The organism is Chromobacterium sp. Beijing (genome assembly GCF_021496765.1).
Classification (GTDB): Bacteria; Pseudomonadota; Gammaproteobacteria; order Burkholderiales; family Chromobacteriaceae; genus Chromobacterium.
This window is the reverse complement of sequence record NZ_CP053750.1, coordinates 4,853,371-5,306,345: the sequence shown is the minus strand read 5'-3', so window position 1 is coordinate 5,306,345 and position 452,975 is coordinate 4,853,371. Positions and strand designations below refer to the sequence as shown.

434 protein-coding genes, 9 tRNA genes, 13 pseudogenes, 1 CRISPR repeat array and 1 riboswitch (2 of these 458 only partly in view) are annotated in these 452,975 nt (G+C 61.5%); of the genes and pseudogenes, 197 read left to right on the top strand and 259 right to left on the bottom strand.

Translation table 11 applies throughout. The annotated features are described in order from the left end of the window. From HQN78_RS24885 to udk, 9 genes are all read left to right on the top strand, one after another. Window positions 1-831, top strand: partial view of an IscS subfamily cysteine desulfurase gene (locus HQN78_RS24885; RefSeq protein ID WP_235087056.1) — the 3' portion only. It extends 387 nt beyond the left edge of the window; only the last 831 of its 1,218 coding nucleotides appear in the window; its start codon lies off the left edge, out of view; it ends in the stop codon at window positions 829-831. Window positions 832-892: 61 nt separating this feature from the next. Next, window positions 893-1,276, top strand: a complete 384-nt coding sequence (gene iscU, locus HQN78_RS24880; protein WP_048411946.1) for a Fe-S cluster assembly scaffold IscU — start codon at window positions 893-895, stop codon at window positions 1,274-1,276. Window positions 1,277-1,292: 16 nt separating this feature from the next. Beyond that, window positions 1,293-1,616, top strand: coding sequence for an iron-sulfur cluster assembly protein IscA (gene iscA / locus HQN78_RS24875; RefSeq protein WP_107800347.1), 324 nt, complete (start codon window positions 1,293-1,295; stop codon window positions 1,614-1,616). Between the two features lie 75 nt (window positions 1,617-1,691). Next, window positions 1,692-2,225 (top strand): Fe-S protein assembly co-chaperone HscB, encoded by a 534-nt coding sequence (gene hscB, locus HQN78_RS24870; protein WP_235087053.1) that lies wholly within the window; start codon window positions 1,692-1,694, stop codon window positions 2,223-2,225. Between the two features lie 108 nt (window positions 2,226-2,333). Further along, window positions 2,334-4,196, top strand: a complete 1,863-nt coding sequence (hscA, locus tag HQN78_RS24865) for a Fe-S protein assembly chaperone HscA (protein ID WP_227104694.1) — start codon at window positions 2,334-2,336, stop codon at window positions 4,194-4,196. 9 nt (window positions 4,197-4,205) lie between these two features. Next, window positions 4,206-4,547 carry an ISC system 2Fe-2S type ferredoxin gene (gene fdx, locus HQN78_RS24860; RefSeq protein WP_107800350.1) on the top strand — a complete coding sequence of 114 codons (342 nt, stop codon included), beginning with the start codon at window positions 4,206-4,208 and terminating at the stop codon, window positions 4,545-4,547. A 132-nt stretch (window positions 4,548-4,679) separates the two neighbouring features. After that, on the top strand, window positions 4,680-4,874 hold the full coding sequence (gene iscX, locus HQN78_RS24855) for a Fe-S cluster assembly protein IscX (RefSeq protein WP_107800351.1): 195 nt from the start codon (window positions 4,680-4,682) through the stop codon (window positions 4,872-4,874). A gap of 172 nt (window positions 4,875-5,046) precedes the next feature. Beyond that, a complete protein-coding gene (locus HQN78_RS24850; protein ID WP_107800352.1) occupies window positions 5,047-5,682 on the top strand; it encodes a glutathione S-transferase family protein in 636 nt (211 codons plus the stop codon). A 92-nt stretch (window positions 5,683-5,774) separates the two neighbouring features. Then, window positions 5,775-6,395, top strand: a complete 621-nt coding sequence (gene udk, locus HQN78_RS24845; RefSeq protein ID WP_048413454.1) for a uridine kinase — start codon at window positions 5,775-5,777, stop codon at window positions 6,393-6,395. A gap of 1 nt (window position 6,396) precedes the next feature. Here the strand turns inward: udk and HQN78_RS24840 are convergent, their stop codons facing one another. The 3 genes from HQN78_RS24840 to HQN78_RS24830 all read right to left on the bottom strand — a co-directional run bounded on the left by HQN78_RS24840 (window position 6,397) and on the right by HQN78_RS24830 (window position 8,015). Beyond that, complete coding sequence (locus HQN78_RS24840) at window positions 6,397-6,723, bottom strand: hypothetical protein (RefSeq protein ID WP_235087051.1); 327 nt, start codon at window positions 6,721-6,723, stop codon at window positions 6,397-6,399. Window positions 6,724-6,739: 16 nt separating this feature from the next. Continuing rightward, window positions 6,740-7,138: a VOC family protein gene (locus HQN78_RS24835; RefSeq protein ID WP_107800353.1), complete on the bottom strand. Its 399-nt coding sequence runs from the start codon at window positions 7,136-7,138 to the stop codon at window positions 6,740-6,742. A gap of 85 nt (window positions 7,139-7,223) precedes the next feature. Next, the gene (locus tag HQN78_RS24830; protein ID WP_235087049.1) at window positions 7,224-8,015 is read right to left on the bottom strand and encodes an inositol monophosphatase family protein; all 792 of its coding nucleotides are present in this window, start codon (window positions 8,013-8,015) and stop codon (window positions 7,224-7,226) included. A gap of 204 nt (window positions 8,016-8,219) precedes the next feature. Between HQN78_RS24830 and HQN78_RS24825 the strand changes: the two genes are divergently transcribed. Together HQN78_RS24825 and HQN78_RS24820 are read left to right on the top strand one after the other, a co-directional pair. Further along, the gene (locus HQN78_RS24825) at window positions 8,220-8,999 is read left to right on the top strand and encodes an RNA methyltransferase (protein ID WP_107800354.1); all 780 of its coding nucleotides are present in this window, start codon (window positions 8,220-8,222) and stop codon (window positions 8,997-8,999) included. Then, window positions 8,989-9,912: a DUF1853 family protein gene (locus HQN78_RS24820; protein WP_235087047.1), complete on the top strand. Its 924-nt coding sequence runs from the start codon at window positions 8,989-8,991 to the stop codon at window positions 9,910-9,912. The genes HQN78_RS24825 and HQN78_RS24820 overlap by 11 nt, the downstream gene beginning before the upstream one ends. A 59-nt stretch (window positions 9,913-9,971) precedes the next feature. Here HQN78_RS24820 and fnr read toward each other — a convergent pair whose 3' ends face one another. Beyond that, window positions 9,972-10,718: a fumarate/nitrate reduction transcriptional regulator Fnr gene (fnr, locus tag HQN78_RS24815; RefSeq protein WP_043590811.1), complete on the bottom strand. Its 747-nt coding sequence runs from the start codon at window positions 10,716-10,718 to the stop codon at window positions 9,972-9,974. A gap of 109 nt (window positions 10,719-10,827) precedes the next feature. Between fnr and hemN the strand changes: the two genes are divergently transcribed. Continuing rightward, window positions 10,828-12,234: an oxygen-independent coproporphyrinogen III oxidase gene (gene hemN / locus HQN78_RS24810; protein WP_107800356.1), complete on the top strand. Its 1,407-nt coding sequence runs from the start codon at window positions 10,828-10,830 to the stop codon at window positions 12,232-12,234. A 67-nt stretch (window positions 12,235-12,301) separates the two neighbouring features. Here hemN and HQN78_RS24805 read toward each other — a convergent pair whose 3' ends face one another. Further along, window positions 12,302-13,717, bottom strand: coding sequence for a sodium:alanine symporter family protein (locus tag HQN78_RS24805; protein WP_107800357.1), 1,416 nt, complete (start codon window positions 13,715-13,717; stop codon window positions 12,302-12,304). A gap of 563 nt (window positions 13,718-14,280) precedes the next feature. Here HQN78_RS24805 and HQN78_RS24800 point away from each other — a divergent pair. Both HQN78_RS24800 and HQN78_RS24795 read left to right on the top strand, forming a co-directional pair. Further along, entirely contained in the window at window positions 14,281-16,293 is a 2,013-nt protein-coding gene (locus HQN78_RS24800; RefSeq protein ID WP_227104704.1) for a methyl-accepting chemotaxis protein, read from the top strand. 6 nt (window positions 16,294-16,299) lie between these two features. Then, entirely contained in the window at window positions 16,300-17,004 is a 705-nt protein-coding gene (locus HQN78_RS24795; protein WP_235087045.1) for an ABC transporter substrate-binding protein, read from the top strand. Here the strand turns inward: HQN78_RS24795 and ugpQ are convergent. From ugpQ to HQN78_RS24775, 4 genes are all read right to left on the bottom strand, one after another. Then, window positions 16,991-17,749, bottom strand: coding sequence for a glycerophosphodiester phosphodiesterase (ugpQ, locus tag HQN78_RS24790; RefSeq protein ID WP_235087042.1), 759 nt, complete (start codon window positions 17,747-17,749; stop codon window positions 16,991-16,993). The genes HQN78_RS24795 and ugpQ overlap by 14 nt on opposite strands. Before the next feature lie 137 nt (window positions 17,750-17,886). Beyond that, complete coding sequence (locus HQN78_RS24785) at window positions 17,887-18,900, bottom strand: cytochrome d ubiquinol oxidase subunit II (RefSeq protein WP_019100876.1); 1,014 nt, start codon at window positions 18,898-18,900, stop codon at window positions 17,887-17,889. Next, entirely contained in the window at window positions 18,897-20,237 is a 1,341-nt protein-coding gene (locus HQN78_RS24780) for a cytochrome ubiquinol oxidase subunit I (protein WP_235087039.1), read from the bottom strand. Before HQN78_RS24780 ends, HQN78_RS24785 begins: the two co-directional genes overlap by 4 nt. 2 nt (window positions 20,238-20,239) lie before the next feature. Further along, complete coding sequence (locus tag HQN78_RS24775; protein ID WP_107800362.1) at window positions 20,240-20,806, bottom strand: GbsR/MarR family transcriptional regulator; 567 nt, start codon at window positions 20,804-20,806, stop codon at window positions 20,240-20,242. Window positions 20,807-21,122: 316 nt separating this feature from the next. On the opposite strand from HQN78_RS24775, the gene mutS reads away from it, so the two are divergent. Continuing rightward, a complete protein-coding gene (gene mutS / locus HQN78_RS24770) occupies window positions 21,123-23,669 on the top strand; it encodes a DNA mismatch repair protein MutS (RefSeq protein ID WP_227104713.1) in 2,547 nt (848 codons plus the stop codon). 66 nt (window positions 23,670-23,735) lie between these two features. Continuing rightward, window positions 23,736-24,161 (top strand): hypothetical protein, encoded by a 426-nt coding sequence (locus HQN78_RS24765; protein ID WP_107800364.1) that lies wholly within the window; start codon window positions 23,736-23,738, stop codon window positions 24,159-24,161. Window positions 24,162-24,376: 215 nt separating this feature from the next. Here the strand turns inward: HQN78_RS24765 and HQN78_RS24760 are convergent. Further along, window positions 24,377-24,913, bottom strand: a pseudogene (locus tag HQN78_RS24760) (pseudouridine synthase); the annotation flags it as partial. Between the two features lie 340 nt (window positions 24,914-25,253). Between HQN78_RS24760 and HQN78_RS24755 the strand changes: the two are divergent. Both HQN78_RS24755 and HQN78_RS24750 read left to right on the top strand, forming a co-directional pair. Then, entirely contained in the window at window positions 25,254-27,491 is a 2,238-nt protein-coding gene (locus tag HQN78_RS24755; protein WP_235087033.1) for an NADP-dependent isocitrate dehydrogenase, read from the top strand. 314 nt (window positions 27,492-27,805) lie between these two features. Continuing rightward, window positions 27,806-28,438, top strand: coding sequence for a LysE family translocator (locus HQN78_RS24750; RefSeq protein WP_235087031.1), 633 nt, complete (start codon window positions 27,806-27,808; stop codon window positions 28,436-28,438). 304 nt (window positions 28,439-28,742) lie between these two features. Here HQN78_RS24750 and gmtX read toward each other — a convergent pair whose 3' ends face one another. From gmtX to HQN78_RS24725, 5 genes are all read right to left on the bottom strand, one after another. Continuing rightward, on the bottom strand, window positions 28,743-29,405 hold the full coding sequence (gene gmtX / locus HQN78_RS24745; RefSeq protein WP_227106578.1) for a gamma-mobile-trio protein GmtX: 663 nt from the start codon (window positions 29,403-29,405) through the stop codon (window positions 28,743-28,745). Continuing rightward, window positions 29,402-31,945: an integrase family protein gene (locus HQN78_RS24740; protein WP_235087028.1), complete on the bottom strand. Its 2,544-nt coding sequence runs from the start codon at window positions 31,943-31,945 to the stop codon at window positions 29,402-29,404. Before HQN78_RS24740 ends, gmtX begins: the two co-directional genes overlap by 4 nt. Window positions 31,946-32,024: 79 nt before the next feature. Further along, a complete protein-coding gene (gmtY, locus tag HQN78_RS24735; RefSeq protein WP_235084823.1) occupies window positions 32,025-33,419 on the bottom strand; it encodes a gamma-mobile-trio recombinase GmtY in 1,395 nt (464 codons plus the stop codon). Between the two features lie 687 nt (window positions 33,420-34,106). Beyond that, the gene (locus HQN78_RS24730) at window positions 34,107-34,604 is read right to left on the bottom strand and encodes a dihydrofolate reductase (protein ID WP_235087026.1); all 498 of its coding nucleotides are present in this window, start codon (window positions 34,602-34,604) and stop codon (window positions 34,107-34,109) included. Beyond that, window positions 34,601-35,395, bottom strand: a complete 795-nt coding sequence (locus HQN78_RS24725) for a thymidylate synthase (protein ID WP_107800369.1) — start codon at window positions 35,393-35,395, stop codon at window positions 34,601-34,603. The genes HQN78_RS24730 and HQN78_RS24725 overlap by 4 nt, the downstream gene beginning before the upstream one ends. A 128-nt stretch (window positions 35,396-35,523) precedes the next feature. On the opposite strand from HQN78_RS24725, the gene flhB reads away from it, so the two are divergent. The 7 genes from flhB (at window position 35,524) to HQN78_RS24690 (ending at window position 44,307) form a co-directional block, all read left to right on the top strand. Then, window positions 35,524-36,681 carry a flagellar biosynthesis protein FlhB gene (flhB, locus tag HQN78_RS24720; RefSeq protein ID WP_107800370.1) on the top strand — a complete coding sequence of 386 codons (1,158 nt, stop codon included), beginning with the start codon at window positions 35,524-35,526 and terminating at the stop codon, window positions 36,679-36,681. Between the two features lie 48 nt (window positions 36,682-36,729). Beyond that, window positions 36,730-38,811 carry a flagellar biosynthesis protein FlhA gene (flhA, locus tag HQN78_RS24715; RefSeq protein WP_107801935.1) on the top strand — a complete coding sequence of 694 codons (2,082 nt, stop codon included), beginning with the start codon at window positions 36,730-36,732 and terminating at the stop codon, window positions 38,809-38,811. A gap of 6 nt (window positions 38,812-38,817) precedes the next feature. Further along, on the top strand, window positions 38,818-40,302 hold the full coding sequence (gene flhF / locus HQN78_RS24710; RefSeq protein ID WP_235087024.1) for a flagellar biosynthesis protein FlhF: 1,485 nt from the start codon (window positions 38,818-38,820) through the stop codon (window positions 40,300-40,302). A gap of 5 nt (window positions 40,303-40,307) precedes the next feature. Beyond that, window positions 40,308-41,177, top strand: coding sequence for a flagellar synthesis regulator FleN (locus tag HQN78_RS24705; protein WP_107800372.1), 870 nt, complete (start codon window positions 40,308-40,310; stop codon window positions 41,175-41,177). Then, window positions 41,174-41,920 (top strand): RNA polymerase sigma factor FliA, encoded by a 747-nt coding sequence (locus tag HQN78_RS24700; RefSeq protein ID WP_081545393.1) that lies wholly within the window; start codon window positions 41,174-41,176, stop codon window positions 41,918-41,920. The genes HQN78_RS24705 and HQN78_RS24700 overlap by 4 nt, the downstream gene beginning before the upstream one ends. 46 nt (window positions 41,921-41,966) lie before the next feature. Beyond that, entirely contained in the window at window positions 41,967-42,716 is a 750-nt protein-coding gene (locus HQN78_RS24695; RefSeq protein WP_081545394.1) for a flagellar motor protein, read from the top strand. A 373-nt stretch (window positions 42,717-43,089) separates the two neighbouring features. Then, window positions 43,090-44,307, top strand: coding sequence for a cytotoxic necrotizing factor Rho-activating domain-containing protein (locus HQN78_RS24690; protein ID WP_235087022.1), 1,218 nt, complete (start codon window positions 43,090-43,092; stop codon window positions 44,305-44,307). 29 nt (window positions 44,308-44,336) lie between these two features. Here the strand turns inward: HQN78_RS24690 and HQN78_RS24685 are convergent, their stop codons facing one another. Next, window positions 44,337-45,221 carry a LysR family transcriptional regulator gene (locus tag HQN78_RS24685; protein WP_107800376.1) on the bottom strand — a complete coding sequence of 295 codons (885 nt, stop codon included), beginning with the start codon at window positions 45,219-45,221 and terminating at the stop codon, window positions 44,337-44,339. Between the two features lie 103 nt (window positions 45,222-45,324). Between HQN78_RS24685 and HQN78_RS24680 the strand changes: the two genes are divergently transcribed. From HQN78_RS24680 to ptsG, 3 genes are all read left to right on the top strand, one after another. Next, window positions 45,325-45,711, top strand: coding sequence for a DoxX family protein (locus tag HQN78_RS24680; protein ID WP_019103721.1), 387 nt, complete (start codon window positions 45,325-45,327; stop codon window positions 45,709-45,711). 468 nt (window positions 45,712-46,179) lie between these two features. Then, entirely contained in the window at window positions 46,180-48,699 is a 2,520-nt protein-coding gene (ptsP, locus tag HQN78_RS24675) for a phosphoenolpyruvate--protein phosphotransferase (RefSeq protein WP_235087020.1), read from the top strand. An 88-nt stretch (window positions 48,700-48,787) separates the two neighbouring features. Then, on the top strand, window positions 48,788-50,551 hold the full coding sequence (ptsG, locus tag HQN78_RS24670) for a PTS glucose transporter subunit IIBC (protein ID WP_235087017.1): 1,764 nt from the start codon (window positions 48,788-48,790) through the stop codon (window positions 50,549-50,551). A gap of 77 nt (window positions 50,552-50,628) precedes the next feature. On the opposite strand, the gene HQN78_RS24665 is transcribed toward ptsG, so the two are convergent. From HQN78_RS24665 to hppD, 12 genes are all read right to left on the bottom strand, one after another. After that, complete coding sequence (locus HQN78_RS24665; RefSeq protein WP_227104730.1) at window positions 50,629-51,426, bottom strand: Cof-type HAD-IIB family hydrolase; 798 nt, start codon at window positions 51,424-51,426, stop codon at window positions 50,629-50,631. A gap of 92 nt (window positions 51,427-51,518) precedes the next feature. Next, window positions 51,519-51,875 (bottom strand): carboxymuconolactone decarboxylase family protein, encoded by a 357-nt coding sequence (locus tag HQN78_RS24660; protein ID WP_235087015.1) that lies wholly within the window; start codon window positions 51,873-51,875, stop codon window positions 51,519-51,521. Between the two features lie 163 nt (window positions 51,876-52,038). Further along, a complete protein-coding gene (locus HQN78_RS24655) occupies window positions 52,039-52,308 on the bottom strand; it encodes a cyclic nucleotide-binding protein (protein WP_107800380.1) in 270 nt (89 codons plus the stop codon). A gap of 27 nt (window positions 52,309-52,335) precedes the next feature. After that, window positions 52,336-54,348 (bottom strand): CocE/NonD family hydrolase, encoded by a 2,013-nt coding sequence (locus HQN78_RS24650; RefSeq protein ID WP_235087013.1) that lies wholly within the window; start codon window positions 54,346-54,348, stop codon window positions 52,336-52,338. Continuing rightward, window positions 54,345-55,910, bottom strand: coding sequence for a BCCT family transporter (locus HQN78_RS24645; protein WP_107800382.1), 1,566 nt, complete (start codon window positions 55,908-55,910; stop codon window positions 54,345-54,347). Before HQN78_RS24645 ends, HQN78_RS24650 begins: the two co-directional genes overlap by 4 nt. 222 nt (window positions 55,911-56,132) lie before the next feature. Next, window positions 56,133-57,026, bottom strand: a complete 894-nt coding sequence (locus HQN78_RS24640; protein WP_235087009.1) for a LysR substrate-binding domain-containing protein — start codon at window positions 57,024-57,026, stop codon at window positions 56,133-56,135. Window positions 57,027-57,125: 99 nt separating this feature from the next. Continuing rightward, a tRNA-Phe gene (locus HQN78_RS24635) sits at window positions 57,126-57,201 on the bottom strand. Window positions 57,202-57,227: 26 nt separating this feature from the next. After that, window positions 57,228-57,303: transfer RNA gene (locus HQN78_RS24630), tRNA-Phe, on the bottom strand. Window positions 57,304-57,455: 152 nt separating this feature from the next. Further along, entirely contained in the window at window positions 57,456-58,100 is a 645-nt protein-coding gene (gene maiA / locus HQN78_RS24625) for a maleylacetoacetate isomerase (RefSeq protein ID WP_235087008.1), read from the bottom strand. Beyond that, complete coding sequence (locus HQN78_RS24620) at window positions 58,093-59,076, bottom strand: fumarylacetoacetate hydrolase family protein (RefSeq protein ID WP_227104739.1); 984 nt, start codon at window positions 59,074-59,076, stop codon at window positions 58,093-58,095. Before HQN78_RS24620 ends, maiA begins: the two co-directional genes overlap by 8 nt. 185 nt (window positions 59,077-59,261) lie before the next feature. Beyond that, window positions 59,262-60,392 (bottom strand): homogentisate 1,2-dioxygenase, encoded by a 1,131-nt coding sequence (locus HQN78_RS24615; protein WP_107800386.1) that lies wholly within the window; start codon window positions 60,390-60,392, stop codon window positions 59,262-59,264. Window positions 60,393-60,450: 58 nt separating this feature from the next. Further along, window positions 60,451-61,524, bottom strand: a complete 1,074-nt coding sequence (hppD, locus tag HQN78_RS24610) for a 4-hydroxyphenylpyruvate dioxygenase (protein ID WP_107800387.1) — start codon at window positions 61,522-61,524, stop codon at window positions 60,451-60,453. 483 nt (window positions 61,525-62,007) lie between these two features. Here hppD and HQN78_RS24605 point away from each other — a divergent pair, with 483 nt between their 5' ends. After that, window positions 62,008-62,493, top strand: a complete 486-nt coding sequence (locus HQN78_RS24605) for an Lrp/AsnC family transcriptional regulator (RefSeq protein ID WP_107800388.1) — start codon at window positions 62,008-62,010, stop codon at window positions 62,491-62,493. 84 nt (window positions 62,494-62,577) lie between these two features. On the opposite strand, the gene metF is transcribed toward HQN78_RS24605, so the two are convergent. Together metF and ahcY are read right to left on the bottom strand one after the other, a co-directional pair. After that, window positions 62,578-63,414, bottom strand: a complete 837-nt coding sequence (metF, locus tag HQN78_RS24600; protein WP_107800389.1) for a methylenetetrahydrofolate reductase [NAD(P)H] — start codon at window positions 63,412-63,414, stop codon at window positions 62,578-62,580. A gap of 129 nt (window positions 63,415-63,543) precedes the next feature. Then, a complete protein-coding gene (gene ahcY / locus HQN78_RS24595) occupies window positions 63,544-64,953 on the bottom strand; it encodes an adenosylhomocysteinase (RefSeq protein WP_199225919.1) in 1,410 nt (469 codons plus the stop codon). A 62-nt stretch (window positions 64,954-65,015) separates the two neighbouring features. Beyond that, a riboswitch (S-adenosyl-L-homocysteine riboswitch) is annotated at window positions 65,016-65,089 on the bottom strand. Between the two features lie 79 nt (window positions 65,090-65,168). Here ahcY and HQN78_RS24590 point away from each other — a divergent pair. Next, complete coding sequence (locus HQN78_RS24590; RefSeq protein ID WP_235087005.1) at window positions 65,169-66,806, top strand: histidine kinase N-terminal 7TM domain-containing protein; 1,638 nt, start codon at window positions 65,169-65,171, stop codon at window positions 66,804-66,806. 61 nt (window positions 66,807-66,867) lie between these two features. Here the strand turns inward: HQN78_RS24590 and metK are convergent, their stop codons facing one another. Beyond that, window positions 66,868-68,037 carry a methionine adenosyltransferase gene (gene metK / locus HQN78_RS24585; protein WP_107800392.1) on the bottom strand — a complete coding sequence of 390 codons (1,170 nt, stop codon included), beginning with the start codon at window positions 68,035-68,037 and terminating at the stop codon, window positions 66,868-66,870. A gap of 76 nt (window positions 68,038-68,113) precedes the next feature. On the opposite strand from metK, the gene HQN78_RS24580 reads away from it, so the two are divergent. Both HQN78_RS24580 and HQN78_RS24575 read left to right on the top strand, forming a co-directional pair. After that, a complete protein-coding gene (locus HQN78_RS24580) occupies window positions 68,114-68,995 on the top strand; it encodes a lysophospholipid acyltransferase family protein (protein ID WP_107800393.1) in 882 nt (293 codons plus the stop codon). Window positions 68,996-69,165: 170 nt separating this feature from the next. Next, a complete protein-coding gene (locus HQN78_RS24575) occupies window positions 69,166-70,032 on the top strand; it encodes a lipid A biosynthesis lauroyl acyltransferase (RefSeq protein ID WP_107800394.1) in 867 nt (288 codons plus the stop codon). Window positions 70,033-70,212: 180 nt separating this feature from the next. Here HQN78_RS24575 and HQN78_RS24570 read toward each other — a convergent pair whose 3' ends face one another. The 19 genes from HQN78_RS24570 to tpiA form a co-directional block, all read right to left on the bottom strand. Further along, window positions 70,213-70,512, bottom strand: a complete 300-nt coding sequence (locus HQN78_RS24570) for a putative quinol monooxygenase (RefSeq protein WP_227104747.1) — start codon at window positions 70,510-70,512, stop codon at window positions 70,213-70,215. A 119-nt stretch (window positions 70,513-70,631) separates the two neighbouring features. Then, window positions 70,632-70,925: a DUF2818 family protein gene (locus HQN78_RS24565; protein WP_107800396.1), complete on the bottom strand. Its 294-nt coding sequence runs from the start codon at window positions 70,923-70,925 to the stop codon at window positions 70,632-70,634. 12 nt (window positions 70,926-70,937) lie between these two features. After that, window positions 70,938-72,392: an NADH-quinone oxidoreductase subunit NuoN gene (gene nuoN, locus HQN78_RS24560; protein ID WP_235087002.1), complete on the bottom strand. Its 1,455-nt coding sequence runs from the start codon at window positions 72,390-72,392 to the stop codon at window positions 70,938-70,940. A gap of 20 nt (window positions 72,393-72,412) precedes the next feature. Beyond that, the gene (locus HQN78_RS24555) at window positions 72,413-73,909 is read right to left on the bottom strand and encodes an NADH-quinone oxidoreductase subunit M (RefSeq protein WP_107800397.1); all 1,497 of its coding nucleotides are present in this window, start codon (window positions 73,907-73,909) and stop codon (window positions 72,413-72,415) included. A 40-nt stretch (window positions 73,910-73,949) separates the two neighbouring features. Next, window positions 73,950-75,983: an NADH-quinone oxidoreductase subunit L gene (gene nuoL, locus HQN78_RS24550; protein ID WP_107800398.1), complete on the bottom strand. Its 2,034-nt coding sequence runs from the start codon at window positions 75,981-75,983 to the stop codon at window positions 73,950-73,952. 32 nt (window positions 75,984-76,015) lie between these two features. Beyond that, window positions 76,016-76,321, bottom strand: a complete 306-nt coding sequence (nuoK, locus tag HQN78_RS24545) for an NADH-quinone oxidoreductase subunit NuoK (RefSeq protein WP_019102195.1) — start codon at window positions 76,319-76,321, stop codon at window positions 76,016-76,018. Window positions 76,322-76,347: 26 nt separating this feature from the next. After that, entirely contained in the window at window positions 76,348-77,007 is a 660-nt protein-coding gene (locus tag HQN78_RS24540; RefSeq protein WP_107800399.1) for an NADH-quinone oxidoreductase subunit J, read from the bottom strand. Window positions 77,008-77,015: 8 nt separating this feature from the next. Continuing rightward, window positions 77,016-77,504, bottom strand: coding sequence for an NADH-quinone oxidoreductase subunit NuoI (gene nuoI, locus HQN78_RS24535; protein WP_019102197.1), 489 nt, complete (start codon window positions 77,502-77,504; stop codon window positions 77,016-77,018). A gap of 19 nt (window positions 77,505-77,523) precedes the next feature. Then, complete coding sequence (gene nuoH, locus HQN78_RS24530; protein ID WP_048413406.1) at window positions 77,524-78,570, bottom strand: NADH-quinone oxidoreductase subunit NuoH; 1,047 nt, start codon at window positions 78,568-78,570, stop codon at window positions 77,524-77,526. Between the two features lie 3 nt (window positions 78,571-78,573). Continuing rightward, on the bottom strand, window positions 78,574-80,904 hold the full coding sequence (gene nuoG, locus HQN78_RS24525; protein ID WP_235087000.1) for an NADH-quinone oxidoreductase subunit NuoG: 2,331 nt from the start codon (window positions 80,902-80,904) through the stop codon (window positions 78,574-78,576). A 3-nt stretch (window positions 80,905-80,907) separates the two neighbouring features. Continuing rightward, window positions 80,908-82,203: an NADH-quinone oxidoreductase subunit NuoF gene (gene nuoF / locus HQN78_RS24520; protein WP_205467332.1), complete on the bottom strand. Its 1,296-nt coding sequence runs from the start codon at window positions 82,201-82,203 to the stop codon at window positions 80,908-80,910. Beyond that, the gene (gene nuoE / locus HQN78_RS24515; RefSeq protein ID WP_235086977.1) at window positions 82,203-82,703 is read right to left on the bottom strand and encodes an NADH-quinone oxidoreductase subunit NuoE; all 501 of its coding nucleotides are present in this window, start codon (window positions 82,701-82,703) and stop codon (window positions 82,203-82,205) included. The genes nuoF and nuoE overlap by 1 nt, the downstream gene beginning before the upstream one ends. Further along, complete coding sequence (locus tag HQN78_RS24510) at window positions 82,703-83,956, bottom strand: NADH-quinone oxidoreductase subunit D (RefSeq protein WP_227104751.1); 1,254 nt, start codon at window positions 83,954-83,956, stop codon at window positions 82,703-82,705. The genes nuoE and HQN78_RS24510 overlap by 1 nt, the downstream gene beginning before the upstream one ends. Then, window positions 83,949-84,545, bottom strand: coding sequence for an NADH-quinone oxidoreductase subunit C (locus tag HQN78_RS24505; protein WP_227104752.1), 597 nt, complete (start codon window positions 84,543-84,545; stop codon window positions 83,949-83,951). Before HQN78_RS24505 ends, HQN78_RS24510 begins: the two co-directional genes overlap by 8 nt. Window positions 84,546-84,556: 11 nt before the next feature. Next, the gene (locus HQN78_RS24500) at window positions 84,557-85,033 is read right to left on the bottom strand and encodes an NADH-quinone oxidoreductase subunit B family protein (protein ID WP_019103471.1); all 477 of its coding nucleotides are present in this window, start codon (window positions 85,031-85,033) and stop codon (window positions 84,557-84,559) included. After that, window positions 85,024-85,380: an NADH-quinone oxidoreductase subunit A gene (locus tag HQN78_RS24495; RefSeq protein ID WP_019103472.1), complete on the bottom strand. Its 357-nt coding sequence runs from the start codon at window positions 85,378-85,380 to the stop codon at window positions 85,024-85,026. The genes HQN78_RS24500 and HQN78_RS24495 overlap by 10 nt, the downstream gene beginning before the upstream one ends. Before the next feature lie 90 nt (window positions 85,381-85,470). Then, a tRNA-Leu gene (locus HQN78_RS24490) sits at window positions 85,471-85,555 on the bottom strand. A gap of 17 nt (window positions 85,556-85,572) precedes the next feature. Then, on the bottom strand, window positions 85,573-85,923 hold the full coding sequence (secG, locus tag HQN78_RS24485; RefSeq protein ID WP_227104753.1) for a preprotein translocase subunit SecG: 351 nt from the start codon (window positions 85,921-85,923) through the stop codon (window positions 85,573-85,575). Window position 85,924: 1 nt separating this feature from the next. Continuing rightward, window positions 85,925-86,671, bottom strand: coding sequence for a triose-phosphate isomerase (tpiA, locus tag HQN78_RS24480; RefSeq protein ID WP_107800406.1), 747 nt, complete (start codon window positions 86,669-86,671; stop codon window positions 85,925-85,927). A 188-nt stretch (window positions 86,672-86,859) separates the two neighbouring features. On the opposite strand from tpiA, the gene pstS reads away from it, so the two are divergent. From pstS to HQN78_RS24450, 6 genes are all read left to right on the top strand, one after another. Further along, entirely contained in the window at window positions 86,860-87,903 is a 1,044-nt protein-coding gene (gene pstS / locus HQN78_RS24475; RefSeq protein WP_107800407.1) for a phosphate ABC transporter substrate-binding protein PstS, read from the top strand. Between the two features lie 70 nt (window positions 87,904-87,973). Next, window positions 87,974-88,936, top strand: a complete 963-nt coding sequence (pstC, locus tag HQN78_RS24470; protein WP_107800408.1) for a phosphate ABC transporter permease subunit PstC — start codon at window positions 87,974-87,976, stop codon at window positions 88,934-88,936. A gap of 35 nt (window positions 88,937-88,971) precedes the next feature. Continuing rightward, window positions 88,972-89,865 (top strand): phosphate ABC transporter permease PstA, encoded by an 894-nt coding sequence (gene pstA, locus HQN78_RS24465; protein ID WP_227108605.1) that lies wholly within the window; start codon window positions 88,972-88,974, stop codon window positions 89,863-89,865. A gap of 12 nt (window positions 89,866-89,877) precedes the next feature. Next, window positions 89,878-90,642: a phosphate ABC transporter ATP-binding protein PstB gene (pstB, locus tag HQN78_RS24460; protein WP_043590752.1), complete on the top strand. Its 765-nt coding sequence runs from the start codon at window positions 89,878-89,880 to the stop codon at window positions 90,640-90,642. 27 nt (window positions 90,643-90,669) lie between these two features. Further along, window positions 90,670-90,831: a hypothetical protein gene (locus tag HQN78_RS24455; RefSeq protein WP_158274327.1), complete on the top strand. Its 162-nt coding sequence runs from the start codon at window positions 90,670-90,672 to the stop codon at window positions 90,829-90,831. A 66-nt stretch (window positions 90,832-90,897) separates the two neighbouring features. Then, window positions 90,898-92,352, top strand: a complete 1,455-nt coding sequence (locus tag HQN78_RS24450) for an inorganic phosphate transporter (RefSeq protein ID WP_107800410.1) — start codon at window positions 90,898-90,900, stop codon at window positions 92,350-92,352. Window positions 92,353-92,625: 273 nt separating this feature from the next. Here HQN78_RS24450 and recG read toward each other — a convergent pair whose 3' ends face one another. The 9 genes from recG to dusA all read right to left on the bottom strand — a co-directional run bounded on the left by recG (window position 92,626) and on the right by dusA (window position 101,906). Beyond that, window positions 92,626-94,674 (bottom strand): ATP-dependent DNA helicase RecG, encoded by a 2,049-nt coding sequence (gene recG, locus HQN78_RS24445; protein ID WP_107800411.1) that lies wholly within the window; start codon window positions 94,672-94,674, stop codon window positions 92,626-92,628. An 87-nt stretch (window positions 94,675-94,761) separates the two neighbouring features. Then, window positions 94,762-95,190: a DUF2147 domain-containing protein gene (locus tag HQN78_RS24440; RefSeq protein WP_227104759.1), complete on the bottom strand. Its 429-nt coding sequence runs from the start codon at window positions 95,188-95,190 to the stop codon at window positions 94,762-94,764. A 187-nt stretch (window positions 95,191-95,377) separates the two neighbouring features. After that, on the bottom strand, window positions 95,378-96,214 hold the full coding sequence (locus HQN78_RS24435; protein ID WP_235086975.1) for a PhzF family phenazine biosynthesis protein: 837 nt from the start codon (window positions 96,212-96,214) through the stop codon (window positions 95,378-95,380). Further along, window positions 96,211-96,669 carry a DUF4124 domain-containing protein gene (locus HQN78_RS24430; protein WP_235086972.1) on the bottom strand — a complete coding sequence of 153 codons (459 nt, stop codon included), beginning with the start codon at window positions 96,667-96,669 and terminating at the stop codon, window positions 96,211-96,213. The genes HQN78_RS24435 and HQN78_RS24430 overlap by 4 nt, the downstream gene beginning before the upstream one ends. 238 nt (window positions 96,670-96,907) lie before the next feature. Next, window positions 96,908-97,288, bottom strand: coding sequence for a RidA family protein (locus HQN78_RS24425; protein WP_043642167.1), 381 nt, complete (start codon window positions 97,286-97,288; stop codon window positions 96,908-96,910). Continuing rightward, window positions 97,288-98,475: a radical SAM family heme chaperone HemW gene (hemW, locus tag HQN78_RS24420; RefSeq protein ID WP_256477427.1), complete on the bottom strand. Its 1,188-nt coding sequence runs from the start codon at window positions 98,473-98,475 to the stop codon at window positions 97,288-97,290. The genes HQN78_RS24425 and hemW overlap by 1 nt, the downstream gene beginning before the upstream one ends. 79 nt (window positions 98,476-98,554) lie before the next feature. Further along, window positions 98,555-99,148, bottom strand: a complete 594-nt coding sequence (gene rdgB, locus HQN78_RS24415; RefSeq protein WP_107800416.1) for an RdgB/HAM1 family non-canonical purine NTP pyrophosphatase — start codon at window positions 99,146-99,148, stop codon at window positions 98,555-98,557. A gap of 346 nt (window positions 99,149-99,494) precedes the next feature. After that, the gene (locus HQN78_RS24410; RefSeq protein WP_107800417.1) at window positions 99,495-100,565 is read right to left on the bottom strand and encodes a PotD/PotF family extracellular solute-binding protein; all 1,071 of its coding nucleotides are present in this window, start codon (window positions 100,563-100,565) and stop codon (window positions 99,495-99,497) included. A 318-nt stretch (window positions 100,566-100,883) separates the two neighbouring features. Then, window positions 100,884-101,906 (bottom strand): tRNA dihydrouridine(20/20a) synthase DusA, encoded by a 1,023-nt coding sequence (gene dusA, locus HQN78_RS24405; RefSeq protein ID WP_255701200.1) that lies wholly within the window; start codon window positions 101,904-101,906, stop codon window positions 100,884-100,886. Window positions 101,907-102,368: 462 nt separating this feature from the next. On the opposite strand from dusA, the gene HQN78_RS24400 reads away from it, so the two are divergent. The 10 genes from HQN78_RS24400 to HQN78_RS24355 all read left to right on the top strand — a co-directional run bounded on the left by HQN78_RS24400 (window position 102,369) and on the right by HQN78_RS24355 (window position 115,364). After that, window positions 102,369-104,396, top strand: a complete 2,028-nt coding sequence (locus HQN78_RS24400) for a glycoside hydrolase family 3 protein (RefSeq protein WP_235086969.1) — start codon at window positions 102,369-102,371, stop codon at window positions 104,394-104,396. Between the two features lie 247 nt (window positions 104,397-104,643). After that, on the top strand, window positions 104,644-105,405 hold the full coding sequence (locus HQN78_RS24395; protein ID WP_199225921.1) for a helix-turn-helix domain-containing protein: 762 nt from the start codon (window positions 104,644-104,646) through the stop codon (window positions 105,403-105,405). A gap of 208 nt (window positions 105,406-105,613) precedes the next feature. Continuing rightward, the gene (locus tag HQN78_RS24390) at window positions 105,614-106,543 is read left to right on the top strand and encodes a DMT family transporter (RefSeq protein ID WP_235086967.1); all 930 of its coding nucleotides are present in this window, start codon (window positions 105,614-105,616) and stop codon (window positions 106,541-106,543) included. 44 nt (window positions 106,544-106,587) lie between these two features. Beyond that, entirely contained in the window at window positions 106,588-107,424 is an 837-nt protein-coding gene (locus HQN78_RS24385; RefSeq protein ID WP_235086965.1) for a 3-keto-5-aminohexanoate cleavage protein, read from the top strand. Next, window positions 107,421-108,089 (top strand): alpha/beta hydrolase, encoded by a 669-nt coding sequence (locus HQN78_RS24380; protein ID WP_235086962.1) that lies wholly within the window; start codon window positions 107,421-107,423, stop codon window positions 108,087-108,089. Before HQN78_RS24385 ends, HQN78_RS24380 begins: the two co-directional genes overlap by 4 nt. Window positions 108,090-108,101: 12 nt before the next feature. Continuing rightward, window positions 108,102-109,304, top strand: a complete 1,203-nt coding sequence (gene pcaF / locus HQN78_RS24375) for a 3-oxoadipyl-CoA thiolase (protein ID WP_235086959.1) — start codon at window positions 108,102-108,104, stop codon at window positions 109,302-109,304. A 52-nt stretch (window positions 109,305-109,356) separates the two neighbouring features. Continuing rightward, window positions 109,357-110,568, top strand: a complete 1,212-nt coding sequence (locus tag HQN78_RS24370) for an aminotransferase class I/II-fold pyridoxal phosphate-dependent enzyme (protein ID WP_235086956.1) — start codon at window positions 109,357-109,359, stop codon at window positions 110,566-110,568. Further along, a complete protein-coding gene (locus HQN78_RS24365) occupies window positions 110,561-111,772 on the top strand; it encodes an MFS transporter (RefSeq protein WP_235086954.1) in 1,212 nt (403 codons plus the stop codon). Before HQN78_RS24370 ends, HQN78_RS24365 begins: the two co-directional genes overlap by 8 nt. 17 nt (window positions 111,773-111,789) lie before the next feature. After that, window positions 111,790-113,394 carry a carboxyl transferase domain-containing protein gene (locus HQN78_RS24360; RefSeq protein ID WP_235086952.1) on the top strand — a complete coding sequence of 535 codons (1,605 nt, stop codon included), beginning with the start codon at window positions 111,790-111,792 and terminating at the stop codon, window positions 113,392-113,394. 5 nt (window positions 113,395-113,399) lie between these two features. Beyond that, the gene (locus tag HQN78_RS24355; RefSeq protein ID WP_235086950.1) at window positions 113,400-115,364 is read left to right on the top strand and encodes a biotin carboxylase N-terminal domain-containing protein; all 1,965 of its coding nucleotides are present in this window, start codon (window positions 113,400-113,402) and stop codon (window positions 115,362-115,364) included. 71 nt (window positions 115,365-115,435) lie between these two features. On the opposite strand, the gene cyoE is transcribed toward HQN78_RS24355, so the two are convergent. From cyoE to HQN78_RS24280, 15 genes are all read right to left on the bottom strand, one after another. Beyond that, a complete protein-coding gene (gene cyoE, locus HQN78_RS24350; protein WP_227104783.1) occupies window positions 115,436-116,341 on the bottom strand; it encodes a heme o synthase in 906 nt (301 codons plus the stop codon). A gap of 22 nt (window positions 116,342-116,363) precedes the next feature. Then, window positions 116,364-116,684, bottom strand: coding sequence for a cytochrome o ubiquinol oxidase subunit IV (cyoD, locus tag HQN78_RS24345; RefSeq protein ID WP_107800426.1), 321 nt, complete (start codon window positions 116,682-116,684; stop codon window positions 116,364-116,366). Continuing rightward, window positions 116,681-117,295: a cytochrome o ubiquinol oxidase subunit III gene (gene cyoC / locus HQN78_RS24340; protein WP_166452675.1), complete on the bottom strand. Its 615-nt coding sequence runs from the start codon at window positions 117,293-117,295 to the stop codon at window positions 116,681-116,683. The genes cyoD and cyoC overlap by 4 nt, the downstream gene beginning before the upstream one ends. Window positions 117,296-117,310: 15 nt before the next feature. Then, entirely contained in the window at window positions 117,311-119,353 is a 2,043-nt protein-coding gene (cyoB, locus tag HQN78_RS24335; protein WP_107800428.1) for a cytochrome o ubiquinol oxidase subunit I, read from the bottom strand. Between the two features lie 7 nt (window positions 119,354-119,360). After that, the gene (gene cyoA, locus HQN78_RS24330) at window positions 119,361-120,293 is read right to left on the bottom strand and encodes a ubiquinol oxidase subunit II (RefSeq protein WP_107801943.1); all 933 of its coding nucleotides are present in this window, start codon (window positions 120,291-120,293) and stop codon (window positions 119,361-119,363) included. Between the two features lie 727 nt (window positions 120,294-121,020). After that, window positions 121,021-121,194: a hypothetical protein gene (locus tag HQN78_RS24325; protein WP_235086948.1), complete on the bottom strand. Its 174-nt coding sequence runs from the start codon at window positions 121,192-121,194 to the stop codon at window positions 121,021-121,023. Continuing rightward, window positions 121,182-122,936, bottom strand: coding sequence for a transcription antiterminator (locus HQN78_RS24320; RefSeq protein WP_235086944.1), 1,755 nt, complete (start codon window positions 122,934-122,936; stop codon window positions 121,182-121,184). The genes HQN78_RS24325 and HQN78_RS24320 overlap by 13 nt, the downstream gene beginning before the upstream one ends. A 46-nt stretch (window positions 122,937-122,982) precedes the next feature. Next, window positions 122,983-123,717, bottom strand: a complete 735-nt coding sequence (locus HQN78_RS24315) for a KDGP aldolase family protein (protein ID WP_081545444.1) — start codon at window positions 123,715-123,717, stop codon at window positions 122,983-122,985. After that, entirely contained in the window at window positions 123,714-124,832 is a 1,119-nt protein-coding gene (locus tag HQN78_RS24310; RefSeq protein ID WP_235086942.1) for a DgaE family pyridoxal phosphate-dependent ammonia lyase, read from the bottom strand. Before HQN78_RS24310 ends, HQN78_RS24315 begins: the two co-directional genes overlap by 4 nt. Continuing rightward, window positions 124,816-125,949 (bottom strand): amidohydrolase/deacetylase family metallohydrolase, encoded by a 1,134-nt coding sequence (locus tag HQN78_RS24305; RefSeq protein ID WP_235086939.1) that lies wholly within the window; start codon window positions 125,947-125,949, stop codon window positions 124,816-124,818. Before HQN78_RS24305 ends, HQN78_RS24310 begins: the two co-directional genes overlap by 17 nt. A 10-nt stretch (window positions 125,950-125,959) precedes the next feature. After that, window positions 125,960-126,613 (bottom strand): DUF4310 family protein, encoded by a 654-nt coding sequence (locus tag HQN78_RS24300; protein WP_019101591.1) that lies wholly within the window; start codon window positions 126,611-126,613, stop codon window positions 125,960-125,962. Window positions 126,614-126,630: 17 nt separating this feature from the next. Beyond that, on the bottom strand, window positions 126,631-127,407 hold the full coding sequence (locus HQN78_RS24295; RefSeq protein WP_166452683.1) for a DUF4311 domain-containing protein: 777 nt from the start codon (window positions 127,405-127,407) through the stop codon (window positions 126,631-126,633). A 34-nt stretch (window positions 127,408-127,441) separates the two neighbouring features. Further along, window positions 127,442-127,744 (bottom strand): DUF4312 family protein, encoded by a 303-nt coding sequence (locus tag HQN78_RS24290; RefSeq protein WP_043591096.1) that lies wholly within the window; start codon window positions 127,742-127,744, stop codon window positions 127,442-127,444. A gap of 3 nt (window positions 127,745-127,747) precedes the next feature. Continuing rightward, entirely contained in the window at window positions 127,748-128,110 is a 363-nt protein-coding gene (locus HQN78_RS24285) for an SFCGS family glycine-rich protein (protein WP_107800435.1), read from the bottom strand. Window positions 128,111-128,149: 39 nt separating this feature from the next. Next, window positions 128,150-128,482, bottom strand: coding sequence for a hypothetical protein (locus HQN78_RS24280; protein ID WP_235086937.1), 333 nt, complete (start codon window positions 128,480-128,482; stop codon window positions 128,150-128,152). Between HQN78_RS24280 and HQN78_RS24275 the strand changes: the two genes are divergently transcribed. From HQN78_RS24275 to HQN78_RS24255, 5 genes are all read left to right on the top strand, one after another. Next, on the top strand, window positions 128,481-128,672 hold the full coding sequence (locus HQN78_RS24275; RefSeq protein WP_146176699.1) for a hypothetical protein: 192 nt from the start codon (window positions 128,481-128,483) through the stop codon (window positions 128,670-128,672). The two genes, HQN78_RS24280 and HQN78_RS24275, sit on opposite strands and share 2 nt — an antisense overlap. A 17-nt stretch (window positions 128,673-128,689) precedes the next feature. Further along, entirely contained in the window at window positions 128,690-129,409 is a 720-nt protein-coding gene (rstA, locus tag HQN78_RS24270; RefSeq protein ID WP_235086934.1) for a two-component system response regulator RstA, read from the top strand. A 6-nt stretch (window positions 129,410-129,415) separates the two neighbouring features. Beyond that, entirely contained in the window at window positions 129,416-130,687 is a 1,272-nt protein-coding gene (rstB, locus tag HQN78_RS24265) for a two-component system sensor histidine kinase RstB (protein WP_107800437.1), read from the top strand. A 147-nt stretch (window positions 130,688-130,834) separates the two neighbouring features. Further along, the gene (locus tag HQN78_RS24260; RefSeq protein ID WP_235086929.1) at window positions 130,835-131,737 is read left to right on the top strand and encodes a hypothetical protein; all 903 of its coding nucleotides are present in this window, start codon (window positions 130,835-130,837) and stop codon (window positions 131,735-131,737) included. An 89-nt stretch (window positions 131,738-131,826) separates the two neighbouring features. Next, on the top strand, window positions 131,827-132,633 hold the full coding sequence (locus HQN78_RS24255; RefSeq protein ID WP_107800439.1) for a serine protease: 807 nt from the start codon (window positions 131,827-131,829) through the stop codon (window positions 132,631-132,633). Between the two features lie 46 nt (window positions 132,634-132,679). Here HQN78_RS24255 and rph read toward each other — a convergent pair whose 3' ends face one another. The 3 genes from rph to HQN78_RS24240 all read right to left on the bottom strand — a co-directional run bounded on the left by rph (window position 132,680) and on the right by HQN78_RS24240 (window position 135,303). Continuing rightward, window positions 132,680-133,396: a ribonuclease PH gene (gene rph / locus HQN78_RS24250; RefSeq protein WP_107801945.1), complete on the bottom strand. Its 717-nt coding sequence runs from the start codon at window positions 133,394-133,396 to the stop codon at window positions 132,680-132,682. Window positions 133,397-133,457: 61 nt separating this feature from the next. After that, window positions 133,458-134,339, bottom strand: a complete 882-nt coding sequence (locus HQN78_RS24245) for a PP2C family serine/threonine-protein phosphatase (protein ID WP_235086925.1) — start codon at window positions 134,337-134,339, stop codon at window positions 133,458-133,460. Between the two features lie 13 nt (window positions 134,340-134,352). Then, the gene (locus HQN78_RS24240; RefSeq protein ID WP_081545449.1) at window positions 134,353-135,303 is read right to left on the bottom strand and encodes a serine/threonine-protein kinase; all 951 of its coding nucleotides are present in this window, start codon (window positions 135,301-135,303) and stop codon (window positions 134,353-134,355) included. Window positions 135,304-135,410: 107 nt separating this feature from the next. On the opposite strand from HQN78_RS24240, the gene HQN78_RS24235 reads away from it, so the two are divergent. Both HQN78_RS24235 and HQN78_RS24230 read left to right on the top strand, forming a co-directional pair. Continuing rightward, window positions 135,411-136,277 carry a YicC/YloC family endoribonuclease gene (locus HQN78_RS24235; RefSeq protein ID WP_107800441.1) on the top strand — a complete coding sequence of 289 codons (867 nt, stop codon included), beginning with the start codon at window positions 135,411-135,413 and terminating at the stop codon, window positions 136,275-136,277. Window positions 136,278-136,341: 64 nt separating this feature from the next. Further along, window positions 136,342-136,611, top strand: coding sequence for an HU family DNA-binding protein (locus HQN78_RS24230; protein WP_048414328.1), 270 nt, complete (start codon window positions 136,342-136,344; stop codon window positions 136,609-136,611). A gap of 64 nt (window positions 136,612-136,675) precedes the next feature. Here HQN78_RS24230 and HQN78_RS24225 read toward each other — a convergent pair whose 3' ends face one another. The 11 genes from HQN78_RS24225 to HQN78_RS24175 all read right to left on the bottom strand — a co-directional run bounded on the left by HQN78_RS24225 (window position 136,676) and on the right by HQN78_RS24175 (window position 151,022). Continuing rightward, window positions 136,676-137,542, bottom strand: coding sequence for an NAD(P)-dependent oxidoreductase (locus tag HQN78_RS24225; protein ID WP_107800442.1), 867 nt, complete (start codon window positions 137,540-137,542; stop codon window positions 136,676-136,678). Window positions 137,543-137,623: 81 nt separating this feature from the next. Further along, the gene (locus tag HQN78_RS24220) at window positions 137,624-137,965 is read right to left on the bottom strand and encodes an EscU/YscU/HrcU family type III secretion system export apparatus switch protein (protein ID WP_019103813.1); all 342 of its coding nucleotides are present in this window, start codon (window positions 137,963-137,965) and stop codon (window positions 137,624-137,626) included. Beyond that, complete coding sequence (locus tag HQN78_RS24215; protein WP_107800443.1) at window positions 137,946-138,971, bottom strand: flagellar hook-length control protein FliK; 1,026 nt, start codon at window positions 138,969-138,971, stop codon at window positions 137,946-137,948. Before HQN78_RS24215 ends, HQN78_RS24220 begins: the two co-directional genes overlap by 20 nt. Then, a complete protein-coding gene (locus HQN78_RS24210) occupies window positions 138,968-139,321 on the bottom strand; it encodes a DUF2802 domain-containing protein (protein WP_235086923.1) in 354 nt (117 codons plus the stop codon). The genes HQN78_RS24215 and HQN78_RS24210 overlap by 4 nt, the downstream gene beginning before the upstream one ends. Window positions 139,322-139,446: 125 nt before the next feature. Beyond that, window positions 139,447-139,776, bottom strand: a complete 330-nt coding sequence (locus HQN78_RS24205; protein ID WP_235086921.1) for a hypothetical protein — start codon at window positions 139,774-139,776, stop codon at window positions 139,447-139,449. Further along, entirely contained in the window at window positions 139,773-140,198 is a 426-nt protein-coding gene (gene fliS / locus HQN78_RS24200) for a flagellar export chaperone FliS (protein WP_107800445.1), read from the bottom strand. The genes HQN78_RS24205 and fliS overlap by 4 nt, the downstream gene beginning before the upstream one ends. A gap of 82 nt (window positions 140,199-140,280) precedes the next feature. Beyond that, on the bottom strand, window positions 140,281-141,654 hold the full coding sequence (gene fliD, locus HQN78_RS24195) for a flagellar filament capping protein FliD (protein WP_081545456.1): 1,374 nt from the start codon (window positions 141,652-141,654) through the stop codon (window positions 140,281-140,283). A 44-nt stretch (window positions 141,655-141,698) separates the two neighbouring features. Then, window positions 141,699-142,127: a flagellar protein FlaG gene (locus tag HQN78_RS24190; RefSeq protein WP_043642102.1), complete on the bottom strand. Its 429-nt coding sequence runs from the start codon at window positions 142,125-142,127 to the stop codon at window positions 141,699-141,701. A gap of 77 nt (window positions 142,128-142,204) precedes the next feature. Next, window positions 142,205-143,053 carry a flagellin gene (locus HQN78_RS24185; RefSeq protein ID WP_048414322.1) on the bottom strand — a complete coding sequence of 283 codons (849 nt, stop codon included), beginning with the start codon at window positions 143,051-143,053 and terminating at the stop codon, window positions 142,205-142,207. A 185-nt stretch (window positions 143,054-143,238) separates the two neighbouring features. Then, complete coding sequence (locus tag HQN78_RS24180; RefSeq protein ID WP_081545457.1) at window positions 143,239-144,087, bottom strand: flagellin; 849 nt, start codon at window positions 144,085-144,087, stop codon at window positions 143,239-143,241. 191 nt (window positions 144,088-144,278) lie between these two features. Then, on the bottom strand, window positions 144,279-151,022 hold the full coding sequence (locus tag HQN78_RS24175; protein WP_235086919.1) for a glycosyltransferase: 6,744 nt from the start codon (window positions 151,020-151,022) through the stop codon (window positions 144,279-144,281). A gap of 829 nt (window positions 151,023-151,851) precedes the next feature. Between HQN78_RS24175 and HQN78_RS24170 the strand changes: the two genes are divergently transcribed. Both HQN78_RS24170 and rfbF (HQN78_RS24165) read left to right on the top strand, forming a co-directional pair. After that, a complete protein-coding gene (locus HQN78_RS24170; RefSeq protein WP_081545459.1) occupies window positions 151,852-152,817 on the top strand; it encodes a glycosyltransferase family A protein in 966 nt (321 codons plus the stop codon). Between the two features lie 22 nt (window positions 152,818-152,839). Beyond that, complete coding sequence (gene rfbF, locus HQN78_RS24165) at window positions 152,840-153,625, top strand: glucose-1-phosphate cytidylyltransferase (protein ID WP_235086916.1); 786 nt, start codon at window positions 152,840-152,842, stop codon at window positions 153,623-153,625. Between the two features lie 4 nt (window positions 153,626-153,629). On the opposite strand, the gene HQN78_RS24160 is transcribed toward rfbF (HQN78_RS24165), so the two are convergent. From HQN78_RS24160 to HQN78_RS24080, 17 genes are all read right to left on the bottom strand, one after another. Next, window positions 153,630-154,409 (bottom strand): cephalosporin hydroxylase family protein, encoded by a 780-nt coding sequence (locus tag HQN78_RS24160; protein ID WP_235086914.1) that lies wholly within the window; start codon window positions 154,407-154,409, stop codon window positions 153,630-153,632. A 67-nt stretch (window positions 154,410-154,476) separates the two neighbouring features. Beyond that, complete coding sequence (locus HQN78_RS24155; RefSeq protein ID WP_235086912.1) at window positions 154,477-155,118, bottom strand: GNAT family N-acetyltransferase; 642 nt, start codon at window positions 155,116-155,118, stop codon at window positions 154,477-154,479. 24 nt (window positions 155,119-155,142) lie between these two features. After that, complete coding sequence (locus tag HQN78_RS24150) at window positions 155,143-156,195, bottom strand: N-acetylneuraminate synthase family protein (RefSeq protein ID WP_235086909.1); 1,053 nt, start codon at window positions 156,193-156,195, stop codon at window positions 155,143-155,145. A gap of 14 nt (window positions 156,196-156,209) precedes the next feature. Then, on the bottom strand, window positions 156,210-158,000 hold the full coding sequence (locus HQN78_RS24145; RefSeq protein ID WP_235086907.1) for a thiamine pyrophosphate-binding protein: 1,791 nt from the start codon (window positions 157,998-158,000) through the stop codon (window positions 156,210-156,212). Then, window positions 157,997-158,485 carry a 3-hydroxyacyl-ACP dehydratase FabZ gene (gene fabZ / locus HQN78_RS24140; protein WP_235086905.1) on the bottom strand — a complete coding sequence of 163 codons (489 nt, stop codon included), beginning with the start codon at window positions 158,483-158,485 and terminating at the stop codon, window positions 157,997-157,999. Before fabZ ends, HQN78_RS24145 begins: the two co-directional genes overlap by 4 nt. Continuing rightward, entirely contained in the window at window positions 158,482-158,730 is a 249-nt protein-coding gene (locus tag HQN78_RS24135; protein WP_235086902.1) for a phosphopantetheine-binding protein, read from the bottom strand. The genes fabZ and HQN78_RS24135 overlap by 4 nt, the downstream gene beginning before the upstream one ends. A 33-nt stretch (window positions 158,731-158,763) precedes the next feature. After that, the gene (locus HQN78_RS24130; protein WP_235086900.1) at window positions 158,764-159,210 is read right to left on the bottom strand and encodes a hypothetical protein; all 447 of its coding nucleotides are present in this window, start codon (window positions 159,208-159,210) and stop codon (window positions 158,764-158,766) included. A 38-nt stretch (window positions 159,211-159,248) separates the two neighbouring features. After that, on the bottom strand, window positions 159,249-159,962 hold the full coding sequence (locus HQN78_RS24125) for an acyl-CoA reductase (protein ID WP_235086898.1): 714 nt from the start codon (window positions 159,960-159,962) through the stop codon (window positions 159,249-159,251). After that, window positions 159,955-161,049, bottom strand: coding sequence for a hypothetical protein (locus HQN78_RS24120; protein WP_235086896.1), 1,095 nt, complete (start codon window positions 161,047-161,049; stop codon window positions 159,955-159,957). The genes HQN78_RS24125 and HQN78_RS24120 overlap by 8 nt, the downstream gene beginning before the upstream one ends. Next, window positions 161,046-162,494, bottom strand: coding sequence for an AMP-binding protein (locus tag HQN78_RS24115; RefSeq protein WP_235086894.1), 1,449 nt, complete (start codon window positions 162,492-162,494; stop codon window positions 161,046-161,048). Before HQN78_RS24115 ends, HQN78_RS24120 begins: the two co-directional genes overlap by 4 nt. Before the next feature lie 19 nt (window positions 162,495-162,513). Further along, window positions 162,514-163,545, bottom strand: coding sequence for a DegT/DnrJ/EryC1/StrS family aminotransferase (locus HQN78_RS24110; RefSeq protein ID WP_370646622.1), 1,032 nt, complete (start codon window positions 163,543-163,545; stop codon window positions 162,514-162,516). Between the two features lie 76 nt (window positions 163,546-163,621). Continuing rightward, the gene (locus HQN78_RS24105; RefSeq protein ID WP_235086891.1) at window positions 163,622-164,242 is read right to left on the bottom strand and encodes a methyltransferase C-terminal domain-containing protein; all 621 of its coding nucleotides are present in this window, start codon (window positions 164,240-164,242) and stop codon (window positions 163,622-163,624) included. Continuing rightward, on the bottom strand, window positions 164,242-164,844 hold the full coding sequence (locus HQN78_RS24100) for a methyltransferase (RefSeq protein ID WP_235086884.1): 603 nt from the start codon (window positions 164,842-164,844) through the stop codon (window positions 164,242-164,244). Before HQN78_RS24100 ends, HQN78_RS24105 begins: the two co-directional genes overlap by 1 nt. Further along, entirely contained in the window at window positions 164,841-165,404 is a 564-nt protein-coding gene (locus HQN78_RS24095) for a dTDP-4-dehydrorhamnose 3,5-epimerase family protein (RefSeq protein ID WP_235086881.1), read from the bottom strand. The genes HQN78_RS24100 and HQN78_RS24095 overlap by 4 nt, the downstream gene beginning before the upstream one ends. Beyond that, window positions 165,392-166,468, bottom strand: a complete 1,077-nt coding sequence (rfbG, locus tag HQN78_RS24090) for a CDP-glucose 4,6-dehydratase (protein ID WP_235086879.1) — start codon at window positions 166,466-166,468, stop codon at window positions 165,392-165,394. Before rfbG ends, HQN78_RS24095 begins: the two co-directional genes overlap by 13 nt. Further along, window positions 166,465-167,235, bottom strand: coding sequence for a glucose-1-phosphate cytidylyltransferase (gene rfbF, locus HQN78_RS24085; RefSeq protein ID WP_235086877.1), 771 nt, complete (start codon window positions 167,233-167,235; stop codon window positions 166,465-166,467). Before rfbF (HQN78_RS24085) ends, rfbG begins: the two co-directional genes overlap by 4 nt. Before the next feature lie 123 nt (window positions 167,236-167,358). Beyond that, on the bottom strand, window positions 167,359-168,090 hold the full coding sequence (locus HQN78_RS24080; protein WP_235086875.1) for an S-methyl-5'-thioinosine phosphorylase: 732 nt from the start codon (window positions 168,088-168,090) through the stop codon (window positions 167,359-167,361). A gap of 283 nt (window positions 168,091-168,373) precedes the next feature. Between HQN78_RS24080 and HQN78_RS24075 the strand changes: the two genes are divergently transcribed. The 7 genes from HQN78_RS24075 (at window position 168,374) to HQN78_RS24045 (ending at window position 176,754) form a co-directional block, all read left to right on the top strand. Next, window positions 168,374-169,009: a TetR/AcrR family transcriptional regulator gene (locus HQN78_RS24075; protein WP_235086873.1), complete on the top strand. Its 636-nt coding sequence runs from the start codon at window positions 168,374-168,376 to the stop codon at window positions 169,007-169,009. Then, window positions 169,006-169,989 (top strand): secretion protein HlyD, encoded by a 984-nt coding sequence (gene hlyD, locus HQN78_RS24070; protein WP_235086871.1) that lies wholly within the window; start codon window positions 169,006-169,008, stop codon window positions 169,987-169,989. Before HQN78_RS24075 ends, hlyD begins: the two co-directional genes overlap by 4 nt. A gap of 1 nt (window position 169,990) precedes the next feature. Further along, on the top strand, window positions 169,991-171,730 hold the full coding sequence (locus HQN78_RS24065; RefSeq protein WP_235086869.1) for an ATP-binding cassette domain-containing protein: 1,740 nt from the start codon (window positions 169,991-169,993) through the stop codon (window positions 171,728-171,730). After that, a complete protein-coding gene (locus tag HQN78_RS24060) occupies window positions 171,727-172,860 on the top strand; it encodes an ABC transporter permease (RefSeq protein ID WP_235086867.1) in 1,134 nt (377 codons plus the stop codon). Before HQN78_RS24065 ends, HQN78_RS24060 begins: the two co-directional genes overlap by 4 nt. Before the next feature lie 11 nt (window positions 172,861-172,871). Further along, window positions 172,872-173,972 (top strand): ABC transporter permease, encoded by a 1,101-nt coding sequence (locus tag HQN78_RS24055; RefSeq protein WP_107800462.1) that lies wholly within the window; start codon window positions 172,872-172,874, stop codon window positions 173,970-173,972. Next, window positions 173,969-175,387: an efflux transporter outer membrane subunit gene (locus HQN78_RS24050; RefSeq protein WP_235086864.1), complete on the top strand. Its 1,419-nt coding sequence runs from the start codon at window positions 173,969-173,971 to the stop codon at window positions 175,385-175,387. The genes HQN78_RS24055 and HQN78_RS24050 overlap by 4 nt, the downstream gene beginning before the upstream one ends. A gap of 86 nt (window positions 175,388-175,473) precedes the next feature. Continuing rightward, window positions 175,474-176,754 (top strand): ferric reductase-like transmembrane domain-containing protein, encoded by a 1,281-nt coding sequence (locus tag HQN78_RS24045; RefSeq protein WP_235086862.1) that lies wholly within the window; start codon window positions 175,474-175,476, stop codon window positions 176,752-176,754. A gap of 351 nt (window positions 176,755-177,105) precedes the next feature. Here HQN78_RS24045 and HQN78_RS24040 read toward each other — a convergent pair whose 3' ends face one another. Then, a complete protein-coding gene (locus tag HQN78_RS24040; protein WP_235086860.1) occupies window positions 177,106-177,540 on the bottom strand; it encodes a DUF411 domain-containing protein in 435 nt (144 codons plus the stop codon). A gap of 73 nt (window positions 177,541-177,613) precedes the next feature. Beyond that, a complete protein-coding gene (locus tag HQN78_RS24035) occupies window positions 177,614-177,928 on the bottom strand; it encodes a hypothetical protein (protein ID WP_235086858.1) in 315 nt (104 codons plus the stop codon). A 326-nt stretch (window positions 177,929-178,254) separates the two neighbouring features. Between HQN78_RS24035 and HQN78_RS24030 the strand changes: the two genes are divergently transcribed. The 6 genes from HQN78_RS24030 (at window position 178,255) to HQN78_RS24005 (ending at window position 183,846) form a co-directional block, all read left to right on the top strand. After that, window positions 178,255-178,788 (top strand): TonB-dependent receptor plug domain-containing protein, encoded by a 534-nt coding sequence (locus HQN78_RS24030; protein WP_235086856.1) that lies wholly within the window; start codon window positions 178,255-178,257, stop codon window positions 178,786-178,788. Continuing rightward, entirely contained in the window at window positions 178,785-180,347 is a 1,563-nt protein-coding gene (locus HQN78_RS24025) for a TonB-dependent receptor domain-containing protein (protein ID WP_235086854.1), read from the top strand. Before HQN78_RS24030 ends, HQN78_RS24025 begins: the two co-directional genes overlap by 4 nt. A 108-nt stretch (window positions 180,348-180,455) precedes the next feature. Beyond that, the gene (locus tag HQN78_RS24020; RefSeq protein WP_227104831.1) at window positions 180,456-180,746 is read left to right on the top strand and encodes a DUF2218 domain-containing protein; all 291 of its coding nucleotides are present in this window, start codon (window positions 180,456-180,458) and stop codon (window positions 180,744-180,746) included. Window positions 180,747-180,905: 159 nt separating this feature from the next. Beyond that, the gene (locus HQN78_RS24015; RefSeq protein ID WP_048408875.1) at window positions 180,906-182,015 is read left to right on the top strand and encodes an ABC transporter substrate-binding protein; all 1,110 of its coding nucleotides are present in this window, start codon (window positions 180,906-180,908) and stop codon (window positions 182,013-182,015) included. Further along, window positions 182,012-183,076, top strand: coding sequence for an iron ABC transporter permease (locus HQN78_RS24010; RefSeq protein WP_107800468.1), 1,065 nt, complete (start codon window positions 182,012-182,014; stop codon window positions 183,074-183,076). Before HQN78_RS24015 ends, HQN78_RS24010 begins: the two co-directional genes overlap by 4 nt. Beyond that, window positions 183,073-183,846 (top strand): ABC transporter ATP-binding protein, encoded by a 774-nt coding sequence (locus HQN78_RS24005; protein WP_235086851.1) that lies wholly within the window; start codon window positions 183,073-183,075, stop codon window positions 183,844-183,846. The genes HQN78_RS24010 and HQN78_RS24005 overlap by 4 nt, the downstream gene beginning before the upstream one ends. 254 nt (window positions 183,847-184,100) lie before the next feature. Here the strand turns inward: HQN78_RS24005 and cas3f are convergent, their stop codons facing one another. Continuing rightward, the gene (gene cas3f, locus HQN78_RS24000; protein WP_235086849.1) at window positions 184,101-187,460 is read right to left on the bottom strand and encodes a type I-F CRISPR-associated helicase Cas3f; all 3,360 of its coding nucleotides are present in this window, start codon (window positions 187,458-187,460) and stop codon (window positions 184,101-184,103) included. Further along, entirely contained in the window at window positions 187,457-188,431 is a 975-nt protein-coding gene (gene cas1f, locus HQN78_RS23995; RefSeq protein WP_235086847.1) for a type I-F CRISPR-associated endonuclease Cas1f, read from the bottom strand. The genes cas3f and cas1f overlap by 4 nt, the downstream gene beginning before the upstream one ends. A gap of 206 nt (window positions 188,432-188,637) precedes the next feature. Next, a CRISPR array of direct repeats spans window positions 188,638-190,173; the repeat unit is 28 nt; unit sequence GTTCACTGCCGGATAGGCAGCTTAGAAA. A gap of 167 nt (window positions 190,174-190,340) precedes the next feature. Between cas1f and HQN78_RS23990 the strand changes: the two genes are divergently transcribed. Next, window positions 190,341-190,820, top strand: a complete 480-nt coding sequence (locus HQN78_RS23990; protein ID WP_235086844.1) for a DUF1203 domain-containing protein — start codon at window positions 190,341-190,343, stop codon at window positions 190,818-190,820. A 701-nt stretch (window positions 190,821-191,521) separates the two neighbouring features. Then, complete coding sequence (locus HQN78_RS23985) at window positions 191,522-194,302, top strand: PKD domain-containing protein (protein WP_235086841.1); 2,781 nt, start codon at window positions 191,522-191,524, stop codon at window positions 194,300-194,302. A gap of 272 nt (window positions 194,303-194,574) precedes the next feature. On the opposite strand, the gene HQN78_RS23980 is transcribed toward HQN78_RS23985, so the two are convergent. Next, the gene (locus tag HQN78_RS23980) at window positions 194,575-198,471 is read right to left on the bottom strand and encodes a non-ribosomal peptide synthetase (RefSeq protein WP_235086839.1); all 3,897 of its coding nucleotides are present in this window, start codon (window positions 198,469-198,471) and stop codon (window positions 194,575-194,577) included. A gap of 651 nt (window positions 198,472-199,122) precedes the next feature. On the opposite strand from HQN78_RS23980, the gene csy1 reads away from it, so the two are divergent. The 8 genes from csy1 (at window position 199,123) to HQN78_RS23940 (ending at window position 209,091) form a co-directional block, all read left to right on the top strand. Next, the gene (csy1, locus tag HQN78_RS23975) at window positions 199,123-200,478 is read left to right on the top strand and encodes a type I-F CRISPR-associated protein Csy1 (RefSeq protein WP_235086836.1); all 1,356 of its coding nucleotides are present in this window, start codon (window positions 199,123-199,125) and stop codon (window positions 200,476-200,478) included. Continuing rightward, window positions 200,475-201,473, top strand: a complete 999-nt coding sequence (gene csy2 / locus HQN78_RS23970; RefSeq protein WP_235086833.1) for a type I-F CRISPR-associated protein Csy2 — start codon at window positions 200,475-200,477, stop codon at window positions 201,471-201,473. The genes csy1 and csy2 overlap by 4 nt, the downstream gene beginning before the upstream one ends. Before the next feature lie 12 nt (window positions 201,474-201,485). After that, window positions 201,486-202,523 (top strand): type I-F CRISPR-associated protein Csy3, encoded by a 1,038-nt coding sequence (gene csy3, locus HQN78_RS23965; RefSeq protein ID WP_235086831.1) that lies wholly within the window; start codon window positions 201,486-201,488, stop codon window positions 202,521-202,523. 3 nt (window positions 202,524-202,526) lie between these two features. Beyond that, window positions 202,527-203,084 carry a type I-F CRISPR-associated endoribonuclease Cas6/Csy4 gene (gene cas6f / locus HQN78_RS23960; RefSeq protein ID WP_203390919.1) on the top strand — a complete coding sequence of 186 codons (558 nt, stop codon included), beginning with the start codon at window positions 202,527-202,529 and terminating at the stop codon, window positions 203,082-203,084. Window positions 203,085-204,615: 1,531 nt separating this feature from the next. Beyond that, a complete protein-coding gene (locus HQN78_RS23955; RefSeq protein WP_019103002.1) occupies window positions 204,616-204,861 on the top strand; it encodes a type II toxin-antitoxin system Phd/YefM family antitoxin in 246 nt (81 codons plus the stop codon). Then, entirely contained in the window at window positions 204,851-205,138 is a 288-nt protein-coding gene (locus HQN78_RS23950; protein ID WP_235086829.1) for a type II toxin-antitoxin system RelE/ParE family toxin, read from the top strand. Before HQN78_RS23955 ends, HQN78_RS23950 begins: the two co-directional genes overlap by 11 nt. Window positions 205,139-205,373: 235 nt before the next feature. Then, window positions 205,374-208,052 carry a TonB-dependent siderophore receptor gene (locus tag HQN78_RS23945; RefSeq protein WP_235086827.1) on the top strand — a complete coding sequence of 893 codons (2,679 nt, stop codon included), beginning with the start codon at window positions 205,374-205,376 and terminating at the stop codon, window positions 208,050-208,052. Window positions 208,053-208,131: 79 nt separating this feature from the next. Further along, window positions 208,132-209,091 carry a bifunctional helix-turn-helix transcriptional regulator/GNAT family N-acetyltransferase gene (locus tag HQN78_RS23940; protein ID WP_235086826.1) on the top strand — a complete coding sequence of 320 codons (960 nt, stop codon included), beginning with the start codon at window positions 208,132-208,134 and terminating at the stop codon, window positions 209,089-209,091. A gap of 139 nt (window positions 209,092-209,230) precedes the next feature. Here HQN78_RS23940 and HQN78_RS23935 read toward each other — a convergent pair. From HQN78_RS23935 to HQN78_RS23925, 3 genes are all read right to left on the bottom strand, one after another. Next, window positions 209,231-209,305, bottom strand: a tRNA-Glu gene (locus HQN78_RS23935). A 6-nt stretch (window positions 209,306-209,311) separates the two neighbouring features. Next, window positions 209,312-209,388 (bottom strand) — tRNA-Arg (locus tag HQN78_RS23930). A gap of 42 nt (window positions 209,389-209,430) precedes the next feature. Then, on the bottom strand, window positions 209,431-209,826 hold the full coding sequence (locus HQN78_RS23925) for a hypothetical protein (RefSeq protein WP_235086823.1): 396 nt from the start codon (window positions 209,824-209,826) through the stop codon (window positions 209,431-209,433). 716 nt (window positions 209,827-210,542) lie between these two features. Here HQN78_RS23925 and HQN78_RS23920 point away from each other — a divergent pair. Together HQN78_RS23920 and HQN78_RS23915 are read left to right on the top strand one after the other, a co-directional pair. After that, on the top strand, window positions 210,543-210,776 hold the full coding sequence (locus tag HQN78_RS23920; protein ID WP_235086820.1) for a helix-turn-helix transcriptional regulator: 234 nt from the start codon (window positions 210,543-210,545) through the stop codon (window positions 210,774-210,776). Between the two features lie 135 nt (window positions 210,777-210,911). Continuing rightward, complete coding sequence (locus HQN78_RS23915; protein ID WP_146176703.1) at window positions 210,912-211,367, top strand: hypothetical protein; 456 nt, start codon at window positions 210,912-210,914, stop codon at window positions 211,365-211,367. A gap of 430 nt (window positions 211,368-211,797) precedes the next feature. Here the strand turns inward: HQN78_RS23915 and HQN78_RS23910 are convergent. From HQN78_RS23910 to fdhD, 3 genes are all read right to left on the bottom strand, one after another. Then, window positions 211,798-211,891, bottom strand: a tRNA-Ser gene (locus HQN78_RS23910). 61 nt (window positions 211,892-211,952) lie between these two features. Then, the gene (locus tag HQN78_RS23905) at window positions 211,953-213,179 is read right to left on the bottom strand and encodes an aspartate kinase (RefSeq protein ID WP_227104858.1); all 1,227 of its coding nucleotides are present in this window, start codon (window positions 213,177-213,179) and stop codon (window positions 211,953-211,955) included. Between the two features lie 217 nt (window positions 213,180-213,396). After that, window positions 213,397-214,206: a formate dehydrogenase accessory sulfurtransferase FdhD gene (gene fdhD / locus HQN78_RS23900; RefSeq protein ID WP_235086818.1), complete on the bottom strand. Its 810-nt coding sequence runs from the start codon at window positions 214,204-214,206 to the stop codon at window positions 213,397-213,399. A 137-nt stretch (window positions 214,207-214,343) separates the two neighbouring features. Between fdhD and fdnG the strand changes: the two genes are divergently transcribed. The 15 genes from fdnG to HQN78_RS23830 all read left to right on the top strand — a co-directional run bounded on the left by fdnG (window position 214,344) and on the right by HQN78_RS23830 (window position 230,724). Next, window positions 214,344-217,400 (top strand): formate dehydrogenase-N subunit alpha, encoded by a 3,057-nt coding sequence (gene fdnG / locus HQN78_RS23895; protein WP_235086815.1) that lies wholly within the window; start codon window positions 214,344-214,346, stop codon window positions 217,398-217,400. A gap of 9 nt (window positions 217,401-217,409) precedes the next feature. Beyond that, window positions 217,410-217,808, top strand: a complete 399-nt coding sequence (locus tag HQN78_RS25725; protein WP_304502832.1) for a 4Fe-4S dicluster domain-containing protein — start codon at window positions 217,410-217,412, stop codon at window positions 217,806-217,808. Then, window positions 217,781-218,284, top strand: a complete 504-nt coding sequence (locus tag HQN78_RS25720) for a formate dehydrogenase N subunit beta transmembrane domain-containing protein (RefSeq protein ID WP_304502858.1) — start codon at window positions 217,781-217,783, stop codon at window positions 218,282-218,284. The genes HQN78_RS25725 and HQN78_RS25720 overlap by 28 nt, the downstream gene beginning before the upstream one ends. Then, on the top strand, window positions 218,281-218,910 hold the full coding sequence (locus tag HQN78_RS23885; protein WP_235086813.1) for a formate dehydrogenase subunit gamma: 630 nt from the start codon (window positions 218,281-218,283) through the stop codon (window positions 218,908-218,910). The genes HQN78_RS25720 and HQN78_RS23885 overlap by 4 nt, the downstream gene beginning before the upstream one ends. After that, entirely contained in the window at window positions 218,907-219,833 is a 927-nt protein-coding gene (gene fdhE / locus HQN78_RS23880) for a formate dehydrogenase accessory protein FdhE (protein ID WP_235086811.1), read from the top strand. The genes HQN78_RS23885 and fdhE overlap by 4 nt, the downstream gene beginning before the upstream one ends. A gap of 147 nt (window positions 219,834-219,980) precedes the next feature. Beyond that, entirely contained in the window at window positions 219,981-220,988 is a 1,008-nt protein-coding gene (locus HQN78_RS23875; RefSeq protein ID WP_146176705.1) for a hypothetical protein, read from the top strand. 17 nt (window positions 220,989-221,005) lie between these two features. Next, window positions 221,006-221,374, top strand: coding sequence for a response regulator (locus tag HQN78_RS23870; RefSeq protein ID WP_235086808.1), 369 nt, complete (start codon window positions 221,006-221,008; stop codon window positions 221,372-221,374). Between the two features lie 13 nt (window positions 221,375-221,387). Continuing rightward, the gene (locus tag HQN78_RS23865) at window positions 221,388-221,738 is read left to right on the top strand and encodes a lipid asymmetry maintenance protein MlaB (protein ID WP_107800491.1); all 351 of its coding nucleotides are present in this window, start codon (window positions 221,388-221,390) and stop codon (window positions 221,736-221,738) included. Beyond that, entirely contained in the window at window positions 221,728-224,016 is a 2,289-nt protein-coding gene (locus HQN78_RS23860) for a chemotaxis protein CheA (RefSeq protein ID WP_235086806.1), read from the top strand. The genes HQN78_RS23865 and HQN78_RS23860 overlap by 11 nt, the downstream gene beginning before the upstream one ends. After that, a complete protein-coding gene (locus HQN78_RS23855) occupies window positions 224,013-225,650 on the top strand; it encodes a methyl-accepting chemotaxis protein (RefSeq protein WP_107800493.1) in 1,638 nt (545 codons plus the stop codon). Before HQN78_RS23860 ends, HQN78_RS23855 begins: the two co-directional genes overlap by 4 nt. A 12-nt stretch (window positions 225,651-225,662) precedes the next feature. Continuing rightward, a complete protein-coding gene (locus HQN78_RS23850) occupies window positions 225,663-226,223 on the top strand; it encodes a chemotaxis protein CheW (RefSeq protein WP_235086804.1) in 561 nt (186 codons plus the stop codon). A 6-nt stretch (window positions 226,224-226,229) separates the two neighbouring features. Next, entirely contained in the window at window positions 226,230-227,810 is a 1,581-nt protein-coding gene (locus HQN78_RS23845) for a methyl-accepting chemotaxis protein (protein WP_235086803.1), read from the top strand. Window positions 227,811-227,886: 76 nt separating this feature from the next. Then, the gene (locus HQN78_RS23840; protein ID WP_107800496.1) at window positions 227,887-228,411 is read left to right on the top strand and encodes a chemotaxis protein CheD; all 525 of its coding nucleotides are present in this window, start codon (window positions 227,887-227,889) and stop codon (window positions 228,409-228,411) included. Then, on the top strand, window positions 228,408-229,508 hold the full coding sequence (locus HQN78_RS23835; protein ID WP_107800497.1) for a chemotaxis response regulator protein-glutamate methylesterase: 1,101 nt from the start codon (window positions 228,408-228,410) through the stop codon (window positions 229,506-229,508). Before HQN78_RS23840 ends, HQN78_RS23835 begins: the two co-directional genes overlap by 4 nt. A 13-nt stretch (window positions 229,509-229,521) precedes the next feature. Then, on the top strand, window positions 229,522-230,724 hold the full coding sequence (locus HQN78_RS23830) for an EAL domain-containing protein (protein ID WP_235086801.1): 1,203 nt from the start codon (window positions 229,522-229,524) through the stop codon (window positions 230,722-230,724). Window positions 230,725-230,733: 9 nt separating this feature from the next. Here the strand turns inward: HQN78_RS23830 and HQN78_RS23825 are convergent, their stop codons facing one another. Continuing rightward, complete coding sequence (locus tag HQN78_RS23825) at window positions 230,734-231,723, bottom strand: serine/threonine protein kinase (protein ID WP_107800498.1); 990 nt, start codon at window positions 231,721-231,723, stop codon at window positions 230,734-230,736. A gap of 79 nt (window positions 231,724-231,802) precedes the next feature. On the opposite strand from HQN78_RS23825, the gene selA reads away from it, so the two are divergent. After that, the gene (selA, locus tag HQN78_RS23820; protein WP_235086799.1) at window positions 231,803-233,209 is read left to right on the top strand and encodes an L-seryl-tRNA(Sec) selenium transferase; all 1,407 of its coding nucleotides are present in this window, start codon (window positions 231,803-231,805) and stop codon (window positions 233,207-233,209) included. On the opposite strand, the gene HQN78_RS23815 is transcribed toward selA, so the two are convergent. Continuing rightward, window positions 233,192-233,524 (bottom strand): GlpM family protein, encoded by a 333-nt coding sequence (locus tag HQN78_RS23815; protein WP_107800500.1) that lies wholly within the window; start codon window positions 233,522-233,524, stop codon window positions 233,192-233,194. The genes selA and HQN78_RS23815 overlap by 18 nt on opposite strands. A gap of 166 nt (window positions 233,525-233,690) precedes the next feature. Between HQN78_RS23815 and HQN78_RS23810 the strand changes: the two genes are divergently transcribed. Continuing rightward, on the top strand, window positions 233,691-234,620 hold the full coding sequence (locus HQN78_RS23810) for a cation diffusion facilitator family transporter (protein ID WP_107800501.1): 930 nt from the start codon (window positions 233,691-233,693) through the stop codon (window positions 234,618-234,620). Between the two features lie 69 nt (window positions 234,621-234,689). Further along, complete coding sequence (gene selB, locus HQN78_RS23805) at window positions 234,690-236,573, top strand: selenocysteine-specific translation elongation factor (RefSeq protein WP_235086796.1); 1,884 nt, start codon at window positions 234,690-234,692, stop codon at window positions 236,571-236,573. Here the strand turns inward: selB and HQN78_RS23800 are convergent. Both HQN78_RS23800 and HQN78_RS23795 read right to left on the bottom strand, forming a co-directional pair. Continuing rightward, window positions 236,570-238,324 (bottom strand): HAMP domain-containing sensor histidine kinase, encoded by a 1,755-nt coding sequence (locus HQN78_RS23800; protein ID WP_158274333.1) that lies wholly within the window; start codon window positions 238,322-238,324, stop codon window positions 236,570-236,572. The genes selB and HQN78_RS23800 overlap by 4 nt on opposite strands. A 32-nt stretch (window positions 238,325-238,356) precedes the next feature. Continuing rightward, on the bottom strand, window positions 238,357-238,857 hold the full coding sequence (locus tag HQN78_RS23795) for an oxidoreductase (protein ID WP_107800504.1): 501 nt from the start codon (window positions 238,855-238,857) through the stop codon (window positions 238,357-238,359). Window positions 238,858-239,580: 723 nt separating this feature from the next. On the opposite strand from HQN78_RS23795, the gene HQN78_RS23790 reads away from it, so the two are divergent. Beyond that, window positions 239,581-239,675 (top strand) — tRNA-Sec (locus HQN78_RS23790). 552 nt (window positions 239,676-240,227) lie between these two features. Here HQN78_RS23790 and HQN78_RS23785 read toward each other — a convergent pair. Both HQN78_RS23785 and HQN78_RS23780 read right to left on the bottom strand, forming a co-directional pair. After that, window positions 240,228-241,253 carry a phage portal protein gene (locus HQN78_RS23785; protein WP_235086794.1) on the bottom strand — a complete coding sequence of 342 codons (1,026 nt, stop codon included), beginning with the start codon at window positions 241,251-241,253 and terminating at the stop codon, window positions 240,228-240,230. Further along, a pseudogene (locus tag HQN78_RS23780) lies at window positions 241,253-243,018 on the bottom strand (terminase ATPase subunit family protein). Before HQN78_RS23780 ends, HQN78_RS23785 begins: the two are co-directional and overlap by 1 nt. A gap of 148 nt (window positions 243,019-243,166) precedes the next feature. On the opposite strand from HQN78_RS23780, the gene HQN78_RS23775 reads away from it, so the two are divergent. From HQN78_RS23775 to HQN78_RS23680, 20 genes are all read left to right on the top strand, one after another. Then, complete coding sequence (locus tag HQN78_RS23775; protein WP_235086791.1) at window positions 243,167-243,979, top strand: GPO family capsid scaffolding protein; 813 nt, start codon at window positions 243,167-243,169, stop codon at window positions 243,977-243,979. 46 nt (window positions 243,980-244,025) lie between these two features. Beyond that, window positions 244,026-245,057 carry a phage major capsid protein, P2 family gene (locus HQN78_RS23770; protein ID WP_235086789.1) on the top strand — a complete coding sequence of 344 codons (1,032 nt, stop codon included), beginning with the start codon at window positions 244,026-244,028 and terminating at the stop codon, window positions 245,055-245,057. Further along, the gene (gpM, locus tag HQN78_RS23765) at window positions 245,054-245,719 is read left to right on the top strand and encodes a phage terminase small subunit (RefSeq protein WP_235086787.1); all 666 of its coding nucleotides are present in this window, start codon (window positions 245,054-245,056) and stop codon (window positions 245,717-245,719) included. The genes HQN78_RS23770 and gpM overlap by 4 nt, the downstream gene beginning before the upstream one ends. A gap of 101 nt (window positions 245,720-245,820) precedes the next feature. Further along, complete coding sequence (locus tag HQN78_RS23760) at window positions 245,821-246,294, top strand: head completion/stabilization protein (RefSeq protein ID WP_235086785.1); 474 nt, start codon at window positions 245,821-245,823, stop codon at window positions 246,292-246,294. Continuing rightward, complete coding sequence (locus tag HQN78_RS23755) at window positions 246,294-246,509, top strand: tail protein X (protein WP_235086782.1); 216 nt, start codon at window positions 246,294-246,296, stop codon at window positions 246,507-246,509. The genes HQN78_RS23760 and HQN78_RS23755 overlap by 1 nt, the downstream gene beginning before the upstream one ends. Before the next feature lie 2 nt (window positions 246,510-246,511). After that, entirely contained in the window at window positions 246,512-246,892 is a 381-nt protein-coding gene (locus HQN78_RS23750; RefSeq protein ID WP_235086778.1) for a putative holin, read from the top strand. Then, window positions 246,889-247,197, top strand: a complete 309-nt coding sequence (locus HQN78_RS23745; RefSeq protein WP_235086776.1) for a phage holin family protein — start codon at window positions 246,889-246,891, stop codon at window positions 247,195-247,197. Before HQN78_RS23750 ends, HQN78_RS23745 begins: the two co-directional genes overlap by 4 nt. Window positions 247,198-247,211: 14 nt before the next feature. Next, window positions 247,212-247,616 (top strand): M15 family metallopeptidase, encoded by a 405-nt coding sequence (locus HQN78_RS23740; RefSeq protein WP_235086773.1) that lies wholly within the window; start codon window positions 247,212-247,214, stop codon window positions 247,614-247,616. A 135-nt stretch (window positions 247,617-247,751) separates the two neighbouring features. Next, window positions 247,752-248,168, top strand: coding sequence for an Rz1-like lysis system protein LysC (gene lysC / locus HQN78_RS23735; RefSeq protein ID WP_370646577.1), 417 nt, complete (start codon window positions 247,752-247,754; stop codon window positions 248,166-248,168). After that, window positions 248,161-248,364 carry a TraR/DksA family transcriptional regulator gene (locus HQN78_RS23730; RefSeq protein ID WP_043591235.1) on the top strand — a complete coding sequence of 68 codons (204 nt, stop codon included), beginning with the start codon at window positions 248,161-248,163 and terminating at the stop codon, window positions 248,362-248,364. The genes lysC and HQN78_RS23730 overlap by 8 nt, the downstream gene beginning before the upstream one ends. Beyond that, a complete protein-coding gene (locus HQN78_RS23725) occupies window positions 248,361-248,777 on the top strand; it encodes a phage tail protein (protein WP_235086768.1) in 417 nt (138 codons plus the stop codon). Before HQN78_RS23730 ends, HQN78_RS23725 begins: the two co-directional genes overlap by 4 nt. Beyond that, a complete protein-coding gene (locus HQN78_RS23720) occupies window positions 248,777-249,229 on the top strand; it encodes a phage virion morphogenesis protein (protein WP_235086765.1) in 453 nt (150 codons plus the stop codon). Before HQN78_RS23725 ends, HQN78_RS23720 begins: the two co-directional genes overlap by 1 nt. A gap of 68 nt (window positions 249,230-249,297) precedes the next feature. After that, complete coding sequence (locus HQN78_RS23715; RefSeq protein ID WP_235086763.1) at window positions 249,298-250,443, top strand: DUF2235 domain-containing protein; 1,146 nt, start codon at window positions 249,298-249,300, stop codon at window positions 250,441-250,443. Window positions 250,444-250,560: 117 nt separating this feature from the next. Continuing rightward, window positions 250,561-251,643, top strand: coding sequence for a hypothetical protein (locus HQN78_RS23710; RefSeq protein ID WP_235086761.1), 1,083 nt, complete (start codon window positions 250,561-250,563; stop codon window positions 251,641-251,643). Window positions 251,644-251,722: 79 nt separating this feature from the next. Then, the gene (locus tag HQN78_RS23705) at window positions 251,723-252,388 is read left to right on the top strand and encodes a phage baseplate assembly protein V (RefSeq protein ID WP_235086758.1); all 666 of its coding nucleotides are present in this window, start codon (window positions 251,723-251,725) and stop codon (window positions 252,386-252,388) included. Continuing rightward, a complete protein-coding gene (locus HQN78_RS23700; protein ID WP_235086756.1) occupies window positions 252,385-252,744 on the top strand; it encodes a GPW/gp25 family protein in 360 nt (119 codons plus the stop codon). The genes HQN78_RS23705 and HQN78_RS23700 overlap by 4 nt, the downstream gene beginning before the upstream one ends. After that, a complete protein-coding gene (locus HQN78_RS23695; RefSeq protein WP_235086754.1) occupies window positions 252,741-253,655 on the top strand; it encodes a baseplate J/gp47 family protein in 915 nt (304 codons plus the stop codon). Before HQN78_RS23700 ends, HQN78_RS23695 begins: the two co-directional genes overlap by 4 nt. Next, window positions 253,648-254,211 (top strand): phage tail protein I, encoded by a 564-nt coding sequence (locus HQN78_RS23690; RefSeq protein WP_235086752.1) that lies wholly within the window; start codon window positions 253,648-253,650, stop codon window positions 254,209-254,211. The genes HQN78_RS23695 and HQN78_RS23690 overlap by 8 nt, the downstream gene beginning before the upstream one ends. 15 nt (window positions 254,212-254,226) lie before the next feature. Continuing rightward, entirely contained in the window at window positions 254,227-255,375 is a 1,149-nt protein-coding gene (locus tag HQN78_RS23685) for a phage tail protein (RefSeq protein ID WP_235086749.1), read from the top strand. A 9-nt stretch (window positions 255,376-255,384) separates the two neighbouring features. Further along, window positions 255,385-255,942: a tail fiber assembly protein gene (locus HQN78_RS23680; RefSeq protein WP_235086746.1), complete on the top strand. Its 558-nt coding sequence runs from the start codon at window positions 255,385-255,387 to the stop codon at window positions 255,940-255,942. Window positions 255,943-256,003: 61 nt separating this feature from the next. Here the strand turns inward: HQN78_RS23680 and HQN78_RS23675 are convergent, their stop codons facing one another. After that, window positions 256,004-256,195 carry a hypothetical protein gene (locus HQN78_RS23675; RefSeq protein ID WP_235086744.1) on the bottom strand — a complete coding sequence of 64 codons (192 nt, stop codon included), beginning with the start codon at window positions 256,193-256,195 and terminating at the stop codon, window positions 256,004-256,006. A 75-nt stretch (window positions 256,196-256,270) separates the two neighbouring features. Then, window positions 256,271-256,705, bottom strand: a complete 435-nt coding sequence (locus HQN78_RS23670; protein WP_235086742.1) for a LuxR C-terminal-related transcriptional regulator — start codon at window positions 256,703-256,705, stop codon at window positions 256,271-256,273. Between the two features lie 130 nt (window positions 256,706-256,835). Between HQN78_RS23670 and HQN78_RS23665 the strand changes: the two genes are divergently transcribed. From HQN78_RS23665 to HQN78_RS23625, 9 genes are read left to right on the top strand one after another with little or no spacing between them, the layout of a single operon-like run. After that, window positions 256,836-258,008 carry a phage tail sheath protein gene (locus HQN78_RS23665; RefSeq protein WP_235086739.1) on the top strand — a complete coding sequence of 391 codons (1,173 nt, stop codon included), beginning with the start codon at window positions 256,836-256,838 and terminating at the stop codon, window positions 258,006-258,008. Window positions 258,009-258,020: 12 nt separating this feature from the next. Then, window positions 258,021-258,539, top strand: coding sequence for a phage major tail tube protein (locus HQN78_RS23660; protein ID WP_235086737.1), 519 nt, complete (start codon window positions 258,021-258,023; stop codon window positions 258,537-258,539). 45 nt (window positions 258,540-258,584) lie between these two features. After that, window positions 258,585-258,893 carry a phage tail assembly protein gene (locus HQN78_RS23655; RefSeq protein ID WP_235086735.1) on the top strand — a complete coding sequence of 103 codons (309 nt, stop codon included), beginning with the start codon at window positions 258,585-258,587 and terminating at the stop codon, window positions 258,891-258,893. Between the two features lie 8 nt (window positions 258,894-258,901). Continuing rightward, window positions 258,902-259,021, top strand: a complete 120-nt coding sequence (locus HQN78_RS23650; RefSeq protein WP_217806332.1) for a GpE family phage tail protein — start codon at window positions 258,902-258,904, stop codon at window positions 259,019-259,021. Further along, window positions 259,018-259,803, top strand: a complete 786-nt coding sequence (locus HQN78_RS23645; protein ID WP_235086733.1) for a hypothetical protein — start codon at window positions 259,018-259,020, stop codon at window positions 259,801-259,803. The genes HQN78_RS23650 and HQN78_RS23645 overlap by 4 nt, the downstream gene beginning before the upstream one ends. Further along, on the top strand, window positions 259,737-261,473 hold the full coding sequence (locus tag HQN78_RS23640) for a phage tail tape measure protein (protein ID WP_370646621.1): 1,737 nt from the start codon (window positions 259,737-259,739) through the stop codon (window positions 261,471-261,473). The genes HQN78_RS23645 and HQN78_RS23640 overlap by 67 nt, the downstream gene beginning before the upstream one ends. Continuing rightward, window positions 261,470-261,610 carry a hypothetical protein gene (locus tag HQN78_RS23635; protein WP_235086731.1) on the top strand — a complete coding sequence of 47 codons (141 nt, stop codon included), beginning with the start codon at window positions 261,470-261,472 and terminating at the stop codon, window positions 261,608-261,610. Before HQN78_RS23640 ends, HQN78_RS23635 begins: the two co-directional genes overlap by 4 nt. Beyond that, window positions 261,610-262,053, top strand: coding sequence for a phage tail protein (locus tag HQN78_RS23630; protein ID WP_235086728.1), 444 nt, complete (start codon window positions 261,610-261,612; stop codon window positions 262,051-262,053). The genes HQN78_RS23635 and HQN78_RS23630 overlap by 1 nt, the downstream gene beginning before the upstream one ends. Next, window positions 262,050-263,225: a phage late control D family protein gene (locus HQN78_RS23625; protein WP_235086725.1), complete on the top strand. Its 1,176-nt coding sequence runs from the start codon at window positions 262,050-262,052 to the stop codon at window positions 263,223-263,225. Before HQN78_RS23630 ends, HQN78_RS23625 begins: the two co-directional genes overlap by 4 nt. A 30-nt stretch (window positions 263,226-263,255) precedes the next feature. Here HQN78_RS23625 and HQN78_RS23620 read toward each other — a convergent pair whose 3' ends face one another. Next, on the bottom strand, window positions 263,256-263,663 hold the full coding sequence (locus HQN78_RS23620; protein ID WP_235086722.1) for a hypothetical protein: 408 nt from the start codon (window positions 263,661-263,663) through the stop codon (window positions 263,256-263,258). Between the two features lie 251 nt (window positions 263,664-263,914). On the opposite strand from HQN78_RS23620, the gene HQN78_RS23615 reads away from it, so the two are divergent. The 4 genes from HQN78_RS23615 (at window position 263,915) to HQN78_RS23600 (ending at window position 268,038) form a co-directional block, all read left to right on the top strand. Continuing rightward, on the top strand, window positions 263,915-264,334 hold the full coding sequence (locus tag HQN78_RS23615; protein WP_235086719.1) for a LexA family transcriptional regulator: 420 nt from the start codon (window positions 263,915-263,917) through the stop codon (window positions 264,332-264,334). Continuing rightward, a complete protein-coding gene (locus HQN78_RS23610) occupies window positions 264,331-265,605 on the top strand; it encodes a Y-family DNA polymerase (protein ID WP_235086717.1) in 1,275 nt (424 codons plus the stop codon). The genes HQN78_RS23615 and HQN78_RS23610 overlap by 4 nt, the downstream gene beginning before the upstream one ends. 713 nt (window positions 265,606-266,318) lie before the next feature. Next, a complete protein-coding gene (locus tag HQN78_RS23605; protein WP_235086714.1) occupies window positions 266,319-267,764 on the top strand; it encodes a hypothetical protein in 1,446 nt (481 codons plus the stop codon). 49 nt (window positions 267,765-267,813) lie between these two features. After that, window positions 267,814-268,038, top strand: a complete 225-nt coding sequence (locus tag HQN78_RS23600) for a hypothetical protein (protein ID WP_235086712.1) — start codon at window positions 267,814-267,816, stop codon at window positions 268,036-268,038. A gap of 189 nt (window positions 268,039-268,227) precedes the next feature. On the opposite strand, the gene HQN78_RS23595 is transcribed toward HQN78_RS23600, so the two are convergent. Further along, window positions 268,228-268,668: a hypothetical protein gene (locus HQN78_RS23595; RefSeq protein ID WP_235086710.1), complete on the bottom strand. Its 441-nt coding sequence runs from the start codon at window positions 268,666-268,668 to the stop codon at window positions 268,228-268,230. 145 nt (window positions 268,669-268,813) lie between these two features. Here HQN78_RS23595 and HQN78_RS23590 point away from each other — a divergent pair, with 145 nt between their 5' ends. Continuing rightward, window positions 268,814-269,560 (top strand): hypothetical protein, encoded by a 747-nt coding sequence (locus HQN78_RS23590; protein ID WP_235086708.1) that lies wholly within the window; start codon window positions 268,814-268,816, stop codon window positions 269,558-269,560. 98 nt (window positions 269,561-269,658) lie between these two features. On the opposite strand, the gene HQN78_RS23585 is transcribed toward HQN78_RS23590, so the two are convergent. From HQN78_RS23585 to HQN78_RS23575, 3 genes are all read right to left on the bottom strand, one after another. Beyond that, window positions 269,659-270,714, bottom strand: a complete 1,056-nt coding sequence (locus HQN78_RS23585; protein WP_235086706.1) for a hypothetical protein — start codon at window positions 270,712-270,714, stop codon at window positions 269,659-269,661. Window positions 270,715-270,803: 89 nt separating this feature from the next. Continuing rightward, the gene (locus tag HQN78_RS23580) at window positions 270,804-271,067 is read right to left on the bottom strand and encodes a helix-turn-helix domain-containing protein (RefSeq protein WP_235086703.1); all 264 of its coding nucleotides are present in this window, start codon (window positions 271,065-271,067) and stop codon (window positions 270,804-270,806) included. A 131-nt stretch (window positions 271,068-271,198) separates the two neighbouring features. Next, the gene (locus HQN78_RS23575; RefSeq protein WP_157222122.1) at window positions 271,199-271,513 is read right to left on the bottom strand and encodes a helix-turn-helix domain-containing protein; all 315 of its coding nucleotides are present in this window, start codon (window positions 271,511-271,513) and stop codon (window positions 271,199-271,201) included. An 81-nt stretch (window positions 271,514-271,594) separates the two neighbouring features. Between HQN78_RS23575 and HQN78_RS23570 the strand changes: the two genes are divergently transcribed. Both HQN78_RS23570 and HQN78_RS23565 read left to right on the top strand, forming a co-directional pair. Then, on the top strand, window positions 271,595-271,810 hold the full coding sequence (locus tag HQN78_RS23570; RefSeq protein ID WP_019102734.1) for a hypothetical protein: 216 nt from the start codon (window positions 271,595-271,597) through the stop codon (window positions 271,808-271,810). A gap of 63 nt (window positions 271,811-271,873) precedes the next feature. Beyond that, on the top strand, window positions 271,874-272,050 hold the full coding sequence (locus HQN78_RS23565) for a hypothetical protein (protein ID WP_235086701.1): 177 nt from the start codon (window positions 271,874-271,876) through the stop codon (window positions 272,048-272,050). Here HQN78_RS23565 and HQN78_RS23560 read toward each other — a convergent pair. Further along, entirely contained in the window at window positions 272,047-272,316 is a 270-nt protein-coding gene (locus tag HQN78_RS23560; RefSeq protein WP_235086699.1) for a hypothetical protein, read from the bottom strand. The two genes, HQN78_RS23565 and HQN78_RS23560, sit on opposite strands and share 4 nt — an antisense overlap. 63 nt (window positions 272,317-272,379) lie before the next feature. Here HQN78_RS23560 and HQN78_RS23555 point away from each other — a divergent pair, with 63 nt between their 5' ends. From HQN78_RS23555 to HQN78_RS23510, 10 genes are all read left to right on the top strand, one after another. Beyond that, window positions 272,380-272,826: a YmfL family putative regulatory protein gene (locus HQN78_RS23555; protein WP_235086696.1), complete on the top strand. Its 447-nt coding sequence runs from the start codon at window positions 272,380-272,382 to the stop codon at window positions 272,824-272,826. A gap of 1 nt (window position 272,827) precedes the next feature. Beyond that, window positions 272,828-273,052 carry an ogr/Delta-like zinc finger family protein gene (locus HQN78_RS23550; protein ID WP_235086694.1) on the top strand — a complete coding sequence of 75 codons (225 nt, stop codon included), beginning with the start codon at window positions 272,828-272,830 and terminating at the stop codon, window positions 273,050-273,052. Between the two features lie 88 nt (window positions 273,053-273,140). Further along, the gene (locus HQN78_RS23545; protein WP_019102739.1) at window positions 273,141-273,287 is read left to right on the top strand and encodes a hypothetical protein; all 147 of its coding nucleotides are present in this window, start codon (window positions 273,141-273,143) and stop codon (window positions 273,285-273,287) included. 10 nt (window positions 273,288-273,297) lie between these two features. Further along, window positions 273,298-273,675, top strand: coding sequence for a hypothetical protein (locus HQN78_RS23540; RefSeq protein ID WP_235086691.1), 378 nt, complete (start codon window positions 273,298-273,300; stop codon window positions 273,673-273,675). Beyond that, complete coding sequence (locus HQN78_RS23535; RefSeq protein ID WP_235086689.1) at window positions 273,672-275,945, top strand: replication endonuclease; 2,274 nt, start codon at window positions 273,672-273,674, stop codon at window positions 275,943-275,945. Before HQN78_RS23540 ends, HQN78_RS23535 begins: the two co-directional genes overlap by 4 nt. Before the next feature lie 13 nt (window positions 275,946-275,958). Continuing rightward, window positions 275,959-276,213 (top strand): hypothetical protein, encoded by a 255-nt coding sequence (locus HQN78_RS23530; protein WP_235086687.1) that lies wholly within the window; start codon window positions 275,959-275,961, stop codon window positions 276,211-276,213. Next, window positions 276,210-276,497: a hypothetical protein gene (locus HQN78_RS23525; protein WP_235086685.1), complete on the top strand. Its 288-nt coding sequence runs from the start codon at window positions 276,210-276,212 to the stop codon at window positions 276,495-276,497. Before HQN78_RS23530 ends, HQN78_RS23525 begins: the two co-directional genes overlap by 4 nt. Beyond that, complete coding sequence (locus HQN78_RS23520) at window positions 276,494-276,853, top strand: hypothetical protein (RefSeq protein ID WP_235086683.1); 360 nt, start codon at window positions 276,494-276,496, stop codon at window positions 276,851-276,853. Before HQN78_RS23525 ends, HQN78_RS23520 begins: the two co-directional genes overlap by 4 nt. Window positions 276,854-276,970: 117 nt before the next feature. Then, the gene (locus tag HQN78_RS23515) at window positions 276,971-277,204 is read left to right on the top strand and encodes a hypothetical protein (protein WP_043591267.1); all 234 of its coding nucleotides are present in this window, start codon (window positions 276,971-276,973) and stop codon (window positions 277,202-277,204) included. Continuing rightward, window positions 277,159-278,355, top strand: coding sequence for a site-specific integrase (locus HQN78_RS23510; RefSeq protein WP_235086681.1), 1,197 nt, complete (start codon window positions 277,159-277,161; stop codon window positions 278,353-278,355). Before HQN78_RS23515 ends, HQN78_RS23510 begins: the two co-directional genes overlap by 46 nt. 49 nt (window positions 278,356-278,404) lie before the next feature. On the opposite strand, the gene HQN78_RS23505 is transcribed toward HQN78_RS23510, so the two are convergent. The 6 genes from HQN78_RS23505 to flgA all read right to left on the bottom strand — a co-directional run bounded on the left by HQN78_RS23505 (window position 278,405) and on the right by flgA (window position 282,999). Continuing rightward, window positions 278,405-278,764 (bottom strand): hypothetical protein, encoded by a 360-nt coding sequence (locus tag HQN78_RS23505; protein ID WP_235086678.1) that lies wholly within the window; start codon window positions 278,762-278,764, stop codon window positions 278,405-278,407. A gap of 121 nt (window positions 278,765-278,885) precedes the next feature. Continuing rightward, window positions 278,886-280,223 (bottom strand): DEAD/DEAH box helicase, encoded by a 1,338-nt coding sequence (locus HQN78_RS23500; RefSeq protein ID WP_227104872.1) that lies wholly within the window; start codon window positions 280,221-280,223, stop codon window positions 278,886-278,888. A gap of 115 nt (window positions 280,224-280,338) precedes the next feature. Next, a complete protein-coding gene (locus HQN78_RS23495; protein WP_107800507.1) occupies window positions 280,339-281,259 on the bottom strand; it encodes a CobD/CbiB family protein in 921 nt (306 codons plus the stop codon). 161 nt (window positions 281,260-281,420) lie between these two features. Then, a complete protein-coding gene (locus HQN78_RS23490) occupies window positions 281,421-281,885 on the bottom strand; it encodes a flagella synthesis protein FlgN (protein ID WP_235086675.1) in 465 nt (154 codons plus the stop codon). A 23-nt stretch (window positions 281,886-281,908) separates the two neighbouring features. Continuing rightward, complete coding sequence (gene flgM / locus HQN78_RS23485; RefSeq protein ID WP_019100618.1) at window positions 281,909-282,205, bottom strand: flagellar biosynthesis anti-sigma factor FlgM; 297 nt, start codon at window positions 282,203-282,205, stop codon at window positions 281,909-281,911. 119 nt (window positions 282,206-282,324) lie between these two features. Then, entirely contained in the window at window positions 282,325-282,999 is a 675-nt protein-coding gene (gene flgA, locus HQN78_RS23480) for a flagellar basal body P-ring formation chaperone FlgA (protein WP_235086673.1), read from the bottom strand. Window positions 283,000-283,151: 152 nt separating this feature from the next. Here flgA and HQN78_RS23475 point away from each other — a divergent pair, with 152 nt between their 5' ends. Beyond that, window positions 283,152-285,269, top strand: a complete 2,118-nt coding sequence (locus HQN78_RS23475; RefSeq protein WP_235086670.1) for an autotransporter outer membrane beta-barrel domain-containing protein — start codon at window positions 283,152-283,154, stop codon at window positions 285,267-285,269. Window positions 285,270-285,393: 124 nt separating this feature from the next. Here the strand turns inward: HQN78_RS23475 and thrC are convergent, their stop codons facing one another. From thrC to HQN78_RS23455, 4 genes are all read right to left on the bottom strand, one after another. Continuing rightward, window positions 285,394-286,803, bottom strand: a complete 1,410-nt coding sequence (gene thrC / locus HQN78_RS23470) for a threonine synthase (protein ID WP_235086667.1) — start codon at window positions 286,801-286,803, stop codon at window positions 285,394-285,396. Continuing rightward, on the bottom strand, window positions 286,803-287,135 hold the full coding sequence (locus tag HQN78_RS23465; RefSeq protein WP_107800512.1) for a hypothetical protein: 333 nt from the start codon (window positions 287,133-287,135) through the stop codon (window positions 286,803-286,805). The genes thrC and HQN78_RS23465 overlap by 1 nt, the downstream gene beginning before the upstream one ends. After that, a complete protein-coding gene (locus HQN78_RS23460; protein WP_107800513.1) occupies window positions 287,128-288,438 on the bottom strand; it encodes a homoserine dehydrogenase in 1,311 nt (436 codons plus the stop codon). The genes HQN78_RS23465 and HQN78_RS23460 overlap by 8 nt, the downstream gene beginning before the upstream one ends. Window positions 288,439-288,675: 237 nt before the next feature. Continuing rightward, on the bottom strand, window positions 288,676-289,908 hold the full coding sequence (locus HQN78_RS23455; RefSeq protein ID WP_227108608.1) for a pyridoxal phosphate-dependent aminotransferase: 1,233 nt from the start codon (window positions 289,906-289,908) through the stop codon (window positions 288,676-288,678). A 247-nt stretch (window positions 289,909-290,155) separates the two neighbouring features. On the opposite strand from HQN78_RS23455, the gene HQN78_RS23450 reads away from it, so the two are divergent. Continuing rightward, complete coding sequence (locus HQN78_RS23450; RefSeq protein WP_227104880.1) at window positions 290,156-290,524, top strand: Mth938-like domain-containing protein; 369 nt, start codon at window positions 290,156-290,158, stop codon at window positions 290,522-290,524. A gap of 1 nt (window position 290,525) precedes the next feature. Here HQN78_RS23450 and HQN78_RS23445 read toward each other — a convergent pair whose 3' ends face one another. The 3 genes from HQN78_RS23445 to HQN78_RS23435 form a co-directional block, all read right to left on the bottom strand. After that, window positions 290,526-291,848 carry an MFS transporter gene (locus HQN78_RS23445; protein ID WP_235086664.1) on the bottom strand — a complete coding sequence of 441 codons (1,323 nt, stop codon included), beginning with the start codon at window positions 291,846-291,848 and terminating at the stop codon, window positions 290,526-290,528. A 114-nt stretch (window positions 291,849-291,962) separates the two neighbouring features. After that, the gene (locus tag HQN78_RS23440) at window positions 291,963-293,279 is read right to left on the bottom strand and encodes an NAD(P)/FAD-dependent oxidoreductase (RefSeq protein WP_235086661.1); all 1,317 of its coding nucleotides are present in this window, start codon (window positions 293,277-293,279) and stop codon (window positions 291,963-291,965) included. Between the two features lie 290 nt (window positions 293,280-293,569). Beyond that, a complete protein-coding gene (locus HQN78_RS23435; protein ID WP_107800517.1) occupies window positions 293,570-294,244 on the bottom strand; it encodes a pseudouridine synthase in 675 nt (224 codons plus the stop codon). A gap of 196 nt (window positions 294,245-294,440) precedes the next feature. On the opposite strand from HQN78_RS23435, the gene HQN78_RS23430 reads away from it, so the two are divergent. Then, on the top strand, window positions 294,441-295,148 hold the full coding sequence (locus HQN78_RS23430) for an alanyl-tRNA editing protein (RefSeq protein WP_235086659.1): 708 nt from the start codon (window positions 294,441-294,443) through the stop codon (window positions 295,146-295,148). A 52-nt stretch (window positions 295,149-295,200) separates the two neighbouring features. Here the strand turns inward: HQN78_RS23430 and HQN78_RS23425 are convergent. Further along, window positions 295,201-296,078 (bottom strand): annotated as a pseudogene (locus HQN78_RS23425) (LysR family transcriptional regulator). A gap of 194 nt (window positions 296,079-296,272) precedes the next feature. Between HQN78_RS23425 and lysA the strand changes: the two are divergent. Then, window positions 296,273-297,511, top strand: a complete 1,239-nt coding sequence (gene lysA, locus HQN78_RS23420) for a diaminopimelate decarboxylase (protein ID WP_235086657.1) — start codon at window positions 296,273-296,275, stop codon at window positions 297,509-297,511. A 7-nt stretch (window positions 297,512-297,518) separates the two neighbouring features. Here the strand turns inward: lysA and HQN78_RS23415 are convergent, their stop codons facing one another. Together HQN78_RS23415 and HQN78_RS23410 are read right to left on the bottom strand one after the other, a co-directional pair. Further along, window positions 297,519-297,815, bottom strand: coding sequence for a hypothetical protein (locus HQN78_RS23415; RefSeq protein WP_146176707.1), 297 nt, complete (start codon window positions 297,813-297,815; stop codon window positions 297,519-297,521). A 242-nt stretch (window positions 297,816-298,057) separates the two neighbouring features. Further along, window positions 298,058-298,351, bottom strand: a complete 294-nt coding sequence (locus HQN78_RS23410) for a BON domain-containing protein (RefSeq protein WP_158274334.1) — start codon at window positions 298,349-298,351, stop codon at window positions 298,058-298,060. Between the two features lie 250 nt (window positions 298,352-298,601). Between HQN78_RS23410 and HQN78_RS23405 the strand changes: the two genes are divergently transcribed. From HQN78_RS23405 to tyrS, 5 genes are all read left to right on the top strand, one after another. Next, window positions 298,602-299,831, top strand: a complete 1,230-nt coding sequence (locus HQN78_RS23405) for a murein transglycosylase A (protein WP_227104886.1) — start codon at window positions 298,602-298,604, stop codon at window positions 299,829-299,831. A 488-nt stretch (window positions 299,832-300,319) separates the two neighbouring features. After that, window positions 300,320-301,786, top strand: coding sequence for an amino acid permease (locus tag HQN78_RS23400; RefSeq protein ID WP_158274335.1), 1,467 nt, complete (start codon window positions 300,320-300,322; stop codon window positions 301,784-301,786). Window positions 301,787-301,826: 40 nt separating this feature from the next. Next, window positions 301,827-303,755: a pyridoxal-dependent decarboxylase gene (locus tag HQN78_RS23395; RefSeq protein WP_227104888.1), complete on the top strand. Its 1,929-nt coding sequence runs from the start codon at window positions 301,827-301,829 to the stop codon at window positions 303,753-303,755. Between the two features lie 124 nt (window positions 303,756-303,879). After that, window positions 303,880-305,109: an amino acid permease gene (locus tag HQN78_RS23390; protein WP_235086655.1), complete on the top strand. Its 1,230-nt coding sequence runs from the start codon at window positions 303,880-303,882 to the stop codon at window positions 305,107-305,109. A gap of 71 nt (window positions 305,110-305,180) precedes the next feature. After that, window positions 305,181-306,455, top strand: a complete 1,275-nt coding sequence (tyrS, locus tag HQN78_RS23385) for a tyrosine--tRNA ligase (protein WP_227104890.1) — start codon at window positions 305,181-305,183, stop codon at window positions 306,453-306,455. Window positions 306,456-306,543: 88 nt separating this feature from the next. Here the strand turns inward: tyrS and HQN78_RS23380 are convergent, their stop codons facing one another. The 11 genes and pseudogenes from HQN78_RS23380 to gmk form a co-directional block, all read right to left on the bottom strand. After that, complete coding sequence (locus HQN78_RS23380; protein ID WP_107800528.1) at window positions 306,544-307,245, bottom strand: FCD domain-containing protein; 702 nt, start codon at window positions 307,243-307,245, stop codon at window positions 306,544-306,546. Between the two features lie 268 nt (window positions 307,246-307,513). After that, a tRNA-Ile gene (locus HQN78_RS23375) sits at window positions 307,514-307,591 on the bottom strand. 111 nt (window positions 307,592-307,702) lie between these two features. After that, window positions 307,703-309,634: an RNA polymerase sigma factor RpoD gene (gene rpoD / locus HQN78_RS23370; protein ID WP_107800529.1), complete on the bottom strand. Its 1,932-nt coding sequence runs from the start codon at window positions 309,632-309,634 to the stop codon at window positions 307,703-307,705. Window positions 309,635-309,799: 165 nt separating this feature from the next. After that, window positions 309,800-311,583, bottom strand: a pseudogene (gene dnaG / locus HQN78_RS23365) (DNA primase). A 45-nt stretch (window positions 311,584-311,628) separates the two neighbouring features. Further along, window positions 311,629-312,075 carry a GatB/YqeY domain-containing protein gene (locus HQN78_RS23360; protein ID WP_107800531.1) on the bottom strand — a complete coding sequence of 149 codons (447 nt, stop codon included), beginning with the start codon at window positions 312,073-312,075 and terminating at the stop codon, window positions 311,629-311,631. Between the two features lie 189 nt (window positions 312,076-312,264). Continuing rightward, window positions 312,265-312,477 carry a 30S ribosomal protein S21 gene (rpsU, locus tag HQN78_RS23355; protein ID WP_039756346.1) on the bottom strand — a complete coding sequence of 71 codons (213 nt, stop codon included), beginning with the start codon at window positions 312,475-312,477 and terminating at the stop codon, window positions 312,265-312,267. Window positions 312,478-312,606: 129 nt separating this feature from the next. Next, window positions 312,607-313,401 (bottom strand): thiazole synthase, encoded by a 795-nt coding sequence (locus HQN78_RS23350; protein WP_199225925.1) that lies wholly within the window; start codon window positions 313,399-313,401, stop codon window positions 312,607-312,609. 26 nt (window positions 313,402-313,427) lie between these two features. After that, the gene (gene thiS / locus HQN78_RS23345; protein ID WP_255701199.1) at window positions 313,428-313,631 is read right to left on the bottom strand and encodes a sulfur carrier protein ThiS; all 204 of its coding nucleotides are present in this window, start codon (window positions 313,629-313,631) and stop codon (window positions 313,428-313,430) included. Between the two features lies 1 nt (window position 313,632). After that, window positions 313,633-315,789, bottom strand: coding sequence for a bifunctional (p)ppGpp synthetase/guanosine-3',5'-bis(diphosphate) 3'-pyrophosphohydrolase (locus HQN78_RS23340; protein ID WP_107800534.1), 2,157 nt, complete (start codon window positions 315,787-315,789; stop codon window positions 313,633-313,635). Between the two features lie 20 nt (window positions 315,790-315,809). After that, window positions 315,810-316,016, bottom strand: a complete 207-nt coding sequence (rpoZ, locus tag HQN78_RS23335) for a DNA-directed RNA polymerase subunit omega (protein WP_019103869.1) — start codon at window positions 316,014-316,016, stop codon at window positions 315,810-315,812. A gap of 118 nt (window positions 316,017-316,134) precedes the next feature. Continuing rightward, window positions 316,135-316,761 carry a guanylate kinase gene (gene gmk, locus HQN78_RS23330; protein WP_235086653.1) on the bottom strand — a complete coding sequence of 209 codons (627 nt, stop codon included), beginning with the start codon at window positions 316,759-316,761 and terminating at the stop codon, window positions 316,135-316,137. 163 nt (window positions 316,762-316,924) lie between these two features. On the opposite strand from gmk, the gene HQN78_RS23325 reads away from it, so the two are divergent. Then, window positions 316,925-318,223, top strand: a complete 1,299-nt coding sequence (locus HQN78_RS23325) for an NCS2 family permease (RefSeq protein ID WP_107800536.1) — start codon at window positions 316,925-316,927, stop codon at window positions 318,221-318,223. A gap of 103 nt (window positions 318,224-318,326) precedes the next feature. Beyond that, window positions 318,327-318,875: an adenine phosphoribosyltransferase gene (locus HQN78_RS23320; RefSeq protein ID WP_019103866.1), complete on the top strand. Its 549-nt coding sequence runs from the start codon at window positions 318,327-318,329 to the stop codon at window positions 318,873-318,875. A gap of 59 nt (window positions 318,876-318,934) precedes the next feature. Here HQN78_RS23320 and HQN78_RS23315 read toward each other — a convergent pair whose 3' ends face one another. The 4 genes from HQN78_RS23315 to HQN78_RS23300 are packed head-to-tail and all read right to left on the bottom strand — an operon-like array spanning window position 318,935 to window position 321,514. Beyond that, on the bottom strand, window positions 318,935-319,702 hold the full coding sequence (locus tag HQN78_RS23315) for a hypothetical protein (RefSeq protein ID WP_227104896.1): 768 nt from the start codon (window positions 319,700-319,702) through the stop codon (window positions 318,935-318,937). A 56-nt stretch (window positions 319,703-319,758) separates the two neighbouring features. After that, window positions 319,759-320,049, bottom strand: a complete 291-nt coding sequence (locus tag HQN78_RS23310; protein WP_146176709.1) for a hypothetical protein — start codon at window positions 320,047-320,049, stop codon at window positions 319,759-319,761. A gap of 35 nt (window positions 320,050-320,084) precedes the next feature. Continuing rightward, window positions 320,085-321,173, bottom strand: a complete 1,089-nt coding sequence (locus HQN78_RS23305) for a DUF1700 domain-containing protein (RefSeq protein ID WP_235086650.1) — start codon at window positions 321,171-321,173, stop codon at window positions 320,085-320,087. Then, the gene (locus HQN78_RS23300) at window positions 321,170-321,514 is read right to left on the bottom strand and encodes a PadR family transcriptional regulator (protein WP_107800540.1); all 345 of its coding nucleotides are present in this window, start codon (window positions 321,512-321,514) and stop codon (window positions 321,170-321,172) included. Before HQN78_RS23300 ends, HQN78_RS23305 begins: the two co-directional genes overlap by 4 nt. A 318-nt stretch (window positions 321,515-321,832) precedes the next feature. Here HQN78_RS23300 and HQN78_RS23295 point away from each other — a divergent pair, with 318 nt between their 5' ends. After that, window positions 321,833-322,870, top strand: coding sequence for a patatin-like phospholipase family protein (locus HQN78_RS23295; RefSeq protein WP_235086648.1), 1,038 nt, complete (start codon window positions 321,833-321,835; stop codon window positions 322,868-322,870). A gap of 64 nt (window positions 322,871-322,934) precedes the next feature. Here HQN78_RS23295 and arcC read toward each other — a convergent pair whose 3' ends face one another. From arcC to HQN78_RS23265, 6 genes are all read right to left on the bottom strand, one after another. Continuing rightward, a complete protein-coding gene (arcC, locus tag HQN78_RS23290; RefSeq protein ID WP_107800542.1) occupies window positions 322,935-323,879 on the bottom strand; it encodes a carbamate kinase in 945 nt (314 codons plus the stop codon). 131 nt (window positions 323,880-324,010) lie between these two features. Further along, window positions 324,011-325,021 (bottom strand): ornithine carbamoyltransferase, encoded by a 1,011-nt coding sequence (locus tag HQN78_RS23285; RefSeq protein ID WP_048409588.1) that lies wholly within the window; start codon window positions 325,019-325,021, stop codon window positions 324,011-324,013. A gap of 133 nt (window positions 325,022-325,154) precedes the next feature. Further along, window positions 325,155-326,387, bottom strand: coding sequence for an arginine deiminase (locus HQN78_RS23280; protein WP_043637845.1), 1,233 nt, complete (start codon window positions 326,385-326,387; stop codon window positions 325,155-325,157). 85 nt (window positions 326,388-326,472) lie between these two features. After that, complete coding sequence (gene arcD, locus HQN78_RS23275) at window positions 326,473-327,912, bottom strand: arginine-ornithine antiporter (protein WP_107800543.1); 1,440 nt, start codon at window positions 327,910-327,912, stop codon at window positions 326,473-326,475. A gap of 495 nt (window positions 327,913-328,407) precedes the next feature. Continuing rightward, complete coding sequence (locus tag HQN78_RS23270; protein ID WP_019103856.1) at window positions 328,408-328,536, bottom strand: DUF3149 domain-containing protein; 129 nt, start codon at window positions 328,534-328,536, stop codon at window positions 328,408-328,410. A 263-nt stretch (window positions 328,537-328,799) separates the two neighbouring features. Then, window positions 328,800-329,828: a CDP-6-deoxy-delta-3,4-glucoseen reductase gene (locus tag HQN78_RS23265; RefSeq protein WP_235086645.1), complete on the bottom strand. Its 1,029-nt coding sequence runs from the start codon at window positions 329,826-329,828 to the stop codon at window positions 328,800-328,802. 38 nt (window positions 329,829-329,866) lie between these two features. Between HQN78_RS23265 and HQN78_RS23260 the strand changes: the two genes are divergently transcribed. From HQN78_RS23260 to trmB, 3 genes are read left to right on the top strand one after another with little or no spacing between them, the layout of a single operon-like run. After that, window positions 329,867-330,166, top strand: a complete 300-nt coding sequence (locus tag HQN78_RS23260) for an NAD-binding protein (RefSeq protein WP_235086643.1) — start codon at window positions 329,867-329,869, stop codon at window positions 330,164-330,166. Further along, on the top strand, window positions 330,112-330,786 hold the full coding sequence (locus tag HQN78_RS23255) for an NAD-dependent epimerase/dehydratase family protein (RefSeq protein ID WP_235086640.1): 675 nt from the start codon (window positions 330,112-330,114) through the stop codon (window positions 330,784-330,786). The genes HQN78_RS23260 and HQN78_RS23255 overlap by 55 nt, the downstream gene beginning before the upstream one ends. A gap of 37 nt (window positions 330,787-330,823) precedes the next feature. Beyond that, the gene (gene trmB, locus HQN78_RS23250; RefSeq protein WP_107800545.1) at window positions 330,824-331,504 is read left to right on the top strand and encodes a tRNA (guanosine(46)-N7)-methyltransferase TrmB; all 681 of its coding nucleotides are present in this window, start codon (window positions 330,824-330,826) and stop codon (window positions 331,502-331,504) included. A 32-nt stretch (window positions 331,505-331,536) separates the two neighbouring features. Here the strand turns inward: trmB and HQN78_RS23245 are convergent, their stop codons facing one another. Further along, on the bottom strand, window positions 331,537-332,022 hold the full coding sequence (locus HQN78_RS23245; RefSeq protein ID WP_235086638.1) for a glutathione peroxidase: 486 nt from the start codon (window positions 332,020-332,022) through the stop codon (window positions 331,537-331,539). A gap of 56 nt (window positions 332,023-332,078) precedes the next feature. Between HQN78_RS23245 and HQN78_RS23240 the strand changes: the two genes are divergently transcribed. Next, window positions 332,079-332,732, top strand: coding sequence for a DUF1841 family protein (locus HQN78_RS23240; RefSeq protein ID WP_235086636.1), 654 nt, complete (start codon window positions 332,079-332,081; stop codon window positions 332,730-332,732). Window positions 332,733-332,853: 121 nt separating this feature from the next. On the opposite strand, the gene HQN78_RS23235 is transcribed toward HQN78_RS23240, so the two are convergent. Together HQN78_RS23235 and HQN78_RS23230 are read right to left on the bottom strand one after the other, a co-directional pair. After that, window positions 332,854-333,804 (bottom strand): D-2-hydroxyacid dehydrogenase, encoded by a 951-nt coding sequence (locus HQN78_RS23235; protein WP_227104906.1) that lies wholly within the window; start codon window positions 333,802-333,804, stop codon window positions 332,854-332,856. Between the two features lie 11 nt (window positions 333,805-333,815). Beyond that, window positions 333,816-334,598 (bottom strand): DUF2189 domain-containing protein, encoded by a 783-nt coding sequence (locus HQN78_RS23230; RefSeq protein WP_107800548.1) that lies wholly within the window; start codon window positions 334,596-334,598, stop codon window positions 333,816-333,818. A gap of 187 nt (window positions 334,599-334,785) precedes the next feature. Between HQN78_RS23230 and HQN78_RS23225 the strand changes: the two genes are divergently transcribed. After that, the gene (locus tag HQN78_RS23225; RefSeq protein WP_199225927.1) at window positions 334,786-335,112 is read left to right on the top strand and encodes an FKBP-type peptidyl-prolyl cis-trans isomerase; all 327 of its coding nucleotides are present in this window, start codon (window positions 334,786-334,788) and stop codon (window positions 335,110-335,112) included. 67 nt (window positions 335,113-335,179) lie between these two features. Here HQN78_RS23225 and HQN78_RS23220 read toward each other — a convergent pair whose 3' ends face one another. Next, the gene (locus HQN78_RS23220) at window positions 335,180-335,800 is read right to left on the bottom strand and encodes a DedA family protein (RefSeq protein ID WP_107800550.1); all 621 of its coding nucleotides are present in this window, start codon (window positions 335,798-335,800) and stop codon (window positions 335,180-335,182) included. 113 nt (window positions 335,801-335,913) lie between these two features. Between HQN78_RS23220 and alr the strand changes: the two genes are divergently transcribed. Further along, window positions 335,914-336,987 carry an alanine racemase gene (gene alr / locus HQN78_RS23215; RefSeq protein ID WP_235086633.1) on the top strand — a complete coding sequence of 358 codons (1,074 nt, stop codon included), beginning with the start codon at window positions 335,914-335,916 and terminating at the stop codon, window positions 336,985-336,987. Here the strand turns inward: alr and HQN78_RS23210 are convergent. From HQN78_RS23210 to rlmE, 6 genes are all read right to left on the bottom strand, one after another. After that, window positions 336,933-337,490 (bottom strand): rhomboid family intramembrane serine protease, encoded by a 558-nt coding sequence (locus HQN78_RS23210; RefSeq protein WP_227104910.1) that lies wholly within the window; start codon window positions 337,488-337,490, stop codon window positions 336,933-336,935. The two genes, alr and HQN78_RS23210, sit on opposite strands and share 55 nt — an antisense overlap. Before the next feature lie 5 nt (window positions 337,491-337,495). Continuing rightward, window positions 337,496-339,439 (bottom strand): ExeM/NucH family extracellular endonuclease, encoded by a 1,944-nt coding sequence (locus HQN78_RS23205; protein ID WP_235086630.1) that lies wholly within the window; start codon window positions 339,437-339,439, stop codon window positions 337,496-337,498. Window positions 339,440-339,655: 216 nt separating this feature from the next. Then, entirely contained in the window at window positions 339,656-340,990 is a 1,335-nt protein-coding gene (gene glmM, locus HQN78_RS23200) for a phosphoglucosamine mutase (RefSeq protein ID WP_107800554.1), read from the bottom strand. A 78-nt stretch (window positions 340,991-341,068) separates the two neighbouring features. Then, entirely contained in the window at window positions 341,069-341,911 is an 843-nt protein-coding gene (gene folP, locus HQN78_RS23195) for a dihydropteroate synthase (protein ID WP_235086628.1), read from the bottom strand. Between the two features lie 89 nt (window positions 341,912-342,000). Beyond that, the gene (gene ftsH / locus HQN78_RS23190; protein WP_107800556.1) at window positions 342,001-343,911 is read right to left on the bottom strand and encodes an ATP-dependent zinc metalloprotease FtsH; all 1,911 of its coding nucleotides are present in this window, start codon (window positions 343,909-343,911) and stop codon (window positions 342,001-342,003) included. 83 nt (window positions 343,912-343,994) lie between these two features. Further along, window positions 343,995-344,612: a 23S rRNA (uridine(2552)-2'-O)-methyltransferase RlmE gene (rlmE, locus tag HQN78_RS23185; protein ID WP_227104917.1), complete on the bottom strand. Its 618-nt coding sequence runs from the start codon at window positions 344,610-344,612 to the stop codon at window positions 343,995-343,997. Between the two features lie 134 nt (window positions 344,613-344,746). Here rlmE and yhbY point away from each other — a divergent pair, with 134 nt between their 5' ends. Further along, window positions 344,747-345,067: a ribosome assembly RNA-binding protein YhbY gene (gene yhbY / locus HQN78_RS23180; protein WP_107800558.1), complete on the top strand. Its 321-nt coding sequence runs from the start codon at window positions 344,747-344,749 to the stop codon at window positions 345,065-345,067. A 96-nt stretch (window positions 345,068-345,163) separates the two neighbouring features. Here the strand turns inward: yhbY and HQN78_RS23175 are convergent, their stop codons facing one another. Both HQN78_RS23175 and greA read right to left on the bottom strand, forming a co-directional pair. Then, window positions 345,164-345,592 (bottom strand): DUF4149 domain-containing protein, encoded by a 429-nt coding sequence (locus tag HQN78_RS23175; protein ID WP_235086625.1) that lies wholly within the window; start codon window positions 345,590-345,592, stop codon window positions 345,164-345,166. Window positions 345,593-345,654: 62 nt separating this feature from the next. Beyond that, a pseudogene (gene greA / locus HQN78_RS23170) lies at window positions 345,655-346,079 on the bottom strand (transcription elongation factor GreA). On the opposite strand from greA, the gene HQN78_RS23165 reads away from it, so the two are divergent. Continuing rightward, window positions 346,014-346,202: a hypothetical protein gene (locus tag HQN78_RS23165; protein ID WP_235089931.1), complete on the top strand. Its 189-nt coding sequence runs from the start codon at window positions 346,014-346,016 to the stop codon at window positions 346,200-346,202. The pseudogene greA and the gene HQN78_RS23165 sit on opposite strands and share 66 nt — an antisense overlap. Before the next feature lie 65 nt (window positions 346,203-346,267). Here the strand turns inward: HQN78_RS23165 and carB are convergent, their stop codons facing one another. The 19 genes from carB to HQN78_RS23070 form a co-directional block, all read right to left on the bottom strand. Then, on the bottom strand, window positions 346,268-349,477 hold the full coding sequence (carB, locus tag HQN78_RS23160; RefSeq protein ID WP_235086622.1) for a carbamoyl-phosphate synthase large subunit: 3,210 nt from the start codon (window positions 349,475-349,477) through the stop codon (window positions 346,268-346,270). 91 nt (window positions 349,478-349,568) lie between these two features. Further along, complete coding sequence (leuE, locus tag HQN78_RS23155; RefSeq protein ID WP_235086619.1) at window positions 349,569-350,219, bottom strand: leucine efflux protein LeuE; 651 nt, start codon at window positions 350,217-350,219, stop codon at window positions 349,569-349,571. A gap of 16 nt (window positions 350,220-350,235) precedes the next feature. Further along, window positions 350,236-351,363 carry a glutamine-hydrolyzing carbamoyl-phosphate synthase small subunit gene (carA, locus tag HQN78_RS23150; RefSeq protein WP_107800561.1) on the bottom strand — a complete coding sequence of 376 codons (1,128 nt, stop codon included), beginning with the start codon at window positions 351,361-351,363 and terminating at the stop codon, window positions 350,236-350,238. A 269-nt stretch (window positions 351,364-351,632) separates the two neighbouring features. Beyond that, a complete protein-coding gene (locus tag HQN78_RS23145) occupies window positions 351,633-352,382 on the bottom strand; it encodes a type II secretion system protein N (RefSeq protein WP_235086616.1) in 750 nt (249 codons plus the stop codon). After that, window positions 352,379-352,888 carry a type II secretion system protein GspM gene (gene gspM / locus HQN78_RS23140; protein ID WP_107800563.1) on the bottom strand — a complete coding sequence of 170 codons (510 nt, stop codon included), beginning with the start codon at window positions 352,886-352,888 and terminating at the stop codon, window positions 352,379-352,381. Before gspM ends, HQN78_RS23145 begins: the two co-directional genes overlap by 4 nt. A 1-nt stretch (window position 352,889) precedes the next feature. Continuing rightward, window positions 352,890-354,080, bottom strand: a complete 1,191-nt coding sequence (gspL, locus tag HQN78_RS23135) for a type II secretion system protein GspL (protein WP_235086613.1) — start codon at window positions 354,078-354,080, stop codon at window positions 352,890-352,892. Further along, a complete protein-coding gene (gene gspK, locus HQN78_RS23130; RefSeq protein ID WP_235086611.1) occupies window positions 354,067-355,014 on the bottom strand; it encodes a type II secretion system minor pseudopilin GspK in 948 nt (315 codons plus the stop codon). Before gspK ends, gspL begins: the two co-directional genes overlap by 14 nt. 29 nt (window positions 355,015-355,043) lie before the next feature. Continuing rightward, on the bottom strand, window positions 355,044-355,616 hold the full coding sequence (locus HQN78_RS23125; protein WP_235086608.1) for a type II secretion system protein GspJ: 573 nt from the start codon (window positions 355,614-355,616) through the stop codon (window positions 355,044-355,046). After that, window positions 355,616-355,996: a type II secretion system minor pseudopilin GspI gene (gspI, locus tag HQN78_RS23120; protein ID WP_235086606.1), complete on the bottom strand. Its 381-nt coding sequence runs from the start codon at window positions 355,994-355,996 to the stop codon at window positions 355,616-355,618. The genes HQN78_RS23125 and gspI overlap by 1 nt, the downstream gene beginning before the upstream one ends. Beyond that, window positions 355,993-356,469 (bottom strand): prepilin-type N-terminal cleavage/methylation domain-containing protein, encoded by a 477-nt coding sequence (locus HQN78_RS23115; RefSeq protein ID WP_107800568.1) that lies wholly within the window; start codon window positions 356,467-356,469, stop codon window positions 355,993-355,995. Before HQN78_RS23115 ends, gspI begins: the two co-directional genes overlap by 4 nt. 14 nt (window positions 356,470-356,483) lie before the next feature. Then, entirely contained in the window at window positions 356,484-356,927 is a 444-nt protein-coding gene (gspG, locus tag HQN78_RS23110) for a type II secretion system major pseudopilin GspG (RefSeq protein WP_019100905.1), read from the bottom strand. Between the two features lie 30 nt (window positions 356,928-356,957). Next, window positions 356,958-357,218, bottom strand: a complete 261-nt coding sequence (locus tag HQN78_RS23105; protein ID WP_107800569.1) for a hypothetical protein — start codon at window positions 357,216-357,218, stop codon at window positions 356,958-356,960. A gap of 22 nt (window positions 357,219-357,240) precedes the next feature. Continuing rightward, window positions 357,241-358,452, bottom strand: coding sequence for a type II secretion system inner membrane protein GspF (gene gspF, locus HQN78_RS23100; RefSeq protein WP_227104926.1), 1,212 nt, complete (start codon window positions 358,450-358,452; stop codon window positions 357,241-357,243). Next, entirely contained in the window at window positions 358,452-359,912 is a 1,461-nt protein-coding gene (gene gspE, locus HQN78_RS23095; RefSeq protein WP_107800571.1) for a type II secretion system ATPase GspE, read from the bottom strand. The genes gspF and gspE overlap by 1 nt, the downstream gene beginning before the upstream one ends. After that, window positions 359,909-362,062, bottom strand: coding sequence for a type II secretion system secretin GspD (gene gspD / locus HQN78_RS23090; protein WP_235086604.1), 2,154 nt, complete (start codon window positions 362,060-362,062; stop codon window positions 359,909-359,911). Before gspD ends, gspE begins: the two co-directional genes overlap by 4 nt. A gap of 11 nt (window positions 362,063-362,073) precedes the next feature. After that, window positions 362,074-362,700 carry a hypothetical protein gene (locus HQN78_RS23085; protein WP_235086602.1) on the bottom strand — a complete coding sequence of 209 codons (627 nt, stop codon included), beginning with the start codon at window positions 362,698-362,700 and terminating at the stop codon, window positions 362,074-362,076. 483 nt (window positions 362,701-363,183) lie between these two features. Beyond that, the gene (locus tag HQN78_RS23080; protein ID WP_235086598.1) at window positions 363,184-364,965 is read right to left on the bottom strand and encodes an acyl-CoA dehydrogenase C-terminal domain-containing protein; all 1,782 of its coding nucleotides are present in this window, start codon (window positions 364,963-364,965) and stop codon (window positions 363,184-363,186) included. Between the two features lie 216 nt (window positions 364,966-365,181). Then, on the bottom strand, window positions 365,182-366,114 hold the full coding sequence (locus HQN78_RS23075) for an electron transfer flavoprotein subunit alpha/FixB family protein (RefSeq protein ID WP_227104933.1): 933 nt from the start codon (window positions 366,112-366,114) through the stop codon (window positions 365,182-365,184). 3 nt (window positions 366,115-366,117) lie between these two features. Beyond that, entirely contained in the window at window positions 366,118-366,867 is a 750-nt protein-coding gene (locus tag HQN78_RS23070) for an electron transfer flavoprotein subunit beta/FixA family protein (protein ID WP_227104935.1), read from the bottom strand. Between the two features lie 316 nt (window positions 366,868-367,183). Here HQN78_RS23070 and HQN78_RS23065 point away from each other — a divergent pair, with 316 nt between their 5' ends. After that, window positions 367,184-367,600, top strand: a complete 417-nt coding sequence (locus HQN78_RS23065; RefSeq protein ID WP_107800577.1) for a MaoC family dehydratase — start codon at window positions 367,184-367,186, stop codon at window positions 367,598-367,600. A 3-nt stretch (window positions 367,601-367,603) separates the two neighbouring features. Here HQN78_RS23065 and queG read toward each other — a convergent pair whose 3' ends face one another. Beyond that, window positions 367,604-368,686 carry a tRNA epoxyqueuosine(34) reductase QueG gene (gene queG / locus HQN78_RS23060; protein WP_370646576.1) on the bottom strand — a complete coding sequence of 361 codons (1,083 nt, stop codon included), beginning with the start codon at window positions 368,684-368,686 and terminating at the stop codon, window positions 367,604-367,606. Here queG and tsaE point away from each other — a divergent pair. After that, window positions 368,685-369,170 carry a tRNA (adenosine(37)-N6)-threonylcarbamoyltransferase complex ATPase subunit type 1 TsaE gene (tsaE, locus tag HQN78_RS23055; protein ID WP_370445205.1) on the top strand — a complete coding sequence of 162 codons (486 nt, stop codon included), beginning with the start codon at window positions 368,685-368,687 and terminating at the stop codon, window positions 369,168-369,170. The genes queG and tsaE overlap by 2 nt on opposite strands. Beyond that, window positions 369,131-370,369: an N-acetylmuramoyl-L-alanine amidase gene (locus HQN78_RS23050; protein WP_107800579.1), complete on the top strand. Its 1,239-nt coding sequence runs from the start codon at window positions 369,131-369,133 to the stop codon at window positions 370,367-370,369. The genes tsaE and HQN78_RS23050 overlap by 40 nt, the downstream gene beginning before the upstream one ends. A 66-nt stretch (window positions 370,370-370,435) precedes the next feature. Here the strand turns inward: HQN78_RS23050 and yacG are convergent, their stop codons facing one another. The 7 genes and pseudogenes from yacG to HQN78_RS23015 form a co-directional block, all read right to left on the bottom strand. Then, entirely contained in the window at window positions 370,436-370,624 is a 189-nt protein-coding gene (gene yacG, locus HQN78_RS23045; RefSeq protein ID WP_048409544.1) for a DNA gyrase inhibitor YacG, read from the bottom strand. A 39-nt stretch (window positions 370,625-370,663) separates the two neighbouring features. After that, window positions 370,664-371,422, bottom strand: coding sequence for a cell division protein ZapD (gene zapD, locus HQN78_RS23040; RefSeq protein WP_019100891.1), 759 nt, complete (start codon window positions 371,420-371,422; stop codon window positions 370,664-370,666). 38 nt (window positions 371,423-371,460) lie between these two features. Beyond that, a pseudogene (gene coaE, locus HQN78_RS23035) lies at window positions 371,461-372,048 on the bottom strand (dephospho-CoA kinase); the annotation flags it as partial. Window positions 372,049-372,061: 13 nt separating this feature from the next. After that, window positions 372,062-372,930 (bottom strand): annotated as a pseudogene (locus HQN78_RS23030) (A24 family peptidase). Next, window positions 372,927-374,150, bottom strand: coding sequence for a type II secretion system F family protein (locus HQN78_RS23025; RefSeq protein ID WP_107800582.1), 1,224 nt, complete (start codon window positions 374,148-374,150; stop codon window positions 372,927-372,929). The pseudogene HQN78_RS23030 and the gene HQN78_RS23025 overlap by 4 nt, the downstream one beginning before the upstream one ends. Window positions 374,151-374,221: 71 nt before the next feature. Continuing rightward, complete coding sequence (pilB, locus tag HQN78_RS23020; protein ID WP_107800583.1) at window positions 374,222-375,928, bottom strand: type IV-A pilus assembly ATPase PilB; 1,707 nt, start codon at window positions 375,926-375,928, stop codon at window positions 374,222-374,224. Between the two features lie 219 nt (window positions 375,929-376,147). Next, complete coding sequence (locus HQN78_RS23015) at window positions 376,148-377,278, bottom strand: porin (RefSeq protein WP_158274338.1); 1,131 nt, start codon at window positions 377,276-377,278, stop codon at window positions 376,148-376,150. Window positions 377,279-377,627: 349 nt separating this feature from the next. Between HQN78_RS23015 and HQN78_RS23010 the strand changes: the two genes are divergently transcribed. Then, window positions 377,628-379,028, top strand: a complete 1,401-nt coding sequence (locus tag HQN78_RS23010; protein ID WP_235086595.1) for a deoxyribodipyrimidine photo-lyase — start codon at window positions 377,628-377,630, stop codon at window positions 379,026-379,028. 53 nt (window positions 379,029-379,081) lie between these two features. Here the strand turns inward: HQN78_RS23010 and HQN78_RS23005 are convergent, their stop codons facing one another. Together HQN78_RS23005 and HQN78_RS23000 are read right to left on the bottom strand one after the other, a co-directional pair. Beyond that, complete coding sequence (locus HQN78_RS23005; protein WP_235086593.1) at window positions 379,082-379,459, bottom strand: helix-hairpin-helix domain-containing protein; 378 nt, start codon at window positions 379,457-379,459, stop codon at window positions 379,082-379,084. Between the two features lie 33 nt (window positions 379,460-379,492). Next, window positions 379,493-380,314: an inner membrane protein YpjD gene (locus HQN78_RS23000; RefSeq protein WP_107800587.1), complete on the bottom strand. Its 822-nt coding sequence runs from the start codon at window positions 380,312-380,314 to the stop codon at window positions 379,493-379,495. 108 nt (window positions 380,315-380,422) lie between these two features. Here HQN78_RS23000 and ffh point away from each other — a divergent pair, with 108 nt between their 5' ends. From ffh to purB, 3 genes and pseudogenes are all read left to right on the top strand, one after another. Further along, window positions 380,423-381,778: a signal recognition particle protein gene (ffh, locus tag HQN78_RS22995; protein WP_227104941.1), complete on the top strand. Its 1,356-nt coding sequence runs from the start codon at window positions 380,423-380,425 to the stop codon at window positions 381,776-381,778. A gap of 49 nt (window positions 381,779-381,827) precedes the next feature. Then, on the top strand, window positions 381,828-382,724 hold the full coding sequence (locus HQN78_RS22990; protein WP_235086590.1) for a RimK family alpha-L-glutamate ligase: 897 nt from the start codon (window positions 381,828-381,830) through the stop codon (window positions 382,722-382,724). A 65-nt stretch (window positions 382,725-382,789) separates the two neighbouring features. Continuing rightward, window positions 382,790-384,159: pseudogene (purB, locus tag HQN78_RS22985) on the top strand (adenylosuccinate lyase). A 129-nt stretch (window positions 384,160-384,288) separates the two neighbouring features. Here purB and HQN78_RS22980 read toward each other — a convergent pair. The 5 genes and pseudogenes from HQN78_RS22980 to HQN78_RS22960 all read right to left on the bottom strand — a co-directional run. Then, window positions 384,289-384,365 (bottom strand) — tRNA-Met (locus tag HQN78_RS22980). 64 nt (window positions 384,366-384,429) lie between these two features. Next, a complete protein-coding gene (locus tag HQN78_RS22975; protein WP_107800591.1) occupies window positions 384,430-385,251 on the bottom strand; it encodes an undecaprenyl-diphosphate phosphatase in 822 nt (273 codons plus the stop codon). Window positions 385,252-385,334: 83 nt separating this feature from the next. After that, window positions 385,335-385,946, bottom strand: a complete 612-nt coding sequence (locus HQN78_RS22970; RefSeq protein ID WP_107800592.1) for a thiol:disulfide interchange protein DsbA/DsbL — start codon at window positions 385,944-385,946, stop codon at window positions 385,335-385,337. A 27-nt stretch (window positions 385,947-385,973) separates the two neighbouring features. Further along, complete coding sequence (locus HQN78_RS22965) at window positions 385,974-386,624, bottom strand: SPOR domain-containing protein (RefSeq protein ID WP_235086587.1); 651 nt, start codon at window positions 386,622-386,624, stop codon at window positions 385,974-385,976. Between the two features lie 149 nt (window positions 386,625-386,773). Continuing rightward, window positions 386,774-387,487: pseudogene (locus tag HQN78_RS22960) on the bottom strand (ATP-binding protein); the annotation flags it as partial. Window positions 387,488-387,607: 120 nt separating this feature from the next. On the opposite strand from HQN78_RS22960, the gene HQN78_RS22955 reads away from it, so the two are divergent. From HQN78_RS22955 to HQN78_RS22940, 4 genes are read left to right on the top strand one after another with little or no spacing between them, the layout of a single operon-like run. Beyond that, window positions 387,608-388,159, top strand: a complete 552-nt coding sequence (locus HQN78_RS22955; RefSeq protein WP_235086585.1) for a TnsA endonuclease N-terminal domain-containing protein — start codon at window positions 387,608-387,610, stop codon at window positions 388,157-388,159. Between the two features lies 1 nt (window position 388,160). Next, the gene (locus HQN78_RS22950; protein WP_235086583.1) at window positions 388,161-390,032 is read left to right on the top strand and encodes a helix-turn-helix domain-containing protein; all 1,872 of its coding nucleotides are present in this window, start codon (window positions 388,161-388,163) and stop codon (window positions 390,030-390,032) included. An 11-nt stretch (window positions 390,033-390,043) separates the two neighbouring features. After that, window positions 390,044-390,934, top strand: coding sequence for a TniB family NTP-binding protein (locus HQN78_RS22945; protein ID WP_166451004.1), 891 nt, complete (start codon window positions 390,044-390,046; stop codon window positions 390,932-390,934). A 3-nt stretch (window positions 390,935-390,937) separates the two neighbouring features. Beyond that, a complete protein-coding gene (locus HQN78_RS22940) occupies window positions 390,938-392,095 on the top strand; it encodes a TniQ family protein (protein ID WP_235086580.1) in 1,158 nt (385 codons plus the stop codon). 12 nt (window positions 392,096-392,107) lie between these two features. Here the strand turns inward: HQN78_RS22940 and HQN78_RS22935 are convergent, their stop codons facing one another. Continuing rightward, window positions 392,108-392,410 (bottom strand): helix-turn-helix transcriptional regulator, encoded by a 303-nt coding sequence (locus tag HQN78_RS22935; RefSeq protein WP_235086578.1) that lies wholly within the window; start codon window positions 392,408-392,410, stop codon window positions 392,108-392,110. Window positions 392,411-392,494: 84 nt separating this feature from the next. Between HQN78_RS22935 and HQN78_RS22930 the strand changes: the two genes are divergently transcribed. Both HQN78_RS22930 and HQN78_RS22925 read left to right on the top strand, forming a co-directional pair. Beyond that, window positions 392,495-393,349 (top strand): sce7726 family protein, encoded by an 855-nt coding sequence (locus HQN78_RS22930; protein ID WP_235086575.1) that lies wholly within the window; start codon window positions 392,495-392,497, stop codon window positions 393,347-393,349. Between the two features lie 78 nt (window positions 393,350-393,427). Beyond that, complete coding sequence (locus HQN78_RS22925) at window positions 393,428-394,426, top strand: sce7725 family protein (protein ID WP_235089898.1); 999 nt, start codon at window positions 393,428-393,430, stop codon at window positions 394,424-394,426. A 114-nt stretch (window positions 394,427-394,540) separates the two neighbouring features. Here HQN78_RS22925 and HQN78_RS22920 read toward each other — a convergent pair whose 3' ends face one another. Further along, complete coding sequence (locus HQN78_RS22920) at window positions 394,541-394,846, bottom strand: DUF3892 domain-containing protein (RefSeq protein WP_235086573.1); 306 nt, start codon at window positions 394,844-394,846, stop codon at window positions 394,541-394,543. Between the two features lie 50 nt (window positions 394,847-394,896). Between HQN78_RS22920 and HQN78_RS22915 the strand changes: the two genes are divergently transcribed. Next, entirely contained in the window at window positions 394,897-395,085 is a 189-nt protein-coding gene (locus HQN78_RS22915) for a hypothetical protein (protein ID WP_235086571.1), read from the top strand. A 14-nt stretch (window positions 395,086-395,099) separates the two neighbouring features. On the opposite strand, the gene HQN78_RS22910 is transcribed toward HQN78_RS22915, so the two are convergent. Beyond that, a complete protein-coding gene (locus tag HQN78_RS22910) occupies window positions 395,100-396,230 on the bottom strand; it encodes an ImmA/IrrE family metallo-endopeptidase (protein WP_235086568.1) in 1,131 nt (376 codons plus the stop codon). Next, a complete protein-coding gene (locus HQN78_RS22905) occupies window positions 396,193-396,813 on the bottom strand; it encodes a hypothetical protein (RefSeq protein ID WP_235086566.1) in 621 nt (206 codons plus the stop codon). The genes HQN78_RS22910 and HQN78_RS22905 overlap by 38 nt, the downstream gene beginning before the upstream one ends. Before the next feature lie 236 nt (window positions 396,814-397,049). Here HQN78_RS22905 and HQN78_RS25940 point away from each other — a divergent pair, with 236 nt between their 5' ends. From HQN78_RS25940 to arsB, 5 genes are all read left to right on the top strand, one after another. Beyond that, the gene (locus HQN78_RS25940) at window positions 397,050-397,310 is read left to right on the top strand and encodes a helix-turn-helix domain-containing protein (protein WP_370646575.1); all 261 of its coding nucleotides are present in this window, start codon (window positions 397,050-397,052) and stop codon (window positions 397,308-397,310) included. Window positions 397,311-397,983: 673 nt separating this feature from the next. Then, window positions 397,984-398,313 (top strand): ArsR/SmtB family transcription factor, encoded by a 330-nt coding sequence (locus HQN78_RS22900; protein WP_370646574.1) that lies wholly within the window; start codon window positions 397,984-397,986, stop codon window positions 398,311-398,313. A gap of 24 nt (window positions 398,314-398,337) precedes the next feature. Next, on the top strand, window positions 398,338-398,817 hold the full coding sequence (locus tag HQN78_RS22895) for an ArsI/CadI family heavy metal resistance metalloenzyme (RefSeq protein ID WP_235086561.1): 480 nt from the start codon (window positions 398,338-398,340) through the stop codon (window positions 398,815-398,817). 40 nt (window positions 398,818-398,857) lie between these two features. After that, on the top strand, window positions 398,858-399,337 hold the full coding sequence (locus HQN78_RS22890; RefSeq protein ID WP_370646620.1) for an arsenate reductase ArsC: 480 nt from the start codon (window positions 398,858-398,860) through the stop codon (window positions 399,335-399,337). A gap of 52 nt (window positions 399,338-399,389) precedes the next feature. Beyond that, window positions 399,390-400,454 (top strand): ACR3 family arsenite efflux transporter, encoded by a 1,065-nt coding sequence (arsB, locus tag HQN78_RS22885; RefSeq protein WP_235086556.1) that lies wholly within the window; start codon window positions 399,390-399,392, stop codon window positions 400,452-400,454. A gap of 449 nt (window positions 400,455-400,903) precedes the next feature. Here arsB and HQN78_RS22880 read toward each other — a convergent pair whose 3' ends face one another. Continuing rightward, entirely contained in the window at window positions 400,904-401,044 is a 141-nt protein-coding gene (locus HQN78_RS22880; protein WP_370646619.1) for an integrase core domain-containing protein, read from the bottom strand. On the opposite strand from HQN78_RS22880, the pseudogene HQN78_RS22875 reads away from it, so the two are divergent. Next, a pseudogene (locus tag HQN78_RS22875) lies at window positions 401,039-401,631 on the top strand (IS5 family transposase); the annotation flags it as partial. The gene HQN78_RS22880 and the pseudogene HQN78_RS22875 overlap by 6 nt on opposite strands. Window positions 401,632-401,702: 71 nt before the next feature. Here the strand turns inward: HQN78_RS22875 and HQN78_RS22870 are convergent. The 3 genes from HQN78_RS22870 to motA form a co-directional block, all read right to left on the bottom strand. Beyond that, a complete protein-coding gene (locus tag HQN78_RS22870; RefSeq protein WP_235086553.1) occupies window positions 401,703-402,857 on the bottom strand; it encodes a hypothetical protein in 1,155 nt (384 codons plus the stop codon). Between the two features lie 263 nt (window positions 402,858-403,120). Next, window positions 403,121-403,861 (bottom strand): hypothetical protein, encoded by a 741-nt coding sequence (locus tag HQN78_RS22865; RefSeq protein ID WP_235086551.1) that lies wholly within the window; start codon window positions 403,859-403,861, stop codon window positions 403,121-403,123. Window positions 403,862-403,930: 69 nt separating this feature from the next. Further along, window positions 403,931-404,791, bottom strand: coding sequence for a flagellar motor stator protein MotA (gene motA / locus HQN78_RS22860; RefSeq protein WP_235086549.1), 861 nt, complete (start codon window positions 404,789-404,791; stop codon window positions 403,931-403,933). 1,171 nt (window positions 404,792-405,962) lie between these two features. Here motA and HQN78_RS22855 point away from each other — a divergent pair. Together HQN78_RS22855 and HQN78_RS22850 are read left to right on the top strand one after the other, a co-directional pair. Beyond that, window positions 405,963-406,232 (top strand): metal-sensing transcriptional repressor, encoded by a 270-nt coding sequence (locus tag HQN78_RS22855; RefSeq protein WP_235086547.1) that lies wholly within the window; start codon window positions 405,963-405,965, stop codon window positions 406,230-406,232. 313 nt (window positions 406,233-406,545) lie between these two features. Continuing rightward, complete coding sequence (locus tag HQN78_RS22850; RefSeq protein WP_235086545.1) at window positions 406,546-407,856, top strand: MFS transporter; 1,311 nt, start codon at window positions 406,546-406,548, stop codon at window positions 407,854-407,856. Window positions 407,857-408,164: 308 nt separating this feature from the next. Here HQN78_RS22850 and HQN78_RS22845 read toward each other — a convergent pair whose 3' ends face one another. The 11 genes from HQN78_RS22845 to HQN78_RS22795 all read right to left on the bottom strand — a co-directional run bounded on the left by HQN78_RS22845 (window position 408,165) and on the right by HQN78_RS22795 (window position 420,903). Further along, entirely contained in the window at window positions 408,165-409,022 is an 858-nt protein-coding gene (locus HQN78_RS22845) for an IS3 family transposase (RefSeq protein WP_235089895.1), read from the bottom strand. A gap of 11 nt (window positions 409,023-409,033) precedes the next feature. Beyond that, a complete protein-coding gene (locus HQN78_RS22840) occupies window positions 409,034-409,312 on the bottom strand; it encodes a transposase (RefSeq protein WP_235086542.1) in 279 nt (92 codons plus the stop codon). 246 nt (window positions 409,313-409,558) lie between these two features. Next, window positions 409,559-411,319: an amidohydrolase gene (locus HQN78_RS22835; protein ID WP_235086540.1), complete on the bottom strand. Its 1,761-nt coding sequence runs from the start codon at window positions 411,317-411,319 to the stop codon at window positions 409,559-409,561. Window positions 411,320-411,427: 108 nt separating this feature from the next. Further along, window positions 411,428-412,312: a GyrI-like domain-containing protein gene (locus tag HQN78_RS22830; protein WP_235086537.1), complete on the bottom strand. Its 885-nt coding sequence runs from the start codon at window positions 412,310-412,312 to the stop codon at window positions 411,428-411,430. A gap of 85 nt (window positions 412,313-412,397) precedes the next feature. After that, a complete protein-coding gene (locus tag HQN78_RS22825; protein ID WP_235086535.1) occupies window positions 412,398-414,668 on the bottom strand; it encodes a hybrid sensor histidine kinase/response regulator in 2,271 nt (756 codons plus the stop codon). Beyond that, window positions 414,638-416,206 carry a PAS domain S-box protein gene (locus HQN78_RS22820; RefSeq protein WP_235086533.1) on the bottom strand — a complete coding sequence of 523 codons (1,569 nt, stop codon included), beginning with the start codon at window positions 416,204-416,206 and terminating at the stop codon, window positions 414,638-414,640. The genes HQN78_RS22825 and HQN78_RS22820 overlap by 31 nt, the downstream gene beginning before the upstream one ends. After that, window positions 416,172-417,083: an MASE1 domain-containing protein gene (locus HQN78_RS22815; protein ID WP_235086530.1), complete on the bottom strand. Its 912-nt coding sequence runs from the start codon at window positions 417,081-417,083 to the stop codon at window positions 416,172-416,174. The genes HQN78_RS22820 and HQN78_RS22815 overlap by 35 nt, the downstream gene beginning before the upstream one ends. Before the next feature lie 36 nt (window positions 417,084-417,119). Next, complete coding sequence (locus HQN78_RS22810) at window positions 417,120-418,043, bottom strand: diguanylate cyclase domain-containing protein (RefSeq protein ID WP_235086523.1); 924 nt, start codon at window positions 418,041-418,043, stop codon at window positions 417,120-417,122. A gap of 34 nt (window positions 418,044-418,077) precedes the next feature. Continuing rightward, window positions 418,078-418,920 (bottom strand): PP2C family protein-serine/threonine phosphatase, encoded by an 843-nt coding sequence (locus HQN78_RS22805; protein WP_235086475.1) that lies wholly within the window; start codon window positions 418,918-418,920, stop codon window positions 418,078-418,080. Further along, a complete protein-coding gene (locus HQN78_RS22800; protein ID WP_235086473.1) occupies window positions 418,917-419,240 on the bottom strand; it encodes a PleD family two-component system response regulator in 324 nt (107 codons plus the stop codon). The genes HQN78_RS22805 and HQN78_RS22800 overlap by 4 nt, the downstream gene beginning before the upstream one ends. 259 nt (window positions 419,241-419,499) lie before the next feature. Beyond that, a complete protein-coding gene (locus tag HQN78_RS22795) occupies window positions 419,500-420,903 on the bottom strand; it encodes an amidohydrolase family protein (RefSeq protein ID WP_235086471.1) in 1,404 nt (467 codons plus the stop codon). Between the two features lie 238 nt (window positions 420,904-421,141). Here HQN78_RS22795 and HQN78_RS25935 point away from each other — a divergent pair, with 238 nt between their 5' ends. Continuing rightward, complete coding sequence (locus HQN78_RS25935) at window positions 421,142-421,357, top strand: transposase (RefSeq protein ID WP_370646573.1); 216 nt, start codon at window positions 421,142-421,144, stop codon at window positions 421,355-421,357. A 39-nt stretch (window positions 421,358-421,396) separates the two neighbouring features. Here HQN78_RS25935 and HQN78_RS22790 read toward each other — a convergent pair. Beyond that, window positions 421,397-422,526, bottom strand: a protein-coding gene (locus HQN78_RS22790) for an IS3 family transposase (protein WP_235086468.1) whose coding sequence is annotated in 2 segments (ribosomal slippage) — window positions 421,397-422,250 and window positions 422,250-422,526 — 1,131 coding nt in all. Because the reading frame shifts where the segments join, the coding sequence is not laid out codon by codon here. 127 nt (window positions 422,527-422,653) lie between these two features. On the opposite strand from HQN78_RS22790, the gene HQN78_RS22785 reads away from it, so the two are divergent. Then, window positions 422,654-423,559: a hypothetical protein gene (locus HQN78_RS22785; RefSeq protein ID WP_235086466.1), complete on the top strand. Its 906-nt coding sequence runs from the start codon at window positions 422,654-422,656 to the stop codon at window positions 423,557-423,559. Between the two features lie 17 nt (window positions 423,560-423,576). Then, window positions 423,577-424,005 (top strand): hypothetical protein, encoded by a 429-nt coding sequence (locus tag HQN78_RS22780; protein WP_235086463.1) that lies wholly within the window; start codon window positions 423,577-423,579, stop codon window positions 424,003-424,005. A gap of 87 nt (window positions 424,006-424,092) precedes the next feature. On the opposite strand, the pseudogene HQN78_RS22775 reads toward HQN78_RS22780, so the two are convergent. Beyond that, window positions 424,093-424,365 (bottom strand): annotated as a pseudogene (locus HQN78_RS22775) (transposase); the annotation flags it as partial. 111 nt (window positions 424,366-424,476) lie between these two features. Between HQN78_RS22775 and HQN78_RS22770 the strand changes: the two are divergent. Both HQN78_RS22770 and HQN78_RS22765 read left to right on the top strand, forming a co-directional pair. After that, window positions 424,477-424,788 (top strand): hypothetical protein, encoded by a 312-nt coding sequence (locus tag HQN78_RS22770; RefSeq protein ID WP_235086461.1) that lies wholly within the window; start codon window positions 424,477-424,479, stop codon window positions 424,786-424,788. A gap of 155 nt (window positions 424,789-424,943) precedes the next feature. Further along, entirely contained in the window at window positions 424,944-425,180 is a 237-nt protein-coding gene (locus HQN78_RS22765; RefSeq protein ID WP_235086458.1) for a hypothetical protein, read from the top strand. Between the two features lie 214 nt (window positions 425,181-425,394). On the opposite strand, the gene HQN78_RS22760 is transcribed toward HQN78_RS22765, so the two are convergent. Then, a complete protein-coding gene (locus HQN78_RS22760; protein ID WP_235086455.1) occupies window positions 425,395-426,534 on the bottom strand; it encodes a hypothetical protein in 1,140 nt (379 codons plus the stop codon). 161 nt (window positions 426,535-426,695) lie between these two features. Between HQN78_RS22760 and HQN78_RS22755 the strand changes: the two genes are divergently transcribed. Next, window positions 426,696-427,085, top strand: a complete 390-nt coding sequence (locus tag HQN78_RS22755) for a hypothetical protein (protein ID WP_235086453.1) — start codon at window positions 426,696-426,698, stop codon at window positions 427,083-427,085. A gap of 266 nt (window positions 427,086-427,351) precedes the next feature. Here the strand turns inward: HQN78_RS22755 and HQN78_RS22750 are convergent. Continuing rightward, window positions 427,352-428,200 (bottom strand): annotated as a pseudogene (locus tag HQN78_RS22750) (YifB family Mg chelatase-like AAA ATPase); the annotation flags it as partial. A 4-nt stretch (window positions 428,201-428,204) separates the two neighbouring features. Continuing rightward, complete coding sequence (locus tag HQN78_RS22745) at window positions 428,205-428,492, bottom strand: accessory factor UbiK family protein (protein ID WP_107800595.1); 288 nt, start codon at window positions 428,490-428,492, stop codon at window positions 428,205-428,207. A gap of 325 nt (window positions 428,493-428,817) precedes the next feature. Between HQN78_RS22745 and glnK the strand changes: the two genes are divergently transcribed. Beyond that, a complete protein-coding gene (gene glnK / locus HQN78_RS22740; protein WP_043591378.1) occupies window positions 428,818-429,156 on the top strand; it encodes a P-II family nitrogen regulator in 339 nt (112 codons plus the stop codon). A gap of 29 nt (window positions 429,157-429,185) precedes the next feature. Next, window positions 429,186-430,499 carry an ammonium transporter gene (locus HQN78_RS22735; RefSeq protein ID WP_304502830.1) on the top strand — a complete coding sequence of 438 codons (1,314 nt, stop codon included), beginning with the start codon at window positions 429,186-429,188 and terminating at the stop codon, window positions 430,497-430,499. A gap of 121 nt (window positions 430,500-430,620) precedes the next feature. Here HQN78_RS22735 and HQN78_RS22730 read toward each other — a convergent pair whose 3' ends face one another. The 22 genes and pseudogenes from HQN78_RS22730 to gmd form a co-directional block, all read right to left on the bottom strand. After that, window positions 430,621-431,064 (bottom strand): ClpXP protease specificity-enhancing factor, encoded by a 444-nt coding sequence (locus HQN78_RS22730; RefSeq protein ID WP_227104953.1) that lies wholly within the window; start codon window positions 431,062-431,064, stop codon window positions 430,621-430,623. A gap of 9 nt (window positions 431,065-431,073) precedes the next feature. After that, window positions 431,074-431,676: a glutathione S-transferase N-terminal domain-containing protein gene (locus HQN78_RS22725; RefSeq protein ID WP_039756141.1), complete on the bottom strand. Its 603-nt coding sequence runs from the start codon at window positions 431,674-431,676 to the stop codon at window positions 431,074-431,076. Between the two features lie 150 nt (window positions 431,677-431,826). Further along, a complete protein-coding gene (locus HQN78_RS22720; protein ID WP_107800598.1) occupies window positions 431,827-432,591 on the bottom strand; it encodes a cytochrome c1 in 765 nt (254 codons plus the stop codon). Between the two features lie 16 nt (window positions 432,592-432,607). Then, window positions 432,608-433,945 (bottom strand): cytochrome bc complex cytochrome b subunit, encoded by a 1,338-nt coding sequence (locus HQN78_RS22715; RefSeq protein ID WP_107800599.1) that lies wholly within the window; start codon window positions 433,943-433,945, stop codon window positions 432,608-432,610. 13 nt (window positions 433,946-433,958) lie between these two features. Next, entirely contained in the window at window positions 433,959-434,543 is a 585-nt protein-coding gene (petA, locus tag HQN78_RS22710; RefSeq protein ID WP_107800600.1) for a ubiquinol-cytochrome c reductase iron-sulfur subunit, read from the bottom strand. Between the two features lie 114 nt (window positions 434,544-434,657). After that, window positions 434,658-435,404: a Nif3-like dinuclear metal center hexameric protein gene (locus HQN78_RS22705; protein ID WP_235086451.1), complete on the bottom strand. Its 747-nt coding sequence runs from the start codon at window positions 435,402-435,404 to the stop codon at window positions 434,658-434,660. A 121-nt stretch (window positions 435,405-435,525) separates the two neighbouring features. After that, window positions 435,526-437,166, bottom strand: coding sequence for a chaperonin GroEL (gene groL / locus HQN78_RS22700; protein ID WP_048414165.1), 1,641 nt, complete (start codon window positions 437,164-437,166; stop codon window positions 435,526-435,528). A gap of 50 nt (window positions 437,167-437,216) precedes the next feature. Beyond that, entirely contained in the window at window positions 437,217-437,504 is a 288-nt protein-coding gene (locus HQN78_RS22695) for a co-chaperone GroES (protein WP_235086449.1), read from the bottom strand. Window positions 437,505-438,175: 671 nt separating this feature from the next. After that, entirely contained in the window at window positions 438,176-439,279 is a 1,104-nt protein-coding gene (locus HQN78_RS22690) for a glycosyltransferase (RefSeq protein WP_235086447.1), read from the bottom strand. 251 nt (window positions 439,280-439,530) lie between these two features. After that, the gene (locus tag HQN78_RS22685) at window positions 439,531-440,049 is read right to left on the bottom strand and encodes a glycosyltransferase (RefSeq protein ID WP_370646572.1); all 519 of its coding nucleotides are present in this window, start codon (window positions 440,047-440,049) and stop codon (window positions 439,531-439,533) included. A 681-nt stretch (window positions 440,050-440,730) separates the two neighbouring features. Further along, window positions 440,731-441,861 carry a non-hydrolyzing UDP-N-acetylglucosamine 2-epimerase gene (gene wecB, locus HQN78_RS22675; RefSeq protein WP_235086441.1) on the bottom strand — a complete coding sequence of 377 codons (1,131 nt, stop codon included), beginning with the start codon at window positions 441,859-441,861 and terminating at the stop codon, window positions 440,731-440,733. Window positions 441,862-441,863: 2 nt separating this feature from the next. Beyond that, on the bottom strand, window positions 441,864-442,907 hold the full coding sequence (locus HQN78_RS22670; protein WP_235086439.1) for a polysaccharide biosynthesis protein: 1,044 nt from the start codon (window positions 442,905-442,907) through the stop codon (window positions 441,864-441,866). A gap of 31 nt (window positions 442,908-442,938) precedes the next feature. Further along, window positions 442,939-443,787, bottom strand: a complete 849-nt coding sequence (locus HQN78_RS22665; RefSeq protein WP_235086437.1) for an SDR family oxidoreductase — start codon at window positions 443,785-443,787, stop codon at window positions 442,939-442,941. A gap of 70 nt (window positions 443,788-443,857) precedes the next feature. Next, window positions 443,858-444,979 (bottom strand): glycosyltransferase family 1 protein, encoded by a 1,122-nt coding sequence (locus HQN78_RS22660; RefSeq protein WP_235086435.1) that lies wholly within the window; start codon window positions 444,977-444,979, stop codon window positions 443,858-443,860. Next, complete coding sequence (locus HQN78_RS22655) at window positions 444,976-446,067, bottom strand: glycosyltransferase (protein ID WP_255701197.1); 1,092 nt, start codon at window positions 446,065-446,067, stop codon at window positions 444,976-444,978. Before HQN78_RS22655 ends, HQN78_RS22660 begins: the two co-directional genes overlap by 4 nt. Beyond that, on the bottom strand, window positions 446,067-447,488 hold the full coding sequence (locus HQN78_RS22650) for a hypothetical protein (RefSeq protein WP_235086434.1): 1,422 nt from the start codon (window positions 447,486-447,488) through the stop codon (window positions 446,067-446,069). The genes HQN78_RS22655 and HQN78_RS22650 overlap by 1 nt, the downstream gene beginning before the upstream one ends. Window positions 447,489-447,524: 36 nt before the next feature. Next, window positions 447,525-448,660, bottom strand: a pseudogene (locus tag HQN78_RS22645) (asparagine synthetase B). A gap of 44 nt (window positions 448,661-448,704) precedes the next feature. Then, window positions 448,705-449,391 (bottom strand): asparagine synthetase B, encoded by a 687-nt coding sequence (locus HQN78_RS25930; RefSeq protein ID WP_370646571.1) that lies wholly within the window; start codon window positions 449,389-449,391, stop codon window positions 448,705-448,707. An 87-nt stretch (window positions 449,392-449,478) separates the two neighbouring features. Then, window positions 449,479-450,525: a glycosyltransferase gene (locus tag HQN78_RS22640; RefSeq protein ID WP_235086430.1), complete on the bottom strand. Its 1,047-nt coding sequence runs from the start codon at window positions 450,523-450,525 to the stop codon at window positions 449,479-449,481. Further along, window positions 450,522-450,863 carry a hypothetical protein gene (locus HQN78_RS22635; protein WP_235086428.1) on the bottom strand — a complete coding sequence of 114 codons (342 nt, stop codon included), beginning with the start codon at window positions 450,861-450,863 and terminating at the stop codon, window positions 450,522-450,524. The genes HQN78_RS22640 and HQN78_RS22635 overlap by 4 nt, the downstream gene beginning before the upstream one ends. Beyond that, entirely contained in the window at window positions 450,863-451,885 is a 1,023-nt protein-coding gene (locus HQN78_RS22630) for an oligosaccharide flippase family protein (RefSeq protein ID WP_235086426.1), read from the bottom strand. The genes HQN78_RS22635 and HQN78_RS22630 overlap by 1 nt, the downstream gene beginning before the upstream one ends. Next, window positions 451,882-452,975, bottom strand: the 3' portion of a protein-coding gene (gmd, locus tag HQN78_RS22625; protein WP_235086424.1) for a GDP-mannose 4,6-dehydratase. It continues 46 nt past the right edge of the window; 1,094 of the gene's 1,140 nt are visible here — the last part of the coding sequence; the start codon falls outside the window, past its right edge; its stop codon occupies window positions 451,882-451,884. Before gmd ends, HQN78_RS22630 begins: the two co-directional genes overlap by 4 nt.

The window sequence follows — 452,975 nt, the reverse complement described above, 5'->3', positions numbered from 1 at the left end:
AACGGCCTGCTGGACATTGAAGAATTCAAGGCCGCCATCCGCCCGGACACCATCGTCGCCTCGGTGATGTTCGTCAACAATGAAATCGGCGTGGTGCAGGACATCGAACAGCTGGGCGAAATCTGCCGCACCAAGGGCGTGATCTTCCACGTCGACGCCACCCAGGCGCCGGGCAAGGTGATCATCGACATGGAAAAGCAGAAAGTGGACCTGCTCAGCCTGTCCGCCCACAAAGTGTACGGCCCCAAGGGCATCGGCGCGCTGTACGTGCGCCGCAAGCCGCGCGTGCGCCTGGAAGCGCAGATGCACGGCGGCGGCCATGAGCGCGGCTTCCGCTCCGGCACCCTGGCCACCCACCAGATCGTGGGCATGGGCGAAGCCTTCCGCATCGCCCGCGAAGAGATGGACAGCGAGCGCGAACGCATCCGCATGCTGCGCGACCGCCTGTGGAACGGCATCAAGAACATGGAAGAGGTCTACATCAACGGCGACATCGACCAACGCGTGCCGCACAACCTCAATGTCAGCTTCAACTTCGTCGAAGGCGAAAGCCTGATCATGGCGATCAAGGAGCTGGCCGTATCCAGCGGTTCGGCTTGTACCTCGGCTTCGCTGGAGCCGTCCTACGTGCTGCGCGCGCTGGGCCGCAACGACGAAATGGCCCACAGCTCGATCCGTTTCACGCTGGGCCGCTTCACCACCGAGGAGGAAATCGACTTCGCGGTGAATCTGCTAAACCAAAAGATCGGCAAGCTGCGCGAACTGTCCCCCTTGTGGGAAATGTTCAAAGACGGCGTGGATCTGAATTCGGTTCAATGGGCCGCCCACTAAGGGCGACAGCAATATCCAGCGCCGAACCGGCCAGGCCGGAGCGGCGCTGAAGGAGACAATCATGGCATACAGCGACAAGGTAATGGATCACTACGAAAACCCGCGCAACGTGGGCTCTTTCGAAAAAGGCGACGACAGCGTGGGCACCGGCATGGTGGGCGCGCCGGCCTGTGGCGACGTGATGAAGCTGCAAATCAAGGTGGGCGAGGACGGCGTGATTCAGGACGCCAAGTTCAAGACTTACGGCTGCGGCTCCGCCATCGCCTCCTCCTCGCTGGTGACCGAATGGGTCAAGGGCAAATCGCTGGACGAAGCGTTGGATATCAAGAACACCGCCATCGCCGAAGAACTGGCCTTGCCGCCGGTGAAGATTCACTGCTCCATCCTGGCCGAAGACGCGATCAAGGCCGCGGTCAACGACTACAAGCAAAAGCACGGCAAATAATCAGCGGGGACACATCATGGCTATCACCCTTTCCGAACGCGCCGCCGCTCACGTCAGCGCCTTCATCGCCAAACGCGGCAAGGGCTTGGGCATCCGTCTGGGCGTCAAGACCTCCGGCTGCTCCGGCATGGCCTACAAGCTGGAGTTCGTCGACGCGGCCAGCGACGAAGACGTGACCTTTGAAAGCCATGGCGTCACCGTGTTCACCGATGCCAAGAGCCTGGCCTATCTCGACGGCACCGAGCTGGATTACGCCAAGGAAGGCTTGAACGAGGGGTTTCAGTTCAACAACCCCAACGTCAAAAACGAGTGCGGCTGCGGCGAAAGCTTCAACGTCTGACCCCGGCAGGCGGGCGCGCTTCGGCGCCGCCCGCCCGTCGTCCAACTGTACGCTAGGTTTTCCGGCCCCGTCCCTATGAGCACCGATTTCAGCCAAGACTTCTTCTCCCTGTTCAATCTGCCGCGCCGTTTCGCCATCGACGGCCAAGCGCTGGAGCACGCCTGGCGCACCGCCGCGGCCCAGGTCCATCCCGACCGCTACGCCAGCAGCTCCGACGCCGAAAAACGCAGCGCGCTGATGCAGGCCACCCGGGTCAACGAAGCCTACCAAACGCTGAAGTCGCCGCTGAACCGCGCCCGCTACCTGCTGACGCTCGCCGGCGTGGACACCCAGGAAGACACCAACACTCAGATGCCGGCCGCCTTCCTGATGGCGCAGATGGAATGGCGCGAAAACATCGAAGACGCCCGCGCCGGCGGCGAGCTCGAACGCCTGGAAGCCTTGTCGCGCCAGTTGCGGGACGAGAGCCGCTCGCATCAGGCTGAGCTGGAGTTGGCGCTGGACCAGCGCGCCGACTTGGACGCCGCCGCGCTTCTAGTGAGAAAATTGCGGTTTTTGGAAAAACTGGACCAGGAAATCGGCGATGCCATCGAGGCGCTGCTTGACTGAGCCCTCGGCCGCCGGCCCTTCCCCGTCGTGGGGATCCCGCTCCGGCCCGTCCTCTCCATCCGCCTCCGCCGCAGCAGGCGGCTTACCTCGAACTGATTTGAACTGAATATGGCCTTACTGCAAATCGCCGAACCCGGCCTCTCCGCCGCCCCTCACCAACACCGCTTGGCGATCGGCATCGATCTGGGCACCACCAATTCCCTGGTGGCCTCGGTGCGCAGCGGATCCGCCGCCGTACTCAAGGACGAGCACGGCCGCAGCCTGCTGCCCTCGGTGGTGCGCTACGCCGAAGAAGGCGGCGTCAGCGTGGGCTACGACGCCCAGAAAGAGCAGAACAAGGACCCCCACAACACCATCGTCTCGGTGAAGCGCTTCATGGGCCGCGGCCTGGCCGATCTGCCGGACGTTCGCAACCTGCCCTATCGCTTCGTCGACGCGCCCGGCATGCTGCAACTGGTGACCCGCGGCGGCATCAAAAGCCCGGTGGAAATCTCCGCCGACATTCTGCGCACCCTGAAACAGCGTGCCGAAGCCAGCCTGGGCGGCGATCTGACCGGCGCGGTCATCACCGTGCCGGCCTATTTCGACGACGCCCAGCGTCAGGCCACCAAGGACGCCGCGCGCCTGGCCGGCCTGAACGTGCTGCGCCTGCTGAACGAACCCACCGCCGCCGCCATCGCCTACGGGCTGGACAACGGCAGCGAAGGCATATACGTCGTCTACGATCTGGGCGGCGGCACCTTCGACGTCTCCATTCTCAAACTCAGCCGCGGCGTGTTCGAAGTGCTGGCCACCAGCGGCGACTCCGCGCTGGGCGGCGACGACTTCGACCATCGCGTCTACTGCTGGATGCTGGAACAAGCCGGCCTGTCCGGGCTAGGCGCCCAGGATACCCGCTTGCTGCTGACCCGCGCCCGCGAGGCCAAGGAAGCGCTGACCGAGCACGCGGAGACTCAGATCACCGCACTGCTGTCCGACGGCCAGGCCCTGAACCTGACGCTGGACCAGGACACCTTCCGCGGCATCACCAAGAACCTGGTGGACAAGACTCTGCTGCCGGTGCGCAAGGCGCTGCGCGACGCCGGCGTCGCCGCGGACGAGGTCCATGGCGTGGTGATGGTGGGCGGCGCCACCCGCATGCCCCAGGTGCAAAAAGCCGTCGGCGATTTCTTCCGCCAGGAGCCGCTGACCAATCTGGACCCGGACAAGGTCGTCGCCTTGGGCGCGGCGATCCAGGCCAATGTGCTGGCCGGCAACAAGGGCGACGACGAGTGGCTGCTGCTGGACGTGATCCCGCTGTCGCTGGGCATTGAGACCATGGGCGGCCTGACCGAGAAGATCATTCCGCGCAACAGCACCATCCCTGTGGCCCGCGCCCAGGACTTCACCACTTTCAAGGACGGCCAGACCGCGATGTCCATCCACGTGCTGCAAGGCGAGCGCGAACTGGTGGCCGATTGCCGTTCGCTGGCCAAGTTCACCTTGAGCGGCATCCCGCCGATGGTGGCCGGCGCGGCGCGCATCCGCATCACCTTCCAGGTGGACGCCGACGGCCTGCTGGAAGTGTCCGCCCGCGAACAGACCAGCGGCGTGGAAGCGCGCATCGAGGTCAAGCCCTCCTACGGCCTGAGCGATGAGGAAATCAGCCGCATGCTGACCGAGTCCATGACCCATGTGCATGAAGACATCGAGGCGCGCAAACTGCGCGAAGCCGTCGTCGACGCCACCAGCCTCAGCGAGGCCTGTCGCGTTGCGCTCGCCAGCGACGGCGATCTGCTGGACGCCGACGAACGCGCCGCGGTGGAAGAGGCGCTGGCCGCCGTGGACGCCGCCATCGCCGCCGCTCAAATCGCGCGCGAGGTCAACGAGGCCTCCGGCCGCCTCAACCGCGCCACCGAAGAATTCGCCTCGCGCCGCATGGATCGCAATATCCGACGCGCGCTCAAAGGCCACAACATTTCCGATTTGTAAGGATCCGCCATGCCGCGAATCATCGTATTGCCCCACGCCGACCTCTGCCCGGAAGGCCTGGTCATCGACAACGCCGAACCCGGCCAGAACATCTGCCAGGTCCTGCTGGATCACGATATCGAGATCGAGCACGCCTGCGAGATGTCCTGTGCCTGCACAACCTGCCATTGCATCGTCCGCGAAGGCGGCGACTCCCTGAACGAAGCCGACGAGCTGGAAGAAGACCTGCTGGACAAGGCCTGGGGACTGGAAGCCCAGTCCCGGCTGTCCTGCCAGGCCATTGTCGCCGATGAGGATTTGGTGATAGACATTCCCCGGTACACCATCAACCACGCCCGCGAACACCACTAGGAACACGCCCTAAAATCCCTGTAGCCGCGTTGCGCCGCCTTGCCGTACCTCATGTACTGTCCGCGGCGGCGCGCCTTGCTACAGCCGCTGCGCTGGATTTTATGAGCGGTTCCCCGCTCAGGAGACAAGAAGATGAAATGGACCGACGTGCTGGACATCGCCATCGAACTGGCGGAAACCCATCCGGAAGTCGACCCCAAGACCGTGCGCTTCGTTGATCTGCACAACTGGGTCGTCGAGCTGCCGGATTTTGACGACGACCACAGCCGCGGCGGCGAACGCGTGCTGGAGGCGATCCAGCAAGCCTGGATCGACGAGGTGGAATAAGCCTCCCCGCCCCCCGTTTTAGCAAGGCCGCGTCGCAGGATGCGGCCTTTTTGCCGTCTTGGGCCCAAAACCCGCCGTCTCCGCATAGGAAAAGACGGGCCGATGGCGGTATCATCGGACAAAGGCTGCGACAGCCCGCCGGCAGCCTCCTCTTTCGAAACGGAGCTCCCTGATGTTCACCCTCATCATCGGCAATAAAAACTACTCCTCCTGGTCCCTGCGCCCCTGGCTGGTGCTGAAAATGCTGGACGAGCCGTTTGAAGAGCAGCAGATCGATCTCTACCTGTCCGACACCAAGGCCCGCATCCTGGCCGCCAACCCGGCCGGCAAGGTGCCGGTGCTGATAGACCGCAAGCTGCGGATCTGGGATTCGCTGGCCATCTGCGAATACCTGGCCGAATGCTTTCCCGCCGCCAAGCTGTGGCCGGACGACGCGGGACTGCGCGCGGTCGCCCGCTCCATCGTCGCCGAGATCCACTCCGGCTTCTCCGCGCTGCGCGAACACCTGGCGATGAATCTGACGCTGCGCCACATCAATTATCAGAGCACGCCGGCGGTGGAGTTCGACATCGCCCGCATCATCTCGCTGTGGGAAGAGCATCTGCCGCGCCACCAGGCCAACGGCGAATTCATCTTCGGCGGCTTCAGCATCGCCGACGCCTTCTTCGCTCCCATCGCCACCCGCTTCCACACTTATAACGTCAAATTGCCGGAGCAATCGCAGGCTTACGTCGATCGTCTGCTGGCTTTGCCGGCGATGCGGGAGTGGTATGAGGCCGCCCAGGCGGAAGGTCAGCGCGCTTCATAGCGGATAATGTCGCAATTAGAGTGGAAGGACGCGCCATAACTCATTAGAATGGCGCGTTTTTTTATCATTTTTACGCGTAGAAGGATAGTTTCATGACCACCCCGTTCATCATCGGCGTTGCAGGCGGCAGCGGCAGCGGTAAAACCACGGTGACCAATCAAGTGCTGGAAACCATTGGCTCCGAGATGGCGGCAGTGATCATTCAAGACTATTACTACCGCGATCAGAGCCATCTGACCTTCGAACAACGGCTGGCCACCAACTACGACCACCCGCAAGCCTTCGACTGGCCGCTGCTGATCGAGCACATCGACGATCTGCGCAACGGCCGCGCCATCGAAATGCCGGTCTACGACTTCGCCAACCACACCCGCGCCGAGGAAACCATCACCGTGCAGCCGGCGCCGGTCATCGTCATCGAAGGCCTGTTCCCGCTGTACGACGCCGCGCTGCGCGACATGATGTCCTTGAAGATCTTCGTCGACACCGATTCCGACGTGCGCTTCATCCGTCGTCTCAAGCGCGACATCACCGAGCGCGGCCGCACCACCGACAGCGTGATCGAACAATACCTGACCACGGTGCGCCCGATGCACAATCAGTTCATCGAGCCCACCAAGCGCTTCGCCGACGTGATCCTGCCGCACGGCGCCAATGATCCGGCGGTGGACATCATCACCACCAAGGTGGCGAGCCTGATGGTGCACAACTGATTTACCCGGCGGCGTCCGCGCCGCCGTCTTCCGCCCGCTCAGCGGGCCCCAAGCACAGGAGCACTCCATGCACACGATCAAACCGCGCAATCCGCACGCTTGCGCGCCCATCATGAAAAAAGGCGGCGCCCACGGACAAAGCCGCTCCGGACAGCGCCAGGCCGGACGCCAGGCCATGCTGGCCGAACTGGATCTGGATTGGGATCTGGATTGGAACGAAGCGGACGCCTATCCGCCGCAGCCGCAAGCCGCTGCCGACGACGAGCCGGCGGTTTTTGGCGACGTGAATAACAAAGAGCCGCGCAATGCGCGGCTCTTTGTTATTCACGGGGCCCAGCCGGCGTTTAAACGTCGGACTTCAACTGCAGCAAATCCCAGCGATTGCCGTACAAGTCCTCGAACACCACCACGGTGCCGTATTCCTCCTCGCGCGGCTGCTCGCTGAAGCTCACGCCCGCCGCCGCCATGCGGCGGTAATCGCGCCAGAAATCGTCGGTATGCAGGAAGAAACCCACGCGGCCGCCGGTCTGGCCGCCCACCGCCGCCTGCTGCCGCGCATTGCTCGCCTTGGCCAGCAGCAGCGCGCACTCGCTCGCTCCCGGCGGCGCCACGCGCACCCAGCGCTTGTCCTCGCCCTGGCGCTCATCCTCCAGCAAGACAAAGCCCAGCTTGTCCACATACCAGGCGATGGCTTCATCGTAATCCGTCACCACCAGGGCGACCGAACCCAAAAACTGTTTCATATCACGCTCCAAACAAAAACGGCGCCCCCGAGGACGCCGTGACGCGTTAGCCGCTCAAACCCCAAGGGGCCCAAGCCGGCAGCGCTTACTTGCCGATATGCGGCGCCAGCGTATACAGCAGCTGCGCCAGCACTTTCGGGTTGGCGGCGACGATGTCGCCGGATTCCAGCCAGCCTTGTTCGCCGGACAAGTCGGTGACGATGCCGCCCGCTTCCTGCACGATCAGGCTGCCCGCTGCGATGTCCCAAGGCTTGAGGTTCAGCTCCCAGAAACCTTCCACGCGGCCGCAAGCGACATTGCACAGGTCCAGCGAGGCCGCGCCTTCGCGGCGCACGCCGGCGGTCTTGGCCAGCACATCCTTGAGCATGCCCAGGTATTGGTCGATATAGCTTTGATCGGACACCGGGAAGCCGGTGGCGATCACGCATTCATTCATCATGAAGCGTTTGGACACGCGGATGCGGCGATCGTTGAGGAAGGCGCCGACGCCGCGCGAGGCGGTGAACAGATCGTTGCGGTTGGGGTCGAAGACCACGGCTTGCTGCACCTGGCCCTTGTGCGCCAGCGCGATGGAGATCGCGTACTGCGGGTGGCCGTGCAGGAAGTTGGTAGTGCCGTCGATCGGATCGATGATCCACTCGTATTCCGACGAACCGATGCCTTTCGCGCCGGACTCTTCTGCTAGAATCGCGTGCTTGGGATAAGCTTCCAGAATGGAAGCGATGATGGACTCTTCCGCGGCGCGGTCCACTTCGGTCACGAAGTCATTGTGTTTCTTGCGCTCTACGCGCACCGCGTCGAGATTCAGCGACGCGCGCTGGATGACACTGCCGGCGCGGCGAGCGGCTTTCACCGCGACATTGAGCATCGGATGCATTGACGGCCTCTACACTTTCAACCATGACAGACGTCCGCCACATGACGCGACGTCTGCTAGTAACAATCTGGGTTAAGGAACAAGAAAAACCCGGCGCAATCGGGCAAGGCCGCACGCCTGCCCAATCCGGCAAACGCTGGCCTTGCGCGCAAAACGGCGCGCGGGCTTTTTCGATAAGCCGGCTATTTTAATGTGAAACTGCTGATGAATAAACCCCAAGTACCTGATTTTCTGAAAAACATTCGCATCGTGTTGGCCCGCCCCAACCATCCGGGCAATATCGGCTCCGCCGCCCGGGCGATGAAAACCATGGGCCTGAGCCGGCTGTATCTGGTTGAACCCAAAGTGTTTCCCAGCGACGAGGCCAATACGCTGGCCTCCGGCGCGGTGGATCTTCTGGAGCAGGCCACCGTGGTGTCCAGCCTGGCCGAGGCCTTGCAAGACGTCACCATCGCCTGCGCGCTGACCAGCCGCCGTCGCGAGCTGACCACCCCGCTGTCCACCCCGCGCCAGACCACGCCGGAACTGGTGGCGCGCGCCCGCGCCGGCGAACAGGTGGCCCTGGTGTTCGGCAACGAGACCTTCGGCCTGTCCATTGAAGAAGTCGAACAATGCAACCGCCTGGTGACCATCCCCGGCAACCCGGACTACTTCTCGCTGAATCTGGCGATGGCGGTGCAGGTGATGACTTACGAACTGTTCAGCCACACCGGCGTGGACGTCGACTATCTGCGCGCAGACAGCGACGCGGCGGCGCTGGGCGAGGTGGAGGGCTTCTGCGGCCACCTGGAACAGACCATGGACAAGATAGGCTATTTCCGCCGCCGCAACAGCGAACGGATGATGCGCCGGATGCGCACCCTGTTCAACCGCGCCGGCCTGCTGCGCGAGGAAATCGACATCCTGCGCGGCTTCCTCAAACAGGTGCAGCGCGCCGCCGACGGCGAAGTCCGCCGCGACGCGCCCGGACAGGATGGCGAATAAGCCGCCGTTCACCCTGCCCTACGCGCACCCGGCGGTGCGCGATCTGGCTTTTCTGCTCTCCGCGCCCTCTCCCTGGCGCAGCGGCGCGGACATCCCGCCGCAGCGGCTGCTGGGGGCCGACGGCCCCGCCTTGCTGCAAACGCTGGACGCCGATCCTGCCGAACTTCAGCACTGGCTGGCGCGCCAGCCCACCCGCCGTCTGGGCCATTACGCGGAACGGCTGCTGTCCTTCTGGTTCCGGCTGGCGCCGCACATCGAACTGGTGGCCAGCAATCTGCCGGTGCGCGCACCGGACGGCCGCACCGTCGGCGAGTTCGACTTCCTGCTGCGCCTAGACGGCCAACCGCTGCATCTGGAAGCCGCCAGCAAGTTCTATCTGCAACTGGGCCGCAGCGCGGACACCTTGACCGGCCCCAGCCTGCGCGACGCCTGGGCGCTGAAAGCCCATAAACTGCAAACCCAGCTGCGCCTGTCCCGCCACCCGGCGGCGCAAGCGACGCTGCCGGCGGGCTTTGAGGGCTGCGCGGTCGGCGCCCGGCTCAGCGGCTGGCTGTTCCACGCCCGCGACACCGCGCCGGAAGCCCCGCCCGGCGCCCAGCCGCTGTACGGGCAATACTGGCCGCTGCGCGGCGACTGGCCGGTGCTGAACGCGGATTCGCGCTGGGCCTGGCTGCCCAGGCTCAGTTGGCTGGCGCCGGCGCGCCGCTCGCGGGAACACACCGCCGACGCGGCGGAACTACGCGCGCGCCTGGAACAGGCCGAGGCGCCGCAGCTGCTGGCCGAACTGCAGCCCGGCCCCGACGGCGACTGGCATGAAGTGGCCCGCGGCTTCGCCGTGCCGCCGGGCTGGCCTCAGGAGGCGCCGCTGTCGCGGCTGCTGCTGCAAATCGCGGACTGCGCGCCGGCCCCATGAAAAAAGGCAAGCCCGAGGGCTTGCCTTGCGTTTTCCATCTGTCCGCCCGCGCGGCGGAATCAATGTCCGTTGGCGTGAGCGCAGCCGGAAATCAGCGCCTTCAATTCGTCCACCATCACCAGTTGGATGTGCTTGTGATCGACGGTGATCCAGCCTTGCTGCTGGAACTTGGACAGCGTGCGGCTGACGGTTTCCAGCTTCAGGCCGAGGAAGCTGCCGATTTCCTCGCGGCTCATGCGCAGGATGAAGTCATTGGCGGCGAAGCCGCGGGTGGACAGACGCTGCGACAGATTGAGCAGGAAGGCGGCCAGGCGCTCTTCCGCCTTCATGTTGCCCAATAACAACATTACATTCTGATCGCGAACGATCTCGCGGCTCATCAGGCGGTAGAAATGGTGCTGCAGGGTGGGAATTTCGCGGCCCAGGCTCTCCATGCGGCTGAACGGCAGCTCGCACACCTCGCTGTCCTCCAGCGCGATGGCGTCGCAGCCGTGCACATTGGCGGAAATGCCATCCAGGCCCATCAGTTCGCCGGACATATGGAAGCCGGTGACCTGCTCGCGGCCGTCCTGGCTGGCGACGCTGGTCTTGAAGAAGCCGGTGCGCACCGCGAACAGCGAACGGAAGCCTTCGCCGCTGCGGAACAAGTACTCGCCGCGCTTCAAACGGCGGCTTTGGCGGATCACCGCGTCGAGCTGGGTCAGCTCCTCGCGGTTAAGCCCCACAGGTAGACAAAGTTCCTTCAGGCTGCAGTTGGAGCAGGAGACCTTCAGGTTATGCAAAGAGATATGGTTCTGATCGGACATGGCATGTTTAGTACAAGCTTGCGATGAAGCTTGACCCTTATCAAAGCGAAATTCGCAGGATTTCCGCAAATTTACCAGTCCACCAGAGGTTTTGCCATCCAAATACGACATGAAGACCACCCACCCATTTTCTCCTGCCCATTTTGAATTCGACCGCGCGCTGATTGAGCGCCTCGACGGGACAGGTCCTAGATATACGTCATACCCGACAGCGGATCGCTTTACGCCGGGTTTTGCCGAAAGAGACTACATCCACTGGCTACGGCAGCGCAGCATCGGCGCCAACCGGAAACCTTTATCATTGTACGCTCATATACCTTTTTGCAACACTATCTGCTACTACTGCGGTTGCAACAAGATCATCACCAAGGACAGCGGCAAAGCGGACTTGTACCTGGACTACCTGGAGAAGGAGGTCCGCATGATCGCCTCCTGTCTGGGCCGCCGCGAGCAAGTGATACAGCTGCATTTCGGCGGCGGCACCCCCACTTTCTTGTCCGACGCACAACTGGAACGATTGATGACCTTGCTCAAGACTCATTTCGAGTTCTTGAAGGAGGGGGAGTATTCCATAGAAATAGACCCGCGCAAAGTCAGCGCGGCGACAATCTTCAAACTGGCCGAACTCGGCTTCAACCGCATCAGCGTCGGGATTCAGGACTTTGAACCGGCGGTGCAGCAGGCGGTGAACCGGGTGCAGTCCGAAGAGGAAACGCTGGAGGTGATCCAGGCCGCGCGCGACGCCGGCTTCAAGTCCGTCAGCGTCGACCTGATCTACGGCCTGCCGCTGCAGACTCGGGAATCGGTGCGCCGCACGCTGGACAAGGTGATCGCCATCGGGCCGGACCGGCTGGCGCTGTACAACTACGCCCACCTGCCCACCGTGTTCATGCCGCAGCGGCGCATCAACGAGGCCGATCTGCCCTCGCCGGAAACCAAGCTGGACATCCTGCAGGACTCGGTGCAGCGCCTGGCCGACGCCGGCTATGTCTTCATCGGCATGGATCACTTCGCCAAGCCGGACGACGAACTGGCCTCCGCCCTGCGCCAGGGCCGGCTGCAACGCAATTTCCAGGGCTACTCCACCCATGCGGACTGCGACATGATCGGTCTTGGCGTGTCCTCCATCGGCAAGGTCGGCCCCTGTTACAGCCAGAGCGCCAAGGACCTGGACAGTTATTACGCGGCGCTGGACAGCGGCCATCTGCCGGTGTTGCGCGGGCTGACGCTGGACAATGACGACATCCTGCGCCGCAGCATCATCCAGGGCCTGATGTGTCGCTTCTCGCTGTCGGTGGAGGCGCTGGAAGAGATCCACGGCATCAACTTCGCCGAGTACTTCGCCGAAGAACTGCCGCAGATCCGCGAATACCAGCAACTGGGCCTGCTGTCCTTCGACGGCGACTTCATCATGGTGGAGCCCAAGGGCCGCTTCCTGATCCGCAATATCGCGATGATCTTCGACCGCCATCTGCGGGAGCGCCGCACCCAGGCGCGCTACTCCAAGACCATTTGAACGAGGCTAGCAACAAAACAGCCCGCGTCTGGACGCGGGCTGTTTATCGTTGGAGCCGGACGCAGGCTTACCAGATGTCTTTTTCCACCTTGGCGGCCAGTTCCGGGTAATCCGCCACCTTGAACACCGGGGTGGACTCGCCCCGCTTCAGCTGACGCTCGTAATCCTTCAGCACGATGAAGAAATAACGCGACAGCAGCACGATGGCCACCAGATTGATCAGCGCCATCAGGCCCATGGCGAAGTCGGCCATATCCCACACCAGCGGCAGGCTGGCCACCGCGCCGAACATCACCATCGCCAGCACGATCAGACGGAAGGCCAGCAAGATCCCCTTATTGCTGCGGATGAATTCGACATTGCCCTCGGCGTAAGCGTAATTGCCGATGATGGTGGAAAAGGCGAACAGGAACATCGCCACCGCCAGGAAGGATGCGCCTATCGGGCCGAACTGCGATTCGATCGCCTTCTGCGTCAGCGCCACGCCGCTCAAACCCTGGTCATACACGCCGGACAGCAGAATGATGGCGGCGGTGGCGGTACAGATCACCATGGTGTCGATGAAGACGCCGAACATCTGGATCGCGCCCTGACTCGCCGGGTGACGCGAAGTCGCCGTCGCCGCCGCGTTGGGGGCGGAGCCCATGCCCGCCTCATTGGAGAACAGGCCGCGCTTGATGCCCAGCATCATCGCCTGGCTCACCGCATAGCCGGCGAAGCCGCCCGCCGCCTGCTCCAGACCGAAGGCGCTCTTGACGATCAACACGATCAAACCCGGCAGCTCGGCCGCGTGCGCCGCCAAGACATAGAAGGTCATCAGCAGATAAATGGCCGCCATCACCGGCACCAGCCACTCGGCCACCCGCGCCACCGAGCGCACGCCGCCAAAAATGATGGGGGCGGTCATCACCACCAGGGCGATGCCCACCATATAGCGGTTCCAGCCCCAGGCGCCCTCGGTGGCCGCCACGATGGAGTTGGCCTGCACCGCGTTGAACACCAGGCCGAAGGCCAGGATCAGACACAGGGCGAAGATCACGCCCAGCCAGCGTTGCCCCAGGCCTTTCTGGATGTAGTAGGCCGGGCCGCCGCGGAAGGTGTCGTCATGGTGATTGGTCTTGAACAGCTGCGCCAAAGTCGATTCGGCGAAAGCGCTGGCCATGCCCAGCATGGCGGTCAGCCACATCCAGAACACCGCGCCGGGGCCGCCGGCGGCAATGGCGATGGCCACGCCGGCGATATTGCCGGTGCCCACCCGGCTGGCGAGGCCGGTGGCGAAAGCCTGGAACGGCGAAATATCGTCCTTGCTGCGATGGCCGCCGCGGCCGCCCATCATTTCGCGCCAGCCGCGCGCGAACAGCCTCAGCTGCAACAGGCCGGAACGCAACGAGAAATACAAGCCGACGGCCAACAACAGGCCGATCAGCATCTTGCCCCAAATCACATCATTGGCGGCATTGATAAACGAATGAAGCAAGTCCATGGATCCTCTTAAAGCTCTGAGCGTGGCAATCTGGAAATGGGCGACGCGCGCCGGAAGGATTTCAGACTGGAAGATTGACCCCGTCCCGATCTTGGCGCCGGGCTCGAGGGTTGCGGTCTTGACGAGACAGCTCCCCGCGGCCCTCAGGCCGCCTGCTTCGGGACACCGCTTCGTCAGACTGTTTTGATGCGAAACCCGGCGAATTTAGCAAAATAGAGTGATTGCTGGCAATGCCGGACGCCATCGGCCAAAGCCGCGCCAGCCGGCTTTCCGTCGCGCCCGGACACGCCTTTGTCATTGATCCCGTCCAGAGAGCGGCCTATTTATCCAAGCACAAAACAATCAAAAGTCATTTTTGATGACTTAAGCATTATGGCCGGTTGCCTTCATACGCCAGACAAGGCAAAGCTCATGCTCCCGCCCGCAATGAACTGATACGCGGCGCTTCAGCCCAGCCATCGCATTTCATGCGGCAATCGCAGTCCGTGAAAATTGCCTATTCTGGAACTGGCGCGGTAGACGTTCACATTGCGGGCGTCGCCGCCACAGTCAGGAGCGAAATCATGACAACGCCCGTGGTAAGGCTGATGCAGCGCTTGAGCTACCCCAGCCGCTTTGCGCTGATCGGCGCGGTCTTTGCCGTCGCCTTACTCTATATGGTGTACGGTCTGTATCGAACCAATCAGGACAATATCGACTTTTCGCAAAAAGAAAGAGTCGGCGTGTCCTACATCCAGCCGCTGCATCACCTGCTGGGCGCGCTGGAACAAGCTCAGGATCTGGCCGTGCGTGCGGCGCAGGGCGAGGCCGCCGCCAAGGCGGCGCTGCCGGCGGCGCAGGCGCAGTTGGAGCAAGGCTGGAACCGGCTGCAAAGCGCCCATGAACAATACGGCGCCATCCTGCAAACCGACGAGGCCTGGAAAACCGCCAGCGCCGCGCGAGGCACGCTGTCGCGGATAGGCGCGGCGCCGCCGCCGCAAGTGATCGCCAGCTTTGACAGCACAGCGGACAAACTCAACGCCCTGCTCGGCGCAGCCAGCGACAATTCCAATCTGACGCTGGACCCGGACATCGACAGCTATTACCTGATGGACGCCGCCACCGCCAAGCTGCCCTCGCTGAGCAACTATATCGGCGAAGCGCTGGCCTGGGCTGCCAAACCGGAAGCCGGCCAGGCGCTGACGCCGGCGGAACGCGACCGCCTGGTGGAGCTGCGCCCGCTGATCAACGGCGCGCTGGACGGCTTGAATGGCGATCTGGCCAAGGCGCTGGCCTACAATCCGGCGCTGAAGACCGCGCTGAACGCCGAATCCCAGGCCTTGGCCGCGTTTCATCAAGGCCAGGGCGCGGCCATAGACAAGGCCATCGCCGGCCAAACCGGCGCGGCCTTGGCGGTGAGCGGCATGGCGGCGAAAAACGCCGAGATCGGCGCCCGCTTCGGCGACGTGACGCTGAACAATCTGGACACGCTGCTGCAAGCCCGCATCGAACGGATGCAGGCCCAGCGCAATTTCTACATCGGCATCGGCCTGGCCGCCATGCTGCTGGCCAGCTTCCTGTTCCACCAGCTCTATCTGTCCATCACCCTGCAACTGGGCGGCGAGCCTTTCTACGTTCAAAGCGTGGTCGAGCAATTGGCCGCCGGCCAGCTGGGCACCCGCATCCAGTTGCGCGAACAGGACCGTAGCAGCTTGCTGGCCTCCATCGGCCAGATGCGCGACCAATTGCGCGACACCGTGACCCAGTTGCTGGACACCTCGCGCGAAGTCAATTCGGCCGCCGACCAGATGGCGCAAAGCGCCCAGAACGTGTCCCACAGCAGCACCAAGCAAACTCAGGCGGCGGCCAGCATGGCGGCGGCGATCGAACAGTTGAGCACCAGCCTGATGGTCAGCGCCGAGCAATCGGAACAAGCCAATCAACTCTCGCGCGCCGCGGTCAGCCAATCCAGCGAGGGCAACGCCATCATCCACGACGCCAGCGCCAGCATGGACAGCATCGTGCGCGACGTGTCCTCGGCCTCGGAAACCATAGGCGCGCTGGGCCAGCAATCGGAGTCCATCGCCAGCATCGTCGATGTGATCCGCGATGTCGCCGACCAAACCAATCTGCTGGCGCTGAACGCCGCCATTGAAGCCGCGCGCGCCGGCGAACAAGGCCGCGGCTTCGCCGTGGTGGCCGACGAGGTGCGCAAGCTGGCGGAACGCACCGCGCAATCCACCACCGAGATCAGCACCATCGTCTCCGACATCCAGCGCACCTCGCAGCAGGCCATCGCCAATATGCAAACCGGCATGAGCGCCATCATGCAAGGCCAGGAAAACACCCGCAACGCCGGCGCCAGCATCGCCTCCATCCGCCAATGCGTGGACCAGGTGCTGGACAGCATCCATCAAATCACTCAGGGGCTGAAGGAACAGAGCAGCGCCAGCCAGTCCCTGGCGCAAAACGTGGAGAGCGTGGCGCGGATGTCGGAAACCAACGCCAGCGCCGTCGAAGCCAGCGCGCAGACCGCCGGCGAACTGCAGTCGGTGTCGCAGCGGCTGGGGCAGCTCGCCGGCCGCTTCAGCGTCTAGGCCGCGATGCGGCGCCTGCTGTGGCTGGGGATCGCGGCGCTGGCCCCGGCGCCGGCCGCGGCGGCCGGGCTGACCATACTGGTCAGCCCTCAGCCCCCCATCATCGAAGTGTCAGCCGATCAGCAACGCGTCTCCGGCGCCGCCATCGACCTGATGCGCGCGCTGTCGCAACGCGCCGGCCTGCCGTTCAAGTTCGCGCCCTACCCCACCGCCCGCGCGGTGCTGCTGGTCCGGCACACCCCGGACACCTGCCTGACCGCCGCCCGCTTTCCCGAACGCGAGGCGCTGTTCCGCTGGAGCGAGCCCATCATCCGCCTGCGACTGGTGCTGCTGGCGCGTCAAGACGAGACCCGCCGCTTCGGCAAGGCGGAGCAGGCCCGGCAATTCCACATCGGCGCCGTCCGCGGCACCGCCGTGGCCAGCCGGCTAAGACAACAGGGCTGGGCGCTGGACGAAAGCGCGGACTTGGAAACCAGCCTGCGCAAACTGCAATTGGGCCGCATCGACTTGCTGGCCACGCTGGATGTGGGCATACAGGGCATGGCCGACAAAATGAAAATGGCGACGCCGCGCGTCGCCCTGGTGGTGAATGAGACGGACATCTATTTCGCCTGCCATCCTCAATTGAGCGACGACGCCATGCAACGGCTGAACCACGCCATCCTGACGATGAGGGCGGACGGGAGCTTCAAGGCTTTCAATCTGAAATAGGCCGCAGCAAATCCAAGCGATCCGTGCAGACGCTGTCCACGCCCCAGGCCAGCAAGCGCTCGGCGTCGGCCGGCCGGTTCACCGTGTAGCACAGCAATTGAAAGCCGGCTCGCTTGATCTCGGCGCTCAGCTCAGCGCTCAAGCTCTGGTGATCACAGTGCAGCGCAATACAAGCCAGTTCGCGCAAACGCGCCTCCCAGTCCGCCGGCGCCTGCTCCACCAGCCAGGCGCGCGGCAAATGCGGCGCGGCGTCGCGCGCGGCGCGCAGCGCCTCGTCGGAAAAAGACGACAGCAAGGGCGGCTGCGCGGCGCCGGCCCATAGCCGCACGGCTTCCGCCGCCACCGCCGCGCCGGTGTCCGCCTCCCGTCCCGGGCAGGGTTTGATCTCGATGTTCAAGGCGATGCCGTGCGCAAGGCAATAAGCGGCGACATTGTCCAGCGTCGGCATCGGCTCGCCGGCAAAAGCCGCGCCCTTCCAGCCGCCGGCGTCCAGCCGCGCCAATTGCGCCATGCTCATCGCCGCCGCCGCGCCGCGGCCGTTGCTGGTGCGCTCCACCGTGTCGTCGTGCAGCAGAAAGCAGACATTGTCCGCGGACAGCTTCACATCGCATTCCGCGCCGCGGTAGCCGTAGCGCAAGCCTTCGCGAAATCCCGCCAGGGTGTTCTCCGGCGCCAGGACGCCGCCGCCGCGATGGGCGATGAAGCGGGGATAAGGCCATTGCCGGCCGGACGTGGATTGGGACATGGGCGCTTCCTTGCGGACCTCGGACAAAAGGCGTCATTGTCGCCGACGCGGATTGCAGGCGGATGACGCGCTTCCAGTATGGCAAAAGCCGCCTCTGCTCGGCAAAGGCGGCTTCGTCAAGGACGGAAATCGCAAGCTTATTGGTAAGTCAGCGCATTGGCCTTGCCGTGGAACACCCGATAGACGAAGGCCGTGTACAGCAGAATCACCGGCAGCACCACCGCCGCGCCCCAGAAGATCACCCACAGCGCCGCGGTGTCGCTGGCCGCCTGCCAGATGTTCAGCCGGCCGATCACCACCTCCGGGAACACGCTATAGGTCAGGCCCCAGAACGACAACAGCACGATGCCGACGGTGCAGGCGAACGGCGCCCAGCACCAATTGTCGTTGCCTGCCGCCTGGCGCACCGCCAGCCGCGGCAGGATCACCCACAAGGTGGCGAACAACACGATGCAACCCAAGGGCAGCGGCAGCAACAGCAGGAACTCCGGCAAGGCGAACCACTTGGCGGCGATATGGCTGCTGGCCAGCGGCGTGGCAGCCGACACCAGTAGCACCGACAGGCCGGCGCCGGCCAGGCTGCGCCGCGCCCAGGCCACCGCCTTGGCCTGCAAAGCGCCGCTGGTTTTCATGATCAGCCAGCCTGCGCCCAACAGCGTATAGGCCGCCGCCAGGCCGATGCCGGCCAGCAAGGCGAAACCCCAGGCCAGCCAGCCTTCGGCGAAACCGGTCAGATAGCGGCCCAGCATCACGCCCTGGGTCAACGCCGCCAACAGGGAACCGCAGGCGAAGGCGACGTTCCACCACGGCTTGTGCGGTTCGCGCGCCTTGACGCGGAAATCGAAAGCCACGCCGCGCACGATCAAGCCGGCCAGCATCAGCGCCACCGGCAGATAGAGTTCGCCCAGGATGATGCCGTGCGCCAGCGGGAAGCCCACCAGCAACAAGCCCACGCCCAGCACCAGCCAGGTTTCGTTGGCGTCCCAGAACGGACCGATAGACGCGATCATCATGTCCTTCTCGTCGTCCTCGGCGAAGGGCAGCAGCAGGCCCACGCCCAGATCGTAACCGTCCAGCACCACGTAAATCAGCATGGCCAGGGCCATCAGGCCGGCGAACACCACCGGCAACCAATACACAGCGCCACTCATGCCAGTTTCTCCTCGAGATGCGCGGCTTCGCCGCCGGACTGGCCGGCAGCCTTGCCGGCCATGTAGAACAAGACCGACACATAGGCGGTCAGCAACACCAGGTATAGACCCAGATACATCGCCAGGGTGGACGCCACCATGCCTCCCGTCGCCGGGCCCGCCGCCTGCGCGGTGGTCAGCACCCCTTCCACCAGCCACGGCTGACGGCCGATCTCGGTCACGTACCAGCCGGCCAGGGTCGCCACCCAGCCGGCGAAAGTCATGCCCACCAGCGCCCGCAGCATCAGCGGCGCCAGCTGGCCGCGACGGCGCAGTTGCCAACAGGCCAGCCAGGACACCAGCAGCATCAGCGCGCCGACGCCCGCCATCACCCGGAAGCTCCAGAACACCTTGCCCACCGGCGGATGCTGGGCGAACTCGTTGAGGCCGCGGATCTCGCCGTTGGGATCGTGGGTGATGATCAGGCTGGCCAGTTTGGGAATGCCCACCGCCATATCGTTCTGCCGCGTTTCCGCATTGGGCAGCGCGAACAGCAACAGCGGCGCGCCCTTCTCGGTATGCCAGATGCCTTCAATCGCCGCCAGCTTGGCCGGCTGATGCTTGAAGGTGTTCAGGCCGTGCATGTCGCCCACGAAGATCTGCAGCGGAATCAGCAGCGCCGCGGTGATCACGCCGGTTTTCAAGGCCATCTTGGCGCCGTCGCTGCGGTCGCCCTTCAGCCGGCGATAAGCGGACAGGCCGGCCACCAGGAAGGCCGTGGTCAGGCCGGAAGCGATCAGCATATGGGTCAGCCGGTAAGGCAGCGAAGGATTGAAGATCACCTCCAGCCAGCTGGTCACCACCGCCTTGCCGTCCACCATCTTGAAGCCGGCCGGGGTCTGCATCCAGGAATTCAAGGCCAGGATCCAGAACGCCGACACCGTGTTGCCGAAGGCGACCAGGAAGGTGGCCCAGGTATGCACCCGCTCCGACACCCTGGAACGGCCGAACAGCATCACGCCGAGGAAGGTGGCCTCCAGGAAGAAGGCGGTCAGGATTTCGTAAGCCAGCAAGGGACCGGCGATATTGCCCACCGTCTGCATATAGCCTGGCCAGTTGGTGCCGAACTGGAAGCTCATGGTCACGCCGCTGACCACGCCCAGCGCGAAGGACAGCGCGAAAATCTTCACCCAGAAGCCGTAGGCGTCCATCCAGCCCTGCTGGCCGGTCTTGAGATAGCGCAGTTTGAAGAACAGCAGCACCCAGCCCATCGCGATATTGATGGTGGGAAACAAGATGTGGAAGGAAATATTGGCGCCGAACTGAATGCGCGCCAATACCAACGGGTCAAAGTCCATAGCTACTCCCTGTCGCCGTCGCGACTGGTCAGTTTCGAAAGCGAGTGGGTGAACTGCAGGATCTTCTGCACCTGCGAGCCCAGTTTCATCAAGCGTTGCAAGGTCTCCACGTCCATGTGCTGGATGTCGGAAAACCAGGTGGTCACCAGTTCGATCAACTGGTGCATCTCCTTCATCCGCTGCTGCGCGTGGCGTTCCGCGTCGCTGGCCGGCTTCTCCATGATGGCGCCGCGCAACATGGTCAGCGTGGGCTCCACCTCGCGCTTTTTGCGCTCCTCGGCCAGGGTCTTGAAGATGGCCCAGACATCGTCGGGCGTGGAGAAATATTCGCGGCGGTCGCCGGGAAAGTGCTGCAGCCGGACCAGGCGCCAGGACTCCAGCTCCTTGAGTCCCATGCTGACGTTGGAGCGCGAGAAGCTCAGGCTTTCGGCGATTTCATCCGCGTTCAGCGGCTTCTCAGATACATATAGCAGCGCGTAGATCTGCCCGACGGTGCGATTGATGCCCCAGCGGCTGCCCATTTCACCGAAATGCAGCACGAAAGACTGGACGAGTGGCGATAGATTCATGACGTTCTCAATTTTCAGGAATTTCTGAAACTTTGATATAAATCATAAATTCGCAATGAAACCAAGTCAATCACAACCATCGTTGAGCGGCTCGCTTGACAAGACGCCGCCTCATGCAAACCGCATTGCGACGCCCATGCCCGGCGCGGCTGACGCCGCTGTCGGGCTGCGCTAAAATAGCGCCGACTCTCCAAAGCCCCGCCCCGCGCGGGGCTGAAATCTTTAATCAGGGATGCCCGGCGCCCGCGCGGCCTTGATCCGCGGGCCGCGGTCGCGGCATCCTGTTGTCCATTGAAAACATAAGAGCCCATAGCCGATGAGCACGCCCCAACACACCCCGATGATGCAGCAATACCTGGCCATCAAACGCGAACACGCCGACAAGCTGGTGTTCTATCGCATGGGGGACTTCTACGAACTGTTCTATGAGGACGCGGAGAAGGCGGCTCGCTTGCTCGACATCACCCTGACCACACGCGGCGCCAGCGGCGGCAATCCGATCAAGATGGCCGGCGTGCCCTATCACGCCGCGGAAGGGTATCTGGCGCGCCTGGTCAAGATGGGCGAATCCGTCGCCATCGCCGAACAGATCGGCGATCCGGCCCTGTCCAAGGGTCCGGTGGAACGCAAGGTGGTGCGCATCGTCACCCCCGGCACGCTGACCGACGCCGCGCTGCTGGACGACAAGCGCGACAACCTGGTGCTGGCGGTGAACATGGTCAAGGGCGTGCTGGGCCTGGCCTGGCTATCCCTCGCCAGCGGCGAATTCAAAGTGCTGCAGACCCGGGTGGACGATCTGCACAGCGAGCTGGAACGCTTGAAGCCGGCCGAACTGGTGATCCCGGACGACACCGGCCTCAATGTGTTCGAAACCGTGGCCGCGCCCAAGAAAAAACTGCCGCCGTGGCAGTTCGACATCGAATCGGCGCAGATGACGCTGACCCGGCACTTCGGCACCCGCGACCTGGCCGGCTTCGGCGCCGACACCCTGCCGGTGGCAGTGGGCGCCGCCGGCGCGCTGCTGGAATACGTCAAGACCACCCAGAGCGTGAACCCAGCCCACATCGCCAATCTGGCGGTGGAAGACGCCGGCGAACTGATCCGCATGGACGGCGCCACCCGCCGCAACCTGGAACTGACCGAAACCATACGCGGCGAACCGTCGCCGACCCTGGCCTCCTTGCTGGACGGCTGCGCCACCAGCATGGGCAGCCGCCTGCTGCGCCATTGGCTGCATCACCCCGTGCGCAGCCACGGCAAGCTGGCGCGCCGGCTGGAAGCGGTACGCGCCCTGCTGCCGGCCTACGACGACGCCCACGCCCAGCTGCGCGAAGTGGCGGACATCGAACGCATCACCGCCCGCATCGCGCTGCGCAGCGCCCGCCCGCGCGATCTGGCCGCGCTGCGCGATTCGCTGAAGGCACTGACCGGCGTCAAGCGGCTGGCCGCCGGCCTGGACGCCGAGCTGCTGGGCGAGCTGGCGCGTCTGCTGCCGGATGACTCCCCGGTGGAAACCATGCTCAGCCAGGCCATCCTGCCCGAGCCCTCCACCTTTCTGCGCGACGGCGGCGTGATCAACCACGGCCTCAACGCCACGCTGGACGAATTGCGCGCGATCCAGACCGACTGCGGCGCCTTCTTGCTGGCACTGGAAGCGCGCGAGAAGGAACGCACCGGCATTCCCACGCTGAAAGTGGAATTCAACCGCGTGCACGGCTTCTACATCGAAGTCACCAAGGCCCAGGGCGACAAGGTGCCGGACGATTACCGCCGCCGCCAGACGCTGAAGAACGCCGAACGCTACATCACGCCGGAACTGAAGGAATTCGAAGACAAGGCGCTGTCGGCGCAGGACCGCGCGCTGGCGCTGGAAAAGCAGTTGTACGAAGACCTGCTGGACCAGCTGGCGCCGCATATCCCAGACCTGAAGCTGATCGCCCAGGCGGTGGCCGGGCTGGACGTGCTGTCCGCCTTCGCCGAGCGCGCCAGCGTCAACAACTACGTGGAGCCGGAATTCGTCGCCGAACCGCGGCTGGAAATCATCGAAGGCCGCCACCCGGTGGTGGAGGCGGAGGTGGAGCGCTTCATCGCCAACGACACCCGGCTGTCCGACACCCGCAAACTGCTGCTGATCACCGGCCCGAACATGGGCGGTAAATCCACCTATATGCGCCAGAACGCGCTGATCACCCTGATGGCTCACGTCGGCAGCTTCGTGCCGGCCCAACGCGCGGTGATCGGGCCGATAGACCGCATCTTCACCCGCATCGGCGCCTCAGACGACCTGGCCGGCGGCCGCTCCACCTTCATGGTGGAAATGACGGAAACCGCCAACATCCTCAACAACGCCACCGAACACTCGCTGGTGCTGATGGATGAAGTGGGCCGCGGCACCTCCACTTTCGACGGCCTGGCGCTGGCCTGGGCCATCGCCAAGGCGCTGATAGAGAAAAGCCGCGCCTATACCCTGTTCGCCACCCATTATTTCGAGCTGACCAGCCTGGAAAGCGAATATCCCAGCGTCGCCAACGTCCATCTGTCCGCGGTGGAGCACAAGGACCGCATCGTGTTCCTCCACCATGTGGAGGAAGGTCCGGCCAGCCAGAGCTACGGCCTGGCGGTGGCCCAGTTGGCCGGCGTGCCCGGCAAAGTGATCCGGGAAGCGCGCCGCTATCTGACCGAACTGGAGAACCACTCCGCCAGCCGCGTGCAGCCAGACCTATTTATCAGTTTACCCACGACGGCAAACGTGGAACCGGAACCGAATCCCGCGGTCGAACGCCTTCTGGAGGTCGATCTAGACGATCTCTCGCCACGGGAAGCGCAAGCTCTGCTCTATGAATTAAAGAAACTGGCCAAATGACCAGGCCAGACCCGGGGACGTTTCCTATATTACTAGAAGGTAACATCCGAGACAGGAGCAACAACAATGTCGCTTGAAAACACTGCCACCGCCCCGGGCCTGGTCCAGCTGTTCAGTCAGGTCACGGACGATGGAAGCATTGCCCTTTCCTCCATCCGTGAGCGGGCCAACCTCGAATTGTCCAGCTTCGCCGAACTGGCGAACCAACAATTGCAACAACTGGACATCAGCATGCCGCCTGCGATCAGCCTGATCAGCACGCCGGCCTGCCAGCTGGACTTGGAAAACAACCACCCGCATGCCGAGGAAATCCGGGCCTGGTTGCTGGGCAATGACAACATCACCCGAAAATTCAAGGAAGTGGAAGTGCTGTACGAGATCGTGCGCGCCGCGGAAAGCATAGGCGAGACCTTCCCGGAAAGCTCGACCTTCCACATCGGCTTAACCAGCGCCGGGCCTATCGCCTACTTCGAGGACAGCCACCGCGCCTAAGCGCAGGCCCAAAGAACAGGGCCGCGTGCGACACCCAGGACGGGGAAGCGAAAGCTTCCCCGTTTTTCTTTGCGCCGTCGGCGCCAGGCAAGCCTCGCTTCGGGTGCGGCTCAAGGCTTGCGCGGGCCTCCGCGCCGAAAACCGCCGCCGCGCGGCTGCGCGCCGGGCTTGGCGATGCGCTGAGCTTGCGAGACCCGCGGCAAATCCGCAAGATCCACCTCCAGCTCGCGCATGTCCCCCGGCTGCAGGCCGTCCAGCGCCCACGGCCCGATCGCCGCCCGCACCAGGCGCAGCGTCGGCAGCCCCACCTTGGCGGTCATGCGCCGCACCTGACGGTTCTTGCCCTCGCTGATGACGATCTCCAGCCAGCCGTCCGGCACCGTCTTGCGAAAACGCACCGGCGGCGTGCGCTCCCACAGCGCGGGCGCCTCGATGCGCCGCGCCTGCGCCGGCTGGGTGGTGAAATCGCCCAGGTCGACGCCGCGGCGCAGCTGCTCCAGCTGCTCCTCGCGAATCAGCCCCTCCACCTGCACCCAATAGGTCTTGGGCAGTTTCCAGCGCGGATTGGCGATGCGGTGCTGCAATTCCCCGTCGCCGGTCAAGAGCAACAGGCCTTCGCTGTCGGTGTCCAGCCGCCCCGCCGGATACACGCCCGGCAAGGGCACGCAGGATTTGAGCGTCGGATGCTTGGGATGCTCGGAAAACTGACAGATGACGCCGTAGGGCTTGTTGAGCAGAATGAGTCGGGACATGGCGTGAAGAGCGGCAAGAAAGAATGAGGCGAATGATACAAGAGCCGCGCGCCGCGCGCCGCAAGTTTGCCGGCGAAGCCGGCGCATGCACGCGCCGGATGCGGCCTATAATTCGCATTCGAACCGCCGCCGCGCAGTTATCAAGCATAAAAGTTCAAATGCGCTGCGAGCCAAGCGCGCGCACAGAGGTATAATTCGCTTTTGAAAATTGCCAGAGAGTCTCCGGACCGCGTTCAGGCCGCGTCGCCTGGGCCCGGCATCCGCCTTTCCAAGGTCTTTCAATGCGCCGGCAGCGCCCTGCGCAATCGTTCTGTCGTCACAAGATAAAGGAGATAGAGTAATGCCATCGGAACAGCCCAAAATCATCTACACCCTGACCGACGAAGCGCCGGCGCTGGCGACCAGCGCCTTCCTGCCGGTCGTGCAAGCCTTCGCCGGCTCCGCCGGCATTGAAATCGCCACCGCGGACATTTCGCTGGCGGCGCGCGTCCTGGCCGAATTCCCCGACTATCTGGCCGACGAACAGAAAGTGCCGAACACCCTGGCCGAGCTGGGCAAGCTGACCCAGCAGCCCGACACCAACATCATCAAGCTGCCCAATATCAGCGCCTCGGTGGCTCAGCTGATCGCCTGCGTCAAGGAACTGCAAGCCAAGGGCTACCCGCTGCCGGACTATCCGGAAAATCCGGCCTCGGACGCCGACAAGGCGATCAAGGACCGCTACGCCAAATGTCTGGGCTCGGCGGTGAACCCGGTGCTGCGCGAGGGCAACTCCGACCGCCGCGCGCCGCTGGCGGTGAAGAACTACGCCAAGAAGCATCCGCACTCGATGGGCGAATGGAAGCAGTGGTCGCAGACCCACGTCTCCCACATGCACCATGGCGACTTCTACCACGGCGAAAAGTCGATCACGCTGGACAAGGCGCGCGACGTGAAGATGGAGCTGACCACCAAGAACGGCCAGACCATCGTGCTCAAGCCCAAGGTCGCGCTGCAGGCCGGCGAGATCATCGACTCCATGTTCATGAGCAAGAAGGCGCTGTGCGACTTCTACGAGCGTGAAATGGAAGACTGCCGCGAATCCGGCATCCTGTTCTCCCTGCACGTCAAAGCCACCATGATGAAGGTGTCCCACCCCATCGTGTTCGGCCACTGCGTCAAGATCTACTACAAGGAAGCCTTCGAGAAGCACGGCAAGCTGTTCGAGGAACTGGGCGTCAACGTCAACAACGGCATGGCCACCCTGTACGAGAAGATCGAAACCCTGCCGGCCTCCAAGCGCGAAGAAATCATTCGCGATCTGCACGCCTGCCAGGAGCACCGCCCGCGTCTGGCCATGGTGGATTCGGCCAAGGGCATCACCAACTTCCACTCGCCCAACGACGTGATCGTGGACGCCTCCATGCCGGCGATGATCCGCGCCGGCGGCAAGATGTGGGGCGCCGACGGCAAGCCTTACGACGCCAAGGCCGTGATGCCGGAATCCACCTTCGCCCGCATTTACCAGGAGATGATCAACTTCTGCAAATGGCACGGCAACTTCGATCCCAAGACCATGGGCACCGTGCCCAACGTCGGTCTGATGGCGCAGAAGGCCGAGGAATACGGCTCCCACGACAAGACCTATGAAATCCAGGAAGACGGCGTCGCCAACATCGTCGACCTCGCCACCGGCGAGGTGCTGCTGTCGCAGAACGTCGAGCAAGGCGATATCTGGCGCATGTGCCAGGTGAAGGACGCGCCGATCCGCGACTGGGTCAAGCTGGCCGTCACCCGCGCCCGCAACTCCGGCATGCCGGCGGTGTTCTGGCTGGACCCGTACCGCCCGCATGAGAACGAGCTGATCAAGAAGGTGCACGCCTACCTGAAGGATTACGACACCAGCGGCCTGGAAATCCACATCATGTCCCAGGTGCGCGCGATGCGTTACACCCTGGAACGCGTGGCCCGCGGCCTGGACACCATCTCGGTGACCGGCAACATTCTGCGCGACTACCTGACCGATCTGTTCCCCATCATGGAACTGGGCACCTCGGCCAAGATGCTGTCCATCGTGCCGCTGATGGCCGGCGGCGGCATGTACGAGACCGGCGCCGGCGGCTCCGCGCCCAAGCACGTGCAACAGCTGCTGGAAGAAAACCATCTGCGTTGGGACAGCCTGGGCGAGTTCCTGGCGCTGGCGGTGTCGCTGGAGGAACTGGGCATCAAGACCGGCAACGACAAGGCCAAGATCCTGGCCAAGACGCTGGACCTCGCCACCGGCAAGCTGCTGGACGAGGACAAGTCCCCGTCGCGCCGCACCGGCGAATTGGACAACCGCGGCAGCCAGTTCTACCTGTCCATGTACTGGGCTCAGGCGCTGGCCGCCCAGTCCGACGACAAGGAGCTGCAAGCCCGCTTCGCGCCGCTGGCCAAGAGCCTGGCCGACAGCGAGCAGAAGATCCTGGCCGAACTGAAGGCGGTGCAAGGCAAAGCGGCCGACATCGGCGGCTACTACCACCCCGATGCCGCCAAGTGCGGCGCGGTGATGCGCCCTAGCGCCAGCTTCAACGCCGCACTGGCCACCGTGCTCGGCTAAGCGCTGCGCAGCCATGGCGGAAAACCTCCGCCGGACAAAACGCCAAGACTCTCGTCTTGGCGTTTTTTTGCGTCAATCCTCCACCTGCTGTCCTGCGTCCACGCCTTGCAAGCCCATTCGCCGAAACGGGCATGGCTCGAAGACCGAAGCGAGACCGCCGAAGCATGCCCCGCATCCAACAAACGGCTACAGTAATCCGTGCTCATTCTCACGCCAGGCCTGCTGCACGCCTCAACTTTCGGCCCCCGAGAAGCGGAAAACAGGTTTTGATCCTATTTCGCTCCTTCACGAGCCGAGTCATTAAGGAGTCATGAATGGACTCAGCAACACTTGCTCTCTACGTGGTCTCGGTGTCCGCCGTCACCGCCACGCCCGGCCCCACCATGTTGCTCGCACTGAACAATGGCGCCTATGGCGGCAAACGGGTCGCGGCCTGCGGTATCGCCGGCGCGGCCTTGTCGGACCTGATCTTGATCGGCGCGGTCGCCTGTGGGCTCGGCGCGCTTCTGCTGGCCTCCGAACAGTTGTTCACGCTGGTGAAGTGGATCGGCGCAGCCTATCTGCTTTATTTGGCCGCGGCGCTATGGAGAGCGCCCGTCCGCCCTATTCAGGCGGACGCGAGCGCCGTAAGGCCTCCAACCGGCCGGGCCGCCTTTGTCCGCTCGCTACTGGTCGCTCTTTCCAATCCCAAAGGGCTGCTGTTCTTCTCCGCCTTCCTACCTCAATTCATCCGTCCCCAAGACGACATCGTGGCTCAATACCTTAGCCTCGCGTTGCTGACCGCAGTCATCGACATCGCCTTGATGAGCGTCTACGCCCTGGGCGGCTATCACTCGATGCGCCTCTTATCCGGCCGGACCATGCGCTGGCTGAACCGGGCTTGCGCCGGCATGTTGGCGGGACTGGGCGTCGCGCTGAGCCTGTATCGTCGCAACGAGCTCGATTGACCGCCCCTGACCCCTGGAACGGAAAACGCGGCAAGACGGCAAGCCTCATCCGGAACCCGCAACCGCCTTCATCAAAAAACCCGCCATTGGAACTTATACCCTAACGGTACATAGTTCGTGAGTAGGTAGCTATGAAAGCTTTTTAGTAAAGCCTTCTCTGCATCAAAGTCTTGCGATGTAGAAATACATCATAATGCATAGTAACTTCCAAGCGCCGGCGGTAACGTCGGCGCTTTTCGTATTATGCGACTTGTATCTCTGGGGGGGGGCAGATTCCATACTCGTCGTGAGGGCGCAGCCGGTGTCATTCGCCCAGCACCTTGCGGATTCCCCGGGCAAAGCCCACCTCAAAAACCGTCCGCCCACGTTCGTTGACGATTTCGCCGTGGCTGCCTTCGCGCAGGCCGCGCTCTTCCAGATAGTCGGTCGATACTGCCTTCTGTAAGGCTTCACGCTCTGATGGAGTCAGCTGTGCTGCCAGCTCTAGCACGGCCACTGGAGACACGCTGGGGACAGTCGAGAAAGTTGCTCCCAGTGGACGACGGTCGACGGTCACTTGCGTGTTGCCCCTTAGGACATTGAGTTGCGCCTTGAGCTTATCCCGTTCGACGATAATAGCCTGCATGATGGAGCGAATGGCTGGGTCCTCAATTCGCATCAGGTATTCGTGGCTCGCCAGCGTCTTTGGAGGCTTAGACGCGGGCGGCCCGGCGTAGGCCACCCAGGCTTCGATAAGCGCCCGGTAGTCGGCGGACTGGGCATTGTAGAGCGCTCGACCTTTCAGGATGCCTTCTGCTTCAGCCAAGCGACCGATGGTAGGCAGCGAGAAGTCACGGGAGCCGGTGGCATGCTGCTTGCGACACAGTTCGTGCATCTTCGTCAAGTTCGCCCGTTTATTGGAGCGCCCGCCCTTGGCGAGTAGCGACTCAAGTACTGCGTCCGGGTGGATGTCTGTCACACCATTCATGCATCATCTCCCGTGAGGGCCTGGTGCCCGATGGGAAACGCTTGGGCGCGATTTGTCGTGGCCAGCAGTGAGGAAAGGTCCATGTCGAAGTGCTGGCTAAGGCTTACGCCGGCATCCATTAGGCGGATCACATCCCGTTGGCCAAGTGCTGGATTCGCTGGGTTCATCTGCTGGGCGAGGCGGCGCATGAAGGCGTTGCCTACGAGCAGTTGTTCCTGTTCGTTCAACAGCATGAACATGGGAGGCCGGTTCTCACGGTAAAGGACCGCATCGAGCAGTTGGCTGCGGCGGAACACCGCCTTGCCCGGTTCCAGGTCGGGGTAGACCTCGACGTTTTCGCATACACTGGCGAGCTGGAGCAATTCCGACTCCGTTTCCTCGAAGGCGACATGCACGTCGCACACCGTGCCGGTGGCCACCAACGGGGTACCTTTTCCCTGCGGTGCGTCGAGCGCCGCCTTGCAGCGTTCGATGAGACGCCAGCAGGCTACGAGGTCCTCCGCGAAGTCGCTGAAGTGCTTCATGGCGCCCTCCCACACCCGTTCGGCCTTCTGGTAAGCATCCATCCGGGCGAACGGCCTGCCCGCATCCTCTGCATCAGCTTTCTGTTTCTTCAAGCCCTGAAGCTCATTTTCGCGAGTGAGACAGGCATTGCGCGCTTCGTCGAAGTGGTAGGCAAGTGTGTTGAAGTGGGCGGCCAACGCCGGCAGGTAGTGCGGCTCGGTCACAAACCAGCGACAACGCACGCAGTTCCGACTTCCGCCCGGAACGGGCCCGTACTTCGGATTCATTGACGAAGAACCCTTGGCAATCATCGACCCACCGTTATAGCAGCCGCCCACCGCACCGTTCTCTTCGACCTCACTGGTATTGCCGCCGACTAGGCACAGGCCGTGGTGCATCGGCATCCAGCCCGCCGGATTGCGTGCGGCCGGATGCTGCGGAATAGCGGCGGCGAGGCTGGGTACGCTGTTGCAGATGGTCTTTTGCAAGAGTTCGTTATGCTCGGTGTCGAGCAGGAAGTGCTGGATGCTCGCCTCCTTGTTCATCTCCAGCCGCTCCGCCGCGCGGAGCAGCACGTCGCGGATGTGCGTTGCGCCAGGTTTGATGTAATACAAGGTCATTAACAGGCGACTGTGGCCAACGAGTTTCTGGAGGACAGGGAAAGGCACTTGCCCTTCCAGGGCCAGCGCGGTGATGAGGGAGACGCGCAGGCTGTGCAGCGGGAAGAGCGTTGTTAGCCTTCTGTTCTGATCTTCCTCTGGTGGGAGGAATCGAATCGGCATGCCGTTGCGATGAGTTTCACCTCGGTCGGCGAGTCGCTTCTCTAGTGCTTCCAACAGAGGAAACCACGTTGCGAATAAAGTATGTATCCTCAGGGGAAGCTGACGCTCGCTCTCGGCTGCCTCGGGCAAGCGGAAGAGGAAGCAAGTGTCAGGATAGCCTGCGAGTTGCATCTCGCTCTTTCCATTGAGGTGACGGCCGTCCAGATCCCTCCAAGAGGAACGCTGCGAGATGGGGTTATATTTCTCCTGCCAGTTACGCAGCTTTTCCAGCCAGTAGAAGACATCCTGCTGCACCGGCCCACCAAAGGACCACGGTAATACGTAACCCTTCTCGGGACCGGACTTGGCGATATCAGCGGTCTTGTTGGTATTGATGTAGAGTACGGTCGATATGGACTCGCCATCGGTGAGTAAGCTGCGGCGGCGGAACACCCCCTGTTGCAGCGGTCTCCGTTCATTGCCATGCGCGAGCCGGCTCGAATTCAACGTCCAACTCCCTGCCGCGTAGCGCCAGGTATCCGCTTCGCCCGAGTCCAGCATACGGACCTGGAAGGTGCGCAATGGTAAGATGAGTTTCACAAGCAGGGCTACCCAGCGGACCGGACTCCACATTTCCAGGCGGGTAGTGCCATTTTTCATTGTACGCTCACGCCACACGCAGTCCGGGTCACTCCGGTCAATCTCGGTTTCGGATACCTCAAACCAATCAGGACCGCTTCGCCCACGCTGGCCAATTTCAGCGCCCAGTCCACTCTGCGCCCACTGCCAGTCACGAAAGTGAGGTCCTGCCGCGAGCATCTGTCGCAGTTCGTCTATGTAGCCGTAGGGTAGTGGCGAATGGACACTCTCGTCGCGCTTCGGTAGGCCACTCTTGGACATCCTTGGCACCGGGTTATGGAATACCGGCGAGACCACAGGGGGGCTGAAGTCATCTGCTTCGCTGAACTCGCTCAGTAGCACAAAGTGCAGAAAGGTATGGATGTAATTATTGTATTCGATGCCGCTGCCAGAGTCTGGGCAGGCTGTTCGGTAAAAATCGGGCAGGACCGTATCACGTGCGAGGAACACTGCAGGGGCGAGCGGCAGCTTCTGCTGGATAAGGTAGCGTACAAAGAAGACTGCCAAGGCTTCCAGCCGCCCGTGAACACGCTTGGTCTCCCCCTTTAACCACTCTACCGCCAGGATTCGCCAAGAATCGAGCTGTGGATAGTCCCGCGCAACCCAGCCGAGGGTCACATCCGTACTACGCTTCACTCTTTTGGCTTTTGGGGCCGGAATGGTAGATGCTTTCGACTCAGTTGTGTTCGTCTTTTTTGTCATGAAAGTCAATGAGTTACTTAAGTTCAATGCCTGGCAATAGGCTAAATGCAGACTGTATTCTGGTGTGATTGCCTTGCAGTCGCTGCATGGCTGCTTCGAGCGCAGCCAGGGCTTCGTGGGTGCTGGCCTGGGTGTAGACCTCCTGGCTTTCCAGCGAGGCGTGATGCATGAAACGACGGATGAGAGCCTTGTCGACGCCGGCGATTCGCAGGCGGCGGCCGTAGGCGTGGCGGTGGCCGTGTGGCGTCGTGCCCAGAGCCTTGCCCACCGTAAGTCCGATGCGCTCGCACGCAGCGGCATGAGCCTTGTTGTACTGGGAGAGCGAGTACATGGCACCGATGGGCTCGCGGTGCAGGTTGATGAAGGCGAAGGGGTGGTCGCGCTCAATACGTGCGACCTGTTCCAGGTAGCGGTACCAGAGAAGTTGAAACCATTCGCCGTATTCCGGCAAGAACCAGTACGCCTGCTTGTAGTAGGCCCCATCGTGTGTGCCCCCCTTCCAGCCGGCGTGCCGGCAGTTCATTAGGTCGGTGCGGTGTGCGAGGCCGAACTGATGGGCGAGGTATTCCGCTCGGTTACCTTTACGTGGTCGTCCCCGCTCGTCGCGCCAATCGGCGGGTGCGGCACCGTAGCTCGGGTGATGGATGAGGACCTTGGCCTGGGATGGATTGGTGGAGTCCGGGAACACATCCGAGATGTACAGGTGGAAAGGCTCCGATTCGCGGAAGCCCGCGCCGTGCAGCAGCAGAGTGATAAGCATGCTGCGATAGTCGTAGCGCCCGGCTGCGCAGAATCCTTGGACCAGCAGCTTCTCGAAGTGCTCCTCTGGGAAGGCTGGCGGCTCGCCCTTTTCGACTTTGGGTAGGCGCCGGCTCCGGACGTGGTGTCCGCTCCCGGCGGGAGAGGCGTTCGCTGCCCACGTGTGACCCAGGAAGGCCTTGCTGCGTCGGTATTGGTAAGCAGCCTGGTCGGTCTGTCGGTCGAAGGCCCCACCTACATAGCGTGGATTCACCTTGGCCGCCTCAGGGCGCATCTCGCCAAGCCAGTCGAAGAAGTCGGTCAGGTGGGTGATGATGTGCGAAGCATCCTGCGGTGAACGTGGTGACCAGCACAGGTTGCTAGGGTCGAGGCCAGTCTCCCGATCGAAGGTCCCGGTGTAGAGCCGCTGGGCAAAGTTCTGAAATAGTCGGTAAGTGTCACTTTCAGCCGGATTCGTCTGCAGGTACTCGAGGAACATCCGCACCGACCGGATTACCTTCGTCATCCACGCCAGGCTGCGGTCGTGGCTGCGATAGAGGAAGTAGTCGAGCAGTGGCTCTAGCACGCCAACTGGCGTCAGAAGAACCGGAAGCTCCGTATAGATACCCGTAGCGTCGGTGTAGACGCGGGCTTTGACTTTTACGAACACAAAGTGGGCTCTATCTGTACATTGCGCTGGTCAAAACACCCATCCGCGGCCTTCTCCAACGACCTGATGCGTCTCGCTGACCACGATGAGCGTCTTGCCACGATGCACCAAGCAGAAGCTCGGCATGAGGTCAGCGTCGACACCGGCTGTGGACGTTGTGTCGCTAAGAGTACCAATCCAGACATAGCGGTGGGTTTCGTGGCACGCCAAGTAGTAGCCGGAGGCATCGCATTGCTCCAATCGAGAAGTTATGAGGCGCTAGCGGGCAGACGTTATACAGCACACACGCAAGCGTAGCAACGAAGCCAAAGGTCAAAGCGCTCTCGTCAGATGCCTGTCAGAAAGATTAAGGGCAGTAGTGGAAGGCAATCAGGCTAGTCAGCCAACTGACCGTACTGGGCGGGCAACGAGTTGGGAGTGGGTCTGACCCTGACTTATAGATCAGAGCGGTCGTGCATAGAACCGGGTTCTTTTTACATACTATGTCAAATCAGGGTATAGCTTTGTATGTAGCGGTACGAAAAAATACCCCTCAGAGAGGGGTGTCGGTGAGAAATTTGCCTAAAAAGACCCTAACTATGTATCCCTACCTGGGGGGGATAACTCAAGGCGGGTTTTTGGCTCGAAACCGGTTCGCAGTCGCCTGCGCAAGGACAAGGCGAGGCGAAACCGCTTCAGGACGCGATCTCAGCGCCGCAGATAATCGACGAAGGCGTAAGCCAGCCCGGCGGCGCTGACATGCGCCTCGCGGCTGTCCTCGCGCCAGAGTTCGGCGGACACCTCGGGGAAATGGGCGTCGCCCAGGTAATCGCCGTCGATCTCGGTCAGACGCAGGCAATCCGCGCCGGCGATCGCCTGGCGGTACAATTCGGCGCCGCCGATCAGGCACACCTCCTCCACCGCGCCGGCCAGGACCAAAGCCTCTTCCAGCGAATGCGCGGCCTCCGCGCCGTCGGCGCGCCAATCCTTCTGGCGCGTCACCACGATGTTGCGGCGGCCCGGCAGCGGCCGGCCTATCGAGTCCCAGGTCTTGCGGCCCATGATCACCGGCTTGCCCAGCGTCACCTCCTTGAAGTGCTTGAGATCCTCCGGCAAATGCCAGGGCAGGCGGTTGTCTATGCCTATCACCCGCTTGGCCGCCATCGCCGCCACCAGGGTCAAGCGCGGCTTCCCGGCCGCCGTCATACCGCCACCGCCGCTTTGATGTGCGGATGCGGATCGTAGCCTTCCAGTTCGAAATCCTCGAACTTGAAGCCGAAGATGTCCTTGACCTGCGGATTGATCTTCATCGTCGGCAAAGCGCGCGGTTCGCGCGAGAGCTGCAACTCGGTCTGCTCCAGATGGTTGCTGTACAGATGCGCGTCGCCCAGCGTGTGGACGAAATCGCCCGGCTGCAGTCCGCACACCTGCGCCACCATCATGGTCAGCAAGGCGTAGCTGGCGATATTGAAGGGCACGCCCAGGAAGATGTCGGCGGAGCGCTGATAAAGCTGGCAGGACAGCTTGCCGTCGGCCACGTAGAACTGGAACAGGCTGTGGCAGGGCGGCAGCGCCATCTCGTCCACCAGCGCCGGGTTCCAGGCCGACACGATCAGGCGGCGCGAATCCGGGTTGTTCTTGATCATCGCCACCACATTGGCGATCTGATCGATGTGGCGGCCGTCCGGCGCCGGCCAGCTGCGCCACTGGTAGCCGTAGACCGGCCCCAGATCGCCGTTTTCATCGGCCCACTCGTCCCAGATCGACACGCCGTTTTCCTTCAGATAGCGGATATTGGTCTCGCCGGACAGGAACCACAGCAATTCATGGATGATGGAACGCAGATGGCACTTCTTGGTGGTGATCAGCGGAAAACCCTGTTGCAGGTCGAAACGCATCTGGTGGCCGAATACCGAACGGGTGCCGGTGCCGGTGCGGTCGGACTTGTCGTGGCCATGTTCCAGCACATGGCGCATCAGGTCGAGATACTGTCGCATTGTGTTCATTCCATCTTTGATACCAGCCATTGTACCCGACTTGAAGCCGGCTCGGAAAAGCTGGCCCGGCCTCGCCGCTTCGGCTACCATTCTCTTTAAAATCAAGACAGAAGCATGAAACACCGGACATGGCTGAAGATTCCGATCTAGAACGCACCGAACCCGCGACCGCGAAACGGCTGGGCCTCGCCCGAGAAGACGGCAATATCCCGCGCTCGCGCGAGCTGACCACCTTCGCCATCACCATGGCCGGCGTGGCGCTGCTGATGGCCCAGGGCGGCCACATCGCCACCAATCTAGCGCAGACCATGCGCATGCTGCTCACCTTCGACCAGACCACGGTGCACAATGTGGAGCCGGCGCTGACCCGCTTCAAGGAAACCATTTTCAACGCGCTGTGGAGCCTGGCGCCGCTCCTGGCCGGCCTGGCGCTGGTGGCGCTGTTCGTGCCCATGCTGGTGGGCGGCTGGAACCTCACTTTCAAGGCGGTCGAGCCCAAGTTCAGCAAACTCAACCCCTTGCCCGGCATCAAACGGATATTCTCGGTCAACGCCGCCACCGAAGCGCTGAAGGCCATTCTCAAGAGTGTGCTGATCGGCGGCATCGCCACCTGGTTCATCTGGCGCGAGCGCGCGGAAATCATCGGCCTGATCTCCATGCCGCTACCCACCGGCATCGCCAAGATGACCGATATGATCATCACCACCTTCTTCGTGGTGACTTCGGCGATGATTCTGCTGGTGGCGATCGACGTGCCCTTCCAGCTGTGGAGCTATCACAAGAAGCTGCGCATGACCAAGGAAGAGGTCAAGCAGGAATACAAGGAGGCCGAGGGCTCGCCCGAGGTCAAGGGCCGCATCCGTCAGATGCAGCGCGAAGCCGCGCGCAAGCGCATGATGCAGGAGATTCCCAGCGCCAACGTCATCGTCACCAACCCTACCCACTACGCGGTGGCGATCAAGTACGACGACGGCATGCGCGCGCCGCAAGTGGTGGCCAAGGGGTCTTTGAAGCTGGCGGAAAAAATCATCGACACCGGCAAGGACCACCACGTCATCGTGATGCGCTCGCCCAGCTTCGCCCGCGCGCTGTACTTCCACGCCGAAATGGGAGAGGACATTCCGGCCAAGCTCTATTCCGCCGCCGCCCAGGTGCTGGCCTATGTGTTCCAGCTCAAGAGCTATCAGGACAACGGCGGCCTGGCGCCGGTGTTCCCGGACCAGCTGGACGTGCCCGCCGAGCTTGACCCGCAAAGCAAACGCCAGCAAGATGCGACGCCACCATAATGATAAGGTCGACGAACCGATTCGACCGGCTTGAGCCATAAATCCAGCATGGACTCCATACTAGACATACTGAAGCGCTTCAAAGTCACCCAGCTGGCCGGCCCCGTGCTCATCATCCTGATTCTGGCGATGATGGTGCTGCCGCTGCCGCCGGTGCTGCTGGACATCTTCTTCACCTTCAACATCGCCGTTTCGGTGATCGTGCTGCTGGTGGGGATCAATGTGCGCAAGCCGCTGGACTTTTCCGCCTTCCCCACCGTGCTGCTGGTCACCACCTTGCTGCGGCTGTCGCTGAACGTCGCCTCCAGCCGGGTCATCCTGCTGGAGGGCCACTCCGGGCCGGACGCCGCCGGCAAGGTGATCGAATCCTTCGCCCACTTCCTGATCGGCGACAACGTCGCCATCGGCATCGTGGTCTTCGTCATCATCACCATCATCAACTTCGTGGTGATCACCAAGGGCGCCGGCCGCATCGCCGAAGTGAGCGCCCGCTTCACCCTGGACGCGATGCCCGGCAAGCAGATGGCCATCGACGCCGACCTCAACGCCGGCCTGATCGGCGAGGACGAAGCCCGGCTGCGCCGCGTCACCATCGCCGAGGAAGCCAACTTCTTCGGCGCGATGGACGGCGCCTCCAAGTTCGTGCGCGGCGACGCCATGGCCGGCATCCTGATCATCATCATCAACATCGTCGGCGGCTTGATCGTGGGCATGGTCCAGCACGATCTGGACGCCGGCGTCGCCGCCAAGACCTATACCCTGCTGACAATCGGCGACGGCCTGGTGGCGCAGATTCCGGCGCTGATCATCTCCACCGCCGCCGGCATCGTGGTGTCCCGCGTGGGCACCGACAAGGACATGTCCGAGCAATTCCTCGGCCAGATGTTCACCAAGCCGCAAGTGCTCTACATCACCGCCGCGGTGATCGGCATGGTCGGCCTGATCCCCAATATGCCGCACTTCTCCTTCCTGCTGATCGCCGGCAGCCTGGGCCTGCTGGGCCGCATGATGGAGAAGCGCCAGAAGGCCGAGGCGCAGCAGGCGGAGCAGCAGCAGCAGGCCGCGCCGCCGCCGGAACACACCACGACCGAAGTCAGCTGGAACGATGTCCAGCACGTGGACCAGCTGGGCATGGAAGTGGGCTACCGGCTGATTCCGCTGGTGGACCGCAGCCAGGACGGCGAACTGCTGCGCCGCATCCGCGGCATCCGCAAAAAGATCGCCCAGGAGCTGGGCTTTCTGGTGCCGCCGGTCCATATCCGCGACAACTTGGAAATCAAGCCCAACGCCTACCGCATCCTGCTCAAGGGCGTGGAGCTGGGCCTAGGCGAAGCCTTCATCGGCCAATATCTGGCCATCAATCCGGGCCGGGTCAACGGCGAACTGGCCGGCACCCCCACCACCGATCCGGCCTTCGGCCTGCCGGCGATCTGGATAGACGCCGGCAAGCGCGAAGAGGCGCAGAGCCTGGGCTATACCGTGGTGGACGCCAGCACCGTGGTGGCCACCCATATTTCCAATCTGCTGCAGACCCACGCGGCGGAATTGCTGGGGCGCGAGGAAGTGCAGGCGCTGATCGATCATCAGGCCAAGGAATCGCCCAAGCTGATCGAAGACCTGGTGCCCAAGGTGGTGCCGATAGGCACGCTGCAAAAAGTGCTGCAACAGCTGCTGACCGAAGGCATCCACATCCGCGATTTCCGCACCATACTGGAAACGCTGGCCGATCACGTGGCCACCACTCAGGACATCGACGAGCTGACCAATATCGTGCGCACCGCGCTGTCCCGCGTCATCGTCCAGCAATTATTCCCCGGCGAGCAAGAATTACCCTTGATGACCCTGGAGCCGACATTGGAAAATGTGCTGATGCAGGCGGTGCAATCCAAGACCGGCGGCGGCCTGGAACCGGGCCTGGCGGAAAATCTGCTGGCCAGCGCCGCCCAGGAAACCGAACAAGTGGAAATTCAAGGGTACAATCCGGTACTCTTGACCGCGCCGGGACTGCGGCCTTTGCTGGCGCGCTTCCTGCGCCGCGCGCTGCCGCAGCTGCGTGTTATTTCTCATAATGAGATACCGGACAATAAATCAATTCGTATAATTGCTGTAATTGGGGGAAGCAAGGGCTAATCGAACATGGTGGTGAAAAAGTTTTTCGGCAAAACCACGCGTGACGCGCTCAGACAAGTTCGAGAAGAACTGGGCGCGGACGCCCTGATTCTGTCCAACCGCCCCACCATGGGCGGCGGGGTGGAAATCATGGCGGTGGCCGACGCCGACGTCGCCAACCTCGCCACCAATCTGGCCACCTCCTCCAGCAAGCATCCGCCGCGCAACGCGCCGCCGGTGGTCAACCGCGCGCCGTCGCCGCTGCCCACCCCGGCCGGCGCCGCGGTCAACCGCGCCATCGCCCGCACTTACGCCATGCCGGTGGAGCCGCTGGACAGCCCGCCGCCGCCGCGCATCGAAGCGCAAGCGCCGCGTCAACGCATCGAGCCGGCCTTCGCGCCGGAGCCCCAGGCCGCGCCGCGGCCGGCCCAGCCGTCCTATCCGCCGCAGTACGCGCAAGCCGCGCCCCAGCCCGCCGCCCCGCGCGTGCAGCCGCCTGCGCAAACCGCCCCGCCGCCCCGCCCCGCCGCCCCTCCGGTCGCCAACAACGGCGAGGAGCCGGAAGTGATGGCGCAGGAGCTGAAGCAGATCGGCGACGAGATCAAGCTGCTGCGCAGCCTGCTGCAAAGCCAGCTGGCCAGCTTCGCCTGGTCCGATATGGAGGGCAAGGCGCCCAATCGCCTGGAACTGTTCAAACACCTGCTGGCCATGGGCTTTTCCGCCCACCTGATCCGCCAGCTGATCGAAAAGATGCCGGCCCAGTACGAGGCCGATGTCGCGGTCAAATGGGCGCGCTCGGCGCTGATGCACAATCTGAAATGCGCGGACGCCGACAAGGAAATCATGGACCGCGGCGGCATCTACGCGCTGGTGGGCCCCACCGGCGTCGGCAAGACCACCACCGTGGCCAAGCTGGCGGCGCGCGCCACCATGCGCTTCGGCGCCCAGCACGTGGCGCTGATCACCACCGACAGCTACCGGATCGGCGCCCAGGACCAGTTGCGCATCTACGGCAAGATTCTCGGCATCCCGGTGTTCTCCATCCAGAACGAGGGCGATCTGCAGCTGACGCTGGCCGATCTGTCCAACCGCCACATCGTCTTCATCGACACCGTGGGCATGGGCCAGCGCGACGCCCGCGTGCTGGCGCAGATCGAAATGTTCCGCACCGCCGGCCGGCCGATAGAAAGGCTGCTGCTGCTGGCCTCCAACGCCGACGGCCAGACGCTGGAAGACGTGGTGCGCCGCTATCGCGGCGACGGCCTCACCGGCTGCGTGCTGTCCAAGATAGACGAATCGGTGGCGATGGGCCCCAGCCTGGACGTGATCATCCGCAACCGGCTGCGCCTGTTCTACATCACCAACGGCCAGCGCGTGCCGGAAGACCTGCACGCCGCCCACGCCGGCTTCCTGGTGGACCGCGCGATGCGTTCGCAGCAACAGCATTCCCCCTTCACCCTTCAGGCCGACGAACTGCCCATCATGAACGCGGCCCAGGCCGGATGGTTGTAAGCGCGATGCAGGATCAAGCCGCCAGCCTCCGCCTGCTCAGCGCCCGGTCCGCGCGCGCGCCCAGCTTCGCCTTCATCGGCTCCGCCAGCGCCGGCGCCAGCACCCTAGCCACCGAACTGGCGCTGGGCCTGGCCTACGCCGGCCAGCGGCCCTTGCTGGTGGACTGCACGCTGGGCCAGGTTCAGGCGCGCCGTCTGGGCGTGCCCACCACCGCCACGCTGGAAAGCCAGGTGCTGACCCTGGGCGGCCTGGACGAGATGATGATGAGTTCGCGCCAGGGCATTCAGTTGATCAATCTCTACGCGCGCCCGGAAGAGCGCGCGCTGTTCTCCGCCCAGCTATGGCTGAGGCTGGGCAGCGAATTCGCCGCGCTGGAGCGCGACGCCTCGGTGCTGCTGGTGGACGCCCCCAGCCCCGCCCACGACCCGGTGCCGGCCAGCGTGGCCGACAATTTGGTATTAGTGCTCACGCCGGCGGCGGAGTCGCTGACAACGGCCTACGCTAATATCAAGAGGTTGTCCGGCAGCTACGGCCGCCAGCGCTTCAATGTGCTGATCAACCGCGCGCGCCATCTGGAGGAAGCGCGCGAATTGTTCACCCGGCTGTCCGCCGCCACCGGCGAATTCCTGTCGGTGTCGCTGCGCTGGGTGGGCTTTGTGCCGATGGACAACGCGGTACGTCGCAGCCAGACGCTGCGCCGGCCGTTGATGGAGGCGTTTCCGGACAGCGAGGCCGCGATGGCCTTCTCGCAGCTGGCCGCGGTGCTGCCGCAGTGGGACACCCAGGAAACGCCGCGCAGCGGCACCGGATTCATGGATTTGTTGATTGCCGCCTCACGCGACTGGGCCGAGGCGGATGGAGTCAAACCGCTATGAGCTTGCCGTCCTTACGCCGAACCGGCTACGCCGCCGCCTCGCCTCCCGCCGAGATCGACGTGGAGGCCTACGCGCCGCTGGTCAAGAAGCTGGCCGGCATGATGATCGCCCGGCTGCCGGCCTCGGTCGACATCGACGACCTGATCCAGGTCGGCGTCATCGGCCTGATCGAAGCCGCGCGCCAATTCGACCCGGCCCAGGGCGTGATGTTCGAAACCTTCGCCAGCCAGCGGGTGCGCGGCGCCATGCTGGACGAACTGCGCCGCGAAGACTGGATGCCGCGCCAGGCGCGCCGCCACTCGCGCCAGATCGAAGACGCGGTCCGCCAGCTGGAACATCAGCTGGGCCGCTCGCCGCTGGAATCGGAAATCGCCGCGCAAATGGGGCTGGAGCTGGAACAGTACCAGGACATGCTGGGCGATTGCCGCGGCATGACCTTGCTGCATTTCGAGGATTTTTCCAACGACGACGGCGACGCGCTGCCCGACGCGGTGGCCAATGTCGCCGACGACGACTCGCCGGACCCGTTCGCCGCGCTGGCCGACGGCGGCTTCCGTCAGGCGCTGATAGACGGCATCAAGCTGCTGCCGGAGCGCGACCAGTTGGTGATGTCCCTGTATTACGAGCAGGAATTGAACTTGAAGGAAATCGGCGCGGTGCTCGGCGTCTCCGAATCGCGAGTCAGCCAACTGCACAGCCAGGCCATCGCCCGGCTGCGCGCGCGCATCAAGGACTGGCTCTGACCCTCCGCGCCCTGACGCGGCATAACATTAAAAACCGGAACTTCGCGTGGATAAGATAAGCATTGTAGCCATTCTGATGGGCCTGACCGCCATTATCGCGGGGCAGGCGCTGGAGGGCGGCAACATCGGCTCCCTGATGCAGCTGACCGCCTTCATGATCGTCATCGGCGGCACCGTCAGCGCGGTGATGCTGCAAAGCACGCCCAAGCAATTCGCCGCCGGCGTGCGCATGCTCAAATGGATCTTCCAGCCGCCGGTGCTGGATCACGACAAGATGATCCGCGAAGTCATCAACTGGAGCCAGACCGCGCGCAAGGGCGGCCTGCTGGCGCTGGAAGGCTACATCAATCTGCAAAAAGACCCCTTCATCAAGAAAGCGCTGCAAATGCTGGTGGACGGCGCGGAGCCTGACACCTTGCGCTCGGTGATGGACGTGGAGATCTCCATGTTCGAACACGCGCGCAAACAGGCGGCGCGCATCTGGGAATCCGCCGGCGGCTACGCGCCGACCATGGGCATTCTGGGCGCGGTGCTGGGCCTGATCCACGTGATGGAAAACCTGTCCGATCCGTCCAAGCTGGGCGCCGGCATCGCCGTCGCCTTCGTCGCCACCGTCTACGGCGTCGGCTCCGCCAACCTGTTGTTCCTGCCCATCGCCAACAAGCTCAAACACCTGATCGCCTCGGAAGTCGCCTTGAAAGAGCTGGTGGTGGAAGGCCTGGTCTCCATCGCCAACGGCGAAAACCCGCGCATCATCGAAAGCCGTCTCAAGGGCTTCCTGGCGATGCACGAATAAAAAGCGCGCGCCCAGCGCGCTTTCCCGCCAGCGGCCTAAGACCCTGTTCAATGTCTGCTGCGCTTCAGCGATACAGCGTTGAAAACAAGCTCAAAATGCTCATGTGCCACGTGCACATTCCGCTTTTTCGCTCGTTTTCGCCTTGTCTCGCCCTTGCTCGCGAGACTTTGAACAGGCTCTAAGCGCCCGCCTTCCTCCTCTCCACACTCCCCCTCCCCGTCGTCGTTTTTTGAAAGACAGGCCCCGCCTTTTTCGCTGCAATGGTCGGCGCGGCCAGACCCCTGGCCCGAAACCAAAGCAGCGCCCGCGCGCCGGCCCAGCGCCACAGCGAGGGAAAGCCCCTCTCCATCCCCTATTCCGCCTGGAACAACAGATGAAAATATCGAGTCCGATATCCATCAAAACAATCTACGAACAATTGCTTCAACAGCCGGCGGCCAAGCAGGGCAAAGCCCAAGACCTGAGATTCGGCCTGAGCAAAAGCGGCGCCCTGGTGGTGTACAACAGCCGGCTGCACAGCCTGCTGCACCCGGATCAGACCAAACGCGCCAAGGCCTTCGTCCGGCAGCTCTGCCAGGATCCAAACGCGCAAGCCAATCTTTACCACGCCAAAAAGGCCTTGATCAGCCAAAGCCGCGTCGTGCACGACCACGCCAAATACGGCGATCCCACGGCGAACTTCAGGCAGGACGTCAGACAAAACAAAACCGTCACCACCTCCTCGCCGCAAGAAAAGCTCTTGTTCGAGCGGGATAAATCGCAAGTGTTGTCCGGCAGCGTCGCTCCGCTGATCGGCAAGGGCGTGCTTTCCGTCGAAGGCGGCGCCCAGGCCTCCGCGCCGGCCGGCGTCGTCGACTGCATCCGCCACGACCGGGAGGGTGATAAAAAAGGCGGCGACGCCGTCTCCTCGGACTTCATCCAGTACTCTCACGGCGGCCAGGCCAAAGCCAAGGAGCTGATTCCCGGCACGCCGATCGGCAACTATTACAATAAATTCCAGTTCGGCGACACGCTGCGGCTGATCGAAATCGGCAACGGCCTGCAAGGCACGGTGGGGGTGAAGTTCGACACCGGCGCGCTACGGGACGGCGATTGCTGCCTGTTCAATTCCGGCGCGCTCTCCGGCTGCACCATGGTCTACGCGCTGAAAGCAGGAATGCTTTACGCCTATCATGCCGGCACCGTGAAAAACGGCGACGGAGAATGGGAGACGGCGACCGACGGCGCGCGCTCCATTGTGGACGCCCATAGACGGCTATGCGGCGACCAAGCTCCGCCAGACCGTCCGGTCGGCAATAACCGCGAACTGGCCGCCTTTCTTCGCGATCACTTCGATCACGCGATGATGGTCTACAGCGGCAAGGGAGAAACGCCGGATCTAGCGGACAGCGGCCATGTCCACCACTTTGACTACAACAAGACGCCGCTGGGGCAAGAGCTGGCCAGCGTCGGCAACGCGTTGGCGCTGCTCAAGAAGACCGGCGACAGCCTGAGCCTTGAGTTCCTGGGCGACAGCATGCGGATCAATCACAACTGCGGCGTTCATTCACAGGACGCCGAAATTTACGCGGTCGACATGAGTCGGCTTTGAGCCCACGGCCAATCAGCTACGCGCCGCCGCTACTGGAAAAACTGCTGTAGGTAATCGACGAAAGCCCGGACCTTGCCCGGCACGTGCCGCCGCGCCGGGTACACCGCCGACAAATCCAGGCAGTGCCAGTCGTAATCGCTGAGCAGCGGCACCAGCGTGCCGTCCGCCAGGCCCTGCTCCACCAGAAAGCGCGGCTGCAGGATCACCCCCATGCCGTGGACGGCGGCGTCCGTCAGGATGTCGCCGTTGTTGGCGCGCAGCATGCCCTTGACCTTGACCCGGCCGCTGCTGCCGTCCGGCGCGGTGAAATCCCATAGATTGGGCTGCGCGGTCAGCGCGTACAGCAGACACTGATGCTCGGCCAGATCCGCCGGCGTCGCCGGCGTGCCGCAGCGTTGCAGATAGCTGGGCGCGGCGACGACCAGATCCCGTATCCGCGCCAACCGGCGCGCCACCAGGGAAGAGTCGGACAGATTCGACACCCGCAGCCCCAGATCGAAGCCCTCCTCCACCAAGTCCACCCGCCTATCGTTCAAGTTCAGCTCCACTTCGATCTGCGGGTACTGCAGATGAAAGCCCGCCACCGCGCGCCCCAGATAACGCATGCCGAAGGACACCGGCGCCGACACTCGCAAACGCCCCACCGGACTGCTGGCGCCGTGCGATAAACGCGCGTCCAGATCGTCAAGCTCGGCCAGCAGGCCGCCGGCCTGCCCCAGATAGGTCTCGCCCGCCTCGGTCAGCGACAAACGCCGCGTGGTGCGATGCATGAGCCGCACACCCAGACGCCCTTCCAGACTGGACACCAGCTTGGTCACCATCGCCCGCGACAGCTCCAGCCGCTCGGCGGCGGCGGCGAAACTGCCCAGCTCCGCCACGCAGACGAAGGCGCGGATTTCCGAAAAGCGGTCCATGATCATTTCCTATTGGTAAACAATATTTTTATTAATAGCGGATTTATTGAGTTTTCTCTACATGGTCAAATGCACTCCATCGCAAACTTGATTGGAACCCACCATGAACCGCTTCCAGAACCCCGCCCTCGGCACCCTGATCCTGCGCCTGTCGCTGGGCCTGATGTATCTGTCCCACGGCCTGCTCAAGCTGCTGGTGTTCACACCGGCCGGCACCGCCGGCTACTTCGCCAGCCTGGGCCTGCCCGGCTTCGTCGGCTACTTGGCCATCCTGGCCGAAGTCGGCGGCGGCCTGCTGCTGCTGTCCGGCTTCTTCGCCCGCTGGGTGGCGCTGGCGCTGACCCCGCTGCTGCTCGGCACCATCGTGCTGGTGCACGGCGCCCACGGCTGGATGTTCGCCAACGAAGGCGGCGGCTGGGAATACCCGGCCTTCCTGATCGCCGGATCGCTGGCCCTGTTCTTCCTCGGCGACAACAAGCGCCAGGCCTGAAACAACGGCGCCTGACCGCCTCCAAAACGGCGGCCCTCTCGAGAGGCCGCCGTTTTTCATTTCGCGCATAACAAAAATGCAACAGCCGCCCGGCCGCGGGCCCCGCCGCCAAGACGCTCGCATTTCCACGCCAAACCCATCCCCGTCGCAACCCGCCTCGTCCCTCCGCCATCGTCTCCGCGCGAACTAGTGCAAATACGTGAATTCCTACTTGCGCAATTTCTTGATTGCCATCAAGCTGCACCGTTATTTCGATGTAGTTAAACTACAATATTGGCATCATATCGCCAGCTGGACAGTAAGCGTCTGTACTGTTGCCGCGCGATGGATGCCGCAGCGCCATCGAATCAAGACAGGCCTTTCCGTACGGTGTACCCTATCCGGCACGCCACGCGGAACCGCTCATGAAGAAGCAGGCCGACGCTCGTAATAAAACAACTGATAAATTCCCGATCTGAGGAGTTACATATGAGCACACCCTTGCCAAGACTGAAGATCCTCGCCCCCCTCTCCGGGTGGCTGGTCGCCCTGGACACCGTCCCGGATCCGGTGTTCGCCGGCAAGATGGTGGGAGACGGCATCTCGCTGGACCCCACCTCCTGCAGTCTGCTCGCGCCGGTGTCCGGCGTCGTCAGCAATCTCCATTCCGCGCACCACGCGCTCACCATCACCTCGCCCGAAGGCGTGGAAGTGATGGTGCACATCGGCATCGACACCGTGATGCTCAAAGGCCAGGGCTTCCAGCCGCTGGTGGAACAAGGACAACGCGTCAGCGCCGGCCAGGCGCTGATCGACTTCAATCTGGACATGGTGGCGCGCAACGCGCAGAGCCTGCTGACCCAGATCATCATCACCAACGGCGACGAAACCGTCAGCGCCATGCACCGCGCCAGCGGCTTGGCCGAGGCCGGCAAGACCGCGGTGCTGGAGTTGGAGCTGGCCGGCGCGGCCGCCGCCGCCGCGCCCGCGGCCGGCGGCGCCAAGCTGCTGTCCCCGGAAATCGAAATCACCAACCCCGCCGGCCTGCACGCCCGGCCGGCCGCGGTCTTCGCCAGCAAGGCGAAAAGCTTCCAGGCCGACATCCACCTGCTGCTGGACGAGCAGTCCGCCAACGCCAAATCCGTGGTCGGCGTGATGGGCCTGTCCACCCGCAACGGCGACAAGGTGCGGATCGAAGCCGTCGGCGCGGACGCCGAACAGGCGCTGGCCGAGCTGACCCAGCTGCTGCTGGACCGCTGCGGCGAAGCCGAAGACGAAGCGCCGGCCGCGCCCGCGCCCATCGCCGCCGTCGCCCAACAACAGGAAAGCGCCGAGCTGCTGGTCGGCGTCGGCGCCTCTCCCGGCCTGGCCATCGGCCGTGTCTATCATCACCGGCTGCAGGAATTCGACGTGCCGGAATTCGGCCAGGGCGCCAGTCTGGAACAGCAACACTTCGCCCGCGCCACCGAAGAAGCCGCTCAGCAGATCGACGCGGTCAAGAGCCAGCTGACCGACAAGGCCAAGCAGGCCATCCTGTCCATGCACCAGGAACTGCTGCAAGACCCGGACCTGCTGGCGCAGACCTACGCCGGCCTGGCCGACGGCAAATCCGCCGCCTGGTCCTGGCGCGCCGCCTTCAGTTCCTACTCCGCGCGGCTGGAAGCGCAAGACAACGCGCTGCTGCGCGAACGCGCCAACGACATCCGCGACGTGGGCCGCCGCGTGCTGGCGCTGCTGGCCGGCGTCAAGCAGGCCAGCCTGGACGTGCCTGCCGGCTCCATCCTGATCGCGGAAGACCTGACCCCGTCCGACACCGCCGCGCTGGACCCCAACAAGGTGCTGGGCTTCTGTACCCGCACCGGCGGCGCCACCAGCCATGTGGCCATCCTGGCGCGTTCTCTGGGCATCCCGGCGATCTGCGGCATCTCCCAGGCCGCGCTGGCCCTGCCCGATAGCGAACAAGTCATCATCGACGGCGGCCGCGGCACGCTGCGCATCGCGCCGAACGCCGAACAGCTGGCCACCGCCGAGGCGGAGATCGCGCAGATCGCGGAGCGCCGCGCCGCCGAGGCGGCGATGTCGCAGCGGGAAGCCCGCACCAGCGACGGCGTCCGCATCGAAGTGGTGGTCAATATCCGCAACGCCGCCGACGCGCGCGAAGCGGTGGCCAAGGGTGCCGAGGGCGTGGGCCTGCTGCGTTCGGAGTTTCTGTTCGACAACCGCGACACCCCGCCCAGCGAGCAGGAACAGGCGGAGGAATACTGCGCGGTGGCCCGCGCGCTGGGCAAGGAGCGCCCGCTGGTGGTGCGCACCCTGGACGTGGGCGGCGACAAGCCGCTGTCCTACCTGCCGCTGCCCAAGGAGGACAACCCCTTCCTCGGCCTGCGCGGCATCCGCGTCAGCCTGGAGCGCCCGGACCTGCTGCGCACCCAGTTGCGCGCCATCCTGCAGGCCGCGCCGCTGACCCGCTTGCACATCATGTTCCCCATGGTGGCCTCGCTGGACGAACTGCGCGCCGCCAAGGCCGTGCTGGCCGAAGAGCAGGCCGCCAGCGGCCAGCATGACGTCAAGGTGGGCATCATGGTGGAAGTGCCGTCCGCCGCCGTCATGGCCGCGCGCTTCGCGCCGGAAGTGGACTTCTTCTCCATCGGCACCAACGACCTGACCCAGTACGTGCTGGCGATGGACCGCGGCCACCCGCAGTTGGCCAAGCAGGCCGACGCGCTGCATCCGGCGGTGCTGGCGATGATCGCGATGACTTGCGACGGCGCCCGCGCCCACGGCAAGTGGGTGGGCATCTGCGGCGGCCTCGCCTCCGACGAGCGCGCCGCGCCGCTGCTGGTGGGCATGGGGGTCAGCGAGCTGTCGGTCAGCACGCCGGCGCTGGCCGCGGTCAAGGCCACGCTGTCGCGCTGGAGCGCGGCGGAGTGCGAGGCTCTGGCGCAACAAGCGCTGGCCCTGTCCACGGCGAGCGAAGTCCGCGAACACCTGAACGCGCAAGCCCGATAAACGAGACTCTCCGGGCATCCGGAGCGATGTAGGGCGGCGAATGCGCCGCCCGCTATTTCCTACGCTGTTGAGCAAGGAATGAACCACCATGTTTAGTCAATCATTCGCATTTCTGCAAAAGATCGGCAAAGCGCTGATGCTGCCGGTGGCCGTGCTGCCGGTGGCCGGCCTGCTGCTGGGCATAGGCGCCACCGATTTCCACACCCAGAACACCGTCGCGCTGGCCATCCTGTCGCTGATGAAGAACTCCGGCGACGTGATCTTCGGCAATCTGCCGCTGATCTTCGCCGTCGGCGTGGCGCTGGGCTTTACCGAAAACGACGGCGTGGCGGCGATCGCCGCCGTGATCGGCCACCTGGTCACCACCGTCACCCTGGGGGTGATGGCCGGCCTGATGGGGGTCAAGCCCGACACCATCATGGGCCTGCCGTCCATCCAGACCGGCGTGTTCGGCGGCATTCTCGCCGGCGGCCTGGCGGCCTATATGTTCAACCGCTTCTACCGGATCAAGCTGCCCGAATACCTGGGCTTCTTCGCCGGCAAGCGCTTTGTGCCCATCATCACCGCCATCAGCGCCATCGCGCTGGGCGTGGCGCTGTCCTTCATCTGGCCGCCGATAGGCAACGGCATCAAGAGCTTCTCGCAGTGGGCCGCGGTCAGCGATCCGCGCACCGCCGCCACCGTCTACGGCCTCGTAGAACGGCTGCTGCTGCCCTTCGGCCTGCACCATATCTGGAACGTGCCCTTCTTCTTTGAAATCGGCGCCTTCCCGGACGCGATCAGCGGCAAGATGATACACGGCGACATCAACCGCTTCTTCGCCGGCGATCCGACCGCGGGCATCCTGTCCGGCGCCTTCCTGTTCAAAATGTTCGGCCTGCCGGCCGCGGCCATTGCCATCTGGCATTCGGCCAAGCCGGAGAACCGCGTCAAGGTGGGCGGCATCATGATTTCCGCCGCGCTGACCTCCTTTTTGACCGGCATCACCGAGCCCATCGAATTCTCCTTCCTGTTCGTGGCGCCGGTGCTCTACCTCCTCCACGCCTGCCTGGCGGCGTCGGCGCAGTTCATCGCCAACACCCTGGACATGCACATGGGCTTCACCTTCTCCCAGGGCGGCATCGATTTCCTGATGTTCAACCTGATCGGCGACAAGGCCAAGCACGCCTGGTACGTGTTCATCCTCGGCCCGATCTACGCGGCCATCTACTACGGGGTGTTCCGCTTCGTCATCGCCAAGTTCAACCTGAAAACCCCGGGTCGCGAGGACGAGAGCGCCGACGCCGGCGCGGCGGTCAGCGAAGACGCGCGCGCGCGCGAACTGGTTCTGGCCTTTGGCGGCCGCAGCAACATCAGCAGCCTGGACGCCTGCATCACCCGCCTGCGCATCGCGGTGCGGGAGCCGGCCAAGGTCAACCAGGCCAAGCTCAAGAGCATGGGCGCGTCCGGCGTGGTGGTGGTGGGCAACGGCATCCAGGCCATCTTCGGCCCACAGTCGGAAAACCTGAAAACCGATATGGAAATCTATCTGCGCGGCGCGGGCGCGGACGCCGAAATCGACGCCCCGGCCAGCGCGCCGGCTCCGGCGGCGCAAGCGGCGACGCCGACGCCCGCAGCGGATCAAGGCCAGGCCGCGGCGCTGCGCCAGGCGCTGGGCGGCGCGGCCAATCTGGCCAAGGTGGAAGCCATCGCCCATACCCGCTTGCGCGTGGAGCTGAAGCAGGGCTCGCTGCTCAATCAGGACGCGGCCCGCGCGGCCGGCGTGGCGGCGATGCTGGAAGTGGCGCCCGGCGTCTGGCATTTGATCGTCGGCGATCAAGCCGCCGGCCTGGCTCAGGCGCTTCAAGGCTGAGCGAACCGAAACGATCCGCACCACGTAAAAACGCCAGCGCAAGCGCTGGCGTTTTTTATTGGCGGGGCCCGTCTCGGCTATAAGGCGAACAGCTCGCGCAGATGGCGCGCCACGCCGGCTTCGCGGTTGCTGCCGATGCGCGGCACATCCGGCAGTTGCTCGGCCAGCCGCGCCTGGGCGTTGCCCATCATCCGCGGGTGGCCGGCGGTGCGCAGCAGTTCGATATCGTTCTGACCGTCGCCAAAGGCCAGGCAATGCGCCTTGTCCAGGCCCAGATCCGACAACACCAGCTCCAGCGCGTGGCCCTTGGACACCCCGGGCGCCATCACCTCCAGGCAATCGTCGGCCGAGAAAGTAATGTACAGCTCATCGCCGAAGGCCTGGTGCAGCTTGCGCTCCACCTCCAGCAAGTACGCGTGCTCGCCGATGTAGAGCACCTTGCCGACGCCCTCGCCGCCGTGCCCGGCCAGATCGGCCAATTGATAGCGCAGGCCGGAATCGGCGTGGAAATTGAGTAGATACTGGCAGGGTTGGTCGATCAGCCAGGCGTCGTCCAGATAGAAATTCAGCACCGTGCCGGCGGCGAACTCCGGCTGCGCCAGCCGGCGCACCAAGACGGGATCGATATCCTGGCGATGCACCAGCTTGTCGTCGGGATCATGCACCCGCGCGCCGTTGGACGTGATCAGGTGAGCGCGGATGCCCAGCGCCTGGCGTATGCCCTGCACGTCCAGATAATGACGGCCGGTGGCGATGGCGAAACGCACGCCGCGCGCCTGCAGGGCCTGCAAGGTGCTGGCGGTGAAATCGTCCACCGCGTGATTGGGGTCCAGCAAGGTGCCATCCAGATCGGATGCGATGAAGTGATACACCATCAAACTCCCGCGACAACAGAAGCGCACAGTATACGCCCGCCCGACGGCGCTGCCCATCAATGCGAGCGAGCGCTTTCTGGTCCGAACCGGGATCAGCCGGGTGCGCTCTCCCCGCCGAACTGCTCATAGGCCTGCAAGGCCTCCGCCGCCGTCATCAAGGAAGGACCGCCGCCCATATAGACGGCCACTTGCAGCATCTCCATGAATTCGGCGCGGCTGCAGCCCAGTTCCACCAGCGCCTTGGCATGAAAGGCCAGACAGCCGTGGCAGCGGTTGGCGATGCCTATGGCCAGCGCGATCAGTTCCTTGGTCCGGTTCGACAAGGCGCCGTCCGCGTGAGCGGCCCGGCTCATCTGGCCGAAGCCTTTCATCGTTTCCGGGATTTCCTTGCGCAGCTTGCTCAACTCCGCGCCCAGTTCCGCACTCAAATCAGGGTAATGAAGGCTCATGCTCGTCTCCTTAACATAACAATATATATTATATTTAATCATATATTGAAAGATGAAAGCAAGCCGCAATGCAAAAAGCCGAACTCGATGAGTTCGGCTTTTCAGGTAGCTGGCGGCCAGCCGCCATGGACGGCATGTAAAACGCCTTCGCCGCCCGCTCGGCCTAAATCCCCTCCCTGCCCGACAAGGCCAGCAAACGCTCCTTGCGGGTTTTGCGCATGCCCACCAAGCTGATGACAATCCACAACACTTGCGCCAGCAATGAAGCCAAGTTGAAGGCGTAACACAGCGAGATCAGCAGCAGCATCGCGCCAATCAGATTGAAACCGCTATAGCTGTAGTCGCTCAAGTCCACCAGCCTCCATTGCAGCAGGCTGTAGGCCAGGAGATAGAAAAACACCCCGATCAGCCCTATCCAGTCATACCACATCATCGCTCACCATCCTTGCGGTGTTCCGCCTTATTGGACCTGACGAGGCACCCATTCGTCCCATTCCCGCCGTTGCAGCAATTGCTCCCCCTCCCAAGCGCTTTGCTCCGCCTGAATGCGAAAATGATGGGCATCCGCCGTCAGCCTCAACTCGCTCTCCACCCTGACCCGCCAATCACCGCGGCCGGCGCTATAGCTCCACTTCACCACGCCGCTGGCCGATAAAGGCTGATCGGGCCGGATACGGTAAATTTCCTCGCAGCTTTGCGCCACTTCCAAACCATGGTCGTCAAAGCGATAGTGGCCGAAGTCGTCGCGAATCTCGGTGCGCACCTCGCCGCTCATCGCGTCCTCGATGATTTCGCGGCTGCTGGCGGGAGAGCGCAAATAACTCAGCGCCAGCGGCGGCGCGCCTTCCGGCTCGGCAAAGGGCTGCGCCACCACGGTGCTCAGATCATGCACCGGCAGGCTGAGCGTGGCGCCGGCCAGGTCCAATGTCAGCCGGGCATGATCCGCTGCCGGCCAGATCAGCGGGAAGTAAGCGCTGGAAACGCTCAAGCGCAGCCGATGGCCCGCCGGCAGACGGTAGCCGCAATCGTCCAGTTGCAGCCGGATATCCATCCACTCATCCGGCCTGACCGCCCGCCGCTGTTGATAACCGTCGCGCAGCGCCAGGTTCAGCATCCCGTAACTGATGCGGGTGACCGCGCCATCCGGCGCCACATCGTTGAGCCGCACCGCCAGTTGACCGCTGGGGCTGTCGCACTTCAGCCGCAGCCGCAGCGTCGGCGCACCCAACAGCGGCAGCTCCCGCTCCAACGCAGGGCTGTCGAACACCAGCGAGCCGGCGTCGTCGCGACGCTGATCCAGCGGGAACTCCGGCCCCAGCCAGATCACGCAGTATTCGCCGCAGGCGGCGCCGGTGGTCAGCGGCGAACGAATCGCGGCCTCCCCCTCGCCGGCCATGTCCGGCCGCAACTCGCCCGCGGCGTTCAGCCCCCACTCCCTTCGCTGAACATGCGGGCTGGGCCAGGCCGGGTCGCGCAGCCAGACGCCCGGACGTGCGGCATAACTGGCCCGCGGCGGCGCCGCGTCTTGCAGATACAGGGTGACCGGGTCTTCCGCCATGATGCCGGTGTCGATATCCTTCAGCCAGTAGTCCCACCAGCGCAGCGCTTCCTGCAAAAAACCGATAGCCGGATCCGGTACCGCGAAGTGCGGATACTTATGGGCCCACGGACCGATCAGCGCTTTTTTCGGGCAGCTCAGATGCCGCATCATCCGGCCGACGGCGTTGTGATAGGCGTCGCCCCAACCGCCCACCGCGTAAACGGCGGCCTTGATGCTGCTGTAATCGGCGCAGATGGAACCATGCCGCCAATAGTCGTCGTCGGTCTGATGGCTCAGCCAGGTTTTGAGCAGCAGAGGCATCCGCTCCAAGCGTTGCAGCCAACGCTCCCGCCAGGCCTCGCCCACCAACAGCGGATCGGGCGCGGCGGCGCAATAGCTGAACATGGTGCCGGCCCAGCCCAGGTTTTCCAGCAATAGCGCACCGCCCTTATAGTGGATGTCGTCGGCGTAGCGATGGTCGGTGGAGCATAGCGTGATGATGGCCTTCAAGGCCTCCGGTTGGCGGGCCGCCACTTGCAGGCTATTGAAGCCGCCCCAGGAGATGCCCATCATGCCGACCTTGCCGCTGCACCATGCTTGCGCGGCGATCCAGGCAATCACCTCCAGCGCATCGTCCTGTTCCTGTTGCAGGTATTCATCGACGAAGTCGCCATCGGACTCGCCGCAGCCCCTCATGTCCACCCGAAGGCATGCATAACCGTGGCCGGCGAAGTACGGGTGAGTCAGTTGGTCGCGCACGGCAGTGCCGTCACGCTTGCGGTAAGGCAGGTATTCCAGAATCGCCGGCACCGGGCTGGCTTCGGCATCCATCGGCAGCCACATCCGCGCGGCCAATTGGCAGCCGTCAGCCAGCGTGATGGTGAAGTGCTCCACTTCGCGAATGGCCCGCGGCAGCTGAGTGACGGTTTTCATGATCGCGTCTCCTTGACGACTACGGGCGCGTCGGAAGGCGGACATGTCAGCTTGCCGGAACGCACCAAGGCGATAAGCGACAGCATGCAGCCCATGATGATGAGCAAGGCCGGCAAACCACCAAGATTGGACATCATTTTGACGCCATCGACGCCGCCGGCGTAACTGGTCATCACCCAAGACACCACGCCGATCACCCCGCCCCACACCACTTTCATGCCCATGCCCGCTTTTTCGGCGCTGTCTGAGGAAAAACCGGCGGTGCACAGATTGCTGATAGCGTCGGTATTGCTGTCCGCCGCAGTGACATAGTTGAGGAAGGCGATGAACACCACCATGGCCACCATCAGTTCGCTCAAGGGCATCTGGCGGATGATGGTGTACAGCACATTCTCCACGCCCTGGCTCTCCAGCACGCCTTTGAGCAGGCCGGCCTGGCCCAAATCAATGGATAGGGCCGTGCCGCTGAAAATCATGATCCACAAGGCGGTGAAGCCGGCCGGCAGCAGCAAATTCATCACGATCACCTCCCGCACGGTGTAACCGCGGGAGATCTTGCCCAGAAACATGGCGCTGATCGGCGCCCAGGCAAACCATACCGCCCAATAGAAAATGGTCCAGGAGCCCGCCCAACCATCCTGGCTGGCCGCGCCGGTGGACAGGCTTAACCGAAAGAACTGGTTCAAATAGTTGCCAAACGACTCCAGGCCAAACGCCAGGATGAAAGTAGTCGGCCCAAAAATCAGCAAAAACCCGGCCAGCCCCAGCAAAACCCAGGTATTGACGCTGGACAACCAGCTCAGCCCGCGTTGCAAGCCGCTGAGCGCCGAGCAGACAAAGGTCACGACAATGCAGGCAATCACCAGGCCGATGCTGAACGGGCTGGCAGGCAGGGGCAGATACTGGTTGATGCCGCCCACTAGCGCCAAGGCGCCGGTGCCCAGGCTGGACGCCATGCCGGCGACCAGAGAGTACAAAGCCAGGGCGTCGATCAATTGCCCGCTGCGGCCGCCCACCCAGCGTCCCAGCAAGGGCCGCAACATGCTGCCTACCGAGAACGGCAGCTTGAGGTTGTAAAACACCAAGCCGAACAGCAGGGCCGGCACGGTGTAAATGGCGTAAGGGGTGAATGTCCAGTGCAGAAACATGGCCGACATGGCAAAACTGGCGGCCTCGGCGCTACCGGCGCGCAGGCCATACGCCGCCGGCGGGTAGTACAGGTGGTAGATCGGCTCGGCCGAGGTCCAGAACAGCACTCCAACCGCCATCGTGGTCATCAAGGTGACAGCGAACCAGCGCTTGCGGCCCAATAAGGGCAAGGCGTCCGCACCGCCGATGCGCAGCTTGCCTATCGGCGAGCAATAGACCCAGACACAGGTCAACAACAGGCTGAAACTGGCTAGGCTGAATAGCCAGGAAAAATGGCCCAGTATCCATTTATTGGCTGCGCCGGCCAGACGGAGAAAGACCGACAGGTCAAGATAGCTGAGCAGCAAGGCCGCCAACAGCAGCAAAAAGGTGGGCCAGAACACCAGGGGCCGGATGCGATGATGGCTACGCATGGTTTGTCTCCTTGATGGAGCCTGCCGCCGCTGTCGCCCCTGGGGCGGCGGTTCTGATGCCGGCGCGGCTTGCAGGCAAGCCTGAGCTATTACCCAGGCCAAACCAGTGTCGGCGATAAACCCAAGCCGGGACAAACGATAGTTTTAGATAGATTTATGTTTTCAGCTCATCAATCAAGCCGTGTGATCGCCATCTTGCAGGCGTGAGGCCATCATCTGATATCACCGCCGCATCACCGCCAGCGAGGCCAGCCAATCCGCGAACAATCTGGTGGCCGGCTTGGGCCGCCTCCGTTCCGGCAGCAACAAGTAAAAAGCGCCGCTCATCGTCACCTTGGCGTCCGACGCCATCACCAGCGCTCCGCTGGCCAGATAGCTGTCGATCAGATGCCCCCAGGCCAGCGCCACCCCCTGCCCGGCCAGCGCCGCCTGCACTGCCAAATGGTGGTTGGTCACGCTCAATTGTCTGGCGGCCGGCCTCCAGGCGATGTTTTGGGCGGCAAACCACTGCGGCCAGTTGAACCAGTCGCGCTGACCGCCATCCATGGTGATCAGCGTCTCGTCCAACAAAGCCGCTGGCTGGGCCGGACCGGCCGGCAAATAGCCCGGGCTGCAAACCGCGTACATGTGCTCATCGAACAAGGCCGCCGCATCGGCGTCCTTGGGAGGCCGACGGAAATAGTAAACGCCGAGGTCGAATTCGAATGCCTGCAACTCTTGAATATTATCGTTAGCCAGAATGCGGATTGAGAGGTCGGGCTGAGCTTGGCGGAAGGCGGAGAGATTGGGCATGAGCCACAAGGAGGCGAGCGCGGTGGAACAGGCCACCGTCACCTGCTTGTCTTGCTGCCAATGCATCAGACTGGCGGTGGCGCCGGCCAATTGCTCCAGGGCGGAGCGGACTTCGCTCAGGTATTGTTCGCCGGCCGGAGTCAATTCCACCTTGCGGGTGCCCCGCTGCAGCAATTTGCACCCCAGATAGTCTTCCAGTAACTGCAGCTGACGGCTGACCGCGCCTTGCGACAGATTCAGTTCACCGGCGGCCTGGGTAAAACTGGAGAGCCGGGCCACAGCTTCAAAAGCGATCAGGGTATAAAGAGGCGGCAGCGGTTTCATGGCCTCATTATGGCACGCCCCCCAAAACCGGCGACAGGACAGGCGTCCGCCGCCGCAATGCAAAAAGCCGAACTCGATGAGTTCGGCTTTTCAGGTATCTGGTGGCCAGTCGCGGAATCGAACCACGGACACGCGGATTTTCAATCCGCTGCTCTACCAACTGAGCTAACTGGCCGACGGGTGCTGAAGCTAAGGCGGTGATGGTGGCCAGTCGCGGAATCGAACCACGGACACGCGGATTTTCAATCCGCTGCTCTACCAACTGAGCTAACTGGCCATCACTGCTGCGCTGTCGCGCCGTCAGAGCCACGCATTTAATCAGAGGACGAATTCAGAGTCAAGGAATAATTGCAAAAAAACGAACCGCGGCGGCGCGGGAAAAGCAGGCGGGCGGGCCGTCTGAAACGACCGGCCCGCCGGATCAAAGACTTAGATCGCGTCCGGCTGACGGGATGGATGCGCGTCGGCGAAAGCCGGCAGTTGCTCCAGCACGTCCGCAACGCGGACGATGTGCGGATACGCGCTCAGGTCCAAGCCGAAACGCCGGGCGCTGAACACCTGCGGCAATAGGCAGACATCGGCCAGCGTCGGCTGCTCGCCCGCCGCGTAACGGCTGGGCGATTCCGCCAGCGCTTGCTCCAGCGCGTCGAAGCCGGTGCGAATCCAGTGCCGTATCCACGCCGCCTTGCCCTCTTCGTCTTTGCCGTACTCGGTCTGCAGATACTTGCCGACTCGAGTGTTCTGCAAGGGATGGATGTCGGCGGCGATGGCCAGGGCCAGCGCGCGGACCCGCGCCCGAGCCGCCGGAGCGGACGGCAACAGCCGCGGCGCATCCGGATAGGCCTCGTCCAGGTATTCGCAAATGGCCAGGGACTGCGCGATCTTGACCCCGCCATCGTCCAGCAACGGCACCAGCCCCTGCGGATTGATGGCCAGATACTCGGGGCTGCGCTGCTCGCCCTTGAGCAGATTGACCGCTTGATAGCGGTAATCCAGCCCCTTAAGATTCAGCGCGATGCGCACCCGGTAAGCGGCGCTGGAACGGAAATAACCGTAGAGCACGCGCTCAACCATGTTTCACCACCGTCTGCTCGATGGCGCCGAAGACGCTGGCGCCGGCGGCGTCCTTCATCTCGATGCGCACGCGGTCGCCCACTTTCATGAACGGAGTCGTCGGCGCGCCGTTCTCTATGGTTTCTATCATCCGCTGTTCCGCCAGGCAGCAGGAGCCTACGCTGCGGTCGTGATTGGACACGGTGCCGGAGCCGATGATGGAGCCGGCGGCCAGCTCGCGGGTCTTGGCCACGTGCGCCACCAGTTGCGGGAAGCTGAACTGCATTTCCACGCCGGCGTTGGGATGGCCGTAAGGCGCGCCGTTGTATTCCACCAGCAGCGGCAGATGCGCCTTGCCGTCGCGCCAGGCGGCGCCCAGTTCGTCCGGGCTCACCGCCACCGGCGAGAAAGCCGTGGCCGGCTTGCTCTGGAAGAAGCCGAAGCCCTTGGCCAGCTCGTTGGGGATCAGGTTGCGCAGGCTGACGTCGTTGACCAGCATCAGCAGGCGGATCTGGCCCGCGCAGGCGTCGGCGTCCGCGCCCAGCGGCACGTCGCCGGTGATCACCGCCACCTCGCCCTCGAAGTCCAGGCCCCAGGCCTCGTCGCGCAGCGGGATGGGCGCCAGCGGCGGCAGGAAGGCGTCGGAGCCGCCCTGGTACATCAGCGGGTCATGGTAAAAGCTGGCCGGCACCTCGGCGCCGCGCGCCTTGCGCACCAGCTCGACATGGTTCAGATAGGCGCTGCCGTCCGCCCATTGATAGGCGCGCGGCAGCGGACTGTGGCAGCGCTGCGGCTCGAACGGGAAAGCGCCCGGCACCTCGCCCGCGTTCAGCGCGGCGTAGACTTCCTGCAGCCGCGGCGCCAGCGCGTCCCAGCCGTCCAGCGCCTGTTGCAGACTGGCGGCGATCTGCGGCACCGCCACCGCGCGGGACAGGTCGCGGCTGACGACCAACAACTGGCCGTCGCGGGTTTGATTCTGATATGTGGCGAGTTTCATCTTCTATTCTTTCTGCAGCTGGGCAGCTGAAATTCCAGTGATACGGGTATGACATGAAAGCTTCGTTTGAGGAGCATTTCGTCGCGAGCGGGCTGAGGTCGAAACGAGAAGCGCAGCGGTACAAATGGTACCGCGAGCATCACAGTTTCGAGATCAGCCTGCGCAGTAGAAATGAACTCAAACAATCAGGGCTTGGGTTTCCAGCTGTCCACATACTGGGTCCACTCCACCGCCGGCATCTGCGGCCCCTGCTCCAAGGCGTCCCGCGTGTCTATCATCACCGCCACTTCGTCGGTGAAGGTCTTGGGCTCCGTCATCGCCTTGGCGAAGGCCTTGGGATGCGGCCCGTGAGTGAAGCCCGCCGGGTGGAAGGTCAGCATGCCCGGCTTGATATTGTCGCGGCTGAAGAAGTCGCCGGCGTGATAGAAGATCACTTCGTCGTAATCGTCGTTGTTGTGATAGAACGGGACCTTCAAAGCGCCGGGATCGGATTCGATCGGCCGCGGCACGAAGGTGCAGATCACAAAGCCGTCGGCGACAAAGGTGGTGTGCGCCGATGGCGGCAGATGGTAGCGATGGCTCATCAGCGGCCGGATGTCGCGCCAGTTGATGCGGGCGACGGAATGATTGCCGTGCCAGCCTATCGCGTCCAGCGGATTGAACGGGTAAGTCACGGTGGACAGCGCGCCGCGGCGCTTGATCACCACTTGCCACTCGTCCTCGGTCTGCTGCGCGCGGAAGGCGTCGTCGATGGACGGCACGTCCAGCATCGCCTCGTCGAAGATGGCGTGCGGTCCCACCAGGCCCTTGTCCGGCAACTGGTAAGCGCCGTTGCTGGCTTCGATCAGCAACATGGTGGTGGGCGCGGCCGGTTCGATGCGCCAGCTGGTGGAGCGCGGCATCAGGATGTAGTCGCCGTCGCGGTAGCTCAGGTGGCCGTAATCGCAGAACAGCTCGCCGCTGCCGGCGTGGATGAACAGCATGTCGTCGCCGTCGCCGTTGCGGAACAGCTGGGTCATCGCCTGCTCCACGCTCCAGATGCGCAGCTTGCATTGCGCGTTGTGCAGCACCAGCGGCGCGGCCCAGGGCGCGGCGACGCTCTTGGGCAGTTCGTTCAGATCAAAGGCGCGCGGGCGCAACGGGCCTTCCCAGGCGCTCCAGCCGGTGGGCGGATGCTTGTGGTGCAAATGAGTGGCGGGACCGAAAAAACCGCTGCGGCCCACTTCGCGCTCATAGATGGCCGTGTCCGGGAAATCGGCGTGGGCCTGGCGCGAGACGGTGCCTTCGCGGTGGGGGTACTGAATCCATTTACGCATGGTGTGTCCTTCAATCCCGCCGCCTGGGCGGCGGGATGGCATCGATGAACTGCGGGCTTTAGATGACGCCGCGGCGGATCTGGTCCTCTTCGATCGACTCGAACAGGGCGCGGAAGTTGCCCTCGCCAAAGCCCTCGTTGCCCTTGCGCTGGATGATCTCGAAGAAGATCGGCCCGATCACGGTCTCGGTGAAGATCTGCAGCAGGATGCCGGCGCCGTCCACCGGCGCGCCGTCCACCAGGATGTGGTTTTTGTGCAGGCGCGCCAGGTCTTCGCCGTGGCCCGGCACCCGCTCGTCCACTTTTTCATAATAGGTGTCCGGGGTGTCGAGGAAGCGGGTGCCGGCGGCTTTCAGCGTTTCCACGGTGCGGTAGATGTCGCGGGTGGTCAGCGCGATGTGCTGAATGCCCTCGCCGTGGTATTCGCGCAGGAATTCCTCGATCTGGCTCTTGTCGTCGGAGGATTCGTTGATCGGGATGCGGATTTTGCCGCAGGGGCTGGTCATCGCCTGGGACACCAGGCCGGTGAGCTTGCCCTCGATGTCGAAGTAACGAATTTCGCGGAAGTTGGCGATATCGGTGTAGAAACCCGCCCACTTGGCCATATTGCCGCGGAACACATTGTGGGTCAGGTGATCGATCTCATACAGGCCCACGCCTTGCGGATGCTGGTCTACGCCGTCCAGCGGCTGGAAGTCCACGTCGTAGATGCTGTGTTCCGGACCGTAGCGATCGACGAAATACAGCGCCGAGCCGCCAATCCCCTCGACCGCCGGAATATTCAGCTCCATGAAGCCGATCGGGCGCTCGTATTTCTTGGCGCCGTGGGCCAGCGCGTATTCATAGGCCTTGGCCGCGTCCTTGACGCGCCACGCCATCGCACAAGCCGACGGGCCGTGCTCGTGGCCGAAATCGTTGGCCGGCTGCGACGACTCGCCGTTCAAGATGAAATTGATGTCGCCCTGGCGGAACAGGCTGACGTTCTTGCTGCGGTGGCGCGCCACTTCGCTGAAACCCAGCGACAGAAACAAGGCCTTCAGCTTGGCCAGGCCTTCGGCGCTGGGCGCGGTGTATTCGACAAATTCAAAGCCGTCGGTGGCCAGGGGGTTTTGCAGTATGGTTTCCATTTTCATCTGTTTCTCCTGTTGTAGATGAGTGTGCGGCCGCTGGGCGGCGAGCGGAGCGTGGCGCCGCTCTGAACCGGCGACTTGATCTGGTATTCCGCGCAACAAGCTTGTTTATAAACAAGTAACAGTAGCTTTTGATGACATGTCTTGTGATAGTCTTGTCATGACATGTTGTAAAAAGCCCTGTGCAACGCATTTGGCTTCGCGTGGAAAAGTCGGAAGGGAAAAGACTGAATGAGGAGAAAGGCGCTTGCCGCGCGCTGGTTTGACTTGCCGCGACGAACGACAAGCTTCTCCTCAGAATGTGAATCTTATCTCCGCCGTCTTATTCACTCGACAAACCCCGGTGCTTTTTTAGCGCCGTGTGTAGAATGCGTTTTTAGGCTTTTTATTCTATGGAAACTACGGGGCAATTTTCTTGCTAAATACCAAGAAACCAGTAATAACTAAGTATAAAACACTAATATTTTGCCTCTTTTAGGAGAAAACATGCCAAGTCTTACATTAGATAAGACAGACTTGCGTATTCTGGCCGAACTGCAACACGACGGCCGCTTAACCAATGTGGAATTAGCAGAACGGGTGGCCCTGTCTCCATCCCCTTGCCTGCGTCGCCTAAAGCAGCTGGAGGAATCCGGCGTGATCCGCCAATACGTGGCGCTGCTGGACCCGGCCCGCATCGGCCTGGGCCTGCAAGCCTGGGTCAGGGTCACGCTGGAGAAACGCGGCAACGCGCATCTGCAAAGCTTCATCGAATCGGTGCAAAGCTGGCAGGAGGTCATCAATTGCTTTGCGATGACCGGCGAGATGGACTATCTGCTGCAGGTGTACTTCGAGGACATGGAGCACTTTTCGCGCTTCGTGATGGACGAGCTATTGCAACACCCCGGTGTCGCGGATGTGAAGTCCAGCTTCGTGCTCAAGGAGATCAAGCGGACCACCTCGCTACCGCTCGGCCAGCTGCGTGGTCTTTAAGGCGGCGCGGCCCCGAGCCGCATACGGATTTGAAAAAGAACGGCCCGGAATACCGGGCCGTTTTGCATGGGAACGCGTCCCGATTCACAAACCTAGCCGCTGCCAAATGGTGGACACCAAGCCGGCCTGATTCAGCGTGTAGAAGTGCAGACCCGGCGCGCCGTGCTGCAATAAGCGATCGCACAACTCGGTCACCACGTCCAAGCCCAGCGCGCGGATGGACGCGCTGTCGTCGTAATAGGCCTGCATGCGCTGGCGCAGCCAACGCGGCACTTCCGCGCCGCACATGTCGGAAAAACGACACAGTTGCCCGAAATTGGAGATCGGCATGATGCCCGGCACGATGGGAATATTCACTCCCCGGCCCTGAACCTCGTCGACGAAGCGGAAATAGGCGTCGGCGTTGAAAAAGTACTGGGTCATCGCCGAATTGGCTCCGGCGTGGACCTTGCGCACGAAGTTGCCGATGTCGTCCTCGGCCGAGCGCGCCTGCGGATGGAACTCCGGATAGGCGGCCACCTCGATGTGGAAATGGTCGCCGTGCTCGGCGCGAATGAATTCGACCAACTCGTTGGCGTAGCGGAATTCGCCGGCCGCCACCATGCCGGACGGGATGTCGCCGCGCAGCGCGACGATGTGGCGGATGCCGTTGTTGCGGTATTCCTTGAGGATGGCGCCGATATTCTCGCGGGTGGAGCCGATGCAGGACAGGTGCGGCGCGGCGGCGTGGCCTTCGCTGCGGATTTCCAGCACCGTCGCCAGCGTGCCGTCGCGGGTGGTACCGCCGGCGCCGAAGGTGACGGAAAAGAACTGCGGCTTGAACTGGGCCAGCTGCTGGCGCGTGGTGCGCAGCTTGGCGATGCCTTCCGGCGTTTTGGGCGGAAAGAATTCGAAACTGAAGGTTCGGCTCTGTGCTGTCATGATCTCTCTGCATCTCCCTGCGGGAGACTCCTTTGTTTTTATAGGTTGGCCGCGATCCGCAGCAGCGGACAAGAAAAAACGGACAGCACCATTCTAATAGCCCTGTCCGTTTTTCTATCGTTATAAAAATCAATAACGATAGTGATCCGGCTTATATGGACCTTGCTTGGGCACGCTGATGTAGGCGGCCTGTTCGTCGGACAGCTCGGTCAGTCTGGCGCCGATGCGGCCCAAGTGCAGGCGCGCCACCTTCTCATCCAGATGCTTGGGCAAGACATACACCTGTTTGCCGTATTGCAGGCCGTTGGCGAAGATTTCCACCTGAGCCAGCACCTGATTGGTGAAGGAGTTGGACATCACGAAGCTGGGGTGGCCGGTGGCGCAACCCAGGTTGACCAGCCGGCCCTCGGCCAACAGGATCACTCGCTTGCCGTCAGGGAAAATGATGTGGTCCACCTGCGGCTTGATATTGTCCCACTGGTACTGGCGCAGACTGGCGACTTCGATCTCGCTATCGAAATGGCCGATATTGCAGACGATGGCGTTGTTGCGCATCTTCTTCATATGTTCGTGGGTGATCACGCCGACATTGCCGGTGGCGGTGACGAAAATGTCGGCCTGGTCGGCCACTTCGTCCATGCGCACCACGCGATAGCCTTCCATCGCCGCCTGCAACGCGCAGATCGGGTCCACTTCGGTCACCCACACCGTGGCGCCCAGGCCGCGCAAGCTCTGCGCGCAGCCCTTGCCCACGTCGCCGTAGCCCAGCACCACCGCCACCTTGCCGGCCACCATCACGTCGGTGGCGCGCTTGATGCCGTCCACCAGCGATTCGCGGCAGCCGTAGAGGTTGTCGAACTTGGACTTGGTCACCGAGTCGTTGACGTTGAAGGCCGGGAACGGCAAACGCCCCTCCTTCTCCAGCTGATAGAGTCGGTGCACGCCGGTAGTGGTTTCCTCGGTCACGCCCTTGATGTGCTTGAGCCGCTTGGAATACCACTGCGGGTCTTTTTCCAGATAACGGGCGATGGCGGCGAACAGCGCGGTCTCTTCCTCGTTGGACGGGTGGCTGATCGCGCCGCGATCGCTTTCCGCCTTGCTGCCCAGCATCAGCAGCAAGGTGGCGTCGCCGCCGTCGTCCAGAATCATATTGGCGGGCTCCTGCTCCGGCCATTCGAAGATTTTGTGACTGAACTCCCAGTACTCGTCCAGGCTCTCGCCCTTGAAGGCGAACACCGGGATGCCGGCCGCGGCGATGGCGGCGGCGGCGTGGTCCTGGGTGGAGAAGATGTTGCAAGAGGCCCAGCGCACTTCCGCGCCCAGCGCCACCAGGGTCTCGATCAAGACCCCGGTCTGGATCGTCATGTGCAGACTGCCGGCGATGCGCGCGCCGCGCAGCGGCTGGCTGTGCCGGTGCTCGTCGCGCAAGGCCATCAGGCCCGGCATTTCAGTTTCGGCAATCGCCAGTTCCTTGCGGCCCCAGGCGGACAGATTGATATCGGCAACATGAAAATCGGTGAAATCAGCCATCGCGAGCATTCCTTAGTTCACGCAGCCGGCCAGGATGCGGCTCACCCGCTCCCGTGCCCGGCACGGTTTTGATCAGGTGAGCGCCGTTGAAACGGGAGCGGCCCGAGCCTGGGGATGGATCATCCTCGCAGCGCCCCTCGGGCCGACCGGCCGCCGGCGGCGTGGACACGCGGACGGCGACGTTTCGATTATACCTATGCCGCTCGGAAAAGGTAGGAGTCTGCATGCCAAGAAGATACACTAGCCGCTTGCCGATTCATCCTCGCCCCATGACTTTCGACTTCACCCCGCTGGCCGCCCTGTCCGGGATCGCCGCGCTGATTTCCACCGCCATCGCCGCCATCGCCTGGTATCGCCGCCAGTTTCCCGGGGTGCGCTGGCTGGCGCTGCTGATGAGTTCGGTGGCGTTCTGGGCCGCCGGCGCGATGTGCGAGCTATCCGCCGCCAGCCTGTCCGCCAAGATCGCCTGGTCCAAGCTGGAATACCTGGGCACGCTGAGCACCCCGGTGCTCTTCCTGCTGCTGGCGCTGGACTATAACCGCATCCAGCTGAGCCGGCGCTGGCTGGCGGCGCTGTTCGCCCTGCCCTTGCTCTGCCTGCTGCTGGCGTTCAGCAACGAAAGCCACCAATTGGTGTGGACCGGCTACCGGCCCAGCCCTTCCGGCTACAATCTGCTGATCTACGGGCACGGCCCGGCGTTCTGGATCGGCGTCGCCGGCTATTCCTACCTGATGATGCTGATCGGCTCGCTGATGCTGATCCGCGCGCTGCATTACTACCCGGCCCACTTCCGCGGACAATCCATCGTGCTGATGGCCAGCACCTGCGCGCCCTGGCTGGGCAACATCCTTTACCTGAGCGGCGCCATGCCCTTGCAGGGCCTGGATCCGACGCCGCTCGCCTTCACCGTCACCGGCCTGGTGTTCGCGCTGGACCTGCTCTACCTGCGCCTGCTCTACTTGGTGCCGGTGGCGCGCGCGCGCTCCTTCGAAGCCATGGGCGACGGGGTGCTGGTGGTGGACGACGAGCTGCGCATCCTGGACCTCAATCCGGCCGCCGCGCGGCTGCTGGGCCGGCCCGGCCGTCAATTGCTGGGCCAGCCCTTGCCGGCGGACTGGCCGCGGGAGCAGATCCTGCGCGGCCGGGAGCAATCCCTGGAGCTGTCCTTGCAAGACGGCGCGCGCATCCTGGACCTGCGCGTGTATCCGATCGCCCAGCAGCCTCAGCCTCACTCCAGCCGCATGCTGGTGGCCCGCGACATCACCGAGCGGCGCCGGGCCGAGGAGGCGCTGCGCGGCGCCAATCAGACTTTGGCCCTGCGCATCGCCGAAATCGAAGCGCTGCAGGCGGCGCTGCGCGAGCAGGCCTTGCGCGATCCGCTGACCGGTTTGTACAACCGCCGCTATCTGGACGACACCTTCGCCCGCGAACTGAGCCGCGCGCGCAGCGAGGGCGCGCCGCTCAGCATCGCGCTGATCGATCTCGACGATTTCAAGCGCATCAACGACAGCTTCGGTCATTACTTCGGCGACGAGGTCTTGCGCCGCCTGTCCGCGCTGCTGGCCGAAGACGGCCGCGGCGGCGACATCCTCTGCCGCCTGGGCGGGGAGGAGTTTCTGGTGCTGATGCCCGGCTGCTCGCCGTCCCAGGCCTGGGAACGCGCCGAGCGCTGGCGGCAAGCCTTCGCCCGTCAGCCTCACGGCGCCGGCGACGACAGTTTCTGCGCCACCTTCTCCTGCGGTCTGGCCGCCTTCCCCGTGCACGCGGACAGCCCGGCCGCCCTGTACCAGGCCGCGGACCGGGCTTTGTACGCGGTCAAGGCCGGCGGCAAGAACGCCTGCCGCCTGAGCGCGGCCCTCTAGCAAGACACAAAAAAACGCCTGTCCGTGGACAGGCGTTTCTTGGCGCGAAGCCGAGCGCGGTTTACAGACCGGCGTCGGCGCGCAGCGCTTCCACCTTGTCAGTGCGCTCCCAGCTGAATTCCGGCTCTTCGCGGCCGAAGTGGCCGTAAGCGGCGGTCTTGCTGTAGATCGGGCGCAGCAGGTCCAGCATCTGGATGATGCCTTTCGGGCGCAGATCGAAATGCTTTTTCACCAGCTCGACGATCTTCTCGTTCGGAATCGAGTTGGTGCCGAAGGTGTCCACCGCGATCGAGGTCGGCTCGGCCACGCCGATGGCGTAGGAAACCTGGATCTGGCACTGGCGCGCCAGGCCGGCGGCGACGATGTTCTTCGCCACGTAGCGGCCGGCGTAGGCGGCGGAACGGTCCACTTTGGACGGATCCTTGCCGGAGAAAGCGCCGCCGCCGTGCGGCGCCGCGCCGCCGTAGGTGTCGACGATGATCTTGCGGCCGGTCAGACCGCAATCGCCCATCGGGCCGCCAATCACGAAGCGGCCGGTCGGGTTGATCAGGAATTTGGTTTCCGGCGTGATCATATCCGGCGGCAGCACCGGCTTGATGATGTCCTCGATCACCGCCTCGGTCAGCGTCTTGTGATCGATCTCCGGGGTATGCTGGGTGGACAGCACCACGGTGTCGATGCGCTTGGGCAGGCCGGTGGCGCCGTCGTAGACGCAAGTGATCTGGCTCTTGGCGTCCGGGCGCAGCCACGGCAGGCGGCCGTCCTTGCGCAACTCGGCCTGACGCTGCACCAGACGGTGCGCGTAGTAGATCGGGAACGGCATCAGCGTCGGGGTTTCGTCGCAGGCGTAGCCGAACATCAGGCCCTGGTCGCCGGCGCCCTGGTTCAGATCCAGGCCTTCGCCTTCGTTGACGCCCTGGGCGATGTCCTGCGACTGCTTGTCGTAGCAAGCCATCACCGCGCAACCGCGGAAATCGAAGCCCAGCGCGGAATCGTCGTAACCGATGCGCTTGATGGTTTCGCGGGCGATCTTGATGTAATCGATATTGGCGCTAGTGGTGATTTCGCCGGCCAACACCACCAGGCCGGTGTTCACCAGGGTCTCGGCGGCGACGCGCGCGTGCTTGTCCTCGCGCAAGATGGCATCGAGGATGGCGTCGGAGATCTGATCGGCGACTTTGTCCGGGTGTCCTTCCGACACCGACTCAGATGTAAACAGATATTCGCTCATTTATTATTCGTTCCCGAAAAATGCAAAACCTTGTGATGATAAAATAGGTCGCTTTAAGACCAAGACTGAGCTTCATATGTCTAAGCTAGTCCATTTATTGCTGTCTTTCCTGGCGCACCTGCCTTTATCCTGGCTACAAGGCCTAGGTGCCGTTCTTGGACGACTGACTTATCATGCGTCCCCCCGCTACAGAGCACGGCTCCGGGAGAACCTAAGTTCTAGTAAAATCTGTGGAAATTATCAGCTTTTACCGCGTTTAGTCAAACAAAGCGCCGCGGAAACCGGCAAGGGCGCGCTGGAACTGGCCATCGCCTGGTGCCGCGAGCCGGACGACATCGCCGCCATGGTCCAGTCCTGCTCCGGCTGGGAGCACGTCGAGGCGGCGCTGGCCAAGGGCCACGGCATCGTCTTCGTCACCCCGCATCTGGGCAGCTACGACATCGCCGGCCGCTACATCAGCTCGCGGCTGCCGTTTCCGCTGACCGCGATGTACCGCCCTCCCAAGATGGCTTGGTTGGAACCGGTGATGCAGGCCGGCCGCGCCCGCGGCAAGGGCAAGACCGCGCCGGCCACCGGCGCCGGCGTGCGCGTGCTGATGAAGGCGCTGAAGTCCGGCGAAGCCACCATCATCCTGCCGGACCAGGTGCCCGGCAACGGCGAGGGCGTGTGGGCGCCGTTCTTCGAACGCCCGGCCTACACCATGACCCTGGTGCCGCGCCTGGCGCAGATCAGCGGCGTGGAGACCTTGTTCTTCGTCGGCGAGCGCCTGCCGGGCGGCCAGGGCTTCCGCGTCCACATCGAACCGCCGGCGCAAGCCTTCAGCGGCGACAAGGAACAGGACGCCGCCCAGCTCAACGCCCAGGTGGAAGCGCTGATCCGCCGCTTCCCCAGCCAATACCTGTGGAGCTATAACCGCTATAAATGTCCGCCCGGCGTCAGCCGGCCGGACGCGCAATAACAGGGATCCTAGACAAACCGTCACGAGCGGCTTGAGAGCAAGGCGCCCCCGTTGGACATTGGCGCACAGCGACCGAGATAGTACAAACAGTACAGCGAGGGAGCGCGCACGGAGCAACGCAGCTATCGAGCCGCGCAGTCAGTTTGTCGAGCATCCCAACAAGGAAATCTATGAAATTCGCTTTTGCCCTGCTTTGGCTCATCCGCCTGCTGCCGATGTGGGCGATCGGCCTGCTGGCCCGCGGCCTGGGCAATGTCGCCTACTGTCTGGCACGCGACCGCCGCCGCGTCGGCATGATCAATCTGCGCCTATGCTTTCCCGAGATGCCGGTGGCGGAACGCCGCCGGCTGATCCGCCGCAATTTCCAGCACATGATACGCATGGTGCTGGAGTACGGCGTGGTCTGGTGGAGTTCGGCCGCGCGCATCGACAAACTGGTCGAGATCAAGAACCTGCACTACGTCACCGAGCTGCGCGAACGCGGCGAAGACGTGATTCTGTTCTACCCGCACTTCATCGGCTTTGAAATGTGCGTGTATTCGCTGAACCAGCACATCCCGCTGGTCAGCGTCTACTCCCACCAGAAGAACGAGGCGCTGGACCGCCAGATCTATCAGGGCCGCCAGCGTTACGACAACGCCTACATCGTGTCCCGCCAGGAGGGCCTGCGCCCCATCATCAAGGCGATGCGCAAGGACCACGCGCCCTTCCTCTATCTGCCGGACCAGGACTTCGGCGTGCGCGACTCAGTCTTCGTCGACTTCTTCGGCGTCAAGGCCGCCACCATCACCGGCCTGTCCCGCATCAGCAAGCTGGCGCGCGCCAAGGTGGTGCCGGCCATCGCCCGCCGCGTCGGCGACCGCTTCGAGCTGGAGTTCTACCCGCCGTGGGACGACTATCCCAGCGAGGACGTGGAGGCCGACACCCGCCGCATGAACGCCTTCCTGGAGCAGCGCGTCCGTGAAATCCCGGACCAGTACTTCTGGCTGCACAAGCGCTTCAAGAGCCGGCCGCAGGGCGAGGCCCGCTTTTACTAAAAACCTGTTTACGATCTGCTGCGCGTCGGTAGAGACATTGTGCGATGAGTACCCGCTTCGAAATGCTCATGTACCGCTTGTACATTCCGCTTTCTCAACGATTTTCGCCATGTCTCGCTCTTGCTCGCGAGATCGTAAACACGTTCTAAGCAAGGCGCCGCAACGCGGCGCCTTTTTCAATCAGCTGCCGGCCTCGGCGAAGGCGTCCATCAGCAAAAAGGTGCCCGCCTGTCGCTGCCGGCTGTCGATCTGCGGCACCAGCCGCCGGAAATGTTCGGTTTGGCAATGCCGATCCAGGGCCTCCCTGTCCGGCCAGGTCTCGATGAAGACGAAATGGCCGGGGTCTTTCTGATCGATGAACAGCTCATAGCCGATGCAATCCGGCTCTTGCCGCGTCTTCTCCACCAGTTCGCGATACAGCGGCATCACCTCGGCCACGCGGTCCGGCTGAATGAAGTCCTGAGCAATCACTTTCAACATCCCGTCCTCTCCCTTCGTCTCATCGCGCGGGCCTCGCTACGCCGCCGCGCCCTTCCCCAAAAAAAACAGCGCGGACGGGAAATCCCGTCCGCGCCGCGTATTGCGTCCGCCCAGCCCGGCTAGGCCCGTCGCCGCCAGAAATAGCGATAGACGTAGCCCGGAAACGCGAACACCAGGAATAAGGACAAGGTGGTCACGTAGAACTGCCAGTTCTGCGACTGCACCGGCATCAGCCGGCTTTCCAGCAGGTAGGCGAAACCGCCCACCAGCAGATACAGCGCCGTCAATTCCAGAAAGCGCCAGCCAAAATGCTTGTTGGCCACTTTCCACACTCCGCCCACTTTCTGGGTCAGGAACGGCAGGTTCGCCGCCGCCAGGGCGACGATCAGCAAAACGATGACGCTGGATTGCATGGTGGACAGGCCTTAAATCACGGTGAGCGATTGACGCACGACTTGCAGGCACAGCTCCATCGCGCGTTCCGGCAGCAGGCCGATGAAAAGCAAGGCCAGCGCGTTCAGCGACAGCACCAGTTTCATATCGCCGCGCACCACGATGTCGCTGCGGTCTTCGGCGTCGTCGAAGTACATCGCCTTCACCACGCGCAGGTAGTAGAACGCGCCGATCACCGACATCAGCACCGCGAAGATGGCCAGCTTGATCATGCCGATGTCGACGATGGCCTTGATCACCGCGAACTTGGCGTAGAAGCCCACCAACGGCGGGATGCCCGCCATGGAGAACATGGTCAGCAGCATCAGCAGCGCATACCAGCTGTTGCGGCTGTTCAGGCCCTTCAGATCGTCGACCTTCTCGCATTCGAAACCGGCGCGGGACAGCGCCAGCAGCATGCCGAAGCTGACCAGCGACATCAGCACATAGCTCAGCGCGTAGAACAGCGCCGCCGAGTAGCCGACCTTGGTGCCGGCCAGTACGCCCAGGAGCAGGAAGCCCATGTGCGAGATCGTCGAATAGGCCAGCATCCGTTTGATGTTGGTCTGCACGATGGCGGTGATGTTGCCGATGGCCATGGACAGCGCGGCCACGATCACCAGCATCTGCTGCCAGTCCGCCACCAGCGCGTCCAGGCCCTGGGCCAGGATGCGCAGCGTGAACACGAAGGCCGCCAGCTTGGGTGCCGCGCCCACCATCAGCGTCACCGAAGTCGGCGCGCCGTGGTAAACGTCCGGCACCCACATATGGAACGGCACCGCGCCCAGCTTGAAGGACAGGCCGGCCACGATGAAGACCAGGCCGAAGACCAGCAACACGTCGTTGGCCTTGTGCGCGGCGATGGACTTGGCGACCGTCGCCAGTTCCAGCGAGCCGGTGGCGCCGTAAACCATGGAGATGCCGTAGAGCAGCAGGCCGGAGGCCAGCGCGCCCAGCACGAAGTACTTCATCGCCGCCTCGGTGGCCTGCACGGAATCGCGCTGCAGCGCGATCAGCGAGTACAAGGCCAGCGACAGCAATTCCAGGCCCATGTACAGGGTCAGGAAGTGCGAGGCCGACACCATCAGGTTCATGCCCAAGAGCGCGAACAGGGCCAGCGAGAAGTACTCGCCCTTGAACAGCTGACGGTCGGCGGTGTACTGCCGGCTATAGATCAGCACGATGGCGGTGACCGCGTACATGGCCAGCTTGACCACGCCGCCCATCGGATCGGCGACGAACATGCCGGAGAAGGTGAGCACCGGCTGCGCGGTGAAAGTCATCACCTGCGCCACTGCCGCGCCCAACAGGCTCAGCAGGGTCAGGCCCAGGGTGATGCCGCGCTTTTCGTCCGAAACGAATAGGTCCGCCATCAGCACGAACAGAATCGCGCCGGCGAGGAACATCTCGGGAATTGCCGGTATCAGGTTGAGATCAGCCCAATTCATTGTTTCCATTCCTTCCGCGCTTACAGCTTGCTCTGCGAGACATGCAGGATCAGGTCATTGACCGACAGGTGCATTTTCTCGACGAAGGCTTGCGGATACAGGCCCATGCCCAGCACCGCGATGGCCAGGATGGCCAGCACCAGGAACTCGCGCTTGTTGACGTCGGACAGCTCGGCCACATGGCTGTTGCCCACCTCGCCGAAGATCACGCGCTTGTACATCCACAAGGTGTAGGCGGCGCCGAAGATCAGCGTGGTGGCGGCCAATACCGCGTACCAGAAGTTCACCTGCACCGCGCCCATGATCACCATGAACTCGCCGACGAAGCCGGAGGTGGCCGGCAGGCCGGAGTTGGCCATCGCGAACAGCATCATGAAGGCGGCGAAGATGGGCATCTTGTTGGCCACGCCGCCGTAGTCGGCGATGTTGCGGCTGTGCACGCGGTCGTACATCACGCCGATGCAGAAGAACATCGCGGCGGAGACGAAGCCGTGGGACACCATTTGCACCAGCGCGCCTTCAACCGCCCACTGGTTCAGTTCGGAACCGGTGAACAGGAACAGGCCCAGGGTGACGAAGCCCATGTGCGAGATGGAGGAATAAGCCACCAGCTTTTTCATGTCGGACTGCACCAGCGCCACCAGGCCGATGTAGACCACCGCCACCAGCGACAGCGCCACCATCACGCCGGACAGCTCGCGCGCGGCGTCCGGCAGGATGGGCAGCACGAACCGCAGGAAGCCGTAAGCGCCGATCTTCAGCGTGATCGCGGCCAGCACCATGGAGCCGCCGGTCGGCGCTTCCACGTGGGCGTCCGGCAGCCAGGTGTGCACCGGCCACATCGGCACCTTCACCGCGAAGGACAGGAAGAAGGCGACGAACAGCAGAATCTGCACCGTCAGCGGGATCTTGGCGATGTCGTGGAAAGCCTGGATGTCGAAGGACTTGCCGGCCTGGAAGTACAGGTAGATCAAGGCCACCAGCATCAGCAGCGAGCCGAGCAAGGTGTAGAGGAAGAACTTGATCGACGCGTACACGCGACGCGGGCCGCCCCAGACGCCGATTATCAGATACATCGGAATCAGCATGCCTTCGAAGAAGACATAGAACAGGATGGCGTCCAGCGCGGCGAAGGCGCCGTTGATCAGGCCGGACATGATCAGGAAGGCGGCCATGTACTGCGACACGCGCTTCTGGATCACCTGCCAGCCGGCCACCACCACCAGCAAGGTGGTGAAGCTGTTGAGCACCACGAACAGCATCGAGATGCCGTCCACGCCCAGGTGATAGTTGATGCCGAGGGATTCGATCCACGGCTTCATCTCGACGAACTGCATGCCGCCGCTGAGGTTGTTGAACTCGGTGAACAGCGGCAGCGACAGCAGGAAGCCCGCCAGGGCTCCCGCCGCGGCCAGCCAGCGCGCCAGCGACGCGCGCTGATCGCCCCCCGTAGCCAGCACCAGCAACCCGGCCGCGATAGGGGTCCAGATCACCAGAGACAATAGATTTGTGAACATAGTCAAACCCAAGTTGTTATTCCAATCCCGGAGCCCGGGCTCAACGCCAGATCAGTTGCCAGAACCACATCGTCATCAGCGCCAGCACCCCGATGATCATCGCGGTGGCGTAGCTGTAGATGAAACCGGTCTGAGCGCGGCGGATGAAGCCGGAGAAAGTCGCCACCAGCTTGGCGGTGCCGTTCACCAACAGACCGTCGATCAGCAACATGTCGCCCACCTTCCAGAAGAAGGTGCCCAGAGCGCGCGAGCCCTTGGCGAACACGGCGAAATAGATCTCGTCCAGGTAGTACTTGTTCTCCAGGATCTTGTTCACCAGGCTGAACTTCTGCTTGATGGCGGCCGGAATCTGCGGCGCCTTCATGTAGAAGAACCAGGCGGTGGCCACGCCGGCCAAGGCCAGCCACAGCGGCAGCGTGCTCAAGGAATGCACGCCCATGGCGGCGGCGCCGTGGAACTCGCGGGCGATCTCTTCCATCGCCGGATGCAGTTCGTGGTTGACGGCGATCACGCCCTTGAAGAAGTCGCCGTACAGCAGCGGCTCGATCGCGAAGTAACCGACCAGCACCGACGGAATCGCCAGCAGCACCAGCGGCAGGGTCACCACCCACGGGGACTCGTGCGGCTTGTCGTTCGGACCCAGACCATGGTGATGGTCGTGATCGTCATGGCCGTGATCGTGATGATCGTCCTTCTTCTCCATCCAGCGTTCCTTGCCGTGGAAGACCAGGAAGTACATGCGGAAGGAGTAGAAGGCGGTGACGAACACGCCGGCGATCACAGCGAAGTAGGCGAAACCGGCCGCGGACAGATTGGACGCGTGCACCGCCTCGATGATGGAGTCCTTGGAGTAGAAGCCGGAGAAGAACGGCGTGCCGATCAAGGCCAGCGAACCCAAGAGCGAAGTCAGCCAGGTGATGGGCATGTACTTGCGCAGGCCGCCCATATTGCGCATGTCCTGATCGTGATGCATGCCGATGATCACCGAGCCCGCCGCCAGGAACAGCAGCGCCTTGAAGAAGGCGTGGGTCATCACATGGAACATCGCCACCGAGTAGGCCGAGGCGCCCAGCGCCACGGTCATATAGCCCAGCTGCGACAGCGTGGAGTAAGCCACCACGCGCTTGATGTCGTTCTGGACCACGCCGAGGAAGCCCATGAACAGCGCGGTGATGGAACCGGCGACCATGATCACGTTCAGCGCGGTGTCGGACAGTTCGAACAGCGGGCTCATACGCGACACCATGAAGATGCCGGCGGTCACCATCGTGGCCGCGTGGATCAGCGCCGAGATCGGCGTCGGGCCTTCCATCGAGTCCGGCAGCCAGACGTGCAGCGGGAACTGCGCCGATTTGCCCATCGCGCCGATGAACAGCAGGATGCAGGTCACGCTCAGCAGCGACCATTCGGTGCCCGGAATCAGGCTGATGGTCTTGTTAGCCAGCGCCGGAGCGGCGGCGAACACATCGCTGTAGTTCAGCGAACCGCCGAAGTAGGCCAGCACCAGGCCGATGCCCAGCAGAAAGCCGAAGTCGCCGACGCGGTTGACCAGGAAAGCCTTCAGGTTGGCGTAGATCGCGGTCGGACGCTTGAACCAGAAGCCGATCAGCAGATAGGACACCAGGCCCACCGCTTCCCAACCGAAGAACAGCTGGATGAAGTTGTTGCTCATCACCAGCATCAGCATCGAGAAGGTAAACAGCGAGATATAGCTGAAGAAACGCTGATAGCCCGGGTCTTCCTGCATGTAGCCGATGGTGTAAATGTGCACCATCAGCGACACGCTGGTCACCACCACCAGCATCATCGCGGTCAGCGAATCCACCAGGAAGCCTACGGAGAACTCGTAGCCTCCCACCGTCAGCCAGGTGTAAACCGGACCGTTGAACACTTCAGCCTGCCCGGTCAGGAAGGCGTGAAGCACCTTGAGCGACAGCGCGGCGGACAGCGCCACGCCGGCTATCGTCACGACGTGCGAAGCGCGCCGGCCGATGGCCCATCCAAATAGGCCTGCAATGATGGAACCCGCCAGCGGGGCGAGTGCAATCAGCAGGTATAAGCTCTTCATATCCATGCTTGTGTGCTTTGTGTAGGTTCCGGTTTGCCTTAGCCTTTGAGGCTGCCCAAGTCTTCAACGTTGATGGTGCGCAGATTGCGGAACAGCACCACCAGGATGGCGAGACCGATCGCGGCTTCGGCCGCGGCCACCGTCAGGATGAAGAATACGAAGATCTGGCCCGCCGTATCCGACAGGTAATGCGAGAACGCGATGAAATTGAAGTTCACCGCGAGCAGCATCAGCTCGATGGCCATCAGCAGCACGATCAGATTTTTCCGGTTCAGGAAAACGCCCAGCACGCCGATGGCAAACAGGATTGCGGCCAGCACCAGGAAGTGAGTCAGTGTCAGCACATTTCCTCCCTTATGTTGATTGGCCGTCAGGCCTGTTGCTTACCGGATTCGGCCTCGGAGGCCTCCTCCACCGTGGATTCTTCAGCAGGCTGTTCGGCCTGCATCTTCACCAGACGCACGCGGTCGTTGCGCTTGACCTTGACCTGCAGCGCCGGATCGATAGCTTTGGTGTCCTTGCGGCTGCGCATGGTCAGACCGATGGCGGCCACCATGGCCAGCAGCAGCACCACCGCCGCCACTTCGAAAGGCAGCAGATAGGTGGTGTACAGCTGGCGACCCAGCACTTTGACGTTGCTGAAGTCCGCCGCCAGCGGCGCGGCCGCCTGGTAGGCGTCCAGCCGCGCGCTGGGGCTGGCCAGAATCATCGCCATTTCAAACACCATGATGATGCCGACGGCGGCGGCGACCGGAAGATTCCTCCAGAAGCCCTCGCGCAGTTTCTCGATGTTGATGTCCAGCATCATCACCACGAACAGGAACAGCACCATCACCGCGCCCACATACACCACCACCAGGGTGATGGCCAGGAACTCGGCTTCCATCAGCAGCCACAGGCCGGCGCTGTTGAAGAAGGCCAGCACCAGGAACAAGGCCGCGTGAATCGGGTTCTTGGCCGTCACCACGCGGATGCCCGCGAACACCAGGATGGCGGACAGAACATAGAAGACAAACAGTGTGAAGTTCATGACCCCCCTTAGCGATACTTGGCGTCGGCCGCCTTGTTGGCGGCGATCTCGGCCTCGTACTTGTCGCCGATCGCCAGCAACATCGGCTTGGTGTAGTACAAGTCGCCACGTTTTTCGCCGTGGTATTCGAAGATGTGGGTTTCCACGATGGCGTCCACCGGACAGGCTTCCTCGCAGAAGCCGCAGAAGATGCACTTGGTCAGATCGATGTCGTAGCGCGTGGTGCGGCGGGTGCCGTCGTCGCGCTGCTCGGACTCGATGCTGATCGCCATCGCCGGGCACACCGCCTCGCACAGTTTGCAGGCGATGCAGCGCTCTTCGCCGTTGGCGTAGCGGCGCTGCGCGTGCAGACCGCGGAAGCGCGGCGAAATCGGCGTCTTCTCTTCAGGGAACTGGACCGTGATCTTGCGGGCGAAGAAGTAGCGGCCAGTGACCATCAGGCCCTTGACCAGCTCCACCAGCAGGAAGGTCTTGAAAAAGTTTCGGATCGAATTCATCTTTTCACCTATCCCCGTCTCAGTGCCACAAGGACAGCGGGGTCATCATCCAGACGCCCACCACCAGGATCCACACCAGGGTCACCGGGATGAACACCTTCCAGCCCAGACGCATGATCTGGTCGTAGCGATAACGCGGGAAGGTGGCGCGGAACCACAGGAAGCAGAACAGCACCATGGCCACTTTAAGCGCCAGCCAGAAGAAGCCGCCCGCGCCCAGAATGCCCCAGGACGCAGGGAACGGCGACAGCCAGCCGCCGAGGAACAGCAGCGCGGTCAGCGCGGCGACCAGGATCATGTTGGCGTATTCGGCCAGGAAGAAGATGGCGAAGGCCATGCCCGAGTACTCGACGTGGAAACCGGCGACGATCTCGGATTCGCCCTCGGCCACGTCGAACGGCGCGCGGTTGGTTTCGGCCACGCCGGAAATCAGGTAGACCACGAACAGCGGGAACAGCGGCAGCCAGTTCCACGACAACACGGAACCGCCGGCCATGCCCTGCCCTTGCTGCTGGACGATCTCCACCAGGTTCAGGCTGCTGGACACCATCAGCACGCCGATCAGCGCGAAGCCCATCGCCAGTTCGTAGGACACGATCTGGGCGGCGGAACGCATGGCGCCGAGGAAGGAGTACTTGGAGTTGCCCGCCCAGCCGGCGATGATCACGCCGTACACGCCCATCGAGGTCAGCGCCAGGATGTAGAGCAGCGAGGCGTTGACGTTGGCCAGCACCAGCTTGTCGGTGAAGGGAATCACCGCCCAGGCCGCCAGCGCCGGAGCGATGGAGAGCACCGGGGCCAGCAGGAACAGGCCCTTGCTGGAGTTGGTGGGCAGGATGATTTCCTTCATCAGCAGCTTGACCGCGTCGGCGATCGGCTGCAGCAGGCCCAGCGGGCCTACCCGGTTGGGGCCGATGCGGATCTGCATGAAGCCGATGACCTTGCGCTCGGCATAGGTCAGGTAGGCGACGCACAGCAGCATCGGCAATACGATGGCGATGATCTTCAACAGGGTCCAAACCACGAGCCCCGCGTCAGTGCCAAGAATACCTTGCAAGAACTCCATGCTTTACCCCTGGGTGATCTCGATAGCGTCGAACATGCCGCCCAGCGCCAGCGTGGCCGCGTGAGCGGTAGCGATGCGGACCGTATCCTGCGGCAGGCTGTCGTCGGCGACGATGCGCACGCGCGCCTGGCCGGAACCCTGGCTCAGCAATGCGGTGCTGTCGACGGCGATGCCCAGCTTCTGCAGCAGGCCGCTGTGGGCGGAAGCCACCGGCTCGGCCGCGTCGCGGGTCTGTTGCAGCGACTCGGCGCGGCGGCAGACGGCGTCGGCCTGGTACAGCGGCACTTCGCCGATGCGCGCCACGCCGGCGGCCGCGGCGGCCGCGACGTTCAGCTGGCTCAGCGCATTGTTCAGGCGCGCGGCAATGTCGCCCTTGGCCAGCAGCTCGGCGCGCACTTCCTCGGCGCTGTTGAAGTCGAAGCCGGACAGATTCAGCATATTGCCCAGTACGCGCAGCACTTTCCAGGCCGGGCGGGCTTCGCCCAGCGGACGCACCACGCCGTTGAAGCTCTGCAGCTTGCCTTCCATATTGACGAAGGAGCCGGCGGTCTCGGAGAACGGCGCGATCGGCAGCAGCACGTCGGCGTAATCCAGCAGGCCCTGGCCCTTGAACGCGGTCAGCGCGATCACGGTGGCGGCCTGCTTCATCGCGGCGACGGCGGCTTGCGGGTTGTAGCTGTCGAACTCGACTTCGGTGTTCAGCAGCACGTAAGCCTTCTTCGGCTGGGCGATCATCGCGGCGGCGTTGGCGCCCGCGCCTTGCGGCAGCGCGCCCGCCAGTTCAGCGCCCACGCTGTTGGCGGCCTCGGACAGCACGCCGAAGCGGGCGCCGCTCAGGCGAGCGATCTCCTGCGCCACGGCCAGCAGTTGGCTGAACGCCGGATGGTGTTGCGCCACGTTGCCCAGCACCACGGCGGCGGTTTCCGCGCCGCTCAGGCTCTCGGCGATGCGGCGCGCCTCGGCGGACACTTGCACTGCGGACAGATCGACGGCGGTTTCGCCGCCCTTGATCTCGGCCACGGCCTTCAGCACCTGGGCGAAGCCGTTGACCAGCGCCAGCGGCGATACGATCAGCTTGGCGTTGATCTTGATCAGCAGCTCGTCGTCGGCGACATGGATAATGTTAAGCTCGCTGCCTTTCTTGGCCGCGGTGCGCAGACGCGAGGTCAGCAGCGGCTGTTCCTTGCGCAGCGTGGAGCCGACCACCAGCACCGACTTGGCCGCGACCAGATCGGAAATGCCGGAACCCAGCCACTCGGCGCCCTGCTTGGCCGCGTCGGCGGCGAAGTCGCTGCGGCGCAGACGGTAATCAATGCTTTCCACGCCGAAGGCGCGCGCCAGCTTTTGCGCCAGATGCAGTTCTTCGGTGGTGGAGTGCGGGCTGGCCAGGAAGCCGATGGCGTCCTTGCCGTGATCGGCGGACACGCCGTTCAAGCCCTTCACCACGTAGTTCAACGCGGTTTCCCAGTCGGTTTCGTGCCACTGGCCGTCGAACTTGATCATCGGCTGCTTCAGACGCTCGGCCGAGTTCAAGCCCTCGTAGGAGAAGCGGTCGCGGTCGGCGATCCAGCACTCGTTGATGGCCTCGTTTTCCAGCGGCAGCACGCGCATCACTTCATTGCTCTTGACCTGAACGATCAGGTTGGAGCCCAGGCCGTCGTGCGGGCTGACCGATTTGCGGCGCGACAGCTCCCAGGCGCGGGTGCTGTAGCGGAACGGCTTGGAGGTCAGCGCGCCCACCGGGCACAGATCGATGACGTTGCCGGAGATTTCCGAATCCACGGTCTTGCCGAGGAAGGGCAGAATCTCGGAGAACTCGCCGCGATGAGCCATGCCGATTTCCTGGAAGCCGCCGACTTCCTCGGTAAAGCGCACGCAACGGGTGCAGTGAATGCAGCGCGACATTTCTTCCGCCGAGACCAGCGGGCCCATGTCCTTGCCCACCACCACGCGCTTTTCTTCCTGATAGCGCGAGGAGGAGTTGCCGTAGCCCACGGCCAGATCCTGCAACTGGCATTCGCCGCCCTGGTCGCAAATCGGGCAATCCAGCGGATGGTTGATCAGCAGGAATTCCATCACGCCGGCCTGGGCCTTCTTGGCCATGTCGGAGTGGGTATGGACCTTCATGCCGTCGGTCACAGGGGTGGCACAAGCCGGCAGCGGCTTGGGCGCTTTTTCCACTTCCACCAGACACATGCGGCAGTTGGCCGCGATGGACAGCTTCTTGTGGTAGCAGAAGTGCGGAATGTACGTGCCCACCGAGTGGGCCGCTTCCATGACGGTGCTGCCTTGCGGGACCGTCAGTTTTTTTCCGTCGATTTCGATTTCAAGCATCGCTCAACACCATTTGTGGTCCACCAAGGTCTTTCCGTGTTCGATCGCGTACTCGAACTCGTGACGGAAATGCTTGGTGAAACTGCGAACCGGGAACACGGCGGCGTCGGCCAGCGCACAGATGGTGCGGCCCGCCATATTGTTGCCCACGGAATCCAGAAGCTCCAGATCGCCCGGACGGCCCTGGCCGTTGGCGATGCGATGGATCACGCGGTACAGCCAGCCGGTGCCTTCGCGGCACGGCGTGCACTGGCCGCAGGATTCTTCATGGTAGAAGTAGGCCAGACGCTCCAGCGCCTTGATCATGCACACGTCTTCGTTCATCACGATGACGGCGCCGGAACCCAGCATCGAGCCGGCTTTGGCGATGCTGTCGTAGTCCATCGTGCACTGCATCATGACGTCGGCGGGCAGGATGGGCGCGGACGAGCCGCCCGGGATCACCGCCTTGAGCTTTTTGCCGTCGCGCATGCCGCCGGCCATTTCCAGCAGTTCGGAGAACGGGGTGCCCAGCGGGATTTCGTAGTTGCCCGGACGGTTCACGTGGCCGGACACCGAGAACAGCTTGGTGCCGCCGTTGTTCGGCTTGCCCTTTTCCAGGAAGGGCTGCGCGCCGTCGCGGATGATGAAGGGCACCGAGGCGAACGATTCGGTGTTGTTGATGGTGGTCGGCTTGCCGTACAGGCCGAAGCTGGCCGGGAACGGCGGCTTGAAGCGCGGTTGACCCTTCTTGCCTTCCAGCGATTCCAGCAGCGCGGTTTCCTCGCCGCAGATGTAGGCGCCGTAGCCGTGATGGGCGAACAGGTCGAAGTTGAAGCCGGAACCCAGAATGTTCTCGCCGAGGAGGCCCGCCTTGCGCGCTTCGTCCAGCGCTTCTTCGAAACGCTCGTACTCGGCGAAGATTTCACCGTGGATGTAGTTGTAGCCGGCCTTGGTGCCCATCGCGTAACCGGCGATGATCATGCCTTCGATCAGCGAATGCGGATTGAAGCGCAGGATGTCGCGGTCCTTGAAAGTGCCCGGCTCGCCCTCGTCTGTGTTGCACACCACGTATTTGTCGCCCGGGAAGGAGCGCGGCATGAAGCTCCACTTCAGGCCGGTGGGGAAACCCGCGCCGCCGCGGCCGCGCAGGCCGGAGTTCTTCACTTCGGCGATCACGTCTTCCTGGGCCATCTTGCTGTCCAGGATGCGGCGCAGCGCCTGGTAGCCGCCGCGCGCCTCGTAGGCGCTCAGTTGCCAGCAATTGGGGTCGGAAGTGTCGACGCCATCGAAAATCACGCCATTGACGAAGATTGCCATTATTTCAGCTCCGCCAGTTTCTTATCGATTGCTTCGGGCGTCATGAAGCTGCACATCTTGTGGTTGTTGACCAGCAAGACCGGCGCGTCGCCACAGGCGCCCATGCACTCCCCTTCCAGCAAGGTGTACTTGCCGTCGGCGCTGGTTTCGCCGATGGCGATGCCCAGCTTCCGGGAGATGTACTCGGCCGCGTTGACGCCGCCGGACAAGGCACAGGGCAGGTTGGTGCAGACAGTGATCTTGTACTGCCCAACCGGCTTCATGTCGTACATATTGTAAAAGGTGGCGACTTCGTACGCGGCTACCGGCGGAATCTGCAGGTAGTTGGCGACGAACTCGATCACCTCGGTATTCAGGCAACGCTCCTCCGGAGCGGAGCCCGCTTCGCGACGTTCAGTCAGCGCGATGCGCAAGGCGCCCATCACCGCGGACCGTTTCTGGTCGGCGGGATATTTGGCGACTTCGCGATCGATTTTGGCTAGCGATTCAGCGGACAGCATCAGCGGTCAATCTCCCCAAACACGATATCCTGCGTACCGATGATGGCCACCACGTCGGCGATCATATGGCCCTTGGCCATCTCGTCCAGCGCCGCCAGGTGAGCGTAGCCGGGCGCGCGGATCTTCAGGCGGTACGGCTTGTTGGCGCCGTCGGACACCAGGTAGACGCCGAACTCGCCTTTCGGGTGTTCGGTGCCCACATAAGCCTCGCCCTCCGGCACGTGCATGCCTTCGGTAAACAGTTTGAAGTGGTGGATCAGGTCTTCCATATTGGCCTTCATGCCTTCGCGCGAAGGCGGCGCCACTTTATGGTTGTCGGTGATCACCGGGCCCGGGTTCTTGCGCAGCCATTCCACGCACTGGCGGATGATGCGGTTGGACTGACGCATTTCCTCGACGCGCACCAGGTAGCGGTCGTAGCAATCGCCGTTGACGCCCACCGGGATGTCGAAATCCAGCTTGGAATACACATCGTAGGGCTGCTTCTTGCGCAAATCCCAGGCAATGCCGGAGCCGCGCAGCATCGGGCCGGTCAGGCCCAGGTTCAGCGCGCGCTCGGGCGTCACCACGCCGATGCCGACGGTGCGCTGTTTCCAGATGCGGTTGTCGGTCAGCAGGGTCTCGTACTCGTCCACATAGCCCGGGAAGCGCTGGGTGAACTCGTCGATGAAGTCCAGCAACGAACCCTGGCGGCCTTCGTTGCGGCGGGCCAGTTCGCGGGCGTTCTTGATCTTGGAGACGGTGTACTGCGGCATGCTGTCCGGCAGATCGCGATACACGCCGCCGGGACGGAAGTAAGCCGCGTGCAGACGCGCGCCGGACACCGCCTCATAGCAGTCCATCAGGTCTTCGCGTTCGCGGAAGGCGTACAGGAACACGGTCATCGCGCCGATGTCGAGGCCGTGCGCGCCAATCCACAGCAAGTGGTTCAGCAGACGGGTGATCTCGGCGAACATCACGCGGATGTATTGCGCGCGTTCCGGCACGTCGATGCCCAGCAGCTTCTCGATGGACAGGCAGTAAGCGTGCTCGTTGCACATCATGGACACGTAGTCGAGACGGTCCATATAAGGCAGCGACTGGATGAAGGTCTTGCTCTCGGCCAGCTTTTCGGTGCCGCGGTGCAGCAGGCCGATGTGCGGGTCCGCGCGCTGGACGACTTCGCCGTCCAGTTCCAGCACCAGGCGCAACACGCCGTGCGCAGCCGGGTGCTGCGGGCCGAAGTTGAGGGTGTAGTTACGGATTTCAGCCACCGTAGTTCTCCTCGCGAATGATGCGCGGCGTGATTTCGCGCGGCTCGATGGTCACCGGCTGATAGATCACGCGCTGTTGTGTCGGGTCGTAACGCATTTCCACGTGACCGGACAGCGGGAAGTCCTTGCGGAACGGATGGCCGACGAAACCGTAGTCGGTCAGGATGCGGCGCAGGTCGGGGTGGCCGTCGAAAACGATGCCGAACAGGTCGAACGCTTCGCGCTCGAACCAGTTGACGCCGCTCCAGACGCCGACGACCGAGTCGACCACCGGGAAGGCGTCGTCTTCGGCGAACACGCGCAGGCGGACGCGCTGATTGTGCTTGACCGACAACAGGTGGTAGACAACGGCGAAGCGCGGACCGTCCCATACCTCGTCGCGGTATGCGCTGTAGTCCACGCCGCACAAATCGATGCATTGCTCAAAAGACAGGTCGGCGTGGTCGCGCAGCGTGGTCGCCACGGCGATCAGATCCGCCGCCTTGCATACAATGGTCAGCTCTTCCAGAGCCAGCGTGCTTTGCACGAGCTTGTCGCCCAGCGCCTGCTGCACAGCCGACCCTAACGCTTCCATTTTCTTGGAGGCCATAAGTTTCTACCTTAGCGGGCGATGGTGTTGGTGCGTTTGATCTTGTTCTGCAGCTGAATGATGCCGTACAGCAAGGCCTCTGCAGTTGGCGGACAGCCGGGCACGTAGACGTCGACCGGCACGATGCGATCGCAGCCGCGCACGACTGAATAGGAATAATGATAATAGCCGCCGCCGTTGGCACAGGACCCCATCGAGATCACCCAGCGCGGCTCGGCCATCTGGTCGTAAACCTTGCGCAGGGCCGGAGCCATCTTGTTGCACAGCGTGCCGGCCACGATCATCAGATCGGACTGGCGCGGGCTGGGACGGAACACGATGCCGAAACGGTCCAGGTCGTAGCGCGCCGCGCCGGCGTGCATCATCTCGACCGCGCAACAGGCCAGACCAAAGGTCATCGGCCACAGCGAACCGGTTCGGGTGTAATTGATGAGCTTGTCAGCCGTCGTGGTGACAAACCCCTTCTCCAGAATACCTTCTACTCCCATTCCAGAGCTCCTTTTTTCCACATGTAGACGAAGCCCAGGGTCAATACGCCCAGGAACTCCACCATGACGCCCAGACCATAGGTCCCCAGCTCCTTCAACACCACCGCCCACGGCAGCAGGAAGGCGACCTCGAGGTCGAACAGGATGAAGAGGATGGCTATCAGATAATAGCGGACGTCAAACTTCATGCGGGCATCTTCGAAAGCCTCGAAGCCGCACTCATACGGAGACAGTTTCTCAGGATCGGGACGATTGGGAGCCAGCAGTTTGCCCAATAAAATAGGGCCTACGCCGACCAACAGTCCGACCATGACAAACAGCAGAATGGGAAAGTAATTTTGCAGCATTTCCCGTACACCCCCACAAAAAAGGGGGTTACCCCCCTTGGCTCCAAATAAAACAGGCCACCGGAGTCCCGGTGGCCTGTTTTTGAATGGTGGTGCCGACAGTGAGACTCGAACTCACACAGCTTTCGCCACTACCCCCTCAAGATAGCGTGTCTACCAATTTCACCATGTCGGCACAGCAAGCTTTAATTGTTACTCCGGTATTTTCGATGTCGTACCCGAAGCTTTATCGCTAGGCACACCGGCCGGGATTTGCGGTGCAACCTGTTCAACCTTGGTCCCCATTACGCCCAAATCGCTTTTTCCGCCCCCAGACAGAAAAACCAGAGCAAGGGAAGTCGAGAAGAACACGGCCGCTGCGACAGCGGTTGTCCTACTCAAGAAATTCGCAGAACCAGACGCGCCGAACAAGCTACCGGAAGAGCCGCTACCGAAAGCCGCCCCCATGTCCGCGCCTTTGCCGTGCTGCATCAAAACCAGCACGATAATAGTCCCTGCAGACAGGATATTTACAATCCAGATAAGCGTCTTAATAAGTTCCATACTATATCAATTTTCCTGCGGCTTGGCAAATTGCCCTGAATGAACCGGCGTCCAGAGATGCCCCTCCAACAAGGGCTCCGTCGACATTTTCAGTCGCCAGAATCGCTTCGGCATTCTCTGCCTTGACACTGCCGCCGTAGAGGACGCGAATATTATCGGAGGCCTTGACGTTTTGCAAGCACCAATTTTTGATCGCGCCGTGGATTTCGGCGATTTGCGCCAGCGTCGCCACCTTGCCGGTGCCGATGGCCCAGACCGGTTCATAAGCCACAACGTATTCACCATGGTCTATCTCGGACAGAAGCGCAAGCTGATCTCTAATCACCTCCAACTGACGGCCCGCCTCGCGCTCGTCCAGCGTTTCACCGACGCACAACACCGGCACCAGGCCGGCGGCGATGGCGGCGCGCATCTTCTTCAGTAGAACCGCGTTGCTCTCGCCGAAGTACTGGCGGCGCTCCGAGTGGCCCACCAGGGTGTAAGCGCAGCCGATGTCGGCCAGCATCGCGGCGCTGGTCTCGCCGGTGAAGGCGCCGTCCTGATCGAAGGCGCTGACGTCCTGCGCGCACAGGCGCAAGGCCTGACCGCGCAGCCGCTCGCCCAGGCCGGCCAGGTAGACCGCCGGCGCGGCCACGCCGACCCAGTCGCGGTTGCTCGTCTCGTCCGCCAGCAGCGCCTGCAGCAGCGTCTGCGCGCTGTCGGCGCGGGTATTCATCTTCCAGTTGCCAATCACCAGCTTGCCGGCCATCTCCGCCTCCCGCGATTCTTGAATATCCGCCGATTATATCCGCAGCCGCCATCTTGGCTCAAACCGGCATCCGGCTGATGTTGATTGTCCGCAAACGAAGCCGTTTCGACGACTTGTAATATTCCTGAAAAATTTCAGCCTTAGCATGCGCCCATCACCACGCACCTCATCCATTCTCAGGAGTAGGCATGAAACAGTCTGTTCGTCTGGCCGCATCGTTTGTACTGGGTTCCGTCTGCCTGTCCGGCGCGGCCGTGGCCGCCGACATCACCGGCGCGGGCGCCACCTTCCCGTACCCGCTGTACGCCAAATGGGCCGCCGCCTACAAGGCCGGCACCAATAATAATCTGAACTATCAATCCATCGGTTCCGGCGGCGGCATCAAGCAGATCCAGTCCAAAACCGTGGATTTCGGCGCGTCCGACATGCCGCTGAAGCCGGAAGAGCTGGAAAAATCCGGACTGACCCAATTCCCCACCGTGATCGGCGGCGTGGTGCCGGTGCTGAACGTGCCCGGCATCACCCCGGGACAAGTGAAGTTCACCGGCCCGCTGCTGGCCGACATCTACCTGGGCAAGGTGTCCAAGTGGAACGACCCGGCCATCGCCAAGCTGAACCCCGGCGTCAAGCTGCCGGACCTGCGCATCTCCGTGGTGCGTCGCTCCGACGGCTCCGGCACCACCTTCATCTTCACCAACTACCTGTCCAAGGTCTCTCCGGACTGGGCCAAGGAAGTGGGCTCCAACACCGCGGTCAGCTGGAAAGGCAACCCGGTGGGCGGCAAGGGCAATGAGGGCGTGGCCAACTACGTGACCCGCATCAAGGGCGCGATCGGCTACGTGGAATACGCCTACGCCAAGCAGAACAAGCTGGCCTTCGGCCTGATGCAGAACCAGGCCGGCAGCTTCGTCAAGCCGGACGAGTCCAGCTTCAAGGCCGCCGCCGCCAACGCCGACTGGAAAAAAGCGCCGGGCTTCTACCTGCTGCTGACCAACCAGCCGGGCAAGGACAGCTGGCCGATCGCCGGCGCCACCTTCATCCTGATGCACAAGAAACAGGACAAGCCGGCGCAAGGCGGCGAGGTGCTGAAGTTCTTCGACTGGGCTTACAAGAACGGCGACAAGACCGCGCTGGATCTGGACTACATCCCGATGCCGGACGCGATCAAGGGCGTGATCCGCGCCAGCTGGAAGCAAATTGCCGACAACGGCGGCAAGCCGGTGTGGAACTGAGCCGCATACAATGCACGCAAGCGGCCGGGGACGCGCTCCCCGGCTTTTTGTCTGATAAATGAGCATGCATATGCAAAAGTTGAGCAATCCGCAGCAAATCAAAACCCAGTTATTGCTGGACAATCTGTTCCGCTGGGTCACCCGTTTTTTCGCCTTCCTGGTGCTGGCCTTGCTGGTGGGCATCCTGATTTCGCTGTTGATCGGCGCGCTGCCGAGCATCCACGCCTTCGGCTTCAAGTTTCTGGTCACCAGCGACTGGGACCCGGTCAATGAGCGGTTCGGCGCGCTGGTGCCCATCTTCGGCACCCTGGCCACCTCTTTCATCGCCTTGCTGATCGGCGTGCCGGTCAGCTTCGGCATCGCCCTGTTCCTGACCGAGCTGTGCCCCACCTGGCTGAAGCGGCCGCTGGGCATCGCGGTGGAACTGCTGGCCGGCATCCCGTCCATCATCTACGGCATGTGGGGCCTGTTCGTGTTCGCGCCCATCTTCGCCGACCACGTGCAGCCGCTGCTGATCGACACCCTGGGCGAGGTGCCGCTGCTGGGCGTGCTGTTCCAGGGCGCGCCGATGGGCATAGGCATTTTCACCGCCGGCCTGATCCTGGCCATCATGATCATTCCCTTCATCGCCTCGGTGATGCGCGACGTGTTCGAAGTGGTGCCGGTGATGCTGAAGGAGTCCGCCTACGGCCTGGGCTCCACCACCTGGGAAGTGGTGCGCTACGTGGTGCTGCCCTATACCAAGACCGGCGTGGTCGGCGGCATCATGCTGGGCCTGGGCCGCGCGCTGGGCGAGACCATGGCGGTGACCTTCGTCATCGGCAACTCCACCCGTTTCGCCGCCGGCCTGTTCGAGCCGGGCAATTCCATCGCCTCCTCGCTGGCCAATGAGTTCGCCGAGGCCAACGGCGAGCTGTATCTCTCCTCCCTGATTCAACTGGGCCTGATTCTGTTCTTCATCACCTTCGTGGTGCTGGCGTGTTCTAAACTGCTGTTGCTGCGCCTGAAGAAACAGGAAGGTCGTCCTTCCTGAGCATGAGAGACGCTAACCGCATGAGCCAAACCGTTATGACTTCCGCCCTGCGCCCGCCCCAGTCCGCCATCGCCGCCAAAGCCGACAGCAGCGTCTATCGCCGCCGCCGGCTGGTGAACCGCGTCAATATGGGCGCCTCGATGTTCACCATGGCCTTCGGCCTGTTCTGGCTGTTCTGGATTCTGACCACCCTGTTGCAGCACGGCCTGTCCGGGCTGAACTGGGAGGTGTTCACCTCCAGCACCCCGCCGCCGGGCAGCACCGGCGGCCTGGCCAACGCCATTTACGGCAGCCTGATGATGACCGGCTTCGGCACCTTGTTCGGCACGCCGATCGGCATTCTGGCCGGCATCTATCTGGCCGAGTTCGGCCAGCGCGGCTGGCTGGCGCCGGCCACCCGCTTCATCAACGACATCCTGCTGTCCGCGCCGTCCATCGTCATCGGCCTGTTCATCTACGAAGTCTACGTGGTGTCGGTCGGCCACTTTTCCGGCTGGGCCGGCTCCTTCGCGCTGGCCATCCTGGTGATTCCGGTGGTGGTGCGCACCACCGAGAACATGCTGCGCCTGGTGCCGGGCAGCCTGCGCGAAGCCGCGTCCGCGCTGGGCGCGCCGCAGTGGAAGGTCACTTTGCACGTCACCCTGCGCTCGGCCAAGGCCGGCGTGCTGACCGGCATCCTGCTGGCGGTGGCGCGCATTTCCGGCGAAACCGCGCCGCTGTTGTTCACCGCGCTGAACAACCAGTTCTTCAACAGCAATATGAACCAGCCGATGGCCAACCTGCCCATCGTGATCTTCCAGTTCGCGATGAGCCCGTACGAAGACTGGCACAAGCTGGCCTGGGCCGGCTCCCTCTTGATCACCTTCAGCGTGCTGACGCTGAACATCGTTGCCCGCTGGATGGGCAGCCAGAAAAACCAATCGCATTAAGGCTTGCAGACCATGGCTGAAATCCACTCCAAGCTTCAGGTCAAGAATCTGAACTTCTTTTACGGCAATTTCCACGCGCTGAAGAACATCCAGCTGGAAATCGCCTCGCGCAAGGTCACCGCCTTCATCGGCCCGTCCGGCTGCGGCAAGTCCACGCTGCTGCGCACCTTCAACCGCATGTACGAGCTCTACCCCGGCCTGCGCGCCGAGGGCGACATCCTGCTGGACGGCCACAACGTCCTGGGCCGCGACGTGGACGTCAACCTGCTGCGCGCCAAGGTGGGCATGGTGTTCCAGAAGCCCACCCCGTTCCCGATGTCCATCTACGACAACATCACCTTCGGCGTGAAGCTCTACGAAAAACTGTCCAAGGGCGAGATGGAGGACCGAGTGGAATGGGCGCTGCGCAAGGCCGCGCTGTGGGACGAGGTCAAGGACAAGCTCAAGCAGTCCGGCAACTCGCTGTCCGGCGGCCAGCAGCAGCGGCTGTGCATCGCGCGCGCGGTGGCGTCCAAGCCGGAAGTGCTGCTGCTGGACGAGCCCACTTCGGCGCTGGACCCGATTTCCACCGCCCACATCGAAGAGCTGATCCATGAGCTCAAAGAGGACTACACCATCGCCATCGTCACCCACAATATGCAGCAGGCGGCGCGGGTGTCGGACTACACCGCCTATATGTATCTGGGCGAATTGATCGAGTTCGGCGACACCGACTCCATCTTCACCACCCCGCAGAAGAAGGCCACCGAGGACTACATCACCGGCAAGTTCGGCTGATTCCGCCCCGGCTCTCAGACCGCCGTCATGACCGTTTCCGGCATGACGGCCGTTGGCGTTTCCACGCGGGCAAAAGCGCATGACGGCGGCAAAAAACAGCTTAAATCCGCCGTTCTCCCCGCCCGGTCTGTCAAGGCGATTCCGCATGCTTTTCCGGCAAATGCGACACCATTTATTTTTTTTTTATAAGTACTTGACGGCATTGGCCTTGGACACAACAATCCCGCCTTTACGATACTGCGTGCACATTTCACCATGTTGGACCTGTTTTCCGGGCTTGAGACCCACGTCGCCATCACCTTGGTGCTTTCCCTGGGCTTCGTGCTCGCCTTTGAGTTCATCAACGGCTTCCATGACACCGCCAACGCGGTGGCAACCGTTATCTATACCCAATCGATGAAACCGCGTCTCGCGGTGTTCTATTCCGGTATTTTCAACTTCCTCGGCGTAATCACCGGCGGCCTCGCCGTCGCCTACGCCATCGTGCACCTGCTGCCGGTGGACCTGCTGATCTCGATCAACACCACCCGCGGCATGGCCATGGTATTCGCGCTGTTGACCGCCGCCATCGCCTGGAACTTGGGCACTTGGTATTTCGGTCTGCCCGCTTCCAGCAGCCACACGCTGATCGGCGCCATTTTGGGCGTGGGCGTGGCCAATAGCCTGATCCACGGCACCTCGCTGTCCCACGGCATCAACTGGAGCAAGGCCATCGACGTCGGCGCCTCGCTGCTGGCCTCGCCCGTGGTGGGCGCCCTGCTCGCCGCGCTGATCGTCATTCTGCTGCGGCGCTACCGGCCGCACAGCAATGTGCACAAAACCCCCTACCAACGCCAGCAAGTGGAAGGCCGCAAGCATCCGCCGTTCTGGACCCGCTTCATGCTGATCGTGTCGTCCATGGGCGTCAGCTTCGCCCACGGCTCCAACGACGGCCAAAAAGGCGTGGGCCTGATCATGCTGGTGCTGATCGGCATTGTGCCGGCCAAGTTCGTGCTGGATCTGGACAGCACGCCTTACCAGCTGGACCGCACCCGGGACGCCGCCATTCACCTGCAGAAGTTCTATGAGCGCCATCAGGTCGAACTGAGCAAGATCATCGTGCCGTCCAAGGGCAGCAGCCAGTACGAGTGCCATCCGCTGGAAACCGGCGACACCGTCAAGCGCCTGCTGAGCACCATGGGCGACGGCGGCGACTACCACGCGCTGAGCTCGGAACAGCGTTGGAACGTGCGCACCGAGCTGCTGTGCCTGGACGACGCCGCCAAGAAGGCCTCCGCGCTGCCCAAGCTGTCCGCCGACGACAAGCAGATGCTGCAGAACCTGCGCAAGGATCTGACCACCACCACCGAATACGCGCCCACCTGGGTGATCGTCGCCGTGGCGCTGTCGCTGGGCATCGGCACCATGGTGGGCTGGCGCCGCGTGGTGAAGACCGTGGGCGAAGGCATAGGCAAGAAAGACATGACTTACGCCCAGGGCGTGTCGGCGCAGATGACCGCCGCCATCTCCATCGGCCTCGCCAGCCAGTTCGGCTTCCCGGTGTCCACCACCCAGGTGCTGTCCAGCGCCGTGGCCGGCACCATGGTGGCGGACAAGGCCGGCCTGCAGATGTCCACCATCCGCTCCATCGCGCTGGCCTGGCTGTTCACCCTGCCGGTGTCCATGCTGCTGGCGGGCGGGCTGTACTACGTGGCCTCGCTCTGGCTGTAATCAAGTCCGGTCACGGTCTTTCAGCCTCTGTTTAAGGCTGCCGGAAAAAAACAAAGCCACCGCATCGCGGTGGCTTTTTCTTTTGGCATTTCCTCCCGGAAAATTTTCGATTGACCTGGGTCAAGCTTTAAGCCCGGATTGCTTGTGCCAATATTTTATAAATTGCTAATATTTGCTCGCTTCATCATGGTTTCTCCTTTGTTGTTTGCAGCAATCCCTTTGCGCCTCAGCCCCCCAGCCGAGGCGCTTTTTTTTACCCGATTCATGGCGCACTCAAGCCTTGAGAAACTGCTCGCGTCCCGCCAGCCAACGGTCCAGATGAGCGTCCACCGCCTGCGGATGGCGCTCCAGCAGCAAGGGCGCCAGCTCGCGCGCCGCTTCCAGCAGTTCCAGGTCTTCTTCCAGGTTGGCGAAACGCAACATGGGCAGGCCGCTCTGACGCGCGCCCAGCAGTTCGCCGGGGCCGCGGATCAGCAAATCCTGGCGCGCGATCTCGAAACCGTCAACATTCTCGTAAATCACTTTCAAGCGCGCCTTGGCCAAGTCCGACAAGGGGTTGTCGAACATCAGCACGCAGACGCTGCGCGCGCTGCCGCGCCCCACCCGGCCGCGCAATTGATGCAACTGGGCCAGGCCCATGCGTTCGGCGTGCTCGATCACCATCAGGCTGGCGTTGGGCACGTCCACGCCCACCTCGATCACCGTGGTGGCCACCAGCACTTGCAGCTCGTTGCGGGCGAAGGCCGCCATCACCGCCGCCTTTTCGTCCGCCTTCATCCGGCCGTGTACCAGGCCCACGCCCAAATGCGGCAGATCGGCGGTCAGTTGCTGGTGGGTGTCCACCGCGGTCTGCAATTGCAGGGTTTCCGATTCTTCGATCAGCGGGCACACCCAATAGGCCTGCTGCCCGTCGGCGCAGGTCTTGGCCACGTGGGCGACGATCTCCTCGCGGCGCGCGCTATTGATCAGCTTGGTGACGATGGGCGTGCGCCCCGGCGGCAATTCGTCTATCACCGACACGTCCAGGTCGGCGTAGAAACTCATCGCCAGCGTGCGCGGAATCGGCGTCGCCGACATCATCAGCTGATGCGGCTCGCCGCCCTTCTCTTTCAGCGCCAGCCGCTGGCCCACGCCGAAGCGATGCTGTTCGTCGACGATGACCAGGCCCAGGCGCTCAAAAGCCACCTCGTCCTGGAACAGCGCGTGAGTGCCCACCGCCAGCCGCGTTTCGCCGCTGGCGATGGCCGCCATCGCCTCCTGTTTCTGCTTCTTGCGCAGGCTGCCGGCCAGCCAGCGCACCGGGACGCCCAGCGGCTCCAGCCAGGCGGACAGCTTGAGGAAATGCTGTTCGGCCAGGATTTCGGTCGGCGCCATCAAGGCCACCTGGTAGCCGGATTCGATCGCGGTCAGCGCCGCCAGGGCCGCGACGATGGTCTTGCCGCTGCCCACGTCGCCCTGCAGCAGCCGGTGCATCGGGTGCGGCTGGGTCAGGTCGGCGCGGACTTCCGCCAGCGCGCGCTGCTGCGCGCCGGTCAGCGTGAACGGCAGGCGCTCGGCCAGCGCCCGGCTCAAGGCGCCGTCGCCGCGCAAGGGCGGCGCGCGGCCCAGCCTGCGCGCGCGATAGGCCAGCCGCATCGACAGCTGCTGCGCCAGCAACTCGTCGAACTTGAGCCGCTGCCAGGCCGGCAGGGCCGGATCGGCCAGCTGGCCGGCGCTGTAGTCCGGCGTCGGCAGGTGCAGCAGGCGGATCGCCTCGGCGAACGGCGTCAGCCGCAGCGGCGCGGCCAGCTCCTCCGGCAGCGTCTCGCCCAGCGGCTGGCTGTCCAGCTCGGCGTGGATCAGCTTGCGCAGCGCCGGCTGGGTCAGGCCGTTGACCGTGGGATAGATGGGCGTCAGGCTGTCCGCCAGCGGCGCGCCGTTGCCCACTTCGCGGATCTTGGGATGCACCATCTCGTCGCCGGCGAAGCCGCGGCGGATCTCGCCCAGCGCGCGCACCCGGTTGCCGGTGGTGAATTGCTTGACCTGATTGGGGTAGAAATGAATGAAGCGCAGCACCAGGCTGCCGCTGGCGTCCTCGATGCGCGCCACCAGTTGGCGGCGCGGTCGGAACTGGATCTCATGGGCGATCACCTCGCCCTCCACCAGCACCGCCTGGCCGTATGGCGCGTCGGCGATGGCGTACAGATGGGTCTCGTCCTCATAGCGCAGCGGCAGATGCAGGACCAGATCGAAACGGCGGCGTATGCCCAGCTTTTCCAGCTTCTTGGCCAGCGCCGGCGCCACGGCCGGCGGCTGATTGGCGGGGTCGATTAGGGAGCTCATCAGCAGCGATTGTACCCAATAAAGAAAAAGGCGGAAGCTGTTCGCGCTTCCGCCTTGCTCACGCGCGCCGCGTCGCGGCCCTTGCGCTTACTGCCGCTCCCACACCTGGGAACGGAAGAAGGGGCCGATGTAGCCGCGCACGCGCAGCTTCTTGCCGTCTTCGATCAGCTTGGCGCCGGAGGTGTAGATCTTGCCGGACTTGGGATCCAGGATTTTGCCGCTGCCCCACTCGGCGCCGTCCTTCTTCAGGCCCCACAGGATTTGCATGCCGTTGACCGGCTTGCCTTTGCGGTCCCCTTCGCACTTGTCGCACACCGCTTCCGGATTGGCGAACAGCTTGATGATCTTGCCGTTCAGCTCGCCGCCGGCGCTTTCGGTGATCTGCACCAGGGCCTTGGCCTGCTTGGTTTCGTCGTCTATCGTCTTCCAGACGCCGGCGGCGCTGTCGGCCAGCGCCATATGGCTGAACAGGCCCAGCGCGGACGCCAGGCAGGCGGCTTTGGCGAATTTGCTCATCTTGATTTCCTCGCGAATCGGACCGCGAGGCCGCGCCGCGAACGGGCGGCCGCAGCGGCCTTTTAATTATCTGAACGCCGCCCCGGAACCGCCGGCACGCCGAAAAGAAACGTTGGTTTGGAGCAGCGGCTCTAGGATGCCAACAGCCAATGCCGACGTCAAGAATGGAAACGAGGGACGATGCAACTCACAGGGAGATCTCGCCGCGGCCTATCCGCAACACCCGCCCGCCCACCAGGATATCGCCCGCGGCGTCCACTTGCAGATGCAGCACATTGGGCCGCGCCAGCGCCGCGCCCTGCTCCACCCGCCACTGCAAGGGCCCCAGACCGTTGAGCGCGCACCAGCCGCCCAGATTGGCGCAGGCCGAACCGGTGCCGGGATCTTCCAGCACCGCGCCCTGCTGTTCGAAAAACAGCCGCACGGTGGCGACGCCGCCGTCCTCATGCCACAGATAGGCGACGCTGCGCCCCGGCCGCAAGGTGGCGTCGCGCAACAGCAAGGCGTGCACCGGCCGGGCGCGCAGCACCGCGCCGGCGCTGGCGGCGCGAATCAGCAATTGTTCGCTGCCGGTGTCCACCCATGTCGGCTCCAGCGCGATGTCCTCCTCGTCCAGCCCCAGCATCGCCGCGGCCTGGCCGCGGCTGAGGCCGGCGTCGCGCGCGCTTGGCGGATTCGCCCGCAAGGTGTAAACGCCGTCGCTGTGGAGGATGGGGATCAGGCCGGCGTTGGTGCGCAACTGAAAGCGGGAATCCAGTTCGCCGCGCCAGTGCAGCACCGCCGCCGCGCCCAGGGTGGGATGGCCGGCGAAGGGCAGCTCCTGGCTGGGCGTGAAGATGCGCAAGCGCGCCGCCGCTTCGCCGTCCGGAAACAGGAATACGGTTTCCGACAGATTCATCTGTCTGGCCAGGAGCTGCATCTCGCGCTCGTCCAGCCCGCTGGCGTCGGTGAACACCGCCAGCGGATTGCCGCCGAAGCGCTCCTCGGCGAACACATTGACCAATTCGAACGAATACCCGCTCATGCCCCCTCCTGGAATCGATGACACGCCGCCGCGGCCAGTTTCTCTTCCACGCCGGCCAAGCGCTCGGCCAGGGATTTCCTGGCCGGCGCCGCCGCCGCGGACTGCCGCAAGCGCCGTTGCTGAAGCTCCAGACCATGACAGCGGCTGCGCACTTTGTCCAGTTCCCGCGCCTGCGCGCGCTCGTCGCGGCGTTGCTGCGCCTGGCGCCGCCTGGCCTCGCGCGCCTCGTCGGCGGCCCAGCGCCGGCCTTGGTCCTGGTACTTGGCCGCCTCGCGGCGCTGGCTCTCGTCTTGCTCCACCACATTGAGCGGCGGCGGCTGGAAGGTTTCCGCCGCGCCGCCGTCGGCGCAAGCCCGATCGCTGTAGGCCAGCCGGCCGTCCGCGCTCCGACATTTGTAAACCTGGGCCCAGGCCAGGCCCGGCAGCAATAGCAATAGCGCGATCCGGACTCTCATGCGACCTCCGCGACGAAGATGGGGGACACGGATAGTTAACATGAAAAAAGGCGGCCTGGGCCGCCTTGTGGTCTGACATTTGGAGCAGTCGGTGCTCCGAGCCTGTTCAAAGTCTCGCGAGCAAGGGCGAGACAAGGCGAAAACGAGCGAAAAAGCGGAATGTACTTGTGGTACATGAGCATTTTGAGCTGGTTTTCAACGCCGTATCGCCGAAGCGCAGCAGACTTTGAACAGGTTCTCAGAGTACCAGAACCGCTTCCGCCTCCACCAACACGCCCTTGGGCAGGCTGGCCACGCCGACGGCGGCGCGCGCCGGGAAGGGCTGGCTGAAGTACTGGCCCATGATTTCGTTGAAGGTGGCGAAATTGGACAGGTCGGTCAGATAGGCGTTGAGCTTGACGATCTGGTCCAGGCTGCCGCCGGCGGCTTCGCACACGGCCTTCATGTTCTTGAACACTTGATGGGTTTCAGCGGCGAAACCGCCTTCCACCACGTTCATGGTGGCCGGGTCCAGCGGGATCTGGCCGGACAGGTAAACGGTGTTGCCGGCTTTCACGGCTTGCGAGTATGCGCCGATGGCGGCCGGAGCCTTGTCGGTGTGGATGATTTCCTTAGCCATTATTCATCTCCTTCTTTCAGGAACAGGGTTAATAAATCATTGAGGAAACGCTGGCCCTTGAGCGTGGGCCGCAACATCACGGCGTCGCGCGCGATCAGGCCTTGCGCCTCGGCTTGCGTCAAGGCGGATTGTATGACGGACAGCGGCAGGCCGGTGCGCTCCTGGAACAGGCGCAATTCGAAGCCTTCGGTCAGCCGCAGCAGATTCATCATGAATTCGAAGGGCAGTTCGCTCCGCCCCACCTTGCGGCTGTTTTGCAAGGGCTTGCCCTCGGCCACCGCCTGCAGGTAGGCGGCCGGCTGCTTGTAGCGCATCTGGCGCACGATGCCGGCATGGCTGCTGATCTTGCCATGGGCGCCGGCGCCGATGCCGATATAGTCGCCGAACTGCCAGTAGTTGAGATTGTGGCGCGCGCGGCGGCCCGGCCGCGCGAAGGCCGAGGTCTCGTAATGTTCGAAGCCGGCGGCGGCGAGCCGGGCTTCGATCGCCTCCTGCATGTCGGCGGAGACTTCGTCGTCCGGCAGATTGCGCGGCGTCTCCACGGCGAACAGGGTGTTGGGTTCTATCGTCAGATGGTAGGCGGACAGATGGGTGATGCCGTAGGACAGCGCGGTGTCCAGATCGGCCAGCGCTTCGTCCAGGGTCTGCCCCGGCAGCGCGTACATCAGGTCCAGATTGACGTTGTCGAAGTGGCTCAGCGCGATGTCGATGGCGCGACGCGCTTCCTCGCCGTCGTGAATGCGGCCCAGCGCCTGCAAATGCGCCGGCTTGAAGCTCTGGATGCCGATGGACAGCCGGTTGATGCCGGCCTCGCGGTAGCCGCGGAAACGCTCGGCCTCGAAGGTGCCGGGATTGGCCTCCATGGTGATTTCCGCGTCCGGCTGCAGCCGCATACGCGCGCGCACGCCGGCCAGCAGCGCGTCCATCGCCTGAGGCGAGAACAGGCTGGGGGTGCCGCCGCCCATGAAGATGCTGCTCAGCGGACGGCCCCAGACCTCGGGCAGGCTGAATTCCAGATCGCGCAGCAAGGCGTCGACATAGGCCATCTCGTCGAAGCCGCTCTTGGGCTCGTGCGAGTTGAAGTCGCAATACGGGCATTTGCGCACGCACCACGGGAAATGGATGTAGAGCGACAGCGGCGGCAGCTCTTTCAAGCCGACTTGACCGCCCAGCCCAAGCGCGGACAGCGAAATCTTGCTCACCTGCACGTCGCGGCTCCTTGCGGCTCCAGCCGCGCCGGCCGGGCGCTGAACGAAGGGACCCGCTTCATGCCAGCGCGCGCAGCTTGGCCAGCAGCGCTTGCAGCGCCTGGCCGCGGTGGCTGACGCGGTTTTTCTCCGCCGCGTCCATCTCCGCCACGCTACAGCCGTGCTGCGGCAGCCAGAAATGCGGGTCGTAGCCGAAGCCGCCGGCGCCGGCCGCCTCGTCGCGCACTTCGCCGAACCACATGCCGTCCGCCACCAGCGGCTGCGGATCGTCGGCGTGGCGCACCAAGACCAGCACGCAGTAATACCAGGCGCGGCGATTGGCCTCGCCCTGCAGCGCCGCCACCAGCTTGGCGTTGTTGGCGGCGTCGGACTTGGGTTCGCCGGCGTAGCGAGCCGAGTACACGCCCGGCGCGCCGGACAGCGCCTCGACGCAGATGCCGGAGTCGTCGGCCAGCGCGGGCAAGCCGCTCACGCGGCTGGCGTGACGCGCTTTTTCCAGCGCGTTTTCCAGGAAGGTGTGGTGCGGTTCCGGGCATTCCGGCACTTGCAGTTCCACCTGCGGAATCACTTGTATGCCCAGCGGCGCCATCAGCGCGGCGAATTCCTTCAACTTGCCGGCGTTGTTGCTGGCCATCACTAATTTGTCGAACATGAGAACTCCATCGAATGCGACGCAGCCCCGACGACGCCGGGGCTGCGGACATAAGTATAAGAACTTATTCAAAGTCTCGCGAGCTAGAGCGAGACAAGGCGAAAACGGCTGAGAAAGCGGAATGTACACGTGGTACATGAGCATTTCGAAGCCGTTTTCAACGCCGTATCGCCGACGCGCAGCAGACTTTGCTCAAATGCTAAGAGCCTGTTCAAAGTCTAGCGAGCTAGAGCGAGACAAGGCGAAAACCACTGAGAAAGCGGAATGTACACGTGGTACATGAGCATTTCGAAGCGGTTTTCAACGCCGTATCGCCGACGCGCAGCAGACTTTGCTCAAAACAAGCTTAACGGCTGACCTTCACTTCCGTCCACATCCGCGCCAGCGAGCGCCGCTCCGCCGGCGTCAGTTCGCGCAACACCGTCCATTTTTTCACGGTGTCCGGCGTCGGATCGATCACCGGATGGCTTTTCAAATCCGCGCGGAAAAAGGGCGCGGCGGTCTTGACCGGATTGGTGGCGCCGTTGAGGTTGGTCAATTGGGCGGCGTTCTTGCCGTCCAGCATGAAGTTGATGAACTGATGCGCCAGGTCCGGGCGTTTGGCGCTGGCCAGCACCGCCATGGTGTCCACGCCCAGCTCATTGCCTTCCTTCTGCGCCACATTGGCGATGCGGAAGCGGCGCTTGGCCTGGCGCGCGTCCTCGGCGGCCTGGAAGAACTCGGTGGAGTAGCCCAGCGACACCCAGATATTGCCCACCGCCAGCTCTTTCAGATAACTGGCGTTGGAGAAGGTGGCCCAGTAGGGCTTGGCCTGCTTGATCACCGCCTGCGCCGCGCGATAATCGGCCTGGCTGGCGGTGTTGGGGTTCTTGCCCAGGTAGAACAGCGCGGCGGCGAACACCTCGCGCGAGCTGTCCAGCACCGTGACCTTGCCCTTGATCTTCTGCAGCACCTTGGGATCGAAGATCACCGACCAGCTGTGCGGGTCGATGCCCAGTTTCTGCAGACGCTCCGCGTTGTAGCCGACCGAAGTCAGCGACAGCACCGTGGGCACGGTGTAGCGGTTGCCCGGATCGTAGCTTTGGGACAAATAGGCCGGGTCGACATTCTTCAGATTCGGCAATTTGGCGTGATCCAGCGGCCGCAGCAGCTTCTGCTTGCTCATCGCCTCGATCACGAAGCTGGACGGAAACACCATATCGTAGCCCTTGGCCCCGGCCGCCAGCTTGGCCAGCATTTCCTCATTGTCGCCGTAGTAATTCTGCACCACGCGGCAATCACAGCTTTTCTCGAACTGGCGGAGGATGGCGTCCGACAAGGAGCCGCTCCAGTTATAGATGTGCAAGACGTCCTTGGGTCCGGCCCAGACGGCGGACGACAGGATGGAGGACAATAGGACAAGCTTCAGCGGTTTCAATTCAGATTCACCTCCAGACGGCCATGACCAGCATGGCGAACAGAAAAGGCGGCAAGCCGCCATGGCGGGCTCCCCCTTGGGAAGTCCCGCGACTTGGAACCTGTTCACGATCCGCAGCGCTTCGCGGGAGCTGACGCGGCGTCGAGACGCTCTTGCGCCACGCGCGGCTTCCGCCTTGTCTCGCGCTTGCTCCTTGGATCGTCAACACGTTCTTAATATGGCGGCGTCGGGCCCTGCCTCAGCAAGAACAGCGCTCTCGCCTTGCTACAGCAGACTCCGGCGCCGCGAATCCGTTCCTGGCCGCGGCGGCCAGGCGGTTTATTCTGTTGATTCCGCGCGGCGGGCGGCGCCCAGCGTCGCTTCCAAGGCCTGTTGCAGCAGACGCTCGTCGGCGCCGTCCAGCAGTTTGGCGTCGGACAGCATGCGCCGCCAGTTTCTCGCGCCGGGAATGCCCTGGAACAGGCCCAGGATGTGGCGGGCGATATTGCGCGTCTTGTGGCCCTCGGCCAGGCGCGCCGCCACATAGGGCATCATCGCGGCCACTACCTGTTCGCGCTCCGGCGCGGCGCCGGCGCCGTAGTAGCGCTGGTCCCAATCGGCCATTAGCCAGGGATTGTGGTAGGCCTCGCGCCCCACCATCACGCCGTCCACATGGCGCAGATGCTCGTCGATCTCGGCCGGATTCTTGACGCCGCCGTTGATCAGGATTTCCAGATCCGGGCGTTCCCGCTTCAGCCGGTAGACGTAATCGTACTTCAGGGGCGGGATTTCGCGGTTTTCCTTGGGGCTCAGGCCCTTGAGGATGGCGTTGCGCGCATGGACGATGAAGGTGCGGCAGCCGGCGTCCGCCACTTGCTCGACGAAGTCGCGCAGGTAATCGTAATGCTCGATGCGATCGATGCCGATGCGGTGCTTGACCGTCACGTCGATGGACACCGCGTCGCGCATCGCCTTGACGCAGTCGGCCACCAATTGCGGCTCGGCCATCAGACAGGCGCCGAAAGCGCCCTTCTGCACGCGTTCCGACGGGCAGCCCACGTTCAGATTGACCTCGTCGTAGCCCCATTCCGCCGCCAGCCTGGCGCAACGCGCCAGCTCCGCCGGCTCGCTGCCGCCCAGTTGCAGCGCCAGCGGGTGCTCCGCCTCGTCAAAACGCAGATGGCGTTCGACGTCGCCGTGCAGCAGCGCGCCGGTGGTGACCATCTCGGTGTAGAGCCAGGTATGCCGGGTGATCTGACGCGCGAAATAGCGGTAGTGACGGTCGGTCCAATCCAGCATCGGCGCCACCGACAGCCGGCGCGGCGGCAGGCCGCCGCTTTCCTGAACCCTAGAATGCTTCACTCCGCTGTCCTGCATCGTATCCCTATCCACCCGAAAGCCAATCGCCGCTCAGCGTCGGCGGCCAGCCGGCCCGCCATCGCGCTAAGCGTTTGAAAAAAGGCATGAATTATCCTCCCGTAGCCGATCCAGGGTCAAGCATTGAGACAAAAACGCCGAGCAATCAAGTAGATGCGTCGCACAGCCCCAGGCAATTCCTCGCCGCAGGCAACTTTTTCAAAAATTGAATTTCATAAGCTTTAGTCTTGGCGAGCGCTTCTTCGCGCCGAGCACGCCCTGGCAGGGGCGTCCGACGCGCAATTCATTACTAACAAAAACCATTCACAAATGAATATGTTCACAAAAAGAGAACCCAGCCTCCACGGCTGTCCGCAGGTCCGGCCTCGCCGCCGGACCTGCGTCGCCAGCGGCAAGACGGGCCTGCCCGTCATTCCGGATGCCTCCACTTCAGCACAAGGTTGAACCATGTCCAAACCACTTTCCCTGCGCCTGCCGGCGCTGATGCTGTTGCCAGCGCTGCTGAGCGGCTGCCTTGAGCAGCCCAGCGTCGAGCAGCAAGCCGCGCGCATCGTCGAACAGATGAGCGTCCGCGAGAAGATCGGCCAGAAAATCATGATGGCCTTCCGTTACTGGTGCCCGGACGATCAGCCCGCCTGCACCGCCGGCATGACCGAACTGCCGGACGCCGCCAGCCGCGCGCTGCGCGACAACGCCATCGGCGGCGTGATTCTGTTCGCCAACAATCTGAGCGATTTGCAGCAAACCCGCCGTCTGTCCGAGCAGATCCGCCGGGCGCGGCCGCAGAACAGCCCGATCGGACTGTTGATCGGTTCTGACCAGGAGGGCGGTAATGTCTTCCGCTTGCCGCGCCCGCTGGCCACCAGCTTCCCCGGCAATATGGCGCTGGGCGCCGCCTATGAAGCGACGCGGGACAGCGGCCTCGCCCGCGACTCCGGCCGGGTGCTGGCCGCCGAGATCCGCGCCGTCGGCTTCAACGTCAACTTCGCGCCGGACGTGGACGTCAACAGCAATCCGCTCAATCCGGTCATCAATGTCCGCGCCTACGGCGACGATCCGGCCACCATCAGCCTGCTGGGGCAGGCCACGACGCAGGGCATGCGCGAGCAAGGCGTGATTGGCTCCTTCAAGCACTTCCCCGGCCACGGCGACACCGCCACCGACTCCCATTACGGCCTGCCGGTGGTGAACAAGTCGCGCGCCGACGCCTACGCCATCGACCTGGCGCCCTACCGCCAGGCCATCGCCTCCGGTCAGCCGCCGGAGATGATCATGACCGCCCACATCCAGTACCCGGCGCTGGACAGCAGCCAAATCACCGCCCGCAACGGCGAACGCATGATCGCGCCGGCGACGATGTCGCGCAAAATCCAGCACGATCTGCTGCGCGGCGAGATGCGCTACCAGGGCGTCACCGTCACCGACGCGCTGGACATGAAGGGCATCAGCGATTTCTTCGAGCAGGCCGACGCGGTGATCAAGGTGTTCCAGGCCGATGTGGACATCGCGCTGATGCCCACGGAGTTCCGCACCGCCGCGCAAGCCGGCCGGCTGCGCCAATTGATAGACCAGGTGGCCGCCGCGGTGGCGGACGGTCGGATAGACCGCGCCGAACTGGACCGCTCGGCGCGGCGCATCGTGGCGATGAAGCTGCGCAACGAGGTCACCCCGGCCGGCGAAGCCAAGCCGCTGCCGGCGCTGAGCACCATAGGCGGCGCGGAACACCGCGCGGTGGAAGCTAAAATCACCCGGCAATCCATCACCCTGCTGCGCAATCAGGGCGCGGCGCTGCCGCTGCGCTCGCCCAGCCAGCGCATCTTCATCCTGACGCCCTGGGGCGAACAGGCCGAGGCGATGCGCCGTCGCTTCGATGAAAAAGGCTATCGCCAGGTCAGCGGCGCCAAATTGAGCGCCACGCCGTGGGAAGCGCAGAAACAGGCGATCGATCAGGCCGACGTGGTCGTCATCGGCACCTTGGCCACCGGCGTCAGCCCGGTGGAACGCAACGGCGACCCCAACGCGCCGGCCATCGCGCCGCGGATGAAGCGCAGCCTGCAGGCCGAGCCGGCGCCGGCCGCCGGCAACGGTTCCCTGGTCTTCAATGTGGCGGAAGACCTGCCCGCGCTCCGGACCCGCTTCGCCCGCAGCCTGTCCGCGCCGCCGCTCAGCGAGGCGCAGCAAATGCGCAATGCGATGGAATACGCCAAGCGGCAAGGCAAGAAGCTGATCCACGTGACCCTGCGCGCGCCTTACGACGTGATCAATTACGACGATCTGGCCGACGCCACGCTGGCCACCTACGCCTACTACGGCTATGAGAACGGCCTGCGCGGGCCCTCCATGCCGGCGCTGGTGGACGTGATGCTGGGCGCGAACCCGCCCGGCGGCAAGCTGCCGGTGGCCATCCACGCGCTGGACGAAAACGGCCAGCCGGGCGCGCTGCGCTACGCGCGCGGTTTTGGGCTGAGCTTCTGACGAAGCATCGCTCTTCTTAACCCTCCTCCTGCGCACCGCGGCCCTCCGGCCGCGGTGTTTTCTTTTGTCCCTGCGGCGGGCGGCTCCGCCGCTCCAAGGCATTCGCATTGAAATAGACACAATTTATACTGTATGAATATTTTGTGCGCTGCAGTATCATGAGCCTGAACCGACGGCTGAAGACGCCCGCACAACAGGGCCGCAAGCCGCGCGGAACCGGGCTACCCTCAAATAAGAAAGCAAGCGCATGGCCATAGAATCCAACGCCGTCCTACCGGACTTCGCCGCGTGGAGCATGTCCAAGGACTTTCCCAGCGGTCATCAAGTCGGCCGCCACCAACACCGCGAAGGCCAGCTGATTTTCGCCGTTTCCGGCGTGATGGAACTGTCCACCGCCGACGGTCTGTGGCTGGTGCCGCCGCAGCGCGGCGTCTGGATGCCGCCCGCGGTGGAGCACAGCATGCGCGCCCGCGGCACGGTGTCGCTGCGCACCCTGTACATCCAGTCCCCGCACTATCTGGCGCAATTGCCGCGCCACTCCAAAGCCATCGCCATTTCGCCGCTGATGCGGGAACTCATCATCCGCCTGATGCGCACGCGCGGCATTCCCCACGCCGATCAAAAAGAAGGCCGCTTGCTGGACGTGCTGATCGACGAAATCGAATGGTCGGGGGAAACGGCCTTGCCGCTGCCGCCGCTGAGCGATCAGCGTTTGCAGCGGGTGTGCTCGGCGATTCTGGCCAATCCCGGCGACCGGCGCGGGCTTAACGAATGGGCGGAACTGGTGGGCGCGTCCAGCCGCACGCTGGCGCGGCTGTTCCAGCAGGAGCTGGGCGTGTCTTATCTGTACTGGCGTCAGCAAGTGTGCGCGATCTCGGCCCTGCCGCGGCTGGGCGCCGGCGAGCCGGTGACCCTGATCGCCTCCGATCTGGGTTATGAAACGCCCGGCGCGTTTTCCTCAATGTTCCGCCGCATCATGAACGCGGCCCCCAGCCAGTACTTCTCCTGATCCCATCCGCGGTTCAAAGCCCCGCCGACAAGAGCGAGGCTTTGAACCGCCTCTTTTCCGCCCCGCGGACCCGCGCGCCGACACGGCTTTGCCGCAGCGCAGCATGATTGTCCGTTTTGAAGCAGCAATTGTCCGCTTGCAAGAAGCCTGAACCAAACCGTTTCAATATGATAAATGGCTATTGAAACCGCCGTCTGGCCAGGTGACCATGTCCCATCCCAACTACGACGCCAAACGCTATTGGCTGCTGATTCTGGCCGCCACCTTTCTGTTCGGCTCCACCTTTCCCACCTCCAAGATCGTGTTGTCGGAAATGCCGCCCTTGTGGGCCGCGGTGGCGCGTTTCACCGCCGCCGCCGCCGGCATCGTGCCCATTCTGCTGTGGCAGCGCTTCCGCTATCCGCGCGCCTTCGTCCGCCCTCGCCCCTGGGGCGTGCTGGCCTTGATCGGCCTGTTGCAGACCGCCGGATCGATGGGCTTTCTCAATATCGGGCTGCGCAGCACCACCCCGGCCAAGGCCGCCATTCTGATGGCCTGCACCCCCCTGATCGTGGCCTTGATGTCGCGGCTGGCGCTGAAGGAAAAAATCCACTCTCTGGCCGCCGTCGGCCTGGTCCTGGCCTTCTTCGGCGTCGCCGTCTGCATCGGCCTGAACAAGCTGGACGGCTTCGGCGCCGGCGACGCGCTGGTGCTGTGCGGCGCGGCCTGCTGGGCGGCGTCCACGCTGGTGATCAAGGGCAGCCGCATCGTGATCAACGTCTGGGCGCTGACCTTCTGGCAGATGCTGGTGGGTTCGGCCTGCCTGGCGCTGCTGGCCTGGGCCGGCGGCGAAGTCCCGACGCTGCCTCACAGCGAGCGGGTGCTGGCCGCCTTCCTGTGGCTGGCGCTGCCGGCCACCACCGGCGCGATGGCGCTGTGGTTCATGGCGCTGGACCTGGGCGGCGCGGTGCGCACCAGCGGTTTCCTGTTTCTGTCCCCGCTGTTCGCCACCCTGATTTCCTTCGCCGCCTTCGGCTATTCGCTGTCGCTGCATGAGCTGATCGGCGGCGTGCTGATCGGCGTCGGCATTTATCTGGTGTCCAAGCGCCCGGACGCCGCCGCGCAGCCGCAAACCGCGCCCGTCGGCGACAAGATCTGAACACCGCAGCTTTTTCCTCTTTCATTCACATGAGCGTTCCCACCATGCAAAAACTCATCATCACCGCCGCCGTCAACGGCGGCATCACCAGCCGGCAGAAACATCCCGGCGTGCCGTTTTCGCCGGAAGAAATCGCCCAGGCCGCCTATGAATGCTGGAACGCCGGCGCTTCGGTGGTCCACATCCACGCCCGCAACCCGGACGGCACGCCCAGCTACGACGCGGACATCTACGGCGATATCGTCCGCCGCATCCGCGAGCGCTGCGACATCCTGATCAATCTGAGCACCTCCGGCCTCAATCTGCCGCCGCAGCTGGAGAAGAAGGAAGCCTGGAACCATCTGTCCTTCCGTCCGGACATCGCCTCCTTCAACTGCGGCTCGGTCAACCACGGCAGCAAGCCCTTCATCAATCCGCCTGAACTGGCCCGCGCGCTGGCGCTGGACATCCGCGAATACCGCGCCAAGCCGGAGATCGAGGTCTATCACCAGGGCATCATCGGCGAGGCGCTGAAACTGCAGGAAGACGGCTATCTGAGCGGCCCGCTGTGCTTCAGCTTCGCCATGGGCATACAGGGCGGCGCGGCCGCCACCTGCAAAAACCTGCTGCATTTCGTCGAAAGCATTCCGCAGGACAGCGTGTGGTCGGCGCTGGGCATAGGCAAACACCAGCTGGCGATCAATCTGCACACCCTGCTGCTGGGCGGCCATGTGCGCACCGGCCTGGAAGACAACGTCTATTACCGCTACGGCGAACTGGCCCGAGACAACGCCCAATTGGTGGAGCGCCTGGCGCGCCTGGCCGGCGAAGTCGGCCGCGAGGTCGCCTCCCCTCCGAAGCCAAGCAAATTCTGGGCATCCACTAAAGGACACACTACATGAGCACGATCGATCCCAATCCGCATAAAGAACACGGCCTGGAAATCTACGGCGCGCCGCTGAACCAGGCCAAGCTCGCCGTGGTGCTGCTGCACGGCCGCCGCCAGAGCGCCCAGGACGCCTACAAGAACGGCGAGGCCATCGGCCTGGCCGACGTCGCCTACATTCTGCCCATCGCCAAGGACCGCACCTGGTATCCGCACAGCTTCATGGCGCCGCTGGACAGCAATCAGCCCTCGCTGGACCAGGCGCTGGACTGCGTCGAGGCCACCATCGAGGAACTGCGCGGCTACGGCTTCGCCGACAGCCGGATCGTGCTGATGGGCTTCTCCCAGGGCGCTTGCCTGGCCGCCGAGTTCATCTATCGCCGCCCACGCCCGATAGGCGGGCTGATCGCCTTCTCCGGCGGCCTGTTCGGCCCCGACGAGGCGGTCTGGGGCGCGCCGTCCGCCGCGCTGGACTTCCCGGCCTTCTTCGGCACCAGCGACAGCGACAGCTGGATGCCGCTGGAGCGCATCGAACGCAGCGCCGAGGCCTTCCGCCGCGCCGGCGCCGAGGTGGATTTCCGCGTTTATCCGGACATGCCCCACCACGTTTGCGCCGACGAGATCGACGCCGCACGCGATTTGCTGTCCGCGCTGTTGCAACCGCAAACCAGCTTGAGCTGAGAGGAGACCGCGATGACCGACGCTTTCATCTGCGACGCCGTGCGCACCCCCATCGGCCGCTTCGGCGGCGCCTTGTCCGGCGTGCGCGCCGACGATCTGGCCGCGACGCCGCTGCGCGCGTTGCTGGAGCGCAATCCGGGCCTGGACCCGGCGGCGATAGACGAAGTGATCCTGGGCTGCGCCAACCAGGCCGGCGAGGACAACCGCAACGTGGCCCGCATGAGCCTGCTGCTGGCCGGCTATCCGGAGAGCGTCCCGGGCCTGACCGTGAACCGCCTGTGCGCGTCCGGCCTGGACGCGGTGGCGCTGGCGGCGCGCGCCGTCAAGTCCGGCGAGGCCGAGCTGCTGATCGCCGGCGGCGTAGAGTCCATGTCGCGCGCGCCCTTCGTGATGCCGAAATCGGACAAAGCCTTCGGCCGCGACATGCAGATCTACGACACCACCATAGGCTGGCGCTTCGTCAATCCGGCGATGGAGAAACAATACGGCGTGGACACCATGCCGGCCACGGCGGAGAACGTGGCGCGCGAATTCGGCGTCAGCCGCCAGGATCAGGACGCCTTCGCGCTGCGCAGCCAGCAGCGTTACTTCGCCGCGCTGGAAACCGGCTTCTTCGCCGAGGAGATCATCCCGGTGACGATCCCGCGCCGCAAGCAGGACCCGCTGATCGTCAGCCGCGACGAGCATCCGCGCCAGACCTCTCTGGAGGAGCTGGCCAAGCTCAAGGCGCTGTTCGGCCCGGAATCCAGCATCACCGCCGGCAACGCCTCCGGCGTCAACGACGGCGCGGCGGCGATGATCATCGCCTCGGCCGCGGCGGCGCAACGCCACGGCCTGCGTCCGCGCGCGCGGGTGCTGGCCTCGGCCAGCTCCGGCATCGCGCCGCGCATCATGGGCGCGGGCCCGATCGAGGCCAGCCGCAAGGCGCTGCGCCAGGCCGGCCTCGGCATCGAGGACATCGACGTCATCGAACTGAACGAAGCCTTCGCCGCCCAGGCGCTGGCGGTCACCCGCGCGCTGGGCCTGCCCGACGATTGCGAACGGGTGAACCCCAAGGGCGGCGCCATCGCGCTGGGCCACCCGCTGGGCATGAGCGGCAGCCGGCTGGCGCTGACCGCCGCCGCGCAGCTGCAGGCCGGCGGCAAGCGCTACGCGCTGTGCACCATGTGCGTGGGCGTGGGACAGGGCCTGGCGCTGATTCTGGAACGGGTATAGGCCGGACGAGGCGGCCTTGACGGCCGCCGTCAAACCATACGAGGGGGGAAACATGCATCAACACGCCAATATCAAAAAAGCCATCCAGTTGAGCAACAGCTTCTGGGACATCACCACCCAGGCCGGCCTGGCCAATATCGTCACCCGCAACCTGGGCGACGGCCGCCATGAGGCGGTGGCCAACGGCAAGCGCTTCGTCAATATGTCGTCCTATTCCTATCTGGGCCTGGACTCGCACCCGGACATCCTGCAGGCGGCGGCGGACGCGGTCTTGAACACCGGCTCGTTGAACACCTCGATTTCGCGCATCCGGGTGCAGTTCGACATCCTGCAACAGGCGGAGGACGCGCTGGCGGAGCTGCTGGACGCGGAAACGCTGACCGTGCCGTCCTGCGCCGCCGCCGCCGCGGCCGCCCTGCCCCTGCTGGCCTCCGGCGCGCTGACCGAAGACGTGCCGCCCTTGATGGTGTTCGACAAGAACGCCCACTTCTGCCTGAACATGATGAAGCCGATCTGCGCCGACGAGGCCGAGATCCAGACCATACGCCACAACGATCTGAACGCGCTGGAAGACCTGTGCAAGACCCATGCGCGCGTGGCCTATGTCGCCGACGGGGTCTACAGCACCGGCGGCATGGCCCCGGTGCCGGAGCTGCTGGCGTTGCAGGACAAATACGGTTTGTTCCTGTTCTTCGACGAAGCCCACGGCCTGTCCACGCTGGGCCGCCACGGCCGCGGCCTGGTGCTGGAAACCATGGGCGGCATCAATGAGCGCACCTTGATCGTCACCTCGCTGAACAAGGGCTTCGGCGCGTCCGGCGGCGCCATCTTCCTGGGCCCGCGCCACGACGCCCAGCGCCGCAAGCTGGCCACCCGCTTCGGCGGGCCGGTGACCTGGTCGCAACGCATCAACACCGCCGGCCTGGGCGCCATCATCCAGTCGGCGGCCATTCACCGCTCCGAGGAGCTGCCGCGTCTGCAACAACGGCTGCAGGACAATATCCGCCTGTTCGACCAGCACGTGGCCTCGGACAATAGCGGCGAACCGCTGCCCATCCGCTTCGTCTCCATCGGCTCGGAAGAAAACACCATCTTCTACGCCAAGAGCTTGCTGGAAGACGGTTTCTACACCTCGCCCATCTTCTTCCCGGTGATCGCCAAGGGCCGCGCCGGCCTGCGCATCATGATCCGCGCCAATATGACGACGCAGGAGATCGAACGCTTCGCCGCCTGCCTCAATCAGTTGCGAGCCGCCCATGAATGAGAAAACCCTGACCGCGCCGCCCGCGGCGCTGGCGCAGCCGGCCGGCCGGCTGATGGCGCTGGCCTGCCTGATCGTGTTCATGGCGCAGATGGCCACCACCGTGTATCTGCCCTCGCTGCCGGCGGTGATGCGGGAGCTGGCGATGAGCCAAAGCCTGGTGGAGATGTCGATTTCCGGCTATGTGGTGGGCGCGGCCTTGCCGGTGCTGTTCTGGGGCTCGGCGGCCGACCGCTGGGGCCGGCGTGGGCCGCTGCTGATTTCGCTGGCGCTGTTCGTGGTCTGCAGCCTGCTGCTCGCCTTCGTGTCCAACGCCGCGGAGCTGCTGACGCTACGGGTGGCGCAGGGCATCGCCGGCGGCGGCGCGGCCATCATCGCCCGCATCATCGTGCGCGATCACTGGCGCGGCGACGATCTGGCGCGCAAATTGTCCGTGCTCTCCATCGCCTTCATCACCGCGCTGGGCGGCGGCCAGTTCATCGGCGGCCTGATCGGCAAATACAGTCATTGGGAAGCCGGCTTCGCCTTGATGGCGGTCACCGGCGCCGTAGCGGCGCTGCTGACCATGGGCCTGCCGCTGCAAGCCGGTCGCCCGGCCGCCGCGGCCTCCGGCCCCAGCCCGTACTGGAGCATTCTGCGCCGGCCCGGCTTTCTGTGGCCGGCCTGCGCCGGCGGCCTGGGCTTCGCCACCACGGTGACCTTGCAAGAGGTCAGCCCCTTCGTGTTTCAGGAGCACTTCGGCCTGGCGGTGGCCGGCTTCGGCAACGTCGGACTGTTGATCGGCCTGTCCTATTTCAGCGGCGCCATGGTGGTGAACCGCCTGGTGGCCCGCGTGGGCGGGCTGCGCCTGATGCGCGCCGGCGCGGCGCTGCTGGCCGCGGCCACGCTGGCCATGCTGCTGGGCTGGCACTTGGGCCTGCTGGAGCGTCTGCCCGGCCTGTGGCTGTTCATCGGCCTCTACTGCCTGACCATTTTCGGCCAGGCGGTGCTGTTCCCCAACAGCATGGCCACCGCCGTCAGCGACGCCAAGGAGCACGGCGCGCACGCAATGGCGCTGTGCGGCTTTCTGCAGCAGGGGCTGGCCGGCATCGCCGCCACCGTCTCGGTGCTGCTGCATCACGACGGCACCTGGACGCTGGCGGTGGCCGCCCTGGGCCTGTTGACCCTGTCGCAAGTGCTGTTCAAGGTGCGCGCGCGCGCCGCCTGAATCGAGGAAGCTCTTCCATGTCCCGTATCGAATCCCGCGTTCCCGCCTCCGGCGAGACGTTTGAACGCAACGCCGAAGCCTACCGCCAGCTGCGCGAGCGCATCGCCGCCGCCCGCGACGCCGCCTTGCAAGGCGGCGGCCCGGAGGCGCGCGCCAAGCAAGCGGCCAAGGGCAAGCTGTCCCCGCGCGAACGCCTATCCCTGCTGCTGGACCCCGGCACGCCCTTTCTGGAGATCGGCCAGTTGGCCGCCCACGACGTGTACGAGCACGCGGTGCCCTGCGCCGGCATCGTCACCGGCATCGGCATCGTCGCCGGCCACGCGGTGGCGGTGTTCGCCAACGACGCCTCGGTCAAGGGCGGCACTTATTACCCGCTGACGCTGCGCAAGCATCTGCGCACCCAGCAGATCGCCCGAGAGCAAGGCCTGCCCTGCCTCTATCTGGTGGATTCCGGCGGAGTCTACCTGCCCTTGCAGGAAGACATCTTCCCGGATGAGCAGCACTTCGGCCGCATCTTCCGCAATATCGCCGAGATGTCGGCGCTGGGCCTGCCGCAGATCTCGGCGGTGCTCGGCTCTTGCACCGCCGGCGGCGCCTACATCCCGGCGATGAGCGACGAAACCATCATCGTGCGCGGCAACGGCTCCATCTTCCTGGGCGGCCCGCAACTGGTGCGCGCCGCCACCGGGGTGATCGTGGACGCGGAAACCCTGGGCGGCGCCGATGTGCACACCCGCGACAGCGGGGTGGCGGATCACTACGCGCTCAGCGACGAACACGCGCTGCGGCTGATGCGGGACATCGTCGCGCGCCGCGGCCGCGGCCGGCAGTACGCGCCGCCGCAAGCGCCGCAACCGCCGCGTTACGATCCGGCGGAACTGGCCGGCATCGTCAGCGCCAACCCGCGCGAGCATATTCCGGCGCGGGAAATCCTGGCCCGGCTGCTGGACGACTCCGCCTTCGCCGAATACCGCGCCCGTTTCGGCGCCACCATTCTGTGCGGCACCGGCCACATCGGCGGCTATCCGGTGGGCGTGCTGATCAACGACGGCGTGCTGTTCTCGGAAAGCGCGCAAAAAGCGGCCAACTTCATCGAACTCTGCGCCCAACGCGGCATTCCGCTGCTGTTCCTGCACAATATCAACGGCTTCATGGTGGGCGCGGAATACGAGGCCGGCGGCATCGCCAAACACGGGGCCAAGATGGTCAACGCCGCCTCCTGCGCCCGCGTGCCCAAGTTCAGCATCCTGATCGGCGGCAGCTACGGCGCCGGCAATCTGGCCATGTGCGGCCGCGCCATCGGCCCGCAGTTGATGGCGATGTGGCCCAACGCCAAGACCACGGTGGTGGGCGGCGAACAGGCGGCGACGGTGCTGGCGCTGATCCGCGCCGAGCAATTGGAAAAACAGGGCAAGGCCTGGACGCCGGAAGAAGAGGAAAACTTCAAGCGGCCGATCCGCGACGCCTACGAGCGCCAGGGCCAGGCGCTGTACGTGGCGGCCCGCATGTGGGTGGACGCCATCGTCGACCCGGCCCAGACCCGAGAATGGCTGGCGCTCAGCCTGGCGCTGGCCGCCGCCGCCCCGGTCCAAGACACCCGCTTCGGCGTATTCAGGATGTAAACACCATGTTCAAACGAATTTTGATCGCCAACCGCGGCGAGATCGCGCGCCGCATCGCCCGCAGCTGCCGGCGGCTCGGCATCGAGCATGTCGCCGTCTACTCCACGGCCGACGCCGGCGCCGCGCACCTGGAAGGGGCCGCGGAGCGGCGCTGGATAGGCGAGGCCCCGGCCAGCGCCAGCTATCTGAACGGTGAGGCCATCATCGCCGCGGCGCTGGACAGCGGCTGCGAGGCCATCCATCCCGGTTACGGCTTCCTGTCGGAAAACGCCGACTTCGCCCGCGCGGTGACCGCCGCCGGCCTGGTCTTCATCGGCCCCGACGCCGACACCATCGCCCAGATGGGCGACAAGGCGCGCGCGCGCCAATTGATGGCGGCGGCGGGCGTGCCGGTGACGCCGGGCTCGGCGGAAGCCACCGAGTCCTACGGACTGATTCTGGAGAGCTGCGCCGAGATCGGCTATCCGGTCATCCTCAAGCCGGTGGCCGGCGGCGGCGGCAAGGGCATGCAAGTGGTGTGGGAAGAAGCCGCGCTGCGCGAGGCGGTGGACGCCGCGGTGCGCGTCGGCCGCTCCAGCTTCGGCGACGGCCGGCTGCTGGTGGAGCGCTATATCGCGCGGCCGCGCCACCTGGAAGTGCAGGTGTTCGGCGACCGCCACGGCAATGTGGCGCATCTGTTCGAACGCGAGTGCTCCTTGCAGCGTCGCCACCAGAAAATCATCGAGGAGGCGCCGGCCTGCGCGATGCCGGCCGCCACCCGCGCCGCGCTGCTGGACACCGCGGTGCGCGGCGCGGCGGCCATCGGCTACCAAAACGCCGGCACTTTTGAATTCATCCTGGCGCCGGACGGCCAGTTCTATTTCCTGGAGGTGAACACCCGCTTGCAGGTGGAGCACCCGGTCACCGAGGCCGTCACCGGACTGGACCTGGTGGAGTGGCAGTTGCGCGTCGCCGCCGGCGAAGCCCTGCCGCTGCGCCAGGAGGAGATCCGCGCCGACGGCCACGCCATCGAGTGCCGGGTCTACGCCGAAGACCCGCTGCGCGAGTTCGCGCCCATGCCGGGCAAGGCGCTGCTGGCGCGCTGGCCGCAAGGCTGCCGCGTGGACGCGGCCTTCGACGGCGACGGCGGCGAGGTGCCGGCTTTCTACGACCCGATGCTGGCCAAGCTGATCGCCCACGGCGGCAGCCGCGCCGCGGCCTTGGACGCGCTGCAAGCCGCCGCGCGCGACACCGCGCTGCCGGGCCTGAGCACCAATCTGGGCTTCATCGAGCGGCTGCTGCGCGAGCCGCGGGTGCGGGCCGGCCAGCTGGACACCCATCTGGTCGACCAGCTCGCCGCCGCGCCGGAAGCCGCGCCGCTGGCCGAGGCCGTCGCCTGCGCCGCCGCCGTCGAACTGACCCTGACCTGCGTCGAATCGTCCTCGCCCTGGCAGGGCGGCATCGGCCCCCACGACCGCGCCGCGCTGGCCCCGGATGCGCCCTTGGGCCGGCTGAGCTATCGCGCCGGCGCCTCCCGCTGGCAGGCGCGCTTGCTGGAACGCTCAGGCGCCCAGGTCCGCGCGGCGGTGGCGGAGCGGAGCCTGCGCGTGGAACTGCGCCGCGACAGCGAGCTGTGGCGCGGCGAGGTGGACGGGCGGCAATGGAGCGCCCTGCCCTGCGGCGACGACATGGAGTTGACGGTGGGCGGCCATCGCCTGCGCTTGCAGGCGGAGCAGCCGGAAGCCGCCGAGGCGGACGCCGACGCCAGCCAGCGAGTGGCCTCGCCGATGCCGGGCACGGTGGTGGCGCTGCCGGTGGCGGTCAATGAGCGGGTGGAGGCCAATCAGGTGCTGGCCGTCGTTGAGGCGATGAAGATGGAAAACCGCATCTACGCACCGCGCGCCGGCGTCGTCAGCGCGCTGCACTGCCGGGTGGGCGACATCGTCGCCGCCGACCAGCTGCTGGCCAGCGTCGCGGCCGACGACGTTTGATCGCGCTCTAGCCGCTCAGCCATGAAAAAAGCGCGGGCCACGGCCCGCGCTTTGTCTTGGCTTGCTGGCGTTCAGGACTGCGCGGACGCGCTCAAACCGGCCAGTTGCTGCCGCTCCGGCTGCCGGAAATCCACCGCCATCATCACCGACAGCGCGGTGATGGTGATGATGGAAAAGAAGAACAGCTGACGCGCCCAGACGCGGTCGTCGATGCTGCGCTTGTAGCCGGACAAGGCCATCTTCAGCCACCACAGGCTGGTGGCCCCGGCCACCGCCAGATAGCCGTAGCCGGCGTAGCCGCCGAAGGCCAGCATCGCGGTGGCGGCGCCGAAGGCCAGGATGTAGAGCACGATCTGGCGCTTGGCGCTGGAAATGCCCTTGACCACCGGCAGCACCGGAATCCCCGCCGCCTGGTAATCCTGCAGGCGGAAGATGGCGATGGCGTAGGAATGCGGCATCTGCCACAGACAGAACATCAGCAGCAGGATGGCCGCGCCGGCGTCGAAACGGCCGGTCACCGCGCAGTAGCCGGCCACCGGCGGCACCGCGCCGGACAAGCTGCCCACCAGGGTGCCGTACACCGAATGGCGCTTCATATAGAGGCTGTACACCCCCACATAGATGACGAAGCCGAACAGCACGCAGCCGAAGGCCAGCGGATTGGTCCAGCGCCACAGCGCGTAGAAGCCGGCCAGGCCGAGCAGCAGGCCATGGGCCAACGCCGCCCGCGCGCTCATCGCGCCGGTGACCAGCACCCGCTTGCGGGTGCGGGCCATCTTGGCGTCGATGTCCCGGTCTATGCAGTTGTTGATCGCGCAGCCGGACGCCACCACCAGCGAGAGGCCGGCCAGGGTGGCCAGCAACAAGCTCCAGTCAACCCGGCCCTGGGCCGCCAGCAGAAAACCGCCGACGGCCGAGATCAGGTTGCCGAAGATGATGCCCGGCTTGGTCACCTGCAGATAGCGCTTGAATGTCAAGACGGTCTCTCTCAAACCCGCCTCAGCGCATCATCAGCGCGTCGGCGGTGTAGATGATCCAGATCGACAGCCCGACCAGCAGCACGATCACCATGCCGGTGAACAGGAAGGAGAAGGTGTTGAGCTTGCCCTCCTTGCTGAAGTCCAGGTGCAGGAAATACTTCAGATGCACCACGATCTGCACCACCGCCAGCGCGAAGATGCCGATCGCCGTCGCCTGCGGCGTGAAGGCGCCGCCCATCACCATCCAGAACGGAATGGCGGTGAGCGCCACCGACAGCAGGAAGCCGATCAGATAGCTTTTCACGCTGCCGTGGGCGGCGTGTTGATGTGCCTGGCTCATCCCATGGCTCCTTTCAGGTAGACGACGGTGAACACGCAGATCCACACGATGTCGAGGAAGTGCCAGAACAGCGACAGGCAGTTCAGACGCGTCATCGCGCGGCCGGTCAGGCCGGTCTTGGCCACTTCCACCATCATCACCGCCATCCAGATCAGGCCGGCGGTCACGTGCAGGCCGTGCAGGCCCACCAGGCCGAAGAAGGCCGACAGGAAGGCGCTGACCTGCGGGCCGTGGCCCTCGGAGATCAGGTGGTGGAATTCGTTGATTTCCAGGCCGATGAAGGCGGCGCCGAACAGGAAGGTCATGCCCAGCCAGCCCAGCACCGCGGATTTATTGCCCTTCTGACCGGCGATCATCGCAAAGCCGTAGGTGATGGAAGACAGCAGCAGCGCCGCGGTCTCCACCAGCACGTATTGCAGATCGAAGATCTCCTTGCCGGACACGCCTTCCGCCACATTGCGGAACAGCACGGCGTAAGCCGCGAACGCGCTGGCGAACAGGATGCAGTCGGTCATCAGGTAGAACCAGAAGCCCAACACGGTTTGCGAACCGCTGTCGTGGTGCTCGTGGTCGTCGTGCGCTTCGTGCGCGTCTTTTACATAAGTCGTCATGTCGGATTCAACCTGTTACGCGGTGGTGGTCGGACGCGCCGCCTTGTGCGGCTGGGCCGGGTCGCGCTCGGTGTAGTTGTCCACATCGATGCCCAGTTTTTCGAAACGCTCGCGCTCGATGGCCTCCACTTCCTCCGGCTGCACGTAGTAGTCCAGATCGTTGTCGTAGGCGCGCGCCAGCATGCAGCCGACGATGCCCACCAGACCGACGATGGCCAGCCACCAGATATGCCAGATCAGGGCGAAGCCCAACACCGTGGTGAAGCCGCCGATATAGACGCCCATCGCGGTGTTCTTCGGCATGTGGATGGGCTCGTAGGACTTCGGCACCGCGTAAGCCACGCCTTTTTCCTTCATGTCGGTGAAGGCGTCGATGTCATGCACCACCGGCAGCTTGGCGAAGTTGTAGAACGGCGCCGGCGACGAGGTGGACCACTCCAGGGTATGGCCGTTCCACGGGTCGCCGCTGACGTCGGCCAGCTTCTTGCGGTCGCGGATGCTGACCACGATCTGCAGCAACTGGCAGGCAATGCCGCAGGCGATCAAGAGCGCGCCGAACAGCGCCAGATACAGCCACGGCTCCCATTCCGGGTTGGTGGTGTAGTTCAGGCGGCGGGTCATGCCGAGGAAGCCCAGCACGTACAGCGGCATGAAGGCGAACATGAAGCCGATCTGCCAGAACCAGAACGAGGCCTTGCCCAGTTTCGGGTTCAGCTTGAAGCCGAACACTTTCGGGAACCAGAAGGTGACGCCGGCCAGATAGCCGAACACCGCGCCGCCGATGATGGTGTTGTGGAAGTGGGCGATCAGGAACAGGCTGTTGTGCAGCACGAAGTCCGCGCCCGGCACCGCCATCAACACGCCGGTCATGCCGCCGATGGAGAAGGTGACCATGAAGCCCAGCGTCCACAGGATGGGGGTTTCAAAGCGCAGGCGGCCGCGGTAGATGGTGAACAACCAGTTGAACAGCTTCACCCCGGTCGGGATCGAAATGATCATGGTGGCGATGCCGAAGAAGGCGTTGACGCTGGCGCCGGAACCCATGGTGAAGAAGTGATGCAGCCACACCATGAAGCCCAGGATGGAGATCGCGCCGCTGGCGTAGATCATGGACTTATGGCCGAACAGGCGCTTGCCGGTGAAGGTGGACACCACTTCGGAGAAAATGCCGAAGGCGGGCAGCACCAGGATGTACACCTCCGGATGGCCCCAGGCCCAGAACAGGTTCAGATACATCATCGCGTTGCCGCCGGCTTCCGCGGTGAAGAAATGGAAGTCCAGGTAGCGGTCCAGGCTCAGCATGGCCAGCGCGCCGGTCAGGATGGGGAAGGAGCTGGCGATCAGCACATTGGCCCAGGTGCAGGTCCAGGTGAAGATGGGCATGTCCATCAGCTTCATGCCGGGGGCGCGCATCTTGATCACGGTGACCAGGAAGTTGATCGCCGTCAGCGTCGTCCCTATCCCTGATATCTGCAAGGCCCAGGTGTAGTAATCCACCCCCACGTCCGGACTGAAGGCGATGCCGGCCAAGGGCGGATAGGCCACCCAGCCGGTGCGGGCGAAGTTGCCCACGCCCAGCGACAGGTTGACCAGAATCACCGCCGCCACCAGCAGCCAGAAGCTCAGCGAGTTCAGGAAGGGGAAGGCCACGTCGCGCGCGCCGATCTGCAGCGGCACCACGATGTTCATCAGGCCCGTCATGAACGGCATCGCCATGAAGATGATCATGATCACGCCGTGGGCGGTGAAGATCTGATCGTAGTGATCCGGCGGCAGCACGCCGTGGCTGCCTCCGGTGGCGATGGCCAATTGCGCGCGCATCATCAGCGCGTCGGCGAAGCCGCGCAGCAGCATGATCATGGCGACGATGATGTACATCACGCCTATCTTCTTGTGGTCGACCGAAGTCAGCCACTCATGCCACAGATAGCCCCATTTGCCCATTTTGGAGATCAGGGCCACCAGCATCAGCCCGATCAGGCCGACGCCGCCCAGCGCGCCCATCACAATGGGCTCGTGGAAGGGGATGGCGTCCAGCGTAAGTTTGCCTAACAGCATGTCTTGATTACTCCTTCACCGTCAGCGGTTCGCACAGGCTCTTGGCCAGAGCGGCCAGCTTCACGTCGGCCTCGGTGGCGGCCAGCGAGGTGCGGCCGGTCATGTATTTGTGCAGCACGCCCTGGAACAGATAGGGGGTGACGGCGCCGTAATAGGCCACCGGGTTCTTTTCGCTGGGCAGCACCAGGCCGCGGTAGCCGTTCACGTCCAGCGTCTTGCCGGAGGCCTTGACCTTGGCGACCCAGGCTTCGAACTCCGCCGGCGTCTTGGTGGCGACGGCGTTGAACTTCATGCCGGAGAAACCGGCGCCGCTGTAGTTGGCGGAGAAGCCCTTGTACACGCCCGGCTCATGCGCCAGCAGATGCAACTGGGTCTGCATGCCGGCCATCGCGTAAATCTGGCCGCCCAATTGCGGGATGAAGAAGGAGTTCATCGCCGCGTCGGAAGTGATCTTGAAGTTCACCGGCACATTGCTGGGGAAGGCCAGCTCGTTGATCGTGGCGATCTGCTGCTCCGGATAGATGAACAACCATTTCCAATTCAACGCCACCACCTGCACCTCGATCGGCTTCTGGTCGGAATCCAGCGGGCGGTACGGGTCCAGCTTGTGGGTGGTTTCCCAGGTCAGCACGGCGAGGAAGGCGATGATGATGCAGGGAATCAGCCAGACCACCAGCTCGATCTTGGTCGAATGCGACCATTTCGGCTCATAGACGGCGTCCTTATTGCTGGCGCGGTACTTCCAGGCGAAGAAGAAGGTCATCAGGATCACCGGGATGACCACCAGCAGCATCAGCGCGGTTGCCGTGATGATCAGGGACTTCTGCTCCGCCGCCACGGGGCCCTTGGGGTCAAGGATTCCGCCTTGACACCCGGCGAGCAGCAGCGCCGAAGCTACAGCAAGTCCCCGCCACAGGCGTGAGGGTCTTTGGTTTCTCATCATTTACGACTTTACGGGTTGAACATTCTTGTTATCTCGCCCGGGCGCGTAAGGCTGCGCGCCATCGGCCCCGGCGGCGGTAATCCAGGCCCGGCTCATGACCGGACGGCAACGGCAAGCCCTTGCGCGGCCGACGGCCATGCAAATGCTATTGGCATAATAAAAAGCAATGCGGAACTCGCAGCGCGAGCTGATCAAAATCGAAAGGTCGGCATGATCAATCGACAGGGGCGACGCGAATCGCCCCGGGTGGATGACGCGACAGGAAAACGGCGACAAGCGGCCTTCCCCTGCTGGGACATCACAACGCTGACAGCCGGCGAACCCTCGGGCGGAGACGCGTCTTCCGGCGGGCAAGCAAGCCCTGGACGGCGCAGAAAGCGGCGGGAGCATCCCGGTTGTGAAGCCAGGCGGCGCTATTAAAAACAGTTCGCCCCCAACTTTCAAGGGCAAATTTGATCCAGGTTAACGGCCGCTCGCGGGGTAAATCCAGAGAGCTTGTTACAGATCAATGACGAAAATAGAGCCAAAGCGCAGACATGGCGTGATCTAGAACGAAAGCATGAAGTAAATACTCGAACCTATATACAGTTTCAAACTGTTACAAAAAAGCTGGAACTCCGCCCCTTGCAGTGCACAAAAACAACGGGATTCAATACAAATCGCAACAAAAACATAAACCAAACAATATGGATTGACAGCAAGGAAAACGCCGGTCCCGCCTGGCTCAGGCGTCGGGCAGACATAGCAAGGCATTGCGCAGAAACGCTTCGAAACTGCGGCTCTCCACCAGCCGGGCGCCGGCGCGCTGACGCATGAAGGAAACGAACAATTCGTAGATCGCCATCGCTTCCTCGTACTCGGTCTTGCTGATCGCCAGCAGGAAGATCACCCGCGCCACGCCGCCCTCCCCCAGGCAATGCCGTGCGGCGCGATGATGGTGCACACCGTGGTCTTGCGCGCCAGCAAGCCCAGCGAGTGCGGCAAGGCGATGCCGTCGCCCAGCATGGTGCTGAGGATGTCCTCGCGCTCGCGCACCGAAGGCAGGAAATCGGCGTCGACATAGCCCTCCTCGCGCAGCCGCCCGCAAACGCGCTCGAACAGCGCCTGCTGGCTCAGCCCCTGCTCCGCCACCCAGAAATGCTGGGCGGAAAAATAGCGCTCCAGCATATAGGGCCGGGTGCGGTCCACCGCCACCAGCCGCGCCAATTGCTCCAGCTGGTAATCCGACGGAAACGGCGACAGCAGCGCCACCGGCTTGCGCTTGTCCTCCAGCCTCACCGTGGACACCACGAAATCCGCGCCCACATGCTCCAGCGCCTCGTACTCCTGACAGGACAAGGCGGCGCACACCTCCAGCTGCGGGAAACGGCGCCGCAGCACCGCCTCCAGCGTGCGCAGCGTGGCGTTGCCGCCGTCGCACACCAGCAGGGCCTGCGGCCGGCGCAGATAACCGATCTGGTAATGGCGCTCCAGCCCCACGCCGATGTGCAGCACCAGATAGCCGATCTCGTTCTCCGAGATCCGGTACGGCGAGTGCTTGGCCCAACTCGACACCGCCGCCAGCGTGAAGTCGTAGGCCAGCGCGTAATGCTGCTTGATGTCGGCCAGCACCGGATTGGCCAGCGTGATCTGGTAACGCACCCGGGTGATCATGGTTTTGACGTGGGTGACCAGATCGTCGCGCAATTGCCGGTCGGCGCGCAGATCGTAGCGGTAATGGCGGTTGATGTAGTCGAGGATGTAGCGGACCAGCGCGTCGGCATCGTCGGCGTTGATCGCGCTGGGCAATATGCCGCTCAGGCTGCGCGCGGCGATGTTGACGCAGAGGAAGGCTTGCTCGGCGGCGGCGATCTCCACCCCGCTCATGCGCCGCAGCAGGCCGGCGATGTGCGTCGCGGCCTGGGCCGCCGCCGGCGGCGCTTCCTCGCAGGAGAAATCCTGCAAGGGAAAACCGTCGACGATGCGCTTGGCCGCCACCGCGCAATAAAAGCTCAGGAACTGGGCGCCGTCGTCGCTGAGGCGGACGCCGGCGCGGCTCAGGCAGCCGGGCAGGCCGGCGCGCACCGTCGCCAGCGCGTCGGCCAGCACCGGGTCCGCGCTCAACAAGGGATGGTCCGCCCGCTCCGCCGCCAGCTGCGCCAAGAGATCGCTGAGGCAGACGCGGATGGAGGATTCCGCGCCCAGCAGCTTCATGCCGTAATGCGGCTTGGCCTCTATGCTCAGGCCGTAGCCGGCCAGGCGCTCGCGCACCTCGGCCATGTCCGTCTGCAAGGTGGCGCGGCTGACGCACCAGGCGTCGGCCAGATCCTGCAGCTTCAAGGCGTAGGCGGAGCCGAGGAACTGCGCCAGCAGATAATGCACCCGCTCGCCGGCCTGACGCGGAATGGCGCGGCCGGAGCCGGCCTGCGGCCGCACCTGCTGGAAGCGTTCCGGGTCGTCGGCCTGCAGCCGGTAGCCCTCGCCGCGCTTGAGCACGAAGCGCGCGCCGTGCTCGGCCAGAATGGCGTTGAGCGCGTCGATGTCGTTGCGCACGGTGCGGGTGGACACCGCCAGCCGGCGCGCCAGCTCTTCCTGCGGCAGCGCTTCCGCCTGCAGGGCGGCAAAGGCCTGGGCCAGCCGTTGATAGGGGAATTTGACCATGAGCCTCCTTCTTAAACCCATCCGCGCCCGGCCTCCCCGGACGCGTCTACAACAAGGCTTTCACCATCGACAACAGCCGCTCCACGTCGCCGGGCCGGGTTTCGCCGCTGGCGTCGATGATGGAACTGTACACATGCGGTATCACCTTGGGCACGCCGGCCTCCAGCGCCAGGCGGACGATCTCGCTGAAATTCTCCAGCGTGATGCCGCCGGTGGGTTCCAGCCAGAAATCATGCCGTGCGCAGGCCTCCGCCACCGCCAGGTATTCGTCGCGGCAATCCAGCCCGCCCATGGGGAAGTACTTGATCGAACTGCCGCCCATATCCTTGAGCATGGCGATGGCGGTGTCCACCGGCGCGGCGCAGACCGGCGCGCCGGCGCTGAGCGGGCCGGTGGACACCTTGACCAGGCCCGGAATGCCGCTGGGCGACACCAGGCCGTTGACCACGGTACGCGCCTGACCCAGCAGCGCGCGGCTGGCGCCCACGCCGGTGAACACCTGATTGACGTGCTGCGGCTGCACTTGGCCGGCAATGGCGCTGACCATGTCGGACTGGCGCGGATCGCCGGCGCCCAGCCCCACCGACAAGGCGTTGTCTATCAAGGCCGCGTACTCGCGCATGTCCGCCACCGCGCTGTCCACGTCGGCGTAGTTCTTCGACAGCACGCCCACCAGCACATGGCCTTCCGCCGCCTGATGAATCTGACGGGCATTGTGCTTGCTTCCAGCCAGTACATTCAAGCAAACGCGGTCCTGATAAAAATGGGGTTCCAGTTTCATGCCTTCTCTCCCGTCAGCAAGCGGCGGATGCGCGTGCCGATCTGTTCCAGCTGAGCGGCGTCCACGCTGCGCGCGTCCACCTCCAGCTTGCCCTCGTTGGCCCGGTATTCCCGGAAATAAATGGCGACCTCGCCCTGTTTCAGCGCGGCGGCGGCGGCCACCGCGCTGACGCCGGTGGCGCTGGCGTCGAAAGCGATCTCGGCGCGGGCGATGTCGCGGCCGGCGGCGTCCCAGACCAGGCGCGCGCTGACGCCGGCCAACTGGTTCAGCCCGGCGATGAAGGGCCGCAGCCGCTCCGCCATCGCCGCCCCGCTTTCCTTGTCCTGCTTCAGATAGCGTTCTATCGCGCACGTCAGGCCCAGAATGCCCTCCTTGCCCACCTTCATCGCCCGGCCTATGCCCTGGCTTTGCAGCTTGACCCATTCCACATACTGGCGGCGGCCCAGCACCAGGCCGCTGGTCGGCCCCTCTATCGCCTTGGCCCCGCTGTAGATCACCAGGTCCGCGCCCAGCCGGTAATACTCGCGCAAGTCCTCCTCCGCCGCCGCGTCGACGATCAGCGGCACCTTCCGGCGGCGCGCCACCTCGGCGGCCTCGGCCACGCCGAGCACGCTTTTCTGCAAGGCGTGGTGGGACTTGATATAGAGGATGGCGGCGGTGTCGGGACCTATCGCCGCCTCCAACTGCGCGGCCGAGCACTCATTGCCCCAGCCGGCCTCCACCACCTGGCCGCCGCCCAGCGCCACCATGGCGCCCACCGGCGCGCCGAAATTGACGTTGTGCCCCTTGGGCAGCACGATCTCGCGCGGTCCGGCCACCGGCTGCGCGTGCAGATTCACCAGCAGGCGCGGGTCGTCGCGGATGATGACGGCGGCCACGGACTGGGCGATGCCGGCGGCCGCGCAGGACACCACCGTCGCGGCCTCCACCTCCAGCAGCCGGGCGATGTAGTCGCCGGTCTTGTCGACCAGATCCTTCATCTCGAAATACCGCTCCAGGCCCTGGACCATCGCCGCCCTCACTTCCGGCGCCGGCGTGGACACGCCGAGCAGGGTCATGCGGCCGGAAGCGTTGATCACCGGCTTAAGCTGGTACTGCTCATAGATCGAAGACATGGCAAGCCTTTCCTTGTTCGGTGGGCAGCAAGACGCCACCCGCCACCGCCGCCAGCGGCGTCAGGTGCCGCACGCCGGTCAGCGTGTCGCCGTCGCTATCGCTCTGCGGCCGCGGCGCGGTTTCGATGTCGAAAATGGTCAGATCGGCGTCCGCGCCCGCTTCCAGCCGACCTTTGCCGCCCAGTCCCAACGCTTCCGCCGGCCGCCGGGTCACGCAGTCCAGCACCCTCTCCAGCGGCATGCCCAGGCTCAGGAATTTGGACATCACCGCCGCCAGGCCGAACACCGGCCCGGCCACGCGGTTGCGGCAATAGATGTCCGAGCTGATGGTGTCCGGGTACAGGCCCAGCGCCATGGCCTCGCGCGCCACGCGGAAGCTGAAGCTGGCGCTGCCGTGGCCGACGTCCAGCAGCACGCCGCGCTCGATCGCCGCCCGCACCGAGGCGCGCAGCGCGCCGGCGGCGTCCAGGATGCGGTTGGGCTTGCCGTTGAAGCAGTGGGTGACGATGTCGCCCGGCTCCAGCCATTCGGCGATCTCGTCCAGCGACGGCGGGGTGTTGCCGATGTGCACCATCAAGGGCAGCGGCCCGAAGCGCCGCTGTATCTCCTTGGCCCGCGCCAGCGGCGCGACGCCGTTGGCGCCGACCACGCTGCCGCTGAGCCGCGCCTTGATGCCGACGATGAAATCGCGATGCGCGCGGATGGCCGCGCCGGCCAGCGCCACGTCGACGTCGTCCAGATTGGCCAATTCATGCTGGGTGACGAGGCCGATGCGCGAGATGTTCAGCAAGGCGCGCACATCGGTGCGGCAAGCGCCGGCCAGCTCGCGGAAGGCGGCGACGTCGTCGGCCCCTACGCTGCCGGCGTCCACCACCGTCGTGACCCCGCCGGCCACGCCCACCTGATCCGGCTCGTCGTGATAAATCGGCGAGGCCGGGTTGCAATGCACATGGCCGTCTATCCAGCCGGCGCTGAGCCGCCAGCGTCCGTCCAGCCGCAGCGTGCGCCGGGCCGGGCCGTCCAGCCGCCCCAGCCCGGCGATCTTGCCGTGACGGATCGCGATGTCCAGCACCGAGCCGTCGGCCAGCAAAGCGTCCTTGATCAGCAAATCATCCATCGCCGCCTCCTCAGGCAATCGCCACCGGGAACAGCGTGCCCAGCAGCATCGCGCCCAGGATGGCGCCGCCGGTGATGGGCTTGCCCCACAGATAGAAGACCAGCGCGCCCAGCAGCGAGCCGACGCCGATGGGGATCGACGCCGCCATCGCCGACAGGATGATCAGCGGGCCGAGGAAGCGGCCGGAGGAGTTGCCCGCGCCCATCATCACGTCGGCGCCGTAAGTGGAATTGCCCTGATTGATGGTGAATTTGCGCGCGAAAATAATGACCGCGCCGATCAGCAAGCCGATCACCATCCCGGTGGCCAGCGCCGCGCCGAAGTTTTCCACCGGAAACAAGATGCCGGCGCCGAGGAACATCGCCGGAATGCCCAGGCCGACGCCGGTCATGATGGCGCCGCCGATGTCCAGGATGCCCACCAGCGAGCCTTCTATCACCCGGGCGAACAAGAAGCTGGCACCGAAGGCGGCCACCGCGCCGTAGACGCCGGTGTCCATGCCGGCGCGCAGCATCGACACGAAGGCCACCTCGTTGAAAGCGCCGATGCCGTAGACGTAATACATATGCGTGCCGGCGAACACGCCGGCGGACAACAGCCCAACCAGCAAGGGAAAAGACCAGTCCGCCAGCCAGAAACCCCCGGTTTGTGCTTGTTCAGTCATCATTCTCTCCTTCAGCCTCAAGCGCCGCGCACGGCGGCGTGCAGCAGTTCCAGCCAGGACGGGGCGTTCAAGTGGAAGCTGCTCAGCAGCTTCAGATCAAAGCCGCGGAAGAAGGCGCTGAGCGCGAACAGCGCCACGATGGCCGCCATCATCAGCTTGGTCACCTTGTTCCAGCCGCCCTCGTCCACGCCCTTGCCGATCAGAATGCCCAGCACCAGGCCCGGCACCGCATTGCCCATGATCAGTTGGGCCAGGCCGCCGAACACCGTGCCCCACAGACCGGAACGCCGGCCGGCCTCAATCGCCGCCAGCCAGAAAATCACCGGCATCACGGTGTTGACCAAGAGGTTGGCCGCGGGCACCAAGACCTTGACCGCGGTGATTTGCAGCGAAGCCGGCACCGCCGAAGCGGTGGTGTTCAGGAAGGCCACCAGCAGCATGCCGATTACCCCGCACACCAAGGCCATCTTGCGCGGGTTGTGCAGGGTCTCCGCCAGATTGCGGTTGCGCGCCAGCAAAGCCGCGGCGCCCCAGTGCGGAATCACCCGGTGGTCGATGTCCTGGGTGAAGGCGCCGGCGGCCACCGACGAGGCCCAGGCGTTGAAGAAAAAGCCCAGGCCGAAGGAAAAATGCGAGGCCGGGTCGCCCTCGCAGGAATTGAGCTCGCCCAGGGTGCGGAAAGCGCCCATGCCCTGGGAAGTCGGCGCGTGGAACATGCGGGCCGCGCCGGCGCCCACCGCGACGCCGACCAGACCGCCTATCAACAGCGACTTGAGAAGAATGATCAGAAGCATGGCTTCCTCCTCGGAATGAAACGACAGCCGGCGCCTAAACCTGGCGCGCGACGAAGGGCACGGCCTCGATATCCAGCGCCGTCACGCTGACCTCCACCTCCAGCGTGACGGCGTAGCTGAGCCTGTCCCGCGGCAGGAAGAAGAACAGAAAGCGCTCGCGACGGCGGATCTCCTCCGCCGCGACCACCGTCACCCGCATGGGCTCGATGCGCAACAGCACCGGATGGCCGGCCGCCGTCACCGCGCGCTGCACGCCGGACAAGGCGTCGGCGCAAGCTTGCGCCTTGCTGTCGCCGCGGCCGCTGACCGTCACGCTGGACTCGAAACGCCTTTGCATCGCTCAGCCGCCGTATTTCTTCTGATAGGCCGCCACCAGCCGCTGCCCTAGCTCTTCCTTGTCCATGAAGCCGAAGCCGAGCACGGTGTAGCCCTCCTCGATCGCGGTCACGCCCTCCTCCACCGAACGCATGCCGTACTTGGCCTTGTAGCCGTACTTGGTCTGCGCGGTGATGGCGCCGGCGCCGCCGCTGCCGCAGAAGGAAATGCCCAGCTGCGCGCCCTCCGCCTGCATCACGTCGCCCAGCTTCATATCCGCGGCCATGCCCGCGATCACCACCGCGCGCGCGCCGGCGGCCTCCGCGCCCGCGCCCACTTTCTGTCCCTTGCCCAGACGGTCGCCAATCACTACGGTTATCTGTGTCATTGTCTTCTCCTCTATCTCTCTATCTATGCACGGCGGACTTCAGGCCTTGTTCTTGGCCATCTCGAAATGAATGGACAGCAAAAGCGCTTCCTCTTCCGGCAGATTGCCGAACAAGGCCACCACCGCGGCGGACAGCCGCCGCGTGGTGTCCGAGATCTCGTCGAACAGGCTCTTGTCGAAATCCGGCAGCCCTTCGCCGGTCAGCGAGCGGCGCGCCATCGCCAGCACGTGCGAATCCAGCTTCTGCTGCTGAACCTCGGTCAGAGACTTGCCGGCCGCGTCCAGCAAGGCGGGAATCTGGCCCAGAATCTGGTCCGCCAGGCGGCGGATCGCGGTCTGGTCGACGGCGGCGGGACGGACTTGATCGTTCATGAGCTTTCCTTTGCAAAACGGTTGGCGATGTCAGGAAACTGTAATCAAGCCGCCGGCAACTGTGGACCGGTGGATTTTCCGCTTCGAAACGGAAATCGCCTGCTCGCCGGGCGGAAACAAGGCGGTCCTGACCGTGCTTGCAGTTGAAGCGCGCGGCGGCTCGGGCGATACTTCGCGGATTGACCACTGAATAGATGGATGCAAGGCATGACCCACCGCATCGTGTTTGTAGAAGACGACGCCGACCTGGCCGAGCTGATCAGCGACTTTCTGTCCCGCCATGAAATGGACGTGGTGGTGGAACCGCGCGGCGACGCCGCGCTGGACACCATCGCCCGCGAAGCGCCGGACCTGGTGCTGCTGGACATCATGCTGCCCGGCAAAGACGGCCTCTCCATCTGCCGCGAGCTGCGTCCCAAATTCGACGGCCCCATCATCATGCTGACCTCGCTGGACAGCGATATGAACCAGATCCTGGGCCTGGAACTGGGCGCCAACGACTACATTCTGAAAACCACGCCGCCCTCGGTGCTGGTGGCGCGGCTGCGCGCCCAGCTGCGCAATCTGCGGCCCGCTTCGGCCAGCGCCGACGCCGCCGCGCCCAAGCCCGGCACCCGCAAAGTGGTGTTCGGCCAACTGGCGATAGACCCGATCAGCCGCGACGTGACGCTGGCCAATGAAAAGATCCCGCTGTCCACCTCGGACTTCGATCTGCTGTGGCTGCTGGCCAGCCACGCCGGCGAAACCCTGAACCGCGACATCCTGCTCAAGGAAATGCGCGGCGTCAGCTACGACGGCCTGGACCGCAGCATAGACGTGGCCATCTCGCGGCTGCGCAAGAAACTGGGCGACAATCCCAGCGAGCCGTTCCGCATCAAGACGGTGCGCAACCGCGGCTATCTGTTCTCCTTGTCCGGCTGGGAGTAAGCGCGCATGCGCCGATTGTTCATCCAGTTCTACCTGCTGCTGATGACCTGTTTCCTGGTGGCGGTGGTCTTGGTGGGCGCGGTCTACAAGCAGGCGGTGGACGACGTGGGCGAGCGCTATCTGTCCGACCTGCTGCGCACCACGCTGTCGCTGATCGAAGCCGATCTGCGCGGCGTGCCGGAAGACCGCTGGAGCGAAACGCTGGCCAACTCTGACCACGGCTTCACCTTCCGCGTCAAAGTGGAGAAGATGAGCAGCTATCTGCTGGACGACGAATCCAAGCAGGCGCTGGACCGCGGCGAAATCGTGATGCTGGAAGACAAATACGTGTTCCTGCAAAAGCTGGAGGACAGCAACTACCTGTTGGTGGCCGGTCCGCTGCGCTATCTATTCTTCCTGCACCAGCTCAAATGGTTCGACTACGCGCTGCTGGGCTTCATCGGCCTGTCGCTGGCGATACCAGTGTTTCTATGGATGCGGCCGCACTGGCGCGACCTGGTGGCGCTGGAGCAAACCGCCGGCAAGCTGGCCAGCGGCAATCTGTCCGCCCGCGTGGACCTGCCGCCGCGCTCCGGCGTCAGCCAGCTGGGCGTCGCCTTCAACCACATGGCCGACAATATCGCCGCGCTGATCAATAGCAAGAAAACCCTGACCAACGCCGTGGCCCACGAGTTGCGCACGCCGCTGGCGCGGCTGCGCTACCGGATGGCGCTGCTGGAAGGCGACGAGAGCAGCCCGGAGCGGCAGGCGATAGAGCGCGACCTCTCCGCCATCGACAAGCTGGTGGAGGAGCTGCTGCTGCACGCGCGGCTGGACCGGCCGGAAGCGCCGCTGAAGCTCAGCAGCTTCGACGCCATTCCCTGGGCCAAGGACCGCATCGCCGGCCAGGCCGCGCTGACGCAGGACATTCAATGGCTGGAGCCGGCCGGGGCCAGCCTGGCCATCACCGCCGACGAACACCTGCTGACCCGGGTGCTGGACAACTTCCTGTCCAACGCCCGCCGCCACGCCAACCGCCTGGTGCAGACCAGCATCATCGTCGAGCAGCGCCACTGCATCATCATGGTGGACGACGACGGCCCCGGCATTCCGGAACAGGACCGCGGCCGGGTGTTCGACGCCTTTGTGCGGCTGGACGAAAGCCGCGGCCGCAAGACCGGCGGCCACGGCCTGGGACTGGCCATCGTCGCCGGCATCGCCCGCGCCCACCGCGGCGAGGTGAAAGTGGAAAGCTCGCCGCTGGGCGGCGCGCGCTTTCTGTTCCGCTGGCCGATCTGACATCCGCCGTCGCCGCGCCTGTACATTCCGTAACATTGGGATACACAGAAGGCATAGACTCAGCCCCTTGTCATGGTTAGCATTTCGGCCTGAAAAGGACTACATGTCCACTTTCATACCAATCCAAGAAACTTAGGAGTTTCATAAATGAAAAAGCTGGCTCTGCTTGCTCTGACCGCTGCTTTCAGCCTGGTGTCCGTTAACGGCTTCGCCGCTGAAAAAGCTGCTGCTTCCGCTCCGGTTGCGATCCACAAGGCTAAGAAAGCCGAGAAAAAAGTAGCGAAGAAAGAAGCTTCCGCTGCTCAAAAAGCTCAGGCCGCCAAAGCCGAAGCTTCCGCTCCGAAGGCTAAAAAAGCCAAGAAGCACGTAGCTAAGAAAGAAGCTTCCGCCGCTCAGAAAGCTCAAGCCGCCAAAGCTGAAGCTTCCGCTCCGAAAGCTAAAAAAGCCAAGAAGCACGTAGCCAAGAAAGAAGCTTCCGCCGCTCAGAAAGCCCAAGCCGCCAAGGCCGACGCTTCCGCTCCGAAAAAAGCCAAAAAAGCCAAAAAGCACGTAGCTAAGAAAGAAGCTTCCGCTGCTCAGAAAGCTCAAGCCGCTAAAGCCGACGCTTCCGCTCCGAAAGCTAAAAAAGCCAAGAAGCACGTAGCCAAGAAAGAAGCTTCCGCCGCTCAGAAAGCCCAAGCCGCCAAGGCCGACGCTTCCGCTCCGAAAAAAGCCAAAAAAGCCAAAAAGCACGTAGCTAAGAAAGAAGCTTCCGCTGCTCAGAAAGCTCAAGCCGCTAAAGCCGACGCTTCCGCTCCGGCCAAAAAAGCCGCTAAAAAGCACAAAAAGCACGCTGCTAAGAAAGAAGCTTCCGCTGCTCAGAAAGCTCAAGCCGCTAAAGCCGACGCTTCCGCTCCGGCCAAAAAAGCCGCTAAAAAGCACAAAAAGCACGTAGCCAAGAAAGAGGCTTCCGCTGCTCAGAAAGCCCAAGCCGCTAAGAAAGAAGCTTCCGCTCCGGCCAAGAAAGCCGAGAAGAAAGCTTCCAAAAAAGCTGCTTCCGCTGCCAAGTAATCAGGCGGCGAGCATTGCCGGAACCTCCGGCAATCGCACATAATTCGGGGCGCTTCGGCGCCCCGTTTTCATTTGCAAGGCCAAACTCGATGAAACTCCCGCTGCTTGTCCTCAGTGTTCTGCTTGCCCTGCCGGCGTCCGCCGCCCCCACCGTCTCCGCGGAACACAAGATCCTGTTCTTCGGCCAGGACGATCGCGTCCGCACCCGCCCCGACCATCAACCCTGGCTCGCCGTCGGGCAATTGCAAACCCGCTCCCGCACCATTTGCACCGGCGCGCTGGTGGCGCGCGACGTGGTGCTGACCGCCGGCCATTGCTTCGTCGACGAGAAAGGCCGTTTCGATCCGGCGGTCAGCTTCACCGTCGGCCTGTGGGGCGATGAATTCACCGCGCGCAGCAAGATTTTGGAAGTGCAGGTGGACAAGAGCTTCCTCAAAGGCCTGGACCGCCGCGCCGACGGCCTCTACATCCCGCCGCGCATCGCGCCGCGCGACTTCGCCTTCGTCCGCCTGGCCACCCCCTTGGGCGACACCCAGGGCGTGCTGCCCGTCTTCAGCGGCAACGCCAAGCAGTTGCGCGAATTGCTGAACCAGCGGAGCTGGACGCTGACCCAGGGCGGCTACCCCATCGACGATCAAAAACACCTGCTGGTGCACAACGCCTGCAAGGCGACCAAGCTGCGCCCGGACGGCCGCCTGACCCACCGCTGCGACACGCTGGAAGGCAATAGCGGCTCGCCAGTGTTCGTGATGGGGCCGGGACAGCCGGTCATCGTCGCGGTGCAAAGCTCCGCCCCCACCGCCGCGCGGCGCAAGCAAGAAGACAATATGAGCGTCAGCGCGCCGATGTTCTACGATGCGCTGCAGCAGTTCATCAGCAAGAGCGCCAAGCCATGAAAAAAGCCCCGGCGACGGGGCTTTTTACTATTCAGGGCTTGCGCCCTCACTCCGCCAGCGCCTGGCGCTGCAGCGCCACCAGCTCGCGGATGCCGGAACGGGCCAGGCCCAACATCGCCTGCAGCTCTTGATCGCCAAACGGCTCGCCCTCGGCGGTGCCCTGCACCTCCACGAAGCGGCCGTCTCCCGTCATCACCACATTCATATCGGTGTCGCAGTTGGAGTCTTCCGCGTAATCCAGATCCAGCACCGGCATGCCCTGGTACAGGCCCACCGAAATGGCGGCCACCTGGTCGCGCAGCGGGTTCTCGCTCAGCTTGCCCTCGCGCAGCAGCAGGCCGATCGCATCGGCCAAGGCCACGTAGGCACCGGTGATGCTGGCGGTGCGGGTGCCGCCGTCGGCCTGGATCACATCGCAATCGATCTGGATCTGGCGCTCGCCCAGCTTCTCCAGATCCACCACGGCGCGCAGCGAGCGGCCGATCAGGCGCTGAATCTCCTGGGTTCGGCCGGACTGCTTGCCGGCGGAGGATTCGCGGCGCATGCGGGAGCCGGTGGAGCGCGGCAGCATGCCGTACTCGGCGGTCACCCAGCCTCGGCCCTTGCCCTTCAGGAAGCCCGGCACGCCGTCGTCCACGCTGGCGGTGCAAATCACCTTGGTGTCGCCGAACTCGATCAACACCGAACCTTCGGCGTGCTTGAGGTAGTGGCGGCTGATCCGCACCGTGCGCAGGGCATCGGCCGGGCGTTGGGAAGGTCGCATCATGTCATCGTCCAGAACGGTAAATGCCGACGATTATATCAGTCGCCACCGACGACGGCGCTTAGTCGCGCTTGCCCGCCACCCGGCTGGCCAGAATCTCCTGATGCATGGTTTCCAGATTGGAGTCCAGAATCATCCGTCCCATCTGACGCGGCGTCGCCGTTTCCGTGTCCAGCACGTCCTCGCGCTCGCCGTAGTCCTGCGTCTCGTCCAGCAGGGTGACCGCCGCCGCGGACAGATTGTCCCCGCCGGCGCCGGCGCGGCGCTCCGCCACATTCATCAGCGCCGGCAAGACCTGGCTGACATTGCGGCGGACGAAGACCTTTTCCAGCTCCGGGTCCATCACCTGCGACCACAGGCCGTCGGAACACAGCAGGATGGAGCAGCCCGCGCCCACGCTTTGTTTCTCGCCGACGTCGATGTCCGGATCGCTGGCCGCGCCCAGACAGTTGTAAATCTTGTGGCGTTCCGGATGCACCTTGGCGGCGTCCTCGCTCAACTGACCCTGATCGATCAGGCGCTGCACCTGGGAATGATCGCGCGAACGCAGACGCAAGCCCTTCTCGTCCAGCAGATAGAGGCGGGAATCGCCAACATGACACCAGTACAACTGCCCCTGCTGGATGATGGCCGCCACCACCGTGGTGCTCGGCACCTCCGGCAGCCGGTGGTCGGCGGCGTAATCGAGAATGACTTGATGCGCGGTGCTGACCGCGTTGACGAGAAAGCGATTGGGATGCGTCAGCGTCGGCGTGGCTTGCTGGTAAAACAGCTCGCTGAGCAGGTCCACCGTGATTTGCGCCGCCACTTCGCCGCGCATATGCCCGCCCATGCCGTCGGCCACCGCCAGCATCACGGTGTCGCGCGAGTGGGCGATCACCAGCCTGTCCTGGTTGTACGCTCGCCCGCCGATGCGGCTTTCCTGATAGATGGATAGTTTCATGCCGATCCCCTCATCACGAGCGTCCGCCAGTCAGGTTTTTTATCCATCCCACCCACTTGCTGCCCGCCAGTTCTTCCGGCGGACTGTACTCCTCCGCCATCAGGCGCTTTTGCAGCCCCGGCACGGTGGCCGGCCTCTCCTCCGGAGACAGCGCCAGGCACTGATCGGTCAGCTCCAGCAACTCGCGGGAGTACAAATGGCGGAAGGCCTTGCTCGCCGGCGTCAGCCGATCGCTTTCCTTGCGCTCCTTGGAAATCTGCGGCGTGCCGCCGCCCATGCAAGCGTAAAGACAGGCGCCCAGCGCGTAGATGTCGGTCCACGGCCCTAGCGGCGCGTCTTTTTCATATTGCTCGGGCGCGGCGAAGCCCGGGGTGTACATCGAGGCGAAGTGCTTGTCGCGGCGCGACAAGGTCTGCCTGGCCGCGCCGAAATCCAGCAGCAGCGGCGCGCCGTTGCGGCGCAGATAGATATTGGCGGGCTTGATGTCCAGATGCAGCAGACGCTGCAGATGGACCTCGCGCAGCCCGGACAAGAGCGCGGCGAACCATTTGCGCAGGCGGCGCTCGTCCAGCCGTCCGCCGGCCAGTTCCAGTTCCCGCACCAGCGAGCGACCGTCGGCGTACTCCATCACCATATAAACCGTCTGGTTGGCGCGGAAGAAATTGATCACTCTCACCACGGTGGGGTGGGAAATGCCGGAGAGAATGCGCCCTTCCTCGAAAAAACACTTCAGCCCCAGATTGAAGGCCTCGCGGTCCAACTCATGCGGCACCGTCACGTGGCCGTCCTCGTCGCGCAGCGCCAGATTGCGCGGCAAGTACTCCTTGATCGCGAACTTATTGTCCTGATCGTCCAGCGCCAGATAGACAACACTGAAGCCGCCTACGGAGAGTTGGCGGACAATCGTGTACTCGCCCAGCCGGGAGCCGGCCGGCAAAGCGGTCTGCTGGTTCGATTGAGTCATGGGGTGTCAGTTGTTATAGTGTCCACAGGCCTTGGATTGAGCTTAGCAAAGCAATTCGGGCCCAGCCTTGAGAAAGTAAACAATCCGCTCATCTAAGGGGGTGTCTGATGATTTTAAGTATGACAGGCTTTGCCGCAAGCAGCAGGGAATTTCCCGGCGGTTTGCTGAGCCTAGAAATTCGCTCGGTCAACCACCGTTACCTTGATTTGCAAATGCGCTTGCCGGAAGAATTGCGCGTGATCGAGCCGCAATTGCGCGAGCTGATTTCCGCCAAGGTCAGCCGCGGCAAGCTGGAATGCCGCGTCGGCATCAATCAGGTGGACAGCGCCGTGCCGACGCTGGAATTGAACCAGGCCGTGCTGCAGCGCCTGATCGAGGTCTCGCAGCAGGTGCGCGAGCAGGCCGGCGAAAACCGCGGCCTGTCGGTAGGCGAGCTGATGCGCTGGCCCGGCGTGATGAAAACCAACGAGTTGCCGCCGGAAGTGCTGCAGCAGCTGTGCACGGAAAGCCTGGCGGTGGCGCTGAAGGACTTCAACGCCTCGCGCGGCCGCGAAGGCGAAAAACTCAAGGTGGTGCTGGAAGAACGCATCACCGGCATGGAAGCCATCGTCGTCGCCATCAAGCCCAAGCTGCCGGCCATTCTGGACGCTCATATGTCCAAACTGTCCAGCCGCCTGCAAGAGGCGCTGGGCAATGTCGACGAAGACCGGCTGAAGCAGGAATTCGCGCTGTTCGCTCAGAAAATAGACGTCGATGAAGAACTGGCCCGCCTCAGCACCCATCTCAGCGAAGTGCGCCGCATCCTGAAAGCCGGCGGTCAGTCCGGCAAGCGTCTGGACTTCCTGATGCAGGAGTTGAATCGCGAAGCCAACACGCTGGGGTCCAAATCGGTCTCCACGGAAACCACGCAGGCCTCGGTGGAGTTGAAAGTACTGATTGAACAGATGCGCGAGCAGATCCAGAATATCGAGTAAGCGCGGCGCCGGCGGCCAGAGCCGCCGCGGCAAGCCCTCCTAGACCTTAGGGAAAGACCAAAACATGACCAAAGCAGAACTGATCGCGGCCTTGGCCGAGACATCCGGCCTGAGCAAGGCCGACGTGCTCCGGGTGTTGGGCGCTTTTGACGAAGTGCTGCAAAACGCGCTGGCCAACGGCGACGAAATCACCACCGTGGTGGGCAAATACAAAGTCAAGGAAAGCGCCGCCCGCACCGGCCGCAATCCCAAGACCGGCGAGACCATCGAGATCGCCGCCAAGCGCAAAGTGGTGTTTCTACCCAGCAAGCAGCTGAAAGACAAGGTCGCCTGAGACGCCCTCCGGCGCTTCTGCTAAAACGGCGAGGCCTGGCCTCGCCGTTTTTTTGTCCGCCGCCTCAGTTCTGCCGCCAGATCAGCCGCGCGATCGCCGACGAATCCAGCTCGCCCTCGCCCTCGGCCACCAGCTGATCGATCAGGCCCGACACCCGTTCCGCTTCCGGCAAGCGGATGCCCTGCTCGCGCGCCGTCTCCAGCACGATGCGCATGTCCTTGGCGTGCAGCTTGGCCTTGAAGCCCGGCGCGTAGTTGTCGTCTATCATCCGCTGGCCGTGGACATCCAACACCTTGCTCTGCGCGAAACCGCCCAGCAGCGCGGCGCGCACCGGCGCGGGATCGACATTGCAGGCCTGGGCCAGCTTCATGATTTCCGCCACCGCGGCGACGCCGACGCCGACCGCGATCTGGTTGCAGGCCTTGGCCACCTGGCCGGCGCCGCTGGCGCCGATATGGGTGATGGTCTGCCCCATGGCCTGCAGGGCCGGACGCGCGCGCTCCAGGGCCTCGGCCTTGCCGCCAACCATGATGGTCAACGTGCCGTTGACGGCGCCCACCTCTCCGCCGGACACCGGACAGTCCAGGAAGTCCACGCCATAAGCCGCCAGTCTCTCCGCGATGCGGCGCGCGCCGTTGGGCGCGATGGTGCTCATATCCGCGCAGACCAGGCCCGCGCCGGCGCCGTGAACCGCGCCTTGCTCGCCCAGCAGCACTTGTTCCACGTCCGCGGTATCCGACACATTGGTGATCAGCAGCTCGACCTGGCCGGCCAGCTCGGCCGGGCTGTCCGCCCAGCTTGCGCCCGCCTGCAACAGGGGTTCGGCCCGTTCGCGGCTGCGCGCCCACACCGTCACCTGGTGGCCCGCCTTCAGCAGGTTCAATACGCAGGGACGGCCCATGATGCCCAGACCGATATAAGCGACTTTCATTTGCGACTCCACGATGAAAACGACGAGATTCATCGAGGATAAGGGGAAGCGCGCCGCAACGCCAGCGCGCGGCGGGGAGAATCAGGGCTCGGGCAAAGGCGCGGGCTTGCGCCCGCCCAGCCAGGCCTCGAATTCATAATCCTTGCCGGAGGCGTGATGCTCCAGAAAGTAGACGAAGGCCAGGACCTCGGCCACCGCGCGGTAGAGCTCCGGCGGAATGTTCTTGTCCAGGTCCACCTGCATCAGCAAAGACACCAGCTCCGGCGAGTCGTGCACGAACACGCCGGCCTCCCGCGCGCGGTCTATGATGCGCTCGGCCAGCTCGCCATAACCTTTGGCGACGACCTTGGGCGAACGGTGCCCCTCCTGGTAAGACAAAGCCACCGCGGAGCGGCGCTTGTCCTCACTCGGCGGCCGCGCCATCGTCCTTCACCACCAGGCTGGCCAAGGCCAGGCCGGCCGAGGCCAAACCCGCCTCCAGCCGGCCGGCGTTCTGGGTGATCAACTGCCCGGCCTGTTCGTCCTCGGCGGAGAACGACACCTGCACCGACTGGCCCACCAGACGAATGCGCGCGGCCATGCCGCCCAGGGCCGGCAGATTCAAGGACAGATTGGTCGACCAGGCCTGCATCTCCTGCTGGCCGTTGCCTTCGCGGTCGGCCTCGGTCTTTTCTTGTTCGATCACCATCTGCATGGGCTGGCCGGGCCAGGCCATGCCTTGAAACTGTAGTTGCTGGTTTTCCAGGCCGTTGAGCTGCCTTTGCACCAGATTGCCCAACTCCTGGGCTTGGGCCTGCGCCTGCGGCCGCGCGCTGGCCGCCGCGTGCTCGGTATTGGCCAAGGCTTGGCTCATCTTGGCCTGCGGCTCCTGCTTGATCTCGGCCAGGCTGGTGCGGCCGTCGGCGAAATCCTTCAGGTGGGATTCGTAAAACAGACCGCTCTTGGCCACGCCCTGCTGCAAATCCTCCGCCACCTTGGGCGGCGGCTGCTGCGCCGCGTTGACCAGCACCGGCTTGCCGGCGTCGCTGGTTTGGGTGGACAGCAGATGGGTCAGGTAACGGGAGGCCGGGCTCAGGGCCACTTGCACCGAACTGCCCTTGGTCTGCTCCGCGCTCTCCTTGCCGCCGTCCTGCAATAAAAAGGTCAGCGCCGGTTGCAGCGACGCCACCTTCAACTGCAGCGTATCGCCGCTTACCGTCGCCCCTTGGGGCAGGTTAAGCGTGAACAGCGAATTCTTGATCAATACCGCCAGCTGATTATTGTCGAGGCGATCCGCCACGCGCGCCGTCACCTGCTCGCCCAGCAACAGCGTCGGCAAGCGGCTGGGAAGGGTCGCGGTTTCCAGCAGCAGCTTGGCGCCCTCGCCCAATAGCTGCGAGGGGTTGATCTGCTGCGCCGGCAAGACGCCGGTATTGATCGACGGAATCATGAGGTGGGACTATTTCGGTACAGGGAAACGATCAACTCGGCCTCGCTGCGGGAGATGCCGCAGCGGGAGGCCACTTCGGAAGCCGTCAAGCCCTGGCGTATCATCTCGATCGCCTGATTGTAAGGGCTGAGTCCGACATCCCCTTGCGCCTGCTGCTCCACCCGGGACAACAGGCGCGACATATCCCGCTGCATAGCGCTGATCTGCTGTTGCTGCTGGTCGAGATACATGGTGGTCAAGCTGTCGCGTTTGGTTTCCAGACGCAGCACGCGCCAGTAGACATACGCCACCGCCATGGCCAGCATCAGCCAGAGCACGACCATCAGGTATGGGAAAAAGGTGCCGGACATCTTGGTTCCCCATGGAAGAGTTTCCGCCGTGACTTAATTTTATGGCGAAACCTCCAACAACCCAAGGCCAACCCGCCATCAAATCGACTCCGCCGTCCTGGCCGGGCCGTCGCGGCGATTTGCGATCAACGATAGTGTTTCAGCACCCGGGAGTTCTGATTGATCAGCACCAGCTCCGAGCGCAACGCTTCCGACCACTGGACCAGATCGGCCTGAATTTCCTCGCGCCGTCGCACCAGCTCGCGCAGCCTGTCGCGCTGAGCCTCCTCCAAGCCGGACAACGTTTCCTGGGTCAGCGAAGCCAACAGGCGCGACATCAGCTTTTCCTGCTGCGCCTGCAAGGCGTTGAAACGCTCGTAATCCTTGGCGGACACCGCTGCGGACACCTGAGGCGTCAAAGCCTCCAGTTCCGCCACCAGCTGTCCCAAGGTCGTCGCGCGCGCCGTCGCCGTCATGCGCCCGCCGCCGCGCTGGCCGCGGGCTGACTGCGGTCGACTTGCTGCCAGGCGGGGAGAATCGTTTCCAACAGGCTGCGGACTTCCCCCAAAATGGTCAGATCGTTCTTGAGGCTGGCTTGTCCCAAGCGCGTCTTCATATAGAGGTACAGCTCGTTCAGGTTGACGGCCGCCTCGCTGCCGGCTTCCACATCCAGCGCGATGCGCAGGCCTTCGATGATGTCCATCGCCTTGGAGATCATGCGCGCCTTTTCATCGAAGCGCTGAGCTTCGATCGCAATGCCGGCGGTCATGATCGCCTTGATCGCGCCTTCGTACAGCATGACCACGATCCCGATCGGGCTGGCGCCGTACACCGCGGCCTTCAAGGCGTCGTTTTCATAAGCCTTGTTGAATTGCTTCAACATTCTGGAGTTCAGCATATTGTTGCCACCGGCTGAGCCGGGTCGGCGGGCGGTTCTGCCCGATCCGACCTCAGCGTAAAATCATGACGAAATACCAAATTCATACTTGAGACATCAGACCGCTCAGATTATTGGTCGAAGCCTGCATTTTAGCCAGCGTCGAATTCAAGGCGGTGTATTGCTGGATATATTGTTTCTGTCGCGCGGTCAGCCGAGCGGTCAGCGCATCCTGCGACGCTTTCTCAGTGCTGATGCGCGAATTGATCGAGCTCTTGCTGCTTTCCACCACGCCGCTCGGGCCCAACAAACTGTTGATCTCTTTGTTCAACAACTGGGCAATCCCATTGCTACTGGTATTCCCGAACAGGTTTTTCACCGCGGTCGGGTCTTTTTTCAAGGCGTCGTTGAACTTGGTCTGATCCAGCTTGAGAGTGCCGTCCTTTTGAATCGCGATCCCGATCTGAGACAGGTAGGCAAAGGAATTGACCGGGTCGACGCCGGGTATGGATTTGGTCAACACATCCTGCAGCTTTTGCTGAATCGACAAAACCGAGGCATTGCCTTTCATGCTGCCGCCGCGAGCATCCTTGATCGCGCTTAGGACTTGATTATACGCGTCGACAAAACCTTGCAGATTCTTGCCGATGCCGGCGGAGTCCTGATTCAGCGTCACCGTGGTGGAAACGCCGGTTCCGCCCTTGTACAAGTCCAACTCAACGCCAGGAATCGCGCCGCTGACTTTATTGCTGCCGGAGGTCACCTGCACGCCGTTCACAGTCAACTCGGCGTTGACCGCGTCCTTGGACTCGCCGTTGGCGGTTGGACTTTGCGTCAAGCCAGCCAGCGTCGAACCGCTGATTCCGCCGGAGTCTGTGCCGCCTGCGCTGATGGAGAACTTATTGTCGGTGCCGGAGGCGGTCGACGCCACCACCAGCTTGTAGTTGTCGCCGTTTTTAACGACAGAGGCGTTGATGCCCATGCCTTCGGCGTTGATCTTGTCGGAAATGGACTGCAAGGTGACTTTGTCGCCAGGATTATCCCTCAGCTTGACCGTCTGTTCCTTGCCATTGATGGTGAACTTCAGTTCATTGGGCGCGCCGGTGATTTCCGTTTGCGCGCTTTTGATGTCGGTGCCGTTGAACTGGTCGAACACCAGTTGCCGAGAGGTCGCCAGCTTGGCGACGTTGACGACATAAGTGCCGTTGACGCCGCCGGAAGTGGTGCTGACCCCGGCTACGGAAGTGTCGCTGGAGGACACCTTGAACGCTTGCAAGAACGATCCCGACGACAAGCTGGTGATCGCGCTTTGCAGCGCGGACAGCGCGGAACCGATCTTGCCAAGATCGCTCAACTGGGTGTTGTAGCCGTCCAGTTTCTTCTGACTGGCGACCAATGGCCGGGAATCGATCGCCATCAACTGGCTTACGATGGTTTGGACGTCGATCGCGCCGACTGATGTGGTTATCCCTGCCATGTTCATCACCCTTTAATGTGTATTTGTTGAGCCGCTCCCGGGACTCAAGCCTTGTCCTTCAGCAGCATGCCCTTGAAGTCGCCGATCGCCTTGGCGATCCGGATCGCGTCCTCGGAAGGTATCTGCCGGATGACCTTCTGAGTTTCCTTGTCCACGACTTTCACCACCTGCAGATCGGTGTCCTTGTCCACCGAGAACTCCAGCTGGTTATTGTACAGCGAGGCCACGCTGTTCAGTTGCTTCAGCGAAGACTGCAACTGCTCGGTAACCGATGGTTTTTCCTTGGCCGCGGTATTTTGCGCCTGCTGCTGCTGCGCCTGTCCGGCGGCGGCAACGGCCTGGGCATTGTCCGGCAAAGCGGAAGCGGCCTTATCAGCCCCCTGCCCGCTTTGCGCCAGCTCCACCGTTTGCTGCCGCGGCGCGGATGCGCCCGCGTTGGCAATCGGCAGCGATTGTAAAGAAGGTATTTGCATGACAACTCTCCTGACGCGCGCAGCTCCGGTTGCCCAACCAACCGGAGCCGCCGCTGGCTCATACCATCATTCTAGACTTATTGCAGCAGGGTCAGTGCCGACTGCGGCAGCGAGTTGGCGTTCTTCAGAATCGAAGTACCGGCCTGTTGCAGAATCTGGTTCTTGGTCAGGGTAGCAGTTTCCGCGGCGAAGTCCACATCCACGATACGGCTGTTGGCTGCAGTCAGGTTTTCCACGTAGTTCTGCAGGTTGGCCACCACCGCGTCGAACCGGTTTTGCACCGCACCGAAGGTCGAACGGATGTTCGAAATCTGGGCGATGTCGGCATCCAGCGAAGACAGCGCACCCGACGCGCCACCTTGAGTCGTAACGCTCACGGTGCCGGTGTTGGTCAGGCTCGAGTTGTAGCTGTTCAAAATCCCCGCGGAGGTCAGGTCGGTCGACGAGATCGAAACCTGGTTGGTCGCCGCGCCGGACGAGCCCACTTGGAAGGTCAGTACCGAACCGCCGGACAACAGGCTGGTGCCGTTGAACTGGGTGGTTTGAACGATACGAGAAATTTCCTGGGTCAGCTGGTCCACTTCACTTTGCAGCTGCGAGCGGTTGGTGTTGCTGACCGAACCGTTGGACGCTTGCACCGCGATTTCACGGATACGCTGCAGGTTGTTGGCGATCTGGCCCAAAGCGCCTTCCGCCGTCTGACCGACGGAGATGCCGTCGTTGGCGTTCTTGATCGCTTGGTTGTTACCGCGGATGGCGGCGCTCAAGGTCTGCGAAATCGCCAGACCGGCGGCGTCGTCCTTCGCGCTGTTGACGCGCAGGCCGGAAGACAGACGTTGCAGCGAAACTTGCAACGAGTTGTTGGAGTTGCTGAGGTTACGCTGCGCGTTCAGCGAAGCAATGTTGGTGTTGACGGTAATAGCCATGGTGATTCTCCTGATGTTCAGTTGGGCAAAGCGACTTGCTTACTCACCATATCGTCAGGGCTTCTATAAACTTTACGGTCAAAACGTGAATTTTGCCAAAAACCTCATTCAAACCATGCCATTTCCCATCCAAGCACCAAAATAGAGCGGGGGCTTTGCCCGGTAGGACAAAGCCCCTTCCCTCATTACTGCAGCAGCGTCAACGCGGATTGCGGCAGCGAGTTGGCGTTCTTCAGGATGGAAGTGCCGGCCTGTTGCAGAATCTGGTTCTTGGTCAGGGTGGCGGTTTCCGCCGCGAAGTCGACATCCACGATGCGGCTGTTGGCCGCCGTCAGGTTCTCGGTATAGTTCTGCAGGTTGGAGACCACCGCGTCAAAACGGTTCTGCACCGCGCCGAAGGTCGAACGGATGTTCGAGATCTGGGCGATGTCGGCGTCCAGCGAAGACAAGGCGCCAGATGCGCCAGCCTGCGTGGTCACGCTGATCGTGCCGGTATTGGTCAGGCTGGAGTTATAGGCGTTCAACGTGCCCGCCGAGGTCAGGTCGGTGGAGGAAATCGACACTTGGTTGGTCGCCGCGCCGGACGAGCCCACCTGGAAGGTCAGTACCGAGCCGCCGGACAACAGGCTGGTGCCGTTGAACTGGGTGGTTTGCACGATACGCGAGATTTCCTGAGTCAGCTGGTCCACTTCGCTTTGCAGTTGCGAGCGGTTGGTGTTGCTGACCGAGCCGTTGGACGCCTGTACCGCGATTTCGCGGATACGTTGCATATTGTTGGCGATCTGCCCCAGCGCGCCTTCAGCGGTCTGACCGACGGAAATGCCGTCGTTGGCGTTCTTGATCGCCTGATTGTTACCGCGGATGGCGGAGGTCAGGGTCTGGGAAATAGCGAGGCCCGCGGCATCGTCTTTGGCGCTGTTGACGCGCATGCCGGAAGACAGGCGTTGCAGCGAAACCTGCAGCGAGTTGCTGGATTGGTTGAGGTTGCGCTGAGCGTTCAGCGACGCAATATTGGTGTTTACTGTAATAGCCATGTGATTCCCCTTGAGATCAAGACTGCGTCAACCGGAGCGCCCGTATTCCGCAGCACAGCTATTAGATCGTCCAAAGGTTAATAAACTTGACCAAAATGGTATTTTTACCAATTAACGCGCTTCAAGCCGATCATTAAAAAGCCGCTTTGGATCTCAATGATCGCAAAGCGGCTCCCCTACCACCCCTAGACTCAACCACGCAAGACTTTGGCCCAGTCCTCGTGATGGTCTTCCAACCAATAGTCGCGCTCTACCCAGGCACGCAGCAGGTCTCCCTCCCGCTCCGCCTGATCCAGGTCATGCGCGCGGCTGCGAATGGCGTCGACCCAGACGGAGACATCATTCGGCACGCGGCAAACGGGCGCGCCGTTGGTCTGATACGGATAGATGTCGGTACACACCACCGGCCATCCCATCGCGCCGTACTCCAGCAAGCGCAGATTGCTCTTCGCCTCATTGAACGCGTTCATCTCCAAGGGCGCCACCGCCAGGTCCAGATTCAGGGTTGCGACCTTTTCCGGGTATTCGCTGAAGGGCACGCCTTGATGCGCCTCGGCCACATATGGCCGGAACTGGGGCAGGCACATGCCCATGAACACCCAATCGACCTCCTGGTGAGTCTGCTTGATCACCTCGAACAGCAGCTCAAGGTCGCCGCGGTGTTGCGACGCGCCCACCCAACCCACTCTGGGCTTGGCTCCGACTCGCCGCTTGGCTTGCAATTCGCCCCAGATGCTGCGACGCAAACGGTTGGGGATCACCGCAACCTCGCCAACCATGCCCTGCGTGAACTCACGCAACGGTTCCGTCGACACGACCAGGGCATCGGACATGTTCAACGCCCGACGCAGACGCTGCTTGGCATCGGGATAGTGGCGTCGCCAATGGTCGTACAAGTCGCTCTTCAGCGGCGTGCCGCCCACCAGGTCGTCAATGCCCAAGATGGTTCGAATGCCAGGGAAGTAGGACCGGTATTGCCCCAAAGCGTCCAAAACGCCATCGTTCACCGCGGTATGCAGCAATAAGACATCCGGCGCCATGCGCGCCATTTCCACCAGAGAGGGCAAGCCATGCACCGGCTGCAGAATCTCCCCGTCCAGCAGGCCGTGCTCTTGCAATACCGATAAGGGCTGACTCAGCCGGTACTCGCCGCTGCCGCCAGGCACCGGCACGCCCAATACCCGCTGCCGTCCGCCCAGGCTCGGGTCCCAAGATACGTGCCGTTCAGTTTCCAGTTCCATTCTGCGCTTGCGCAGGGATAGGTGCCGGTTGAAGCCAGGGTCTCGTTTCAACACCGGCATCCAGGCATGGAGGAAGTTCTCCATTTCCCCGCGCTCGCGAACCGCGGCCTGCAACGCTATACGCGGATCGGAAGTGGTGCGCCCTATGCTCTTGGCGTGATGGTGGTACATCACGGCAAACGGATTGTAAACATTGCGCCAACCCGCCGCCTGAACCTTCAAGCACAGATCGACGTCGTTAAAGCACACCTGGAATTTTTCTTCATCCATGCCTCCCACATCCAGGTAAGTGGACTTGGCCACCATCAGACAAGCTCCAGTGACGGCGGAGTAGTTCTGCATGGTCACGGCGCGGCTCATATACCCCGGCAGATTCATGTCCTGAGGCTCGAACACGTGATCCGCCACCGAGTGCATGCCCCCCGGCAAGCCCAATACAATGCCGGCATGCTGAATTTGCCCGACTTCCGGATACAGCAGGCGGGCGCCGACCACGCCCACTCCCGGTTGCTGAGCTGTCGCCAACATGCGTTCCAACCAGCTTTCCAGTGCCAGTTCGGTATCGTTGTTCAAAAGCAGCAAGTAGTCGCCGCGCGCATGCGCTGCGCCAAGGTTGCACTGGGCGGAGAAATTGAACGGCTGGTCATAGGCCACGATCTGGACCCGCCCGGGATAGCTCGCCTGCAACGCTTGGTAATACTCCTGGGTTTCCGGCTGCTCCGAACGGTTGTCCACAATGATCAACTCAAAGTGTTGGTAGGCGGTGCGCTGCAGCACGCTGTCTATGCACGGCTCCAGATATTCAAGCTTATCCCGCGTCGGAATAATGATGGAAACCAGAGGGCTGCCCTGGACCTGATACTCAAAATGGAAGGTCCCGTCCACCAGCCCCGGCCCCACGCTGGCAGACTGGTCGCAACGCTTGGCATGCTCTTCCAAGGCTACCTGGCAAGACGCCAGACACAAGGGCTGTTGATCGGGATGCCGCCACGGCAAGGAAAGCAACATGTCGTCGACATGGCCGATGACATGCGAGCCTTGCAGCTCGAACAAGCGCAGCAAGGCGTCGAAATTGTAGGCGCCGGGATAGGGCTGGAAGCCGCCCAGCATCGACAGCGCGGTTGTGGAGAAGGCGACCGCGTCGCCGATGTAGTCCATCGAGCGCAGATATTCCGGCGAGAAGTCCGGCCGGAAGGCCGGCAGGAAACGCTCCCCCATCGGCGACACGACGTCGCTGTCGCAATACACGGCTTTCCAGTCCGGATGCTGATGGATGGCCTCGCCAAAACGCAGCAAGGCCTGCGGTTGTAGACGGAAGCCTGCGGGCAACAACCACGTCCAATCGGATGCCACTTCGGAGATCACGCCGTTGATGGTCGCGGCCACCGTCTCAAAGTCGCTCAGATCATCCAACTGCACCCAACCCAGTTGATCGCTGCTGTTGAACACCGGATCCGGCACCGCGCTGTCGGACAGCACGATCAATCGCCAATTAGGGTAAAGCTGGTTTTCCAAGGCCGCTAGACTCTCCGCCAGACGAGTCAGCCGGGTTTGCGGCGCCAATACGATCAGATTGAACCAAGGCCGGCTTTGCCAGGTAGTGCACATCGACTCCGCCAATTGCTCCGCGTGGATCTCTCGTAGATTATGGTTTCCCAGCCAGCGCCGGTAGTCCCGCAACGCAAACTGTTCGGGTTCGGAAAAGGCGTAAGTGGTGACCTTTCCCATTTCGCTGATGCCGTTTGGCCGCAAGTTCTTGGGCAGCAGCTGGCGCCATTGATCAAACAATAAAGGCACGGCGTCTTCCAGTACCCTGCGCTCCTTGATGTAATGCTGGGACAGCGCAATACGCCGCTCTCTGAGATCCGCGTCCTCAACCAAGGCCGCCAAGGCCTCGAACCATGCCTGCTCCGTGTTCTCCACCACGCTGGCCATGCCGCTATCCTTGAGCCAGGCGTAGGCCGGCGTATCGGACAAAACCGTCGCCGCGCCGACCACGGAGTACTCCAGCCATTTCAAATCGGACTTGCTGTCGTTGAATGCGCCGTGAGCCAAAGGAGCGATGCCGATATCCAGCCGCAGGTCCGCAAGATCGGTCAGAAACTTGCTGTAATTCACAAACGTGGTGACTTGCCGGACATCCTTCATCCCCACCATGGATTTGGGGACTTCTCCCCAGAATACGAATTTCACCAAACCGGCGTATTCTCGATAAATACGCATCAGCGCCGGCTCTATCGCCGCCATTTCTTTGCCGCGGGACGTGGTGCCGGCAAAGCCGATGGTGACTTTGTCATTGCGCGGCCTAGGCGTTACGAAGCGGTCCCGGGCCAGCGTGTTGGTGAAAACAAAAACCTTATCGTTGAAGGGGCGCACTTTCTCCGCCAACGGCTCGGTGGTCACCGTGACCAATGCGCATTTGGGCAGCAGCCATTTGATCTGCTCAAAAGAAGATTCGCACTCTTTGTACATCAGATGCGACTCAGGCATTTCCGGCAACCAGTCGTCCACTTCGTAAACGATGGGCTTGCCGGATTCGACCAGCTTTTCAAGCAGGGCCTTGCTCTCCGGCCTTGGGAACAGACGCTGCACCAGGAAGATATCCATTTCCCTGACGAAATCGTCATCGCTGTCGAACGGATACACCCCGTCATATAGGTAGGCGGCCGAATGCTTGTAGTAATAGTGGTCGAACTCTTTTTCCACCAACTGCAGGGCGTCTCCCAAACGCAGACGATAACAAGCCTCGTCCAGAGCATCTCGGGTCAAGACGCCGATTCTCGGCTTGCGGCGCGGCGCCTCAGGGGAGGCAAGCACAGGACTCGCCAGCCCTGAAATATCCTGTCTGCTCTCGTTCTGCAAACGGTTGGCCTTGCCCCAGGAGAACGGCAATGGAATGTTTTGCAGCAGGCGGCTGCGCCACTGTTGATTCGGCACCTCTTGCAGCATGCCGGTGGCGGCGGTCAGCACCGACTCCACCGTCAGCATATCCATGCAATACGCGTGTCCTCTACGACACAGCGGCGCGGCTTCCGCCGGCAGCTCTGCGAGACACCCCTTGCACTCGATATCGGCAATCAGGCCCCGCGATGCGCCGCGCAACGGCAGGCGCTGCGCCGGCTCAGCCATGCCGAACAAGCCAAGCACCGGCGTGCCGACCGCATGGGCGATGTGGATCAGGCCGGAGTCCGGAGCGATCAGCATGTCGGCAACCGAAATCGCCGCCGCGGTTTCGGCCAGACGCAGCTCATTGACCAGGGACACCACACCCGCTCTGGCGGCCTCGGGCAGGTTTTCCAGCGTAAAATCCTTGCCGCTGCCCAACAACACAAGCCCGATATTGCGGGCGGCCAGCGCCGGCAACAATTCTCCCCAACGCGCCGCCGGCCAGATGCGGTCCGGCGAACTTGCCGCCATATGGATGGCCACCAGATGCTCCGGCTTTTTAGCCGCCAGCCAGCCCGAGGCCACGATCTTGTTGGCCAATGGCCGATAATCCTGCATCAGCCGCGGCAGCGAGGGTGCGCTCGGCGCAACCCCGCTGCGTCGCGCATACGCCTCAATGATGTGCAAATCCCTGGCATGTTCATAAGCGCCATCCAGATCGACGACAATATCGTCCGGACGCAACTGCAGCGACATGCAACCGACGATGTCGGCCTCCTCGATGGCTTGGAAAGCCTCAACCACCTGGGTTCTGACCAACAATTGCCGATCAGGATATTTCCGGCGCAAAGCGGGCAATACCGAGCTGGCCAAGAGCGCGTCGCCCATGGCAAAACGTCTTTGAACGACCACCCGCTTGGCCAGCGCCCGCGGTCTTGGCTGCTCCAGCACCAGCAGGAAGCCTTCATCCTCGCCAGACTCGGCGCAGTTCTGGTGCAGCAGCCCGGACTGGAAGGTCTCAGGGGACACCAGCGACAACCGCAAACGATGCAAGTCCACCTTTTCGAATACGCGCGAGCACAAACGACGCACCCTGGACTCCGTCCAGTTGGTCCAATGCGTCGGGTTCAGGTGAGAGCCGGCCCAGCGCTCGGTGGGCAAACTCAGCAGCAAGCGGCCGCCCGCGGCGATGCGTTCGGAGAGCTCCCACAGGAACAGCTCCGGATCATCCGTGTGCTCTATGGTTTCAAATGAGATCACCGTATCGTAGGCGGCAGGCGGCAGCGTATTCAGCAGACGCGCCTCAAATCGGCAATTCTCGGCGTCGCCGGGGATGAAACGCTGGGAAAAACGGATTGCGTCGGCGTTGAGGTCAATGCCGGTGTAATCGGCCATGCTGCCCGCGTCCGCCAGAATATGCCAGCCGTAGCCGGCCCCCGACGCACAGTCCAGCACCCGGCCCAGAGGCCCAAGATCGGCAGCCGCCCGGTAGCGTAAAGCGTGCTGGACCAAGGTCGCATACCCTTCCAGCCCAGGCAGAAAACGCCCGGCGCCGCTCTGCTCAAGCTCGCGCGCCAGGGCCGCATCGCGGACCTGGGCATGGTTGGGCTGAATCCCTTTCGCGCCATCCTGCAATAGCTCAGTCAGGCGAATCAAGGCGTCCTCCGGCCACGAGGCGAGCAAAGACGGCAGCACCCAGCGGCCATCTCCGTCCCGATAGAGCGCCATCAACTGCATGAACTGCCCATCCGGGTCTTGCAAGGTCGCGTCAAAACACTCCACACCCAGCAAACGGTCCAGACGAACCCATTCATGACGGATGGTCGCCAGCGTCATCGCTCCGGCTTGCGCTGCGAACGATTCCGCATAGGCGAAACTGGCCACCTGGATTCGGTCTATCTGCGCTTCCGCCATAACTCGCCAGCCTGCGCCCTCCAATAGCGGGCTTCTCAGCAGCGGCGCCTGAGGATATTGCTGGCGAAACACGCTGGACAATTGGCCAACCAAGTTGTCGGCCGCGCCTCGGTCGGTCAGCAGCCATGGCCGGTTCAGCGGCAGCAAGGCTTGCAAGGCCAAGCGCACCAGCAATTCATCCGCATAGACGTCGCACAACAATTCAAGCCAGCCCACAAGTTCACGCTGCAACCACAGGACTCGCTCTTCCTCTCCTTTAGCCAACGCATCGATATGCGTGGCCGCGGCCTGGGGCGAATGAGTCAAGACAACGGTTTCACCTCCCGCGAACGCCTGCCGTAAACGACGATGCAGCCATTGATGCGGCGATAAACGACGAGCGCCTGCGGCCAATTGCAAGAGCCAGCTTTTGCGTAGCCAGCCGTTGGCTTGCTGCGCCAATAGCCAACTCGGTTCCCCGCATTGCTGCAGATGAGCGGCGAAGTCCTCCACGCCGCTCAATTGGAAGCGGCCATAATCGCCTTCGCTCTGCCGCGCTCGCTCTCGACGCAAAGGCACTCCGCCCGGCAAACAAGCCCAACTATCGCTCACGCGCCAATGAGCGCCGTCGTCGGCGACCGGAGCGGTATCGACCGGCAAGCCCAAGCCGCAGGCAAAACCCACCCACTCTCCGCCGGCTGCAGCCAGATTATGCGCATCCAACATGGGCAGGCCATTCACGAATGGAACCAAACACACCTTGGAACGGGCTTGCAGCGCCGATAATGCCGGCGACATCAACTGGGCGTTAATCACCAGTACCAACTCAAACTGGTTGGGATCATGAACGGCAAGATAGGCCTGGACTTGCTCCAACTCCGCTTGAGTTTCGACAGTGAGAAAAAGTGAGTTCATCTTCTTGGTTTCCTGAATGGCGACAGCACAGCCCGCCAGGCTAAGACGGCAGGTTAAAATTCGGGTTGCCATATATTACTGAGAAACGTCATGGGCAACAGCCCAAATCATGCCGAAATCCTCGGAATCAAAGGGGGCCGCAGCGCCTCAGCGACACGATGTCCGCATGAATGGCCGCCCGCGACGCGAAAGACCGGCCTTTCCGAAGAATAGCCGGCGAACGCGGACAAGATACAGGACGCTCAGATACAAGCCCATGTCATCTTCGTACAGGAGCTAGGCAGCAAGCCCGAAGCGAGGTGGTCCCCCACCACACCGGCTCAAACCATGAAACCCGTCCCTCCCAAAGGAGATTCGGCCCGTATTCATGAAAATGTCATCATTGGTACGATTACCGCATACAAGCCAGACCTGCCGCCAGCGTCTCTGATTGGGATGGGACTATAATGCAGCAGCCCCGGACGCTGACACGATAAGGCCTGGACATGGCCCAAAGGCTTGATTTGCGCAATGCGCGCCTTAAGTTGAACGCGGACACCCAAACATGGCGGCTCGCATCACATCATGCCCAGCTTAACGGAATCGCGTTTATCGCCGCCCAAAGAGGGCGCCGCCGCCAAGCCCGGCCTTTGAATCCCCATGCCGCAGCCTTGGCAAGGGACTACCGGCCCCTACCCCGCCTGGGTAGAATAAGCGCGCAGCCAATCGCGCCGCTTGCGACCGCAATGCGCAAGACTTCCCGGGCCGCTGTTTACAGTCGCCGATCTTCATCGGCCTTGGCTAGAATGCAGGCAGCAGCAACGACTTCCAATCTTTACAAGGTAGAACAATGACTATTCCAAAAGTAAGCATCGGCATGCCCGTCTACCGGGAGGCAAGATATCTGGACATGACTTTGCAATCGTTGCTGGGGCAGACTTACGGCGATTTTGAACTGATCATCTCCGACAACCATTCCGACGACGGCACTTATGAACTACTGCAAAGTTATGCCGCGGTAGATTCCCGCATCACTTTGCTGCGCACGGAAGAAACGGTTGCCGCGCCGCAGAACTTCTACCGGATTTTCGACCGCTGCCGCGGCGAATACATGATGTTCGCCGCCGGCCACGATCTGTATCACAAACAATACATTGAGCGCTGCGTCGCCCAACTCGACAACCAGCCCGATGTGGTCCTGGCGGTGACGGCATCCGCTTTTTTCAATGAAAGCGGCGTGGGCAGCCAGATCGGCGGTATTTTCGACACCCGCGGCATGGACACCTTCTCACGCATGCATGTGGTGGCCTGGGGCCTGGTCTACGCCTATCAGGCCTACGGCATGAACCGCATGTCGGCCTTCCGCAAAGTGCAATACCGCAATGTGGCGATGCCCATCGTCGGCATCGACCATGTGCTGTTGTTCGAGATGGCAGCCCAAGGCGCATTCGCTTACGACCCTGAAATCCTGTTCTTCATGCGCCAGGCGCACGACTACGGCGACCAGGAAGCCTATAAGCGCAAGCTGATGCTGGATGGCCTGGATGGCTTCGCCAGCTATGAAAACCAGATCAACGCCTATATAGACGTCATCCGGCGCAATCTGCCCGCCGGACAGGAACGGGACATGATGATCAACAGCATAAGCAACTGCTGCCTGCTCAAGTACCGCAACACCCTGGCCTGCTATGGCCTGTCCTTCCCCCAGATCAGCGAAGAAACCTCCCCCATCCTGACCGAATACATCAAGGCCCAGGCCTCCGCCGCCAATTTCATGGATGTGTTGCTGCACGAGCGTTACGGCAGCATTCGTTGATTGACGCCATGGAAACTTGCAGATGAAAGCCGTGATCCTGGCCGGCGGACTCGGCACCCGGATATCGGAAGAAAGCCACCTCAAACCCAAGCCGATGATCAGCGTGGGAGGCCGGCCCATTCTGTGGCACATCATGAAGATCTTTTCCGCGCACGGCATCAATGACTTCATCATTTGCTTGGGCTACAAGGGCTATGTCATCAAGGAATATTTCGCCAATTATTTCCTGCACATGTCCGATGTGACATTTGATTTCACCCAGAATCAAATGAAGGTGCATCGCCAGCATGCAGAGCCCTGGCATGTGACTCTGGTCAATACCGGAGAGCACACGATGACCGGAGGCCGGCTCAAACGCGTGGCCCCTTACCTGCCGGCCGGCGAAGCGTTCTGCTTCACTTATGGCGACGGGCTGGCCGACATCGATCTGACCGCGGAGATCGCCTTTCACCGTGAGCACGGCAAACTGGCCACGGTGGCGGCGGTACAAGCTCCAGGCCGGTTTGGCGCCTTGGTGTGCAAAGGCAGCCGCGTCACAGGCTTCAAGGAAAAACCGCCGGGCGACGGCGGCTGGATCAATGGCGGCTTTTTCGTGCTGCAGCCCGAAGTGATCGCCTTGATCGAAGGCGACCACTCCAGCTGGGAGGGCGAGCCGATGGCGAAGCTGGCCGCCATGGGTCAGCTGACGGCCTTCCAACATGCCGGCTTCTGGCAGCCGATGGATACGCTGCGCGAAAAAATCCAGCTGGACGAGCTGTGGGAAAGCGGCCGGGCGCCGTGGAGGGTCTGGCAGCCCGAGCTGTCCTGATGGCTCAGGCGATACGCTTCAGATAACCGTCCGGCGCAACGGTGATCAGCAATTTATGGTGAATATCGGCGTCGATCTCGAATTCGGGATGGTCGGCCAGGTATTCGCGCACCGCGGTTTTGGGATTGTTGCCCGGCCCCCAGGGCCGATCCGTCGATAGTTCCGCCGGCATATCGTCAACAATGGTGTCGAAAACCACGCAGTAGCTGCCCGCCGTCACCAGGGGCGCATACGCCTTCAGCTCGGCCAGCACATGCTCATGAGTATGGTTGGAGTCCAGGCTCACCAAGATGCGCCGATGTCCTTTGGCGATGTCCCTGACCTTGGCTACCGTCTCGGGCGCCACGCTGGAACCCTCTATCATCTGAATCCAGTTGGCCATCGGATGGCTCTCAATCGCCGCGCGGTTGTGCGAGCGGATGTCGATGTCCAGACCCAGGACCTTGCGCCGGGTGCTTTTGGGATCGCACGCCGCCCCGCTTTCCACCGCCTCGCTCATATCCAGCATGGCCAGCAAGGACGCGTAATACACCAGGGAGCCGCCATGAGCGATGCCAGCCTCGATGATGAGATCCGGCTTCACCTGCCAAATCAATTCCTGCATCGCCCAGGCGTCGTTGGGAAACTGGATCGCCGGCCGTCCCATCCAGGCGAAATTATAGGACCACTTATGCCGGGCCACGTCGCGGGTCCAGGTGCGCGACAGTTGCTGGAGCGCTTGGTCTCCCGCCAGGCCTTGAATATTCTGCTCGACTTCCCGGGCAAACTTTTGAATCTCGTCCATTGGGTGCTTCCTTAGCATGGAATCCGGCGGCGGGCCTGCGAAGCAGCCCCGGCGTCGGAGGAAATCATCACTCGGGCTGTTCGATCACAAGCCGGAAACAATAGCGCTCATCCGGGCTGGATTCGTCTGACGCGCCCATCTCCCAGCGCGTTTCTCCGTTTTTGACGCGTTTGATCAGGGGATGACGCAGCCAGCCGGTGAAACCTATCTGCTTGTTCATCATCACCGAGGCCACGTTCTCCGTCATTACATAGGCATGGACGCGCCGCACCGCGGCCTCTCGCAATAACCAGGCGACCAACCGCCTTCCGGCGTAGACGAATAGTTTAGGATGCCCCAGGCGCTCGCCTCGCATCGCATTGTCGAGCAGAACCTCGTCCCGGCTCAGGTCCTTGAAGCCGAAATGCCCAACCACCTGGCCATCCGCACATACCAGGAACAGCAGCTGCCCCGGCGTTTTGAACAGCACCTCGCTCATCCAGCGCCGGGTTCGCTCAGGCGTCGCGACAAAATGGCTGAGAAAATTCGCCATATTCTGATTCCGCCATTCGGTGAGCTTGCGGATGATGTCGTCGTCGTCGAGGTCGGCCCGCGTCAGCGGCCGCAACACGCCGCAAGCCTGGCCCTCATCGTCCAGGATGTCGAGCTCCAGCGTCTGCCGGCCTGCGATCACATCGTCCAGGCGGGGCTGGATGGCATTAAGCGTCATCACGTTCAATGTCCCATTTTCACCTTAAGTAGAGGCCGGCTCATGGTCCGCCAGCAACGCCCACGTCAGCACCGTCTCAGCGCCCAGATCCTGTTTGAGCGTTCGCCCAAGCACCACCGCCAACTGCGATGGCGCAATGCCGTCGCCGGGGCGCTTGGCGTCTAAATCGGCCTCGGTCAATACATGGCCGGCGGGCAAAGCGCGTCGGGTGACGATGCTGCGGCGCATTTTCAATGCTTGCGCCCGCTCTTCATCGCTCAGCACGCGCCCCGCGCCGCCCATGGCCTCCTGCACCCGGTGACAGGCGCGTATCATCGCCCGCATCTCTTCGGGCTCCGTCGCCATCTGATTGTCCATGCCGATGCGCGAGCTATCCAAAGTGAAGTGCTTCTCGATCAGGCAGGCCCCCAGCGCCACCGCGGCGGCGGGTATCTCAATGCCCTGGCTGTGATCGGAATAGCCGATGGGGAAGGCGGGAAACTCGCTGCGCAAGCCGGCGATGTTCTGCAGACGGATCAGTTGGGGAGGAGACGGGTAGATCGAAGTGCAGTGCAATATGATCAGCTGACGGTTCCCGCTGGCCTCGATCGCGCGCACAGCCTCGCGGATTTCCTCGAACGACCCCATGCCGGTGGATAGCACCAGCGGCGCGCCCAGGCGTCCCAGCTGCTCTAGATAGGGTAGATTGTTGAGCTCCATCGAGGCGATCTTGATGAAGGGCGCCTTGCACTCCGACAGCAGAAATTCAGCCTCCTGGATGGAGTAAGGCGTAGAAGCGAAATCGATGCCCTGCGCAGCGGCGTACTCGGCCAGCTCCTTGAGCTGGGCGCCGTCCAGAGCGAATTTCTTGACGATGCGCTTGGCGATGGCGTTGGCCTGGTAATAGCTGTCGCAATAAAGCGTCTCCGCGCTCCAGGACTGAAACTTCACGCAATCGCAACCGGCGGCCTTGGCCTCGTCTATCATCGCGCGCGCAATGCCCAGATCGCCGAAATGACTGGTATTGAGTTCGGCCACCACATAGGGCTTTAGATAATCCCCGACTTGGCGTCCATTGCCTAGGGTAATCACTGACATGCAAGGTCTCCGGCTTACTGGTCGATGGGCTCGACTATCATTTCTCGCAAGAACAATTCGCGTTCAAGAAAAGGCTGCTGATCTTCCAGCGGACGACGCACAAACCGGCGGTCCGCCTCGCTGCGGGCATGGCCCAACTCGATATAACCCTGATCGACTCGCCCCATGATTTCGCACAGCACCGGCCCGTCGTGGGCCAGCATGGCGGTCAAACCGGCATCCAGTTCGGATGTACGCTCAATCCTCTGGTAGTGGAAACCGAAACACTGGGCCAATTGGGCGAAGTCGGGACAACTGACGCCGTTGTCCGGATCCGTGCCTATGGTCCGCTTGCGGAACAGATCCCGCTGCCGCCGCCGGATGATGGAGTAGACATTGTTGTTGATGACCACCACCTTGATCGGCAAGCGCTGATAGCGGATGCTCTCCAGCTCCTGCAGATTCATCATGATGGAGCCGTCGCCGATGACGGCGACCACTGGCTGCGCGCGGCCATGCCATGCTCCTATGGCCGCGGGCAAGGCAAAACCCATCGAGCCTTGGGAAACCGGATGGACACAGTTGATTCCGGAGGAAAAGCGCATATTGGTCGGCAGAATCACTTCGGCCAGACCCGAGTCCGTCACCAACGTGGCCGGCGCGGGCAGCAGCCGTCCCAGGGACTCGGCCAACTGATAAAGATCGACGGCGGCGTCGGAGGCGAACGCAGGTTCTACCGCGCCGAACAGCGCCTTCCAATACCGACACTTGTCGGCCCATGGCGCCGGAGCCGTCGGCGTATTCTCGCTCAACAGCGCGCTGAGGAAGGCATGGACGTCGGCTTGCACCAATTGGTCGATGCGGACGCCGTCCTTGCTGTGTTCAACTGGATCGATGTCCACGACGACGGTATGCGCGCCGCGCGCGAATTTGGAGAAGTCAGGACCCGTGGTGAGCGAAGACAGCCGCGAGCCCAGCACCAGCACGAAGTCAGCGTTCTGCACCGCGAAATTACCGGCGCGCGAGCAGCCCATGGACCCAACCGAGCCTATGGACAAATCATGGGCCGCGCCATAGCTGTCCGGCGCGGCGCTGGTATAGGTCAGCGGAATATTGCAGCGCTCGACCAGGGTCTTGAGCAAATCCTCCGCGCCCGAGGCGCGCACGCCGCTGCCAATCAGCAATACCGGTCGTTTCGCGTCGCGCAGGCGAGCGCGCACCGCGGCCACGTCTTGCGGCGCCGGCCGCGGCGCTTCTACCGGGTACGCAGCGGGACGCTCGATCTGTTCCGGATCGATCAACGCGCTTTGCAGATCCAGCGGGATATCCAGCCAGACCGGGCCTTTGCGGCCGGACATGGCTTGCCGCAACGCCTCTTCCATCGCCGGGACGATTTCCTCCGGCGTGGAGATCATGCGCGCGAACTTGCTTATCGGGCTCACCAGAGCCACGATGTCGGCCTCTTGCTGCCCGTAGGTGCGCAAGGGAATGCCGGTATGGCGGCTGGTCTCGCGCAGGGTATTCTGGCCCGAGATGAAAATGCACGGCACCGCGTCCTGCCAGGCGCAGAGCACGCCGGTCAAGGTATTGGTGGATGCGCAGCCGGTAGACACCAGGCAAGCGCCCAAGCCCCCTCTTTGCTCCGCATAGGCCAGGGTGGCGAACGCGCAGGACTGCTCATGATGCAAGGACACCGGCTGCAAAGCCGCATGCTTGGCCAAAGCGTCGTTCAGAAACAAGGAGCCGCGCCCAGTCACCTGGAACACATGTTCCACGCCGGCTTGCGCCAGCCGCTGCATGATGTAGTCCGCAACCCGCATCATCATGCTTCCCTCGGCGCCTTGGGTTTGAACTGATCAAGAATATCCGGCACCGCCACCACGAATTCGGCGCTGCACGCCGGCTCGTCATCCACAAAGCTTTCGGCCGAGCCGATGGCGATGCCGCGCTTGAAGGACTTCAGGCTGGCTTCGATGCGCAGGGTGTCGCCCGGCACAATCTTGCGTTTGAACCGGATATTGTTGATTGAGACGAAGTTGGTCTTCATTCCCTTGTACTCCTCCTTGCACAAGAAGGTGAGGATGAAGGTCTGAACCAGGGTTTCGATCTGAACGAAACCGGGCACATTGGGCTCATCATCGAAATGGCCGGGAAAGAACCACTCGTTGTAAGTAAACCGTTTGACGCCGGTCGCCCGTTCTCCGGGCTGCAACTCAACAATCTTGTCGATCAACAGCACAGGATAGCGGTTGCGCTGACACTGGATGATGTCCTTGATATCGAGGGCCGCCGGTCCGTTCAGCGTGCTCATGCCGCCGGCTCGATGACGACCTTGTACTTGGCCAAAATCCCCTGGCCCGCCGCATAGCTGGAAAACTCGATGATGTCGTCGATATCCATCTCGATGTCGAACGCCTCTTCCAACGCCGCCATCAAGGCCATATGCCCCACACTGTCCCAAGCCGCGATGTCTTGATACTTCAGCGCAGCCAAATCCTTTTGCTCCACCATGAAGGTTTCCATGAAAGCCTGGTCGTATTTTTCAAGATGACTCATCGCTTAATCCGTCGAAAGTTGAAAAACCTTAGTTTACCGGTCGCTGATCACTCTAGATAGCGTGCCGACCAAGTCGTAGCCGTCCCAAATCACGCCGATATCCAATGCTTTGCCCACCGGAACCACCCGGTCTATGCCAATCAGGCCTTCGGCCACGACAAACTGGATCAATTGCTGCCTGTCCACGCCAAAACAACTCAGGGTTTGATAACGCTCGCCCACTATCCGCTTCAGGCAATTCAGATCGGCGCAGACATATTCAAAAAAGAAACCATGGCTCCCTCGATGAATATCGATATCCTCAGGCAGTTCCGCCAAACGCACGCGATAAATATCGTTGGCGTGCCGGCTCGAAGAAACGGCCGCATCCAAATGAATGGCCGTGCGGCACAAATGCGTGAACTTCTCGACAGCGTGCAGCGCCGGCGTCGCGCCCTTGCTCGCCAGCAAGCGCTGCATCGCCGGCCAGAAACGAAGCATCGCCGCTTCCGCTTGCTCTTGGCCGCCCAGCCATAAAATCAGATGCGGCGACGAGCAAGCGTTCTGATCCAGGAAAAACACATCGTTGTAAAACCCTTCGGCCAGCCCCTCAGTTGCGGCTCGGAAGCCGTTAGCACCGCCTCCGCCGCCATCACGCACAGCGAGTAACGGTCGGCAAAAGCGATATCCACGCAACGCGCTTGCGTCGGCATCGCCCGCAAATGGGCAATGGTGCCGTCTCCGCCCCACAGCACGCGCGCATGGCAGGCGCGGGACAGCGCCGCCGTGACATCGTCGTTGCGCGGGTAACGGATCAAGGCGTTCATCGCCGCGATATCCGCGTGTTCCGGCAGGGAAAACAGGCGCTCGATCTCCTCGCAGATCACCGCCACTTGCGGATGAGCCGCGCCGGGAACGCGCACGATATTGGCGTTGCCCGCCAGCAATCCGAAGGCGAACGAGAAAGCGAAATTGACCGGCACATTGGATGGCGCGATATGCAAGGCCAGGCCGCGGCCAAGCCTATGCCCGGCCTTACCAAAGGCCCCGGCCAGCCGCCTCAGATTGGCTTTGCGGCACCAGAAGGCAAACGCGGCGATATCGGGATAGCGCCGCAGTTCCGGACGCGACAACAAGGCCTTGGAAAGATCCGCCAAAAACGCGATGGAGCTAGGCGAGTAAGGCGGCAACGGCCGGCAGGCGATCCGCTCCGGGCTGGCGCCGGCCAGAATCTCTACGGGGATATCAGACATGCGCTTCATAAGCATAGGTATCGCTGCAACCACGCGCTTCGGCCCGCGCCACGCGGCCGGACACTTTGAAATACTTGCCCAGCCGACCGCAAGGACAATCGTCCTCGCCCAGCACGGCGCCCAGGTCCTCGGTCAACAGCGCATGGCCGGGGTAGCTGCGCGGCGCCAGCGACAAGACCTCGATCAAGCCCTCCTCTCCCACGCCCGCAAGGCTGAAATCGCCGGGCCGGCGAACCAGGACATCGGAATAGATGGAGGCATGCAAATGGCCTTGCTCGCACTCCAGAAAGATGGAGCCGGTCTGCTCGACCATGCCGTAATAATTCACCACCTGCTCAACGCCGGCGCACTCCTGAAGCGCGCGGCGGAAATCCTCATTGCCCACGGCCAGATCCTGCAACTTTTTCCAGCCTCCGCCATGCAGCACAATGCCGCCGGCGATAGCCAGGCGTTGATTCATTTTCCGCAGCGGCAGCACCAAATGCTGCCAGATCATGAAGGTAAAACCGAAGATGAAGATAGGCTTCCCCGCATGCCGCTCCAGAAAGGCCTGCACCAGGCCCAGATCCAGTTCCATTCTCTCATTCAGCGCGTACGTCACATCCTGTCCGAACAGGGAGAAGCCCAGTATGCCGGCTCCCCGCGCGGAAAACGCCGCCCGGTCCCGCAGCACGCTTGGCGAATCGATCACCAGCATCGGCAATCTCTTCTTGCCCAGCACCGTTCCCATCAGCCGAGTCAGGATCTTGGTTTGCCAGGCCGCCGTCTCCTTATCCAGATAAATGCGCGACACTTGCTGACCAGAGGTGCCCGACGAAGTCATGGTCTTGAATACCTGGCTGCGCTCCACGCTGAGCAGATCAAACTCCTTGAACAAGCGGACAGGCAGGTATGGAACCCCCGCCAGACCAACGGCCGACGCGTCTTCCGCGCCCTGCAATGCCAGGATTCGCGCATACTCCGGGCACTGGCCGGCATGCCATTGCGTCAGTTCCCGCAAAGCGGCGGAGAGCGCGGCGGCTTTGGCCGCCGCATCCAACGAATACGGCCCCCACTCCAGCCATGGCGTGAAATCCGGCGCGCTCATGCCTGAGCTCCCCAAGCTTGCGGCGTCAATTCCGAATACAAGATCTTTCCCGAAGCATTGCGCGGCAAATCGCCTCCCGTCATCACCTTGACCGACTGCGGCGTCACCGTCAGATAGCGCGCCAGCATGATCTTGATCTCCTTGGCCAGGGCCGCGTCGCCCTGCGGCACATAGACTTCGAGCCTGTCGTCGACGCCGGCGCAAGCGGCGACATGGCCGGCGTCAAGCAGATACTGCTCCACTTCCTGCAAATTGATTCGATGGCCGAACAGCTTCAAAAAACGTTTCAACCGCCCAACAATGTAGTAATCGCCGTCGCTGTCCCTACGCGCGACGTCTCCGGTTCTCAGCACGCCCTGGCGCTCGTCGCCCGCGGCAAGATCGCCGAATCCGCAAGCATAGCCCATAGAGACATTGGGGCCTTGATACACCAGTTCCCCTTCCGCCTCCGCGCCGTCGAGCCGCTCGCCGCGCTCATCCTCCAGCCAGAACTCGCCGCCCGGCACCGCCGCGCCTATGCTGCCCGCCTTGAGCGCCGCCTTGTCCGCAGACAGATAAGACATCCTGGCCGTGGCTTCGGTCTGACCATACATGGTGAAAAACCGTATGCCGCGGCTCTGGCAATGCAATGCGAACTCGCGGCTGAGCTCCGGCGCCATTCGCCCTCCGGCCTGGGTCAGCGTGCGCAAGCTGGGCAGCTCCATGCCGGTGAAGCGCAACTTCCTCAGCATCTCGTAATGGTAGGGCACGCCGCCGAAACTGCTCGCGCGAACGGCTTGCAGGAAGCCCCAAAAACCACGCTCGAGAAACGTTTTCCGGCTCACCGCGATCTTGCTTCCCGCCAAGGCATGGCTGTGCAGGATCGACAGTCCGTAGGTATAACTGGGCGCCAAAGTGGTAATCGGCACTTCGTCGGCACCCAGCTCCAAATACTGGGCGATGGCCATGGCGTTGCTCAACACATTGCGCTGCGACAAACGCACAAACTTGGGACTACCGGTGCTGCCCGAGGTGCTCAGCAGCAAGGCCAGCTCGTCATGAACGCGATAGTCGGCCTCCTCTTGCGCAATCAAGCAGTAATCGCGGTAGGCAAACAGAGCCGTCGCCTCTGGAAACTCCGCGCGCCTCGCGGCAGGCAGCCAGATGAACGCGGGCCGATACGCGTCCAGCAAGGGCTGCAATTGCTGACTGGGCAGATTGGCGGCCAGCATCAAAGGCACCGCGTTGACGCTTAGCAGATGGAAATAACCGGCCAAACCGCCTATATCGTTGTCGCAAAGACAGAACACCAGCCGCCGCGCCAACTCGCTCCCCAGCGACGGCGGCGCCAGCGCCAGCACCTCGCCATATGAGACGACCTCGCCTTGCTCCGACTCGAACAGCGGACGCGCGCCATGCTCCGCGAACGCGCCGGTCATGGCTTCCATCAGGCTAAGCGCCCTCATCGCAGAATGCTTCATCCGCTCAGCGGCCTTGCAGCACATCGCGCACCACGCCCGCGATGCGCTCGATGTCATCCGGCGTCATATCGTGAAAGCTGGGCAGATTGATGGCGCAGGCCGGCAAGGCCCAGGCATTGCGGTTTTCTGGCTTGGCGTCAAACATCGGCAAGCCCGACAAAGGCCAAAAGAACACCCGCGCATCGGCGTTTTCCTCAGCGAACGCCGCCTGCAGCGCCTCGCGCGTAACCCCGGTCTCAGGCGAAAACACCGCGGTAGGCATCCAGGCGCCATTGACGACGCCCTCGGGTTCCGGATTCATCCTCACGCCGGAGAGCGGCTGCAACCGTTGGCGATAAGCGTCGAATATCTCACGCTTGCGCTGGATCAGTTCCTCGATGCGCTCCATCTGAGCGCAGCCCAGCGCGGCTTGGATATTCGACATCTTGTATTTGAAGCCCACCAAGTCCGGCCAGAACTGCTTGCTTTGACCGCTGGCGCGGCCATGATTGCTGAGGGTCAGCACGCGCTGATAGAGCTCGGCGTCATTGGTGACGAACATGCCGCCTTCGCCGGTGGTCAAGGTTTTGGTGCCGTGAAAGGAAAATGCGCCGAATCGCCCCATAGAACCGGCCCGCTTGCCGCGATACTCGGAGCCGATCGCCTCGGCGGCGTCCTCGATGACGGGAATCCCGTGACGTTGCCCTATCGCCAGCAAAGCGTCCATATCGCAGACATTGCCGTACAGATGCACGGCCACAATGGCCTTGGTCCGCGGCGTGATGGCCGCCTCCACTTGGGCCGGGTCGAGGCACCAGGAGTCGGGCAGGATATCGACGAACACCGGCTCGGCGCCGAGATGGACGATGGGAGAAGCCGTTGCAATCCAATTGGTGTCGGCCAGGATCACTTCATCGCCGGGACCGATGCCAAGCGCGGCCATCCCCATATGCAAGGCCCCGGTGCAGCTGGAGGTCGCAATCGCATAGCCCACCCCAGATGGTTTTTGAACGCGGCCTCGAACTTGACGATGTAGTCGTAGCAGTGCTCGCCCCAGCCGTTGCGGGCGGCATCGGTCGCGTATTCGACCTCCAGATCGGTGATGGACGGCTTGGTGTAATGGATACGCGGTTTCATCTAATCTCCAGCGCGGGAGCCGCGGTGGCGAAGCGGCCGCCCCACTCCCGGATATAGTGAAGCTGTTGCATGACTTCGGCAGCGATATTCCAGGGCAGGATCAGCACGATGTCGGGTTTTTCCTGCTCCATCCTTGCCGGCGCGAAAATAGGCACATGGCTGCCCGGCAGGTATTTGCCCTGTTTCGATGGCGCGGCGTCGCAGACGAAAGGCAGCAGATCCGGCTTCACCCCGGCGTAGTTGAGCAAAGTATTGCCCTTGGCCGCAGCGCCGTAGGCGGCCACTTTCTTACCGGTCCGCTTTTGTTCCAGCAGGAAAGTCAGCAAGCCATCCTTCACCTCGTCCACCCGCTGCTGGAAGGCCGCATAGACCGTCAGTTGACGCAGCCCGGCCGCGGCCTCCGCGGCCAACACGGCGGCGATGGCGGGACCATCGGCTCTCTCGTCGTCAACGTGGCAGGCGAACACGCGCAGGCTGCCGCCATGGGTCGGCAGTTCCTCCACATCGAACACCCGCAGGCCGGCGGCGGCCAAAATGCGGGAAACGGTATACAGCGACAGGTAGGAGAAGTGCTCGTGGTAGACCGTATCGAATTGGACATGCTCGACCAGGCGCATCAGATGCGGAAACTCCAGCGTGATGGTTCCCCAGGCTTGAGCGCCGCTTTCAGACCACGGCTGAAATCGTTGATGTCCGGGATATGGGCAAACACATTATTGCCGACGATCAAATCCGCTTGTCGTCCTTCCCACGCCAGACGCCGCCCCAAGTCCTCTCCAAAGAACTCGCGCAACACCGGAATGCCCAAGCGCTCCGCGGCCGCGGCGGTGCTGGCGGTCGGCTCGATGCCCAGGCAAGGAATGCCGGCGGCCAGCACATTCTTCAACAGATAACCGTCGTTGGCGGCAACCTCGACGACAAAGCTGTCCGCGCCCAGTCCTAAGCGCCCGAGCATCTCGTCGACATAGCGCGCCGCGTGAGCCAGCCAGCTGCTGGATGTCGAGGAGAAATACGCGTAGTCCTTGGAAAAGAGCAGGTCCGCCTTCGCGTAATCCTCGGTCTGAACCAGCCAGCAATTGCCGCAAACTTTCAGCTTGAGCGGGAAATAAGTTTCCGGCGCGCTCAACTCCGCCTCGCTTAGATAGGCGTTGGACGGCGGCGCGAAGCCTAGATCGAGAAAGGTGTGCTGCAACGGCTCTGCGCAGTGTCGGCAATTCATGGTTCAAGCCCGGTGAAATCAGAGGACAACAAGGGATGGTTTTGGTCCCGCATGGAAAGATCGCGGACCGGCAACGGCCAGCGGACGTCCACCCGCGGCTCATCGTAACGCAAGCCTCCTTCGGCGGCGGGCTGATAGAACGCCGTATGCAGATACAACAGCTCGCTGTCCGGCTCCAGCACCTGGAAACCATGCGCGCAGCCCTCGGGAATGATCAGCATGCGTCCCGTGTCGGGGCTCAGCTCTTCCGCATGCCAATGCAGGAAAGTGGGAGAGCCCGCGCGCAGATCCACCAGCACATCCCATACCCGGCCGCGAATGCAGCGCACCATTTTCATCTCAGCATGCGGCGAGTGCTGAAAATGCATGCCGCGCACCGCGCCAAGCGCCTGGGTCCGCGAGTGATTGATCTGAACGATGCGTCGGCCGCCCAGCAAGCCGGCCAGCTCCTGCTCGCAAAACAAACGGGAAAACGCGCCTCGGTGATCGGCATAAGGCGCAGTCTCCGCAAGCGCGGCGCCGTCTATGCTGGTTTGTCGAATACGCATCAGGACACCCAAACCGCGTTTGCCGCGCGAGCGGACTCGATATAGCTCGCAAGTTGATCGAAGGTGATGATCTGCCCGGAGGCGTGGTGGTGACGATACCAGTCCGCCGTCATCTCCAGGCCTTGCTCCAAGCTCAATACTGGAAACCAGCCCAAGCGACTACGGGATTTCGCACAATCCAGGTACAACAAGCCAGCCTCATGCGGCTGCTCACCGGCCGCCGCTTGCCAAGCCAATTGCGGCCAAAACCGCTGCAGCTTCGCCAATACATCCGCCACGCTGCGGTTGGCCTCCGCCTGCGGGCCAAAATTCCAGGCCTCGGCCAAGACTCTCTCACCCTCAAGCAAACGCTGGCCAAGCAGCAGATAGCCGGACAGGCACTCCAACACGTGTTGCCATGGCCGCGTAGCGCTGGGCGAACGGATGTGCAAGGCCCTTCCTTGCGCCACGGCGCGCACCAGATCAGGAATCAAGCGATCCTCGGACCAATCTCCTCCGCCAATGACGTTGCCGGCGCGAACCGTTGCCAACAGCGGCGCGTCGTCGTTCTGCCAGAAAGACTTCCGATAACTGTCCACCAGCAGCTCGCAAGCGGCCTTGGACGCGCTATAGGGGTCATGGCCGCCCAGCGCATCCACTTCTCGATATCCCCAAGACCACTCATGATTGGCGTAGACCTTATCGGTAGTCGCCACCACTACGGCGCGCACGCTAGGGGTTTGACGACACGCCTCTAGAACATGGGCCGTTCCCATCACATTGCTTGACCAGTTCTGCAACGGGTCGCGATAGGAACGTCTGACCAAGGCCTGAGCCGCCAGATGAAAAACCATCTCCGGCTGCGCCTGATCAAATGCGGCGCGCACGGCTGCGGGGTCGCGAATATCCCCGCGCAGGTCCCGCACCGGACATTCCAGCAGATCCCAGTGATTGGGCGAGCCGTCCGGTTCCAAAGCCAGACAGGTGACATCGGCCCCCAAACGCGTCAGCCAGGCGGCCAGCCAGCTGCCCTTGAAACCGGTGTGGCCGGTCAATAGCACCCTGCAGCCACGATAGCGATCGCCAAACAGTCTCACGACCACACCTTCCACGGAGGATTGCCGTCCGCCCACAGTTTTTCCAACTGGTTCTTGTCGCGCAGCGTGTCCATTGCCTGCCAGAAGCCTTTATGCCGATAGGACATCAACTGCCCCTCCTTGGCCAAGCGCACCAGAGGCTCAGCCTCCCAACTGGTCTGATCATCCTCGATGTAATCGAAGATCTGAGATTCCAACACGAAAAAACCGCCGTTAATCCAAGCCCCATCGCCGGCCGGCTTTTCTTGAAACCCGCTCACCGTTTCACCCTTGATTTTCAGCGCGCCATAACGGCCAGGCGGCTGAATTGCGGTAACCGTGGCCGCCTTGCCGTGCGAACGGTGAAACTCAATCAAAGCCCTAATATCGATATCGGCAACCCCGTCGCCGTAGGTAAAGCAAAAAGGCTTGTTATTCAAATGCTCTCGGACTCGCTTAAGCCGCCCGCCAGTCAAAGTATCCTCGCCGGTATTGACCAGCGTCACTCGCCAAGGCTCGACATAGCGCTGATGCACCTCGATCTCATTATTGGACATATCAATAGTGACATCGGACATATGCAAGAAGTAATTCGCAAAATACTCCTTGATAATGTAGCCCTTGTAGCCGCAGCAAATCACAAACTCATTCACGTCGTAATGCGAATAAGTCTTCATGATGTGCCATAAAATAGGCTTGCCGCCAATTTCAATCATCGGCTTAGGCTTCAAATAGGATTCTTCCGATATTCGAGTACCCAGCCCGCCTGCAAGTATCACCGCTTTCACATTTGCTCCTATTTATTCTTTTCGCAAAATGGAACACACGCCTTGCAATGCGGCGCTCTCCAGCACAAGCCCTCGCACCTTGCTCCAAGCGAAAATACTATTCGACTACCGCTGCTGCTTCAGCTACTTCGAACAACAAAACGCCGCCAACGCCGCCATCACGCCCTCGACGCCGCGCGCGCCGGTTTCCGGATTAAACTCCACCGTCGCCGCGCCGCCCTTGCCGGCCGCCCAGTTGCTGACCAGGCACAGATGCGCATAAGGCAGATTCATCTCCCGCGCCAAGGCCGCCTCCGGCATGCCGGTCATGCCGACTATATCGGCGCCATCCCGCTCCAACTTCAATATTTCCGCGGCGCTTTCCAAACGCGGCCCCTGAGTGCAGGCGTAAACGCCACCCACCACCCCGCTGTGGCCGCTGTCCGCCATCGCGCGGATCAGGCGCTCTCGCAACGCCTCGTCGTAAGGCGAGGAGAATTCGGCGTGCACCACAGGGCGGTCCAGCCCCTCGAAGAAAGTGTGCTTGCGGCCCCAGCTGTAGTCGATGATGTTGTCCGGCACCACCAGGCGGCCCGGCGGCATGTCGGGGCGGATGCCGCCCACGGTGCCGATGGCGATCACGCCTTTGACGCCTTGATCGTGCAGCGCCCAGATATTGGCGCGGTAATTGATTTCATGCGGCGCCAGCGAATGGCCGTAGCCGTGGCGCGCGATGAACACCACGTTCTGCCCGTTCAATAGGCCGAAGGTCAGCGCGCAGGAGGGATCGCCGTACGGGGTGCGCACAACTTGACGGTGGGTGACTTCCAATACGGGCAGCTGGGCCAGGCCGCTGCCGCCGATGATGGCCAACATGATGTGTCCCCTTGTAATGGCGCGACGAATCGCTGTTTTTGCCGCGGCCTGAGCTGGGCGGCTGTGGGATTCTTGCTTGCGGCGAAGCGCCGACGCTCCAATTATGGCCGATTATTTTCCGCCGGCACATGCCGCCGCGCGGTGAATTTGCCCGCGGCCGCAGGGCTGGCGACGGCCGCTTTTGAAAACAAGCACTTGGCGAGCCAGCTGGAATTCCCGATGATTTATACAGACGTACAAATTCAGCTTGCATGGACTTATACGTTCGTATAAGAATAGATGTATGAAACTGAACAACGCGACTCGACAGCAATTGCTGGACTGCGGACTGGCCATGGCCAAGGAGGCCGGCCTGCGCGCGCTCACCGTGCGCGGCCTGTGCCAGCGCGCCGGGGTCAATCCTGGCAGCTTCGTCTACCACTTCGGCAGCCGCGACCGCTACTTGGCCGAACTGCTGGAAAACTGGTACGCGCCGCTGTTCCGCCACATGCAATCGCAGTTGCAGCAGCAAGCGTCGGCCTTGCCGCGGCTGCAGACCCTGCTGCGCCAGCTGCTGGCCTTCGTCGTCGAACACGGCGAGCTGATCGCCCACATGCTGCTGGACGCGGCCGCCGGCGAAACTGCCGCACAGGGCTTTCTGTCCACGCTGGCGCCCCGCCATCCCAAGCTGCTGCTGCAAAGCATTGCCGACGCGCAACAGGCCGGCGAACTGGAACGCGGCGATCCGCTGCACCAGGCGCTGTTCCTGATGTCGGCGCTGGGGCTGCCGGCGCTGGCCCAGCACATCATCGCCGGCAAGCCGCTGCTGCCCGGCCTGATCCAGCAAGCTTTCAACACCTACGCCATCGATCCGCGCCATATCGAGCAACGCCTGCAATGGGCGCTGCGCGGTTTGCGCCCATTGGAGCCACAGCCATGAAGCGTCCCCCTCTGCTCATCGGCCTCATCGTCGTCGCCCTGATCGCCGGAGGCGGCTACGCCTGGCGGCAACGGCAGCTCGCCCAAGAGCGCCTGAGCTTGTCCGGCAACGTCGACATCCGCGAAGTCAGTCTGTCCTTCCGGGTGGCCGGCCGCTTGCGGAGCCTGAACGTGGACGAAGGCGCCAGCGTACGCGCCGGCGAGCTACTGGGCGAACTGGACGCGCGGCCTTACCAAAACGCCTTGCGCGACGCCGACGCCGGCCTGGCCGCCGCCCAAGCGCGCAGGGCGCTGTACCGCGCCGGCCCGCGCGGCGAGGACATCGAACAGGCGCAGGCCAATCTGGACGCGCGTCGCGCCGCGCGGCTCAACGCCGAGCAGACCTACCAGCGCCAGCGCCAACTGGCCGACACCGGCGCCTCCGCCCAACGCGCGCTGGACGAGGCCCGCGCGCAGCGCGACCAGGCGGCGGCGCAGGCCGAGGCGGCGCGCCAGCAATGGCAGGCGCTCAAGCGCGGCTACCGCAAGGAGGAAATCGCCGAGGCCGACGCCAACGCCGAACGCGCGGCGGCGCAGCAGGCTCAGGCCCAGCTGCAACTGGCCGACACCCGGCTGCTGGCCCCGGCCGACGGCGTCATCCTCACCCGCGCGGTCGAACCCGGCGGCATGCTGAGCGCCGGCGGCCCGGTGTTCACCCTGTCGCTGACCCGGCCGGTGTGGGTGCGCGCCTACGTCGCCGAGCCCGAGCTGGGCAAGGTGGCCCCCGGCACCAAGGTCAAAGTCCGCAGCGACGGCCGCGCCCAGCCTTACGACGGCGTGGTCGGCTTCGTCTCCCCCAGCGCTGAGTTCACTCCCAAGAACGTGGAAACCCAGGACCTGCGCACCGCCCTGGTCTACCGGCTGCGCGTGGTGGTGCAAAACCCGGACGCCGCGCTGCGCCAAGGCATGCCGGTGACGGTGACGCTGGCGGACGGCCGCTGAGATGGACGCGCAAAACGCCATCGTCCTGCGCAGGCTGCGCCAGCGTTTCGACGCGCACGAGGCGCTGGCCGGCATAGACGCGACGATACGCCGCGGCGCGATCACCGGCCTCGCCGGGCCGGACGGCGCCGGCAAGACCACCTTGCTGCGGCTGCTGGCCGGCCTGCTGCAAGCCAGCGACGGCGCCGTCCGCGTCGAAGGGCTGGACCCCATCGCCGACGGCGACGCGCTGCGCGCGCTGATCGGCTATATGCCGCAGCAATTCGGCCTGTACGAAGACCTGACGGTGCTGGAAAACCTGGAGCTGTACGCCGATCTGCGCGGCGTCGCCGGCGAGCGCCGCCGGCACAGCTTCGAACGCCTGCTGGCCTTCACCGACCTGGCCCGTTTCACCGCTCGGCCGGCCGGCAAACTGTCCGGCGGCATGAAGCAGAAGCTGGGCCTGGCCTGCGCGCTGCTGGGCGAGCCGAGGGTCTTGCTGCTGGACGAGCCCAGCGTCGGCGTCGATCCGATTTCCCGGCGCGAGCTGTGGAAGATGGTGGGCGAACTGGCCGCCGGCGGCATGACCGTGCTGTGGAGCACCTCCTATCTGGACGAGGCCGAACGCTGCGACGAAGTGCTGCTGATCAACGCCGGCCAGCTGAGCTACGCCGGCGCGCCCGGCGAGCTGATCCGACGCATGGAGGGCCGCAGCGTGCAGCTGCGCGGCATCGCCGGCAACCCTCGTCAGATACTGCGGCGCGCACTGCGTCAGCCGCAAGTGCTGGACGGCGTGATCCAGGGCCAGGCGCTGCGCCTGGTGCTGCGCCAGGCCGGCCGGCCGCCTGAGCTGAGCGCCTTGCAGGCCGGGCCGGACGCCTGTTTCATCGTGGTTCCGCCGCGGCTGGAGGACGCCTTCATCGAACTGCTGGGCGGCGGCCCCGGCGGCGACTCGGGCCTGGCCGAGCAGATGCCGCCGGCGCAACTGCCCGCCGGCGTGGACCCGGACGCAGTGATCCGCGCCGAACAGCTCACACGCCGTTTCGGCGATTTCGTCGCCGCCGACAATATCGACTTCCAGGTGCGGCGCGGCGAGATCTACGGCCTGCTCGGCCCCAACGGCGCCGGCAAGTCCACCACCTTCAAAATGCTGTGCGGCCTGCTGCGGCCCAGCGCCGGCCAGGCCAGCGTGATGGGCATAGACCTGAAACGCAGCGCCAGCCGCGCGCGCCGGCAGCTGGGCTATATGGCGCAGAAATTCGCGCTCTACGGCAATCTCAGCGTCGCCCACAATCTGGACTTCTTCTCCGGCATCTACGGCCTGAGCGGCCAGACGCAACGCGACACCGTCGCCGAAATGGTCCGCGTGTTCGCGCTCGCGCCCTATCTGGACATGCTCGCCGGCGCGCTGCCCCTGGGCTTCAAACAGCGGCTGGCGCTGGCCTGCGCGCTGATGCACCGGCCGCCGCTGCTGTTTCTGGACGAGCCCACCTCCGGCGTCGACCCCATCACCCGCCGCGAATTCTGGACCCATATCAACGGCCTGGTGGACAAGGGCGTCACCGTGATGGTCACCACCCATTTCATGGACGAGGCCGAATACTGCGACCGCATCGGCCTGGTCTACCGCGGCCGGCTGATCGCCAGCGGCACGCCGGACCAGCTCAAGCGCCAGGCCGCCGGCGTCGATGAAGACATCACCATGGAGGAAGCCTTCATCCGCCTGGTGGCGGCCGACGACCGCGCCGGAGCCCCCGCATGAGCGCCGCCGTCAAACCCGCCCGCCTGCTGGCCTTGTGCCGCAAGGAAGCCATGCAGATCGTGCGCGACCCCAGCAGCATCCTGATCGCCTTCGTGCTGCCGATGGTGCTGCTGTTCATCTTCGGCTACGGCATCAATCTGGACGCCAACAAGGTGCGCATCGGCGTGGTGCTGGAAGACAGCGGCGTCGAAGCCCGCCGCTTCGCCGACGCGTTGGCGGGCTCGCCCTATCTGGAAGTCCATCCCGGACATGACCGCGCCGAGATGCGCGCGCGGCTGGCCGCCGGCGAAGTGCGCGGCATGGTGGTGATTCCCGCCGACTTCTCCGCCAAAATCCTCCAGGGACGCGGCGCGGCCGCGGCGCAGCTGCTCACCGACGGCGCCGAGCCCAATACCGCCAACTTCCTGGCCAGCTATCTGCAAGGCGCCTGGCAGATCTGGCAGACCCAGCGCGCGCAGGATCGCGGCCAGCCGCCGCCGGCCCCGCTGCGGCTGGAGCCGCGCTACTGGTTCAATCCCGACACCGTCAGCCGCAACTATCTGGTGCCCGGCTCCATCTCGGTGATCATGACCATCATCGGCGCGCTGCTCACCTCGCTGGTGGTGGCGCGCGAATGGGAGCGCGGCACCATGGAGGCGCTGCTGTCCACCCCGGTGACCCGCGCCGAACTGCTGCTGTCCAAAATCCTGCCCTATTACCTGCTGGGCATGGCCGCGATGCTGGTCTGCGTGCTGGCGGCCACCCTGTTGATGGACGTGCCGCTGCGCGGCTCCTGGTGGCTATTGTTCATCGTCAGCAGCCTCTTCCTGGGCAGCGCCCTCGGCCTGGGCCTGCTGCTCTCCACCGTCACCCGCAACCAGTTCGTCGCCGCTCAGGGCGCGCTCACCGCCGCCTTCCTGCCGGCCACCATGCTGTCCGGCTTCGTATTCGAGATCAACAGCATGCCGCCGTCGGTGCAGGCCGCCACCTATCTGGTGCCGGCGCGCTATTTCGTCAACGCGCTGCAAACCCTGTTCCAGGCCGGCGACATCTGGCCGGTGTTGTTGCTCAACACCGTCTGGCTGCTGCTGTCCGCGGCCTTCTGGCTGGGGCTTACCGCGCTTAAATTCCGCCGTCGGCTGGACGGTTAGAAAGGGTTCTCATGTGGCACTCACTGCTAACCCTGATCCACAAAGAACTGCGGGCCCTGCTGTCCAACCCGCAAAGCCGCCGGCTGCTGATCATGCCGGTGCTGTTGCAACTGCTGCTGTTCCCCTTCGCCGCCACGCTGGAGGTCAAGAACAGCACCCTGGCCATCTACAACCAGGACGGCGGCGCCGCCTCCATCGAACTGTCCCAGCGCCTGGCCGCGGCCCAGGCTTTTCCGCAGCTGCTCAATATCCGCAGCGAAGCCCAGTTGCGCGACGCCATAGACCGCCAGCAAGCGCTGCTGGCCATCCGTATTCCGCCGGATTTCTCCCGGCGGCTGGCTCAAGGCAGCGCGCCGCCGCTGCAAGCCGTCATCGACGGCCGCCGCTCCAATAGCGCGCAAATCGCCTTCGGCTACGCCCAGCAAATCGTCGCCCAGTACGCGCGCGAACTCAGCCCCGCGCCGCCGCCGGCCCAATTGCTGGTCCGTCACCTGTACAACCCCAACCTGGAATACCGCTGGTTCGTGCTGCCCAGCCTGGTGGCCATCATCACCACCATAGGCTGTCTGATGGTCACCGCGCTGTCATTGGCGCGCGAACGCGAGGAAGGCACGTTCGACCAATTGCTGGTCACCCCGCTGACGCCCGGCTACATCATGGCCGGCAAGGCCGTGCCCGGCATGCTGGTGGCCGCGCTGCAAGGCAGCGTCATTTCCGCCGCCGCGGTATGGATCTACCAAGTACCCTTCGGCGGCGGCGTCGCCCTGCTCTATCTTTCCATGCTGTGCTACGGCCTGGCCCTGTCCGGCTGCGGCCTGCTGATCTCGGCGCTGTGCGCCAACCAGCAGCAGGCCTTTCTCGGCGTGTTCGGCTTCATGGCCCCGGCGGTGATTCTGTCCGGTTATATGGCGCCGGTGGAAAACATGCCCTGGCCGCTGCGCGCGCTCAGCGCCGCGGACCCGCTCAGCCATTTCATCATCGTGATCAAGGGCCTGTTTCTCAAAGGCTACGGCGCGGCCGAGGCCTGGCCGCACTTGTGGCCGCTGCTGCTCATCGCCGCCGCCACCCTTGGCCTGGCCTACCTGATCTTCCGTCACCGGAGCGGACAATGAATCCATCTCGCCTCGCCATCTGCGTCTTGCTAGCCCTGCTCGCCGGCTGCGCCGTCGGCCCCGACTACCGGTCGCCGACGCCGGCGCAACTGCTGTCCGCCGTCAGCGCGGAAACCGAGCCGGAAGCCGCCGGCTGGTGGCAGGCCTTCCAGGACCCGGCGCTGAACCGCCTGGTCGGCGCCGCGCTGCGCCATAGCCCGGACCTAGTCAGCGCCGACGCCAATATCCGCCAGGCGCGCGCCGCGCTGGAGATCAACACCGGCGCGCAATGGCCTCAACTCAACGCCGGCGGCCGCGTCAGCCGCGACCAACTAAGCCGCCGCGGCGAAGCGCTGGCCAATATCCCCTTCGCCAACCCGCAGACCCTATTTACCGACTACCGCGCCGGCTTCGACGCCAGTTGGGAAATCGATCTGTTCGGCCATACCGCCCGCAGCGTGGAAGCCGGCCGCGCCCGGCTGGACGCCAGCCGGGAACAAGCCGCCGACGCCGCCTTGCGCGTGGCCGCCGAAACCGCGCGGCTGGCGCTGGACTACCGCTACTGGGGCTTGCGCGCCGACAACGCCGCCGCCCAAGCCCGCTGGCGCGCGGAACTGGCGCGGCTGAGCCGGCTGCAAGTCCAGGCCGGCCTCGCCGGCGCCGGCGAACTGGATCAGGCGGAAACCGAAAGGCTGCGCGCCGACGCGCAGTTGCAACCGCTGCTCGCCGCCCGCCAGGCCGCGCTCGCCGCGCTGGGCCCGCTGACCGCACTGCCGACGGAACAATTGCGCGCGCTGCTGGACGCCGCCGCGCCGGAGCCTCCACTGCCAGCCGCGCCCGCCGCCGGCCTGCCGTCGGAACTGCTGCTGCGCCGGCCGGACCTGCGCGCCGCGGAACGGCAGCTGGCGGCCGCCAGCGCCGACATCGGCGTGGCCGCGGCCGAGCAATACCCGCGCTTCAGCCTGCTGGCCAGCGGCGGCTGGGACAGCGTCCGCCCCGGCGACTTCGCCTCCCAGGCCAGCCGCTACTGGAGCCTGGGGCCGCAGCTCAGCCTGCCGTTGTTCGCCGGCGGCCGGCTGCAAGCCCAGGTCCGGGCGCGCGAGGCCGGCTACGACGCCGCGCTGGCGCAATACCGCAAGGCGGTGCTGCAAGCGCTGGCCGATGTGGAAACCGCACTGCTGCGCAGCCAGACCGGCCGCGTCCAGGACGCCCGGCTGGCCGAGGGAGAAGCCGCGCTGCAACGCCAGCTTGGCTACGCCCGCCAGCGCGTCGCCGTCGGCGAGGCCGCGCAAAGCCATGCGCTGGAAGCGCAATTGCAGCTTGCCGCATTGCGCGAACAGCGGCTGGCCGCGCGGCAAACGCTGTCCGCCGACCTGATCGCGCTGTACAAGGCGCTGGGCGGCGGCGCCTTAGCCGCCGACGCGCCGCCGCGCTAAACCCGCCCCCGCGCCGCGTTTAAGCTGCGCTTAAGTTTGCGGTGTTCCAATCGCCTTAATCCCCTATCGCAAGAAAGGACATGGCGATGAACCCTAGACTCCCCCTGCTCAGCCTGCTGCTCGCCAGCGGCGCCTTGTACGCCGCCGCCAGCCTGTGGCAAAACGGCCTGCCGGCCAACTACTGGCAATGGCGACACGAACTGGTGATGCTCAGCGGCGTGCAATTGATGGCCGTCATGAGCGCCGCCATGCTGCTGGCCGCGCGCCCGCGCCGGCTGGAACCGCTGCTGGGCGGCCTGGACCGCCTCTACGCGCTGCACAAGCAGCTGGGCATCGCCGCCGGCCTGCTGCTGGCGGCTCACTGGCTGATCAAGCTGTCGCCCAAGCTGATGCTGGCGCTGGACTGGGTCGCTCCCCGCGTCAGAAGCGGCGGCGGCGGCAAAGACCCGCTGGTCTCGCTGGCCAAGGACGTGGGCGAATGGGCGGCCTGGGCGGTGCTGGCCATGGTGATCCTGGCGCTGCTGCGCGCCGTGCCCTATCGCTTCTGGCGCAAGCTTCACAAGCTGTTCGCCCCGCTCTACCTGATGGGCGCCTTCCACGGCCTGATCCTGATGCCGGCCGAGATGTGGGCGCAGCCGGTGGGCTGGCTGCTGGCCGCGCTGATGCTGATCGGCTCCGGCTGCGCGCTCTACTCGCTGGCCGGCCGCATCGGCAAGCGACAACAATACCCCGGCCGGGTGTGCGGCATCGAAACGCTGCCGGCCGGACAGTTGGAAGTGATCTGCCAGATGGACGCCTGGCCCGGCCACCGCGCCGGACAATTCGCCCTGGTCAGCTTCGACGCCGCGGAAGGCGCCCACCCCTTCACCATCGCCAGCGCCGACCATGACGACGGCCGGCTGCGTTTCATCATCAAGGCGCTGGGCGATTACACCCGCCGCCTGCCAACCGAACTCCAGATCGGCCAGACCGTCACCGTGGAAGGCCCTTACGGCCGCTTCCAGCCGCGCGGCGGCGCGCGCCAAGCCTGGGTGGCCGGCGGCATCGGCGTCACCCCCTTCCTGGCCTGGCTGCAAAGCCGGGAACTGAAGGAGAAGCAGCTGGACGTGGATTTCTATTATTGCGTGCGCAGCCGCGGCGAAGCGGCGCGGCTGGAAGAAATGCGCCAGGCCTGCCATCAGCACGGCGTGCGGCTGCATCTGATCGAGAGCGAAGCCGGGGCACAGTTGAACGCCGGCATGCTGCCGGAAGTGGACGAGGTCTGGTTCTGCGGCCCGCAAGGCTTGGGCGAGGCGCTGCGGCGCGGCCTGAAACAACGCGGCGCGCAGGCGCCGGCTTTCCACCACGAGGCGTTCTCAATGCGCTGACGCAAGACGGGCGTTCCGACCTGCCGGAACGCCCGTCATACACTCAAGCAAGCCGCTGCAAGGCGGCTGGCGCATCGCTAGTCTAGAGTCTGTTCAAAGTCTCGCGAGCTAGAGCGAGACAAGGCGGAAACAACCGAAGAAGCGGAATGTACATACGGTACATCAGCATTCTGAGGTCTTTTCCAACGCCCTTTTCTATCCATCCCACCGCAGCGTAGCAGATCGTAAACAGGTTCTTAGAGTCGCTAACAAAACCGCGCAGCGTACCTGAGCCAAGGCGCGCCGACGCAGGCAGTACAAGTCGTACGACAAGGAGGCGCAACGCAGGATCAGGGGTTTTGTTAGCGGGTCTTAACGCGTGGCGTAGACGCTGCGCCTCCCCTGCTCATCAAAACTCAACACCTGATAAGGCTGCTTGCTCGGCCCCTCCATGCCCGGGCTGCCCATCGGCATGCCCGGCACCGCCAGGCCGACGATCTTGGGCTTGTCCTTCAGCACCTTCTTCACCAGATCCGCCGGCACATGGCCTTCGAACACATAGCCGCCGATCTCGGCGGTATGGCAGGAACGCAGATCCGCCGGCACCTTCAAGCGGGCCTTCAACGCTGACATATCCGCCTCGTTGCGGCTTTGCAGCGCCACGCCGTTCTGCTGCATATGCTCGGCCCAGGCGGTGCAGCAACCACAATACGGGTCCTTGTGCATCACGCCGCCGGCGGCGGCCACCACGGGGGACATCAAGGAAACGGCCAGCGCGGCGGCGGCCCAATACATGCGTTTATTCATGAGATGAAATCCAATGCTATTTGAATGAAAAAGCGAACCAGCCCGCAAAACCGCGGTTGGCGCAAAAAAAGGATCATTCAACAGATTGGGGAGGCCGCTCCGGCGGCGCGGGGATGAAACCGGACCACACTATTTCAGCCTTGGCCTGCAGCACCGGGCGGATCGCCTGCAAGGGCAGGCTGGGCGCCGCCGGCCATGGGGCGGCCGGCAACTGGCAGCAAGCGGCGGCCTGAGCGGCGCTGGCCGGCGGGGTATGGCAAGCCGCGCCGTCGTCGGCCATCCAGACGCAGGGCGCGCTGGCGTCCACGCGTCCGCCCATGCTCCAACCCGCCTGCGGCAAGAGCAGCAGACACGTTAGCAACAGTAGCAAGGGCAGACGAATAGGCATCGATTCAGGTAGGGCGCTGAGTCCGGAACAGGCTTGAGACTGGCGGATAGCGCCTTGGTTCCCAAGCCATTTCGCCATTTCTCCCACCCCGCGCAAAGTTTGAGCCAGGTCATATCCGCGCCAGATTTGTCGCGATCGAGTACAATCACGCCCTCAATCAATAACGATTCGCATTTGCGTTCGCATTAATTCGGTGGGATACTTATGGTCCCATTTGACATTCCTTGCGCAAACTAAACGCCAACGGCATGCACACAGCGCCGGCCTTGCCGGGACGCGGATCAAATGGGCTTCGTTCATGTGATGATTTCCAGGTATCCACGATAATGAAAACCTTTGACTCCGCCGCCCGTCACGGCGTGCGCCTTGCCCTGTTGTCCGCGGCGGTTTCCGCCCTCTACCTGCCCGCCGCCCACGCGGCGGAAGTCGAAGCCACGCTGCCCTCGGTCGTGGTCACCGCTTCCGGTTACGAGCAAAAAATCAAACAAGCCCCGGCCAGCATCTCGGTAATTACCCGCGAAGATCTGGAAAAGAAACCGTTCACCAATCTGACCGACGCCATTCGTGATCTGGAAGGCGTCAGCATCAATGGCGCAGACCCAACGGACAAAGATATCTCCATCCGCGGCATGCCCGGCGAATACACGCTGATTTTGGTGGATGGTCGCCGCCAAAATACCCGCGAGGCTCGCAGCCGCGGCACCGGCGGTTTCCAGCAATACCAGATCCCGCCGATGGAGGCGATTGAGCGCATCGAAGTGGTGCGCGGCCCGATGTCCTCGCTATACGGTTCCGACGCCATGGGCGGCGTGGTCAACATCATCACCCGCAAAGCCCCAAGGAATGGCATGGCTCGATGACGCTGGGCGGCACCATCACCGAACATTCGAACGAAGGCAATACCGGTCAGAGCAGCTTCTGGCTGGGCGGTCCGCTAATGAAAGACCTGCTGTCGCTGCAAGTCTACGGCGCGCTGAACAACCAAGCCGAAGATAGTATCTACTACTCTCCTGGTGATGTAGGCGGCAAGGATACTAATCACGTAGCTGATATTAATGCCAAGCTGACGTTCACGCCGAACCAAGACCACGACATTACTTTTGAAGCTGGTCATAATAAGCTTCGCAAGACCACAACACCCGGCAAATCTTTAGCAGGTGATAACAAGTACGACAAATTGGATACCCGCGACCACTGGAGCCTCAGCCACAATGGTAAATATAGCAATGTCCGTTCTAATCTCTCTCTTTATCAAGAGATAGAAAAGAGTCGTCAAGACATTAACAGTGTCAGCAACAATCAAAACATCAAGGTCACTAATACTACCTTGGATGGCCAACTTTCCTTCTTATTGGATCGCCATACCCTTAAGACGGGGGTCCAATTCGGTAATCAGGAGGCTAGTGGGCTGAGCAATACCGAAGCAATTCGTGGCTACAAAGGCGCTGCTAATCCCGACAAAGTCACAGTCAATACTTGGGCCTTATTTGCAGAAGACAGCTATGAGGCAACCGATAGCCTCACCATTACTGCGGGTGCGCGAGTCGATCACCATAGCACTTTCGGCACACACTTTACTCCGCGCTTGTACTTTGTTGACCACCTCAGCTCGCAATGGACACTAAAAGGCGGCGTAGGTAAAGGCTTCAAAGCACCAACCATTCGCCAAAGCAGCGCGAACTTCTGCATGCCGACGGGGTCTTCCTCCAAAAAACGCGGCACGCTATGCGGCAATCCAAACCTGAAGCCAGAGGAAAGCACTTCTTATGAAGTGGGCTTGTACTTTGATAATGAGAAAGGCTTGAGCGCAAACGCTACTTTGTTCAATAACGACTTTAAGAACAAAGTCGTCAGCTTCGATACTGGCGTCGTCAACCCCCTCGTTCCACCGGTTCAAGGCACTCCACAAACGGTCTATGTATATGACAATGTTGACTCGGTAAACATCCGTGGCCTAGAACTGTCCAGCAGTTGGACCTTCATGCCGAAATGGACGCTATCCGGTAATTACACCTACACCAAGTCCAAACGCGAAGGCGGCAAAGAAACCACTTTCGATGGTCACTCTCTCGATGGCAAACCGCTGGATAAAACACCGGAACACTCCGGCAATGTGAAACTGGCTTGGGCACCCATGGAAAAGCTGGGTCTGTACACGCGCATGAACTTCGAGGGCAAACAGTACTACACCGGCTTCCGCAACGGCGCCAACAACGTACGTACCCGAGGCGGTTCCAGCACCTGGGACTTTGGCGGCAGCTACAAGCTGAACAAGAGCTTTGACGTCAACTTCGCCGTGTACAACCTGGCCGACCGTACTGTCGCTGTCGACAACCGCGATCGCGACGGCGGTCTTGATGGCAACTGGATGGTCGACGAGGGCCGCCGCTATTGGCTGACCTTGACCGGCAAGTTCTAAGCCGCACCCTGACGGCCCGTCCCGGACGGGCCGGAAACACCGCACGGCAGTTGCCGAATCCGCCGGATTCGCCAACTGCCTGTTCCCGTTTTTACGATTGGAGAATTGATGATGTTGAGCAGCCGCGCCCAATTGACCACGCCCAATGCCGACAAGGTGCTGTACAAGCTGTGCAAGCACTACGCGCTGAAAGTCCCGGTGGAGTTCGACAGCCACCAGGCTCATGTGCACTTCCCCATCGGCGAATGCCGGATTCAGCGCCAGGACGACACCCTGGACATGATCTGTGCCGCCGACGCCGCCGACAAGCTGGCCAAGATCGAATTCATCATGGACGAGCACCTGGGCCTGATGGCCAAGACGCCGGACTTGAAACTGGATTGGGCCAAGACCGAGTAAGCCCCCAGCCCAGCCGCGTTTTCCGAGCGCGCCGGGCCTGCCCGGCGGCTCCCGTTTCTGTATGATGCTTGCCACCCGCTCCACGGCTAAAGCCCGTCCACCCGCCCTCTCCACCGCGGCGGGCTTTGGCAGCGGAGCCGTATCGCTCAAGGAATCACAATGAAAACACTGTTCTCCCGTCTGCTGCTGGCCGGCGCGCTGGCCGCGGCCACGCTGGCGGCCCAAGCCGCCACCGTCACCGACATCGCCGGCCGTAAAGTGGAAGTGCCGGCCAAGGTCAATCGCATCCTCCTGGGCGAAGGCCGGCTGTTCTACGCGCTGGCCCTGCTGGAAGGCAAGCAGCCCATCGCCCGCATCGCCGGCTGGCAGGGCGACTTCCGCCAGTTGGACCCGCAAACCTACGCCCAGTACAAGCAGCGCTTCCCGGCCATCGACCAGATTCCGCTGATCGGCAAGACCAGCGAAAACTCGGTCAGCGCCGAAAAAGTCTTGACGCTGCGCCCCGACATCGCCGTGTTCAGCATCTCCGGCCACGGCCCGGGCCTGAACAACCCCATCGTGCAGCAATTGCAAGCAGCCAAGGTGCCGGTGGTCTTCGTCGATTTCCGCAACGCGCCGCTGGAACACACCGTGCCCAGCCTGCGCATCATGGGCAAGGCGCTGCAGCGCGAGGCCGAGGCCGAGCGCTTCATCCGCTTCTACCAGGGCAAGATGGACGCCATCCGCAAAGTCGTCGCCGCCATCCCGGCGCAGCAAAAGCCCAAGGCCTTCCTGGACCTGCGCGCCGGCGCCTTCAGCAACGTCACCAGCGCCGGCCGCGGCAGCCTGGGCGAGCTGGTGGACGCTGCCGGCGGCGTCAATATCGCCGACAAGCTGATTCCCGGCGCGGTGGGCGAAGTGAATATGGAGCATGTGCTGGCCAGCAATCCGGATCTTTACATCGGCACCGGCACCGCGGACGCCGCCGACAAGACCGGCATCCAGTTCGGCGCCAACATCAGCGCGGCGCAGGCGCAGGCCTCGCTCAAGCGCACCGCCGCGCGCAGCCCGGTGGGCGCCTTGCGCGCGGTGCGCGAAGGCCGCACCTTCGGCGCCTGGCACCACTTCTACAACACGCCTTACCACATCGTGCTGCTGGAAGCCTTCGCCAAGGAACTGCAGCCGGCGCGCTTCGCCAAGCTGGACCCGGACGCCAGCTGGAAGCAGCTGCACCGCGACTTCCTGGCCATAGAGCCGCAAGGCACTTACTGGGTCAAGGGCGTTAAATGAGCGGCGAAACCCTAACGCTTTCCGCCGCCATGGTGGCGGCGGACTACCGCCGCACCCTGCTGCGCCGGCTGCTGCTGGTGGCCGTGCTGCTGAGCCTGCTCGCCGTCTCGCTGACGCTGGACGTCACCACCGGCGCCAGCGGCATGCCGCTGGCCGAGTTCTGGCAGACGCTGTGGCACCCGGCCGCCGCCGATCCGGCCACCGAGGTGATCGTCTGGCAGATCCGCCTGCCCTATGCGCTGATCGCCATCGCCGCCGGCCTGGCGCTGGGTCTGGCCGGCGCCGAAATGCAGACCGTGCTGCACAACCCGCTGGCGGACCCGTTCACCCTGGGCCTGCAGCCGGCGGCCGCCTTCGGCGCGGCGCTGGCCATCCTGCTGGATGTCAGCCTCCCCGGCATCCCCGGCCCGTGGATGCTGCCGGTCAACGCCTTCGTGTTCGCGCTCGGTTCCGCGCTGCTGCTGGACGTGGTGGCGCGCTGGAGCAATATGCCCACCAGCGGCGTGGTGCTGTTCGGCATCGCGCTGTTCTTCAGCTTCAACGCCCTGGTGTCCCTGCTGCAATTCGTCTCCACCGCGGACTCGCTGCAAGACTTGGTGTTCTGGCTGATGGGCAGCCTGTCGCGCGCGGACTGGCCCAAGATCGCTTTGCTGTTCGGCGCTTTCGCGCTGATCCTGCCCTGGTCGCTGAGCCAGTCCTGGCGGCTGACCGCGCTGCGCCTGGGTGAGGACCGCGCCGCCAGCTTCGGCATCAATGTGCGCCGGCTGCGGCTCAGCTCGCTGCTGCGCGCCAGCCTGCTCACCGCGCTGGCGGTGGCCTTCGTCGGCACCATAGGCTTCATCGGCCTGATCGCGCCGCATATCGCGCGCCGGCTGGTGGGCGAGGACCACCGCTTCTACCTGCCGGTGAGCGCGCTGACCGGCGCCGCCATCCTGTCCATGGCCTCGGTGGTGACCAAGAATCTGGTGCCCGGTGTCATCGTGCCGGTGGGCATCGTCACCTCGCTGGTGGGCATCCCCTTCTTCATCGCCATCGTGCTGCGCAACGGAGGCCGCCAATGAGCTCCGCTCTGTCCATCCATCAACTCTCGGTCAGCTACGGCAAGCGTCAGGTGATACGCGGGCTGGACGTGCCCTGTCTGCGGGCGGGCGACATCACGGCCTTGCTCGGCCCCAACGGCAGCGGCAAGTCCACCTTGCTGCGCGCCTTGGCCGGCCTGCAGCACAGCCGCGGCGACGTCCGCCTGGACCAGCGCGCGCTCAGCCGCCAGCGCGGCGAAGTGGCCTACCTGCCGCAAACCCTGCCGCCCAGCGTGCATCTGTCGGTGTTCGAATCGCTGATGGTGGCCGGCCAGGCCACCGCCGCCGGCCTGTCGCGCCGCCACGACGACCAACAGGTGTTCGCGCTGCTGCAATCGCTGGGCATCGAGCAACTGGCGCTGCGCTACCTGGACCAGTTGTCCGGCGGCCAACGCCAGCTGGTGGGCATCGCCCAGGCGCTGATCCGCGAACCGGCGGTGCTGCTGCTGGATGAGCCTCTGTCGGCGCTGGACCTCAACTACCAGTTCCACGTGATGGACCTGCTGCGCCGCGAAACCCGCCGCCGCGGCATGGTCACCGTCATCGTGCTGCACGACCTCAATGTGGCGCTGCGCCACTGCGACCGGGTGCTGATGCTGAAGGACGGCGCGCTGCAAGCCAACGGCGCGCCGGACGAGGTGATAGACAGCCAAAGCCTGCGCCGCGTCTACGGCGTCAGCGGCCGGGTGGAGCGCTGCTCCCAGGGCGTGCCGCATGTGCTGGTGGACGGGCTGCACAGCGGTTTGCGCTGAGAACCTGTTCAAAGTCTGCTGCGCTTCGTGAAACGTTGCACGGTGAGTACAAGCTCAAAATGCTCATGTACCACTTGTACATTCCGCTTTTTCGCTCGTTTTCGCCTTGTCTCGCTCTTGCTCGCGAGACTTTGAACAGGCACTGAGGACTGGTTTACGATCCGCGGGGTTTTCGCACCTGGCTTGCAAGACCGTAACACCGACACACGGCCGAGGTCGCACACCGCCTCGGCCGTTTTCATGACTAGCGCGCCTCAAGCCCTGCAAAACCCCAGCGCCGGATGGAAGCGCCAGCCATTGTCCGACTGCGGCAAGCTCAGCCCGCCAAAGCGCCGCGCGCAGGCGTCCAGCTCCATGCCCAGTTCCGCCGCCAGCTCGGCCAAGGCCGCCGGATAATCGCTGACGCCCCAGGGCCGGATATTCGGCTGCGCCAATGCCGCGTCCGGCACCCGCTGGTTCAGGCTGGCCTCCACCGGCGTGAAATGCGGCGGCTCCGGCCAGGGCCGGCTTTCCACCCGGTGCAGCGCGTAATCGTCCCCGTCCTCGGTGGGCAATAACAGCAAATCCACCTCCGGCTCCCCGCCGGCGCGGAAAGGCTGCTGCTGCGCCAACACTCCGCTGAGCAGCGCCTGCGGCTGCTGCCAACAGCTATACGCGCCCAAGGGCGCGATGGCCTGACCCTCGCGCCCCGGCCGGCTGCTGGCGGCTTTGGCCTGGCCGGCCGGCGACATCATCTGCGCCAGCCGCGCATGCTCCAGGTGCGACAAGCGCCGCTTCGGCTGCAAGGGCTCCGGCTGCACGATGCGCGGCCGCGCGTCCAGATGCCGGTACTCATCCTCCTCCAGCAGCTCGCTCAGCAGATGGCTGTCCAAGGCAAACGTCTCGCTCTCGAAGCCCGGCCAGCAGAAGGCCGGCTGTTTCCCTGGCGGCCTCCTTGGCTGTTCCACGCTGCGCAGATTGCGCTCGCCAATCAGCACATTCACCTTGTCCCAAGGCTCCGGACGGTGGCGGCGCAGCCGGCCGGCCAACTGGATCAGCGAACGCATCGACGAGGGCTCGACTATCGCCCAGTCGTAATCGTGGTCCCGACCCACCTCGGTTACCGGCGAGCCCAGCACGATGAACACATGCTCGCTCTCCGGCTCCGCGTCCAGCTCGCGGCGGATGGCCGGCAGCGTGAACACCGCCTGCGGATCGGAACGATTCAGCGCCTGGTCCAGCTGGCGCTCGATGGCGGAACGCAGCAGCAAGGGGTATTGCGAGTGGTAGACGCATAAATGCAGCTGCCAGTGCGCCGGCCACGGCAGCGCGTACAAGGCCAGCGCCACCTCGAACAAGGGCTGGATATTGGCCATGCGCACCAGGCCGAAGCTGACCGCCTGGCCGCTGATCGGGTCCCGCTGCTGATTGAGCCGGTGCAAACGCTCGATAGCCGGCTGCAACTGAGCGGCGAACTCCCGACGCAAGGCCGGCGCCTGCCCCTGGCCGAAGCTCAACGGCAGCAGCTCGGCATGGCGCCGCGCCGGCTGCGTGGCCAGCCAGTCGGCGCGCCGGCCGGCGAACTGGCGTTGCCGCCGGCGGAAAGCGTCGACATCGGCGCAGTCTTCCTGGGCCCGGTCCTGTTCATCCACCCAGGCGCAGCACACCGCCAGTGGCCGCCCCGGCTGGCCGCGATTGGCCTGGAACTGACGGCGGCCGGCCAGATAAGCCTCGAACAAGCCCTCGATCAGCGCCGGCGGCAAGGTGGCGGACGACAGCAGCAGCCGGCTGCCCAGCAAGCCGGCCCAATGCGCCAGCCGGGTCAGCGCCGGCAAATCCGCTAGGTCGAAATCGTCCGGCTCGTCCAGCACCAGGTCCCCGCTCATCAGCCGCAGCATGGGCGCGATCTGCCGCCCGCCGCGCTGGCTTTCCGTCGCCGGCGTCAGATGGTCTATGGTGCACACCAGCAGCGGCGCCTGCAGCAGCTTGGCCGTTTGCGGATCGCGCAGCGCGCGCGACAACAGCGGGTGCTCGCCGCCGGCCTCGTAACGCACCTCGCCGCCCTCGTCCCACAAAGCCTGGCGCGAGGCCGAGCCGCTGGCTTCCGCCTGCTGTTGATAGTGTTTGAACAACTGGGTGTTGGCGCTGCCGCCCACGCAGATGGCCAGATCGTCCTCGTTCAGGCGCAGCCGCTGGCGGAAGGCCTGACCGGTTTGCAGCGTCAGCGCGCGCAAGCCCAGCGCAAACGCGCAACGCAGGCCCAGCGCCGGGTCCGCCAAGGCGTACATGATCCGCGCATTGCCCAGCGTCTTGCCGCAGCCGGTGGACGCCATATTGACGATGAAAGCGCCCTGCTCCGCCGCCCGCGCGCGCATTCCCGCGGTCAGGTCCGCGGCGCGGTCCTGCCAGCGGAAGCGCCCATCGGCGCTGCGCTGCAGCAAGCGCTTGCGCCGCGACAGCCGCGGCAGCTCGCGCTCAAAACCGGGCAAGGCGCGGCATACCAAAGCGCTCTGCTCCGCCACGCCCAGCAAATGCTCGTCCAGCGGCTGATTGAAATCGCCGGACCGGCCATGAGTATTCGCCCACAGCGGATAGCCGGCCTGGCCGCGCTTGTGCCGCAGTTGGGCGTAATCCAGGCTGGAAAAATGGTGATCCGCCAGCATCAGGCTCAGCCGCGCCACATGCATCGCGTAAGGATTATCCAGCCAGCGCGTCTCGCCGCGCGCGGTCAGGCGCGCGGCCAGCTTGTCCGCCAGCCGCGCGGCGCGGCGGCTCCAGGCCGGCGTATTCACCGGCAGGCCCAGCGGGAAACGCCAGTACGGCGCCAGCTGCGCCGGTTCGGCCTCCGTCTCCCGCCATTCGTTCCAGCGCGCGTCGATATGGGCCGGAATATTCAACAGCATGCGGCTTTGAAAACCCTCCAGCTTGCCGCCCAAGCGGCATTGCCGCTCCTGCTTGAACTCCGGCATCAGCGGCAGCCGATGATGCGTCAGCACCAGCCAGCCCACCGCGGCGGCCAGCGGCGGCAGACGGGAAAACGGCGGTTCGCACGCCTCCCCCATGCCGTCCGCCTGCAAACGCGCCAGCCAGCTGGCATGGTCCTGCTCCGTCGGCTGCCGCAAGCGCGCCAGCCAGCCGGCGTCGTCGTCATCGCCGACAAAGGCCTGGAACAAGCGCAGCGACACCCACTCGTGGCGGTAGAGATTGCGCTCGTTCCGCTCGCCGCGCAGCCGTTGCTGAAACGCCTGGCTGGCCTTGCCCAGGTCGTGCAGCAAGGCCGCCAGGCCGGCCAGCAGCTGGATGTCCTCGCCGCTGTGCCAATCGTTCTCGTCCGCGCTGCGCAGCACATTGCGGCGGGTGCTGTGCGTGGGTGTGGCGCCGTCGGCATTGAAACGGCTGGCGTCGCCAACGATCCACAGCAGCTCGCTATGGTCCTGGCCGCGTATCCAGTGGCAGGCCACCGCGGTGTTCTTGCGCGCGCTCTGGCGCAGCAAGCGCCGCAGCGTGTCCAGCCCGGCCTGGGTGATCGGCGTTTGCCAGACGCGGTCGCCGCGGCGCTCGGCGAACTGGTCCAAAATCTGCCGGCTGCGCGTCAGCGCCTTCTTGTCGCATTGCGAAATCAGCAGGATATTCATGCCGCCCGCCCCCGCCGCTCGGCAATATCCTTCAAGGTGTCGATGATGAAGTCCAGCGCCTCGCCGCGGGTCAGCGCCTCGATGCAGGCCTGGCGGAAAGTCTGCTCATCGTCGCCGCGCATCGCGGACACAAAGGCCTGCGGCAGAATCAGCGCGTCCTTGACCAGGTCCGCCGCGTCGAACACCAGCCCGCCGCGCCGGGTCTTGCCGTGCAACACCGCCAGGCCGTGCGGCAAACCCAGCACCCAGGCCGCGGTGGCGCCCAGGCCGTAAGCCAGGTAATTGCCGTGATCCAGAAAGGCGTTGGCCGGGTCCGTGCCGGCGCCGCGCTTGGCGCGGCTGAAATCGCCATAACCGGTGGCCTGCGCCGCCAGGCGGAACAGCAACTTGGTCAGCCGCGCCTCCTCGGTCAGCAAATGCGCATGGTCCGGCGCCTGGGCAATCGCCTGGCGCGAAGCTTGCAAGGCCGCCTCCAGGCCGGCCTCCTCCACCACGAAACCGGCTTCGCGCAAGGCGCGGCTGCCCAGCCAATGCCTCTGCAAACAGCCCAGCCGCGCCAGCTGCACATCCTTGGCCGCAGCCAGCCGCTGCGCGTCGTCAAACCAGAAACGCACCCAGTACTGCAGATACTCGGTGGGCCGGTACTCGCTTTGCGGCGCAAACCACGCCGCCTCCTGCTCCAGCTCATTGGCGCTAAACAAGGGCGTGCCGCCCCCGCCGCAAAACCCCACCATCACCCCGGCCTTGGCCAGCTCCCGCATCGCCGCCTGCGTCACCGAGGTGCCGGTACCCAGCAGGATGCAACTAGTGTTGGCGATGGGGATATTCCAATACAGCGAAGCCTTGCCCGCGTCGGTGACGTATTCCACCCGCCCGCCATTGACCAGCACCCGGCAGTGCTGCAGGTAGTAAAGATTGGCGCGCTTGGAATGCAGAATGGTCTTGAGATCAGACGGGGAAAAATCGGACATGGCGAATCCTTCGGGATGGAACGCGACAGCGCATCTTGCCATGGGCATGAGCGCAGGGACAGCCAGCGCGGACTACCCTTTTTTTCTGTCCCCAGGGGCCGACATTTAAAAACAATGACTTAGCGATAAGCTGAAAATTTGGGTCAAAGCCGGAAGAATCGCTGCAAATGCCCACGCCATAAGGACTGTGGGCGGTGTAGACTCTAGTTCACTGCCGGATAGGCAGCTTAAGAAATCGGCAAAGTCGCTTCCACCTCGCCGGTTTCGTTCACTGCCGGATAGGCAGCTTAAGAAAGCTGAGGACGAGAAAATCGTCGTCGGCCACCTGTTCACTGCCGGATAGGCAGCTTAAGAAATAACACGTTTTATCGCCACGCCAGAGGCTTGGTTCACTGCCGGATAGGCAGCTTAAGAATGGTGCCAGGCTCACGAGTTACCCCCGCTGCCGTTCACTGCCGGATAGGCAGCTTAAGAATTCGACAACGGATCAGGGGCCCGCCGGATCAGGTTCACTGCCGGATAGGCAGCTTAAGAAATCGGTGGCAGCCGCAATCAGCTGCGTATTATGTTCACTGCCGGATAGGCAGCTTAAGAAACCACAGCCTTCAATAGGGCGGCGACGGCGTCCGTTCACTGCCGGATAGGCAGCTTAGAAAATCACGGCTACATGCAGGCGGGCGTGGATTTCTGTTCACTGCCGGATAGGCAGCTTAGAAAGCATCTCGGCGCAGTCGCTGGCGGAAATCCAGGTTCACTGCCGGATAGGCAGCTTAGAAACTATTGAAGGCTGTGGGGCAGCGGCTGCGCATGTTCACTGCCGGATAGGCAGCTTAGAAAAAGATGCGAACATGCTCAAGCTCGGCCTTGTCGTTCACTGCCGGATAGGCAGCTTAGAAAGTGTTCAGGCTGGCCGAAACAGTGGAGTACGAGTTCACTGCCGGATAGGCAGCTTAGAAATACTACAACAGCGCGAATCCGTCGCAACCGTGGTTCACTGCCGGATAGGCAGCTTAGAAATGGTTGATGGCATCCTTCACCGATCCGATGGCGTTCACTGCCGGATAGGCAGCTTAGAAATTCGGGTATGTGACCTGGAATCCCTTCTTCTGGTTCACTGCCGGATAGGCAGCTTAGAAAAGCACGGCAGCGACGAGGACGTGGTGGCGCTGGTTCACTGCCGGATAGGCAGCTTAGAAACACGGACAGCGTCAGCTCGCCCAGGCACTGCAGGTTCACTGCCGGATAGGCAGCTTAGAAATACACGCATCCGGTACAGGACGTGCAGTCGGAGTTCACTGCCGGATAGGCAGCTTAGAAAACCGAGCACCCTTACCTATCTGCAGACTCAATGTTCACCGCCGGATAGGCAGCTTAGAAATTCGGGCAGGTCGTGACCGGCTGGGAGCTCGACGTTTACTGCCGGAATAGGCAGCTTAGAAAATTCGGCGACGGTGAAACCGGGGCAGGTTTTGGTTCACTGCCGGATAGGCAGCTTAGAAATGATGGACCGGCTGTTCAACGCCTTGGACGGCGTTCACTGCCGGATAGGCAGCTTAGAAAAGAACGGCAGCCATGCGGGCTTCATCCTGTACGTTCACTGCCGGATAGGCAGCTTAGAAATGCGATGAAGCGGCGCCTTTGGATTCCTCCTCGTTCACTGCCGGATAGGCAGCTTAGAAAAGTTCGGCGTTGCCGAGTCGGCCGGCCACCAGGTTCACTGCCGGATAGGCAGCTTAGAAAAGTCACCGAGGAAATGCACCGCGCGGCGGTGAGTTCGAAAACGGAGACGGGGCAATTCCACTTGCCATACACAGCGATTGCCTGAAAACGAGCACAGCAAGAATCGGGTCGCCCGCAGGGGTACGCCGCCATAGACTTCGGACATCTCAATGATACGAAGGAGCGCGGCATGGCTTGGCAACTGGAAACCTTGGATCCGGTTTTCGTCGAACGGGCACGACACAAAGGGATTGATGCGCTCGGCCAGCCCGTGCGGCGGATGGCTGCCGCCGGCGGCGAACCGTTCCGCGATGCGCTGCGCCGCGCCATTCCGGGTGAGGAGCTGATTCTGGCGAGCTACAGCCCATTCCACCAAGTCGGTCCATACCGCGAGTATGGCCCGGTTTTCCTGGCGGCTGAATCACAACCGGAGCCTCTGCCCGAGCTGTCAGCGCTACTGCACCGCGTCGGCGAGAATGCCTACCTCGGCGACAGCGTGGCGCTGCGCGCTTACGACAAAGAACAGACCATGCAGGAAGCCGCACTGCTGCCAACGCATGAGGTGGAGGCGACTCTGACACGCTGGGAGGCACGGCCCGAGATCGCTTTCGCGATGCTGCGTTTCCCCGCCCATGGATGCTATGCGCTGCGACTGAACCGGCACGAATAAATGGAGCCCATGCGATGCGTGATCGGCCACCTGAAAATCAGTCCTTAGAACCTGTTTACGATCTGCTGCGCGTACACGGTAAACAGCCCTTCGAAATGCTCATGTACCGGATGTACACTCCGCTTTCTCAGCCGCAACGCCTTGTCTCACTCTTGCTCGCGAGATCGTAAACAGACTCTTACGGAACAAGCCGCGCTCAAAAAGCAAAAACGCCGCTCACCCAAGGTGAACGGCGTTTTTCCTCAAACCGGCGCGGCTCAAGTCAAACGCCGCGCCAACTCCTCACCTATCCTTCGCATCGGCTCCGGATCGCTCATGCCGAAGCGGTTAAAGTCCTGCTCCACTTTTTAGCTTACCGCAAAGACAAGGGTCGAATCTTCAGCCGCTATCTGTCCTCGTTCGTGAACCTTTGAACCACCTTTTAGAAAACATCCACCGCGTCGACGGATCACTACGCCACATTCACCGCCAGATCAGTGTCTTAGAAAACTCATCGAGCTTGCCGAACCCACTCTAGATAGCCCTCATCGCTTTTGCCCGCTGCACCTCGTTCCAGCAAAGATCTTGTTGCCAGCACTCGTAAGAACTAACTCACGCTCAAACATGACATTCGCTTATTGCATAATATAATGATTGGCATTAGAATATTTCATTGAATAATCATGTAACAAATTAAACAATCATTATAAAGAGTTCAACCCGTGATCCGATTCAATTTAATTAAAAAAACGATTGTCATTCTCATGTGCGCAATACTAGCAGCCTGCGGAGGAGGAGGTGGTGGAGGGGAAGGCTCTGGGGGAGGCGCTCCATCGACAACGCCAAGCGCGCATATCAATATAAATGCCCCGAAAGGAGTTTTTGCGGGTGAGCTATTAAGCTTTATTGGTGAAAGCAATCAGGGTCCTCATACTTACGAGTGGGATTTTGGCGATGGGGAAAAATCAACTGATGCAGCGCCTTCGCACTCCTACGCATCGGAAGGCAGCTATACGGTAACTCTGGCAATCACTAATCAAGCTGGGCTTAGGGCGCAGTCAAGCTCGAAGATCTCCATTCTTCCGGCAAAAGTCACCGCCACGATCACCGGATTAAGTACCAATGCGCTGACAATTGGGGATTCAATTGAATTGGAAGCAATAGGCACAGGTAGCCTTCCCATAAATTATGAGTGGGATTTTGGTGATGGCAGCATCATCCAAGGGAAAAAAGTAATTCATGCTTACTCTAAGGCTGGCAGCTATCAAATAACGCTAAAAGCTAAAGACAAGAATGGAAACACATCAACATCGCAAGCAAGCGTTAACGTTGCCACTTCCAAACCAACCGCGCAATTGGTCATTCAAAATACCGGCCAAATCACCTCAGGCCAAGCGGTAAGCCTTAAAGCCTATGGTAGCGGCTATAGAAGTGTGCGATTTTCATGGGAATTTGGAGACGGAGAAAAGGGCGATGGAGATTTTCAAACCCATACCTATAAAAAGGTAGGAACGTATCTCGCCAGAGTCACAGTAACCGATGAAGCCGGTGAGATAGCAACAGCCGCCACGACAATACAAGTTGTCTCTCCTCCCTCTCCAATCATTTACTCCATGAACCCCAGTAATTTATCCATCTTGGCGGGAGAGTTCATCCGGTTTGATATGATAGTGACAGGAGAGGGCAATCTTGACTATGCGTGGGATTTTGGAGATGGTTCGAGTTTGGTAAAAGAAAAAAGCCCAACCCATCACTTTCCCTCTTCCGGAACATTCACCGTCACCGCCTATGCCTACAGCAGCAATGGGCAACAAACCCAGGCAACCGCGACAATTTCAGTGGCGCGCTCAGGCATGCGTGTTCTAGCAGGCAGCATCTTTGGTCCAGGCAACCTAGATGGCAATGGCACGAATGCCCGATTTACTTCGCCAGGCAAAGTGTCAAGCAGTATCGATGGCTACTTGTTCTTAATTGACACTGTAACTACCGTTAATGATCTGGGAGGGCGAGTTGAACAAAAGTCTATAAGACGAATAGACAAAATGGGCAATGTCGTCACGATACTTTCCGGAGAGAACTTTGCCAGCGTCTCTGCGGGGGAAAATGGCGGCTTCTATTATTTAAATGGTGATTATATTCCAGGGGGAAGAGTAACCATCTATAAAGTATCCCCAGCAAATGTAAAGTCGGTCATTCTATCACCCGACAATGGGGATATTTATCAGATCTTGTCCAATGGCAATGGCAAGCTCTACGCCTTGCTTGATATAGGCCTATATGAATACACCGAGCGGAATGGCTGGAGCAAAATACCCACGACCAGTGCTTACCCTCGTGACTTGGAGCAAATAGATAGTCTAGGTCGACTCTATTTTGGTTCTTCCGACAGCTACTACCGGATTGACTCAAATCAAAAGCTAGAGTTATTAAGAAAGAAAAATACTTTCAGTGCAGGTATCGATAGCGATGGCAATATTTACGACGTTCACTACTACACTCATGACATCGAGAAAGTTACTCCTAGTGGGGAGTCATCTACCATCATTAGAGGGGAGGCTGACTTAAACCTTACTGATCCATTGGATGCGGATCCTCTTCTCACCATGGAGAGTGATGGCAGTGTCTATATTGTAAATAGCAAAAATGCGACCATTCAAAAAAGAGATCCGCAAGGGCACCTCAGTATCGTGGCAGGCGGCTATAGAATTGAAAACAGAATGCAAGACAGCTGTGGCGATGCGATATTAGCCAAGCCATTCATGCTATCTGCTGGGCTGGATGGTGAAAAGATATTTGTGGATCACAGCTTCATAAGATCCATTGAAAGCAATGGTTGCGTTAAAAGCCTGTACACCCCATCAGATTATGACAAAATAACCGGCTTGCTAAAGAGTCAATCTGGAGCGATTTACTTCACAACCACTAATAAAAATGGGGTATTCAAGCTTGTAAATGGCAAAGCTGAGGTTTTCTATCAAGATGTCTACCGGTATGGTGATGTACAGGGCTTAACGGAAGATGCCGCAGGAAATATTTACCTCATCGACACCACCGGCATTCACAAGCTAAGCGCCAGCGGTGCTAAAACCACTATCTTTAGTCAAAGATCCTTCCCTATTCCAGACAATGACATCATTGGAGCTGACATCGCCATATCTCCCGCTGGTGAGATTTTCATGGCCAGTAATGCGGTGTTCCGCCTTAACACCTCCACACAACAAATGGAGGCAATTGCCTCGCAAGCTCAATTCAAAAAAGCAAGAGGCATTGCGATAGATAAAGCGGGCAATATCTTTGTCGCGGATACCGGAAATGCGGTCATCCGAAAAATATCGCCGGATGGGAGTGTATCGATTGTCGCCGGGCAACTCGGCAAAAAGGGAACGCTTGCCGGAGCACTGCCAGCGACGCTAACCGCGCCAAGAGATGTCGCCATTGACCCTCGTAATGGCCATTTACTCGTCAGCGATACCGGAGCCATACTTGAAATTAGCATAGATTGATAGCACGCGTTCACCCAGCCTCCATTTCCGTACCTAATCAGTGGTGATTATTGATATTGTATTTTTCATCCACTATTAGATTAAGCATAGAAAAACGCCGCGCTTCACTCAGGAATGCGCGGCGTTGTTTTTTGCTCAACGAACCATTCTTAACACCCTTGGTGCCTTGAAGTCGCTCACAATTCAGTTTTACGGCAAAGGCAAGGCGTGCCGACCTAGGCAGTACTTGGGTACGGTAAGCCTCTGGCGGCTTGATCGCCGCTCCTAGCCCATTAGATGGACTTTCCACCCAGCCGCCGTGCCAATTCCTCGCCTATCCTTCTCATCGGCTCCGGATCGCTCATGCCGAAGTGGTCGCAGTCCAGCTCCACGCACTCCAGCTTGCCGCCGAAGAAGGGCCGCCAATCTTCCGGCTTGGGCGCGTCTTCCGGGTGGATGCCGGCGCGGAACAGCAGCACGTCGCCGTCGTAACGCGGGGTTTGGCTGTCGCGGAACAATTGCATGCCGTGCAGCGAGGCCTCGCCCAGCCGTTCCAGCGCGGCGCGGCCCAGCGGCGCCAGCGGGCTGCCGGGGCGCAGCAGGCGTTGGTAGATCGCCTCATTGTCCAGCGGCAGGCCATTCTCGTCGGCGTCCACTTCGCCGTTGACGCTGAGCACCGTCACCAGCGCGTCGTGCAATGTCGGTTGCGGCCGGCCCAGCCAGCTGGCGGTCGGATAACTGTCCATCAGCGCCGCCAGTTCCACGGTTTCGCCGGCGGCGCGCAGTTGCGCCGCCATCGCTTGGGCCAGTCCGCCGCCCAGGGACCAGCCCAGCAGCCGGTACGGCCCTTGCGGCTGGACTTCGCGCACGCGGGCCACGTAGTCCGCCACCATCGCGTCGAAGCTGGCCGGCTTGTCGCCGGTGATGCCGGTGGCCTGCAGGCCGTAGATGGCCACGCCGGGCAGGTGCTTGGCCAGGCCCAGATAGCACCAGGACAGGCCTTCCGCCGGGTGCAGGCAGAACAGCGCCGGCAGCGCGCCGGGCTGGATGGTCAGCAGCGGCGCGAATTCCTGGCCTTCGCTGGCCGACGGCGGCCGGTGCGCGGCGGGCGCGCTCAGCGCCTGCGCCAGCGCCGCCACCGTGCTGTGGCTGAACAGCGCGGACACTGCCACTTCGCGGTTCAGGCGCTGCGCCAGCCGGTTGGCCACCTGGATGGCTTGCAGCGATTTGCCGCCCAGTTCGAAGAAGTTGGCGTGGCGGCTGGGCGGGGTGACGCCCAACACTTGCTGCCATACCTCCATCACCTGGCGTTCCAGCGGGCTGGCGTCTTCCGCCGCGGCCGGCGCTTGCGCCTCCATGCCGGCGGCCAACTGCTTGCGGTCTATCTTGCCGTTGACGTTGCGCGGCAGGCTGTCCAGCCAGCGCCAGTGATCCGGGATCGCCGCCGCCGGCAGCACCTCGGCCAAGCGCGAGCGCATCGCCGCCGGCTCGGTCTCGCCGCCGCTGAGGAAGGCGGCCAGGGTATAGCCGCCGCCGGCCAGCGGCAGGCCCACCACCACGGCCTCGCGCACCTCCGGGCAGGCCAGCAGCGCGTTTTCGATTTCGGCCGGGTCGATGCGCAGGCCGCTGATCTTCATTTCATGGTCCAGCCGGCCCAGGAAGCGCAGCTGGCCGTCGCTCAGCCGCGCGCGGTCGCCGGTGCGGTAGGCGCGCGGCGCGCCGGGCAACGCGTCCAGCGTTACAAAGCGGCGCGCGGTCAGTTCTTCGCGGCCCAGGTAGCCGATGGCCAGCGCCTCGCCCAGCAGGCACAGTTCGCCGTCCTCGCCCTGCGCCACCGGCTGCAGGCGCTCGTCCACGATGACGGCGCGCACGCCGGGGCGCGGCAGGCCGATGGGCACGCTGTCGCCGCCGTCCCACACCGCGCCGGGGCCGGACAGGATGGCGCTGGTGGCGATGATGGAGGCCTCGGTGGGTCCGTAGCTGTTGAGCAGCACGCTGCCCGGCAACAGCGCCTGCCAGCGGCCGGCGCGTTCCGGCAGCGCGGCTTCGCCGCCGATGATGGTCAGCCGCACGCTAGCCAGCTGCGCGGCCAGTTCCGGCTGCAAGGCGAAGGCCAGTTCGTGCCAGAAGGCGGTGGGCAGGTCCAGCACGCTGATGCGCTGGCGCGCCACCGCGGCGGCGAAGGCCGGCATCGACTCCAGCATCGCGTCGGTGCGCAGCACCAGGGTGCCGCCATGGCACAGCGCCAGGAAGATTTCCTCGATGCTGGCGTCAAAGTGCAGCGGCGCGAATTGCAGAATGCGTTCGTCGGCGCCGATGCGGTACAGCTGGCCGGCGCTGCTGACGAACTGGGCCAGCGCGCCGTGGCTGACCAGCACGCCGTTGGGCTTGCCGGTGGAGCCGGAGGTGTAGAGCAGATAAGCGGCTTGCTCAGCCGCCGGCGCCGGGTCCGCAGCGGCCAGCGCGTCCTGTTGCGGCGGCAGGTCCAGGCACAGCGCCGGCACGGCGCCCAAGAGCGGACGCCAAGCGCTCAGGGTGACGGCCAGCCGAGGCTGCGCGTCGTCCAGCACCATGGCCAGCCGCGTCGGCGGGCCGTGCGGATCCAGCGGCACATAGCAGCCGCCGGCCCACAGCGTGGCCAGGATGGCGACGATGGCTTCCGGGCTGCGCGGCAGCACGATGGCCACCCGTTCCTCCGCCTGCAGGCCGGCGGCTTGCAAGCGGCCGGCCAGTTGCAGCACGCGCTGCAACAGCTCGCGGTAGGACAGGCGCTCGCCGTCCTGTTCCAGCGCCGTCGCGTCCGGCCGCGCGGCGGCGGCGGCGCGGATCAGGCTCAGCACCTCCCGCGGCGCGCGCTCCAGCGCCGCGCCGTCCAGCACGCTCAGCGGCGGCAGCTCCGGCAGCAGCTCGCTCAGCGCGGCGTCCGGAGCGCGGCCGGCCCAGGCGTCCAGCCAGGCCAGCAAATCGTCGCGCAGGCCGTCCAGCTCCGTCTGCGGATAGGCGTTGGGGTTGGCTTCCAGGCACAGCCGCCATTCGGTGTTCAACAGACTGAAATTGATCGACACATCTTCCACCGGGCCGGAGCCCAACGGCAGCACCCGGCTGTCCAGGCCGGCGAACGGCGCGCGGCGGTCGAAAGGCATCAGGTTCACCACTGCGCCGAACAAGCGCTGCTGGCCGCCGACGCGCGCCAGATCGCCGCGCAGCTGCTCGTAGCGGTAGCGCTGATGCGGCCGGATCGCGCGCAGGCTGTCCGCCAGCTGGCGGCTCAGCTCCGCCGCACCCAGCTCTTCGTCCAGCCGCAGGCTCAGCGGCGCGATATTCATCGCCATGCACGGCACCGCCAGCGCCGGCGTGCCCAGGCGGTTCATCACCGGCAGGCCCAGGGTCAGCGCGCGGCGGCCGCTGCGCTTGGCCAGCCAGGCGCCCACCGCCGCCAGCAGCCAGGCGCCCCAGTCCACGCCGTGCTGTTTGGCCGAAGCCTGCCAGGCGGCGATCTGCGCCGGGCTCAGCCATTGCTCGGCCTTGTTGACCCCGTCCGCCAGCAAGGCGGCGGGCGCCAGCGTGCTGGCCGCCGGCTGCCTGCCCTGACGCTGCAGCCAGAAGGCGCGGTCCTGCGCGCAGACCTCGCTGGCCTGGTAGTCGTGATCGGCGGCGACGATCTTGTCCAGCGACCAATCCGCCAGCGGCGGCAAGGCCTGCTGCTTGACGCGGGCGCTGTAGCGCGCCGCCAGCGCCTGGCTCAGCAGGCCGTAGGCGAAGCCGTCCAGCGCGATATGGTGGGTCTGCAGATACCACCAGTGCCGCTCCGGCCCCAGCTTCAACAGCGCGCCCAGATAGAGCGCGTCACGCGCCGGATCGCATGGCCACGCCAGCGCCTGAGCCACCCAGGCCCGCGCCGCCGCTTCCGGTTCCGCTTCCGCGCTGAAGTCCAGGCAGGCTATCTCCGCCTGTGCGGCCACCGGCTGCTGCCACAGCTGGCTGCCGTCAAACTCGAAGCGCATGTTCAACGCCGCGCAATTGGCCAGCACCTCGGCGGCGCTGTCGCGCAAGGCGTCCAGGTCCAGCGCGCCGCGCAGCTCGGTGGCTTCGGCGGTGAGGTAACTCGGGTTGTCCGGGGAAAGTTGCTGTCCCATCCAGATGCCGTGCTGCGCGGCGCTGACGGGGAGGCGAGAAGCGGTCAAAGTCATAAGAAGGCGTGCCGTTGCGGTTCCATGCCAGCGCTATGATGCGTGGGCAGATCAAATGAGAGCAGCAATCTTACACTATAAATGGGAATGATTATCAATATTGGTTTGATTAGGCCTATCCCTTCTCCAGCCTCAGCCCCGCTCTGCAAAGCAGCCTATCTCCCAGCGGCATGCCTCATGCCAAGCACCATTCCTCCCCCGCATGATGCACATCAAGTAAATCCAGACCGCTGTCCATACCAATATCACCTGCTCGCAGGCACACTAGATAGATGGCATGCCAGTTGAATGGACGTAAAAAAAGGCCAGTCGCTTGCGCGCTGGCCGGTCTGAACTGCCTATCCGGCAGAGAACTGAAAATGAAAATTCCAGCTTTACTATTTCTAAGCTGCCTTATGCCGGCAGTGGCGTCGATGTTACAAGTCGCCGCTGCCCATTAACGATAAATGTCACTTTAACAAGGTAAAAAAATGGCGTATGTCGGTGTTGCGCAAGCGCGTGACAAAGTTGGAAGACCGGCTCACACCCATCCCTATCCCTTGCAAAACAGGAGGATGCGCATGCAATGAAGCACCGAGCCAAGGCCCCGGCAGCCCAATCGCGCCGGGGCCGCGCTGCTGTTTGTTCCTGATTTTGATCCAAGGACCAGCCATGCCCCCTACCCTCACGCCCCGCGCCGCAGCACTACGCGCCTTGATTACCGACTTCATCCGGCAACGGCGCGACGATAAGTTGAACAAGCTCGCGCCCGACGACGACGCCAAGCGCGAAGCGCTGCTGGCCAATTATCAACCGACAACTTGGCTCTCAAACCTCGTTCAACGGGCCCTCGAGGTTCAGTTTGTCACCCACCTGCTAAAAGCTACTCATCCCGATATCAAAATTACCGAAGCAACTAACCTTTATTGCTATCCAAACAAACTCCCACCTCATCAAGAAGTTGGTAGTCATCTACTTGGCCCTACATTCAATAATGACCTCACTGGCAATGCAGCCATTTCCTCAGCGTTTTACAAATTCTTAGAACAAAAGTTTGATGGTAAAGCCCTACTTGAATTGGCAACATCACGAGATAGCGACTTTGCCGCAGCACTTAGCAATGACTCAGAGCTATCCCAAAAATGGCTCGAGATTTTTGCAACACTACAGCAGCCTCGTATAAACCTCGCCAGCCACAGCCGCGCCAAGCAAGTGTATTGGCTGGTGGGTTACGAGCCGGCCAAGGACGAGCACTACCACTTGCTGGCTCCGCTCTACCCCAGCGCGCTGGCGCAGCGGCTGTACCAAACCATCCAGGAGCACCGCTTCGGCGAAGCCGCCAAGGCCGCGCGCCAGGCTCGCCGCGAACAACGCGATCACCCTCACGGCTATTGCGATTATCCACAGCTGGCGGTGCAGAAACTGGGCGGCACCAAGCCGCAAAATATTTCCCAGCTCAATAGCGAGCGCAAGGGCAATAACTATCTGCTGGCCTCCCTGCCACCGCAGTGGCAAAGCCTGGGCCTGAAACCACCGCTCAATACCGAAGACGCGCTGCTGCGCTTTGGCCGCCGCAACGATGTGCGCCGGCTGGTCCGCCAACTGCGCGTCTTTCTGGAAAGCCAGCCCCCTCAAAACAAAGATGCCCAAGATCGTCGTGACGATCTGGGCAATGCGCTGCTGGAGGAACTGCTGCTGTTCGGCAAGGAAATGCACGAAGGCCTGCCGCCCGGCTGGAGCGCGGACACGCGCTGCCGGCTGCCGGAATACCAGCAGCTGTGGCTGGACCCTTGGCGCGCCGATGCGGACGCGGACTTTGCCGCGCGCTGGCACGGCGAGGACTGGCCGCAGGAAGTGGCCAAACGCTTCGGCCGCTGGCTGAACCAGCAATTCGACGCCAGCCCGCTGGAGATGGGCGACGCGGAATTCCGCCACTGGGCGCGCGAGCTGGCCGGGGATCTGGGCTGGCAGGCCCAGCACGATCAAACCCGCCGCCAGCTGGCGGCCATGGCCAAGGAGCAAGCATGAGCACTCTGCCCGTGATCACCGGCTTGCTGAGCGTCCCCCGGCTGCGGGTGCAAAACGCCAACGCCATTTCCAGCCCCTTCACCTGGGGCTTTCCGGCCATTACCGCCTTCACCGGCCTGGCCCAGGCGCTGGAGCGCAAGCTGGCTGGCAGCCTGGATTTGCAGTTCGAGGCGGTGGGCGTGGTCTGCCACCATTACCAGGCGCAGACCAGCGGCGCGTACACCCAGGGCTTCCACCTCAGCCGCAACCCGGTGGACAAGGACGGCGCCACCGCCGCCATCGTGGAGGAAGGCCGCATCCATCTGGACATCAGCCTGCTGTTCGGCCTCACCGGCGAAGCACTGGCCGCGCCCGGGGAGCAACTGCCGGAACTGGCGCGGCAGGTGACGGACACCCTGCACGGCATGCGCATTGCCGGCGGCAGCGTGATGCCGCCGCTGCCCGGCCGTCGCCGTCCCGCGCCGCAGTTGATGACCTTGAGCGAGGACGAGACGGAACAACGCGAGCAATTCCGCCAGCTGCGACGCAGCCTGCTGCCCGGCTTTGCGCTGGTGTCCCGCGACGATCTGCTGCAAAGCCACTTGGCCGCCTTGCGCGCCAGCCAGCCGCAGACAGACCTCTTCGATGCCTGGCTGGACCTGTCCCGCATCAACCACGCGCCGCACTGGCAGGAACAAGCGGACCCGGCCGGCGGCGAGCCGCGCCGCACGCTGGAATGGCGCAGCCAACGCGGCCACAGCCAGGGCTGGACGGTGCCAATGCCGGTGGGCTACGGCGCGCTGTCCCCGCTCTACCCGGCCGGCAGCGTCGCCAACGCCCGCGACGCGCATACACCGTTCCGTTTTGTGGAAAGCCTGTATTCACTGGGCGAATGGGTCAGCCCGCACCAGCTGCATGATGTCAGCCAGTTGCTGTGGTACGCCGACAACGACACCGCCAGCGGCTTGTACCGCTGCCGCAATGATTACGCCGCCACCTTGGAAATAGAAGACTAGAAAGGAAGCCTCATGAGCACCGCACCGCTGAAAACCGCTACCGTATTGGCCTTTGAACGCAAGCTGGACCCGTCCGACGCCTTGTTTCACGCCGGCGACTGGCAACAGCGCGAGCAGCACGCCGGCTGGGAGCCGGTCAGGGTCATCGAAAAATCCGTGCGCGGCACCATTTCCAACCGCCTGAAAACCAAGGACCAAGACCCGGCCAAGCTGGACGCGCAGATCGAGAACCCCAATCTGCAAACCGTGGACGTGGCCGCGCTGCCGCACCACGCGGACACCTTGAAGATCAGCTTCACGCTGCGGGTACTGGGCAATGTCGGCGCGCCGTCCGCCTGCAACGACAGCGCCTACCAGGCCAAGCTGCGCGCCACCGTGGCTGGCTATGTGCAAGCCCACGGCTTTGCCGAGCTGGCGCGCCGCTACGCCTGCAACCTGGCCAATGGCCGCTTCCTGTGGCGCAACCGCGTGGGCGCGGAGCAGGTGGAGGTGCGGGTGGCGCTGCTGGAGCAAGGCCAGCCGGTGCAGCAATGGCAGTTCGACGCGCTGGCGCTGTCCCTGCGCCACTTCGACCCCGGCAGCCAGGCCGCCGCGCTGGAACAGCTGACCGCCGCCATCGCCGCCGGCCTGGCCGGCCAGCGCCATCTGCTGTTGCAGATCACCGCCTTTGCGCGGCTGGGCGCCGGCCAGGAGGTGTTCCCCTCACAGGAGCTGATCCTGGACCGTGGCCGCGGCGACAAGAGCAAGACCCTGTACGCCATCGAACAAGGCGCGCTGAAAATCGCCGCCATCCACTCGCAGAAGCTGGGCAACGCCATCCGCACCATAGACGACTGGCACCCGGAAGCCGAGCAACTCGGCCCCATCGCGGTGGAGCCCTACGGCTCGGTCACCACGCTAGGCAAGGCCTGCCGCCAGCCCAAGGCCAAGTCCGACTTCTACACCCTGCTGGACAACTGGGTGCTGAAAGACCAGGCCCCGGCGCCGCATGATCAGCACTTTGTGCTGGCCACGCTGATCCGCGGCGGCGTGTTCGGCGCGGCGGAGTAAGCCATGGATCACTACCTGGACATCCGGCTGCGCCCGGACCCGGAGTTTGCGCCCACGCTGCTGATGAACGCGCTGTTCGCCAAGCTGCACCGCGCGCTGAGCGAGCAAGGCCGCGACGACATCGGCGTCAGTTTCCCGCGCGCAGCCCCGGCCGCCGCGCTGGGCGACACCCTGCGCCTGCACGGCGGCCACGCCGCCTTGCAGCGGCTGATGGCCGGCGACTGGCTCAGCGGCATGCGCGACCACATCGCGCTGGCCGCCATCCAGCCGGTGCCGCCGCAGGCGGAAGCCTGGCAGGTGCGGCGCAAGCAGGCCAAGACCAATCCGGACAAGGAGCGCCGCCGGCTGGTGCGGCGGCTGGGCATCAGCGCGGAAGAAGCCGCGCAACGCTTCCCGGACAGCGCCGCCCGCCGTCTAACCCTGCCCTTCCTCACCCTCAACAGCGCCAGCACCGGCCAGCGTTACCAGCTGCACATCGAGCAACGCCCAGCCCCGGCCACCCACAGCGGCCGCTTCAACACCTTCGGCCTCAGCCCCGACGCCACCGTGCCGTGGTTCTAACCCTTTTTTTCCTGCCCCGCCGCCAAGCCTGTTAAATCAAGGGCTTGGCGCGGGGTTGGATAAAAGGGTTTTTATTGGGGAAAGCGTTACTTTCCCCCGCTGGCGCGGGTTTACGGGGGAAAGGCTCTAGTTCTCTGCCGGATGGGCAGCTTAGAAAACTTTGGAGGCAGTGTTGATAAACAGGGTCAGTGTTCTCTGCCGGATGGGCAGCTTAGAAATGCGTGTCAATGGCAGGTAGTTACAAGGTCGGGTTCTCTGCCGGATGGGCAGCTTAGAAAGGATAGTGAGACGGTGAAGCCGTCGCAGTGAAGTTCTCTGCCGGATGGGCAGCTTAGAAATGCCCGGCCGCGCTTGATGTGATTGACTGATTGTTCTCTGCCGGATGGGCAGCTTAGAAATTTGTGCGTCAGCCGTAGATGTGTACTTGCGAGTTCTCTGCCGGATGGGCAGCTTAGAAAATAAAAAAAGGGGGCGCTAGCCCCCTCCTCCTGTTCTCTGCCGGATGGGCAGCTTAGAAAGAAGTCCGGCCTCTCTTGTCCCGCGTCCGTCAGTTCTCTGCCGGATGGGCAGCTTAGAAATGACCAAAGCAGCAAAAGATGCCGACGACTCAAGTTCTCTGCCGGATGGGCAGCTTAGAAATCTGACGTGGCATTCTGGAAGCGCCAGATTAGGTTCTCTGCCGGATGGGCAGCTTAGAAAAGCAGGCCGTCGAACATGCGAGCATTGTTCGGGTTCTCTGCCGGATGGGCAGCTTAGAAAGAAGCCTTCATGCGCTGGCTCTCTACACAGTCGTTCTCTGCCGGATGGGCAGCTTAGAAATAACGCTGCCGATCTGAGTAAAGCCGGTCCAGGTTCTCTGCCGGATGGGCAGCTTAGAAACCGAAACCGGGGAAGTCGAGCCGACTTTGCCGGTTCTCTGCCGGATAGGCAGCTTAGAAAGGCTTGGAAGGCAAGCTGGAGGACGACCCGAAGTTCACTGCCGGGTAGGCAGCTTAGAAACAGCTGCCGATGCCGTCGTAAAGCTCGACCTCGTTCACTGCCGGGTAGGCAGCTTAGAAAATTTGAAAAGACCAGCCCACCAAACTTTTGACGTTCACTGCCGGGTAGGCAGCTTAGAAATCCAGTTGGGCGATGATCTGTCGCCCGTAACGGTTCACTGCCGGGTAGGCAGCTTAGAAATACAACATGAAGATCGAGATGGACACAGCTGCGTTCACTGCCGGGTAGGCAGCTTAGAAAAAAACAGGCCGGCTTGCTTGTCCTTATCCAGTTCTCTGCCGGATGGGCAGCTTAGAAACCGGGCTGGCCACGGCCATGCTCCCTCCTCGCGCTCTCTGCCGGATGGGCAGCTTAGAAAGGGGGGCGGTCATGAGCCAGTGCGTCCAGCTCGTTCTCTGCCGGGTAGGCAGCTTAGAAAATCCACAATTTGATCTGGTGTCCGAAAGGCGGCTTCTCTGCCGGACAGGCAGCTCCCCACAACAAAATCAATGCTATATTAGGCATCTAAATTGATTTTAATTAGGGAGAAGTTATGGACTTGGTACTTGCCGATGTGGCTGTCAGCGTCACCGAGCTCAAACGCAATTTTGCCGGCATCATGCGCGAGGCCGCAGGGCATCCGGTGGTAATCCTGAATCACAACCGCCCGGAAGCCTATCTTGTTCCTGCCGCCCAGTACGAACGCATGATGAACCTGCTTGAAGACATCGAGGACGCAAAGTTGGTGCTGGAACGTCGGCAGCAGCCCACCGTCAAGGTGGACCTGGATGAGCTATGAAGTTGTCTTCCGGGTGGATGCGGAGAAGGAATGGCGAAAGTTGGACCCATCAATCCGACAGCAGTTTGCCAAGAAACTGAGAGAACGAGCCGAGCATCCGCACAACCCTTCCGCCAAGCTGCATGGCCTGGAAGGCTGCTACAAGATCAAGCTGCGTCAGACCGGATACCGGCTGGTCTATGAGGTGGACGACGGCAAAATCATCATCATCGTGGTGGCTATCGGACATCGCGACAAGAATGAAGCGTATCTGAAGGCTAAAGCGCGCCAGGGCTGAGCCGACGCAAGCCCGTGACAGCGTATCCGCGGTTCTCACTCTCCCAACCCCTCCCCTGCCACAACGGCAAACCCCGCGCCCAATCCCCACCCACGCCAAGCTCCCGCGATCCTTCCAATCACGTTATTCTCAATTTGAATAACAATCTAATTTTCCAGATTTTTAACACATATGCAATCGTGCTAGATTTTGTTTTCCAAAATCAATAAAGGGCCGGCGCAGCCGGCATTCCGCGATGGCATATCCCCATTTCACCCTCTCCGCGCTGGCGCTGGCCTTGGCAGGGCAAGCCTTGCCGGCGCTGGCCGCCGACGGCAACACGCTGGACAGCGTCACCATCACCGGGTCGCGCATTGCGCGCGCCGGCAAGGAAGGCCCCACCGGGGTCACGGTGCTGAGCGGCGCCGATATCGAAAAGCAGGGTTACACCAATGTCTACGACGCGCTGAACAATCTGGCGCAGAACACCGGCTTCACCCAGGGCGCGGATTTCGGCAATACCTTCACCCCGGCCGCCAACGCCATCAGCCTGCGCGGGCTCGGGCCCAACCATACGCTAACCTTGCTCAACGGCCGCCGCATCGCCGATTACCCGGTGGCTTACGAGGGTTCGGTCAACTTCGTCAATCTGGCCAATATTCCGGCGGCGATGATTGAGCGCATCGAGGTGCTAAACGGCGGCGCGTCGGCGATTTACGGCTCGGACGCCATCGCCGGCGTGGTCAATGTGATCCTGAAGAAAAAGGCCGACGGCACCACGGTCAACGTCAAGGCCGGCGGCAGCGAGCATCACGGCGGCGAAAACCTGCGCCTGCAACTGAGCGGCGGCAAGAGCTGGGACAAGCTGAATCTGGTCTATGCGCTGGAGTTGAGCCAGCGCAACCCGATCTGGTCGCGCCAGCGCGGCTTCATGGCGGACAACACCGTCAACGGCGCGGCGCCCACCACGGTGTGGTCGCAGAAGGATGTGAGCAGCGGCAAGTTCATCGATCCCGGCGCGGCTTGCGGCGCGCTGGGCGGCCTGTACGCCGGCAGCCTGCGCGCTTACCGCAGCAGCAAGAGCAATGTCTGCGCCAGCCCACTGGCCAAGGCCTCCTACTGGACGGTGCAGACCGCCAACCAGAGCCAGAACGGTTATCTGAGCCTGAATTACGCGCTCAACGATCACCTGGAGTTGTTCAGCGACGCGCTGCTGGCCTTCAACCACAGCGAGAACAACACCCGCGGCCCCAGCTGGACCTCGGCCGCCGGCAACGGCGGCTATTTCCTCAACCAGAACAGCGGCCGCTACGAGGTCTGGAGCCGCTTGCTGTCGCCGGAGGAGATGGGCGGCGCCAGCCGTTACAACCGCAAGTGGGACGATGTGGCGGCCAACCTGACTTTCGGCCTGCGCGGCACGGTGCCGGACAGCAGCTGGAGTTACGAAGCCGCTTACAACGCGTCCATCTACACCAGCCAGAACATCGCGCCGCGGCTGCTGGCCAATGCGGACAGTTTCTTCTTGGGTCAGCAGCAGGGCGTGGACGCCAAGGGGGTGCCGATTTACGCGCCGTCGGCCGGGCCGTTCAACCGCCGGCTGACGCAGGCGGAGTTCGACAGCATCGCCGGGCGCTCGGTGAGCCAGAACAAGTCCTGGCTGCAGGCGCTCAGCCTGAGCGGCAGCGGCGAGTTGTTCAAGCTGCCGGCCGGCGCGGTGAAGCTGGCCGGCACGCTGGAATGGGGCAGCCAGGGCTTCAGCAATGATCCGGACCCGCTGATCAATCAGGGCGCGTTCTATAACACCTCGCCGGCCGTGCACGCCGGCGGCACCCGCTCGCGCCAGGCGCTGGGCGGCGAGTTGTTCATCCCGGTGTTGAAGCGGCTGGACCTGACGCTGTCCGGCCGTTACGACCGCTACCAGTTGCCAGACAGCAGCGCCGGCAAGTTCACTTACGGCGCCGGCCTGGCCTTCCGTCCGCTGAACAGCCTGCTGCTGCGCGGCAGTTACGCCACCAGCTTCCGCGCGCCGGACATGAATTATCTGTTCCTGACCCAGAGCCGCGGCTATTACTCATCCAGCACTGATTACTGGCGTTGCGCCCAGGCCGGCCAGCCCTTGGCCAGCTGCGACTACAAAAGCATGTCGCCGGGCGCGGACTACGTGAAGAACGGCAACGCCGAACTGAAGCCGGAAAACGGCAAGTCCTACGGCTTCGGCTTTGTGTGGTCGCCCAGCAGCAGCGCGGATATTTCGGTGGATTACTGGGACATCGCCATCAATGATCTGGTCACCGACCTGAGCGGCGACAAGCTGTTGCGCGACGAGGCGCAGTGCCGCGCCGGCATGCTGGACGCGTCGTCCCAGCTGTGCCAGGACACGCTGCGCCGAGTGCAGCGCAATCCGGCCAATGCCTTGATCAATCCGGGCGCGATCAAGCAGATCGTGGTCAACCCGATCAACGCGGCCAGCGAGCGCACCAGCGGTTTCGACATCGCCGGCAAGCTGCGCTGGAAAACCGCCAACTGGGGCAGCTTCCTGCTGAAAGCCAATTACACCAAGGTGCTGAAACACACTTACCAGCAGTTTGCCGGCGATGTGGAAAAGAATATGTTGAACGACCCGGAAAACACCGATTGGCCGGACAAGCTGGACACCAGCCTGAGCTGGGACATCGGCCCCTGGTCGTCCACCGTGCTGCTGACCCGTTACGGCAAGATTCCCAAAGCCGACGGCTCCGGCAATCTGACGCCCACGGTACTGGCCAATTTCAGCACTCAGTATCAATGGAGCAAGCAGACTTCGGTGGGGCTCATCATCAACAATGTGCTGGACACCATCAAGCGCGACGACACCAGCAACTGGCCCTACTACCCGGTGGGCAGTTATCTGCCCTATGGCCGCCAGTGGTGGGTGGAGGTGAATCACAAGTTCTGAACGGCTGGCGCGCTCACGATTTATTGTAATAAGCAACTATTTAGTTGTATGTTACAACCATTACCACAGGAGAGCGCGCATGAACCCTACACAGCCGCAGCAGCTTGTCATCGACCAGATCCGCTCCGCCTCGCGGCGCATCGTGCGCGAGCTGGGTTTCATGCGCAGCACCTTGGCCATGAGCCGGCACTCCGCTTCCGCCGTGCATGCGGTGGTGGAGATCGGCCTGGCCGGCAGCTTGTCCGCCAGCCAGTTGGCGGACAAGCTGCAGCTGGAAAAATCCACGGTGAGCCGGCTGGTGCGCAAACTGACGCAGGGCGGCGAGCTGCTGGAGCAGGCCAGCCCCAGCGACGGCCGGACCAAGCTGCTGGCCTTGAGCCCATCCGGCCAGCAGCTGTTCGCGCAGTTGCAGGATTATGGCCGCGGCCAGGTGGGCGGCGCCCTCGTCCACCTGTCGGCGGAGCAGCAGCGGCAGGTGGAACAAGGCCTGAATTGCTATGCGGCGGCGCTGGAAGCCAGGCACGCCGAGCACACGCCGCCGGCCGCGGCACCCATCGCCGTTGAAACCGGTTACCGTTGCGGCGCGCTGGGCAGCATTGTCGCCATGCATGCGCGCTATTACCACGCCCACGCCGGCTTCGGCGCTTTCTTCGAACGGCAGGTGGCCACCGGCCTGGCCGATTTCATCGGCCGCCTGAGCCAGCCCGGCAATCAGCTGTGGCTGGCCTTGCGCGACGGCCGCATCATCGGTTCCTTGGTGATTGCGGCGGAGCCGGACGCGCCGGGGCAGGCGCAGCTGCGCTGGTTCATTCTGGACGAGGAGGCGCGCGGCAGCGGTCTTGGCCGCCGCATGATGGAACAGGCGATGGCGTTTTGCGATCAGCAGCGCCTCGCCGTCCGGCTGTGGACCTTCCAGGGCTTGCTGGCGGCGCGGCATTTGTACGAGGCCTTCGGCTTTGTCTTGAGCGAGGAGCGCCCAGGAGTGCGCTGGGGCGAACAGGTCGTGGAGCAGTGTTTTACACGGCCCGCCAAAAGCTAGCCGCGCGCCGTGCTGCTACCGGATGGGCCGCTTAGAAACAGCGGTCCCGTGTGGTGATGGTGCCGATGGGATTCGCTGCCGGATAGGCAGCTTAGAAATGCAAAAAACCCACCGCTTGCGCGATGGGTTTTTCTGAATCTGGCGTCCCCACGGGGAATCGAACCCCGGCTACCGCCGTGAAAGGGCGGTGTTCTAACCGCTAAACTATAGGGACAGCAAGTGGCGCACCCGGAGCGATTCGAACGCCCGACCCTCTGGTTCGTAGCCAGATACTCTATCCAACTGAGCTACGGGTGCGCTGATTGGCGTAGAAAGAGGAATTCGTGAAAATGCCCGCTCTCAAACAACCAAACCCTTGAATTTTCTAGCAGCAGCGCTTGCTGTGCTGTCGATCAAGAGGCGCACAGTATGTGTCCTTTGCTGGACCTTGTCAACAGCTTGCTCTGAAATTTTTCCAAACCCGCAAAATGGAGAAAATTTTCGCAAAGCCATGCCTGACTCAACAAAACTCGCAATTTTCCCCGCCCGGCCTAGAGCAAGCGCGACCCGCCGATTCTCATTTGTACGGTTCATTTTGGGTATGGCGTGTGGGCATCCTTCCGGTTCACCGATGGCGATGGCAGGTATGAGGGTAGCGGCGGCTACTCGCGGCTCGACGAAGTGCCCTGGCAAGCCCGACCAAAAGTATTCAATTTGGATGTTTTCGGCTGATTCAAACGTCCAACCAAGGTACAAGTTTCATCAGCTTTAACCCCTCAATCGAATCCAGCTGATGGCCTTGTTAATGAAAGGCTTTCAGCGGCTTTTGATGGCGGTTCACTCCATTCCCCTGGGAGAAAATGCACGCATGGCCAAATTGGCCAGACTGCAGAAGCGGCGCCTGCGGATGCGGATGATCCCCATGCCCTGTTCCGCAAAGAAAAGCTGTACCCGGTCATTGAGCAAGTTGGCCCCCGTTCGACGGGCCGCCGCAGCGACCTAGACCGGAGCCGTTCCCTCCTTATTGTTCCCTGGTTGCGGCAAGCTCAAGCAAGATTATCGACAACGATAAATTTCTTGCGAAATACCAATGTCCTATTTATCGTTTAACAATAAACCCAGGAGGAGGAAATGATGCCTAGCCGTCCGAACCTTTTGTCTACGACCCGCCTGGTCTTGCGCGCCCTGCTCAGCCTGAACTTCATATTGGGCATGGGAATTGGGGCACTTTTGCTTGCCAGCTTTATCGCGCCGCCCGGCTGCAAACCATTGCTTGGGCGCTGCTCGCCATACAAATTCTCAACCTTGCCGTCAGCGCGGTTTGCGCAAGCGTATCCATGATCTACCCGTTGGACATTGGGTGGAGCCCTTCGGTCGATGGATGGCTATCCGTATTGCTGCTGTTTATTCTGGCGCGAGTATTTGATGCAGGAACGACAATGCGTATCGATTTGGAAGGAACCGTATAAGCCATGGCTATTCTGGTAAAGCTCGATGACCTGTTGCATGAGCGAAGAATGACTTTGAGCGAGCTTGCGGATCGTGTAGACATCACCCTGGCGAATCTTTCCATCCTCAAAACCGGAAAAGCCCGCGCCATCAGGTTCTCGACCTTGGAAGCAATTTGTGAAGCCTTGCAATGTCAGCCGGGCGATTTGCTGGACTATGCGGCCAGCGCTAAGGAAGACCAAGCCGTTCCAAAATAAAGCTTAAGCCATCTGTTTACGCGCTGGGCCTTGGCCAGTTCCATCTGGCGGGCCAGTAGCGCCAGTAGCAAGCGCCCGCCAAATCGAACGGCGTCCGAAGCAAGCTGTATCCACTCGCCCAAATGGGTCATTTTCATGGAGAAAGATAAAATGCAAGACATTTCACTATTTCGCCTGAACTGCTTGAGAGGCCTGTATCTGTTTATCGCCGTCGGATTTGGAGTCTCCCTGCTGCCTAATATCTTGAGTCCCCATACCCCGGCGGTTCCCACGAGAGCCGTGGTGGACCACATGCTCTTGGCCTTTTGGCTGTTAACCCTATTTGGCGTGCGCTACCCGCTGCAAATGCTCCCGGTGCTGCTATGGGAAATGATCTGGAAAACCCTGTGGGTGGTGTTGGTAGCCATTCCCCAGTGGCGCAGCGGGCGCATAGAGCCCTTTACCGAAGCCAATCTGGGCTGGATTCCCTTGCTGATCGTCTTCTATGCAGTCGTGCCCTGGCGCTACGTATACGCCAACTACCTGCTCAAGCCATCCGAGCCATGGCGAAAGAAGACCAGCGCACCGCGCGGCGCGTCGCTGGCGGATTAGCGGGTCGGGCGTCTGCTCTAGCGCCATTACGCTACCGGACAGGAAGTGACGGTGCATGAAACAGAGGCAACTATTCAGCTCCCCTGACGGTTTGAATAGCAGCATGAGCAAGCGACAAAATGGCCGGAGCGGATCTCCCACCTACTTCCGGCCATCAATCGAATTCATCCGCCTCCATCCTCCAGCCGATGGAAGCCCCCCTTTTCCCAATACACAAAGGCAATCGGGCATTGCCGCGCAAACCACTCGAGGGCGTTTCTCGACTAGTTTTATCTAGGTCAAATGGATTGATCGCGTTTTCGCAGAGACCGTTACGCTTCTAGGAAGCTCTTGGTCTTGTTGATCCGCTTCAGGAATCTAACGATGAGGTTCGGACCGCTAGGACGCAAAAAAGCCCTCGACTGTTTCCAATCAAGGGCTTAATGCGAACTGGCGGAGAAAGAGGGATTCGAACCCTCGATACAGGTTTAAGCCCGTATGCTTCCTTAGCAGGGAAGTGCCTTCGACCACTCGGCCATTTCTCCGTTCAGAGAGCGCCATATTAATTAGCGCTGCGCCCCCTGTCAAGCGTGTATCCGAAATTATTTACGCCGGCTGGTCCAGCCCGAAAACTTTATGCAAAACGCGAACCGCCAGTTCCAAATACTTCTCGTCCAACAGCACCGACACCTTGATTTCCGAGGTGGAGATCATCTGGATATTGATGCCCTCTTCCGCCAAGGTGCGGAACATGGTGGAGGCGATGCCGCAGTGCGAACGCATGCCCACGCCCACGATGGAGATCTTGGCCACCTTGTCATCGGCGTCGATCTTGGCGGCGCCGATATGGGTCTGCACTTCGCGCAGGATGGTCAGCGCGCGCTGGAATTCGCCGCGCGGCACGGTGAAGGAGAAATCGGTCGCGCCGTTTTCGCCCACGTTCTGGATGATCATGTCCACTTCGATATTGGCATCGGCGATCGGCCCCAGAATCTGGTAGGCGATGCCAGGCTTGTCCGGCACGCCCTTGACGTTGATGCGCGCTTCGTTACGGTCAAATGCGATGCCTGCGACAACGGCCTTTTCCATGCTTTCATCTTCCTCATACGTAATCAGGGTGCCTTCGCCTTCGTCTTCGAAGCTGGAGAGCACGCGCAAACGAACCTTGTACTTGCCGGCGAACTCCACCGAGCGGATCTGCAGCACCTTGGAGCCCAGCGACGCCATTTCGATCATTTCCTCGAACGTGACGGTCTTCAGGCGACGCGCTTCCGGCACCACGCGCGGATCGGTGGTGTAAACGCCGTCCACATCAGTGTAGATCTGGCATTCGTCGGCCTTCAGCGCGGCGGCCAGCGCCACGGCGGAGGTGTCCGAGCCGCCGCGGCCCAGCGTGGTGATGTCGCCGTCCTCGTCCACGCCCTGGAAGCCGGCGACGATGACGACGCGGCCTTCATTGAGGTCGGAACGCATCGCGGCGTCGTCTATCTCCTGGATGCGGGCCTTGGTGTGGGCGTTGTCGGTGACCAGCTTCACCTGCCAGCCGCAGTAGCTCTTGGCCGGCACGCCGATTTCCTTCAGCGCCATGGCCAGCAGGCCGATGGTGACTTGCTCGCCGGTGGATATCACCACGTCCAGCTCGCGCGGGTCCGGATAGTCCTGAATCTCCTTTGCCAGGGCGATGAGGCGGTTGGTTTCGCCGCTCATGGCGGACACCACCACCACGACATCATGTCCCTGCGACTTCCACTTGGCGACACGGCGGGCAACGTTCTTGATCCGTTCGGTGGTTCCAACCGAAGTGCCGCCGTACTTTTGTACGATGAGTGCCATGCTTGTTTCTTATATTCGAAAGGGTTGAAATGTCGAGCTTCGATTCTGACCCTATCCTGGCCAGAATTGCAAGGCGGAATTCTCCGCGGATGCTGCAACGCAAAACCCGCGGCCAGCCCCAGCCGGCACTGCGCGGCGCAAGCTGCCGGCGCTGCGACGCTTGCCGGCATCAATCCACGGCTGCCATGCCGTTTACTGGCAGAATATTTCTGTTGGATTACATGCGCAAACGTTCGGGGCAGCTGTACAGATTGGCGCGGCCGTGGCCGGCGAAGCCGATCAGGGTCAGGCCGTAGCGCGCGGCCATCTCCACCGCCAGCGAGGTGGGCGCGGACAGCGCGATCAGGATCTCGATGCCGGCGGCGGCGGCCTTCTGCGCCATTTCATAGCTGGCGCGGCTGGTGACGATGGCCGCGCCGTCGCGCCAGCCCTGGCGCGCGCGCGCGCCTATCAGCTTGTCCAGCGCCACGTGGCGACCCACATCCTCGCTAAGGTGCAGAAGTTCGCCCAGCGGCGTCACCCAGCCGGCGGCGTGGGCGCAGGCGGTGGCCTGGGACAGGCTTTGCGCCTGCTGCAGCACCGGCAAGGCGCGCGCCAGCGCGTCCAGGCTGAAGCTTTGGGTCTGCGGCAGCGGCGGCAGCGGCCGGTGGATTTCGGCCAGCTGTTCCACGCCGCACAGGCCGCAACCGGTGCGCCCGGCCAGCTGGCGGCGGCGCTCCTTCAAGGCCATGAAGCGGGCCGAGGCCAGATCGATGCGCGCTTCCACGCCGCGTTCGCCCGGAACGATGTCGATGCCGTAGATCTCGCCCGGATGGGAGACGATGCCTTCGGCCAGACTGAAGCCCAGCGCAAAGTCTTCCAGCTCCCGCGGGCTGGCCATCATCACCACGTGGGAGAGGCCGTTGTACACCAGCGCCACCGGGGTTTCCACCGCCACCCAGTCCTGCCTGGCCTGGGCGCCGCCGTGACGGCAATCGACAATGCCGAGCTCAAGCGCCGCCTGCTCCAGCGCTTCGGTTTTTTTCATAAAATGTGGCCTGCCATTCACTGCAATAGTTTGTACTAATTGATACCTAGGGCGATAATAGATTTTCCGCTGTGAGTGAGCAACGCGTCCTTGGTGGGTCAGGGACGCGCCCAGTTCAACCCCAAGGAGACAAACCCATGCAAGTCAGCAGACGGCAGTTTTTCAAGCTCTGCGCCGGCGGCATGGCAGGCACCACCATCGCGACCCTGGGCTTCATGCCCGAGACCGCGCTGGCCGACACCCGCAGCTATAAATTGCTGCGCGCGACGGAAACCCGGAATACCTGTCCATACTGTTCGGTGGGCTGTGGCATCTTGATGTACAGCCTGGGCGACGGCGCCAAGAACGCCAAAGCCGATATTTTCCACATTGAAGGCGATCCGGACCATCCGGTCAATCGCGGCGCGCTCTGTCCCAAAGGCGCCGGCCTGATCGACTTCATCCACAGCCCCAACCGCCTGCGCTACCCGGAAGTGCGCGAAGCGGGCTCCAACGAATACAAACGCATCAGCTGGGACGAGGCCTTCGAGCGCATCGCCGCCCATATGAAGCGCGACCGCGACGCCAACTTCGTCGAGAAGAACGCGGACGGCGTCACCGTCAACCGCTGGCTGACCACGGGTTTCCTGGCCGCTTCCGCGTCCAGCAACGAGGCCGGCTGGCTGACCCACAAATTCACCCGCAGCCTGGGGCTGCTGGCGGTCGACAACCAGGCGCGTGTATGACACGGACCAACGGTGGCAAGTCTTGCCCCAACATTTGGTCGCGGTGCCATGACAAACCATTGGGTCGATATCAAGAACGCCAACCTCATCGTCGTCATGGGCGGCAATGCGGCCGAGGCGCACCCGGTGGGTTTCCGCTGGGCGATTGAGGCCAAGACCCGCAACAAGGCGAAGCTGATCGTCATCGATCCGCGCTTCACCCGCACGGCCTCGGTGGCGGATTATTACGCCCCCATCCGCACCGGCACGGACATTGCGTTCCTGTCCGGCGTGATCCGCTACCTGCTACAAACCGGCAAGTACAATAAGGAATACACGCTGGCCTACACCAATGCCGCGCTCTTGGTGAACCCGGACTTCAAGTTCGACGACGGCCTGTTCTCCGGCTACAACGCCGACAAGCACAGCTACGACAAATCCACCTGGACCTACCAGCTGGACGACAAGGGCATGGCCAAGCGCGACGACAGCCTGTCCGACCCGCGCTGCGTGATCAATCTGATGCGCGAGCACGTGGCCCGTTACACGCCGGAAATGGTGGAAACCCTCTGCGGCACGCCCAAGGACGCCTTCCTCAAGGTCTGCGAATACCTGGCGGAAACCGGCGCCCACGACAAGACCACTTCCTTCCTGTACGCGCTGGGCTGGACGCAGCACTCCATCGGCTCGCAGAACATCCGCACCATGGCGATGATCCAGCTGCTGCTGGGCAATATGGGCATGGCCGGCGGCGGGGTCAACGCGCTGCGCGGCCACTCCAACATCCAGGGTCTGACCGATATCGGCCTGCTGTCCACCAGCTTGCCGGGCTATCTGAACATGCCCTCGGAGAAAGAGCCCACGCTGGAGTCCTATCTGAGCAAGTACACCAGCAAGCCGCTGGCCGACGGGCAGATGAACTACTGGCAGAACTATCCCAAGTTCTTCGTTTCGCTGATGAAGGCGATGTGGGGCGACAAGGCCACCGCCGACAACCAGTGGGGCTACGACTGGCTGCCCAAGTGGGACAAGAGCTACGACGTGCTGCAGTACTTCGAGCTGATGCATCAGGGCAAGATCAACGGCTATTTCTGCCAAGGCTTCAACCCCATCCTGGCCTTCCCGGACAAGAACAAGGTGGTGGCCTCGCTTTCCAAGCTGAAATATCTGGTGATCATGGACCCGCTGGCCACCGACACTTCCACTTTCTGGAAGAACCACGGCGAGCAGAACGATGTGAAGACCGCGGAGGTCCAGACCGAGGTGTTCCGCCTGCCCACCACCTGTTTCGCCGAGGAAGACGGCGCGGTGGTCAATTCCGGACGCTGGCTGCAATGGCACTGGAAAGGCGCGGACGCGCCGGGCGAAGCCATCACCGACGCGGAAATCCTGGCCGGCATCTTCACTCGTCTGAAGGCGCAGTACGCCAAGGACGGCGGCAAGAACGCCGAGGCCATCATGAGTCTGTCCTGGGCTTACGGCGATCCGCACGAGCCCAAGCCGGAGGAACTGGCCAAGGAGCTCAACGGCAAGGCGCTGGCGGACATCCCGGATCCCAAGAACCCGGGGCAGTTCCTGGCCAAGAAAGGCGAGCAGCTGTCCGGCTTCGCCCTGATGCAGGCCGACGGCAGCACCGCTTCCGGCTGTTGGATCTTCGCCGGCAGCTGGACCCAGGCCGGCAACCAGATGGCGCGCCGCGACAACAGCGATCCGTCCGGGCTGGGCAATACCCTGGGCTGGGCCTGGGCGTGGCCGGCCAACCGCCGCGTGCTGTACAACCGCGCTTCCTGTAAGCCGGACGGCACACCCTGGGACAAGAAGCGGACGCTGATCAAGTGGAACGGCGAAAAATGGACAGGCATCGACGTGCCGGACTTCAAGGCCGACGAGCCGCCCGGCAGCGCCATGGGCCCCTTCATCATGCAGGCCGAGGGCCTGGGGCGGCTGTTCGCGCTCGACAAGATGGCCGAAGGCCCCTTCCCCGAGCACTACGAGCCGTTCGAAACGCCGCTGGGCACCAACCCGCTGCATCCCAAGGTGGTGTCCAATCCGGCGGCGCGGGTGTTCCCGGCGGACCGCGAGCAGATGGGCAAGCACGACGCCTTCCCGTACGCGGCCACCACTTACCGGCTGACCGAGCACTTCCACGGCTGGACCAAGCACGCGCGGCTGAACGCGATCGCCCAGCCGGAGCAGTTCGTGGAAATCGGCGAGGCGCTGGCCAAGGAGAAAGGCATCGCCCACGGCGACACGGTGAAAGTGTCGTCCAAGCGCGGCTACATCAAGGCCAAGGCGGTGGTGACCAAGCGCATCCGCGCGCTGCAGTCGGGCGGCAAGACGGTGCACCAGGTCGGGATTCCGATTCACTGGGGTTATGAAGGGGTGGCCAAGAAAGGCTTCAGCGCCAACACGCTGACGCCGTTTGTAGGCGACGCCAACACCCAGACGCCGGAATTCAAGTCCTTCCTGGTCAACGTCGAGAAAGTATAAGGAGCGACCATGTCATCACTGCAATCGCAAGATATCCTGCGCCGCTCCGCCAGCCCCACCCAGCCGCCGGTGGTGCGCGATTACAAGGCCGAGGTGGCCAAGCTGATCGACGTGTCCACCTGCATAGGCTGCAAGGCCTGTCAGGTGGCCTGCTCGGAGTGGAACGACATCCGCGACGAAGTGGGCAGCAACGTCGGCGTCTACGACAACCCGGCCGATCTCACCGCCCACAGCTGGACGGTGATGCGCTACAGCGAGGTGGAGGAAAGCGGCAAGCTGGAATGGCTGATCCGCAAGGACGGCTGCATGCACTGCGCCGACCCGGGCTGTCTGAAGGCCTGTCCGTCGCCGGGGCCATCATCCAGTACGCCAACGGCATCGTGGACTTCCAGTCCGAGCACTGCATAGGCTGCGGCTATTGCATCTCCGGCTGTCCGTTCAATGTGCCGCGCATCAACCAGAAGGACAACAAGGCGTATAAATGCACCTTGTGTTCCGACCGGGTGATGGTGGGCCAGGAGCCGGCCTGCGTGAAGACCTGTCCCACCGGAGCCATTCGCTTCGGCACCAAGTCCGATATGCAGGCCTACGCCCATGACCGGGTGGAAGAGCTGAAGACCCGCGGCTACGCCAACGCCGGGCTGTACGATCCGGAAGGCGTGGGCGGCACCCACGTGATGTACGTGCTGCACCACGCCGACAAGCCGGAGCTGTATTCCGGCCTGGCCAAGGATCCCAAGATCAGCCCGGTGGTCAGCCTGTGGAAGGGCATCCTCAAGCCGCTGTCCACCATCGGCCTGGCGGCTTCGGTCTTGTTCGGCTTCTTCCACTACATCGGCGTCGGCCCCAATAAGGCGGAAGAGGAAGAGGAGGAAAAGGCATGAGCAAGGAAAAGCTGATCAAGCGCTACAGCGCGGCGGAACGCGTCAACCACTGGATCGTGGCGGTGTGCTTCGTGCTGTTGGCGATTTCCGGCCTGGCCTTCTTTTACCCGGCCTTCTTCTGGCTGACCGGCGTATTCGGCACGCCGCAGCTGGCGCGCATCATCCACCCCTTCGTCGGGGTGCTGATGTTCGTCGGCTTCGCGCGCCAATTCCTGCGCTACTGGCATCACAACTTCCTGGACAAGGAAGACGTGAAGTGGATGATGGCGGTGAAGTCGGTGCTGTCCGGCCACGAGGTCGGCGACATCGGCAAGTACAACGGCGGCCAGAAAGGCATGTTCTGGCTGATGACCGGCTGCATGCTGGTGCTGGTGTGCACCGGCTTCATCATGTGGCGGCCGTACTTCGCGCTGTACTTCCCCATCCCGGTGATCCGCGTGGCCCTGCTCCTGCACGCCTGGAGCGCGCTGATCCTGATCGCCGGCATCATCGTCCACGTCTACGCCGCCATCTGGGTGCGCGGCACGATACGGGCAATGGTGGAAGGCGTGGTCACCCATGCCTGGGCCAAGAAGCATCATCCGCGCTGGTACCGTGAAATGACCGGAGACAAGAACAAGCCATGAGCATACGCATCGTCCCCCTGGACGAGGCTGGCCGGCTGCAAACCGCGGCGGGAGAGATCCCGCCCTTATTGCTGCCCCAGCCCGCCGAACGCTATCTGGCCCGCAGCCGGCGCCTGACGGCGCTGGCCGACGGCCACCCGATGGCGGCCTATCTGGCCTTCGCCGCCCGCATCGCCGCGGCTCAGCACCGCCTGGTGCGCGAACAGCCGGTGACGCTGCCGCCGCGCGGCGATTACTTCCATCATTGCGCCGAACACGGCCTGCCGCCGCTGGGCGCCGCCGCCTGGCCGCGCGATCCGGTCTGGCGCGATCTGCTGCGCGCGCTGTGCGCGGAGCTCGCCGCCCTGCCCGGCCCCGCCGGCCAGATGGCGCGCGAGCTGGAACAGACGGACGACGCCGCGCTGGAAAGCGCCGCCCGCGCGCTGCTGGACGGCGACTTCGCCGCCGTCGGCTCGGCGCGCGCACCCTTGCTGTGGGCGGCGCTGTCGGTCTATTTCAGCCAGCTGGCCGCGCAACTGCAGGTGACGGCGGTGGCCGAACCCGACGACGCCCGCCACCTGTGCCCGGTGTGCGCGATGCCGCCGGTAGCCAGCGTGGTGCGCCTCGGCAACGAGTCCGGCCTGCGCTATCTGCATTGCAGCCTGTGCGAGAGCGAATGGCATCTGGTGCGCGCCAAGTGCAGCAATTGCGAGGCGACCCGCGACATCGGCTACTGGTCGCTGGAGCAAGGCGACAGCCAGCAGGCCGCGGTGCGCGGCGAAAGCTGCGGCGACTGCGGCAGCTATCTGAAGATCCTGGCGCTGGACAAGGACCTGGGCGCCGAGCCGGCGGCCGACGATCTGGCCACGCTGGCGCTGGACCAGCAGCTGGAGCAGCGCGGCTTCGCCCGCAGCGGGGTCAATCCGCTGCTGTTTCCCGGCTAAGCCCCCGCTCCCAACGTCCCCCAAGCCTCCTGCACGGAGGCTTTTTTCATGGCGTCGGCGAGCGCTTTGGCCGCGCCGTCCGTTTGCATAAGAAAAAACCAACAACTACAAAAAAGGTATGACTTTTTTCCATCCCGGTTGATCGACATGGTCCTGCTCCCGCCTCTGACGCCAAGAAACCGCCTGTTGCTGGGCCTGGCCATCAATGGCGGCGTCCTCTGCTGGCTGTTCTGGGGGCATCCGCTGCTTTGGGCCGGGCTGGCGCTCAGCTGCGCCGCGCTGGCGCTGGTCCTGTTCTGGCCGGCGCCGGCCGCCGCCGCGGAGCCGGCCCCGACTCCGGACGAATACTGGCAGGGCTTCGCCAGCCACGTCTGCGCCTTGCTGCCCTTGTGGGCCGGCCACATCTCCTTGGGCAAGGAGCAGATGGACGACGCCGCCAACCGGCTGACCCTGCGCTTCGACGGCATACTGCGCCAAGTGGGCGGCGCGGTGCCCAAGCCGGGCGAACACACCGACCAGGCGGCGCTGGCCCAGGCGGAGAGCCGGCTCAAACACATGCTGCAGCTATTGCAGAACGCCACCCGGCAACAGACCGATCTCGCCATCCACCTGCACACCCTGGGCCAATCGGCCAACACCCTGCAGAACCTGGTGCGCAGCCTGGTCAGCGGCCACCAGCTGGACGGCGAGCAAAGCATGGAGCAATTGGGCAGCGACACGCTGGAACAGCTGTCCCGGCTGCAGAACCAGATCGACAAGGCCATGGACAGCCTGGCGCAGATGGCGCACGAGCCGCTGCGGCCGCACGCGCCGCTGAACGCCGCCGACGCCTCCGCGCCGGCGGAAGAAGCCGCGCCGGACGACGAGGCCGTCCAATCCCAATCCTTGCAGCAAGCGCTGGAAGACATCCTGGTGCAGCTGCAATTCCAGGACCGGGTCGACCAAATCCTCAGCGGGGTGCAGAACGATATGCGCCGGCTGGAGAGCGTCTTCAGCCAGGCGCTGGTGGACACCGAGCGTCGGCCGACGCCGCCGGACACCGCCGCCTGGCTGGACGCCTTGAAAAACAGCTATACCACCCATGAGCAGCGCGTCCTGCACAGCAGCGACCAAGCGGAATCGGGCAATAAGCAAAACAACATCACTTTCTTTTGATCCGGGGAATGTTCCAGATGGCCAAGACCATACTCATCGTCGATGACTCGGCCAGCCTGCGGCAGGTGGTTCGCATGACGCTCGCCGGCGCGGGCTATGAGGTGCTGGAGGCCGCCAACGGCCAGGAAGCCCTTGACGTGCTGGACGGACGCAAAGTCCATTTGATCGTCTCCGATGTGAACATGCCGTTGATGGACGGCATCGCACTGCTGCGCAATATCAAGATCCATCCCAATTACAAATTCACTCCGGTCATCATGCTGACCACGGAATCCTCCGAGGAAAAGAAGCAGGAAGGCAAGGCCGCCGGGGCCAAGGCCTGGGTGGTCAAACCCTTCCAGCCGCCGGTGCTGTTGACCGCCGTTTCCAAATTGATCCTGCCCTGATCGGGAGCCCGACATGCCGCGCGCCCGCAAAAAACCAGACGCCAAAGACAGCGCGCCCGCCGCGCCGGCCGCCGCCGTTTTCCAACTGACACTCAGCGGAGAACAAACCATTTACCAGGCGGCGGAACTGCATCAGCAGCTCCACGCCGCCCTCGCCGGCCACGCCGCCATCGAACTGGACCTGTCCTGCGTCGGAGAGCTGGACTGCGCCATCGCCCAGGTCTTGCTGTGGCTGCGCCGGGAAAGCCTGCGCAAGGACGTCGCGTTGCGCTTCATCGCCCCCAGCCCGGCCTCGCTGGACTTCATCCGCCTGGTGGGCCTGCAAGGCCAGCTCTCTTTGGAGGAGGTCGCGCATGGATCTTGAACTGGCGCTGCAAACCTTCTTCGAAGAATCCAACGATCTGCTGGGGGAGATGGAAAGCATTCTGCTGGACGCGGAAGCCGACTCCACCACCACGGAACAGTTGAACGCCCTGTTCCGCTCCATGCACACCATCAAGGGCTCGGCCGGGCTGTTCGGCCTGGACGTCGTCGTCGGCTTCACCCATGAAGTGGAAAACGTGCTGGACCTGCTGCGCGACGGCGCGCTGCGGCTGGACGATATGCTGACCGGCCTGCTGCTGCGCTGCCACGACCACGTCAAGGAAATGCTGACCGCGCTGGCGGCCAAGGACAGCCTGGAGCGTTTCGCCGGCACCGAGCTGCTGGACGAGCTGGTCGCCTACAGCCGCGCCGCCGGCGGCGCGGCCGCCCAGGAGGCGCCGGCCGGGATGGAACAAACGGAAACGCCGCCCGAGCCGCAGCCCGAGCCCGCCGCGCCGCCGCCGGAGCAATGGCTGCTGTCGCTGCGCTTCGGTCCGGACATGCTGCGCAACGGCATGGACCCCTCGTCCTTTATCCGCTATCTCGCCACCATAGGCGAGATCGACCGGATCGAGGCCGTCGCCACCCAGCTGCCAAGCGGCGACGACTTCAATCCGGAAACCAATTATCTGCGCCTGGAGGCGCTGTACCGCAGCCAGGAGGCGCAGCAGACGCTGCTGGACGTTTTCGAGTTCGCGCGCGAAGACAGCGAGGTCCATATCTGGCCGTGGCCGCCCAGCTCGCGGCAGCAGGCTCAGACCCTGGCCAGCGCGCCGCGGGAGGAGGCCGACGCGGTCCGGGCGGTATGGCTGCGCTTTGGCCTGGAGCCCGCAGCCGATGCCGCCGAGCCGGAAGCGGCGTTCGCCGAAGCAGAGGCGACGGCGCCGTCGGTGGAAATCGTGGAGTTCGCGCCGGACGAGCCGCTCGCCGCCGACGCCGCGTCCGACGCCGTGTCCGATGCCCCCGCCGACGCCGCGCCGGAAGCGCCCGCCGCGCGCGCCGCCGCCAAAACCGCCGGCGACGCCAAAAGCGGCAAATCGGCCGAAAGCAAATTCATCAAGGTGGAGGCCGGCAAACTGGACAGCCTGATCAATCTGATCGGCGAACTGGTGATCGCCGGCGCCGCCGCCAATCTGGTGGCGCGCCGCTCGCAGCAAAGCGCGCTGGTGGAGTCCACCCAGACCATCGCCAATCTGATCGAACAGATACGCGCCGGCACGCTGTCCATGCGCATGATACAGATAGGCGAAATCTTCAACCGCTTCCCGCGCGTGGCGCGCGACGTCTCGCGCGAACTGGGCAAGGACATCCAGCTGCACATCTCCGGCGCGGAGACCGAGCTGGACAAATCCATGGTGGAAAAACTGGGCGATCCGCTGATGCACATCGTGCGCAACGCCATCGACCACGGCATAGAAACCACCGAGCGCCGGCTGGCCGGCGGCAAGCCGGCCGAAGGCCATGTCTGGCTCAACGCCTACCATGAATCCGGCAGCATCGTGATCGAAGTGGCCGACGACGGCGGCGGCCTCAACCAAGAGCGCATCCTGGCCAAGGCGGTGGAGCGCGGCCTGCTGCCCGCCGACATGGCGCTGCCGGAGCAGGACGTGTTCCGGCTGATCTTCGAGGCAGGCTTCTCCACCGCGGACCAGGTCACCAACATCTCCGGCCGCGGCGTGGGCATGGACGTGGTGAGGAAAAGCATAGAGCAGCTGCGCGGCACCATAGACATCGAATCCGAACTGGGCTTAGGCACCACCTTCCGCATCCGGCTGCCGCTGACCCTGGCCATCATCGACGGCTTCCTGGTGGAAGTCGCCGCCGCCACCTTCGTGGTGCCGCTGGAAGCGGTGATCGAATGCATAGAGCTGCCCGCCGCGCTGGACAAGGACAGCGTTCACGACTGCCTGAACCTGCGCGGCGAACTGCTGCCCTTGCTGCGCCTGGACGGCTTTCTGGAACTACCCGCCGTCGCGGCCAAACGCCGCAACGTGGTGGTGGTGCACTACGGCGAACGCAAGGCCGGCCTGGTGGTGGACGCGCTGCTGGGCGAATTCCAGACCGTGATCAAGCCGCTGGGCAATCTGTTCCGCCACCTCAAGGCCATCAGCGGCTCCACCATTCTGGGCACCGGCGAAGTCGCCTTGATTCTCGACGTGCCCGCCCTGATCCACCATGCCACCCAAAAAGAGGCGGAGCGGTACGCGCTGCTTCCCGCCCGGGAATGGGAAGCTGGCACCACAAACACCGCGGCGAAAACGGATAGGAGCGCCCAATGAGCCAATACAAACACGGCATGTCCATCGCGCAGAAGCTCGGCCTGGGCTTCGGCCTGATCATCGCGCTGATGCTGATCTGCGTCAGCGCGGCGCTGTACGGGCTGGAGATCAGCAATATCGCCCTGCGCGACATCACCCAGGTCAACAATGTGGAAAGCCGGCTGGCGCGCCAATTGATCAGCGACAACCAGGACATCCGCATCGCCTACCGCAATGTGATGCTGGCCGAGGGGCCCGCCGACATCAACAGCGCGCTGCAAGCCTATCAGGCGAGCAAAGTCGCCTATATGGACAGGGAAAAGAAACTGGCCGAAGTCTTCCGGCAGGCCGACAACAACACCCCCCAGGAGCTGGAACAGATGAGCCGCATTCAGAACATGCGGCCGGCCACGCTCACGATGGTGGACAAGGCGGTGGACCTGGCCAATCAAGGGCGTCAGGACGAAGCCAAGAAACTGATGCAGAACGAGATCGCGCCGCAGATGGTCGCCTTCAACCAGCAACTGACCGCGCTGGCGGACCTGGAGGACAAACTCAACGACCAGTTGGCCAATCAGGCCAACGCCAGCTATCAACAGGCGCACTGGGTGATGATCGCGCTGTCCTTGCTGGCCGCCCTGATCAGCGCCGGCCTGGCCACCCTGATCACCCGCAATCTGCTGCGCACCCTGGGCGGAGAGCCGCACTATGTGTCCGAGGTGATGCGCCAGGTGGCCGACGGCAATCTGGACGCGGAAATCCGGCTGCGTCCGGGCGACCAAAGCAGCTTGTGCGCCGCCATCGCCGTCACCATTGAACGGATGCGCAACATCATCGCCGAGGTCAAGAGCGGCTCCGAGGCGCTGTCCAGCGCCGCGCAACAGATCAACTCCACCTCTCAGGCGCTGTCCCAGGCCGCCAGCGAGCAGGCGGCCGGCATAGAAGAAACCTCGGCATCGGTGGAGGAAATGTCCTCCTCCATCAGCCAGACCAACGACAACGCCCGCGTCACCGAGAGCATCGCCACCAAGGCCTCGCGCGAAGCGGCCGAAGGCGGCGAGGCGGTGCGCCGCACCGTGGAGGCGATGCGCCAGATCGCCGACAAGATCGGCATCGTCGACGACATCGCCTACCAGACCAATCTGCTGGCGCTCAACGCCGCCATCGAAGCCGCGCGCGCCGGCGAACACGGCAAGGGCTTCGCCGTGGTGGCGGCCGAGGTGCGCAAGCTGGCCGAGCGCAGCCAGATCGCCGCCCAGGAAATCAGCGGCGTGGCCGGCAGCAGCGTCAAGCTGGCCGAGCAGGCCGGCCAGTTCCTGGAGGAAATCGTCCGCTCCAGCAGCCGCACCGCCGATCTGGTGCAGGAGATCGCCGCCGCCTCCAATGAACAGGCCAGCGGCGTCAGCCAGATCAACTCCGCCATCCAGCAACTGAGCCTGACCACGCAGCAAAACGCGTCCGCCAGCGAAGAGCTGGCTTCCACCGCCGAGGAAATGAACGATCAGGCCGAGCACCTGCACGAGTTGATGGGCTACTTCAAGCTGGGCGCCGCCGAGTCCTTCCACCCGGCGCCGCGCGCGCGGCGCGAGCCCCTGTTGCCTCACAAGCCGCTGCACCCGCCGCTGGCGGAAGAGTCCGACTTCATCCGTTTCTAACCGGACAGCGCCATGAAACCGCTCCATCTGCAGCGCAAGCACGACAACGCCGCCTCCGCCGAACCGCAGGCCGACGCCCGCCAATACCTGACTTTCCAGCTGGGCGGCGACGTCTTCGCCATCGGCATCCTGGCGATACGCGAAATCCTGGAATACCTGAAACCCACCCACGTGCCGCTGATGCCGGCCTTCATCCGCGGCGTGATGAATTTGCGCGGCTCGGTGGTGCCGGTGATAGACCTGTCGCTGCGCTTCGCCCGCGGCGAAACCGAAATCAATCGCCGCACCTGCGTCGTCATCATCGAAGTGGAGGGCGAAGAACAGTTGCAGCTGATCGGCATTCTGGTGGACGCGGTGCATGAGGTGCTGGCCATCCCCGACGCCGACATCGAACCGCCGCCTCAGTTCGGCAGCAAGATACGCGTCGACTTCATCGCCGGCATGGCCAAGCTGGACGGCCATTTCATCGTGCTGCTCAACGTCAACAAAGTGCTGTCGGTCGATGAAATGGCCTTGATCTCCAGCCTGGGCCAACAGGACGCCGCCGCGGAATCCCAGACGGAAAAGGCCTGAGCGGCGATGCCGGCCCACTTCGTCCCCGCGCCCGGCCGAAGCGCCCTGTCCGTCTCCCGGCAACTGAAACTGGGCTTCGGCGCGCTGCTGATTCTGCTGCTGGCCCTGATCGCCGCCGGGCTCTACGGCCTTGAGCAATTCCATACCCAGTTGGAAGAAATCACCCAAGTCTATGGCCGCCACGCCCGGCTCAGCGACCGCATGCACGTCCAGATCCAGGAAATGCGCATCGACTACCGCTCGCTGATCATCGTCTCCAGCCGCCGCGACATCCAGGCCTGGCGGGAGCGCTATCTGGCCGCCCGCGGCCGCTATCTGGAGTTGGAGCGGAAACTGGCCGACGCCATCGAACGGCAGCAGGCGCCGGGCAAGGACGCGCTGCAACGCTCGATGCGGCAACTGCAAGCCCAGCGCGGCCTGGCCTTCCCCATGCTGGACCAGGGCGTGCGCCAGGCCGCCGCCAATCAGAAGTACGAAGCCCGCAAAGCGCTGGACCAGGCCGCGCCGGCGCTGCTCGCCCCGCTGCGGCAAGTGCGCGAACAAGCGCACGCCTTGCGCCAGCAAGCCGCCCTGCAAGCGGAGCGCCGCGGCCGCGAACTGAAAACGCTGCTGATGGCGCTGGCCGGCGGCAGCGCGCTGGCCGGCCTGGCGCTGGCCTGGGCCATCCACCGCAATCTGTGGCGCATTCTGGGCGCGGAACCCGACGCGCTGGCCGAGCGCATGCGCGAGATGGCCGCCGGCCGGCTATCCCGCGGCGACAGGCCACCCTCCGGAACGCGCCGCAGCGTACACGCCACCCTGGGCTACTGCAGCCGCCACCTGAGCGACATCATCCTGGACGTGCGCCGCAGCGCCGACCAACTGGCCGACAGCGCCCAGGAAATCCGGGCCACCGCCGAGGCGCTGGCGCAAAACAGCTGGGCCGCCGCGCTCAGCGTCAGCGCCACCGCCCACTCCTGCGCCCAAATGCACGAAGTCAGCCAAAGCAATCTGGCGCAGGCGGAACTGACCAACGCCGCCGCGCACGACGCCGCGCGCCAGGTGGCGGACGGCAAGCAAGCGGTGCAGACCGCGGAAAGCGCGCTGGAGCAGATCGCCGGGCGCATAGAAATCGTCGAGGACATCGCCTACCAGACCAATTTGCTGGCCCTCAACGCCGCCATCGAAGCCGCCACCGCCGGCCCGCACGGCCGCGGCTTCGCCGTGGTGGCCGACGACGTGCGCAAACTGGCGGAACGCAGCCAGAACGCCGCCCGGGAAATCGGCGAACTGGCCCGGCGCAGCCGCCATGAAGCGCGTCTGGCCGCGCGCGCGCTGTCCGGCATTCTGGAGCGCAGCGCGGCCACCGCGGAGTTGGTGGGCGGCATCAGCACCGCCAGCCGGGAAGAAGCGCGCGGCATCGCCCAGGTCAACGGCTCGATGGAACACCTGGGCGACGTGTCCCAGCGCAACACCGCCAACAGCGAAGCCCTGGCCGCCACCGCCGCCGAAGTGCACAAACAGGCTGCGCGCCTGCAACAGCAAATCGCCTATTTCCTGGTCCGGGAATCGGGCGCGGCGGCGGAGGACGCGCCGAATCCGCCCTGAAACGGCGCGGCAACTGTTCTACATTGAAACGAATGAACCGGTCGCTTGGCCGACTTTCGGCGCAAAGGCCCTGGCAATGACAAAACAAGAAGTCGATATATTCCTGCATCCCGGCGATTGGTACTTCGGCGACAAGCACCACAAGATCCGCACGCTGCTCGGCTCCTGCGTCTCGATCACGCTGTGGCACCCCAAGGCCAAGATCGGCGGCATGTGCCACTACCTGCTGGCGCGGCGCACCGACCGCAGACCGACGGCGCTGTCCGGCCGCTACGGCGACGAAGCCATGCTGCTGATGCTGCACGAGGTGCTGGCCTCCGGCCTGCCCTTGCAGGAATTCCACGCCAAACTGGTGGGCGGCGCCGCGGTGCTGGCCGGGGTCGAGCGCGATCAGCCGCACGACGTGCCCTCGCGCAATATCGACATGGCCTACCAGTTGGTCAAGCAGCTCGGACTATCGGTGCAGGCGGAGGATTTGGGCGGCAACAGCCCGCGGTTGGTGATGTTCGACCTGGCCACGGGCGATGTGTGGGTAAAACAGACGCAGGACGCGGACATGAGCAGGATTTCCGCACACCATAAGGCAAGGACTCGGGCATGACTATCAAAGTGCTGATCGTGGACGACTCTGCAGTGGTTCGCCAGGTGCTGAGCCAGGTTTTCAGCCAGGCAACCGGCATGACGGTGATGGATGTGGCCACCGACCCCATCGCCGCGATGGAAAAAATGAAGCAGCAATGGCCGGACGTCATCGTGCTGGACATCGAGATGCCGCGCATGGACGGCATCACCTTCCTCAAGCAGCTGATGGCCAGCCGGCCCACGCCGGTGGTGATCTGCTCCTCGCTGACGCAGAAAGGCACCGACATCAGCATGCAGGCGATGGCCGCCGGCGCGGTGGAGGTGATCGCCAAGCCCATGGCCGGGGTCAAGGGCTTCCTGGAGGAAAGCGCCAATCAGCTGGTGCACGCGGTGCGCAGCGCCGCCGCCGCCCGGATGAACCGGGTGCGGGTGATGCCCTCGGCCGGCGGCTCCGCGCCCGGCGGCGCAGCGCCGGCGTCCAACCCGCTGGAGACCCGGCCCAAGCTGTCCGCCGACGCCATCCTGTCCGCGCCCACCGGCGGCAATATGTTCGCCACCACCGAACGCATCATCGCCGTGGGCACCTCCACCGGCGGCACCCAGGCGCTGGAAACCGTGCTCACCGCGCTGCCGCGCACCTGCCCCGGCCTCGCCATCGTCCAGCACATGCCGGAAAAATTCACCCGCTCCTTCGCCGAGCGGCTGGACAGCCTGTCCCAGATCGAAGTCAAGGAAGCGAGCAACGGCGACCGCATCCTGCCGGGCCGCGCGCTGATCGCCCCCGGCGGCAAGCACATGATGATCAAGCGCAGCGGCGCTTTTTATCTGGTGGAGGTGGTGGACGGCCCGCTGGTCAGCCGCCACAAGCCCTCGGTGGACGTGCTGTTCCGCTCCGCCGCCAAGTTCGCCGGCAAGAACGCGCTGGGCATCATCATGACCGGCATGGGCGACGACGGCGCCAAGGGCTTGAAGGAAATGCACGACTGCGGCGCCAAGACCATCGCCCAGGACGAGGAAAGCTGCGTGGTCTTCGGCATGCCCAAGGAGGCGATCCGCCTGGGCGCGGCCGACGAAGTGATGCCGCTGGACACCATCGCCAAGGCGATTTGCCGTTGAACGAGGAAACACCATGCAACTGGATATCCAGGACGTCCTGATCATCGACGACAGCACCTTGCAGCGTCAGCACGGCTGCGAGATCTGCCAAGGCCTGGGCGCGCAGCAGATCCGCCAGGCCGCCAACGGCGAGGAAGGCCTGGAGCGGATGCGCGAGCAGCTTCCCAGCCTGATCCTGCTGGATTTGGAAATGCCCAAGCTGGACGGCGTGCAAGTGATGCAGCACATGGCCAAAGAAGGCCTGGGCGCGCCGCTGGTGGTCACCTCCAGCAAGGATTACCTGCTGATCTCCACCGTGGAACTGATGGGGCGGGAACTGGGCCTGCCGGTGCTCGGCGGCCTAAAGAAGCCGCTGCGCCAGCCCGAGCTGCTGGACCTGCTCAAACGGGTGTGGACGCCCAAGGGCGGCGACGACCATCACGCCGAACTGTTCAGCGAGGTGGAAGTGCGCGAAGCGCTGGACAAGGGCGAGATCATTCCCTACTACCAGCCCAAGGTCACCCTCAACGGCGGCCTGCTCAAGGGCGCGGAAATGCTGGCGCGCTGGCAACATCCGGAACTCGGCATCGTCTCCCCCGCCCGTTTCATCCCGGTGGTGGAGGCCAGCGGCTGGGCCACCGAACTGACGCTGAGCATGCTGGACCAGGGCCTGAAGCAATGGCAGGAATGGGCGCGCCGCGGCCTGCGGCTGCCGCTGTCGGTCAATCTGTCGGCGCTGTCGCTCAAGGGTGACGACCTGACCCAGCAAATCGAACAACGGCTGCTCAGCACCCATGTGCCGCCGCGCTTCATCATTTTCGAAGTGACGGAAACCGCCATCGCCGACAATCTGGCCGAAGCCATCGGCATCGCCGCCCGGCTGCGCCTGGGCGGCCTGGGCCTGTCCATCGACGACTTCGGCACCGGCTTCGCCACCTTGCAGCAACTGACCCGTTTCCCGTTCACCGAACTGAAAATCGACCAGTCGCTGGTCACCTCGGTGTCCACCAAGCCTCATCTGGAGGCGGTGCTCAACAGCGTGATCGAACTGGCCCAGCGCATGCAGCTGACCACGGTGGCCGAAGGCATAGAAACCACCACCGACCTGGACTTCATGGGCAACCGCGGCTGCTTGATGGGCCAGGGTTATTTCATCGCCAAGCCGATGGACGCACCCCACTTCGAAAGCTGGGTCAAGGAAAGAATGCAGCAAAGCAAGGAAGCCAGCACCGGCTGAACGGCACGCTCAGGCAGACCACAGCGGCGGCTCGTCCAGCAGCGCAATCTGTTCGCGCAGCGTCAGAATCTGCTCCTCCCAGTAACGCTGGCTGTTGAACCAGGGGAAGGCGGCCGGGAAGGCCGGATCGTGCCAGCGCCGCGCCAGCCAGGCGCTGTAATGGATCAAGCGCAAGGTGCGCAGCGCCTCCAGCAGATGCAGCTCGCGCAGATCGAACTCGCAGAAATCCTCGTAGCCGGCCAGCACCTCGGCCAGTTGCGCCGACTGCTCCTCGCGGCTGCCGGACAACAGCATCCACAAATCCTGCACCGCCGGCCCCATGCGGCTGTCGTCGAAGTCGACGAAATGCGGGCCGTCGTCGGTCCACAGCATATTCCCGACATGGCAATCGCCGTGCAGCCGCAGCGCGCTCACCGCGCCGGCGCGCTGGTAAGCGCGGTCGACGCCGGCCAGCGCCTGCTCCAGCACGCCGCGGAAGACTTCGCGCAGTTCCGGCGGCAAGTCCGCGTGCCGCAATAGATAGTCCGCCGGCTCGCGGCCGAAGCTGTCCGCGTCCAAAGCCGGCCGCCGCGCGTAATCCTCCACCCGGCCCAAGGCGTGGATGCGGCCCAGAAAGCGGCCTATCCATTCCAGCGTGCGCGCGTCGCCCAACTCCGGCACCCGGCCGCCGCGACGCGGAAACAAAGCAAAACGGAAACCGCCGTGATGATGCAAGGTGGCGCCCTTGAAGGCCAGCGGCGGCACCACCGGAATCTCGCGCTCCGCCAATTGCAGCGAAAACGCGTGCTCCTCCAGAATCTGCTCATCGCTCCAGCGCTCCGGCCGGTAAAACTTGGCCACCAGCGGCGCGGCGTCGTCGATGCCGATCTGGTAAACCCGGTTCTCATAGCTGTTCAGCGCCAGCAGGCTGCCGGAGCTGTAAAGGCCAAGGCTGTCCACGGCGTCGAGAATGGCGTCCGGCGTCAGGCCGGCGAAGGGAGGCGTTTGATGTGTCTGCATCCAGGCATTATACGCAGCCGGCAGCGCTCGAGCGTAAGCGGGTAAAATGAAGGAATCTGACCTTGCGCCGGAAGCTTCCATGGACCTGAAGAACCTGTACACCCGCCTGCCCTCCGTTGACCGCCTGCTGGGCCACGAGCGCCTGGCTCGCCTGCTGGGCCGCCACGGCAACGCCGCGCTGGCCGAGGCCGTGCGCCAGACGCTGGAGCAGGCGCGCCGGACCATACGCGAACAACAGGCGCTGCCCGCCTGGGCCGACAGCGACGACAGCCTGGCCTCCGCCGTCGGCGACCGGGTCGCCGAACGGCAACGCATGCGGATGCGGCCGGTGTTCAATCTGTCCGGCACCGTATTGCACACCAATCTGGGCCGCGCGCCGATGGCCGAGGCCGCGGTGGAAGCCGTCGCCGCGGCGATGCGCGAAGCCGCCACGCTGGAATTCGATCTGCAAGGCGCCGGCCGCGGCCACCGCGACCAGGCGGTCAGCGAGCTGCTGCGCGAACTCACCGGCGCCGAAGCCGCCTGCGTGGTCAACAACAACGCGGCCGCGGTGCTCATCATGCTGTCCACCGTCGCCGCCGGCCGCGAGGTGATCCTGTCCCGCGGCGAGATGGTGGAGATCGGCGGCGCCTTCCGCATGCCGGACGTGATGCGTCAGGCCGGCTGCCGGCTGGTGGAAGTGGGCGCCACCAACCGCACCCATCTGAAGGACTATCGCAACGCCGTCACCGCGGAAACCGGCCTCCTGCTCAAGGTCCACACCAGCAATTACGCGATTCAGGGCTTCGCCAGCAGCGTGGCGGAGGCGGAACTGGCGGAACTGGCGCGCGAACGCGGCCTGCCGGTGGCCACCGACCTGGGCTCCGGCGCGCTGATCGACCTGGCCGCCTACGGCCTGCCGCACGAGCCTATGCCGCAACAGATGATCGCCGCCGGCGTTGACCTGGTCAGCTTCTCCGGCGACAAGCTGCTGGGCGGCCCGCAGGCCGGCCTGATCATCGGCAAGCGCGAATGGATAGACAAGATTCAGCAGCACCCGCTCAAACGCGCGCTGCGCTGCGACAAGATGACGCTGGCGGCGCTGGAAGCCACACTGCGCCTCTATCTGGAACCGGACCGGCTGGCCGACACGCTGCCGACGCTGCGCCGGCTGAGCCGCCCTCAAGCGGCGATGCGCGCCAGCGCCGAGCGCTTGCTCGCCCCGCTGAGCGCGGCGCTGGGAACGGACTACCTGGTGGAAGGCGCCGCCTGCCTGTCCCAGATTGGCAGCGGCTCGCTGCCGGTGGACCGGCTGCCCAGCTGGGCGCTGGCGGTTTCGCCGGCCGACGGCCGGGGCGGCACGCTGGAACGGCTGGCCGAAGCGCTGCGCGCGCTGCCGCAACCGGTGATCGGCCGGCTGGCCGACGGCAGACTGTGGCTGGATCTGCGCTGTCTGGAGGACGAAGCCGGCTTCATCGCCAATCTGGCCTCATTGGCGCGTCCATAGCCAGATCAAGACGCCGGCGGCCGCGGCCCAGCACGCCGCCGCGCCCAGCAAGGCCGCGCCCAGCCGCCAGCGGTCTATCAGCCAATACAGGGCCAGCAAATAGATGAAATAAGGCAGCAGCGAAGCCATGCCGAACAGCAAGGTGGTTTTCAATTCGGCCGCGCCGCGCTCGCTGCCGACAATATAGTGCGCGATCAACGCGAAAGTGGGGAATAGCGGCACCAGGCCGGCGATATAGTAATTCCTGGACCTGGCCAACACGCTGATCAACAGCACCGCCAGCGCACCCAAGGCGCTTTTCAGCAATAAAGCCATTCCCCTCCCCGTCCCCGGAAAACCCCAATTGTGTCACAAGGCGTCCCCGCCGCGGCTGAGGTTCATTCTTGTTCTCATTCTCATTAATAAAAACAATCAATTTTTTAAAATTAATAGCCTTTGTGCGATAATCAGGGCATCCCACCCACTGCCGGACTGCACTGCCATGGCCCACACTCATCACGCCATCGACGGCGACAGCGTAGAGAAACGCCGCGCCGGCCGCGTCAGCACGCTGGTCAGCGTCGCTGTCAACCTGATCCTCTCCACCACCCAGATCGTGGTGGGCGCGCTGGCGCACTCCTCCGCCTTGATCGCCGACGGCCTGCACTCGCTGTCCGACCTGATCGCCGACTTCGTGGTCTTGCTGGCCGGCAAACACAGCCATAAAGCGCCGGACAACGATCACCACTACGGCCATCACCGTTACGAGAACGCCGCCTCGCTGATCCTGGGCCTGCTCTTGCTGGGCGTCGGCCTGGGCATGCTATACAGCGCCGCCGCGAAATTCCACGACCCCGCCTCCATTCCCACCGTCCACGCCGTCGCCCTGTGGGTGGCGCTGCTGGCCTTGGCGGTCAAGGAGGCGCTGTTCCGCTACATGCTGGCGGTGGCCAAGCGCGTGCGCTCCAGCATGCTGGTGGCCAATGCCTGGCACGCGCGCTCCGACGCGGCCTCCTCGCTGGTGGTGGCGCTGGGCATCATCGGCAACCTGATGGGCTATCCGCTGCTGGACCCGGTGGCCGCCCTGCTGGTGGGCCTGCTGGTCGCCCGCATGGGCTGGCGCTTCGGCTGGGACGCGATGCACGATCTGATGGACCGCGCCGCCGACGACGACGCCGTCGCCGCCATCCGCCAGACCTTGCTGAGCACCCCGGGCATTCACGGCGTGCACGATCTGCGCACCCGCAAGATGGGCGACCTGATCCAGGTGGACGTGCACCTGGAAGTGGACGGCGCCATCAGCGTGGAGCAGGCCCACGCCATCTCGGAAGCCGCACGCCACCGCGTGCTGGAACGGCACCCGGTGCTGGACGTGCTTGCCCACATCGACCCCGCCGGCCATTATCTGCCGGACCCCTCGCCCGTCCGCTGAGCCCAGCCCATGGCCAAGTCCGCCGTTTCTGGCGATACTTGGCCTTTTACCCCTGCCGCTTCGCCCGCCATGATTATCGCCACCGCCGGACACGTAGACCACGGCAAGACCGCCCTGCTTCACGCCCTGACCGGCACCGACGCCGACCGCCTGCCGGAAGAAAAAAAGCGCGGCATGACCATAGACCTGGGCTATGCCTATCTGCCGACGCCCGAGGGCGGCGCGATCGGCTTCATCGACGTGCCCGGCCATGAGCGTTTCCTGAGCAATATGCTGGCCGGCGTCGGCGGCGTGCGCCACGCGCTGCTGGTGATCGCCGCCGACGACGGCCTGATGCCGCAAACCCGAGAACACCTGGCCATCCTGCAATTGCTGCAACTGGACAGCCTGACCGTGGCCATCAGCAAGAGCGACCTGGCCGGCCCGGAAGCGCTGGAAGGCGTCATGGACGAGGCGCGGCGGGCGCTGGCCGAACACGGCCTGCGCGCGGCTGCACTGCTGCCGGTTTCCGCACGCAGCGGCGCCGGCGTCGACGTCTTGCAGCGGCATCTGCTGCAACTGCGCGACCAAGCCGCCGGAACCGAACGCCGCTTCCGCCTGGCGATAGACCGCGCCTTCACCATAGGCGGCGCCGGCCTGGTGGTGACCGGCACCGCCTGGGGCGGCCGCGTGAACGTGGGCGACGCCCTATGGCTGAGCGGCAAGGACGTCGCCGTCCGCGTGCGCGGCCTGCACGTGCAAAACCAGCCGGCGCGGCAAGGCCAGGCCGGCCAGCGCATTGCGCTCAACCTGGTCGGCGACATCGACAAACGACAGATTCAACGCGGCGACTGGCTGCTGGAGCAAGCGGCGCCGGCGCCGGCCGCCCGCGTCAGCGTGCGCTTGCGCCTGGCCCCGGCCGCTCACGCCACTTTGCGCCACTGGCAGGCCGTCCATCTCCATCACGCCGCCAGCCACTGCACCGGCCGGGTGGCCCTGCTGGAACGTCCGCAACTCCATCCCGGCGACGAGGGACTGGCTGAACTGAGCCTGGACCGGCCGCTGCTCCTGGCCGACGGCGACAAGCTGATCCTGCGCGATGCCGGCGCGCAGCACACCCTGGCCTGCGCCACGGTGCTGGAACGGCAGCCGCCTACGCGCGGCAAGCGCCAAGACGAACGGCTGGCCCATCTGCGCGCCCTGGCCGCGGCCGGAAGCGACAACGTCCAGAACCTGCGGCTGCGCCTGAGCCGACAGGCGCTTTCCCTGCCCGATCTCGCCTGGGACCGGCAATTGAGCGAAGCCGGGCTGGCGGAGCTGCTGCGCGCCGCCCCGCTGCTCACCGCCGGCCAGCACGCTTACGCGCCGGAACACTGGGCGGAGTTGCAAGGACAGCTGCTGGAACGGCTGGCGGCGCTGCATCTCCAGCAGCCGGACCAGCTGGGCGCCAGCCGCGGCCGCGCGCGCCGGCTGGCGCTGCCGCAGGAAAGCGAGGCCGCGGTCAATTTGATGATCGATCAATTGCTGACGGAGGGAAGGCTGGCCAATACCCGCGGCTGGCTGCATCTGCCCGGCCACGTGCTGGCTTTCGACGCGGAAGAGACCGCGCTGTGGCGGCGTTTGGAACCGGCTTTCACCGATCAGGGACAGCCGCATTGGGTGCGGGATTTGGCCGCGGCGGCCGGCGTGGAGGAGGACACGGCGCGCGCCGTGCTGCGCAAAGCCGCGAGGCTGGGCCATGTCCACGCCGTGGTGCGGGACCGTTATTTCTCCAGCACGGCGATCCGCGGCATGGCGGCCATCGTGCACAGCCTGAATCAGGACGCCGGCTATGCCGACGCCGCCAACTTCCGCGACCAACTGGGCTGCGGCCGCAAGCTGGCGATTCAAATCCTGGAGTATTTCGACCGCTGCGGCTTCACCCGCCGCCTGGGGGACAGGCATTTGCTGCGCGAAGCGCGGCTGTTCGACTAACCTGCGTGTCCAGGGCCGGACGGCGATTCCAGCGCCCGGCCCAACACCGCGCGCAACCGGCTGATATCGAAAGGCTTCTCCAGCCGCGCGGCGAACCAGGCGGCGCGCGGATCGGCGTATTCCTCGGGGTAAGCGGTCATCGCGATGATTTTCACGCCGCGGTGGCGCACGCTGCGCTTCAGCGCCTCCGCCACCGAATAACCGCTCTCATTGCCCAGCTGCATGTCCAGCAAGACCACGTTGAAGCTGGCTTGTTGCAGCTTCTGACAGGCTTCCGCCACCGAGCTGGCGGTGGACACCGCGTAGCCGTTCATTTGCAGGCAATCGGAAAACGGCTCTCGGATATTCTTGTCGTCGTCCACCACCAGCACCGAACGTTCCGGCCCCGGCGGCTGATCCGGCACCACGATGGGCAAGCGGACGATGAACTCGGAGCCCACGCCCACCACGCTCTTCAGCTCCAGCTCCCCGCCCAGCAAGGACACCAGTTCCTTGACCACCGCCAGGCCCAGCCCGCTGCTGCCCACCCGGCGCGCGTGCCCCTGGAAAAACGGCTGGAAGATGCGCGATTGAAACTCCTCCGGCACGCCGATGCCGGTGTCTATCACGCGGATATCCAGGATATTGCGACCGTCGGCGCTGTCCACGCCGGCCTCCACCGTGACCGTGCCGTGATCGGTGTAGCGGATGGCGTTGGTCAGCAGATTGCCGACGATCTGCCGCAAGCGGTCGCCGTCCAGTTTCACCGTCTCAGGCAATTCGCCCAGCCGCACATGCAGGCCCAGGCCCTTGCCGTCCAACTGCGCGCGATGCACGTCGATCACCTCGTTCAAGGTCGCCGCCACGTCCACATCGCCGATATGCAGCCGGAACTGCATATTCTTGATCGCGGAGATGTCCATGATGTCGCGCACCTGGGTCATCAGATGCGCCATGCAGGTTTTCAAGCGTCCCACCGCCTTGGCGGCCTTGCCGGCCGGATCGATGTCCGGCTCGATCAACTCCACGCACACCTGCATGGTCTGCAGCGGCGAGCGGATCTCGTGGCTCAGCGTGGCGAGGAAGGTGGTGCGGTCCAGCTCCGCGTTCACCGTGGCCTTGTGCGCCGCCCGCTCCTGCTCCAGCAGCTGCTGGCGCGCGGCGGCGTCGCGACGCGCGCCCTGATAGCGGTACAGCAGCACGAAAATCACCATGCAGATGCCGCCCAGCGCAAACCACAGCGAGGCGACCAATTGCTGGTTGTGCCGCAAGTCCTTGTTGCGCGCGTCGCGCGAAGACACCTCGGCCACGCGCGCCTGGACCGCGAACTCCGCCAGCGACGGCCGGATGCTGTCGATGCGGTCTATGTTCTGCTGCGCGCTCCGGACGCTGGGATGCAGGATGTTTTCGTCCTCGAAGAAATCCTGCAGCAGGCTGGCTGTGCCTTTGAAGCCATCGACGCGGCTCAGCATCTCCTGCATCTTGGATGGCGTGACGAAATCCAGGAAACGGCTGTTGGCCACCGCCAGCCGGAATTGCACCTGAGACTCGGGGACTTCCCCCGCCTTCAAACGCAATAAGTCGGCGCGCGCTTTCTCCAGCTCAAGCTGCATCTGCGCCACCGACCAGTACAAATCCTCGCTGCGTCCCTCAAAGCTGCGCGCCGGCACATAACGCTCGATCGCCATGTAAACGCCGATGCCCAGCAGCAAAAAGCCGAGCAAGGCCAGCGCCGGGATGCCCTTCCAGCCGGACAGCATCGACTTGTTCACCGCTCGTCCCGAGCCCTCCTGGCCGGCCGGCATCAGAACACCACCAGGCGGTTGATCTGCCACACCAGCTTGGCGTCCATCACCGGCCCTTTCTTGTCCTCCGGCATTTGATCCAGCGGATACATCAGCCATAAGGGACCGCGGTTGGTGATGTCCAAAGGCTTGTTGTTGACCGAGCGCGCCAACACCACGTCGAAGTCGTAGAACTCGCGGCGGTCTATCCAGTACACGTAATCGTTCAGGGCCCGCAGCTTGACCTTCTGGCCGCTGGCGCCCACCTTGGCCAGAATGTCCCGCATCAGCGGCCCGCTGAACACCGATTGCGGCGTCCAGGTGGTCCGGGTCACCACCGAATGCTGACGCAAGCTCTGCAAGTCCTGCTCGCGGAACTCGTACACATTCTTTTCTTTATTGGTGAACTGGCTGATCTTGCCCGACACCGTCAACACCACAGGCCCCGGCGCGGCATGAAGCGCGGCCACGCAACACGCCAGCGCCACTCCGCTCAAGACCGCCTTCCCGCTCTTCCCCATGCCAAGCTCCCAACCCTGCTCATCCCGCGTCCTTGGCCCGGCGGCTTCACGCGCCGGACTCATGACATTTGAACTTTGATTTCACAAGCAAAATAATTGAATCTAATTAGAACAAAAATGCCATTAAAATATTTACGGCCAATATATCAAGCCGTCCAACAAAACGCCATCCGCCCGCATCCAGACCAGTCCCATGGGACAGTAGCCGCGACCCGCCGCCAGGGCGGCGCGCCGCGCGCAATGAAAAAGCGGCCCCTTGGGCCGCTTTTTCTGGGCTCCGCCGGCGTCGCCGGCCATGCTTTACTTGCCGCGACGCAGCCCCGGACGGCCGGCGACATGGCAAAGCTGGATAAACAGGGACAGAACGTGCTTCATGCTGATTTCCTTTATTCTCGGTAGACGGAATGCCCCGACGCTCTTGCGGCGCGTTCGGCGGGGCTCTCCATTCTAACGGCATGAGGCGAGGCCAAGACATTCATTTTATTTATCAGGCATAAAATTAACTTATCGCCGGTTCACCCTCTCACCAGCAAGACAAGCCGGCAGGGGCGGAGGAAGCGGATCGCACTAGCCGCGCATCCGCGTTTCAAAGCGGTGCTCAAGGCCCTTTCCCCGTCTCCTTGCCGCGCGACCGATCGTGAACGGGTTCCGATCCCGATTCCGCGATATAATGCGCGCTGGCGTCGCCCGGACGCCATCGGGCCAAGAGCCCGCTCGCTCGCAGGAAGAGACGCGTCCCCGGTGGGGCGGCTGGTCTTCAAAATCAGATGGGGCCGCCAGCGGTCCCGGGCAGGTTCGACTCCTGTTCTCTTCCGCCAACTTCAAGCCGTTGAAAACCGCATCAAGCCTAGAAAAGCCAAGCAAGTAAAGGGCTTTCGGTGTGCATCTCTCCAATCGCCACCGGCCTTGAACGGCTTGCCGCGGCTTAGAAATTCGCACAACTATCGCACAGATTTTCCAGCGGCATACCATTCCTTATATATGGGATTTTGTGCATCACATTCGGCCAGGCTCTTCGCCTCTGCTGAAAGTCTTCGCTCTTGCCGCGATTGCATGCATAGCGCGCATGAAAACGCATGAATCAAGCCAGACCTGCAGCCGGCCGGAGCGCCGCGCCTGAAGCATTTGCGGGGCTTCTATGCAGGTGCATAAATCCCGGCCTATTTAGTGCGGGGGCGAGGCGGGGCTTCGATAGCGCGCGCCGGGGCTTGGGTGGGGTCTTGCCGGCTGCCGGCCGGGCTTAGAGCTCCGAAAATGGGGCGTGCCGGGCCGCTATCACTCATGGCTAGGCGCTGCCGTTCTGGACGGGGGCGGCAGCATGCAAAAAGGCCGCCTTGCTGGCGGCCTTCTATGGGGGCGCTGGAGCCCTATTACGCTTGGCTTTTCGGGTTGTATGATCGGAACTCGATGATATCCTCCCCGACCATGTCGTTGATCGCCGATAGCCGCGCCTGAAGCGGGACCATCTCGCCTTCATGGAAGGCTTCGTCCGCCTTGCTGACGTCACCGAAGCCGCCGGTATTGCTGGGGACGATGCCCAGAAGCTGAGGCGGGACACGGTGCGCGGCCAGGACATCATCGCGGGTCACGTTCTTGATGTTGAAGAACTCGTCACGCGCGGCCACTTCGCTGATTGGGATGATCTGCACCCCGTCTTTCTTTCCGCCCGGCGCGTACATGAACAGATTGCGGAAATTCCCCACGCCTTTGGACTCTTTCACTTTCTGCCGTAGCTCGTCCACGTCCTTCTGGCTGTGGGCTGCGTCGGTCATGTAGAGCAGAAAGCCGGCGTGCGAACCGTTCAAATAGTATTTGCGCCGGAACAACGTCGCCGACTCGTTCAGCCAGGCGCTGTTCAGCGCGGCCAGGTATTCGGGCAAGCCGTAGATTTCCTGATTGATATCGGGCTCGATAAGGTGGCAGACCTCGCCCAGCTCCTGCTCCTGGCCATGGTTCGGCACCCACCAGTATTGACCGGCCTCTTTGCCACGGCGGGTGTGCTTGGCCAGCGCCGGCTTGTGGCGGATGGTGCCACCCAGGACATTACGCTCGCGCTCCAGATAGCCGTTGCCGAAAATCAGAAAGTCCTGCGCCAGGATGGTGAAATGTTCACGGGACAACAGCTTGTGCGGCTTGAACAACGCGGCCAGGCGGTTGCGCTTCACCGCCAGCGCGCTGGCGTGGTGGACGCTGGCGCGCCAGGAACGGGCCAGCCCTTCCCATGAAATCGGCGGTTCGTACCACTTGCCCGCGTCCGAACACTGTAAGTAGTCGAGGATTTCGCGCCGGTCCAAAACCGGGACCGGGTCGCCAAAGCTGAAGGCTTCCATCTTGGTGGCGCCGGCGGCTGTTTCTTGTTGGGTGGCGCGGATGCGTCGATTGCGTGGCTTGCTCATCAGGAAAACTCCATGAAGCTGGAAGACACGCCGCTGGCGCCCTCCAGCGGTTCGTTGATCAGGGTATGCATCACGGCGAACGCCAGATCCGCGTGACTGGTTTCTTCGGAGCGGCCGGCCTGGAAGGTCACGGCGCGGCCGCTGGCGGTACTGGTTTTCTTGATCGACAGAAAGGACGCGGCGATATCGGTGTTGCCAGCGTCGAACTCCAGCCGGCCGTGGTGGATCACGTCCATGGCCTTGAGCACCATCTTGGTTTTCAGCTCCAGCGAATACTGCAGGCCCACCGCATCCGGCCGGAACTGCTTCACTAGCTGGAATACGCCTGAGCCCAGGCCGGTGGCGTCAATGCCAAGATAGGCGACGTTATAGCGCTCGCACTGGTCCTTGATCGCCTTGGCCTGGGCGGCGAAGTCCCAGCCCTTGAACTGCATACGCTCCAGCACGCGGAACTTGCCGCCAGGCGTCAACGGCGGCGCCACGATCACCAGCGCGGCGCTGTCGCCGCTCTCGCTTGGGTCATAACCCAGCCACACTTCGCGGTGGCCGTAGGGCCGCAGCGCGAACGGCTTGAAGTCGTCGGACCATTTCTCCCAGCTGTCCACCATGCAGCTCTGCAGCGAAGCGAAGGAAAACACGCTGGCGCCGTCGTCGATGAACTGGCAGTAGAACAGCTGCAGCAGTTCCTCCGGGCTGTACTCCAGCCGCAGCCGGTCCAGATCGAACAAATCGCAGCCGCCGCGCAAGGCGTCTTCGATGGTGACGATCTGGCGCCACTGGCCATCGGCGCAGAGCAGGCCGCCGGCCAGCGCCGCATGACTGACGTCCAGCTTGATGTGGTCCTTCTTCGGCCGGCCTTTGTTGTAATGCTCGCCGGTCCAGAACGGATAAGCCTCGTGGCTCATTGCCGACGGCGTCGAAAAATAGGTCATGCGGAAGCGCTTTTGCGACGCCATCGCGCTGACCAGCTTGCGCAGCTCCTGGTAACGCGGAATCCAGAACACCTCGTCAACGTAGACATTGCCGGAACGCCCTTGCGCGGTGCGGCCATTGGTCCCAGGAAGGCCAGCTCCGCGCCATTGGGCAGCTTGATCACTTCCCCTTTCAGCTCCACATCCGCCGCGTCGCGGGCGAAGTCGACGATATAGGCCCGGAACAGGTGGGCCTGGGCCTTGGACGCCGACAGGAAAATCTGATTTCGCCCGGTCTGCAGCGCGTCGATGAAGGCTTCGTGGGCAAAGTAATAGGTCGCGCCGATCTGGCGGCTTTTGAGGATGTTGCGGATGCGTTCGGTCTGGCCGGCGCGGTGCCAGTTCTTCTGATAGCCGAACATCTTGTCGAGAAAGGCCGCCACCAACTTGGCCTGCTGCTCCTCGCTGATCGCGTTCTTCTCCGGCGCCTTGCGCGGCTTGGCGTTGCGGCCGGCCACCTTCGGATTAAGGTCAGCCTCATTGCCGCCGGTGCGATAGCGCCGCACCCGCTCCAGCCGCTCCATCTGCCGACCGAGAGCGTCCAGCTCCTTGTATTCGCTGTTTCCCTTCGTCGGCATGCTGATCAGCTGAATCATGCGCGTTTCCAGCGCGCAATCCACCCTCTCCAGCGGCGTGGTGTCGTCCCACTGGTCGCGGCGCTTCCAGCTATGGATGGTCGCCGGCTTCTGTTTCAGCGTCTCCGCAATGCGCGCCACCCGCCAGCCTTGAAAGTACAAATGCTTGGCCAGGCGGCGCGGGTCCAGATCGTCGGGAATGGGAAAAGTGCTCGTCATGCCGCGAGTGTGCAGAGCGCTCCCGGCTAAATCCCGCCATGCCGGTTGTCCTGCAGCGTGGCACAACGACATGTCGATGACGGCGCGGCGGCGCGGCCGGAACATGGGCGCATCGTCACGACCGACACCCGACCGAGGACCGCAACCCATGGCAAGCAAGAGCCGGAAATTCCGCGTCGCCACCGAAGGCGCCACCACCGACGGCCGCAAAATCGAACGCGTCTGGATTGAGCAGATGGCCGCGAACTACAACCCGAAAAAGTACGGCGCGCGCGTCAATCTGGAACACGTCAAAGGCATTTCGCCGGACAGCCAGTTCAAGCGCTACGGCGACGTGCTAGCGCTGAGCGCCGACAAAGTAGAAGACAACAAACTCGGCCTGTTCGCCGTCATCGATCCCACCGACGATTTAATCGCGCTGAACAAGGCGCGACAGAAGGTTTACACCTCCATCGAAGTGAACCCCGAGTTCTCCGATACCGGCGAGGCCTATCTGGTGGGCCTGGCCGTCACCGACGACCCCGCCAGCCTGGGCTGCGAAATGCTGCAATTCAGCGCCACGGCGAGCAAAAGCCCGCTGGCCGGCCGCAAGCTCAGCCCTGGCAATCTGTTCACCGAAGCCATCGAATTCACCCTGGAGCTGGAAGACGACCACCCCGGCGCCGTCGAGGGCTTCGCCAACAAGATCAAGGCCATGTTCAGCAGCAACCGCAAGGCGGTGGACAGCGGTTTCAGCGAGCTGCAGCAGGCCATCGAAACCATCGCCGACAGCCAACAGCAAGTGCTCAAACAGACGGAAGGCTTCAGCCAGCTGGAAGACCAGCACAAGACGCTGCAGGCCGAGCACAAAACCCTGGCCGGCGACTTCGCCGAACTGAAACAGCAATTGAGCGCGCAGCCGGTCGGCTTCGTCCGCCAACCCACGGCCGGCGGCAAAGACCGCATCGCCGCTGATTGCTGAGCAATCGACAGCTGAACCCAAGCCCACTACACCGGAGCCCCAAAACATGCGCAACGAAACCCGCGAGCAGTTCAAGCACTATCTGAACGACATCGCCCGCCTGAACGGCATCGAAGTCGGCGACGTCGTCAGCAAATTCAGCGTCGAGCCCAGCGTCCAGCAAAAGCTGGAAACCCGGGTTCAAGAATCCAGCGATTTCCTGGGCAAGATCAACCTCTTCCCGGTGCAAGAGCAATCCGGCGACACCGTAGGCCTGGGCGTGTCCGGCCCCATCGCCGGCACCCAGAACACCGACGAGGGCGAACGCGAAACCCGCGACGTGGCGCAGCTGGACGAGGACGGCTACCGCTGCGAGCAGATCAACTACGACAGCCACCTTAAATACAAGACGCTGGACGCCTGGGCCAAATTCCCTGACTTCGCCCCGCGCCTCAGCGGCGCCATCATCCAGCGCATCGCGCTGGACCGCATCATGATGGGCTTCAACGGCGTAAAGCGCGCCCGCACCAGCAACCGCAATCAATACCCGTTGCTGCAGGACGTCGCCGTCGGCTGGCTGCAAAAAATCCGAGAGCGCGCGCCCGGCCGCTACCTGAAAGAAGGCAAGAAAGAAGCCGGCAAGATGAAGATCGGCAAGGGCGGCGACTTCAACAACCTGGACGCGATGGTGTTCGCCGCGGTCAATGAGCTGATCGACTCATGGCACCAGAATGACACCCAGTTGGTGGCCATCTGTGGCCGCCGGCTGATGTCGGACAAGCTGTTCCCGCTGGTCAACGGCAACCACGACCCGATGAACCAGAAAGCGGCCCAGGATCTGATCGTCAGCCAGCGCCGCATAGGCAATCTGCAAGCGGTGCAAGTGCCCTACTTCCCGCCCAATGCCGTGCTGATCACCCGCCTGGACAACCTGTCGGTGTACTGGCAGGAAGGCACCAACCGCCGCAGCATCATCGACAACCCCAAGCGCGACCGCGTTGAAACCTTCCAGTCCAGCAATGACGATTTCGTCATCGAGGACTACGGCTGCTGCGCCTTCATCGAAAACATCGAGCTGCTGCCGGAGTCCGCCGCATGAATTTGTTCCGCGAGCACTTCCAGCGCGAAGCCGCGCGACGGGAGTCGGGCGAGGACGACTTCGGCGGCATGGCCAACGCCAGCGGCTACCAGCTGATGCTGGCCAAGCTGGCCGACGACCGGCGCCGGCTCAAGCAAATCCAGTCCATCGAGCGCAAGGGCGAGGTCAAGCGCGAGCTGCTGCCGGATTACGCGCCCTGGGTGGATGGCGTGCTGCAGGCCGACGCCGGCGGCCGCGACGACGTCGTGGTCACGGTGATGATCTGGCGCATCGACGCCGGCGACTACCCGGGCGCGCTAGACATCGCCGACTACGCGATGCGCCACGACCTCTATGTGCCGGATCGCTTCGAACGCACGCTGGGCACCATCGTCGCCGAAGAACTTTCCGACGCCGCCAAACGTCTGCGCGACGCCAAAGAACCCGGCTTTGATGTCGGCCTGCTCGCGCGCGCCATGGCCATGACCGCCCATGCCGACATGCCGGATCAAGTGCGCGCCAAGCTGCATTGCGAGCTGGGCTTCTCGCTGGCGGACAGCAACCCGGAACAGGCGCTGGAGCAGTTGCGCCGCGCGCTGCAGTTGCACAACGGCATCGGCGTCAAGAAAGCCATCGAGGGACTGGAACGCAAGCTGAAGAACACGCCTACGCCCCCGGGCTGAGGCACACCGAGCGACCCCGCGCGACTGACGGCAGGGGGTTGACGCCGGGCGCAAGCCCACAGCCGAAGCCCCCTCCACCGTCACACCAAGGACAGCAGCCCATGATCATCCCTTCCACCGCCGCCCCGGCCGCCGACAGCCCGCTGGCCCAGCCCATCCGCCCCGGCGCGTTCTGGCCTGAGATAGACCCGGCCCACGCCCGCGCCGTCATGCGCCTGGATGGCACCGTCACCGATGAACGGCTGCGCCATGAACTGGTGGTCGCCATCGCCAGCGTCAACGCCGAGCTGGCCGAGTGGCGCCAGCGCCAGCAGGCCGCCGGCGTCCAGCGGCTGGCCGACGTGGCCGGCGAGGACATCGACGGCGAGCCCGTCATTCTGACCCACTGGCGCCGCGCCATCTACGCCACCGCCGCCGCCGCGCTGAACGAACGCTATCGCAGCTTCGACAGCACCGCCGAAGGCCGGCGCCGTGCCGAGGAGCTGGACCTGGCCGCCGACGACCTGCGCCGCGACGCGCGCTGGGCCGTCAGCGACATCCAGAGCAAGGGCCGCGCCACCGTGGATCTGATCTGATGCGCACCGTTCGCGCCCAGCAGCATGACAGCGTCGACGCCATCGCCTGGCGGCACTACGGCAAAACCGCCGGCGTGGTGGAGGCCATCCTGGCCAGCAATCCCGGCCTGGCCGACCACGGCCCGACCCTGCCCATGGGCCTGGCGGTGCAACTGCCGGAGCTGGACGCCGCCGACGCCGACCCCGTCAAAACCTTAATCAACCTGTGGGACTAAATATGGCCGAACCCATCAGCACCACCACCACCGCCGGCGCGCTCGCCACCGCCGCGCTGCTGACCCTGATTCCCGGCGTCGACGCCGCCGTCGTGCTCGGCGCGTTCGCCGGCGGCGCCGTCTTCGTCATCAGCTCCAGCGACATCAGCGTCGGCAAAAAAGCGGTGTTCTTCGTGCTCAGCTTTGTGGCCGGCATCATTGCCGCCCGCGGCGTCGCCACCTTCGTTGATTGGCTGCTGCCGGAACCGGTGGAAGTCAGCAACGGCGTGGGCGCGCTGATCGCCTCCGCCCTCGCCGTCAAAGCGCTGCTGAGCCTGATCAGCGCCGCCGACAGTCCGGAGTTTTTCCAAAAGCTGCGCCTGCTCAAGGGGAAAGAGAAATGACCCTGCCCATCGCCACCGCCATGGTTTGCCTGCTGATCGCCGCCCGCCTGCTGCTGTTCGCCCGCGGCGGCGCCGTGCACCGGCCGCGTGCCGGCCTGTTCGCCTACCTGCTGTCCGTCGCCGCCGGCAGCGTCGGCGTATTCGAGCTGTTCGGCCTGGATAGCCGCTTGCCGCAGCTGGCGCTGAACCTGGCCTTGCTGCTGGCGTTGCTGGCGGTGCGCGGCAATGTGGTGGAGCTGTTCCGCACCACCGACAACCGCCAGTCCTGGCTCGCCATCCTGTTGCGCAAAGAAAAGTGGATCTGAGAGAGGAGATCGCCATGCCCAGCCGCCGCATTGAAGACCTGCACCCGGCGCTGCAGCCGCTGTGCCGCCAGTTCCTGGAACGCTGCCAGGCCGCCGGCCTCGACATCCTGATCACCTGCACCTGGCGCAGCGGCCAAGAACAAGACCAGCTCTATGCCCAAGGCCGCACCGCGCCCGGCGCCAAAGTCACCAACGCCCGCTCCGGCCAGTCCGCCCACAACGCCATGTTGGCCGGCAAGCCGGCGGCGCGCGCCTTCGACATCGTGCCCAAGGTGAACGGCAAACCGGAATGGAGCGCCGCCCACCCGCATTGGCAGATCGCCGGCCGCATCGGCATGGAGCTGGGCCTCAACTGGTACGGCCGCCCCGGCGCGCCGTTCCGCGAGTTCCCCCACTTCGAGCTGCCGAAGGACCGCTGATGCTCGCCGACATCGTCAAGCGCTACGCCGCCACCCTGGCCCTGCTCGCCGCGCTGCTCGGCGGGCTCGGCCTGTGGCTGCAAGCCCGCGTTATCCAGCAGCAGCAAGCGGCGGCACGGGAGCGGATCGCCGCCTATGCCCAACTGGAAGCCGCCCACCGCCAGCAGACCGCGCAACTGCGCCAGCAAGAACAGGACGCCCGCGCCCAGGCTGCCGCCGTGCGCCAGCTGGCTGAGCGCCTGGAAGCCCTCGCCCGCAAACACGCCGCCAACGCGGCCAAACTGGAGAACGCCCTCAATGCCACCCCGGAAAATACTGCTTGGGGCGATGTGGCTATCCCTGCTGACATTGCCCGCCTGCTCGACTACGCCGCCGTGGGCGCCCCCGGTGCTGAGCAGCCAACGCTGCGCGCCGCTGACCCGCTGCCAGCTGCCGCCGACGGCGCCGTCCAGCAACCGCCAGCTGGCCCAGGCGCTGCAACTGCAGCGGCAGGCGCTTGAAGTCTGCGCCGCCAAAGTCAATGCCACCATCGAATGCCAAGACCATGACTGACTTTTACGACCGCGCTCAGGCGCTGGAACAGCTGCAGCGCGACGCCGCCATCGACGCCCACTTCGCCGGCGCCCGCGCCGCCGGCGACAGCCTCAGCCACTGCGAGGATTGCGGCGAACCGATACCGGCCGCACGCCAGCGCATCGTCCCCGGCTGCACCCGCTGCGTGCCCTGCCAGCAATGGGCGGAACGATGAACAAGCCGCACGCCCTGCGCGCGGCGCTGGAAGCCGCGCTGCCCGAACTGCGTCACAACCCGGACCGGCTGACCATGTGGACCGAGGACGGCCAGCTGGCCACCCGGCCCGGCGCGCTGCATTTCACCCTGCACTACACCCTGAAGCTGGTCGTCATCGAATACGGCCGCGGCATCGAATCCATCCTGCTGCCACTGCTGGACTGGATCGCCGTCAACGAACCGCCGCTGCTGCAAAACCCGGACGCGCGCGCCGACGGCCTCAGCTACCGCAGTGAAATCATCAGCCACAGCGCCGAGGACATCGAAATCACCCTCAAGCTGAGCGAGCGCGTCAAAGCGGTCAAAGACGCCGCCGGCGGCTTCGCCTTCGAATACCTGAGCGAGCCGGAAGACCCGCCGGGCATATTCTGATGGCCGACGCCCTCGCCCTGCTGGACAGCAAACTGTCCGGCCTGCTATCCCAGCTCGGCCCCGCCCAACGCCGCACGCTGGCGCGCCAGATCGTCGCCAGCCTGCGCGCCAGCCAGCAGCAGCGCATCCGTCTGCAGCAAAACCCGGACGGCAGCGGCTTTGAAGCGCGCCGGCCACAGCTGCGCAAGAAAAAGGGCGCCATCCGCCGCCAAATGTTTACCAAGCTGCGCCTGGCGCGCTACCTCAAGACCCAGGCCGGCCCGGCCGGCGGCGCGGTGGAATTCATCGGCCAGGTCCAGCGCATCGCCCGCGTGCATCAGCTCGGCCTGCTCGACCGCGTCAGCCGAAACCGCGGCGTGACGGCGCAATACCCTGCGCGCCAATTACTTGGATTTTCTCCCTCGGATATTGAAGATATTAGCGACGTAATACTTAAGTATTTGTCCCGATAAAAAACGCATTGAAATGGGGAATCACGACACTAAGATTTAAAAACATCGTTCAAACAAGGACTATCAAAATGGGAAAGAATATCATTTACTGCGCGGACGGTACGTGGAATAGCGCAGGCAGAGACAATACCGGAGAGCTGAAATCAGAAATCGCCACCAATGTGGTCAAGCTATACAACTGGCTGGCCGGAGATGATTTTGATCCTTTGGGGCAAAGCAATGGAGAAAGTGAAAAGAAGCTCACTCAAGAAGGTCAGGTCGTCCAAATCGCAAAATACATCCACGGCGTAGGTAGTTCTGATAATTTTCTTGTCAACATGCTTGATGGCGCAACGGGCCATGGGCTAATGACCCAAATCATCCGCGGCTATACCTTCATCTCCAGAAATTATAGCCGCGACGACAAAATTTACATCCTTGGATTCAGTCGCGGCGCCTACGCGGCCCGTGCGCTTGCTGGCCTGATCAGCTCTCAGGGTTTGCTCGCAGATAGTTACGCAAATGATGTTGCCTATCAATTAGGGTGTGCAGCCTGGTATAGATACCGAAACAGCACCAACAACTCTCCCATCAAAAATGCCTTGCAAGCACTAATTTCGGGTATGAATTGCAGAAGTCTATTTCAATCAACGACCGCGAGTCCGACCAACTCCATCAACGCAAACATTCACGCCGTTGCCGTCTGGGACACCGTGGGTGCGATGGGCATTCCCGACTTTAACGACACAAACGAATTGATCGACGCCTTCCAATTTGCCGACAACGACTTAAGCCCCAAAGTTTCTTATGGTATTCATGGCATTTCATTAGATGAAAAACGTAGCACCTTCACGCCCACGCTTTGGAACCCACGAACCGGCGTGACTCAGGTTTTATTACCTGGAGCACATGCAGATGTAGGCGGCGGCTATCCCATCACAAATTACGAGAGCGGCCTTTCTGATGGAGCCCTCCTGTGGATGAAAAACCAAATCAGCGCCTTGCCCAACCCAATTGTTTTTGGAAATATTCCGGATCATATTTCAGCAAATCACTTGGCGGTCGCTCATCAGGAATGGGGGGGCATTGACATCAATCTACGCCCTCGCACGTTTCCTAGCTTCAAAAACATCGGCCATGATGACACCGTCACCAAACGGCTAGGAAACAGAGTACAAGTCAATCTTGACGGTGATTTTTCTAATTACGAACCTAAAAACATACCTCAAAGATAGGAAAAACACTATTTCAGATCCGCATCAATATCACGACCAACAATTACTATGCAAAAAACAAATCAAGCACAAGCATAAATCAACTCTATCAAGGGGGGACCTTCAAAGGAACCGAAAATGACCACCATTCCGGCTAAGAGCTTTGGCCACGCTTTACAACCCATATTATTACGGGCCCCTATCCCACTGCTATCTTTCTTTTTGAGCGAGGACAAGTTAAACGACACCATCATTAAGAGAGAACGTATTGAAGTGCACAAACTTGCTGCCGCATACGTCACCCGTGTCAAAGTAATGTACGATGCCTTCCACGAACCTGCACAGAGCATATCAACCATAGAGTTCAACCCAATGCCAACATGGGAAGAACTATTTAAGCTAGAGGCGAGAATTATCAATGAAGCCCATCATGATTCATTACCCTATCTAATTACATATTATGCAGAAAACGCTTTAGATTACTGCACCTTAGGAGACAACAACCAAACACCTAGCAAACCCAAAAACCAAACAAGACTTGGTGACACAATAAGGCGTTTAAGAAACCCATCCATACGCCAAAGCTTTCAAAACAAAAAAAACCATGAAATCAATCAAAAAAAATACAAGCTATTAACCAGTGTAATTAATGGACAACGTTCTTACTACAGGGCCATCAGAAAAGAAAGAGCCGTTGACGGTTTACGCTTAAAACTTTTACTCGCGGTCTTTGCAATTGAAATTCCTTTTTTCATAGCATTAATATCAGACCATACAAGCCTGTCAATAAAATCATTGGCAATTGCCGTAACATTTGGCGTACTGGGTGCATTCACCAGCGTACTCAGACGATTGCAGGGCATAGAAACCAAAGAAGAAATCAATCAAAAATCTGGAGTCAGCATATCCATACTCATTGATGGGTCCTGGAGCCTTTACTTGGCGCTGGCAAGTGGTGCCGTATTTGGCGCCATGGGGCTTTTTATATTTGGTTCAGGACTATTCAAAGACATCCTCCAACCCGATCTAATGCCTAAAATATCGAAAGTCGTAGACGGCTCCTATTACTTCAAACTATCAGACTATAGCGACACCTGCAAAATGGCTGTATGGGCATTCATTTTTGGCTTTGCCGAAAAATTCATACCTGACTTATTGAACATTCTCGGCAACGGCGTCAAAAAAGAAAGCAATGCAAGCTCAAACAACGGAACCAAGTAAAAGTCGCTGAGAAAAAGAATTTCTATCTCGTGGTTGTCCCCGCTCCCCACACAACACCCACCCCACCACAAACCACGCCATGCCGGGCACACTGCCCGGCATGGACCCCATCGACCTGATCACCCGCTTTGAAAACCTGCTGCGCACCGGCACCATCGCCGCCGTGCAAGCCAAGCCGCCGCGCGTCCGCGTCCGCTCCGGCGGCCTGCTGACCGGCTGGCTGGCCTGGTTTCACACTCGCGCCGGCGGCACCCGCGATTGGGACCCGCCGACACCGGGCGAACAATGCCTGATCCTGAGCCCGTCCGGCGAAACCACCGCCGGCCTGGTGCTGCTCGGCCTCAATGCCGACGATGCGCCGCCGCCCAGCGCCGACACCGGCGAATGGGTGCGAGTGTTTCCGGACGGCGCCCGCCTCGCCTACCACCACGGCCGCGGCGAACTCAGCGTGTCCGGCATCCAGGCCGCCACCATTCAAGCCGCCGTGCGTTGCGTCATCCACAGCCCGGAAACCGAAACCAGCGGCAACCTGACCGTCGGCGGCAATCTGACCGTCAAGGGCGCCACCACCAGCGAAGGCCTGCTCAGCTATCAAGCCGGCCTGGCCGGCACCGGCGGCGGCGCCGGCACCGCCATCAGCGGCGACATCACTCACAGCGGCGGCCAGCTCAGCAGCAACGGCGTGGTGCTGGACAGCCACACCCACCCCGACGCCCACGGCGGCAACACCGGAGGCCCGCAATGAACTACATCGGACTCAACGCCAACACCGGCCGCGCCATCATCGACGATGCGCAGCTGCGGCAATGCGTACAAAAAGTGCTGACAACGCCGCTGTATCAGCGCGTGCAGCGCCGGCTGTTCGGCTGCCAGTTGCCGGAACTGGTGGACGCGCCGCTCAACGGCAAAACCCGGATGCAATGCCTGGCCGCCACCGTGATGGCGCTGGCGCGTCATGAGCCACGAATCGAGCTGCAGCGGGTGGGCATGCGCATCGGTGCCGGCAGCCAGGCCGGTGCGCTGGCCATCGACATCGAAGCGCGGCGCCGCGATGGACCGTCCGCCGGCCAGGCGCTCAATCTCTCGGTGGGCCTGCGATGATAGACCTGACCCAACTGCCGCCGCCGGACGTGATCGAAGCGCTGGACTTCGAAACCCTGTTCCAAAGCCGCAAGGCCAGGCTGCTGGCGGCCGCGCCGGCGGAGCTGCGCGCCGGCCTCGCCGCCGCGCTGCAATTGGACAGCGAACCGCTGACCATGCTGCTGCAGGAGTTCGCCTTCACCGAGCTGCTGCTGCGCCAGCGCGTCAACGAAGCCGCGCTCGCCAGCCTGCTGGCCTACGCCGCCGGAGCCGACCTTGACAACCGCGCCGCCGACTACGGCGTACAACGGCTACTGCTGCGGCCGGCCGATCCGGACGCCGAGCCGCCGACGCCGGCGGAATGGGAAGAAGACAGCGCGCTGCGCCGGCGCTGCCAGATGGCGCTGGAAGGCCTCAGCGTGGCCGGCCCGGCCGGCGCCTACAAATTCCACGCCCTCAGCGCCAACGGCCAGGTGCTGGACGCCAGCGTCGAAGGCCCGAACAGTCCCTTGCCTATGCCGCCGGAGCCCGGCACCGTGCGCGTGTTCGTGATGGACCGTCGCGGCGACGGCGTGCCCGACGCCGCGCTGCTGTCCGCCGTCGCCGCGGCGCTCAACGACGAAGCCGTGCGGCCGATCTGCGACACCGTCGAAGTGCGGCCAGCCGAGCCCTTGGCCTTTGCCGTGGAAGCCGCCATCGAATGGGAGCCCGGCGGCCGGGCCGCCAGCGGCGGGCTGGACGGCGCCAGACTAAGGCTGGCCCGCCTGCTGGAATCGCGCCGCCGGCTGGGCGCCGCCGTCGCGCGTTCGGCCATTGACGCCGCGCTACATGTCGCCGGCGTACGCCGCGTGCTGCTCACCGCGCCGACGGCCGACGTGCTGTGCTCGCTGCGCCAATTCCCCACGGCCGAGGAGATTGCCCTTCATGACTAGCCGCTTGCTGCCATCCAATCGCACCCCGCTGGAAGCCGCCATCGCCGATTGCTGCGCGCCGGATCTCGACCCATCGCCGATACGCGGCATCGCCGACAGCGCCCGCTGTCCGATAGCGCTGCTGCCGCTGCTGGCCTGGGAACGCAGCATCGACAACTTCGACGCCGCCGCCAGCGAAGCGCGCCAGCGCGCCGTGATCCGCTCCTCCGTCGCCGTGCATCGCCGCAAGGGCACCGTCGCCGCGGTGCGCCAGTTGTTCCGGGATCTAGGTCTGGGCGAAGTCGATATTGAGCAAGGCCGCAGCGGCTACCGGCGCGACGGAAGCCGGCGGCGCGAAGCCTACAACCTGCGCGGGCCGCGCGGCGCGCACTGGGCCGAGTACCGCGTCATCTGTTACAGCCTGCTGACCAACCAACAAGCCAGGACCGCGCGCGCGCTGCTGGACGACATCGCCGCCGGCCGCTGCCGGCTGGTGGCGCTGGACTTCAGCCACGCGGCGCTGACGCGCAACGGCTACGGCCGGCGCGACGGCGCGTTCTCCCGCGGCCTGGCGTGATGAGAGAGGAACACAATGGGATATCTGAACGATAAGGAAGTCTGGGACCGCGTCCCCTATTTTGCCGAAGACGCGGTACTGACCGGCGGGCCGGACTGCCCGGACAACATCCCGATTCAAGCGCTGACAAACCGGACGGCCCTGCTTAAGAAGCAGCTGGACGACGCCGTGGCCGGCGCGCTGGCCATCGAGTACGCCAACAGGCTGAGCACGGCGCGCAAAATCGGAATGAGCGGCGACGGTAGTTGGTCTGTGCAGTTCGACGGCGGCGGCAACGTCAGCGCGGCGCTGACGCTGACGGACTCCGGTGTGGAGGCCGGCGCGTACCCGGTGATCACGGTGGACAAGAAGGGCCGCGCCACAGCCGGCCGCGCGCTGCAGTCGGCGGACTTGCCGATCAATGCCGCGCTGCCGGGCGAGCCCACGGTAAAAACGCCTCCGGCCGGCGCCGGCGACAAGCGCATCGTCAACGCCGAATTCGTCGCCGGCGCGCTGGCGGCGCTGGTGGGCTCGGCGCCGGCAGTGCTGGACACGCTGAACGAGCTGGCCGCGGCCTTGGGCAACGACCCGAACTTCGCCACCACCATGACAAGCGCGCTGGCGGGTAAAGCGCCCAAGGCAACAACGTTGGCCGGATATGGCATCGTCGATGGCGCGACCAAAACCGATGTCAATCACGCCGCCCCAGCCGGCGCTGTCGCATTCTTCGCCATGTCGGCTGAGCCGGTTGGTTGGCTGAGAGCGGACGGCGCCGTGGTCAGCCGGACTGTCTATTCGGCGTTGTTCGCTGCAATTGGAACCCGATTCGGGGCCGGCGACGGCGCGAGTACGTTCAAGCTTCCGGATCTGCGGGGCGAGTTCGTGCGTGGGTGGGACGATGGCGGCGGCGGGGTAGATAGCAGCGATGGAACGCGGGCATTGGGATCGCTTCAAAAAGCAACGGCAATCGCTAACTACACGCACTCAGATTCAACAATCGTTGGAGCGTCAACAGGAATCCAATCACCGATTGCGTTTCCGGATGGTGCGGGGCCTGCGCTGGCTACGGCTAACGCCGCCTATTACCTGACCGCTGTGAGCGCGTCGAATGGGGGAGCGGGGTATTCAGGCATGTCAAACGTTCGCCCGCGCAACATCGCGCTGCTCGCCTGCATCAAATTCTGAGGGTTCACAATGATTACGATCTACCACTATCACCCCGTCACGGGTGAATACCTGTCAACCAGCACCGCCAACGCGTCGCCGCTCGAGCCCGGTGTATGGCTACTCCCCGCCCATGCCTCCAAGGCCAAGCCGCCGGTCACCGCAGAGAGAGAAATTGCGCTGTTCCGCGACGGTGCTTGGGTCGTGGAGCAAGATTGGCGCGGAATAGAGCTCTGGAGTAAAGCGACGGCGGCACGAGTTCAGGCGCAATTGGGCGACAGCCCGGACAGCCTCAATGCAACTGAACTGGAGCCGCCGCCCTTCGCTGTCTGGTCCGGCGATGGCTGGAGCGTCGACGCCAACGCCCAGCGCGCGGCCCAGGCCGCGGCCGTGGATATCGAAACCGCCAGTCGACGAGCGGCGGCGGACGCCGCCATCACCCCGCTGGAAGATGCGGTAGAACTCGACATGGCAACGCCCGAAGAGCTGGCCGCGCTCAAAGCCTGGAAGCGCTGCCGCGTGCTGTTGTCGCGGGTACCGCAACAAGCCGGCTATCCCATGGCGGTAGACTGGCCGCCCTCGCCCTGAGCGGCACGGCAAACAAAAAGCCCGGCCAAGCGCCGGGCTGTTGTATTGACGTAATAGTGAATCAGCGCTGGCCCAGCCTGCCGGCCTCAAACCGTAGCGCCGCCGCGCAGCTGGCGGTGAAAAAATAGATGGAAGGATCGGCATGGCTGGCCGCCAGCGTTTCGCCCAGCCGGCTCAGACAGGTGGTCAAGTTTTCCAGCGTGTCCTGGCAAGTGTCCCCGATCAGGGGGTTTAATTGTTGTGGAGTCGTCACGGCGCCTAGAGTCATTTTTAACCTCGCTTGCTTGATGTGCTGCAACGACGATTGTGAAGGCTCGCCTCCCGCGCGTTAATCGGCGGAAACGCCGGTGTCCCGCATAGTCTCCGCAAAATAGACATGGCGGATGATTTTTCTAACGGTGATTTTGCCCCCATCAAAACGGCCCACGCCAAGTTTTCTCCCAATGTTTTCAATATGATTCCGCACGGTTCGCTCGCTTATGCCCAAAGCTTTCGCCGCTTGCCGATTGCTGCTGCCAGCGGCCACCGCCTCAAGAACCTGAATTTCCCTATCCGTCAATTGACCTAAAGCATTGGATTTATTTTGCTCACGCGCCGCGGCATCGCCCAGCAAGCGCCGCAAACCCAGCGCCATGCCGCCCACCAAATGGGGCGGAATCTCAAGATGAGCGACGCCGGACAGATGCCGCAACAACGCGCGAATCTCGCGGTCTCCCGCCGCCGCCAAATAATGCTGGAGTAAGCCGGCGGCGTCTGGCGGCATCCTAAAACATTCTAATTCAGACCATCGGCCCGTCACTCTAAGTTGTCCGGGCCGCTGGCACAACGCAGCGCAGTCGCATCGACCCGCCGCCTGCGCCACCATGCCGGAAACCCCGCATGGAGAAGCCCGCATGGCCACTGATTACCATCACGGCGTCCGCGTCCTTGAAATCGACGAAGGCAGCCGCCCCATCCGCACCGTCGCCACCGCCGTTATCGGCATGGTCTGCACCTCCGACGACGCCGACCCGGTCGCGTTCCCAGAAGACATGCCGGTGCTGATCACCGATATTGACCGCGCCATCGGCAAGGCTGGCGTCAAGGGCACGCTGGCAACCAGCCTGGCCGCCATCGCCGACCAGTGCAAGCCGGTAATCGTCGTCGTGCGCGTCAAGCCCGGCAAAACCGCCGAGGAAACCACCACCAAGGTGATCGGCACCACCACCCCGGACGGCCGCAAGACCGGCATCAAGGCCTTGCTGAGCAGCAAAGCCCGCTTTGCGCTGTCACCGCGCATTCTCGGCGCGCCCGGCCTGGACAACCAGCCGGTGGCGGCGGCGCTGGCCGCCCTGGCGCAGCAGACTCGCGCCTTCGCCTACCTGTCCGCCTACGGTTGCAAAACCATGGAAGACGCGGTGGCCTACCGCAAGAACTTCGGCCAGCGCGAGGCGATGATCATCTGGCCGGACTTCATCGCCTGGGACGGCGCCGCCAACAAAGAGGCCGCCGCCTACGCCACTGCGCGCGCGCTGGGCCTGCGCGCCTTCATCGACGAAACCGTCGGCTGGCACAAGACCTTGTCCAATGTGCCGGTGCAGGGCGTCACCGGCATCAGCGCCGACGTCTACTTCGATCTGCAAGGCACCGCCACCGACGCCGACTACCTGAACAGCAATGAAGTCACCACCCTGATCAACCAGAACGGTTACCGCTTCTGGGGCTCGCGCACCTGCAGCGCAGACCCGCTGTATGCGTTCGAAAGCTACACCCGCACCGCCCAGGTGCTGGCCGACACCTTCGCCGAGGCGCAATTCTGGGCCGTCGACAAACCGCTGACCCCGGGCCTGGCGCGCGACATCATCGAAAGCCTGAAAGCCAAGGGCCGCAGTCTGGTCAACCAAGGCTATCTGCTCGGCTTCGACTGCTGGTTTGACGCCAAGGTCAACGACAAGGACAGCCTCAAGACCGGCAAGCTGGCCATCGACTACGACTACACCCCGGTGCCGCCGGCGGAGAACATCAGCCTGCGCCAGCGCATCACCGATAAATACCTGATGGACTTCGCCAGCCAGGTCAACGCATAAGGACACGCCCCCATGTCAGGCATCGCACTGCCGCGCGCGCTGCGCAAATTCAATGTCTTCATCGACGGCGTCGGCTTCATCGGCCAGGCGCTGGAAGTCAAGCTGCCCAAGGTCGCCATGGAAACCGAAAAGTACCGCGGCGCCGGCATGATCGGCTCGGTCGCGCTGCTCAAGGGCCTGGGCGATCTGGAGATGGAGCAGACCTATAACGGACCCATCCGCGAAATCGTCGCCACCTTCGGCGCCGAAAACCACGACGCCGCCCAGATCCGCTTCATGGGCAGCTACGCCAAGGAAGACGACGCCAGCGCCCAGGCGGTGGAAGTCGTCGTCCGCGGCCGTCACAACGAACTGGACATGGGCGACGCCAAGGCCAAGGAAAACGGCGCGTTCAAGGTCAAGACCGACCTCAGCTATTACAAGCTGATCGTCGACGGCGAGGAGTGGCTGGAAGTCGACGTCGTCAACGACGTGTTCAAAGTGTTTGGCCAAGACCGCCAGGCCCAGCACCGCGCCAACGTCGGTCTGTAAAACCCTCACCCGGCCCGCCCGGGCCGCTCAAACCAAGGACATACCATGCAAGACAAAGCCCCCATCACCCTGGACCAGCCTATCCAGCGCGGACAGACCCAGATCGCCGCCCTCCGCATCAGCAAGCCCAGCGCCGGCCAACTGCGCGGCACCAAGCTGGTGGACCTGCTGCAAATGGACGTCGGCGCGCTGATCACCCTGCTGCCGCGCATCACCCTGCCGCCGCTGACCGAGCAGGAGGTCCAAGGCATGGACCCGGCCGACCTGACCGAATGCGGCATCGCGGTGGCCAGTTTTTTGGGGAAGAAGGAGCGGCAGCCGAGCGAAGCGGACACGGCCTCCCCGGCCGCGTAGAAGACGCCATCGCCGACGTCGCGGTCGTGTTCCATTGGCCGCCGTCGGCGTTTGAGCATATGAGCCTGGCCGAACTGGCCGATTGGCGCGAACACGCCCGCCTGCGCAGCGGCAACGAGGACACATGAGCGATACCCGGATGAAGCTGGAAGTGCTGCTGGCGGGCGTGGACAAACTGAGCCGCCCGCTGCGCGACGCAATGGCCGGCAGCAAGGAGCTGGCCCAGGCGGTCAAACACTCCCGCGAGCAACTGAAGGCGCTGGAGCGGACCCAGTCCAATATCAGCGGCTACAAAAAGCAGACCGCCGCGCTGCAGGACACCCGCGCCAAGCTGGACCAGGCGCAGCAGCGCGTGCGCGCCATGCGCGACCAGATGCGCGCCGGCGAGGAGCAGACCGCCACATTCCGCAAGGCCTTCACCAAGGCCAACGAAAGCGTGCACAGCCTCACCACTCAAGTGCAGCGCCAAACCCGCGACCTGGCCCCGCTGCGCGCCAAGCTGAGCGAAGCCGGCGTCAAGGTCGCGCAGCTGGGCAGCGCGGAAGCCGCACTCAAGGGCAAGATCGACGGCACCAGCGAGGCGCTGAAACGACAGCGCGAGCAGCTGGAAAAAGTCAGCCGCCACCAACAGCGGCTGAACGACATCCGCGGCCGCTACGGCCGGGCAAAAGAAGTGCGCGACAAGGTGGCCGGCGTTGGCGTGGCCTCCATGGCCGGCGGCGTGGCCACCGGCGCGGCGGTGATGAAGCCGGTAGCGGCCTATGCGGAAGCGGAAGACTCGGCAACCCAGTTGAAGGGCGCCATGATGCGCGCAGGCGGCGTCGTGCCCCCGAATACGAGCAAATCAACCGGCTGGCCGAAAAGCTGGGCGACCGTCTGCCAGGCACAACGGCGGACTTTCAGGACATGATGACGATGCTGCAGCGCCAGGGCATGAGCGCCAAGTCCGTGTTGGGCGGCTTGGGCGAGGCCACCGCCTACCTGGGCGTGCAACTGAAGATGGCGCCGACGGAAGCCGCGGAATTCACCGCCAAGCTGCAAGACGCCACCCGCACCAGCGAAAAAGACATGATGGGGCTGGTGGACATGATCCAGCGCGGCTTCTACGCCGGCGTCGACTCCGGCAACATGCTGGAAGCCTACAAGGGTTTGGGCGCGGCCATGGACATGATCAAGGTCAAGGGCCTGGAGGGCGCCAAGGCCTTCGCGCCCTTCGTCGTGATGATGGACCAAGCCGGCATGCGTGGAGAGTCCGCCGGCAACGCCATCCGCAAAGTCATCGCGGCGGGGCTGAACGTCGACAAGATCAAAAAAGTGGAGAAGTCACTGCTCAAGAAGAAAAAGATAAGCCTGGGGCTGGACTTCACCAATGGCAAGGGCGAGTTCGGCGGCCTGGACAATCTGATGAAGCAGCTGGCCAAGCTGCAGAAGCTGGACACCGTCAACCGCCTGGCGGTGCTGAAAGACATTTTTGGCGACGACAAGGAAACCAATGAGGTTCTTTCCAAGATCATCGAGAAGGGCCAAGGCGGCTACGACGATGTGGTAAAGAACTTGGCGGAACAGGCCAGCCTGCAGGAACGCGTCAACCAACAGCTCGGCACCCTCAAGAACCTGTGGGACGCCGCCAGCGGCACCTTCACCAACGCCATGGTGAAGTTTGGCGAATCCATCTCGCCGGAGTTGAAGGCCGCCGCGGAATGGATCGCCGACCTATCCGAGAAAACCGGCGCCTGGGCGCGGGAAAACCCGCAGCTGGTGGCCACGCTGATGAAAATCGCCGCCGTCGTCGCCGTGGTGCTCACCGCGCTGGGCGGGCTGCTGATCGCCGCGGCGGCCGTCGCCGGCCCCTTCATGCTGGCGCGCTTCGGCCTGTCCATGTTCATGGCCACCCTCAGCAGCGGCCTGGGCGTCCTCGGCCGGGTAGGCCCGGCGCTGATGACGGTGCTGAAAGTCGTCGGTTTCGTCGGCCGCATGATGATGTTCACTCCGATTGGCCTCGCCATCACCGCCATCGCCGCCGCCGCCACGCTGATCTATCTCTACTGGGAGCCGATCAAGGCCTTCTTCGCCGACATCTGGGCGGAAATCGTTATGGCGTTCAGCGGCGGCGTCGCCGGCATTGCCGCGCTGATCCTCAACTGGTCACCGCTGGGGCTGTTCTATCGCGCCTTCGCCGCGGTGATGGGCTGGTTCGGTGTGGAGCTGCCAAACCGCTTTACCGGCTTCGGCAGCATGATCATGCAAGGCCTGGTCAGCGGCATCAAAAGCGGGCTGGGCTGGGTCAAAGACGCCATCCTCGGCGTCGGCGACATGCTGCCGGAGTGGCTGCGCAACAAGCTGGACATCCACTCGCCGTCCCGCGTGTTCGCCGGCATCGGCGGCTACACCATGGCCGGGCTGGAGCAAGGCATCGTCCAGAATCAGGGCGGCCCGCTGGCCGCGCTGCGCCAGGCCACCGGCAAGCTGACCGCCCTCGGCGCCGGCGTCATGCTCGGCGCCGGGCCGGCGCTGGCCGGCCAGCTCGATACCCGCCCGCCGCTGGCGCGGCCGGTCATGGCCGCCGCCGCCCCATCATGATCAACGCCCCGATCACCATCCATGCCGCGCCCGGCATGGACGAACGCGCGCTGGCGCGGCTGGTGCGTCAGGAGCTGGAAAAAGCCCAGCGCGACGCCCAGGCCCGCCTGCGCAGCAAATTTGGAGACATCGACTAATGCTAGGCCTGCCGATGATGGCGCTAGGGCTGTTCGTGTTCACCCGCAGCACCCTGCCCTATCAGGAAATGAAACAGCAATACGGCTGGCGCTGGCCGGGCAACCCCCGCGTCGGCGCCGCGCCCGGCCGCCAGTACACCGGGCCGGAGGAAGAACCCATCACCCTGTCCGGTAAACTGCTGCCGGAGCTGACCGGCGGCGACAGCTCGCTGGCCCTGCTCAAGCTGATGGCCGATCAGGCGCTGGCCTGGCCGCTGATCGAGGGCACCGGCATGATTTACGGCTTCTACGTCATCGAAAAGCTGGACCTGACCCGCCGCGAATTCTTCAGCGACGGCAAGGCGCGCGAGATCGACTTCACCCTGACCCTGCAGCGCGTCGACGGCAGCATGCTGGACCTGCTCGGCAACCTCAGCCGCGCGGTGATGGAGTTGGCGTTTTGAGCCTGGACAAGCTCATGGCCGCCGGCCAGGGCATCGCCCAGCAAGGCCTGGACAGCCTCGCCGACTTCGCCGGCCTCAACGGCGCGCCGACGCCGGCCTGGCGGCTCACGCTCAACGGCAAGCCGCTGGACAGCGCGCTGCGCCGGCGGCTGGTGGCGTTGACGCTGACCGACAACCGCGGCTTCGACGCCGACCAGCTCGACATCGTGCTGGACGACGGCGACGGCATGCTGGAGCTGCCCGGCCGCGGCGCCGTCATCGCCGTGGCGCTGGGCTGGCGGCATAGCGGCCTGATCGACAAGGGCAGCTACACCGTCGACGAGGTGGAGCACAGCGGCACGCCGGACATTCTGACCCTGCGCGCGCGTTCAACCGACCTGCGCGAAGGCATCGCCGCCAAGCGCGAAAAGAGCTGGAGCAAGACCACGCTCGGCGCCATCGTCCGCGCCATCGCCGCCGCCAACCAGCTGCAGCCGGCAATACCGGACTGGCTGGCCAAGCGCCGCGTTGAGCAGCTGGACCAGCGCAACGAAAGCGACGCCCAGCTGCTGCACCGGCTTGCGCGCGAACACGACGCCGTGGCCACGGTGAAAAACGGCCGCCTGGTGTTCTGCAAAGCCGGCGACGCCGAAACCGTCAGCGGCAAGCCCTTCCCGGTCTGCACCCTCACCCGCGCCAGCGGCGACAGTCACCGCTTCAACATCGCCGACCGCAACGCCTACACCGCCGTCAAAGCGCAATGGCAGGATCTGAACCGCGCCAAGCGCGGCGAAATCATCGTCGACAAAAACACCCGCTTCGAACGCCGCGCCACCGTCACAAAGCTGGGGCGCAAGACCAAGCGCAAAAAACTGACCGCCATTCAGCAAAAAGGCGTGGAGCCCAGCGCCGGCAACGTCAAAGTGCTGCGCCACATCTACGCCAGCGAAGCCACCGCGCTGCAAGGCGCGAAGGCGGCGTGGGAAAAGCTGCAGCGCGGCGCCGCCGAGTTCAGCATCAACCTGGCCTACGGCCGGCCGGAGCTGTTCGCCGAGCTGCCGGCCAAGGTGCAGGGCTTCAAGCCGGCCATCGACGCCACAGAATGGGTGATCAACAAAATCACCCACACCTTGAACGATGGCGGCTATACCTGCCAGCTGGAGCTGGAGATGAAGCTGGATGAGGTAAAGTAGTCAGACTCAGCATTAATAGTCAAATTCACTTTAGGCAGACTCCAAGTGATATAATTCATATATTGTGGACTTATAAGCTATTTGTACCTCGGCATATATCACTACATTGTTTGAACGCGCATCTAATTCATAAGAAATAGATTTGTCAGGGTTTTCTATCGCCCTTGTTGTAGCAATAGGAAAATATTTAACTACCAAATAAGCGTCATTGCTATTTTTCTCAAAATACGTCCAAGAGTATTTGGCTATTTCTACAAGAAAATTCCCTCCCATACTATTACGAGCGCATACTGAATTCTTATATATAAAATCGTCTTGACCATAGCGTTTTCCGCGATTTCTAGCTTTATGTATTTCTATTAATATATCAACATTAGCAATACTATCACTCATATGATTTTTTTTAAAACCATGTGTTGGTTCTGCACGATTGGTCATATATTTGCAGCCTCATATATCAAATTAAATTCATCACCCTTTTAATTCAAAAACTATTCTCCAAAACGGCAAGAAAATCAAATGACATTTCCTGTCATTTTTGGATGGCTACACAACCCCTTCCCCATCCCATCCGGGACAAAGCCGCGCCCGGGCAAACCGCGCTGAGTAAAGCGCAATACCGCCCTTGGATATCCCTCTGCCATGGTGTAATTTGAATTTGTACATATTCAATTACACCAAGCCTCACCATGACAATTCACTGCATCCGGCCGGGCGGTCTGCCGCTGCCCGTGGCCGGCGCCCCGGTGTGTGCCGGCTTCCCGTCGCCGGCTGACGACTACCTCGACGACGCCATCAGTCTGGACAGCTATCTGATCGACGACCCGGCCGCCACCTTTCTTGTCCGCGTCCGTGGCGACTCCATGCACGGCGCCGGCATCGATGAAGGAGATCTGTTGGTGGTGGACAAAGGCCTGGCCGCGCATCACGGCGATATCGTCATTGCGGTCATAGACGGCGAGTTCACCGTCAAGCGACTGCACAGCCGCGGCGGCCGCTGCGCGCTGATCGCCGAGAACCCGGCGTACCCGCCTATCACGCTGCACCCGGGTCAGGAGCTGCAGGTCTGGGGCGTGGTGACCGGCGCGGTAAAGAAATTCCGGCGATGAACACCAAGACCCTGTTCGCGCTGGTGGACGGCAACAGCATGTACGCCAGTTGCGAGCGCGTATTCCGGCCGAATCTGATCGGCAAGCCGATCGTGGTCTTGTCCAACAACGACGGTTGCGTGGTGGCGGCGTCTGCGGAAGCCAAAGCGCTGCCAGGCCTGCGCATGTTCGGTCCTTTTTTTGAGATCGCGGACGTCTGCAAAAAGCATGGCGTGGCCGTGTTCTCCAGCAACTACGCACTTTACGGAGACATGAGCCGGCGCATGATGCGCGTGCTGGCGGAGTTTGCGGCCGAGCAGGAGGTCTACAGCATCGACGAGTGTTTCCTCGATATGACCGGCATGCCGGACCTGGACCGCCACGGGCATCGGATGCGCGAGGCCGTGCTGAGTCGCGTCGGCATCCCTACCTGCGTCGGGATGGGTCCAACCAAAACCCTGGCCAAGTTGGCCAACCGAATTGCCAAGAAGCAAGCAAAGTGGAATGGCGTGTTCGAATGGGACTTCGTCACGCCGGCGGAGGCCGATCAGATGATGGCGCAGATTGAGGTGGGGGATGTGTGGGGCATTGGCCGCCGGCTGTCCGAGCAGCTACAGGAAATGAACATCCGCAGCGTACTGGACCTGAAACGGGCTGATGCGCGGCGTATCAAGCGGCAGTTCAGCGTCGTTGTCGAGCGGACAGTGCAGGAGCTGAACGGCGTCTGCTGTATCGAGCTTGAGGACGTGGCGCCCAGCAAACAGCAAATCATCGCCAGTCGGTCATTCTCGAAAAAGGTGCGCGACCTGAACACCTTGATCGCGTCAATCTCACACCACGCCGCGCGGGCAGCGGAGAAGCTGCGCGCCCAGGGCAGCACGGCGCGGATGGTGGGCGTCAGCATCAACACAAGCCCGTTTTCGGACGTCGCCCAGTATCGACCCTATATCGTGGTGCCGCTTGTGCGGGCCAGCGGCGACACATTGGAAATCACGCGCGCGGCGCTGGCCGGGCTGCGCGCCATCTACCGGCCAGGCTATCTGTATCACAAGGCGGGGATTGTGCTGATGGAGATCGGGCCGCGCGGCGTGGTGCAGTCTGACTTATTTGCGGCGCCACCAGATCAACGACGCGAGCGACTGATGCGGACGATGGACGCCATCACCCGCCAGTTTGGCCGGGGCACACTGCGGCTGGCGGCGGAAGACATGACGCAACGCTGGCAGATGCGCCAGGACGTGAGATCGCCGCGCTATACCACTCGGCTGGATGAACTGCTGGTGGTGCGTTGATTACGCCCTGCGCAGTAGAGCACACGCCCGAAGCGATCAGCGGAGGTTTCCTTGATTTTACCCCGTGCAAACACAATACCATTGACATACAATAGATAGAGTCAAAACATCACATTCTAGATATAGAGCACGTCAACTCCATCGCAGCAACATCCAAGCTCGTCTCATGTTGCGTTGCTCTTTCCATCTTTAATCACTGACTTTACTTTTTCTCTTTCGGCGCACAGAGAACCAACATTTATAGCAAGAAAACTGTTGATGATAAAAACAAGGCCTATAGAAAACAGCAACAAACCATCCTTAAAGAATTAAATTTAGTATAAAACATCGTTCCCCGATTATGCCTCAATATTGTACAAAACAAGGAAAAAGAACGTGAACATAAACTATTATTATAAATTCTTATTCCCCAAAGGTACTGTCCCCCCGAAATCATCAATCAAGACAACTTTCACAAGGGACAATTTAAAAACTGTCCAATATGGCCTACGGATGTTTTTGCTTTCGCAGGGTCAATTATTGACAAAATAAGTACTTTACAACCCGACTTCTCTCAGAGCCAAAAAGAAAAACTTTCTTCAGATAAAATCAGGGAAATAGCAGTAGCGTGGAATAAAAAAATCACTCCACCAGTAGAAATTCAGAATAGTTGGGAAAAAATTTACAAACGAAGACTACGAAAAATAATCACTCTAGACAAAGATATAGATCTATTGCTTGAATTATTTTTTTTGCTTTTATGCGCTGACAAAGCCAGCGAGGGGATTGGATGGAATCTTCATATCAAAACACCATTTAATATACTTGCATTCATTAGCCAGATGAATTTACCCCAAACAATAAAAGAACAACTTGATCCATTAAAGGACTTACTCCCCAACCAAACGCCCTATTCATTCTGTCATAGAATTCCAACAGACAGAGCAATTGTCACTCCAAAATCGGTAACAGCCCAAGTAGGGCATACATTTCGTTCTCTAAGCCATAACCTAGCTCTTGTAGAAGCGCAGCCAAAAATAGAATTCTCATGGCACCATGTACAAAAAAAAGAGAATACATTAGCAAATATTGTCGACGAGCACTTACACATTTTACTAATACCATTTCCATACAAAATCACAGCACAAGCGATCACACCAATAGCGCCGCCTGAAAAGCATGGATCCAATGGTCAGAAATATGGCTACTTCCAACTAAACCAAGGCTGGATTCCCAAGAAAAAAGAAACACAAGGAAAAGAAACACCTCTCAAGAATCAAGCGCAACAAGCAAATGAAATTTATGAGAAATTAGTCTTACCTCTAATTAAAAAATCAAAGGATCACTGCGAGATAGACTGTATAGTCTTTCCCGAATGTGCACTACCTGAGTCTATCGCAGATGAGCTCGCAAAAAAAATATTGCAAAACAATAGCTCAGAACATTCTATTCGACTACTCATAACAGGTACAGCATCTAAATCAGACAAAAAAAACACATCATACAACAATGCAACATCCTATTTTTTCTTTAAAAAACCAAATACAACAAACAACCCAAAACCACAAGATTATCTTGTAAAAAAGCAACACTCAAAACATCACCGATGGAAGCTAGATATTAGTCAAATTAAAAGGTATGGATTTTCTAGCTTTCCTGCGGATACAAATACAGACTGGTGGGAAAGCATAGATGTTACAAAAAGAAAAATCCCCTTTTATGCAGTCAGTCCACACTCATGCATAACTGTTCTAATCTGTGAAGACCTTGCTAGAAACGATCCAGCAATGCCGACAGTACGCGCAGTTGGTCCGAATCTGATAATTGCTCTTCTTATGGATGGGCCACAGATCAAAGGTCGATGGTCAGCAAAGTATGCCGGCGTCCTGGCCGAAGACCCCGGCTCTGCTGTCCTTAGTGTAACATCGGTTGCGATGATCGACAGATCGAACAGTCTGGAACAAAACAAAAGCCGATCTGTTGCATTATGGCAACGCCCAGGAGGACAAACTGAATCAATAGAGCTTCCCAAAGGTCACCATGGATTGGTACTTTCACTAGCAACGACAGCCATCGAGCAAGTCACAATGAATAAAGTTGCAGATGAATGCAACACAAGAAGATACGAACTTATGGGCGTGGAGGCACTCCAAGTTGACAATCCTGAAAAATGGCTATGATGGTAGAACTCCCAGCATGTACACTCCACACAGGCAAGGAGATGAACAATTGGAAAACCTTCTGAAAACCAAGGATCATCGAGCCGCTACAGACGAAGAAGTCGAACTCTTAGAACTCTTCGCTGCGAAGTTCGAAGAGCTACACCGTCAGGCTTTAGAAAATGACAATGAAACTGTTATAAAAAACTTGGAGTTGGCTATCCAAAGCACCAACCAAGATATGACAGATCACCTACGATTGCTGTTCGGCGATGAGGAACTGGTTGATCATTAATCATTACTAATGACAACTAATATCGCCTCTCCACGATTACATGGCGTGAATGACAAGGAGGCGCCCGGCACTTGCCGGGCGCTTCCTTTAGGGTTTTGTCCGCGCTACTTCAGAAAGATGCAGATGAGTCAGCTGTGTCCCCTTCCCTAAAGCAATTTACCAACTAATGCTGACATAACTAAGTAACAGTTACGTGGATAGTGCAACACACTTGTTGTTTAGCAAAAAATTCCCAGTCCTCTCCTGTGGCAACCACTTTCCGCCACGTTTGACCAATGAGAACAAGCTGGAGATCGGACATTGCCGCGTCACACTATCGCCTGGGGCGCTGGTGGTGAACTGGTAAAAAACATCCCCCGCTTTCAAGCGGCCATTGCTGCCGCGCACTTCTTCCAGCGTCACCTTGCCAAAGCGTGCCAGCTCCACCTTGATGTCAAGGCCGGCCAGCCGCTCGTCCAGACTTTGGCCGCTGACCGCTATCGTCTTCAAAATGGCGGTGATCCGCTTGGCGTCCGACACTTTGCTCACTTGCGGATCTTCAGGCTTGATGTTCGTGCACGGCGGCTGAGCGGCCGCAACCGAAGCCAGAAGCGGCAATACGGTCAGCGTGAGCAGCGCTTGAATTTTCATTGGTGGCATCCCAAAGAGTGGCGCCATTGACGTGAATGCATGACTATGAGCTAAGCCATCATTGTGCAAAATGTTATTCACATAGAGTCAATTTGTTTCAAGAGGTAAAATGGCAGCCCGATAAGAACTTCAAGATGCCTTCGTGATGAAAAATTTGCTCATATTGATTGCGGCCATAGTGGTGGCCGTGGTGGTCTGGAAGCTGTTAAGCAAGTGGCTGCGCGGTAAGCAATATCATGGCGCGGTGGTCGTGTCGCTCAGCGGGATCGCCACGGTGCTCTCCTTCTTGCTGACCGTGGGCATCCTCGCGCCGGAGCCGGACGCGAAGCCAGAAACCAAGGTGGAGGCTCAGGCCAAAAACAAGGCCGAGCAGATGGCGGCGGCGTCCGCAGCCAAGCCCGAGGTCAAGCCGGCCGCTCAGCCCGCGCCGCCGCCCGAAAAGATTGCCCAGCAAAAAACGCTGGGCCTCTCCACCGCCAAACTGGTGGGCGACATCGAGATTGCCAAGCGCGAAGACTCGCCGCTGCGGGATGGTACACGCCGGGAAATTTTGACCATCAACAAGATCATGACCTTGGAAGCCATTGGCGAGCCCCACAACCTCAGCCGCTACACCCTGGTCTTTGGTGTGCCGAATGACGACAATGCATCGCTGATGCTCAACGCCGTCACGGCCGCGGCGATGTTCGCCAACACCTATCCCGAGTGGACTGGCAAAAAGGACAATGCGGTCAATTGGTTCACCAGCGCGATGCGCAAGCTGACCAAGAACGTGCAGAAAAATCGGGATGAGCCGACGCCGGTCAAGCTTGAACGAGACGGCAAGACGGTGGAACTTAGCGCCGTCCCCGCCCTGGGCATGATCTTTCTGTCGGTAGAGCCGAAAGAGTAAGGCCCTGGACATGCAAAACGCCCGGTAACTTTTCCGGGCGTCTTTGATGGTATTGCTAAAAATAAAAACGTGCCAAGCATCTTGCCAATGTAAAAAAGCTAGCGACCAACTGAAGAGCGAGCAGCCACGACACCTTCATTTAACACAAAATCAGCATGCTCATTAGTATAAAACCCATGTCGGCTGGTATTCAATGTAAACACATCCAGAGAAGCAAACAGCCATACTGCACTGACTCGGGAGTAATGACCTTCACTCCAAAAACCATCAGGTTTACGACTGACATTGATGTCTTCTTCACCTACAAAAAAACTAGCCTGCAAGCTACCATATAGAGCTGCTTCTGCTTGAACCCCATCAAAACAAGACCAATCTGAATTTACTGCTATTACAAATGGCCGATCTAATTCTCCATATTTTGCAGCCTTTGCTTTAAGAGCTTTCGTCACAGGAAATGCAGGCTTAACAAATCGTGCTCCATCAACTCTCCAGCCATTGATCAATCCTTCATTTTTTTTGGAGGTCGCTGTTAGCTCAACTTCAAAATCACCATCCTTATAATCGATCTCTCCCAAAACAGCCCCCTCCTCAGTCACTCCCTTATTAACCAGACTACAAAACCAATCCCTAATAAAAGCCATTAATTTATTTGCACTTGGTTGCCTAGAGGGCAGTTTTTTCACCAACAAGAACAAAGAAAATTGTTCATGATGCTGTTTTTTTAGCCTATTCACAAACTGAGAAACCATTTCCAACTTAATTGGATCAACATCCCCATCGACACCGGCGAGTACGGCTTCTAAATAAAAAGATTCGCCACTAGGAGCAGTCACTAAAAAATCCGGCTTCTTTTCACTACCATTACTCAACAAAGGGTGAGGCTCCAACGTAAAACCTTGACCTGACAATGCACCATACAAAAACAACTCAAATACCGCCGATTTAAACTGCCTATCATTTCGCGCCATAATGCGCGTCAGCATTTCTGCTTTCTCAGATTCAGGATACCTATTAAAAAGTTCAATCAAACTATTTCGAGCCGAGTCAAATCTCGCATCAGGACACCGCTCCAAAAACTCAAACATAGACTCTTGTGCTTCTTTGGGCGAACCCACTGCCGAAATCTTCTTCGCATCGAAACAGAGTTGACTCATAGTTGGCTCTCAAAATGAAAAGCAAAATAGAAAATGAAATAAGAACGCCCAGCGGTATGCCGGGCGTTGCTTAAAGAATCGAGCCCGCGCTATTCAGAAAGATTCTGATGGATCTGCTGCATCACCCCCAGCGCCAGGCGCTGGCCGCGCGGGTCCAGTTGCTGGAACTGGTTCAAGAGGGCGTGAGCTTCCGGCGTGAGCTTCGAATCATCGCGCTTGCCGGTGATGATGTAGGTGACATCGAAGCCAGCAGCATAGAGCCTTGCTAGCACTTCAGCGTTAGGGAAGCTGGTCCCTTTTTCATAGCCAAGGTAGGTCGCATAGCTAACATCGGCGGCCTTATGGGCTTCCATCTGGATCATCCCCAGTCGGCTACGCTCTTGCTTCAGCCGTGCTGAAATCGCCCCCTCACACTTCATCGCTACCCCACAAAATTAGCAAAAAGCTTACAAGAGAAAAGCTAGCCCCTGCACCTGGCCAAGGCCTAGCTGTGGGCCTTGTTGTAGGCCTGGATCATGTCAGAAATGAAGTGCTTGCCACGTTCGTCTAGTTGGGCAAAAGAGGCAAGGACGGCGCTCTCTTCAGAGGAGAGTTCGGAGCTGTTGCGCTGCGCAGTCAAAATGTAAAGCACATCAAATCCAGCTGAAGCCCATAGCGCAAGGCATTCACCATTGGGCCAGCGATCCCCGCGTTCATAGCCTTGATATGCAGTAAAACCAATTCCACCGGCTTTTGCAGCTTCGGTCTGGGTTAGCTTCAGGCGCGATCTTTCTTCGCGCAATCGGATAGCGATACTCACAGATACGAGTCCAATAGTTGACATACACGCAAAGGCGAGTAACATTTACACATAACTCACATTCTTGAGAGTGTAACTCACATGCAAAACGCCGAACAGACAGCCCGCCCGCGCCGCGCTTACGGTCCGCGCGGTACTTCCAAGGTCAAGCCGGTGCAGATGCGCCTGCTGCAAGCCGAACGCAGCGAGTTCGATCAGGCCATCGCGGATACCGGTTACTCCGAAAGCAAGCTGGCCCGCGACATCTATCTGCTGGGCCTGGCCGCTTGGAAAGCCGGCCGCCGCAGCCAGGCTTGAAGAGTAGTCAATACGCCGCCGCTTGAGAACCACAGAGCCGCCCATCATTCAGTGGAGACCGCCATGTACCAGCAGCAGCACGCCGCCATCCAGCGCTATCTGACCAAGCACTACCCCTGCCAAGCCCCGCAGCAGGGCTATGTGGTGAAGTATTTGGCGAAATGCCAAAACGAAGCGCAGCTGGACGCTGCGCTGAACGAGGTCATTGCTCACGTCCCCGAGTCCGGGGAGCAAGATTAGAAATGGAAACGGCTATCGTAGCCCTCGGACGAGGTGGGCCGGTTTTCAAGCTTGTCCTTCATGCCCAAGCGCTGAAACTTGCCCACCGCGCCGATGTATTCAGACAAACCGGAAGTGGCAAACACCCGGTAAACCCGGCCTTCATGGTTCTCCACAGCAATCAACATATCGTGGCCGCCGCCATCATAAGCCGCCGCTTTCATGGCCTTGCTGATTTTCTCGTCGTAGTCCGGCACAGCAACATCCGGCAGGCATTTGTGACGCATAACGCCTCCATTTTGAAAGTGCATTGACATAGTGCCTGTTATTGAACGCAAGGAAAACTCTCCATGGACGCGCTGAGAAACTGCTACCAACTGATGTGCAAAGGCATGCCCGGCGGCTGGGCCGCCATGGCCGCGGCCATGGGCTTAAGCAAGGACGCGCTGGAGAACCGCGTCTACGAACGCAAGGGCCAGGCGGTGAGCCTGCATGAGGCGATGCAGATGCAGGCCTTCCACGGCTCCACGCTGTTTGCCGAGGCGGTGGCGATGGACAGCGGCGGCGTGTTTGTGCGCATGCCGGACGTGGGCCCAGTGGACAACGAAGAAATCCAGAGTCTGTACATGGAGCTGGTGGAAGACGTGGCGCGGCTGGCGCGCGAGTGGCGCGAGGCCACCCGCGACGGCGAGGTGGACGGCCGCGAACGCCGGCGCCTGGAGCGCATCCAGCACGATATCTGCGCCAAGACGGTGCAGATGAACGAGCTGACCTTTCAGTTGTTTTGCCGGAGCTGATATGGCGTACCCGTGCAAATACTGCGGCTGCGTTTCTTACGCGCGCACCAGCCGGATGCTGACGGAAACGGTGCGAGAAACCTACTACCAGTGCAGCGATTACGAGCATTGCGGCAAGCCGTTCAAAACCTATAGCGAGGCCTGCGCCATTGAGCACCAGCGCAAGCGCCTGGACTTGAGAACGCCGATTAACGATAGGCAGCTGGAGCTGCCCGGCCTCGCCTGACGAGCTGATTTAACCCCGTTTCCCCCTTGCAAAATTCGCACCCGCGCGGCGCGAGGGGGCTTTTTACGCCCAAAAACTGGAGAACCACATGAAAAAGCTGCGTTACGTCCGCTTCCAAAACGGCACCGGCTGCTACACCGCGCCGCTGCGCCAGCCGGCCGGCAACGGCCAGGCCATCGCCGCCGCTCTGGTGCTGGCGCTGTTGGTGGTGCTCCAGTTCACTCTGCCCGTCTGAGGAAACCGTCATGTCCTACGCCGCATTCCAACAGGCCCGCCAGCGGCTGGCCACCCAGGCGGAAGACCGCCGCGCGGTCCAGCACTTGCAGTCGGTGCGCGCCTTGCAGTCCAAGGTGCTGACGCTGGCGCAGCTGGAAGCCATCGCCGATGTGCAGGATGGGCTGAAAGTGATGGCCGGCGTGCGCGAACAGATCGTCCGCCTGTCCGCCTTGCACCGCCTGCCGCTGGCCGGCCTGGGCCTGGGCATGGCGGAGATGGGGCAGCTTTGGTACCAGCTGGAAACCCTGCTGGCGGAAAGCGAGCACGCCGCCGCGCGGCTGGCCGCCGGTGCGGTAGATGTGGAAGCGCCAGCAGCGCGGCCGCACAGCCAGGACGCAGCGGCATGACGCCAAAGATGCCGGAACTGAGCCACCTGCCGGACAGTTGGGCGCTGGCCAAGATCGGCCACTTTCCGCGCCACTTGCAGCGCGCGGTGCGCGGCAACTGGCTGCGCCGCCGCAATCGCAACCTCACCGGCCGCAAGGGCGTGCTGGACGATGGCCGCGAGGCGGAAGCGAACAATTACTTGCGCGAGCTGGTGAACAAGTTTCCGGCCAAGGCGCTGGAGCTGGGCGCAAGCGAAAGCCAGCTGGTTGAATACGCCAAGGCCAAGGCCAGCCAGGCCGAGGCGCTGCACCGCGACGGCGCCGGCATGGAAGACCTGGAACGCTTCTGCAGCGAGCACGGCATTACGCTGCCGAACGCGGACACTGACGGCGGCATCAAGTTGCGACTGGCCTGCTCGCTGTGGTGGCGCCGGAACCTGCGCCGTGTGAACGCGCGCAAGGCTGAGGCGCTGTCAATCGCGCTGGGCCTGGTGCACAAGCGCCACGCGCTGTATGCAAGTCATGACGCGGTGGCACGCCGGCGCGAGCAGAAGCGCCGCAACCGCGCGCTGCTGGAAGCGCTGACCGCCATCAATGAACTGGGCGAAGAGTTCAGCCTGGCCGACGTGGCCGACGCCGGCATGAGTAATCCGCGCATCCGCCGCGCCGAGCTGATGTGCCGCATCGCGGGTTTCGAGCATATCGCCATTGGCCTGGAGCTGGCCGGCGAGTTCATCACCCTCACCGCGCCGTCGCGCTTCCACCCGCGGGTGGCGGCCAGCGGCCAGCGCAATCCGCATTACGACGGCGTCAGCACGCCCACCGATACCCGCGATTACTTGGGCGGGGTGTGGTCACGCATTGGCGCCAGCCTGGCGCGCGCCGACATCAAGATTTTTGGGTTCCGTGTGGCGGAGCCGCATCACGACGGCACTCCGCACTATCACGGCTTGTTCTTCATGAAGCCTGAGCATGTGCGCGAGTTTCGCCGCATCGTGGCGCGCCACGCGGTGCGCGAGAACCGTCAGGAGCTGGGGCTGCGCTACGCGCTGACGAAGACTGACGCCATGGCTATGGCGCGTAAGCAAAAGGCCGCCGGTGCCAAGGCGCCGCTGGCCGCGCTGGCGGACGCTATCGGCTGTGAAAAGGCCTTCTGGAACGGCAAGGCCACGCGCTGGGTGTGGAAGGCTATCAAGGCCCGCATCGACTTCAAGCGCATCGACTGGAGTCGCGGCACTGCTGCCGGCTACATCGCCAAATACATCGCCAAGAACGTGGATGGCACCCGCCAGGACGGGTTTTCCATCGGCCAGGACTATGAAGCCGTTGGCGGCCGGCCGGATGGTGACGACGGCGTGACGCTGGCCGAGGATTACGCCACCGACGCCACCATCACCGCCCAGCGCGTGGACGCCTGGGCCAGTACCTGGGGCATTCGCCAGTTCCAGCAGGTGGGCGGGCCGCCGGTGGGCGTGTGGCGCGAGCTGCGCCGTATTGACTACGCCGACGCCGAGGACGTGCTGATGCGCGCCGCCGCCGCGGCGGACGCCGGAAATTGGGGCCGCTTCGTTGAGGTGATGGGCGGTCATGAGGCCAGTCGTAAAAGCATGCCGCTGCGGCTGGCCAAGGACAGCGCACCGGCCACCAACCGCTACGGTGAGCCGGGGCAGAAGCGGCTGTTTGGTGTTGTTGAAGTGGACGGCGGGCAGCTCGCGGTCACTCGGATGCACACCTGGGAAATCAAGCGCGGGGTTGAGGTTTTAGGGCGCGAAAGCGCCCCTTGGACTCGTGTCAATAACTCTACGGAAACGAAATTCACCCCAATTCCGGCCCAGCCGGGCGATGCCCAGCGCATCGCGGCCGAGGCGGCGGAGATGGACATCTACATGAGCACGCGGCCGGAAGACGACGCCTTTCTGCCAGAGGCCGAAAACCGCGCCCGCCAGCAGCGGGGCCACGCCGCTCAGCGGCAGTTCCAGCAGCAGATCAGCGAGTTCATGCGCTTTGCCGACGGCTGGGTGCAGCAAGCCCAGCGCCAGGCCGAGCAGAAACGCGCCGACACCGTGCTGCGCCTGACCAGCCAGCGCCTGACCAAGCGCTTCAAGCGCATGGCGCCGGCGGCCGGCCTGGAACACCTCAACGAAATCCGCGTGGCCGCCCTGCTGCAAAGCCAGGACGCGCCACGGCCGGGCGCCCGCTGGCGCGCCGAGGGTGGCAGCAGCAAGCCCATCGCCAGACAGCTGAATAACGCAATCGACCGCGCGCGGCGCTTTACCGCTCGGGTCCAGTGAGGAGGAAGGGAACATGCAACAGCAAGTGTATGGGCCGGATAGAAGCGATTTGTACGAAGCGATGTTTCAAGAGGCGGATCGCCTGAAGCGGTTTCGCAATGAAGAAGCGCTTTCAGTATGCCGGCATTTGCAAGCGGGTAACGAAGAGTGCGCGCGCTGGGTGATGACTACGTTTTTTGAACCTGCGGAAGCTAAGCACAAGGCGCTGGTGGCCAAGCAAACGGAGCTGGTGAAATCGTGGATGAAGGAATGGGAGCAAGGGAAATGACTGAAAAAAATCAGTGGCCGAATGGCGCAACAGTAAGGCTGACGTGGGACGGTTGCGGACCCTATGAGGCGGCCACAGGCTGGGCAAAGAGAGATGCAGAGGGAAGGCTGATATCCGTTTACAGCCGGACTCCTCTGGACCCCGACGTGTGGAAAGTAGTTGAAGAACGGCAGGAAGCCGCGCAGCAGGCTGATATCACGCAGCCTGCAACGACGGTGGGGCAGCGGTTGGCCGGCGAGGCTGTGGCGAATTCGGATGACACAAACGGAGGGCAGCAGCAATGAACGTGCAAACCAATCTCTACACCCGCCTGGTGCAAGCCGCCACCGGCAAATTCCGCGCCGAGCTGGACACGGTAAACGGCCAGCTACAAAACATCGACCGCGCAGAACGCATCGCCCGGCGCCTGCGCGACATCGAGCTGGACGCCTCTGCCGAGGCTGGCCCGGGCGCTGTCCCGTTCATCGTGCTGCGCCTGCCGATTGACCTGTTGCAGCTGCAAGGCAACGTCATCGCCCTGGTACGCAACACCCTGGAACGCCAGCTGGTGCAAAACGGCCGCGACAGCCAGGGCCGCGACTGCTTCCAGATCCTGGACGACGAGCGCGCCAGCCTCGCTTTGGTGGTGGAGCCCATCTAAACCCCGGCCGCAACCGCGGCCATAGGCGAGCGGCCAGCCCAATCAACTGGGGTGCGCCGTTCTCTGATAAGCCGGCAAGGCCGCGCGCCTATGGCCGCCAGTGCAAGGAAGCAAGACATGATAGAAATCGGCGATAATGTAAAAATTCATCTGGAATGGCTACCGCAGGCGCGCTACTGCGAAATCATGGGCGATACGCCTGATGGGGTGCGCGCCAAACGGCGTGGCGGCGTCTGGCGCGAGAATGTGGAGTGGCGGATTGCCGGCGACGGCAAGGTCTGGGTTAACATCAAGGCGGTTCAAGAATGGGCAGCGAGCAGCAGAGCACCAAAAGCACGCCACGCGGCGTAAACATCAGGGGGAAAAGCCTGCAAGTGGCTTTTTCCTTCCGTGGGGTCGAGTGCCGGGAGACGCTGAAACTCGACCCCACCGCGGCAAATATTCGATACGCCGAGCGCCTCCGCGCCGAAATCCTGAACGCTATCGAGCGTCAAACCTTCCGTTACTCCGACTACTTCCCAAATTCGAAACGCGCAGCCCTGTTTGGCCATGCGGTGTCTTCCGTCACCGTTGGCCAGCTGCTGGACAAGCTGATTGCGCAGACGGAAAAGACGCTGGAATTCGGTACGTGGAATGAATACCGCAAGTCGGTTGAGTTCAAGCTGAAACCCAGGTTTGGAGCCAAGCGGATCACCGACTTGATCGGCGCCGATATCCGCGATTGGGTGGTAGAGCGCAATGTGACAGTCAAAACCATCAGCAACGACCTAATACCGCTGCGCCATGTGGTCGAGCAGGCGCTGTCGGATGGGCTTATTGAGCGCAACCCATTCGCCGGCGTCATACTGAAAAAGCTGGTCAACAAGGAAACCGCCAGCACAGATTATGAAGTGGACCCGCTCAACCGCCGGGAGATTGCAGCAGTGGTGGCCACAGCTGAGGGGCAACTTAGAAATCAGTTTCAGTTCGCCATCTATAGCGGGTTGCGCACCGGCGAGTTGATGGCGCTGCGCTGGGAGGATATCGACTTTGTGAACGGCGTTATCAAGGTCCGCCGTGCCATCAGTCGCAAGCGCGAGAAGGGAACCAAGACCAATGCCGGCAAGCGAGACGTGCTGATGCTGCCGCCGGCGCGCGCGGCGCTGCTGGAGCAAAAGCGGTTTACCCTGACGGATCGTGAGCGGTTCGCCGGCCACGGTCGCGTTTTCATCAATCCGTACACAAAAGCCCCCTGGACGCTGCCGGACCAAATCAACCAGCAATGGGGAACGGTGCTCAAGCGTGCGGGTGTCCGCGCACGCAATGCCTACCAGACCCGTCACACATATGCGTCGATGTTGTTGTCTGCCGGCGAAAATATCATGTGGGTGTCAAATCAGCTGGGGCACGTGGACACCGAGATGGTCATCAGGACTTACGGCCGGTGGATACCGGACCCGGATAAGCAGGGTGGGTATCAGCCGGTCAATGACTGGCAATTACCAGACTCAAAGCAGGCATAAGCCAAATGTACGAAAGCCCGCCAACATGGCGGGCTTCTCCGTTTTGAGGTCACGAATTGAAGTCACGCTTTCGCACAACAGTCGCACAATCGAATGTGCGAAAAGGCAAAAGCCGCGCCCATATTGGGTTACAGGGGGCGGATAGCAGGTTCGACTCCTGTTCTCTTCCGCCATTCGCTTCGGCGGCGCCCAGCCCCAGGCACAGCGAGCAATGGCATTGGATCGCATGCTGTTTCACCAGCGCGCGCAGACGCTCCAGCCGCTGCGCCTCCTCCAGCATCACCGACACCGGCGCGGGTTTGGCTTCGGTTTTTCTCGACGCCGGCCAAGCCGTCGTCGTCGCTCCCGCCGCCGCGCCAACGCCCAACATCGCGCCGCCCACACCGATATGCCGCCATTTCACCCGCATCGCGCTCTCCTCGCCCTTGGGCAAACCGCCCAGACATCCGACTCCGCGGCCGGCGGGAAGTGCCGCCGACGCCCATAAAAAAACGGCCCCGTTCGGGACCGTTCCTTGCTCGTTCGCCAAATCAGCGAATGATTTCCACCTTGTAGCGCGGCGGCAGCAACAGCGCCGGCACTTCCCGCTTCGCCTTGCGGCTGCGGCGGCCGTTCAAGGGCTTCTTCACGCCCTCGGAGGAGCCGGCCAGAACCGAAGCCTCCGGCTTGGGCGGCGCAGACGGGCGCTCCCGTTCGCGTTCGCGCTCGTTGGGGCGCGCCAGCCAGGAGGGACGGAAGCCGTCCACGATCTGCGGCGTCAGCGTCTGCTTGGTCAGCTTCTCGATAGAGTCGTGCTGGCGGGTTTCTTCCGGAGACATCAAAGAGATCGCCACGCCCTTGGCGCCGGCGCGGCCGGTGCGGCCAATCCGGTGCACATAGTCTTCCGGGGCGTTCGGCAGCTCGAAGTTGACCACATAGGGCAGCTCCGTCACGTCCAGACCGCGGGCGGCGACATCAGTGGCCACCAGCACGCGCAGCTTGCCTTCCTTGAACGAGGCCAGCGTTTCCAGACGCGCGCCCTGCGCCTTGTCGCCGTGAATGGCTTCGGCTTGCAGACCGTCGCGCTGCAACTCGCGCGCCAGACGGTCGGCGCTGAGCTTGGTCTTACAGAACACGATGACCTGGCTCATGTCGCGGGACTTGATCAGATGCGTCAGCAGATGACGCTTCTTGAAGGCGTCCACCGAGTAAACGATCTGCTCGACCTGATCGTTAGTGGCGTTCTGACGCGCCACCTCCACCGTTTGCGGCGACTTCATGAAGTCGGCGGCCAGCCGCTTGATCTCCGGCGCGAAAGTGGCGGAGAACAGCAGGGTCTGACGCTCTTTGGGCAGCATGCCCATGATCTTGCGGATGTCCTGGATGAAGCCCATGTCCAGCATGCGGTCGCCTTCGTCCAGCACCAGCACTTCCACCTTGTTCAATTGAACGGTTTTTTGCTGGATGTGGTCGAGCAGGCGGCCCGGCGTGGCGATCAGGATTTCAACGCCGCGGCGCAGTTCCTGAGTTTGCGGGTCCATATTGACCCCGCCGAACACCGTAGTGGCGCGCAGCGGCAGGTATTTGGTGTAGCTCTTGACGTTGACGCCGATCTGATCCGCCAACTCGCGGGTTGGCGACAACACCAAGGCGCGCAGCGGATGCATCGCCGGCGATACGCTAGTGTTGGCGTATTTCTTCAGGCGCTCCAGAATGGGCAGCATGAAGGCCGCGGTCTTGCCGGTGCCGGTTTGAGCGGCGGCCAGCAAATCGCGGCTGGACAAGACCAGAGGAATCGCCTTTTCCTGAATCGGGGTGGGCTGGGAATAGCCCTGTTCTTCGATGGCGCGCAGAATCTCGGGAGACAACCCGAGTTCGGAAAACAGCATGGACAACACTCCTGCAAAACTCGCGGGGCCTGTTGCGCGCATGCGCCAACACGCCCCCGTATTCAAATGACACGAACGGACAAGGCAACGCCGCCCGAACGGCGGCGTTGGGTCGTCAGCCCATGTGGCTTGCGACGCTGAGCAGCAGGATTACGGCCAACCATAGCAAGGCGGAACGCCAGACCAGACCAACCGCGCTTTTCAGGTAGTTGGGGTCCGCTTCGTCGCCCAAGCCCAGTTCGGGCCGGAAGCGTATGGAGTAATCCTGTCTGAGCGGATCGCCCAATTTCACGCCGATCGCACCCGCAGCCGAAGCCAACAAAATGCCATTAGCGTAGTTCCCCCATGTTTTGGCCTGGGAGCGCCAGCAATACACCGCATCCTCGAAATCGCCCATGATGGCGAAGCTGGCGGCGGTCAAACGCACCGGAATCCAGTCCAGCCAAGCGGCGGCGCTGGCCGAGAAACGGCCGAACGGGTCCTCGTTCGCGTCGCGGTTGCCCCATTTCTGATTCAGCATAGAACAGAGGCGGTACAACAGCGCGCCGGCCGGACCCGGCAACAGCACGAACCAGAACATGGTGCCGAACACGTGGCGGTAACTATCCACCACCCCCTGCTCGATCGCCAGCCGGGAAATTTCCTCAACCGACAGCTCCGCGGTGCCCTGTCCGGTCCAGTTCGCCAAGGAGGCGCGCGCGTCCAGATCCCGCCCTTCGGCCAAAGCCTGGGAGATTTCGGAGAACGCGCTGGAGAAATGGCGGAAACCCATGGTCAGATACAAGACCAGGACATTCCACAACATCGCCAGAATCGGACTCAAGGCGTGCAGCGCGTAATAGATCAGCAAGCTGAGCAAGACCGCAGGCACGATCGCCAAGGACCACGCCAACACGCCATGACGGTTGGAGCCGGCATTCAGATTGCGTTCCAAATGATTGGCGTAGCGGGTGAACAGCAGCCAGACGCGATTGCGATTGCCCAAGGGCCGCAACTGCTCCAGTGCCAGAGCGATAATCAAGGAAATCAGGGTCATTGGTTCCGGATAGTGGTTTTCTCAGGCCCGGAGAGGAAGATACCATAAAGGCCAGGGCATTCCCACTGCTCCTTGAGAATAGACTCTAAAACCGTCGGACGGAAACGCCAAGAGCGCCGCAACGGCGCTCTTGCATGCCCCTCGGGAACGGCTTCAAACGTTCAGGCGGAGCCGAGAAAGCGTCGCCCGGCGGCCAGTTCCGGCAATTGGCCGGCCTTGTCGTAGCCCACGGTGGACGCTGCCGCGTCCTTCAAGGTGTTCAGCGCGCCCTCCACCAGCGACAAGCGCTGATCGATGAAGCTGCCGTTGAGCTGATTGATGCTCTGCGCTCGCTGGATCGCCTCTTCCAGCCCGGTCCAGGCCAGGCTGGCCTCCGGCTTGTCCGCCAGCCAGATGTAAACCGTCTCGCTGTCCTGCACCCCAATCCGCTGCATCAATTCGCCGCGCTGGGCGGCGCTGACGGCCAATAGGTCCAACACGCCGCTCTTGCTCTCGGCCAGGGCGTCCAACTGAACGTCAAAGCCCTGCACCAGCACCTTCTGTTCCTGCTCCAGCAATGCGATCAGCCGGGCGACGAGAGCGCTCTCGGCCCGGCACAGCTGGCAGAATTCTTCAACAACGTTCATGCCTGACTCTCACCTGCGCGCGCTCAGCGCGCCAACAATTCCTTGGTGGAGGCGATCAAGCCGTCGGCGATCTTCTCCGGATTGACGTTGAAGGTGCCCGCGGCTATCGCCGACTTGATCGCGGCCACTTTGCCTGCGTCGAAGCCGGAATCGCCGCTGACCTTGCTTTCCACCGCGCTCAGACGGCTGGCCAAAGGGTTGATCGTCACGCTGTCGGATCCACTGGCGGCAGGGTTGGCGTTGGCGGCCGCGTCGCGCGGCGCCGCCTTGTTCTGGGTGCTGTAGCTTGCTGACAGCTTGCCCGAGTTATCTACTTTCATGGCATGGCCTTCCCAAAGGGAACCTGGATTACCTCTATTATCGGACGGAAAAACAATATCTTGAAGACTTTCGCCCAATTATCCGCCGCTGCGCGCCGAGACCTGCCGGCGAACCGTCTCTAATATATCACCATCACGCTGCCGTCCGCTTGAACTTGCCCGCGTATCACCCGCCCGGAAGCCATGCGCACCGACACTTGCTCGCCCTCGGCGGCATTGCCTATCGCCAAACCGTCGGCCGCCGCGGCGAAGCCCTCCCCCGAGGCCACCACTTTGACCCGCTGGTTGCTGTTCACCAGATAAGGCGCGCGCACCATGAAGCTGCGCAGCCAGGCGCCGGCCGGCGCGCCGGAGCGCATGGTCTTGCCTATCGCCTGCTGCAGATCGTCCAGCACATTGCGCGCCAGGCTGGGGTTGGCCACCTCGACCAGGCGCAGGTCGGCGGCGCTCAGCACCTCGCCGGCCGCCACCGCGCGGCTCAAAGCCACGCCCAGTTTCTTTTCATTGATCCGCACCGGAATCCGCAGCGCCCACCCCAGTTCCGGGCAGGACACCGCGACAAAGGTGGAACCGGTGGTCACCCCCGGCGTCGCCCAATCCGCCTTGGGCTGCGCGCAGGCCGGCACCGCCAGCTTGCGGTCCAGCTGCCCCAGCGTCCAGGTGGCCGGCCGCATCGACAACTCGTGCTTGAGAAAGTCGCCGGCCAAAGCCTCCAGCCGCCCCAGATCCTGCATGGCGGCCGACGCCGCCACGCTCCAGGCGCAGCACATCATCCACAGTAGTAAACGTCGCATTCCCGCATTCTAGCGCAAGCGGGCCCAGGGCTGCAGCCTGGGGCCGCTATTGACAATGCGATGCATACATTCAAATAATCGTTCGAATAGAGCTTAGACTCTTAAATCTAAATTAAATAAAACCAAAGTTTTATCCGGAAGGGACATTCCAAATGCGCAAGCGCCTGAACACGCTGGCCGTGGCCACTCTGCTGGCCCTGCCGGCCGCCACCAACGCCTATAGCAATTTCTATTTTTTCGGGGACAGTCTGACCGACACCGGCGCCTTCGGCGGCCTGGGCGGCCTGCCGTCCAACGCCCGCTGGACCACCGGCAACGGAGCCAACTGGACCGACGCGCTGGCAGCGCGATACGGTTTGAAATCCATTGCCAACAACTCCAGCAATCCAAACACAAGTCCGAGCGGCAACAATTACGCCCAAGGCGGCGCTGTGGCTCAACTCTACAGCGACATTACCGTCTTTCCCGGCACCACTGGCGCCAATGGCTCGGTCGAACAATTCGGCCCGGACAAAACCACCGCCATTCAGGAGCTGCCGCAGCAAATCAGCGCCTACTTGGCCGCCAGCGGAGGCAAAGCGAACCCCAACGCCATTTATTCAGTCTGGATCGGGGGCAACGACATTGCCGCCGCCGCCGGCACCGTCACTGCGGACCCCACTAAAGCGAGCGCCACCAAACTGCTGATGAGTTCAGCGAATTCGACCAGCTCCGTGATAGGTCAATTGCAAAGCGCGGGAGCCCAGACCATCATCGTGCCCAATGTCCCCAATCTGGCCTCCACTCCCGCCGTGATTTACCAAACGGTACAGGGCGTGGCGACAAAGATCGGCACGATGAACGGCTTGAGCGGGACCGCGCTGAGCAACTACGTCACCCAGGCCGTCGGCGCTGCCTGGCAGGTGTTGAGCAGCAACGCGTCAACCTCCGGCAATCAAAACACGGTTATCCAACAGGCTCTCGCCGCGGCCAACGCCGCCATCGGCCTGCCTGACTCAGCCACCACCCTCACCTCAAGCTACAATACGGCCTCCGCCGGATTGCAAGAACTGAGCAACGGCTACAACGCGTTGGTGGATAACGCCTTGCTAAGCAGCGGCCGGCAACACGGCATCGTCCGCGCCAACATCTCATTGCTGTTTCAGGAGGTGCTGGCAAATCCGGCAAAGTACGGTTTCACCAATGTACTGGGTTCATCCTGCCCCCAATCTGCGATCAACTGCCCCGCGAACATCCTTCCCGCGCAAAACTATCTGTTCAGCGACGCGCTACACCCAACCCCAATCGCTCACGCGATGATCGGTGAGTACATTTACGGCCTGCTGCAAGCGCCCTATTTCGCCGGCGCGCTGCCGGAGTCCGCGCTGAACAACGCCCGCCAGTTGGGCGGGACGCTGGACAGCCGCTACCAGGCCATCCGCGCGCAGAAGCGCGAAGTCGGCGCGGTCAGCGCCTTCGTCAGCGGCGCCTTCAACGACGACAAGGTCGGCTACGACGACGTATCCGCCAAGCCGCAAGGCCGGCTGTACACCGTGGGTCTGGACTTCCAGGCCAGTCCGGCGCTGAGCCTGGGACTGGCGATGTCCCGCCAGAACGGCAAGACCGACATCAACGGCATCGCCACCCCGGGCAGCGTCGACGACCGCAGCACGCTGATGAGCGCGCTGTTCAGCTACAGCCAGGAACGGTTCTGGGTGGACGGCGACGCCCATATCGGCGCCGGCGACATCGACACCAGCCGCCAAGTCTCGCTGGGCGCGGCCCGGATCACGCTGAACGGCACGGCGCGCCAGAGCCAATACGGCCTGCGCATCGGCGGCGGCTACCGTTTCCCGCTGGGCGCCTACCGCACCGGCCCCATCGCCGGCCTGGACTACGCCCACGTCAAGGTGAACGGCTTCACCGAGCAAGGAGGCAGCAGCAGCAGCATGGCCTTCAACGCGCAAAACGGCACGTCCCTGGTGGCGCGCGTCGGCTGGCAGCTGGAAGCCGACTTCGGCCGTTTCAGCCCCTACGCCAAGGTCAGCTACGCGCACGAGTTCAAGCGCGACGACCGTGTGGTCACCGCCGGCCTGGCCACCACCCTGGGCGATTACAGCGTCAAGCTGGGCAAGCCCAAGGCGGACTGGCTGGAATGGACCGCCGGTCTCAGCGCCCAATTGAGCAAGAGCGTGTCGATGTTCGGCCAGCTCAGCGCCGCCAGCGGCCGCAGCGGCCGCAGCGGCAGCAATCAGACCGCCGGCAATATCGGCGTGGCGCTGACGTTTTAAGAGCCTGTTCAATGTCTGTCGCGCGTCGGCGAGAGGGATGGAACGGGGCCTTGAACAGGCTCTAACGCCGCGGCGGACGCAAAAAAAAACGGCCCCTGGGGGCCGTTTTTTCGTCCGACGCGCGTCAGCTCAAACTGCGCTCGATAAAGGCTTTGACCTCGCCGGCGTCCGCCGGGAACACCGACACTTTTTGCGGCAAGTCCTCCAGGCCGTCGAAACCGGCCGGTCGCGGCGGATCGCGGTCCAGCGCTTCGCGTATGGTGGCGGCGAACTTGGCCGGCAAGGCGGTTTCCAGGCAAACCACGGTTTCGCCGGGGCGGCGCAGCTCGCGCGCCACCTTGACGCCGTCGGCGGTATGGGTGTCCACCACCACGCCGTCTTCGCGGTCCAGCTGGCGAATGGTGGCCAACCGGTCCGCATGCGCGCTCTTGCCGGAAGCGAATCCGAACACCTCGGCCGCGGCGGCCGTTTGCGCGGTGGACAGCGTGAAGCCGGTGCCGGCGTCCACCTGGCGCCACAGCGCTTTCAGCGCCTCGGGGTCCCGTCCCAGCAGATCGAACACAAAGCGCTCGAAGTTGGACGCCTTGGAGATGTCCATCGACGGGCTGGAGGTGACATAGGTGTTGGCCGTGCCGCGCGGACGGTAGGCGCCGGAGCGGAAGAACTCGTCCAGCACGTCGTTCTCGTTGGTGGCCACCAGCAGGCGTTCTATCGGCAAGCCCATCTGCCGCGCGATGTGGCCGGCGCAGACATTGCCGAAGTTGCCGGACGGCACGCAGAAGCTGACCTTCTCCTCATTGCCGGCGGTGGCGTTGAAATAGCCCTTGAAGTAATACACCACCTGAGCCACCACTCGCGCCCAGTTGATGGAGTTGACGGTGCCGATCTTGTGGCGCGCCTTGAAAGCATGGTCGTTCTGCACCGCCTTCACGATGTCCTGGCAGTCGTCGAACATGCCCTTGATCGCGATATTGTGGATGTTGGCGTCCTGCAGGCTGTACATTTGCGCGCGCTGGAACGGGCTCATCAACCCGTCCGGGCTCAGCATGAACACCTGGATGCCCGCCTTGCCGCGCATCGCGTACTCGGCGGCGCTGCCGGTGTCGCCCGAGGTGGCGCCCAGGATGTTCAGGCGCTCGCCCTTCCTGGCCAGCACGTATTCGAACAGATTGCCCAGCAGCTGCATCGCCATGTCCTTGAAGGCCAACGTCGGACCGTTGGACAGTTCCAGGACGGCCAGGCCGTCGTGCAGCCGCTTGAGCGGTGTGATCGCCTCGCTGCCGAAAGCCGCGCGGGTATAGGTGCGCTCGACGATGGATTTGAGATCGTCTTCCGGGATGTCGGTGGCGAACAAGCGAATGATTTCAAAAGCTAATTCGGCGTAGGACAGGCCGCGCCAGGCGTCCAGCTGCTCGCGGCCGATCTGCGGATAGCTTTCCGGCAACACCAGGCCGCCGTCGGGCGCCAGGCCCATCAGCAGGATGTCGCTGAATGATTGCGGGGCCATGCCGCCGCGGGTGCTGATATAACGCATCAGGGGGTTTCCAGATATTGGGCGCAGGCGGCGGAGGCGTCCTTCATCCGCTGTTTGCCGCGCGGGTCGTCTTTCTTGATCTGGCCGGTCAGCACGCCCATCACCTCTTCCGAGGAGAAGCGGCCGGCCAGATGCTGGCTGGCGCATTGGCAGTATTTCTGCACTTGCTCCGAGGAGCGCTGGCCGACGCCGTCCGAGGCCGGCGTGCGCTTGACGCAGCCTCGCATCAAAAAGCCCTGCAACAGGCTGTGCTGGCCGGGGGACAAGGGCGTCGCCCCGGCGCTCGCCAGGATCAGACCGGCGCCGAGGCCGGTCAGCCAGCGTTTAATCATTCAGCTCTTCCATGCGCAGGCGCACCACCTTGCCGGTAATGCTTTCCAGCGCCTCGATGCCGGTGATGGCGCGGTCTATCGCCTGTTCCTGAACGCGATGGGTCAGGATCACCACCTCGGCGGTGCCGTCGGACACCGAGCCTTTCTGGATCACCGCCTCGATCGAGATGCCGTTCTCCGCCAGCAAGCGGGTGATGTTGGCCAGCACGCCGGCGCGGTCGGCGGCGCCGATGCGCAGATAGTAGGAGCTGACCACGTCGGAGATCGGCAGGATCGGCAGGTTCTGCAGCTGGTCCGGCTGGAAAGCCAGATGCGGCACGCGGTGCTCCGGGTCCGCCGTCAGCAAGCGGGTCACGTCGACGATGTCGGCCACCACCGCGGAGGCGGTGGGCAGCGCGCCGGCGCCGGCGCCGTAGTACAAGGTCGGCCCCACCGCGTCGCCCTTGGCCAGCACCGCGTTCATCACGCCGTTGACGTTGGCGATCAGCTGGCGCGCCGGGATCAGCGTCGGGTGCACGCGCAACTCGACGCCGGCGGCGGTGCGCCGGGTCAGGCCCAGCAGCTTGACGCGGTAGCCCAGTTCCTCGGCGTACTTGATGTCGCGCCCTTCCAGCTTGCTGATGCCTTCCAGGTAACAGCGGTCGAACTGCATCGGGATGCCGAAGGCCAGCGCCGCCATGATGGTGAGCTTGTGGCCAGCGTCATGGCCTTCGATGTCGAAGGTGGGATCGGCTTCGGCGTAACCCAGCTGCTGCGCCTCGGCCAGCACTTCGGCGAAGCTCGCGCCCTTGTCGCGCATCTCGGTCAGGATGAAGTTGGAAGTGCCGTTGATGATGCCGGCTATCCACTCGATGCGGTTGGCGGACAAGCCTTCGCGCAGCGCCTTGATGATGGGGATGCCGCCGGCCACCGCGGCCTCGAAGGCCACCATCACGCCCTGTTCTTGGGCGCGGGCGAAGATTTCGGTGCCGTGCAGCGCCAGCAGTTTCTTGTTGGCGGTGACCACGTGTTTGCCGTTGGCGATAGCCTTGAGCACCAGTTCCTTGGCCACGGTGTCGCCGCCTATCAGTTCCACCACGATGTCGACGTCGGGGTTGTTCACCACCTGCATCGCGTCGGCCACCACGTCCACGTCCGGACCCAGCAGCGATTGCGCGCGCGCCTGATTGCGGTTGGCCGCCTGCAGCAGGCGGATTTGACGGCCGGCGCGGCGGCTGATTTCCTCGGCGTTGCGTTTGAGAACGGTGGCGGTGCCGCCACCGACAGTCCCCACGCCCAATAGGCCGATATTGATCGGTTTCATTCTTGCTCCCTGTCTCTAGTATTCTGTCCCTGCCCGCGGCGGCCAGGCGCAAGATCCTTGCGCGCGGCCCGCGCCGGCGGCCGGCCCTGATCAAGAGCCGCGCCGCCAGGCCGCTGCTGGCGCAGCGGGCGCGTGTCCCAAGTTTTCCTTGGCAGCGGACGCTATCCGCTGTCAAGGAAAGCCTGATGGCCAAACGGGGGCCGCAGCCCCCGTCCGCCGGCTCAAGCCGCCATGATTTCAGGCTTCGCCGCCGTGGCGCTTGCGATAGTTTTCCAGGAAGCGCGCGATGCGGCCGATGGCCTCCACCAAATCGTCCGAGTTGGGAAGGAATACCACGCGGAAGTGATCGGGCGCAATCCAGTTAAACCCTGAACCCTGCACCAGCAGCACCTTTTCCTCCTGCAGCAGCTCCAGGATGAACTGCTGATCGTCGCCGACCGGATAGATCTTGGGATCCAGCTTGGGGAACAGGTAGAGCGCGCCCTGCGGCTTGACGCAGCTGACGCCGGGGATGTCGGTCAGCAGTTTGTGCGCCAGGTCGCGCTGGCGCGCGAGGCGGCCGCCCGGCGCCACCAGATCGTCAATGCTCTGGTAGCCGCCCAAGGCGGTCTGGATCGCGAACTGCGCCGGCACGTTGGCGCACAAGCGCATCGAGGCCAGCATGTTCAGGCCTTCGATATAGTCCTTGGCGTGTTTCTTCTCGCCGGACAGAATCATCCAGCCGGCGCGGTAGCCGCAGGCGCGGTAATTCTTGGACAGGCCGTTGAAGGTGACCACGAACAGATCCGGCGCCAAGGAGGCGATGGAGGTGTGCTTGACCTCGTCGTACAGCACTTTGTCGTAGATTTCGTCGGCGTAGATGATCAGCTGGTGCTGGCGCGCCACTTCCACGATCTGTTTGAGCAGCGCCGGCGGGTAGACCGCGCCGGTGGGATTGTTGGGGTTGATCACCACGATGGCGCGGGTGGCCGGCGTGATCTTGGCGCGGATGTCGTCGATGCTGGGGAACCAGCCCTGCTCTTCGTCGCACAGATAATGCACCGCCTTGCCGCCGGCCAGGCTGACGCCGGCGGTCCACAGCGGGTAATCCGGCGCCGGCACCAGCACTTCGTCGCCGTTGTCCAGCAGCGCCTGCATCGACATCACGATCAGCTCGGACACGCCGTTGCCGACGATGATGTCGTCCATGCCCACATTGGGCAGCTGCTTTTGCTGGGCGTAATGCATGATCGCCTTGCGCGCGGCGAACAGGCCCTTGGAATCGGAATAGCCGGAGGCGGACGGCAGGTTAACGATCACGTCCTCGATGATTTCGTCCGGCGCGAAGAAGCCGAACGGCGCCGGGTTGCCGATGTTCAGCTTGATGATGCGATGGCCTTCGTCTTCCATCTTCTTGGCGTGCTCAAGCACCGGACCGCGGATGTCGTAACAAACGTTGGCGAGTTTTTGCGATTTATGGACTGGCTGCATGACGACAATGGTTTCCGTGGCTTGCCGCCCGCCGGAGACGGCGGTCTTGCCCTGGCGGCGCGGTTTGTGTTCTTTCATCTGATCTCTTTGGATGTCCCCGCTGAAGCGATGACCACGTTGACGTTGTGGCGGCAATCAGCGGCGGGGTCGAGTTATAATCCTATCCCAATCTCTGATGCACTGCAGCAGGTATTCGCGCCCGGAAAGGGCCGTCCGCCGCAGCGCTCGCAATCGGGAATCCGCTCACATGAAAATGCAGCAATCGCTGGGGCAAGGCCGCAACTTGTTCACCGGCTATGGCGACGGCCATGTTCTAATCAACGCCCAGCGTCACGAGGGCAATCTGATCGTCACCGCGGACAGCGTGGCGCCCTGGCCGGTGGACGCTTTCGAGGATTTGCAGGAAAGCCATTTCAGCGCGCTGCTGGCGCTGCAGCCGGAAGTGGTGCTCTTCGGCACCGGCAAAAGCCTGCGCTTTTGCCATCCGCGCCTGTCCGCCGCGCTGGCCAACGCCGGCATAGGCGTGGAAACCATGGACACCCAGGCCGCCTGTCGCACCTTCAACATCCTGCTGGCGGAAGACCGCCGCGTCGTCGCCGCGTTGCTGGCGATCTGACTCAGACGGCGGCCGGCCGCGCCGCCTGCGGGCACATCCACACCAGCCAGGCCGCCAGCAAGGCCGGCGTCGCCGCCAGCATGAACAGGCTGGCCAGGCTCCAGTCCTGGCGCAGCAGCTCGCCGCCCAGCCACGGTCCCAACACCGAGCCCACCCGGCCCACGCCCAGACTCCAGCCCACGCCGGTGGCGCGCAAGGAGGTGGGATAGGCGTTGGCCGCCAGGGCGTTGATCGCCGGCTGGCCGCCCACCACGCAAAAACCGGCGGCGAACAATAAGCCGAACAAGCCGGCCTGCTGCGCCCCCCACTGCCCCAGCATGGCCACGGCGGCGGCGGCCAGCGCGAAACTGGGCAGCATCACCCGCAAGAAGCCCAGTCTGTCTATCCAGCCCCCCAACAGCAAGGTACCGACCACGCCGCCCAGTTGCAGCGCGGCGCCGGCGAGGATGGCGTTTTGCGTGTTCAGGCCGGCGTCCCGCGCCAAAGCCGGCATCCAGTTGGACAGGAAATAGAGCAAGAGCAGGTTCAGAAAGCTGAGCGCCCACAAGGTCAGCGTCAGTCGCGCGCGGCCGGCCCGAAACAAATGCGGCAACGACGCCGCGGCGACGGGTTCGCGCAGCGCCAGGCTGGACGCCGCCGCTCCGCTCATCGCCGGGTCCAGACGACGCAGCCAGGCCAGCGCCTGTTCCCGCCTTTGCCACGACAACAGAAACTGCAGCGACTCCGGCAATTGCCGCCACATCCACAGCGCCAGCAGCAGCGGCGCGACGCCGCCGGCCAGGAACACCGCGCGCCAGCCGTGCGCGGGCACCAGCCAGGCCGCCAACAAGCCGCCCAGCAACGCGCCGACGGTAAAGCCGCAGGAAATCAGCATCATCATGCTGACTCTGCGCCGGCTCGGGCTGTACTCGCCGGCCAGCGCCATCGCGTTCGGCATGATGCCTCCCAGGCCCAGACCGGTCAGGAAGCGCAGCCACAGCAGCTGCTCCAGCGTGGCGGCGAAGCCGGTGGCCAACATGCCCAGGCCGAACCACACGGTGCACAGCAGCAGCAAGGTACGGCGGCCGAAGCGATCCGCCAGCGGGCTGAACAGCAAGGCGCCCAGCAGCAGACCCAGCAAGCCGGCGCTGAACACCGGCCCCAAGGCCGGCTTGGCCAAGCCCCAGTCCGCCAATAGCGCCGGCGCGACGTAGGCCATGGCCTGCACGTCGAATCCGTCCAGAATCATCAGCAAGCCGCAGATCAGCAGCAGCCGGCGCTGAAACCCGCCCAGCGGCCGTTGATCCAGCCAGGCGTCTATCTCCAGGCGAGAAGCTTGCGTCATCCCCATCCCCATTTATGCAAATGGCAATAAAGATGTTCGCAAACCGCCGCCCGGTCAAGCCGCGCCAACGAAAAGCCCACCTCGAAGGTGGGCTTGGCATTGGACGGGAGCGGCTCAGTGCAGCTTCAAGGACGGCCGCGCGGCGCGGCGCAGCTTGTCGCCGACATAGAGCAGAGTGGCCAGCACCCAGCCATGCACCGCCGCCTGATGCATGCGGTACAGCGAGCTGTAGATCAGTTTGGCGCCGAGGCCTTCCACATAGTAATCGCGTTTGGGGCCGACCACCGCCGCCAGGCTGCCCACCGCGCTGTGCTTGCCCAGCGACACCAGCATGCCCTGCGGTTTGAAGACGAAGGGCTTGCCCTGGCGACCGGCCACGCGCCGGCTCAATTCGTCCGCCAGATAACGCGCCTGCTGGTGCGCCACCTGGGCGGTGGCCGGCAGATTGCGGCCACTGTCGCCGTCCGGCGCCTCGGCGCAATCGCCCAAGGCGTAGACGCAGGCGGCGCCCTGGCAACGCAGCCACTTATCCACCTGCAGTTGATTGATGCGGTTGGTCTGCAAGCCGGCGAGGCTGGCCAGCCAGGTCGGCGCCTTGACGCCGGCGGCCCAGACGGTGATGTCGGCCGCCACCTTGTCGCCGCCCTGCAATTCCACGCCGTCGGCGCGCACCGCCGCCACCCGGCTGCCGGTCAGCACCTTGATGTTGCGCGCGGCCAATTGCTCCTGGGCGTAAGCGGACAAGGACGGCGGCGCGGCGGCGAGGATGCGGTCCGCGCCTTCGATCACGCTGATTTCCACGCGCTCCGGCTGCAGGCGCGCGCCGTAATGATGCAGTTCGCACAGGGTGTGGTTCAGCTCCGCCGCCAGTTCCACCCCGGTGGCGCCGCCGCCGACGATGGCGATGCCCAGCTTGGACAGCGGTTGCTGGCCGCTGCTGCAGCGGAAGGCCAGTTCCAGCACCCGGTGACGCAGCTTCTCCGCATCGTCCGGGGTGTTCAGAAACATCGCGTGCTCGCCGACGCCGGGCGTGCCGAAGTCGTTCGCTTCCGCGCCCACCGCCAGCACCAGCCAGTCGTAGGGCACCTCGCGCGGCGGGCTCAGCTGCTCCCCGCCGGCGTCGCGCACTTCGGCGAGCTGAATGCAGCGCCGCTCGGTGTCCAGCGACTGCATATAGCCGAATTCGAACTCGTAGCCGTTGCGATAGCCATGGGCGAAGTAATTGACCTCGTCCTCGCCGGTGTTGAGCGCGCCGGTGGCCACCTCGTGCAGCAGCGGTTTCCAGATATGGGTGGGCGAACCGTCGACCAGCACGACGCGGGCCTTGTGTTGCGCGCCCAAACTGCGTCCCAGACGAGTGGCCAGTTCCAGGCCGCCGGCGCCGCCGCCGACGACGACGATGCTGGGCAATGCGGAATTGCGACTTAACATGACAGATCCTTACAAGGTAGAAATCACTAAACAAGCGTTCTGGCGGCAGCACGCTTGTTTAGTGAGTTCTTGCTTCAGATCAAAACGGAAGTATGCACAGACTGGCAGGGCAAGCCAATCTTTCCGTGCCACAAAATGCCGAAGACATTATAAAAAGCGGCCTCCGGGCAAGGCGCCGCCACGCTGTGGACGGTACAAGGGGGAAGATCAGGGCGAGGCGCGACCGTCAAGCATGGCCGCGCAAGAGGAGAGGAACGGAGGCGCTGCCAGGCCGCGCGCTGACTGCCGACTTAGAATGGCGCTTTGGCGTCGAAACTCATCTCTTCGCGAGTGATGGGATGGCGCAGCGTCAGGCGATCCGCGTGCAGCAGCAGGCGATCGGCCTTGGCCAGCACCGCTTCCGGCGCGTAGATGTCGTCGCCCAGGATGGGGTGGCCCAGATGCAGCATATGCATGCGCAGCTGATGGGCGCGGCCAGTCAAGGGCTCCAGCTCCACCCGGCTGGTCTGGCGCAAACCGTCGCGCAGCACCACACGGAAATGGGTGATCGCCTGCTTGCCGTGTTCGAAATCCACCTTCTGACGCGGACGGTTCGGCCAGTCTATGATCAGCGGCAGATCCACGGTGCCGCTGTTCTGTTCCACGATGCCGTCCACCACCGCCACATAGCGCTTGTCCACCTTGCGGTCCATGAAGGCGATGGACAGTTCTCGCTGCATGCTGGCGCCGCGCCCCATCACCACCAGACCGGACGTCGCCATATCCAGCCGGTGCACGGTCAGCGCGTCCGGATAGACCCGCTGCGCGCGGCTGATCAAGCAGTCCGCCTTGTCTTCGCCGCGCCCCGGCACCGACAGCAAGCCGGAAGGCTTGTTCAGCACCAGCAAGGCCTCATCGGCGTAGATCACGTCTAGGCCGGCGTCCGGCGGCGGATTGTAATGTTCCAGATTATGGCGAATGGTCATGAGAGCAATGGGCAGGAAGGCGGAAAAAGTCGGCGATTATCTGCGCTAAACGCTGTTGCGACAAGCTGTTGCCATGATTTTTCGCCAGCGCTGTCTCTTGAAATACACAGCCGGCGGCAGCATTCTCAAAATTATCGGGACCGGCGGCGACAAGCGACGCCGGTCTTCCCAGCATAGTCTGAAAAGGAATCACCGCATGGCAGAGCGCTTTTACATCGATCCCTACCAAACCCGCCTGGAAACCCGCGTAGCGCGGCATGACGACGCCGGCCTGGTGCTGGAGGACACGCTGTGCTATCCGCTGGGCGGCGGCCAGCCCGGCGACAGCGCCGCGCTGAGCTGGGACGGCGGCGGCTGTGCGATCAGCGATACCCGCCGCGACCGCGAAACGCGCGCCATCGTCCACCTGCTGCCCACCGATGCGCCCCGGCTCGCCGCCGGCACGCCGGTCGTCCTGGAACTGGATTGGGCGCGCCGCCACCGCCACATGCGCATTCACACCTGTCTGCACTTATTGTCCGTGGTGATCAAGGCCGGCGTCACCGGCGGCAATCTGAGCGCGGAATCCGGCCGTCTGGACTTCGATCTGCCGGAAGGCATGGAGCTGGACCGCGAGCACATCGAGCGCGAGCTGAACCGGCTGGTGGCGGAGGACCGCGCTGTGCGCATCGAAATGAGCAGCGGCGAGGCGCTGCGTCGTCAGCCGGAGCTGATCAAGACCATGTCGGTGACGCCGCCGCTGCACCTGCCGGAAATCCGCTTGATCAATATCGACGGCATCGATCTGCAGCCCTGCGGCGGCACCCATGTGCGCAGCACCGGCGAGATCGGCCCGGTCGTGGTCAAGAAGATTGAAAGCAAGGGCGCGCGCAACAAGCGGGTGGTGGTGGCGCTGCGCGACTAAGAACCGGCTCAAAGCCTGCGCTCAGGCTAGCTCGCGAAACTTTGAACTGCCGCTAAGCCCCCGTCGGCGCGGCCAGCCTCCGGCTGACCGCGGCCAGCTCGGCCTTCAGACTGTCGACAAAGCGCTCCAGCAGCGGGGAGGCGGGCCGGTGCAGCGGCCGCACCAGATTGACCGCGAACGGAATCGACACGCTGAAGCGCCTTGCGGCCAGGCCTGAGCCGGCATAATCCAGCGCCGTCAGCGGATTGACGACGGCCACGCCTATGCCCTGCCGCGCCATCGCGCATACCGAGGCGGCGCTATGCGTCTCCACCACCATGCGCCGCTTGACCCCCGCTCGGCGAACACCTGATCCAGCTGTTGCCGATAGCTGTCGGTCGCCGCCAGGCTGATGAAGGCCTCGCCTTCGAAATCCTCCGGTGCCAACACCGTCTTGCTCAGCAGCCTATGCCCCTCCGGCAACACGCACAGCTCGTCCGCCAGCAGCAAGGGCTCCATCCGCGTCCCCGCCGGCGCGTGCGCGCTTTCGCTCAAACCCAGGTCATGACGCTGCGCCGCCAGCCACTCCTCCAGCAAAGGCGACTCCTGCGGCGCGATGTTCAGGCTGATGCCCGGCGCTTGCGACAGAAATCGCCGGCACGCCGCCGGCAACAGCGATTGCGCGAACACCGGCAAACAGGCAATCGATAACTGCCCCTGCTCGAACTGGCGAATCGCCGCCGCGCTGCTGACGATGCGTTCCAGGCCTTGATAGCTGCGCTGCACTTCCTCGAACAACTGCAGCCCCTGCGCGCTTGGCCGCAAGCGGCCGCGGCTGCGCTCGAACAAGACCATGCCCAGCAATTGTTCGCAACGCGCCAGTTCTCGGCTGACCGTGGGCTGCGAGGTGCGCAGCAGGACGGCCGCCTCGGTGACGCTGCCGGTGGTCATCACCGCGCGAAACACTTCAATGTGGCGCAGACTGATTTCCATCCCCGACCCCTTGCGCATAGGCGGCGCCAAGCCCGCCTTTCCCCCTGGCAATCCATATCATAAATGAAAGAGGCAGCGATAATTTGATATTTTATTTTTGCCGCAGCGCACGCCATGATGCAGCTGTCTATCACCTACGCCATCGCCACGCCATGAAATGCTTCGACGCCCGCCAACTGGCCGAACTCGCCCGCCAATACGGCAGCCCGCTCTGGGTGTACCACGCCGACACCATTCGCCGGCGCATTGCCGAGCTGAAAGGCTTCGACGTGATCCGCTATGCGCAAAAAGCCAACTCCAACACCCATATCCTCAGCCTGATGCGGGAACAGGGCGTCAAGGTGGACGCGGTGTCGCTGGGCGAAATCGAACGCGCGCTGGCCGCCGGCTATCGGGCGGACTCCGCCGAGCCTTCCGACATCGTCTTCACCGCCGACGTGCTGGACCGGGCCACGCTGGCGCGAGTGGCCGCCGAGGGCATCGCCGTCAACGCCGGCTCCATCGACATGCTGCGTCAGCTGGGCGCGGCTTCGCCCGGCCATAGGGTCTGGCTGCGCGTCAACCCCGGCTTCGGCCATGGCCATAGCCAGAAAACCAATACCGGCGGCGAGAACAGCAAGCACGGCATCTGGCATGAACAGGTGGCCGACGCGCTGGCGGTGATCCGCCAGTTCGGCCTGCACTTGGTGGGCTTGCACATGCATATCGGCTCAGGCGTCGATTACGGCCACCTGCAACAGGTCTGCGGCGCCATGGTCAGGCTGGCGACCCAGTTGGGCCACGACATCGAGGCGATCTCCGCCGGCGGCGGCCTGTCCATCCCTTACCGCGACGGCGACGCCCGCATCGACACCGCGCATTATTTCGAGCTGTGGGACGAGGCGCGGCGGCGGATCGCCGCTCACCTGGGCCACCCGGTGCGGCTGGAAATCGAGCCCGGTCGTTTCCTGGTGGCGGAATCCGGCGCCCTGATCTCCGAGGTGAGGGCGGTCAAAACCATGGGCAGCCGGCGCTTCGTGCTGGTGGACGCGGGCTTCAACGACTTGATGCGCCCCGCCATGTACGGCAGCCACCACGATATTTCCGTCCTCAGCGCGGACGGCGAGGAAAAATCAGGCGAGCGCGCCCCCTGCGTGGTGGCGGGCCCCCTGTGCGAATCGGGGGATGTCTTTACCCAACAGGAGGGCGGCGTGGTGGAAAGCCGCCTGCTGCCAGAGGCTCAGGTAGGGGATTTGCTGGTGTTTCACGACGCCGGCGCTTACGGCGCCACCATGTCGTCTAACTACAATAGCCGGCCGCTGCTGGCCGAGGCCATGATAGACTGCGCCTCCAGCCGGCTGATCCGCCGCCGTCAAACCATGGCGGAGTTGCTGGAGCTGGAACGCGTCTAAGTCCTGCTCAGCTGAGCTTCAGGTCGGCCAGCGTCTCCTGGAAGGCCTGATAGATGTCCTGATAACTGGCGTAGCCGTCGAACACGCCCACCACCTGGGGCGATTGCAAACCGCGCGCCAGCAATTGCTGGCCGCGGCGCGAACGCGGACTCAGCGCGCGCAGCCGCTGGCTGCGTTCGTCCCAATACACCAGCTTGGCTTCGTCCGCGCCCTCCAGCCGTGAAATCAGTTTGTCCACCTGCTCCGCCGGTTGCAGCATCATGCGGTGGGAAACCCTCTTGCCAAGTGCGGATGCATATTCCATGAGTCGTGTCCGGTGCTTCGCAGTGGGCCGCGAGCGATCCATACTGCTGATTGGAAAAACCTTGCCGGCTCCAGCCTCCGGAAAGGCCGTCAGCCGGCAACACCACATATTTTTCGCAATAAGAGAAGGCACCACAATCGGATTAATCTTAAATTCCCGGCGAAAAACTGGATGGATAAAATGACAAAAGGGCGCCGAAGCGCCCTTTGCTGCCGCCGGACAAGCCGCCGGAGCAAACCTTTTTAGTTTTTCAGCACCATATTGTTGATGACGAACTTCACACCCGGCACTTTTTCGGCAATCTGCCCCGCTTTGAACATCTGCTGGTCGTCGGTCATGCCGCCTTCAATCGTCACCTCGCTCTTCTTGCTGCTCACCTTCAGGCTCAGCGGCTGCAGTTCGGCATCGCCGTTCAAGGCCTGTTGCACGCTGGCGGCCAACTCTTCATCGGTCGGCGGGGTCTGCTCGGCGTAAGCCGGCAGGCCGGCGGACAGCAAGGTGGTCAACAACAAGGCGCGGATGCAAAAACGTTTCATCAGATTCTCCAGTGATATGGCCTGCATGCGCTCAAGCCCAAGCTTCAGCGCGAATGTTTTACCGCATACTAGCGAGGAAACTTTTCAATTTTGTTGCCGGTCCATGACAACGCGGCGCGACGGTCTCGCCTGTTGGCGCCGCCGCAACAATCGCCGCGGCCGTCATCGCCCCGTCATGCGCGTCCCAGCGTAGAATCAGACCGGTTCGCAGCGCGTCGCTGCCCTAGCCCCGTTTCAGAGAACTTAGCGCATGTTAAAAAAATGGCTGTTGTTACTGCTTGTCGTCGGCCTGGCCGCCTGCTCCACTTCCAGTCCGCCCGGCAAGACGGGCGGCGCGGCGCGGGAAAGCGGCGCGCCGACCGCCTTGCCGGCCTGGAGCCAGCAGGACTTGGGCGATACCCTCGTCGCGCTGAAGCAAAGCTGTAAGGCCATCGCCAGAAAACCGGGCTGGACCGAAGTGTGCCGGCAAGCCGACGGCATCGCCGCCGACAACGCGCAGGCGGTGCGCCAGTTCTTCGAAAACCGCTTCGCCGCCTGGAAGGTCAACGACGGCAGCCGCGACAGCGGCTTGATCACCGGTTATTACGAACCGCTGCTCAGCGGCAGCCGGACGCGCAGCGAACGCACCCCCTGGCCGGTATACGGCATCCCTGCCGATTTTTACAGCGTGGACGTTCCGCCCTCGGTTCGCGGCAAGTCCAGCCTGACGGCGCGCCGCAGCGGACCCAACCGGCTGGCGCTGAGCGCGGCCGGCGATATTGAAATCCGCCCCGGCGACTTTCCCGCCGACAACCGCGGCACGCGGCTGAAGGGCCGCTTGGAAGGCAAACGCCTGCTGCCGTATTACACCCGCGCGGAAATCAACCAGGGCAAGGGCGTGGCCAACGCGCCCATCCTCGCCTGGGTCGAAGATCCGGTGGAGCTGTTCTTCCTGCAAGTGCAGGGCTCGGGCCGCATCCAGCTGGACGACGGCAGCTTCATCCATATCGGCTACGCCGAGCAAAACGGCTACGGCTATCAGTCGATCGGCAAATGGCTGGTGGACAAGGGCGAGCTGACCATGGGCGACGCGTCCATGCAGGGCATCAAGGACTGGCTGGCGCGCAATCCGCAACGCCGGCAAGAGCTGTTCGCGGTGAATCCCAGCTATGTGTTCTTCAAAACCTTGCCGGGCGACAACGGCGGCCCCATGGGCGCGCTGGGCGTGCCGCTGACCGGCGGCTACAGCATCGCGGTTGACCCGCGCTACATCCCGCTGGGCGCGCCGGTCTACCTGCTCACCACCTGGCCTCACTCCACCCAGCCGCTGGCGCGGCTGGTGCACGCCCAGGATACCGGCAGCGCGATCAAGGGCGCGGTGCGCGCGGACTTCTTCTGGGGCTTCGGCACCGAGGCCGGCATGTACGCCGGCAGAATGAAGCAGCAAGGCAATCTGTGGATGCTGCTACCCAAAGGCATGAACCCGTCCCAGGCCCTGTAAACCTTTAGCCTCCTCCGGCGGCGCATGCCTGCTTGCGCCGCCGCTTCCGCGCCCCGCGGTCCTCCTCCAGCACACCCATCCCGTCTTCTCGCCGTCCCGCGACGTCAGCGCCGCCTCACACTCTGCTGCGCCTGGCGTGACGCAAAGCGCTGAGCGCCGCCCGAAGCCCTCATCCGCCACGCGTGGGTTCCGTTTCTCAGCCGCAAGGCCTTGTCTCTCTCGCTTGCGAGAACGTAAACAGGCGGCCAAAACCGCCGCCGCGCCAGCGCCAAGCCAAATTCATCCTCAATAGCCTGATCCGCCCCAAGACCAATCAAAGCCTTGCCTGGCAAGGCTTTGCCGGCCTACTCCAATTATTCCATAAGAATTATCGTTTATCGAATTTTCCTAATATTGACTTTCATCAAACGCTGAACATGGCGAAATAAATAATATTTTCGAAATTTTATGTTTGAACGTTTTTATTTATTTGTTCGATGGAGATGAAAATGACGACAATTGATAAGGCGCCTCCCAAGATCAGCGTCTTCGCCTTCGTCATGATCACCGCCGCCGTAGTCGTCAGCGTCCGTACGCTGCCGATGACGGCGCAGCCGGGGATGATGACGATTTTCCTGACCTTGGCAGCCGCGCTGCTGTTCCTGGTGCCCACCGCGCTGGTGTCCGCGGAGCTGGCCACCGCCTGGCCGCAGGACGGCGGCCTGTTCATCTGGGTGCGCGAGGCCTTCGGCGAGCGCATGGGCTTTGTTGCGGTGTGGATGCAGTGGATACAGATGGTGTTCGGCATGACCTCCATCATCATGATCATCGCCGCCACCTTCGCCTATGTGTTTGACCCTGCTCTCGCCAGCAACAAGCTCTACATGCTGGCGATGATTCTGGGCATCTGGTGGGCCTGCACCCTGGTCAACATGCGCGGCGTGAAAACCCTGGGTTGGGTCTCCACCATCTGCGTGAGCCTGGGCGTGTTCCTGCCCGGCGTGGTGCTGATCGGCTGCGGCATCGCCTATCTTGCCGGCGGCCACCCCATCATGACCGACGTGTCCTGGAGCTGGAACAATCTGGTGCCCAGCTTTAGCGACAGCGGCACCCTCGGCCTGTTCATCGGCTTCATCTTCGTGGTGATGGGCATGGAGGTGTCGGCGTCCAATGTGTCCTCCATCAAGGATGCCCGCCGCAATTATCCGATCGCCATCATCCTGGTGTCGGTGATCATGGTGCTGCTGTCCGTGATCGGCTCCGCCGCGATCTTCATCGCCATCCCCAAAGAGAAGATCTCGATGACCGCCGGTCTGATGCAGGCCTTCGAGCTCTACTTCAATCAATGGGGCATGGGCTGGCTGGCCCCGGTCATGGGCCTGTGCATCGGCCTGGGCCTGGTGGGTCAGGTGAACTCCTGGGTGCTGGGCCCGGTGCGCGGCCTGCAAGCCACCGCCGACTCCGGCGCGCTGCCGAAATTCCTGCAGACGACCAATCGCCACGGCGTGCCGGTGACCCTGGTGCTGATCCAGGCGGCGGCCATCACCATCGTCGGCGTGCTGATCACCGTGATGCCCAATGTGGACAACTTCTACTTCATGCTGATGGGCCTGACCGGGCTCGTCTATCTGGTGGCCTATCTGTTCATGTTCTCCGCCGCCATCTATCTGCGCTACAAGCGCCCGGACGTGGAACGCAGCTTCCGCGTTCCCGGCGGCAAGGCGGGCATGTGGATCTGCTCCGGCCTGGGCATCGCCATCTCCCTGCTGGCCGGCTACCTGGGCTTCATCCCGCCGGGCAGCTTCCATGGCTCCGCGCATGAATACCTGCAGTTCCAGCTCATCGGCCTCGCCGTCATGCTGGTGATTCCCTTCCTGGTGTACGCCTACGGCCAAAAAGCCAAGCACGCCCGTTCCGCCGGCGTCGCCCCGCGCACCTCGCCCGCCAGCAAAGCTCGTCCCGCCGAAGGCAAATGAGCCGGCTCACGCCTCTCTTAAATAACAAGGTTACTCAGTCATGACCAATCCGACTTTCTCCCCGCTTAACGTCGATGCCCTGTTCATCGGCCCCAAATCCGAAAACCGCGTGTTCTTCAAGGAAATGATGGAATACGCCGTGTCCGAACACCTGCACTGGCGCGCGGACTTTCACCCGGAAGACCCGGCGCTGGTCACCCCGGTGGAACAGCACGCCGGCGATTTCCGCCAGACCCTGTACCGCACCGAAGGCATCTTGCGCCAGCTGTCCTCCAAGCTGAAGAACACCTCGGTGCCCTGGTTCTCGCCGCGTTATCTGGGCCATATGAATGCGGACACGCTGATGGTGTCCAATCTGGCCTACGTGATGACCATGATGTACAACCCGAACAACTGCGCGCACGAAGCCTCGCCCACCACCACCGAACTGGAAGTGGAAGCCGGCCTCGATCTGTGCCGGATGTTCGGCTACGACCCCAAGCGCAGCTGGGGCCACATCACCTCCGGCGGCACCGTGGCCAACTACGAAGGCATGTGGGTGGCGCGCAATCTGAAGACCATGCCGCTGGCCATCGCCCAGCATGAAAAAGCCCGCGATCTGGTCGCCGGCAAGAGCGAGCGCGAACTGCTGAACCTGTCGCCCAGCGCGGTGCTGGACCTGACCGACGAATTGAAAAAACGCGGCCTGTTCGAAGAAGTGCGCGCGATGTCCTGCCGCGGCGTCGGCATCAAGCAAGGTTCGCTGGGCAAGATCCTGGTGCCGCAATCCAAGCACTACTCGTGGATGAAGGCGATGGACGTGCTGGGCATCGGCCAGGAGCACATCGTGCCGCTGCCGGTGGACGAGAACTACCGCACCGACGTGGCCAAGATGCGCGAGATCACCTTCCGCCTGATCGAGGAAGGCCACCCCATCCTGGCCATGGTCTCCGTGGTGGGCACCACCGAGGAAGGCTCGATCGACCATGTCGACGAAGTGATCAAGCTGCGCGCCGAGTGCGAACAGAAATACGGCGCCTCCTTCTACGTGCACGTGGACGCGGCCTACGGCGGCTATGTCCGCGCGATGTTCCTCGATGACAACAATCAGTTCATGGACTACGACGCGCTGCTGGCCCGCTACCGCGCCGAAGACATCATCCCGGCCGGCGTGACCTGGCCCAAGCGCGACGTCTACGAAGGCTTCAAGGCGATGGCGGAAGCGGACTCCATCACCGTGGACCCGCACAAGGTGGGCTACATCCAGTACGCGGCCGGCGCCGTCTGCATGAAGGACAAGCGCATCGTCGACCTGATCTCCTACCACGCGGCCTATGTGTTCGAAGAAGTGGACGAGGCCGAAGGCGCGGACACCAAGGTGGTGCTGGGCTCCTCCATCATGGAAGGCTCCAAGGCCGGCGCCACCGCCGCCGCGGTATGGGCGGCCCACCGTCTGGTGCCGCTGAACATCGGCGGCTACGGCAAGGTGATCGGCCGCGGCATCGTCACCGCCGACTGGTTCGCCCAGCGTCTGGCCGCCGCCAAGCCGCTGACCGTCGGCCGCCGCCAGTTCGAAGTGCGTCCCATCATGCACCCGGACTTCCACATGGTGAACTTCACCTTCAAGGAAATCGGCAACGACAGCCTGGAAGACCACAACCGGCTGAACAAGAAGATGTACGAGATCTGCTCCTACGCTTCCGGCCGCACCTACACCAACGACTTCCTGACCTCCTCGACTTCGCTGTCGGTGGAAGAGTACGGCGACACCCCTTGGCACTACGTGGCCAGCCGCGGCTTCAGCCGCGCCGAATGGGACAAGGTGGAAAGCGTCTACATCCTGCGCGCCGCGGTGATGACCCACTTCCTGCGCAAGGCCGAGGACTTCGACGCCTACTGGGAACAGCTGCGCGAAGTCTTCGCCGCCAAGCTGGCCCAGATCGTGGACATGGAAGACAAGACCGGCGCCGACGCCCTGATCGCTGCCTGATCCCCCTCCGCTCCCGGCCTGGCCGGGAGCGTTTTTTTCACTACCAGACCCAATACCGACTATGAGTTTGTCCGGTTTTTACGAACGCATCCTTCTCTTCATCAAGGATGGTTGAGGATTCCACATGCAAGTCAATTTCAAGGCCATCGGGGCCACCTTGCTGATTTCCGGCACCATGCTGGGCGCGGGCATGCTGGCGCTGCCGCTGGTGTCCGCCGGCATGGGCTTCGGCTACGCCTGCCTGACCCTGTTTCTGATCTGGGCGCTGATGACCTATACCGGCCTGATGCTGCTGGAGGTCTGTCTGTCCTTTCCCGAAGGCTACGGCTTCGACGCCATCGCCCGCTCGCTGTTCAACGCCAAGGGCAGCTATCTGATCAACGCCAGCCTGTTGCTCCTGCTCTACGCGCTCTCCTCCGCCTATATCTCCGGCGGCGGCTCCACCTATCAATCCGGCCTGCACCAATACCTGGGCCTGACCCTGTCGCCCGGCCAGGTCTCGCTGGCCTTCACCGCGCTGATCGGCGGCATCGTCTTCGCCAGCACCACCGCGGTGGACAAGGTCAACCGACTGCTGTTCAGCCTCAACATCCTGATCTTTCTCTCGCTCAGCGCGGTCATTCAGCCCTATGTCGACACCGGCAACCTGTCGGAAAACACGGACTCGGCCAAATACATGCTGGCCGCCATCCCCATGTTTCTGACCGCCTTCGGCTTTCACGGCAGCGTGCCCAGCATGGTCAAATACCTGGGCCGCGACCAGCCCCGCACACTGCGCAATGTCTTCATCGCCGGCAGCCTGATTCCCATGGGCGTCTACCTGCTGTGGGTGTTCAACACGCTGGGCGCGCTGCCGCGCTACGGCAGCCACAGCTTTCAGGCCATCTCCGCCCATAACGGTTCGGTGGGCATGTTCCTGGACGAATTCCACGCGCTGGTGCCCACGCCGCAAGTGCCCTCCCTGCTGTCCGCCTTCTCGTCCATCGCGCTGTTCACTTCTTATCTGTGCGTTTCGCTCGGCCTGTTCGACGCCATGGCCAGCACGCTGAAACGCGGCGACAGCCTGCGGCAGCGGCTGCAGACCGCGCTGATCACCTATCTGCCGCCGCTGGGCTTCGCCCTGTTTTTCCCCAGCGGCTTCATCGCCGCGCTGGGCGCCGCCGCCATCTTCCTGGTGATTCTCGCCATCCTGTTCCCGGCGCTGGCCCTGATCAAGCTGCGCCGCCAGGACAACTACCGGCCCGGCTACCAGGTCAGCGGCGGCGGCACCCTGCATTGGGCGATAGGCGGTTCCGGCCTCGCCATCATCCTGTTCCAGATCCTGGTGATGCAAGGACTGCTGCCCGTGTTCTGACGGCGCAAACGCGCCGTCGTCCGGACGCGCGGCCAATACGGCCGCGCGCCGCAATCATGGAGGTAAACGAAATGAAGCAATCGACCCTGATCCGGGATCTGCAGCAACGCGGCCTGATCTCGCAGGCCACCGACGCGGACGCGCTCGACGCGCTGCTGTCCCGGGAAACGGTCACCCTATACTGCGGTTTCGACCCCACCGCCGACAGCCTGCACCTCGGCCACCTGGTGCCGCTGCTGTTGCTCAAGCGCTTCCAGATGGCCGGGCACCGCCCTATCGCCCTGGTCGGCGGCGCCACCGGCATGATAGGCGACCCCAGCTTCAAGGCCAGCGAGCGCAAACTCAACACCTCGGACGTGGTGGCCGGCTGGGTGGACAAGATCCGCCGCCAGGTGGAGCCCTTCCTCAGTTTCGAAGGCGACAACGCCGCCCTGATGGCCAACAACCACGATTGGTTCGCCCAGATGAGCGCGCTGGACTTCCTGCGCGACGTCGGCAAGCATTTCTCGGTCAACGCCATGATCAAGAAGGAGTCGGTGCAGCAGCGGATCAACCGCGACGATGTCGGCATCTCCTTCACCGAGTTCGCCTACAGCCTGCTCCAGAGCCACGACTTCGTGGAGCTGAACCGCCGCTTCGGCTGCAAACTGCAGATCGGCGGTTCCGATCAATGGGGCAATATCACCGCCGGCGTCGACCTGGTCAGACGGGTGACCCAGCAACAGGCCTTCGGCCTGACCATGCCCTTGATCACCAATAGCGACGGCACCAAGTTCGGCAAAAGCGAAGGCAACGCGGTGTGGCTGGACCCGAGCAAGTGCTCGCCCTACGCCTTCTACCAGTTCTGGCTGGGCGCGGCCGACGCCGACGTCTACCGCTTCCTGCGCTACTTCACCTTTTTGTCCAACGAGGAGATCGAGGTCATCGAGGCCGAGGACCGCGCGTCCGGCGGCAAGCCGCGGGCGCAACGCATCCTGGCCGAACAAGTGACCGAGCTGGTTCACGGTCCGGCCGCGCTCGCCGCCGCCCAGCGCATCACCCTCAGCCTGTTCGACAACGATGTGGAGCGGCTCGGCGCCGCGGACTTCGCCCAACTGGCGCAAGACGGCATGCCCCGGCTGGCCTTGCCGCGGCAGTCCACGCCCTTGGTCGACGCCTTGGCGGCCAGCGGCCTGGCCGCGTCCAAAAGCGAGGCCCGCACGCTGCTGCAAAGCGGCGCCGTCAGCGTCAACGGCGCCAGGGCGGACGCGTTGGACGCGCGCCTGGAGCAGGCCGACCACCTTCATCAGCGCTACACGCTGTTGCGACGCGGCAAGAAACAGTACTGTCTGTTGATTTGGGAGTAAGCGCGTGAAACGGCCCGGGCGCTGAAGCGCCGGGCTCGCCCCGTCCGGCCGCCCAAGCGCGCATGGGCGGGGCAGCCGGCTGGATAGGCTAGCGGGGCAGAAAAGCCTCTGTGCTCAGGCCTTCCACCACCTGCATCACGTGGGAATAATGCTGATCCAGCAATTGCAGCGTCCGGTCCGCGTCTCTGGCCAGCACCGCCTGCATGATGGCCTGATGCTCGCCCTCGTCGCTATAGCGCTTGGAGGTCGGCAAGGCCGGGTCGAACCAGATGTGCCGATAGCGCTCCAAACGGTTGTACAAGGACTCCATCACCTCCACAATCACCGGCGAGTGGCTGCCGCTGATGATGGCCAGGTGAAACGCCATGTGGCGGTCCGCCCAGTCCTGCAAATCCACATTCACGTCGTTCAGATCTATCCGGCTCAAGCGGTGATAGCTGGCCAACACCTCCAGCTCCCACGCCTCGTCGCCCTGCGCCAGAGAACGGCGCACCGCCTCCTCCGCCAGCACTCGGCGCACCAGCAGGATGTCGTAAAGTTCATGGTGGGAAATCGGCGCCACCCAAAAGCCGCGCTGCGGCTCCATCACCACGTATTTGCACCAGCTCAGGCGCAGCAGCGCCTCGCGGATCGGCGAGCCGCCGGCGTCGTAGCGCGCCTTGAGATCATGCAATAGCAGCTTCTGCGACGGGCGGTACACGCCCAGCAGAATGTCCCGCCGCAACTCCTGGAATACCTTGTCGGCCAATGTGGCGTTGCTGCTTGCCGCCTTTTTTTCCTTCTGGGGCATTCGGTCTTTTCCACATGAGAGCGCGCAATGATGCGCGAAACGCTAGATAGTAACTTAAAATAGCGCAGCATATTGATTTTCCCCATCGGCATAGCAAGGAAATAGCTAAAAGCTACGTCTCTCCGGCATGGAGATCGGGCGGGGAAACCCCAAAGAAAAGGCGGATAGGGAGGCCGCGGCGGCGCGGCCGCCGCAACAAAAAAGCCGACTTGAGCGTCGGCTTCCGATATCAATGCGCCAAGCACCGCCGCATGCTGCGCGGGAGTCTTGGTGGGCCCCGGGGAGTCGAACCCCGCACCAACGGATTATGAGTCCGCTGCTCTAACCAAGCATGAGCTAGAGGCCCAGAGCAGCGCATTATAACAGCCAAAAAGCAAAACCCCAAGCGTCGAATTCCGACGGCTTGGGGTTTTCATCCGGCTCAGGCCATCGGCCTAGACCCGGTATCGCGATCCGATCACTGACCGCCCGGCTCGTTGTCCAGGAAACTGCGCAGGCGTTCCGAACGGGTCGGATGACGCAGCTTGCGCAAGGCCTTGGCTTCGATCTGGCGGATGCGCTCGCGGGTCACGTCGAACTGCTTGCCCACTTCTTCCAGCGTGTGGTCGGTGTTCATATCGATGCCGAAGCGCATGCGCAGTACCTTGGCTTCGCGCGGCGTCAGCGTGTCCAGCACTTCCTTGGTGGCGTCCTTCAGGCTGGAATACATCGCAGCGTCGGACGGCGCCAGGTTGTTCTGGTCCTCGATGAAATCGCCAAGATGGGAATCGTCGTCGTCGCCTATCGGGGTTTCCATGGAGATGGGCTCCTTGGAAATCTTCATGATCTTGCGAATCTTCTCTTCCGGCATCTCCATCTTTTCCGCCAACTCGGCCGGATCCGGCTCGTGGCCGGTTTCCTGCAGAATCTGACGGCTGATGCGGTTCATCTTGTTGATGGTCTCGATCATGTGCACCGGGATGCGGATGGTGCGCGCCTGGTCCGCGATGGAGCGGGTGATCGCCTGGCGAATCCACCAGGTGGCGTAGGTCGAGAACTTGTAGCCGCGGCGGTATTCGAACTTGTCCACGGCCTTCATCAAACCGATATTGCCTTCCTGGATCAGATCAAGGAATTGCAAACCGCGGTTGGTGTACTTCTTGGCGATGGAGATCACCAGGCGCAAGTTGGCCTCGATCATCTCTTTCTTGGCGCGGCGCGCCTTGGACTCGCCCGCCGACATCTGGCGGTTGATTTCCTTCAGCGCCTTGATCGGCAGCATCGCGCGATCCTGCAGCTCGGACAGCTTGGTCTGCTTCTCGATGATCGCGTATTTGAAGCGGGTCAAAGCTTCCGCCCAGGCCTTGCCGGAATGGATTTCGTCTTCCACCCAGTCAAGATTGGTCTCGTTGCCCGGGAACACCTTGATGAAGTGGGCGCGCTCCATGCGCACGCGGCTGACACAGATATCCTGGATGTCGCGTTCGTACGTGCGGATTTCGTTGACGCGGCTGCGCAGCGAGTCGCACAGGCTTTCCACCTGGCGGGTGGAGAAGCGCACCAGCATGAACTCGGTGGTGATCGCGTCCTGCAGCTCCAGGTATTCCTTGCTCTGCGCGCCCTTGACGGACAGCACCTTGACCATCTTGTCGAACAACATGCGCACGCCGGTGAAGTGCTCCAGCGCCTGCTGCTTCAGCTCTTCCAGGTTGACGCCGGCGGCGTCGGCGGCGTCGCCGTCCTCGTCCTCGCTCTCGTCTTCCTCTTCGGCCTCGGCTTCGAGCAACTCGTCTTCGTCCGCCGGCTCGGCAAACGCGGCGTCCTCTTCGGACGGCGCGTTCAGATCGATGAAGCCGTCAACCACTTCGTCCACGCGCACTTCGTCGCGGCCGACGCGCTCAACCAGCTCCAGCACTTCGGCGATGGTGCCCGGACAAGCCGAAATCGCCTGGATCATGTACTTCAGGCCGTCTTCGATCCGCTTGGCGATTTCGATCTCGCCTTCGCGGGTCAGCAGCTCCACCGAGCCCATTTCGCGCATATACATGCGCACCGGGTCCGTGGTGCGGCCAAATTCGGAATCCACCGAGGACAGCGCCGCTTCGGCTTCTTCCACGGCGTCTTCGTCGGCCACCGGCGGGGTGGCGTCGGACATCAGCAGCGTGTCCGCATCCGGCGCCTCGTCGTAAACCTGGATGCCCAGACCGGAAATCATCGTGACGATGTTTTCGATCTGCTCTGCGTCGGACACGTCTTCCGGCAGGTGGTCGTTGATTTCCGCGTAGGTCAGATACCCACGCTCCTTGCCCAAGGCGATCAGCTGGCGCAGGCGTTTACGCTGCTCTTCCAGACTCATCACTTCGGTTTCGTTTTCCTGCACGTCTTTTTGATTTTCGGGAGAGGCCGCCATTTCGCTTCCTGCTTGAAATAAGCCGAAAAAAACAGTTGATAATAACACAAGCAAATAACGCTGTTTGTGTAGCCCTGCGGGGCGCTTTCTACCGCCGCGGCATCGCTTTCGGCAGTCCGGCGCGTACGCCAGACCGCTCTGCGATCTGCCGGGGCGGCGACGTCGTCAAGCGTTTGGCGTCAGCAAATCCCGCAGCAATTCCCCTAGCAATCTGACTTCTTCCGGAGTCAGGCCTTCGTTCCGGTCCTTTTGTTTTAGCCGCTCCACCTGAGTTTGATGCAGCATTTTCAGGAGCTTGGCCGCGCCGTCCTGAAACTGCTGCCTATCTTCCTCGCTGGGATCGGCGAACTCATCCGGATCCTGCATGGCCTGCTGCAGAACACTATCCACCAGCCCTTCATATGGAGTGCCACGCAGGCTTTCCATCAATTGCGCCGTATTCGGCGGCTGGTCGTGCCCTTGCACGCATTCGGCCAACATGGCAAAACAGGCAAGCTCGTCGGACAGCGCCATGCTGTCCGGCAAGCGCACATCGCCAGCCCAACCAGGATTCAACAGCAGCCATTTGATCAGGCGCGTCACCATGGAGGACTGTTGCGGACGATGCGATACCTCCGGCAAACGGTGCTCCCGCTTGCCTTTGCGCTCCGACTTCCTTTGGCCCGTCGTCAACATGTCGAATTCGTCGACATCCACACCGGCAAGTTCTGCCAGTCTTTTCTTGATGATGAAGCCCAGTGCCGGAGCGGCAATCTGCGCCAGAAGGGGGCGGCCTGACGGATCAGATCGGCCTTGCCTTCCGGCGTGGTCAGGTTCACCTCGCGACACAGCTCGCGGGTGAAGTAAACGGACAGAGGCAGGCTCTGCTCTTCCAATACTTTTTCAAAGGCCTCGGCGCCAAACTCGCGGATATAGCTGTCCGGATCATGTTCCTGCGGCAGGAACAGAAAGTTCAGCGCCTTGCCGTCCTGCAATTGCGGCAGGCTGTTTTCCAGCGCGCGCCAAGCCGCTTTTTGACCGGCCTTGTCGCCGTCGAAGCAGAAGTACACCTGGTCCGCGTGGCGCATCAGCTTGCGCGCGTGCTCGCCGGTGGTGGCGGTGCCCAGCGTGGCCACCGCGTAAGCGACGCCGAACTGAGCCAGCGCCACCACGTCCATATAGCCTTCGACCACCAGCACGCGGTTTTTATCCCGTATCGCCTGCCGCGCCTCGTAGAGGCCGTACAACTCCCGGCCCTTCTCGAACAAGGGCGTTTCCGGCGAATTCAGATACTTGGGCTCGCCCTTGCCCATCACCCGGCCGCCGAAGCCGATGATGGCGCCGCGCTGGTTGCGGATGGGGAACATCACCCGATCGCGAAAGCGGTCGTAACGCTGGCCCTTCTCTTCATTGACGATGACCAGGCCGGTATCGACCAGCTTGTCGTCCTGGTAGTCCGGAAACACCGCTTCCAGGTTCTGCCAGCCGTCCGGCGCGAAGCCAAGACCGAAGCGGCCGGCCACTTCGCCGCTCAAACCCCGGCCTTTCAGATAGGAAATGGCGTTGGGCGCGGACTTCAGCTGTTGTTTGTAGTAGCCTGCCGCCATCTGCATCATTTGTTCCAGCGACAGCTTGCGCTCGCGCGCGGCGCGGCTGACTTCCGGGTTGGCGTGGGCGCGGCTGTCCGGCACCTGCATGCCGATGCCTTCGGCCAGCAGTTTCACCGCGTCGACGAAGCCCAGCCCCTGGTATTCCATCACGAAGCCGATGGCCGAGCCGTGAGCACCGCAGCCAAAGCAGTGATAGAACTGCTTGGACGGGCTCACCGTGAACGACGGCGACTTTTCCTTATGAAACGGGCAGCAGGCCAGATAGTTCTGGCCGCCCTTTTTCAAGGGGACGTAACGGTCCACCACGTCGACGATATCGACGCGGGACAATAACTGATCGACAAAATCCTGAGGGATCAAACAAGGTCACCGATGGCGCGGGCCGCACACGCGGCCCGAAGCCGGCTAGCCGGCCAGCTTGGCCTTGATGGAAGCGGAAACCTGCGCCATATCGGCGCGGCCGGCCAATTGCGGCCGCAACAGCCCCATCACCTTGCCCATGTCCTGCATGCCGGCGGCGCCGCTGTCGGCGACGGCCTTGGCCACCAGCGCGTCAATCTCTCCGGCGGACAATTGCTGCGGCATATAGGCCATCAGCACGTCCATCTCGAATTTTTCCTTGTCGGCCAAATCCTGACGCTGAGCTGCCTCGTACTGGCTGACCGAATCGCGGCGCTGCTTGAGCATCTTGTCGATGACGGCGACCACGCCGGCGTCGTCCAGCTCCACGCGCTCGTCCACTTCCTTCTGCTTGATGGCCGCCAGCAACAGGCGGATGGCCGCCAGCTTGTCGCTTTCCCGCGCTTTCATTGCAGATTTCATGTCGTCGCTGATTCGCTGCTTGAGGCTCATTGCTTGCTTTCCGGAAGATGACCGCCACTCGTCGCCGACGGCGAGCGCGCACTTTAGAGAGAGTCAAACCCTGATGACATTGGTTTTGAATCGTTCAAAACCCATGCCGTCAGAGTCTGCAAACGGGGAACTACAAATGGCAAAACCGCAGGCTAAGCCTGCGGTCCTGCTTACTGACCAGACGAACTCTTAGTAGAGTTTCGGCGGCAGCATTTGGCTGCGGATGCGCTTGTAGTGGCGCTTAACGGCAGCTGCGTGCTTGCGCTTGCGCTCGGCAGTCGGTTTTTCGTAGAACTCGCGGGCGCGCAGTTCGGTCAGCAGACCGGTTTTTTCCACCGCGCGCTTGAAGCGACGCATTGCAACTTCAAACGGCTCGTTCTCTTTAACGCGAATGTTCGGCATTGAATCTAGTATCCTTAGTTCCTAGCGTCCAGACGTGGCTGGAGCTATAAAAAACAGCATTTTAACAATCTTACGCGGTTTGGAAAAGTCTGAAGCGTTCCGACCAAGCAATCTGTGGCGCTTTACGCATCACGGCTTGACGGAAGAAATCACCCCCTCACTAGGAGAACTAGGTACTGCACTATAAAAACGTTTCGGCATCCGGCCGGCAAGATATGCCGATCGGCCTGCTTCTACAGCCTGTTTCATGGCGTGGGCCATCAACACCGGTTGTTGCGCGGCGGCAATCGCGGTGTTCATCAACACGCCATCGCAGCCCAGTTCCATCGCGATCGCCGCGTCGGATGCGGTGCCGACGCCGGCGTCAACCAGAACGGGAACCTTGGACTGCTCGATAATCAACTTCAAATTCCACGGATTCAGAATCCCCATCCCGGAGCCGATCAGGCTGGCCAGCGGCATGATGGCGCAGCAGCCCATTTGCTCCAGCTCCCGGGCGATGATGGGATCATCCGAGGTGTACACCATCACGTCGAAACCTTCGGCCACCAGCACTTCGGCCGCTTTCAGGGTTTCCTTGACGTTGGGGAACAAGGTATTCGGATCGCCCAGCACTTCCAGTTTGACCAGACGATGGTCGTCCAGAAGCTCTCTGGCCAGGCGCAAAGTGCGAATGGCGTCGTCGGCGGAATAACACCCCGCCGTATTGGGGAGAAGGTTATACCGGTTTTTCGGCAAAAAGTCTAGCAAATTGGGTTCGCCGGCATTCTGACCCAGGTTGACGCGACGAATGGCGACGGTGACGATTTCCGTTCCCGACGCGTCCAGCGCCCGGGCCGTTTCCTCAAAATCCCGATACTTGCCGGTTCCCACCAGCAAACGCGAATTGTAAGCCTTGCCTGCGATGATCAGTTGATCCGCCACTCCTGCACCTCTATCAGCTTTGCCGCTCAGCCTCCGCCGACGGCCACCACGATTTCGAGTTCGTCGCCGTCGGCCAGCCCGGTGGCCGGATACTGGCTGCGCGGCACGATCTCGCCATTCTTTTCCAGCGCCACTCGCTTGCCGACAAGGCCCAGCGCCGCCACCAGCTCGGCCACATTGGCGACGCCGCCCAGTTCGCGGCCCTCGCCGTTGATCTTGAGTTTCAGCATCTCATCTCCTTTGCACGCGCTGCACCACCGGCAGCACGCGGATGGCGCTCAGCACGCGCTCCAGATGCTCGACGCCCTCCACCTGCAAACGGAAGTGGATGTTGAACAGGCCGTCGCCGTCGCGGCTGCTGTCCTGGGTGTCGGCGCTTTCGATATTGGCCGAGGCCTGAGAAATCGCGGTGGCGATATCGGCCAGCGCGCCGCGCTCGTTGCGGGACAGCACGCCGACGGTGACGCCGAACATGCGGTCGCGCTGCGCTTCCCAATTGACATCCAGCAGCTTGTCGTGATCCGCCCGCCGCGCGTTCGGGCAGCCCTTGCGGTGGATGACCAGGCCCTGGCCCTTGGTGATGACGCCCAGAATGTCGTCGCCCGGCAGCGGGTTGCAGCACGGCGACAGCTGCACCATGCCGCCCTCATTGCCGCGTATGGTCACCGGCCCCACTTTCACTTCCTCGCCCAAGCGCTCGCCGGCCAGCTCCAGCAGCCGGCGCGCCACCACGATGGGCATCAGCTTGCCGGCGCCGATGTCGGCCAGCACGTCCTGCTGCGAGGCGAGCTTCTCGCCGAAAGCGGCCAGATACTCCACCCACAGCTCCTCGCTCAAGGCCAGCGGCGTCACCGCCAGCGCGCCTATCGCCTGCTTGAGCAGCTTCTCGCCCAGGCCGACCGCTTCTTCCTGCTGCAAACTCTTCAGGTAATTGCGGATGCCGGAACGCGCGCGGCCGCTCTGCACGAAGGTCAGCCAGGACGGATTGGGCTTGGCCTGGGTGGAGGTGATGATTTCCACGGTGTCGCCGTTGCGCAGCACGGTGCGCAGCGGCACCAGCGCGTGATTGACGCGCGCGGCGATGCAGCGGTGCCCGATGTCGGTATGCACCGCGTAGGCGAAGTCCACCGGGGTCGCGCCCTGCGGCATCACCATGATCTTGCCCTTGGGCGTGAACACGTAGACTTCGTCCGGGAACAGGTCGATCTTGATGTGCTCGAGGAATTCGACCGGATCGTCGCTCTCCTCCTGCATGTCCATGATTTTTTGCAGCCACTGGTGGGTGCGCTGCTGCGCGGTGTTGACGCCGTCGCCGCTCTTGTACATCCAGTGCGAGGCCACGCCGGCCTCGGCCACGCTGTTCATTTCGCGGGTGCGGATCTGCATCTCCACCGGCGTGCCGTAGGGGCCGAACAAGGTGGTGTGCAGACTCTGATAGCCATTGCCCTTGGGAATGGCGATGTAATCCTTGAATTTGCCGGGAATCGGCTTGTACAGGCTGTGCAGCGCGCCCAGGGCCAGGTAACAGCCGGGAATGTCGTTGACGACGACGCGGAAGCCGTAGATGTCCAGCACCTCGGAAAACGACAGGTGTTTTTCCTGCATTTTCTTGTAGATGCTGTAGAGGTTTTTCTCTCGCCCCTTGATGGTGGCTTCGATATTGCTCTGCACCAGCTTCTGGCTGACGGATTGCAAGATCTTGGTGACCACTTCGCGGCGATTGCCACGCGCGGCGCGCACCGCCTTGGACAACACGCCGTAGCGATGCGGGTGCAGATGCTTGAACGCCAAGTCCTGGAGTTCGCGGTAAACCTTGTTCAGGCCGATGCGGTTGGCGATCGGCGCGTAGATTTCCAAAGTTTCCAGCGCGATGCGGCGGCGCTTGTCCTCGCGCATCGAATCCAGCGTGCGCATATTGTGCAGCCGGTCCGCCAGCTTGACGATGATGACGCGGATGTCGCGCGCCATCGCCAGCACCATTTTGCGGAAGCTTTCCGCCTGCGCGGTTTCCTTGGTCTGGTATTCCAGCCGCTCCAGCTTGGAGAGGCCGTCCACCAGATCGGCGATGATCTTGCCGAACTTTTCGATCAGCGTCGGTTTGGTGACGCCGGTGTCTTCCAGCACATCGTGCAGCAAGGCGGCGGCGAGGCCCTGCACGTCCAACCGCCACTCGGCCAACATGCAGGCCACCGCCAGCGGGTGGGTGATATAGGGTTCGCCGCTCTTGCGGGTCTGCCCTTCGTGCGCCGCACGGCTGACTTCGAAAGCCTGCCGCAACAGCTGGACGTCCTCCGGCTTGAGATAACGCGCGACAGACTCGAAAAACGCTTGCGCTTCGCTGTCGATCAGGGCGTCGTAGTCGATTTCATCCTCAATGCCGGTTGCCATAACCCACCACCCACTTGCAATCAGGCTTTGCCGCGGCTCAGAACTTCCTTGCCGACGTGGCCGGCGGCGATTTCGCGCAGCGCGACGACGGTGGGCTTATGGCGGCCGGCTTCAACGAAGGGGCTGGCGCCGGAAGCCACTTGGCGCGCGCGGTAGGCGGCGGCCAGGGTCAGGTCGAAACGGTTCTGGATGCGGTCCAGGCAATCGTCAACAGTAATACGGGCCATGTGCTTTCTTTCTTCAAAGTTGCCAAGGGCGTTGTCGGTCGCCGTTCTTGCGGCCGCGGCAACGCCCAGAGGGATCACTATATCTAAATTTTAGTCGACTCACCAACAAACGGTCGGATCAGCCGGTCTGTCCCATCCGCGCCAGCATCGTCGCCAGCTTGCGGCATTGGATGGCGCTGCGCAGCCGATTGGCGCGCACGACGCTGATCAGATCGAGGCGGGCGCGCTCGAAATCGTCGTTGACCACGATGTAGTCGTATTCGGCGATCTTGTCGATCTCGGCGCGGGCGGAAGCCAGCCGGCGGCGGATCACTTCCTCGCTGTCGGTGGCGCGTCCGCGCAGGCGGCGCTCCAGCTCTTCTATCGACGGCGGCGCGATGAAAATGCCTATCGCCTCGGGGAAGGCCTTGCGCACTTGCTCGGCGCCCTGCCAGTCTATCTCCAGCAGAATGTCCTGCCCCACGGCCAGGCGGCTGCGTATCCACGGCGCGCTGGTGCCGTAGTAGTTGCCGTAGACTTCCGCGTACTCGAGGAAATCGCCGCGTTCGATCATGGACTTGAACGCGGCCTGATCGACGAAGTGGTAATGCTTGCCGTCCTCTTCGCCCTTGCGCGGCGCGCGCGTGCTATAAGAAATGGACAGTTCCACAGACGGCTCCGCCTGGAGCAAGGCCGCCACTAGCGAGGTTTTCCCCGCGCCGGAAGGAGCGACCACGATAAAAATATTACCGGTTGGCTGGCTCATGAAAGGTACTTCCTGCCAAATGAGTAATTCTCCAGAATACCATAAGCGCGTACCGGCTGTTAATCGCCAAGTTATTTTCACGTCAAGATTTAGGTAAATCTCTTCAGGCTGAATAAAATGGCTGGTTTTTTTCCTACCTATCTCCTTTGGAGCGCGTTTCGCCATGCAATTCCTTGACAGCTTCTTCAAGCTGAAAGAAAACGGCACCACGGTGAAGACCGAAGTCATCGCCGGCTTTACCACCTTCTTGACCATGGCTTACATCATCCTGGTCAACCCGCTGATCCTGTCGAGCACCGGCATGGACCTGAACGCCGTCTTCGTCGCCACCTGTCTGGCCGCGGCGCTGGGCACCGCCATCATGGGCCTGGTGGCCAATTACCCTATCGCGCTGGCGCCGGGCATGGGCTTGAACGCCTACTTCACTTTCAGCGTGGTCAAGGGCATGGGGCTGTCCTGGGAAACCGCGCTGGGCGCGGTGTTCATCTCCGGCATCGTGTTCCTGGCGGTCAGCCTGTTCCGCGTGCGCGAGGCCATCGTCAACGCCATCCCGCAGTCGCTGAAATTCGCCATTTCCGCCGGCGTCGGCATGTTCCTCGCCATCATCGCGCTGAAGAACGCCGGCGTGATCGCGCCGCATCCGGAAACCTATCTGACCCTGGGCGACATCCACAAGCCCACCACCCTGCTGGCCATTCTGGGCTTCTTCCTGATCGTGGCGCTGGAATACCGCAAGGTGCCGGGCTCCATCATCATCGGCATTCTGGTGGTGACGGTGCTGTCCATCGCCATGGGCCTGTCTCCGTTCAAGGGCGTGGTGGCGCCGGTGCCGAGCATGGCGCCCACCTTCATGCAGATGGATATCGCAGGCGCCTTGCAAGCCGGCCTGATCGGCGTGATCTTCGTCTTCTTCTTCGTCGACCTGTTCGACACCACCGGCACCCTGGTGGGCGTGTCTCACCGCGCCGGCCTGCTGGACAAGGACGGCAAGCTGCCGCGCCTGAAGCGCGCGCTGCTGGCCGACTCGGTGGCGATCACCGCCGGCGCGGTAATGGGCACTTCGTCCACCACCGCCTATGTCGAGTCCGCCGCCGGCACCGCCGTGGGCGGCCGCACCGGCCTGACCGCCATGGTGGTGGCGCTGCTGTTCCTGGCCTCGCTGTGGCTGTCGCCGCTGGCCGCCACCGTGCCCGCCTACGCCACCGCGCCCGCGCTGTGCTATGTGGCGGTGCTGATGGCGCGCGGCCTGGCCGAGATCGACTGGAGCGATCTGACCGAATCCGCGCCGGCGGTGATGACCGCGCTGGCGATGCCCTTCACCTTCTCCATCGCCGACGGCATCGCCTTCGGCTTCATCAGCTACGCGGTGATCAAGATTCTGGCCGGCCGTTTCTCCGACCTGAAGCCGCCGGTACTGGTGATCGCCGCGCTGTGGATCTTCAAGCTGGCTTTCTTCCACTGAAACGTCAATAATTGATGCGGACTCCTAGCCTGCCGCGCTGCGCGGCGGGCTTTTTCTTGTGGGGCGCGCGGCGACTCTCTTTATTTCGAAGTACAATAAGGCCATGGAAAACCTTAGCAATCTCGACTACTCCAGCTATCTGAAAGGCTGGATCCGCACTGTGCCCAACTGGCCGCAACAAGGCGTGATGTTCCGCGATATCACCCCGCTGCTGCAGAACCCCAAAACCTTCCGCATGCTGATCGACATCTATGTGCATCGTTACATGATGGAGAAAGTGGACCTGGTGGCGGGCCTGGACGCGCGCGGCTTCATCATCGGTTCGGTGCTGGCTTACGAGTTGAACGTAGGCTTCGTGCCCATCCGCAAACGCGGCAAGCTGCCCTTCACCACGGTGGAGGAGGAGTACGAGCTGGAATACGGCAACGCCGCGGTGGAAATGCACACCGACGCCTGCAAGCCGGGCGACCGCGTCATCCTGATTGACGATCTGGTCGCCACCGGCGGCACCATGATGGCTGGCTACAAGCTGCTGAAGCGCATGGGCGCCGACGTACTGGAAGCCGCCGCCATCATCGAACTGCCCGAACTGGGCGGCGGCAAGCTGGTGCGCGACGGCGGCCTGGAGTTGTTCACCGTCTGCGCTTACTGAGCCGGATTCGTCGGCCAAGCGAACGGAGCCCTCGGGCTCCGTTTTTGTTTGGCCGCGTCTTAATCCGCCTCCACCGCCACTTTCAGCGCCTGCCCGCGCGCACTCAGCTTCAGCGGCGCGCCGGCGGTGCTGGGCAGCTTGCTGTCCACCGAGGCCGCCGTGCCGCGCACCTCGTATTGCAGCGTTGCGGACTTGGGCAGCGTCAGCGACAACTTGCCGGTGGTGGCGTCCAGCGACAAGGAGCCGCTGGGCTTGGCGTCGGTCAGCTTCACCTTCGCCTTCACCGCCTGGCCGTCAAAAACCATGTCGCGGCTGCTGCCTTCGAAACCCAAGGTCAGCGCCTGCCCCTTGAGCGCCAGCTTGTCGTAAGCGCCCTTGGCCTGCGCCCTGATCGCGTCGGCGGACATGGACAGGCTGGCGGCTTTGCCGTCCAGCGTTAGATCCACCGCCCGGCTGTCCACCCGGATCGCCGAATACGCGCCGCGGATCGACCCCTTGACCGCAGCCAGCCCCAATTCCACCTGTTTGCCCGGCTTCAGATTGCCGGCGATCTCCAACCCGCAACTGCTGCCCAACAGCTTGTCGTTGAGCTTGACCGTGATCGTGACCACGCCGCCTGCGCGCCGCACCAGGGCGCTGCACTGCTTGGCGTCCCAATTACTTTTGTTCAGGTCCAGCTGATACGGCCGCTTGTCGTCCGCGCTCAGCTTGAGCACGGCCGCGTCGCCGTTGATCACCAGCTTTTCAATCGGCGCTTCCGCCGCATAAGCCGCTCCACCGCCCATCAGCCCCGTCAATGCCAGCAAGCGCACTATCCCACGCCTCATCACGCACCCCTTTCCCAAGTAGAAGCCGCCGCCTTGGCCGGCGGCGGTAGTTTTCCTCACTGCATGAACAACCAGTACATCGCGATCACGCCGCAAGCGGCCGCCATCCCGCCCACCGCGTGGCGGGCCAAGCGCGCCCACTGAGCGCTCAGCGAGCCTTTGCGCGCAAGAATCGAAACGGTCCGTCGCGAATCCGCCCACGCGGCGATCAGGCGGCTCTCATTGCGCTGATCGGCCACCGCCTCGCGAATGTATTCGCGATAGTCGCTGAGAATCTTGCGCAGCTCGGCTTCGGGCAAGCGCTCCATGGTCAGCTGCAATTGTTGAATGCATGCATCGTGTTTCATGTTTCTCTCCCAAGTCCGGTCAAAAACACCACTCCTCACACCGCGTTGCCGCCCAAGCCCCTGCCCGCCACCAAATCGATCTGATAACGGACGTAACGCACCAGCCCGCGCCAGGTCAGCCGCGTCAGCCATACGCAGAACACCAGCCCCAATCCGCCAACCAATAACAGCACCAGACCGCTGACCGCCGCCGACCCCTGCAGCGACAAGCCCGGAATGCCGTCGATCTCGATATGGTCCTTGCCGTCCTTCAGCGACAGCCGGTTATCCTTGATCACCAGCGAGCTCTCGCCGTCGTTCAACACCAGATCGCCGGCTTCTCCGGCTTCGCCGACGGCGGCGGAGGCCTGCGCCGAGATCATCCGCCAACGCAGCGAACGGCCATCCCCATCCTGCGCCAGCACCATGCTGTCGCCTCCGTCCGAAACCAGCGTCAGCGCGCTCAGCTGGCCGCGCTCCAGGCTGACGGAGCGTTCGCTCTCGTGTTTGATCGTTTGCCGCGCCGCCGGATTGCTGGCGTCCACTTTCAACTCGCCGCCGTCGTAGCTGACCCTGACCGGCTCTCCGCTACGCAACTTCAGGCTGGCGGTTTCATCCTCCTCCAGCGTCAGCAACAGCCTCCCCTGCTTCAGGCTCACGCCGTGGACCGGCTCCCCATCGGCTTGAAGCTTGAACTCGATCTTGCCGTTCTCGGGCGACAGGCTGGGCTCCAGTTCCGGCCAGCCGAACAGGCTGTTGCCGCCCCAGGCCGCCACCAGCGCCACGCCGGCGATCAACAGGCTGCCGGACACCATATAGCCTATGGACAGGCATAGCAGGTAGATCATGAAGGGCAGCGCCAGGAAGAAGTTCAGCACGCCCAGGCCGGCGACCGAAGCCACCACCCTCATCAAATTGCCGAAGGAACGATGGCTTTCCCATTGGCGGTAATGCGCCTGCGCCTTCAGTTCCTTGGCCAGCTTCTGCGGGCTGCCCAGGGCGGCGACCACCTCGTCCTCGTCGCGGCCGGCTTCTTGCGCGTCGCTGAAGTACTCTTGGTAGTCGGCGACGATTTCACGGATTTCCTCGGCCGGCATCCCCGCCAGGGCCTGTTCCAATTGCGCTAAAAACGCTTTGCGGTTCATGCTTGTTGTTCTCCCGGCTGGCCGGCCGCCGGCAGGCGGCTCAGCACGCTGTCCACTTCGCTGACGAATTCCTGCCACTCGCGCCGCATCAATTCCAACTCCCGTTTGCCCGCCTCGGTCAGCGTGTAATATTTACGCGACGGCCCGGACGCCGACTCCACCAGATAGGTGCTGACCCAGGATTCGTTCTGCAGCCTGCGCATCAACGGATAGATCGTCCCTTCGCTGATTTCCATCGTGCGCGACAAAGTGCTGACCAATTCGTAGGCATAGCTGTCGGACTGGGCCAATACCGCCAATACGCACATGTCCAGGGTCCCCTTCTTCAACTGGGTTTTCATCTTGCCTTCCTTGAAACGGCCCGGTTCTTTCCACCCAACTACCTTGCATTGCAAGATAGTTAGACGGACCAAGGCATCAATCTGCTTGTGATTGCACTATACAAACCACTACCTTGTACCGCAAGGTATCTTTCATTACCCAATGACAAATCACTGTCACTGCGGCTTTCTCGCAACAAATCAGAATGTCATTACTGACACCATATTGCGTTGCAAAATACGCCTTGGCATCCATAATTCAACAGCAACAATGACATTGAACTAAGTCATACTCCCAACCGGTTGCAACAACCGGCCACTCTCTCGACGAGGACTCCGATGGCAAAAGCAAACAGGCCCAGCATCGCGCTGGTCTTGGGCGGCGGCGCGCCCAACGCAACCTTGATGGCCGGCGCGCTGGTCGCGCTGATGGAGGCCGGCGTCGAATTCGACATCATCTCCACCTCCGGCGCCGGCGCCATCGTCGGTCTCTTGTACGCGGCGCCGCACAAGGGCTCGCCGCTGGACAATTTGCGCCGGCTGGCCGATCTCGGCGTATCCGATCCGATCTACCGGCTGCTGCCGATCAACTACAAGGTGTTCAACAAACCCGGCCCGGCCGCCGACCTGTGGCGCAGCTGGCAAAGCCAGAACCCCCTGTTGCAGAGCATTCAACAACAGGCCGATCAAGGGCCTTGGCAGCGTCTGCTGGCCGACTGGACATCGCTGCTGCTGGCCACGCTCTGCCCCAGCGATCTGGGCCCCAACAGCCAAGGCCTGTGCGCGCACGTGCCCTTCATCGAGGAGATCGTGGATTTCGACCGCCTCAAGACCATTGCGCCGCAGTTCTACCTGAACGCCTACAACATCAGCCGCGGCGAGATGCGCTGCTGGGACAAGAGCGAGATCGGTCACGAACACTTCCTGGCCGCGCTGTCCTTTCCCTTCATCTACCCGCCGTATCCGCTGGCCGACGGCGATTACATCGAAGGCGCGGCCATAGACACGCTGAACTTCAAGCAATTGTTCCGCGATCATCCGCACATCGACTACACCCTGGTGTTCGACGTGCTGGGCAGCGACCGGCTCCTGCATCCGCCGCGCGGCCTTTACGACGCCTGGGTGCAATCCATCATCACCCCGCTGACCGAAATCGCGCGCGACGACCTGAAGCTGTTCGAAGCCTTGCACAATAAGGACGAGCAAGGCCGGCCGCGCACCGAGGTACTGAAGATCCAGTTCGATCAGCTGATTGACCCGCAACGCCGCGCGGAGGAGCTGGACTGGTCGCACTCCAATCTGTCCCAGCTCTACCAGATCGGCTATCAAGCCGGGCAGGACCTCCTCCGCCAGCACCGCGGCAAGCTGCTGGGCTAGACGCCGCCAATAAAAAAGGGCTGCCTGACGGCAGCCCTTGACGCTTGGCTAAGCAAAAACGGCATCAATACCAGCTGATGCCGGCCTGCTCGGTGGAGATCACCGTGCCCGCCTCGCCCTTGACGATTTTCTCGATATCTTCCAGCGCGCCGATCACGGCCTTCTTGCCGGTCAGACGGGCAAACTCGCAAGCCGCCTCCACTTTCGGGCCCATCGAGCCGGCGGCGAAACCCAGTTTGTCCATCTCGTCCGGATGCGCCTGCTTGATCGCCTTGGCTTCCGGCGTGCCCCAACCGATGAACACGCTCTTCACGTCGGTGGCGATCACGAAGTAATCGGCGTCGATTTCACGCGCCAGCAAGGCGGAGGCCAGATCCTTGTCGATCACCGCTTCCACGCCCACCAGCTTGTCGCCCTCGTACATGGTGGGGATGCCGCCGCCGCCGGCGGCGATCACCACCACGCCTTTTTCGATCAGCCACTTGATCGGGCGCATTTCGAAGATGCGCTTCGGTTTCGGGCTGGGCACCACGCGGCGGAAGTATTCGCCGTCGGCCTTCACCGTCCAGCCTTTTTCCGCGGCCAGCTTGTCCGCCTCTTCCTTGCTGTAAACCGGGCCGACGAATTTGGTCGGATTCTTGAAGGCCGGGTCCTTGGCGTCCACTTCGGTCTGGGTCAGGATGGTGGCGATCGGTACTTCGAAGGGCAGCACATTGCCCAGTTCCTGCTCAACCATGTAGCCGATCATGCCTTCGGTCTGCGCGCCCAGCACGTCCAGCGGATAGGGCGTCACTTTTTCGTCCACGTGGCGGGCGTAGGCGTCGTTCTGCAGGCCCAGCAGGCCCACTTGCGGCCCGTTGCCGTGGCACATCACCAGGTTGTGGCCCAGCCGGGTCACGCCGGCCAGTTGTTCGGCGGCCACTTTGACGTTGGCACGCTGGTTGTCGGCGGTCATGGCCTCGCCGCGACGTTGCAGGGCATTGCCGCCCAGAGCTACGACGACTCGCATATTCTATTCCTCGCTATTGCCGCGCCCGCCGTCTGCGACGGCGAGCCGCGTGCTTGATGTGAAACCGGCCAAGGTTCCCGGTCAGGGAAGCCTTGGCCGGCAAAGTGCAGCTAGGGATGCCTAGGGCCGGATCAATCGCCCAGCGTGGCCACCAGAATGGCTTTGATGGTGTGCATGCGGTTTTCGGCCTGTTCGAAAGCGATGCAAGCTTCGGACTCGAACACGTCCTCGGTCACTTCGATGCCGTTGGCCAGGTCCGGATATTGCGCGGCGATTTCCTTGCCCACCTTGGTTTCGCTGTTGTGGTAGGCCGGCAGGCAGTGCATGAACTTCACTTGCAGGTTCTCGGCGGCGGCCATCAGCGCGGCGTTCACTTGGTAAGGCTTCAGCAGCTTGATGCGTTCGGCCCAGACTTCGGCCGGCTCGCCCATGGATACCCATACGTCGGTGTGGATGAAGTCGGTGCCCTTGACCGCCGCTTTGGCGTCCTCGGTCAGCGTGATGCGTGCACCGGTCTTGGCGGCGATTTCGCGGCACTGAGCCACCAGTTCGTCGGTCGGCCACAGGTGCTTGGGCGCGCCGATGCGCACGTCCATGCCCAGTTTGGCGCCGATCACCAGCAGGGAGTTGCCCATATTGTTGCGGGCGTCGCCCAGATAGGTGTAGCTGATCTGGGAGATGGGCTTGTCGCTGTTTTCCCACATGGTCAGCACGTCGGCCAGCATCTGGGTCGGATGCCATTCATCGGTCAGGCCGTTGTAAACCGGCACGCCGGCGAACTTGGCCAGCTCGGTTTCCACCATGTGCTGGTCGAAGCCGCGGTATTCGATCGCGTCATACATGCGGCCCAACACGCGAGCGGTGTCCTTCATCGATTCCTTGATGCCGATTTGCGAACCGGACGGCCCAAGGTAAGTCACGTTGGCGCCCTGGTCGTAGCAAGCCACTTCAAACGCGCAGCGGGTGCGGGTGGAGGTTTTTTCAAAGATCAGGGCGATATTCTTGCCCTTCAGGTGCTGCTGTTCGGTGCCGGTGTACTTGGCGCGCTTCAGGTCGCGGGCCAGGTCGAGCATGTAGCGGATTTCGCGCGGGGTGAAGTCCAGCATGCGGAGGAAGTTACGGTTGCGCAGATTGAAAGCCATGATATTGCTCCTGATTAGAGTCTGGGCAAGCCGGCCGTCGTTTCCGGGGAAACCGGCGGTCAACCTGTCTTTTTGCACATGAATCTTGGGTTTTCCTCCCGGCCGCGCCTGCGGCCGGGACACTACAGCTGAATTACAGTTTCACTTCGTCGCGAGTGATCGGGCAGGTCATGCAGTGACCGCCGCCGCGGCCGCGGCCCAGCTCGGAAGCCGGAATCTCGATCACTTCCACGCCATGCTCGCGCATCAGGCGGTTGGTGTAGGTGTTGCGGTCGTAGGCCACCACCACGCGGCGATCCAGCGCCACCACGTTGTTGCCGTCGTCCCACTGTTCGCGTTCGCGCTGGTAGGCGTCGCCGCCGGTCTGGATCACGCGGATTTCCTTGAGACCTAGCGCCTGGCGCACCACTTCCACCAGGTGCACGCCTTCGTGGCGTTCGAAGCGGATTTCGCCTTCGCGGTCGCCAACGTACATGCTGGTGCAAGTGATGTCGTCCACCACGTCCGGGAACAGCGACAAGAGATCGATGTCGAGGAAGCTGAACACGGTATCCAGGTGCATCGCCGCACGGGACTTAGGCATCTGGCAAGCGATTACGCGAGTGGCGCCGCCTTCCTTGCCCAGCACGCGCTTGGCCACTTGCACCACCGCCTGCGGGCTGGTGCGCTCGCCCATGCCGATCAGGACCACGCCGTTGCCGATAGGCATTACGTCGCCGCCTTCCAGCGTGGCCGGGCCGTGTTCCTGGTCGCAATCGCCCCACCATACTTTCACCTTGCCGGCGAACATCGGGTGGAATTTGTAGATGGATTGCAGGATCAGGGTTTCCTGACGACGCGCCGGCCAGTACATCGGGTTCAGCGTCACGCCTTCATAAATCCAGCAAGACGGGTCGCGCTGGAACAGGCTGTTCGGCACCGGCGGCAGCACGAATTCGGATTGGTCCAGGTAGCCGCCGAACAGGCCTTTCGGGTCGAACGGCAGTTCGAATTTGGCGATGCCGCCCACCAGATGCTCGGCCAGTTGCGAAGACGGCATTTCGTCCAGCCAGCTGCGCAGATCGCGCAACATGCCGATACCTACGTTGTCGGCCTTGACCTTGCGGTCCAGGATCCAGGCACGGGAAGCTTTGTCGTCCAAGACCTTGGCCAGCGCGTCGTGCACCTCCACCACTTCGATGCCGCGGGAGCGCATTTGCTCAACCATGTAAGCATGGTCTTTCTGTGCGCGTTCCACCCAGATCACGTCATCGAACAACAGGCCGTGGCAGTTGTCCGGGGTCAGGCGCTTATGCGCCAGGCCGGGACGGCACACCATCACAGTTCGCAACTTGCCGCACTCGGAATGAACACCAAACTTGGTCATGACAAACTCCTTAATGATATTGGGGGAGCTGGTGGAGGCCCGTGGATCTCGCGCGCCTCCGGTAATCTTCTTACAAGGTTCCGGCTTAGAGCGTCAGCGCTCCGGTAGCCAGTTCGTAGGCGGCGAACAAGCCCGCCACTACAATCAGTGCAGCCAGTACCGCCTCGGCGCCGGTGAACGCTTTCTCGCCGCGTTCCTTGCGAGCCCACAGGTAGAACAGCAGGCCCGGGGCGTACAGCACCATGGACAGGAACAGATACTTCAGACCGGCGGCGTAGATCAGCCAGACACCGTAGACCGAGGCGACGGCGGCGATGCTGAACTCTTTGCCGCTGGATTCGCCCTGGGCGTAGCCCTCGCCGCGCTTGGCCACCAGCAAGGCGTAGCCGGAGCACAACAGGTAAGGAATCAGAATCATCGAGGTGGCCAGCGACAGCAGCGCCAGGTAACCCGCGGAACTGAACAGCGTGATGATCAGGAACAGTTGGATCAGGCCGTTGGTCAGCCACAGCGAGGCGGCCGGGGAGCCATTGGCGTTGGTGGTGCCGAACACTTTGGGCATCACGCCGTCTTTGCCCGCCAGGTAGGGCGCTTCGGAAGCCAGCAGCGTCCAGGCCAGCAGCGCGCCGCCCACCGAGATCACCAGACCGGCGTTCATCAGATTGGCGCCCCAGGGGCCGATGGCTTTTTCCAGCACATAAGCGGTGGACGGGTTCTTCAGCGCGGCCAGTTCGGTTTGCGACATCACGCCCAGCGACAGCACCGATACCGCAACCAGCAGGGCGATAGTCAGCAGGAAGCCGATCACGGTGGCCTTGCCCACTTCTTTCATGTTTTCCGCACGGCTGGAGAACATCGACGCGCCTTCGATGCCGATGAACACCCATACCGTCACCAACATGGTGCTCTTGACTTGATCGACGACCGAGCCGAGTTTGGCCGAGCCCCAGAAGTCCAGATTAAAGGTATCCACTTTGAAGGCGAAAATGACCAGCAGGATGAACAGCGCCAGCGGCACCAGTTTGGCCACGGTGGTGATGGTGTTGATGAAGGCCGCGCCGTGCACGCCGCGCAACACCAGGAAGTGCAAGGCCCACAACAGAATGGATGCGCAGACGATGGCGGTGGTGGTATTGCCTTCGCCGAACACCGGGAACCAGAAGGCCAGCGCCGAGAACATCACCACAAAGTAGGATACGTTGCCGATCCAGGCCGAAATCCAGTAACCCCAGGCCGAGTTGAAGCCCATATAGTTGCCGAAACCCGCCTTGGCGTAGCCGTAGACGCCGCCCTCCACTTCCGGTTTGCGATTGGCCAGCATCTGAAAGGCGAATGCCAGAGTCAACATCCCGAAGAAGGTAATCACCCAACCGATCAAGATGGCGCCGGCTCCGGCGCCCGCCGCCATGTTCTGCGGTAGCGAGAAGATGCCGCCGCCGATCATGGAGCCCACCACCAGAGCGGTCAGCGCGCCAAGCTTGAGCTTGGGAGCGCCGCCGCCTTGGGTTTCAGTTTCCGTAGACATTTTCGTTCTCCGTGAGAGTACATTAACCTGCAAATCTGTTGTTATATAATTAAATTCTTATCATCTGAGACAATGGTATACCCCGGATTTAGTGATCGCCAGAACAGTCGAACATCCGTTTGACCTGCGTCAAATAGCGTCCTCCCGCTCCATTCGCCCCATCCCGACATTAGAACAAAAGCTTTATAGAAGCCCCAGACACAATTAGCAGAACTAACAATTGTGCTGCGCACAAAACATTTAATTGATTTTGTATTTAATTTTTATTAAAAATAAAACGCAATATCAGATTGTCTGAACGCGTCCAATAGAGAAGAGCCGCAAACGGCCAAAAGAGACGGGACAAAGAAGCAATGAGATAAAGATGGAGAGAGGAGACGGAGAATAAGGCAGGCGGCCACGGCAATTGCGGGCAAAAAAAAGTGGATGCGGCCCACCACCGCATCCACCAACACACACATCAAGAGGATAAACACATCCTGTTTGCCCAGGCGCTCACTCCGGTTTTTTCACGTTCTTGAAAATCGCCACCAGAGCGCCCAGCACCACCAAGGTGGTCACCACAATGGTCACCAAGCTTAAAATGCCGACATCGTCGGAAAGAAGAAGAGTCAGAAGTTCCATCGCCACTCCTTTTCCGGGGCCACGCCCCATATAGGTTTCTTGATCCTCATCTTAGCCAGTTGGGCGGCCCGTCCATTGACGCAAATCAAATGGCATGACCCCCAAGTTTGATGCAAGACAAATAAAAAGCCCCTGGCTCGCGCCAAGGGCTCATTTCCTAAAAATCAGCAACTTATATCATTACAGTTGTGCGTCAGGCGATACAGTTCGAATCAGTTCAGCTGAAAAAATCGGCTTACGTCATCCCTGTCTCGCCGGCGTGTTCACTTGCTGCCGCCCATGTCCTTGGACAGGAAGAAGGCGTCGGAGAAGAACTCGTCTTCCGGCAAGCCGCGCTCGCGGGTGAAGCTGCCGTGCGCGGCCTCCACCATCAGCGGCGCGCCGCAGGCGTAAACCTGATAGCCGGACAGATCGTCGAAATCCTCCAGCACCGCCTGGTGAACAAAACCGGTGCGGCCCGCCCACTCGTCGCCCGGCAGCGCGTCGGACAGCACGGGGATGAAGGTGATGTTGGGATGCTGCGCCTGCCAGGCGCCGGCCAGATCCGCCATGTAAAGATCCGCCTTGGTGCGCGCGCCCCAGTAGAACACCATCTCGCGCTGGATGCCGCTATGAATCGCGTGCTCGATGATGCCCTTGACCGGCGCGAAGCCGGTGCCGCTGGCCACGAAGAGAATGGGCTTGTCGGAGTCCTCGCGCAGGAAGAAAGAGCCCAGCGGGCCTTTGAAGCGCATGATCTCGCGCTCCTTCATCTGACTGAACACATACTCGGAAAAAGAGCCGCCCGGCTGATTGCGGATATGCAGTTCCAGGAAAGCGTCGTCATGAGGCGCGTTGGCGATGGAGAAACTGCGCTTCTTGCCGTCCTTCATCAGGATGTCGATGTATTGGCCTGCCTTGAACTGCAAGCGCTCGGACACCGGCAGCTTGAGCTTGAGCACCGCCACGTCGTGGATTTTTTCGATTTTCTCTACGCGGCACGGCAAGGTCTTGATCTGGATGTCGCCGGCGCCGGCCACTTCGCGCGCCTCGATGGCGATGTCGCCCTTGGGGCGGGAGCAACAGAACAGCGCCATGCCCTGGGCGCGTTCGGCCTCGGTCAAGGCCTTTTCCTGGAAACCGTCCTGGCTCACTTCGCCTTCCACCACCTTGCCTTTGCAGGCGCCGCACGCGCCGTCGCGGCAGCCGTAAGGCAGGCCCACGCCCTGGCGCAACGCCGCTTCCAATACGGTTTCATGCGGCTCGACGCCAAATGTATGCCCGCTGGGGAGCACTTTCACCTGCGCTGTCATCTGTTTCCTCTACTCAATATCTGGCTAAAATGCGCATCATGCGAACCTTAATGATCATCGGCGCCGGCGATGTCGCGCGCCGCGCCCTGCCGGAACTGACCCGCCGCTGGCGGGTGCTGGCGCTGTGCCGTTCCAACGCTAGCGCGGAAGCGCTGCGCCGCCAGGGCGTCACGCCCATCCTGGGCGATCTGGACGCCCCCCGCGCTTTGCGCCGTTTGGCCGGCCTGGCCGACGATCTGCTGCTGACCGCTCCCCCCAGGAAATCGGCCGCAAGGACTTGCGCATGCGCAAGTTGTTGTCTGCGTTGGCAAAAGGTTGCAGGATACCACAGCGTCTAGTCTATATCAGCACCAGCGGCGTGTACGGCAATGCCGACGGGGCTTTGCTGGACGAAGGCGCCCGCCTCCGCCCGCACAATGACCGCGCCTGGCGCCGCCTGGACGCGGAAACCTGCTTGCGCGGCTTCGCCGCCGCCCACGGCTGCCAGTTGACGGTGCTGCGCGCGCCGGGCATCTACGCCGACGACCGCCTGCCGCTGAGCCGCTTCGCCTCGCAAACGCCGCTGATCCGGCCGGAGGAGGACAGCTGGAGCAATCACATCCACGCCGACGACCTCGCCGCCGCCTGCGTGGCCGCCTTGCTGCAATGCCGCGGCGGTCCGCGCGTATTCAACGCCAGCGACGATCAGCCGCTGCCGATCAGCGAATGGTATCGCCGGCTGGCCGCCGCGCTGGACCTGACCTTGCCGCCCCTGTTGCCGCGGGAGGAGGTCCGCGCCCGGGTCTCCGCTGGTCTATGGTCTTATATGATGGAGTCCAGACGGCTTAGCAACCGGCGCTTGCGCCGGGAATTGCTGCCGGCTCCCCGCTGGCCCGACACCGCCGACTACCTGGCGGCGCTGGCCCAAGCGCCGGAGCGCATCGCCGCCGCGCTCGCTTCGGCGGCCAAGATTCGGTAACATCGCGGTTTTTTTGAGTTTTTAAGCAGGCTTCTCTATGGAAAATCCGGCATTTCAACGCGCCATCCGCAGCTTCGTGCTGCGCCAAGGCCATCTGTCTCCCGGCCAGCAACGCGCGATGGACGAAGGCATGCCGCGCTGGGGCATCGAATACCGCCCCGAGCGCATCGATCTGGAGCAGGCCTTCGGCCGCGCCGCGCCCAAGATCCTGGAAATCGGCTTCGGCATGGGCGGCGCCACCGCCGAAATCGCCGCCGCCAATCCGGCTCAGGACTACCTGGGCGTGGAAGTGCATTCGCCCGGCGTCGGCAATCTGTGCAAGCTGATCGCGGAAAAGGAATTGAGCAATCTGCGTATCATCCGCCACGACGCGGTGGAAGTGCTGGACCACATGCTGGCCGACGGTAGCCTGGACGGCGTGCATATTTTCTTCCCCGACCCCTGGCACAAGAAGCGCCACAACAAGCGCCGCCTGATTCAGGCCCCGCTGGTGGAGAAGCTGGTCGCCAAGCTCAAGCCGGGCGGCTATCTGCACGCCGCCACCGACTGGGAAGACTACGCGCTGCAGATCATGGAGGTGTTCAGCGGCCAGCCTCAGCTGGTCAACACCGCCGACGGCTACGCGCCGCGCCCGGACTACCGCCCGCTGACCAAGTTCGAAGCCCGCGGCATCAAGCTGGGCCACGGCGTGTGGGACGTGATTTTCCGCCGGCGCTGATGTCCGCCCGGACCCGCCGCCAGCGGCGGGTCTCAGCCGCCTTTAGGCAGCAAGGCCTCGATATCCTCCAGCAATTCATGCGGCTCCACCGCCGGCTCGTAGCGCTTGACCACCCTGCCCCTGGCGTCGATCAGGAATTTGGTGAAGTTCCACTTCACCGGGTGCGGGTGGGTGGAATCCGCCTGGGTCAGCCAACGCCACAGCGGATGGGCGCGCGGCCCGTTGACTTCCACCTTGGCGAACAGAGAGAAATCCACCTCGAAACGCGTCCGGCAAAAACGCTCGATCTCGGCCTCGTCACCCGGCTCCTGGCCGCCGAACTGATTGCAGGGGAAACCCAGCACCGCCAGACCGCGGCCGCCCAGACTATGCTGCAAGTCCTGCAAGCCGGCGTATTGCCGGGTGTAGCCGCACTCGCTGGCGGTATTCACCACTAGCGCCACTTGGCCGGCGTACGCCGACAGCGGCTGTTCGCTGCCGTCTATGCGCGCGGCGGAGAAGTCGTAAAGCGTGGTCATGGCCACCTCCGTCTCGTATAATGAGCGCTCCCGAGAATCCACTCAGGCACTATCCGATGTTGTTCAATCCCAGCCGGCAGGACGCCCGGCGCTTCTTCTTCGACACCTGGCAGAAATCCAAATCCGGAACGGACCTGTCCGACCTGGAAAAACTGGTGCTCCCCATTCTTATAGACCACCCGGAGTATCACGCCATTCTGGATCGGCCGGAACAGTATATGGAACAGGAGTGGACGCCGGAAATGGGCCAGAGCAATCCCTTCCTGCATCTGGGCCTGCATGTGGCGATTGAGGAACAGCGCTCCATAGACCAGCCCTTCGGCATCCGCTCTCTGTACGCGCAGCTGGCGCTGCGCCTGGGCAGCGAGCACCAGGCGCAACACGCGATGATGGACTGTCTGGGCGAAATGATCTGGCACGCTCAGCGCCATGGCGGCGGTCCAGACGTGAACCGCTACATCGGCTGTATTCGCGGCAAGCTGGGCATGGGGCGGAGGAACAGCCTCGCATCAACCCCAACGACGTCCCGGACTGACGCCGCACGTCCGGCAGACGCCGACTCAAGCCCAACGCCCGGTTCCGCCGGGCGTTTTGCATGGCCGCGAAACAGGCAAAAAAAGAGCCGTGGGGGGAAACCCTCCACGGCGATCAAGCGGGGCAGCTCGTACTGGCAAAGCCAGAAGAGCCTCCTCATGCTATTCTCACAATAAACAAAATGCAAATAGTTTTTTAACAGTTAACAATAAATAAAATATCCAATCATTTATATGAATATATAATTTAAAATACGCCGCCAAAAAAGCCGGCCTACGCCGGCTTGACGCCCCAAACTCACAACAAACGATTGCGCTCGATGCCCGCTACGAAAGCGGCGATATTGTCCACCAGCTGCGCGGCCAAACGCTCCATCGCCTGCCGGCTGGCCCAGCCGATATGAGGGGTGACGATCAGATTGGGCAAGCGGGTTTTCAGCAAGGGATTGCCGTGAACCGGCGGCTCTTCGCTCAGAACGTCGAAACCGGCGCCGCCCAACTGCCCATACTTGAGCGCGGCCACCAGATCTTCCTCGTTGACCAGGCCACCGCGCGCGGTATTGATCAACAAGGCACCCGGCTTCATCACGATCAATTCCGGCTGGGCGATCAGGTCCCGGGTGTCCTCGGTCAACGGACAATGCAGCGAAATCACATCGGCCTGCGCCAGGGCCTCGGCAAAAGCCACATGCCCGGAACGCACTTCCTTGGCGCCTTTGCGTTCGACGAACATCACCTGCATGCCAAGCGCGCCGGCCAGCTCCGCTAAGCGCAGGCCGATGCCCCCCGCGCCGACGATGCCCAGGGTCGCGCCGCGCAAATCTCGGATCGGCGCGCCGAAATGGCAGAACTGCCGCGACTGCTGCCACACCCCCGCGGCGACGTCGCGCTGGTAGGCCGGCAGGTTCTTGGCCAGGGCCAGCATCAGGGTCAAGGCGTGTTCGGCCACGGTGTCGTCGCCGTAATGGCGAATATTGCACACCGCGATGCCCAAGTCGCGACAGGCGTCCAGATCGACGTGGTTGTAACCGGTGGCGGCGATCGCCACCAGCTTCAGGCCGGGCAGTTGCTCCAGGGTTTCCCGCCGCAGCGGCACCTTGTTGGTGATAACAATGTCCGCCCCCGAACAGTTCATCGCCGCGTCTTCGACGCTGGTGGAGGGGAACTCGTGATATTCGGACGGGAACGGCAAAAGCGGAACCGGGACAGGCAAGCTGTCCCGGTCAAGAAACACGACGGAGTGGGTCATCAGCTATTCAGTCATCTCTCAAAGGTGATCAAATCGCGGTAAGCATGCCAGCTGGCCAGCGCCAGCACCGGCATGATGATGATCAGGCCCAGGAAATAGGTCACAAAGCCCACCGCGCTCAAGGCCACAATGATAGCCGCCCATATCCCCATCGTCAGCACATTCTTCAGCACCGCCTGCACACTGGCGATCATCGCGGTGACCGTGTCCACTTCCTTATCCAGCATCAAGGGAATGGAGACCACGCTGACCGAGAACACCACCTGAGCGAACACAAAGCCCACCGCGAAATAGGCCACCAGGAAGACGACATTGTCCGGGTTGAAGGCGTTGGCCACGATGTCGTTCAAGGACGGCAAGGCCGCGGTGTCGTAGAACAGCGCGAACATCAGCAAGGACACCCGGAACCAACCGAACACCAGCACCGCCAGCAAGGCCGCGTACAAGGTGAAGGCAGGCAGATTGACGCGCCAGGCCGCCATGCTGTGCGCCAGCTTGACCCTGCCATGGCCGTCGAAAGCCTCCATCTGCTTGGCGATGTCGTACAGGCCTATCGCCAGGAAGGGGCCGGCCAACAGGAAGATGGTGGCGAAGGTGATGATCAGTTCAGGAGAGTGCTCGGAGTACAAGGTCAGCAAATACCCCATCAACACGAAAACCGCGCCGTAAAACAGGCAGTCGGCCGGGGCTTTTTGAAAGTCGCGGAAGCCTTTTTTCAGCCATTGCAACGGCCGGGAGGTTTCCACCCTGCGCGCAACCGGGCGGTCGCGCGGGATATCGTGAGTCGCGTCCATGACAAGTCCCCCTCAAGGATACGATGCGAGGCAGCCCCGCATCCTTACCGTTATACGCCACGCGTCGTAAAACACAAGCCGGCCATCCGGCTGCTATAATCCCGCGATTGCCACGGCCCTTGGCGAGCGCCGCCTTCCGCGCCGCCGGGCCGGGCCTCATTCAGCGCTTGCGCGACAAGGACATATCATGAGCGAACTGATTATCGAAGAACTGGCGATAGGCGACGGCGCCGAAGCCGTCATCGGCCAGGAAGTCACCGTGCATTACACCGGCTGGCTGACCGACGGCACCAAGTTCGATTCCAGCAAGGACCGCTTCCAGCCGTTCAGCTTCCCGCTGGGCGACGGTTATGTGATCAAGGGCTGGGACCAGGGCGTGGTCGGCATGAAAGTGGGCGGCAAGCGCAAGCTGACCATCCCGGCCGAGCTCGGCTACGGCGCGCGCGGCGCCGGCGGCGTGATCCCGCCCAACGCCACCCTGGTGTTCGAAGTGGAGCTCTTGCAAGTGGGTTGAAACCCAAGAGCGCAAGAACGTAAAAAAAGCTTCCTCAGGGAAGCTTTTTTTATGGGATGACGCGGGCTTATTTCTTCACGCACTGGTGCTGACGACGACGACGCATCCAGACGAAGGCCACGCCCAGCAGCAAGGCCGCCACCACCGCCAGAATGCCGGCCTGACCGCGGTGCACCATGGTCATCAGCCACTCGCGATTAGCCGCGCCGTAATAGCCTAGATACACCCAGACCGGCACCGAAATCAGCGCGGCGAAGCCGTCCATCACCAGGAAACGCCAGTAGGAAATGCGGCGGGTCATGCCGGCGGTGATGAAGATGGGGGAACGCAGCCCAGGCAGGAAACGGGCGACGAACAGCACCCAATTGCCGTATTTTTCGAACTTTTCCTGCACCGCCTCGAAACGCTCCTGGGTCAGGATGCGCGCGATCGGCCGGAATTTCAGCACCCTGTTGCCGAACACTCGCCCGGCGGTGAACATGATGCCGTCGCCGGCCAGCACCCCGGCCATGCCGACGAAAAACATCCAATGCACATTGGTGTAGCCGAGGCCGGAAATGATGCCTCCGGCCACCAAGGTGATGTCCTCGGGAATCGGCACGCCGAAACCGCATACCAGCAACACGGTGAATACGGCGATGTAGCCGTAGCCAGTGAAAAAATCGAGAAGTATTTGCAGAGTGTCCATTTTGTTCCGCTTGCCGCCATGTCTCCGTTCAGGACGATCCTGGCGCGGCTGCGTTATCGGGGTACATCACCAGGGGCTTATAATAGCACACCTCCAACGCAGACTTTCTTGACATGACTCGCCCTATCCAGGTGGAAATCCACCGCGCCGCCATCCGCCACAACTACCTGCTATCCCGCGCCCAAGCCCCGCAATCCAAGGCCTACGCCGTGCTCAAGGCCAATGCCTACGGCCATGGCCTGCTCGACGCGGTCCAGGCGCTGGCCGATGTCGCCGACGGCTTCGCCCTGCTCAATATCGAGGACGCCGTCCGCTTGCGCGAAGCCGGCGTCCAGCAGGATATCGTGCTGCTGGAAGGCGCCTTCGACGCCGAAGAGGCCGCGGCGATGGCGCATTACCGGTTGGGCGGCGCGATACATTCCCAACAACAGATAAGCTGGCTGGCCAAAGGTTCCGCCAAACAGCCGGTTTCCTGCTGGCTCAAGATCAATAGCGGCATGAACCGGCTGGGTTTCACGCCGGCGGAAGCCGCGCACGCGCTCGCTCAATTGCGCGCCTTGCCCGGCGCGCGCCTCGACGCCTTGATGACCCACTTCGCCACCGCCGACGACGACTACGGCGTCGCCGAGCAATGGGGACGCTTCCAGCCCTTGATCGCCCCCAGCGCCTTGCCGGTCAGCGCCGCCAACTCCGCCGCCTTGTTCCGCCACCCGCATACCCACGGCGCCGTCGTGCGCCCCGGCATCGTGCTCTACGGCTGTTCGCCCTTCGCCGACGTAGACGGCGCCGGCCTGGGCCTGCAAGCGGCGATGACGCTGAGCAGCCGCGTCATCGCGGTGCAAAAGGTGCCAGCCGGCGACGCCGTCGGCTACGGCCGCCGCCTGGTGGCCGAAGGCGAAATGCGCGTCGGCATCGTCGCCTGCGGCTATGCCGACGGCTATCCGCGCATCGCCGACAACGGCACGCCGGTCGCGGTGGACGGCCAGCCGACGGGTACGGTTGGCCGGGTGTCCATGGACATGCTGGCGGTGGATTTGAGCAAGCTGCCGCAAGCCGGCGTCGGCAGCCGGGTCGAACTATGGGGCCCGCAAGTGCCGATAGAACGCGTCGCGGCCGGCGCCGACACCCTGGGCTATGAGCTGATGTGCGCGGTGGCGCCGCGAGTGCCGCGCCTCGTCCATAACTGAAGCCAGCAGCAAGCGGCCAGCAAACCCAAGGCGGCGCCGCTCCAGTGCGCCGATACCAATACCGGCTCGCCGCCGCTCCAACTACCCGGCGACAGGCTCTGCCAAGCCAGCCGGCCCAACAAGGCGGCCAGCCACAGACCGCGCCAGTTCGGCTGCGTCAGCGCCAGCGCCGCCCACCAGCAATACACCAAACCGGAGGCGCCGACGAAGGCTTGCGGCGTCGGCCACAGCCATTGCATCGCGGCGATGGCCGGAGGCGCCGCCAAGGCCAGCGTCAGCAACAAGGGCGCCCTATCCCGCCCCAGCCACGCCAGCGCCGCCAGCGCGGCGCTGTTGAGGCAGGCGTGGCGCGCGTCGGCGTGCACCCAGCCTCCGCTCAGCATCCGCCACCATTCCGCGGCGTTCCACGGCTCGAAGCGCCAGGCCAAAGCCGCCGCGCCCCAGGGCGCGGCCAGCGGCAGCAGCGCGGCCAGGGCCAGCCATAACGACCGGCCGCCGGCCATGGACCTTAGCGCTTGCGGCGCCACAGCGCCGTCGCTCCCAGCGCCCCCAAGCCCAGCAACAGGGCCAGACCGCCTTCGTCCGCCGCCGCCACTGCGTTGCCGCGGCGCGCCACGTCGACGTACAGGGGATCATGGTCCGAAGAACGATAGGCATCCGCCGCGTAGTATTTCTGCTGCTGTTCGGCGCTCTTGAACTCGCTGCTGTACTCCAGCGCCGTCGGCTCGTCGGCGTTGATGTGCCACTCGCCCGCGGCCAGCACCATGGCGCTCAGCGGCTTGTCGGCCAAGGCGTGGTCCAGATTGCCGGATTCGCCGTTGAACACATAGGAGTAAGCGTCGCGGCTCCAGCGCGCCAACAGATTGTTGAAGCCGGCGCTTTCAAACGCGCGGATCGGATCTTCCTTGGCGTAGGAGTTCATATCGCCCAGCAACAACATGCCGTCGTTGGGGCCGGGCTGCGGGCGGGTGGCGTACCAGGCCATCAGATCGCGCACCGCCTGCACCCGGGTCAGATTGCAATTGCCCTGGCCGTCGCCCTTGTCCACATCGGCCTGGCCGTCCACCACCACGTCGGCGCAGCTGCTGCCCTTGGACTTCAGATGATTGACCGCCACTGTGACCCGGGTCTTGCTCTTGGCGTCCAGCACAAAGGTCTGCAGCAGCGCCGGCCGGTTCTTCTGCGGATTGCCTATCGTCCTGACCTCGGCCTTGCCTTGCGCCGTCACCGCGGCCGGACGGTAGATCAGGCCGGTGGTGATCGCGTCGCTGCCCACCTGCGGCAGGCCGGGATTGGCGAACTGGTATTGCTTGGGCTGCGGCTGGCCCTGATTCAACGCATTAACCAGGTCCTGGATCGCCGAATAGCGGTCGAAACCGTCGTTCTCGATTTCCATCAGGCCCACCACGTCGGCGTCCAGCTGGCGAATCGCCGCCACGATCTTGGCGCGCTGGCGCTCGAAATCCTGCGGGGTCTTGGCGCCGCGCGGGGTTGGGAAGCCCTTGCCCTGACCGTCGCCGTTGAAGAAGTTGAGCACGTTGAAGCTGGCGAAGCGCACGCTCTCCGGCTGGCGCTTGGGCGCGCCCGGGCGCGGATTGCCGGCCGCGACGCGCGGCGCGGCCAGCGGTTGCAGCCGGTATTTGCCGAAGGCGTAGCTGACCACGCCGGTCACGCCGTCTAGACGGTCGCCGCTGCGCAGGGTGCGGCTGGCGGAGAGGCCGCCGGGCGCCGGCAGCCAGGCGTCGGCGTTCTGGATCTGCAAGCCGTCGTCCAGGGTCAGCTTGTCCAGCTGATTGGCCTCGCTCAACGCCTTGGCCTCGGCGCTGCCGGGCAGGAAGCGCTGGGTGGCGGTCCATAACCTGGGCCGGCTGGACAAGGTCAGTTCGCCGTAACGGCCGTAGTCGTAATTGGCGACGACGTGGACCGGGCCTTCCAGGCGCACGGCCATGCCGGCCAGCGCCTCCAGCTGGGCGCTGGACTGCAAGGGCAGCCGCAGGCTGGCGTAAGTCAGCGGCTCGCTGTAAGCGCACTGCTCCACCGCGGCGAGATTGGCCGGGGTGATCTGGGTCTCGCTGGCGGCGTCGCCCTTGCGGCTGTACTCGGACACCTTGCCGGTCACGCGCACCACGTCGCCGGGCTTGAGCGTCGGCGCGGCCAGGTTGCCGAGGAAGACGAACACGCCTTCCGAGGTGGCCGGATCGGCGTCCTGATCCCGCGCCTCTTCCTGCAGATAAAAGCCGCGCAGCTGGCCGGCGCCGGTGAAGGCGCCGCTGACCACGCCCTCTACGGTGACGGTCTTGCCTTGCAGCGGGCTGCCGACGACGCGGCCCTGCACATCATGGATCAAGGTGGCGCCGGCGGCGCCGCAAGCGGCCTGGGCCAGGGCCGGAATCGCCAGCGCCACTGCCATGGCGATGGGGCTCAAGGCCTTCAATGCGTTTGCTGTTTTCATGGTATGGATCATCACGAGCGTAAGGAGCGCTGATTCTAACCAGTGCGCAATGACAAAAAGATGTCATTAGATACAGTTGCACGCAAAGTCACTATCTGTATGTTTCATCTGAAAACAGTAAGCGCCGTTTCTTTCCCCATTCAGGCAATAAAAAAACGCCAAACAAATAATGTCTGGCGTTTTCGTGCTGACGCCGGCGCAAGCCGGCTGTCGCGATCAGGCGACTCTCTGGATGGCCGCCGCGATGGATTGCGCCCACTGATCGGCCAGCGCCTTGTCGTCGGCCTCCACCATCACCCGCACCACCGGCTCGGTGCCGGACGGGCGCAACACCACGCGGCCGCGGCCTTGAAGCGCCTGTTCGGCGGCGGCCAGCGCTTCCGCGGACGCGCCCTTCCAGTCGCAGCCGTTGTGGCGGACATTGATCAGCGTCTGCGGATAGGGCTGCCAGTCGCTGCAGGCGTCGGCCAGGCTCATGCCCAGATCGGTCAGGCTGGCCAGCACTTGCAGGCTGGAGATGATGCCGTCGCCGGTGGAATGGCAATCCAGGCACAGGATGTGGCCGGAAGCTTCGCCGCCCACCTGCCAGCCCTGGCCGTGCAGCATTTCCAATACGTAGCGGTCGCCCACCTTGGCGCGGCCGAAGGCCACGCCCTGCTTGTTCAGCGCCAGTTCCATCGCCAGATTGGTCATCACCGTGCCCACCACGCCGCCCTTGAGCTCGCCCTTGGCCGCGCGCGCCTTGGCGATCACGTAGATCAGCTGATCGCCGTCGTACACCGTGCCCTCGCGGTCCACCATGATCAGGCGGTCGCCGTCGCCGTCCAGCGCGATGCCGTAATCGGCGTGATGCTCCAGCACCGCCACCTGCAAGGTCTTGGGATAGGTGGCGCCCACCTTCTCGTTGATGTTGTAGCCGTCCGGCTCTCCGCCTATAGTCACCACCTCGGCGCCCAGTTCGTGGAACACCTTGGGCGCCACGTGGTAGGTGGCGCCGTGGGCGCAATCCACCACCAGTTTCAAGCCCTTGAGGTCGCGGTCGTTGGGGAAGCTGCTCTTGCAGAATTCAATGTAGCGTTCCACCGCGCCTTCGATGCGGCGCACCCGGCCCAGTTCTTCGGACGGATTGGTCGCCATCGGCTGCTCCAGCATCGCCTCGATTTCCAGTTCGACGGCGTCGTCCAGTTTCTTGCCGCCTTCGGCGAAGAACTTGATGCCGTTATCCTGAAAGGGATTGTGCGAGGCGGAGATCATCACCCCGGCCTCCAGGCGCAGCGCGCGGGTCAGGTAGGCGATGCCCGGCGTCGGCAACGGGCCGGTCAGCAGCACATTGACGCCGGCCGCGGAAAAACCGGCTTGCAGCGCCGCTTCCAGCATATAGCCGGAAATCCGGGTGTCCTTGCCGATCAAGACCGTGGGGCGATGCGCCTTGTCGTGGTCGACCAGTACGCGGCCGGCGGCATAGCCCAGTTTCATCACGAATTCCGGCGTGATCGGGAATTGACCGACCTCGCCGCGCACGCCATCGGTGCCAAAGTATTTACGGCTCATGTTTTTCTCTCGAATCCGGCCGGCTTCAGGCCAACCGCGGTAATCGCTACGCCGGCTATTGTGCGCCAGACACCGCGCTCAGTTCAAACTTTCCAGAGCATCCAGCACTTGCAAAGCCTGATGCGTGGCCTTGACGTCGTGCACGCGGATAATGCGCGCGCCGCGCCGCGCCGACTCCAGCGCCACGGCCACGCTGGCGCCCAGGCGCTCCGCCGGCACCGCTTCGCCGGTGATCGCGCCCAGCATGGATTTGCGGCTCAAGCCCACCAGCAGCGGCGCGCCGGCGGCGCGCTCGATCCCGGACAGGCCGCGCAGCAGGGCCAGATTGTGCTCCAGCGTCTTGCCAAAACCGAAGCCGGGGTCCACCAGCAAACGCTCGCGGGCCACGCCGGCGTCCAGACACAGCCGGACGCGCCGCGCCAGGTAGTCGGCCACTTCGGCCACCACGTCCGCGTATTCCGGACGGTCCTGCATGGTGTCCGGATTGCCCTGTTTGTGCATCAGGCAGATCGCTGCGTCCGCGCCCGCCACCAATTCCAGCGCGCCCGCGTCTTCCAGCGCCGACACGTCGTTGACCAGGTCCACCGCGCCCAAGGCCAGCGCCTCCCGCATCACCGCCGCGCGGCGGGTGTCCAGCGACAGCGGCGCGCCGATGTCGCGCAGACGCTCCAGCACCGGCAGCACCCGCTCCATCTCCTGCTCCGGGCTGACATGGGGTGCGTTGGGCCGCGTCGATTCGCCGCCGATGTCTAGAATGGCCGCGCCTTCGGCCAGCATCCGCTCGGCGTGGCGCAAAGCCTGGTCCAGCGCGTTGAAGCGGCCGCCGTCGGAGAAGGAGTCCGGCGTGACGTTCAGAATGCCCATCACCAAGGGACGGGACAGATCGAGCGTGAAGCGCCCGCATTGCAAAGAGGGTTTCATGATCTGACTGCGCTCATGGATGGGGGGAGGATGTCGCAAAAAAACCGGGCAAGCCTGTCTAGGCTTGCCCGGCTTCGTCGCTTAAGGACTCAGACTTCCTGCGCCGGATCGGCGGTCGGCTCGGCGGCCGGCGGAGTCGGTTTGTCTTCCTGCGGCTTGGCCGCGAAACCGGCGCCCGGCTTGGGCGGACGCGGCGGCTTGCCGTCCATCAGATCGTTGATCTGATCGGCGTCTATGGTTTCCCATTCCAGCAGCGCGGCGGTCATCGCCTCCACCTTGTCGCGGTTCTCTTCCAGCAGACGGCGCGCCAGCGCGTACTGCTCGTCGATGATGCGGCGGATTTCAGCGTCCACCTGCTGCATGGTGGCTTCGGACAGATTCTTGTGGGTGGTGATGGAACGGCCGAGGAAGACTTCGCCCTCGTTCTCGCCGTAAACCATCGGGCCCAGCTTGTCGCTCATGCCGTAGCGGGTCACCATGTCGCGCGCCATTTGCGTAGCGCGCTCGAAGTCGTTGGAAGCGCCGGTGGTCATCTGATTCATGAACAGCTCTTCCGCTATGCGGCCGCCGAACAGAATGGCGACGCGATCCAGCAGATAACCGCGGTCGTAGGCGAAGCGGTCCTGCTCCGGCAGCTGCATGGTCACGCCCAGCGCGCGGCCGCGCGGGATGATGGTGACCTTGTGCACCGGGTCCGCCTTGGGCAGCAGCTTGGCGACGACGGCATGGCCGGACTCGTGATAAGCGGTGTTGCGCTTTTCCTCGTCGGTCATCACCATGCTGCGGCGTTCGGCGCCCATCATGATCTTGTCCTTGGCGGACTCCAGATCCTCCATGTCCACCAGACGCTTGTTGCGGCGCGCGGCGAACAGGGCGGCTTCGTTGATCAGGTTGGCGAGGTCGGCGCCGGAGAAGCCCGGCGTGCCGCGCGCGATCACCTCGGCGTTGACGTCGGCGGCGATCGGCACCTTGCGCATGTGCACGCCCAGAATCTGTTCGCGGCCGCGGATGTCCGGCAGCGGCACCACCACCTGGCGGTCGAAACGGCCCGGACGCTGCAGCGCCGGGTCCAGCACGTCCGGACGGTTGGTCGCAGCGATCACGATCACGGTGGAATTGGTGTCGAAACCGTCCATCTCCACCAGCAATTGGTTCAGCGTCTGTTCGCGTTCGTCGTTGCCGCCGCCGAGTCCGGCGCCGCGCTGACGGCCGACCGCGTCGATCTCGTCGATGAAGATGATGCACGGCGAGTTCTTCTTGGCCTGCTCGAACATGTCGCGCACGCGGGCCGCGCCCACGCCGACGAACATTTCAACGAAGTCGGAACCGGAGATGCTGAAGAACGGCACCTTGGCTTCGCCGGCGATGGCCTTGGCCAGCAAGGTCTTGCCGGTGCCGGGCGAGCCGGCCAGCAGGATGCCGCGCGGAATGCGGCCGCCCAGGCTCTGGTAGCGGGAAGGATCGCGCAGGTAATCGACGATCTCCTTCACCTCCTCCTTGGCCTCGTCGCAACCTGCGACGTCGGCGAAGGTGACGGTGTTGGCGTCCTGGTCCAGCATTCTGGCCTTGCTCTTGCCGAAGGAGAACGCGCCGCCCTTGCCGCCGCCCTGCATCTGGCGCATGAAGAACACCCAGACGCCGATCAGCAACAGCATCGGGAACCAGCTGATGAAAATATTCATCAGCATGGACGGCTCTTCTTCCGGCTTGGCGGAGAAGCGGACGTTGTTTTTGATCAGGTCGTCGACCAGCTGCGGGTCGTAAGGCGCGTAGGTGCTGAACGCGGAGCCGTCGGTCAGCTTGCCTTTCAGCCATTGCCCGCGCAGCGGGTGGCCTTCTATGGTCAGGGACTGGACCTTGCCGGATTCGACATCGCTGATGAACTGCGAATACTCAAGCTGATTCTGGGTATCCTGACGCTTGTTGAACTGATTGAATACCGTCATCAGTACCAAACCGATGATGACCCATATCGCGATGTTTTTGCCGATATTGTTCACGAGTAGCGGACTCCTCTGTGCCCTGACTTTTTGGTTGCTTGTCTAGATATTTGCTTTGATTGTACGCCGCGAGCCACTTTATGTCAGCGTCGGCCTTTGCCCAGCAGGTAAATTTCGCTGGAACGGTCGCGCGACGCTTTCGGCTTGCGGGTGACTACCTCGTCGAACAGCTCGCGCATGGACTTGAGATAGGCTTGGAAATCGCTGCCCTGGAACACTTTGACGAGAAAATGGCCGCCAGGTTTCAAATGATCTCGCGCAAATTCCAGCGCCAGCTCGCACAGCAGGAAACTCCTGGCCTGGTCGATGGCGCTCATGCCTGACATATTGGGCGCCATATCGGAAATTACAAGGTCCAATTCGCGACCGCCGAGCAATTGCACGAATTGCGCCAGTACCTCTTCCTCGCGGAAGTCGCCCTGGATGAAGTCGACGCCGGGCACCGGGTCCATGTCCAGGATGTCGAGCGCGAACACCTTGCCGCCGTCGCCGACGATGCGCGCCGCCACCTGCGACCAGCTGCCGGGCGTGGAGCCCAGATCGGCCAGCACCGTGCCGGGGCGGATCAGCTTGTCCTTGTCGTTGATTTCCAGCAGCTTGTAAGCGGCCCGCGCGCGGTAACCGTCTTTCTGCGCCTGGTTGACGTAGGGATCGTTGACGTGTTCCTGCAGCCAGCCATTGCTGCTCTTGCTTCTAGCCATTGCGCTATGCTCTCAAAGGTGGGCAACAGGCCAGCCGCGCTATCCTGTTGTTTTTCATTTATTTTAGGTCCGGACTTTGGGAAAGCGCCCAACTCGAGTAGAATCGGCTTTTGCTTTGTAAATCCGTATTTCTCATGAAAATTGAACTCAAGCCGTTCCAGCGCAAGTATCTGCAGGGACTGGCGCACGGCCTCAACCCGGTGGTGATGATAGGCAACAACGGCCTGACCGAAGCGGTGATCCGCGAAGTCGCCATCAATCTGGACGCCCACGAACTGATCAAGGTTCGCGTGCTGGGCGACGACCGCGAAGCGCGCGTCGCCATGTTCGAGCAGATCTGCGAAGACCTGGGCGCCGCCCCGGTCCAGCACATCGGCAAGCTGCTGGTGCTGTGGCGCCCCAGCGATAAAGAGCGCATCGTTCTGCCCAAGAACAAGCAGGCGCTGAAGGGCTGAACGCCGTTCGCGGCGATCGCGCTTCGTAGAAAAGCGGTGGCATGCCACCGCTTTTGTTTTGTCCGCTCCCAAGGGAGCGCTACGGCGAACAGTCGCTTAATCGTTGCGCCAGACGTAGACCAAGCCCATCAGGCTCTGCACCAGATAGATCAGGCTGGAAATCGCGTGCCAGGTGGCGAAGCCGCCGCCGAACAGGCCTTCGGCCGCATGATTCATCTGCGCCTTGAGATTGGCGATGATGGGGGTGACGGCGAAGTGATTGATCAGCGTGCAGGCCAGCATGCCCATCACCAGCCAGAAACCGCTTTCCTTGACCCCGGCCGCGCCGTTGCGGCGGATATGGTCGACCAGCAGGATAGCCCCGCACACCAGCCCCACCCAGGCGATGCTGGCGAACAGCTTGCCCGCCACCATGCCGGCGGTGACCCGGTCCAGCATGGCGAACAGCACCGGCGCCACGACGATGCCTATCACCCACAAGCCGCCAATCCAGAACGTCTTGGCAATGGAACGCAACCCATCCATGTCTCAGCCCCTCTCCCGCGCCGCGCCGCGCGCGGACCGCCAAGCCCGCGCGCCGGCGGGATTCAGATGTATTTGACGTCGAGCACTTCGTATTCGCGAATACCGCCCGGGCCACCACTTCGGCCACGTCGCCGGCTTCCTTGCCGATCAGCGCGCGCGCGATCGGGGAGTTCACCGACACCTTGCACACCTTGATGTCGGCCTCGTCGTCGCCGACGATCTGGTAGGTGACGTTTTCCTCGCTCTCCAGGTCCATCAGTTCGACGGTGGCGCCGAACACCACGCGGCCGTCGGCGTCCAGCTCGGCCGGGTTCACGATCAGCGCGTTGGAAATCTTGCCTTCCAGTTCGGCGATACGGCCTTCGACAAAGCCCTGACGCTCCTTGGCGGCGTCGTATTCAGCGTTCTCGGACAGGTCGCCATGCGAGCGAGCCTCGGCAATCGCCTCGATCACGGCCGGACGTTCCACGCTCTTGAGGCGCTGCAGCTCTTCTTTCAGCAGCTCTGCACCGCGCACGGTCAACGGGACTTTGATCATTTCAGAATTCTCTCCAGAGGCGGCATCCGCCTTCATCAAAAGCACAAGCCGCCGTACTGGACGGCGGCTTGAAGTAGCGGGTTATGGGAGGGATTGTAACGGCAAACCCCTCCCGCTTCCAAGCCCCGCGTCAGGACTCAGCCCTGAATCTGGCTGTGCAGTTCCTGCACGCTGTAGACATCGAACTCCTCGGCGTGGGCCATGCCCACGCACACCGCCTTGGCGCCGGCCAGGGTGGTGTATTGCGGAATCCGCGCCTGCAGCGCCGAACGGCGGATGGAGTGGCTGTCCTGAATCGCCTGGCGCTTCTCGTCCACGGTATTGATCAGCAGATCGATTTCCGAGTTCTTGATCATGTCGACGATGTGCGGGCGGCCTTCATTGACCTTGTTGACCACCTGCACCACGATGCCGGCGGCGGACAGATGCTTGGCGGTGCCGCGCGTCGCGCAGACGCCGAAACCCAGGCGCTGCAGTTCGCGCGCCACTTCCACCGCGCCGTTCTTGTCGCTGTCGCGGACGGACAGGAAGACCTTGCCGGTCTTGGGCAGGCGGTCGCCGGCGCCCAGCTGGCCCTTGACGTAGGCTTCGGCGAAGGTCTTGCCCACGCCCATCACCTCGCCGGTGGACTTCATTTCCGGCCCCAGGATGGTATCCACGCCGGGGAACTTGATGAAGGGGAAGACCGCTTCCTTGACCGCGTAGAACGGCGGAATCACTTCCTTGGTGAAGCCCTGCTCGTTGAGGCCTATGCCGGCCATCGCCCGCGCGGCGATCTTGGCCAGCGGCGCGGAAGTCACTTTGGAGACGAAGGGCACGGTGCGGCTGGCGCGCGGATTCACTTCCAGCACGTAGATGGTGTCGCCCTGGATGGCGAACTGCACGTTCATCAGGCCGATCACGTTCAGCGCGCGGGCCATGGCCACGGTCTGGCGGCGGATTTCATCCTGCACCGCCGGGAACAGGCTGTACGGCGGCAGCGAGCAGGCGGAATCTCCGGAGTGAACGCCGGCCTGCTCCACGTGCTGCATGATGCCGCCGATCACCACGTTCTCACCGTCGGACACGCAGTCCACGTCGACCTCGATGGCGTCGTTGAGGAAGCGGTCCAACAGCACCGGGCTGTCGTTGGACACCTTCACCGCCTCGCGCATATAGCGCTCCAGGTCGGCCGGCTCGTGGACGATTTCCATCGCGCGGCCGCCCAGCACGTAGGACGGGCGCACCACCAGCGGGTAGCCGATTTCCTCGGCCAGCTTCATCGCTTCGGCCGGCGCGCGCGCGGTGCGGTTGGGCGGCTGCTTCAGGCCCAGTTCGTTCAACAGCTTCTGGAAGCGCTCGCGGTCCTCGGCGGCGTCTATCATGTCCGGCGTGGTGCCGATGATGGGCACGCCGTTGGCTTCCAGCGCGCGCGCCAGTTTCAACGGAGTTTGGCCGCCGTACTGGACGATGACGCCGAACGGTTTTTCGATACGGCAGATTTCCAGCACGTCTTCCAGCGTCAGCGGCTCGAAATACAGGCGGTCCGAGGTGTCGTAGTCGGTGGACACGGTTTCCGGGTTGCAGTTGACCATGATGGTCTCGAAGCCGGATTCGCGCAGCGCCAGCGCCGCGTGCACGCAGCAGTAGTCGAACTCGATGCCCTGACCGATGCGGTTGGGCCCGCCGCCCAGCACCATCACCTTCTTGCGGTCGGACGGATTGGATTCGCACTCTTCCTCATAGCTCGAGTACATATAGGCGGTATTGGTGGCGAACTCGGCGGCGCAGGTGTCCACGCGCTTGTACACCGGGTGCAGGCTCAAGCTCCAGCGCTTGGCGCGCACCGCGGCCTGATCCGAGCCCAGCAGCTCGCCCAGACGGCGGTCGGAGAAACCCTTGCGCTTCAGGCGGCGCAGTTCGGCGTAGTCCAGTTCTTCCACCTTGCGGCCGGCCAGCGCGTGTTCTTCGCCGATCAGGTCTTCGATCTGGGCCAGGAACCAGGGATCGATCTTGCTGACCGCGTGGATGTCGTCACGGCTCATGCCGATGCGGAAGGCGTCGGCCACGTACAAGATGCGTTCCGGTCCCGGCGTGCCCAGTTCGTGGCGGATCGCCGCTTCGTCGCTGGTCACCGGGTCGAAGCCGGCCAGGCCGGTTTCCAGGCCGCGCAACGCTTTCTGCATCGATTCCTGCAAGGTGCGGCCCATCGCCATCACCTCGCCCACCGACTTCATCTGGGTGGTCAGGCGGTCGTCGGCCTGCGGGAATTTCTCAAAGGCGAAACGCGGAATCTTGGTGACCACGTAGTCGATGGACGGCTCGAAGGAGGCCGGGGTGGCGCCGCCGGTGATGTCGTTCTTCAGTTCGTCCAGCGTGAAGCCCACCGCCAGTTTGGCGGCGATCTTGGCGATGGGGAAACCGGTGGCCTTGGACGCCAGCGCCGAGGAACGCGACACGCGCGGGTTCATTTCGATGACGATCATCTCGCCGGTGGCCGGATTGGTGGCGAACTGCACATTGGAGCCGCCGGTGTCCACGCCGATCTCGCGCAGCACCGCCAGGCTGGCGTTGCGCATGATCTGGTATTCCTTGTCGGTCAGCGTCTGCGCCGGCGCCACGGTGATGGAGTCGCCGGTGTGCACGCCCATCGGATCGAAGTTTTCGATGGAGCAGATGATGATGCAGTTGTCGTTCTTGTCGCGCACCACCTCCATCTCGTACTCTTTCCAGCCCAGCACCGATTGTTCGATCAGCAGCTCATGGGTGGGCGAGGCTTCGAAGCCGCGCTCGCAGATGGCCAGGAATTCTTCGCGGTTGTAGGCGATGCCGCCGCCGGAGCCGCCCATGGTGAAGGACGGGCGGATCAGCGTCGGGAAACCCACCTTGGCCTGCGCTTCCAGCGACGCTTCCATGGTGTGGCAAACAAAGGACAGCGGGCAGGACAGGCCGATCTTGGCCATGGCCTCCTTGAAGCGGCCGCGGTCTTCGGCCTTGTCGATGGCGTCCTCGGTGGCGCCGATCAGCTCCACCTTGTATTTTTCCAGCACCCCGTTCTTGGCCAGGTCCAGCGCGCAGTTGAGCGCGGTCTGCCCGCCCATGGTCGGCAGGATGGCGTCCGGACGCTCCTTGGTGATGATTTTTTCCACCACCTTCCAGGTGATGGGTTCGATGTAGGTGACATCGGCCATGTCCGGGTCGGTCATGATGGTGGCCGGGTTGGAGTTCACCAGAATGACTTTGTAGCCCTCTTCGCGCAGGGCCTTGCACGCTTGCGCGCCGGAGTAGTCGAATTCGCAGGCCTGGCCGATGACGATGGGGCCGGCTCCGATGATCAGAATGCTTTTGAGGTCGCTACGCTTTGGCATGGTTCTACTCTTTATGATTGCATTTTGTGTGCCGCGAAGCCCGGACGCCTGAGACGCCCGGCCGCTTCGCGGCGAATATTAAATCTCTGCCTTACAGGCTGGCCGCGGCCAGTTTGGCGCCGAAGCCGACGAACAGCGCGCCCACCGAGCCGCCCAGCGCCGCGCTCAGCTTGCGCCGGCGGCGGAAAGCCTGGGCCAGCCGGTGGCCGGCGACGATCAGCGCGGTCAGATACAGCGTGCTGCACACTTCCACGATCAGCCCCAGCGCGACGAAGGTCAGCGCCGGATGCGGGTAGGCGGGATCGACGAACTGGACGAAGAAGGACACGAAAAACAGGATGGCCTTCGGATTCATCAGGCTGATCAGCAGGGCCTTGACGAAGGGATTCTCCTCGCCCACCAACACCGACTTGGCTTCGGCGGTTTCGCCGCGGGCGGCGCGGCGCCAGGCCGTCAGCGCGCCGCGCAGCATATTGAAGCCCAGCCAGGCCAGGTAGCCGCCGCCCAGGTACTTGACCACGGCGAACAGCGCCGGATTGGCCTTCAGCAGGCCGGCCGCGCCGGTGGCCGCCAGCGTCATCAGGATGAAGTCCCCGATGATGATGCCGCCGGCGCCGGCAAAGCCGGCGCGGGTGCCGCGCTGCGCCGCCACCGACAGCACGTACATGGAGTTGGGCCCCGGCAGCAGTACGATGAGCACGGCGCCCAGCAGATAGGTGGTGAGATCGGTAATCCCCAGCATGTTCCCGCTCCCCGGCTTAAACGCGTTCCGCCATCGAGGCGATGAAGCGATCGAACAGATAGGCGACGTCTTCTGGGCCCGGACTGGCTTCCGGATGGCCCTGGAAGGAGAAGGCCGGACGGTCGGTCAGCGCGATGCCCTGCACCGTACCGTCGAACAGCGAACGGTGGGTGACGCGCACATTGGCCGGCAAGCTGGTTTCGTCCACTTGGAAACCGTGGTTCTGGCTGGTGATCATCACCCGGCCGCTGTCCAGGTCCTGCACCGGGTGGTTGGCGCCGTGGTGGCCGAACTTCATCTTGGACGTCTTGCCGCCGCTGGCCAGGCCCAGCAGTTGATGGCCGAGGCAGATGCCGAACACCGGCAGCTTGGCGTCCAGGATGTCGCGGATGGCCGCGATCGCGTAATCGCAGGGTTCCGGATCACCGGGGCCGTTGGACAGGAACACACCATGCGGATTCAGCGCCAGCACGTCGGCGGCCGGGGTCTTGGCCGGCACCACGGTCAGCTGGCAGCCGCGCTCGGCCAGCATGCGCAGAATGTTGTGCTTGACGCCGAAGTCGTAGGCGACCACGTGGAAGCGGGTGGACGCCTGCACCTGATAGCCGGCGCCCAATTTCCATTCGCGCTCGGTCCAGGCGTAAGGCTTGTCGCAGCTGACCACCTGGGCCAGGTCCTGCCCTGCCATGGAGCCGAAGCCGCGCGCCAGTTCCAGCGCGCGCGCCTCATCAACGTCCCCGGCCATCACGCAGCCGGCCTGAGCGCCCTTCTCGCGCAGGATGCGAGTCAGACGGCGGGTGTCGATGTCGGCGATGGCGACGACATTGTGCCGCTTCAGATAAGCGGACAAGGAGTCTTCGGCGCGGAAGTTGCTGTGCAGCAGCGGCAGATCGCGAATGATCAGGCCGGATGCAAAAACGGCGCGAGATTCGGTGTCTTCCGAATTCGCGCCGACGTTGCCGATATGGGGATAAGTCAGGGTGACGATCTGTTTGGTATAGGAGGGGTCGGTCAAAATCTCCTGATAGCCGGTGATGGCGGTATTGAAAACCACCTCGCCCACCGTATGTCCGGCGGCCCCGATAGCACTGCCCTTGAACACGGTGCCATCGGCCAAGACAAGGATTGCGGGTACGGTTGACACAAGCTGCTCCTATTGCGTTTGCGGCGGGTAAGGAAAAACCGGCTGCGCCGGTTTTTGTTGACCCTCTCCGCCGGCCCGGCCGCCTCGCTCGCGCAAGGCCTCCGCCGCGACAGATGGGATCTGTCCCTACCCTAAGTTTTCGAATTGCTTTATGTGAAGAACGGGACTCGATGCCTGGCGCATCAGTCCCGTTTGGTTAAACCTTTCTATAGTAACGCCGTGCCGGAAAAATCACAAGAAAATTCGATAACATGACAAATGAACCATCCTCAAGCCCCTGGACGAATCTGCCATTGCACGCTGGTCGGTCCGCTCGGTTTGCCCAGCATCAGCATCAGCGGTTTCAAGGCGTCGTATTTTTCCGGCGGGCTGTCGGCGCTGCCGGCCAGCGCGAAAGCTGCACCCGGCTGCCACTGGCCCTGACCGCTCAGATTCAAGGGTCCGTCCAGCGTCGCCACGTTCAAGGCCACGCCCGCGCCGGCGCCGTTGACGTCCATTTGGTAGGAGCCGAACGGCGACAACGGGCTCAAGGGCGAGGCCGCGCCCAGCCAGCTGAGCTGCAGATTGCCGGCCAGTTGCCCGCCCTTGCGGCTGAACTGGCCGACCTTGAGCTGTAGATCGCCGCCCAAGCGCGCCGCCTGCCAGGTCTTGGACAAATTCGCCAAAGCCGCCACCGGCACCGTCAGGTTGACGCCGTTCACTTCCACACCGCCCCAGCTCCACTCCAGCTTGCCGTCCTGACCGTCGCTCTCCAGCAGCCAGATCGCCCGCCCCGACAACAAGGCCTTGGGCTGAAAGCGCCAGCCTATCCGGCTCATCGGCAGCACTTCGCCCTTGTCGCCGACATAGACCAGCTGCGTCTTGCCCTGCCACACCGTGCCTTGCGCGCCGCTGAACTGCCAGCGCTCGCCGGTGGCGCGCAACAAGGGCAGCGACAGCAAACTCGCCGGCAAGGCGGCGATCAGGCCGGCCAGGAACAGCGCGCCCAATAGCGCGCCAATCAGCATTTTACGTTTCATGCGCCGCCTCCGGCGTGCGCCAGCAACGCCTTGATATGCACTTGGCCCGGCATCGGCTGCGCCTCCGCCCTCACGCTGAGCACCCGCACCTGATGCTGAGCCGCCAGCACGCCGGCCAGCTTGACCCAGGCGTCGAACGCCATCGTCCCCTCCATCGCCACGCCGGACTCGCCCTCCGGGCTCAGCTGCCAGCCGGCCTCGGACAAGCCCTGGCTCTGCGCCACCTGACGGATCACCGGCAAGAGTTCCTTGGCCGGCAGCGCCGCCTGCGCCGGCTGGCGCTTCAGTTGCTCGGCCTCCCGCGCCAGAGACTGCACATAGCTCAGCTCGGCTTGCAGCCGGGACGCGGCGGCGCGGTTGCGCTCCACCGATTTGCCCGCCGGCTCCCAGACCCCGGCGTAGAGCACGCCGACGCCGAGCACCGCGGCCATCGCCAGCAGCAGCCCTTGTTCGCGACGGCTGCGCTGCCGCCAGTAGGCGGCGAATTGTTCACGGTATTGCTTCATTTCACGGCTCCCGGGACAGGCTGAGTTCTTTGGTCCCCTGCTGGGTGGCGGTCACGTCCAGGCGGATCTGCTTGGCCGCCAGTTGCCCGCGCCAGCGTTGCAGGGTTTCCGCCGGCACATCCGCCACTTGCAGCTTGAGCCGGCCGCCGTCGTAGCTGAGGGAGCGGGTCTGCAGATCGCGGCCGCTGAGCGCGGCCAGCGCGCCCATCAGTTCCAAGGCGTCGTCGCGCGCCGGCAGGCCGTGACTCAATCGCAGCTTGTCCACCGCGCGCGTCATCGCCAGCGCGCTGCTGCCCGGCATCGCCTGACCGCCGATCCAGGGCTTGGCCGCGGCGCGGATGTCCGCCGACAGGCTTTGTTTCTGCCAGGCGTACCAAGCGGCCTGGCCCAGGGTCAGCGCCAGCTGCGCCGCCAGCAGGCCAACCAACACCAAGCCGGTCCGCCGCAGCGCCGGCCCCCAGTCGCGCCAGCGCCGATTGGCCGCCAGTTCGCCGTTGGCGAAGTCGAAAGCCTGTTGCGCCTGGCCGCTACGCCAGTCATGGGCGGCCAGTTGCCTGGGCTCGCCTTGCCACGCCGGCAGGCGCGCGCCAATCAGGGCCGCGGCGTCGGCGCCGCAAACGCTCAGGCTGGCGGGCGGCCACACCGCCGCCAGCCGGGCGAACAGCAGTTGTTCCGTCGTTTCGCCGCAGTAGGGCAGCCAGGCCGCGCGCGTGACGCTCAAGCGCAGCAGCCAGCCCTCGCCGCCGCGCGCCACGCTCCAGCCGTCGCGCGCCGGCGGCGGCAACAGGCTTTCTTCCGGCAGGATGCGGTCGCACAGCCGCCCGGCGCTCTTGAGCATGGCCACGGCGCGGCGCACCGGAAAAGCCTCGGTCACCGCCACCGCTCGGCTGCCGTCCGGCAACTCCCCGCCGATGGCGTAAAGATTGGCGGAGGGATCGTTGATCAAGCCTTCTTCCAGGGCGAAGCCCATCATCGCCGCCGTCGGCTGTTTGACCGAGGCCGGCAACCGCGCCTGGGTGAACAGGGTGCGGCCGGCGGGCAGGATCAATTCGCAGCGATCGGCGCGCGGCCAGCCGGCCGGCGCGCTGTCGCCCTGAGCGCTGGGTTCGCCGCGTGCGCCCAATAGGGCCCAGGGCAGCCCCGGTTCGCTATCGGGCCAACCGGCCCGCAGATACAGTCTAAGCGTTGTCATTCTGGTTTCCGTTTCCCCTGGCCGGCGGCGGACGTCCCGCGCCGTCTTGCCGCCACAGCGTCTTCACCACGTTCATATTGCTGTAGATCAGCGCCCGCATTTCCAGCCGCGCCCGCTCCAGCCGGGCCGAACTGTCCAGCATGAAGTAATTGGACGCCGCCGCGATATCGGTGTCGGCGATGATGCCCGGCGCCGGCAGCCGCGCCTTGAAATCGTTGGCGTCCTTGTAGTAATTGACCTTGCGCTGATTGAGCAGCACCAGCAGATTGCCTTCGCCCACGCCCGGCAGCAGCGTCTTCATCACCGCCGGCGTGGCGGTGTTGATGTTGATCTGGCTGACGTCGGCCGGCAAGGCGGCCACATGCGGCAGCAGCTTGTCCAAGACCTCCGGGGTGTAACCCGGCAGCCAGCGCAGCATCTCCACCCGCAGCAAGGGGTAGCCGGGCAGGGCCGCGCCCGGCTCCGGCGGCCGGCCCTCTCCCGCCGGCTGACTGGCGTCCTCCGGATCCTTGCCGCCGTGCAGTTGCTTGACCAGCGGTTCGGACAAGCGCGTGGGCAGGCCCAGCGTGGTCAATAGCCGCTTGTAGAACACCAGCTGGCGCGCATTGGTCTGACCGTTCTGCACCAGCGAATTCAGATTGAAGCGCCCTTGCAGATCGCTCAGCCGGCCGGACACGGTCACGCCCTGGGCCTCGGTCTGCGGCAAAGGCTGGGCCCACAGCTGCGACAGGGCCACCACGCCGTTGCCGGCCGCGCCGTTGTTGAAGCGCAGGATTTCCATCGCCCAGCCCAGGCCGGCGTCGGCCACCAGGCGCAGCTGGGCGCGATTGCGGTCGTTGTCGAGCTGGTGCCACCACAGGCCTTGCTGCCACAGCACCAGCGAGGCGGCGGTGGTGGCCAGCGCCACGATCAGCAAGGCCATGATCACCGCCATGCCGCGCTGCTTCCGGCTTCCCGGCGTCCTCATGGCAGCGCCCATATCCGTTTCGCCCATTCATTGCCCGGCATGCGGATGCGCATTTCCAGCGCGCGCGGGCTGTGCGCCGGGCTGGCCTCGCGCGGCGGCCAGTTGTCCAGCCAATTGCCGTCGTCCAGCAGCACGCGCCAGCGCACCGCGGCGTCCTTGCCCAAGAGCACGTAGGCGGTCGGCGCCGCGCCCTGGGCGTCGCCCGCCGCCCAGCTGAGGCCCTGAGCGCCGGCATGGTAGCTGATGCGCTCCTGGCCGCCGGGATAGCGGGCGGAAAAACTCTGCAAGGTCAGCGTCTGGCCGTTGCCGTCGCTTTGCAGCAATAGCTGGCTGCCGCCCAGACTGGGCCCCTGCCCTTGTGTCGGCGCCGGCATCTGGCCGGTCAGATCGCCTTCCAGCCGCCGGAAGGCGCGCGCCGCGTCCACCCATTGCTCGCTGGTCTGCATCAGCCGCTCGCGCGAGATCAGCAAGGAGCCGAAAGCCTTGTAGCCCAGCACCGACAAGATGGCGAGCAAGCTCATCGCCACCAGGATCTCGATCAAGGTCATGCCGTCCTGCCGGCCGCGCATCACGAACCGCCTCCGGCGTTCATCCGCAGATAGCCGGTCATCTCGGCCAGCACATAGCGGCTGTCGCTCTGCGCCAGCACGCGCACCACCACCTTGCGGAAATTGGGGTTGGGCGTCTGGCTGATCACGCGCTGCCAACGCCAGCGCGCGCCGTCGTCGTCCAGCTCTCCCGCCTGTTCGCCCACGTCCGGCCATTCGCGGCGCGCCTGCATCAGCGCGATCATGTTCTGCGCTTCCCAAGCGGCCTGCATCCGGCGCTTCATGCCTTCGCCGTTGTCGGCGGCCAGGCCAGTGGCGCGCAACAGCGCGCCCAGCGCCACCGCGATGATGGCCAGCGCCACCAGCACTTCAAACAGCGTGAACCCGCGCTCGCGCTTCATGAGCCTTCATCCACCCGGCTGCGACCCAGCGGCGACAGGGTCACGGCCAGGCCGCGCGTCTCGGTCTTGATCTGCAGGGCCAGCGCGTTGGCGCGCCCGTCCTGCCACAAGGGCAGCGGCCGTCCCGCCGGCCAGGGCTGGCCATCCAGCAACAAAGCGCCGCCGTGCACGCCCTCCGGCCACAGCCGGTCGGCCAGCAGCTCGTCGTTGGCGCCGCCCCATTCGCCGTTGTCGCCGCGGCGCCGGAAGCCGTAACCCTTGGCGTCCCACATCAGGGCCAGCGGATCCCCCATTTCGGCGGCGTCCGCCGCCTGCTCCAGCACCCGCGCCAAGCGGTAGGCCTCGTCCGAGGCCTGGCGATGCGTGTCCGGCCGCATGCTGAGCGTCACCGTGGTGGCCAGCACGCCGATGATCAGCATCACCACCATCACCTCGATCAGGGTGAAGCCGCGCGCCGGAACGGAAGAGCCCATCAACGACTCCGGTCTTACTTGACCGCGTCCCAGTTGCCGATGTCGGCGTCCACGCCCTCGCCGCCCGGCTCGCCGTCGGCGCCGAAGCTCCAGATGTCGATCTCGCCGTGCGTGCCCGGGTTGGCGTACTGGTAGGGATTGCCCCACGGGTCCTTGGGCAGGCGCTCCAGGTAGCCGCCCGGCTTCCAGTTCTTCGGTTCCGGCGCCGAGGTCGGTTTCTGCACCAGCGCCTGCAGGCCCTGCTCGCTGCTGGGGTAGCGTCCGTTGTCCAGACGATACAGTTTCAGGGCCTGGCTCAAAGCGCCCAGATCCTGCTTGGCGGCGACGGCGCGCGCCTCGTCCGGACGGCTCATCACCTTGGGCACCACCAGCGCCGCGAGTACGCCGAGAATCACGATCACCACCATGATTTCGATCAGGGTGAAGCCTCGCTGGGCCGCTTTGGAAAGGTGTCGCATATCTACTCCTACTACCGAGGTTTCAAAGGGTCAAAACAGGGAGGGGCCGTCGCCGGACAACTCCCAGACGCCGGCGGGTCCGGCATTGGCCGGCTTGAGCTGGCCCAGCTTTCTCAACTCGCTCGCCGCCCAGCTCATATCGTATTGCCAGGTGTAGAACAACTCGGTGCCTTCCAGCTCGCGAGCGCGCGCATGCCAGATGTGTTTGGCCACCGTCAGCCGGTCCGCCTTGCCGCCGTGCGCGGCCAGCGCTTCCAACACCCATTGCTGTAAAACTGCCTTGTGAGACATTCCGTGCTTCTTTCCGCGAAAATCAATGCACCATCTGGTTCATGTCGATGATGGGCATCATGATGGCCAGCACGATCAACAAGACCATGCCGCCCATGAACAGGATCAGCAGCGGCTCCATCAGCGTGGTGAAGGTGGCGAGCTTGCGCTCCACCTCCTGCTCCTGCTGCTGGGCGGCGCGGTCCAGCATATGGGCCAGCGTGCCGCTGGATTCGCCGCTGCCGATCAGATGGATCAGCACCGGCGGGAATTGACGAGTGGCGTGCAGCGCGCGCGACAGCGCCACGCCCTCGCGCACCTTGGCCATCGCCTCGCTGACCGCGTCCTGCATCGGCAGCAGGGTCATCAGGCCGCGCGCGGTTTCCAGCGCGGTCAGCAAGGGCACGCCGCTGCCCACCAGGATGGACAGGGTGCTGGCCATGCGCGCGGTGTTGAGGGCGCGCAGCAGGCGGCCGAACACCGGCAGCTTCAACAGCCGGGCGTGGAAGCGCCGTTTCAGCGCCGGTGCGCGCAAGGCGCGCACGGTCAGGAAGAGCGCGGCGACGATGCCGGCCAGCAACGCGACGCCCCATTGCCGCAGGAAATCGCTGGCGGCCACCAGCGCCCGGGTCAGAAAAGGCAGGGTCTGCTTGGTCTGCGCGAACACGCTGACCACCTGCGGCACCACATAACTCATCAGACCGGCCACAACCAGGATGGCCACCACGGTGACCACGGCCGGATAGGCCATCGCCAGCATCACTTTTTGTTGGGTGTTCTGGCGCTTGTCCAGGTATTCGGCCAAGCGCGCCATCACGGTGTCGAGATGGCCGGACTGTTCGCCGGCCTGCACCAGCGAGCGATACAGCGGAAAAAACACGCCCGGTGCCGAAGCCAGCGCCTGGGCGAAGCTCTTGCCTTCCAGGATGTCGCTGCGCAAGGCCGCCAGCACGGTGCGGCTGCGCGGGTGTTCGCACTGCTCGGTCACCGCGGTCAGCGCCTTTTCCAACGGCAGGCCCGCGTTGAGCAGGGTGGACAGCTGTTCGGTGATCATCACCAGCTCCGCGCGCGGCAGGCCGCGGCGCAGCGCCGAGCTGCCGGCGTCGCCGTTCTTGGCGCTGACGCTTTCCACCTCCAGCGGCAGCAGGCCGCGCTCACGCAGCTGGCTGCGCGCGGCGCGCGCGGAGTCCGCCTCCAGCAAGCCTTTCTGCTCCTTGCCGGCGGGGTCGAAAGCGGTAAAACGGAAGGCGGCCATCAGTTCCTCGTCACCCGCATGATTTCTTCCAGCGAGGTTTCGCCGGCCTTGACCCAACGCAGGCCGTCGTCGCGCAGCGAACGCATGCCGTGGCGGGCGGCGTAATCGCGCATTTTCTGTTCGGAGGCGCGATCGTGGATCAAGCGCTGCAATTGATCGTCGACCAAGAGCAGTTCATAAACGCCGTAACGCCCCTTGTAACCGGAATGGCCGCAGCTCGGGCAGCCCGCCGGCCGGTAATGCGGAGCGTCCGCCTCCCCTTCCAGCGGCACCGGATGCGGCGCCTTGCAGTGCGGGCACAGACGGCGCACCAGCCGTTGCGCCATCACGCCCAGCAGGCTGGAGGCCAGCAGGAAGGGTTCGACCCCCATGTCCACCAGCCGCGTCACCGCCGAGGCGGCGTCGTTGGTGTGCAGCGTGGCCAGCACCAGGTGGCCGGTCAGCGAGGCCTGCACCGCGATCTGCGCGGTTTCCAGATCCCGGATCTCGCCTATCATCACCACGTCCGGATCCTGGCGCAGAATCGCGCGCAACGCCTTGGCGAAACTCATGTCGATGCGCGGATTGACCTGGGTCTGGCCGACGCCGTCCAGGTGGTATTCCACCGGGTCCTCCACCGTCATGATATTGGTGTGGCGCGCGTCCAGCCGCGACAAGGCCGCGTACAGCGTGGTGGTCTTGCCCGAGCCGGTGGGGCCGGTGACCAGCAGGATGCCGTGCGGCTGGCGGATCACCTTGTCCACCGCCTGCAGCGTGTCCGCCGCCATGCCCAGCGTGGCCAGATCCAGGCGGGCGTTTTCTTTGTCCAGCAGACGCAACACCACGCGCTCGCCGTGGCTGGTGGGTAGTGTGGAGACCCGCACGTCCACCGGGCGGCCGCCCAGACGCAGCGAGATGCGGCCGTCTTGCGGAATGCGTTTTTCGGCGATGTCGAGATTGGCCATGATCTTGATCCGCGACACCATGGCCGCGTGCAGCGCGCGGTGCGGGCTGACCACGTCGCGCAGCGAACCGTCCAGGCGGAAGCGCACCACCGAGCGGTCTTCAAAGGCTTCGATGTGGATGTCCGAGGCGCCGTCGCGCAGCGCCTGGGTCAGCAAGGCGTTGATCATGCGGATGATGGGCGCGTCGCCCTCGCTCTCCAGCAAGTCCTCCACCGTTGGCAAGGACTCCACCATCTGGGTCAGATCCAGGTCCTGGCCGATATCGTCCACCACCTCGGCCGCCGCGCCGTCGCGATTGGCGTAATGCTCGGACAGGCGCTTGTCGAACAAGGCCGCCTCCAGCGTCTCGACACTGGCCAGCCCCTGGCCGTGCAGGCGCAACACTTCGGCCCAGGCCTCCGGCCGGCTGTCTTCGCGCAGCAGCAGATGACGGCCGCTTTCCCCGTCCAGCAGGATCACGCCGTTGGCGCGCGCGAACGGAAAGCCCAGCGCCGGCGACAGCTTGGGCTTGTTCATTTCGGCTGCGCCTTCAGGCTCTGTTCCAGCGTCGAGCGGATGCCGCCCTCCGGCAGGGACTTCAGAGCAGAATCCAGATTCATCTGCAGCTTTTCCCTCTCTGCCTTATGGCCTTCGCCGATGATGTAGTTGTAGCGATCGGTGGCGATGGACCGCGCGCCCAGATCGTCGCGGATGATGGTGGGCTTGATGAAGATCATCAGATTGGTCTTGTTGCGCTGCTTGTTGCTGTAGCGGAACAAGGCGCCCAGCCACGGGATGTCGCCCAGCAGCGGCACCTTGCTCTCATTGTCGCTGACCGTTTCCTGCAGCAGGCCGCCGATGGCGATGATGCCGCCGTCGTCCACATTGGCGATGGTCTCTATCATCCGCTTGTTGGTGGTTGGTCCCTGCGGATTTTTATCGGTGCCCGGCACGATGGTGGACGCTTCCTGCAAAATCTTCATGCGGATGGACCCGCCTTCGGAAATCTGCGGCGTGATTTCCAGATTAAAGCCTATGGTCTTGCGGTCGTAGGTCTGGAAGGGATTGACCGAGCCGTTGCTGCTGCTGCCGGTATTGCTGTATTGGCCGGTCAGGATAGGCACTTCCTGGCCGATCTGGATCTTGGCCTTTTCATTGTCCATCGCCATCAGGGACGGACTGGACACGATGTTGCCGCCCATTTCAGTCTCCATCGCCCGGGCCAGCGCTCCCATGTTCAATACGGTGCCGATGCCGGGAATATTGACCGTGCCCTTGACCCAGCCCACGTTCAGGCCACCGGTGCCTGCCAGGGTGCCAAGCGGCGTGGCGGCGGAGCCGCCGGCCAGCGCGCCGCCGGACAAGCCGATGATCCCGGGGTTGGTGGTGCCGGGGAAGTTGGTGCCGCCGAACACGCCAGCGCCGTTGCCGTTGAGCGCGCCCAAGGCCTGCCATTGCACGCCCAACTCCATCACCCGCTGCGCGGCCACTTCCACCACCAGCGCCTCCACCATCACTTGGGCGCGGCGCCTGTCCAGCAGGTCGATGACGTTGCGCAGATTCTGGTACATGGAGTCCGGCACGTTCAGAATCAGCGCGTTGTTGGTGGGGTCGGCCTGGATCATGGATCCGCCTCCGCCGGCCCCGCTACCGCTACCGCTGCTGCTGGACGCGCTGTCGCCGCCCACCGGGCTGGCCGCCTGGGCGGCACTGGCAGAGCCGCTGGACGAGGCGCCGGAACCGCTGCCCGAACCGCTCTGGTTCAGCAGGCTGGAACTGGAGCCGCCGTTGGTGCTCACCGCGGTGCGGCCCTGCAAGGGACCCGCGTCGCCGGTCATCAAGGCGCGCAGCGTCTGCGCCACCTTGCCGGCCTCGGCGTTCTTCAGATAAACCACACGCACATTGGCGCCCGCCTGGCTGGGCTGATCCAGGAGCTTGAGCAGGCTTTTGATCTTGCCGATCTTGCCCGGGGTGTCGGCGCGCACCATCAGCACATTGGCGCGCGCGTCCGGGATGATGGTGGTCTTGCCGCCGTCGGCGCCGGCGCCGCTGTCCTGCAACAACTTGTTCAGGCTGCCGGCCAGTTCCACCGCGGAGCCGAACAGCACCGGCACCACCACGGTGTCGCCGGCGGCCGCGCTCTCGATCGAATCGATGATGGACTCGATGCGCTGAATATTGTCCGCGTAGTCGGTGACGATCAGCGCATTGGACTGCGGGTAGGCGGCGATGGTGTTGTTGGGCGACACGATGGGCCGGATCACCGGCACCAGCTGATTGGCGTTGCCGTATTTAAGCGTGAACACCTTGGTGATCAGGCGGTCGCCGTCGCCGCGCGGGATGCCCTTGCTGGCCTTGGCGTGCAGCTTGGCGTCGGCCTCCGGCACGATCTTGACCACGCCGCCGCCCTCCACCGCGGAGAAGCCCTGCAAACGCAAGGAAGACAACAGGATCTGGTAAGACAGCGCGCGCGGCACCGGCTTGCTGGACACGATGTTGACCGTGCCCTTCACCCGCGGGTCGATGATGAAGTTCTTGCCGGTGATCTCGCCTATCGCCTTGACCACGGTTTCGATGTCGGCGTTGACGAAGTTGAGCATCACTCCGTCGTTCTGCGGGGTGGCGGCCAATGCGGCGTTGCAACCGTAGACCAGGGCCAGGATGGCGACAAGTTTGTGGATACGCATATTCAGTCTTCTTATTGGCGAACCATGCTGGCGGAATCCAGCCCAGGTTGCGGCGGGGTTTCAGGATTCACAGGAACCACGGCGGGGGGCGAAACGGGAGCCTGGGAAGGAGGAGAAATCGGAGGCGGCATCGGCGGCGGCGCACTGCCGCCGACCGCGCCGCCCGCGCCGGGCACGCGCTCGACCAGCGGCACGAACTGCTCGCTGCCGCCGGAACGCATCAACACGCCGGAGGCGGTGATCTGGGCCAGTTCCCAGCCGTCGGGCGTAGTCTTGCCCAGCAACAGGGCGACGGAGCGGCCATTGTCGTCTATCACCGCGAAACCGGGCGCGCCGGAAACCTGAGGCGCGTAGACGCCGATCAGCTTGACCGGCGGCAAGGCCGCCGCCTGCTGCGCCACCGGCTCGCCGAACCAGTGCGCCATCGCCACATTGGCGGCGGCGGACTGCGGCGCCGGCTCGCTTAAGCCTCGCCATTGCTTGGCCGCGGGACCCAAAATCGGCGCCACGGTCATGCCCAGCCACACGGCGGCGCCTGCCAGCGCCAGCCAAGGCAAAGCGGCGACCAGACGCCCCAGCGTCGCCGCCGACGGCAACAACCGCTTCCCCTTTTCACTCCAATGGACCACTTGCTTCATTGCATCCTGGCTTCTGTATTCATTCTTGAAATCTAAGCGCGGACCTTGCGGCCAAGTTCAAGCGGGCGCCTCGCGCCGCGATGGGATCGGCCGGGACTTGGCTCGAGCTTGGCTGTGAGTCATGCAGCGGATTATTTGCACGCCATCAGGATACGGTCAATCCAAAAAAAGACCGAATTGCATAGCCAGGCAATATTCAAGCGAATATCAGCGCGCCATGCGATTAATTCTTCTATTAAGAACTATTTTTCCGCCTGATTTCGCACACCGCCCGTAGCTAGGGGCGGAGCAAACACTATGCGGCAAAATATTTTTAATGACAAACGGTTTTTGATGCCGCGCCGCAGCAACCCGCAACAAGGTCTTTTCCATTATCTCAAAGCCTGATTACACGCTCATGCAATAATCGCTCTTGCATCGGTCAGGCAACAAAAAACGCCGCGGCATCCCGCGGCGTCTGTTGCGCATCTTCCTAGAACCACCTCAGAACCAGGCTTCGTCCATCTCCAGCACGCTGTCCGCGCCGTCAACGATGGCGGCCGCCAAACCGCCCGCCTGCGGCAACAGATGTTCGCCGTAGAAACGCGCGGTGGCCAGTTTGGCGCGCATGAAGTCCTGATCGGACTCGCCGTCGCTCTGCTTTTCCTTGGCGATCAGGGCCGCGCGCGCCATCTGCCAGCCGCCCAGCACAATGCCCATCAGCTTGAGGAAGGGCACGGACCCGGCCGCCGCCCGTTGCGGCTGTCCGGCGAAGGTATCCAGGATGAAGTCGACGCTGCGGCGCGCCTGCTTGACCGCTTCGTCCAGATTGTCCGCCAGGCTGGCCAGCCCGGCGGCGCGCAGCTTGGCCACGCAGCCGGCGGCCTCTTCCAGCAAGGCGCGCGCGGTGACGCCGCCCTCGCCAGCGGTCTTGCGGCCGATCAAATCCAGGGCCTGGATGCCGGTGGTGCCTTCGTAGATGGCGGTGATGCGCGCATCGCGATAGTACTGCGCCACGCCGGTTTCCTCGATATATCCCATGCCGCCGTGCACCTGCAGCGCCAGGCTGGTGATTTCGTTGGCCTGCTCGGTGTTCCAGCCCTTGACGATGGGGATCAGGAAATTGGCCAGCGCCTGGTTGCGCGCTTTTTCGCTCGCCACCGGATGACGCGCCGCGCGGTCCAGCGCCGCCGCGGTATACAGGGCCAGCGCGCGCTGCGCCTCCACCTGGGCGCGCATGGTCAGCAGCATGCGGCGCACGTCCGGATGCTGGATGATGGCCACGCCGGACGGATCGGGCGAACCCACCGCGCGGCTCTGCACCCGTTCGCGCGCGTACTCCACCGCCTTCTGGTAGGCGCGCTCCGACACCGCCAGGCCTTCGATGCCCACGCCCAGACGCGCGTGGTTCATCATCGTGAACATATAGTTCAGGCCCTTGTTGGCTTCGCCGACCAGATAGCCGATCGCGCCGTCCTGATCGCCGAAGCTCATCACCGCGGTGGGGCTGCCGTGGATGCCCAGCTTGTGCTCCAGCGACACGCAGCGCACATCGTTGCGCGCGCCCAGGCTGCCGTCGGCGTTGACCAGGAATTTGGGCACGATGAACAAGGAAATGCCCTTCACCCCGGCCGGCGCGTCCGGCAGGCGGGCCAGCACCAGGTGGACGATGTTGTCCGCCATATCGTGCTCGCCCCAGGTAATGAAGATTTTCTGGCCGCTGATGCGATAGCTGCCGTCAGCCTGCGGCAAGGCCTTACTGCGCACCTGGGCGAGGTCGGAACCGGCCTGCGGCTCGGTCAAATTCATGGTGCCGGTCCAGGTGCCGCTGGACATCGGCGGCAGATAGACGCTCTTGAGTTCTTCCGAGGCGTGATGATGAATGGCCTCGATCGCGCCCAGCGTCAACAGCGGCGCCAGCGAGAAAGCCAGATTGGCGGAACACCACATTTCCTCGGCCGCGGTGGCCACCAAGGCCGGCATGCCCTGGCCGCCGTAGGCCTCCGGCGCACGCAGGCCCACCCAGCCGGATTCGACGTACTGACGCCAGGCGTCCTTGAAGCCGGGCGCGGCGCTGACCTCGCCGTCGCGCCATTTGGCACCCTGATCGCCCTGCTTGTTGATCGGCGCCAGCACGCCTTCGGCGAACTTGGCGCCCTCCTCCAGAATGGCGTCCACCAGCTCCACCGAGCATTCGCCGTAGCCCGGCAGGCCGCAGACGGCCGGCAGCTCGGCCAGCTCATTGAGCGCGAATTGAATGTCCTTGATCGGTGCTTGATAAATCATCGCCTTCTCCTCGTGTTTGGATGGCTGGGACCGCCGGTTCGGCCGGCAATCGGTTTCTATTCGCAGACATGAAAAAGCCGGCAAGCGCCGCGGCGGGTCCGGCCCGCATCGGGCCGATGACTGCGCGCGGGCGTTGCCGGCTGAATATTATTGTTCCGGGCGGCTCGCCCGGCCCGCTGTCCGCGCCGGCGAGAGACTCGCGGCGCGGATTCGGGATTATTTGGACAACTCGGCCATCAACTCCGGCACCACGGTGAACAGATCGCCGACGATGCCGTAATCCGCCACCTGGAAGATGGGCGCTTCCTCGTCCTTGTTGATGGCGACGATCACCTTGGAGTCCTTCATGCCGGCCAGGTGCTGGATCGCGCCGGAAATGCCGACCGCGAAGTACAGCTGCGGCGCCACCACCTTGCCGGTCTGGCCCACCTGGTAGTCGTTCGGCGCGTAGCCGGCGTCCACCGCGGCGCGGGAAGCGCCCACGGCGGCGGAGAGCTTGTCCGCCAGCGGATCGATCACCGCCTTGAACTGCTCCTCCGAACCCAGCGCGCGGCCGCCGGAAACGATGACCTTGGCCGAGCCCAGTTCCGGACGGTCGGACTTGGTCAGTTCCTGGCCGACGAAGCTGGACAGCTGCGCGTCCGCTGCCGCGGCCACGGTTTCCACCGCGGCGGAACCGCCCTGGCCCGCCGCGTCGAAGGCGGTGGTGCGCACGGTGATGACCTTGATCGGGTCGGCGGACTGCACGGTGGCCAGCACGTTGCCGGCGTAAATGGGCCGCACGAAGGTATCGGCGGATTCGATGGCGACGATCTCGGAGATCTGCGCCACGTCCAGCAAAGCGGCTACGCGCGGCAGCAGGTTCTTGCCGAAGGAGGACGCCGGCGCCAGCACGTGGCTGTAGCTCTTGGCCAGGCCGGACACCAGCGCGCCCAGGTTCTCGGCCAGGCCATGCGCGTAGTGAGCGGCGTCGGCCAGCAGCACTTTGGCGACGCCGGCCACGCCTTTGGCGGCCTCGGCGGCGGCGGCGGCGTTGTGGCCGGCCACCAGCACATGCACTTCGCCCAGCTTGCCAGCGGCGGTGATGGTGTTCAGGGTGCCTGCTTTCAGGCTCTGGTTGTCGTGTTCAGCGATAACGAGAATGGCCATGGCTTACAGCACCTTTGCTTCGGTTTTCAGTTTGGCGACCAGCTCGGCGGCGTTGGCCACCTTGATGCCGGCGCTGCGCTTGGAAGGCTCGGCCACCTTCAGCGTCTTCAGACGCGGAGCGGCGTCCACGCCCAGTTCCGCCGGCGTGGTCTTGTCCAGCGGCTTTTTCTTGGCGGCCATGATGTTGGGCAGCTTGATGAAGCGCGGCTCGTTCAGGCGCAGGTCGGAGGTGACCACCGCCGGCAAACGCAGCTTGACGGTTTCCAAGCCGCCGTCGATCTCGCGGGTAACGTCCACGGTCTCGGCCGACAAGTCCACCTTGGAGGCGAACGTGCCCTGGCCCCAGCCCAGCAGCGCCGACACCATCTGGCCGGTCTGGTTGGCGTCGTCGTCGATCGCCTGCTTGCCCACGATCAAGAGCTGCGGCTGTTCCTTGTCCGCCACCGCCTTCAGCAGCTTGGCCACCGCCAGCGGCTGCAGCTCCGCATCGGTTTCCACCAGGATGGCGCGGTCGGCGCCCATCGCCAGCGCGGTGCGCAGCGTTTCCTCGCATTGCTTGACGCCCAGCGACACCACGACGATTTCGCTGACCTTGCCGGCTTCCTTGAGACGCACCGCCTCTTCCACCGCGATTTCGTCAAACGGGTTCATCGACATCTTGACGTTGGCGATATCCACGTCAGTGCCGTCGGCCTTGACCCGAACCTTCACGTTGTAATCCACAACGCGTTTCACAGCGACTAGAACTTTCATATTCCTCCAACAAACCTCTGGACATCTCTAAAAAGAAACCTGGAGCGGACCGTCGCCGCCGCCGCGCCAAGCGCGGCCGTTTCAGAAATGCCGCCGTCTGGATTGATCGAACGCGGAAGCAGCAATTGCCGAAGCAAGCCTGATTATGCCCCAAGCACAAATTCAAACGAGCGTTTGGTTGATTTGTATTGCATACAGCGTGGCAAAAACGCAACTTATCGCCGATAGTACGTGATTTCTCGGTAATTTGCATTCCGGCCAAAAGCTGTCACAATGCACTGCAACATTTCCCCGTCATATCAAGTCAGGAGCGGTCATGACTGTTTGGTTTGAAGATCTTGGCCTCGGCGATTTCGCCGAATTCAGCAAGACCATCACCGAAGCCGACGTGCTGATGTTCGCCGCCGTGTCCGGCGACAACAATCCGGTGCACATCAATCAGGAGTACGCGGAACAGACGCCGTTCGAAACGCGCATCGCGCACGGCATGCTGACCGCCAGCCTGATTTCCACCGTAGTGGGCACCCAGTTGCCCGGCCACGGCACCATTTATCTATCGCAATCCACCCGTTTCAAGGCGCCGGTGCGCATCGGCGACACCGTGACCGCCCGCGCCACCGTGATCGAACTGAATCCGGACAAACACTTCGTCAAACTGGCGACCCAGTGCTCGGTCCGCGGCAAGGTGGTGCTGGAAGGCGAATCCCTGGTCAAGGCGCCCAGCAAACCCTGAGCTTCAAACGATGACGCCGTGCCGAGCCAGCGCCCAACGCACCGGCTCGGCCACCATCTCGTCGGGAAAATCCAGACGCGCGCGCAAGCCCGCCACCACCTCCGGCGCGGTGGGCGCGTTGCCCAGCCCCACCGCCAGATTGGACAGCCACTTGAGGTAGCCGATGCGGTAAATCGGGCTGCCGGCCATCTTCTCCTTGAATTCGGCCTCGCTCCAGGCGAACAACTCTAGCAAGCTCACGTCGTCCAAACCATGACGCACCGCAAAATCGGTCTCTCGAGTGTCGACCGCGAAACGGTTCCAGGGACAGAACAACTGACAATCGTCGCAGCCGTAGACGCGGTTGCCGATCAAGGGCCGCATCTCCTCCGGAATCGCCCGCTTCAGCTCTATCGTCAGATAAGAAATGCAGCGCCGCGCGTCCACGGTATAGGGCGCGACGATGGCCGCGGTGGGACAGACATCGATGCAACGAGTGCAGCGGCCGCAATGGCCGTCCTCCGCCTCGTCCTCCGGCAGGGGCAGGTCGGTGAAGACCTCTCCCAGGAAAAACAGCGAGCCCTCGTTCTTGGTCAGCAACAGAGTGTGTTTGCCGCGCCAGCCCAGGCCGGCCTGCGCCGCCAGCGCCACCTCGGCCACCGGCGCGCTGTCGGTGAACACCCGGTAGCCGAACTCGCCTATCTCCCGCTTGATCCGGTCCGCCAGCGCCTGCAGCCGGTTGCGCAAGACCTTGTGATAGTCGCGCCCCAGCGCGTAGCGCGATAAATAGGCTTTGCCGCCGTCGGCCAGCACCTCGGCCGACGCGCGCGCCTGGGGCCAGTAATGCATGCGCAGGGAAATAACGGACAGGGTGCCGGGCACCAGATCCGCCGGCTTGACCCGCAAGGCGCCGTGGCGGGCCATATAGTCCATCTCGCCGTGATGGCCGGCGGCCAGCCAGGCATTCAACTTCTGTTCCGCCTCCGGCGGCAGGCCGGCGCGACCGATTCTGGCGTCGGCAAAACCCAATTCGCGCGCCCAGGCTTTGATTTGGCGCGCCAATTCGGGATAATCCGGTTTTTGTAAAGAGTTTTCGGTCATGGCCATGGATGATACCAGCGTTCGCTGCGGCTACCTGGAAGATGAAACCGCCACCCTGGCGCTGGGCAAAGCCTTCGCCGAAGCGGCGCAAGCCGGCCTCGTCGTCTATCTATTGGGCGATCTGGGCGCGGGCAAGACCACGTTCACGCGCGGCCTGCTGACCGCGCTCGGCCATGCCGGCAAGGTCAAAAGCCCCACCTATACTCTGGTGGAGAGCTATCCTTTTCCTCACTATAGCGTGCACCATTTCGACCTGTACCGTTTCGCCGACCCCGAGGAATGGGAGGATGCCGGCTTCCGCGAATACTTCGGCCCGGACAGCCTGTGCCTGGTCGAGTGGCCGGACAAGGCAGCGGAGCTCTTGCCGCGCGCCGACATCGTGCTGGAACTAGCCGTGGCCGGAAATGGTCGCAATTATCGTTTACTTGCCCACTCAGAAACCGGACAGTCATGCCTGATTCGACTTTCGATCCCCTCCGCCGCCGCTTGATCGGCGCCGCGGCCGCCACCTTCATGCTGTCGGTGAGCCGCGTCGGCTTCGCCGCCAACAGTCAGATCGTCGCCCTGCGCATCTGGCCGGCGTCGCTTTACACCCGCATCACGCTGGAGGCCAGCGAGGCCATCCAATACAAGCAGTTCACCATCGCCAACCCCAACCGGCTGGTGATCGACCTGCAAGGTGTGCAGCTCAACAGCGTGCTCAAAGACATCGGCGGCCAGATTTCCGCCGCCGACCCCTATATCAAGACCGCCCGCGCCGGCCAGTTCGATCCGGACACGGTGCGCCTGGTGCTGGAGTTGAAAGCGGACATCACGCCGCAGGCCTTCACCATGACGCCGGTGGCCGAGTACAAACACCGGCTGGTGGTGGACCTCTACCCGGCCGGCAAGCAGGACGATCCCTTGCTCGCCCTGCTTCAGGACTACAACAAGGGCAAGCTGGAACAGCCTGCGCCGCAGATCAAGCCCAAGAAAAAAGACAGCAATCGCCCCATCATCGTGATGCTGGACCCCGGCCACGGCGGCATCGATCCCGGCGCCGTCGGTCTGAACGGCACGCGCGAGAAGGACGTGGTGCTGAGCATCGGCAAACAGTTGAAGCGCATGATAGACGCGGAAAGCAATATGAAGGCCTATATGACCCGCGACGAAGACGTGTTCATCCCGCTGGGCGTGCGCGTGGCCAAGGCGCGCAAGCTGAACGCCGACCTGTTCGTGTCCATCCACGCCGACGCCGCGCCCAACCGCGCCGCGCGCGGCTCCTCGGTGTTCGCGCTGTCTGAAAAAGGCGCCACCAGCGCCTTCGCCAAGGCGCTGGCGCAAAGCCAGAACGACGCCGACCTGGTCGGCGGCGTCAAGATAGGCAGCAAGGACAAATACCTGGCCCACACCCTGCTGGACCTGACCCAGACCGCCACCATCAACGACAGCCTGAAACTGGGCAAGACCGTGCTGGGCCATCTGGGCGGCCTCAACAAGCTGCACAAGAGCGCGGTGGAACAGGCCGGCTTCGCGGTGCTGAAAGCGCCGGACATCCCGTCCATCCTGGTGGAAACCGCCTTCATCTCCAACCCGGAGGAAGAGCAGCGTCTGCTCAGCAGCGATTTCCAGCAGCAAATGGCCAATGCCATCTTCACCGGCATGAAAGGCTATTTCTCGCAGGGCGCGGCGCTGGCGGCCAGGGCCTGAGTCCGTCCCGCGGCCAAAACAAAACAGGTCCCGCTCAGGGACCTGTTTTTCATTGCGGCCGGGCGCTCACTCTCCGCGGCTCGCCTCGCTCGGCGACTCTTCCTGCGCCGGCACCCGATAGCTTTCCGTCGCCCACTCGCCCAAATCGATCAGACGGCAGCGCTTGCTGCAAAACGGGCGGAACTGGCTTTGCGGCTCCCAGCGCACCGGCGCGCGACAAGTGGGACAGGCGACAACGCGAACAGAATCAGACATGGCTTCTCAAAACGGGGCAAGGACCGGCGCGCGCGCCGGTCAGAACTTGCAATTGGTCAGGTGAAACTCGACATCCTGCTCGGTCTGCCGCGGCCGGGATTCCCCGGTTACCGCGCTGACGAAGCGGATATTGAGCGCGTATTTATTGGCGGACAGCTCGGGCAGCAGTTCCAGGCCGCCATCGTAGGCCACCCGGATCAGCTGCACCACCTTGCCGCCGGACATCTGCTGGAACACGCCGCGGCGCGCCACGTAATGATGGGTCTTGCCGCTGTCGCGCAACAGGGTCAGCAGAATGCCCGCCGCCTCGGCGGTGGGCATCAGCGGCGACGCCCAGCGCTTGATGTCCTGACGCCGCACCTCGGCCGACTTCTGCTGCCACTGGTGATAAGACGGCAAATCGAACTGGCAGGTGCCGCCGGGGATGCCGGCGCGCTGCTTGATCGCCATCAGCCACTCGTTTTCGCGCAGATGCTGGCCGAACTTGCCGGTCAGCGCCAGCAGCCGGCTGGACGCGTGCTCGATGTCCTCCAGCACGCCCTCCAGGGTCTCTTCCGCCACTTGCGGATTCTCGCGCAGCGCTTCCAGCATCTGTTTCTGCCGTTCCAACTCCTGCAGCAGATCCGCCTTCAAGTCCGCGCGCGAGGCGGTTTCCATCAGCTCGAACAACACCAGCAGGGCCGCATGATGATCATACGGATGGTCCTTGCCGATGAAATACCCAAGACGTGCGTAGAGATGCTCCAGGCGGAGCAGGATGCGGGTTCGCTCGGTGACGGGAAACTCAAAACTGATCACGGCGCATCGGCCCTTCTGCTTGGCTCGCGAGAGCCCGGTTATGATCTATCGGCTAGGCTGGCAAGATAATAATCGTGTTTGGCGTCGACTTGAAGCCTCAACGCAGCCAAGCTGTCATTATTACAAATTATATCGTCGGCGCGTTCGCGTCGCTGCGCTCTCGAACATTGCGCCGCCATGATCGCGCGCACGGCGTTTTCGTCCATGCCGTTGCGCCGCATCACCCGCTCCAGTTGCGCCGACTCCTCGCAATCCACCAACAAGGTGCGCGCCAGCATCGGCAGATAATGCCCGGTTTCAAACAATAAGGGCACCACCAACACGCAATACGGCCCGCGCGCCTCGGCCACCCTGGCCTCGCTCTGCTGCCGGATCAGCGGATGCAGCACGCTCTCCAGCCGCTGCCGGCTGCCGGCGTCGGCGAACACGCGCTCGCGCATCCAGCCGCGGTCCAAAGCGCCGTCCGCTCGCACCGCGCCCGCGCCGAAAGCCGCCGCCAAGGCCGGCATCGCCGCGCCATGCGGCCCGGTCAGCTCGTGCGCGATGGCGTCGGTGTCGACCACCGGCACGCCCAATTCGGCGAAGCGATCGGCCGCCGCGCTCTTACCGGAACCAATGCCGCCGGTCAGCCCCACCACTTTAATAGCCATGCAAATACCAATACACGATGTCTTGCCCCAGATCAGGGCAATCCAGCCGGCGGCCGCGAGATAAGGGCCAAACGGCAAGGGCTGGCCACGACCGTGCTTGGCCAGCAAAATCAAGACCACGCCCACCACCGCGCCCACCAGCGAGGACAGCAGGATCACCAAAGGCAGCAAGGTCCATCCCAGCCAGGCACCCAAGGCGGCCAGCAGCTTGAAGTCGCCATAGCCCATGCCCTCCTTGCCGGTGACCAGCTTGAAACCGTGAAACAACAGCCACAAGCTCAGATAGCCGGCCATCGCGCCTATCACCGCGTCGGCCAAGGGCACGGTTCCGGTCAGCAGGTTGAACAGCAAACCGCCCCACAGCAAGGGCAAGGTCAGGTTGTCCGGCAGCAGCTGCGTGTCCGCATCGATGAAGGTCAGCGCCAAGAGCACCGCGGTCAAGGCCATATAGGCCGGCAACTGCGCCGACCACCCATAGCGCCAGGCCAGGAAAGCGAACAACACGCCGGCCGACAGCTCCACCGCCGGATAACGCCAAGGGATGTTGACTCGGCAGCTCGCGCAGCGGCCGCGCAGCAACAGGAAGCTCAACAGCGGAATGTTCTGCCACGGACGCACCACGGCCCGGCATTGCGGGCAGTGCGAGGCCGGCCGCATTAAATTATAGGGCTCGACCGCCTCGCTCTCCTCCAGCTGCAGACAATCAACGCAGTTCCGCCGCCATTCGGCTTCCAGCATCTTGGGCAAACGATGGATGAGCACATTCAGAAAACTGCCAAGCAATAAACCCAGCACCAGCGCCGCGCCGGCGAAAGCCAGCGGGTACGAGCCGGCGATCCAGCGCCACTCCTCGATCATCCAACCACCTGCCCCATTTTGAAAATCGGCATATACATCGCAATGATCAAACCGCCGATCAAGATCCCCAGAATCACCATGATGGCCGGCTCCAGCAAGCTGGACAGCGCGGCCACCGCATTATCGACTTCTTCTTCGTAAAAATCCGCCACCTTGTCCAGCATCTGGTCCAGCGAGCCGGACTCCTCGCCGATCGAGGTCATTTGCAGCACCATATTAGGGAACAAGTCGGTGCGTTGCATCGAATAATTGAGGCTGGAGCCGGTGCTGACGTCGTTCTGAATCCGCTTAGTGGCGTCCGCGTACACCTGATTGCCGGAGGCGCCGCCCACCGAATCCAGCGCTTCCACCAGCGGCACCCCGGCGGCGAACAAGGTGGACAAGGTGCGCGCCCAGCGCGCGATGGTGGCTTTGCGGATGATGTCGCCAATTACCGGCATGCGCAGCAGAATGCGGTCCATCCGCTCTTGCAGCTTGGGCGTGCGCTTGAAGGCGTAGAGAAAGCCGAACAGGCTGCCGAAGATCACGCCGAAGATCAGCCACCAGTAATGGACGAAGCCATCCGACAGCCAGATCACGAACAAGGTCGGCGCCGGCAAATTGGCGCCGAAGCTGGAGAACAAATCCTTGAACGCCGGAATCACGTAAATCATGATGACGGCGGTAATGATGAAGGCGGTGCCGACGATGGCCGACGGATAGATCAGCGCCGACTTGATCTTGCCCTTGATCGCCATCACCTTTTCCTTGTAGGTGGCCAGCTTGTCCAGCAAGGAGTCCAGCACGCCGCCGGTTTCGCCCGCGGCGATGATGTTGCAGAACAGCTTGTCGAAGTACAAGGGCCGCTTGCGGAAGGCCTCCGCCAGCGACAGACCGGTTTCCACATCCGCGCGCACTTCCAGCAGCATCTTGGTCACGGCGGGGTTGCCGTGGCCCTTGGCCGCGATGTCGAAAGCCTGCAACAGGGGCACGCCGGCGCGCATCATGGTCGCCAGCTGCCGGGTGAACAAGGTGATGTCCCGCTCGGTGATGCGCTTGCCGAACCCGGCGCGCCGGCGCTTGATCTTGACGACATTGATGCCTTGACGCCGCAGCTGAGTCTTGGCCACCGCCTCGGACTCCGCTCTCAATTCCCCGCGTATCGCCTTGCCCGCCTTGTCCTTGCCTTCCCACTCCCAGACAAAGCCCGGCGTCGCTTTTTTCGCTACCGTGACTGCCATTCCATGGCCTCTTTCTTATTCCAAGCCGTTAAGTCAGCTTTCCGGCGGCTGCCGGAGGCGCGAAACCGCTTTTATTCGTTGGTCACCGCCTCGATCTCGGTCAACGAGGTCAAGCCCGCCTTGACCTTCAGCAGGCCGGCGTGGCGCAAATCCACCATGCCCTCCTTGCGCGCCAGATCGGCGATATCGATGGCGGTGCCGTTCTGCATGATCAAACGCGTCATCGCGTCGGTGATGGGCATCACTTCGTAAATGCCGGTACGGCCGCGGTAGCCGGTATTGCGGCACTCCTCACAGCCCACCGGCGCATAGGGCTTCCAGCTGCCGTCCAATTCCTCTTTCTTGAAACCCGCCCGCAACAGCGCCTCTTCGGGAATGTCCGCCGGCTTCTTGCAATGCGCGCACAAACGGCGCGCCAGGCGCTGCGCCATGATCAGCAGCACCGAGCTGGCGATATTGAACGGCGCCACCCCCATGTTCAGCATCCGGGTCAAAGTCGCCGGCGCGTTATTGGTATGCAGGGTGGAGAACACCATGTGACCGGTCTGCGCCGCCTTGATCGCGATGTCCGCCGTTTCGAAATCCCGGATCTCGCCCACCATGATCACGTCCGGATCCTGGCGCAGAAAAGCCTTCAGGGCCGAGGCGAAGGTCAGCCCGGCGCGCTCGTTGACGTTGACCTGATTGATGCCCGGCAGGTTGATTTCCACCGGGTCCTCGGCCGTGGCGATATTGATGTCCGGCTTGTTCAGCAAATTAAGACAGGTATACAGCGACACCGTTTTACCGCTGCCGGTGGGGCCGGTCACCAGCACCATGCCGTAGGGGCGCCCGATCGCGTCCAGCAACAAACGTTTCTGCTCCGGCTCGAAGCCGAGCTGCTCGATATCCAGATTCGCCGCCGACGAGTCCAGGATACGCATCACGATCTTTTCGCCGTACAAAGTGGGCAAGGTGCTGACCCGGAAATCGATCGCCCGCGCCTTGGAAATGACCAGCTTCATCCGGCCATCCTGCGGCACCCGCTTTTCCGAAATATCCAGCTTGGAAATCACCTTGATCCGGGAGGCGATCTTTTCCTTCAACACCAAGGGCGGCTGCGAGATCTCCTTCAACACCCCGTCCACCCGGTAACGAATGCGGTAGAACTTCTCATAGGGTTCGAAATGGATATCGGACGCGCCGCCATTGATCGCGTCCAGCAACACCTTGTGGATGAATTTGACCACCGGCGCGTCGTCGACGTCCGGCTGCGCGCCGGTATCCGCCGGCGCGTCCGGATCGGCGAATTCGAGATCGCCAAAATCCTCGTTTTCCAGGGCCTTGATCGCGGCGGTGGCGTCCTCGCCGTACTTGCCGAGCATCTTGCCCAGCTTGTCGTCCTCCACCACCACCACTTCCACCGTCATCCCGGTCTTGAAGGTGATGGCGTGATAGGCCGAGGTCTGAGTCGGGTCCGAGGTGCCGACATACAGCTTGTTGCCGCGCTTGAGCAGGGGCAGCAAGCGCCGGCTGGCGATCAGCTCGTCATCCACCACGCCCTTGGGCAACTGATCGAGATCGATGGCCGACATGTCCAATAAGGGATAGCCAAAGGTCTTGGACGCGAACATCGCGACATCCTGCGCCGTCATCTTCTTGCTCTGAATCAGCTGCTCGACAAAGCTGATATGCGATGCCTGAGACTGACGCAGAATGGCGTCCGCATCCTGCTGCAACAGCATATTGTTTTGCACCAAGGCCCGACCCAAGCCGGAAATGCCAGCCGAAGCTTCCATACGCTTGCAACTCACCAGTAAACAGATTTGAGGACACCGCGCGACGCTCCCGTGCCAGAGCCCGCCGCCTTCAAGACAGCCGCACTACCGTTACAACATTATATGCAAAATGCGGATGCTGCTTTGACTTAAATCCCGGCGCGGCTGGATAGGTCCGGCTTAGCGCCAAAACAAAAAGGACTGCCGAAGCAGTCCTTTCAAGGTGATACTCAGGTGCGCTTAGAAGCGGTGCACCAGACCCAGGCCGAAGGAGTTTTCCTTCTCCACATTATTGCCCTTCCACTTCACGTGACCGTAGGAAGTGTAAACCTCGGTACGCTTGGACAAAGCGTAGTCCAGAGCCAATACATATTGGTCGTAACCAGAGTTGTTGACATCGCTACCACCAACGCTGATGTCGTAACCCTTGACGTAGGAGAAGTACGGGGTCAACGAACCGAAGGTATAACCCAGAGTCAGGGCCAGTTCGCGGGTTTTCACTTCTTTGCTCACATCCAGATTGCTAGAGCCAGCGGTCAAAGCGTTAAAGGCGGCTTTGTTATACAACACGCCCTTGGTATCGGCATAAACGCCGGCAGTGCCATCGATATAGCCACGAATTTGTTGATAGCCCAAGACCGCATAGATATTGTTGGCCATGTAGCCGCCTTCAAAGCGGTGCCAATCTTTATTCGAGCTACGCCCGCCAGACACAAGCGCCTTATCGGCGTCACCCCAGTTCTGGTAGTTGTACTTGCCGAAGAAGCCGGAGTTTTCATAGCTCAGGCCCAGGTTCCAAGTCTGGCGATTGGTGCGGCTGCCATCAGTGCTTGCCCCGCGAGCTTCGTCGGTGCCATACAGGAACGCGAAGCTGAAGCCGGCCCAGTTCGGGCTGTCGTAGCGAATGGCGTTGTTGACGCGGTCGTCAAGGCGGGTGAAGTAAGCCAGACCACCTACGCTTTGCGAACTGTAATAGCCCGGGTCCACCTGCTCCATCGAATCGTTAGCGTAGTTGGACAGACGCCCCAGACGGAACTTACCCCAGCTGTCGCCGGCCAAGCCGATGAAACTGTCGCGGGTATTAAAGCCAGAGGATTCGGAGCCGTCGATATTCACGCGATTCTCAACCTGCCAGATGGCTTTCAGGCCATTGCCCAGATCTTCGTTGCCCTTGAAGCCGATGCGCGAGGTCCAGTCGTTGATCTGGGAGTTACCCTGGGGCTTGCCGTTGGAGTCGAGGCTGGTATTCGAGCGGTAGGTCTTGTTGTACTCGTAACCACCGCGGATTTCACCGTAGATGGTGACGTCGGCCATTGCGGCGGCGGCCGGCATCAGGGCGGCGATTGCAAGAGCGATATGCGTCTTGTTCATTGCAGTTCCTTTCAAGTCAGTTGATATTGTCCTGTTGATTTCGCTAGTTCTAAGGCCAGAGAACCCGGACATTTATGTGTCGCCGATATGCTTCGGTGATCGCTAGGCTCAATATAAGACCGACGTTGCGAAAAAACAAAAACAGCATGCACTTCCAACAAAAAAGCACTCAAAAAAACAACACATGCATCACAAACCCTTGTTTTACATGAACACCAGACTGAAGCGCCACCAGCCATGAGATGCAATTACGCAACACAAGCAGTAACTTAGTGCAAAAAAGCAACAAACCACAAAGCATAAAATGGACCATCCACTGTCAGACAATCAAACCATGACGAGCTTACCCATGAGCAAGGTTTCGCTTTACTGGCTCAGGCGCGACCTGCGCCTGGAGGACAACCACGCTTTGCAGCAAGCGCTGGCCTCGGGCCGCCCGGTGCAGTGCGTCTTTGTTTTCGACAGCAATATTCTCGACACGCTCTCCCCCGCCGACAGACGCATCGGCTTCATCTGGCAATCCTTGCAGGAAGTTCAGACGTCCCTGCGCGCAGCGGGCGGGGAGCTATGGTGTGCGACAGGGCCAGCGCAAGACATCATCCCGAGGCTGGCGGCGCAGCTAGGCGCCGAGGCCGTTTACGTGAACGAGGATTACGAGCCCTATGCGCGCCAGCGAGATCAGATAGTTGCCCAGGCCCTGGCAACAATGGGCAAGAGCTTGCTCTCATACAAGGATCAGGTCATTTTCGCCAGGGACGAGCTGCTCACCTCCAGCGGCAAACCCTTCACCGTGTTTACCCCCTACTGCAATGCCTGGCTCAAAAGACTGAGCCCACAGCACAGCCAATCGCTGACCATGCCTTCGCTGGCGGGCCGCTTGCGCCCGCCAGCGGACACGCCGGCTATGCCCGACCTGGCGGAATTGGGCTTCACCCAGGCAGAACCCTGCTTGCTGACGCCCGGGGCCTCCGGCGCCCAAGAGCGGTTCGCCGATTTCTGTCAGCAACGCATCCAACGCTACCATCAACAAAGGGACTACCCCGGCGTAAAGGGCGTGTCCTATCTGTCCACCCATTTGCGCTTCGGCACCATCTCGATTCGCCAGCTGGTGCAATTCGCCAGTTTCGACGGCGGAGAGGGCGCGATGTGCTGGCTGAAGGAGTTGATCTGGCGAGAGTTTTATCAGCAGCTGCTATGGCACTTCCCCAATATCGCCACTCACAGCTTCAAGCCGCAATACCGAGACCTTCCCTTTCCCAACCGCCAGGACTGGCTGGAAAGCTGGCAAAAAGGACTAAGTGGTTATCCGTTGATTGATGCGGCCATGCGACAACTGAACCAAACCGGCTATATGCACAACCGGCTGCGCATGATCACCGCCAGTTTTCTAGTCAAGGATTTGCTGATTGACTGGCGTCTGGGAGAACGCTATTTCGCGGAGAAGCTGCTGGACTTCGATCTGGCCTCGAACAACGGCGGCTGGCAATGGGCGGCCTCCACCGGCTGCGACGCGCAACCCTATTTCCGCATCTTCAACCCGGTGACGCAATCGCAGAAATTCGATCCGGACGGCCGCTTCATCCGTCGCTACGTGCCGGAGTTGGCCGCGCTCAGCGATCAGGCGATCCACGCCCCCTGGCAAGCCAAGGCGCTGCCGGAAGGCTTCGTGCTGGGCCGGGACTATCCACGCCCCATCGTCGACCACGCCGAGCAAAGGCAATTGGCGCAGGCTCTGTTCGGCAAGCAATGAAAAACGCCCGCATCCGCGGGCGTTGTTTCCAGCAAACCATTGACAGGTAAACGTCAGGGCTTTTTCTTGGCCGCCGGTTTGGAGGCTTCTTTCTTGACGCCGGCCACCGGTTTGGCCGCAGCGGCGGCGGGCTTGGCGGCGGCGGGTTTGGCCGCGGCTTTCGGCGCGGCGCTGGAAGCGCCGCTGACCGCGATCTCGCTGCGCAGTTTTTCCAAGGTCTTGTCGCCAATCCCGCTGACGTTTTTCAGATCGTCAACGCTCTTGAACGGGCCGTTCTTGGCGCGGTAATCCACAATGGCCTTGGCCTTGACCGGGCCGATTCCGTTCAGCGCCTCCAGCTCCTGCTGGTTGGCGGTATTGATGTTGACGGCGGCGAAAGCGGTGCCGCAAATCAGCATCAGGGCGGCAAACAGGGCTAACAATTTTTTCATCATTGATCTCCTTGTGAGACAGGACTGGCAACCTCAACCGCGTTGCAGGATCAATTCTATGACGACCTTGCTGCCAATGTAAGCTAGCGCCAAGGACAGGAAGCCGGCCAAAGTCCAGCGAATCGCCACCCGGCCGCGCCAGCCTTGCAACTTGCGGCCGATCAACAGGCCGCCGAACAATAGCCAGGACAACACGGCGAAGATGGTCTTGTGCGTCAGCGCCGCGGCATGTCCCAACACTTCTTCGGAAAACACCACGCCGGTCAACAAGGAAACCGTCAGCAGCAAGAAGCCGACGCCTATCACCTGGAACATCATTTTTTCCAGGGACAGCAAGGGCGGCAATTGCTTGACCAGCGGAGAGGCCCGCTTATCGTGCAGGGCTTTCTCCAAAAACAGCATCAGAATGGCGATCAGCGCGCCGATGGCGAACAGGCTGTAAGCAAACAGGGAGACCAGGATATGCAGCACAAAAGCCGGATTGCTCAGGTCTTGCACCACATGCTGGCCAGGGAACAGCAGGGCGAAGCCCAACGCGGCCATCGCCAGCGGCATCATGAACAGCTGCAGGCCTTCCACGCGATAGAAGAAGCTGCAAGTCCAATAAATCAGCAGCATGATCCACACCATCACCGACAGCGCGCGGCCAACCCCCAGGGACAGCAAAGCGCCCTGAGTCAGCGGCAACAACACCGCAATCGCCTGCAGCAGCAGCAGCACGCCCAATAGGCTGTGTTCCAGCCGCGGCTTGCGCGGCCAGCACGCCAGGCCGCGCCAGTTGGCGAAGTAGTGCCAGCTGAAAACCCCGTAAGAGAGGATCAGCGCAATAGAAAGTACGAGCAGGAAACGGGTCATGTCGGGTGTTTTATCAAAACCGGGCGCAGCCCCGGCGGCTCGTGGTAAAATCGATAGTTTGAGAGTCTACACCAACCGGCAAGCCGTTGGCAGAAGTAAGGACGCACCATGCTAGACAACCTGACCAGCCGCCTGTCCGGCGTGATGAAAAATCTGCGCGGCAATGCGCGCTTGACCGAGGCCAATATCCAGGACGCGATGCGCGAAGTGCGCATGGCCCTGCTGGAGGCCGACGTCGCCCTGCCCGTGGTCAAAACCTTTATCGCCCAGGTCAAGGAGCGCGCGCTCGGCCAGGACGTGGCCGGTAGCCTGACGCCGGGCCAAGCCCTGGTGGGCGTGGTCAATGAGGAATTGACCAAATTGATGGGCGAGAAGAACGACGCCCTCAATCTGGCCGCCGTGCCACCCGCCATCGTGCTGATGGCCGGCCTGCAGGGCGCCGGCAAAACCACCACGGTCGGCAAGCTCGCCAAGCTGTTGAAAGAGACCCAGAAGAAAAAAGTGCTGGTCGTCTCCGCCGACGTTTACCGCCCCGCCGCCATCGAGCAGTTGAAACTGCTGGCCCAGCAGGTCGGCGTCGAATGGTTCCCGTCCTCCGGCGACCAGAATCCGGTCGATATCGCCCGCGCCGCGGTGGATCACGCCAAGCGCCACTTCTTCGATGTGCTGATGGTGGATACCGCCGGCCGTCTGGCCATCGACGAGGCGATGATGGCCGAGATCAAGGCGCTGCACGCGACGCTGAATCCGGTGGAGACCTTGTTCGTCGTCGACGCGATGCAGGGCCAGGATGCGGTCAACACCGCCCAGGCTTTCAATGAAGCGCTGCCGCTGACCGGCGTCATCCTCACCAAGATGGACGGCGACTCGCGCGGCGGCGCCGCGCTGTCGGTCCGCCACATCACCGGCAAGCCGATCAAATTCATCGGCGTCGGCGAAAAAGTGTCCGGCCTGGAACCCTTCCACCCGGACCGGATCGCCAGCCGGATTTTGGGCATGGGCGATGTGCTGTCGCTGATCGAGGAAGTGCAAAAAGGCATCGATCAGGACGAAGCCGCCGCCATGGCCAAGAAGTTGAAGTCCGGCAAGGGCTTCGACCTCGAAGACTTCAAGGCCCAGATGCAGCAGATGAAGAAAATGGGCGGCATGAGCAATCTGCTGGAGAAAATGCCGGGGCAACTGGGCCAGATGGCCAAAGGCGTGCAGGGCGCGGAGGCGGAGAAAGCCATGCGCCGCATCGAAGGCATCATCAACTCGATGACGCCGCAAGAGCGCCATAAGCCGGAATTGCTCAAGGCCAGCCGCAAACGACGCATCGCCGCCGGCGCCGGCGTGACGGTGCAGGAGGTCAACAAGCTGCTGAACCAGTTCGAACAGACTCAGAAAATGATGAAGCAGTTCTCCTCCAAGGGAGGCATGATGAAAATGCTTCGCGGCATGAAGGGCATGATGCCCGGCATGTAAGCTGAAACGGGTGCCTGGCACCCGTTTTTCTTGATGTAAAAGGATTTCGATGTCGCTCGATGTTGCCGTTCTGACCGATTCGCGCCTGCTGCCGCCTGACGACGGCGACTGGTACCGCCGCCAGGTTCACCATGAAGACGGCCTGGTGCTGGCGGCGCTGCAGCGCCAGGGCTTGCGCGGCCGCCGCCTGGCCTGGGACGATCCGGACATGGACTGGGCCGACTCGGCTTGCGCGCTGTTCCGCACCACCTGGGATTACTTCGAGCGCCTGCCCGCGTTTTCCGACTGGCTGGCGCGCGCGGCCGCTCAAACCCGCCTCTTCAACGAGATTGAGCTGATTCGCTGGAATCTGGACAAACACTACCTGTCCGAGCTGCAACAAAACGCTGTTCATACGGTGGACACGCGCTACATTGAGAAAGGCGCGCCGCAAACGCTGCGCCAGTTGCTGGAAGAGTGGAACTGGGACGACGCCATCTTGAAACCGGCCGTCTCCGGAGCTGCCCGGCACACGTATCGCGTCGCCCCGACAAACGCAGAATCGCTGGAATGCGTATACGCCGAGCTGATCCAGCAGGAGGCCATGCTGCTGCAGCCCATGCAACACAATGTGCTGAGCCAGGGAGAATTGTCCCTGATCGTCATCGACGGCCGCTTCAGCCACGCCATCCGCAAAACGCCGAAGTCCGGCGACTTCCGCGTGCAAGACGATCACGGCGGCCAGGTTCACCCGCATCAGGCCGACGCGCAAGAGATCGCCTTCGCCGAAGCCGCCGTGCGGGCGGTCCCTTTCGACGTGCTGTACGCGCGCGTCGACATGATTCGCGACAACCATGACCGCCTGGCGGTCATGGAGCTGGAAATGATTGAACCGGAGCTGTTTTTCCGCTTCCGACCGCAAGCCGCGGAGGAGTTGGCCGCGGCGCTCGCGCGCCGTCTGCGCTGAGCAATGAGCGATTTTGTACCGCAACCCGCCAGAACACCGGCAACCCACGTTTGGAACTACCCAGCATGAACCTGACCACGCTGACCGCCCTAAGCCCCCTGGATGGCCGCTACGCCGGCCAAGTCGAGGCCTTGCGCAATCTGTTTTCCGAGTACGGCCTGATGAAGTTCCGCATCAAAGTGGAGCTGGAATGGCTGAAGATGCTGGCCGCCGAGCCGGGCATCGAGGAAGTGCCTTCCTTCTCGGAGGCCACCATCCGTGAAATCGACGACGTGATCGCCAACTTCAACGTGCAACACGGCGAAGAAGTCAAAGCCATCGAGGCGCGCACCAATCACGACGTGAAAGCCATCGAATACTGGCTGAAGGAACGCCTGTCCGGCAATCCGGAAGTGATGGCGGCCAGCGAGTTCATCCACTTCGCCTGCACCTCCGAAGACATCAACAATCTGTCGCACGCGCTGATGCTGAAAACCGCGCGCAACACCGTGGTGCTGCCCGCGATCGACGAAGTCATCCACAAGCTGCAAAAACTGGCCCACGAACTGGCCGACACCGCGATGATGTGCCGCACCCATGGCCAGCCTGCGACCCCGTCCACGATGGGCAAGGAGTTGGCCAATACGGTCTACCGCCTGAAACGTCAGCGCGAACAGCTGGTTCATCAGGAAATCCTTGGCAAGATCAACGGCGCGGTGGGCAATTACAACGCCCATCTGGTCGCCTACCCCGACATCGACTGGGAAAGCTTCTGCGGCCGCTTCGTCACCGGCCTGGGCCTGACCTTCAACCCCTACACCATCCAGATCGAACCGCACGATTACATGGCCGAGCTGTATCAGGTCCTGGCGCGGGTCAACACCATCCTGATCGACCTGAACCGCGACATCTGGGCTATATCTCGCTGGGCTATTTCAAGCAAAAAGTGAAGAAAGACGAAGTCGGCAGCTCCACCATGCCGCACAAGGTCAATCCGATCGACTTCGAAAACGCCGAAGGCAATCTGGGCATGGCCAACGCCATCCTGGGCCACTTGGCGGAAAAACTGCCGGTATCGCGCTGGCAGCGCGACCTGACCGACTCCACTGTGCTGCGCAATATGGGCGTGGGCTTCGGCTACACCATTCTGGGCCTCAAAGCCTGCCTGAAAGGCCTGAACAAGCTGGAAATCAATCCGCAGGCAATCGCATCCGAGCTGGACAATAGCTGGGAGCTGCTGGCGGAGCCGGTGCAAACCGTAATGCGTCGCCATGGCGTGCCCAACCCCTACGAGCAACTGAAAGAGCTGACGCGCGGCAAGGGCGGCATTACCCGTGAAACCCTGCATGCCTTCATCAAGAACCTGGAGTTGCCCGAAGCGGAGAAAGCCCGCCTGCTGGAATTGACCCCGGCCAGCTATATCGGCAAGGCCGCGGAACTAGCCAAGCGCATTTAATCTCGCCTGCGCGAGCAATAAAAAAACCGCCCTCACCCGGCGGTTTTTTTTATTCAACGACCATTTAAAAATAGATCGGCGCGAAAAACGAAAAACCCAGCTTTCAAAAGAAAGCTGGGTTTTTGAATTTGGTTGCGGGGGCAGGATTTGAACCTACGACCTTCGGGTTATGAGCCCGACGAGCTACCAGACTGCTCCACCCCGCGTCAGAGAGGTTGCATATTATACAAGCCCGCTTTGACTGTCAAGATATTTCTACCTTGAGCCAGTTCAGGCGCTCCAATTCACCCAGCCCAGCTGCCATGTCGCCAAGATCACCAAGCCAAAGACGATGCGGTACCAGGCGAACGCATTGAAATTATGGCTGGACACATAGCGGATCAAACCACGCACGGCGAAGAAGGCGCTGATGAAGGCCGCGACAAAGCCAACGCCTATCACCGGCACATCGGCGGCGGTGAATTGGTGCCAATGCTTGTACACATCGTAGAAGGTGGCCGCGAACATGGTCGGCACCGCCAAGAAAAAGGAAAACTCGGTGGCGACCTTGCGATCCAGGCCAAACAGCATGCCGCCGATAATGGTGGAGCCGGAACGCGACGTGCCGGGCACCATGGCGAACACTTGGGCACACCCCACTTTCAAGGCGTCCTGCCAGCTCATTGCGTCCACGCTGCTCACCCGCGGCACGCGCTGTTTGCGCTCAACCAGCAGAATGATGACGCCGCCCACCACCAGGGCCAGTGCCACCGTCACCGGATTGAACAAATAGTGCTTGATCGCCTTGATCGCGAAAAAACCGATGACCGCCGCCGGCAGGAAAGCCACCAGCAAATTACTGATGAAGCGCAGCGACTGGGCCTCCCGCCGCAAAGCCCCCTGCGCCACGCCCAGAAAGCGCTGCCGGTACTCCCAAACCACCGCCAGGATCGCGCCCAGCTGTATCACCACCTCGAACACGTCGGCATTGTTCTGAAAGTCGATCAGATCCCCGACCACGATCAAGTGCCCGGTGCTGGAAATCGGGAAAAACTCCGTCACCCCTTCGACAATGCCCAGCAATAAAGCCTTGGCCAACAGCATCACATCCATGTCCACCCATCCCCCATCAAGGATTAATACGCACAAAAGGCAGCCCCAGGGCTGCCTTCTTCACCAAGCGTCTTGCTCGATTCTTATTTTTTCTCGGCTCTGGCTTTGGCCACCAGCTCGTTGATCACCTGCACCATGCGCTCCGGCGCCACCGGCGTCACCACGTACTTGCCGTTGACGATCACCGTCGGGGTGCCCTGGATCGCGTAATCGCGGGTCATCTTGGCCGCCTTGGCCACCTGCGCGTTCACGCCGAAGGATTTGTACGCCTGCATCACCTTGGCGGCGTCAACGCCCTTCTGCTGCTTCAGCCAGTTGGCGAACACGCCCTCGTCCGACAGGTTGACGCGCGACTTCACCACGGCCTCGAAAGCCGGGCGATGCAGTTTGTCGTAAGTGCCGGAGGTCTTGAAGGCGGAGAACATGCGCACAAAGCCTTCCATCGACTTCTGCCACACGATCTGTTCCTTGGAGAAGGCCACGTCGGCGGGTTTGCTCTTCTCCCAGGCGCTCATCGCCGGCTCAAGTTCCAGGCAGTGAATGCAATGGTAGGAGAAGAACTCGATCACCTCGACTTTTTTCGGATCCGCCACCGGCTGCGGCGTCGCCAGCATGGTGTAATCCTTGCCCAGCTCAATCGCCGCGTTTGCCAAGCCGCTGAACAGCATCAACGAAAGCAATAACCACTTTTTCATTATCGATTTCCTAAATAGAGGAAGAGTTTATTCCGCCTTGACGACCGTTGCGCCAATGCCGTCCTGCTTCAACTGAGCCTTCACCCGATCCACCTCGTCCTGGCGGTTGTACGGCCCCACCCTAACGCGATGCACCAGCCCCTTTTCCGGCACAGTCACCGACTGGATTTTGGCTTCCACGCCCAGCAAGGCCAGCTTGGCCTTGAGGTTGTCCGCCTCGTCCTGATTCTGGAAGGATCCCAGCTGCAAGTAGACCTTTTTGGCCGGCTGCTGCGCAGAAGGTTCCGTCGCTTTGCCGTTCTTGCCGGGCACCGCATCCACCTGTCCTGGCAGGATCTTATAAAAATCAAAGCGTTGCTCGTCCTTGCCGGCGTCCTTGGCCGCCGGCGCGGCCGGAGCCGGCTTGGCTGGGGTTTCCGTCGGCATCGGCGGCGGAGCGGAAGGCGGCTCCTGAGCCGGCTTGACCGCCGGCGCCGGAGCGGCGGCGGTTTCCGAGGCGGCGTCGGCAATGCGGGTGCCCGGCGCCAGCAGTTCCGTCGGCGGCGCGGAAGCGCCGGCCGCCTTGCGATCCAACTTCTCCAAGTTGCTGAACGGCGTAGAGGACTTATTCAGATACATGGCGAGGCCGACCGCGACGGCAATGCCGACGATCAAACCGATGACGATGCCCGCCACCATGCCGCCGCCTCCGCTTTTGGAGCTAGATGAGCGACCGCGGGAACCACGGGAGGAATTTTTTAAATCTCGATTTGCCATGCAGCACTTACGCTTTTAACTAATCAAATAGTTCAACAAACTATCTGGATTGATCAATTCTTTATTTATTGTTAGCCATTAGGCATTGCGGCGCGTCGTAATTGAATCGCCTGCAACACATGCTCCCGCATGACCATTGCCTGACCCTGTAAATCGGCAATGGTTCTGGAAACTCGAAGTATCCGATGATAACTGCGCGCAGACAAGCCGATCTTGTCCAAAACTTGCCGCAATAATGCCAGCGCCTCGGCGTGAAAATCGCCAATCGCCTCCAATTCGGCCCCGCTCAAGCCGGCATTCGCCTTTCCCTGCCGGGCCAATTGCAGACGATACGCCGTCGCCACCCGTTCGCGCACCAAGGCGCTGGACTCGCCGACAGCCCCGCCCACCAACTGCTCCGCCGGCAAGGACTGCACTTCAACGTGCAAATCGATGCGATCCAATAAGGGACCGGAGATTTTACCTCGATAGCGCCCCACTTGCTCGGGCGTGCAGCTGCATTTTCCGCTGAAATGCCCAAGATAACCACACGGACAGGGATTCATGGCCGCAATCAGCTGGAAGCGCGCGGGAAAACTGGCTTGGCGCGCGGCGCGCGAGATGTGGATCACCCCGGCCTCCAGAGGCTCGCGCAGCACTTCCAACACCTTGCGATCGAACTCGGGCAATTCGTCCAGAAACAAAACGCCGTGATGCGCCAGGCTGATTTCTCCCGGCCGCGGATCGCTGCCGCCGCTGTAATTTCCACAAATAAATGCAAAAATAGATAGAGTTTCCAGCGGAGCATGCAAATGGGCCACCCCCTGCGATACACCCCTGTCAGGGACATCGTCTACAACAGCCGTAGTGTAACTGGTATGGTTCCCCGGCTGGGTCAGTACGAGTCAACATTGGAGCGCGATCTCATGGAGATCCTGCGCTTCGACCCCAGTGTCGAGCACTTCACCGCTCAACCGGTCACCATCGGGTATTTCGACCCGCTCGGGAAACTGCGCACCTACACCCCAGATGGCCTTATCCAGTTCAAGCCAACAGCCTCACAGACCCCGCAGCCCGTATTATATGAGGTCAAGTACCGGGCTGATTTCCGCCTGGACTGGCACAACCTGCTTCGCAAGTTCCGAGCCGCTAAAGCCTATGCTTTGGATCAGGGGTGGCGCTTCGAAGTTTTCACCGAGCGCGAAATTCGTACCCCCTACCTCGACAACGCCAAATTCCTCTGGCGTTACCTGGAGCAGAGTCCGTCACCTGATGCCCGCCGGCAGATTCTTCAGGCGCTCTGGGACCTCGATGAGACCGATCCGGAGATGTTGCTGTTTGCCCTCTGCCGCGATGCCCACAATCGCGCCCGGCTGATTCCCACACTTTGGCATCTGGTGGCGATCGGCGCCATCGGCTGCGACCTGAATGTGCCGTTGACCATGCGTTCCCGCCTGTGGCCAGTGGAGGAGCACTGATATGAAAACCATCCGCCCAGGCCAAGTGGTCTATTGGCGCGATCAAGCCGCCATCGTGCTGGAGCTGAAAGGCTTCTCAGATGCCATCCTGCGCACCATCGACGGTTCCCGAACCGAAATCGCCGCGGTCTGTGACCTTAGCCTTGCTCCGGTCTCACCCTCCGACCCTACAGCCCCCCACCTACTGGCCAAAGACAAAGACTGGGATCTGGCAGTACAACGCTACGAGTGCATACGCCCCTTGCTGGATCTGCCCGGTCGCAGCACGCAGGACGTGCGGCGGGTGGCCGACGCCACCGGCAAGAGCCTGGTCACCATCTACCGCTGGCTCAACCGCTTCGAAGAGACCGGCCTGGTTTCCTCTTTGCTGCGGACGCCGCGTTCGGACAAAGGCGGCAGCCGCCTTTCCGAGGAGGTTGAGCAGATCATTGCTCTTCAGATCCAGCATTACTACCTGAAGCAGGAACGGCCTTCCGTTCTCAAGCTATACAAGTTGATCAAGCTGGCATGCCAAGAGGCGGATCTGGAACCTCCCAATCAAAACACGGTTTATGCGCGCGCCTACGCCATCGACCAGCGGGAGATGCTGAGTAAGCGCTATAGCCCTCGGCTGGCACGCGAGAAGCTCGAGCCGCTACGCGGCCAGTTTCCCGGCGCCGATTACCCCTATGCAGTGGTACAAATTGACCATACCAAGGTCGATGTGGTGATCGTTGATGAAGCACACCGCTTGCCGATCGGCCGCCCCTATCTGACTGTGGCCCTGGATGTGGCGACCAAGATGATTTCCGGCTTCCTGATGACGCTGGATCCGCCCAGCTCGCTGTCGGCCGGCTTGTGTGTGGCCCACGCGGTGATGCGTAAAGAACATTGGTTGGCAAAACGCGACATCGTCGCGGAGTGGCCGGTCTACGGCAAAATGAGCAAGATTCACGTCGATAATGCCAAGGAGTTCCACGGCAAGATGCTCAAGCGCGCCTGCGAGCAGCACGGGATCATCCTGGAACACCGCCCGAAGGGGCAGCCGAACTACGGCCCTCACATCGAGCGCGCATTCCGCACCTTCATGGGGGAGTGCCAGAGTCTGCCCGGCACGACCTTCTCGAACGTGCAGGCCAAGATGAACTACGACTCGGAAGGCCGCGCCTGCATGACGCTGGCCGAGCTGGAACTGTGGTTCACGGTCTTCGTGGCCTACTGCTACCACCACCGCGCGCACAAGGGCATCAACGAGGTGCCGCCGATCAAGCTGTATCACCAATTCGTCCACGGCACCGCCGAGCGCCCGGGCATCGGCCTGCCGGCACCGATCGAGGATGAGGAGAACTTCCGCCTCGACTTTACCCCTTATGTCGAGCGCACCATCCAGCGCCACGGCGTGGTCATTGACAACATCCACTATTACGCGCCGATCTTGCGCCGCTGGGTCGAGTCCGAAGTCCGCGCCACTGGCAAGGGACGCAAGTTTCTGTTTGCACGCGACCCGCGCGACATCAGCGTGGTGTATTTCCTGGATCCGGAAACCCGCTGCTACAGCCCGGTGCCGTATCTGAATAACACCCGACCGGCCATCAGCTTGTGGGAGCTGCGCGCGACGCTGCAGCGGCTGAAGCAGGATCCGGTCAGCCACGTCGACGAAGAGATGATCTTCCAGGGCATCCGCCGCATGCGCGAGATCGAGGCCGAGGCCGTCGAAAAAACCCGCCTGGCCAAGCAACATCGCGCGACGGAGAAACGCAAGCGTCGCATGGCGGAGCGTCGCAACGGCTGGGTCGGCGTGCATGCGTCGGTAGTACCGGCGCCGCTCCTCCCGGTGCAGCCAACAGCCGATGACGACGATATCCAACCTTTCAGCGACATCCAGCTCGGCTAAGGAGCCCCATCATGAGTAAATATCCTCATCTCCATCCCAGCACGGCCGAGCAGGTCGAACTGGATGCAGCCAGCCGTATCACCTGGCTGAAACGACCGCGCTGGATTGGCTACCCGCGGGCCCAAGATATCCTGGCCAAGCTGGAAGATCTGGTCGATCACCCCCGCGAGGCACGTATGCCTAATATGCTGTTGATCGGTGGCAGCAACAACGGCAAGACCCGACTGATCCAACACTTCGCCCAACGCCACCCCGCGGAAGAAAACCCCGGCGCCGAATACATGATTGCGCCGGTGCTCTACGTCCAGGCACCGCCTACGCCCAGTGAGCCCGGCTTTTATTCAGGCATCCTCAATGCACTGTTCGAAAGCGTGCCGACCTCATCCACCGATGCCAAGCGTGCCCAAGTGATTCGCGTGCTACGCGGCATTCAGCTGAAGGTGCTGATCATCGACGAGCTACACAACGTGCTGGCCGGCTCATCGGTGAAACAGCAGCAGTTCCTCAACATGATCAAGTTTCTGGGCAACGAGCTGCAGATTTCGATTGTCGGCTGCGGCACCGGTGATCTGTTGCGCGCGGTCAGTGTCGATCCACAAATCCAGAACCGTTTCCTGCCGGAGCTACTGCCGAAGTGGCAGATGGACAAGGCGTTCCGCCAGCTGCTGATGTCGTTCGAGCGCGTGCTGCCGCTGCCGCGGCCGTCCAACCTGCACGAGTCGATGCTGGCCGCCAAGATCCTCGCCATGTCGGAAGGCACTATCGGCGAGCTATCGATACTGCTGAACCAAGCAGCGATTTATGCCTTGCGTCATGGAGAGGAGCAGCTCACCGCGGAGACGTTAAATGCCTGCGGCTACGTCTCGCCCAGCGATCGCACCCGCCTGGCCGCGCATGTGTAAACCATGCTGCCGATGCACCCTCAGCCGCAACCAGGAGAGATCCTCTCCTCCTGGATGGTGCGGCTGGCATTTGCCAATGGCTTCATGCTCCATACCTTTTACGACAAGCTATTGGGCTACCACGCTCCAATCTGGAACCGCGATACCGATCGTGATCCATCTATCGCGCTTCTGACACTGCTGGCTCAGCATACCGGCCATGCTGTAGCAGAACTGCAGACGCTGACGTTGCTTCCTTACCAAGGACGGCTATTCGATACGCCAATCAATGGCCATTGGTCCTGGATTCGACCGGTCGGGGTCTATCACCGCAAGCGCAAACGGCCTGGCATGCAGTTCTGCCCGTTGTGCTTGGCACAATCCCCCGTCGCCTATTATCGTCTTCCGTGGAGGCTGGCCTTATATGTCGTCTGCGAGCATCATCAGTGTGTGATGGAGGAGTGCTGCCCTGCATGCCACGCCCCCATCGCCTTTCACCGACATGGCATTGGACGAGGCAAGACAGTTGACGATGAGGCCCTGAGGCTCTGCAGCCACTGCCACTTCGACCTCGCTAGCATGAGCCCAGTCTTCTGGTCCTGGTCAGACCCACCATCCTGGGAGCGGCTGCGCCGCATCATTGCCGCAATCGAGCAAGGCTACTGGGAATGTGGCCCCCTGACCCCACCTTGCAGCCTGCCGTTCTTTATCGGCTTGCGCACCTTGGTCAGTGTGCTAAGTGGTCGCAATGGACGGCAACTACGCCAGCGACTCGGCGATACCCTGGGCGTGGAGATTCCTTGGTATCTACCAGGGCAACACAATGAATTCGAATACCAGCCTCCTCATGTGCGCCTTATCTTGCTGCTCGCCGTCGCCTGGCTACTGGAAGACTGGCCGGCGCGCTTCTTCTCCCTCTGCGCCCAAGCTCGCTTCACCCGTTCCCGGCTGGCTGAGCATGTGGATCAGCAGCCCTTCTGGCTGGCCAGCGTGGCGGACACGCATCTGGATCAACGCCGCTACCTTCCAAATGCGATGGAGACCCAAAGTGCGGGCTACTACCTGCAAGCCCATGGCTTAGAAGTAACACCTCATTCACTGGTCGACTGCTTAGGCCTATCGAGGGATTGCATGGAGCTGGTATGGGAGCAATGGCATGGTCGGGGCGCTGCGAAGCGATAAGGCCCCTGCTCTTTAAGCAAGGACATTCAACAGCTCAAATAACAAGCCGCGCGTCTGGGCTTGAGAAGGCCCTGACAAGCACTGACGGATTTTAACTAGTAATTCGTCTAGGTCGACTTCCATCTTGCTGCCGGTATCCGCTTGCAGTATATGCATACAGTGCATAATCACATCTCCGGGAGGCATCGCCCGCCCACTCTCATAGCGCGAGACAACGCTCTGGTCTTTTCCTAGGTATAGGGCAAAATCTTTTTGATTCTTGCCTATTTTCTTTCTGGCCTGACGAACAAGGTCGGCGATAGATGTGGTAACCATAAGACAGATGACTCAGTCATTTTATGCAATTAGTGCATTCATGATATACTAAAAACACGTTCCACAAACGATCTATCATGCATCATGAACCTACGCTCGATTGCTAAGCTTTTCTCGAGAAGCGCACTCCGACAACTATCTCAAGAGAATGGTCTGGATGCGTTTCGCGCGCGCGTACGGGAAAGTGGCCTGGCCCCTAACGAAACTAAGGAGCGGATGTCGATCGGGGAATTGCTTGATCAAGGATTTGAGTTACTAGTACAGAACTATCGTAACGAATACGTTTATAAGAATCTTATTGCTCAACAGCTCGTGCTTGAGCGCCACGCTCCAGGCGAAGCGGTCTTATTATCTGAGTTCAGAGCCTATGAGTCACTGGCGGATCTGGTCATTATCAATGGCACCTCAACCGTCTATGAGATCAAGTCCGAACTCGACAACCTGACCCGATTAGACAAACAACTCAACGACTACCTGAAAATCTTTGACCACGTAAACGTGGTGACACATCACAGCTGCTCGGCCACACTCCTCCCGCACCTTCCAGAAACAGTTGGTTTGATTGAGCTTGATCCTCAGGGAAAGCTCAACACTGTGCGCGAACCTCTCAGTAACCTTGCGCACCTATCGTCTCTCGCCATGTTCTTCTCCCTACGGCAAGCTGAGTACGAAGGCATACTGATGGCCATAGACGGCAAACTGCCATCAGCCACCCCGGCGCTGATGATGCGCGCTTGCGCGCAGCGATTCGCGCAACTCTCACCATCAACCACTCATGACATGATGGTAAGAATCCTTAAGCAGCGTGACCGCCTACATAGCCGAGATCTGTATTCACGCTCCCTCCCTAGGGCCATGACGCACTTTGGACTGAGCACCAAACTCACACGCCAAGCATCTATCCAGCTCACTCGCGCAATGGCTCTTCCCGCCTGCTAGCACTCACACGCCAATGTAATATTCATATATCATTACGAGACCGCCCGCCGCAATCGAAAAGGAAGTCTCGTGATTTACATGCCATATTTATTGTCCCGCGAACGGGAAGGCTGCAGCTTGGCTCGAGCCAACGAAATCCTCCCCCGATACGCCCCGATCATTCCTATTATCGAGCCAGTTATGAGAGATTGGCACAGTCAATGGTATGGGCTTGCAGAATGGATGAGCGGCGGCCGTAAAGCCTTACTAGTTATCAATCCCTATCAAAAAGATTTTGATAAAAGCCACGAAGTTATTTCCAATCAAGAACTGAAGCAATTTGGCCTACTTGATCACGACCACATCGACACGAGCAATCTCTTACCAGCCCTTCTGATCCGCGAGCAAACTGATTTAGCCGAAATTAAACAAATCCTTTCATCTCAACAGATTCAGGCGGTCATTCATCGACGAATGCTGGATGCAGATCAACTAATTTCGCTACTACAAGACTCTGTAATTCAATACCATATTTTTGACATTCAAACGGTCTCAAGTAGCTATCGCCAACGTTTTGACTCCAAATTTGGAAGCATTGCTCTACAAGATGCATTCATCAAGGCAGACAACAATCAATCTTATCCTGAGACCCCCCGCAAACTGCACACTCTCCCTACACTTTGCCAACAACAAGATATTGTTGGCTTTTCTGACTATCTGATCGAGACCCCCAAGCACCCCACCAACGGAGGTGCTACTGCCAAAGCGGCGGCCATACATATCGGTTATACACAGCCAGGTGACGATGGAGTCTGGATGAGTCATTTCGTTGGCGGCCCCACCAAAGGCGATGAAATGATTCGCGAAGCTTATTCTGAACTATTCTTAAAAGCCGCGAAGAAACTCTTAGCATTTAAAATTGAAAACCCAAAGATCTGGCTTGAGTCTTACGGCTGCAATCTCTTACTTGACCTTTATGAGAGACAACAAAAGATCACGCCAGGAGATGTAAAAGAATTCGCTCTCCTTCACTACATCGAGGCAATGAATTATTTTTGCTCTCAACCCAAATCCACACAAGCCATGATGAAAAACTAGGCGAGTAGTTTGCAACCGAAGTAGAGCTAGCTTCACTTTTTATAACCGCTTGTGAAGCAAAAACGCCGATGCCCCGCGGGGTATCGGCGCTCTCTAAGAACCAATCAAGTTGATCTATTTTTCAGGCAAAGATAGCAGGTTGTCGGTCTTACGGTTATCGGCGACAGTCTGAACATACTTGATGCGCCCGTTGTAATGGACATGCACCCAAGCGCCCTGACGTTGCGGATTACGATCCGGACACCACACCGAGAAATTCCCATTTTTCTCGATATAGTCAACCATCTGGTCCCGAGTACAGTGCCCACTTTCCAACACCTTCGCCGAGTCATCAACTTTGTCCCACCAGAGGTGGCCGATGTGCTCATGACCTGCGCCGCCCACCATGCGGCGCGCCGTGCATTTGATTGTTGTTGCCATGTGAAGCCCCTTTTGAAATACACTAAAAGCGAAAGTCAGGAGAAGACCCCATGCCACAATCAGAGCCGATTCCCCCCACCCCCGAATCTACGATTTCTTATGACGAATACGTTATCCAAGCCGTCCAGGCGGCGCTGGATGACCCGCGCCCCGGCATTCCCCATGAGGAGGCCGAGCGCTACTTTGCCCTCAAGCGCGCCGCGCTGCGGCAGCGCTTGAAGCCGGACCAAGCGGTATAGGACTCATCGCGCTGTTAGGCAAGACGCAAGGGTTTGGCGGCTTGACGTCCATCCACCAGCTGCAGCCGGTGCTTCCAGTTGCTCAACTCATAAAGCTGGGGCACGTCCTCGGGATACAGCCCCAGGAGTTCTGAGATTTCTTCTTCGTTGTACTCCAGCTGTCCTTTGTAATGTTCGAACACACTGGGCACCAACGTCGTGCGCTCGCGAGGAATACTCAGCTCGGCCGGCTCCGCCGTCCGGTAACCCAGCATGGACATGGTGCGCCACAAATAGGTGGACTGTCCCTCAGTGATCTTCTGCAATCGCTTGGCGCGCACCAGCAAGGCACCCATGGAAACCTTCCAGATCGGCTTGAGCATGCCGGCTCTGGCCAAATCGATATTGCGCAGATCGCGACCAATATCCTTCTCCGGCATCAATAGTTCAGAAGCGAACTCATTAGCCTGATCTTCCATTTCCGGATTGGGGTAGGCATGCATCACCAAGTGGCCCAGCTCGTGAGCCAGGGTGAAGCGCCAACGATCACCCGGCAGATCCTTGTTCAGAAAAATCAGCGGCGGCAAGCCGGCGATCCGATAGCTGATGCCATCGATCTTGGCTTCGCTCATGTCGCAGGCAAACACCAGACAACCCGCGCGTTCACACAGCACCGTCAAATTAGGGATCGGGCCATCAGGCAACTGCCAAGCCCGGCGTACATACTGCGCAGCCTGGACCGCGCCCTTGGGCAAATCGTCCAGGTCATACTGCGGCAGCGGGAAGTCCGGCTGCATCTCCAGACCAGACAACATCAACCGGAAGTGCGCAATTCGGGCATTCACATCCGCGAGCAGCTTATCCAACACCTTCTGTCCGACCGAGGCATGCTTGCGGAACATTGGGTGGGTGCTCAGCGGCGCCCCGTAAATGCGCTCAGAATACGCGAAGAAGCTCCTACGGCACCTCAGTACATCGCACAACTTGTCCAGCAAGGGCTCATCAATCTCTTTGAGGCCCTGCTCCAGCTTAGAAAGAAAGCCCTGGCTTACGCCAAGGCTGTCCGCAACATGCGCCTGGGTCAAACCCAGCATCCGGCGACGAAGCAATATCATCTCATGGTTAAGATCATGCTCCACCGCCTGCATCTTTGAAATCAGCGTCATCTTTGTTACCTGCACCCGGCTGTTTGATGATGTGGGCGGCCGAGTCTGTTCCATCCAGCGACGGTTGCACTGGGGTGAACGGAGACACATTGGTCGCCGGCGGGGCATTTCGATTCAATTCAATGTCTACAACGATACGGCCTTTATGGCGCTGCACCAGCAACACCGACTCGATTTTCACACCGGCTTTGTCCAACACGTACAGCACTTCCATCCGGTGTGTGGTGGCACCGAATATGTCGACTTCCTGATCATGAAACTGCAGCGCGGTCAGTGTCGGATAGTTGGACGACTTGTGCCGCGTATTGCCCTTCTTGAAGCGAATGAAAAACCGCTGATCAATCAGCAAGCCGAACTGCGCTTTCAGCTTGACCCACTTGGCGCGTGGATGACCCTCGAAGCGCTCTTCGGCAAAGCGCACCATCTCATTCCAGATGCCCATGCTTTCCACCGACCGCGTCACTACCTTCGCCGCCATCGGATTCGCCTTCCAAGAATCAAAGGCGTCATAAGGGATATCAGCCAGTGCATCAAAAAACGTAGACAGCTTTTCTACTGCATACTCAGAAGAAATTATAGACATCCAATGCCCTTTTTGTGAAGCGCCAAATCATTGACTATCAAAGGTTTCCGCGCATACAACAACAAATAGCACAGTAAATTATTCCAGAAAATATTTTTAACGACAAATCAACCATTTAGTACATGAACGTGTAACAAAAAAACCAATGGAATATTGATAAAACTTGTAACTCATGATTGTCATTTTCCGAGAAAAAAGGCAGGATTGCGCTCATAAAATATGCAGAATGAGAACTTATGGAGCTCCACGACTTCCTCCGCCTCGCCCAACGTATGCTCTCTAGAAAGCAACAGCGCCATCTGACGCAACGTCAGATGGCCACTCTCATCGACATCAGCCCACGTACATATGTCGAGTACGTACGCGGCATTCACCGGCCAAAGGGGATGCACGCCCTGCTGGACTTGCTATGCTTACTCGATCAAGAGGATCGTGATAGCCTACTCAAAGCTTGGCGAAGCAAGCGGACGCGTCAGGATCCGAGCCATTCGGGCTAAATGAACGCCATGGCAGAACAACCTGGCACACTGGCGGCGCACTCACCTGTTCCGACTCATGCAGGCCATCCTGGCCATTAATTGGAAATGATTCTTAACTCATCCGTTTCAACCATGAGTCGTTCAAGTCCATTTGAACTTAGCGAAGGAGACCGTGATGACTTCCTCTACAACCCGAGTCCTCACAGTGGAAATTCCAACTGCCTTGGCAGACAAGATCGACCAAATGGCCGATCACTTGGAGTGCTCGCACGACTGGGTCATAAGTCGGGCACTGTCCACCTGGATCGCGCGGGAAGAGGAACGCGATCGTCTCACTAGAGAAGCGCTGGATGATGTAGACGCTGGCCATCTCATCCGCCACCAGGCGGTACAAGCCTGGGCGGATAGCCTAAATACAGACAATCCGCTACCGATACCACGTTAAGCAGACAACAGAGAAGCAAAGTCGTACCTCATCGGAAACGACTCTATGACTATGCTGCGTCGACTTATGAACGGGCTGTGACCGGAATCATATTCTGGCCGCCCTTTAGGAACCATAAGCTGACCAGGTATAGATTTTCTTGATCACCCCGTATTCAGAAGCAAGTGCGTACCCTGTACGACTCTATACAAAATAGCCCTTCCCCTTGACAACATTCATTATTTCTATATATATGGAAATATGGAAATGAAAAATACTGTCATCCTCTTAGCCGCCCTAGCGCAGGACACGCGCCTGGCAATCTACCGACTGCTGGTCCAGCAGGGCCCCACGGGCCTAGCGGTTGGCCAGATCGGGGAGCGGCTCGCCGTGGCTAACGCCACACTGTCCTTCCACCTGAAGGAGCTATCTCACGCAGGCCTGATCCTGGCTCGCCAGGAGGGGCGCTTCATCTACTACTCGGCCAACTACGAGCAAATGAATGCCCTGCTGGGCTTTTTGACTGAAAACTGCTGCCGCGGCGAGGCTTGCGCGCCGGCGAGCAGCATCTCGCCCTGCGATGGCGCTTGCTCATAACGAATCACGATCGGGAGTTCGATCATGAAACGCTTTCACGTCCACGTCGCGGTAGCCAATCTGGAATACAGCATTCGCTTCTACTCGGCCCTGTTCAACACACAACCTACGGTCCAAAAAACCGACTACGCCAAGTCGATGCTGGAGGATCCACGGCTCAACTTCGCGGTCTCCAGCCGCGGCACCGCCTCAGGAGTCGATCACCTCGGCATTCAGGTGGACAGCGAGGAAGAGCTAGTAGGGCTACAACACCAGTTGCAGGCGGCCAACATCAGCATGGTGACGCAGACAGGCACCGCCTGCTGCTACGCCGAATCAAACAAACACTGGGTCACCGCCCCCGCCGGCATCGCCTGGGAGAGTTACCAGACGCTGGCGTCGATCCCGACATTCAACGGTGGCGAGCCCCCAGCCGGAGAAACGGCCAGCACCTGCTGTACGCCGAAGATCGCCGTCAAGTTCACACCCAAGAACACCTGTGCGCCGGACAGCGGTTGCTGCTGAACACTACCGAGAAAGAGAATTCTCCATGAACCAAGCCGCGATCAATGTGCTGTTTCTGTGTACCGGTAACTCTTGTCGCTCCATCCTGGCCGAAGCAGTCTTCAACCACCTGGCGCCGGCGGGCTGGCATGCAATGAGCGCCGGCAGCCAGCCGACCGGACAAGTCCACCCGCGCTCGCTGGCGCTGCTAGCGCGAGAAGGGATCACCACCGATGGCTACCACAGCAAATCCTGGGATCAACTGCCGGCGACGCCGGACATCGTGATCACGGTGTGCGCCAGCGCCGCCGGCGAGACCTGCCCGGCGTATCTCGGGCCGGTGCTACGCAGCCACTGGGGCGTAGAGGATCCTGCCCATGCGACGGGCAGAGCTCAAGAGATCGACGCAGCCTTTCTCACGGCCTATCGCATCCTGCGCGCGCGAATCGAGGCTTTCCTGGCCTTGCCGCTGAACACGCTGCGCCAGGATCGGCCCCGCCTGAAAGCTGAACTTGATCGCATCGGCACACTGCACCTCTGAGCACCGCCTTCGCGGCAGCATGCATGATCGCCCCCATCCCACGGAGAATGGCATGTCCACCCAATCTGAAGTCGCCCATCCCTGCGCCGCAGGTACCTCGCTGAGCCTATTCGAGCGCTACCTGACCGCCTGGGTCGCCCTCTGCATTGTGGCCGGCATCGGCTTGGGGCAGGTCTTTCCCGGCGTGTTCTACGCAATCGGCGGCTGGGAGATCGCTCAAGTCAACCTGCCGGTCGGCTTGCTGATCTGGGTGATGATCATCCCGATGCTGCTGAAAATCGATTTCAGCGCACTTCACCAGGTTAAGGCGCACATTAAGGGTATCGGCGTCACCCTCTTCATCAACTGGCTGGTCAAGCCGTTCTCGATGGCCTTTCTAGCATGGTTGTTCATTCGGGTGTGGTTTGCGCAGCTGTTGCCGGCGGCGCAGCTGGACAGCTACATCGCAGGCCTGATCCTACTAGCGGCCGCGCCGTGCACCGCCATGGTGTTCGTGTGGAGCCGGCTGACCCAAGGGGATCCATACTTCACGCTATCCCAGGTGGCGCTGAACGATCTGATCATGGTGTTCGCCTTCGCGCCGCTGGTCGGCCTGCTGCTGGGCGTCTCCAGCATCACCGTGCCGTGGGCCACACTGTTGACTTCGGTAGGACTGTATATCGTGGCGCCAGTGCTGATCGCACAGGCTATCCGCAAGATGCTGCTGGATAAAGGTCAGGCAGTATTTGATACCGCCATGCACCGGATCCAACCGTGGTCGATCGCGGCGCTGCTGCTGACGCTGATCCTGCTGTTCGCTTTCCAGGGCAAGGCCATTCTGCAACAACCGCTGGTAATCGCGTTGTTGGCCGTACCCATCCTAATCCAAGTGTTCTTCAATTCGGCATTGGCCTATTGGCTCAACCGCCAGGTTGGGGAAAAACACTCGGTGGCTTGTCCGTCGGCGCTGATCGGTGCGTCCAACTTCTTCGAGCTAGCCGTCGCGGCCGCGATCAGCCTGTTCGGTTTCAAGTCCGGTGCCGCGCTGGCTACGGTGGTAGGCGTGCTGATTGAGGTGCCGGTGATGCTATTGGTGGTTCGTGTCGTCAATGCCAGCAAAAACTGGTACGAAAAGTGAATTGCGCCGGCGGAAGAAACGGTCGAGTCATTGGCGTATGGTTCTGCCACAAACGACCGGGCCGAACCTGCTCTGGTCGATGGACTTCGTCGCCGACACGCTGTGGAATGGCCGGCGGATTCGGACCTTGACAGTGATCGATACCTGGAACCGGAAAGTAGTCTGGATTGAGGTGGATCATTCCCTGTCGGGTAAGCGTGTTAGACCGCCGATGGGCTCAAGGTCGCTGTCTGGAGCTGATCCAGGTTGATAACGGTCCAGAGCTCACCAGCAAGGCGCTGGAAGCGAGAAGTACGGCTACAGTTCATCCGGATAGCCACTCTTCAACCAAGTAGCCTCTCCAAGCTAACTTGATAACACTAACCTAAAAGTATCGTGCCGAGATGCTCGAAATCAGCTGGACTAATGATCTGCCCCCTCCAGCCATACCAGCGATAAGGAGAGAAGTCCTAGGTTTGCATGGTAGTGGTACTGCTTGATAGTTCGGTGGTCCACTGCTGGCGATAGCGCACCGCAAACACTGCTGGTGGTATGCGGCCAATCGAACCGTGGGGGCGCACCTGGTTGTAGTCGTCCCTCCAAGCCGCAATGATCTGCCGCGCTTCTGCGGGCTGGGCCAGGCGGTCAACATTCCCGAACGCAACACGATCTGGACCTTCGAGAACCGGATTGGTGAAGCCGGTGCTCAGGCACTGTTCGATGGCGTATCGGCGCCGCTGCTCAAGCAAGGCTATATCGCACTCGGCGGCCAGATCATCGACGCGACGCAGGTGCCGGCGCCGAAGCAGCACAACAGCAGAGTAGAGAAGGCGCTGCTCGAGCAACGCGCCACGCCGGCCGGTTGGAAACCCGCAAAACGGCGTCAGAAGGACCAAGATGCGACCTAGACCAAAAAGCACGGCAAATCCTACTTCGGCTACAAGCTGTCGGTGAACGTCGACAATAATACAAGCTGATCCGTAAGTTCAAAACTGACACGGCCAGTACGCACGATAGCCAGCATTTCGACAACGTCTTTGATACTGGCAATACAAGCCGGGATGTCTACGCCGACCGAGGCTATCCATCCGATAGCCCGTGAAGCCTAACTTGCCCAGGGCGGATTCCGAAACCGGATTCAGAGGGACACGCCAACAAGCAGCTGTCCGAGTGCAAGCAGCAGCGCAACCGCCGCATTATGCTGCGGCTGGGGTTACTGAAAATCTCGGGTTATTCGAGGTGCCCTAGTAAAGTGGGGCGATTCATATGTTATTTCAATGAAAAATTGGATGAATCTTCATTGTGAGGCCAATAGCGTACACCAATAATGATGGCGATGCTTGCGAGAGAGCCAAACACTAAAAAAGATGGTTGGGTGCCAATGTACACTTCTGACCAGCTTACTATTGGATAAGTAATAACAGCACAGAGAGTAGATGTTGTGTATTGGGCTGAAAGCAACCTAGTTCTTGTTTTTGAATCTATTGGTTTTTGTAATAATTTTACTATGGGAGTGCAAGATAGCTCAATGCCAACACCCAGAGTGAACCATAAAATTAACATGGAAGAGAATGAGTGAATTTTAACTGCGATAAGCAATCCGGCGACCAACAATGACCCTCCCAAAAAAACGACATCTCTCTTTGAGAGGACCGCATAAATCCTATTGAGCATTAAGCGGGAAAACACTTGGCCAGAAGCAAAAATCAAAAGAGAATTAATGGTTTCGACGTAACTTAAACCATAGACACCTTGGACAAGTGTAAAAGAATTAATTGTGACTGCAGCAGTAGCTAATGAAGCTATGAAATTAATAGCAAGCACTCCCCTGAACCATGGATTGAATAGAAAAGTATAAAACAAGTTTTTTTGAATCTGACTGCTAGCATTTTGAGGGCTTACGGTTTTTTCTAAATGAAGGCAAGCTATGAAAGTAGCTAAAGTAAAAAAAATAATTGCAGCAACGTCAAACAAAGCAGGCAAGCCGATTGTTAGTAAAAATATGTACATCATAATAAAAATATAAAATATTTCAAAATGGCGCCCATTACCCATTAATATTTTTACCAGCCAGAAATTATTCTTGTCAGACGACATGTTACCCAAGGCAGAATCAAGGAAAGAAAAAGATAGTGAGAAAGAGACTTGTAGCACGATTGCGAGTGCATAAATGTGCCATACCTTGGTCACATTAACCAAAGAAAAAGCTAAAGCCGAACACAGAAATGCAATAATAGTTGCAATTTCTCTAAATGTGTCACTGTTAATTTTTGATACGATAGGCGTTATGAAAACTCGTGCTATCATTTTAATAAAGAATACGACACATACCGTTTTAAGCGCATGACTCTGATCTAATTTAAATGCAATTATAATAAGTGTAAAATTAGAAAGCTCAACTCCAAATGAGGTCAGTGTCTGCACTAAATATAGAGCTCTACAAGTACTCTTGTTTATATGACCTGACACTATATCCTCCTCTCAATTTATTTTTGCCTAAGTATTAGAAATTCTTTTGAATATAATCACGACGGGTTTTTGCTCGGGGGGAGAACTAGCTTGCTCAGGTCAGTTCTTTTCTCTAAAGAAAACTGTGTCTGTGCCTGATAAGACATCCAGTCCCCACACATGAATTGATGCTGACATACAATTGCAATATAAATATCAACGCTTGGCGTAAGAAATATTTATTTTTCGAATGAGTTATATGAGGATGGCCATGAACAAATTACCGCCTGAGGTGCCAATTTCCGAAGGGCAATATTTGAATTCATCTGCGCAACATATCCATGCACGGAATGCTTACGAATCTTTTTGCTACTCGTTGCTATAATTTTAGCTCCTGAATTTTTAAGAAATTTTGCCAATAATCCATCCCCAGCTTCAACTTCTAAGCAGGAATGATCCCCAATTAATTTTACAAGATTTTTAATTAAAGATTTGGAGTAAAAACAGTAAATGCCCTTTGACTCAATGAGTGGCATTAATAGCTGACGCTGCCAAAGGATAGGCCAAAAAGCATTAAACCAAAAATGGGAGACAGGTTTTTGCTCAAATTTCTGTCGAAAGAATAACATTTGTGCAATCCAGCCATTAAAAAAATTAAAGCGCACTTTCCCATTTTGCTTTCTGGTTAAATTAAAAGCTATATAGCGGCCAATTGTAATTGAAGCCATTCTTTGTCGAATTATTGCTAAAGTTTGTATTTTCTTTTCGTAGGCAGTTAGTTTTGTCATTTCCCCTGAATTAGAAAAGCTTTCATGTGGGTGCAGCAATCGATGCAAACGGAGGGCACTATGATTTTCAATGGCTGAAAAAAGCTCTTCTTCCATTTTTATCCATTCCTCTGGATACGCTTTTTTTAGTTCTTTTGCAGAGGGTCTAGACTGAAGCCAAATAAGTATTTTGTTTGAGTCAAATCCCAGCATGAAGCCATCCATTCAGATAATTCATAGCATTGATTTATTGATTAACATGGTCGATTTAGTTGCCATGCGTTATTTATTTCCTTTTATATGAGACTCCATCTCCGCAAACTCAGGACGCTCAGTTGAGTTGATCACTTTTCTTCCAAACTCAACGGCGCTCTGCGGAGCATAACCTTGCATGCTTGCAAGCAAAATTGCCTTGATACAATGTAGTTCTTTAGTCTCTTCATCAAGTTTTTGCTCTAGAAGAGAGCCAAGCGGAGCAACAATTCCATAGGCCAGTAAAATACCTAAAAAGGTCCCGACCAAAGCGGAGCCAATCATTCCTCCAAGCACCGATGGTGGCTCACCAACAGAACTCATCGTATTAACAACCCCTAAAACTGCCGCAACAATACCAAATGCAGGTAGCGCATCTCCAAGTCTGTTAATGGCTGCGATTGGAGCATGAGCTTCATGATGATGGGTCTCCAGTTCGATATCCATTAGATTTTCTATTTCAAAAGCATTTAAACTTCCGGAGACCATCATACGCAAATAGTCTGTCAAAAATTTCATAACATGATGGTCGTTGCTTACTGTTGTGAATTTATTAAAAAGAGGGCTGTCATGAGACTTTTCAATATCACCCTCTATAGACATTAGTCCTTCTTTTCTGATTTTGGTAAGTACAGTATAAAGCATAGACATTAATTCTAGATAGCGTTCCTTTGTATATTTAGATGGTTTAAAAATTGAAGGAAGAAGAGCAATAGTTGCCTTTAATACCTTGGACTGATTTCCAACCACAAAAGCTCCAAATGCACCTCCAAAAATAGCCATTAGTTCAGTCGGCATTGCCTTCAGGACAACACTAATGTTGCCACCGTGAATAAGGAATGCACCAAATATCATTCCTAGGACAACTACGTAGCCAATGATTACATTCATGACATTCCTTTGTCTATATGAGCGTTACTGCTGTCGACAAATTTAATTGAGACGACAATCCGTCATGCAACATTTTTTGCACCACTCCATAGTCATATGTTTGATTTTGTTTTTCAAAAACATAATCAGTTTTTGTTCTGATCAACATGTGCACGCGGTTATTGCAATCGCATTGTTTAATTATTTTGACACAGACAGCAAGTGAAAATTATATTTTTAAAAATCAAATGAAAATATTATCTGCCGCATCAAAATATTAAATCAATTTTAACCGTAAAAGAAGACTAATTATTAAAGCGTAAATATTGAAAGCGCAAAGGAAGAAAAGGAAATATTGCCTGATGTCGAAAGTAAGCTGAAAAATACAGAAGAGGGAATAAAAAAGACACAAGTAACATAAGGTTATTTGTGATTATGAGAGGGGGTGAGGAGGTATGTAGTTTGGGGGCAGTAACTGATATGTCTCTAGAGTACCTTACAGGGCAGGCTTCATGACAATAATTAACTATATGATGAGGCGTGCTAAATGAAGGTGGTTGGGTGTGTTCATGAAGGCGCATATAGCCACATATTTGACCAACAAATAACAAGAAAACAATTACCCATGAAGCCATCGAACGATGGTTCCACCTGAGCATCTGTAGTTCTCTGCAATTCATTGAGTGGCCTTGAGAGTCTGGGGCAATTAAACTCGAAAAATTTAAGGCCGTATCGAAAATTAGTTTTAGGCCCTGAGGTGCCATTGCTAGACCACGTTTTAACTACTACCTGATATTAATCGTCAAGGTCTCATACTCCAACATTTTAAGTGTGGCTAGGTTTGTTCCTGTGCTATAGCACACAGCCTCTTATCTTGCTATATCGACAGCAACCTCATGGGGGCTTAGAGGCTTTACGACGAAATTGTTGTACTACTTACACAGCACAAAAGTTTGAGAAGCAGAGGCGTGACCAAGCTTGGTACAGGCCACCGCTGCAAATCAACAGTGGGCAACTCGACATCTGACTTTGATGTGTGTGTAGCGTTTCGCGTGCGTGTACTGCTACGGCCTAGCTATGCCTCGGACAGCATTGACAATGCCTAAAGCGGGATTTTGGGCAAGACGCTACGAAATTGAGGCCCAATGGATAACCACTTGCACTATCCTATACCTCAGGATAGTATATGATAATGACTATACACTCCTCGCATCCTGAAATCATGAACCGGCTGAAGCGCGCCCAAGGCCATCTCAAAAGCATTGTAACGATGCTGGAGGAGGAGCGTGACTGTCTGGATATTGCCCAACAACTGCAGGCAGTGGAGAACGCCATCAGTAATGCCAAGAGAGCACTAGTACACGACCACATCGATCATTGCCTTGAGCATGCCGTGCGTGAAAGCGCTCAAAGTACGGAAGAAACTATTCTCGCATTCAAGGCCATCACCAAATACTTATGAGCTAGAGCACCTACATGACAAGACTCGACCTCCTGTTGCTGCAAGGTAAAGCTTACTTACTCATTTATTGTGTACTACCGTTGGGCGCCAGCGCGCATCGTACGGCAACTTGTTAATGCCAGCGTCCACTTTACGATGAAACTCAGCAGGCGTTTGTGGTCAAGCGCCCCCCTGATTTGCTGCGATTGCCGCCGTCTTAACTCAGTCTCGAGTTGTTGTTCCAATGTAAGGCAACACCACCTCGCAGCAGCGCACCTACATTCGGTCACTTCCTTCCGCCTGAGAACAGCAGCAATAATCAAGAAAGCTTGCCATGTTGAACGTGCTTGCCAACCGGACTTATCGATATCTCTTTTTGGCACAAGTGGTGGCGCTAGTCGGCACTGGCCTTGCCACCGTGGCACTTGGGCTTCTGGCCTTCGATTTAGCCGGCGGGAATGCCGGTGCAGTGCTCGGCACTGCACTGGCGATCAAAATGGTTGCCTACATTGGAGTGGCGCCGGTGGCAGCAGCCTTCGCCAACCGCTGGCCACGACGCAGCATGCTGGTAGCGCTGGATCTGATACGCGCCGCGGTAGCGGTGGCGCTACCATTCGTCACGCAAGTGTGGCAAATCTATTTGCTGATTTTTGTGCTGCAATCGGCTTCGGCTGCATTTACTCCGACCTTCCAGGCTGCTATTCCCGACGTACTGCCAGATGAGGATGATTACACACGGGCCTTGTCGCTCTCGCGGCTGGCATATGACCTAGAGAGCGTTGCCAGCCCGATGCTCGCGGCGGCCTTGCTATCAGTGGTCAGCTACCACAGTCTGTTCGGTGGGACAGTGATTGGCTTCCTTGCGTCTGCGGCGCTGGTGGTATCGGTGGTATTACCCAAAGCGGCACCAATGGTGAAACGCGGTATCTATGACCGCACCACGCGGGGCATCCGTATCTATCTCGCAACGCCACGTTTGCGCGGCTTGCTGGCGCTGAACCTGGCGCTGGCCTCCGCTAGCTCTATGGTGATCGTCAATACCGTCGTGCTAGTACAAGCGCGTTTCGGGCTATCGCAGCATGCTACCGCCTGGGCACTAGCCGCATTCGGTGGCGGCTCAATGGTATCGGCGCTACTCTTACCAAGGCTGCTGCGCAATGTCTCTGACCGTAGTGCTATGCTGGGGGGAAGCATCATTCTGGTTGCCGGCCTGCTACTCGGCACACAGTTGAGCAGCTTTGCGCTGCTACTACCATTGTGGTTTATGTTTGGCCTGGGCTACTCTCTGGTGCAGACTCCCTCTGGCCGTCTGCTGCGCCGCTCGGCGCATGCCGAAGATCGCCCGGCCCTGTTCGCCGCTCAGTTTGCCCTGTCGCACGCCTGCTGGTTGATCACCTATCCTCTGGCCGGTTGGCTGGGAGCGAATCTAGGCGTGCTACCAACCTTTGGCATTCTCGGCATACTGGCCGGTGCGGCTGTGTTCTCTAGTTCCAAAATCTGGGCGCGCCACGACCCGGAACATATCACGCACCACCATGACAACTTGCCGGGGGGGCATCCGCATCTGCTTGAGCACGAACAGGGTGGCGAGCACGAGCATGTCTTCATCATAGATGATCAGCACCCAAGCTGGCCTAAACCTTAATTCCAGTGAAGCCTCTGCGAGAAAACTGGCCAACCGGAAAAAACAGATGGTCTGGTATCCTGACATGGCATCTTGAGCAAATAGATCCTGCCGTGCGGAGACCGCGCCCCTTATCCCCATCATCCATGTGTAGTCTGGTCAAGAAGAGAGGCATCTGGCCTCACCGATTAGTGAAAATGGCATATTGAAGCTCTAGCCGACAAGACGTGCAAGTTTGGGCCAAAAACCTCGTAGTAGATAATCCACTTCAGATACCACGCTGAGGAAACCAGTGGGCAGTAGGGTTGGGTTGAATCGCCCCAGTTTCCCTAGACACTTGTGAGCCGTTGGAAATAGTGCTTCTCAAACTCTACCGGCGATAGCCCATTTGCGGAACCATGCCGGCGCTTCGGGTTGTAGAACATCTCGATGTAATCGAAGATATCCCGGCGAGCTTCTTCCCGATTGTGATAGGTTTTTCGTTTGATGCGCTCCCGCTTCAGCAACTGGAAGAAACTCTCCGCCACGGCATTGTCGTGGCAATTCCCTCGTCGGCTCATACTGGGCACCAGACTATGGGCCTTCAGGAAGTCTTGCCAGTCATGACGGCTAAACTGACTCCCCTGGTCGGAATGCACCAGCACCTCCTGCTTGGGCTGACGTCGCCATACCGCCCTCAACAGGGCATTCAGCACCAGTTCTCTATCGATACGTGACTGCATCGACCAGCCAATGACCTGCCGTGAGAACAGATCATGCACCACCGCCAGATACAGCCACCCCTCATGCGTGCGGATGTACGTGATGTCGGTCACCCAGACTTTATTCTGGCCATCCACTGTGAACTGACGCTGCAGGTGGTTTGGTACGACCACCGCTGGGCGGCCACTGCAATGCCCAGTTCGTCGGAAGTAGCCCGTCTGCGAACGTAGGCCCTCCTGCTTCATCAGTCGTGCCACGCGATGTTTGCCGCAGCGCTCTCCCTGGGCTTGCAGGTCATCATATACCTCGGTACCCATAGACACCGCCACTCTCCAGCCAGGCCTGCTTGATGTGCCCCAGCAAGCGCTGGTCTTCGCGGGTACGAAGTGAATGGGGGACGCTTTCCAGGCGTAGTAGCCGCGGGGGTGTACAGACATGCCTTGGCACAGTCGCCGGATAGGAAACTGCTGCTCGTGAGCCCGGATGAAGGCATACCTTACCCGGACTCTTTGGCAAAGTATGCGGCGGCCTTTTTTAGGATGTCGCGTTCTTCGGTTACCCGTTTGAGTTCTGCCTTGAGGCGGCGGATTTCAGCTTGTTGGTCAGCGGATTCGGCAGGCTGGGCCCGCTTGGGGTCATAGCATTTCAGCCACTGATACAGGCTGTGGGTAGATACGCCGAGATGACTGGCGACTTCTGAAACGGGGTAGCCACGTTCGGTTACCTGTTTGACGGCTTCAATTTTGAATTCTTCTGGGAACCGCGGTCTGCTCATGACACCTCCTTGTGGGGCCGAGTGTGAGGCTCACAAGGTATCTAGGAAAGTGGGGGCGATTCAAGCTACTCGCTCAGTCAACGAGGTTGTGCAAAATTTGCACGAGCTCAGTAAAAACAAGCAGAGGACAATGTGCAAGAAACGTACAGTGTACCGCCTATCAGAACCCCCTGTAGGACTGTGCGGGCAAATGAAGCGGCAGGCAACGTCATCGCCTGCCTCTACTTATAAGCCAATAACTCAGCTTTATCTGGGCTGACCCGCAATCTGCTGATAAATCACTTTGCCGGCTAGCATGGTCCACAACACCTTGGCATCTTTGAACTGTGCCACTGGTACCTTTTCGAGATTACGGTCAATCAGGGCGAAGTCTGCGCTTTTCCCCGGCGTGATGCTGCCAATTTGCTGACCCAGCCCTATCACTTTCGCCGCATTGAGGGTGTAGGCCTGCAAGGCATCCTGGCGTGAGATTTTTTCGTCCGCCGGCGGGAGTTCCCCCAGTTCCCCCTGCCGAGTGATCCCTGTGTACATGGCATGGAAGGGATTGGGCGTGGAGACTGGCCAGTCGCTGGCGCCTGCAACGATGGCGCCACTGCGAATCAAACTCCCCGCAGGATAGAGCTTCTGACGGAGTGCAGGGTTAACGTCGGCCAACAAGCTGGTACTGGCCGCGTCTTTCCCTGACCACAGAAACTGCATCGATGCGGCGACATTGAGCGGTTTGAACTGCTGGATGTGCCGATCGGCAACCACTTCCAAATGCGTCAGGCTGTGCAGGGTCCGGCCTTCAGGATTGCGGGCGCGGGCATAGGCAAGTGCCGTGAGAGCCTCATCGGCCGCACGATCGCCAATGGTGTGAAAGTGTGCGATCAAGTGCTGGCGGTCGGCCGCCGCAATCAACTCGTTAAAGCGTTGCTGGTTCAGATCTTGGCTGCCGCTGTAGTCCGGCCGGTTCAGGTAAGGCTGGCTGAGCTTGGCGGATTGAGACGGCACCTCGATCACGCCGTCTTGCAGAATCTTGATGCCTCCCAGATTCAGTCGGCCGCCTGAGAATCGCCGTTTCAGCTTCATTACGTCTTGGATGATTTCAGGACCCGAATGGATGCCTACCAGCGCCAGCGCGGTCACATGGCCATTGAGACGCCCTTGTTGGGCCAGATAAGCGTAAGCGGGCAACTGGCCTTGATCGCGTGCGGTGGGAGCGGCACTAAAGACGGCGGAGGCCGGCCGGATGTTGGTGATGGGGTCCATCCAGGCAGTAATACCGTACCGATTGAGTTCGCGGGCGCCGGAGGCGATGGCGCGCGCCATGGTCTTGGTGTCTAGCGGGGGCATGGCTTGCAGGATTTGGTCCCAGCCGGCCTCTGAAACAAAACCGTTCAACTCCCCTTGCGGCGTCTGGCCAAAGTGGCTGGCAACGCTCGGCCCCAGCTTGGCTAGCCGTTTTTGATCTATGCCGGCCTGCTTCAGCATCGCTTGATTAACCCAGCCTGTGTGAGCATCTGCGCCTGCCAGCACTACCGGGACCGTGGCGAACTCGGGGCTGTTGAACACTTGGCGAATGGGCTCCAGGTTTTCCCAGTAGCTCAAAGAAACATTGGAGAAATAGAGGATGTTGCCAAGGCGCAGCTTGGGGCTGTTCTGTTTCTGCCGTACAAAATCGCGGATTTGCTCGGCGGTGCCCAACGTGTCGGGAAAGGTCTCGGTCATGCTCTGGAAACCGGCGAATCCGGTATGCACATGCGTATCGATCAGGCCTGGCATCAGGAATTTGCCTTGTAGGTCAAGCCGGCTGGCGCTTGGCCCCATTTTCTTGGCAACGACCGCATAATCGCCAACGATGACGATTTTGCCATTTGCTACGCCAACGGCTTCAGGGTGTGGTTGCGTGGCGTCAGCGCTGTAGATATTGCCGCCGTGTAGAATCATGCTGCCGCGCGGCGCCGCCGATACGGTAAGCGATAAGAAGAGAACGCCCAGAGTGAATAAGGAGTGTTTCAATAACATGGTGGTTTCCTGGCATCGGACCGCCACTGGCGACATGTAGAAGAACCATGCGACGAAGCGCCGACATGGACAACGACGATGCGGACAGGAAACGACAGTTTGCCGAATTCAGCCAGGCGGCTCGCCAATCGGCATATGGATCTCCACCGCGTACCAGCCAAGCTCCGGTTGGGTCCCAGGCAAGTACAGCTCGTAGCAGGGGCTGTCGCCCAACTCGTAGCCCTGTCTATCCATCCAGGCAGCCGCGGCGTGCCAGGCTTGCGCCAGCAGCGCTTCATCCCCCGCGCAAGCAAATACCGCGTAGCGCCCGCCCGGCACCCGTTGGGTCACGCGCTGGTCAACCAAATTCGGAAGTTGCGCGCACATGTCGGTGCGGCACTTGTTCGGCGGGGTGACCAGTGGGTAGTCCCAATACACCGCCAGCACCGGCGTAGTCTGAAAGTCCGGTGTATAGCCTAGCATTTCACTTAGAGCCAAGAAGGCATGGGCGCAGGACGCTTGACCATAATTTCCAGTTTGGCGCGCATAAACCACCTCCCGGTCGGCAAGCTCCCGGATACTGGCGAAAGCCGTTACTTCATTGTCCGCATCAAGGTCGTCAAGGTATTGAATTGCTGCCGGGATGTCGTTTCCATGCTTGCTATTTTGCATGTACAGCCGATAGTCCGACGGGCTTAGACCAAAGTGCCGCCGAAAGCTTTTTGCCATGTTTTGCGAGCTGGAGAATCCGCAAAAAGCGGCTAAGCGGCTCATATTGTAGATTTGGGACGAGCATAGGTATTTGGCGACACGCTCTAGTCTTAGTCTTCTGATCGCTTCGCTTAATGTTTCGCCGGTTTCCTGCTTGAACACGCGGTGGAAGTGGAAACGGGAGGAGGCGCACTGGCGAGATACCACGGCAAGCGAGTGCTCCTGTTCCAGGCAACTGCTGATCAAGTTCAAAGCTTTCATCACTTTGAGCTTGTTGTGGGCAAGCGCTTTAGCGCGGCGCATGTTGGAATGTCATGGGTGAATCTTCTTCATGTAGAGCCCATCAGACCAAGCTTGAAGTCTATCGGTTCTAACCGCTTCTCCTGATTTACGTTTCTCCGGAAACCGGGATATTCCATTGCTGTTGTCGGAGCATGCCACTTGCCCTCTCAAAATCCAAGGCGTCAATGGCCGAGTCCAACAACCGCATCGCGTCTGGCGAGCTCTGCAGCAACAACGATGAGCGGATCTGATAATACGCATCACAGGCGGAGAAGTTCCGCTCGTCCAGTTGCTGCAAGAGTGTATTGAAGTTGGCCTCTGTTAAGGGAAGCGTCACGCCAGGGAGCGTTTCTTGCTGTGCCTCAAGCCATGACTTCATTGCTCCCAGCGTTGTGTCTAGAGTGATGCGAAATGGTTCCAGTGCGGCTAGGACTTGCCCAGCATCCTTCAGTTTGCATAAACGCTCCAACTGTTCCGTCTGTCCCCTTAAGGCTTCCATTTTGAACGTCGCAGCGATGCCTTTTAAGGTATGGAGCCTCCTAACAGCTTCGTTCCAGCTTTCTACCTGTAGGCTACTTTTCAAGAACAGATCAAGCCCCTGGTTTTCTTCTATGAACTGTTGAACCAGTTTCTTTAATTGCAGGCTGTCGTTTCCCAATACTTTCAGCAGCGGCTCAGGCTCGAAGGAGTCCGACGACGAAGAGACGGGCAGCTGGAGTGGCCTGTTGTCCTCCATGGATGGTTCGCCCGTTTGGCGTCCCAGGTTTTTACAAATAGTCGCTAGCATTTCCGGAACATTAATCGGCTTGGCAATGAAGTCGTTCATCCCGCAGGCAAAATACTGCGCTTGCTCGCTCTGCATCACGCCCGCTGTCATCGCAATGATGGGCAACTCGAGTTTGAGTTCTTGCCGAATGATCTGTGTTGCGCTTAAGCCATCCAAAACCGGCATCTGAACATCCATCAGCACCAGTTGTACCTCTTCAGCATGTTGACGCAAATAATCGACGGCAAGTTGGCCATTTGAAGCCAGCGTCACGCTGGCGCCAGACTGTTCCAGGATCTTCTTGGCAACGATCTGATTAAATTCATTATCTTCCACCAGCAGGATGGAACACGCCTTCAGGCAAAGCGGCTCCGTTTTCTGACCCGCGCTCGGTTCCAGCGTAGTCAGCAGCGTCCGGTCACCCAACAGTTCATGCAGGCTATCGAACAAGCTGGAACGGGTGATAGGTTTGATCAGCACGCTGTCCAACTGGCCTAATGCCCCATTTTCTACCGCCTGCTTACGATCAAAACCATTCATCATCAAGATCACCGGCACGGGATGCGGCCCACCAACAAGGCGCTTGAGGGCAACGCCGGCACTGAGGCTATCCTGACCCGGCATGTTCCAATCCAGCAACACGGCATCGTAGTATCGCCCAAGTTCAGTCTGCGCTTGGGCGAGCTCCAGCGCCTGCTCTGCGGAGCTGCACAAATCCACCTCGCCTCCCCAGGCAAGAATCGATTGCTCCAGAAAACGACGTGTAACCGCATTGTCGTCCACCACCAGCAAGCGCGACCATATTGGGGCCTTAGTCTGAAGCGGCAATGAAGCGTCGGGATCAATCGGAAGCTGAATTGTGAAGTGAAACTCACTACCCACCCCCAGTTCGCTGTTGACGTACAGCTCGCCACCCATCAAGTTCACCAGCCGCTTGCAAATTGCCAAGCCTAGGCCAGTTCCACCAAACCGCCGGGTTGTGGAGCCATCTGCTTGCTCGAATGGCGTAAATAAGCGCGAGCATTGCTCCTCAGACAATCCAATGCCGGTATCCCGTACTGAAAATCGGAGCGTGGCAGCGCTGGCGTCCTTATTCAGACACAGGATAGACACCACTACCTCCCCATGCTCAGTGAACTTGATGGCGTTGCCGGTGAGATTCACCAATATCTGCTGTAGGCGGAGCGGATCGCCGATCAGACGCAAGGGCGTCTCCGGCTCCACGCCAATGGCCAGCTCTAGGGGCTTGTCGCCAAGCGTGACCGACATCATGGAGGCCAACGCGTTCATGCTTTCCTCCAGGACGAAAGGCGTGGGCGCCAGACTAAGCTTGCCAGCTTCAATTTTGGAGAAATCCAGAATATCGTTGAGGATACCCAACAAGGACTGTCCGGACGCCCGCAGCATCTCCAGATATTTGTTCTGCTCCGCGTTGAGAGGAGTCGACCCCAATAGGTGGCACATCCCTAAAACGGCGTTCATCGGGGTGCGAATTTCATGGCTCATATTGGCGACGAACTCGCTTTTGGCGCGGTTGGCGGCTTCCGCTTGCTCCCTAGCCTGCTGCAGGGTGTGCTGGGCTAATCGCTGCTCGCGGATATCGCGGGCCACCCCAGGAAACCGCTAATCTCGCCGGCCAGATTGTGGATGGCCGTGACCACCAGATTGACCGGCACCAAGTCACCCGTCTTGCGGCGATAATGCCATTCCTGCGAATCCATGCCTTCCTGCTTGACCTTATGCACCAGGGCCTCGAAGCCCAAGACCGCTTCAGGAAACGTCCGGCCATAGTCATTGATCTCGTCTTCGACGTGCAGCAAGAGCAAGGTTTGCTTGCCAACCAGCTCTTCCGCCCGGTAGCTCAGCATGCGCTCGGCGCCGGTGCTGAACATCTGGATGGTCCCATCCAGATGGGTCGTAATAATGGCGAATTCGCTGGCGGCGTCGATCACGCTTTGCAGATGCTGCTGAGCTTCCAATACCGCGTCCTGAGCGATCCGCAGCAAGGTCACATCGGTAATAAAGGCGTAAAACCCCTGCACCTGACCATATTGCTTATCCGGCACATAAGAGATCACCACATCATGAGGTTGGCCGGCCGCATCGGGCAGCAAACGTTCAAATTGCTGTGGCAAGCCTTGGAGCGCCTGTTGAACATAGGAAGGCCCCGACGGATAGCATTCATCGTTAAAGAGCGGAGGGGCGGCTGGATGGCGATCGGGCGCGTTGGACAAGCCAAACCACTCGAAATAAGCGCGATTGGCAAAGCGGTTGCAAAGTTGAGCATCCCAGTAACTGATCACCATCGGCATATGATCGATAATGGTTTGCAACTCTCTATGCATTTGCTCCTCGGCCCGCTTGGCCAACTCTTGCTGCGTCACATCTCGGCTAACGCCCACCATGCGTAACGGTCGGCCATCCATTCCCTTTTGCACGACAACCGCCATGCCCTCCAGGTAGCGAACCTCTCCATGAGGGCCCAATAATCGATACGCGATGCTTAACTCCCCAGCCCCTCGCAGCACTTGCCGCAGACGATCCTGCACCATGTCCTTGTCTTCCGGGTGCAGCCTGGAAAGCCACATCTCATCTATTGGCAGCGTGTCGGATGGGAGATACCAGTGCAGCTGGTACATCGCCTCATCCCAGACCCGCAAACCGGTTTGCAGATCCCAATCCCAAATCCCCACTTCCGCCGCGCGAGTGGCCAGAGACAGGCGCTCCGTCAAATCCAGAATCTGTTGTTGCTGCGCCATCCGTGCATCGATATTGTCGATTTGCAGAATCACATGCCCCTCGGCTTGCCCCCAGTTCAGCTTGGAGACCCGCAACTCCACCCAGATCGCACGGCCGCTACGGTGCAGGTAGCGCTTTTCAAACTGATAACTCTCGCACTCGCCGGAACGCAAGGTCTGTAAATGCGCAATCGACTGTTCCAGGTCATCGGGGTGAGTCAGCTGCTTGACCGTCATGCCGCGCAACTCGTCCACGGAGTAACCCAGCATTTGGCACAAGTGAGGATTGGCTTCCAGCAAGAAGCCTCTCATATCTGCAATGGCAAAACCGGTGGCGGCAAAGTTCATCGCGTCTTGAAACCGGGCCTCGCTGGCATCAAGCAAGGTACGCTGCCTGCGGATATGGTCCATGGCAACGCCGACCAAAGCGGGGAATAGGCAAGTCACTCCGGTCGTGGCCCAGAGGTTCAACGATGCGATAGTCGACAATTTCTCTGGAAGGGGAATACATGAAAATAAGCAAGCCCCCAATGGAGAGCAGCATCAGATTGCCAATCAGTGCCGCAGGCAAGGCGCCTAGCCAATAAGCCACTAGTGTTAAAAGACAAGCGATATAAACAAATGGGGATGTAGTAAGATGTAACAGCAGCGTGGCAACTACGAGGATTGCAAGAGTAGCAAGTATTAATGTCGAGAAACGATGCGTTGATATTGTGTTTTTCAGAGCGTCCCGACTTAGCAGCAGCGCAGTGGGACCTATTAGCAATAACCCAATCGCATCACCTAGCCACCAATGAAACATGACTCCACTCAAACTAAAGCCGTCAACAAGCCAGATAAAGATAGCAGCAAAGATGGATGAAAGTGGCGTAGCGATAAACAAATAAACAGCAAAAGTAGTCAGCAGCATGGCAGGCGAAGGCGCTTGGCAGTCCAATTTTACCCACGCTTTGGTCAAATAAGCAGCCAACACAATCTCTAAACCATTCGCCAAGCTAGCCATAATACTAAAACCAACGCTGCTGCCCAGCACAAGGTTAGTGATGAAACTCACCAGTAACAATGTGGCAAGCAGCTCCTGCCACTCTCGATAGGGTCTTCGAATAAATAATGCCAATGCAACTACATTCGCTAACCAGATGCTGGCAACACTATTTGATGCTCGGGTAAGCACAATGGACAGGGCGGCGAGAAGAAAGTATGCAATGGCAAGAATAAAACATCTTGCATATCGATGCCGAGGAGGTCCAGCAACCTCAGCAAAGGGGAGCTGGCTTGATCTGTCCATACAACCTCCAAAGAGTGTTCTGAGTTGGCAATACAGCTAAGCCAATGCAATAGCTAGACTATAATTATCTCGCCCACCCTGTTTGGCTTGGTATAAAGCGACATCCGCCTGCTTAACAAGATGACTTGGACTCTCGTGCTTGGATAGGATGCAAGTTGCGATTCCCACGCTCACGGTGACAACATTTGAGCGAGCAATGCCCTCGTGTGGAATGGCCAATGATCTAATTTTATGGCAGATCCATTCGCCGTACTGACAAGCCTGTGGCTCATCCGTACAAGGAAGCACCACTGCGAACTCCTCCCCTCCATAGCGCGTAACGAGTTCTCCAGAGCGTTGAGTCGAACTGAGCAAGCCCCTAGCCACTCGCTGCAAACAGGCATCGCCTTCTAAGTGTCCATAAGTGTCGTTGTATTTTTTGAAATCATCCACATCTATCATGGCCAACCCTAATGGCTGTTGTTGGCGCATATGACGCTGCCACTCCAGTTCAAGTTGCTTGTCAAAATAACGACGATTATATAGTTGAGTCAAACCATCACAATTAGCTAGTTGTTTCAATAAGTCGGCTTGCTTTTTTAGTGTCAAGTGAGTATGGACTCGAGCCCGTACAATAGGAAAATTCAGTGGACGGCTAATGAAGTCTACGGCTCCCGCTTCAAGCGCCTGAATTTCATGCTGAGCATCTTGATGTGAAGTGACAAAAATAATAGGAATATCGGCGGTCCAGGCATCCTCTTTTAAACGACGGCAAACCTCATAGCCGTTTACCTCAGGCATTTCTACATCTAATAGAATAAGCAAGGGCTGGTGCCGTCGTGCCGCGTCAATGCCTGCACTACCATTCATGGCAAAAATGATTGGAGCTTTATCAGCCAGAAGACTGCTCATGATCTTAATATTGGTGACGCTGTCGTCAATAATCAGTATTGGACTGTTTTCTACCACAGCATTACTCATTTTTAACTCCGATTAGAACAACTCAAATATCAACTTAACTATTTTCGTGTCTTTGTATGCAATCTACAACAAGCAAAGAGACGTCATCACTGATGGGGTCTCCTTCTAGATGCTTACTAACTGCTTCAAGAATATGGGTGCCAACTACCTTTCCTCCGGTATTTTTTACCGCATTAATGATCCCTTCCACACCAAACATTCCTCCTTGCCGGCTTTTCGACTCAGTGATGCCATCGGAGCTGACCACAAGCGTATCGTGAGAGTAAAATTTAAGTGTCTGCAGCGTGTTGTCAAAATCACTTTCCGATAAAACACCTAACGGTGGATGTTGTGACTTTAGTATTACCGCCAGCTTTCCAAGTGCACTAAAAAGAAGCACACAGGGAATGCCGCCATTCCAAACACTAATGGTGCCCGCTTTGTGATCAATAGAAATAAGAGCGGCCGCGACGAATCGGCTTCTAGGTAGTAATTTGTATATTTTTTTATTAATACCTGCTGCAATATCCGAAAGCGAGGAGCCATTTCGGGTCATTTCATAGAAACAGTCAACAACAGGTAACGCGCTGATGGCTGCGGCCAAACCATGTCCGGTACAGTCCGCCAGCATGATATGCTCCTGCCCTGAGGGTGAGGGGCAGATGCAAATGAGATCGCCATTAAAATTGGTAGCCGGGCTGAGGTGTTGCCAGATATGGGACTGTGGACTGGTATATTGCTCATTGAGCCGTTTAATCAGCTCTAAAGTCAGTCGTTGCTCTTCTTCATTAGCTTGGTAGTATCTTTCCAAGCGAATCGCATCTTGATTAATCTGCTCCTGCATCTCTGCAATGCGCAAAAATACCTGTATTTTTGCGGCTAACAGATCAAAGTTCACAGGCTTGGCGAGGTAGTCATCCCCCCAGCCTTGAGCCCAAGAACAACGTTTTCCAACTCACTCTGGCTAGTCAGAAAAATGATGGGCACCCAGCTCTCACCAAAGAGTTCTCGTAGAGCCTCCGTCGCCTGTAGCCCATCCATCTCAGGCATCACGACATCCATCAGGATCAGATCCGGCCGATTTTCCTGGCAGTAAGCCAAAGCGTCCAAACCATGCACGGCCACCGCACAACGGTAGCCCAATCTGGTAATGAACTGACCAATCATTTGTCGATTGGTCGCGCTATCTTCAACTAGTAAAATAGTTATTTGCGACATAGTTCACTCGATACGTTCAGCATCGGCATGATGACTTATTTTTATGCTATTACCACCCAACGCAGGATTTGTAAAAGACGAAAGCAATAGAAAACATCAACACGAACAAATAAATCGCGCAAAATAACCATCAGATTTATAGTTCAGTATTGTCTAAACTTGCGATTGCTGACAGTACGTTTTTCGCAGATCTACTCGCCTTGACAGTTTCTCCGTGGTCCATTGCAATATAGAGATTCTTCTATCTGCAATTTCTTCTTCAGTTTTGCGAGTTTGGCAGCGGCGTCTTGCGCATCGTATTTTTGTAGATCACCCCATCCTTCATGATCACGGTAAAATTTTTCGCGGGGTTCTCAATCAACTTGATGTCCGCGATAGGGTTGCCGTCAACCAACAACAAGTCAGCCAGCGCCCCTTCCTCAACCACGCCGATCTTCCCGGGATAGGGTGAGCGCAGACCAGATAGCGCGAGCAATTCTCCATTGTCAGCGGTGGCCATCTTTAGCACTTGAGCCGGTGTATACCAGCGCACGAGCTTGGCCAACTGCGCACCTTGGCGGCTAGCCAGCTTGGCATCGAACAAAGTGTCTGTGCCGAATGCCGTCTTAATCTTGTACTTCTTCGCTAGTTGATAAGCATTGTCGGTGCCCTTGAGCATCTGTAATTGCTTGGCCCGATTCACAGAACCTTCGGGGAAAGGAATCATGTCCTCGTCCTCAAGAAAAGGCTGCAAGCTCCACCAGATGCCTTTTTCGGCCATCAACTTAGCACTGGCTTCGTCAGCCAGCTGGCCGTGATCAATGCATTTAACGCCTGCGCGAACCGCTGTCTGAATCGCTTTGGGCGTGTAAGCATGCACGGTGACATAAGTGCCCCAGTTATCCGCGGCCTCGACCGCGGCATGAATCTCGGCCTCACTATATTGAGCGACGTCCAAAGGATCGTAGTTAGAGGCTACGCCACCACCTGCCATCACTTTCAGAAGGCTGGCGCCTTGTAACAATTGCTCGCGTGCGCCGCGCCTTACTTCATCCGGACTATCCGCTATCACCGCATACCCCAGCCGCTCGGTGAAATGTGCGGGGGAGCTATCCTTGCGCGGCAGGTCAAAATGGCTGCGAAAATCCGCGTGACCGGAGGTCTGTGAAATTGCCGCGCCGGACGGCCAGATGCGAGGACCTAGAATGTGACCCTCATCAATCGCTCGCTTCATACCAAAGGTTGGACCGGATAGATCTCTTGCACTGGTAAATCCACGCATCAACATGTCGCCGGCCGCCTTGGCCTGCACGATCTGGGTATAGTTTGGGTCCGCGGTCATCAGCACCGGTAATGGAACCACCGACTGCGCCATATGGGTATGGGCATCAATGAGTCCAGGCATTAGAGTGCGCCCTTCAGCGTCAATCAACACGACATTGGCACTCCGCTCGATTGAGATGGGCCGGGGTGAGATCTTCACAATCTTGTTGCCACGCACAAGCACATTCGTCGGCGCGCTGAGTTGCTTGGACTTGCCATCGAAAATTCGTGCGCCTGTGATCAGGGTCAGCAATTCTGGAACAGGCTTCGACACAGGCAAAGGCAACTCCGCGGCTTCCTGTCCGTGAGCATGAACCAAGGGGGTTACCAGCATGAGTAAGATAAGAGCAAGCTTTTGCATGAAGTTCTCCAGAGGAGTAGGGGCCTCTTGCACAACAACCACGAAGAGACTCTGAAGCCGTGTGATCTTAAGATTAGCACACCAATGTCATTGGCATGTCCGCTACTGGTCGTAAGGGCCACTTAAGAACTAAGCTAACTCACTCTATGTGGCATACCACCCGAAAGGTTTGGGTCAACTTGGTCTATCCCGGCCCCCGTTAACACTAACTTAAGGGGGATAATTACCACCGAGGGCAGTGTTCTTGGCCAAGACCAGACGTACTTTCCCGGGGACCCTCAAGCGCGAAGAGGTTGAGCAGATACTCACGGCCCCCCCGTTACGGCATATTGCCCAAGCCTTCGACATTACCGAGTCACTACTGGGCAGGTGGAAACGTCAGCAGCAAGACGCAAGGTCAGATGCCTTCCCCGCCCGAGGCAAACAGACCGTTGTAGCCGCCAAGCTCAAATGACTGCGGGATGAACTGGCCCGCGTCGACGTCCCCCCGCCTTCAGTAGCAGGGGGATTTAGAGTCCAAGCTTAATTTCTCTGCAAGTGATTCGGCATAGACCGCCGGTGTCAAACCACCCAGTGCTTTCTTCGGCCTTTCATTGTTGTATTCCTTTCGCCAAGCTTCGATAACAACTTGGGCATGGCGCAGGCTGGTGAACCAGTGCTCGTTCAGGCACTCATCCCGGAAACGCCCGTTAAAGGACTCGATGTAAGCGTTCTGATTGGGCTTGCCAGGTTCAATGAGCAAAGGCTGACCCCCACAGGCGTGTGCCCAGGTCAACATCGCACGGCTGCAGAATTCCTTGCCATTATCGGTCCGGATGGCTTTGGGCAAGCCACGTGTCTTCGCCAACTGCTCGAGGACGCGGGTCAGATGCAGGCCTCCCATCGCCCGTTCCGGAACAATGGTGACTGCCTCATGCGTGGCATCATCGACCACCGTCAGACTCTTGATGACACGCCCCTCTGCTGTTCGGTCGAACACAAAGTCCATCGACCATCCCTGATTGGCCGCCAAAGGACGAGCCAGTGGGTGACGGTCTGCCACGGGGATTTTCTTGCGCTTGCGCCGGCGGATTTGCAGACCCGCCTCGGCATAAAGCCGGTCCACCCGCTTGTGATTGACCCGTATGCCCTCCTGCCGCAGCTTCAGGTAGATCATGCCGGCGCCGTAACGTCGGTGACGTTGTGCAAGCGCGATGATTTTTGCTCTCAAGGCGACATTGCGGTCTGAGGCTGGCTGGTAACGGAGTGCACTGGGGCTCATGCCAGCCAAACGCAACGATCGACGTTCGCTGAGCCCTTTGCCCATCAGATGGCGCACCAGCTCCCGCCGTGACGGTGCGCTCACCACTTTTTTCGCAGGGCCTCTTTGGCAATCTCGTTCTCGAGCATGGTCTCAGCCAGGAGTTTATTCAGCCGTGTGTTCTCAGTTTCCAGCTCCTTGAGATGCTTGGCCTCCGACACATTCATTCCGCCAAACTTGCTGCGCCAGAGGTAATAGCTGGCTTCCGAGAAAGCATGCTTGCGGCACAGCTCAGCTACGGGCATGCCGGCTTCGGCTTCGCGTAGGAAGCCGATGATCTGTTCTTCGGTGAATCGTTTCTTCATATCCGATCTCCATGTCATGGTGGATTGGACTCTAAAGTCACGCGCTACTCAATACTGGGGGGGCGTCGGATGATTGCTGGCAATAGTGTCAGGATTTGATGGGCCGCCTTGTATTAGATAGGAGTGCTTCTATATTGAATTGCCAATGTCATTGACGCAAACTCTTGAAAATGTTATTGATTTAAATCCTAAGGAGATGAAAATGGGTAAGGCAGAATTGTCCCCGCTGTTTCAACTGGAAGATCCGACTCAGTATATTAAATATGCTCACCATTATTTTGAACAGACACAGGTTCATCTATTGAAGACTGATGAGCTGAATCCAAATATTCAAGACAAGGATGGGTTGGTTACCTACATGGTAGCTTCGTCAAACCCACCGCCGGAAGAGATGCAGAAATTATATGATGAAGTTGCGCCAGTAATGGAGGGGCTAACTAATGTTGTAGTCTCTGCCATTCTTAAACAGGCTGGTGGTGATGATGCCAAGAAACATAATCCTGCAGTATGGAGAGGGCCAATGGAGGCAATGACAAAAGCTTTCTGCGGTGGGTTTTCCCAATCATCAAAGCATTATGACCAGACAATTATTGGAGTTGATGTTGCCACAAAGTTTTTGAACATACTGATGGACGCTACCATAAATGAAGGTGCTGCACTTGACGACTTTAGGAAATTCTTGAAGAGTCAAGGGGATACCATTCAAACGCAGATTTCTTCAAGCACGAATAAATATCTTTATGCTAGTGTTTCTATTGTTCATGAGTTCTTCAAAGCTTCTGATGGTCGCTGGATTTATGTACCTAAATTTAAAAGCTATTTCACCCAGTTCACTCAAGAAACACTAAAAATAACGACTGCATGCGCTTCGTATGATAAATTCAAATTCAAGTTTGATTTGGATATAATGTCTGCAGCTTTCATGGTTGAAAGCTGGAAGACATCAAGCTCTTTCCGTGATCAAGTTAGAAAATTTATCGACAAATTCCAAAAGATTAACATTAAAGATTCTGAAAATTACTTTGATGGAATTTTTAATTCCACACCTTAATTTTTTAGGAAGAGATTATGAAATTCAATTTTCTTTGTTTAGTAGGGGTGTCGGTGTTTTCGACAGCGGTGATTGCTGAAAATGTCCCACGTGGTTCGCTGGTAGTACGTTATGGCGCGGCCAATACGGATGAGAACTATGCAAAGGAGGATGGTTATCCTGATGGGAAGATGCAATCCATCTCCGCAGTTTGCTCTCCTGGCAATGAGGCTGTTAGTGAGGTTAATGTGAAAAATCTGATCCGGTCTGATAAGGGTCACCCTTCTGCAGATCGCCTTGGCAAGGCTGGTGCAACTAATGCATCGAGTCTTATTGGTGCGGGGGCAACTGTGGTAAAGGACCCTATAAAGAGTAAAAATCCGAATCACTGCTTGATTAATAATATAAAGCTCAAGGATATAAAAGGGGTTTGGACTATATTCGCTGACCCAATTAAAAGCCCGTAGAAATGCTTTAAAGAATTAATGACACTGACATGAAGGTGTTGTGGCAGCGTCTATTTTTATATGTGCTCTTCCGACGTCACCCCACTTTCAGTAGCTGAGGGCTTTAGAGTCCGGGCTTAATTTACCTGATTTCTCTGCAAGTGATTCGGCATAGACAGCCGGTGTCAAACCACCCAGTCTTTCGTTGTTGCATTCCCTACGCCAGGCTTCGGTGACGACTTGGACATGACGCAGGCTGGTGAACCAGTGTTCGTTCAGGCATTCATCCCGGAACCGCCCGTTGAACGATTCGATGTAGGCGCTCTGATTGGGCTTGCCAGGCTCGATGAGGAAGAGCTGAACGCCACGGGCATGCGCCCAGGTGCCATTCAGATCCGCGATGTGAATGCCCAAGTAATCTGGACGTCCGCATCTTTGGGATTGAATGGCCCAATCCAGCCGGCCGCGAACCGGACGATGCCAGGACAGTCCTTGTTGAAGGGACAGGATATCTACTCTCAGGATAAAACCACTCGGTTCAGCATGCAGACAGATGACAATCTGGTTTTATACCAGAACAGAGGTGAACAGTGGGCGCCAATATGGGCAGCGGGGAGCAACGGTCCCGGTAATTCAGCCTACAAGTGCAAGCTGTTCGCCGATGGGGATCTGGCCGTGCTGACCTATTTCAGCAACAATAAGTGGGCCAGTGGTATCGGTGGCCATCCGACTTGCTGGTTGGATGTGGAAAGTGGCCGCATTGTGCTGCGTCACAACGGTGGCATCGTCAAGGTTTTACCGTAAGCAGAGGGTTGGGTTGATCGCAAAATTTCTTCCGACTGATATCACTGCGATACTTATTTCTCGAACTACTTGGTCTGTCTGGTTTTGTTCATGAACACAGCTCCTATCAACGCGGCATCCGTATTTACCTGACCACGCCGCGGCTGCGCGGTCTCTTGGCGCTGAACCTTACCGTGGAGGCGGCCAGCGCGATGGTCATCGTTAACACCGCAGTGCTGGTCCAGGCACGTTTCGGCCTGGACCAGCACGAGAACGCCTGGACCCTGGCCATCTTTGGCGGAGGCTTATTGACTGCCGAACTGGCCTTGCCGAGGCTGCTGCAAGACATTGTCGACCGCAGCGCGATGCTGGTGGGGCGGTGGTGGTCGGCCTGTTGCTGGGAGGCTTATTGAACAGTTACGCTTGGCTACTGCCGCTGTGGTTTATCCTGGGACTGGGGCATTATCCAGTCCGGTGCCTGCTGCGCCGCTCCGCCCATTCAGAAGACCGACCGGCCTTATTCGCTTCCCAATTCGCCTTATTGCATGCTTGTTGGCTGATCTCCCACCCGTAGGCTGCCTGGCTGGGCACCAAGGCCGGCCAGCTGGCGGCCCTTTCTAATTCAGCTTATTGAACCACGCTGACCAGGTCTGCCACTTCTTCCGAGAAGTCTGGAAACACGCCGTCGATTTGCCCCAGCATCGAGCCGCTCCAAGGGCCAGGCTTAAAGCTGTCCTCAACCGATGAGTCTGGGTGTCGGAGCCCTTTCACATAGATCTTCGTAAACAGTGCTTGCGCTCGCAGAAAATCCGCTTCTTTTTTCCATTTATTCCCGGGATTCGGCCATCGCTTTCGGGATACCGTAAGCTGGAGCAAAGCTAGGAAAGTCGCTTCATCCATCCACTGGAAGTCAGGGGTGTAAGCCAGAAGCGTACATTGACCCGGTTGCTCGGTAGGCTTCAACTCCATTTCCAGTAGATAGAAATACGGCCCTTCCGCACTGACCTTGATCTCAACGCAAACCAGCTGGCGCCGGCGCTGCTCGGTACCCGGAGCGCCTATCAAATGCCATGCCCTTCTGGAACCAATCGGCCCCGGGAAATACGTCACCCAATCCTCTCCGGAACGAGTACTCTCGCGGCCAGGACGAGTCTCGATCTCCCAGCCTCGGGCGCGAGTCCGCGCTTTCAAAGCGACCAACATCGACAAGAACAGCGTCAAATCACGATCCACCCTGCCATCATCGCTCAAAAATTCGCTGAGCCCCAGATTGCCTTGGGCATCTTGACCATGCTGAGCCTCGTTCTGCGTCAACGCATCGACAGGCACGCCAATGTCCGCACCCGGTTCACTGGCAATAGCAGGCACTTGAGGGCGTTCATGATGGAATTTCAGAGTGTCGAAGCCCGCGAAACGACTACCATACTTCAGTACTGCGAGCCGGACGAGACGCCCGTCCGCGGGGACATCGTCTACCAGCAGCTCATCCTCATCATCATCCGGCAAGAGCGGGTGGAAGTGAGGTGGCCGGATCCTCACGGGCTCACCGCCCTCCACGACTTTCGCTTCCCAAGGCTTATCGCTCTTCCAAAGCAGGTTGGCAAACTCAAGCGGGCGCGAGCAGTGCTCAATTTCCATAACAAATTTCGCCCATTGCCCTTTCCTCTCGCCACTCGATAAGAGGACACGCTTGCCCCACACTCGCAACGTCGTTTCCCCACGCAGCGGAAAACTGGCCTGAATATCGAGCGGGCTCTGTTGATCCAAGGGGAGAGTCTGATTATTGGTATGCGTCGCAGTGAGCCGTTGGCGAACACCAAGTAGAGCCGCCCGAAACGGGGCTGACGCGATCGCCCGTGCGAGTATGACAGCCTCAGAACGGTTGATATCCTCCTTGACTTGCAGTACCGGCCAAACACCATCCATTTTTGAGCGAGACCAATCGATATAGTCCCCAGGCGACCAGACAAGGTGGCGGTGAGAAATCGGGAAGAAACGCCAAAATAAAAGCGGATAAGTTCAATACTTGGGATGAGAAGCCATTGCGGCCCACGGTCTTCAATTGTCGGCACCAGCACATAACGGCTGGTGGCCAAAGCCTGCCGGGTATTGGCCAGATTGAAATAGGAATCCGGCAAAACGGTGTCGATGAATGCGCCCCCCACATCCACCACTTCTTCCAGCGCAACCTCCCGCGCCTGACTGGCGTCAATCCGGAAGGTTTTAGGACTGCCGATATTCGGTCGGGAAATGCAACGACCATCGCGCCACAACGTACCGACCTTGAACTCTTCCAATGTCGCAACATGAGCCGGTAAAGCCAAGCAGACATTGGGCAGAATCGCATTCTTTTTATAGGGATCACGCCATCGATCAGGATGAATGCCGGAGAAGTGCACGACCGTTCGGGTACCCAGCAATCCAGTAGGCCTGATTGGCCCTACGCCATCCACTCGCCAAATTCCAGGATGCTTTGCCAATTTCTTGAATGGAGCGCTGGGCATAATTTGCTATAAGCATTAACAGATACCAGCCAATATTCTCATTCAATACTGGTAATTTGCAAATATTTATAGAACTTACAGCCGCCCACCAGCGCCACCGCGGACGCGGTATGGTGCGGTGAGCGGAACGGCCTTACGCCCCAATCGTCCAGCGCGAAGCCGTCGGTCCCCAAGGAGCGCACGGCGGCGCTTTCCAGCGCCTCTTCGTCCGGCATGCCGGGCAAGATGCCGGGCAGACGCGCGGCCAACATGGATTTGCCGGTGCCGGGCGGCCCCATCATCAAAAGACTATGCCGTCCGGCCGCGGCCACTTCCAACGCGTGGCGCGCCAGCGGCTGGCCTTTGATGTCTTGTAGATCGGGGTAGTCCGGGGCCGAACGAGGCAAACCGCCTTCTGGTCGATACGGTACCAGCTCGGAGAGGCCGTTGAGAAAGGCGCAGGCTTCCACCAGAGTGCTCACGCCGTACAAGGGCATGCCTTCCAGCACTGCGGCCTCCTTGGCGCTGGCCATCGGCAAGATGAAGGCGCGCCCCGCTTCCCGCGTCCGGCACGCCATCGCCAAGGCGCCGCGGACCGGCCGCAAGGCCCCGGTCAAAGCCAGTTCTCCCGCGATCTCATACTCCGCCAGACGGGGGCAACGCACCTGTCCGCTGGCCGCCAGAATGCCGATGGCGATGGGCAGATCGAAACGGCCGGAGTCCTTGGGCAGATCGGCCGGAGCCAGGTTGACTGTGATTCGCCGGGCCGGAAACTCAAAACCCGAGGTTAGAATCGCCGCGCGCACACGCTCCCGGCTTTCCTTCACCTCAAGGTCAGGCAGGCCGACAATGGTGAATGCGGGCAAACCGTTGGCCAGATGCACTTCCACCGCGACCTCGGGCGCTTCCAATCCTGCCAGCGCCCGGCTTGCCACCACGGCCAGCGTCATATCGCTAGGAGTGGCCGAGTTCTGATTGCGCTTCTACCGCGGCCTGCGTTTCCTCCGGGAATACCTGCGCCTCCAGGCGCGCCAGCTTCAGCTCCAGCTGCGCCAGCTTCTCCCGGGTGCGCACCAGCACCTCCTGCTGCACGTCGAACTCCTCGCGCGTCACCAGATCCATCTTGCTGAAGGTGGAGGCCATCATCGCCTTGACGTTTTTCTCGATGTCCTTGGCCGGGCTGGCGGCGATGGTTTCGCTGATCTTGTTGCCGATTTCCTCAAACAGCTTTTGGCTCAACATGACGCGGCTCCTTATGAGTAAGTGATAACAGTGCAGAGTGTAGCAAAAAGCCAAGTCCGCCACCCGCCGGCGCGCACCCGGCCTAGAGCGATCCGGCCAGGCCCCTCCCCTGACGCCGCAGCGCTTGCGGCACCAAATCAGTGCGGCCCGCCACGACCCCATGCACCGGGAAAGTGCCAAAACGGTCAGTACAGGCCTTTTTTGCGTTGCAACATGATCTTAGGGTTTTCTTTTGCGCCAATCAGGCCTGGCACGATTCATGCGTATCGACGCTACAGCAGCGCTCATCTCAAGCCACCGGATCATCAGACCCTAAGGAGCAGTCATGAAACTCGTTTCCGCCATCATCAAGCCCTTCAAGCTGGATGAAGTCCGCGAAGCCTTGTCCGCCATCGGCGTGCAAGGGGTCACGGTTACCGAAGTCAAAGGCTTCGGCCGTCAAAAAGGACACACCGAACTCTATCGCGGCGCCGAATACGTGGTGGACTTCCTGCCCAAGGTCAAGCTGGAGATCGCCATAGACGACGCTTTGCTGGATCAGGTGGTGGAAGCCATCGAAAAGTCCGCCCGCACCGGCAAGATCGGCGACGGCAAGATCTTCGTCTACGACCTGGAACAAGTGGTGCGCATCCGCACCGGCGAAACCGGCGCCGACGCGGTCTGAACCGCGATAGAGACACAGGGGAAACGACAATGAAAAAACTGCTCGCAACCATTCAGCTCGCCGGCTTGAGCCTGGCGGCTCCGCTGGCCTTGGCCGCCGCACCGGCGGGTCCGGCGATTGCCGACGCCAAGAGCATCAGCGCCGGCGACACCGCCTGGATGCTGATCTCCACAGCCCTGGTGCTGTTCATGACCATTCCCGGCCTGGCGCTGTTCTATGGCGGCATGGTGCGCAAAAAGAACGTGCTGGCGACGCTGATGCAAAGCTTCGCCATCACCGCGCTGATCACGGTGCTGTGGGCGGTCATCGGCTACAGCCTGGCCTTCACCGTCGGCAGCCCCTATCTGGGCGATTTGAGCCGCGTGATGCTGGACGGCATGGTTTACCTGAAAGAGGCCGGCAAACTGGCCGTGCACCCGCTGGCCGGCACCATTCCGGAATCGGTGTTCATGACCTTCCAGATGACCTTCGCCATCATCACTCCGGCGCTGATCACCGGGGCCTTCGCCGAGCGGATGAAGTTTTCCGCCATGCTGGTCTTCATGGCCTTGTGGTCCTTGCTGGTCTACGCGCCGGTGGCTCACTGGGTCTGGGCGCCGGGCGGCTGGATGGCGGACAAGGGCGTGCTGGACTTCGCCGGCGGCACCGTGGTGCACATCAACGCCGGTATCGCCGGCCTGGTGACCGCCTTGGTGCTGGGCAAGCGCGTCGGCTTCGGCAAGGAGGCGATGCCGCCGCATAACCTGGTGCTGACCCTGGTGGGCGCGTCCATGCTGTGGGTGGGCTGGTTCGGCTTCAACGCCGGCTCCGCCGCCGCGGCGGACGGCCGCGCCGGCATGGCGATGGTCACCACTCAGCTCGCCACCGCCGCCGCCGCGCTGGCCTGGATGTTCGCCGAATGGCTCACCAAGAAAAAGCCTTCGGTGCTGGGCATTGCCTCGGGCGCGGTCGCCGGCTTGGTCGCCATCACGCCCGCCGCCGGCTTCGTGGACGTCAAGGGCGCGCTGATCATCGGCCTGGCGGCCGGCGTGGTGTGCTTCTGGGGCGCCACCGGGCTCAAGCACATGCTGGGTTATGACGACTCCCTGGACGCCTTCGGCGTGCATGGCATCGGCGGCATCCTGGGCGCGCTGCTTACCGGCGTCTTCGCCGTCAAGGAAATCGGCGGCGCGGAAGGCAGCCTGGCCGCGCAAGCGCTCGGCGTCGGCGTCACCGCGGCTTATTGCGCCGTCGTCACCTTCATCTTGCTGAAGCTGATCGATATCGCGATCGGACTGCGCGTCGCGGAAGACGAAGAGCGCGAAGGGCTGGACGTGATCCTGCACGGGGAGCGCGTCGAATAAATCCGGATTTTCTTGTTGTGGTAAGGGACTTGGGGCGCCGCTGGCGCCCTTTTTTTTGGGAAAGCCGCCCATGAAAAAGCCGGCCCTGACGGACCGGCTTTCGCTTGCGGAGTTGAAACCGCTATTTGACGATGCGCAGGCTGGGGCGGCCCGTCGGCTTGGCCGGCGCATCCGGCTCGGACGGCGCTTCCGCCGGCTTGGCCTCCTCGTCGGCCGCCACCGGTTTCAGCGTCGGCGCGGGCGCTTCCGCCTCGCCCAGCTCCACCTCGAATCCCATGCCTTCGCCGGTTTCCCGGGCAAAAATCGACATCACATTGCCTATCGGCACCCAGATGTCGCGGGACACGCCGCCGAAGCGGGCGGAAAACGACAACCAGTCATTGTCGATACGCAGATTCTTGGTGGCCGACAGACCGATATTCAGCACGATCTCGTTGTTTTTCACGTACTCGCGCGGCACATCGGCACGCTCGTTGACCCATACCACCACATAGGGCGTGAAGCCGTTGTCGCCGCACCACTCGTGCAGCGCTCGGATCATGTAGGGCTTGGTGCTGGAGCTCATTGGCAATCCTTATTTGCGCATGGCCTTTTCGGACGGCGTCAGCGAGTCGATGAAGGACTGGCGCTGGAAAATACGCTCGGCGTACTTGAGGATAGGCGCGGAGTTTTTGCCCAGATCGATATTGTAATGCTCCAGACGCCACATCAAGGGCGCGATCGCCACGTCGATCATGGAGAAATCGTCGCCCAACATGAACTTCTGCTTGGCGAAAATCGGTGCGATCGTGGTCAGGCCGTCGCGAATGGCTTCGCGAGCCTTGTTCGCTTCCTTGCCGGTGGCGCCGGCTTCCAGCGCCTTCACATGGATGAAGAGCTCGTTTTCAAACCGGTAGAGGAACAGACGGGCGCGCGCGCGCATTACCGGGTCAGCCGGCATCAGCTGCGGGTGCGGGAAACGCTCGTCGATGTACTCGTTGATGATATTGGATTCGTGCAGGATCAAATCGCGCTCGACCAATACCGGCACCTCATTGTAGGGGTTCATCACCGCCAGATCTTCCGGCTTGTTATGGATGTCCACATCAATGATTTCGAAATCCATTCCCTTTTCAAAAAGCACGATGCGGCAACGCTGGCTGAACGGGCAGGTAATTCCGGAGTAAAGAGTCATCATGGCAGGAGGAAATCCTTAACTAACAATGGGTTGATTCAGCTGGGCATTCTAGCACTTTCCGTCCACCAATTTCCAGCACCGCATCATAAGCCAATGATTAAAAAGAAAAAAGGCGGATTTCTCCGCCTTGATCAAATCAAGCAACCGGGCTTAATGCACGTCGCGCCAGTACTCTTTCTTCAGGAAATACGCCAGCGGCAACAGCAACAGCGACAGGAACATCAACACGACATAACCGATCTGCTGACGCTTCACCTGAGCAGGTTCGCCCACATAGACCAGGAAATTGGTCAGGTCCGCCATCCGCTTGTCGAACTCCACGGTATTGGCTTTGCCGTTCTCCAGCTTGGTCAGGGTGCCGGCCTTGATCAGCTCCAGCTTGTGCTCTTCGTGGCCTTCCGCGTTCTTCTCGGTCTTCAGCACCTGCTCGCCTTGCCATTCCCAGAAGATGTGCGGCATGCCCACCTTGTCGAACACCGCGTTGTTCCAGCCAGTCGGCCGGCTCGGATCCCGGTAGAAGCCACGCAGATAACCATACAGGTAATCTGCGCCGCGGGAACGCGCGATCAGCGACAAGTCCGGCGGCGTGGCGCCAAACCAGGCTTGAGCGTCCTTCTTGTTCATCGCGATATTCATCGGATCGCCGATTTTGGCGCCCACCGGTAGCAGGTTCGCCTTGATCTGCTCTTCGGTCAGGCCGATATCGGTCAGGCGGTTGTAACGCATCGCGCTGGCCGAATGGCAGGACAAGCAGTAGTTGGTGAAGATCTGCGCGCCGCGTTGCAGGCTTTCCGTATCTTGAATATTGATCGGCGCCTTGGGCAGCTTGGGGCCTTCGCCGGAAGCCAGGGCCGTAGCGCTGAACGGCAGCGCCAGCGCCATGGCCGCGATCAGGTGGCGGATTTTGCTTTTCATGAGTCCTCTCCCCTTTTTACACGTTCATGGCGAATACGGCGGCGGCCACCACGGTCACCACCACCAGCACCGCAAACCGGATCTGACGCTTGGCGTTGGTATCCGTCACCCGCGTCGGCACCGGGATGCTGCCTACATCGTTCTTGGTGTAGAACGGCATGCCCAGGAAGAAGACGAAGTAGACGAACGAGAGCACCTGCGCGATCACGGTGCGGGCATTGGTGGACGGCAAAGCGCCCAGAATGCCAAGACCGATGAAGGACACGATGAACAGGACCAGCATGAACTTGAACTTGGGACCGCGGTAGCGGATGGATTTCACCGGCGAGCGATCCAGCCACGGCAGGAAGGCGATCAGCACCACTGCCGCGCCCATCGCGATCACGCCCCACACCTGGGTGCCCAGGAAGGACGGGATGGCGCGCAAGATGGCGTAGAACGGCGTGAAGTACCATACCGGCGCGATATGCGGCGGGGTCTTCAGCGGGTCGGCCTGGTCGAAGTTGGGTTTCTCCAGGAAGTAACCGCCCATTTCCGGCATGAAGAAGACAATGGCCGAGAACACGATCAGGAACACCACCACGCCCAGCACATCCTTGACGGTGTAATACGGGTGGAAGGGAATGCCATCCAGGGGAATGCCCTTGTCGTCCTTCAGCTTCTTGATCTCAACGCCGTCCGGGTTGTTGGAGCCCACTTCGTGCAAGGCGATCAGGTGAGCCACCACCAGCGCCAGCAGCACCAGCGGCACCGCGATCACGTGCAGCGCGAAGAAGCGGTTCAGCGTGGCGTCGGACACCACGTAGTCGCCGCGGATCCACACCGACAGGTCCGGACCGATTACCGGGATGGAGCCGAACAGGTTGACGATCACCTGCGCGCCCCAGAACGACATCTGGCCCCAAGGCAGCAGATAACCCATGAAGGCTTCCGCCATCAGGCACAGGAAGATCAGCGTGCCGAACACCCACACCAGTTCGCGCGGTTGCTTGTAGGAACCGTAGATCAGGCCGCGGAACATGTGCAGATAGACCACCACGAAGAACATCGAGGCGCCGGTGGAGTGCATGTAGCGGATGATCCAGCCGCCGGCCACATCGCGCATGATGTATTCGACCGAGGCGAAGGCGACCGGAATGCCGGCGCCATTCAAGGTGCCGTCCGGCTTGTAGTTCATGGTCAGGAAGATGCCGGTAACGATCTGGATCACCAGCACCAGCATGGCCAGCGAACCGAAGAAGTACCAGAAGTTGAAGTTCTTCGGCGCGTAATACTCGGTGACGTGCTCTTTGAGCATCGACGATAACGGAAAACGTTCGTCCACCCAGTTGAGCAGCTTTTGTCCTTTAGTCATGTAGCCCCTCAGCTTATTTGTCTTCGCCAATCAGCAGGCGGGTATCGGACAGATATTTGTGCGGCGGAATTTCCAGGTTCTTCGGAGCCGGCACGCCTTTGTAGACGCGCGCGGCCAAGTCGAACTTGGAACCATGACAGGGGCAATAGAAGCCTCCCACCCAGTCCGGGCCCAGATCGGCGGGCGCGATGTCCGGACGGTGGGTCGGCGAACAGCCCAAATGCGTGCAGATGCCGACGGCGATCAGCAGCTCAGGCTTGATCGAACGGTGCTCGTTCTGGCAATACGTCGGCTGCTGATCCATTTCGGACTTGGGATCCACCAGCTTCTCATCCAGCTTCGGCAGGTTTTTCAATTGCTCCGGCGTGCGGTTCAGCACCCATACCGGCTTGCCGCGCCACTCGACGTTGATCTTCTGGCCCGGCTCGATCTTGCCGATATCCACCTCGACGGGAGCGCCGGCGGCCTTCGCCCTCTCGGACGGGAAGAAACTCATCAGAAACGGCGTCGCCACTCCGGCCGCCGCCACACCACCAACAGCGCTGGTTGCAACCGTCAGAAAGCGACGGCGCCCCGCATCGACTTGTTGTTCACTCATTACAGTCATCCTCAAACGTGGAAACCGAGCCCAAAACTGCCTGATTTTACCCGATTCCGAGTAGGGACTTGAAGCTTCTATGCAAATAAATTGGCCGAAGCCCTGCCTAGCCGCCTAAACCGGGTTGGAAATGTCTACAAATTCAACACTTATGCCATGAAGCTGAGCCAGGCGCTCGCCCAAAGCCTTGATGCCAAAACGCTCCGTGGCGTGATGCCCCGCAGCGATGAAAGCCACATCACACTCCATTGCCATATGATGATTTTGCTCGGACGCTTCGCCGGTGATGAAGGCGTCCACGCCCAGATCGATGGCTTCGGCGAAAAAACTCTGCGCGCCGCCGGTGCACCAGGCTATGCGCGAAATCGGTTTGTCCGCCCTGCCCAACAACAAAGCCTCGCGCCCCAGACGAGCGGAAACGTGTTCACGGAAATCACTCACACTGCCGCCTCGCCGCCACGCCCCATGCCACAGCAAACCCTGTTCACCGCCCTGCCCCTGGGCCTCCAAATCCAGCACCTTGCCCAACATCGCGTTATTGCCCAGCTCCGGATGCGCGTCCAAAGGCAGGTGGTAAGCCAGCAAGTTAAGATCATGCTCCAGCAGCGTCTTCACCCGCTGGCGCTTCATTCCGCAAATCCGGGCGTCTTCGCCCTTCCAGAAATAACCGTGGTGCACCAGCACGGCGTCCGCTCCGCGCGACGCCGCGGCATCGATCAAGGCTTGAGAAGCGGAGACGCCGGTCACCAGCTTGCGCACCGCCTGCCGCCCTTCCACCTGCAAGCCGTTAGGCGCATAGTCTTTGAAGCGCCAAGGCTCCAAAATCGTGTCCAGACTGCTCAGCAAGGCCTTCAATTCCATCACGCACTCCTTAACTTAATATATGCCCCGGCCTTATTTTGCCAGAAGCCAACGCATTTTAAGCCCGCAAAAGAAAAACCCCGCCGTAGCGGGGTTTTTCAAAGCCTAAGGAGGCGTTGGCTTACATCATGCCGCCCATGCCGCCCATGCCGCCCATATCCGGCATGCCGGCCGCCGGCTTGTCTTCCGGCAATTCAGCGATCATGCAGTCGGTGGTCAGCATCAGGCCAGCAACCGAAGCCGCGTGCTGCAGAGCGGAGCGGGTTACCTTGGCCGGATCCAACACGCCCATTTCCAGCATATCGCCGTACTCGCCGCTAGCCGCGTTGTAACCGAAGTTGCCCTTGCCTTCCAGCACCTTGTTCACCACGACCGACGGCTCTTCGCCAGCGTTCTTGACGATCTGGCGCAGCGGCGCTTCGATGGCCTTCAACACGATCTTAACACCGGCGTCTTGATCGGCATTGTCGGTTTTCAGGCTGTCCAGAGTGGAGCGGGCGCGCAGCAGAGCAACGCCGCCGCCAGCCACAACGCCTTCTTCCACAGCGGCGCGGGTAGCGTGCAAGGCGTCTTCAACGCGAGCCTTTTTCTCTTTCATTTCCACTTCGGTGGCAGCGCCAACCTTGATCACCGCAACACCGCCGGCCAGCTTGGCCACGCGCTCTTGCAGTTTCTCGCGATCGTAATCGGAAGTGGCTTCTTCCATCTGCTTGCGGATCTCGCCCACGCGCGACTGGATCTCGGCCGCTTGGCCGGCGCCGTCGATGATGGTGGTGTTTTCCTTGCCCACTTCAACGCGCTTGGCTTGGCCCAGCATTTCCAGCGAAGCTTTTTCCAGGGTCAGGCCCACTTCTTCGGCAATCACGGTGCCACCGGTCAGGAAGGCGATATCCTGCAACATGGCTTTGCGACGATCGCCAAAACCCGGGGCTTTAACGGCTACCACTTTCAGGATGCCGCGGATGGTGTTGACCACCAGAGTGGCCAGCGCTTCGCCTTCCACGTCTTCTGCGATGATCAGCAGCGGGCGGCCGGACTTGGCCACTTGCTCCAGAACCGGCAGCAGATCGCGGATATTGGAGATTTTCTTATCGAACAGCAGGATGAAGGGATTGTCCAGAGCGGCAATCTGTTTGTCCTGGTTGTTGATGAAGTACGGGGACAGGTAGCCGCGGTCGAACTGCATGCCTTCAACCACGTCTAGTTCGTTGTTCAGGCTCTTGCCGTCTTCAACGGTGATCACGCCTTCCTTGCCCACTTTTTCCATGGCATTGGCGATGATGTCGCCGATGTCGGAATCGGAGTTGGCGGAGATGGAGCCAACCTGAGCGATTTCCTTGGTGGTGGCGCACGGCTTGGCGATCTTGGCGATCTCACCCACCAGCGAGGCAACGGCCTTGTCGATGCCGCGCTTCAGGTCCATCGGGTTCATGCCGGCGGCAACGTACTTCATGCCTTCCAACACGATGGCTTGAGCCAACACGGTAGCGGTGGTGGTGCCGTCGCCGGCCACGTCGGAAGTCTTGGAAGCGACTTCTTTCACCATCTGCGCGCCCATGTTCTCGAACTTGTCCTTCAGTTCGATTTCCTTGGCGACGGATACGCCGTCCTTGGTGATGGTCGGCGCGCCGAAGGAGCGGTCCAGCACCACGTTGCGGCCTTTCGGGCCCAGAGTCACTTTTACGGCATCAGCCAGGATGTTGACGCCAGTTACCATCTTGGCGCGAGCGGAATCACCAAACTTTACGTCTTTAGCAGCCATTCTTTAAATCTCCAGAATTCTGAGTTGGGGAAGTTCAGATGTGGGTCGGATTACTCAACGATGCCCATTACATCTTCCTCGCGCATCACGAGGACTTCATCGCCGTCAACCTTGACGGCCTGACCGGAATACTTGCCGAAGATGACTTTGTCGTTAGGCTTCAGTTCCAGCGGACGGCGCTCGCCGTTCTCCAGAATCTTGCCATTGCCGATGGCCAAAACGATGCCCATATCCGGTTTTTCTGCGGCTGCGCCCGGCAGAACGATGCCGGAAGCCGTTTTTTCTTCAGCCTCGAGGCGCTTGATAACAACACGGTCGTGCAAAGGACGAATTGCCATGGATCTCTCCTGTTACAGTGGCTGTTGAGAGTTGAAACCTGTTTGAGTTGAGGCGAGCGTTAGCACTCACCTGCTGCGAGTGCTAATGATAGGGACGAGCGGGAGGGTTTTCAAGAGCCTGCCACGCCAAATTTCAATCGCAGGTCTGGCTTGTCTGATCGGAACTTACAACTCGACACTCAGCCACTACTCGCGAAGCTCTCAGTTAGGTGAAGAAGTGGCCAATCAGGAATGTTCACCACTAAATCCAACTAGCAAGCTTGTCTTGGTCGGCAACTGCGGCAAACCACTCTGCAATCCAATGAGAAAAAGCCCAAGCCTATGACCTCAATCGCCAAGACAGAAAAACTGATGTGTACACGGTTTCAGCTAGCTAAATGCTCGAACCATCTAAATTTTCGCTTGTCGAGACCAACAACGATCAGATTGATTATCTTCATTAAGATCGCGCAACAACGTTCTGTTTAGGTACGGGGCAGCCAGGGACATATCCGTTTTTTGATAGCAGCGAACCTCAATCTACTTTATTGAGGAGGAGTGATCCCAAATAGCCAAACAGGCTTTATACGCCACATTTTCACATTGCCCCAACGAAAAGTAAAATTTCTAAAAAAATTGACACCTGTACACAACCGATTTGAAAATAAAGCATATCGAATAGCCATAAAACATCAATGCCTAACTGACTTCCGCAGCAACATCCATCCTGGAGTACGAAAACGAATAATCATTCGATATAACCGTACATAAGTGAACATGAATGCCAACACAAAACCAATCAACACCGTCGTGTTATTCCAAAACAGCATAGCCGGCACCACTGAAATAGAAGATAAGGCCCATAAATACGGGGAAGTCAAACTGTTACGCATTGTTTTATGATTGACATCTTTGGAACCCACCATCCATCGCACCAACCGCATATAGACAAGCTGATGTAGGTGCAGTGCATCGGGATACCCCACCCTTCGACCTTGCAAAAATTTCCGTCTATAGATTGAAAACAAGGTTTCAAATACGGGGTAAATCACACACAGCAACGGAAACCAAGGAGAAACTTGAGAGTGGCGAGCAACCAATAACACGGCGACCTCAGCGATCATAAAACCAACCAAATAAGCGCCACCATCTCCTGCAAACATTAACCCACGGGGGAAATTCCAAAACAAAAAACCTGCGATAGCACCTACCATAGCAAAACAGATGCCTACCAGCATAGTATCCTGTACTTTAAATGCCACATAAGCCAAAGCAAGGAAAATGAAAATTGATACAACACCAGACAATCCATTGTAGCCATCAATAATATTCACGGCGTGTGCCACTCCACCTACGGCAACCACCGTTAAAAGCAATGAAAAAATCCAAACATGTACCAAAAAAACATCGAGCAAAGGGATATCCAGGCGCTGCAAACTTGCACCAAGAATAAAATACCCTAGAGCAGCAGCAAAAAAAGTAGCCAACAATCTAGGTAGCGGACCTACTTTTTTTGTCACATCTTCAAAAATCCCAGCAGCAAAAGCAGGAAGGGCCACCAACAACAGCATCAAAATTGAGGCATCCTTCAACAACCACGCCAACACACCGCTTCCTGCCACCAACCCAGCAGCAATCGGCACTCCTCCGATACGTGGCACAGGTTGTGCGTGAAACTTTTGAACTCCGCCCAACTCATAATCAGCTGAAAAGTGTTCGTGCAAATGTGAGAAATGAATCAAACACATCCCAACAAGCAAGGATAAAAATGTAGCCGCCAATAGAATTACCAGCATTTATATACACCTTTCGATGTTTTCCAACAAAGATAGAGCAAAAACACTCTCGAACAACAAAATAAAAACGTAAAAGTACTACAAGAACACCTCAAAAATTGACCAATGCCTCTGAACCCAAAAATATCAAAACAAGCCGCCTTGCATTTTCCATTATTTTTTAGTAGATCACACGCCATGGTAAAGAGACAATCTTCGAGCAGAGAAAATAACACCTCGGAAATAACCACTTGTGAAATCACTCATAAACCTCAAGAGGCTAGTCCCGCAACAATTTGCTCCACTACCTTTTTAACTGAAAACTCACGCTCAAAAAGCCCCCGACAACGTGCGGTAAAGTCAGTGCCATCATCAATCTGAACCAATAGCTTCTCTGCACACAATTGCAACTCATCGACCTGGTTACTTTCACAGATTTGCCCTACCTGTTCACTACGAATTAAATGGGCAAGATCATTACCACGGTTGATATTTGCCAATACAGGAAGCCCGCTTTGCATATAAGTCAAAAATTTCCCAGGAATATTATGGGATTTATGGCGAGGATCCAAAGCCACAATTCCAACATTACACTGCGCATAAAGCCCTGGAATTTCATCAGGATGAATTTCTTCAAAAAACACAACATTATCTAGCTGCCTCTCCTGAGCGGCAGCACGCAACCTTCCCACCTCACTACCTCGACCAACAAATAAAAAACCGACATCTTGTCTACTGTACAGTTTATCGGCCAAGTCGAGCAAAACATCCATGCCTTGCGCCACCCCCATGTTGCCCGCATAAACAAAAATTTTCCGCCCCTTAAACGAGTCTCGTTGATCCGTATTGAGCAAGGTACCGCAGCAGGAATATCAAGCCAGTTTTGCAATACTTCCAAACGTCGACCAGGTTGCCGTTGCCAACAATCGAAATACGCTTGATTTCCAGGAGTTTGAACACCAATAATATCGGCAACCGAATACTGATAGCGTGCCATCATATCAAAAAAAAGATAAGGCAAACCACGCCTCATCAGCCCCATATCAACAGCCCAATTAGGAAAAATATCACGGATTATCAGGTAGCCTTTACAACCATTTGAACGCTTAAGAATTTGGGCCAAAGGAGCATGGAAAATAGATGGTGCATACCACACGATGCCCTCCCAACATGCATGGGCTAAAGGGCTTTTCCGAAGCTGTAATAGCATCGAAAAGGGCATGAGCAACTCACCTAACGTACGTCGCACATAACCAACATCCTTCGTACGCGGAGCTTTTAAACGTAATACCTGCGCCCCATCAAACTCCTCCAACTGCCAAGACTCCTTCTGATCAGACGAAGGAAGAAGCACGGTCAAATTATGCCCTTGACGTACAAACTCGCGAGCCAAATCCCGGAGCTGGACTGCGCCAGAAGTCCGATGGGGTGGAAAAGTATCAGCAATCAGCACAACCTGCATTAATCGAGCCTCAGTACTTTCTCCATACCACTCGATTCACATAATCGGTGTAGCTATGAATAATGCGTACAACTTTGTCAGAGACATTTTTCATGGAATAGTCTGAAACAGATCTCAGCAATCTTTCTTCACCACGTGGCTGTAAATCAAGAATAGACAAACCTTGCATAACTCTATCAACATCCAATCCCACCATCATGACAGACCCCTCTTCAAAAGCCTCATGACGCTCTTGAGTCTCTCTCATATTTAAAGCAGGGAAGTTCAAAATTGAAGATTCCTCACTTATTGTTCCACTATCGGAAAGAACCGCACGGGCTGAAAGTTGAAGCTTATTGTAATCCGTAAAACCTAATGGCTTAAGCAATCTTACCAATTCATTAAATTTTGCCCCAACAGTAGCAAGTCTTTTTTGAGTTCTAGGGTGTGTGGATACAATTATAGGAAGCTTAAATTGCTCTGAAATTTCATTTAAAATATTTATCAACTTACACAGATTAACATCTGAATCAACATTTTCTTCACGATGGGCACTAACAACGAAAAACTCGCCAGATTTTAATCCTAGTCGTTCCAAAACATCTGAATGGTCAATTGCCTCTCGGTAGAACTCAATCACTTCAGACATTGGACTACCCGTTTTAATAATCAAGTCTGCAGGTAGACCCTCTTTAAGCAAACATTCTCGCGAAATGGTACTGTAAGTCAAATTCACATCAGAGGTATGGTCAACAATTTTCCTATTAATCTCTTCAGGGACTCGCATGTCGAAACAACGATTACCAGCCTCCATATGGAAGATTGGCACTTTTCTTCTTTTTGCCGGAATCACCGATAAGCAACTATTTGTATCACCTAAAACAAGCAATGCGTCAGGACTTTCTTCCGCAAGCACCCCATCCATTTTTGCGATGATCATGCCGATAGTTTCAGCAGAAGTTGAGCCCGCTGCATTCAAAAAAATATCGGGCTTTCTAATTTTTAAATCATCAAAAAATATTTGATTCAATTCATAATCATAGTTTTGGCCGGTGTGCACAATTGTATGATCACAAAATTCATCAAGCTTCGCCATTACCCTTGACAACCGTATAATCTCAGGGCGGGTGCCAACTACAGTCATGACTTTAAGCTTTTTCATTTTCAATCCTCAGCTTCAGCATATTCACCACGAGAAATACGTGCCATAAAATCTAGCTTCAAAAGCAGCTTTTTCATATCTTCAAAATCCAGGCGCACTGTATTGTGCGAGTTGTAATCGTCACCATGACTCGTCTGGGTCAGCAGTTGATTCCCTTGTTCAACATATTTTTCATAATTTAAGTCACGCCCATCAGCGGGAATTCTAAAATAATCCCCCATATCCTCAGCGCACGCCATTTCTTCACGCCCCAGCAGTACTTCGTACAATTTTTCACCATGCCGGGTTCCAATCACCTGCACAGGAGAATCTGACTTATTCATTACAGAAAGAACGGCATGAGCCAGTACTTCAACCGTAGCGGCAGGAGCCTTCTGTACAAAAATGTCCCCATTATGCCCATGCTCAAAAGCATAAAGGACCAAGTCCACCGCATCATTCAAAGTCATCATAAATCGGGTCATTGCTGGGTCTGTAATTGTGATGGGCTTACCAGCCCGGACCTGCTCTACAAATAATGGAATAACGGAACCTCGAGAGGCCATTACATTACCATATCTTGTACCGCAAATGACCGTCCCTGTTCCTTCAAGATTGCGACTTGTAGCCACCATCACTTTTTCCATCATCGCCTTGCTTATTCCCATGGCATTGATAGGGTAGACGGCCTTGTCGGTACTTAAACAAATAACCCGCTTTATTCCTGCCGCAATAGCCGCAATGAGTACATTCTCAGTACCGTATACGTTAGTCTGAACAGCCTGCATTGGATGAAACTCACAAGATGGAACTTGCTTAAGCGCAGCAGCATGAAACACAAAATCAACACCACGCATTGCTTGCTCAACGCTTCTAAAGTCTCTGACATCTCCTAAGTAAAATTTTATTTTGGCATTATTGTATTTTTTCCGCATGTCATCTTGTTTTTTTTCATCACGGCTAAAAATTCGAATTTCTTTTAAGTCCGATTCGAGAAAACGGCGCAATACTGCATTACCAAACGAGCCCGTTCCACCTGTAATAAGCAAGGTACGATCATTAAACATTAGCATTATCCTGATACTGAATATGATGTGATTAGCCAAAAGAGTACATACTTTGGACAAGCTCAAACCAAGGTGGAGCTTGGTAACCGGTTGCACTACGGAACCGCGACGAATCAAGTGAGCGGTCAATGATTAGTTTATCATCAGCCAAAATTTCAATATTATGATTATAAGTTTTTGCAACCAACTTCAACAAATCATGCTTTGAAATTGGACTGCTAGAAACATGATATAACCCACACAATTTTTCATTAGGCAGAACATGCTCAGCAATAATGCGTGCCAATTCACACGTTGGCAATCCAGAAAAAACTGCTCGGGTAAATCCACGAACACTTAGATTTTGATCAAGAAACCACCCGATCAATCCATGTGATGATGCTAACTCGTGCCCGATAATTGATGTTCTTAATGTGACTGCATGTGGATAATCAACCTCGCCGATAAGCTTACTTCTTCCATATAGATCCATTGCATCGGGAGCATCAGACTCTACATAATTCCCCTTTAGGCCTGTGAAAACACAATCAGTGCTCACATGAATTAACCTAGAGTCAGTCAACCCGCATAGCCTAGCAAGCCTATGGGGTAATAGTGCATTTATTGGCAAGGCTAAAAGTGGATCATTGGACTCTGCCAACTGTTTGACGAGACCAATACAATTAATTACCACATCAGGCTTAACCTTTGCAAAAACCTGACAAAGACTGTCGAAATTTTCAACATCAACCCCACCAATTACTTTATTTGACGAAGGAAGTCTATTAATAACACCGCTACTTCTCGCTGTCCCCCAGACCTGAAATAGCTTTTGTTCTGTCAAATAACGGAAAACAGCATTTCCGAGCATGCCAGTACATCCCAAGACAAGAATTTTCATTTCGCTCGAATTTTTCTTCATAATATGAATATAATATATTTATAGAAATACATGCTTGGCAAACATAACGTTAGCGTTGACCTAATTTCAGAACTTCTCTCCAAGTACTATTCGCGGTACATTTCCAATCATAATAAGTGCTACGCTCTCTTGCTGCAGCAGCCCAACTGGCCGCAGTTGCTGGCTCCAGCAACACTCTAGTCATAGCCATCGCAATACTCTCCGGACTAAATGGTGAAAAGTAGCCAATATTTTTTCCACCAAACTCAGGCATTGGATCAATATCCGATGATAGCACTGGCCGACCAGCAGCCAGCGCCTCAAGTAAAATATTAGGACAGTTCTCACAGGAGGAAGCAAATATATTTGCTTCTGCATTTTGATAAAGGGCGGGTAGTTCTTGATAATTTATCGCGCCACTCAAAATAATCCTATCAGTCAATCCAAGAGTTTTAATCATTCGACGAAGTTTCTCTGCACCAGCCCCATCTGCTTCACCAACAAGAATAAGCCGACACCGCTCGCGCAATTCTGATGCGAGCAAAGCATACCCGCTTACAACCTCTTCGTGGTGTTTGTAGCTATCCACCTTTGACACATACAACAGATACGGTTCCCCACCCGCAATCGCTGGAGAAGGAGGTACTTGCTCTCTAATGCGAAAGGCTTCTGAAATACCATGCGGAATAGTAACTGCACGAGGAACCGGGGCCAGAGCCTCAATCACCCGGCGCGCGTAATCTGAAATGAAAATAGTTAAATCCGCCTCCCTCATGCTACGTAGCATGAGATTACGCAATAGATACTGGCGAACACGCTGCAAATCCCAAGGCATACGACGCAATGCCTTGGCATCGAAAGGGGTCATATTGCGAAACATAGTTACTACACGACAACCGTTTGGCACCTTGGTAGCAACCAATCCTCCCGGACAGAACAATACATCTGCACCCGTACGCTTAAGGTACTTAGGCAGCATCCAACGCTCCCATAAAGCCCGCAGCACCGGGTTTTCTGTCGGCCAATCAGCGTGCACCCGCCGAATATTTGGATGAACAGGTAAGGCTAGCCGTCTTGGGGCAAAAACCTCTACCTGCAGAGAGTTACTCTCCGGCAAATGGTTCAATAAGTTTATCAGGTAGGTTTGCCCCCCACCTTGACGAGCCGAATAAGCGTTAATAACAATCTTCATGAGCGCGGCACCTTCAGCACAACATTATAGAGATCGATATACTGCTGAGCTGCGCGATCGATACTCAGGCCCTCAGTTAAGAAGCGAGCATTCTGAGCTCGAGCAATGGCCGCGTCTCGATTTAATACCGTATCCACTAAAGCTTGTGCAAACGTTTTGACATCTATTGTGTCCGCAAATAGCGCACTTTCTGCATCGGCAAATTCACGATGAGCCGGAATATCTGATAGAACAAGTGGGCATCCCATGGCAGCGGCTTCAATCACAACATTTGGGTGCCCTTCCATAAAACTCGCAGAAATGAACACATCGGCATGGCGCAACCACCATGAGAGAGAGTTAGTATACCCTCCCATGTGTATGCGGTCGGCTAGACCCGTAGCAATAATACTTGCCTGCGTTTTCTCACGCTCAGGGCCTTCACCAAAAATTAGCGCGTGATGCTCAGGCAATCGTCGCAGTGCCATCGCGATTGCATCCACAACTACAGATATGTTTTTTTCATAACTTAGTCGACCTGCCGCTACAATTAATGGCTGCGTCCCAAGCCCAAAGTCATCTAAAGGTACATCTACCTTAGGAGGGGTAAGAGCATTATGAATCACACGCAGTTCAGCCTCATGGGAGAACATACGCCAATAGTCTAATCCTCCCATGGAATTCGCTACAATGGCCTGTGCTCTCTGTCCAATTAGTTTTCGCAAACCAATCTTCCATCCACCAGCTTCATATAATGGGCCTGAGGAACGTTCGCTTAGTACATGTGGACGCTTTCGCAAATGAGCGGCAAGCCCTCCCATCACATCCATTTGCATAAGCCATGTTTGCACAACATTTGCGTCACTTTTATTAATACAGTCAACAATGTCCATACAGATGCGGGGGTCATTGTTGTTTCGATTTGGCAGTTGAATAAGATTCACACCGCACCGCTGCACATTATCAAAATTGGGGCCTTTTTCGTGATATGCCACGGTCACCGCCCCTCCCATACGAGCTATTGCAGGAGCCAAGATGGATAGTTGACGCTCCGCACCTCCATGTCCAAAGCTATGAATCAAGTGGAGAACATGAACAGAATACCCCATTAATTTGCAACCTTGAAAAAATATACAAAAAGCACATGACTAATAGCAAAGACAACCCAAACCCTCATGGCATACCTAGGTATCTCTCGCAAATAAATAGCAGTCAGCACAAATTCAATAGAGGCAAGAAAATAAAGATGTCGCGGCCCCGTTAGTACTGCAATGGGAAGAAAGATAGCGATGCCAACAACATAGCACAGTAAGCTCGCAACAATAAATCTGTGCTGCAGCGCGCTCCACCCCTCTCGGGCTCCGCCAATAAATATGCTACTATACAACGCCCACATCAATGCAGGGGTTATTAATACATAACGCACTGCACCTGTAAAAAACAATGGCAATAGATCGGATCCCGGATTCATCGGAATTCGAAGAAGAAGCACAGGAACGCTTGCTGCAACCAACAAAAAAATCCCCGCAGGCCCTCCCGATAAAGAAACAATCATCGAAGTTAGCCCATTATCTCGGACATCACCAGCGGTAGTTGGTATTGCATTCCCTATTGCTAAAGCAATAATATTTTCGCGCACAGGGGGATATAACAACATAACTAAAATTGCAAACAACAAAAGCATGAGAAATATTTTTACTAAACGCCGAATACTGAAATTCAAAAACCGAGGGGGAGAAAGAAAAATATACGGTATTAAAGCTAAAACAATGGCTACATGCCTATAGTAAAAAAGAACAACCAAAAAAAATACACTTATAAAGATCCGCCCAGGAAACCGAGAAAGAGCAAGCAAAACATTAATAGCCATGAGAACCGCGATATGACTATCCCGATAAGCAGCTGCTCCATGAACAATCCCATCAGACAAGCCTAGACTTAATAGCGCAACCAATAAAGTCATTGAACGCGAAATAGTCTCTGGAGCGACTTTTCGTAAAATACTCCACGCAAGAGGCAGCACCATCGAATCTACCGCTGCATTTATAAATGGAATTGAAATAAACTTTTCAGCACCAAGCGATTTAAATATCCACAAAACAAAGGGAAATCCAACTTGAGTGACAACTTGCTCAGGATGCAGGGGAGTTGCCGTCGGAACCCATAAGCCCTCCCAAAATATACTTAACGTAAGCGTGCCAGCACGAAACCGGTTCTCCAGTTCATTTGCCGCTGCCCACCAAAAAGTATCATCAGCCCCTCGGTCTCCTTCTCCTCCCATTAACAAAGAGTCTGACGCAAAATATGCAACCATCCCCCACCTAAGCAATAGAGCAATAAGAAACAGGAAAAATACATTTTCATTTCGAGCAACAAAAAATGCGATCAAAATGATTAGCATTGTAACTGGGGCGGCTTCTAAAAGCCCATCGAATAGAGAAACTCCGACACGGCCCATCTCATTAAACCATGTCAGTACCAGCGCCGTGCTCAACATCCACACTAACAACCAGCAGATACTCACCTGCATTCTATATGGCTTTAGCATTAAATATCCGATCGCTAATTATCGCACCACGCCATTACGCCAAGCGCAGAACATTAGTATGTTCCAAAGATAGCTACTACGATCGAATTGACCCGATAAATGCTCCAACCACAACCTACGAATTGGTTGCTCATCCAGTAGCCCGTCCTGCTGGAGATTTGATGGACTTAATAACTCCTCAGCCCACTCACGAAGCGGCCCTCTCAACCAAGCTCCTAAAGGAACGGAGAACCCCGTCTTTGGCCGCTCAATGAGTTCACGCGGCACATAACGGTAAAGTACCTGACGCAGTGCCCACTTACCAACCCCCCTCGCACCAATGAATGCTCTGGCAAGGCAAACGCCAGTTCGACCACACGATGGTCCAACAAAGGTGCTCGCGCCTCAAGGCTCGCGCTCATTGAAGCACGATCCACCTTCACTAATAGATCATCTGGCAAATACTGCCCCACATCCCATCGACGCATAGCCTCAATCGGAGCAGCGTCTTCAATCCAATGCTTCAATTCGAACGGACGCCTACCAAGCCCAAGCACCAAATTTTCCTCCGGCTGCCACTGCGACATCAGGCGAACATACATTTCCCCCAAACTGCTCGTTACCAACAACTGGGAAAGTCGGTGCATACGCCGTCCATTAATTGACTGCCTGCGCGTAGCCGGAAGAACCGACAGCATGCGATCCCATGCGGCAGCTGAAGGAATTCGCAACATTGCTGACACGGCACGACGCACCGGCAAAGGCAATCGGTTGACCTTGTTCCAAAGCTCAGAGGTCAACATGTAACGTGGGTAGCCAGCGAAAAGCTCGTCACCACCATCGCCCGATAACGATACCGTTACATGCTGCTTTGTCAGGTGGGACACTAGAGTCGTCGGAATTTGCGATGAGTCTGCGAAAGGCTCATCATAAATAAACGGGAGCCGAGGTATCAGTTCCTCTGCATCCTTGGAGGTCACATAAAGTTCGGTATGCTCCGTGCCCAGATGTCGGGCAACCTCCTTGGCAAATGGCGCTTCGTTGAACTCCGGCTGGTCGAAACCTATTGTGAAAGTCTTCACAGGTCTACTGCTATGCTTCTGCATCAATGCTACGACTGTGCTAGAGTCCACCCCCCCTGAAAGAAACGCACCCAAAGGAACATCTGCCACCATCTGTAAACGGACTGACTCGCTCAAACGCGCATCCACAAGATCTATCAGTGTCGCATCATCGGAGTGAGCAAGCTCCCTCGACAAGTCCTCATGCCCCCCTCCCCCACGCACCAGAATGAACGTGGTATAAGAGTAGCATCCACAGGCCGGCGCAGTTCCAGCATATGTCCGGGAGGCAGCTTATGAATACCTTTCCAGATTGACCTAGGCGCAGGTAGGTAGGCAAAACGAAGAAATTCGCTCAGCGCCTCCCTATCAACTTCAAGCCGGCCTCCTGCTACTGCCGTCAAGGACTTGAGTTCTGAGCCAAACAGCACACGCCCTCCCACTTCACCGTAGTAAAGCGGCTTCTCCCCCATTCGATCGCGAGCCAAAGTCAGTACACGATCACGCCGATCCCATAGAGAGATGGCGAACATCCCGACTGCGCGCTGCAAGGTCAGCTCTACCCCCCAGGCCTCTATGCAGGCCAGCAACACTTCGGTATCGCTATGCCCACGCCACACAGGGGCTCTGCCGGCGCTCTCCAGCTCATCACGCAACTCGGTGAAATTGTAGATCTCACCGTTATAAGACAAGATCCAGCGCCCACTAGCCGACGACATCGGTTGGTGGCCCTGTGCAGATAAATCGATGATTGACAGCCGTCGCTGGCCTAAGCCAATGCCAGCCTCATCATCAGTCCAAGCGCCCCAGTCATCAGGTCCCCGATGGGTGATAGGGTCGGTCATACGCTTGAGCTCAGGCCCCAGCGCCGCCGAATTCTGCCAGGTGGCAATTCCTGCGATTCCGCACATTATAATCGTCCAGTCGAAAAGTCAGTTGAGGGCCGGCGACAGAATATCCCGCAACTGATGTAGCCTTGTTCCCGCTCGATGCTCAGCCATTGCTCGGCGGTAGCCTGCACGCGCGAGCATCTCGCGCTCGGCCGGGTACGTCAGCAATCGGTCCAATTTGGTAATAAGGTCATCAGCATCGTCATAACTCTCAACCTCACGCCCAACATCGTAGAAATGCCCCAAATACTCGCCGCCATCGCTCAGCTGGGCCACTCCATTGGCCGGCAAATCAAACAATCGATAGCTCCCTACAGTGAACTTGCCACGCAAATGGGCGTTCACACCAAGTTTTGCCCGACGGTACAGTGGCACATAATCTTCGAAACGGATAGGCGTGACCCACATTGGAGTACGGTACTTCAAATTGAAGTAAACATTTTTCTTGGTCGATGCCAAACCGTGCACCTGGAAACGTCTTCCAAATGCCCGACGAATGGCAGCCAAGAATGGCATTTTGTCTAAGTAAAGCGCACCTACGAAGATAATGTCGATATCCCGAGGGCAGGCCATTACCTGCTCTTCAGACTCCTGCGGACGGCAGAACTGATCAAAGACCATCAGCGGCCAGAAATCGTGGCGTTTTGCTCCGCAATAGCTCAATTTCTCTGGCATCGTCAAATCACGACTATACGCCGGACTGTGATACAACACATGATCGTACGCATGGATATATGCGAAGTCTCGATCATAGGCCGTCGCAGGACCATCCGTTGTCCGGATAACCTTGTAGGTGTCCAGCTTAAGTAGAAACTCGGGGTGGTAAGGATGGCAGTTGTCAACCAACAACACATCCGTGCGCTCTTTGGCCATCAATGCTTTTAACGCGTCATACATGGCAGCAAGGCCAGGATGCCCCTGATAATAGAGATTGTCTAACTGCTGCGCCCGCAAATACATTGCCGGATTAAGGAATTTTCCGTGGTTAAAAGGGATAAAGGTGATCTCCGTATTACTTGCCGCACGAATCTCACGCTCCCAATACGCCGCTTCAAATCCAGTCTTATTGTAGGAATACAGAATTTTCACGAAACCACCTTGTCAACAGGAAGCTGCTCTCGTCCGCCAATGCCCACCAAAAAGGTTGCAACACAGCCAAACGAATAGGCAATAAGATAAGCCAGCCCAGCACCAGCTAGACCCCATTGGGGTAACGCAAGAGCAGCCAGTCCCAGGTACATAAGATCACGCGGTCCCACGATCAGCAGCAGCGAACGCCACATTCGTCCAGAGGACTGAACTAATTGATAAGCCGTTACGCCAGCCACTTCTGGAATAACAGCTAGCAACAACAACAACAGCAAGGAGCGCCCCTCCACAAAACCAGGTCCATAGAGCCCTAAAACCCAGTTGGACAGTGCAGCCATTACGGCCACAACCACAGTGGTAAAACCCACGCCAACGAAGAGATTGGCACGAAAGACCCTCCAATACTCTTTGCCCTCCCCCTGCCCTTCAAGCGGCTCAGCACTGATGCCGTCACCGTATTGAGAAGTACAGGCAGCTGCAGTAAAAGTTGTCGGAGTTGGTGTGCCACGGAAAATACGCCGACCCAAGCCATGCCACCTGGCTGACGCGCCACTAAGGCCGTGACGCCCCATAAGCAGGGCAAGGTCACCAAGCTGGCAAGCCCCGCGGGCAATGCAAAACGCCAAATTAGATCCCAGTCATCCCTCTCGATCCGCTTTGCTTTTTTAATCGCATGCCCATGACACGTTACTCGCAGAGCACCACGAAACGCCCACCAGCGGGCTGCTGACGAAAGAGTGAATGCGATGACGGCCCCCTCCAGCCCAAACTTCCAAGCCCCTACTGCAGACAAAATGCAATGCAATAAGCCGACCATGGCTCCTGCGCGGCTAATCACCCGAAAGGCTCCAAAACCCTGCAGAGCACCTTGCAAGTAGACTGTCTGCACATGAAACAACACACCAACCGAGGCCCACCGCAATGCAGATTCAACATCAGGATTATCCAAGATATGACGAGCTACAAATGGGGCTAAAGCCCATAACATTGCCGTTGAAATGAAGCCAGTGACAGAAGTAAATACCGCACACATACGCAACACTCGAGATACCCGTTCGGGGTGAGCATGTAAAAACTCACCCACAAACTTGGTGCCAATGATTCCCACGCCCCCTTGAGTAACCCCAACAACCGTCATCACGGTGGCAGTCGCCAACGCATAGGCCCCAAATACTTGCAGCCCCAACATGCGCGCAAGTATTAACCCCGTAAGCATGACAGAGCCTTGAAGTGAGACCGCAGAGACCAGACTCCAGAGGAAGCCTGAAGCAAGTCTTACGCGAAACGCACCAAATACGTTGAACAGCGCATGCAGGAAGTCATGCGGTGCGCGAGGCCGACCTCGATTGACCTTCATCATTCGTGGTGGTTGTAAATTTTGAAGCCCGCATCCTTCACCAAGGAATCACGACGAGCAGACTCGTAGTCCGCGTCTACCATCTCGTTTACCAATTCTTCGAAGGTAGTACGAGGCGTCCATCCCAGTTTCTCACGGGCCTTGGTCGGGTCTCCCAGAAGTGTCTCAACTTCAGTTGGGCGATAGTAGCGCGGATCTATTTTGACAATAACATCCCCTCGTTGGCAGGAAGCCAACGCCTTGCCTTCAACCTCTTCGACACGAGCCACTCGACCGACCTCGCAGTCGCCTTCTCCAGAGAACTCAACCGAAATCCCCAAACGCAGAGCGGCCCTACGGATGAACTCCCGCACGCTGTACTGCACTCCGGTGGCTATTACATAATCCTCGGGTTGCTGTTGCTGCAACATCAGCCATTGCATCTCAACATAGTCCCGAGCATGCCCCCAGTCCCGTAGTGCGCTCAAATTCCCCATAAACATACTATCCTGCAATCCCAGAGCAATGCGCGCCAACGCTCGAGTGATCTTGCGCGTTACAAACGTCTCACCACGCACCGGACTTTCATGATTGAAGAGGATGCCGTTACACCCATACATCCCATAGGCTTCTCTATAGTTTACGGTAATCCAATAGGCATAAAGCTTTGCCACTGCATAGGGGCTACGTGGATAAAAAGGCGTAGTTTCCTTCTGCGGAGTCTCCTGCACCAGTCCATACAACTCAGAAGTACTAGCCTGATAAAAACGCGTGGTCTTCTCCAGTCCTACAATACGAATCGCCTCGAGAAGGCGCAATGCACCCAAACCATCCGCGTTAGCGGTGTATTCCGGCTCCTGAAAACTAACAGCCACGTGGCTTTGAGCAGCTAGATTGTAGATTTCGTCCGGCTGCACTTTCTGCACCGTGCGAATCAAGGCAGTAGAATCCGTCATCTCACCGAAATGCAGGATAAAGCGAGGATCATCTGCATGAGGGTCCTGATATAGATGATCAATTCTATCCGTATTGAACAGCGACGTACGGCGCTTGATACCATGAACCTCATAACCCTTGTCTAACAGAAACTGTGCGAGGTAGGCACCATCCTGTC

Excerpts from the sequence above, each read along its gene's own strand:
- iscU (WP_048411946.1), top strand. The coding sequence starts at position 893 with ATGGCATACAGCGACAAGGTAATGGATCACTACGAAAACCCGCGCAAC.
- iscA (WP_107800347.1), top strand. The coding sequence starts at position 1,293 with ATGGCTATCACCCTTTCCGAACGCGCCGCCGCTCACGTCAGCGCCTTC.
- hscB (WP_235087053.1), top strand. The coding sequence starts at position 1,692 with ATGAGCACCGATTTCAGCCAAGACTTCTTCTCCCTGTTCAATCTGCCG.
- hscA (WP_227104694.1), top strand. The coding sequence starts at position 2,334 with ATGGCCTTACTGCAAATCGCCGAACCCGGCCTCTCCGCCGCCCCTCAC.
- fdx (WP_107800350.1), top strand. The coding sequence starts at position 4,206 with ATGCCGCGAATCATCGTATTGCCCCACGCCGACCTCTGCCCGGAAGGC.
- iscX (WP_107800351.1), top strand. The coding sequence starts at position 4,680 with ATGAAATGGACCGACGTGCTGGACATCGCCATCGAACTGGCGGAAACC.
- HQN78_RS24850 (WP_107800352.1), top strand. The coding sequence starts at position 5,047 with ATGTTCACCCTCATCATCGGCAATAAAAACTACTCCTCCTGGTCCCTG.
- udk (WP_048413454.1), top strand. The coding sequence starts at position 5,775 with ATGACCACCCCGTTCATCATCGGCGTTGCAGGCGGCAGCGGCAGCGGT.
- HQN78_RS24835 (WP_107800353.1), bottom strand. The coding sequence starts at position 7,138 with ATGAAACAGTTTTTGGGTTCGGTCGCCCTGGTGGTGACGGATTACGAT.
- HQN78_RS24830 (WP_235087049.1), bottom strand. The coding sequence starts at position 8,015 with ATGCATCCGATGCTCAATGTCGCGGTGAAAGCCGCTCGCCGCGCCGGC.
- HQN78_RS24825 (WP_107800354.1), top strand. The coding sequence starts at position 8,220 with ATGAATAAACCCCAAGTACCTGATTTTCTGAAAAACATTCGCATCGTG.
- HQN78_RS24820 (WP_235087047.1), top strand. The coding sequence starts at position 8,989 with ATGGCGAATAAGCCGCCGTTCACCCTGCCCTACGCGCACCCGGCGGTG.
- fnr (WP_043590811.1), bottom strand. The coding sequence starts at position 10,718 with ATGTCCGATCAGAACCATATCTCTTTGCATAACCTGAAGGTCTCCTGC.
- hemN (WP_107800356.1), top strand. The coding sequence starts at position 10,828 with ATGAAGACCACCCACCCATTTTCTCCTGCCCATTTTGAATTCGACCGC.
- HQN78_RS24805 (WP_107800357.1), bottom strand. The coding sequence starts at position 13,717 with ATGGACTTGCTTCATTCGTTTATCAATGCCGCCAATGATGTGATTTGG.
- HQN78_RS24800 (WP_227104704.1), top strand. The coding sequence starts at position 14,281 with ATGACAACGCCCGTGGTAAGGCTGATGCAGCGCTTGAGCTACCCCAGC.
- HQN78_RS24795 (WP_235087045.1), top strand. The coding sequence starts at position 16,300 with ATGCGGCGCCTGCTGTGGCTGGGGATCGCGGCGCTGGCCCCGGCGCCG.
- ugpQ (WP_235087042.1), bottom strand. The coding sequence starts at position 17,749 with ATGTCCCAATCCACGTCCGGCCGGCAATGGCCTTATCCCCGCTTCATC.
- HQN78_RS24785 (WP_019100876.1), bottom strand. The coding sequence starts at position 18,900 with ATGAGTGGCGCTGTGTATTGGTTGCCGGTGGTGTTCGCCGGCCTGATG.
- HQN78_RS24780 (WP_235087039.1), bottom strand. The coding sequence starts at position 20,237 with ATGGACTTTGACCCGTTGGTATTGGCGCGCATTCAGTTCGGCGCCAAT.
- HQN78_RS24775 (WP_107800362.1), bottom strand. The coding sequence starts at position 20,806 with ATGAATCTATCGCCACTCGTCCAGTCTTTCGTGCTGCATTTCGGTGAA.
- mutS (WP_227104713.1), top strand. The coding sequence starts at position 21,123 with ATGAGCACGCCCCAACACACCCCGATGATGCAGCAATACCTGGCCATC.
- HQN78_RS24765 (WP_107800364.1), top strand. The coding sequence starts at position 23,736 with ATGTCGCTTGAAAACACTGCCACCGCCCCGGGCCTGGTCCAGCTGTTC.
- HQN78_RS24755 (WP_235087033.1), top strand. The coding sequence starts at position 25,254 with ATGCCATCGGAACAGCCCAAAATCATCTACACCCTGACCGACGAAGCG.
- HQN78_RS24750 (WP_235087031.1), top strand. The coding sequence starts at position 27,806 with ATGGACTCAGCAACACTTGCTCTCTACGTGGTCTCGGTGTCCGCCGTC.
- gmtX (WP_227106578.1), bottom strand. The coding sequence starts at position 29,405 with ATGAATGGTGTGACAGACATCCACCCGGACGCAGTACTTGAGTCGCTA.
- HQN78_RS24730 (WP_235087026.1), bottom strand. The coding sequence starts at position 34,604 with ATGACGGCGGCCGGGAAGCCGCGCTTGACCCTGGTGGCGGCGATGGCG.
- HQN78_RS24725 (WP_107800369.1), bottom strand. The coding sequence starts at position 35,395 with ATGCGACAGTATCTCGACCTGATGCGCCATGTGCTGGAACATGGCCAC.
- flhB (WP_107800370.1), top strand. The coding sequence starts at position 35,524 with ATGGCTGAAGATTCCGATCTAGAACGCACCGAACCCGCGACCGCGAAA.
- flhA (WP_107801935.1), top strand. The coding sequence starts at position 36,730 with ATGGACTCCATACTAGACATACTGAAGCGCTTCAAAGTCACCCAGCTG.
- flhF (WP_235087024.1), top strand. The coding sequence starts at position 38,818 with ATGGTGGTGAAAAAGTTTTTCGGCAAAACCACGCGTGACGCGCTCAGA.
- HQN78_RS24705 (WP_107800372.1), top strand. The coding sequence starts at position 40,308 with ATGCAGGATCAAGCCGCCAGCCTCCGCCTGCTCAGCGCCCGGTCCGCG.
- HQN78_RS24700 (WP_081545393.1), top strand. The coding sequence starts at position 41,174 with ATGAGCTTGCCGTCCTTACGCCGAACCGGCTACGCCGCCGCCTCGCCT.
- HQN78_RS24690 (WP_235087022.1), top strand. The coding sequence starts at position 43,090 with ATGAAAATATCGAGTCCGATATCCATCAAAACAATCTACGAACAATTG.
- HQN78_RS24685 (WP_107800376.1), bottom strand. The coding sequence starts at position 45,221 with ATGGACCGCTTTTCGGAAATCCGCGCCTTCGTCTGCGTGGCGGAGCTG.
- HQN78_RS24680 (WP_019103721.1), top strand. The coding sequence starts at position 45,325 with ATGAACCGCTTCCAGAACCCCGCCCTCGGCACCCTGATCCTGCGCCTG.
- ptsP (WP_235087020.1), top strand. The coding sequence starts at position 46,180 with ATGAGCACACCCTTGCCAAGACTGAAGATCCTCGCCCCCCTCTCCGGG.
- ptsG (WP_235087017.1), top strand. The coding sequence starts at position 48,788 with ATGTTTAGTCAATCATTCGCATTTCTGCAAAAGATCGGCAAAGCGCTG.
- HQN78_RS24665 (WP_227104730.1), bottom strand. The coding sequence starts at position 51,426 with ATGGTGTATCACTTCATCGCATCCGATCTGGATGGCACCTTGCTGGAC.
- HQN78_RS24660 (WP_235087015.1), bottom strand. The coding sequence starts at position 51,875 with ATGAGCCTTCATTACCCTGATTTGAGTGCGGAACTGGGCGCGGAGTTG.
- HQN78_RS24655 (WP_107800380.1), bottom strand. The coding sequence starts at position 52,308 with ATGATGTGGTATGACTGGATAGGGCTGATCGGGGTGTTTTTCTATCTC.
- HQN78_RS24650 (WP_235087013.1), bottom strand. The coding sequence starts at position 54,348 with ATGAAAACCGTCACTCAGCTGCCGCGGGCCATTCGCGAAGTGGAGCAC.
- HQN78_RS24645 (WP_107800382.1), bottom strand. The coding sequence starts at position 55,910 with ATGCGTAGCCATCATCGCATCCGGCCCCTGGTGTTCTGGCCCACCTTT.
- HQN78_RS24640 (WP_235087009.1), bottom strand. The coding sequence starts at position 57,026 with ATGAAACCGCTGCCGCCTCTTTATACCCTGATCGCTTTTGAAGCTGTG.
- maiA (WP_235087008.1), bottom strand. The coding sequence starts at position 58,100 with ATGGTTGAGCGCGTGCTCTACGGTTATTTCCGTTCCAGCGCCGCTTAC.
- HQN78_RS24620 (WP_227104739.1), bottom strand. The coding sequence starts at position 59,076 with ATGAAACTCGCCACATATCAGAATCAAACCCGCGACGGCCAGTTGTTG.
- HQN78_RS24615 (WP_107800386.1), bottom strand. The coding sequence starts at position 60,392 with ATGCGTAAATGGATTCAGTACCCCCACCGCGAAGGCACCGTCTCGCGC.
- hppD (WP_107800387.1), bottom strand. The coding sequence starts at position 61,524 with ATGAAAATGGAAACCATACTGCAAAACCCCCTGGCCACCGACGGCTTT.
- HQN78_RS24605 (WP_107800388.1), top strand. The coding sequence starts at position 62,008 with ATGCCAAGTCTTACATTAGATAAGACAGACTTGCGTATTCTGGCCGAA.
- metF (WP_107800389.1), bottom strand. The coding sequence starts at position 63,414 with ATGACAGCACAGAGCCGAACCTTCAGTTTCGAATTCTTTCCGCCCAAA.
- ahcY (WP_199225919.1), bottom strand. The coding sequence starts at position 64,953 with ATGCTCGCGATGGCTGATTTCACCGATTTTCATGTTGCCGATATCAAT.
- HQN78_RS24590 (WP_235087005.1), top strand. The coding sequence starts at position 65,169 with ATGCCAAGAAGATACACTAGCCGCTTGCCGATTCATCCTCGCCCCATG.
- metK (WP_107800392.1), bottom strand. The coding sequence starts at position 68,037 with ATGAGCGAATATCTGTTTACATCTGAGTCGGTGTCGGAAGGACACCCG.
- HQN78_RS24580 (WP_107800393.1), top strand. The coding sequence starts at position 68,114 with ATGTCTAAGCTAGTCCATTTATTGCTGTCTTTCCTGGCGCACCTGCCT.
- HQN78_RS24575 (WP_107800394.1), top strand. The coding sequence starts at position 69,166 with ATGAAATTCGCTTTTGCCCTGCTTTGGCTCATCCGCCTGCTGCCGATG.
- HQN78_RS24570 (WP_227104747.1), bottom strand. The coding sequence starts at position 70,512 with ATGTTGAAAGTGATTGCTCAGGACTTCATTCAGCCGGACCGCGTGGCC.
- HQN78_RS24565 (WP_107800396.1), bottom strand. The coding sequence starts at position 70,925 with ATGCAATCCAGCGTCATCGTTTTGCTGATCGTCGCCCTGGCGGCGGCG.
- nuoN (WP_235087002.1), bottom strand. The coding sequence starts at position 72,392 with ATGAATTGGGCTGATCTCAACCTGATACCGGCAATTCCCGAGATGTTC.
- HQN78_RS24555 (WP_107800397.1), bottom strand. The coding sequence starts at position 73,909 with ATGTTCACAAATCTATTGTCTCTGGTGATCTGGACCCCTATCGCGGCC.
- nuoL (WP_107800398.1), bottom strand. The coding sequence starts at position 75,983 with ATGGATATGAAGAGCTTATACCTGCTGATTGCACTCGCCCCGCTGGCG.
- HQN78_RS24540 (WP_107800399.1), bottom strand. The coding sequence starts at position 77,007 with ATGAACTTCACACTGTTTGTCTTCTATGTTCTGTCCGCCATCCTGGTG.
- nuoI (WP_019102197.1), bottom strand. The coding sequence starts at position 77,504 with ATGAATTCGATCCGAAACTTTTTCAAGACCTTCCTGCTGGTGGAGCTG.
- nuoH (WP_048413406.1), bottom strand. The coding sequence starts at position 78,570 with ATGGAGTTCTTGCAAGGTATTCTTGGCACTGACGCGGGGCTCGTGGTT.
- nuoG (WP_235087000.1), bottom strand. The coding sequence starts at position 80,904 with ATGCTTGAAATCGAAATCGACGGAAAAAAACTGACGGTCCCGCAAGGC.
- nuoF (WP_205467332.1), bottom strand. The coding sequence starts at position 82,203 with ATGGCAATCTTCGTCAATGGCGTGATTTTCGATGGCGTCGACACTTCC.
- nuoE (WP_235086977.1), bottom strand. The coding sequence starts at position 82,703 with ATGCTGTCCGCTGAATCGCTAGCCAAAATCGATCGCGAAGTCGCCAAA.
- HQN78_RS24505 (WP_227104752.1), bottom strand. The coding sequence starts at position 84,545 with ATGGCCTCCAAGAAAATGGAAGCGTTAGGGTCGGCTGTGCAGCAGGCG.
- HQN78_RS24500 (WP_019103471.1), bottom strand. The coding sequence starts at position 85,033 with ATGGGAGTAGAAGGTATTCTGGAGAAGGGGTTTGTCACCACGACGGCT.
- HQN78_RS24495 (WP_019103472.1), bottom strand. The coding sequence starts at position 85,380 with ATGCTGCAAAATTACTTTCCCATTCTGCTGTTTGTCATGGTCGGACTG.
- secG (WP_227104753.1), bottom strand. The coding sequence starts at position 85,923 with ATGGAACTTATTAAGACGCTTATCTGGATTGTAAATATCCTGTCTGCA.
- tpiA (WP_107800406.1), bottom strand. The coding sequence starts at position 86,671 with ATGGCCGGCAAGCTGGTGATTGGCAACTGGAAGATGAATACCCGCGCC.
- pstS (WP_107800407.1), top strand. The coding sequence starts at position 86,860 with ATGAAACAGTCTGTTCGTCTGGCCGCATCGTTTGTACTGGGTTCCGTC.
- pstC (WP_107800408.1), top strand. The coding sequence starts at position 87,974 with ATGCAAAAGTTGAGCAATCCGCAGCAAATCAAAACCCAGTTATTGCTG.
- pstA (WP_227108605.1), top strand. The coding sequence starts at position 88,972 with ATGACTTCCGCCCTGCGCCCGCCCCAGTCCGCCATCGCCGCCAAAGCC.
- pstB (WP_043590752.1), top strand. The coding sequence starts at position 89,878 with ATGGCTGAAATCCACTCCAAGCTTCAGGTCAAGAATCTGAACTTCTTT.
- HQN78_RS24455 (WP_158274327.1), top strand. The coding sequence starts at position 90,670 with ATGACCGTTTCCGGCATGACGGCCGTTGGCGTTTCCACGCGGGCAAAA.
- HQN78_RS24450 (WP_107800410.1), top strand. The coding sequence starts at position 90,898 with ATGTTGGACCTGTTTTCCGGGCTTGAGACCCACGTCGCCATCACCTTG.
- recG (WP_107800411.1), bottom strand. The coding sequence starts at position 94,674 with ATGAGCTCCCTAATCGACCCCGCCAATCAGCCGCCGGCCGTGGCGCCG.
- HQN78_RS24440 (WP_227104759.1), bottom strand. The coding sequence starts at position 95,190 with ATGAGCAAATTCGCCAAAGCCGCCTGCCTGGCGTCCGCGCTGGGCCTG.
- HQN78_RS24435 (WP_235086975.1), bottom strand. The coding sequence starts at position 96,214 with ATGAGCGGGTATTCGTTCGAATTGGTCAATGTGTTCGCCGAGGAGCGC.
- HQN78_RS24430 (WP_235086972.1), bottom strand. The coding sequence starts at position 96,669 with ATGAGAGTCCGGATCGCGCTATTGCTATTGCTGCCGGGCCTGGCCTGG.
- HQN78_RS24425 (WP_043642167.1), bottom strand. The coding sequence starts at position 97,288 with ATGGCTAAGGAAATCATCCACACCGACAAGGCTCCGGCCGCCATCGGC.
- rdgB (WP_107800416.1), bottom strand. The coding sequence starts at position 99,148 with ATGTTCGACAAATTAGTGATGGCCAGCAACAACGCCGGCAAGTTGAAG.
- HQN78_RS24400 (WP_235086969.1), top strand. The coding sequence starts at position 102,369 with ATGTCCAAACCACTTTCCCTGCGCCTGCCGGCGCTGATGCTGTTGCCA.
- HQN78_RS24395 (WP_199225921.1), top strand. The coding sequence starts at position 104,644 with ATGGCCATAGAATCCAACGCCGTCCTACCGGACTTCGCCGCGTGGAGC.
- HQN78_RS24390 (WP_235086967.1), top strand. The coding sequence starts at position 105,614 with ATGTCCCATCCCAACTACGACGCCAAACGCTATTGGCTGCTGATTCTG.
- HQN78_RS24385 (WP_235086965.1), top strand. The coding sequence starts at position 106,588 with ATGCAAAAACTCATCATCACCGCCGCCGTCAACGGCGGCATCACCAGC.
- HQN78_RS24380 (WP_235086962.1), top strand. The coding sequence starts at position 107,421 with ATGAGCACGATCGATCCCAATCCGCATAAAGAACACGGCCTGGAAATC.
- pcaF (WP_235086959.1), top strand. The coding sequence starts at position 108,102 with ATGACCGACGCTTTCATCTGCGACGCCGTGCGCACCCCCATCGGCCGC.
- HQN78_RS24370 (WP_235086956.1), top strand. The coding sequence starts at position 109,357 with ATGCATCAACACGCCAATATCAAAAAAGCCATCCAGTTGAGCAACAGC.
- HQN78_RS24365 (WP_235086954.1), top strand. The coding sequence starts at position 110,561 with ATGAATGAGAAAACCCTGACCGCGCCGCCCGCGGCGCTGGCGCAGCCG.
- HQN78_RS24360 (WP_235086952.1), top strand. The coding sequence starts at position 111,790 with ATGTCCCGTATCGAATCCCGCGTTCCCGCCTCCGGCGAGACGTTTGAA.
- HQN78_RS24355 (WP_235086950.1), top strand. The coding sequence starts at position 113,400 with ATGTTCAAACGAATTTTGATCGCCAACCGCGGCGAGATCGCGCGCCGC.
- cyoD (WP_107800426.1), bottom strand. The coding sequence starts at position 116,684 with ATGAGCCAGGCACATCAACACGCCGCCCACGGCAGCGTGAAAAGCTAT.
- cyoC (WP_166452675.1), bottom strand. The coding sequence starts at position 117,295 with ATGACGACTTATGTAAAAGACGCGCACGAAGCGCACGACGACCACGAG.
- cyoB (WP_107800428.1), bottom strand. The coding sequence starts at position 119,353 with ATGCTGTTAGGCAAACTTACGCTGGACGCCATCCCCTTCCACGAGCCC.
- cyoA (WP_107801943.1), bottom strand. The coding sequence starts at position 120,293 with ATGAGAAACCAAAGACCCTCACGCCTGTGGCGGGGACTTGCTGTAGCT.
- HQN78_RS24320 (WP_235086944.1), bottom strand. The coding sequence starts at position 122,936 with ATGGTCAAATTCCCCTATCAACGGCTGGCCCAGGCCTTTGCCGCCCTG.
- HQN78_RS24315 (WP_081545444.1), bottom strand. The coding sequence starts at position 123,717 with ATGAAACTGGAACCCCATTTTTATCAGGACCGCGTTTGCTTGAATGTA.
- HQN78_RS24310 (WP_235086942.1), bottom strand. The coding sequence starts at position 124,832 with ATGTCTTCGATCTATGAGCAGTACCAGCTTAAGCCGGTGATCAACGCT.
- HQN78_RS24305 (WP_235086939.1), bottom strand. The coding sequence starts at position 125,949 with ATGGATGATTTGCTGATCAAGGACGCTTTGCTGGCCGACGGCTCGGTG.
- HQN78_RS24300 (WP_019101591.1), bottom strand. The coding sequence starts at position 126,613 with ATGACTGAACAAGCACAAACCGGGGGTTTCTGGCTGGCGGACTGGTCT.
- HQN78_RS24295 (WP_166452683.1), bottom strand. The coding sequence starts at position 127,407 with ATGCTTCTGATCATTCTTCTCAAGTCGCTGTTGATAGGCGGTCTGGTC.
- HQN78_RS24290 (WP_043591096.1), bottom strand. The coding sequence starts at position 127,744 with ATGCAAAGGCGTTTCGAGTCCAGCGTGACGGTCAGCGGCCGCGGCGAC.
- HQN78_RS24285 (WP_107800435.1), bottom strand. The coding sequence starts at position 128,110 with ATGACACAGATAACCGTAGTGATTGGCGACCGTCTGGGCAAGGGACAG.
- HQN78_RS24275 (WP_146176699.1), top strand. The coding sequence starts at position 128,481 with ATGAGCTTTCCTTTGCAAAACGGTTGGCGATGTCAGGAAACTGTAATC.
- HQN78_RS24280 (WP_235086937.1), bottom strand. The coding sequence starts at position 128,482 with ATGAACGATCAAGTCCGTCCCGCCGCCGTCGACCAGACCGCGATCCGC.
- rstA (WP_235086934.1), top strand. The coding sequence starts at position 128,690 with ATGACCCACCGCATCGTGTTTGTAGAAGACGACGCCGACCTGGCCGAG.
- rstB (WP_107800437.1), top strand. The coding sequence starts at position 129,416 with ATGCGCCGATTGTTCATCCAGTTCTACCTGCTGCTGATGACCTGTTTC.
- HQN78_RS24260 (WP_235086929.1), top strand. The coding sequence starts at position 130,835 with ATGAAAAAGCTGGCTCTGCTTGCTCTGACCGCTGCTTTCAGCCTGGTG.
- HQN78_RS24255 (WP_107800439.1), top strand. The coding sequence starts at position 131,827 with ATGAAACTCCCGCTGCTTGTCCTCAGTGTTCTGCTTGCCCTGCCGGCG.
- rph (WP_107801945.1), bottom strand. The coding sequence starts at position 133,396 with ATGCGACCTTCCCAACGCCCGGCCGATGCCCTGCGCACGGTGCGGATC.
- HQN78_RS24245 (WP_235086925.1), bottom strand. The coding sequence starts at position 134,339 with ATGAAACTATCCATCTATCAGGAAAGCCGCATCGGCGGGCGAGCGTAC.
- HQN78_RS24240 (WP_081545449.1), bottom strand. The coding sequence starts at position 135,303 with ATGACTCAATCGAACCAGCAGACCGCTTTGCCGGCCGGCTCCCGGCTG.
- HQN78_RS24235 (WP_107800441.1), top strand. The coding sequence starts at position 135,411 with ATGATTTTAAGTATGACAGGCTTTGCCGCAAGCAGCAGGGAATTTCCC.
- HQN78_RS24230 (WP_048414328.1), top strand. The coding sequence starts at position 136,342 with ATGACCAAAGCAGAACTGATCGCGGCCTTGGCCGAGACATCCGGCCTG.
- HQN78_RS24225 (WP_107800442.1), bottom strand. The coding sequence starts at position 137,542 with ATGAAAGTCGCTTATATCGGTCTGGGCATCATGGGCCGTCCCTGCGTA.
- HQN78_RS24220 (WP_019103813.1), bottom strand. The coding sequence starts at position 137,965 with ATGGCGCGGCCGCCGAGTGAGGACAAGCGCCGCTCCGCGGTGGCTTTG.
- HQN78_RS24215 (WP_107800443.1), bottom strand. The coding sequence starts at position 138,971 with ATGATTCCGTCGATCAATACCGGCGTCTTGCCGGCGCAGCAGATCAAC.
- HQN78_RS24210 (WP_235086923.1), bottom strand. The coding sequence starts at position 139,321 with ATGTCCGGCACCTTTTTCCCATACCTGATGGTCGTGCTCTGGCTGATG.
- HQN78_RS24205 (WP_235086921.1), bottom strand. The coding sequence starts at position 139,776 with ATGACGGCGACGGCGCGCGCGACGACCTTGGGACAGCTGGTGGCGGAA.
- fliS (WP_107800445.1), bottom strand. The coding sequence starts at position 140,198 with ATGCTGAACTCCAGAATGTTGAAGCAATTCAACAAGGCTTATGAAAAC.
- fliD (WP_081545456.1), bottom strand. The coding sequence starts at position 141,654 with ATGGCAGGGATAACCACATCAGTCGGCGCGATCGACGTCCAAACCATC.
- HQN78_RS24190 (WP_043642102.1), bottom strand. The coding sequence starts at position 142,127 with ATGCAAATACCTTCTTTACAATCGCTGCCGATTGCCAACGCGGGCGCA.
- HQN78_RS24185 (WP_048414322.1), bottom strand. The coding sequence starts at position 143,053 with ATGGCTATTACCGTCAACACCAACATTGCTTCGCTGAACGCGCAGCGT.
- HQN78_RS24180 (WP_081545457.1), bottom strand. The coding sequence starts at position 144,087 with ATGGCTATTACAGTAAACACCAATATTGCGTCGCTGAACGCTCAGCGC.
- HQN78_RS24175 (WP_235086919.1), bottom strand. The coding sequence starts at position 151,022 with ATGAACTCACTTTTTCTCACTGTCGAAACTCAAGCGGAGTTGGAGCAA.
- HQN78_RS24170 (WP_081545459.1), top strand. The coding sequence starts at position 151,852 with ATGACTATTCCAAAAGTAAGCATCGGCATGCCCGTCTACCGGGAGGCA.
- rfbF (WP_235086916.1), top strand. The coding sequence starts at position 152,840 with ATGAAAGCCGTGATCCTGGCCGGCGGACTCGGCACCCGGATATCGGAA.
- HQN78_RS24160 (WP_235086914.1), bottom strand. The coding sequence starts at position 154,409 with ATGGACGAGATTCAAAAGTTTGCCCGGGAAGTCGAGCAGAATATTCAA.
- HQN78_RS24155 (WP_235086912.1), bottom strand. The coding sequence starts at position 155,118 with ATGACGCTTAATGCCATCCAGCCCCGCCTGGACGATGTGATCGCAGGC.
- HQN78_RS24150 (WP_235086909.1), bottom strand. The coding sequence starts at position 156,195 with ATGTCAGTGATTACCCTAGGCAATGGACGCCAAGTCGGGGATTATCTA.
- HQN78_RS24145 (WP_235086907.1), bottom strand. The coding sequence starts at position 158,000 with ATGATGATGCGGGTTGCGGACTACATCATGCAGCGGCTGGCGCAAGCC.
- fabZ (WP_235086905.1), bottom strand. The coding sequence starts at position 158,485 with ATGAGCACGCTGAACGGACCGGCGGCCCTCGATATCAAGGACATCATC.
- HQN78_RS24135 (WP_235086902.1), bottom strand. The coding sequence starts at position 158,730 with ATGAGTCATCTTGAAAAATACGACCAGGCTTTCATGGAAACCTTCATG.
- HQN78_RS24130 (WP_235086900.1), bottom strand. The coding sequence starts at position 159,210 with ATGCTTCGTTTCTGGCCGGCGATGCAGCGCTTGCTGGCGAGCAAGGGC.
- HQN78_RS24125 (WP_235086898.1), bottom strand. The coding sequence starts at position 159,962 with ATGTCTGATATCCCCGTAGAGATTCTGGCCGGCGCCAGCCCGGAGCGG.
- HQN78_RS24120 (WP_235086896.1), bottom strand. The coding sequence starts at position 161,049 with ATGAGCGCGCCGGATTTCACGCCATGGCTGGAGTGGGGGCCGTATTCG.
- HQN78_RS24115 (WP_235086894.1), bottom strand. The coding sequence starts at position 162,494 with ATGAGGGCGCTTAGCCTGATGGAAGCCATGACCGGCGCGTTCGCGGAG.
- HQN78_RS24105 (WP_235086891.1), bottom strand. The coding sequence starts at position 164,242 with ATGCGCCTGGTCGAGCATGTCCAATTCGATACGGTCTACCACGAGCAC.
- HQN78_RS24100 (WP_235086884.1), bottom strand. The coding sequence starts at position 164,844 with ATGAATTGCCGACACTGCGCAGAGCCGTTGCAGCACACCTTTCTCGAT.
- HQN78_RS24080 (WP_235086875.1), bottom strand. The coding sequence starts at position 168,090 with ATGTTGGCCATCATCGGCGGCAGCGGCCTGGCCCAGCTGCCCGTATTG.
- HQN78_RS24075 (WP_235086873.1), top strand. The coding sequence starts at position 168,374 with ATGAAACTGAACAACGCGACTCGACAGCAATTGCTGGACTGCGGACTG.
- hlyD (WP_235086871.1), top strand. The coding sequence starts at position 169,006 with ATGAAGCGTCCCCCTCTGCTCATCGGCCTCATCGTCGTCGCCCTGATC.
- HQN78_RS24065 (WP_235086869.1), top strand. The coding sequence starts at position 169,991 with ATGGACGCGCAAAACGCCATCGTCCTGCGCAGGCTGCGCCAGCGTTTC.
- HQN78_RS24060 (WP_235086867.1), top strand. The coding sequence starts at position 171,727 with ATGAGCGCCGCCGTCAAACCCGCCCGCCTGCTGGCCTTGTGCCGCAAG.
- HQN78_RS24055 (WP_107800462.1), top strand. The coding sequence starts at position 172,872 with ATGTGGCACTCACTGCTAACCCTGATCCACAAAGAACTGCGGGCCCTG.
- HQN78_RS24050 (WP_235086864.1), top strand. The coding sequence starts at position 173,969 with ATGAATCCATCTCGCCTCGCCATCTGCGTCTTGCTAGCCCTGCTCGCC.
- HQN78_RS24045 (WP_235086862.1), top strand. The coding sequence starts at position 175,474 with ATGAACCCTAGACTCCCCCTGCTCAGCCTGCTGCTCGCCAGCGGCGCC.
- HQN78_RS24040 (WP_235086860.1), bottom strand. The coding sequence starts at position 177,540 with ATGAATAAACGCATGTATTGGGCCGCCGCCGCGCTGGCCGTTTCCTTG.
- HQN78_RS24035 (WP_235086858.1), bottom strand. The coding sequence starts at position 177,928 with ATGCCTATTCGTCTGCCCTTGCTACTGTTGCTAACGTGTCTGCTGCTC.
- HQN78_RS24030 (WP_235086856.1), top strand. The coding sequence starts at position 178,255 with ATGAAAACCTTTGACTCCGCCGCCCGTCACGGCGTGCGCCTTGCCCTG.
- HQN78_RS24025 (WP_235086854.1), top strand. The coding sequence starts at position 178,785 with ATGACGCTGGGCGGCACCATCACCGAACATTCGAACGAAGGCAATACC.
- HQN78_RS24020 (WP_227104831.1), top strand. The coding sequence starts at position 180,456 with ATGATGTTGAGCAGCCGCGCCCAATTGACCACGCCCAATGCCGACAAG.
- HQN78_RS24015 (WP_048408875.1), top strand. The coding sequence starts at position 180,906 with ATGAAAACACTGTTCTCCCGTCTGCTGCTGGCCGGCGCGCTGGCCGCG.
- HQN78_RS24010 (WP_107800468.1), top strand. The coding sequence starts at position 182,012 with ATGAGCGGCGAAACCCTAACGCTTTCCGCCGCCATGGTGGCGGCGGAC.
- HQN78_RS24005 (WP_235086851.1), top strand. The coding sequence starts at position 183,073 with ATGAGCTCCGCTCTGTCCATCCATCAACTCTCGGTCAGCTACGGCAAG.
- cas3f (WP_235086849.1), bottom strand. The coding sequence starts at position 187,460 with ATGAATATCCTGCTGATTTCGCAATGCGACAAGAAGGCGCTGACGCGC.
- cas1f (WP_235086847.1), bottom strand. The coding sequence starts at position 188,431 with ATGTCCGATTTTTCCCCGTCTGATCTCAAGACCATTCTGCATTCCAAG.
- HQN78_RS23990 (WP_235086844.1), top strand. The coding sequence starts at position 190,341 with ATGGCTTGGCAACTGGAAACCTTGGATCCGGTTTTCGTCGAACGGGCA.
- HQN78_RS23980 (WP_235086839.1), bottom strand. The coding sequence starts at position 198,471 with ATGACTTTGACCGCTTCTCGCCTCCCCGTCAGCGCCGCGCAGCACGGC.
- csy1 (WP_235086836.1), top strand. The coding sequence starts at position 199,123 with ATGCCCCCTACCCTCACGCCCCGCGCCGCAGCACTACGCGCCTTGATT.
- csy2 (WP_235086833.1), top strand. The coding sequence starts at position 200,475 with ATGAGCACTCTGCCCGTGATCACCGGCTTGCTGAGCGTCCCCCGGCTG.
- csy3 (WP_235086831.1), top strand. The coding sequence starts at position 201,486 with ATGAGCACCGCACCGCTGAAAACCGCTACCGTATTGGCCTTTGAACGC.
- cas6f (WP_203390919.1), top strand. The coding sequence starts at position 202,527 with ATGGATCACTACCTGGACATCCGGCTGCGCCCGGACCCGGAGTTTGCG.
- HQN78_RS23955 (WP_019103002.1), top strand. The coding sequence starts at position 204,616 with ATGGACTTGGTACTTGCCGATGTGGCTGTCAGCGTCACCGAGCTCAAA.
- HQN78_RS23950 (WP_235086829.1), top strand. The coding sequence starts at position 204,851 with ATGAGCTATGAAGTTGTCTTCCGGGTGGATGCGGAGAAGGAATGGCGA.
- HQN78_RS23945 (WP_235086827.1), top strand. The coding sequence starts at position 205,374 with ATGGCATATCCCCATTTCACCCTCTCCGCGCTGGCGCTGGCCTTGGCA.
- HQN78_RS23940 (WP_235086826.1), top strand. The coding sequence starts at position 208,132 with ATGAACCCTACACAGCCGCAGCAGCTTGTCATCGACCAGATCCGCTCC.
- HQN78_RS23920 (WP_235086820.1), top strand. The coding sequence starts at position 210,543 with ATGGCTATTCTGGTAAAGCTCGATGACCTGTTGCATGAGCGAAGAATG.
- HQN78_RS23915 (WP_146176703.1), top strand. The coding sequence starts at position 210,912 with ATGGAGAAAGATAAAATGCAAGACATTTCACTATTTCGCCTGAACTGC.
- HQN78_RS23905 (WP_227104858.1), bottom strand. The coding sequence starts at position 213,179 with ATGGCACTCATCGTACAAAAGTACGGCGGCACTTCGGTTGGAACCACC.
- fdhD (WP_235086818.1), bottom strand. The coding sequence starts at position 214,206 with ATGAAAAAAACCGAAGCGCTGGAGCAGGCGGCGCTTGAGCTCGGCATT.
- HQN78_RS25725 (WP_304502832.1), top strand. The coding sequence starts at position 217,410 with ATGTCATCACTGCAATCGCAAGATATCCTGCGCCGCTCCGCCAGCCCC.
- HQN78_RS23885 (WP_235086813.1), top strand. The coding sequence starts at position 218,281 with ATGAGCAAGGAAAAGCTGATCAAGCGCTACAGCGCGGCGGAACGCGTC.
- fdhE (WP_235086811.1), top strand. The coding sequence starts at position 218,907 with ATGAGCATACGCATCGTCCCCCTGGACGAGGCTGGCCGGCTGCAAACC.
- HQN78_RS23875 (WP_146176705.1), top strand. The coding sequence starts at position 219,981 with ATGGTCCTGCTCCCGCCTCTGACGCCAAGAAACCGCCTGTTGCTGGGC.
- HQN78_RS23870 (WP_235086808.1), top strand. The coding sequence starts at position 221,006 with ATGGCCAAGACCATACTCATCGTCGATGACTCGGCCAGCCTGCGGCAG.
- HQN78_RS23865 (WP_107800491.1), top strand. The coding sequence starts at position 221,388 with ATGCCGCGCGCCCGCAAAAAACCAGACGCCAAAGACAGCGCGCCCGCC.
- HQN78_RS23860 (WP_235086806.1), top strand. The coding sequence starts at position 221,728 with ATGGATCTTGAACTGGCGCTGCAAACCTTCTTCGAAGAATCCAACGAT.
- HQN78_RS23855 (WP_107800493.1), top strand. The coding sequence starts at position 224,013 with ATGAGCCAATACAAACACGGCATGTCCATCGCGCAGAAGCTCGGCCTG.
- HQN78_RS23850 (WP_235086804.1), top strand. The coding sequence starts at position 225,663 with ATGAAACCGCTCCATCTGCAGCGCAAGCACGACAACGCCGCCTCCGCC.
- HQN78_RS23845 (WP_235086803.1), top strand. The coding sequence starts at position 226,230 with ATGCCGGCCCACTTCGTCCCCGCGCCCGGCCGAAGCGCCCTGTCCGTC.
- HQN78_RS23840 (WP_107800496.1), top strand. The coding sequence starts at position 227,887 with ATGACAAAACAAGAAGTCGATATATTCCTGCATCCCGGCGATTGGTAC.
- HQN78_RS23835 (WP_107800497.1), top strand. The coding sequence starts at position 228,408 with ATGACTATCAAAGTGCTGATCGTGGACGACTCTGCAGTGGTTCGCCAG.
- HQN78_RS23830 (WP_235086801.1), top strand. The coding sequence starts at position 229,522 with ATGCAACTGGATATCCAGGACGTCCTGATCATCGACGACAGCACCTTG.
- HQN78_RS23825 (WP_107800498.1), bottom strand. The coding sequence starts at position 231,723 with ATGCAGACACATCAAACGCCTCCCTTCGCCGGCCTGACGCCGGACGCC.
- selA (WP_235086799.1), top strand. The coding sequence starts at position 231,803 with ATGGACCTGAAGAACCTGTACACCCGCCTGCCCTCCGTTGACCGCCTG.
- HQN78_RS23815 (WP_107800500.1), bottom strand. The coding sequence starts at position 233,524 with ATGGCTTTATTGCTGAAAAGCGCCTTGGGTGCGCTGGCGGTGCTGTTG.
- HQN78_RS23810 (WP_107800501.1), top strand. The coding sequence starts at position 233,691 with ATGGCCCACACTCATCACGCCATCGACGGCGACAGCGTAGAGAAACGC.
- selB (WP_235086796.1), top strand. The coding sequence starts at position 234,690 with ATGATTATCGCCACCGCCGGACACGTAGACCACGGCAAGACCGCCCTG.
- HQN78_RS23795 (WP_107800504.1), bottom strand. The coding sequence starts at position 238,857 with ATGGGGAAGAGCGGGAAGGCGGTCTTGAGCGGAGTGGCGCTGGCGTGT.
- HQN78_RS23785 (WP_235086794.1), bottom strand. The coding sequence starts at position 241,253 with ATGAGCAAGCCACGCAATCGACGCATCCGCGCCACCCAACAAGAAACA.
- HQN78_RS23775 (WP_235086791.1), top strand. The coding sequence starts at position 243,167 with ATGGCAAGCAAGAGCCGGAAATTCCGCGTCGCCACCGAAGGCGCCACC.
- HQN78_RS23770 (WP_235086789.1), top strand. The coding sequence starts at position 244,026 with ATGCGCAACGAAACCCGCGAGCAGTTCAAGCACTATCTGAACGACATC.
- gpM (WP_235086787.1), top strand. The coding sequence starts at position 245,054 with ATGAATTTGTTCCGCGAGCACTTCCAGCGCGAAGCCGCGCGACGGGAG.
- HQN78_RS23760 (WP_235086785.1), top strand. The coding sequence starts at position 245,821 with ATGATCATCCCTTCCACCGCCGCCCCGGCCGCCGACAGCCCGCTGGCC.
- HQN78_RS23755 (WP_235086782.1), top strand. The coding sequence starts at position 246,294 with ATGCGCACCGTTCGCGCCCAGCAGCATGACAGCGTCGACGCCATCGCC.
- HQN78_RS23750 (WP_235086778.1), top strand. The coding sequence starts at position 246,512 with ATGGCCGAACCCATCAGCACCACCACCACCGCCGGCGCGCTCGCCACC.
- HQN78_RS23745 (WP_235086776.1), top strand. The coding sequence starts at position 246,889 with ATGACCCTGCCCATCGCCACCGCCATGGTTTGCCTGCTGATCGCCGCC.
- HQN78_RS23740 (WP_235086773.1), top strand. The coding sequence starts at position 247,212 with ATGCCCAGCCGCCGCATTGAAGACCTGCACCCGGCGCTGCAGCCGCTG.
- lysC (WP_370646577.1), top strand. The coding sequence starts at position 247,752 with ATGCCCAACTGGAAGCCGCCCACCGCCAGCAGACCGCGCAACTGCGCC.
- HQN78_RS23730 (WP_043591235.1), top strand. The coding sequence starts at position 248,161 with ATGACTGACTTTTACGACCGCGCTCAGGCGCTGGAACAGCTGCAGCGC.
- HQN78_RS23725 (WP_235086768.1), top strand. The coding sequence starts at position 248,361 with ATGAACAAGCCGCACGCCCTGCGCGCGGCGCTGGAAGCCGCGCTGCCC.
- HQN78_RS23720 (WP_235086765.1), top strand. The coding sequence starts at position 248,777 with ATGGCCGACGCCCTCGCCCTGCTGGACAGCAAACTGTCCGGCCTGCTA.
- HQN78_RS23715 (WP_235086763.1), top strand. The coding sequence starts at position 249,298 with ATGGGAAAGAATATCATTTACTGCGCGGACGGTACGTGGAATAGCGCA.
- HQN78_RS23710 (WP_235086761.1), top strand. The coding sequence starts at position 250,561 with ATGACCACCATTCCGGCTAAGAGCTTTGGCCACGCTTTACAACCCATA.
- HQN78_RS23705 (WP_235086758.1), top strand. The coding sequence starts at position 251,723 with ATGCCGGGCACACTGCCCGGCATGGACCCCATCGACCTGATCACCCGC.
- HQN78_RS23700 (WP_235086756.1), top strand. The coding sequence starts at position 252,385 with ATGAACTACATCGGACTCAACGCCAACACCGGCCGCGCCATCATCGAC.
- HQN78_RS23695 (WP_235086754.1), top strand. The coding sequence starts at position 252,741 with ATGATAGACCTGACCCAACTGCCGCCGCCGGACGTGATCGAAGCGCTG.
- HQN78_RS23690 (WP_235086752.1), top strand. The coding sequence starts at position 253,648 with ATGACTAGCCGCTTGCTGCCATCCAATCGCACCCCGCTGGAAGCCGCC.
- HQN78_RS23685 (WP_235086749.1), top strand. The coding sequence starts at position 254,227 with ATGGGATATCTGAACGATAAGGAAGTCTGGGACCGCGTCCCCTATTTT.
- HQN78_RS23680 (WP_235086746.1), top strand. The coding sequence starts at position 255,385 with ATGATTACGATCTACCACTATCACCCCGTCACGGGTGAATACCTGTCA.
- HQN78_RS23670 (WP_235086742.1), bottom strand. The coding sequence starts at position 256,705 with ATGCCGCCAGACGCCGCCGGCTTACTCCAGCATTATTTGGCGGCGGCG.
- HQN78_RS23665 (WP_235086739.1), top strand. The coding sequence starts at position 256,836 with ATGGCCACTGATTACCATCACGGCGTCCGCGTCCTTGAAATCGACGAA.
- HQN78_RS23660 (WP_235086737.1), top strand. The coding sequence starts at position 258,021 with ATGTCAGGCATCGCACTGCCGCGCGCGCTGCGCAAATTCAATGTCTTC.
- HQN78_RS23655 (WP_235086735.1), top strand. The coding sequence starts at position 258,585 with ATGCAAGACAAAGCCCCCATCACCCTGGACCAGCCTATCCAGCGCGGA.
- HQN78_RS23645 (WP_235086733.1), top strand. The coding sequence starts at position 259,018 with ATGAGCGATACCCGGATGAAGCTGGAAGTGCTGCTGGCGGGCGTGGAC.
- HQN78_RS23635 (WP_235086731.1), top strand. The coding sequence starts at position 261,470 with ATGATCAACGCCCCGATCACCATCCATGCCGCGCCCGGCATGGACGAA.
- HQN78_RS23630 (WP_235086728.1), top strand. The coding sequence starts at position 261,610 with ATGCTAGGCCTGCCGATGATGGCGCTAGGGCTGTTCGTGTTCACCCGC.
- HQN78_RS23620 (WP_235086722.1), bottom strand. The coding sequence starts at position 263,663 with ATGACCAATCGTGCAGAACCAACACATGGTTTTAAAAAAAATCATATG.
- HQN78_RS23615 (WP_235086719.1), top strand. The coding sequence starts at position 263,915 with ATGACAATTCACTGCATCCGGCCGGGCGGTCTGCCGCTGCCCGTGGCC.
- HQN78_RS23610 (WP_235086717.1), top strand. The coding sequence starts at position 264,331 with ATGAACACCAAGACCCTGTTCGCGCTGGTGGACGGCAACAGCATGTAC.
- HQN78_RS23595 (WP_235086710.1), bottom strand. The coding sequence starts at position 268,668 with ATGAAAATTCAAGCGCTGCTCACGCTGACCGTATTGCCGCTTCTGGCT.
- HQN78_RS23590 (WP_235086708.1), top strand. The coding sequence starts at position 268,814 with ATGAAAAATTTGCTCATATTGATTGCGGCCATAGTGGTGGCCGTGGTG.
- HQN78_RS23585 (WP_235086706.1), bottom strand. The coding sequence starts at position 270,714 with ATGAGTCAACTCTGTTTCGATGCGAAGAAGATTTCGGCAGTGGGTTCG.
- HQN78_RS23580 (WP_235086703.1), bottom strand. The coding sequence starts at position 271,067 with ATGGAAGCCCATAAGGCCGCCGATGTTAGCTATGCGACCTACCTTGGC.
- HQN78_RS23570 (WP_019102734.1), top strand. The coding sequence starts at position 271,595 with ATGCAAAACGCCGAACAGACAGCCCGCCCGCGCCGCGCTTACGGTCCG.
- HQN78_RS23565 (WP_235086701.1), top strand. The coding sequence starts at position 271,874 with ATGTACCAGCAGCAGCACGCCGCCATCCAGCGCTATCTGACCAAGCAC.
- HQN78_RS23560 (WP_235086699.1), bottom strand. The coding sequence starts at position 272,316 with ATGCGTCACAAATGCCTGCCGGATGTTGCTGTGCCGGACTACGACGAG.
- HQN78_RS23555 (WP_235086696.1), top strand. The coding sequence starts at position 272,380 with ATGGACGCGCTGAGAAACTGCTACCAACTGATGTGCAAAGGCATGCCC.
- HQN78_RS23550 (WP_235086694.1), top strand. The coding sequence starts at position 272,828 with ATGGCGTACCCGTGCAAATACTGCGGCTGCGTTTCTTACGCGCGCACC.
- HQN78_RS23545 (WP_019102739.1), top strand. The coding sequence starts at position 273,141 with ATGAAAAAGCTGCGTTACGTCCGCTTCCAAAACGGCACCGGCTGCTAC.
- HQN78_RS23540 (WP_235086691.1), top strand. The coding sequence starts at position 273,298 with ATGTCCTACGCCGCATTCCAACAGGCCCGCCAGCGGCTGGCCACCCAG.
- HQN78_RS23535 (WP_235086689.1), top strand. The coding sequence starts at position 273,672 with ATGACGCCAAAGATGCCGGAACTGAGCCACCTGCCGGACAGTTGGGCG.
- HQN78_RS23530 (WP_235086687.1), top strand. The coding sequence starts at position 275,959 with ATGCAACAGCAAGTGTATGGGCCGGATAGAAGCGATTTGTACGAAGCG.
- HQN78_RS23525 (WP_235086685.1), top strand. The coding sequence starts at position 276,210 with ATGACTGAAAAAAATCAGTGGCCGAATGGCGCAACAGTAAGGCTGACG.
- HQN78_RS23520 (WP_235086683.1), top strand. The coding sequence starts at position 276,494 with ATGAACGTGCAAACCAATCTCTACACCCGCCTGGTGCAAGCCGCCACC.
- HQN78_RS23515 (WP_043591267.1), top strand. The coding sequence starts at position 276,971 with ATGATAGAAATCGGCGATAATGTAAAAATTCATCTGGAATGGCTACCG.
- HQN78_RS23510 (WP_235086681.1), top strand. The coding sequence starts at position 277,159 with ATGGGCAGCGAGCAGCAGAGCACCAAAAGCACGCCACGCGGCGTAAAC.
- HQN78_RS23505 (WP_235086678.1), bottom strand. The coding sequence starts at position 278,764 with ATGCGGGTGAAATGGCGGCATATCGGTGTGGGCGGCGCGATGTTGGGC.
- HQN78_RS23500 (WP_227104872.1), bottom strand. The coding sequence starts at position 280,223 with ATGCTGTTTTCCGAACTCGGGTTGTCTCCCGAGATTCTGCGCGCCATC.
- HQN78_RS23495 (WP_107800507.1), bottom strand. The coding sequence starts at position 281,259 with ATGACCCTGATTTCCTTGATTATCGCTCTGGCACTGGAGCAGTTGCGG.
- HQN78_RS23490 (WP_235086675.1), bottom strand. The coding sequence starts at position 281,885 with ATGAACGTTGTTGAAGAATTCTGCCAGCTGTGCCGGGCCGAGAGCGCT.
- flgM (WP_019100618.1), bottom strand. The coding sequence starts at position 282,205 with ATGAAAGTAGATAACTCGGGCAAGCTGTCAGCAAGCTACAGCACCCAG.
- flgA (WP_235086673.1), bottom strand. The coding sequence starts at position 282,999 with ATGCGACGTTTACTACTGTGGATGATGTGCTGCGCCTGGAGCGTGGCG.
- HQN78_RS23475 (WP_235086670.1), top strand. The coding sequence starts at position 283,152 with ATGCGCAAGCGCCTGAACACGCTGGCCGTGGCCACTCTGCTGGCCCTG.
- thrC (WP_235086667.1), bottom strand. The coding sequence starts at position 286,803 with ATGCGTTATATCAGCACCCGCGGCGGCATGGCCCCGCAATCATTCAGC.
- HQN78_RS23465 (WP_107800512.1), bottom strand. The coding sequence starts at position 287,135 with ATGATTAAACGCTGGCTGACCGGCCTCGGCGCCGGTCTGATCCTGGCG.
- HQN78_RS23460 (WP_107800513.1), bottom strand. The coding sequence starts at position 288,438 with ATGAAACCGATCAATATCGGCCTATTGGGCGTGGGGACTGTCGGTGGC.
- HQN78_RS23455 (WP_227108608.1), bottom strand. The coding sequence starts at position 289,908 with ATGCAGCCAGTCCATAAATCGCAAAAACTCGCCAACGTTTGTTACGAC.
- HQN78_RS23450 (WP_227104880.1), top strand. The coding sequence starts at position 290,156 with ATGAAAATGCAGCAATCGCTGGGGCAAGGCCGCAACTTGTTCACCGGC.
- HQN78_RS23445 (WP_235086664.1), bottom strand. The coding sequence starts at position 291,848 with ATGACGCAAGCTTCTCGCCTGGAGATAGACGCCTGGCTGGATCAACGG.
- HQN78_RS23440 (WP_235086661.1), bottom strand. The coding sequence starts at position 293,279 with ATGTTAAGTCGCAATTCCGCATTGCCCAGCATCGTCGTCGTCGGCGGC.
- HQN78_RS23435 (WP_107800517.1), bottom strand. The coding sequence starts at position 294,244 with ATGACCATTCGCCATAATCTGGAACATTACAATCCGCCGCCGGACGCC.
- HQN78_RS23430 (WP_235086659.1), top strand. The coding sequence starts at position 294,441 with ATGGCAGAGCGCTTTTACATCGATCCCTACCAAACCCGCCTGGAAACC.
- lysA (WP_235086657.1), top strand. The coding sequence starts at position 296,273 with ATGAAATGCTTCGACGCCCGCCAACTGGCCGAACTCGCCCGCCAATAC.
- HQN78_RS23415 (WP_146176707.1), bottom strand. The coding sequence starts at position 297,815 with ATGGAATATGCATCCGCACTTGGCAAGAGGGTTTCCCACCGCATGATG.
- HQN78_RS23410 (WP_158274334.1), bottom strand. The coding sequence starts at position 298,351 with ATGAAACGTTTTTGCATCCGCGCCTTGTTGTTGACCACCTTGCTGTCC.
- HQN78_RS23405 (WP_227104886.1), top strand. The coding sequence starts at position 298,602 with ATGTTAAAAAAATGGCTGTTGTTACTGCTTGTCGTCGGCCTGGCCGCC.
- HQN78_RS23400 (WP_158274335.1), top strand. The coding sequence starts at position 300,320 with ATGACGACAATTGATAAGGCGCCTCCCAAGATCAGCGTCTTCGCCTTC.
- HQN78_RS23395 (WP_227104888.1), top strand. The coding sequence starts at position 301,827 with ATGACCAATCCGACTTTCTCCCCGCTTAACGTCGATGCCCTGTTCATC.
- HQN78_RS23390 (WP_235086655.1), top strand. The coding sequence starts at position 303,880 with ATGCAAGTCAATTTCAAGGCCATCGGGGCCACCTTGCTGATTTCCGGC.
- tyrS (WP_227104890.1), top strand. The coding sequence starts at position 305,181 with ATGAAGCAATCGACCCTGATCCGGGATCTGCAGCAACGCGGCCTGATC.
- HQN78_RS23380 (WP_107800528.1), bottom strand. The coding sequence starts at position 307,245 with ATGCCCCAGAAGGAAAAAAAGGCGGCAAGCAGCAACGCCACATTGGCC.
- rpoD (WP_107800529.1), bottom strand. The coding sequence starts at position 309,634 with ATGGCGGCCTCTCCCGAAAATCAAAAAGACGTGCAGGAAAACGAAACC.
- HQN78_RS23360 (WP_107800531.1), bottom strand. The coding sequence starts at position 312,075 with ATGAGCCTCAAGCAGCGAATCAGCGACGACATGAAATCTGCAATGAAA.
- rpsU (WP_039756346.1), bottom strand. The coding sequence starts at position 312,477 with ATGCCGAACATTCGCGTTAAAGAGAACGAGCCGTTTGAAGTTGCAATG.
- thiS (WP_255701199.1), bottom strand. The coding sequence starts at position 313,631 with ATGCTGAAACTCAAGATCAACGGCGAGGGCCGCGAACTGGGCGGCGTC.
- HQN78_RS23340 (WP_107800534.1), bottom strand. The coding sequence starts at position 315,789 with ATGGCAACCGGCATTGAGGATGAAATCGACTACGACGCCCTGATCGAC.
- rpoZ (WP_019103869.1), bottom strand. The coding sequence starts at position 316,016 with ATGGCCCGTATTACTGTTGACGATTGCCTGGACCGCATCCAGAACCGT.
- gmk (WP_235086653.1), bottom strand. The coding sequence starts at position 316,761 with ATGAGCCAGCCAACCGGTAATATTTTTATCGTGGTCGCTCCTTCCGGC.
- HQN78_RS23325 (WP_107800536.1), top strand. The coding sequence starts at position 316,925 with ATGCAATTCCTTGACAGCTTCTTCAAGCTGAAAGAAAACGGCACCACG.
- HQN78_RS23320 (WP_019103866.1), top strand. The coding sequence starts at position 318,327 with ATGGAAAACCTTAGCAATCTCGACTACTCCAGCTATCTGAAAGGCTGG.
- HQN78_RS23315 (WP_227104896.1), bottom strand. The coding sequence starts at position 319,702 with ATGAGGCGTGGGATAGTGCGCTTGCTGGCATTGACGGGGCTGATGGGC.
- HQN78_RS23310 (WP_146176709.1), bottom strand. The coding sequence starts at position 320,049 with ATGAAACACGATGCATGCATTCAACAATTGCAGCTGACCATGGAGCGC.
- HQN78_RS23305 (WP_235086650.1), bottom strand. The coding sequence starts at position 321,173 with ATGAACCGCAAAGCGTTTTTAGCGCAATTGGAACAGGCCCTGGCGGGG.
- HQN78_RS23300 (WP_107800540.1), bottom strand. The coding sequence starts at position 321,514 with ATGAAAACCCAGTTGAAGAAGGGGACCCTGGACATGTGCGTATTGGCG.
- HQN78_RS23295 (WP_235086648.1), top strand. The coding sequence starts at position 321,833 with ATGGCAAAAGCAAACAGGCCCAGCATCGCGCTGGTCTTGGGCGGCGGC.
- arcC (WP_107800542.1), bottom strand. The coding sequence starts at position 323,879 with ATGCGAGTCGTCGTAGCTCTGGGCGGCAATGCCCTGCAACGTCGCGGC.
- HQN78_RS23285 (WP_048409588.1), bottom strand. The coding sequence starts at position 325,021 with ATGGCTTTCAATCTGCGCAACCGTAACTTCCTCCGCATGCTGGACTTC.
- HQN78_RS23280 (WP_043637845.1), bottom strand. The coding sequence starts at position 326,387 with ATGACCAAGTTTGGTGTTCATTCCGAGTGCGGCAAGTTGCGAACTGTG.
- arcD (WP_107800543.1), bottom strand. The coding sequence starts at position 327,912 with ATGTCTACGGAAACTGAAACCCAAGGCGGCGGCGCTCCCAAGCTCAAG.
- HQN78_RS23270 (WP_019103856.1), bottom strand. The coding sequence starts at position 328,536 with ATGGAACTTCTGACTCTTCTTCTTTCCGACGATGTCGGCATTTTAAGC.
- HQN78_RS23265 (WP_235086645.1), bottom strand. The coding sequence starts at position 329,828 with ATGACAGCGCAGGTGAAAGTGCTCCCCAGCGGGCATACATTTGGCGTC.
- HQN78_RS23260 (WP_235086643.1), top strand. The coding sequence starts at position 329,867 with ATGCGAACCTTAATGATCATCGGCGCCGGCGATGTCGCGCGCCGCGCC.
- HQN78_RS23255 (WP_235086640.1), top strand. The coding sequence starts at position 330,112 with ATGCGCAAGTTGTTGTCTGCGTTGGCAAAAGGTTGCAGGATACCACAG.
- trmB (WP_107800545.1), top strand. The coding sequence starts at position 330,824 with ATGGAAAATCCGGCATTTCAACGCGCCATCCGCAGCTTCGTGCTGCGC.
- HQN78_RS23245 (WP_235086638.1), bottom strand. The coding sequence starts at position 332,022 with ATGACCACGCTTTACGACTTCTCCGCCGCGCGCATAGACGGCAGCGAA.
- HQN78_RS23240 (WP_235086636.1), top strand. The coding sequence starts at position 332,079 with ATGTTGTTCAATCCCAGCCGGCAGGACGCCCGGCGCTTCTTCTTCGAC.
- HQN78_RS23235 (WP_227104906.1), bottom strand. The coding sequence starts at position 333,804 with ATGACCCACTCCGTCGTGTTTCTTGACCGGGACAGCTTGCCTGTCCCG.
- HQN78_RS23230 (WP_107800548.1), bottom strand. The coding sequence starts at position 334,598 with ATGGACGCGACTCACGATATCCCGCGCGACCGCCCGGTTGCGCGCAGG.
- HQN78_RS23225 (WP_199225927.1), top strand. The coding sequence starts at position 334,786 with ATGAGCGAACTGATTATCGAAGAACTGGCGATAGGCGACGGCGCCGAA.
- HQN78_RS23220 (WP_107800550.1), bottom strand. The coding sequence starts at position 335,800 with ATGGACACTCTGCAAATACTTCTCGATTTTTTCACTGGCTACGGCTAC.
- alr (WP_235086633.1), top strand. The coding sequence starts at position 335,914 with ATGACTCGCCCTATCCAGGTGGAAATCCACCGCGCCGCCATCCGCCAC.
- HQN78_RS23210 (WP_227104910.1), bottom strand. The coding sequence starts at position 337,490 with ATGGCCGGCGGCCGGTCGTTATGGCTGGCCCTGGCCGCGCTGCTGCCG.
- HQN78_RS23205 (WP_235086630.1), bottom strand. The coding sequence starts at position 339,439 with ATGAAAACAGCAAACGCATTGAAGGCCTTGAGCCCCATCGCCATGGCA.
- glmM (WP_107800554.1), bottom strand. The coding sequence starts at position 340,990 with ATGAGCCGTAAATACTTTGGCACCGATGGCGTGCGCGGCGAGGTCGGT.
- folP (WP_235086628.1), bottom strand. The coding sequence starts at position 341,911 with ATGAAACCCTCTTTGCAATGCGGGCGCTTCACGCTCGATCTGTCCCGT.
- rlmE (WP_227104917.1), bottom strand. The coding sequence starts at position 344,612 with ATGGCTAGAAGCAAGAGCAGCAATGGCTGGCTGCAGGAACACGTCAAC.
- yhbY (WP_107800558.1), top strand. The coding sequence starts at position 344,747 with ATGAAAATTGAACTCAAGCCGTTCCAGCGCAAGTATCTGCAGGGACTG.
- HQN78_RS23175 (WP_235086625.1), bottom strand. The coding sequence starts at position 345,592 with ATGGATGGGTTGCGTTCCATTGCCAAGACGTTCTGGATTGGCGGCTTG.
- HQN78_RS23165 (WP_235089931.1), top strand. The coding sequence starts at position 346,014 with ATGCGAGCGAGCCTCGGCAATCGCCTCGATCACGGCCGGACGTTCCAC.
- carB (WP_235086622.1), bottom strand. The coding sequence starts at position 349,477 with ATGCCAAAGCGTAGCGACCTCAAAAGCATTCTGATCATCGGAGCCGGC.
- leuE (WP_235086619.1), bottom strand. The coding sequence starts at position 350,219 with ATGCTGGGGATTACCGATCTCACCACCTATCTGCTGGGCGCCGTGCTC.
- HQN78_RS23145 (WP_235086616.1), bottom strand. The coding sequence starts at position 352,382 with ATGAAACGTAAAATGCTGATTGGCGCGCTATTGGGCGCGCTGTTCCTG.
- gspM (WP_107800563.1), bottom strand. The coding sequence starts at position 352,888 with ATGAAGCAATACCGTGAACAATTCGCCGCCTACTGGCGGCAGCGCAGC.
- gspL (WP_235086613.1), bottom strand. The coding sequence starts at position 354,080 with ATGACAACGCTTAGACTGTATCTGCGGGCCGGTTGGCCCGATAGCGAA.
- gspK (WP_235086611.1), bottom strand. The coding sequence starts at position 355,014 with ATGGCGGTGATCATGGCCTTGCTGATCGTGGCGCTGGCCACCACCGCC.
- HQN78_RS23125 (WP_235086608.1), bottom strand. The coding sequence starts at position 355,616 with ATGCGCGGCCGGCAGGACGGCATGACCTTGATCGAGATCCTGGTGGCG.
- gspI (WP_235086606.1), bottom strand. The coding sequence starts at position 355,996 with ATGAAGCGCGAGCGCGGGTTCACGCTGTTTGAAGTGCTGGTGGCGCTG.
- HQN78_RS23115 (WP_107800568.1), bottom strand. The coding sequence starts at position 356,469 with ATGGGCTCTTCCGTTCCGGCGCGCGGCTTCACCCTGATCGAGGTGATG.
- gspG (WP_019100905.1), bottom strand. The coding sequence starts at position 356,927 with ATGCGACACCTTTCCAAAGCGGCCCAGCGAGGCTTCACCCTGATCGAA.
- HQN78_RS23105 (WP_107800569.1), bottom strand. The coding sequence starts at position 357,218 with ATGTCTCACAAGGCAGTTTTACAGCAATGGGTGTTGGAAGCGCTGGCC.
- gspF (WP_227104926.1), bottom strand. The coding sequence starts at position 358,452 with ATGGCCGCCTTCCGTTTTACCGCTTTCGACCCCGCCGGCAAGGAGCAG.
- gspE (WP_107800571.1), bottom strand. The coding sequence starts at position 359,912 with ATGAACAAGCCCAAGCTGTCGCCGGCGCTGGGCTTTCCGTTCGCGCGC.
- gspD (WP_235086604.1), bottom strand. The coding sequence starts at position 362,062 with ATGCGTATCCACAAACTTGTCGCCATCCTGGCCCTGGTCTACGGTTGC.
- HQN78_RS23085 (WP_235086602.1), bottom strand. The coding sequence starts at position 362,700 with ATGAAGCAAGTGGTCCATTGGAGTGAAAAGGGGAAGCGGTTGTTGCCG.
- HQN78_RS23080 (WP_235086598.1), bottom strand. The coding sequence starts at position 364,965 with ATGATTTATCAAGCACCGATCAAGGACATTCAATTCGCGCTCAATGAG.
- HQN78_RS23075 (WP_227104933.1), bottom strand. The coding sequence starts at position 366,114 with ATGGCCATTCTCGTTATCGCTGAACACGACAACCAGAGCCTGAAAGCA.
- HQN78_RS23070 (WP_227104935.1), bottom strand. The coding sequence starts at position 366,867 with ATGAAAGTTCTAGTCGCTGTGAAACGCGTTGTGGATTACAACGTGAAG.
- HQN78_RS23065 (WP_107800577.1), top strand. The coding sequence starts at position 367,184 with ATGACTGTTTGGTTTGAAGATCTTGGCCTCGGCGATTTCGCCGAATTC.
- tsaE (WP_370445205.1), top strand. The coding sequence starts at position 368,685 with ATGGATGATACCAGCGTTCGCTGCGGCTACCTGGAAGATGAAACCGCC.
- queG (WP_370646576.1), bottom strand. The coding sequence starts at position 368,686 with ATGGCCATGACCGAAAACTCTTTACAAAAACCGGATTATCCCGAATTG.
- HQN78_RS23050 (WP_107800579.1), top strand. The coding sequence starts at position 369,131 with ATGCCTGATTCGACTTTCGATCCCCTCCGCCGCCGCTTGATCGGCGCC.
- yacG (WP_048409544.1), bottom strand. The coding sequence starts at position 370,624 with ATGTCTGATTCTGTTCGCGTTGTCGCCTGTCCCACTTGTCGCGCGCCG.
- HQN78_RS23025 (WP_107800582.1), bottom strand. The coding sequence starts at position 374,150 with ATGGCAGTCACGGTAGCGAAAAAAGCGACGCCGGGCTTTGTCTGGGAG.
- pilB (WP_107800583.1), bottom strand. The coding sequence starts at position 375,928 with ATGGAAGCTTCGGCTGGCATTTCCGGCTTGGGTCGGGCCTTGGTGCAA.
- HQN78_RS23015 (WP_158274338.1), bottom strand. The coding sequence starts at position 377,278 with ATGAACAAGACGCATATCGCTCTTGCAATCGCCGCCCTGATGCCGGCC.
- HQN78_RS23010 (WP_235086595.1), top strand. The coding sequence starts at position 377,628 with ATGAGCAAGGTTTCGCTTTACTGGCTCAGGCGCGACCTGCGCCTGGAG.
- HQN78_RS23005 (WP_235086593.1), bottom strand. The coding sequence starts at position 379,459 with ATGAAAAAATTGTTAGCCCTGTTTGCCGCCCTGATGCTGATTTGCGGC.
- HQN78_RS23000 (WP_107800587.1), bottom strand. The coding sequence starts at position 380,314 with ATGACCCGTTTCCTGCTCGTACTTTCTATTGCGCTGATCCTCTCTTAC.
- ffh (WP_227104941.1), top strand. The coding sequence starts at position 380,423 with ATGCTAGACAACCTGACCAGCCGCCTGTCCGGCGTGATGAAAAATCTG.
- HQN78_RS22990 (WP_235086590.1), top strand. The coding sequence starts at position 381,828 with ATGTCGCTCGATGTTGCCGTTCTGACCGATTCGCGCCTGCTGCCGCCT.
- HQN78_RS22975 (WP_107800591.1), bottom strand. The coding sequence starts at position 385,251 with ATGGATGTGATGCTGTTGGCCAAGGCTTTATTGCTGGGCATTGTCGAA.
- HQN78_RS22970 (WP_107800592.1), bottom strand. The coding sequence starts at position 385,946 with ATGAAAAAGTGGTTATTGCTTTCGTTGATGCTGTTCAGCGGCTTGGCA.
- HQN78_RS22965 (WP_235086587.1), bottom strand. The coding sequence starts at position 386,624 with ATGGTGGCGGGCATCGTCATCGGTTTGATCGTCGGCATTGCCGTCGCG.
- HQN78_RS22955 (WP_235086585.1), top strand. The coding sequence starts at position 387,608 with ATGGAGATCCTGCGCTTCGACCCCAGTGTCGAGCACTTCACCGCTCAA.
- HQN78_RS22950 (WP_235086583.1), top strand. The coding sequence starts at position 388,161 with ATGAAAACCATCCGCCCAGGCCAAGTGGTCTATTGGCGCGATCAAGCC.
- HQN78_RS22945 (WP_166451004.1), top strand. The coding sequence starts at position 390,044 with ATGAGTAAATATCCTCATCTCCATCCCAGCACGGCCGAGCAGGTCGAA.
- HQN78_RS22940 (WP_235086580.1), top strand. The coding sequence starts at position 390,938 with ATGCTGCCGATGCACCCTCAGCCGCAACCAGGAGAGATCCTCTCCTCC.
- HQN78_RS22935 (WP_235086578.1), bottom strand. The coding sequence starts at position 392,410 with ATGGTTACCACATCTATCGCCGACCTTGTTCGTCAGGCCAGAAAGAAA.
- HQN78_RS22930 (WP_235086575.1), top strand. The coding sequence starts at position 392,495 with ATGAACCTACGCTCGATTGCTAAGCTTTTCTCGAGAAGCGCACTCCGA.
- HQN78_RS22925 (WP_235089898.1), top strand. The coding sequence starts at position 393,428 with ATGCCATATTTATTGTCCCGCGAACGGGAAGGCTGCAGCTTGGCTCGA.
- HQN78_RS22920 (WP_235086573.1), bottom strand. The coding sequence starts at position 394,846 with ATGGCAACAACAATCAAATGCACGGCGCGCCGCATGGTGGGCGGCGCA.
- HQN78_RS22915 (WP_235086571.1), top strand. The coding sequence starts at position 394,897 with ATGCCACAATCAGAGCCGATTCCCCCCACCCCCGAATCTACGATTTCT.
- HQN78_RS22910 (WP_235086568.1), bottom strand. The coding sequence starts at position 396,230 with ATGACGCTGATTTCAAAGATGCAGGCGGTGGAGCATGATCTTAACCAT.
- HQN78_RS22905 (WP_235086566.1), bottom strand. The coding sequence starts at position 396,813 with ATGTCTATAATTTCTTCTGAGTATGCAGTAGAAAAGCTGTCTACGTTT.
- HQN78_RS25940 (WP_370646575.1), top strand. The coding sequence starts at position 397,050 with ATGGAGCTCCACGACTTCCTCCGCCTCGCCCAACGTATGCTCTCTAGA.
- HQN78_RS22900 (WP_370646574.1), top strand. The coding sequence starts at position 397,984 with ATGAAAAATACTGTCATCCTCTTAGCCGCCCTAGCGCAGGACACGCGC.
- HQN78_RS22895 (WP_235086561.1), top strand. The coding sequence starts at position 398,338 with ATGAAACGCTTTCACGTCCACGTCGCGGTAGCCAATCTGGAATACAGC.
- arsB (WP_235086556.1), top strand. The coding sequence starts at position 399,390 with ATGTCCACCCAATCTGAAGTCGCCCATCCCTGCGCCGCAGGTACCTCG.
- HQN78_RS22865 (WP_235086551.1), bottom strand. The coding sequence starts at position 403,861 with ATGCTGGGATTTGACTCAAACAAAATACTTATTTGGCTTCAGTCTAGA.
- motA (WP_235086549.1), bottom strand. The coding sequence starts at position 404,791 with ATGAATGTAATCATTGGCTACGTAGTTGTCCTAGGAATGATATTTGGT.
- HQN78_RS22855 (WP_235086547.1), top strand. The coding sequence starts at position 405,963 with ATGACTATACACTCCTCGCATCCTGAAATCATGAACCGGCTGAAGCGC.
- HQN78_RS22850 (WP_235086545.1), top strand. The coding sequence starts at position 406,546 with ATGTTGAACGTGCTTGCCAACCGGACTTATCGATATCTCTTTTTGGCA.
- HQN78_RS22840 (WP_235086542.1), bottom strand. The coding sequence starts at position 409,312 with ATGAGCAGACCGCGGTTCCCAGAAGAATTCAAAATTGAAGCCGTCAAA.
- HQN78_RS22835 (WP_235086540.1), bottom strand. The coding sequence starts at position 411,319 with ATGTTATTGAAACACTCCTTATTCACTCTGGGCGTTCTCTTCTTATCG.
- HQN78_RS22830 (WP_235086537.1), bottom strand. The coding sequence starts at position 412,312 with ATGCGCCGCGCTAAAGCGCTTGCCCACAACAAGCTCAAAGTGATGAAA.
- HQN78_RS22820 (WP_235086533.1), bottom strand. The coding sequence starts at position 416,206 with ATGGACCATATCCGCAGGCAGCGTACCTTGCTTGATGCCAGCGAGGCC.
- HQN78_RS22815 (WP_235086530.1), bottom strand. The coding sequence starts at position 417,083 with ATGGACAGATCAAGCCAGCTCCCCTTTGCTGAGGTTGCTGGACCTCCT.
- HQN78_RS22810 (WP_235086523.1), bottom strand. The coding sequence starts at position 418,043 with ATGAGTAATGCTGTGGTAGAAAACAGTCCAATACTGATTATTGACGAC.
- HQN78_RS22800 (WP_235086473.1), bottom strand. The coding sequence starts at position 419,240 with ATGTCGCAAATAACTATTTTACTAGTTGAAGATAGCGCGACCAATCGA.
- HQN78_RS22795 (WP_235086471.1), bottom strand. The coding sequence starts at position 420,903 with ATGCAAAAGCTTGCTCTTATCTTACTCATGCTGGTAACCCCCTTGGTT.
- HQN78_RS22785 (WP_235086466.1), top strand. The coding sequence starts at position 422,654 with ATGTCATTGACGCAAACTCTTGAAAATGTTATTGATTTAAATCCTAAG.
- HQN78_RS22780 (WP_235086463.1), top strand. The coding sequence starts at position 423,577 with ATGAAATTCAATTTTCTTTGTTTAGTAGGGGTGTCGGTGTTTTCGACA.
- HQN78_RS22745 (WP_107800595.1), bottom strand. The coding sequence starts at position 428,492 with ATGTTGAGCCAAAAGCTGTTTGAGGAAATCGGCAACAAGATCAGCGAA.
- glnK (WP_043591378.1), top strand. The coding sequence starts at position 428,818 with ATGAAACTCGTTTCCGCCATCATCAAGCCCTTCAAGCTGGATGAAGTC.
- HQN78_RS22735 (WP_304502830.1), top strand. The coding sequence starts at position 429,186 with ATGAAAAAACTGCTCGCAACCATTCAGCTCGCCGGCTTGAGCCTGGCG.
- HQN78_RS22730 (WP_227104953.1), bottom strand. The coding sequence starts at position 431,064 with ATGAGCTCCAGCACCAAGCCCTACATGATCCGAGCGCTGCACGAGTGG.
- HQN78_RS22725 (WP_039756141.1), bottom strand. The coding sequence starts at position 431,676 with ATGATGACTCTTTACTCCGGAATTACCTGCCCGTTCAGCCAGCGTTGC.
- HQN78_RS22720 (WP_107800598.1), bottom strand. The coding sequence starts at position 432,591 with ATGAAAAGCAAAATCCGCCACCTGATCGCGGCCATGGCGCTGGCGCTG.
- HQN78_RS22715 (WP_107800599.1), bottom strand. The coding sequence starts at position 433,945 with ATGACTAAAGGACAAAAGCTGCTCAACTGGGTGGACGAACGTTTTCCG.
- petA (WP_107800600.1), bottom strand. The coding sequence starts at position 434,543 with ATGAGTGAACAACAAGTCGATGCGGGGCGCCGTCGCTTTCTGACGGTT.
- HQN78_RS22705 (WP_235086451.1), bottom strand. The coding sequence starts at position 435,404 with ATGGAATTGAAGGCCTTGCTGAGCAGTCTGGACACGATTTTGGAGCCT.
- groL (WP_048414165.1), bottom strand. The coding sequence starts at position 437,166 with ATGGCTGCTAAAGACGTAAAGTTTGGTGATTCCGCTCGCGCCAAGATG.
- HQN78_RS22695 (WP_235086449.1), bottom strand. The coding sequence starts at position 437,504 with ATGGCAATTCGTCCTTTGCACGACCGTGTTGTTATCAAGCGCCTCGAG.
- HQN78_RS22690 (WP_235086447.1), bottom strand. The coding sequence starts at position 439,279 with ATGCTGGTAATTCTATTGGCGGCTACATTTTTATCCTTGCTTGTTGGG.
- HQN78_RS22685 (WP_370646572.1), bottom strand. The coding sequence starts at position 440,049 with ATGGGGGTGGCGCAAGGCATGGATGTTTTGCTCGACTTGGCCGATAAA.
- wecB (WP_235086441.1), bottom strand. The coding sequence starts at position 441,861 with ATGAAAAAGCTTAAAGTCATGACTGTAGTTGGCACCCGCCCTGAGATT.
- HQN78_RS22670 (WP_235086439.1), bottom strand. The coding sequence starts at position 442,907 with ATGTTTAATGATCGTACCTTGCTTATTACAGGTGGAACGGGCTCGTTT.
- HQN78_RS22665 (WP_235086437.1), bottom strand. The coding sequence starts at position 443,787 with ATGAAAATTCTTGTCTTGGGATGTACTGGCATGCTCGGAAATGCTGTT.
- HQN78_RS22660 (WP_235086435.1), bottom strand. The coding sequence starts at position 444,979 with ATGAAGATTGTTATTAACGCTTATTCGGCTCGTCAAGGTGGGGGGCAA.
- HQN78_RS22655 (WP_255701197.1), bottom strand. The coding sequence starts at position 446,067 with ATGGGGTATTCTGTTCATGTTCTCCACTTGATTCATAGCTTTGGACAT.
- HQN78_RS22650 (WP_235086434.1), bottom strand. The coding sequence starts at position 447,488 with ATGCAGGTGAGTATCTGCTGGTTGTTAGTGTGGATGTTGAGCACGGCG.
- HQN78_RS25930 (WP_370646571.1), bottom strand. The coding sequence starts at position 449,391 with ATGACCGACCCTATCACCCATCGGGGACCTGATGACTGGGGCGCTTGG.
- HQN78_RS22635 (WP_235086428.1), bottom strand. The coding sequence starts at position 450,863 with ATGGCTGCACTGTCCAACTGGGTTTTAGGGCTCTATGGACCTGGTTTT.
- HQN78_RS22630 (WP_235086426.1), bottom strand. The coding sequence starts at position 451,885 with ATGATGAAGGTCAATCGAGGTCGGCCTCGCGCACCGCATGACTTCCTG.